At 62.0% G+C, this 461,373-nt stretch carries 371 protein-coding genes, 5 tRNA genes, 6 rRNA genes, 4 pseudogenes and 1 riboswitch (2 of these 387 cut by a window edge); of the genes and pseudogenes, 135 read left to right on the top strand and 251 right to left on the bottom strand.

Features of this window, described 5'->3' with window-relative positions; translation table 11 throughout:
* Window positions 1-835, bottom strand: partial view of an HlyD family secretion protein gene (locus GGD40_RS30735; RefSeq protein ID WP_179746169.1) — the 5' portion only. 299 nt of this gene lie to the left of the window's left edge; only the first 835 of its 1,134 coding nucleotides appear in the window; the start codon lies at window positions 833-835; its stop codon lies beyond the left edge, outside the window.
* 59 nt (window positions 836-894) lie between these two features.
* The gene (locus GGD40_RS30730) at window positions 895-2,343 is read right to left on the bottom strand and encodes an efflux transporter outer membrane subunit (protein ID WP_179746168.1); all 1,449 of its coding nucleotides are present in this window, start codon (window positions 2,341-2,343) and stop codon (window positions 895-897) included.
* 89 nt (window positions 2,344-2,432) lie between these two features.
* Between GGD40_RS30730 and GGD40_RS30725 the strand changes: the two genes are divergently transcribed.
* Window positions 2,433-3,203, top strand: coding sequence for an AraC family transcriptional regulator (locus tag GGD40_RS30725; protein ID WP_179747103.1), 771 nt, complete (start codon window positions 2,433-2,435; stop codon window positions 3,201-3,203).
* On the opposite strand, the gene GGD40_RS30720 is transcribed toward GGD40_RS30725, so the two are convergent.
* Window positions 3,196-4,137 carry a phosphatidylinositol-specific phospholipase C gene (locus GGD40_RS30720; RefSeq protein WP_257030628.1) on the bottom strand — a complete coding sequence of 314 codons (942 nt, stop codon included), beginning with the start codon at window positions 4,135-4,137 and terminating at the stop codon, window positions 3,196-3,198. The two genes, GGD40_RS30725 and GGD40_RS30720, sit on opposite strands and share 8 nt — an antisense overlap.
* Window positions 4,138-4,202: 65 nt before the next feature.
* Between GGD40_RS30720 and GGD40_RS30715 the strand changes: the two genes are divergently transcribed.
* On the top strand, window positions 4,203-5,231 hold the full coding sequence (locus tag GGD40_RS30715; RefSeq protein ID WP_179746167.1) for a LacI family DNA-binding transcriptional regulator: 1,029 nt from the start codon (window positions 4,203-4,205) through the stop codon (window positions 5,229-5,231).
* Between the two features lie 7 nt (window positions 5,232-5,238).
* On the opposite strand, the gene ugpC is transcribed toward GGD40_RS30715, so the two are convergent.
* The 11 genes from ugpC to GGD40_RS30660 all read right to left on the bottom strand — a co-directional run bounded on the left by ugpC (window position 5,239) and on the right by GGD40_RS30660 (window position 18,423).
* Window positions 5,239-6,318: a sn-glycerol-3-phosphate ABC transporter ATP-binding protein UgpC gene (gene ugpC, locus GGD40_RS30710; RefSeq protein WP_179710536.1), complete on the bottom strand. Its 1,080-nt coding sequence runs from the start codon at window positions 6,316-6,318 to the stop codon at window positions 5,239-5,241.
* 167 nt (window positions 6,319-6,485) lie between these two features.
* The gene (locus GGD40_RS30705) at window positions 6,486-7,691 is read right to left on the bottom strand and encodes a porin (protein WP_179746166.1); all 1,206 of its coding nucleotides are present in this window, start codon (window positions 7,689-7,691) and stop codon (window positions 6,486-6,488) included.
* 110 nt (window positions 7,692-7,801) lie between these two features.
* The gene (locus GGD40_RS30700) at window positions 7,802-8,659 is read right to left on the bottom strand and encodes a carbohydrate ABC transporter permease (protein WP_257030627.1); all 858 of its coding nucleotides are present in this window, start codon (window positions 8,657-8,659) and stop codon (window positions 7,802-7,804) included.
* Window positions 8,656-9,528 (bottom strand): carbohydrate ABC transporter permease, encoded by an 873-nt coding sequence (locus GGD40_RS30695; RefSeq protein WP_179746164.1) that lies wholly within the window; start codon window positions 9,526-9,528, stop codon window positions 8,656-8,658. Before GGD40_RS30695 ends, GGD40_RS30700 begins: the two co-directional genes overlap by 4 nt.
* A 25-nt stretch (window positions 9,529-9,553) precedes the next feature.
* On the bottom strand, window positions 9,554-10,792 hold the full coding sequence (locus GGD40_RS30690; RefSeq protein ID WP_179746163.1) for an ABC transporter substrate-binding protein: 1,239 nt from the start codon (window positions 10,790-10,792) through the stop codon (window positions 9,554-9,556).
* Window positions 10,793-11,070: 278 nt separating this feature from the next.
* Window positions 11,071-12,531: a GDL motif peptide-associated radical SAM/SPASM maturase gene (locus GGD40_RS30685; protein WP_179746162.1), complete on the bottom strand. Its 1,461-nt coding sequence runs from the start codon at window positions 12,529-12,531 to the stop codon at window positions 11,071-11,073.
* Between the two features lie 143 nt (window positions 12,532-12,674).
* Window positions 12,675-13,259 carry a DUF1842 domain-containing protein gene (locus GGD40_RS30680; protein ID WP_179746161.1) on the bottom strand — a complete coding sequence of 195 codons (585 nt, stop codon included), beginning with the start codon at window positions 13,257-13,259 and terminating at the stop codon, window positions 12,675-12,677.
* 48 nt (window positions 13,260-13,307) lie between these two features.
* Complete coding sequence (locus GGD40_RS30675) at window positions 13,308-13,928, bottom strand: DUF1842 domain-containing protein (protein ID WP_179746160.1); 621 nt, start codon at window positions 13,926-13,928, stop codon at window positions 13,308-13,310.
* 292 nt (window positions 13,929-14,220) lie between these two features.
* Complete coding sequence (locus tag GGD40_RS30670; RefSeq protein ID WP_179710551.1) at window positions 14,221-14,946, bottom strand: aspartate/glutamate racemase family protein; 726 nt, start codon at window positions 14,944-14,946, stop codon at window positions 14,221-14,223.
* Window positions 14,943-16,181: an S-methyl thiohydantoin desulfurase domain-containing protein gene (locus GGD40_RS30665; protein ID WP_179710553.1), complete on the bottom strand. Its 1,239-nt coding sequence runs from the start codon at window positions 16,179-16,181 to the stop codon at window positions 14,943-14,945. Before GGD40_RS30665 ends, GGD40_RS30670 begins: the two co-directional genes overlap by 4 nt.
* Entirely contained in the window at window positions 16,171-18,423 is a 2,253-nt protein-coding gene (locus GGD40_RS30660; RefSeq protein ID WP_257030741.1) for a sigma 54-interacting transcriptional regulator, read from the bottom strand. Before GGD40_RS30660 ends, GGD40_RS30665 begins: the two co-directional genes overlap by 11 nt.
* 1,185 nt (window positions 18,424-19,608) lie before the next feature.
* On the opposite strand from GGD40_RS30660, the gene GGD40_RS30655 reads away from it, so the two are divergent.
* A complete protein-coding gene (locus GGD40_RS30655) occupies window positions 19,609-21,540 on the top strand; it encodes an SPFH domain-containing protein (RefSeq protein WP_257030626.1) in 1,932 nt (643 codons plus the stop codon).
* Window positions 21,541-21,647: 107 nt separating this feature from the next.
* Here GGD40_RS30655 and rrf (GGD40_RS30650) read toward each other — a convergent pair.
* The 6 genes from rrf (GGD40_RS30650) to GGD40_RS30625 all read right to left on the bottom strand — a co-directional run bounded on the left by rrf (GGD40_RS30650) (window position 21,648) and on the right by GGD40_RS30625 (window position 29,588).
* Window positions 21,648-21,761 (bottom strand): 5S ribosomal RNA (rrf, locus tag GGD40_RS30650).
* A gap of 146 nt (window positions 21,762-21,907) precedes the next feature.
* Window positions 21,908-24,788: ribosomal RNA gene (locus GGD40_RS30645) — 23S ribosomal RNA — on the bottom strand.
* Window positions 24,789-25,176: 388 nt separating this feature from the next.
* Window positions 25,177-26,707: ribosomal RNA gene (locus tag GGD40_RS30640) — 16S ribosomal RNA — on the bottom strand.
* The 16S, 23S and 5S rRNA genes sit together here, the layout of an rRNA operon.
* A gap of 308 nt (window positions 26,708-27,015) precedes the next feature.
* Entirely contained in the window at window positions 27,016-28,353 is a 1,338-nt protein-coding gene (locus GGD40_RS30635; protein WP_179746158.1) for an ATP-binding protein, read from the bottom strand.
* Complete coding sequence (locus GGD40_RS30630; protein WP_035561617.1) at window positions 28,350-29,090, bottom strand: response regulator; 741 nt, start codon at window positions 29,088-29,090, stop codon at window positions 28,350-28,352. The genes GGD40_RS30635 and GGD40_RS30630 overlap by 4 nt, the downstream gene beginning before the upstream one ends.
* 126 nt (window positions 29,091-29,216) lie before the next feature.
* On the bottom strand, window positions 29,217-29,588 hold the full coding sequence (locus GGD40_RS30625) for a GFA family protein (RefSeq protein WP_179710561.1): 372 nt from the start codon (window positions 29,586-29,588) through the stop codon (window positions 29,217-29,219).
* 273 nt (window positions 29,589-29,861) lie between these two features.
* Between GGD40_RS30625 and GGD40_RS30620 the strand changes: the two genes are divergently transcribed.
* Window positions 29,862-30,401 carry a thioredoxin family protein gene (locus tag GGD40_RS30620; RefSeq protein ID WP_179710563.1) on the top strand — a complete coding sequence of 180 codons (540 nt, stop codon included), beginning with the start codon at window positions 29,862-29,864 and terminating at the stop codon, window positions 30,399-30,401.
* A 97-nt stretch (window positions 30,402-30,498) separates the two neighbouring features.
* Here GGD40_RS30620 and GGD40_RS30615 read toward each other — a convergent pair whose 3' ends face one another.
* From GGD40_RS30615 to GGD40_RS30605, 3 genes are all read right to left on the bottom strand, one after another.
* Complete coding sequence (locus GGD40_RS30615; protein ID WP_179746157.1) at window positions 30,499-31,530, bottom strand: alpha/beta fold hydrolase; 1,032 nt, start codon at window positions 31,528-31,530, stop codon at window positions 30,499-30,501.
* 199 nt (window positions 31,531-31,729) lie between these two features.
* Window positions 31,730-32,479 (bottom strand): creatininase family protein, encoded by a 750-nt coding sequence (locus GGD40_RS30610; RefSeq protein WP_179746156.1) that lies wholly within the window; start codon window positions 32,477-32,479, stop codon window positions 31,730-31,732.
* Window positions 32,480-32,567: 88 nt separating this feature from the next.
* Window positions 32,568-33,863: an MFS transporter gene (locus GGD40_RS30605; protein WP_179746155.1), complete on the bottom strand. Its 1,296-nt coding sequence runs from the start codon at window positions 33,861-33,863 to the stop codon at window positions 32,568-32,570.
* Between the two features lie 149 nt (window positions 33,864-34,012).
* On the opposite strand from GGD40_RS30605, the gene GGD40_RS30600 reads away from it, so the two are divergent.
* The 4 genes from GGD40_RS30600 to GGD40_RS30585 all read left to right on the top strand — a co-directional run bounded on the left by GGD40_RS30600 (window position 34,013) and on the right by GGD40_RS30585 (window position 37,647).
* Window positions 34,013-34,945: a LysR family transcriptional regulator gene (locus GGD40_RS30600; protein ID WP_179746154.1), complete on the top strand. Its 933-nt coding sequence runs from the start codon at window positions 34,013-34,015 to the stop codon at window positions 34,943-34,945.
* 252 nt (window positions 34,946-35,197) lie between these two features.
* Window positions 35,198-36,550 carry an epoxide hydrolase family protein gene (locus tag GGD40_RS30595; protein ID WP_179746153.1) on the top strand — a complete coding sequence of 451 codons (1,353 nt, stop codon included), beginning with the start codon at window positions 35,198-35,200 and terminating at the stop codon, window positions 36,548-36,550.
* A 268-nt stretch (window positions 36,551-36,818) separates the two neighbouring features.
* Entirely contained in the window at window positions 36,819-37,151 is a 333-nt protein-coding gene (locus GGD40_RS30590) for a DUF4148 domain-containing protein (protein WP_179710575.1), read from the top strand.
* A gap of 79 nt (window positions 37,152-37,230) precedes the next feature.
* The gene (locus tag GGD40_RS30585) at window positions 37,231-37,647 is read left to right on the top strand and encodes an organic hydroperoxide resistance protein (RefSeq protein WP_179746152.1); all 417 of its coding nucleotides are present in this window, start codon (window positions 37,231-37,233) and stop codon (window positions 37,645-37,647) included.
* On the opposite strand, the gene GGD40_RS30580 is transcribed toward GGD40_RS30585, so the two are convergent.
* Window positions 37,644-38,573: a LysR family transcriptional regulator gene (locus GGD40_RS30580; RefSeq protein WP_179746151.1), complete on the bottom strand. Its 930-nt coding sequence runs from the start codon at window positions 38,571-38,573 to the stop codon at window positions 37,644-37,646. The two genes, GGD40_RS30585 and GGD40_RS30580, sit on opposite strands and share 4 nt — an antisense overlap.
* A 142-nt stretch (window positions 38,574-38,715) precedes the next feature.
* Between GGD40_RS30580 and GGD40_RS30575 the strand changes: the two genes are divergently transcribed.
* Window positions 38,716-39,360 carry a glutathione S-transferase family protein gene (locus tag GGD40_RS30575; RefSeq protein WP_179746150.1) on the top strand — a complete coding sequence of 215 codons (645 nt, stop codon included), beginning with the start codon at window positions 38,716-38,718 and terminating at the stop codon, window positions 39,358-39,360.
* Window positions 39,361-39,418: 58 nt separating this feature from the next.
* Complete coding sequence (locus GGD40_RS30570) at window positions 39,419-41,482, top strand: 2Fe-2S iron-sulfur cluster-binding protein (protein ID WP_179746149.1); 2,064 nt, start codon at window positions 39,419-39,421, stop codon at window positions 41,480-41,482.
* Window positions 41,483-41,581: 99 nt separating this feature from the next.
* Here GGD40_RS30570 and GGD40_RS30565 read toward each other — a convergent pair whose 3' ends face one another.
* The 5 genes from GGD40_RS30565 to GGD40_RS30545 form a co-directional block, all read right to left on the bottom strand.
* On the bottom strand, window positions 41,582-41,854 hold the full coding sequence (locus GGD40_RS30565) for a zinc-binding dehydrogenase (protein ID WP_306456605.1): 273 nt from the start codon (window positions 41,852-41,854) through the stop codon (window positions 41,582-41,584).
* A complete protein-coding gene (locus GGD40_RS30560; protein WP_179710584.1) occupies window positions 41,851-42,345 on the bottom strand; it encodes an Lrp/AsnC family transcriptional regulator in 495 nt (164 codons plus the stop codon). The genes GGD40_RS30565 and GGD40_RS30560 overlap by 4 nt, the downstream gene beginning before the upstream one ends.
* Before the next feature lie 44 nt (window positions 42,346-42,389).
* On the bottom strand, window positions 42,390-43,115 hold the full coding sequence (locus GGD40_RS30555; protein ID WP_179710587.1) for a haloacid dehalogenase type II: 726 nt from the start codon (window positions 43,113-43,115) through the stop codon (window positions 42,390-42,392).
* A 26-nt stretch (window positions 43,116-43,141) separates the two neighbouring features.
* Entirely contained in the window at window positions 43,142-43,867 is a 726-nt protein-coding gene (locus tag GGD40_RS30550; RefSeq protein WP_179710588.1) for a haloacid dehalogenase type II, read from the bottom strand.
* Between the two features lie 140 nt (window positions 43,868-44,007).
* Window positions 44,008-44,478, bottom strand: a complete 471-nt coding sequence (locus GGD40_RS30545) for a hypothetical protein (RefSeq protein ID WP_179710590.1) — start codon at window positions 44,476-44,478, stop codon at window positions 44,008-44,010.
* Between the two features lie 357 nt (window positions 44,479-44,835).
* On the opposite strand from GGD40_RS30545, the gene GGD40_RS30540 reads away from it, so the two are divergent.
* Window positions 44,836-45,714 carry an NAD(P)-dependent oxidoreductase gene (locus GGD40_RS30540; RefSeq protein WP_179710592.1) on the top strand — a complete coding sequence of 293 codons (879 nt, stop codon included), beginning with the start codon at window positions 44,836-44,838 and terminating at the stop codon, window positions 45,712-45,714.
* 16 nt (window positions 45,715-45,730) lie between these two features.
* Here GGD40_RS30540 and GGD40_RS30535 read toward each other — a convergent pair whose 3' ends face one another.
* Window positions 45,731-46,345: a 2-hydroxychromene-2-carboxylate isomerase gene (locus GGD40_RS30535; protein WP_179747100.1), complete on the bottom strand. Its 615-nt coding sequence runs from the start codon at window positions 46,343-46,345 to the stop codon at window positions 45,731-45,733.
* Between the two features lie 229 nt (window positions 46,346-46,574).
* Between GGD40_RS30535 and GGD40_RS30530 the strand changes: the two genes are divergently transcribed.
* Together GGD40_RS30530 and GGD40_RS30525 are read left to right on the top strand one after the other, a co-directional pair.
* Entirely contained in the window at window positions 46,575-47,321 is a 747-nt protein-coding gene (locus GGD40_RS30530; protein ID WP_179746148.1) for an SDR family oxidoreductase, read from the top strand.
* 114 nt (window positions 47,322-47,435) lie between these two features.
* Complete coding sequence (locus tag GGD40_RS30525; RefSeq protein WP_179710595.1) at window positions 47,436-48,023, top strand: TetR/AcrR family transcriptional regulator; 588 nt, start codon at window positions 47,436-47,438, stop codon at window positions 48,021-48,023.
* An 88-nt stretch (window positions 48,024-48,111) separates the two neighbouring features.
* Here the strand turns inward: GGD40_RS30525 and GGD40_RS30520 are convergent, their stop codons facing one another.
* Genes GGD40_RS30520 through metC form a run of 4 tightly spaced genes read right to left on the bottom strand, consistent with a single transcriptional unit; the run spans window position 48,112 to window position 51,592 of the window.
* The gene (locus GGD40_RS30520; protein ID WP_179746147.1) at window positions 48,112-48,882 is read right to left on the bottom strand and encodes an amino acid ABC transporter ATP-binding protein; all 771 of its coding nucleotides are present in this window, start codon (window positions 48,880-48,882) and stop codon (window positions 48,112-48,114) included.
* Window positions 48,879-49,529: an amino acid ABC transporter permease gene (locus tag GGD40_RS30515; RefSeq protein WP_179710599.1), complete on the bottom strand. Its 651-nt coding sequence runs from the start codon at window positions 49,527-49,529 to the stop codon at window positions 48,879-48,881. Before GGD40_RS30515 ends, GGD40_RS30520 begins: the two co-directional genes overlap by 4 nt.
* A 3-nt stretch (window positions 49,530-49,532) precedes the next feature.
* A complete protein-coding gene (locus GGD40_RS30510) occupies window positions 49,533-50,411 on the bottom strand; it encodes an ABC transporter substrate-binding protein (RefSeq protein WP_257030625.1) in 879 nt (292 codons plus the stop codon).
* A gap of 17 nt (window positions 50,412-50,428) precedes the next feature.
* Window positions 50,429-51,592 carry a cystathionine beta-lyase gene (metC, locus tag GGD40_RS30505; protein WP_179746146.1) on the bottom strand — a complete coding sequence of 388 codons (1,164 nt, stop codon included), beginning with the start codon at window positions 51,590-51,592 and terminating at the stop codon, window positions 50,429-50,431.
* A 105-nt stretch (window positions 51,593-51,697) separates the two neighbouring features.
* Here metC and GGD40_RS30500 point away from each other — a divergent pair, with 105 nt between their 5' ends.
* Complete coding sequence (locus GGD40_RS30500) at window positions 51,698-52,708, top strand: LysR substrate-binding domain-containing protein (RefSeq protein ID WP_179710605.1); 1,011 nt, start codon at window positions 51,698-51,700, stop codon at window positions 52,706-52,708.
* 33 nt (window positions 52,709-52,741) lie between these two features.
* Here GGD40_RS30500 and GGD40_RS30495 read toward each other — a convergent pair whose 3' ends face one another.
* Window positions 52,742-53,257 carry a hypothetical protein gene (locus GGD40_RS30495; protein WP_179746145.1) on the bottom strand — a complete coding sequence of 172 codons (516 nt, stop codon included), beginning with the start codon at window positions 53,255-53,257 and terminating at the stop codon, window positions 52,742-52,744.
* A 91-nt stretch (window positions 53,258-53,348) separates the two neighbouring features.
* On the bottom strand, window positions 53,349-54,512 hold the full coding sequence (locus tag GGD40_RS30490; RefSeq protein ID WP_179746144.1) for an NAD(P)/FAD-dependent oxidoreductase: 1,164 nt from the start codon (window positions 54,510-54,512) through the stop codon (window positions 53,349-53,351).
* Window positions 54,513-54,850: 338 nt separating this feature from the next.
* Here GGD40_RS30490 and GGD40_RS30485 point away from each other — a divergent pair, with 338 nt between their 5' ends.
* Window positions 54,851-55,231: a hypothetical protein gene (locus GGD40_RS30485; RefSeq protein ID WP_179710611.1), complete on the top strand. Its 381-nt coding sequence runs from the start codon at window positions 54,851-54,853 to the stop codon at window positions 55,229-55,231.
* An 18-nt stretch (window positions 55,232-55,249) separates the two neighbouring features.
* Here the strand turns inward: GGD40_RS30485 and GGD40_RS30480 are convergent, their stop codons facing one another.
* The 11 genes from GGD40_RS30480 to GGD40_RS30430 form a co-directional block, all read right to left on the bottom strand.
* Window positions 55,250-56,074 carry an AraC family transcriptional regulator gene (locus GGD40_RS30480; protein WP_179746143.1) on the bottom strand — a complete coding sequence of 275 codons (825 nt, stop codon included), beginning with the start codon at window positions 56,072-56,074 and terminating at the stop codon, window positions 55,250-55,252.
* Between the two features lie 105 nt (window positions 56,075-56,179).
* The gene (locus GGD40_RS30475; RefSeq protein WP_179746142.1) at window positions 56,180-57,331 is read right to left on the bottom strand and encodes a porin; all 1,152 of its coding nucleotides are present in this window, start codon (window positions 57,329-57,331) and stop codon (window positions 56,180-56,182) included.
* 120 nt (window positions 57,332-57,451) lie between these two features.
* Window positions 57,452-58,627 carry a serine hydrolase domain-containing protein gene (locus GGD40_RS30470; protein ID WP_218901353.1) on the bottom strand — a complete coding sequence of 392 codons (1,176 nt, stop codon included), beginning with the start codon at window positions 58,625-58,627 and terminating at the stop codon, window positions 57,452-57,454.
* A 249-nt stretch (window positions 58,628-58,876) separates the two neighbouring features.
* Window positions 58,877-60,418 carry a histidine ammonia-lyase gene (gene hutH / locus GGD40_RS30465; RefSeq protein WP_179746140.1) on the bottom strand — a complete coding sequence of 514 codons (1,542 nt, stop codon included), beginning with the start codon at window positions 60,416-60,418 and terminating at the stop codon, window positions 58,877-58,879.
* 71 nt (window positions 60,419-60,489) lie between these two features.
* Complete coding sequence (locus GGD40_RS30460; RefSeq protein WP_179746139.1) at window positions 60,490-61,707, bottom strand: pyridoxal phosphate-dependent aminotransferase; 1,218 nt, start codon at window positions 61,705-61,707, stop codon at window positions 60,490-60,492.
* The gene (locus GGD40_RS30455) at window positions 61,644-62,339 is read right to left on the bottom strand and encodes a M15 family metallopeptidase (protein WP_179746138.1); all 696 of its coding nucleotides are present in this window, start codon (window positions 62,337-62,339) and stop codon (window positions 61,644-61,646) included. The genes GGD40_RS30460 and GGD40_RS30455 overlap by 64 nt, the downstream gene beginning before the upstream one ends.
* Before the next feature lie 66 nt (window positions 62,340-62,405).
* The gene (locus GGD40_RS30450; protein WP_218901351.1) at window positions 62,406-63,203 is read right to left on the bottom strand and encodes an amino acid ABC transporter ATP-binding protein; all 798 of its coding nucleotides are present in this window, start codon (window positions 63,201-63,203) and stop codon (window positions 62,406-62,408) included.
* Between the two features lie 64 nt (window positions 63,204-63,267).
* The gene (locus GGD40_RS30445) at window positions 63,268-63,930 is read right to left on the bottom strand and encodes an amino acid ABC transporter permease (RefSeq protein WP_179710625.1); all 663 of its coding nucleotides are present in this window, start codon (window positions 63,928-63,930) and stop codon (window positions 63,268-63,270) included.
* Window positions 63,927-64,580 carry an amino acid ABC transporter permease gene (locus GGD40_RS30440; protein ID WP_179746137.1) on the bottom strand — a complete coding sequence of 218 codons (654 nt, stop codon included), beginning with the start codon at window positions 64,578-64,580 and terminating at the stop codon, window positions 63,927-63,929. The genes GGD40_RS30445 and GGD40_RS30440 overlap by 4 nt, the downstream gene beginning before the upstream one ends.
* Window positions 64,581-64,699: 119 nt before the next feature.
* The gene (locus GGD40_RS30435; RefSeq protein ID WP_179710629.1) at window positions 64,700-65,524 is read right to left on the bottom strand and encodes a transporter substrate-binding domain-containing protein; all 825 of its coding nucleotides are present in this window, start codon (window positions 65,522-65,524) and stop codon (window positions 64,700-64,702) included.
* Window positions 65,525-65,648: 124 nt separating this feature from the next.
* Window positions 65,649-66,944 (bottom strand): D-serine ammonia-lyase, encoded by a 1,296-nt coding sequence (locus tag GGD40_RS30430; protein WP_179746136.1) that lies wholly within the window; start codon window positions 66,942-66,944, stop codon window positions 65,649-65,651.
* 105 nt (window positions 66,945-67,049) lie between these two features.
* Between GGD40_RS30430 and GGD40_RS30425 the strand changes: the two genes are divergently transcribed.
* Complete coding sequence (locus GGD40_RS30425; RefSeq protein ID WP_179710633.1) at window positions 67,050-67,994, top strand: LysR substrate-binding domain-containing protein; 945 nt, start codon at window positions 67,050-67,052, stop codon at window positions 67,992-67,994.
* A gap of 144 nt (window positions 67,995-68,138) precedes the next feature.
* Here GGD40_RS30425 and GGD40_RS30420 read toward each other — a convergent pair whose 3' ends face one another.
* Window positions 68,139-69,383: a lactonase family protein gene (locus GGD40_RS30420; protein WP_179710641.1), complete on the bottom strand. Its 1,245-nt coding sequence runs from the start codon at window positions 69,381-69,383 to the stop codon at window positions 68,139-68,141.
* 73 nt (window positions 69,384-69,456) lie between these two features.
* On the bottom strand, window positions 69,457-70,398 hold the full coding sequence (locus GGD40_RS30415; protein ID WP_179746135.1) for a helix-turn-helix domain-containing protein: 942 nt from the start codon (window positions 70,396-70,398) through the stop codon (window positions 69,457-69,459).
* A 510-nt stretch (window positions 70,399-70,908) separates the two neighbouring features.
* On the opposite strand from GGD40_RS30415, the gene GGD40_RS30410 reads away from it, so the two are divergent.
* The 3 genes from GGD40_RS30410 to GGD40_RS30400 are packed head-to-tail and all read left to right on the top strand — an operon-like array spanning window position 70,909 to window position 74,769.
* Complete coding sequence (locus GGD40_RS30410) at window positions 70,909-71,904, top strand: hypothetical protein (RefSeq protein WP_257030624.1); 996 nt, start codon at window positions 70,909-70,911, stop codon at window positions 71,902-71,904.
* Between the two features lie 22 nt (window positions 71,905-71,926).
* Entirely contained in the window at window positions 71,927-73,363 is a 1,437-nt protein-coding gene (locus GGD40_RS30405) for an aldehyde dehydrogenase (NADP(+)) (RefSeq protein ID WP_179746134.1), read from the top strand.
* Between the two features lie 56 nt (window positions 73,364-73,419).
* Window positions 73,420-74,769 (top strand): MFS transporter, encoded by a 1,350-nt coding sequence (locus GGD40_RS30400; protein ID WP_179746133.1) that lies wholly within the window; start codon window positions 73,420-73,422, stop codon window positions 74,767-74,769.
* 57 nt (window positions 74,770-74,826) lie between these two features.
* Here GGD40_RS30400 and GGD40_RS30395 read toward each other — a convergent pair whose 3' ends face one another.
* From GGD40_RS30395 to GGD40_RS30350, 10 genes are all read right to left on the bottom strand, one after another.
* Complete coding sequence (locus GGD40_RS30395) at window positions 74,827-76,731, bottom strand: hypothetical protein (RefSeq protein ID WP_218901349.1); 1,905 nt, start codon at window positions 76,729-76,731, stop codon at window positions 74,827-74,829.
* A gap of 71 nt (window positions 76,732-76,802) precedes the next feature.
* Complete coding sequence (locus tag GGD40_RS30390; protein WP_179746132.1) at window positions 76,803-77,696, bottom strand: phosphate ABC transporter substrate-binding protein; 894 nt, start codon at window positions 77,694-77,696, stop codon at window positions 76,803-76,805.
* 28 nt (window positions 77,697-77,724) lie between these two features.
* A complete protein-coding gene (locus tag GGD40_RS30385) occupies window positions 77,725-79,284 on the bottom strand; it encodes an acetolactate synthase large subunit (protein WP_179746131.1) in 1,560 nt (519 codons plus the stop codon).
* The gene (locus GGD40_RS30380) at window positions 79,285-80,142 is read right to left on the bottom strand and encodes an HpcH/HpaI aldolase family protein (RefSeq protein WP_179710654.1); all 858 of its coding nucleotides are present in this window, start codon (window positions 80,140-80,142) and stop codon (window positions 79,285-79,287) included.
* A gap of 47 nt (window positions 80,143-80,189) precedes the next feature.
* The gene (locus tag GGD40_RS30375) at window positions 80,190-81,176 is read right to left on the bottom strand and encodes a protocatechuate 3,4-dioxygenase (protein WP_179710656.1); all 987 of its coding nucleotides are present in this window, start codon (window positions 81,174-81,176) and stop codon (window positions 80,190-80,192) included.
* 71 nt (window positions 81,177-81,247) lie between these two features.
* On the bottom strand, window positions 81,248-82,528 hold the full coding sequence (locus GGD40_RS30370) for an MFS transporter (RefSeq protein ID WP_179746130.1): 1,281 nt from the start codon (window positions 82,526-82,528) through the stop codon (window positions 81,248-81,250).
* A 91-nt stretch (window positions 82,529-82,619) separates the two neighbouring features.
* Window positions 82,620-83,465, bottom strand: a complete 846-nt coding sequence (locus GGD40_RS30365; RefSeq protein WP_179710658.1) for an amidohydrolase family protein — start codon at window positions 83,463-83,465, stop codon at window positions 82,620-82,622.
* Between the two features lie 40 nt (window positions 83,466-83,505).
* Window positions 83,506-84,531 carry an amidohydrolase family protein gene (locus tag GGD40_RS30360; RefSeq protein ID WP_179746129.1) on the bottom strand — a complete coding sequence of 342 codons (1,026 nt, stop codon included), beginning with the start codon at window positions 84,529-84,531 and terminating at the stop codon, window positions 83,506-83,508.
* 26 nt (window positions 84,532-84,557) lie between these two features.
* Window positions 84,558-85,535: a PhnD/SsuA/transferrin family substrate-binding protein gene (locus tag GGD40_RS30355; protein ID WP_179710660.1), complete on the bottom strand. Its 978-nt coding sequence runs from the start codon at window positions 85,533-85,535 to the stop codon at window positions 84,558-84,560.
* A 176-nt stretch (window positions 85,536-85,711) separates the two neighbouring features.
* Complete coding sequence (locus GGD40_RS30350; RefSeq protein ID WP_179710662.1) at window positions 85,712-86,797, bottom strand: porin; 1,086 nt, start codon at window positions 86,795-86,797, stop codon at window positions 85,712-85,714.
* A 317-nt stretch (window positions 86,798-87,114) separates the two neighbouring features.
* Here GGD40_RS30350 and GGD40_RS30345 point away from each other — a divergent pair, with 317 nt between their 5' ends.
* The gene (locus tag GGD40_RS30345) at window positions 87,115-87,429 is read left to right on the top strand and encodes a helicase (RefSeq protein ID WP_179710664.1); all 315 of its coding nucleotides are present in this window, start codon (window positions 87,115-87,117) and stop codon (window positions 87,427-87,429) included.
* Window positions 87,430-87,591: 162 nt separating this feature from the next.
* Here GGD40_RS30345 and GGD40_RS37270 read toward each other — a convergent pair.
* The 8 genes and pseudogenes from GGD40_RS37270 to fdnG all read right to left on the bottom strand — a co-directional run bounded on the left by GGD40_RS37270 (window position 87,592) and on the right by fdnG (window position 98,099).
* Window positions 87,592-88,443, bottom strand: a pseudogene (locus GGD40_RS37270) (PDDEXK nuclease domain-containing protein).
* Between the two features lie 374 nt (window positions 88,444-88,817).
* Window positions 88,818-88,913 (bottom strand) — tRNA-Sec (locus tag GGD40_RS30335).
* Between the two features lie 54 nt (window positions 88,914-88,967).
* On the bottom strand, window positions 88,968-90,887 hold the full coding sequence (selB, locus tag GGD40_RS30330) for a selenocysteine-specific translation elongation factor (protein WP_179746128.1): 1,920 nt from the start codon (window positions 90,885-90,887) through the stop codon (window positions 88,968-88,970).
* Window positions 90,884-92,326, bottom strand: a complete 1,443-nt coding sequence (gene selA / locus GGD40_RS30325; protein ID WP_179746127.1) for an L-seryl-tRNA(Sec) selenium transferase — start codon at window positions 92,324-92,326, stop codon at window positions 90,884-90,886. The genes selB and selA overlap by 4 nt, the downstream gene beginning before the upstream one ends.
* 23 nt (window positions 92,327-92,349) lie before the next feature.
* Complete coding sequence (fdhE, locus tag GGD40_RS30320; protein WP_179710669.1) at window positions 92,350-93,345, bottom strand: formate dehydrogenase accessory protein FdhE; 996 nt, start codon at window positions 93,343-93,345, stop codon at window positions 92,350-92,352.
* A 94-nt stretch (window positions 93,346-93,439) separates the two neighbouring features.
* Window positions 93,440-94,102 (bottom strand): formate dehydrogenase subunit gamma, encoded by a 663-nt coding sequence (locus GGD40_RS30315; RefSeq protein WP_179746126.1) that lies wholly within the window; start codon window positions 94,100-94,102, stop codon window positions 93,440-93,442.
* Window positions 94,089-95,021, bottom strand: coding sequence for a formate dehydrogenase subunit beta (fdxH, locus tag GGD40_RS30310; protein WP_179710673.1), 933 nt, complete (start codon window positions 95,019-95,021; stop codon window positions 94,089-94,091). The genes GGD40_RS30315 and fdxH overlap by 14 nt, the downstream gene beginning before the upstream one ends.
* A 9-nt stretch (window positions 95,022-95,030) precedes the next feature.
* The gene (gene fdnG / locus GGD40_RS30305) at window positions 95,031-98,099 is read right to left on the bottom strand and encodes a formate dehydrogenase-N subunit alpha (RefSeq protein ID WP_179746125.1); all 3,069 of its coding nucleotides are present in this window, start codon (window positions 98,097-98,099) and stop codon (window positions 95,031-95,033) included.
* Window positions 98,100-98,340: 241 nt separating this feature from the next.
* On the opposite strand from fdnG, the gene selD reads away from it, so the two are divergent.
* From selD to GGD40_RS37095, 4 genes are all read left to right on the top strand, one after another.
* Complete coding sequence (gene selD, locus GGD40_RS30300; RefSeq protein WP_179746124.1) at window positions 98,341-99,405, top strand: selenide, water dikinase SelD; 1,065 nt, start codon at window positions 98,341-98,343, stop codon at window positions 99,403-99,405.
* 177 nt (window positions 99,406-99,582) lie between these two features.
* The gene (gene mnmH, locus GGD40_RS30295) at window positions 99,583-100,650 is read left to right on the top strand and encodes a tRNA 2-selenouridine(34) synthase MnmH (protein WP_179746123.1); all 1,068 of its coding nucleotides are present in this window, start codon (window positions 99,583-99,585) and stop codon (window positions 100,648-100,650) included.
* Window positions 100,651-100,690: 40 nt separating this feature from the next.
* Window positions 100,691-101,746: a permease gene (locus GGD40_RS30290; RefSeq protein WP_179746122.1), complete on the top strand. Its 1,056-nt coding sequence runs from the start codon at window positions 100,691-100,693 to the stop codon at window positions 101,744-101,746.
* 3 nt (window positions 101,747-101,749) lie between these two features.
* Window positions 101,750-101,884 carry a hypothetical protein gene (locus GGD40_RS37095; RefSeq protein ID WP_035561465.1) on the top strand — a complete coding sequence of 45 codons (135 nt, stop codon included), beginning with the start codon at window positions 101,750-101,752 and terminating at the stop codon, window positions 101,882-101,884.
* A gap of 126 nt (window positions 101,885-102,010) precedes the next feature.
* On the opposite strand, the gene GGD40_RS30285 is transcribed toward GGD40_RS37095, so the two are convergent.
* The 4 genes from GGD40_RS30285 to GGD40_RS30270 all read right to left on the bottom strand — a co-directional run bounded on the left by GGD40_RS30285 (window position 102,011) and on the right by GGD40_RS30270 (window position 106,213).
* Window positions 102,011-103,006 carry an ornithine cyclodeaminase family protein gene (locus GGD40_RS30285; RefSeq protein WP_373565375.1) on the bottom strand — a complete coding sequence of 332 codons (996 nt, stop codon included), beginning with the start codon at window positions 103,004-103,006 and terminating at the stop codon, window positions 102,011-102,013.
* Window positions 102,958-103,929: a threonine/serine dehydratase gene (locus tag GGD40_RS30280; protein ID WP_179746121.1), complete on the bottom strand. Its 972-nt coding sequence runs from the start codon at window positions 103,927-103,929 to the stop codon at window positions 102,958-102,960. Before GGD40_RS30280 ends, GGD40_RS30285 begins: the two co-directional genes overlap by 49 nt.
* A gap of 275 nt (window positions 103,930-104,204) precedes the next feature.
* A complete protein-coding gene (locus GGD40_RS30275; protein WP_179710686.1) occupies window positions 104,205-105,329 on the bottom strand; it encodes an aminotransferase in 1,125 nt (374 codons plus the stop codon).
* Window positions 105,330-105,424: 95 nt separating this feature from the next.
* Window positions 105,425-106,213 (bottom strand): ABC transporter substrate-binding protein, encoded by a 789-nt coding sequence (locus GGD40_RS30270; RefSeq protein ID WP_179710687.1) that lies wholly within the window; start codon window positions 106,211-106,213, stop codon window positions 105,425-105,427.
* Between the two features lie 234 nt (window positions 106,214-106,447).
* On the opposite strand from GGD40_RS30270, the gene GGD40_RS30265 reads away from it, so the two are divergent.
* The 5 genes from GGD40_RS30265 (at window position 106,448) to catC (ending at window position 111,034) form a co-directional block, all read left to right on the top strand.
* Complete coding sequence (locus GGD40_RS30265) at window positions 106,448-107,419, top strand: ornithine cyclodeaminase family protein (RefSeq protein WP_179746120.1); 972 nt, start codon at window positions 106,448-106,450, stop codon at window positions 107,417-107,419.
* 87 nt (window positions 107,420-107,506) lie between these two features.
* The gene (locus tag GGD40_RS30260) at window positions 107,507-108,652 is read left to right on the top strand and encodes a succinylglutamate desuccinylase/aspartoacylase family protein (protein ID WP_179746119.1); all 1,146 of its coding nucleotides are present in this window, start codon (window positions 107,507-107,509) and stop codon (window positions 108,650-108,652) included.
* 52 nt (window positions 108,653-108,704) lie between these two features.
* Window positions 108,705-109,832, top strand: coding sequence for a succinylglutamate desuccinylase/aspartoacylase domain-containing protein (locus GGD40_RS30255; RefSeq protein ID WP_179746118.1), 1,128 nt, complete (start codon window positions 108,705-108,707; stop codon window positions 109,830-109,832).
* 160 nt (window positions 109,833-109,992) lie between these two features.
* Entirely contained in the window at window positions 109,993-110,637 is a 645-nt protein-coding gene (locus tag GGD40_RS30250) for a helix-turn-helix transcriptional regulator (RefSeq protein ID WP_179710694.1), read from the top strand.
* A 112-nt stretch (window positions 110,638-110,749) separates the two neighbouring features.
* Window positions 110,750-111,034: a muconolactone Delta-isomerase gene (gene catC / locus GGD40_RS30245; protein ID WP_179710696.1), complete on the top strand. Its 285-nt coding sequence runs from the start codon at window positions 110,750-110,752 to the stop codon at window positions 111,032-111,034.
* A gap of 26 nt (window positions 111,035-111,060) precedes the next feature.
* Here catC and dhaK read toward each other — a convergent pair whose 3' ends face one another.
* The 9 genes from dhaK to GGD40_RS30200 all read right to left on the bottom strand — a co-directional run bounded on the left by dhaK (window position 111,061) and on the right by GGD40_RS30200 (window position 120,808).
* Window positions 111,061-112,794, bottom strand: a complete 1,734-nt coding sequence (gene dhaK, locus GGD40_RS30240) for a dihydroxyacetone kinase subunit DhaK (RefSeq protein WP_179746117.1) — start codon at window positions 112,792-112,794, stop codon at window positions 111,061-111,063.
* A gap of 262 nt (window positions 112,795-113,056) precedes the next feature.
* Window positions 113,057-113,133: transfer RNA gene (locus tag GGD40_RS30235), tRNA-Val, on the bottom strand.
* Between the two features lie 79 nt (window positions 113,134-113,212).
* On the bottom strand, window positions 113,213-114,703 hold the full coding sequence (locus GGD40_RS30230) for a M81 family metallopeptidase (protein ID WP_179746116.1): 1,491 nt from the start codon (window positions 114,701-114,703) through the stop codon (window positions 113,213-113,215).
* Window positions 114,700-115,992 (bottom strand): Zn-dependent hydrolase, encoded by a 1,293-nt coding sequence (locus tag GGD40_RS30225; RefSeq protein ID WP_179746115.1) that lies wholly within the window; start codon window positions 115,990-115,992, stop codon window positions 114,700-114,702. Before GGD40_RS30225 ends, GGD40_RS30230 begins: the two co-directional genes overlap by 4 nt.
* Window positions 115,993-116,025: 33 nt before the next feature.
* Window positions 116,026-116,727 carry an ABC transporter ATP-binding protein gene (locus GGD40_RS30220; RefSeq protein WP_179746114.1) on the bottom strand — a complete coding sequence of 234 codons (702 nt, stop codon included), beginning with the start codon at window positions 116,725-116,727 and terminating at the stop codon, window positions 116,026-116,028.
* Window positions 116,724-117,491: an ABC transporter ATP-binding protein gene (locus GGD40_RS30215; RefSeq protein ID WP_179710706.1), complete on the bottom strand. Its 768-nt coding sequence runs from the start codon at window positions 117,489-117,491 to the stop codon at window positions 116,724-116,726. The genes GGD40_RS30220 and GGD40_RS30215 overlap by 4 nt, the downstream gene beginning before the upstream one ends.
* On the bottom strand, window positions 117,488-118,585 hold the full coding sequence (locus GGD40_RS30210) for a branched-chain amino acid ABC transporter permease (protein ID WP_257030623.1): 1,098 nt from the start codon (window positions 118,583-118,585) through the stop codon (window positions 117,488-117,490). The genes GGD40_RS30215 and GGD40_RS30210 overlap by 4 nt, the downstream gene beginning before the upstream one ends.
* The gene (locus GGD40_RS30205) at window positions 118,582-119,442 is read right to left on the bottom strand and encodes a branched-chain amino acid ABC transporter permease (protein ID WP_179746113.1); all 861 of its coding nucleotides are present in this window, start codon (window positions 119,440-119,442) and stop codon (window positions 118,582-118,584) included. The genes GGD40_RS30210 and GGD40_RS30205 overlap by 4 nt, the downstream gene beginning before the upstream one ends.
* 157 nt (window positions 119,443-119,599) lie before the next feature.
* Window positions 119,600-120,808, bottom strand: coding sequence for an ABC transporter substrate-binding protein (locus GGD40_RS30200; RefSeq protein WP_179746112.1), 1,209 nt, complete (start codon window positions 120,806-120,808; stop codon window positions 119,600-119,602).
* A gap of 285 nt (window positions 120,809-121,093) precedes the next feature.
* On the opposite strand from GGD40_RS30200, the gene GGD40_RS30195 reads away from it, so the two are divergent.
* On the top strand, window positions 121,094-121,939 hold the full coding sequence (locus tag GGD40_RS30195) for a FadR/GntR family transcriptional regulator (RefSeq protein ID WP_179710712.1): 846 nt from the start codon (window positions 121,094-121,096) through the stop codon (window positions 121,937-121,939).
* Between the two features lie 753 nt (window positions 121,940-122,692).
* Window positions 122,693-123,157, top strand: coding sequence for a hypothetical protein (locus GGD40_RS30190; protein ID WP_179713916.1), 465 nt, complete (start codon window positions 122,693-122,695; stop codon window positions 123,155-123,157).
* 346 nt (window positions 123,158-123,503) lie between these two features.
* Here the strand turns inward: GGD40_RS30190 and rrf (GGD40_RS30185) are convergent.
* From rrf (GGD40_RS30185) to GGD40_RS30165, 5 genes are all read right to left on the bottom strand, one after another.
* Window positions 123,504-123,617 (bottom strand): 5S ribosomal RNA (gene rrf, locus GGD40_RS30185).
* Between the two features lie 146 nt (window positions 123,618-123,763).
* Window positions 123,764-126,644, bottom strand: a 23S ribosomal RNA gene (locus GGD40_RS30180).
* Between the two features lie 322 nt (window positions 126,645-126,966).
* A tRNA-Ala gene (locus GGD40_RS30175) sits at window positions 126,967-127,042 on the bottom strand.
* A gap of 59 nt (window positions 127,043-127,101) precedes the next feature.
* Window positions 127,102-127,178: transfer RNA gene (locus GGD40_RS30170), tRNA-Ile, on the bottom strand.
* 65 nt (window positions 127,179-127,243) lie between these two features.
* A 16S ribosomal RNA gene (locus GGD40_RS30165) occupies window positions 127,244-128,774 on the bottom strand.
* 792 nt (window positions 128,775-129,566) lie between these two features.
* Between GGD40_RS30165 and rpoD (GGD40_RS30160) the strand changes: the two genes are divergently transcribed.
* Both rpoD (GGD40_RS30160) and GGD40_RS30155 read left to right on the top strand, forming a co-directional pair.
* Window positions 129,567-131,561: an RNA polymerase sigma factor RpoD gene (rpoD, locus tag GGD40_RS30160; protein WP_179710716.1), complete on the top strand. Its 1,995-nt coding sequence runs from the start codon at window positions 129,567-129,569 to the stop codon at window positions 131,559-131,561.
* A 202-nt stretch (window positions 131,562-131,763) separates the two neighbouring features.
* Window positions 131,764-132,276 (top strand): PRC-barrel domain-containing protein, encoded by a 513-nt coding sequence (locus GGD40_RS30155; protein WP_179746111.1) that lies wholly within the window; start codon window positions 131,764-131,766, stop codon window positions 132,274-132,276.
* Between the two features lie 260 nt (window positions 132,277-132,536).
* Here GGD40_RS30155 and GGD40_RS30150 read toward each other — a convergent pair whose 3' ends face one another.
* The 13 genes from GGD40_RS30150 to GGD40_RS30090 all read right to left on the bottom strand — a co-directional run bounded on the left by GGD40_RS30150 (window position 132,537) and on the right by GGD40_RS30090 (window position 152,647).
* Complete coding sequence (locus tag GGD40_RS30150) at window positions 132,537-133,622, bottom strand: M48 family metallopeptidase (protein WP_179746110.1); 1,086 nt, start codon at window positions 133,620-133,622, stop codon at window positions 132,537-132,539.
* A complete protein-coding gene (locus GGD40_RS30145) occupies window positions 133,606-134,712 on the bottom strand; it encodes a YjgN family protein (protein ID WP_179746109.1) in 1,107 nt (368 codons plus the stop codon). The genes GGD40_RS30150 and GGD40_RS30145 overlap by 17 nt, the downstream gene beginning before the upstream one ends.
* 75 nt (window positions 134,713-134,787) lie before the next feature.
* Window positions 134,788-135,585, bottom strand: coding sequence for a YfaP family protein (locus GGD40_RS30140; RefSeq protein ID WP_105510608.1), 798 nt, complete (start codon window positions 135,583-135,585; stop codon window positions 134,788-134,790).
* 22 nt (window positions 135,586-135,607) lie between these two features.
* Window positions 135,608-136,453: a YfaP family protein gene (locus GGD40_RS30135; protein ID WP_257030622.1), complete on the bottom strand. Its 846-nt coding sequence runs from the start codon at window positions 136,451-136,453 to the stop codon at window positions 135,608-135,610.
* Window positions 136,454-136,515: 62 nt separating this feature from the next.
* A complete protein-coding gene (locus GGD40_RS30130; protein WP_179746108.1) occupies window positions 136,516-138,297 on the bottom strand; it encodes a DUF2300 domain-containing protein in 1,782 nt (593 codons plus the stop codon).
* Window positions 138,298-138,310: 13 nt separating this feature from the next.
* Window positions 138,311-143,122: an alpha-2-macroglobulin family protein gene (locus GGD40_RS30125; RefSeq protein ID WP_179746107.1), complete on the bottom strand. Its 4,812-nt coding sequence runs from the start codon at window positions 143,120-143,122 to the stop codon at window positions 138,311-138,313.
* The gene (locus GGD40_RS30120) at window positions 143,119-143,826 is read right to left on the bottom strand and encodes a DUF1175 domain-containing protein (protein WP_179746106.1); all 708 of its coding nucleotides are present in this window, start codon (window positions 143,824-143,826) and stop codon (window positions 143,119-143,121) included. Before GGD40_RS30120 ends, GGD40_RS30125 begins: the two co-directional genes overlap by 4 nt.
* Window positions 143,827-145,617, bottom strand: a complete 1,791-nt coding sequence (locus tag GGD40_RS30115) for a DUF2138 domain-containing protein (RefSeq protein WP_179746105.1) — start codon at window positions 145,615-145,617, stop codon at window positions 143,827-143,829.
* Between the two features lie 363 nt (window positions 145,618-145,980).
* Window positions 145,981-147,177, bottom strand: coding sequence for an aminotransferase-like domain-containing protein (locus GGD40_RS30110; RefSeq protein ID WP_179746104.1), 1,197 nt, complete (start codon window positions 147,175-147,177; stop codon window positions 145,981-145,983).
* Between the two features lie 199 nt (window positions 147,178-147,376).
* Window positions 147,377-148,549 carry an NAD(P)/FAD-dependent oxidoreductase gene (locus tag GGD40_RS30105; RefSeq protein ID WP_179746103.1) on the bottom strand — a complete coding sequence of 391 codons (1,173 nt, stop codon included), beginning with the start codon at window positions 148,547-148,549 and terminating at the stop codon, window positions 147,377-147,379.
* Between the two features lie 140 nt (window positions 148,550-148,689).
* A complete protein-coding gene (gene amaB / locus GGD40_RS30100; protein ID WP_179746102.1) occupies window positions 148,690-150,189 on the bottom strand; it encodes an L-piperidine-6-carboxylate dehydrogenase in 1,500 nt (499 codons plus the stop codon).
* Window positions 150,190-150,441: 252 nt separating this feature from the next.
* Window positions 150,442-151,290, bottom strand: a complete 849-nt coding sequence (locus GGD40_RS30095) for an FAS1-like dehydratase domain-containing protein (protein WP_179746101.1) — start codon at window positions 151,288-151,290, stop codon at window positions 150,442-150,444.
* A 199-nt stretch (window positions 151,291-151,489) separates the two neighbouring features.
* On the bottom strand, window positions 151,490-152,647 hold the full coding sequence (locus GGD40_RS30090) for a beta-glucosidase (protein WP_373565425.1): 1,158 nt from the start codon (window positions 152,645-152,647) through the stop codon (window positions 151,490-151,492).
* Between the two features lie 707 nt (window positions 152,648-153,354).
* Between GGD40_RS30090 and GGD40_RS30085 the strand changes: the two genes are divergently transcribed.
* Window positions 153,355-153,660: a hypothetical protein gene (locus GGD40_RS30085; protein ID WP_179746100.1), complete on the top strand. Its 306-nt coding sequence runs from the start codon at window positions 153,355-153,357 to the stop codon at window positions 153,658-153,660.
* A 76-nt stretch (window positions 153,661-153,736) separates the two neighbouring features.
* Window positions 153,737-155,710 carry an FUSC family protein gene (locus GGD40_RS30080; RefSeq protein WP_179746099.1) on the top strand — a complete coding sequence of 658 codons (1,974 nt, stop codon included), beginning with the start codon at window positions 153,737-153,739 and terminating at the stop codon, window positions 155,708-155,710.
* Between the two features lie 360 nt (window positions 155,711-156,070).
* Here GGD40_RS30080 and GGD40_RS30075 read toward each other — a convergent pair whose 3' ends face one another.
* From GGD40_RS30075 to GGD40_RS30050, 6 genes are all read right to left on the bottom strand, one after another.
* On the bottom strand, window positions 156,071-156,331 hold the full coding sequence (locus tag GGD40_RS30075) for a hypothetical protein (protein ID WP_179746098.1): 261 nt from the start codon (window positions 156,329-156,331) through the stop codon (window positions 156,071-156,073).
* Window positions 156,321-156,614: a hypothetical protein gene (locus GGD40_RS30070; RefSeq protein ID WP_179746097.1), complete on the bottom strand. Its 294-nt coding sequence runs from the start codon at window positions 156,612-156,614 to the stop codon at window positions 156,321-156,323. Before GGD40_RS30070 ends, GGD40_RS30075 begins: the two co-directional genes overlap by 11 nt.
* A complete protein-coding gene (locus tag GGD40_RS30065; RefSeq protein WP_257030621.1) occupies window positions 156,614-159,001 on the bottom strand; it encodes a DUF6531 domain-containing protein in 2,388 nt (795 codons plus the stop codon). Before GGD40_RS30065 ends, GGD40_RS30070 begins: the two co-directional genes overlap by 1 nt.
* 369 nt (window positions 159,002-159,370) lie before the next feature.
* Entirely contained in the window at window positions 159,371-159,811 is a 441-nt protein-coding gene (locus GGD40_RS30060; RefSeq protein ID WP_179746096.1) for a hypothetical protein, read from the bottom strand.
* 529 nt (window positions 159,812-160,340) lie between these two features.
* Window positions 160,341-161,072 (bottom strand): CbtA family protein, encoded by a 732-nt coding sequence (locus GGD40_RS30055; RefSeq protein ID WP_179746095.1) that lies wholly within the window; start codon window positions 161,070-161,072, stop codon window positions 160,341-160,343.
* 13 nt (window positions 161,073-161,085) lie between these two features.
* Window positions 161,086-161,307, bottom strand: a complete 222-nt coding sequence (locus GGD40_RS30050; protein ID WP_035561350.1) for a CbtB domain-containing protein — start codon at window positions 161,305-161,307, stop codon at window positions 161,086-161,088.
* Window positions 161,294-161,495, bottom strand: a riboswitch (cobalamin riboswitch). (Overlaps the previous gene by 14 nt.)
* A 62-nt stretch (window positions 161,496-161,557) precedes the next feature.
* Here GGD40_RS30050 and GGD40_RS30045 point away from each other — a divergent pair.
* A complete protein-coding gene (locus tag GGD40_RS30045; protein ID WP_179746094.1) occupies window positions 161,558-162,160 on the top strand; it encodes a histidine phosphatase family protein in 603 nt (200 codons plus the stop codon).
* Window positions 162,161-162,207: 47 nt separating this feature from the next.
* Here the strand turns inward: GGD40_RS30045 and GGD40_RS30040 are convergent, their stop codons facing one another.
* The 5 genes from GGD40_RS30040 to GGD40_RS30020 form a co-directional block, all read right to left on the bottom strand.
* Window positions 162,208-162,663, bottom strand: a complete 456-nt coding sequence (locus GGD40_RS30040) for a hypothetical protein (RefSeq protein WP_179746093.1) — start codon at window positions 162,661-162,663, stop codon at window positions 162,208-162,210.
* Window positions 162,664-162,757: 94 nt separating this feature from the next.
* A complete protein-coding gene (locus tag GGD40_RS30035; RefSeq protein WP_179746092.1) occupies window positions 162,758-163,774 on the bottom strand; it encodes an alpha/beta hydrolase in 1,017 nt (338 codons plus the stop codon).
* Window positions 163,775-163,794: 20 nt separating this feature from the next.
* Window positions 163,795-165,153 carry an MFS transporter gene (locus GGD40_RS30030; RefSeq protein ID WP_179710758.1) on the bottom strand — a complete coding sequence of 453 codons (1,359 nt, stop codon included), beginning with the start codon at window positions 165,151-165,153 and terminating at the stop codon, window positions 163,795-163,797.
* Window positions 165,150-166,226 carry an alpha/beta hydrolase gene (locus GGD40_RS30025; RefSeq protein ID WP_179746091.1) on the bottom strand — a complete coding sequence of 359 codons (1,077 nt, stop codon included), beginning with the start codon at window positions 166,224-166,226 and terminating at the stop codon, window positions 165,150-165,152. Before GGD40_RS30025 ends, GGD40_RS30030 begins: the two co-directional genes overlap by 4 nt.
* Before the next feature lie 82 nt (window positions 166,227-166,308).
* On the bottom strand, window positions 166,309-167,364 hold the full coding sequence (locus GGD40_RS30020; RefSeq protein ID WP_179746090.1) for a porin: 1,056 nt from the start codon (window positions 167,362-167,364) through the stop codon (window positions 166,309-166,311).
* A 200-nt stretch (window positions 167,365-167,564) separates the two neighbouring features.
* Here GGD40_RS30020 and GGD40_RS30015 point away from each other — a divergent pair, with 200 nt between their 5' ends.
* From GGD40_RS30015 to GGD40_RS29980, 8 genes are all read left to right on the top strand, one after another.
* Entirely contained in the window at window positions 167,565-168,473 is a 909-nt protein-coding gene (locus GGD40_RS30015; RefSeq protein ID WP_179710761.1) for a LysR family transcriptional regulator, read from the top strand.
* Between the two features lie 114 nt (window positions 168,474-168,587).
* Window positions 168,588-170,102 carry an ATPase domain-containing protein gene (locus tag GGD40_RS30010; RefSeq protein WP_179710763.1) on the top strand — a complete coding sequence of 505 codons (1,515 nt, stop codon included), beginning with the start codon at window positions 168,588-168,590 and terminating at the stop codon, window positions 170,100-170,102.
* A gap of 7 nt (window positions 170,103-170,109) precedes the next feature.
* Window positions 170,110-171,768: an ATP-binding protein gene (locus GGD40_RS30005; protein WP_179746089.1), complete on the top strand. Its 1,659-nt coding sequence runs from the start codon at window positions 170,110-170,112 to the stop codon at window positions 171,766-171,768.
* Window positions 171,769-171,894: 126 nt separating this feature from the next.
* Entirely contained in the window at window positions 171,895-172,413 is a 519-nt protein-coding gene (locus GGD40_RS30000; RefSeq protein WP_179710767.1) for a MarR family winged helix-turn-helix transcriptional regulator, read from the top strand.
* A 6-nt stretch (window positions 172,414-172,419) separates the two neighbouring features.
* Window positions 172,420-174,522, top strand: coding sequence for an FUSC family protein (locus GGD40_RS29995; protein WP_179746088.1), 2,103 nt, complete (start codon window positions 172,420-172,422; stop codon window positions 174,520-174,522).
* 46 nt (window positions 174,523-174,568) lie between these two features.
* Window positions 174,569-174,778 (top strand): DUF1656 domain-containing protein, encoded by a 210-nt coding sequence (locus GGD40_RS29990; RefSeq protein ID WP_035561322.1) that lies wholly within the window; start codon window positions 174,569-174,571, stop codon window positions 174,776-174,778.
* On the top strand, window positions 174,775-175,728 hold the full coding sequence (locus GGD40_RS29985; RefSeq protein WP_179710769.1) for an efflux RND transporter periplasmic adaptor subunit: 954 nt from the start codon (window positions 174,775-174,777) through the stop codon (window positions 175,726-175,728). The genes GGD40_RS29990 and GGD40_RS29985 overlap by 4 nt, the downstream gene beginning before the upstream one ends.
* Complete coding sequence (locus tag GGD40_RS29980; RefSeq protein ID WP_179746087.1) at window positions 175,725-177,245, top strand: efflux transporter outer membrane subunit; 1,521 nt, start codon at window positions 175,725-175,727, stop codon at window positions 177,243-177,245. Before GGD40_RS29985 ends, GGD40_RS29980 begins: the two co-directional genes overlap by 4 nt.
* A 111-nt stretch (window positions 177,246-177,356) precedes the next feature.
* Here GGD40_RS29980 and GGD40_RS29975 read toward each other — a convergent pair whose 3' ends face one another.
* Window positions 177,357-178,145, bottom strand: coding sequence for an alpha/beta fold hydrolase (locus GGD40_RS29975; RefSeq protein WP_179746086.1), 789 nt, complete (start codon window positions 178,143-178,145; stop codon window positions 177,357-177,359).
* A 169-nt stretch (window positions 178,146-178,314) separates the two neighbouring features.
* Between GGD40_RS29975 and GGD40_RS29970 the strand changes: the two genes are divergently transcribed.
* Window positions 178,315-179,790: an HD domain-containing phosphohydrolase gene (locus tag GGD40_RS29970; protein WP_179746085.1), complete on the top strand. Its 1,476-nt coding sequence runs from the start codon at window positions 178,315-178,317 to the stop codon at window positions 179,788-179,790.
* 12 nt (window positions 179,791-179,802) lie between these two features.
* Here the strand turns inward: GGD40_RS29970 and speD are convergent, their stop codons facing one another.
* From speD to GGD40_RS29945, 5 genes are all read right to left on the bottom strand, one after another.
* Window positions 179,803-180,180, bottom strand: a complete 378-nt coding sequence (speD, locus tag GGD40_RS29965) for an adenosylmethionine decarboxylase (RefSeq protein ID WP_179747094.1) — start codon at window positions 180,178-180,180, stop codon at window positions 179,803-179,805.
* Window positions 180,181-180,224: 44 nt separating this feature from the next.
* Window positions 180,225-180,371 carry a hypothetical protein gene (locus GGD40_RS29960; RefSeq protein ID WP_179746084.1) on the bottom strand — a complete coding sequence of 49 codons (147 nt, stop codon included), beginning with the start codon at window positions 180,369-180,371 and terminating at the stop codon, window positions 180,225-180,227.
* Window positions 180,368-181,912, bottom strand: a complete 1,545-nt coding sequence (locus GGD40_RS29955) for a DUF4178 domain-containing protein (RefSeq protein WP_179746083.1) — start codon at window positions 181,910-181,912, stop codon at window positions 180,368-180,370. Before GGD40_RS29955 ends, GGD40_RS29960 begins: the two co-directional genes overlap by 4 nt.
* Before the next feature lie 9 nt (window positions 181,913-181,921).
* Complete coding sequence (locus GGD40_RS29950; RefSeq protein ID WP_179710777.1) at window positions 181,922-182,929, bottom strand: SPFH domain-containing protein; 1,008 nt, start codon at window positions 182,927-182,929, stop codon at window positions 181,922-181,924.
* A 65-nt stretch (window positions 182,930-182,994) separates the two neighbouring features.
* A complete protein-coding gene (locus tag GGD40_RS29945) occupies window positions 182,995-183,381 on the bottom strand; it encodes a DUF350 domain-containing protein (protein ID WP_179710779.1) in 387 nt (128 codons plus the stop codon).
* An 86-nt stretch (window positions 183,382-183,467) separates the two neighbouring features.
* Between GGD40_RS29945 and GGD40_RS29940 the strand changes: the two genes are divergently transcribed.
* Both GGD40_RS29940 and GGD40_RS29935 read left to right on the top strand, forming a co-directional pair.
* Window positions 183,468-184,982, top strand: coding sequence for a polyamine aminopropyltransferase (locus GGD40_RS29940; RefSeq protein ID WP_081936395.1), 1,515 nt, complete (start codon window positions 183,468-183,470; stop codon window positions 184,980-184,982).
* A complete protein-coding gene (locus GGD40_RS29935) occupies window positions 184,982-186,625 on the top strand; it encodes an FAD-dependent oxidoreductase (RefSeq protein ID WP_179746082.1) in 1,644 nt (547 codons plus the stop codon). Before GGD40_RS29940 ends, GGD40_RS29935 begins: the two co-directional genes overlap by 1 nt.
* A 241-nt stretch (window positions 186,626-186,866) precedes the next feature.
* Here the strand turns inward: GGD40_RS29935 and GGD40_RS29930 are convergent, their stop codons facing one another.
* The 6 genes from GGD40_RS29930 to xylA all read right to left on the bottom strand — a co-directional run bounded on the left by GGD40_RS29930 (window position 186,867) and on the right by xylA (window position 195,194).
* Window positions 186,867-187,328, bottom strand: coding sequence for a (2Fe-2S)-binding protein (locus GGD40_RS29930; RefSeq protein WP_179710783.1), 462 nt, complete (start codon window positions 187,326-187,328; stop codon window positions 186,867-186,869).
* A gap of 35 nt (window positions 187,329-187,363) precedes the next feature.
* Window positions 187,364-189,634 (bottom strand): xanthine dehydrogenase family protein molybdopterin-binding subunit, encoded by a 2,271-nt coding sequence (locus tag GGD40_RS29925; protein WP_179746081.1) that lies wholly within the window; start codon window positions 189,632-189,634, stop codon window positions 187,364-187,366.
* A 205-nt stretch (window positions 189,635-189,839) separates the two neighbouring features.
* Window positions 189,840-191,039, bottom strand: coding sequence for a sugar ABC transporter permease (locus tag GGD40_RS29920; RefSeq protein WP_179746080.1), 1,200 nt, complete (start codon window positions 191,037-191,039; stop codon window positions 189,840-189,842).
* Window positions 191,036-192,595 (bottom strand): D-xylose ABC transporter ATP-binding protein, encoded by a 1,560-nt coding sequence (xylG, locus tag GGD40_RS29915; protein WP_179746079.1) that lies wholly within the window; start codon window positions 192,593-192,595, stop codon window positions 191,036-191,038. Before xylG ends, GGD40_RS29920 begins: the two co-directional genes overlap by 4 nt.
* A gap of 79 nt (window positions 192,596-192,674) precedes the next feature.
* The gene (gene xylF, locus GGD40_RS29910; protein ID WP_179710793.1) at window positions 192,675-193,703 is read right to left on the bottom strand and encodes a D-xylose ABC transporter substrate-binding protein; all 1,029 of its coding nucleotides are present in this window, start codon (window positions 193,701-193,703) and stop codon (window positions 192,675-192,677) included.
* A 168-nt stretch (window positions 193,704-193,871) separates the two neighbouring features.
* The gene (xylA, locus tag GGD40_RS29905) at window positions 193,872-195,194 is read right to left on the bottom strand and encodes a xylose isomerase (RefSeq protein ID WP_179746078.1); all 1,323 of its coding nucleotides are present in this window, start codon (window positions 195,192-195,194) and stop codon (window positions 193,872-193,874) included.
* Window positions 195,195-195,469: 275 nt separating this feature from the next.
* On the opposite strand from xylA, the gene GGD40_RS29900 reads away from it, so the two are divergent.
* From GGD40_RS29900 to GGD40_RS29880, 5 genes are all read left to right on the top strand, one after another.
* Entirely contained in the window at window positions 195,470-196,699 is a 1,230-nt protein-coding gene (locus GGD40_RS29900) for a XylR family transcriptional regulator (RefSeq protein ID WP_179746077.1), read from the top strand.
* 33 nt (window positions 196,700-196,732) lie between these two features.
* Window positions 196,733-197,806 carry an aldose epimerase family protein gene (locus tag GGD40_RS29895; RefSeq protein ID WP_179746076.1) on the top strand — a complete coding sequence of 358 codons (1,074 nt, stop codon included), beginning with the start codon at window positions 196,733-196,735 and terminating at the stop codon, window positions 197,804-197,806.
* A 171-nt stretch (window positions 197,807-197,977) separates the two neighbouring features.
* Window positions 197,978-198,292, top strand: coding sequence for a DUF4148 domain-containing protein (locus GGD40_RS29890; protein ID WP_179746075.1), 315 nt, complete (start codon window positions 197,978-197,980; stop codon window positions 198,290-198,292).
* A 739-nt stretch (window positions 198,293-199,031) separates the two neighbouring features.
* Complete coding sequence (locus GGD40_RS29885; RefSeq protein WP_257030736.1) at window positions 199,032-200,078, top strand: polyamine ABC transporter substrate-binding protein; 1,047 nt, start codon at window positions 199,032-199,034, stop codon at window positions 200,076-200,078.
* Window positions 200,079-200,210: 132 nt separating this feature from the next.
* Window positions 200,211-200,573, top strand: coding sequence for a cupin domain-containing protein (locus GGD40_RS29880; protein WP_179710805.1), 363 nt, complete (start codon window positions 200,211-200,213; stop codon window positions 200,571-200,573).
* A gap of 70 nt (window positions 200,574-200,643) precedes the next feature.
* On the opposite strand, the gene GGD40_RS29875 is transcribed toward GGD40_RS29880, so the two are convergent.
* On the bottom strand, window positions 200,644-201,948 hold the full coding sequence (locus GGD40_RS29875; RefSeq protein ID WP_179746073.1) for a hypothetical protein: 1,305 nt from the start codon (window positions 201,946-201,948) through the stop codon (window positions 200,644-200,646).
* A 113-nt stretch (window positions 201,949-202,061) separates the two neighbouring features.
* Window positions 202,062-202,949, bottom strand: a complete 888-nt coding sequence (locus GGD40_RS29870; protein ID WP_179746072.1) for a LysR family transcriptional regulator — start codon at window positions 202,947-202,949, stop codon at window positions 202,062-202,064.
* Window positions 202,950-203,068: 119 nt separating this feature from the next.
* On the opposite strand from GGD40_RS29870, the gene GGD40_RS29865 reads away from it, so the two are divergent.
* On the top strand, window positions 203,069-203,254 hold the full coding sequence (locus GGD40_RS29865) for a 4-oxalocrotonate tautomerase (protein WP_179710810.1): 186 nt from the start codon (window positions 203,069-203,071) through the stop codon (window positions 203,252-203,254).
* Between the two features lie 126 nt (window positions 203,255-203,380).
* Here the strand turns inward: GGD40_RS29865 and GGD40_RS29860 are convergent, their stop codons facing one another.
* Window positions 203,381-204,376 carry a GlxA family transcriptional regulator gene (locus GGD40_RS29860; RefSeq protein ID WP_179746071.1) on the bottom strand — a complete coding sequence of 332 codons (996 nt, stop codon included), beginning with the start codon at window positions 204,374-204,376 and terminating at the stop codon, window positions 203,381-203,383.
* Between the two features lie 132 nt (window positions 204,377-204,508).
* Here GGD40_RS29860 and GGD40_RS29855 point away from each other — a divergent pair, with 132 nt between their 5' ends.
* On the top strand, window positions 204,509-205,186 hold the full coding sequence (locus tag GGD40_RS29855) for a DJ-1/PfpI family protein (RefSeq protein WP_179746070.1): 678 nt from the start codon (window positions 204,509-204,511) through the stop codon (window positions 205,184-205,186).
* A 9-nt stretch (window positions 205,187-205,195) separates the two neighbouring features.
* Here the strand turns inward: GGD40_RS29855 and GGD40_RS29850 are convergent, their stop codons facing one another.
* Entirely contained in the window at window positions 205,196-205,900 is a 705-nt protein-coding gene (locus tag GGD40_RS29850) for a hypothetical protein (RefSeq protein WP_179746069.1), read from the bottom strand.
* Window positions 205,901-205,931: 31 nt separating this feature from the next.
* On the bottom strand, window positions 205,932-206,603 hold the full coding sequence (locus GGD40_RS29845) for a TetR/AcrR family transcriptional regulator (RefSeq protein WP_179710817.1): 672 nt from the start codon (window positions 206,601-206,603) through the stop codon (window positions 205,932-205,934).
* A 72-nt stretch (window positions 206,604-206,675) separates the two neighbouring features.
* Here GGD40_RS29845 and GGD40_RS29840 point away from each other — a divergent pair, with 72 nt between their 5' ends.
* Window positions 206,676-207,320 (top strand): glutathione S-transferase C-terminal domain-containing protein, encoded by a 645-nt coding sequence (locus tag GGD40_RS29840; protein WP_179746068.1) that lies wholly within the window; start codon window positions 206,676-206,678, stop codon window positions 207,318-207,320.
* Window positions 207,321-207,557: 237 nt separating this feature from the next.
* Here the strand turns inward: GGD40_RS29840 and GGD40_RS29835 are convergent, their stop codons facing one another.
* A complete protein-coding gene (locus GGD40_RS29835; protein ID WP_179710821.1) occupies window positions 207,558-208,007 on the bottom strand; it encodes a hypothetical protein in 450 nt (149 codons plus the stop codon).
* Between GGD40_RS29835 and GGD40_RS29830 the strand changes: the two genes are divergently transcribed.
* Both GGD40_RS29830 and GGD40_RS29825 read left to right on the top strand, forming a co-directional pair.
* A complete protein-coding gene (locus tag GGD40_RS29830) occupies window positions 208,006-208,164 on the top strand; it encodes a hypothetical protein (RefSeq protein ID WP_179710823.1) in 159 nt (52 codons plus the stop codon). The two genes, GGD40_RS29835 and GGD40_RS29830, sit on opposite strands and share 2 nt — an antisense overlap.
* Window positions 208,165-208,550: 386 nt before the next feature.
* On the top strand, window positions 208,551-209,183 hold the full coding sequence (locus GGD40_RS29825; protein ID WP_179746067.1) for a helix-turn-helix domain-containing protein: 633 nt from the start codon (window positions 208,551-208,553) through the stop codon (window positions 209,181-209,183).
* Between the two features lie 28 nt (window positions 209,184-209,211).
* Here the strand turns inward: GGD40_RS29825 and GGD40_RS29820 are convergent, their stop codons facing one another.
* Window positions 209,212-212,181: an FAD-binding and (Fe-S)-binding domain-containing protein gene (locus tag GGD40_RS29820; RefSeq protein WP_179747093.1), complete on the bottom strand. Its 2,970-nt coding sequence runs from the start codon at window positions 212,179-212,181 to the stop codon at window positions 209,212-209,214.
* Between the two features lie 138 nt (window positions 212,182-212,319).
* Window positions 212,320-213,357, bottom strand: a complete 1,038-nt coding sequence (locus GGD40_RS29815; RefSeq protein WP_218901344.1) for a DUF1338 domain-containing protein — start codon at window positions 213,355-213,357, stop codon at window positions 212,320-212,322.
* A gap of 175 nt (window positions 213,358-213,532) precedes the next feature.
* On the opposite strand from GGD40_RS29815, the gene GGD40_RS29810 reads away from it, so the two are divergent.
* On the top strand, window positions 213,533-214,513 hold the full coding sequence (locus GGD40_RS29810) for a LysR substrate-binding domain-containing protein (protein WP_179746066.1): 981 nt from the start codon (window positions 213,533-213,535) through the stop codon (window positions 214,511-214,513).
* Window positions 214,514-214,551: 38 nt separating this feature from the next.
* Here GGD40_RS29810 and GGD40_RS29805 read toward each other — a convergent pair whose 3' ends face one another.
* Window positions 214,552-215,688 (bottom strand): 4-hydroxyphenylpyruvate dioxygenase family protein, encoded by a 1,137-nt coding sequence (locus tag GGD40_RS29805; protein ID WP_179746065.1) that lies wholly within the window; start codon window positions 215,686-215,688, stop codon window positions 214,552-214,554.
* Window positions 215,689-215,977: 289 nt separating this feature from the next.
* The gene (pcaQ, locus tag GGD40_RS29800) at window positions 215,978-216,991 is read right to left on the bottom strand and encodes a pca operon transcription factor PcaQ (RefSeq protein ID WP_257030619.1); all 1,014 of its coding nucleotides are present in this window, start codon (window positions 216,989-216,991) and stop codon (window positions 215,978-215,980) included.
* A 108-nt stretch (window positions 216,992-217,099) separates the two neighbouring features.
* Here pcaQ and pcaH point away from each other — a divergent pair, with 108 nt between their 5' ends.
* Both pcaH and pcaG read left to right on the top strand, forming a co-directional pair.
* Window positions 217,100-217,804 (top strand): protocatechuate 3,4-dioxygenase subunit beta, encoded by a 705-nt coding sequence (gene pcaH / locus GGD40_RS29795; protein ID WP_179746064.1) that lies wholly within the window; start codon window positions 217,100-217,102, stop codon window positions 217,802-217,804.
* Window positions 217,805-217,807: 3 nt separating this feature from the next.
* A complete protein-coding gene (gene pcaG, locus GGD40_RS29790; RefSeq protein WP_179746063.1) occupies window positions 217,808-218,395 on the top strand; it encodes a protocatechuate 3,4-dioxygenase subunit alpha in 588 nt (195 codons plus the stop codon).
* A gap of 153 nt (window positions 218,396-218,548) precedes the next feature.
* On the opposite strand, the gene GGD40_RS29785 is transcribed toward pcaG, so the two are convergent.
* Both GGD40_RS29785 and GGD40_RS29780 read right to left on the bottom strand, forming a co-directional pair.
* Entirely contained in the window at window positions 218,549-219,787 is a 1,239-nt protein-coding gene (locus GGD40_RS29785) for a serine hydrolase (RefSeq protein WP_179746062.1), read from the bottom strand.
* A gap of 212 nt (window positions 219,788-219,999) precedes the next feature.
* Complete coding sequence (locus GGD40_RS29780; protein ID WP_179710835.1) at window positions 220,000-220,263, bottom strand: H-NS family nucleoid-associated regulatory protein; 264 nt, start codon at window positions 220,261-220,263, stop codon at window positions 220,000-220,002.
* Window positions 220,264-220,746: 483 nt separating this feature from the next.
* On the opposite strand from GGD40_RS29780, the gene GGD40_RS29775 reads away from it, so the two are divergent.
* The 3 genes from GGD40_RS29775 (at window position 220,747) to GGD40_RS29765 (ending at window position 222,401) form a co-directional block, all read left to right on the top strand.
* On the top strand, window positions 220,747-221,382 hold the full coding sequence (locus GGD40_RS29775) for a LysE family translocator (protein ID WP_179746061.1): 636 nt from the start codon (window positions 220,747-220,749) through the stop codon (window positions 221,380-221,382).
* Between the two features lie 301 nt (window positions 221,383-221,683).
* Complete coding sequence (locus GGD40_RS29770) at window positions 221,684-221,887, top strand: cold-shock protein (protein ID WP_006047703.1); 204 nt, start codon at window positions 221,684-221,686, stop codon at window positions 221,885-221,887.
* 289 nt (window positions 221,888-222,176) lie between these two features.
* Window positions 222,177-222,401 carry a hypothetical protein gene (locus GGD40_RS29765; RefSeq protein WP_179710837.1) on the top strand — a complete coding sequence of 75 codons (225 nt, stop codon included), beginning with the start codon at window positions 222,177-222,179 and terminating at the stop codon, window positions 222,399-222,401.
* Window positions 222,402-222,429: 28 nt separating this feature from the next.
* Here the strand turns inward: GGD40_RS29765 and GGD40_RS29760 are convergent, their stop codons facing one another.
* The gene (locus tag GGD40_RS29760; RefSeq protein WP_179746060.1) at window positions 222,430-224,061 is read right to left on the bottom strand and encodes an acyl-CoA synthetase; all 1,632 of its coding nucleotides are present in this window, start codon (window positions 224,059-224,061) and stop codon (window positions 222,430-222,432) included.
* Between the two features lie 158 nt (window positions 224,062-224,219).
* Here GGD40_RS29760 and GGD40_RS29755 point away from each other — a divergent pair, with 158 nt between their 5' ends.
* Window positions 224,220-224,966 carry a Crp/Fnr family transcriptional regulator gene (locus tag GGD40_RS29755; protein WP_179746059.1) on the top strand — a complete coding sequence of 249 codons (747 nt, stop codon included), beginning with the start codon at window positions 224,220-224,222 and terminating at the stop codon, window positions 224,964-224,966.
* A gap of 191 nt (window positions 224,967-225,157) precedes the next feature.
* Window positions 225,158-226,717 carry a methyl-accepting chemotaxis protein gene (locus GGD40_RS29750; protein ID WP_179746058.1) on the top strand — a complete coding sequence of 520 codons (1,560 nt, stop codon included), beginning with the start codon at window positions 225,158-225,160 and terminating at the stop codon, window positions 226,715-226,717.
* A 91-nt stretch (window positions 226,718-226,808) separates the two neighbouring features.
* Here the strand turns inward: GGD40_RS29750 and GGD40_RS29745 are convergent, their stop codons facing one another.
* Entirely contained in the window at window positions 226,809-227,189 is a 381-nt protein-coding gene (locus GGD40_RS29745; protein WP_179746057.1) for a transposase, read from the bottom strand.
* A 329-nt stretch (window positions 227,190-227,518) separates the two neighbouring features.
* On the opposite strand from GGD40_RS29745, the pseudogene GGD40_RS29740 reads away from it, so the two are divergent.
* Window positions 227,519-228,602, top strand: a pseudogene (locus GGD40_RS29740) (porin).
* 162 nt (window positions 228,603-228,764) lie between these two features.
* Here the strand turns inward: GGD40_RS29740 and GGD40_RS29735 are convergent.
* From GGD40_RS29735 to GGD40_RS29700, 8 genes and pseudogenes are all read right to left on the bottom strand, one after another.
* Window positions 228,765-229,898 (bottom strand): porin, encoded by a 1,134-nt coding sequence (locus GGD40_RS29735; protein ID WP_134963547.1) that lies wholly within the window; start codon window positions 229,896-229,898, stop codon window positions 228,765-228,767.
* Window positions 229,899-230,851: 953 nt separating this feature from the next.
* Window positions 230,852-231,058 (bottom strand): hypothetical protein, encoded by a 207-nt coding sequence (locus GGD40_RS29730; protein ID WP_179746056.1) that lies wholly within the window; start codon window positions 231,056-231,058, stop codon window positions 230,852-230,854.
* 305 nt (window positions 231,059-231,363) lie between these two features.
* Window positions 231,364-231,451: transfer RNA gene (locus GGD40_RS29725), tRNA-Ile, on the bottom strand.
* A 153-nt stretch (window positions 231,452-231,604) separates the two neighbouring features.
* Window positions 231,605-233,998 (bottom strand): RNA polymerase sigma factor RpoD, encoded by a 2,394-nt coding sequence (gene rpoD / locus GGD40_RS29720; protein WP_179746055.1) that lies wholly within the window; start codon window positions 233,996-233,998, stop codon window positions 231,605-231,607.
* Between the two features lie 99 nt (window positions 233,999-234,097).
* Complete coding sequence (dnaG, locus tag GGD40_RS29715) at window positions 234,098-235,963, bottom strand: DNA primase (protein WP_179746054.1); 1,866 nt, start codon at window positions 235,961-235,963, stop codon at window positions 234,098-234,100.
* 82 nt (window positions 235,964-236,045) lie between these two features.
* Window positions 236,046-236,492 (bottom strand): GatB/YqeY domain-containing protein, encoded by a 447-nt coding sequence (locus GGD40_RS29710; RefSeq protein WP_035561192.1) that lies wholly within the window; start codon window positions 236,490-236,492, stop codon window positions 236,046-236,048.
* A 231-nt stretch (window positions 236,493-236,723) separates the two neighbouring features.
* Window positions 236,724-236,929: pseudogene (gene rpsU, locus GGD40_RS29705) on the bottom strand (30S ribosomal protein S21); the annotation flags it as partial.
* A 68-nt stretch (window positions 236,930-236,997) separates the two neighbouring features.
* Complete coding sequence (locus tag GGD40_RS29700; RefSeq protein ID WP_179746053.1) at window positions 236,998-238,215, bottom strand: NAD(P)/FAD-dependent oxidoreductase; 1,218 nt, start codon at window positions 238,213-238,215, stop codon at window positions 236,998-237,000.
* Between the two features lie 157 nt (window positions 238,216-238,372).
* On the opposite strand from GGD40_RS29700, the gene tsaD reads away from it, so the two are divergent.
* Entirely contained in the window at window positions 238,373-239,401 is a 1,029-nt protein-coding gene (gene tsaD, locus GGD40_RS29695) for a tRNA (adenosine(37)-N6)-threonylcarbamoyltransferase complex transferase subunit TsaD (RefSeq protein WP_179710851.1), read from the top strand.
* Between the two features lie 89 nt (window positions 239,402-239,490).
* Here tsaD and folE2 read toward each other — a convergent pair whose 3' ends face one another.
* The 4 genes from folE2 to GGD40_RS29675 all read right to left on the bottom strand — a co-directional run bounded on the left by folE2 (window position 239,491) and on the right by GGD40_RS29675 (window position 243,740).
* Window positions 239,491-240,297, bottom strand: a complete 807-nt coding sequence (folE2, locus tag GGD40_RS29690; RefSeq protein WP_179746052.1) for a GTP cyclohydrolase FolE2 — start codon at window positions 240,295-240,297, stop codon at window positions 239,491-239,493.
* 263 nt (window positions 240,298-240,560) lie between these two features.
* Window positions 240,561-242,468: a 1-deoxy-D-xylulose-5-phosphate synthase gene (dxs, locus tag GGD40_RS29685; protein WP_179710855.1), complete on the bottom strand. Its 1,908-nt coding sequence runs from the start codon at window positions 242,466-242,468 to the stop codon at window positions 240,561-240,563.
* A gap of 85 nt (window positions 242,469-242,553) precedes the next feature.
* Entirely contained in the window at window positions 242,554-243,435 is an 882-nt protein-coding gene (locus GGD40_RS29680; RefSeq protein WP_179746051.1) for a polyprenyl synthetase family protein, read from the bottom strand.
* On the bottom strand, window positions 243,432-243,740 hold the full coding sequence (locus GGD40_RS29675) for an exodeoxyribonuclease VII small subunit (RefSeq protein WP_179710859.1): 309 nt from the start codon (window positions 243,738-243,740) through the stop codon (window positions 243,432-243,434). Before GGD40_RS29675 ends, GGD40_RS29680 begins: the two co-directional genes overlap by 4 nt.
* Window positions 243,741-244,048: 308 nt before the next feature.
* Here GGD40_RS29675 and GGD40_RS29670 point away from each other — a divergent pair, with 308 nt between their 5' ends.
* Window positions 244,049-245,155 (top strand): aromatic ring-hydroxylating oxygenase subunit alpha, encoded by a 1,107-nt coding sequence (locus tag GGD40_RS29670; protein WP_179746050.1) that lies wholly within the window; start codon window positions 244,049-244,051, stop codon window positions 245,153-245,155.
* Between the two features lie 192 nt (window positions 245,156-245,347).
* On the top strand, window positions 245,348-246,217 hold the full coding sequence (locus tag GGD40_RS29665) for a sulfurtransferase (protein ID WP_179746049.1): 870 nt from the start codon (window positions 245,348-245,350) through the stop codon (window positions 246,215-246,217).
* Window positions 246,218-246,316: 99 nt separating this feature from the next.
* On the opposite strand, the gene GGD40_RS29660 is transcribed toward GGD40_RS29665, so the two are convergent.
* From GGD40_RS29660 to polA, 3 genes are all read right to left on the bottom strand, one after another.
* Window positions 246,317-247,189 (bottom strand): dienelactone hydrolase family protein, encoded by an 873-nt coding sequence (locus tag GGD40_RS29660; RefSeq protein WP_179710865.1) that lies wholly within the window; start codon window positions 247,187-247,189, stop codon window positions 246,317-246,319.
* A 173-nt stretch (window positions 247,190-247,362) separates the two neighbouring features.
* Entirely contained in the window at window positions 247,363-248,712 is a 1,350-nt protein-coding gene (locus tag GGD40_RS29655; protein ID WP_179746048.1) for an NAD(P)/FAD-dependent oxidoreductase, read from the bottom strand.
* 155 nt (window positions 248,713-248,867) lie between these two features.
* On the bottom strand, window positions 248,868-251,609 hold the full coding sequence (polA, locus tag GGD40_RS29650) for a DNA polymerase I (RefSeq protein ID WP_179746047.1): 2,742 nt from the start codon (window positions 251,607-251,609) through the stop codon (window positions 248,868-248,870).
* A gap of 1 nt (window position 251,610) precedes the next feature.
* Here polA and GGD40_RS29645 point away from each other — a divergent pair, with 1 nt between their 5' ends.
* Window positions 251,611-252,354 (top strand): LOG family protein, encoded by a 744-nt coding sequence (locus GGD40_RS29645; protein ID WP_035561148.1) that lies wholly within the window; start codon window positions 251,611-251,613, stop codon window positions 252,352-252,354.
* A gap of 91 nt (window positions 252,355-252,445) precedes the next feature.
* On the opposite strand, the gene GGD40_RS29640 is transcribed toward GGD40_RS29645, so the two are convergent.
* Window positions 252,446-253,363 (bottom strand): transcriptional regulator GcvA, encoded by a 918-nt coding sequence (locus GGD40_RS29640; protein ID WP_179746046.1) that lies wholly within the window; start codon window positions 253,361-253,363, stop codon window positions 252,446-252,448.
* A 97-nt stretch (window positions 253,364-253,460) separates the two neighbouring features.
* Between GGD40_RS29640 and GGD40_RS29635 the strand changes: the two genes are divergently transcribed.
* Together GGD40_RS29635 and GGD40_RS29630 are read left to right on the top strand one after the other, a co-directional pair.
* Window positions 253,461-254,030, top strand: coding sequence for a chromate transporter (locus GGD40_RS29635; protein WP_179710869.1), 570 nt, complete (start codon window positions 253,461-253,463; stop codon window positions 254,028-254,030).
* Entirely contained in the window at window positions 254,027-254,557 is a 531-nt protein-coding gene (locus GGD40_RS29630) for a chromate transporter (protein WP_179746045.1), read from the top strand. The genes GGD40_RS29635 and GGD40_RS29630 overlap by 4 nt, the downstream gene beginning before the upstream one ends.
* Window positions 254,558-254,589: 32 nt before the next feature.
* Here GGD40_RS29630 and GGD40_RS29625 read toward each other — a convergent pair whose 3' ends face one another.
* Window positions 254,590-256,116, bottom strand: coding sequence for an AMP nucleosidase (locus tag GGD40_RS29625; RefSeq protein ID WP_179710871.1), 1,527 nt, complete (start codon window positions 256,114-256,116; stop codon window positions 254,590-254,592).
* A 200-nt stretch (window positions 256,117-256,316) separates the two neighbouring features.
* Between GGD40_RS29625 and GGD40_RS29620 the strand changes: the two genes are divergently transcribed.
* The 7 genes from GGD40_RS29620 (at window position 256,317) to GGD40_RS29590 (ending at window position 262,239) form a co-directional block, all read left to right on the top strand.
* Complete coding sequence (locus GGD40_RS29620; protein ID WP_035561139.1) at window positions 256,317-256,712, top strand: hypothetical protein; 396 nt, start codon at window positions 256,317-256,319, stop codon at window positions 256,710-256,712.
* A 302-nt stretch (window positions 256,713-257,014) separates the two neighbouring features.
* Window positions 257,015-258,010 carry a homoserine kinase gene (locus tag GGD40_RS29615; RefSeq protein WP_179710873.1) on the top strand — a complete coding sequence of 332 codons (996 nt, stop codon included), beginning with the start codon at window positions 257,015-257,017 and terminating at the stop codon, window positions 258,008-258,010.
* Window positions 258,001-258,807, top strand: a complete 807-nt coding sequence (locus tag GGD40_RS29610; protein ID WP_179710875.1) for a BPSS1780 family membrane protein — start codon at window positions 258,001-258,003, stop codon at window positions 258,805-258,807. The genes GGD40_RS29615 and GGD40_RS29610 overlap by 10 nt, the downstream gene beginning before the upstream one ends.
* Window positions 258,808-258,954: 147 nt before the next feature.
* Entirely contained in the window at window positions 258,955-259,407 is a 453-nt protein-coding gene (locus tag GGD40_RS29605) for a MarR family winged helix-turn-helix transcriptional regulator (RefSeq protein ID WP_179710877.1), read from the top strand.
* A 169-nt stretch (window positions 259,408-259,576) separates the two neighbouring features.
* Complete coding sequence (locus tag GGD40_RS29600) at window positions 259,577-259,996, top strand: organic hydroperoxide resistance protein (protein ID WP_179710879.1); 420 nt, start codon at window positions 259,577-259,579, stop codon at window positions 259,994-259,996.
* Between the two features lie 228 nt (window positions 259,997-260,224).
* Window positions 260,225-261,724 carry a cryptochrome/photolyase family protein gene (locus GGD40_RS29595; protein WP_179746044.1) on the top strand — a complete coding sequence of 500 codons (1,500 nt, stop codon included), beginning with the start codon at window positions 260,225-260,227 and terminating at the stop codon, window positions 261,722-261,724.
* Between the two features lie 56 nt (window positions 261,725-261,780).
* A complete protein-coding gene (locus GGD40_RS29590; RefSeq protein ID WP_179746043.1) occupies window positions 261,781-262,239 on the top strand; it encodes a TspO/MBR family protein in 459 nt (152 codons plus the stop codon).
* Between the two features lie 96 nt (window positions 262,240-262,335).
* On the opposite strand, the gene GGD40_RS29585 is transcribed toward GGD40_RS29590, so the two are convergent.
* Both GGD40_RS29585 and GGD40_RS29580 read right to left on the bottom strand, forming a co-directional pair.
* The gene (locus tag GGD40_RS29585) at window positions 262,336-262,515 is read right to left on the bottom strand and encodes a DUF3563 family protein (RefSeq protein ID WP_179710883.1); all 180 of its coding nucleotides are present in this window, start codon (window positions 262,513-262,515) and stop codon (window positions 262,336-262,338) included.
* 106 nt (window positions 262,516-262,621) lie between these two features.
* Window positions 262,622-263,815, bottom strand: coding sequence for an extracellular catalytic domain type 1 short-chain-length polyhydroxyalkanoate depolymerase (locus GGD40_RS29580; protein ID WP_179746042.1), 1,194 nt, complete (start codon window positions 263,813-263,815; stop codon window positions 262,622-262,624).
* Between the two features lie 365 nt (window positions 263,816-264,180).
* Between GGD40_RS29580 and GGD40_RS29575 the strand changes: the two genes are divergently transcribed.
* From GGD40_RS29575 to GGD40_RS29560, 4 genes are all read left to right on the top strand, one after another.
* Complete coding sequence (locus tag GGD40_RS29575) at window positions 264,181-264,882, top strand: phosphatase PAP2 family protein (RefSeq protein ID WP_179746041.1); 702 nt, start codon at window positions 264,181-264,183, stop codon at window positions 264,880-264,882.
* A gap of 138 nt (window positions 264,883-265,020) precedes the next feature.
* Window positions 265,021-265,794: a molybdate ABC transporter substrate-binding protein gene (gene modA, locus GGD40_RS29570; RefSeq protein WP_179746040.1), complete on the top strand. Its 774-nt coding sequence runs from the start codon at window positions 265,021-265,023 to the stop codon at window positions 265,792-265,794.
* Between the two features lie 41 nt (window positions 265,795-265,835).
* The gene (gene modB, locus GGD40_RS29565) at window positions 265,836-266,510 is read left to right on the top strand and encodes a molybdate ABC transporter permease subunit (protein ID WP_035561113.1); all 675 of its coding nucleotides are present in this window, start codon (window positions 265,836-265,838) and stop codon (window positions 266,508-266,510) included.
* A 1-nt stretch (window position 266,511) separates the two neighbouring features.
* Window positions 266,512-267,213 carry a sulfate/molybdate ABC transporter ATP-binding protein gene (locus tag GGD40_RS29560; RefSeq protein WP_179746039.1) on the top strand — a complete coding sequence of 234 codons (702 nt, stop codon included), beginning with the start codon at window positions 266,512-266,514 and terminating at the stop codon, window positions 267,211-267,213.
* Between the two features lie 33 nt (window positions 267,214-267,246).
* Here the strand turns inward: GGD40_RS29560 and GGD40_RS29555 are convergent, their stop codons facing one another.
* A complete protein-coding gene (locus tag GGD40_RS29555; RefSeq protein ID WP_179746038.1) occupies window positions 267,247-268,083 on the bottom strand; it encodes a TOBE domain-containing protein in 837 nt (278 codons plus the stop codon).
* Window positions 268,084-268,313: 230 nt separating this feature from the next.
* On the opposite strand from GGD40_RS29555, the gene GGD40_RS29550 reads away from it, so the two are divergent.
* Complete coding sequence (locus tag GGD40_RS29550) at window positions 268,314-269,108, top strand: SDR family NAD(P)-dependent oxidoreductase (RefSeq protein WP_179747091.1); 795 nt, start codon at window positions 268,314-268,316, stop codon at window positions 269,106-269,108.
* Between the two features lie 132 nt (window positions 269,109-269,240).
* Here the strand turns inward: GGD40_RS29550 and GGD40_RS29545 are convergent, their stop codons facing one another.
* Window positions 269,241-269,624 (bottom strand): tautomerase family protein, encoded by a 384-nt coding sequence (locus GGD40_RS29545; protein ID WP_179746037.1) that lies wholly within the window; start codon window positions 269,622-269,624, stop codon window positions 269,241-269,243.
* Window positions 269,625-269,724: 100 nt separating this feature from the next.
* On the opposite strand from GGD40_RS29545, the gene GGD40_RS29540 reads away from it, so the two are divergent.
* From GGD40_RS29540 to GGD40_RS29525, 4 genes are all read left to right on the top strand, one after another.
* Window positions 269,725-270,576: a LysR family transcriptional regulator gene (locus tag GGD40_RS29540; protein ID WP_179710899.1), complete on the top strand. Its 852-nt coding sequence runs from the start codon at window positions 269,725-269,727 to the stop codon at window positions 270,574-270,576.
* 57 nt (window positions 270,577-270,633) lie between these two features.
* Window positions 270,634-270,876, top strand: coding sequence for a DUF4160 domain-containing protein (locus GGD40_RS29535; protein ID WP_176061130.1), 243 nt, complete (start codon window positions 270,634-270,636; stop codon window positions 270,874-270,876).
* The gene (locus GGD40_RS29530) at window positions 270,873-271,274 is read left to right on the top strand and encodes a DUF2442 domain-containing protein (protein ID WP_176061053.1); all 402 of its coding nucleotides are present in this window, start codon (window positions 270,873-270,875) and stop codon (window positions 271,272-271,274) included. The genes GGD40_RS29535 and GGD40_RS29530 overlap by 4 nt, the downstream gene beginning before the upstream one ends.
* Before the next feature lie 148 nt (window positions 271,275-271,422).
* Window positions 271,423-272,346, top strand: a complete 924-nt coding sequence (locus tag GGD40_RS29525; protein WP_179746036.1) for an HTH-type transcriptional regulator ArgP — start codon at window positions 271,423-271,425, stop codon at window positions 272,344-272,346.
* Window positions 272,347-272,376: 30 nt separating this feature from the next.
* On the opposite strand, the gene GGD40_RS29520 is transcribed toward GGD40_RS29525, so the two are convergent.
* Window positions 272,377-273,060 carry a hypothetical protein gene (locus tag GGD40_RS29520; RefSeq protein WP_179746035.1) on the bottom strand — a complete coding sequence of 228 codons (684 nt, stop codon included), beginning with the start codon at window positions 273,058-273,060 and terminating at the stop codon, window positions 272,377-272,379.
* A gap of 113 nt (window positions 273,061-273,173) precedes the next feature.
* Between GGD40_RS29520 and GGD40_RS29515 the strand changes: the two genes are divergently transcribed.
* Window positions 273,174-273,611 carry an MbcA/ParS/Xre antitoxin family protein gene (locus GGD40_RS29515; protein WP_179710905.1) on the top strand — a complete coding sequence of 146 codons (438 nt, stop codon included), beginning with the start codon at window positions 273,174-273,176 and terminating at the stop codon, window positions 273,609-273,611.
* On the top strand, window positions 273,608-274,309 hold the full coding sequence (locus GGD40_RS29510) for an RES family NAD+ phosphorylase (protein WP_179746034.1): 702 nt from the start codon (window positions 273,608-273,610) through the stop codon (window positions 274,307-274,309). The genes GGD40_RS29515 and GGD40_RS29510 overlap by 4 nt, the downstream gene beginning before the upstream one ends.
* Window positions 274,310-274,382: 73 nt before the next feature.
* On the opposite strand, the gene GGD40_RS29505 is transcribed toward GGD40_RS29510, so the two are convergent.
* The 4 genes from GGD40_RS29505 to GGD40_RS29490 all read right to left on the bottom strand — a co-directional run bounded on the left by GGD40_RS29505 (window position 274,383) and on the right by GGD40_RS29490 (window position 279,012).
* The gene (locus tag GGD40_RS29505) at window positions 274,383-275,120 is read right to left on the bottom strand and encodes a metallophosphoesterase (RefSeq protein ID WP_176061050.1); all 738 of its coding nucleotides are present in this window, start codon (window positions 275,118-275,120) and stop codon (window positions 274,383-274,385) included.
* 146 nt (window positions 275,121-275,266) lie between these two features.
* Window positions 275,267-276,727, bottom strand: a complete 1,461-nt coding sequence (locus GGD40_RS29500; RefSeq protein ID WP_179710909.1) for a cytochrome c — start codon at window positions 276,725-276,727, stop codon at window positions 275,267-275,269.
* A 20-nt stretch (window positions 276,728-276,747) separates the two neighbouring features.
* The gene (locus tag GGD40_RS29495) at window positions 276,748-278,349 is read right to left on the bottom strand and encodes a GMC family oxidoreductase (RefSeq protein ID WP_179746033.1); all 1,602 of its coding nucleotides are present in this window, start codon (window positions 278,347-278,349) and stop codon (window positions 276,748-276,750) included.
* A 39-nt stretch (window positions 278,350-278,388) separates the two neighbouring features.
* Window positions 278,389-279,012 (bottom strand): sugar dehydrogenase complex small subunit, encoded by a 624-nt coding sequence (locus GGD40_RS29490; RefSeq protein WP_179746032.1) that lies wholly within the window; start codon window positions 279,010-279,012, stop codon window positions 278,389-278,391.
* 283 nt (window positions 279,013-279,295) lie between these two features.
* Between GGD40_RS29490 and GGD40_RS29485 the strand changes: the two genes are divergently transcribed.
* The 8 genes from GGD40_RS29485 (at window position 279,296) to treY (ending at window position 298,984) form a co-directional block, all read left to right on the top strand.
* Entirely contained in the window at window positions 279,296-279,958 is a 663-nt protein-coding gene (locus GGD40_RS29485) for a DUF1345 domain-containing protein (RefSeq protein WP_179747090.1), read from the top strand.
* A 449-nt stretch (window positions 279,959-280,407) separates the two neighbouring features.
* The gene (locus GGD40_RS29480; RefSeq protein ID WP_179746031.1) at window positions 280,408-283,875 is read left to right on the top strand and encodes a maltotransferase domain-containing protein; all 3,468 of its coding nucleotides are present in this window, start codon (window positions 280,408-280,410) and stop codon (window positions 283,873-283,875) included.
* Entirely contained in the window at window positions 283,872-287,336 is a 3,465-nt protein-coding gene (gene treS / locus GGD40_RS29475; RefSeq protein ID WP_179746030.1) for a maltose alpha-D-glucosyltransferase, read from the top strand. The genes GGD40_RS29480 and treS overlap by 4 nt, the downstream gene beginning before the upstream one ends.
* Complete coding sequence (gene glgB / locus GGD40_RS29470) at window positions 287,329-289,539, top strand: 1,4-alpha-glucan branching protein GlgB (RefSeq protein ID WP_179746029.1); 2,211 nt, start codon at window positions 287,329-287,331, stop codon at window positions 289,537-289,539. The genes treS and glgB overlap by 8 nt, the downstream gene beginning before the upstream one ends.
* A gap of 100 nt (window positions 289,540-289,639) precedes the next feature.
* The gene (glgX, locus tag GGD40_RS29465) at window positions 289,640-291,859 is read left to right on the top strand and encodes a glycogen debranching protein GlgX (protein WP_179746028.1); all 2,220 of its coding nucleotides are present in this window, start codon (window positions 289,640-289,642) and stop codon (window positions 291,857-291,859) included.
* Between the two features lie 119 nt (window positions 291,860-291,978).
* Window positions 291,979-293,904 carry a malto-oligosyltrehalose trehalohydrolase gene (treZ, locus tag GGD40_RS29460; RefSeq protein WP_179746027.1) on the top strand — a complete coding sequence of 642 codons (1,926 nt, stop codon included), beginning with the start codon at window positions 291,979-291,981 and terminating at the stop codon, window positions 293,902-293,904.
* Complete coding sequence (malQ, locus tag GGD40_RS29455; RefSeq protein ID WP_179746026.1) at window positions 293,901-296,123, top strand: 4-alpha-glucanotransferase; 2,223 nt, start codon at window positions 293,901-293,903, stop codon at window positions 296,121-296,123. Before treZ ends, malQ begins: the two co-directional genes overlap by 4 nt.
* Window positions 296,120-298,984: a malto-oligosyltrehalose synthase gene (treY, locus tag GGD40_RS29450; protein ID WP_179746025.1), complete on the top strand. Its 2,865-nt coding sequence runs from the start codon at window positions 296,120-296,122 to the stop codon at window positions 298,982-298,984. The genes malQ and treY overlap by 4 nt, the downstream gene beginning before the upstream one ends.
* Window positions 298,985-299,108: 124 nt before the next feature.
* Here the strand turns inward: treY and GGD40_RS29445 are convergent, their stop codons facing one another.
* Window positions 299,109-299,549 carry a nuclear transport factor 2 family protein gene (locus GGD40_RS29445; RefSeq protein WP_179710937.1) on the bottom strand — a complete coding sequence of 147 codons (441 nt, stop codon included), beginning with the start codon at window positions 299,547-299,549 and terminating at the stop codon, window positions 299,109-299,111.
* A 160-nt stretch (window positions 299,550-299,709) separates the two neighbouring features.
* Between GGD40_RS29445 and GGD40_RS29440 the strand changes: the two genes are divergently transcribed.
* Both GGD40_RS29440 and GGD40_RS29435 read left to right on the top strand, forming a co-directional pair.
* On the top strand, window positions 299,710-300,345 hold the full coding sequence (locus tag GGD40_RS29440) for a TetR/AcrR family transcriptional regulator (RefSeq protein WP_179746024.1): 636 nt from the start codon (window positions 299,710-299,712) through the stop codon (window positions 300,343-300,345).
* A gap of 21 nt (window positions 300,346-300,366) precedes the next feature.
* Entirely contained in the window at window positions 300,367-301,833 is a 1,467-nt protein-coding gene (locus GGD40_RS29435; RefSeq protein ID WP_179746023.1) for a dipeptidase, read from the top strand.
* A gap of 26 nt (window positions 301,834-301,859) precedes the next feature.
* On the opposite strand, the gene GGD40_RS29430 is transcribed toward GGD40_RS29435, so the two are convergent.
* From GGD40_RS29430 to GGD40_RS29420, 3 genes are all read right to left on the bottom strand, one after another.
* On the bottom strand, window positions 301,860-302,582 hold the full coding sequence (locus tag GGD40_RS29430; protein WP_179746022.1) for a sulfite exporter TauE/SafE family protein: 723 nt from the start codon (window positions 302,580-302,582) through the stop codon (window positions 301,860-301,862).
* Window positions 302,583-302,660: 78 nt separating this feature from the next.
* A complete protein-coding gene (locus GGD40_RS29425; protein ID WP_179746021.1) occupies window positions 302,661-304,007 on the bottom strand; it encodes a hemolysin family protein in 1,347 nt (448 codons plus the stop codon).
* Window positions 304,008-304,120: 113 nt separating this feature from the next.
* The gene (locus GGD40_RS29420; RefSeq protein WP_179746020.1) at window positions 304,121-304,927 is read right to left on the bottom strand and encodes a sensor histidine kinase; all 807 of its coding nucleotides are present in this window, start codon (window positions 304,925-304,927) and stop codon (window positions 304,121-304,123) included.
* Window positions 304,928-305,115: 188 nt separating this feature from the next.
* On the opposite strand from GGD40_RS29420, the gene GGD40_RS29415 reads away from it, so the two are divergent.
* The gene (locus GGD40_RS29415; protein WP_035561048.1) at window positions 305,116-305,457 is read left to right on the top strand and encodes an FKBP-type peptidyl-prolyl cis-trans isomerase; all 342 of its coding nucleotides are present in this window, start codon (window positions 305,116-305,118) and stop codon (window positions 305,455-305,457) included.
* Between the two features lie 52 nt (window positions 305,458-305,509).
* Window positions 305,510-306,289 carry an AraC family transcriptional regulator gene (locus GGD40_RS29410; RefSeq protein ID WP_035561045.1) on the top strand — a complete coding sequence of 260 codons (780 nt, stop codon included), beginning with the start codon at window positions 305,510-305,512 and terminating at the stop codon, window positions 306,287-306,289.
* 58 nt (window positions 306,290-306,347) lie between these two features.
* Here GGD40_RS29410 and GGD40_RS29405 read toward each other — a convergent pair whose 3' ends face one another.
* The 18 genes from GGD40_RS29405 to GGD40_RS29320 form a co-directional block, all read right to left on the bottom strand.
* Window positions 306,348-307,538, bottom strand: coding sequence for an O-succinylhomoserine sulfhydrylase (locus GGD40_RS29405; protein ID WP_179746019.1), 1,191 nt, complete (start codon window positions 307,536-307,538; stop codon window positions 306,348-306,350).
* Between the two features lie 325 nt (window positions 307,539-307,863).
* Window positions 307,864-309,414: an amidophosphoribosyltransferase gene (gene purF / locus GGD40_RS29400; protein WP_035561042.1), complete on the bottom strand. Its 1,551-nt coding sequence runs from the start codon at window positions 309,412-309,414 to the stop codon at window positions 307,864-307,866.
* 132 nt (window positions 309,415-309,546) lie between these two features.
* Window positions 309,547-310,041, bottom strand: a complete 495-nt coding sequence (locus GGD40_RS29395) for a CvpA family protein (RefSeq protein WP_035561040.1) — start codon at window positions 310,039-310,041, stop codon at window positions 309,547-309,549.
* A 7-nt stretch (window positions 310,042-310,048) separates the two neighbouring features.
* The gene (locus GGD40_RS29390) at window positions 310,049-310,981 is read right to left on the bottom strand and encodes an SPOR domain-containing protein (protein WP_179746018.1); all 933 of its coding nucleotides are present in this window, start codon (window positions 310,979-310,981) and stop codon (window positions 310,049-310,051) included.
* A 29-nt stretch (window positions 310,982-311,010) separates the two neighbouring features.
* Window positions 311,011-312,321 carry a bifunctional tetrahydrofolate synthase/dihydrofolate synthase gene (gene folC / locus GGD40_RS29385; protein ID WP_179746017.1) on the bottom strand — a complete coding sequence of 437 codons (1,311 nt, stop codon included), beginning with the start codon at window positions 312,319-312,321 and terminating at the stop codon, window positions 311,011-311,013.
* 162 nt (window positions 312,322-312,483) lie between these two features.
* Complete coding sequence (gene accD, locus GGD40_RS29380; RefSeq protein WP_179746016.1) at window positions 312,484-313,356, bottom strand: acetyl-CoA carboxylase, carboxyltransferase subunit beta; 873 nt, start codon at window positions 313,354-313,356, stop codon at window positions 312,484-312,486.
* 80 nt (window positions 313,357-313,436) lie between these two features.
* On the bottom strand, window positions 313,437-314,249 hold the full coding sequence (trpA, locus tag GGD40_RS29375) for a tryptophan synthase subunit alpha (RefSeq protein ID WP_179746015.1): 813 nt from the start codon (window positions 314,247-314,249) through the stop codon (window positions 313,437-313,439).
* Window positions 314,250-314,318: 69 nt separating this feature from the next.
* Window positions 314,319-315,233, bottom strand: coding sequence for a DNA-methyltransferase (locus tag GGD40_RS29370; RefSeq protein WP_179746014.1), 915 nt, complete (start codon window positions 315,231-315,233; stop codon window positions 314,319-314,321).
* Window positions 315,234-315,244: 11 nt separating this feature from the next.
* Window positions 315,245-316,438: a tryptophan synthase subunit beta gene (gene trpB / locus GGD40_RS29365; protein WP_179710954.1), complete on the bottom strand. Its 1,194-nt coding sequence runs from the start codon at window positions 316,436-316,438 to the stop codon at window positions 315,245-315,247.
* 60 nt (window positions 316,439-316,498) lie between these two features.
* Entirely contained in the window at window positions 316,499-317,212 is a 714-nt protein-coding gene (locus GGD40_RS29360; RefSeq protein WP_179746013.1) for a phosphoribosylanthranilate isomerase, read from the bottom strand.
* A complete protein-coding gene (truA, locus tag GGD40_RS29355; RefSeq protein ID WP_179746012.1) occupies window positions 317,209-318,021 on the bottom strand; it encodes a tRNA pseudouridine(38-40) synthase TruA in 813 nt (270 codons plus the stop codon). The genes GGD40_RS29360 and truA overlap by 4 nt, the downstream gene beginning before the upstream one ends.
* Window positions 318,018-320,684, bottom strand: coding sequence for a FimV/HubP family polar landmark protein (locus GGD40_RS29350; protein WP_179746011.1), 2,667 nt, complete (start codon window positions 320,682-320,684; stop codon window positions 318,018-318,020). The genes truA and GGD40_RS29350 overlap by 4 nt, the downstream gene beginning before the upstream one ends.
* Before the next feature lie 139 nt (window positions 320,685-320,823).
* Window positions 320,824-321,945, bottom strand: coding sequence for an aspartate-semialdehyde dehydrogenase (gene asd / locus GGD40_RS29345; RefSeq protein WP_027805102.1), 1,122 nt, complete (start codon window positions 321,943-321,945; stop codon window positions 320,824-320,826).
* A 363-nt stretch (window positions 321,946-322,308) separates the two neighbouring features.
* Window positions 322,309-323,376 (bottom strand): 3-isopropylmalate dehydrogenase, encoded by a 1,068-nt coding sequence (gene leuB / locus GGD40_RS29340; protein ID WP_179710958.1) that lies wholly within the window; start codon window positions 323,374-323,376, stop codon window positions 322,309-322,311.
* 43 nt (window positions 323,377-323,419) lie between these two features.
* A complete protein-coding gene (gene leuD, locus GGD40_RS29335) occupies window positions 323,420-324,073 on the bottom strand; it encodes a 3-isopropylmalate dehydratase small subunit (protein ID WP_035561007.1) in 654 nt (217 codons plus the stop codon).
* Between the two features lie 86 nt (window positions 324,074-324,159).
* Window positions 324,160-324,318: an entericidin A/B family lipoprotein gene (locus tag GGD40_RS29330; RefSeq protein WP_028196115.1), complete on the bottom strand. Its 159-nt coding sequence runs from the start codon at window positions 324,316-324,318 to the stop codon at window positions 324,160-324,162.
* Window positions 324,319-324,323: 5 nt separating this feature from the next.
* Window positions 324,324-325,733 carry a 3-isopropylmalate dehydratase large subunit gene (gene leuC / locus GGD40_RS29325; protein ID WP_179746010.1) on the bottom strand — a complete coding sequence of 470 codons (1,410 nt, stop codon included), beginning with the start codon at window positions 325,731-325,733 and terminating at the stop codon, window positions 324,324-324,326.
* Window positions 325,734-325,896: 163 nt separating this feature from the next.
* A complete protein-coding gene (locus GGD40_RS29320; RefSeq protein WP_179710960.1) occupies window positions 325,897-326,631 on the bottom strand; it encodes a GntR family transcriptional regulator in 735 nt (244 codons plus the stop codon).
* A 174-nt stretch (window positions 326,632-326,805) separates the two neighbouring features.
* Between GGD40_RS29320 and GGD40_RS29315 the strand changes: the two genes are divergently transcribed.
* Window positions 326,806-327,759 (top strand): phytanoyl-CoA dioxygenase family protein, encoded by a 954-nt coding sequence (locus GGD40_RS29315; RefSeq protein ID WP_179746009.1) that lies wholly within the window; start codon window positions 326,806-326,808, stop codon window positions 327,757-327,759.
* Between the two features lie 134 nt (window positions 327,760-327,893).
* Here GGD40_RS29315 and GGD40_RS29310 read toward each other — a convergent pair whose 3' ends face one another.
* The 9 genes from GGD40_RS29310 to GGD40_RS29270 all read right to left on the bottom strand — a co-directional run bounded on the left by GGD40_RS29310 (window position 327,894) and on the right by GGD40_RS29270 (window position 336,526).
* Window positions 327,894-328,586 carry a hypothetical protein gene (locus GGD40_RS29310; RefSeq protein ID WP_179746008.1) on the bottom strand — a complete coding sequence of 231 codons (693 nt, stop codon included), beginning with the start codon at window positions 328,584-328,586 and terminating at the stop codon, window positions 327,894-327,896.
* Window positions 328,586-329,695 carry an enterotoxin A family protein gene (locus GGD40_RS29305; RefSeq protein WP_179746007.1) on the bottom strand — a complete coding sequence of 370 codons (1,110 nt, stop codon included), beginning with the start codon at window positions 329,693-329,695 and terminating at the stop codon, window positions 328,586-328,588. The genes GGD40_RS29310 and GGD40_RS29305 overlap by 1 nt, the downstream gene beginning before the upstream one ends.
* Before the next feature lie 921 nt (window positions 329,696-330,616).
* On the bottom strand, window positions 330,617-331,918 hold the full coding sequence (gltA, locus tag GGD40_RS29300) for a citrate synthase (RefSeq protein ID WP_179710964.1): 1,302 nt from the start codon (window positions 331,916-331,918) through the stop codon (window positions 330,617-330,619).
* A gap of 72 nt (window positions 331,919-331,990) precedes the next feature.
* Window positions 331,991-332,266 (bottom strand): FAD assembly factor SdhE, encoded by a 276-nt coding sequence (locus GGD40_RS29295; RefSeq protein ID WP_035564031.1) that lies wholly within the window; start codon window positions 332,264-332,266, stop codon window positions 331,991-331,993.
* 4 nt (window positions 332,267-332,270) lie between these two features.
* A complete protein-coding gene (locus tag GGD40_RS29290) occupies window positions 332,271-332,975 on the bottom strand; it encodes a succinate dehydrogenase iron-sulfur subunit (protein WP_035560990.1) in 705 nt (234 codons plus the stop codon).
* 24 nt (window positions 332,976-332,999) lie between these two features.
* A complete protein-coding gene (sdhA, locus tag GGD40_RS29285) occupies window positions 333,000-334,775 on the bottom strand; it encodes a succinate dehydrogenase flavoprotein subunit (RefSeq protein WP_035560987.1) in 1,776 nt (591 codons plus the stop codon).
* Window positions 334,776-334,779: 4 nt separating this feature from the next.
* Entirely contained in the window at window positions 334,780-335,148 is a 369-nt protein-coding gene (gene sdhD / locus GGD40_RS29280; protein ID WP_179710966.1) for a succinate dehydrogenase, hydrophobic membrane anchor protein, read from the bottom strand.
* Between the two features lie 4 nt (window positions 335,149-335,152).
* Window positions 335,153-335,569 (bottom strand): succinate dehydrogenase, cytochrome b556 subunit, encoded by a 417-nt coding sequence (sdhC, locus tag GGD40_RS29275; protein ID WP_179746006.1) that lies wholly within the window; start codon window positions 335,567-335,569, stop codon window positions 335,153-335,155.
* A 156-nt stretch (window positions 335,570-335,725) separates the two neighbouring features.
* Entirely contained in the window at window positions 335,726-336,526 is an 801-nt protein-coding gene (locus GGD40_RS29270; RefSeq protein ID WP_179710967.1) for a GntR family transcriptional regulator, read from the bottom strand.
* Between the two features lie 504 nt (window positions 336,527-337,030).
* On the opposite strand from GGD40_RS29270, the gene GGD40_RS29265 reads away from it, so the two are divergent.
* From GGD40_RS29265 to acnA, 6 genes are all read left to right on the top strand, one after another.
* Window positions 337,031-338,014, top strand: a complete 984-nt coding sequence (locus GGD40_RS29265; protein ID WP_111932633.1) for a malate dehydrogenase — start codon at window positions 337,031-337,033, stop codon at window positions 338,012-338,014.
* A 209-nt stretch (window positions 338,015-338,223) separates the two neighbouring features.
* Window positions 338,224-339,240, top strand: coding sequence for an HpcH/HpaI aldolase/citrate lyase family protein (locus GGD40_RS29260; RefSeq protein WP_179710968.1), 1,017 nt, complete (start codon window positions 338,224-338,226; stop codon window positions 339,238-339,240).
* 166 nt (window positions 339,241-339,406) lie between these two features.
* Window positions 339,407-340,594 carry a bifunctional 2-methylcitrate synthase/citrate synthase gene (gene prpC, locus GGD40_RS29255; RefSeq protein ID WP_179746005.1) on the top strand — a complete coding sequence of 396 codons (1,188 nt, stop codon included), beginning with the start codon at window positions 339,407-339,409 and terminating at the stop codon, window positions 340,592-340,594.
* 104 nt (window positions 340,595-340,698) lie between these two features.
* Window positions 340,699-341,208, top strand: a complete 510-nt coding sequence (locus GGD40_RS29250; protein ID WP_179710970.1) for a hypothetical protein — start codon at window positions 340,699-340,701, stop codon at window positions 341,206-341,208.
* Window positions 341,209-341,233: 25 nt separating this feature from the next.
* A complete protein-coding gene (locus tag GGD40_RS29245; RefSeq protein WP_179746004.1) occupies window positions 341,234-342,685 on the top strand; it encodes a bifunctional 2-methylcitrate dehydratase/aconitate hydratase in 1,452 nt (483 codons plus the stop codon).
* A gap of 48 nt (window positions 342,686-342,733) precedes the next feature.
* Window positions 342,734-345,451, top strand: coding sequence for an aconitate hydratase AcnA (gene acnA / locus GGD40_RS29240; protein WP_179710974.1), 2,718 nt, complete (start codon window positions 342,734-342,736; stop codon window positions 345,449-345,451).
* Window positions 345,452-345,593: 142 nt separating this feature from the next.
* On the opposite strand, the gene GGD40_RS29235 is transcribed toward acnA, so the two are convergent.
* The 8 genes from GGD40_RS29235 to GGD40_RS29200 all read right to left on the bottom strand — a co-directional run bounded on the left by GGD40_RS29235 (window position 345,594) and on the right by GGD40_RS29200 (window position 354,188).
* Complete coding sequence (locus GGD40_RS29235; RefSeq protein WP_179746003.1) at window positions 345,594-346,658, bottom strand: hypothetical protein; 1,065 nt, start codon at window positions 346,656-346,658, stop codon at window positions 345,594-345,596.
* Window positions 346,655-347,368 (bottom strand): hypothetical protein, encoded by a 714-nt coding sequence (locus GGD40_RS29230; RefSeq protein WP_179746002.1) that lies wholly within the window; start codon window positions 347,366-347,368, stop codon window positions 346,655-346,657. Before GGD40_RS29230 ends, GGD40_RS29235 begins: the two co-directional genes overlap by 4 nt.
* Window positions 347,369-347,547: 179 nt before the next feature.
* Window positions 347,548-348,183 carry a response regulator transcription factor gene (locus GGD40_RS29225; RefSeq protein ID WP_179746001.1) on the bottom strand — a complete coding sequence of 212 codons (636 nt, stop codon included), beginning with the start codon at window positions 348,181-348,183 and terminating at the stop codon, window positions 347,548-347,550.
* Window positions 348,184-348,422: 239 nt separating this feature from the next.
* Window positions 348,423-349,487, bottom strand: coding sequence for an OmpA family protein (locus tag GGD40_RS29220; RefSeq protein WP_179746000.1), 1,065 nt, complete (start codon window positions 349,485-349,487; stop codon window positions 348,423-348,425).
* A 154-nt stretch (window positions 349,488-349,641) separates the two neighbouring features.
* Window positions 349,642-350,481: an ABC transporter permease gene (locus GGD40_RS29215; RefSeq protein WP_035560960.1), complete on the bottom strand. Its 840-nt coding sequence runs from the start codon at window positions 350,479-350,481 to the stop codon at window positions 349,642-349,644.
* Window positions 350,482-350,496: 15 nt separating this feature from the next.
* The gene (locus GGD40_RS29210) at window positions 350,497-351,774 is read right to left on the bottom strand and encodes an ABC transporter permease (protein WP_179711009.1); all 1,278 of its coding nucleotides are present in this window, start codon (window positions 351,772-351,774) and stop codon (window positions 350,497-350,499) included.
* A 117-nt stretch (window positions 351,775-351,891) separates the two neighbouring features.
* Window positions 351,892-352,941: an ABC transporter substrate-binding protein gene (locus tag GGD40_RS29205; RefSeq protein WP_035560957.1), complete on the bottom strand. Its 1,050-nt coding sequence runs from the start codon at window positions 352,939-352,941 to the stop codon at window positions 351,892-351,894.
* Between the two features lie 137 nt (window positions 352,942-353,078).
* Window positions 353,079-354,188 (bottom strand): ABC transporter ATP-binding protein, encoded by a 1,110-nt coding sequence (locus GGD40_RS29200; RefSeq protein WP_179745999.1) that lies wholly within the window; start codon window positions 354,186-354,188, stop codon window positions 353,079-353,081.
* A gap of 130 nt (window positions 354,189-354,318) precedes the next feature.
* Between GGD40_RS29200 and pdxR the strand changes: the two genes are divergently transcribed.
* A complete protein-coding gene (gene pdxR / locus GGD40_RS29195) occupies window positions 354,319-355,869 on the top strand; it encodes a MocR-like pyridoxine biosynthesis transcription factor PdxR (RefSeq protein ID WP_179711013.1) in 1,551 nt (516 codons plus the stop codon).
* A gap of 92 nt (window positions 355,870-355,961) precedes the next feature.
* Here pdxR and GGD40_RS29190 read toward each other — a convergent pair whose 3' ends face one another.
* The gene (locus GGD40_RS29190; protein ID WP_179745998.1) at window positions 355,962-359,753 is read right to left on the bottom strand and encodes a DUF748 domain-containing protein; all 3,792 of its coding nucleotides are present in this window, start codon (window positions 359,751-359,753) and stop codon (window positions 355,962-355,964) included.
* Between the two features lie 214 nt (window positions 359,754-359,967).
* Window positions 359,968-361,386, bottom strand: a complete 1,419-nt coding sequence (locus tag GGD40_RS29185) for a DUF1254 domain-containing protein (protein WP_179745997.1) — start codon at window positions 361,384-361,386, stop codon at window positions 359,968-359,970.
* Between the two features lie 289 nt (window positions 361,387-361,675).
* Here GGD40_RS29185 and GGD40_RS29180 point away from each other — a divergent pair, with 289 nt between their 5' ends.
* The 3 genes from GGD40_RS29180 to GGD40_RS29170 all read left to right on the top strand — a co-directional run bounded on the left by GGD40_RS29180 (window position 361,676) and on the right by GGD40_RS29170 (window position 366,955).
* Entirely contained in the window at window positions 361,676-362,317 is a 642-nt protein-coding gene (locus GGD40_RS29180) for an FMN-binding negative transcriptional regulator (RefSeq protein WP_179747089.1), read from the top strand.
* 125 nt (window positions 362,318-362,442) lie between these two features.
* Window positions 362,443-364,818, top strand: a complete 2,376-nt coding sequence (locus GGD40_RS29175) for a heavy metal translocating P-type ATPase (protein ID WP_179745996.1) — start codon at window positions 362,443-362,445, stop codon at window positions 364,816-364,818.
* A gap of 163 nt (window positions 364,819-364,981) precedes the next feature.
* Window positions 364,982-366,955, top strand: a complete 1,974-nt coding sequence (locus GGD40_RS29170; protein WP_179745995.1) for a methyl-accepting chemotaxis protein — start codon at window positions 364,982-364,984, stop codon at window positions 366,953-366,955.
* A 13-nt stretch (window positions 366,956-366,968) separates the two neighbouring features.
* On the opposite strand, the gene GGD40_RS29165 is transcribed toward GGD40_RS29170, so the two are convergent.
* Window positions 366,969-367,622 (bottom strand): glutathione S-transferase family protein, encoded by a 654-nt coding sequence (locus tag GGD40_RS29165; protein WP_035560933.1) that lies wholly within the window; start codon window positions 367,620-367,622, stop codon window positions 366,969-366,971.
* Between the two features lie 219 nt (window positions 367,623-367,841).
* Between GGD40_RS29165 and GGD40_RS29160 the strand changes: the two genes are divergently transcribed.
* Entirely contained in the window at window positions 367,842-369,227 is a 1,386-nt protein-coding gene (locus GGD40_RS29160; protein WP_179745994.1) for a polyhydroxyalkanoate depolymerase, read from the top strand.
* Window positions 369,228-369,249: 22 nt separating this feature from the next.
* Here the strand turns inward: GGD40_RS29160 and GGD40_RS29155 are convergent, their stop codons facing one another.
* Complete coding sequence (locus GGD40_RS29155) at window positions 369,250-369,684, bottom strand: cupin domain-containing protein (RefSeq protein ID WP_035560930.1); 435 nt, start codon at window positions 369,682-369,684, stop codon at window positions 369,250-369,252.
* 98 nt (window positions 369,685-369,782) lie between these two features.
* Window positions 369,783-370,394, bottom strand: a complete 612-nt coding sequence (locus GGD40_RS29150) for a flavin reductase family protein (RefSeq protein ID WP_179745993.1) — start codon at window positions 370,392-370,394, stop codon at window positions 369,783-369,785.
* Between the two features lie 227 nt (window positions 370,395-370,621).
* On the opposite strand from GGD40_RS29150, the gene GGD40_RS37265 reads away from it, so the two are divergent.
* Together GGD40_RS37265 and GGD40_RS29140 are read left to right on the top strand one after the other, a co-directional pair.
* Window positions 370,622-370,951 (top strand): helix-turn-helix transcriptional regulator, encoded by a 330-nt coding sequence (locus GGD40_RS37265; RefSeq protein WP_179711028.1) that lies wholly within the window; start codon window positions 370,622-370,624, stop codon window positions 370,949-370,951.
* On the top strand, window positions 370,951-372,294 hold the full coding sequence (locus GGD40_RS29140; RefSeq protein ID WP_179747088.1) for a type II toxin-antitoxin system HipA family toxin: 1,344 nt from the start codon (window positions 370,951-370,953) through the stop codon (window positions 372,292-372,294). Before GGD40_RS37265 ends, GGD40_RS29140 begins: the two co-directional genes overlap by 1 nt.
* A gap of 508 nt (window positions 372,295-372,802) precedes the next feature.
* Here GGD40_RS29140 and GGD40_RS29135 read toward each other — a convergent pair.
* The 14 genes from GGD40_RS29135 to GGD40_RS29070 form a co-directional block, all read right to left on the bottom strand.
* Window positions 372,803-373,756, bottom strand: coding sequence for an IS5 family transposase (locus tag GGD40_RS29135; protein WP_179745992.1), 954 nt, complete (start codon window positions 373,754-373,756; stop codon window positions 372,803-372,805).
* 107 nt (window positions 373,757-373,863) lie between these two features.
* Entirely contained in the window at window positions 373,864-374,262 is a 399-nt protein-coding gene (locus tag GGD40_RS29130; protein ID WP_179745991.1) for a hypothetical protein, read from the bottom strand.
* A complete protein-coding gene (locus tag GGD40_RS29125) occupies window positions 374,262-374,618 on the bottom strand; it encodes a hypothetical protein (RefSeq protein ID WP_179745990.1) in 357 nt (118 codons plus the stop codon). The genes GGD40_RS29130 and GGD40_RS29125 overlap by 1 nt, the downstream gene beginning before the upstream one ends.
* A gap of 74 nt (window positions 374,619-374,692) precedes the next feature.
* A complete protein-coding gene (locus GGD40_RS29120; protein ID WP_179745989.1) occupies window positions 374,693-375,112 on the bottom strand; it encodes a hypothetical protein in 420 nt (139 codons plus the stop codon).
* 344 nt (window positions 375,113-375,456) lie between these two features.
* The gene (locus GGD40_RS29115; protein WP_179745988.1) at window positions 375,457-376,197 is read right to left on the bottom strand and encodes a hypothetical protein; all 741 of its coding nucleotides are present in this window, start codon (window positions 376,195-376,197) and stop codon (window positions 375,457-375,459) included.
* 2 nt (window positions 376,198-376,199) lie between these two features.
* Window positions 376,200-391,766: a filamentous hemagglutinin N-terminal domain-containing protein gene (locus GGD40_RS29110; protein ID WP_179745987.1), complete on the bottom strand. Its 15,567-nt coding sequence runs from the start codon at window positions 391,764-391,766 to the stop codon at window positions 376,200-376,202.
* Window positions 391,767-391,915: 149 nt separating this feature from the next.
* Window positions 391,916-392,836 (bottom strand): peptidylprolyl isomerase, encoded by a 921-nt coding sequence (locus tag GGD40_RS29105; RefSeq protein WP_179745986.1) that lies wholly within the window; start codon window positions 392,834-392,836, stop codon window positions 391,916-391,918.
* Between the two features lie 10 nt (window positions 392,837-392,846).
* The gene (locus tag GGD40_RS29100; protein ID WP_179745985.1) at window positions 392,847-394,700 is read right to left on the bottom strand and encodes a ShlB/FhaC/HecB family hemolysin secretion/activation protein; all 1,854 of its coding nucleotides are present in this window, start codon (window positions 394,698-394,700) and stop codon (window positions 392,847-392,849) included.
* Window positions 394,701-394,708: 8 nt separating this feature from the next.
* Complete coding sequence (locus tag GGD40_RS29095) at window positions 394,709-396,901, bottom strand: two-partner secretion domain-containing protein (protein ID WP_179747087.1); 2,193 nt, start codon at window positions 396,899-396,901, stop codon at window positions 394,709-394,711.
* A 269-nt stretch (window positions 396,902-397,170) separates the two neighbouring features.
* Entirely contained in the window at window positions 397,171-398,082 is a 912-nt protein-coding gene (locus tag GGD40_RS29090) for a 3-hydroxyacyl-CoA dehydrogenase family protein (protein WP_179711030.1), read from the bottom strand.
* 183 nt (window positions 398,083-398,265) lie between these two features.
* The gene (locus tag GGD40_RS29085; protein ID WP_179745984.1) at window positions 398,266-398,568 is read right to left on the bottom strand and encodes a hypothetical protein; all 303 of its coding nucleotides are present in this window, start codon (window positions 398,566-398,568) and stop codon (window positions 398,266-398,268) included.
* 437 nt (window positions 398,569-399,005) lie between these two features.
* Window positions 399,006-399,164 (bottom strand): hypothetical protein, encoded by a 159-nt coding sequence (locus tag GGD40_RS29080; RefSeq protein ID WP_167444630.1) that lies wholly within the window; start codon window positions 399,162-399,164, stop codon window positions 399,006-399,008.
* Between the two features lie 279 nt (window positions 399,165-399,443).
* Complete coding sequence (locus GGD40_RS29075; RefSeq protein ID WP_179745983.1) at window positions 399,444-401,018, bottom strand: hypothetical protein; 1,575 nt, start codon at window positions 401,016-401,018, stop codon at window positions 399,444-399,446.
* Between the two features lie 132 nt (window positions 401,019-401,150).
* Window positions 401,151-401,837 carry an MgtC/SapB family protein gene (locus tag GGD40_RS29070; RefSeq protein ID WP_179711034.1) on the bottom strand — a complete coding sequence of 229 codons (687 nt, stop codon included), beginning with the start codon at window positions 401,835-401,837 and terminating at the stop codon, window positions 401,151-401,153.
* 309 nt (window positions 401,838-402,146) lie between these two features.
* Here GGD40_RS29070 and GGD40_RS29065 point away from each other — a divergent pair, with 309 nt between their 5' ends.
* Complete coding sequence (locus tag GGD40_RS29065; RefSeq protein ID WP_179745982.1) at window positions 402,147-403,259, top strand: AGE family epimerase/isomerase; 1,113 nt, start codon at window positions 402,147-402,149, stop codon at window positions 403,257-403,259.
* A 53-nt stretch (window positions 403,260-403,312) separates the two neighbouring features.
* Here the strand turns inward: GGD40_RS29065 and GGD40_RS29060 are convergent, their stop codons facing one another.
* Complete coding sequence (locus GGD40_RS29060) at window positions 403,313-403,588, bottom strand: hypothetical protein (RefSeq protein WP_134963660.1); 276 nt, start codon at window positions 403,586-403,588, stop codon at window positions 403,313-403,315.
* A 218-nt stretch (window positions 403,589-403,806) separates the two neighbouring features.
* Between GGD40_RS29060 and GGD40_RS29055 the strand changes: the two genes are divergently transcribed.
* Complete coding sequence (locus GGD40_RS29055) at window positions 403,807-404,010, top strand: cold-shock protein (protein ID WP_007178724.1); 204 nt, start codon at window positions 403,807-403,809, stop codon at window positions 404,008-404,010.
* Window positions 404,011-404,132: 122 nt separating this feature from the next.
* Here GGD40_RS29055 and GGD40_RS29050 read toward each other — a convergent pair whose 3' ends face one another.
* Window positions 404,133-405,755: a methyl-accepting chemotaxis protein gene (locus GGD40_RS29050; RefSeq protein WP_179711038.1), complete on the bottom strand. Its 1,623-nt coding sequence runs from the start codon at window positions 405,753-405,755 to the stop codon at window positions 404,133-404,135.
* A 268-nt stretch (window positions 405,756-406,023) separates the two neighbouring features.
* On the opposite strand from GGD40_RS29050, the gene GGD40_RS29045 reads away from it, so the two are divergent.
* Window positions 406,024-406,458, top strand: a complete 435-nt coding sequence (locus GGD40_RS29045) for a PaaI family thioesterase (protein WP_179711040.1) — start codon at window positions 406,024-406,026, stop codon at window positions 406,456-406,458.
* A 140-nt stretch (window positions 406,459-406,598) separates the two neighbouring features.
* On the opposite strand, the gene GGD40_RS29040 is transcribed toward GGD40_RS29045, so the two are convergent.
* From GGD40_RS29040 to GGD40_RS29000, 9 genes are all read right to left on the bottom strand, one after another.
* The gene (locus GGD40_RS29040) at window positions 406,599-407,447 is read right to left on the bottom strand and encodes an ureidoglycolate lyase (RefSeq protein ID WP_179745981.1); all 849 of its coding nucleotides are present in this window, start codon (window positions 407,445-407,447) and stop codon (window positions 406,599-406,601) included.
* A gap of 71 nt (window positions 407,448-407,518) precedes the next feature.
* Window positions 407,519-408,262: an SDR family oxidoreductase gene (locus tag GGD40_RS29035; protein ID WP_176060991.1), complete on the bottom strand. Its 744-nt coding sequence runs from the start codon at window positions 408,260-408,262 to the stop codon at window positions 407,519-407,521.
* A 45-nt stretch (window positions 408,263-408,307) separates the two neighbouring features.
* Complete coding sequence (locus tag GGD40_RS29030; RefSeq protein WP_179745980.1) at window positions 408,308-409,138, bottom strand: amidohydrolase family protein; 831 nt, start codon at window positions 409,136-409,138, stop codon at window positions 408,308-408,310.
* A gap of 7 nt (window positions 409,139-409,145) precedes the next feature.
* Window positions 409,146-410,186: an aldo/keto reductase gene (locus tag GGD40_RS29025; RefSeq protein WP_179745979.1), complete on the bottom strand. Its 1,041-nt coding sequence runs from the start codon at window positions 410,184-410,186 to the stop codon at window positions 409,146-409,148.
* Window positions 410,187-410,313: 127 nt separating this feature from the next.
* Entirely contained in the window at window positions 410,314-411,624 is a 1,311-nt protein-coding gene (locus GGD40_RS29020) for a UxaA family hydrolase (RefSeq protein WP_179745978.1), read from the bottom strand.
* A gap of 42 nt (window positions 411,625-411,666) precedes the next feature.
* Window positions 411,667-411,993, bottom strand: a complete 327-nt coding sequence (locus GGD40_RS29015; RefSeq protein ID WP_179745977.1) for a UxaA family hydrolase — start codon at window positions 411,991-411,993, stop codon at window positions 411,667-411,669.
* 25 nt (window positions 411,994-412,018) lie between these two features.
* A complete protein-coding gene (locus tag GGD40_RS29010) occupies window positions 412,019-413,083 on the bottom strand; it encodes an ABC transporter permease (RefSeq protein WP_179711049.1) in 1,065 nt (354 codons plus the stop codon).
* On the bottom strand, window positions 413,073-414,593 hold the full coding sequence (locus GGD40_RS29005) for a sugar ABC transporter ATP-binding protein (RefSeq protein ID WP_179745976.1): 1,521 nt from the start codon (window positions 414,591-414,593) through the stop codon (window positions 413,073-413,075). The genes GGD40_RS29010 and GGD40_RS29005 overlap by 11 nt, the downstream gene beginning before the upstream one ends.
* A complete protein-coding gene (locus tag GGD40_RS29000) occupies window positions 414,590-415,576 on the bottom strand; it encodes a sugar ABC transporter substrate-binding protein (protein ID WP_257030734.1) in 987 nt (328 codons plus the stop codon). The genes GGD40_RS29005 and GGD40_RS29000 overlap by 4 nt, the downstream gene beginning before the upstream one ends.
* Before the next feature lie 430 nt (window positions 415,577-416,006).
* On the opposite strand from GGD40_RS29000, the gene GGD40_RS28995 reads away from it, so the two are divergent.
* Both GGD40_RS28995 and GGD40_RS28990 read left to right on the top strand, forming a co-directional pair.
* Complete coding sequence (locus GGD40_RS28995) at window positions 416,007-416,795, top strand: IclR family transcriptional regulator (protein WP_179745975.1); 789 nt, start codon at window positions 416,007-416,009, stop codon at window positions 416,793-416,795.
* Between the two features lie 142 nt (window positions 416,796-416,937).
* Entirely contained in the window at window positions 416,938-417,483 is a 546-nt protein-coding gene (locus tag GGD40_RS28990; protein ID WP_179711058.1) for a hypothetical protein, read from the top strand.
* Window positions 417,484-417,528: 45 nt separating this feature from the next.
* On the opposite strand, the gene GGD40_RS28985 is transcribed toward GGD40_RS28990, so the two are convergent.
* Window positions 417,529-419,967 (bottom strand): bifunctional acetate--CoA ligase family protein/GNAT family N-acetyltransferase, encoded by a 2,439-nt coding sequence (locus GGD40_RS28985; protein ID WP_179745974.1) that lies wholly within the window; start codon window positions 419,965-419,967, stop codon window positions 417,529-417,531.
* A gap of 367 nt (window positions 419,968-420,334) precedes the next feature.
* Here GGD40_RS28985 and GGD40_RS28980 point away from each other — a divergent pair, with 367 nt between their 5' ends.
* Window positions 420,335-421,204, top strand: coding sequence for a LysR family transcriptional regulator (locus tag GGD40_RS28980; protein ID WP_179711062.1), 870 nt, complete (start codon window positions 420,335-420,337; stop codon window positions 421,202-421,204).
* Between the two features lie 224 nt (window positions 421,205-421,428).
* Window positions 421,429-422,400 (top strand): fimbrial protein, encoded by a 972-nt coding sequence (locus GGD40_RS28975; protein WP_179745973.1) that lies wholly within the window; start codon window positions 421,429-421,431, stop codon window positions 422,398-422,400.
* Between the two features lie 101 nt (window positions 422,401-422,501).
* Here GGD40_RS28975 and GGD40_RS28970 read toward each other — a convergent pair whose 3' ends face one another.
* The 13 genes from GGD40_RS28970 to GGD40_RS28910 form a co-directional block, all read right to left on the bottom strand.
* Window positions 422,502-424,103, bottom strand: a complete 1,602-nt coding sequence (locus GGD40_RS28970) for a peptide chain release factor 3 (protein WP_179711066.1) — start codon at window positions 424,101-424,103, stop codon at window positions 422,502-422,504.
* A gap of 267 nt (window positions 424,104-424,370) precedes the next feature.
* A complete protein-coding gene (locus GGD40_RS28965; protein ID WP_179745972.1) occupies window positions 424,371-426,998 on the bottom strand; it encodes a fimbria/pilus outer membrane usher protein in 2,628 nt (875 codons plus the stop codon).
* A 130-nt stretch (window positions 426,999-427,128) separates the two neighbouring features.
* Window positions 427,129-427,872 carry a fimbria/pilus periplasmic chaperone gene (locus tag GGD40_RS28960; RefSeq protein WP_179745971.1) on the bottom strand — a complete coding sequence of 248 codons (744 nt, stop codon included), beginning with the start codon at window positions 427,870-427,872 and terminating at the stop codon, window positions 427,129-427,131.
* Window positions 427,873-427,950: 78 nt separating this feature from the next.
* Window positions 427,951-428,508, bottom strand: coding sequence for a fimbrial protein (locus GGD40_RS28955; protein WP_179745970.1), 558 nt, complete (start codon window positions 428,506-428,508; stop codon window positions 427,951-427,953).
* Window positions 428,509-428,800: 292 nt separating this feature from the next.
* The gene (locus GGD40_RS28950) at window positions 428,801-430,183 is read right to left on the bottom strand and encodes an MFS transporter (RefSeq protein WP_179745969.1); all 1,383 of its coding nucleotides are present in this window, start codon (window positions 430,181-430,183) and stop codon (window positions 428,801-428,803) included.
* Window positions 430,184-430,319: 136 nt separating this feature from the next.
* Complete coding sequence (locus tag GGD40_RS28945) at window positions 430,320-431,759, bottom strand: NAD-dependent succinate-semialdehyde dehydrogenase (RefSeq protein ID WP_179745968.1); 1,440 nt, start codon at window positions 431,757-431,759, stop codon at window positions 430,320-430,322.
* On the bottom strand, window positions 431,756-432,793 hold the full coding sequence (locus GGD40_RS28940; protein ID WP_179745967.1) for an aldo/keto reductase: 1,038 nt from the start codon (window positions 432,791-432,793) through the stop codon (window positions 431,756-431,758). Before GGD40_RS28940 ends, GGD40_RS28945 begins: the two co-directional genes overlap by 4 nt.
* 50 nt (window positions 432,794-432,843) lie before the next feature.
* Complete coding sequence (gene fae, locus GGD40_RS28935; RefSeq protein ID WP_179711079.1) at window positions 432,844-433,368, bottom strand: formaldehyde-activating enzyme; 525 nt, start codon at window positions 433,366-433,368, stop codon at window positions 432,844-432,846.
* Window positions 433,369-433,953: 585 nt separating this feature from the next.
* On the bottom strand, window positions 433,954-434,244 hold the full coding sequence (locus GGD40_RS28930; protein WP_179745966.1) for an H-NS histone family protein: 291 nt from the start codon (window positions 434,242-434,244) through the stop codon (window positions 433,954-433,956).
* A gap of 176 nt (window positions 434,245-434,420) precedes the next feature.
* On the bottom strand, window positions 434,421-435,620 hold the full coding sequence (locus tag GGD40_RS28925) for a serine hydrolase domain-containing protein (protein WP_179745965.1): 1,200 nt from the start codon (window positions 435,618-435,620) through the stop codon (window positions 434,421-434,423).
* 236 nt (window positions 435,621-435,856) lie between these two features.
* A complete protein-coding gene (locus GGD40_RS28920) occupies window positions 435,857-436,060 on the bottom strand; it encodes a hypothetical protein (RefSeq protein ID WP_179711085.1) in 204 nt (67 codons plus the stop codon).
* A gap of 534 nt (window positions 436,061-436,594) precedes the next feature.
* Window positions 436,595-436,855 (bottom strand): hypothetical protein, encoded by a 261-nt coding sequence (locus GGD40_RS28915; protein ID WP_179711087.1) that lies wholly within the window; start codon window positions 436,853-436,855, stop codon window positions 436,595-436,597.
* An 87-nt stretch (window positions 436,856-436,942) separates the two neighbouring features.
* Window positions 436,943-438,424 (bottom strand): sigma-54 interaction domain-containing protein, encoded by a 1,482-nt coding sequence (locus GGD40_RS28910; RefSeq protein WP_179745964.1) that lies wholly within the window; start codon window positions 438,422-438,424, stop codon window positions 436,943-436,945.
* Window positions 438,425-438,736: 312 nt separating this feature from the next.
* Between GGD40_RS28910 and GGD40_RS28905 the strand changes: the two genes are divergently transcribed.
* Both GGD40_RS28905 and GGD40_RS28900 read left to right on the top strand, forming a co-directional pair.
* On the top strand, window positions 438,737-440,137 hold the full coding sequence (locus GGD40_RS28905; protein WP_179745963.1) for a GntP family permease: 1,401 nt from the start codon (window positions 438,737-438,739) through the stop codon (window positions 440,135-440,137).
* Between the two features lie 29 nt (window positions 440,138-440,166).
* Window positions 440,167-440,508: pseudogene (locus GGD40_RS28900) on the top strand (RidA family protein); the annotation flags it as partial.
* An 80-nt stretch (window positions 440,509-440,588) separates the two neighbouring features.
* Here GGD40_RS28900 and GGD40_RS28895 read toward each other — a convergent pair.
* A complete protein-coding gene (locus tag GGD40_RS28895; protein WP_179745962.1) occupies window positions 440,589-444,107 on the bottom strand; it encodes an ATP-binding protein in 3,519 nt (1,172 codons plus the stop codon).
* A gap of 300 nt (window positions 444,108-444,407) precedes the next feature.
* On the opposite strand from GGD40_RS28895, the gene GGD40_RS28890 reads away from it, so the two are divergent.
* From GGD40_RS28890 to GGD40_RS28870, 5 genes are all read left to right on the top strand, one after another.
* On the top strand, window positions 444,408-446,084 hold the full coding sequence (locus tag GGD40_RS28890; protein WP_179745961.1) for a methyl-accepting chemotaxis protein: 1,677 nt from the start codon (window positions 444,408-444,410) through the stop codon (window positions 446,082-446,084).
* A gap of 502 nt (window positions 446,085-446,586) precedes the next feature.
* Window positions 446,587-446,838 carry a hypothetical protein gene (locus GGD40_RS28885; RefSeq protein ID WP_035560791.1) on the top strand — a complete coding sequence of 84 codons (252 nt, stop codon included), beginning with the start codon at window positions 446,587-446,589 and terminating at the stop codon, window positions 446,836-446,838.
* A 356-nt stretch (window positions 446,839-447,194) separates the two neighbouring features.
* Window positions 447,195-448,187 (top strand): DedA family protein/thiosulfate sulfurtransferase GlpE, encoded by a 993-nt coding sequence (locus tag GGD40_RS28880; protein ID WP_179711093.1) that lies wholly within the window; start codon window positions 447,195-447,197, stop codon window positions 448,185-448,187.
* Between the two features lie 88 nt (window positions 448,188-448,275).
* A complete protein-coding gene (locus tag GGD40_RS28875; RefSeq protein WP_179711095.1) occupies window positions 448,276-450,006 on the top strand; it encodes an FAD-dependent oxidoreductase in 1,731 nt (576 codons plus the stop codon).
* Between the two features lie 186 nt (window positions 450,007-450,192).
* Window positions 450,193-451,416, top strand: coding sequence for a winged helix-turn-helix domain-containing protein (locus tag GGD40_RS28870; RefSeq protein ID WP_179745960.1), 1,224 nt, complete (start codon window positions 450,193-450,195; stop codon window positions 451,414-451,416).
* 87 nt (window positions 451,417-451,503) lie between these two features.
* Here the strand turns inward: GGD40_RS28870 and GGD40_RS28865 are convergent, their stop codons facing one another.
* Together GGD40_RS28865 and GGD40_RS28860 are read right to left on the bottom strand one after the other, a co-directional pair.
* Window positions 451,504-451,761, bottom strand: coding sequence for a hypothetical protein (locus GGD40_RS28865; RefSeq protein WP_179711098.1), 258 nt, complete (start codon window positions 451,759-451,761; stop codon window positions 451,504-451,506).
* 124 nt (window positions 451,762-451,885) lie between these two features.
* Window positions 451,886-452,551 carry a helix-turn-helix transcriptional regulator gene (locus GGD40_RS28860; protein WP_218901337.1) on the bottom strand — a complete coding sequence of 222 codons (666 nt, stop codon included), beginning with the start codon at window positions 452,549-452,551 and terminating at the stop codon, window positions 451,886-451,888.
* A gap of 86 nt (window positions 452,552-452,637) precedes the next feature.
* Between GGD40_RS28860 and GGD40_RS28855 the strand changes: the two genes are divergently transcribed.
* Complete coding sequence (locus GGD40_RS28855; RefSeq protein WP_179745959.1) at window positions 452,638-454,071, top strand: MFS transporter; 1,434 nt, start codon at window positions 452,638-452,640, stop codon at window positions 454,069-454,071.
* The gene (locus tag GGD40_RS28850) at window positions 454,068-455,063 is read left to right on the top strand and encodes a LysR family transcriptional regulator (protein WP_179745958.1); all 996 of its coding nucleotides are present in this window, start codon (window positions 454,068-454,070) and stop codon (window positions 455,061-455,063) included. Before GGD40_RS28855 ends, GGD40_RS28850 begins: the two co-directional genes overlap by 4 nt.
* Here GGD40_RS28850 and GGD40_RS28845 read toward each other — a convergent pair.
* The 4 genes from GGD40_RS28845 to GGD40_RS28830 are packed head-to-tail and all read right to left on the bottom strand — an operon-like array spanning window position 455,060 to window position 458,558.
* On the bottom strand, window positions 455,060-456,268 hold the full coding sequence (locus tag GGD40_RS28845) for an osmoprotectant ABC transporter ATP-binding protein OsmV (protein WP_179745957.1): 1,209 nt from the start codon (window positions 456,266-456,268) through the stop codon (window positions 455,060-455,062). The genes GGD40_RS28850 and GGD40_RS28845 overlap by 4 nt on opposite strands.
* Complete coding sequence (locus tag GGD40_RS28840; RefSeq protein WP_179745956.1) at window positions 456,265-456,918, bottom strand: ABC transporter permease; 654 nt, start codon at window positions 456,916-456,918, stop codon at window positions 456,265-456,267. The genes GGD40_RS28845 and GGD40_RS28840 overlap by 4 nt, the downstream gene beginning before the upstream one ends.
* 15 nt (window positions 456,919-456,933) lie before the next feature.
* Window positions 456,934-457,845, bottom strand: a complete 912-nt coding sequence (locus GGD40_RS28835; RefSeq protein ID WP_179745955.1) for a glycine betaine ABC transporter substrate-binding protein — start codon at window positions 457,843-457,845, stop codon at window positions 456,934-456,936.
* On the bottom strand, window positions 457,842-458,558 hold the full coding sequence (locus GGD40_RS28830) for an ABC transporter permease (RefSeq protein ID WP_179745954.1): 717 nt from the start codon (window positions 458,556-458,558) through the stop codon (window positions 457,842-457,844). Before GGD40_RS28830 ends, GGD40_RS28835 begins: the two co-directional genes overlap by 4 nt.
* Window positions 458,559-459,156: 598 nt before the next feature.
* On the opposite strand from GGD40_RS28830, the gene GGD40_RS28825 reads away from it, so the two are divergent.
* The 3 genes from GGD40_RS28825 to GGD40_RS28815 all read left to right on the top strand — a co-directional run.
* Entirely contained in the window at window positions 459,157-459,924 is a 768-nt protein-coding gene (locus GGD40_RS28825) for a hypothetical protein (RefSeq protein WP_179745953.1), read from the top strand.
* A gap of 156 nt (window positions 459,925-460,080) precedes the next feature.
* Window positions 460,081-460,842, top strand: coding sequence for a hypothetical protein (locus tag GGD40_RS28820; protein ID WP_179745952.1), 762 nt, complete (start codon window positions 460,081-460,083; stop codon window positions 460,840-460,842).
* 72 nt (window positions 460,843-460,914) lie between these two features.
* On the top strand, window positions 460,915-461,373 hold the beginning of the coding sequence (locus GGD40_RS28815; protein WP_179745951.1) for a calcium-binding protein. Its footprint extends 2,835 nt past the window's final position; the window shows 459 of its 3,294 coding nt (coding positions 1-459); its start codon is at window positions 460,915-460,917; its stop codon lies off the right edge, out of view.

The raw sequence follows: 461,373 nt of genomic DNA, 5'->3' as shown, positions 1-461,373 counted from the left end.
CCTTGAAATTGGCGATCACATAGACGTCCTGCAGCGGCACCACGGCGAGCAACGGCTGTCCGGTCTCGACATACTGGCCCACTCGCACGGAGCGCTGGCCGACCGTGCCGTCGCCCGCCGCGCGAATCGTCGTATGGTCGAGATCGAGTTGCGCGAGCGACAACGCCGCGCGCGCCACGTCGAGTTGGGCTTGCGCCTGCTCGATGTCGGCAAGCGTTTGCGCGCGGCGCTTGAGCAGCACGGTTTGCTCGCCGCGTTGCGCGTGTACGGAGGCTTCGGCCCTGGCGAGCGTGGCGTCGGCGGTGAGCGCGTCGGCATGCGCCTGCTCCCAGCGCTGCGCGCTCGAAGCCTGTTCGGCCACCAGTTGCCGGTAGCGCTCGGCGTCGGCCTTGCGGCGGATCGTGCCGGCCTGCGCGGCGGCAACGTCCGCTTGCGCCGCGGCCGTCAGACTGCCTTGTTGCGCAATCTGCGCGTCGAGCGCGGCGACCTTCGCCTGTTCCGCGTGCAGCGTGGCGAGCGCGGCATCGACCGTCGCCTGAGCGCGATCCCGTTTCGCCGCGTAATCGGCGTTGTCGAGATGCGCGAGCACATCGCCTTTGTGCACCGGCTGATTGTCGTCGACCTCGACACTCAAGACGTAGCCCGGCACGCGGGAGCTGACCGTCATCACGTCGGCGCGGACGTAAGCGTCGTCGGTGCTTTCCAGAAAGCGGCCGACGCTCCACCAGCGTATGCCCGCCACGAGCATGGCGACCGCGACAATGGCGGCACCCGCCACCAGGAGATTTCTTCGGCTAAACGACGACGTCTTGCCGGGAACGACCGTAGTACTCATATCGGAACCTTGATTAAAAATAACGAACCCATCGCGCGACGGCGCGACACGCCAGCGTGCTAGCGTTGCCAGCCGCCGCCGAGGGCCTTGAACACCGCCACCTGATCGGATGCGAGGTTTTCCGCCGATGCCGCCAGCGCCGCATCGGCGGCAACCAGCGTGCGCTCGGCATCGAGCACGTCGAGAAAATCCAGCGCGCCGGCCTGGTAATTCAGCTCGGCGAGATGGAAGGCGCGAGCGTCGTTCGAGCGAGCGTCCTGCAACGCACGTTGACGCGTCCATTGCGCGCCGTAGAAGGTGAGCGACTGTTCGGATTCCTTCAACGCGGTAAGCACGTTGCGCTCGAATGCGGCGAGCGCTTCGGCATTGCCGGCTTTTGCCTGCGCGAGCCGCGCGCGGCTCATCGCCATATTCGGAAAGCGCCAACTGATCAGCGGGCCGACGCCCCATGCCAGCGCGTACCGATCGCCCAGCGACGCCAGGCTACCGGTGGTGGACAGCAGATTCACCGAGCCGCCCAGCACGATCGATGGATACAACTCCGCGCGGGCGACGCCGATCTGCGCATCGGCGGCGGCCAGCTTGCGCTCCGCCTCGCGCAGATCGGGACGGCGACGCAGCAAGGCGGCGCCGTCGCCGACCGGAAACGGCGCAGTGAGCACCGGCGTGACGCGGCAGGAGTCGGCGGCCGGCGGAAACTCGCCGGGGGACCGGCCCAGCAATACGGCAAGTTCGAACAGCGCCGCGCGGCGCTTGCCTTCGAGTGCCGGAAGGGTGGCGCGCGTCTCGTCGAGAAAACCGCGGGCGCGCGTGACCTCGAGATCGGACACGAGTCCGCGATCGCGTTGCCGGGTGGTCAACGCCACCACACGCTCCGCGATGCCGAGCGAGCGATTGGCGACGTCGATCTGTTCGCCGTAGGAGCACACGTGCAGGTAGGCGTCCGTTGTGGATGCAACGACCGCGACGCGCACGGCGTCGGAGGCCGCTTGCATCGCATCGGCATCGGCGCGAGCGGCGTCGACGAGATGGCGCACGCGCCCCCACAGATCGACTTCGTACGACACCGCGAGCGAAGGCGTGTAGGCCCAGCGCGTGTCGGCCGAGTCGCGCCGCGCCGCCGCGACGGTCTGATCGGCGCTCTGCTTGCCGTAGTTGCCGCCCAGCGCGAGTTGCGTATCGGGCAGCCTGGCCGCACCTGCTTCGTCCAGGACCGCCTGCGAGCCTGCGAGCCGCGCGGCCGCCACCGCGAGATCGCGGTTCTGTTCGAGCGCCTGCTGAATCAGGCCGTCGAGTACGGGGTCCTGATAGAGATGCCACCAGTTGTCCGGCAACGGCTGCTGCGCGACCGGCGCGCCTCGTGCCGACGTGAACGGCGCCAAGGCCGCCGCCAATGGCGGCGCGCGATAGGGCGCCTCGAGAGAACAGCCCGACGCCAGCAGCGCGAGCGCCGTCGCGCCAAGACGAAAAAAAAGATGCGCGGTGCGATGAACGCCCGAAAGAACCATGACAGATGCTCGGCAGTGGAATCGAAGAGCAGATGGTAGAGTCCTGCGACCCAGTCATCTCTCGAAGAATTGCCATGCATCGTTGCGAAATGGACAGCTTCGGTTTTCTGGCGAGCCAGAAGGCGCTCGAAGTCTCGCCCGTCACCGTCCTCGCCACCGACCAGCCCGCCCGCACCGCGTTTGCGCCGCATGCGCACAGCAGCGCGCAACTAATCTACGCGATCTCGGGTGTGATGATCGTGCGGGTGGCGGCCGGCAACTGGGTCGTGCCGACCGGCCGTGCGGTCTGGGTGCCGGGCGGCGTACGCCATGAAATCCAGATCGCCAGCGACGTGCAGATCCGCACGGTCTACGTGGCGGCGGAGGCGCGCGACACGCTGCCGGACAGTTGCCATGTGATCCTGGTGAGCGCGCTGCTGCGCGAGCTGATCGTGACCGCCGCCAAGCTGGGGCCGGCCGCGGGGCACGGTGAGCGCGAACGGCGCGTGCTGGCGTTGATCCTCGATGAAATCTGCGTGGCCGAACCTCTGCTACTGCATGTGCCGATGCCCTGTCATCCGGCGCTCCGCGAACTGTGTGCCGAGTTGATCGCGCAACCGTCGCTGGAAGCGACCTTGCAGGGATGGGCCGAGCGCGCCGGGATGAATCCACGCACCTTCGCCCGCGCGTTCCAACGCGAAACCGGTATGACGCATGGGGTGTGGTGCCGGCACACGCGAGTCTTGCTGAGTCTTCCGCAACTCGCGGGCGGCGCGTCGGTGCTCGACGTCGCGCTCGAACACGGCTACGACAGCCCCAGCGCTTTTACCGCCATGTTCCGCAAGGTGCTGGGGGTGGCGCCTAGCGAGTACTTCAAGTGAGGCCGTGCAGGCTCGCGTTACGCGCCACCAGCGCGCGAACCAGCGCCCAGTCCGCGTACTCGCAGAAATCGATCATCAGCGTGCCGCACGTACCCGTGTGAGACACGATCCGTTCGACCAGCATGTCGTTGATACCGCGCCGCCGGTCGTTCCCACAGGCCACCTTGCGAGGGTTCGCCGCCATCCCCGTGCCGCTGCAAAAGTTGACGATCCAGCGCTTGAGCGCACCGTGCTGGGTGATCGAAAGTAGCGATTCGATTGCGCGGTATTTGTAATCCATCGACGCCTCGACCGGTACGCGAAACTCGTCCTGAATAATGAACGCCGCGCCCGGCGTATCGAGTTCGAACGTGGCGTTGTCGGGCCAATTCGACAGATCGATGCCCAGTGCGCGATCGCTGGTGAATCGCCTCCACAGCACGATCGAACCGCGCGCCTCGCCCAGACGCGGAATCGTGTCGCCCAAATACCAACTCTGCTGCGCATAGCGCTCGACATACCACTCGAACGTCTGCGCGAAACTGCGCGTGCAATCCTGCGTGCCGCATTCGTCCTTCACCGACATCACGATGCATTCGCCGGGATGCTGCGATAGAAACTCGGCGCACGCGGCGATCACATCGTCGAACATCAGGCCGAGCGGAATGCGCGCGTGATTGATGTGGAAAACGTCCCCTTCATGCCGGCACCGGATATCCAGCACGCGCACGCCGTGCGCCAATTGTTCCGCCAGCGTCGCGCCTTGCGTTTTCGCCAGCGGATCCTCAACGGTGTACGCGCAACTATCGTGACTGCCCGGCAAGGCCAACTGACTCAGCAGGAGGTCGTCGCTCAGGCTCGACATCCAGCAAGCCGGCGCCAATGCTGATGATGCTAATTCCGGTGCCTCGCCGGAACAATCGCCCTGCCCGCTCATATCGTGTTCGACGGTCATCTTCCTGTCCTCTTGATCGGGCAAGCTGCGTTAAGCTAGCTTTGCGTCCCTTCATTCATTCACACATGCCTAAGAAACAAACGCTTTGGGTTACCGCCGCCGACGTCGCGCGCCGCGCCGGTGTGTCGCGCTCCGCCGTCTCGCGCGCCTTCTCGCCGACCGCGAGCATCGCACCCGAAACACGGCAGCGCGTGATGGAGGCCGCCGGCGCGCTCGGCTATCAGGTCAACCAGATCGCGCGCGAAATGATCATGCAGCGCAGCAGCATGGTCGGCGTCGTCACGGCGGGTTTCGAAAACCCGTTCCGCGCCAAGCTGCTCTCGCAGATCATCGCCGCGCTCGGGCGCCAGCAACTCACGCCGCTCGTCATGAACGCGGAAGATCCCGTGCAAATCAAGCATTCGCTGGAAATGCTGCTGAGCTACCGGATCGCCGGCATCATCATGACGTCGGCGTCGCCGCCGCTCGGCCTCGCTCGTCAGTACCTCGAACGCGAGATTCCGGTCGCGATGATCAACCGCGCGTCGGACCTGCCCGGCGCGGACGTCGTGGTGAGCGACAACGCGGCCGGCGCCGCGCTGGCCGCGCGCATGCTGGTCGACGCGGGGGCGACGCGGCTCGCTTTCGTCGGCCCGACGAAGACCAGCTACAACGGCAAATCGCGCCGCACCGGTTTTGTTCGCGCGGTCCAGCGCATCGCCAAAGACGAACCACGCCTCGTCGATCCGGTCCTGGTTCATGCCACGGAAGCCGATACCTATGAATGCGGCGTGGCGGCAGCGCAAGCCGTCCTCACGCAAACCCCGCGGCCCGACGGCGTGTTCTGTTCGTCGGATCTGCTGGCGTTGGGCTTTCTCGATGCCGCACGTCAGCACTTCTCGATCCGCGTGCCCGAAGACCTGCGCGTGGTCGGTTTCGACGATATCCCCGCCGCCGGCTACGAAAACTATCGACTCACCACGATTCACCAGGACACTTCCGGACTGGCGAATGCCGTGGTCGAAATGCTGATCGATCGTATGGAGTCGTTTTCCGGCGCCTCGCGAACTTACGTGGTGCCGGTCACGAGCGTGGTGCGCAAAAGCTGCGGCTGAAGCCCCTTCAATTCACGCGCCGCCCGCTCTGTCCGTCGAAAAAATGGAGCTGCGCGGCCGGTAAGGCGACGCCGAGTTGCTCGCCGGACGCCGGACGCTGGTGATACGGCAGGCGCACCACCAGGCTCTGCTTGCCGAGACGGCCGAACGCGAGATTGTCGGCACCCAACATCTCGCAGGCGTCGACGGGTAGAGGGATCGGCTGATCGCTGGTCACCGTCACGTGTTCGGGACGAATGCCGAGCACGGTCTCGCGATTCGCTTCGACCTGCACGCCGGCATCGCCCGCGCCCGCAATCGGAATGCGCGGACCGTCGTCGACGTCGAAGTGCTGTCGGTCGGCCGTCAAACGCCCACGCAGCAGATTCATCGCGGGCGCACCCATAAAACTCGCGACAAACGTGCTTTGCGGACGCTCATAGATCTGTTCCGGCGTACCGATCTGCTCGATCCCGCCTTGATTCAGCACGACGATGCGTTGCGCGAGCGTCATGGCCTCCACCTGATCGTGCGTGACATACAGCGAGGTCGTACCCAGCCGCGCGTGCAGATTGCGAATCTCCGCCCGCATCTGACTGCGTAATTTCGCGTCGAGGTTGGACAGCGGTTCGTCGAACAGAAAGAGCGCGGGTTCGCGCACGATCGCGCGGCCCATGGCGACACGCTGACGCTGACCACCCGACAGCGCGTGCGGCTTGCGTTCGAGCAAGGCTTCAAGCGAGAGCATCCGCGCGGTTGCGGCGACGCGTTCCTGCACCTTGTCCGCCGACATGCCGCGCATACGCAGACCGAACGCGATGTTCTGCGCGACCGTCATGTGCGGATAGAGCGCGTAGCTTTGAAACACCATCGCGACATTACGCTCCTGCGGCGCGATCTGATTGACGACACGCGAGCCGATCCTGATGTCGCCCGAGGTGATGCTGTCGAGTCCCGCCGTCATTCTCAACAGGGTCGACTTGCCGCAACCGGACGGCCCGACCAGCACGACGAATTCGCCGTCCGTCACATCCAGATCGATATCGCGCAACACCTGCTGCCGACCGTGCCGCGTCTTGCAGACCGCACGGAGTGTGAGTGTAGCCACCGTGTATTCCTTGTCGTATTACCGTCGCATCCCGCATTCCGCATCCTGCTGCGAAGCAAAAACCGCCACACAAAGCGGTCTCTCCTGCGTCACCCTGAGTCGCAACACAAGAGAGACCTGAACCGCAGAGACATGAGCGCCGCCCACCACCGCGGCGACACGCATGATCAGAAGCGGTGCAGAATGCCGACGCCCGCCGTGAACTGAGTGCTCGTCGACGACGGCGAACCGTTGAAGCCGTCGCCGATCGATGCCGTGGCGTCGATGATCTTCACGCCGTTCGAGCCGATCGTCTTGCCGCTCGAATGTTGATACGCTTCGCCCAGATACAGACCCGTGCGGGACGACAGGCTGTAGTACTGCGTCAGCGAAATCTGATGGTATTGCGCCGCGCTGCTGATCCCGTTCGACTGCGTCGCGCGCGTATAGCTATAACCGCCCGCGAAATCCCAGCTCACACTCGGCTTCCAGTGCAAGACCGCGCCCGCCGTATTGAAGGTCGCCGTGTTCAGGAACGCCGAGCCCACGCCCGGGATGTACTGCACGTTCGAGTACGACACCGACACGTCCCACGCCGGCGAGAACTTGTAGCCGGCCGTCACCGCCACGCGCTGCTGCGCTTGCGCGGTCGCGTAGCCGTTGTTGATGGCCGAGATGCCGGGCTGGCCGCCGGAGTTCGTGGTCGAGTCCGTGCCCCACGCGCCGCCGCCAACGGTCGAGTTGTTGACGCGCTGGAAGCCCGCTGCAATGCCGAACGGTCCATTCAGGTACTGGATCGCCGCGCTCCAGGTCGAGCCGCGATTGGTGCTGCCCGCCACACCGCCGAGCGCATACGAACCGCTGACCGTAAAGCCGTAGAACTTCGGCGACGTATAGACCAGCGAGTTGTTCGCGCGAATCGTGGTGTCGAGCGAATCGAGATCGCCCGGGTGCGCGCCGAAGAAACCGGTCAGATATGTGGTCGGGCTATACGGCGAAAGCAGCGTGTAGTACGCCGTGTATTGACGGCCCGCCGTCAACGTACCGTAGGCCGGATTCGTCAAACCGATCCATTCCTGGCGCGTGAACATGCCGCCCGTGAATTGCGATTGACCGTTCTGGCTATTCACGCCGGCTTCGAGCTGGAAAATCGCCTTCGAACCGCCGCCGAGATCTTCGCTGCCCTTCAGGCCGAACCGGCTGCCGGCCCATGCGCCGTTCGACGCCGTGATCGCCGAGTGGCCGCCTGTCGTCGAACCGCGCGACGTGCTGCTGTTCTGATAAACGAGGCCGTTATCGATCACCCCGTAGAGCGTGACGCTGCTTTGCGCGTGAGCCGCCGTGGTCGCGACGAGGCCCGCAGCCGCCAGCGCGACCGCCAAATGCTTGTTCATTTTCGTGGATCTCCAGATGGTAGGTAGACGAGCGCGAAGCACCCGACACATTGACAAAGTCACCCGACGCAGGCGCCATCGACCAGCGCGTGCCGCCTGCTTTATTCGCTCTACTTCAGCCCACCGGAAAAGCCGCGCAGCAGATAGCGCTGCACGTATCCCGCGACGGCCAGGGTCGGCAGCGAAGCGATCATGCCGACGCTCATCAGATCGCCCCAGTCGATACCGTTTTCGGTGACGTAGCCGGCCACCGCGAGCGGCAACGTAAAACGGCTCGGCGTGGTGAGAAACAGCAGCGCCAGCAGAAACTCGTTCCACGCCGCGATCAGCACGAAGATCGCGGTGGCGACGAGTCCTGGCGCGCACAACGGCAGCACGATATAGACGAGCCGCTGGATAAGACCCGCGCCGTCCAGGCAGGCGGCCTCTTCATAATCGATCGGCACTTCGCGCACGAACGAGAGCAGCATCCAGATCGACAGCGGCAGCGTGTACACCTGGTAGGCGAGCATCAAGCCGAATTCGGAATCGAGCAGATGCAGGTTCTTCGCGAGCGTGAACAACGGCACCGCCACGGTGATCGGCGGCATCAGCTTGACGGCCAGCACCAGCATCAGGAACAGCAGATCGAGGCGCGCCGGAAAGCGCATGCGCACGAGTGCATAAGCGGCCGGAAAAGCGAGGGCGAGCGACAACACGGTCGTCCCACAACTCACGAGCACCGAGTTCAGCAACTGCCGGCCGATACCGCTCGCCCATACCGATTCGAAATGCTGCAGGGTCGGCACATGCGGCCACAGCAACAGCGGATGATCGAGACGTTCGAGCGTCGGCGTGAACGCGGCGCCGACCATCCAGATACAAGGCAGCAGCAACAGGATCAGTGCGATGATTCGCAACAGCCAAAGCGCGGCTTGTCGGCCCAGGCCCACCGGACGCCACGCGGAAGACGACGTAGCAGTATTCATCGCGCGCGCGCCTTGCGGATCGACAGCCATACGTTGGCCGACACCAGTACCGCCGAGATCAGCAGCATCAGCACCGAAGCGGCGCTCGCCGGCCCGACGTTGAAGAAGCGGAAACCTGTGTCGTAGATATAGGTGGACAGCGTTTGCGTCGCATTGCCGGGCCCGCCTCCCGTCAGCGCATAGACCTTGTCGAACAGCTTGAAGGTGTCGATCGAACGCAGCAGCATGGCGAGCACGATTTGCGGAACGATCAGTGGCAACGTGATGTGGCGCAGACATTGCCACTCGCTCGCGCCGTCGGTGCGAGCCGCTTCATACAGTTCCGGTGCGATGGACTGCAAGCCGGCGAGAATGATCAGAAAGGCCATTGGCGTCCATTGCCAGACATCCACCAGAATCAGCGACCAGATCGCGAGGTGCGGATCGGACAGCCATTGCACGCCGGGCAGATCGAACACCGCCAGCAGCGCGTTCAGAAACCCGCTGTAGTTCAGCCAGTTGCGCCAGATCGCCGAGCACACCAGGGTGGACAGTATCATCGGCAGAATCGCGAGCGGAATGATGAAACGGCGGCCGGCAAACGCGCGCGCGAACAGCAACGCCAATGCGCCGCCGAGCACGACTTCGAGCACCGAAGCCGCGACCGTGAACTGCAGCGTATTGGCGAAGCTCGCGGCAAACTCGCTGTCGCCGAGCACCGCGCGATAATTTTCCAGCCCGGTAAAGAGGCGGTGGCCCGACGCATAGTCGACATTGAAGAAAGAGTCGACCAGCACGCGCAGGACCGGATACAGCGCAAGCACGCCGAGCACCAGCAAAGCGGGACCCACCAGCAGGACCAGTGGCAGATAGCGGCGCACGGCGTTCATGGAATAGATCGACAGGACGACGGGGTTATTGGGCCGCGGCGGCAAGCGCCGGCGTGATCTTCTGCGCGGCCTGATGCAAGGCGGCGTCCGGTGCGAGCTGGCCGGTCAGCACCAGTTGCAACGCGTCGCCGAGAATGCTCTCGATCTGCTGCCAGTCCTTCACACGCGGACGGGCGCGGCCGGCCTCGAGCGCCTTGAGCTGATCCGGATACCAGCGGAATTGCTTCACCAGCGCCGGATCTTCGAACACGCTCCTACGGGTCGGCGGAATGCCCATCGCGGCCAGACGCGTTTGCGTATCTCGCTGGGTCAGATAGACCAAGAACTCTTGTGCGAGCGTGGCGTGCGGCGCGTCTTTCGGAATCGCCATCTGCCAGATGCCGAGCATCGGCGACGGTCCTTTCACCTGGCCGGGCGGCGCCTGCAACGCGACTTCGCCGACCACGCGCGACTGCTTCGGATCGTCGAGCGCGGGAATCCAGGCCGGCCAGACTTCCAGCGCCTGCGCCGCCGCGCCCTTCTGCAACGCGTCGCGCACTTCGGCTGCGCCGTAAACCGCGACGTCCTTCGGTGCGTTGTTCTTCAGCGCGACGAACATTTTCAGGGCCGCCAGCGCTTGCGGGGAATCGATCGTCACCTTGCCGCCCTGATCGATCACGTCGCCGCCGTACGCCCATAGAATCGGCAGGAAACCGGTCACGACCGGGTTGCCCTTCGCGCCGCGAAACACCACGCCGGACACGTCTTTATCGGCGGCGCCGGTGGTCTGCGCGATCTTCAGCACGTCGTCCCAGTTGCGCGGCGGCTGCAGCTTGTATTTCGCCAGCAAGTCCTTCCGATAAGCGAACATTTCGACGTTGCCCACCACCGGCAGCGCGTACAAGCCGCCCGACGGCGCGCGGCCGAGCGCGACGGTCGACGCGACCATGTCCGCATCGGCGAGGTTCGCCGGCAGCGGCTTGAGCCAGCCGTTCGACATGAATTCGGGCGACCAGGTGTCGTCCATCATCACCAGATCGAACGCGCCGGTGCCTTCGCGCATCGACAGTTTCAGCTTCTGGTAGAGGTTCGCATTGGGCAGCTTCAGCAGTTCGATGTCCGCGCCGGGATGCAGCTTCGTAAAGCCGGCGACGGCGCCCGCCAGGCCGCGTCCGTAGATGTCGTCGCGGCCGGCGATCACGAGATCGGCTGCGCCGGCGCTCGCCGCGGCAAGGGATAAGGCGACGGCAACGGACACGGCGCGCAGGCTGCTGAACAGTTTCATGCGATCTCTCGGTGAAGGAACGGAAGTCGGGCGGGTTGATTGCAACCGTGTGCAACGCCAGGTACAAATCTCTCTCAATGCACGGCCGCCATTCTGGCTGTGGATCGTTAAAGATTTGTGGCAAGGGAATGGAAAGGTGCCGGCCGGCTGCTGAAGGGGGGGGAAACGCGGGCATGGGTCCGCCCGGCGCACGAGCAGCCGCCGGGCGTGAAATCGGGGATCTGGGGAGACTGAAAGCGGCTCGCGTCGACGAATCAGGCGAAGCCGCACAACGACGATCAACCGGCCGGTTGACCCAGCAGGTGTTCGAGATTGCTGATCAGTGCGCGGCGGTATTGCGCCTGCTCTTCATAGGTTCGCGCGGAGGCTTCGATATCCGCGCTGCAATGCGGACAGGTTTGCTCGTTCGTGTGAACGTAGCCATTGCAGTTACGGCATAACGCCAGTTTCGTCGGCACACGACCCACTTCGGGCGCGCGCTTGCCTTTGTTCTTCCACGTGAGTTCGATGGTTTGCCCCGAGCGGACGATGCTCGCCACCGGCGTGCCGTCCGAGATCTTCTCGGTCACCAGATCGAAACGCCCCACCGCGAACGACGCCTTCCCGGCTTCCTCGACTTTGACGATCCGCTCGCGCAGCCCCTGCTTCTGCAGTTCGATCACGCGATAGTGGCAATACGGATTGTTGCCGGGCTTGCCGAGTAATGAATGCGACGTCCACGTACAGCCGCCGCGGCACACGTCCGCGTAATAGCAGGTGCGGCAGAAGCCCCACAGATCGTCCACCGAGCGCAGCCGGCCGAAATGGATCGCCTCGCTCGTCCGCCAGATTTCTTCCAGCGAAAGATCGCGCACGTTGCCGCCCGCAAAGCCGACCGTCGCCAGCGACGGGCATCCTTTGACCGTGCCGTCCGCCTCCAGCGCGATCACCTGTTGCCCCGCGCTACAGCCGGTCCAATGCACGCGCTCGTCGCCGAAACCGCGCCACAAATGTTCATAAGGACCGTAGTAGCCGATGTTGTTGCCCACGTTCATCAACAAGCCGTGGCTCAAGCCGCGTTTGTAGAGGTCCGCCAGTAACGGCATCAATTCCTGCAACTGGTACGGCTGCAGCAGCAGTTCGTCGTTGTCGGCGGCGTTGCCCATCGCCACCGTCAGTTGAATCTGCCAGTGCGTCGCGCCGAGTTCGATGATGGTGTCCATCAGCGCCGGCAGATCCGGCAGGGTCGCCGCACCGATCTGCGTGTTGACGCTGGTGGCGAGACCGGCGACGCGGGCGCGCTTGAGCGTGTCGACGGCCTTGCCGAACGACCCGGGCACGTTGCGCACCTTATCGTGCAGCGGCTGCATGCCGTCGAGCGACACGCCCACACCGTTCAGCCCCGCTTCGACGGCTTGCGCGAGCCGCGCCGGATTCAGATTGCGGCCGCCGGTTTGAATGGCGCAGTACATGCCGTGCGAGCGGATCGCCTTGATTAGCTGGATCCAGTCTTTGCGCAGATAAGCTTCGCCGCCGATCAGCGACACTTCGCGCGTGCCGAGCCGGGCCAGCGACTCGATGACTTCAAGACACTCTTCGGTATTCAGTTCGTTGGGGCGGCGGCGACCCGCGCGGGAGCCGCAATGCAAACACTTCAGATCGCAGGCCAACGTAATTTCCCACACCACATGAACGGGAACGAAGCGCTGAAAGTCATCGTCGCGCAAATAGCGGGCCGGCTGCTGACTGGTCTCGTGCATGTTGCTTCCCTTCTCGTGTGTGGGTTCCCGCGACTGCACCGCTGCTTATCGCCCCTTCCCGGCGACGCACGGCGTTGCGCAATTGCGTCGCTACGTCGCCAGGAAGGCAGGCGCCCAGGAGCGCCTACGCCTGTTGCCGTCGATTAAGCACGCCCTTCCAGCCGGGCGATCTCGGCGTTCAGTTTGGTCAGCTCGCTCTGAATGTTGCCGGCGTCGGCCAACTGCTGTTCAGCCTGGCGCGCCAGCGACTTCATCTGGCTCAGATCGCCGGAGGCCTTCGCCTGCTGCAAACCCACGCCATAGAGCGGCGCGACCGGCTGGTTCGGCTCGCGCGGCTGCAGTGCGCCGACGAGCGTGACGATCGCGTGTTCGACGTCGTGCCAGCGCTGGTTGTCGAAGTACTTGTAGCCGGCCTGCCCCGACTGCCAGCTGCTCTTCAGCACGCCGTGAAACTGGAACGTCTCCGCGAGACCGCTGGTCGGTCCCGACGGATTGCCCGACAACGTCAGGACGATGATCGGATCCGTGCCGGGCGCGAGTTGAAGCTGGCTGTAATTGCCCCAGACGTCCGCATGGAATTCCAGCGGCGGATAGGTCGACTGATAGATCCGGGCCACGCCGCTCACTCGCTTGGCCGGCGTGTTGACGAGCAGGGACAGCGTGAGAACGGGCGCGCCGATCGCGGGCGTCGCGACGCGCAGATTAACCGGGAAAAGACCGACAGTCATGGCGATAACTCCTGTGAACAAGGGGTAGCGAAACGTGACGAGCCAGCGTTAGCGAGCGGCTTCGAGCCGGGCGATTTCCGCCTTCAGTTCGCTCAGGCCGGTCTGAATGCTTTCGCGGCTGTCGAGTTGCTGTTGCGCGAAGCTCGCCAGCGTCTTCATATGCGCGAGATCGCCGCTTGCCAGCGCATGCTGGATGCTCACGCCGTACAGCGGTGTCGGACCGCCATGCGGGTTGCTCGGAATCACGGGACCGGGTTCCAGCGGCACGAATTCCGGATCGAGCCTCGCCGGCACGTTGGATACTTCAAGCCAGCGGCCATCGTTCAGATAGCTGTAGTTGGCGACGCCGTGTTGCCAGTCGCTGTCCAGCACCAGATGCAGGCGGAAGGTCGTGATCGAGTTCGATTCCGGGCCGCCGGTGTTGCCCTGCAGAACCACCAGGATGCGCGTCTCGGACGGCGGCATCAGCGCCATATACGTGAAGGTGCCCCACGTGTCGGCATGGAAATCGAGTGGCGGATTCACCGCCTGCGTGATCGATGCGCCGCCGACGACGCTGCGTCGGGGCGTATCGACCAGAAGTCCGAGCGTGAGCGTCGGCGCGCCCGGCAATCCGGTACCGACGACATAGCGGGCCGGGAATAGGCCAATACGGGGAAGGGTAGCCATGCTGTTTTCCTGGTGGGTGGTTGAACGACGGTGAACGACGATGAACGACAACGGCGGTTGCCTCGAACGCGGCAGACAATATGCAAGCCATGTGCCAATGAAGCGGCACGCCGCGTGGCAGGCGTTGATCGATTCCGGCACGCGCGCAGTGGACGGAGGCGTCCCTTTGATGGGTGCGTAGTGGACGATTTCGTCCACTAGTAGTCGGCGCGTGCAGTAAACGACAAAGCATCCGGGTCAGGGATGTTCCCCCGAGCCGGATGCTCTGGACTCGCTACGCTTCAGGAAAGCGTCAGGACGGAATGACGTACTTGCTATAAGTCAGCCGGCTCGGGCGGACCCGCATCCGCACCAGCGAAACGAGCAAGCTGAAACCGGCGTGATTGGGATCGATCACCGGCACGTAAGCCCCCAACGCTTCTTCGAGCAGCACGCCCACGCGGCTGGCCACATCGACGAAACCGGTGCAGCCGAGCAGGATGGATTGCGCGCCGTCTTCGTTGATCGCTTTCATGGCCTGCTCGAAGGTCTTGGCGACCACCACGTCGGTGTTGTCGAGCTGATCCACCGGGCAATTGATCGCGCGAATCGACGCAAAGTTATCCTGCAGCCCATAGCTCTGCGGATGACCTCGCTGCATGGCGAGCGTGCTTTGCAGAATCGTGATGATCGAAAAGCGCTGGCTGAGCATCAACGCCGCGAACGCCGAGGTCGGAAATCCGCCGATGATCGGAATGTCGATCACCTCTCTGGCCGCCTCGACACCCGCCATGTCGAAGTCAGTCAGCCAGATGCCGTCGAAACCTTCTTTCGCAATCTGGCGCGCGAGTGTCACGACCGGCATGCCGTTTTCGAGCCAGTTGGTGCGATTCTCGATACACGGGTGGCCGCTGGTGATATTACGCACCTCGACCTGAACGTCGGGCGGCACGACGGGCGCAACGGCCTTCATGATGCGGTCGTTGAACTGGTTCGTCGCGACCGGCACGAGGACGCAAATACGAAGCGGCGCGCTCAAGACAATTCTCCCCGAAGCGGCGACGATTGCAGCTTGCCCACCGGCACGTAAGGGCCGAGATAGCCGAGCGGTTCAAGCAGCTCAAGGAAACTCTCGAGTATCAGGCCATCGGGCACGGTCAGCGGCGCTTCGGCTTCCCAGCCGATCAGCGTCACCTTGCGCTTGCCGACCACCGGGTTGAGCGAACCGTCCTCCATCACCAGATCGCCGTTGGTGAAAATCGACTGACCGTCGCCTTCGACGAAATACGCCACGCTGTCCGGCGCCAGCACGATCGGCTGCGGGCGGCGGCTGTCCCACGCGATCAGCGATTCGTTCTGATAGACCACGGTATAGGTATGTTGCCCCGCCTTGATGCCGATCTTGCCCACGTCGAATCCGCCGCTCGTGTCCACTTTGGCCGACACCAGTTCGCCCGGCTCGGAGATCGCACGCGCCGAGAGGCCGCCGTGCTCGGCCAGCCAGGCGATCATTTGGGGGACGTTGCGGACCCGGCCCGCGCCGAGCGCACGACCCAGCGTCAACGCACGGGTCAGCGTGCCGCGAATCGGCATTGCACCGCCGAGTTCGGCCGGCGTCATCACCCACATTGCAAGGCCGCCGAACTGGTTGAATTCCGGATCGCCGACGATCGGCCGGATCATCTGTTCGACAATCGCCGAGACATCGCGCTGATGCGACGTGCCGCCGCTCGTATGGCTGTGGCGCGGCGTCACGTTCAGTTCGACGTTAAGTCCGCCCTGGCTCACGAGATAGGCCGGCCGCGGATCGATTTCGCGGGCCGCGTATGTGAGCATCGGCAGCGAGGGCACGGCGCGGCCGGCGCCGTCGGCGTCGATCACCGCGAGGCCCAGCTTCGCGGCCACCAGACACGCCACGCTAAAGCCCAGCGCGCCGCTCTCCGGCGGCGCGATGTAGGCCAGCTTGCGGCCTTGCGCCGCCAGCCGCTCCTGCACGCTCTGCACGGCCAGCACGGGGCCCGTCGGATAGGTGGCCGAGTTGATCGCTTCCGGCGCGCCGAGATAGGCCACCATGACGGCGTCTCCCAACGCGTCGGGGCCCGAGGCTTCTTCGACCGTCACGACGTTGACCGTCTCGCGCGGGTAGTAATCGCCCTTGCGAAAATGCGCGGCCAGATGACGCGCCGACTCGACCGTACCGCCGCCGCCGCTGCCGAAGAAAGCGCCCCCGAGCAGCAAGGGTTCCAGATCCTGTGGACCGAGTTCATAGGCCATGTGCCATTCCTTTTTTTTGCGGTTGGAGGGAATCGGTATTACGTAATTCGGCCAGCAGGCGGAGCGCGCGCATCGCGCCGGGCGCCGGGCGGGCGGAGGACTCGGCGCGCAGCGCGCGCTCGAGTACGTCGGTGGCATCGGTACGGCGGCCGGTCTGGTTGAGCAGGTCGGCGAGGTAGGTCGAGGCGGCGATCCGCGCCGGCACGGAACCCAGCGCGCGCGCGGTGGAGATCGCGCTGCGCAGGCCCTGCTCGGCTTCCGTCATGTCGCCGAGGGCCCATTGCGCGCGTGCCCTGACGATCAGCAGTTCGCCGAGATAAACGCGCTCCTGCCGTTCAATGACTTCATCGAGCGCGCCGGCAAGCAGCGTCTCGCACGCCTGCGGACGTCCCGCACGCAACAGCAGTTCACCGTGCTGCCAGGTCTTGAACGAATAGAACAACGCTCCGCCGTTGTTCGCCATGTGATTGTCATAGCCGTCCAGCAGCGTGGCCTGAGCCTCGTCGAGCGAACCGCGCGCGCTGAGGTAACAGGCGCGGAACACTTTGCCCACGCCGCGATAGAAGGTGAAACCCGCCACTTTGGACACGGCATCCAGTTCACTGGCCAGCTCGCCGAGCCGGTCGATTTCGTTGAAAAGGAACGCGAGCCATGCCGCGCCCTGCAGATCGAGGACGTGGCCGAGCGCGTGATCGTTGCCGTCCGAGGTGCGGGCGATCAGCGTTTCCATCGACCGGCGCGCGTTGTCGACGGCGCCGATCTGGAAGCCGGCGAGACCTTCGAAGGTTAACGCGAGGCCCGCCAGGTCCAGACCCTGAACGCCGATGCGCCGGTCCTTGCGGCCAATGCCGGCCAATCCGCCACGCGTGAGACACGCCAGTGCCTCTTCGCTGTCGCCCAGCCAGAACAGCGTATTGACCATGGCGATGTGCGCTTCGTCGAGCGTCGCCTGGCGGCCCATGCCTTGCGCCTGTTGCAGCAGATTCTGCGCGGTCGCGCGGGCCTCGGTCAGTTGCAGGGTCGTCAGTTGCGTCGTCCACACGCCGAAGCGCACCGACGCCAGTTCGTCCTCGTCGCACACGCCTTGACCTGCGGCCAGCGCGGCCAGATAACACGCGGTCGCTTCGGCATGCAGCCAGCCGTACACGCTGCGCAGACTTACCCCGAGCATGCGATAGGCTTCGAACTGGAGGTGACGCGTGTCGTCCGGGCCATTGCTCTTCAGCAACAGATCGAGGCAGCGGCGCAATAGCGGAATGGCCTCCTGGAATTGCGATGCATTGACCAGCGTGTCGGCCTGCGCCAGACAATCGCGCGCCGCGTGGTGCCGCTCTTCACGCGCCTTCTGTCTGCGCTCGATCGTCTTGCGACTCACGCCCAACAGCACCGCGGCGGCGCTCTTGTTGTTCGACGTGCGTTCGAGCGCGCGATCGATCAGCAGGTTTTCCGCTGCCGCCAGTTTGTCGCAACCGTCGAGTTGCATTAACTGATCCGCCAGGGCGACGCGCGAGTTCGTGTCGACCGCGCCGGTGACGAGGAACGGCGTCAACATGTCGGCGTCGATCCGCGTGCGCTCCGCGAGCACGCTCAACTGGCTGATCAGATTGCGCAACTGGCGGATATGACCCGGCCATGCCTGCTGACAGAGACAACGGATCGCCGTCGGCGTGAATTCAATAACGCGCGTTTGCTGAGCGGCGAAATGAGCGACGAGCAACGGAATGTCGTCGGCACGCTGGTCGAGACCCGGCACGTTGAGCACGAACACCGCGAGGCGATAGAACAGATCTTCGCGGAAGCGTCCTTCGTGAACCGCGTGGCGCAGATCGCGATGCGTCGCGGCAACCACGCGCCCTTCGAAGCGCACGTTGACCGATGAACCGACCGGTCGGAAGCTGCGCGTTTCCAATGCCCGTAACAATTTCGGTTGCAGGGTCAACGGCAACTCGCCGATCTCGTCGAGAAAGAGCGTGCCCTGCCCGACTTGCCGAAGCAGACCGTCGCGATGGTCGGACGCGCCGGTGAACGCGCCCTTCACGTGGCCGAACAGTTCGGCCTCGACCAGGTGCTCGGGAATCGCACCGCAATTGACGTCGACGAACGGCTCGTCGCGATTCAGGCCGAGCGCGTGAATGCGCCGTGCCACCAACTCCTTGCCCGAGCCCGTGGGCCCCATGATCAATAACGCATGATGAGTGGGCGCCACGCGGTCGATCATCCGCACCAACTGGCGGAAGGCCATCGACGAGCCGATGAACGTGGCGTCGTCCGGAGCTTGCGCGCGCGTGCGCGACTCACTCGACGAAGGTTGAGTATCGAACTCCATCATATGACGCGCCCCGGGCACGGCCTCCACATCACGATGACAAGCGGTAGGACTTCTTTAGCCGCAGAGCGAACCGGCGATACGACGCCCGACACGGTCACCCTATGCGCTCCGCATGGGACATACCGCGCATTCACTCATGCAATCCGGATACTCTTTGTCTTCGGTGGCTTTCAATAACCGCCATGTAATTCCAATGACATGCACTGGAATGGTTACGTCAGTAATATATTTTTTATGCTTATTAATTAGTTTTGCGAAAAACCTCTTTCGCAGTTGCGCACTTCACGGTTCCAGCAGCGTGGCTGACTGTGTTATCGGCATCAGGAACATTAAGCTTAGCAAAGTTACACTGAAATTTGCCATGGACTCCATTGTGATTTGCACTTAGCCTGGCTTCACGCAATGGTAGTTGTGGCGGGTGATTATTTCTGGTTAAAACACCTGATAAGCAAACCAGATCAATGTGACAGGCTCAGGTCGATCAGGCGGCTCTGCTCCGTCTTGTCTTTTTCCGACGGGGGCATTTTTTGTGAATTTATGCGTTGCGGGTTCTTCGTGAAGTCTTCCTCTAAAAGCTGGAGCGTCATCTAAAATTACTTGGACATTCGCTCATCACGAGGCATAGAATTCCATCAGATTAGCAATCCGCGGAAGGTCGCTGAAATCTTGCAAGTCGCTACGGCAGCACCGTTTGTCTGGTTCCTGAGCTTCGTCGAGTACGACGCCACGCGTGATGGGATTGAGTCCCGCGCGCTGCGCGCATTGGCTCCCCTCTCCTGTCGCTTGCCTCATGCAGCAACGCATTTTGCGTTGCTGAGCCGCACGGTCAATTGCGTGACTATGCAATGGTCAGTGCCGCAGTCTCCGTGGCGTATCGTGCTCGCCATTACAGGCCATCCTGCTCTCTCCAGGCGTCGAGATAGAAATCCCACCACGCCGCTCGACGGCTGACGTCGCTCTACGTCTTTTTCACACTGTAGTGCCTGAACCCTTGCGTCGCGCTCGTGCTGTCAGAAGCACGGACCACGAATGACGACGCTCGGGTATTCGAAGTACAACGTTAAAAAAGAGTCCAATAACATGCACACGGTTTTATCCATGAGCTTACTGGTCCCGCTGGTCGTTTTACTCGTCATCGGACTGCTCGCGGTGATCGGCGTCTGGCTGTCGGGGGCCGTTCACTATATTCCGAACGACGCGATCGGCGTCATCGAAAAGATCTGGAGTGCGCAAGGATCGGTGCAGGTCGGCCTGCTCGCCTTGCATGGCGAAGCCGGCTTTCAACCTGACGTGCGCCGCGGCGGTTTTCACTTCTTCACGCCGTTCCAGTATCGCGTTCATATCCGGCCGATGGTGTCGGTCACGCAAGGCAAGATCGGCTATGTCTTCGCGCGTGACGGGGTCGATCTGCCGGCGGGCCAGACGCTCGCCGACAATGCCACCGTCGACGATTTCCGCGACGTCCGCGCGTTTCTCGAACATGGCGGCCAGAAGGGTCCGCAGCGCAAGGTGCTGCGTGAGGGCACGCACATTCTGAATCCGGCGCTGTTCGTCGTCATGACGGAGGACACGACCTATTCACTGTCGATGGCGCCGGAAGAACGCGCCTACTACGCCCGCATGCGCGACGTGCTCGACGAGCGCAGCGCCTTTACGCCGGTCGTGATCAAGGAAGTCACGGGCGCCCATGGTTCCGACCAGATCGCCGTGGTAACGGTGCAGGATGGTCCGGGGCTGCGCGTGGACGAATTGCTTGCACCCGACGTCGGCGATCTGCACAACGCGTTTCAGGAGCCGGAGAAGTTTCTCGCGGCGGGTGGACGTCGCGGTCGTCAGGAACGCGTGCTGGTGGAAGGCACTTACTACATCAACCGGCTCTTCGCGACGGTTGAGTTTCTGACGAAGACCATCGTTCCGGTCGGCTTTGTGGGCGTGGTGGTGTCGTACACGGGCCGTCGCGGCGACGACCTCTCCGGCAGCGACTACAGTCATGGCGAGTTGGTAAAAACCGGTTGCCGTGGCGTCTGGAGCGAACCGCTGATGCCCGGCAAGTACGCGTTCAACCCGTACGCCGGCAAGATCGAATTCGTCCCGACCACCAACTTCGTGCTGCTCTGGAAAGCCGGCGAAAGCGGTTCTAACTTCGATTCGAATCTGCGCGAGATCACGTTGATCACGAAGGACGCGTTCGAACCGCAATTGCCGTTGTCGGTGGTCGTGCATATCGACTATCGCAAGGCGCCGCTCGTCGTGCAGCGTTTCGGCAATATCGAGCAACTGGTCGAGCAGACGCTCGATCCGATGGTGTCGTCGTACTTCAAGAACGTCTCGCAAACGCGGACGTTTATCGAGTTGATCCAGTCGCGCAGCGAATTGCAGGGCAATGCGTCGAGTGAGATGCGCGAGCGCTTCAAGGCGTATTCGCTGGAGTTCGAGGAAGTGCTGATCGGCACACCGAAGCCGCAAGCTGGCGACACGCAGATCGAGAACATCATGGCGCAGTTGCGCGACCGGCAGATCGCGCGCGAACAGGTCGAAACGTTCGCGCAGAAACAGATCGCCGCAGACAAGCAGCGCGAACTGAACGAAGCAGAACAGCGTGCGGCGAAACAGAAGGAGTTGACTGGTTCCTTGGTCGATGTATCGATCAAGGAGAACCAGGGTTCGGCAGCGGTGAAGGCCGCTGAGAAGCGTCGTCAGGAAATCGAAGCGCTCGCGCAGGCCGACAAGTTCAGGCAGGAAATGGAGGGCTCAGGTCGCGCGTCGGCGATCAAGGCGGTCGGTGAAGCGGAAGCTTCGGCGATCAAGGCGAAGTCCGAAGCGCTGCAAGGTGAAGGTGCCGACAAGCAACTGATGCAAACGGTGATGCTGCGTTTGGCCGAAGCGTTCGAAACGTCACGTGTTCCGCTCGTTCCGCAGATCCAGTTGGGTGGTGATAGTGGCGGCAATGCGATCAATACGCTGATGTCGCTGATGAGTTCACTGAAGGCGGGGGAACTGGCGCAGTCGCTGTCGAGTAAGAGCGAATAGTTGGGCGATGACGGCGGTGGGCGTTGAGTACCTTGTTGTGATTTTCCGTCGCCGTAAACGCAGAAACCCCACCTGATTGGGTGGGGTTTCTGCGTTGCTGCTTGGGAGCCTGACGATTACCTACTTTCACACGGGCAATCCGCACTATCATCGGCGTGGAGTCGTTTCACGGTCCTGTTCGGGATGGGAAGGGGTGGTACCGACTCGCTATGGTCATCAGGCATGACTTGTTGCCGCACTGCCCTTTGGGCAATACAGCCAATCTGGAAGAAGTAGTTGAGAGGATGCCTCTCGGTATTACTTTGGGCTGTGCCTGTATTGCACAACACTGATCTCAACCGTGTGTCGTGAGAGACACACCTGTTATAGGATCAAGCCTTACGGGCAATTAGTATCAGTTAGCTTAACGCATTACTGCGCTTCCACACCTGACCTATCAACGTCCTGGTCTTGAACGACCCTTCAAGGGGCTCGAAGCCCCGGGGATATCTCATCTTAAGGCGAGTTTCCCGCTTAGATGCTTTCAGCGGTTATCTCTTCCGAACATAGCTACCCGGCGATGCCACTGGCGTGACAACCGGTACACCAGAGGTTCGTCCACTCCGGTCCTCTCGTACTAGGAGCAGCCCCCTTCAAATATCCAGCGCCCACGGCAGATAGGGACCAAACTGTCTCACGACGTTTTAAACCCAGCTCACGTACCTCTTTAAATGGCGAACAGCCATACCCTTGGGACCGGCTACAGCCCCAGGATGAGATGAGCCGACATCGAGGTGCCAAACACCGCCGTCGATATGAACTCTTGGGCGGTATCAGCCTGTTATCCCCAGAGTACCTTTTATCCGTTGAGCGATGGCCCTTCCATACAGAACCACCGGATCACTATGACCTGCTTTCGCACCTGCTCGACTTGTCGGTCTCGCAGTTAAGCACGCTTATGCCATTGCACTATCAGCACGATTTCCGACCGTACCTAGCGTACCTTCGTACTCCTCCGTTACACTTTGGGAGGAGACCGCCCCAGTCAAACTGCCTACCATGCACTGTCCCCGATCCGGATTACGGACCAAGGTTAGAACCTCAAACAAACCAGGGTGGTATTTCAAGGATGGCTCCACGCAGACTGGCGTCCACGCTTCATAGCCTCCCACCTATCCTACACAGACCGGTTCAAAGTCCAATGCAAAGCTACAGTAAAGGTTCATGGGGTCTTTCCGTCTAGCCGCGGGGAGATTGCATCATCACAAACACTTCAACTTCGCTGAGTCTCGGGAGGAGACAGTGTGGCCATCGTTACGCCATTCGTGCAGGTCGGAACTTACCCGACAAGGAATTTCGCTACCTTAGGACCGTTATAGTTACGGCCGCCGTTTACCGGGACTTCAATCAAGAGCTTGCACCCCATCATTTAATCTTCCGGCACCGGGCAGGCGTCACACCCTATACGTCCACTTTCGTGTTTGCAGAGTGCTGTGTTTTTATTAAACAGTCGCAGCCACCAGTTTATTGCAACCCCTTCACCCTTCTGGCGCGAGCCAGTCAAGCTACAGGGGCGTACCTTATCCCGAAGTTACGGTACCAATTTGCCGAGTTCCTTCTCCCGAGTTCTCTCAAGCGCCTTAGAATACTCATCTCGCCCACCTGTGTCGGTTTGCGGTACGGTCTTGTTAAACTGAAGCTTAGAGGCTTTTCTTGGAACCACTTCCGATTGCTTCTTCACCTAGGTGAATGGCCTCGCACCCTTGAATTCCGCGCCCGGATTTGCCTAAGCGCCTTCTCCAATGCAAGGACCGGGACTTCCAACACCCGGACAACCTTCCGCGATCCGTCCCCCCATCGCATTTAACAATGGTGCAGGAATATTAACCTGCTTCCCATCAGCTACGCATTTCTGCCTCGCCTTAGGGGCCGACTCACCCTACGCCGATGAACGTTGCGTAGGAAACCTTGGGCTTACGGCGAGGGGGCTTTTCACCCCCTTTATCGCTACTCATGTCAGCATTCGCACTTCCGATACCTCCAGCGCACTTTTCAATGCACCTTCGCAGGCTTACGGAACGCTCTCCTACCATGCACATAAATGTGCATCCGCAGCTTCGGTATATTGCTTAGCCCCGTTACATCTTCCGCGCAGGACGACTCGATCAGTGAGCTATTACGCTTTCTTTAAAGGATGGCTGCTTCTAAGCCAACCTCCTGACTGTTTTAGCCTTCCCACTTCGTTTCCCACTTAGCAATATTTGGGGACCTTAGCTGGCGGTCTGGGTTGTTTCCCTCTTGACACCGGACGTTAGCACCCGATGTCTGTCTCCCGTGATTGCACTCTTCGGTATTCGGAGTTTGCTATGGCGTAGTAATCCGCAATGGACCCCACAACCATGACAGTGCTCTACCCCCGAAGGTGATACACGAGGCACTACCTAAATAGTTTTCGGAGAGAACCAGCTATTTCCAGGTTTGTTTAGCCTTTCACCCCTATCCACAGCTCATCCCCTAACTTTTCAACGTTAGTGGGTTCGGACCTCCAGTACGTGTTACCGCACCTTCATCCTGGCCATGGATAGATCACCTGGTTTCGGGTCTACACCCAGCGACTGAATCGCCCTGTTCGGACTCGCTTTCGCTACGCCTGCCCTAATCGGTTAAGCTTGCCACTGAATGTAAGTCGCTGACCCATTATACAAAAGGTACGCAGTCACCCCTCAAGGAGGCTCCTACTGTTTGTATGCATGCGGTTTCAGGATCTATTTCACTCCCCTCCCGGGGTTCTTTTCGCCTTTCCCTCACGGTACTGGTTCACTATCGGTCGATCACGAGTATTTAGCCTTGGAGGATGGTCCCCCCATCTTCAGACAGGATTTCACGTGTCCCGCCCTACTTGTCGTACACCTAGTTCTTCCTCGCTGTTTTCGTCTACAGGGCTATCACCTGCTATGGCGGCACTTTCCAGAGCCTTCGACTAACAATGAAGATAAAGAGTACAGGCTGGTCCCATTTCGCTCGCCACTACTCTGGGAATCTCGGTTGATTTCTTTTCCTGCGGTTACTTAGATGTTTCAGTTCACCGCGTTCGCTTCGCATGACCTATGTATTCAGTCATGGATACTCCATTCGGAGTGGGTTTCCCCATTCGGACATCTACGGATCAAAGCTCGTTTGCCAGCTCCCCGTAGCTTTTCGCAGGCTACCGCGTCCTTCATCGCCTGTGATCGCCAAGGCATCCACCACATGCACTTGTTCGCTTGACCCTATAACGGGTGTGTCTCACACCGCGTTCACTCGGAACGCAGCATTGGCCACATCGTTACAGGTTGAGTATTCGTGTTGCGCCGTATTCCAAGGCAATCTTTCGATTACCTTTTCATACATTGATACAATCACAACCCTGATTCACCTACTCGTCTACCCATCTCTAGATAGCCTTTCGTGAATCTCTTTACTACTTCTTCCTGATTGTTAAAGAACGACAGCCGATATCATGATTGCTATAACCACGTATCACTCTGACTGGCTCAATCGCCAATGCAAAGTACTCTGCGCATTGCCTGCTCGCAGAACACTATGCACTGAAGATTGTCCATTCAGAATCACAGCCGATAAGCGTGAGCGCTCAACGTTTGACACGTCTAGCTCGAGAAAGGAGGTGATCCAGCCGCACCTTCCGATACGGCTACCTTGTTACGACTTCACCCCAGTCATGAATCCCACCGTGGTAAGCGCCCTCCTTGCGGTTAGGCTACCTACTTCTGGTGAAACCCACTCCCATGGTGTGACGGGCGGTGTGTACAAGACCCGGGAACGTATTCACCGCGGCATGCTGATCCGCGATTACTAGCGATTCCAGCTTCACGCACTCGAGTTGCAGAGTGCGATCCGGACTACGATCGGTTTTCTGGGATTGGCTCCACCTCGCGGCTTGGCAACCCTCTGTTCCGACCATTGTATGACGTGTGAAGCCCTACCCATAAGGGCCATGAGGACTTGACGTCATCCCCACCTTCCTCCGGTTTGTCACCGGCAGTCTCCCTGGAGTGCTCTTGCGTAGCAACTAGGGACAAGGGTTGCGCTCGTTGCGGGACTTAACCCAACATCTCACGACACGAGCTGACGACAGCCATGCAGCACCTGTGTTATGGCTCCCTTTCGGGCACATCCACCTCTCGGCAGACTTCCATACATGTCAAGGGTAGGTAAGGTTTTTCGCGTTGCATCGAATTAATCCACATCATCCACCGCTTGTGCGGGTCCCCGTCAATTCCTTTGAGTTTTAATCTTGCGACCGTACTCCCCAGGCGGTCAACTTCACGCGTTAGCTACGTTACTAAGTCAATGAAGACCCAACAACTAGTTGACATCGTTTAGGGCGTGGACTACCAGGGTATCTAATCCTGTTTGCTCCCCACGCTTTCGTGCATGAGCGTCAGTATTGGCCCAGGGGGCTGCCTTCGCCATCGGTATTCCTCCACATCTCTACGCATTTCACTGCTACACGTGGAATTCTACCCCCCTCTGCCATACTCTAGCCCGCCAGTCACAAATGCAGTTCCCAGGTTAAGCCCGGGGATTTCACATCTGTCTTAGCGGACCGCCTGCGCACGCTTTACGCCCAGTAATTCCGATTAACGCTTGCACCCTACGTATTACCGCGGCTGCTGGCACGTAGTTAGCCGGTGCTTATTCTTCCGGTACCGTCATCCTCCCGCCGTATTAGGGCAGAAGTTTTCTTTCCGGACAAAAGTGCTTTACAACCCGAAGGCCTTCTTCACACACGCGGCATTGCTGGATCAGGGTTTCCCCCATTGTCCAAAATTCCCCACTGCTGCCTCCCGTAGGAGTCTGGGCCGTGTCTCAGTCCCAGTGTGGCTGGTCGTCCTCTCAGACCAGCTACAGATCGTCGCCTTGGTAGGCCTTTACCCCACCAACTAGCTAATCTGCCATCGGCCGCCCCTGTAGCGAGAGGTCCTAAGATCCCCCCCTTTCCTCCGTAGAGCGTATGCGGTATTAATCCGGCTTTCGCCGGGCTATCCCCCACTACAGGACACGTTCCGATGTATTACTCACCCGTTCGCCACTCGCCACCAGGATTACTCCCGTGCTGCCGTTCGACTTGCATGTGTAAGGCATGCCGCCAGCGTTCAATCTGAGCCAGGATCAAACTCTTCAGTTCAAACCTGTTACTGTTTTTCGGTTCCGTTAAGAACCGGTCGCTCACTCAACGTACTGACGAATTGTTCGACCATCTTGCGATGCTCAAACCTTCCTTTCATTACTGTGTGAGACTTGATACTTTCGCTTTGCGGAAGATCCCGAAAGATCCACCTCGCGTCTCGCATCAAGCGCCCACACTTATCGGCTGTTAATTTTTAAAGATCATTTCGCTCAGAAGCTCTGCTTTCTTCGCGTCCGTCATCTAACGGGAGGCGAATTATGCAGACTGAGATTTCATTGGTCAACCCTATTTGCGAAATATTTTTCTCACGACCTTTTCGCCGTCTCGCTCAAGTTCTTCAACGTGAGTCTCGCTTCCAGTCCGCCACCCTCGCGATTGTGGAGAGAGAGCGTCGCGTCCATTGCGAGAGCAAGTTGTCTTGCGATGGCGAGACCAAGACCGGTTCCCCCCGTATTGCGATTACGCGATGCTTCGAGCCGGAAGAACGGTTCGAATACGGCCTCCAGCGACTGGGCGGGGATACCGGGACCGCGGTCCGACACGGTGATCGTGGTCTGCCCATCGTGCAACGCGGCGACCTGGATCTCGGCGGCACCGCTGAACTTCAATGCGTTGTCCACGAGATTACCGACAATGCGACGCAACGCCTGGGGCCGCGTCATGATCGGCGCGCCGAACGATCCCTGCAACGACACCGACTGCCCGGCGTCGACGTAGTCGCACACCAGACTGTCGAATAGCGCGTCGGGATCGATACGGCAGCGCACCTCCGTCGCGCCGTGCAAAGTCCGCGCGTACGTCACGCCCTCTTTCACCAACGCTTCCATTTCCTGCAGATCCTGCCGCAGTTTCGCGCCTTCAGGTTCGCCTTCCATCACATCGACACGCAGCCGCATACGGGTGATCGGCGTTTGCAGATCGTGCGAGATCGCCGCGAGAATCTGCATGCGTTCGGTCATGTACATCGCGATACGGTCCTGCATGGCGTTGAATGCTCGCGCGGCGCGCGCCACTTCGGACGGTCCCTTCTCCGACAACCGCGCCGCCTTCAGATCGGGACCGAGCGTATCGGCGGCGACAGCCAATTCATGCAGCGGACGTGTCGCCAATCGCACCGCCAGCCAGCAGCACGCAATCAGCACGATCAATTGCAGCAGCAAGCCGGATAACAGCCAACCGGACAGCGGCGCGCTCGACATGGGCCGCAGATCGATCGTCAACGGCGCGCCGTCGGAGAGCTTCAGATGAACCTGCAAGCGCTCGTCGTCGCCGGGCACCGCATTGACCGTCAGCGGATAGTTGGTCCCGATCCCATCGGAAATGGAGGCGGCAATTCGCGCCGACAAATGCGCATCGACCGGGCCGCCGCTCACGCCAGGCCCAAGAATAAATTCGTAGCTGCGCCGCGCGAGACGCGGCAACCATTGCGCGCGCTCATTGGCCGGCAAATGATCGAGCAACGCGACCGAACTCGTCACCTCTCGTTCGATGTAACCGGTCATGATGTTCGTCATGGTCTGGTCGCGTTCGGTCATGGTGAGCCAGAACGACAACGCCTGCGCCGACGCAAGGCCAACGAACAGAATCACCGTCAGCCGCGCGAACAACGAGCGCGGCCAATGCAGCCAGGCACTCGCGTTCATTGCTCGTCCTCGATCACGTTGACCGCCGCGGAAAACACATAGCCCTCGCTGCGCAGCGTCTTGATGTAACGCGGCTCGCGAGCCACGTCGCGCAGGCGCTGACGCAAGCGGCTCACCATCAGATCGATCGAACGGTCGAACTGATCGGCTTGCCGGCCCTGGGTCAGATTGAGCAACTGATCGCGCGTCAACACGCGCTGCGGATGATCGAGAAACACACGCAGCAACCGGTACTCCGCGCCGCTCAACGCGACCATGGTGCCCTCCGCGTCGAGCAGATGGCGCGCGGTCGTATCGAGCCGCCAGTCGCCGAATCCCAGCATCTGCGAGGACTCCGAGACCTGCATGCCGGGCGGTAGCATGCGCGCGCGGCGCAGCACCGCGCGAATCCGCGCAAGCAGTTCGCGCACGGCAAACGGCTTGGGCAGGTAGTCGTCCGCGCCCATTTCCAGACCGAGAATACGATCGGCTTCTTCATTACGAGCGGTCAGCATCAGCACAGGCACCGACCGGAACTTGCTGGCCCGCAGTTCGCGGCACAGCACCAGGCCGTCTTCACCCGGCATCATCAGATCGAGCACGATCAGATCCGGCGCGCCGTGTTCCAGCGCGGCATGCATCTGCCGTCCGTTGGCCGCGAGCGAGACGCGCATGCCATTCTTCTCGAGGTAGCCGGCAATCAGTTCGCGAATGCCGCGATCGTCGTCGACGATCAGTACATGGTCGGTCGTGTCCATCAACGCATCATCTCTTTTGACGTTTCACCTGCACCCGGCTCGAATTGAGCAACGAACACTGCGCCGGGTGCGCCCATTCTGCGGCCAGCCCGCCTGCCACGAAGGCAATGATCGACAGTAGCCGCCTCATGCGTCCTCCACCACGGACAGGCTGGCACCGTTGGCAACACCGGCTTCCAGCGTATACGGGTCGATCCCTTCAAGGCAACCGATATTGGCGCGCCACAGCAGCGGGTCTTTACGCGTCTGATGAAACGGGTAGATACCGCAATGGCGGCAGAAATAGTGCTTCGCCACCCGCGTGTTGAACTGGTACAGCGTGAGGTCCTCTTCGCCCTGCAGGATCGTCAATTCATTCGCGGGGAACAGCGGCGTCATCAGCGCGCCCTTGCGGCGGCACAGGCTGCAATTGCAGCGCCCGGCGGGTTCGATCGGGGCACGAATTTCGAATTTGACGGCCCCGCAATGGCAGGACCCTTTCAGTACATTGGCGCTCATACAGCTCTCCGTGATCAGGCAATGACTGCTTTATAGCGCGGCTTGCCGGGTGATTTGTGTCGCAATGTATCTGCCCTGTCGCCAGACACAAAACATTGCACCGGGACACACCCGCCGACACAAGCCAGATACCCGCGAACGTTCCAATAAGGCCATGCGATCAACGGCACGACGGTCATGAGTTCTTCTCCGCTACGCCGTTCGATCCGCAAGCAGGTCTGCCGGATGGCGCCTGCATTGACTGCTTACTACTCGCCCTGAAAGGACTACGACATGCTGAATCTCAATCGACTGAAAACGCTGGCCATGACCGCCGCATTCGCTGCCACCGCGGTCACCGGCACTGCGGCCATCGCGGAGCCGCTCAAGACCGGCCCTCGCGCGCCGGAGTTCACCGGCATCAGCACATGGCTGAACAGCGATCCGCTCACCATCCAGAAACTGCGCGGCAAGGTCGTACTGGTCGATTTCTGGACCTACACCTGCATCAACTGCATCAACACGCTGCCGTACGTGAAAAGCTGGAATCAGAAGTACAAGGATCAGGGACTCACGGTAATCGGGGTCCACACCCCCGAGTACCCGTTCGAGCGCGATACGGATAACGTCAAGACCGCCATCAAGCGTTTCGGCATTACCTATCCGGTCGCGCAGGACAACCAGTATGCAACGTGGAGCGCTTACAACAACCAGTACTGGCCCGCGTTCTATCTGATCGACAAGAAAGGCCAGGTGGTCTACACGCACTTCGGCGAAGGCGACTACGCCAAGACCGAGGCAGCCATTCAGGCACTGCTTGCGCAGAAAGACTAACGCGCAAATGGTCGAACGGGCCGCAGCGATAAAACTATCGCTGCGGCCCGTTTTTTATGAGCGACTCGTCCGAGTCGCTCACCGTATTCGCGTCCGCTTAAAGATGGGCAACGTCGATCACCGCATCGGCGAACGCTTTCGGCGCTTCCTGCGGCAGGTTATGGCCGATACCGCCGCCAATGTTGCGATGCGCGTACTTGCCGGTGAACTTCTTCGCGTACGCGGCTGGATCGGGATGCGGCGCCCCGTTGGCGTCGCCTTCCATGGTGATGGTCGGCACGGAAATAGTCGGCGCCGTGGCCAGACGCTTTTCCAGCTCGTCGTATTGCGGCTCGCCCTTGACCAGCCCCAAACGCCAGCGATAGTTGTGAATCACCACCGCGACATGGTCCGGATTGTTGAACGACTCGGCCGAACGATCGAACGTCGCGTCGTCGAAATTCCATTTGGGCGAGGCCGTGTGCCAGATCAGTTTGTTGAAGTCGTGGCGGTTCGCTTCGTAACCCGCATAGCCGCGTTCCGTGGCGAAATAGAACTGATACCACCACGCGAGTTCCGCTTTCGGCGGCAACGGCGTGCGATTCGCTTCCTGGCTGCCGATCAGATAGCCGCTCACCGACACCATCGCCTTGCATCGCTCCGGCCACAGCGCCGCAATGATGTTCACCGTCCGCGCGCCCCAGTCGAAGCCGCCGAAAATCGCCTTGTCGATCTTCAACGCATCCATCAGCGCGATGATGTCCACAGCGACCACCGCCTGCTGCCCGTTGCGCGGCGTATCCGCAGACAGAAACCGCGTGGTGCCGTAGCCGCGCAGATACGGCACGATGACGCGATAGCCGGCCGCCGCGAGCAACGGCGTGACTTCAGCGAAACTGTAGATGTCGTAAGGCCAGCCGTGCAGAAGAATCACCACCGGACCATGATGCGGACCGGCTTCCGCGTAACCCATGCTAAGCGTGCCGATATTGACCTGCTTCAGGTTGTCGAACGACACGAGGCGGGACCCCGCCGACGCACCGTTGGACTGCGCGTTGGCGATTCCGCTCAGGCCCAGTTCCAGCAAGCTGAGCCCGGCAACCGTCGTGCCGAGCAAACGACGGCGCCGCATATTGATCTGATCCGACATGGCTAACTCCCCTAATGTAGTTGCGCTTTGAAAAGCCCATTCGTTGGTGAAAAAACGAACTGGCCTTGAACCCTTGAAAGCATTAGACGCCGCGGACGTATCCCGCTTATGTCGGGAAAGAGCCCTGGTGAATCCTTATGTACCGTACGACGCTGCCGATACAGTGCGATACAAACCCACGGCAACGCCGCGCGGTTTTTCAGTCCGGCACGCTCTCGCGACTGAACGCCTCCATCTCGCGGATCAGGCTCTGCGCGGCCAGTTCGACCAGCGCGCCGCCCCGCTCCTGAGACGCCTGAGCCGGATCGGAGCCCATCCGCCCATCGGCAAAGCGCGCGCGAAAATCGAGTGCTTCGCGAATCGGTCCCGACGGTGCGATCTGCGGACTGTAGGCCGCGTGCTTGATCGACTCGGGCAGCGCCCATTGCGTAATCGCGATCTCGGACGGCGTGGCGTGCGCGCCGTGGCCGGTCGGGAACTGCTCGCGCGCCAGTTCGCCGACGCCTTCGAGGTCCCACCAGTTGCACAGCTTCAGCGCGAAGCCCGCGCGTCGCCGCGCGAAACTGGCCTCGGCATATAGCTCGGAGAATGCGGCTTCGATCGACGCGATGTTGCCGCCATGACCGTTCAGGAAAAGGATTTTCTCGAAGCCGTGCAGCGCGAGCGATCGGGTCCAGTCGCCAATGGCGGCGATGAAGGTCGACGGTCGCAGCGAAATGGTGCCCGCGAACGCGAGGTGATGCTGCGCCATGCCGATGTTGAAGGTCGGCGCGATCAGCAGGTCGGCGCGTTTCTCGGCTTCGTACGCGATGATTTGCGGGCACAACCAGTCGGTGCCCAGCAGGCCGGTGGGACCGTGTTGTTCGTTCGAGCCGATCGGCACGACGATCGAGCGGCTGCGTGTCAGGTATTGGCCGACTTCGGCCCAGGTCGACAGATGTAAAAGCATTTGAGGTTCTCCACTTCGCCGTTTCCGGGTGGAACACGGTATGTTGAGTTGCTTGATTTATCGGCGCGGTTCGCGCCTGCGCATGGAATCACGTCGACAGTGACCGCTTAACGGCCAACAACCCATACAACAACCCTGCACCGCACAAAGCCAGCGCCGCCACGATCAACAGACCGAGATGCAGATTGCCGGTCGCCGTCTTGGCCCAGCCGATAATGGCCGGCCCCCAGAATCCACCGGACAGGCCGATCGTATTGATCAGCGCAATACCGCCTGCGGCTGCATCGCCTTTGATGTGTTCGGACGGGACCGCCCAGAACACGGTATAGGCCATCCAGAGCGAGGCCGTGGCAAGTGTCAGCAGCGCGAGCGTGACGAACAGATGGCCGTCGCTGAGCACCACCGCACACAACAACAACGCCGCGAGCAGCGCCGGCACCGAACTGTGATAGCGCCGTTCGCCGCGCGCATCCGAGCGACGGCCGATATAGACCATGCCGAACGCAGCGCCGATATAAGGAATCGCCGCGTACCAGCCGAGCCGGATGGTGTCGTCCACACCTTGCGATTTGACGATGGTGGGCAGCCAGAAGCTCATCGCATAGATCGACGCGATGATGCAGAAATAGGCACAAGCGAGCAGATAGATCTTCGGGTTGCGCGCTACGTCCCTGAACGAATGACGGCCCTCCGGGACCGGGCCCAGTTCGGCCGCGAGCAGACGCTTCTCGTCGTCGCTCAGCCAACTGGCGTCGGCGGGCCGGTCCGACAGCACGAACAGCGTCAGCACGCCCATCACGATGCAGGGCAAGCCTTCGGCGAGGAACATCCACTGCCAGCCGGCCAGACCGGCGGTGCCGGCGAGGCGCGTCATCAGCCAGGCCGACAAAGGGCCGCCGACAATCCCGCCGATCGGCCCGGCCAGAAACACAATCGCGATCGCCCGCGCCATACGCGTCGGACCGTACCAGCGCGATAGATAGAAGATCATGCCCGGCGCGAAACCGGCTTCGAAAATGCCGAGCAGAAAGCGCATGCCGTAGAACATCGGCACGTTGCGAACGAACAGCATGCAGGCCGACGTAATGCCCCATAGCACGAGGATGCGGAAAAACGTTTTACGCGCACCGATCTTCGGCAGCATCAGGTTGCTCGGCAACTCGAACAGCACGTAGCCGAGAAAGAAAATGCCGGCGCCGACACCGTAGGCGGCGTCGGAAAAACCGAGGTCGCTTTGCATCTGCAACTTCGCGAAGCCGACGTTCACGCGATCCAGATAAGCGAACAGATAGCAGACCAGCAGAAACGGCAGCAGCCGCCAGTTGAGCCGGTCATAAAGGGCGGACACTTCGTCGCCTGCGATTGCGGTCTGAGTTGCGGCCATTCCAGTCTCCGTTTCAACGTTGTATCCGGCTTATCGTGTGCAACCAGTTTGGCGACGCCGAATGCAACTAGCAACAGCAACTAAGTTCACGTATCGTTGCCCACAGAGCAACACTAGCCTCGGCCCCAACAGAAGCGAAACGCCCGACCATGCGCGAAATCAATCAGCAACGCCTGCGGTATTTCCATGAAGTGCTGACGCACGGCACGATTCGCGGCGCGGCGGACAGCCTCAACACGTCGCCGTCCGTGATTACGCGGCAGATCAGATTGCTGGAGGAGGAACTTGGCACGACGCTGTTCGAGCGTCAGGCGCGCGGCGTCAAGCCCACCGAGGCGGCGGCGCATCTGCTCGAGTTCTGGCGCGGCTACCGGTCGCAACAGGAGAAGCTCGAAGATCGGCTTCATGCGTTGAAGGGCCTGCAGCAGGGGAATGTGCAGTTGGCGATCAGCGAAGGCTATGTCGACATGCTGGTCGACGAAGTGCTCACGCCGTTCTGTGCGCGCTACCCGAAGCTGGAGATCGGCGTGCAGATGCTGCCCGTCGACGACCTGCTGAACGAAGTGGCGGAGAGCCGCGCGCATATCGGCCTCGCCTACAATCCGCCGCCCGATCCGCGTGTCGAGTATCGGGCGACTTCGGCGCAGCCCGTGGTGCTGCTGGTGCGGCCCACGCATCCGCTGGCGGTACGAGGTGGCGCGGCCAGTATTCACGAGGTGCTGGCTTATCCGCTGGCCTTGATGCCGGCCACCTTCGGCATCGGTCATGCGGCCAAGATGCTGGAGTTCGCCGAGAACATTGAAATACGGGCCACGCTCACCACGAATTCGCTGACCGGGCTCAAGCGGATCGTCGCGTCCGATAATTTCGTGACCCTGGTCGGCGAGTTCGCCGCGTATCGCGAGATCGCGGCCGGCGAGCTGACGATTGTGCCGATCGACCATCCCCTGTTTCGCGGCGCCAAAGCGCGCCTGCTTGTCAAATCCGGCCGTCCGCTGGTGGCCGCCGCGCATGAATTACTCGAGTGGATCTTGCGCCGCATGAGCATGTTCGCGGAGCCCGACGACGCCGAACGCGCGTAGGCACGCTGGCCTAGGCCCAGGCCCAGCTTGCCCCTTTGTATCGCAACGTATCTACTGGGTAGGTCGATACACACGCTTGCAGAAACCGCGCTTCACGGAAACAAGCGGGATACATCGGCGCGTTCCAATACGCCCACGCGGAGCGCACTCCGCGTGGCAGGTTGTCTCCACTCGTCCAGCGTTCTGCAACAGCAGCGCCTTCAGCGACGAGGCTCGTTCCGACAACCTGCCTTTCCTCCAATCGGAAATCGTATGCCTAACACCACCCTTCCCGAATCGCCGTCACGCCGTCGCTTTGTCGGCGTCGCGGCGGCGGCCGTTGCCGCGGGCTCGCTGAGTCAGCTCGCTTTTGCCGACGGCAATCAGGCCATCACCGACATCGCAGCGCCGGCGGGCGGCGACAAAACCGCGCTTCGTCCACTTCGCATCCACGTACCGGAATCGCAGCTCAGCGACTTGCGGCGACGCATCAAGGCGACGCGTTGGCCGGACCGGGAGATCGTCAACGACGACTCGCAAGGCGTGCCGCTCGCCACGATTCAGACGCTCGCGCAACATTGGGCCACCGACTACGACTGGCGCAAATGCGAGGCGAAACTGAACGCGCTGCCGAATTTCGTCACCGAAATCGACGGGCTCGACATTCACTTCATCCACGTCCGTTCGAAACACGAAAACGCGATGCCGCTGATCGTCACGCACGGCTGGCCTGGCTCGGTGATCGAACAGCTCAAGATCATCGATCCGCTGACCAATCCGACCGCGCATGGCGCGAGCGCATCGGACGCGTTTCATCTGGTCATTCCGTCATTGCCGGGCTACGGCTTTTCCGGCAAGCCCACCACGATCGGCTGGGGTCCGGAGCGCACCGCACGCGCGTGGGTGCTATTGATGAAGCGCCTCGGCTACGCGAAATTCGCCGCGCAAGGCGGCGATCTGGGCGGGATCGTGGCGAACGTCATGGCAAAGCAGGCGCCGCCGGAATTACTGGGCATTCACGTCAACTTCCCCGCGACGATTCCACCGGACATCGCCAAGGCGCTTCAGGTCAACGATCCGCCGCCCGCCAGTCTTTCCGCCGACGAAAGGCTTGCCTATGACCAGTTAAGCGCCTTGTCCAAGCGACGCGCCTACGCATTGGAGCAGGGCACGCGTCCGCAAACGCTCTACGGCCTGGCCGACTCGCCCATTGCCCTGGCCAGCTGGCTGCTCGACCACCCGGACGGCAATGGGCAACCCGCAGCGGCGCTCACGTCGGCCGTGTTCGGACGCACGATCAACGGACACGCCTCCGGCGACGTGACACTAAACGACGTGCTCGACGACATCACGCTGTACTGGCTGACGAATACGGGCGTTTCCGCGGCGCGCTTCTATTGGGAGTCGCATTTCAACTTTTACGCCGCCGCCGACGTCTCCGTTCCCGCCGCCGTGAGCGCCTTTCCCGGCGAGAACTATCAGGCGCCGAAAAGCTGGACGGAGCGGGCGTATCACAACCTGATCTATTACAACCGCCCCGAGAAAGGCGGCCACTTCGCCGCGTGGGAACAGCCGCAAATTTTCGCGGAAGAAGTCCGTGCGGGCTTAAGGCCGCTGCGCACTTAACGGGTTCAAAAACATGGCGCGGGCAGTCACTGTCCGCGCCATGTCCTCGCGCTCTGCCGATTCACCGCCTCATGAGTTTGTATCGCACTGTGTCCAGCGAAAACACAGACACACACCGATTCAAAACACCCCTCGACCGGACACAAGCCAGATACCTCCAGACGTTCAAATACACCCATGCCGAACACAGATGCATCGCCGGGCACAGCAGGCCCCGCAAGCACTGCAAGTTTCCGGCAGGCCCTATTCAACTCTCGAGGTATTCATCATGAAATCGTTCGCTCAAGTCGCTCAAGCCGCTCTCGTCGCCGTCGCGCTCGCCGCTCCGCTCGCTTCGTTCGCCCAGTCGAATCAACCCGTCACCCGTGCTCAGGTTCGCGCGGAACTGGTGCAACTGGAACAGGCCGGCTACAACCCGTCCCGCAGCGCGGACACGACCTATCCCGCCGACATCCTCGCCGCCGAGGCCCGCGTCGCCGCACAGAATCCCGCGAACACGGGCGTGGGCGGTACGCACAGCAGTTCGTCGGAATCCGGTGCGCGGTCCACTTCGCACGCGCAAGCGTTCGACGGTTTGAAGCCCGTTTATTTCGGCCAGTAAGTCATACGGCGGCCGTGGACGCGCCGCGCGCGGACAGGCCGCTGAGCCCGCCTCGCCAACTCAACAGGAGCAAACCATCATGACCCGCATCGAAAACGTGCTGTACACCGCGAAGACCCACACGACCGGCGGACGCGACGGCGTCGCACGCAGTTCGGACAACCGGCTCGACATCCAACTCTCATCCCCCGGCTCCTCGGGCGCGGGCACGAACCCGGAGCAACTGTTCGCGGCCGGCTGGTCGGCCTGCTTTATCGGCGCGATGGGTTTTGCCGCCCGCGCGTTGAAGGTGACGCTGCCCGCCGACACCCACGTCGATGCCGAAGTGGACCTCGGCACCACCGACGGCGCGTATTTCATCCAGGCGCGCCTGAACGTGAGCCTGCCCGGCCTCGCGCACGACGTGGCTCGGGCCGTGGTCGACCAGGCGCATCAAACCTGCCCGTATTCCAAAGCCACGCGCGGCAATGTAGACGTCACGATCACGCTCGTCTAAACCACCTCCGAGCGCGCCCCGGCCGTCGCCTCCCACTGCGCCCTGACCGCGTCGATCAGCACCCTGACCTTGCGCGACGGAAACTTCGTCGCGGGAAAAATCGCCTGAATGCTGGCCGGCGCCGTCGTCCAGCCGTCGAGCAAGCGCACCAGGCGGCCCGCCGCGACGTCGTGCGCGATCGAGAAATCGGTGAGCAGCGCGACGCCGCCGCCCGCGAGCGTCGCCGCCCGGCACGCCGTGGCGGTATTGGTCAGAAACGCGCTCGGGTAACGCAGGCTGTCCTTGCGTCCATCGCGATGCTCCAGCGCCACCGACAAAGGCCGCGGCAACGTGGCCACCGCGACATACGGCATGCCGGCGAGCGTCGCCAGTTCCGTGTGCTCGCCGTCGGCGCCGGCCACCGCCGGACTCGCCACCATCCACTTGACGAACTCACCGATCTTCACCGCGCGGTAGTTCGAATCGGCGAGCCGCCCTAACCGGATCGCCACGTCGATCCCCTCGCCCACCAGGTCGACGTATTGATCGACGCATTGCAGATCGACCTCCAGCTCCGGATGCGCGCGCCGCATCTCCACCAGCGCCGGCGCCACGAACAGCGAGCCGTAGTCGATCGGCGCATTCACACGCAGCGTGCCGCGCAACGGTCCGACCTCGCCCGCGATCGCCGATAAGCCCTCTTCGGCCGCACGCAGCACCAGACAACTGGCGTCATAGAAGGTCCGGCCCGCTTCGGTCACATTGAGCCGCCGTGTGGTCCGCACCAGCAGGCTGGCGCCCACCTCCGCCTCCAGCCGCTGCATGTGTTTGCTGACCATGGTTTTCGCGAGGCCGAGCCGCTCGCCCGCGCCGGTCAGCGAGCCGGCTTCCACCACGGCCACGAACACCGCCAGCCGGTTGAGATTCACGTCGCGTACGTCAGCCATGACCGATTGTCCATTATCAGGGGATTATGTTTCGCCAATTATCCCCCTTACGGAACCGATCGGCACTGACTACTCTTCAGGTTAAGCATCGATACAGCATTTTTTCGACGCCAGCCCATCTCAACTTTTTCGGATCCACATCATGCCTACCACGCAACCCGCAGCCCCCATCCGCCTTCACACGACGCTGCTGTCGGGTCACGGTCATCGCGTCAGGCAATTCCTCACGATGCTGGGTCTGCCGTTCGAGATCGTGCCGATCGACATGAAAGCCGGCGACAACCGCCGCCCCGAATTTCTCGCCATCAGCCCGTTCGGCCAGGTGCCGGTGATCGAAGACGGCGACGTCGTGCTGTTCGATTCGACGGCGATCCTCGTGTATCTGGCGAAGCGCTACGGCGACGCGTCGTGGCTGCCCACCGATCCGCTGGGTGCGGCCGCCGTGCAACGCTGGTTGTCGCTCGCCTCTGGCCAGATCGCTTATGGCCCGTGCCGCGCGCGGCTCGTGACGGTATTCGGCGCGCCCTACGATCACGAGACCGCCAAGTCGATCGCGGTGAATCTGTTCAACGTGATCGAAGCGGAATTCGCCCACAAGCGCTTCGCGGCCGGCGACGAACCGACCATCGCCGATATCGCCGCGCACGCTTATATCGCGCATGCGCCGGAAGGCGGGGTCTCGCTGGAGCCGTATCCGAATCTGCGCGCCTGGCTGCGACGTGTCGAGGCGCTGCCGGGTTTCGTCGCGATGCCGGCGAGCAAGGCCGGTTTGCTGGCCGACGCTTGATGCGCTGAACCAGCCGTCCACTCACCCGTTTTTCGCCGCGACGCGCAGAGGCTCTCTCATGTCCGATGTCTACATTCCCCTCGCCGATCTCTCAACGCCGGGTTCACCGTTTCACGCGGGCGAACTGGCGGTGCAGGCGCGCGCCGGTGTGGCCGACTTTGCGAACTCGGTTGGCCGTCGCAGCATTCGCACCGAAATGCCGGAGCAGCATCAACTGTTTTTCGCGGAGCGGCCGTTCATGGTGCTGGGCGGGATCGACGCTTCGGGTCAGCCGTGGGCGACATTGCGCGTCGGCGCGCCGGGCTTCGTGTCGGCGCTGGACGCGCGCACGCTGCGCATTGCCGGTAGCGCGCTGCCCGGCGATCCGCTGGCCGGCACGTGGCGAGTCGGCGCGATGATCGGTGGGCTCGGCGTACAACCGGAAACGCGCCGCCGCAATCGCGTGAATGGCGTGATTACGTCGCTCGATGAGCAGGCCATCACGCTGAGCGTCAGCCAAAGCTTCGGCAATTGTCCGAAGTACATTCAGAGCCGCACGCCGACTTTCGTGCCGCGCGATGCAAACGAGCAACTGCTGCCGCCAAGCCGCGCGACGACGCTGAGCGACGCCGATCGCGTCCTGCTGCAAAACGCGGACACGTTTTTCATTGCGAGCGCCAACGGCGCGGACAATGCCGGCTCGGCACGCGGCGTGGATGTGTCGCATCGCGGCGGCATGCCGGGCTTCGTGCATATCGACGCGGCCGGCACGCTGACGGTGCCTGACTTCAGCGGCAACCGTTTTTTCAACACGCTCGGCAACCTGGTGCACGATCCGCGCGCAGGCTTGCTGTTCGTCGATTTCGCGAACGGCGATCTCGTCTATATCGCGGTCGATACGGAAATCATCTGGGACGGCGCGGAACTCGCCAACGTGGCCGGTGCGGAACGGCTGATGCGCTTTCGTGTGCGCGAAGTGCGGCGCACGCCGGGCGTGTTGCCCTTTCGCTGGTCGCCGGTCGAGTACGCGTCGCAATTCGCGTCGATGCGCAGCGAACCTGCGGCGGTAAAAGCCGAGAATCCTGCGAACGTATGGCACACCTTCAACGTGGTCGACGTGCAAGAAGAAACGCCGGGAATTCGCTCGTTCTATCTGCAGGCAGCGGACGGCCGCAGTCTGCCCGCGTTCGAACCGGGCCAGTATTTGCCGATCCGGATTCCTCTGGCGGGCAGCGTTCAGCCACTGGTGCGCACGTACACGCTGTCCGCCGCGAGCGACGGTTTGCGCTACCGGATTTCGGTGAAGCGCGAGGGCGTCGCGTCGACGTGGTTGCATGAGCACTCCACCGTGGGTACCCAGGTTCAGGTACGCACGCCGCGCGGCGCGTTCACCTTCGACGCGGCGAGTCCGCGGCCTGTGGTGTTGCTGTCGGCAGGCATCGGCATTACGCCGATGACGGCGATTCTGCACAGCCTGATCGCGGCACGCTCAACCCGGCCGGTGTACTTCGTTCACGGCGCTCGTACTTCGCAGGACCGGCCTTTCGCGGACGTATTGCAGCAGATCGCGTCGGCGCATCCGCAGGTCGCGGTGCACCTTCTGAACAGCGCGGGCGATTCGTCGGTGGCCGCGCTAGATGGCACACGCGCCGGCCGCGTCGAAATCGACATGGTGAAACGGCTGCTGCCGTTCGACGACTACGACTTCTATCTGTGCGGACCCGCCGCTTTCATGAGTGCCCTCTACAACGGCTTACGGGCGTTGAATGTACCGGATGAACGCATCCGTTTCGAGGCTTTCGGACCGGCCAGCGTGAAGCGCACGCCGACCATTTCCGCCGCCTCGGCGCCCACTGCTTCGACCGTACCGGCGCACACCGCTGAAGTGATCTTCTCGCGCTCGCAACGCACGGTGCAGTGGTCCGCACAGGACGGCACATTGCTGGAGTTGGCCGAAGCCAACGGCATACCGGTCGAATCGAGTTGCCGGATCGGTGAATGCGGCACCTGTTCGACACGTCTGCAAAAAGGCCGTGTCGCCTATCAGAGCGAGGTCGCGGCGGATATCGAAGCGGGCTGCGCGTTGTTGTGCGTCGGCAGGCCGGATGCGGCGGAATCCGGCGCGGTGGTGCTCGATCTTTAGGACACTGGCGGCGTCGCGGACCTCGACCCCGGCAACCCAACACCGGGCGTCGAGGTGACGCTCGACAACCCTCCTGGCTTATAGCGTGTGCGTATAACGTCACACGATATCGACCACTACCTTGCCGCGTGCGCTGCGATCGGTGATCGCGTCGTAGCCTTGTTCCGCCGTGTCGAGATCGAAACGGCGCGGATCGAGCCGCGGTGTCAGTTGACCCGCTTCGGCGAGACGCGTCGCTTCGCCCAGCATCTCGCCGTGATGCGCGCGATGTTCACCGGTCAGCAACGCATGCAGCGTGAATGAAAGGCCGCTGCCGAATACGGCGCGTACGCGCCGTCCGCTCAAACGGAAAACGTCGGCGACCGGCGTCATGCCTCATCCGTCAGCAACCGTTCGAGCGGCGCGGCATGCTTGACGAACGGCGAACGAATGACGATATAGCTGAAGTACTTTTCGATCCCAAGGTTCAGATCCAGCAGCTTCTCGACCACCTCCTGATAGTGGCCGATGTTGCCCACCAGAAACTTCAGCAGATAGTCGTAGCCGCCGCTGACCAGATGGCATTCGGTGATCTCGTCGATGTCATGCACGTTCGCTTCGAACCGGATGAAGTCTTCACGACGATGGTCTTTCAGCATCACCTCCGTGAAGACGGTCACCGTGCTCGTCAATTTCGACAGGTTGATATGCGCGCCGTACCCCGAGATCACGCCGGACGCCTCGAGCCGTTTGACACGCTGAAGGCACGGACTCGGCGAGAGTCCCACCGCATTCGCCAGATTCGCGTTCGTGATGTTGCCGTTCTTTTGCAGCTCCGCCAGGATCTTGATGTCGATCCTGTCCAGTTTTTGTCGAATGGTCATGTCGTGCTCTCGCGTCGGCTGATGCTGCTGGCTGCGTGATCCGCTTACCCTTTACTGAGTTCTTCATGGTGCGCCTTCACCAGTTGCGCCATGCTGGTCCACTTGAACTCGACCGCGGGTTCACCCATCGTGCGAACGGTCGCGCCAAAGCCGCGCTGTTCGAAGCGGCGGTAGATCCAGCAGGATCGGAGTCCGAGTTCGCTGCACGGTTGAAGATCGTGAAACTGGCTGTCCGCGACATGCAGCACTTCGTCCTTGCGCACGCCGAGCGACGGCAGAAGATCGAGCATGTAGTCGAAATTGCGGCGCGCCGGCTTATACGAACCCACGTCTTCGGCGGTGATGACCGCGTCGAAATCGACCTGCAACTTCGCGTTGCTATGCGCGAAGCTCTCATTGTCCACATTCGACAACACCACCAGCTTGAAGTACTTCTTCAGGTATTGCAGCGTGCTCGCGGAGTCGGGAAACGCGGGCCATTGTTTCACCGATTGCCCGTAGGCTGCGGCTTCGCTTGCGGCGGCGTGGACACCCCATTCTTCCGCCAGCCGCCTGAACACGACGGCAAGCAGATCGCTATACGGCATCTCCGGCGTATAGCGCTGCTGCTGCGATTCATGACGCGCGTGCGCTTCGAGTACCTCGTCGCGCGTCAACGGCTTGCCGGCGCGTTCGACCAACGGCGCGAGCGCGGCCGTAATACCGCGCTCCCAGTCGATCAACGTGCCGTAACAATCGAAGGTAAGCGCCCTGAAATCCGTGAGTCGCATCGCGGCCTCCCCAAGAGTCGTCGCCATTACTTTTGCAGCAGAGCGTCCTGATGCGCCTTGACCAGATCGGCCATGCTGTCGAAGCGGAAGTCCACCTTCGGCTGCAAGCCCGGATTCATGGTGGCGCCGAACCCCTCTTGCCCATGGCGGCGATAAATCCAGCACGATGCAAGACCGAACCCGTTCGCCGGCTTGTGATCGTGGAACAGGCTTTCGGCCGTATGCAGAATCTTGTCTTTCGCGATGCCGCGCTCGCCGAGCTTCTCCAGCATGTAATCGAAATTGCGCGGCGACGGCTTGTACGAACCCACGTCTTCGGCGGTGAAGATCGCGTCGAACTCCACCTGCAATTTCGCGTTGCTATGCGCGAAGCTCTCATTGTCCACATTCGACAGAATCACGAGCTTGTAGTACTTCTTCAGGTACTGCAGTGCGGCGGCCGAGTCGTCGAACGCCGGCCAGTTCTGCACCGACCGGCCATACGCGACGCAATCGGCGAGCGTGAACGGCACTTGCCATTCCTCGGCGAGCCGTTTGTAGACAATCGGCAGCAGGTCCCGATAGCGCCTGGCCGGCGTGTACTTCTGTTGCGACGATTCGTGCCGCGCGTGCGCCTCCAGCACCTGATCGCGCGTCAGCGGTGGCTTGACGCGTTCCAGAAGCGGCCGCAGCCCCTCGAAAATGCCGGTTTCCCAATCGATCAACGTTCCGTAACAGTCGAACGTCAACGTATTGAAGTCGGTGAGATTCATGCCAGGTCCTCTTGTGGGTTCACAGAATGAACTCACAGTGTATTGACTCGTGGCAGCAGGGGTAGCCGAAGTGAAGAGCGCCAGCGGCAGCCGGTTTCGCGCGAGAGCGGCCGGACAGCAGATTCTGCTGTCCATCGGGCTTATTTGAACGGCGCCTTTTCCGGCTCGGCCGCGTACTTGTCGCGGATCGCGTTCACGCAGGTGGTGAAGCGCGTGCGGAAACCGACGGGGTCGACGCTCGGCGGCCGCAGTCCGTCGGAGGTCACGGTCCAGCCGTCGGCGGTACGGGTGGCATCGAGATCGAAGGACTCGCCCGGCTCGTCTTCGAGAATCACCGTCTCCCGCACGTCGCGGCCTCCCGCGCGGATGATCGCCTGGCACGCCTGACGCAAACGGCCGGTGGTATGCGTATTGCCGGCGCCCGGGGCCAGGTTCTCCGGCACGGCGCCGTACATTCGGATTGACTGGAACTGGGCCGGCGTGCCGGCGGTCACGAAGGCGATGTCGGTATCCGACATGCCGTCACTGCAAGCGGTGAGGCCGCCGGCAATCGCAGCCAGCATGAAGCAGGCAAGCGCGCGCCGGGATCTCGGGAGGGTGTGGCGTAGCATGGTCGGTCCAGATACTCGCGGTATGTTGTTGTAAGTGTCTTGCGGTGGTGTCTTGCAGTGGCCGGAACCCCGGAACAGCATCAACGAGACCATCTCGATCTCGCCCGGTCCAATGCGGCAGTAAGGATAGCCGATAGCGATGTCAACGATCTAGCTATCCACATCAAACGAATGCGACGCGGAGGCGGCGGTGCCGTCCGCGGCAGGCCTTGAGTACGGGGAAAAGGTGAGCGCGCCTCACCTGTCGTCAAAATTTTTTCCTTTGCCGCCGCACGCCGTACCTGACATGATTCTTTCGATAAGCGCCGGATGATCTCGCATTCCGAACCCGGTTGCGGACCGGCAACGGAGATGAGCATGGATCTGGGTTTCATCGGTATCGGTGTCATGGGCCAGCCTATGGCGCTCAATCTGATCCGGGCGGGCACACCGCTGACCGTCTGGAGTCGATCGCTCGACCGCATCGAACCGCTGCACGCACTGGGCGCAACGGTGGCGGCCAGCCCGGGCGACGTGTTCAGGCGAACCTCGGTTGTGATTCTGATGCTCGCTCACGGCGACGCCATCGACTCGGTACTCGGCCGCGGCACACCTGAATTCGAGGCCAACGTCGCTCAGCACACGATCCTGCATATGGGCACGACCTCGCCCGAGTACTCGCGCGCGCTCGAAGCCGACATTCGCGCCGCGGGCGGCTTCTATGTGGAAGCACCGGTGTCCGGTTCGAGGAAACCCGCCGAAGCGGGTGAACTCGTGGCCATGCTGGCCGGCGACGCCAACGTGATCGAAGCAGTCCGCGCGCTGCTCAAGCCCGTCTGTCGCGAGACCTTTGTCTGTGGACCCGTGCCGAACGCTTTGCTGATGAAGTTGGCGGTCAACATCTTTCTGATTACCTCGATGACCGGGCTCGCCGAGGCGGCTCACTTTGCCGACCATCATGGCTTGGACATGCAGCAATTTCGCGCGGTGGTCGATGCGGGGCAAATGGCTAGCAGCATTTCCCGCGTCAAGTCGCTCAAGCTGGTGGCTCGCGATTTCGCGGTTCAAGCGTCGATCACCGACGTTCTGAAGAACAATCGGCTCATTGCCGAAGCCGCGCGAGAAGCCAAAGTCGCATCGCCATTGTTGGACGTGTGCTATGCGCTATTCGCCGAGACCCACGCATTGGGATACGACAAGGACGACATGATTGCGGTGGTCCGAGCGCTTGAAGCGCGGACTGACTCGCAAAGCTGATCGCGCTGTCGTCGTGTCATCGAGCGGCTAGCGATATCGCGTCCTCTAAACGATCGTTGCCCCAGAACATTTCTTCGCCGACAAAGAACGTCGGTGCGCCGAAAATACCGCGCCGTACCGCCTCGTCCGTTTGCGCGCGCATATCGCGCTTGTTTTGCTCGGACAGTGCGGCGGCGACGATCGCTTCCGCCGGCAAATCGAGCTCGCTCAGCGCTCGTGCGACCACGTCCGGATCGTCGATATGCCTGTCATCGACGAAGTTGATTTGCATCATCCGTTTGCAGAACGCCCCGCTCCAATGTTGCTGCGCACCAACCAGCGCGACGCGCAGGGGGAGAAGCGCCCGGCGCGGAAACTCGCTGGGTTGGGTCCAGGGCAGGCCGTATTTCCCGCACTGGCGAGCCATATCGCGCCATACGTAAGCGCCCTTCTCTTTCTGCAATACGAACGGCGAGTTGTCCCAGCCAAACGACCTGAAGATCGCACCCAATAGAAACGGACGCCATTCGATCGCGACGTCGCGTTGCTGCGCCAACGCTTCGATGCGCATCATGCTCAGGTAGCTGTAAGTGCTGCCGAAATCGAACCAGAACTGCATGGAACGGCGCGTCGTGAGATCGGGGCTTGTCATGGGTTCTCCGAAGCCAGACTTTGTCCGCGAATTATAGGCGCCGTCGGGCAGCTTCAATGCTCGCCAGGACTCTGCGCCCCATTTTTAAAGCGCCGCGATTGTTGAGCCAGGTGAAACGGTGCATTCATTTCCAGGTGCTTTATCGATTCAATACGTTCGTCCATATTACGTCCACACCGATGCCTCCCCAACAACGGGCATCGCCACCTTCCCCTTTGAGAGACACATCATGAAAACGACTGGCAACACGATTCTTATCACCGGCGGCGGTTCGGGCATTGGCCGCGGTCTCGCTGAAGCGTTCCACCGGCTCGGCAATCAGGTCATCATTGCGGGCCGGCGCCGCGCGAATCTCGACGAAACCATCGCCGCCAATCCGGGCATGCAGGCGATTGAGCTCGATATCGGCGATCCTCAGAGCATTGCTGCGGCAGCTCGTGACGTGGTCGCCAAGTGGCCCTCGCTGAACGTGCTGATCAACAACGCCGGCGTGATGCATATCGACGATCTCAGCCAGCCGGTCGATGACGCGATGCTGGTGTCCACGCTGACCACCAACGTGATGGGTCCGATCCGGCTGACGGGTGCGCTCGTTGAACATTTGAAGCAGCAGGGCGACGCGACCATCGTCAACGTGTCGTCGGTACTCGGTTTCGTGCCGATGGCGATTGCCGGCGTCTACTCGTCGACGAAAGCCGCGATGCATTCGTATACGCAATCGCTGCGTTACAAACTGAAAGACACGTCGGTACGCGTGGTCGAAATTGCACCGCCGTGGGTTCAAACCGACCTGCTGAACAGCAAGAACGAACCGCGCGCCATGCCGCTCGCGCCGTTCATCGAGCAAACCATGCACGAACTCGGCACGGATGCAGAGGAAGCGCTGGTCGACGTGGCCCGGCCGCTGCGCAACAACGCCGGCCCGAACGAAGCGGCTTTCGTTACGCAGTTCAACGACATGTTCGCCGGCGCCTGACGCGCTTTTCAGCAACTGGCTCCGCATGTCGAACTCGATTGATTCGAGCTCACACGGCTCGGACGAGCGGATGCCATAATCCGCTCGTCCGTCTTTTTCAATGGTGCATGCGCGATGCCGAAACCTTCCCATAAAGACACGTTGATTGCCGAGGGCATGCGTGTCATCCACGAATACGGCTTCAATGGCGCCAGTGTGCGCGATATCGTCCAGGCGGCGGGCGTACCGCATGGCTCGTTCACCAATCACTTCGCGTCGAAAGAAGCGTTCGGGCTCGAAGTGATCGAGCTGTATTTCGCGGCCGCCCAATACGATCTTCGCGACACGTTGTGCAATGACGAGATGAAACCGCTCTTGCGGCTGCGCAAGTATCTGGACGTGCACATCAAACTCATTAGCCGCAACGACGCTCGCAATGGCTGCCTGCTCGGCAACTTCGCGCTGGATTCGAACGACAGCGAGCCGATCCGTTCGCGCATCAACGAGATCTTCGCCGAGGTCGAGCGGTGTGTGGTCTACTGCCTGGACGCCGCGGTCGAAGCCGGTGAATTGCGATCTGCGATCAGCAATCAGCAGCTCGCCTCGTTCATCGTGGCGTCCATGCAGGGCGCGTTTCTGTTGGCCAAGGCGCAACGCGATCCCGCACCGGTCGTCAATCTGAAGGACATCCTGTTTTCAACCGTGCTGCAACGAGCGAAATAAGCCTTGCCCGTGCCGTCATCTCCGCCCGCCGACCGGCCGGCCCGTCAGGCAACGTTGGTGTCGATTACATCCCAACGCACCACCTCGATCAGATTTCGATGAGATTGAGAAACTGACGCACACGCTCGCTACTCTGCTCGCCGAAAAACTGCTGCGAGGTGGTGTCTTCCAGCACCACGCCGCCGTCCATAAAGACGACCCGATCGGCGACGTCGCGGGCAAAGCGCACCTCGTGCGTGACGACCAGCATGGTCATCCCTCGTCCGGCAAGATCGCGCATTGCTGTCAGCACGTCTTCGCGCAGCGCCGGGTCCAGCGCCGAAGTCGGTTCGTCGAACAGGATGACTTCCGGCTCCATCGCCAACGCGCGGGCAATCGCCACACGCTGTTTCTGCCCGCCCGAAAGCCGGGCCGGATATTCGTTCGCCTTGGCCGACAGACCGACTTGCTCGAGCAGCCGCATTCCGCGCTCGGCGGCCTCGGCTTTGCTCACGCCTTTCACGCTCACCGGCCCTTCCATGACGTTTTCCAGCGCCGTACGATGCGGGAACAGATTGAACGACTGGAACACCATCGCCGTCCGCTGCCGGATGGCGCGAATTTTCTTTTGATCTTCACGTGACGGCCGCGTGGCGCCGTTGCACACGACATCGATACCACACACGGTGACGTTGCCGGCATCCGGCATCTCCAGGAAATTCAGCGATCGTAATAGCGTCGTCTTACCGGACCCGGACGGTCCCATGATCACCACGACTTCGCCCTGCGACACGCTGAAATCCACGCCGCGAAGCACCTGGTTCTCACCGAATGCCTTGCACAGCCCCTGAACCTGGATGGTCCTGATCTGCTTGTTCATAAGAAGCGCCTCGAAACGCGATTTTCAAGTAACGTCTGAATGATCGTGAGAATCTGATTGATCATCCAGTAGATGAGACCGACCATCAGGAACATCTCCATGTAGCGGAACGTCGACGCGCCGACCTGATCCGCCACCCGGGTAAGTTCGACGACCGTGATGGTCGACGCGAGCGAGGTGTCCTTGATCAGCGCGATCATGCGGCTGCCGACCGGCGCGATCGCGATCCGCAGGCCTTGCGGTAGTACCACGCGCGACATCGCTTTCCAGTACCCCATGCCCAACGACATCGCCGCTTCCCACTGCCCTTTATCGACCGCATTAATACCTGAGCGAAAGTTCTCGCTGAGATACGCAGCCGAAAACAGCGTGAGCGCCAGCATCGCGGCCGGAACCGGGTCGAGCGTGATGCCGTAGCGCGGCAAGCCGAAATAGATCAGCAGGATCTGCACGAGCAACGGTGTGCCGCGGAAGATCGACACGTACGCAAAGGCGAAGGCGCGCAATGCCGGGACGCTGGAGAGACGGGACAGCGCAACCAGCAGCCCCAAGGCCGAGCCCAGTACGAACGACGACAGACCAAGAAAGACTGTCATCAGCGCCGCGCTTCTGAGCAGCGGCAGTGAACGCATAAAAAGATCGAGCATCGTTTACTCCTTCTGCTGCCTGGCTTTGGCGATGGTTCCGACCATGTCGTAATTCGCGCCGACCCATTTCTTCCCGAGTGCTGCGATGGTGCCGTCGGCCATCATCCCGGCGATCGCCTTGTTGACCGCGGCGAGCAGCGCCGGCTGCCCCTTGGCGAGAGCGGGCGCCGAGAGTTGATAGATGAGCGGTTCACCCACTTCTTTCACCGGCAGGTGATTCACGTTGGCGTATTTCATTCCGCCGAAATGGGAGATGATGACCGCGTCGAGCCGGCCGCTGCCGAGATCGTTGAATACGAGGCCACCGTTGTCATACGATCGCACGTCCGAATCCGTCAGATGCGCGCGCGCCCAGCTTTCATTGGAGGAGCCGGTAACCACGCCCACCCGTTTCCCCTTCAGTGTGGCCTGGCCATTGATATCCGTATTCTCGACACGGACGAAGATGCGGAAATCCTCGACGCCGTAGGGATCGCCGAAATCGACCTGTTTCGCGCGTTCAGGCGTGGGCGTCAGGTCATTCATGACGAGATCGTACTTGGCCGATTTCAGTCCTTCGACGAAGTTCTTGAAAGAATCGGCCACGAAAACCACATTGGGTACGCCGATCCGTTTGCCGACTTCCTTCGCAATCGCCACGTCGTAGCCCGAAGGCTGATTGTTGTCGTCCAGCAGGCTCCACGGTGGACTGCTTTGCGTGTTGGCGACGCGCAGCACGTGACTTGCCTTTGCCTCTGCGAGCAAGTCCGCGGCGCTAGCCGTTGAAGTGCAAAACGCGGTGCAGAACGCGGCGCAAAACGCGAGAACGCCCAACGTTCCAAGCGCGCGCGGCCGGCTGAAGAATTGTTTCATGTCTGTCTCCTCTACGATGTTGGAATGCAATGTCGAGCCTGATTGCCTCAGGCGCCGGTTGTAGTAGCTTGACTGAACGCGTCGAGAGCGCCCATCAGGTCTTGCAGCAGCAACGCCGTGTCTTCGAGCCCAATCGACAACCGGACAACCGGCTGATCGGTGAGGGAAAACGCGCGGTCGGCCTGCAGCGGCGCCGGATAGTAAGCCGCCAGGCTATGTACGCCGCCCCAACTTGCGCCGATCGCAAATTGCCGCAATGAATCGAAGAACGCGTTGAATGCGATTTCAGGCGCCGGCTGAAGAATGATCGAGAAAAGACAGCCGCTACCTGAGAAGTCGCGCTTCCAGATACCGTGGCCGGGATCGGACGGCAACGCCGGGAACAAAACCCGGCTCACTTGCGGATGGTGTTCGAGCGCAGTCGCGATCCGCAGCGTCGAAGTACTCTGGGCCGCGTACCTGACCTTCAATGTGTCGAGACCACGCATCACGAGAAAACAGTCGTCAGGACTGGTCTGCTGCCCGAGAACGCTTTGAGTTTCGCGCAGCGTTTCATAGTAGTCGGTGTCGTTCATACTAATGCAGCCGACGAGCAGATCCGAATGGCCGCCGAAGAATTTCGTCGCCGCCTCGATGCAGAAATCCACACCGTGAGCCAGCGGCCTGAACGCGAGCGGACTCGCCCAGGTGTTATCCATCATCGTCATCACGCCATGGCGCTTCGCCACCTCGACGATGGCCGGAATGTCGGGCATTTCCATCGTGACGGTGCCGGGTGACTCCATGCAGATCATCCGGGTGTTCGGCTTCAGGTAGCGCTCGATTTCGGCGCCGATGGCCGGCGGGTAAATCTCCACCTCTACGTTGAAATGGCTCAGCCATTTCAGCACGAACGTCTTGAGTGCGCCATAACACGCCGCCGAAACCAGCAGATGATCGCCACCGCGCACGAAGCCCATGACCGTCGTCATCAAGGCGGACTGGCCCGAAGGCGTGACGACGCAGTGCGCGCCGCCTTCGAGTTCGGCGATGCGGCGTTCCAGTTCGCGAGCCGTCGGCGTGCCGGTAACGCCGTAGCTGTAGCCGTCCGGTTGGCGCTCCTTGCGGCGCGCGAAATCGGCGAGCGAATCGAAAACGACCGTCGACGCGCGCATGATGGGCGGCGACAGACTCTTGAAGGGTTGCGGAACGTTCGAAGTGGTCAGTGTCATCGTATTGTCAGTCGGGTTGTCCGAATCGGTGTGTCGATGATTGGAGTTTACTTTTGCCACGTTTCGCATCAACATCGGAAATAATTAGGTCAATAAGTTCAAGTTATGAGTATTCGTGACATCGAAGTCTTCAGGGCGGTCATGAACGCCGGCAGCACGAGCAAGGCATCGGGGCTGCTCGGCATCTCGCAACCGGCCGTCAGTCAGGCCATCCGGCGACTCGAAACGATGGCGGATTTCAAGCTGTTCGAACGGGTGCGCAGTCGGCTCATTCCCACGCAGGAAGCGGTCGCGTTGATGCGCGACGTGGACAGGTATTTTCTTGGCTTCGAGGTGATCGAGCACCGGATCAGAAGCTTGCGTTCGTACGGTCTGGGACGCCTGGCGATCGCCTGCCTACCCGCGCTTGGCACAGGCTTCCTGCCGCGCGTCATCGCGTCGTTCGACGCACCGGCGCGGGACGTACAGATATCGCTTCAGGTAATGAGTTCGCGCGAAGTGCACGAAAGGGTTTCAGCGGGGCAGGTGGATTTCGGGCTTATGTCCGACGAAATGTCGATGGCGGGTCTCGAGCATTCGGACTTCGTGCGCATGCCGGGGGTCGCGGTAATGAACCGGAGTCATCCGCTGGCAGGCCGCAGCACCATTGACGTTGCGGATCTGCAAGACTATCCGTTTCTCGCGCTCAATCCCGAAGACAGCACGCGTTTGCGTCTGGAGACGCATCTCACCGCAAAAGATATCCGCCTCAAGCCGGTTGTCGAGACGCCCTACTCGCACACGGTTTGCGAACTGGCGCTCGCAGGCGTGGGCGCTGGCATTGCGCATCCCCTTGTGGCACTGGATTTTGTCGAGCGCGGTCTGGTGGTCAAGCCGATCGACGTGGAGGTGATGTTCACCGGCGTACTGGTGTTTCGTGCGGGCACGCCACTCGCCGACAACGCGCGGCAATTCCTTCGCCACATGCGGTTACAACTCGCGCGAGACCAGAAGGCACTGGAGGCTGCATTAGGCAAGAAAGCAGCCGCCGGCGGCCGCGATTCCGCCGCCGCGAGCCCGGTCACGCGAACGCGCCCTCGCTCAAAGACGGCGCCCGGCGCGGTCAAGCGCCGGTAGAAGGCGAATGGGGACTGCGCGTACGAGTGTGGATCAGTTTCCGAACACCATAGCCTGCGCGTTCGGATAATTGATCTCGAGTTTTTTGCTTGATCCGCTCACCTGTTTGAACAGGATGGAGAACGTATGTTTGCCGGGCGTGACTTCAAATACGCTTGAGCCATCCAGCGCCTGACGATCGAACGGGTATTTCTGAAGCGAAACAACAGCGGGCGATCCTACGTTGATCCTCTTGACGATGCGCGGCTCCCCGCCATCCATCGACACCATGGCTCGAACCGAACACGGGCAGCCGTCCGCCGACTCCGCACTAACCGTACTGGAAAACTGGATCAGTACTTTCGAGCTGACGCTGGGTTCGACCGTCAGCTTCGATACCTCGACGGTTTCCGCGTCGGAAACAAACGTAGTCACATGCGACGACGTTGTGTTCAGGTAGTCGAAAGTCTTCTCGTCGGCGAGAGCCGATACCGTTTCGAGCAAGCAAACGGCGGCGCCTAAAGCGAAAACAGAACAGCGGATTCTTTGATGGCGATTGAGTCCAGGCATCGTTACTGAAACCTCTTGGGTCGGCGTTTCGAAAAACAAATCGTGAGCGGCGCGAGCACCGTCAGCTACACCTCAGCCAGCAGCGCTGGACCTAGCCGTAGAAACGCTGGGGCCGGAATTCCGCAAGTTGGGCGGTCTCGACTCCGTCGAGTACCTCGATGGCGAGCAGTTGCCCGATCGCGGGCGCGGATGTCATGCCGCTGTGCATGGCGGCCACGTGCACGTTGCTGTACTTGCGCCCTCTACCCATGATCGGATATTCATCTCGAGGCATCACGCGATAGCCCAAGGTCATGTAGTCCAGTTCAATTCCGCGAGTCTGCGGCAGCACTTTTGTCACGTATTCAAGCATCCTGGCGCCGAGTTCCGGCGTCGGTTCAGCAGAGCCCGTATCGCCGAAGTTTGATCCCGTTACGATCCGTCCGTCAGGGTTCTGCTTGATATCGGCGCCCGCGGGCATGAGTACCTGATGGATGAGGGGTGGCATGGGCTTGCTGTGCGCGAGAATTCCCTTCGACGTTCGCAATGGCACTGGAATGTCGGCTTGCGCCCCTAGCCGGGTGCAATCGTTTCCTGCCGCAATGACTACGTGATTCGCGGCAAATCGGCCTTTGTCCGTCATCACCCCGGTTGCGGCATCGTTCGCGAATTCGATCGTCGTGACATTCGCTTTGACCAGTTTGACGCCTGACTTGACGCCCGCCTGGACCAACGCCAACGTTGCCGCGACCGGGTCTAAGGTGCCGTCGATCGTGGAATGCCAGCCTGCGCCGAAATCGCCGGCCACGATACCTGGCACCAGTCTTTCGAGATCTGCTTTCGTCAGGTTCTCGATCGGGTATCCCCACGGCTGATGAACCGCCGTCGTGTAGTTAAGCTTGTCGATCTGCGTCTGATCGAATCCGCACCATGAAATACCGCCACCCCACTGTACCTGGAGAGAAGAACCGATCTCCAGTTGCAGACGACGCCAGCCCAGAATGCCTTCGTAATTCAGCGCGTAGTAGGAGTAAGGCGTTTTGTTGTTGGCATTTAGCCAGGCGAACGAATTCCGCGACGTTCCCGACGCCGGCGCATCTTTCTCCAGCAGCGTCACGTTCGCGCCTCGCCTGGAAAGATGGTACGCAATGGAGGCGCCCATGACACCACTGCCAATGACAATAACGCTATCGTTCGCGCGGGCGGCCGAAGCGATCGTCGGCAAAGCGCCTGCAAGCGGAAGCGCAAGATAGGGGAAAAATTCACGGCGGTTCATTTCGTCTTCCTTCGCGGCAACTGGCGGACTCGGAGAGGGTTTGCCCACACAACATATGGGTGTGAGAAGAGTCTACGGAACTGGCGGTACCGATCCACATCCGAAAAAATTAACTCTATAAGCGTGGGTTATTCGCTTCGACGAGCGCCTTGAGCCCTCTATTACTGGGGTTTTTGTGCGCCGCGACTCGCTGCCGTTCCACATTGGCGGCTCCGTGGTATAGATTGGCGTGCGTGGAAGAACGCTGAATCCCGACAAGTGACATGCTGGAAAGGCAGCGAGCAAGCGGGTCGGTATTGCTCGCTCTCTCCATCGTTTTACTTACAAGGATGTCGGCCATGTTGATTGATGTCTCACACGCACCGTATGTATTCATCAAAGCGGAAGTGGAATCCAACGTTCCCGTCGAGGAACAATTCCAGAAGCTGCTCGATAACGGGCAGCCGTTTGTCCTGATTACCAATCATGGGCAAGACGATCACGAGGACGAGACGGTTGAAGAACGCCGGGAGAAGGCGCTCTTTTTCAAGCGGATCAAGGACCGCCTGAGCAAGCTGTGCCGCGGCATGATTATTCTCGCGGGAGACAGGGCCCCTCCCGCGCCGGCTCGCTTGTTGGCGACCACGGCAGGCAAAGCCTTCGGTTTTACGGTGGCGTTCGCTTCCAGCAAGGACGATGCAATCCGGCAAGGCAAGGCCTTGCTCGCCAACCACCAGTAAAGGGTTCCAACGCTTCGGTCAGGCGTCGGTCAAGTCACTCGGCTCGGTGACAACCGGTCCCAGTTGAAGACGCTCGCGGTAGACCGCGGGCGTCTCTCCGAACGTTCGCCGGAACAGGTTGATAAACGCGGTGGTCGTCGAGTAGCCAAGCTCGATACCGATGCTCGTGACCGGCTTTCCGGCTGCCAATAGCTCCAACGCGCGCATCAGACGGGCGCGTTGCCGCCAGGTCGTGAAATTGAATCCGGTCTCGACCACGAAGCGGCGGCTCAGCGTGCGTGTGCTGAGCGCGCCCCAATCCGCCCACTGCGCCAGGTCGCGCTCGTCGGCCGGGTCGTCGATCAGGGCTTGAGCAATACGCTGCAGACGCGGCTCTTTGGGCAGGGGCAAGCCAAACGTTTCGACGGGAAGGTTGCGGATCTCATCGAGGATTACAGCGGCCACATGCTCGCGCACGCCGCCGAGCGGTTCCAGGGGCCAGGTGCTCGCTCGCAGCACCGCCTCGCGCAGCAAGCCCGATACGCGAATCGTGCAGGGACTCTTCGGCAGACTTTCACACGCGGCTTCCGCGATAAACGCACTCCAACCGTTGAAGGGACCGTGGGAGCGCGCCGAATGCACGTGATGCGGAGGCAACCACACGGCATGGATCGCCGGAACGACCCACACACCACTCTCTATACCCACCGACAGCAGGCCCTTTAGCGAGCCGAAGAGCTGGCCGCGCGAGTGATGGTGCGGCCCCAGGTCGAACTCCGCGCTCTGAGCGCGGCCCGCCGCGACGAACAGGATGGGGCCATCGGACGTATCGACCAGCGCACGATCGAGTGTTAGATCGGCCATAGTTGGCGTGCATAAGTTATATCGCGTCGATAATAGCTTATAACAGCCACATTTAGCTTCTATCACCTGGGGCGCGTCACCCTTCCGCGCTAATCGACAAGTCGATCAGAACGAATGCTTCACGCCGATCCGCAGATCCGACTGCGTGTTCGAAGTCGACGGCGTGAAGCCATAACCGATCACCGCATTCACGCCATTCGACGCCCGCAGATAATCGCCCGAGACATACACGTCCGTGCGTTTCGACAGCAGGTAATGAAAACCCAGCGAGCCCTGATTCCAGTGGTTTCCTTCAAAGCTCGTGTGCTGATAGCCCCCGTACAGCATCAAGGCAGGCGTGAAGGAGTAGGACGCCCCAGCCTCATAGACCTGCATATGCGAGGTCTGCCCGAGGCCTTTGATAGTCGTATAGGTAAAGTCGCCGCTCAGCATGAGGTCGCCGATCGTATAGGCCGCGCCGATCGCGAACGCACCCTGCTTGTCGACCGGGAACGACGAAGCGCTATACAGATCCGTCATTGCGCCGGTTGCCGGGTCGACTGAAACGGTCGGCTGGCCGAGGAACGTTTTCGTACCGATCATGGCGTACGGGTCGAACGCGTAGATGCCGAAAGGGTTGTTCAACTGGGTATAAGCCGCGCCCATGTTGAACGCCGCATGCTCATAACGCGCCCCCACGCTCCATGCGCTCTTCTGATGGAAGTTGCCCGTGGTATTGCCGAACGAATACATACCGCCGAACGAGAAGCCCGCATAGTCGTTCGACATGTACTTGATCGAATTCGGCAGCCGGTCGCCATTCATCCGGTCGAAGTCGCCTTGATGGATCGCATAACCGCTCGCCGACGCGGAGATGTTGTAGACCGAGACGAACTCGTTCGTCATGTCGAGCTGGTTGCCCAGCGTGACCGTGCCCCATTGACTGCTCTTCACGCCGACATAGGCCTGACGGCCAAACTCCGCACCGCCGAACCCATATTGGCCGTCACCCAGGCGAAAACCGGATTCGAGCACGAACACCGCCTGCAATCCGCCGCCGAGATCTTCAACGCCTTTGAAGCCGATCCGGTTGCCGTACGACACGCCGTCGTCGAATTTGTACAGGTGTGCGCCCCCAGCATTGTTCACATAGGTCACGCCCGCGTCCACAATGCCGTACAAAGTGATGGTGCTTTGCGCATGCACTGCCGTCGCTGTGCATACGGAGCTGGCCACAATAGCGAGTCCCGAAAGACCAATGGAATTACTTTTCTTCATTTTATTGTGCCCTGTACCTTGTCTACCTGTTTCGTTGGATAAAGCAGTCCCCTGCGGCACGCTGTAGGTCAGCGTGTCGCGCTTCTTGCATGAAGGTCCGTCAGATTTTTTTAGTAAGACTTAGCCCGCAAGTTTTACCCCAGCGAGAAGATCTTCGATCATTGAACTTCTGAACTTTTCATTGTCCGACGTGGAATCGATATTCATCAGCACGGCGACGGCGTAGTTCTGATCTTCTGTCAACACCACCATGTTGGACGCGCCCGAATCGCTGCCGGAATGTCCCACGAACGGACGTCCGTTGATGTCCTCCGAAATCCAGCCAAGTCCCTGGTACGCGGCGATCGCTGGATCGATCTGTTGGCGCAACATGGCGGCGACAGCGCTCGGCGACAGAATCGCTTGCTGCCCTGTGTTGCCACCCAGCATCGCGTGCAGCATGCTGGCGAGATTGTTGACCGAGCAGCGCAGCATGCCGGCCGGGACATCGGGATAGCCTTCCTGCGGCAGTTCGACGAGCGCGTTGTTCTCGTAGATGTACGGCTTGGCGAGTACGTTCGGTGCGAACTCCTTCAGATACCAATGCGCATTGGCCATGCCGAGCGGTTCGAACAGATTGGCGCTCGTATAAGACGAAAAACTCTGCTTACTAACGCTCTCGACGACATAACCCGCGAGGGCCACGGCAACGTTGCAATAGGACCATTGCGCACCTGGCTTGCCCTTGAGAAACGATGTATCGGGCGAATAGGCGGCCCCGCCGTTCACGAGATAGTTCCGTAGAAAGCTCGACAGGGTTTGCGTCGGGTCGCCGTCGGTGGAGAAGTCTACGTATCCATCGTCCGAAATGCTGGACGTGTGGGTAATCAGTTGATGTGGTGTGATCGGCAAATCCGGGTAGGCGGGGTTCCTCACTGAAAAGTCGATGAAGCTATTAACGTCAGCGTGCAGGTCAAGCCCACGGCGCTCGAATAGCTGCACCAAAGCCGAAGCGGTGAACAACTTGCTGACGGACGCCAGATGAGTAGGTGTGTCGACGGTAAACGCCCGCTTCTGCTGTAAATCGGCAAAGCCAAAGGCCGCTGCATAGCGCGTCGAAGTCTGTTTGGACACTATGGCAACAGCAGTGCCAGGAACCTCGGCCGCCAACATCCGCGCCGGAACTCCCGCCTCGAAATCACGCTGCCAGTTTTCGAATGCTCCGCTTTGCACTTTTCCTCCGCCGCAGCCCGCGAAAGCGAAGGGCCCCAACACCGCCAAACCTAAAGAACCCGCGCAAAAAGCTCTACGTTCCAACGATACCTCCAGCTTACGTGTCGACATGGTCGCTTATAGGGGTGCCTCCGGTTTGCGAGGATGTCGAGGGACCCGACGTAACCTGTCGCGCCATCACTCTCAACTTCCAACGCAAGCTTTCGACGCTCCATCCTTTAAAAAGTTGATCTGTCGCGTGACGACAACCCGTCCTGCCGGCTACTCACTCACACACCCATTACCGCCCGACCCGTTACCGGTCGGCGAACCTTGCACTGCCGATCGGAGCGATCAGGCCGAATAGCTGGGAAGCGTGGCCTGGTGTTGAAGTGGCAACCGATATTCCATGACCCAGTCCTTCGCGGCCTGCAAATCGGGGGCGAAGAAACGGTCCTTGTCATACGCCGGCACGTGAGCGCGAATGTCGTTGATCGCGGCCTCGATGGCTTCGGTCGAGCGCAGCGGTCGGCGGAATTCGATACCCTGCGCGGCCGCCAGTGCCTCGACGGCAACGATGCCAGCCGTGTTGTCGACCATCGTCGCCAACCGACGGCCCGCGAAGGCCGCCATCGAGACGTGATCCTCCTGATTGGCGGACGTCGGCAAACTGTCGACGCTCGCCGGATGGGCGAGTGATTTGTTCTCCGACGCGAGAGCGGCGGCGGTCACCTGCGCGATCATGAACCCGGAGTTCAGGCCGCTGTCCTCGACGAGAAACGCCGGCAGACCGCTGAGATGGGTATCGAGAAGCAATGCAATACGCCGTTCGGACATTGCACCGATCTCGGCGATCGCGACCGCCAGTGCATCCGACGCAAAGGCCACCGGCTCCGCGTGAAAGTTGCCGCCCGACAGAACGTCGCCCTCATCGGCAAAGACGAGTGGATTGTCGGAGGCTGCGTTCGATTCGACACGCAGCACCTCCGCGGCATAGCGGATCTGCTGGAGACACGCGCCCATCACTTGCGGCTGGCAACGGATCGAGTACGGGTCCTGAACTCGCCCGCAGTCGGCGTGCGAATCCAGAATGCCGCTACCGGTGAGCATGTCGTCGTAGATCGCCGCGACGTCAATCTGACCTTGCTGCCCACGCGCCTCGTGAATGCGCGGATCGAACGGCACCTTGGAACCCATGATGGCTTCGAGTGAGAGTACCCCCGTCGTCACAGCCGCGGCGAATACCCGCTCCGTGCCAAACAGCCCGACCAGACCGAACGCAGTCGACACCTGTGTGCCGTTGAGCAACGCCAGGCCTTCCTTGGGTCCGAGTTCCAACGGAGCGACGCCGATGCGTTCAAGTGCGTCCTTCGCGCTCATTTCGGTGCCGCGATAGTTCACGCGACCCACGCCGATAAGCGCGGCGGCCAGGTGCGCAAGCGGGGCGAGATCACCCGAAGCACCGACCGATCCTTTGGAAGGAATGCGCGGATAGAACCCGCCATTCGCAAGCTGAACAATGCGTTCGATCACCACGGGGCGAATGCCCGAGTAACCGCGGGCAAGGCTGACTGCCTTGAGCGCCATGATGAGACGAACGGTTTGGTCGTCGAGACATTCGCCGGTTCCGACGCTGTGCGAGAGCACCAGGTTCTCCTGGAGTTGCGCAAGCTTGCCGGTTGGAATTATCGTTTGGGCGAGCTTGCCGAAACCGGTGTTGATGCCGTAAGCCGTTTTGCCTTCGTTGACCAGCGCCGTGACGACATCTTGCGCGCGCACGACGCCAGTCATCGCCTCCGGGTCGATCGAGAACGGCGTGCCTTTCTCGTAGATCTCGCGCAGATGCCCCAACGTTACCGAACCGGGAGTAAGAATCCGTTGAACAGTCATGTCCATTGTCGTGCCGTGTAATGAGTTGAAGAGAGATGGCGCACCATTGGGCCGTGCAGCGCAATGCGCCCGAAAATCTAGAGCGCTAGCAACGCGGAAATCAGCTTCTCGTTCTCGGTCCTGCTTCTGAGAGAAATGCGCAGCGTCGCGGTGTTTTGCAAGCCGTCAAACGACGTGGCGTCCGCAACGACCAGTCCCTCGCTCGCCAGCTTCGCCGCGGCCTGCGATGAAGAGAGCGATTCGAGCTCCAACAGCATCATGTTGCCGTGGGAGCCGACCACAGCGACACCCGGCTTCTCGCTGATCCTCCGGCGGAAGTACTCACTTTCCTCGACAAATATCCGGCTGCACTTCGCGATGAAATCGTCGTCCTCAAGCGCTGCGACCGCAGCGGCCGCGGCAGGCAGCGACACATTAAAAGGTGGGCGCACCAATCTGACCGCGTCAATGAGTCGCTCATCGGCGATTGCAAATCCCACGCGCATTCCCGCCAAACCAAAAAGCTTCGAAAAAGTCCTCAGAACGGCGACGTTCTTCAATCGCTCCGGCAGTCTGAGAGAGCCTTCCGTTGCCGGATTGATCAGCGCCTCGTCCACGACGAAAATCGTACGGGGCGACGATCTGGCCAGATACTCGATCACGTCGCCGCTGACAAACTCCCCTGTTGGATTGTTTGGCGAGCAAATGAAGGCCATTGAAATTGGGTTGTTCCGCAAGGCCTCGGCGTACCGATCGATGTCGAATTTTTTACTGTCCTTACCCTTCACTCCAATCACTTCGCAGCCGTGCATGCGTGCTTCAAGGGCATAGCGAGGAAAGGTCGGCAAGTGGACGAGAATCTTGTCTTTTGGCGACGCCCATGCGTGGATCAGCAGCTTGATAACGTCGTCGAGACCTGCGCCAAAGAGATACTTCTCTTGCGCATGCCGATATTTCCGCGAAAGCGCAGCCCGCAATACAGACAGGTTGATATCCGGATAGACGTTCGCATTTTCAATAGCCTCGCGTGCCGCGGCAATCGCATCCGGCGAGCAGCCGAACGGATTAACGTTGAGAGAGAAGTCGATCATGCTGGCTTGATTCAGCCCGTGCCGGTTGGCTAGCAGTTCAAGCGACGTCTCCTGCTCGTAAAGGCGAGGCGGCTCGAACCTTGGGTGATTTTCGTTCATGTCTATCGAATGTTGCGAGGTGGTGGTGGACGACCAGTCAGGTTCGGCGCGGAACTCATTCTTCAAAATAGACTGAATCGAATCTGCGAATACACCGCCTGACTCCTGTTGAAATACCTTGCCCATTCCCGGTCGCCGAAGGAAAAATGCCACCACTCGCCGTCGAATGGCGCAAACCCAGCCTTCAGCATGCATGCCCTCAGGATCTGGCGGTGGTGCCACGCCTCGCGTGTAATGAACGGAGAAAACACGTAGGTGTCGAAACTGAAATCGCCCAGGTTGGTGCCCATTTCGAGCAGGTCGCCTGCGGTACGCCGTATTCGGAGATCCACCGCGCCGCCTGTCGGATGCCCTGCTACTTCGGGCGCCGCGACAAATCGGTGAGTGGCTTCGTCGAGCTCGACACCATTCAGCAAAGGGAAATCCCGCTGTGTCTCTTTTCTCTGGGCCTCAAACTCCGACGTCTGAATGTCTAGGTGACGGTAGCCATAGGTCACTTCGAGATCGCAGTCCGGCCAGATATTTTGAAGCTCGTCATTCGCCAACTGAAGCATGCGGGCAACGGTACGTCGGACGTAGATATCGTCGCCGGTGAATTCGCGCATACGTGGGTCTTCGATCAATATCTTCCCGGAGAATTCGCTGGCGAGGCTCACCATCGGATTGTGATTCTCCTGCACCGATACCTGTTGCAATTCCTGGTATCGGAGAAAGTGATTTTCTATTGCCCGGTAAGTGGCGGTCTTTGGATCGTTCATATCGGCATCCTGGTCGAGTATCTGTTTCGTTCGAACGCGTTTCAACGTGGCGGTGAAGCGCGCGCTTCAATAAGCGGGGTCGACGAAGAACGCGTTTCTGTCGAGGAAGTCTTTGAGGAAGCGCGTAAGGCGTGGATTGCCGGTCTGCGCAAACACGTCTCTCGGCGCACCGCGCGCCGAGATAACGCCGCCGTCGACAAAAACGACCTGGTCCGCTACCTGTGCGGCAAACCCCATCTCGTGCGTGACGACGGCCATGGTCATACCCTCCTGCGCAAGTTGACGCATCACCTGAAGCACTTCGCCCACGATTTCCGGATCCAGTGAGGACGTGGGTTCGTCGAACAGAATGACGTCAGGCTGTTTTGCCAGCGCGCGGGCGATCCCGACACGCTGTTGCTGTCCGCCCGACAGTTGCCCCGGATAGCTGTCGGCCTTTTCCTTCAGTCCGACTTTTTCAAGCGCGACTTTGGCGCGGACTCTCGCTTCGCCTCGTGAACAGCTTGCCGCGAGGTAAATCGGCATCGCGACGTTCTCCAACGCGGACATGTGAGGCCACAAATTGAAGTGCTGAAACACAAACCCGACGCTTTTGCGCACGTCGTCGATCTCGGCCGGCGTAGCCAGCCGCCGTTGCCCATTGACTTCGTTGTAGCCGAGCAAACGCCCCTCTATCTCGACGCGGCCACTGTCGTACTTCTCGAGAAACGCCATGCATCGCAGGAGAGTGCTCTTCCCCGATCCCGACGGGCCGATAATGCAGGTCACCTCCGAGCGTCGCAGGTCCAGCGAGAGTCCCCGCAATACCTCGTGATGCCCATATTTCTTGACAATCTGTTTGGCGCTGATGATGGTCGAACTCATACTTGTCTTCCGATCGATTTCAGTAGTTCAGGTTGCGCTCGAGAAACGCTCAAGGCACGCGATCTCAGTGAGTCGTGTAACGGCTGGCGCGCCGCTCTATCGAACGTCCGAGGAAGGTCACGATTTCGAGCATGAGCCAGTAGAACGCCCCGAGTGCAAAAAGTGTTTCCGCGAACGCGTAAGTCGACGAGCCGATTCCGGACAAAATGGCGGTAACTTCAGGGATAGAAATCACCGACAACAACGCCGTGTCCTTCATGGTGTCGAGATACAGGTTGATCAGAGAGGGCAAGATGATCAGGATCATCTGCGGCAACTGCACGTGCCACACGATGCTTCTATTCGGCAACCCGAAAATCTCCGCAGCCTCCACCTGACCGCGCGGAATCGATTCATACCCCGCCCGGAATAGCTCGGTGAATTGCGCCCCCGCGTACAGCGTGATGCCCACCAGTCCCGCGGCGAGCGGTGACAGGACGATGCCGACCGAAGGGCCGCCGTAATAGAGCAGAAACAGTTGCACCAGAAAGGGCGTGCCTCGAAACACCACCACGTAGAGCCTGATCAGCTTGCGGGTGGTCTCGCCGAGGTAGTGGTAAAGCGTTGCCGCAAAGAAACCCGTCAGCATCGCCAGAGTACATCCGCACAGCCACAGAACGATGGTCAGAAACATGCCGTCCTGAATCTGCGCCCAGTTCCCGGTAATGACGTGAAGGTCGAATGTCATTTGATGTCCTCGATCGCCAATTTCCGCTCCATCTTTTTCCCAAATGCCGCGACGCACGTCGTCACGGCGAGGTAGACCAATCCGGCGCCGGCATAAGCCGGCAGTGGCTTGTAAGTACTGGCGGCGATGTTCTGGGCGAGCCGGGTCAACTCCAGCACGCCCACCACCGAGATAAGCGATGACGCCTTCACCATGTTGGTCGCCTCGTTGATTAGCGCGGGGAAAGTCAACCGCACCGCCTGCGGAATCTGGATGAACAGCAGAATCTGCCGACCACTCAGACCGCCCATCCTCGCCGCTTCGATTTGCCCACCAGGAATACCGAGGAACCCGCCGCGTAGAATCTCCGCCTGATAAGCCCCGCTACACAGCCCCAGTGTGGAAATCGCAGCGACGACCGGCGACACGTTAATGCCGAGCTCGGGCAGGCAGTAGTAGGCGATAAGCAACTGCACGATCAGTGGGACGCCGCGCATCATGCTGACGTAGAAACTACTCACGCCATAAGCCATCCTTGAATTCGTCAATCGCATTGAGCACACGATGACCGCGACGACAAAACCCAGACTTGCCGAGGACAGCGAATAGAAGATGGTTGCTCCCAATCCTTTGACGACAAACGGAAGGAGATTTTCTAGCAATTCATTCACCCCATATTGGCCAGATACAGCACCCGAAAAACTGCCGGCTCACGCTGGGGCGCGAGATGTCGTTGGTTGCGCTCGCGGACAAATGGCGGCCCGGCTGCATGCAGATCGCCCTGATGCGATTACGGAGCGGGTACGTGGTCGGGAAGGTCGAGTTGGTGCCCGTACCATTTGATCTGGATCGCCTTCATGCGCCCGTCTTTCTCCATCTTGAGAAGCGCCGAGTCCATCGCATCGAGAAGGGTCTTCGAATCGGCATCCTTGCGACCCACGAAAGACGAGTACTCGGGTTTGCCGAAGCCCGGCACGACCGCCTCAAACGCGTCTTTCCGCTTTTCCGCCGTGTACAGCGTATTGGTCGATGAATTGGCCACGCCGTCGATTCGTCCTGCGGCAAGGTCCGCATTGGCCTGGGTAAAGGCGACGTACTCGACAATGACAGGCGGTTTGCCCAGCGTGCTCGCGTAGGCCTTCAGATCTTGTAGCGGACTGGCCGCACGTTGAGTGCCGATCCTCCTGCCGGCAATATCCGCTGACTTCACGAGCGACGTGTCGCCTTTGCGTTTGAGGATCACCGTCGTGTCAATGCTGATCGGGATCAGGAAGCGGAAACGTGCTTGCCGTTCGGCGGAGATCCCAGCCGGCCCGGCTACGACGTCGTATTTTTTGGCCTGCAACCCCGGAAGCACGCTGTCCCATGGAAGATCCGTGTACTCGACCTTCAGACCCAGTTCCTTGCCGACCTCCGCGAGGATATCGACGTTGATCCCGACGTGTTTCCCGTTCTCGATAAAGTCGTAGGGAGCGTATTGCTCTTCTGTGGCGACTTGCAAAACACCAGCGGCCTTCGCTCGTTGCAATGCATCTGGCGACGCCGCACTGGCGCCTGATGAGAGACTGACGGTCGCGACAGACAGAGCGATTGAAACCAATAGACGAAAGTTCATGAACAACCCCTTGGTTCTATAGAATGAGGAATGCTATTTATGCACGCCGTGCCTATATAGGCAATCAACACCTGCGCAGAATCTATTGAAGGCGTGGCGTGGGAGAACTGAGTCGAGAATTTTTTTAAGCCGCGACGCGCGCATATCGCGCGCATTCTTCGGCGGGTACGAGCGAACCACCCGTAGTCCAGATTACGTGCGCCGACTGCGCGTATGAGGGTGCGTGGCTTTGGATATAACGCTTGCCTTCCGGCGAATTAGCCAGCCAACCCGGTCCACCGATTGCCGCCGCGGCGGAGGGCTCGAGCGCAATGCCCAGCGAAGTTCTCGCGATTCGCAGATGCCGGTAGAGCGTGTCGTCCGGGACCGTAAAGATCCCCGAGAGCTGCGCTTTCATCAGCGGACTAACGAAGCGCGACGCCTGTCCAACCGCCAGCCCGTCCGCCTCCGTACGATTGTCGAGCCCAATGTCGTAGACAGAAAGCGGCTCGTCATGCACGGCCGCCAACTGGACGAGCATGCAGGGCGACGCGACCGGTTCCGCGAAAAAGCAGTGCACATGTTGGCCGAACAGCGCTTTCAGTCCATAGGTAATGCCGCCCGGTGCACCGCCCACACCGCACGGAATGGTGACGAACAGCGGGTGAGCTTCATCGACGACTCTGCCCGCCTGCTCGAGTTGCACCGCGAGATGTCGGGCCGCTGCCGCGTAGCCGAAGAACAGCAGCGCGGAACACTCGTCGTCGACAAAATGACAGCGCGAATTCGACTGCGCCGCCTGGCGGCCTGCATCGACCGCTTTCGCGTAGTCGCCGTCATGCTCGATCACGCGCACGCCTCGACTCACCAGTCGCTGCTTCTTCCACTGTTTGGCGTCGCGCGACATGTGCACGACCGCATCGAAGCCCAGCGCCGCGGCCAGCACGCCGATGCTTAGTCCGAGATTGCCCGTGCTGCCGACCGCGATCGTATGGTTCGCGAACAACCGTTTTGTGTTTTCCGACAGCAGGTAGTCGACGGGATCATTGGCCGACATTCCCCCGTAGTCGCGCGCAATGCGCTCAGCAACCGCGAGTACTTCATGAAAGCCGCCTCGCGCCTTGATCGATCCTGCGACAGGCAGCGAGTCGTCGCGTTTGACAAACCACGCGTCCCGGTCGCTTACATGGCCCAGAGCGAGTTGCAACGCGTCGGCCGGCATCAGACTCGACTCGATACGGCCCCCGGTTTCTCGCAACTCCGGGAATAGCCGCTTGAGCAAAGGCTCGTGACGCCTGATCCGCTGCTCGGCGTCTTCGATCAGGACGGGATGCGGCGCGTCGGGCGGCAGTGCCTCGCCTAAGTGTGGGTTCAGCCACAACAGCGGCGTGCGTGCCTGCAGCCTGTTTAATAGATCGGTGGGGTGTAAAAGCTTCGCCATCTGATTCCGCCTGATTTGCTGTGTTCTGTATCTGACGGGCTTATCGTAGACTGTGCGTGAAGATCAAAATAGCGGATTGTTCTAATCGAAACATTAGCCCAACTTATGCGAATCACCCTCGACTCCTCTTTTCTCGGCGCGCTGCGATGCTTCGAAATGGCCGGCCGTCAGTTGAGCTTCACTAAGGCCGCAGTGGCGCTGAATCTCACACAAAGTGCCGTGAGCCAGCAGATCCGCAACCTGGAGGACAGGCTGGGTTACCCGCTATTCAAGCGTCAGGGAAGAGGTCTCGCGCTCACCGAGAAAGGGGTGCAGCTTTACGAAACGACTTCGAACGCGTTTTCGGAAATCAGCCATACGGTGCATCGTCTGAGCCTTTCGGGTACGCCCTTGAAGGTGAATTGCCTACCGTCGTTCGCGTTGCAGTGGTTGATGCCGAGACTGGTCGAATTCCATCGCGATCAACCGGATATTTCGGTGCGCCTGCAGGCGGAGTTTCAGCCTTTGAACCGGCAGATCATGATGGAGAGCGACATTGATGTCGCGATTCGATATAGCCCGCACGGGCAGCCGTCGATGTCGGAAGAAGTGATCCTGGAAGAGTACTTAGTGGCGGTCGCGACGCCGGACTACGTCGCCGCGCATCCGTCTCTTGCGGCTGGACAGCTATCGGACGATCTGGTGTTCCTGCACGATGCGGAGCCATGGGTGGGCGCGCCGGAATACATCGAATGGCGGACGTGGGCAGCCGACTGTTTTCCCGACTGGGTTGAACGCGCGGCAGGTCCGCAGTTCAATCTGTCGAGTCTGGCCATTTCGGCCGCGCTGAATCATCAGGGCATCGTGATGAGCCGCACCGTGCTGATTCAGGAAGAGCTCAGGAGTGGACGGCTCGTGAAGGTCTTCGATCGAACGGTGCGGGCGCCGGCGCGTTATGTGCTGCTTTGCCAGGATCCGAACGAACCGCGTGCCGTGGCGTTCTCGACCTGGCTGAAGGCGGAGTGCAAACGCTTTGAGCTGGCGAGAGTGGGCATGCTTACGTCAGCTTGAGCGTGAGGGTGAGTGCAGAAAATGAGCGGGACATAGAGGTGATTTCATCAATCCTGCGACAAAGCCCCGCCGCAAGTTCTCTGTAAAGACCCTGTGGCTACTCGATGGAAGCCTGAAGAGCTGCTCTTCCTCCACTCCCCCGCCTCACTTCACAAAAGCAATACTGGTCGGCGATGAAACCGCAGCCGATTGACCTGTGTTCGACACCCTGCCGGACACCGTATCGACGCTAAACACATTCACTTTGCCGCTACGCTGGTTCGCGACAAGCAACCATTTTCCCGACGCATCGATACCGAATCCCCACGGTTTGTCACCGCCCGAGGAAATACGCTGAACCAGCGACAATTCTCCCGAATCATGGCTAATACGATAGACGACAAGTGAATTTTCTCCGCGGTCTTCGACGTAGACAAAACGACCATCATGACTGACCGCGATCTCGGCTCCGCTCTTCACCCCCTGAAGGTCCTGGGTGCTGATCGGCAGCGATTGCACTAGCGTCAAATTCTCCTGTCTTGCGTCCCAACGCAGCACCATGATCTCCGCGCTCAATTCCGTCAGCAAGTAGACGAACTGGCCGTTCGAGCCGAACGCGAGGTGGCGTGGGCCGCTTCCCGGCGGCGCGACGAACTCGTGCGGACCGGGACCGTCAGCTTGTGAGAGCGCGTGTGTGCCTCGATCAAAGCGATAGATGAACACGCGATCCGCGCCCAGGTCCGCAACGAGCGCATACCGCCCGGACGGATCGATCGCAACACTGTGCGCATGCGCGCTCGCCTGCCTGCGACTCGGTCCTGAACCTGTTTCTGTGATCGTCGACACGAGCGGGCCCATGCTGCCATCGGAATTGACCGCGACACTCGACACGGACCCACTGTTGTAATTGGCGCCAAGCAGCGTGTTCGACGGGACATCGAAGTGCAAGAACGTGGTTCCGTGGCCACCCGTGTGACTCGCGTTGATCCGGTTGAGCGTGCCCGTACCACGATTCACTTCGTAGGCGGTGATGCTACCTTCTTTGGCGCTGTCGTCGTCGACACCATAGAGCACCGGCAACTCGGGATGCGCCGTCACCCACGTGGATTTGAGGCCTTGCGCGACCGCGCCGATTGACGTCAACTCGCCTGTCGACGTGTCGAGGCGCAGTCCGTCGATTTGACTCTGCAGCGTGCCGACGTAGACAAACACCGAGTGTGCGGATACCAACGATGTCATCGCGCTACGGGTAGGTGTGTCGAGCGTGCATGCCGACAAGGTAAGCACGGAAAGCGCAGCCATTACGCCCAAACGCGTCAGGCTATTTCTCTGGAACAACCGGGTCATAGTCGAATGATGTAGAGACGCATGTGGGAACGGTCTGCTTGAGCGTATTCGATTCGCCAGCATTCGTCCCTGCACAAAAGTCCGATTCGCTGGCACCTTCTCTATTGAGTCAGGCGCGTTGCCCGAACCGGACTTGCTACGACAACGCCTTACGATCAGGCTGTTGCCGTGCGGCGACGCGAAACTGACTCGGCGCCTGCCCCACTTCGCGCCGGAAGAACCGCGTGAAGTACGCTGCATCCGCGAAACCGAGCCAGAAGGCGATCTGTTCCACCGACATATCGCCGAAGATAAGGTTGCGCTTCGCTTCCGTGATAATGCGCGCGTGAATCATTTTCGTAGGGCTTTGCTCCGAAGCCGACGCGCAGGCCGCTCGCAATTGCACCAGAGACACCGCCATCATCGATGCATAGTCTTGCAGCGGCAGATTCTCCCGAAAGTGTTCATCGATCAACTTGCGGAACCGGTCTACCTGCCGGATATCATTGCGGACTGCGCCGTCATTACTGGTCTGGTCCAAACGTGTTTGACGAACCAGCATGAGCAGAAGACTCGTGAGCAATGCCTCTGTACCGACCACATGGCCGACCGCCTCCGACTCGGCCTCCTGCTTGAGGCTGTTGATCAGGCTGCAAAACTCCATGCCGGCCTCGGCGGAATGAGAGAGCGGAATCATTCGGGGCAGCGACCAGAGCGAAATGAACTCGCGAAGCTTCGCGTTGACTTGCGTCAGATAGGCGACCTCGATCGTCACCACCCAACGATCGACATCGACCTCGTAATCGAGACCATGAACGCATTCGGTCGGCAACAACAAGGCACAGGGGCCTTCGAACGGTACGCTGCTACCTTCGAGGTTCATCACACCGCGCCCGTTGCGAACGAAAATAACCTGACCGTAGGCCGGATGCGCGTGCGGCTCAGTACGCCACCGCCCCCGTTCAGTGACATGCCCAACGTGCACGAACCAGTTCTTCGCCTCGGGCCGCTCAACGTATAGTCGGACTTTTGGGACAGTGGTTCGCTTCGCATTGGGAGCCGACTTGGGTTGATACTTTGCCACGGCGCTGTGTGTCATAAAGTCTCCTTGGCAAGCGCATCGCTTCTTACAAAAAACTTGAAGCTGTCCCGCAAGAGCATGCAGTCCTTACACTCGCGGCACGTTGCGTAAACAGCCATATTTTTCCATACATTCGCGCGGGACAAACCTGTCACTTACCCGGACGCGGGCACGGCTCGCACCGCACATGCGGTAAAGCCGGCCAACGCGCACAGCGTCGCCCTCCTGCCTCCGCACGGCAATCGACGACCCTACATCAAAGCACGGCCGCTAGTCCCTGCACAAAACGTAGATTCACTGGTACTTTTTCCAGCCGATCTGGCCCTCGCTGCCGTCTGGAAAAAATGCCAGCGAATCTCACTTTTGTGTAAAGGCAGACGACCGGGCCTTCAATACTATTCCCTCCAACCACCGCGATAGAACGGCCCAGTGCCGGACTGATCAGCGGGGGGCCTACGGTGCGCCGAATCGAGAGTCGGAAAACGACCACGCCTCGCCGATAAACATAATTCCAACCTGGACGGAGACATGAAAAAAATTTCCAAAGCGTTGCGCAAGCCGCTTCTCGGCGTAGCGCTATTCTGTTGTTTGACCGAGTTCGGTTTCGCCGAAGAAGTGCTGACCGCTCCCACGACGACCGCGCCGCCACAAGCTCAAAGCACGCAAGCAACGCCGCAAACCCCGCCGAACGGAACCGCGCCTCTCACTTTTCCGGATCTGAAATCGGCGGAGCAGACCGGTGTGCCACCGGTGTCGTGGAATGACACGTTTATCGGCTATCGCTACGGCAGCAACTTCCACTATCCCGGCGTTCCCGACAAGGTTTCGCAGAACATCGGTTACCTCACGACGACTGGCGGCTTCAAGTTCGGTAGCTACGCATTCAACGTCGATTACCTCGTGTCGAACTCGGCCAACCCGGAGGTCGGCGGTCCGAGCGCTGGGGGTGCGCAGGAAGTGTATAGCGTGGGCCGTGTCACGCTGAGCGCCAGCAAGATTTTCGGCAAACAGATTGGTATCGGCGTAATTCGCGATGTCGGCCTGACCGGCGGTTATGAATTTGGCTCGAAGAACGACGCCTACGCACAACGCGCCCGAATGATCGTCTTCGGCCCAACCATCGAATTTGCCTTGCCGCGCGGATTCTGGAACCTGACCGCGGGTTTCCGCACAGAAAGCAATCACAACGGCATTGTCGGCGTCGACGTGCATTACAACGCGGCATGGCACGTCGAAAGCTCGTGGCTCTATCCGTTCCGTGTCGGTCCGGTGCCGTTGATGTTCCGCGGTTTTGCAAGCATAACGGGGCCTAAAGGCAAGGACGGTTTTGGCGTTCAGACGACGACTGAATTCCTGACCCGCGCTTCATTGCTCGCGGACGTCGGCGCGCTGGCCGGTCACCCGCGCACCGTTTATGTGGGCGTAGGTTACGAATACTGGTATCACATGTACGGCTCGCCGACTCGCGAAACGGTCAGCACGATCACCTCGGTACCGATGTTCCAGGCCGAAATCCATTTCTAATCAGCAATCGTTTGGAGTAGTCATGCAGATTCAGGAGCACACCGCCGCGCAGATTCAGGCAACCGTCGAGGCGGCCGCGCGCATATCCGACGACTGGGCTCGGTCTTCCGCGCAAACTCGTGCAGAATTTTTGCGCGGATTGGGCGATGTGCTGGTCGACAACCGGCAAGAACTGGTCCGTCTCGCCGACGAAGAAAGCGCGTTGGGCGCCGTGCGTCTGAACGCCGAGCTGGACCGCACCACGTTCCAGCTCGGCGCCTTCGCTGACCATATCGAAACCGGTAACGCCTTCGCGCTGACCGACGACGAAGCCATCGCCGGCGCGCCGCCCGTTGGACGTCCGCGTCTGACGCGGGTTCGCGTTCCGCTCGGCCCCGTCGCCATGTTCTCTGCAAGCAACTTCCCGCTGGCGTTTTCGGTTCTGGGCGGCGACACCGCGTCCGCACTGGCTGCCGGTTGTCCGGTGGTCGTCAAGGCACACCCTGGTCATCCCAGGCTGTCGCGTCGCGTGTTCGAACTGGCGCAATCCGTACTGGCGAAGCAGAGCTTGCCCCAAGCCGTGATGGGCTTCGTGGAAGGCGCGAGCGTTGACGTCGGCGTTGCGCTGGTGCGTAACCCTGACATCGCCGCCGTTGCGTTTACCGGTTCGTTCAAGGGCGGCAAGGCGTTGTGGGCGGAAGCGAATTCGCGTCCGCGGCCCATTCCGTTCTACGCTGAACTCGGTTCGATCAACCCGGTGGTCGCACTGCCTGCCGCGCTGAGCGCGCAGGCCGAAGAACTCGCGCAGGCTCTGGCGGCATCGATCGAATTCGGTTCTGGGCAGATTTGCACGAGCCCCGGCGTTGTCGTGCTGATCGAAGGCGCGGACGCCGACCGCTTCGAAAATGCACTATGCGACGCGTTGCAAACCAGAAAGACCCACACCATGCTAACGCCCGGCGTGAAGCGCAATTTCGACGCAGGCGTTGCACGCCTCACGCGCGCGCCTGGGGTACAGACTGTTCTAGGCGCCGAGCAGGACAGCGACGACAACGCGCCGCCGCGTCCGCTGCTCGCGCGAACCAGCGCGGCAAACTTCATTGCGGACCCTACGCTGCGCGAAGAGGTGTTCGGTCCCGCGTGCCTGGTCGTGCGCGTGAAATCGGCCGATGAGATCGTCAACGTGCTGAACGCGGTCGGCGGAAGTCTTACCGTCACGCTATGGGGCGCGGAAAACGATTCCGCCGACGTACGCCGTATTACGCGCTGCGCGACGCAAATCGCGGGTCGTGTTCTATTCAGCGGGGTGCCCACGGGTGTCGCCGTGGCGCGCAGTCAGCAACACGGTGGTCCGTGGCCAACCTCCACGGAACCGTTCACGACGTCGGTGGGTTATGCCGCGATGGATCGATTCCTTCGGCCCGTTGCGCTGCAAAGCGCGCCCGCGTGGCTGGCAGAACTCGGCGGACGTCCGTGCTGACGATATAGGCCGGCCGTAATTAGCGGTTCGTGCGTAGCGAGGAAAGAGAGACGCCAATGGCCCTACCTCAACGGGAACGACCAAAGGCCGCGAACCGCTGGAGCATTCTCGTGCTTCTCGCGCTCGGCCTGATGATCTCTTTTGTCGACCGCACGAGCCTGTCCTCCGCACTGGCCGACAAGCATTTTGTCCGCGAATTCGCGCTGACGAGTATCGCGCGTGGCTGGCTTAACTCCGCGGTCTTCTGGTCCTACGGTCTCGTACAAATGCCGATGGGCTGGCTGGTCGATCGCTACGGCGTGAAGTGGCCTTATTCGATCTGCTTCGTGCTGTGGTGTATCGCAGCGGCTGCTACCGGCGCGGTGACCACCCTATCGGCGCTGATCGTTATGCGCTTGCTGATTGGCGTAGCCGAATCCGTTGTGGTTCCGGCCACCTATCGCTACCTCGCCAACAACTTCGAAGAAACGCAGAAAGGCACCGCGCTCGGCATTTTTTCGATTGGCGGCAAAATGGGCCCGGCACTCGGCGCGCCGATCGCGGCCTGGATGATCGTCACGTATTCGTGGAACGTGATGTTCATTGCAACCGGCCTTGTCGGACTGATCTGGCTGGTGCCATGGCTGCTGACGGTCAGAAACGATTACCCGACCAAAGAAGAACTCGCAGCGGCGATTCACCGCGCTTCTTCGGTACCGCTGAAAAATCTACTGGCCAGCCCTGTCGTATGGGGCGGACTGATCAATAACTTCTGCTACAGCTATTTCGCGTTCTACTGCATGACGTGGATGCCGGCCTATCTGGTCGAGCAACGCGGACTGTCGCTTGAGAAGTCCGGGCTGTTTACGTTCTTCAGCTTTGTCGGCATCGCCATTGTTGCGGCACTCGCGGGATGGGGCGCGGACCGCATCATCGCGCGCGGCAACGATGCCGTGGTCGTGCGCAAGTGTTTCATCGTGGCGGGGTTTCTCGGCGGAACGACTGTCCTGCTCGGCGCTTATGCACCGTCTCTTCAGATGGCGTTGTTGTGGAACGTGCTGTCGCTCTCGCTGCTCGGCCTCGTCACCGCGAATACGCTGGCCCTGTGCAAACTGACGTTGATTCCGAAGCAGGCCGTGGGATTGAACACGGGGTTGCAGCAGGTGGCGACCAGTCTTGCGGGCGGCGTATCGGCCAGTCTTGCGGGCGGCGTATCGGCCAGTCTTTCGGGCTGGCTGCTCCATATCGGCGGCAGTTATGAGTTGCCCTTGATGGCGATCTTCGGGTTCCTGCTGGTCGGTGCGACGAGTACGCTGGTGCTACTTCAACGTAAGTGGGCGCCGAAAGTGAATGACATCGTGCCGCTCGAACTGGCACGGACAGACGCGCAAACATCTGCAGGCGTTCGGAGTGAGGCGGGTGAATAAGAAAAAAAGCGCCGTGCTTTTGCACGGCGCTTCGACTACGTCATACCGCCAACCAACTTATTGATTCGGCACATACAGCGGCATCGAATCTTCCCACAGCGTGTCGGTGATCGCGTGCTGATCGGATCCGTCAGCATTCATCACCCAGTTCTGACCATCAGGCTGGAACGTGTTGTCGTACAGCGCGAGTTCATCGCGGAAACCATAAGCACCCGAGCTATAACCAATGCGACCGTCATACAGCCACACCGCGTGCCCCTGATTCGCGCCGGGCGTGGTCAGACGGGTCACGTCCGTGCCATCCGGTTTGATCGTGTACACGTCGTAGTGGAACTTGTTCGGATCGCTCGGGTTAATCTCCTTGCGCGTGAATACGATCTTGCTGCCATCCGGCGACCAACCCGGCAGGTTGTCCGCGTCGGTCGTCAGCTCCGTCGTCTTGCGCGTATCCAGATCCAGAATGCGCAGACCTTGAACTTTCGGGCTCCACACGCGATACACGATCTTCTTGCCGTCCGGCGAGTAGCTCGGGAAACCGGCGTTGATCGAACCGTCAGTCAGGATTTCCGGCTTGTTGTCCATACTGCCGTCGGCCTTGATACGCGCAATCCGGCCCGGACCCATGCCGCGCGTAAAGAACCAGTCACCCACGCCAAATGCCACCCACTCGCGATTCGGCGACCAGGTCGGTTGGAACGCGCCGGCCAGGCCTTTCTTGATCATCTCCGGATCGAGACCGCTGCTGGCCGGATCGTAAATGCGCTGATAGCCCGTGAAGTCCGGGTTCATGATGGCAATCGACGAGCCCATCGCCTTTTCGGTGTACACCAGCTTCTTGCGATCCGCCGACAACTGCGGGAACACGTCGATATATCGATAGTTCCAGGCCGGGTCGAAGCTGAACATTGCCGTGCCGTTCGGATGTGCCGGGCGCATCGTGATCTTTTCGTACACCACCTTGGTGCCGTCCGCCGAATAGTGCGGCGAGCGAATGCCCGTATTCGCCGTCGAACGGAACGTACCGGCGGTCGTGTAGAGACCTTCGGTGTCGCCACCCTTCACGTGATAAGCGACATTGGTGTCCGAGATATATTGAGGGAAGACCTTGAAGCCGGGCGTCGACGTCAACGTGCTTCGCGAGAGGTCGGACAAATCGACCGACACCAGTTGCGAGCTGACCTTGTTGATCAGTTCCGGACGGTGTGCGCCCCAGGTCGATTCAACCGGCGTCTCATAGAACACGACGCGCTTGCCATCCGGCGACCACGACGGCGAACCCTCGTCAAAGCCGGGGTTGCTGGATACTTTCTTCCAACCCGAGCCATCGGGACGAATGATATAGATGCTGCTTTCCTGCGTGCGCTCCCAACCGCCCGGCAGATTGTGACCACGCCATTCGGAGCCCATGTCGGAAGACAGTGCAATCCACTTACCATCCGGCGACCACGACGGACGGAAGAAGCTATGCGGCTTGCTCGGGTCGAACTTCAGATCACCGGTCACGTTTTTCAGCGCGCCAGTTGCAACGTTCAGCGTCCAGATGTTGGTGGTCCCGAAATGGTCTTTGCCACGGCGTGACGAGACAAACGCGATCACGTTAGGATCGGTCGGCGAAATGGCGGCGGCGTCGTCAACGGCGATGTGATCGGTGAGCCGCTTCAGATCGGTGCCATCCACTTTCACGCGATACAGATTGGCCTCGCCGTAGCCGTCCCGCTCCGACGTAAAGACGACCCACTGACCGTCTTTCGAGAACGAGCCGTGGTAATCGAAACCCGGCGTCTGCAGCAGCTTGTGCTCGCCGGAACCGTCGGCATTCGACACATACAGATCGGAAGTCACGGGGCTCAGGCGGTCGAGCAAGGCCGTGCCTTGCGTTGCCGTTTGCGTCCCAGCCTGCGCGCCGGATGAAATGACAATCCAGCCGCCCCCTATGGCCGAATAAGCCAGGAGCCTTTTCAATGACGAGTTTAAGAACACAGCGAAATGTCTCCGTTAATTATGTGTAGTTATGCGTGGTCGAGCGGCGGCATTTAGCCGAGACTGCCTGTGACGTCGTCGAACAGTTCATCGACCGACAAGCGATGAGGAATGATCTTCTGATCCAGCGCCCAATCGATCGCGAGTTGCAGACTCTTGCGGTTCGCTTCGAATCCGATCGGCGGGAACACGGCCGGCACGCCCTCGGCGAGCTTGCGGCTCTCGACCACCATCCGGTAGATTTCACGCACCACATCCGGACGCTGCTTCGACAGGTCTTCGTGCACGACGAACATATGATTGATCGGCACGACGTTCTCGCGTGCAAACCAGTCTTTCGCGGCAGCTTGCGCATCAGGCACCAGCGTGCGCACGCGGTCATCCTTCGGCATGTCTTCACCGAGCAGCGCAGCGGCCAGTTCGCCCTTGAGCATCATGTCCGGAATCGACGAACCGGCCGGCAGACGCTCGCAATTGTCCGGGTCATGGTACTCGGCGAGGTGGCCGTCGCCGAGCGTCATCCACTGGACTTTGTCTAGATCGACGCCGTATTCGTGACGCAGAATGCCGCGAATCCACAGTGCGGTGGTTTGCGTATAGGTGCGAACGCCGACCTTCCTGCCTTCGATATCTTTCGGATCGAGCTGACCGAAGTCGAGGTTATAGCCCGCGCAATGATGCTGGAACCGGCCCGAGATCGGTGTGGGCAGCAATACGTACGGCTTGCCATACGCCTTCGCCTGCAGGAACGTGACGATCGCGAGTTCGCCCGCGTCGAACCGGTTCTCGCGCACCATCGCCTTGAAGCCGTTGTGCGCCGGCGTCGGGCCGCAGAAATCGAGGTTGACGATATCCGAGCTCACGCGGCCATCTTTCATGGCCTTCGTGACGGCGTAATCGGCGAGGTTGGTGCGCAGCGTCGGCACGTCGGTGAGGGTCGTTGTCATGAATGTGAGTCCTTATGCTTGAATAGATTTACAGTCTGACCTCGATCAGACACGGGCCCGACTCGTTCACCGAATTCGCCATCGCCTTGTGGAACGCTTCAGCGGTGTCGACGGAAACGGCGGGGACGCCCATGCTTTTCGCCATCGCGAGCCAGTCGATTCGCGGACGATCGATATCGATCATCGCCAGCGCGCGCTCACCCGGCGCACCCGCACCCATGTTGGCGTACTCGGCCTTCAGGATCGCGTAGCTGTTGTTCGCGAAGATGATGTTCGTAATGTTCAGGTTCTCGCGGGCCTGCGTCCACAGCGACTGGATCGTGTACATCGCGCTGCCGTCGCCGACCATGCAGAACACGCGGCGCTCAGGACAGGCGAGTGCGGCGCCGGTTGCGACCGGCGTGCCGTAGCCGATCGAGCCGCCCATGTTGTTGATGAGATCGTGCGGCGCGGCGCCGACGGTCAGCCCCATCGTTTCGCGGCCCGTGGTCAGCGATTCGTCGACGAGAATGCAGTGTTCCGGCAACGCGGCAGCGAGTGCCTGCGCGATGCTTGCCGGTCCGAGTGCGCCGGTCGGCGGCGTTGCGTCCGCGCGCTGCTGGAGCACCGCACGCGTGTTCGTCGCGCCCACGGCGTCCACCAGCATCTCCAGGCCAGCCACACCGTCTTCGCCGATTTCAACCAGCTCGTGCACGCTCGTACCCGGCGACTTCAGCAGACTCGGCTTGTCCGGATAGCTGAAGAACGCGATCGGCTCGGTGGTTTCCACCGTAATGATGTGTTTGAATGCCTGCAGATACTCGACGGCCTGTCCGACGGCATATGGAATGCGTTCGAGCGTGACACGGCCCGCGCCGCGTTCGATTCGCGCGCTGAAGAATTGCGTCGCTATGCGGCAGCCGGTTGCGGCTTTGAGCTTGCCCGCCAGTTCAATCGCGCGGCCGCGCGTGGCGTGGCCCGCGAGAACGATCAGCGTGGGCTCGCCCGAGTGCAACACCCTCGCGATGTGTTCGACGCGCGCGGCACCGGGGGCCTTCGCCTTCGCAGCGGCGACCTCACGCGGCGGCACGACCGGCATAACGGGATTACCCACTTCCTGCCACGACGCATCGCCCGGCAGGATCAGCGTGGCGATCTGACCCACGTGTTCGCTCGCCTTCTTCACCGCGGCGGCGACATCCCATGCCACTGTGTTTGACGACTCGACGCGACGTACCCAATGGCTCAGCGGACGCGCCAGCCCTTCGATATCGGAGGTCAGCGGCGGATCGTACTTCAGGTGCGAGGCCGAATGCTCGCCCACGATGTTGACCATGCCTGACGACGCGCGCTTCGCATTGTGGATATTGGCCAGTCCGTTCGCGAGCCCCGGCCCGAGGTGCAGCAGCGTGGACGCCGGCGTACCCTTCATCCGGTAATAGCCGTCCGCAGCGCCCGTGCAAACGCCTTCGAACAGGCACAGCACGCTGCGCATCAGCGGGTTCTCCAGCGCCTTCAGAAAGTGCATCTCCGAAGTACCCGGATTCGCGAAACAGATATCGACGCCCTGATCGGTGAGCGTCTGGACCAGGCTTTCGGCTCCGTTCATTTAATACCCCGCCAGCTCACGGGCCGCGCCGACGACGCCGTAGCTGCGTTGCGGCGCCGACATCAGGAAGCGATAACCTTCCTTGACGAGACGCTCATGATTCTTCGAGGTGGTGTGCGGATTGCCGACCACCACATCGTGCTTGTGGCAGGTGTCGACGATCCTGCGCATGGCGTCGAGTACTTCCGGATGCTCATACTGGCGCGGCAGGCCGAGTTGCTGGCTAAGATCGCCTTCGCCGATCAGGATGAAGCCAATACCCGGCACATTCGACAGTATGTCGTCGAGGTTCTCGATCGCCTCGGTGCTTTCACACATCAGACCGACCAGGATTTCGCCTTCCGGGGCGAGCGGCCACACGTCGGCCTTCCTGTAGTACTCCGGCATGCTGAGGCCCCAGTACCGCGCGGCTGTAGCGGGACCGTCGCCGCGTGCGCCCTTCGGCTCATACAGCGGCGCGTTCTTCGGACGGGCATAACGGCACGACGCGACCGCGTTATACGCCTGCTCGACCGTTGCAACATGCGGCCACACCACGCCGTACGCGCCGCGATCGAGCACCTGCTTGGCAAACGCCTGATTCATTTCGACGCCATTGGCCGGAATACGCGCAATCGGCGTCACACGCGGCGAGACCGAAGCGGATTCGGCAATCTGCTTACGGTTCAGCATGTATTGCAGTGCATCGCCGAGCGCCGACACGTCGTACGGGTTGTGTTCCATTTCGAAGACGATGCCGTCGTACGGTGCATCGCTCATCTCGATCGCGGTCTGCTTGTCCAGCTTGGCAAATGCCGTGTAAGCGGCTTTGCCGGATTCGAATGCGCGAATGATGCTGTTGAGGCGAGTGTCGCTCATGGTCTTTCTCTCTCGTGAATGGGATGCGTAAAGTCGGCGTGGCCCGCTCAGTCGGCCGCTTTCCAGTACATGAAGCCCATGCCTTCGCCGGTGCCTGCTGCCGTGCGCCAGCAGGGCACGTAGTCCACCAGCGTCATTTCGGCGCCCGTCTCCTGTACCGCCTTCATCACGCTGACGTAGAGCTTGATTTCGGAGGTGCCCGACTGGTACGAACGGTCATCCACCGCGGCGAGACCGTCGTAGTCGTAGGCGGCCAGCATCTTCATGATGCTGTGGTCGAACTCTTCGTCGTTGACGAAGTGCGACAGGCCGCCCGACGCGAAGATGCCGACGCGCACGTCGTCCGGCCATGCATTGATCGCATCACGCAGCACGCGGCCGAACTCGATGCAACGCGCCATGGACGGCTGGGTCGGCGGATAGAAGCAGTTCATGATGACCGGCACATGCGGCGGCGGGTTGTCGCCCATGATCTGGTGATACACGAAGCTGTACGCATGCGGCACCACCGGATACTCGGGCAGCGGCTTCATCCACACGTTATCGGGCCATGCGAACAGATCGGTCAGATCGAAGTTTTCGCGCTGGAAATGGTCGATCAGATATTTCGCCAGCTTCGGATGACACGCGTGCGTGACGTGATGGTCGGGCGCGTACACCGAGCGTTGCGGCGGACCGTTGTGCACTTCCTCGCCGGTGTAGATCGCGATCGACGGCGAGAAATCCGTAAAGATTTCTTTCTGATCCTTGCCCAGAATGATCGCGACATCGACTTTCGCTTCGCGATAGGCCGCGGCCATTTCGTCGAGTGCGGTACGGCAGCGCGCGGCGCGTTCGGTGCGCTCCTCGATGCTCAGGTATTTTTCGAAAGCGGCGCCACGGTGCGCTTCGAGTTCCGGATAGGTCCATGTCCGGTTACGGAACCACAGTTCCGGATTGTTACGGTCGCGCTCCCCGTTCTTGAGCCAGTCCTCAGGTGCCTGACCCAGCATGCCACTGTGCGGCACCGCCATCCCGAATACGATCTTCGCCATTTACGTTTCTCAGTGAATTAATGTGTTCAACAAGGCCGGTTGTTTCAGTGGTCCGGCCAGCCCGTGATTGCTTAGGCTCGCCGCAGCGAGCCGTGGGACTCGGTCACCTTCGGAGCCCATTCGGGGCGGTATAGAATGGCGGTGGCCAGCGCGCCGACGACGAGGAATCCGAGAATCACCATCATGGGCAGGTCGTAGCTTCCACTTACGTGCAGCAGCCAGCCCGACAGGCTCGCCGCCACACCGCCGGCGAGACTCGTGGCGAGCTGCTGCACGCCGGTGACGAGACCAATGGTCTGCTTCGGGATCAGCGTCAAACGCGACAACACCAGGTTGTTGGCCGTCACCAGGCCGAGTAGCGACAGCGACAACACATTCCAGAACAGCGCCATGTGCAGCGTCGGCGCGTAGGCGCCGAACAGCACCGTGCATCCGCCGATAAAACCCGCGATCGTGAATACCTTGCGCACCGTGATCGGGTTATGGCCTCGCGCGATGATGCGATCGGCGGCCCAGCCCGCGAGTGCCGCGACAATTGCGATGCCGGCGAAGCTGAAGAACGTGAAGAGTCCGGAGCGCGTAATCGACAGACCGCGTTGTTCGACCAGATACGACGGCATCCACGTCATGCAATAGAACGTGAAATAGCCGTAACAGAAGTTGGTGACCATGCCGCCCCACACCACCGGGCTCGACAGGATGCTGCCAAACGTCACCGTGCGGGCGCCGCGATCGGCCTGCGTCAGCGCCGCTTTGGTCGGCATGTCGTTACGCACCATCAGCAACCAGGGCACGAGCCAGAGCAGCCCGACCAGGCCGGTTGCGACGAACATCATCTTCCACGAATAGTTGACGATGAACCACGCGCCGACCGGCGCACCGATCGCGGGACCAAACTTGTTGCCCATCGCCAGAATGCCGACGGCAAGTCCGTTCTGACTTTCGTCGAAGTTGTTGCGAATCCAGCGATAGCTCGCGGGAATCACAATCGCCTCGGCCATGCCGATGATCAGGCGCATCACGACCAGGCTCGCCAGCGCCGTCACCGCCCCCATCAGCGCAGTGGCGAGACACCACGCCGCGAAGCTGATCGCATACGGCCATTTCACGCCATAACGGTCCGCCACCCAGCCCATCGGCACCTGAAACACGCCATACGACCAGAAGAAGGCCGCGTTGATCCAGCCGCGGTCGATGTTCGTCAGCGCAAAGTGCTGAACAAAGCCCGGGTCTGCCAGCGTGGACGAAATGCTGGTGCGATCGACAAAGGAAATCAGCACACCGAGCGCGAGGAGCGCGAGTACGGCCCAGCGGTTTGCCAACCCCGGTCGTCCAGAATTGCTTGTCTCCATCTTGTTTCTCTTAGGTTGATGCCTCTGCATGCCGGGCGCCTTGCGAGCGCCCTTCAGCCGGATGAGCGGCCGGTCCGGAACCAGCAAACACTCAGGCCAGCGCCGGATATAGCTTCTGTGCCGTCTTACCGAAGATCCATGCGCGATCTTCTTCGCTCAAGCTTGCCAGACCCGCCTGGGCGGTCGCAAGAATCTCCGCGAGCGTGCCCGGCGAGGTCGGGTAGTTCGAGCCCCACGCCATGCGTTGCGCGCCGAAGGCGTCGACCACGCGCGGAAAGAACGTGTCGGCGCTCGCCTGTTCCTTCTTCACGTCACCGAAAATGCGCGGCGTGAGCTTCATGTAGATGTTTTCCAGCGGCGCCAGCTCGAACAGGCTTTGTGCCTTGGCGTAGGGTGCGCCGTCCGCGACTTCCGGTCGACCCAGGTGATCCAGAACAATCGCCACGTTCGGGAAACGCTTCGCCAGCGCCGTCACTTGCGGCAGGCCGATCGGGCCGGTCTGGATGCACATCGGCAGGCCGAGTTCACCGCACAGTTCCCATGCCGGGAACGAACGCGGATCGTCCAGCTCGCTCGGATCGAATTCCTTCGTGCTGCCGCCGGTGAACAGGCGCAGACCGGCGAGGCCGCGCTCAACCCACTCACGGATACGTGCCGGCGCATCCGCCTGCAGCACGTCGACGGAGCCGACTGCCACCAGGCGATCGGCGTATTGAGCGCAACCGTCCACGACGTAGCTGTTGTCGAAACCATAGGTTGTCGACGAATGAACCACGGCGGCCTTCGCGACACCGGCGGCGTCCATCGATTCGATCAACGTTTCGACGGTAGTCGGGCGCTCCTTCGACCAGTCCGAACGCGTGCCGAACAACGGCGCGGGCGGATAGCGCGTTTCGTCGTCGGAGATGATGTGCGGGTGAATATCAACGATTGTCATGAGTGTCTCTGTGCTGGTCCGGATTGCAGGCGGCTCTCGCTTATTTGCCTTGCGCCTTCAGGCGCGCATCGAGGCGCGGATACACGCGACGCGCGTTACCCTCGAAGATCTTGTAGCGATCTTCGTCCGACAGCGCCTCGCAAGCGTCGATATAGCGCTTGGTGTCGTCGAAGTACTGACCCGTTGCCGGATCCTTGCCGCGTACCGCGCCGATCATTTCCGAGCCGAACAGCACGTTGTCGGCGGGGATCACCTTCGTCAGCAATTCGACACCCGGCTTGTGATACACGCACGAGTCGAAAAAGATGTTGTTCAGCAAACCTTCGAGCGGACGGTCGCGCATTTCCAGCGACATCCCGCGATAGCGGCCCCAGTGATAAGGCACCGCGCCGCCGCCGTGCGGAATCACGAGACGCAGCGACGGGAAATCCTTGAACAGGTCCGATTGCAGAATCTGCATGAACACCGACGTGTCCGCATTCAGATAGTGGGCACCTGTCCCGTGGAAACATGGGTTGCACGATGCCGCCACGTGGATCATCGCGGGCACGTCCAGATCGCACAGCGCTTCGTACATCGGATACCACTCGCGATCGGTCACCGGCTTGCCGGTCCAGTAGCCGCCGCTCGGGTCCGGATTCAGGTTGCAGCCGACAAAGCCGAGTTCCTCGACACAGCGGCGCAATTCGGCGACGCTGTTTCCCGGCGCGACGCCCGGCGATTGCGGCAACTGGCAGACCGGCGCGAAGTTGTCCGGATAGAGTTCGGTGACGCGATGCACGAGATCATTCGACACGCGGGCCCATTCCAGGCTCGTGCGTTCGTTGCCCAGGTGATGGCTCATCAGGCCGGCGATCGGCGAAAACAGCGTCAGGTCGCTGCCGCGTTCGCGTTGCAGCTTCAGTTGACCGTTGCCGATAGCTTCGCGGATTTCGTCGTCGCTGACACGTGCGCCGTCGAGTGACGGAGCATTCGTCGGATCGTTGGCGAATTCAACCTGCGTGGCGCGCCATGCGCGGAACGAAGCAGGAACGGTCGTGAAGTGACCGTGGCAATCGATAATCATGTTGTCTCCACTCCAATGCATTCAGCTCAGCTAGCCAGCGGGTCCACGAACAATTCGCTGATCGACATACGGCGCGGCGTCAGCCCCTGCTTGAACGCGGTCGCTTCCAGCGTTTCGATCGTCTTCAGGTTTTCCTGCAGACCGTACGGCAGCGGGTCGTGACCGACAATCCTGCGCAATTCCAGATACTTCTTGTCGCTCACGGCCGTCGCCTCGCCGGCATCCAGACGTGCCAGCCATTCCTTCTTGGCCTGCGCGAAAGCGTCGTAAATCGACTTCGCGATCCACGGGTGTTCAGCCAGTACCGAATCCTTGACCACGATCGTGCCGTGCATCGGATAAACGCCGGTGCGCGCGTAGTACTCGGTTTCGAGTTCGGCCGCGTTCGGCAGCAGATCCGGGTAATCGGCTTCGACCTCCTTCCAGCCGCCCGTGGGCGCACCGGTGCGGCCAATGCCTGCCGCAGCGGCAAACCCTGCCGACAAGTCGCCCGACGCCATCATTTCCGCGAGCGAGCTACCTTGCGGCGCGTGGATCACGTTTTCCGGCAACTTCAGTTGCGTCACGTGTTCTTCGTCATCGACCACCCACGTGACCTTCGACGAATCCAGGCCGAACTCGTCGATCAGCACCTGTCGGGTCCACACGCCGGTGGTGACCGAGTACGCGCGCACGCCGACTTTCTTGCCTTCCAGATCCTTCGGATGCTTGATGCCGGCGTCCGGGCGAACCAGCAGGCCGCCGTGGTGAAAGCGCCGAACCACGAAAATCGGCAGACCGACGAACGGCGCGCCATAAGCGCGAGCGATAATGTAAGTGGTCGGCGCCAGCTCGCAAACGTCGAATTCGACGTCACGAACCATCCGTCGGAATGCGCCGATCTGCGGCTGAACGGTGACAAATTCCGCCTCGACACCCTCGATGGGAATCGAACCGTTACGGATGGCCGACGTGTGCGGGTGCTCAGCGATTGCGATCTTGAGCGGGACTTTCTTGGTCAACATCCTCTCCTGTGAATTAGTCGTCGCCGGCATCTGGATGAAGGCCCCAGCGCCTGACGCGTCGTCTCGGTAGGTTAAGAATATGGGAGGATGGGTCTCGCGTCCCTACACAAAAGTTACATTCAATGGCACTTTTGTAGATCGGCTCGCGATGGTGATGCGGGCCGTGTACCGAGGCCTCAGAACTTGTGGACCAGGCCGACCCCGATGCCGCGCGTGTCGGTGCCGGGCGTGGTCGCAAGACCCGAATACGCGGTTCCCGAAAGCGTGTAAGCCGCCTTGTTCCTGTTCTGGATAAAGCCGGCCGCCGAATAGAGTTCGGTCGATTTGGACAGGGAGTACTCGAAAAGCAGACCCAGTTGCTGCGCGTTGTTGCCCGCGCCCGTGCGGTCGTGCGCGTAACCGTACATGAGCGAGAGTAAAGCGAAGGGCGACAGCTGATACGAGTCCGATATCTGGTAGACGTCGTGCTGCAGGTATTTCGGCGTATGGGTCAGGTTCTCCGTGTGAAACGCCAGCCAGATCCGGTTGGCCCCGATCGCATACGAAGCGCCCGCGTTGAACACGTTCAGTACCGCGCCTGGGCCCGCGGCAGCACCGCCCGCCAGCGTGTAACTGCCACCCGCGCCGACGCTGGGTTCGTCGCCTCGTTCGTAGCCGGCCGCCACATTCAGCGGCCCGTTGATGTACTGGACGACCACGTTGTAGAACCCGATGCCGTTGCCCGACCCGTTCGACGAATCACGCAATGCCACCATGAATTTGGCATTCAGTCCGTCATACGTGGGCGTGTAATAGGAAATACCATTATTCGCGCGGATGATCAGGCCGTTGAAATTATTCATGGGCGACGCAATGCTTTTCACCCATGAAGGATCCATTGCCGCTTGCAGCACGTCGTATTGCGGCGAGTTTTGCAAGCCGAAGCGGACTTCGCCGAAACCGCCGGACAGCCCGACATACGCCAGACGATTAAACGCTTCGGCCGGGTTGGTCGCCGCCCCCGTCTGACCGGAGAAAGCCTGCTCCAACTGGAAATTGACGTGCAAGCCGCCGCCGATATCCTCGCTGCCCTTGAAGCCGTAACGTGTGGCGAAGAGTCCGCCGGGTACGGCGCGGATCGCCGAATTGCTGCCGCTCGAACTTTGATAGACGAAGCCATTGTCGAGCACGCCATACAGTGTGACCGTGGACTGCGCGAACGCGGGGGTGGCGCATGCGCAGGACAAGACCGCGCCGGACGCTAGAGTGCTAAACCTTTTCATGCAATGTCTCCATTTTTATCCGCATCGATAAACCGGTGCTTTATTAATATTTATTTTTTTGTATGGCTAAATCCGAGGCATGCCTAACGGCTTTAAGTCGTTTCGACGTGCAAGGCGTATCGAGCCATTCGGCAAGGTTAATTGCGCGGAAGGCGATGGGTCCATGCATAAAACTTAGATTGGATGGGACTTTTTGACGGGCAACGGGAAGGGGTAAACCAGCAGCGATCCGGCGAAGCGTGCGGTCTGGTGCTGCGTGCGCCGTAGCATCGATTTGTCCGCTGCTAGAATAACGGACCTTTTCTTAGGAGCTTCAAATGTCCTGGTTCATCTATGAAGTACCTGAATACCACGAAGACGGGGCGCGTATCGAACCGTTCAGCGACCTGCGTAACCGCGTCCTGAAAGTAAGCGGGCAAGCAATGGTCGACGAACTGGAGAGCGTCCGCGCGAACGCCGCGACGACAGCGGACACGCCCACGCGCCCCTTACGCTCGGCGGAGAATCCGCTTGTATTCCCCATTCCCTACGCCGACTCGATGATCCTGGTGGGGTTCATCTTCGAACTGAAACGCGAGCTCCGACAGCTGGTGGTGTCGCCGGTGGAAATGCCGTGGTTGAACGACGCGTAAAAATGGCTTGTTGGCGTTTCGTTAAACCCGTCGTGCGCGTCGTTAATCTCCTGAAAGAAAAGCATCCCCACTATTGTTGATGCCAGGCCTTGCTAAGTTTGCCCAAGATGGTTTCGATGCAGATGTCTCGGCAGTGTCGAGACATTCTGATATCGGTCAATCTCATAGGTTCTCCAGCAGGCGGGCGATGGCTTCAGGCGATGGCAACTGATCCTTCAGCTTCTTCGGCAGCGTCTTGGTGATTTCGTCGGTCGCTACACCGATGGGCTCGCGCGCGATTCGATGGCGACCAACGCTCGCAAACGCCGATGGAACAGCAGCAGGTCGATGAAATATTCCTTGCCTTCCACCTCCATCCGTTCCTGACTTCCTATGAACGCGAACATGCCACCCATTGCAAGCAGGAAGTCCTCGATTCGGGCAATCAGCTCGCGCTCGCCATGCTGCCCACCAAGCTCAAGGAAGTCGAACGCGTATTCGTCCTTCACCGCCAGCTTGGCCTGCGCACGCAATGCCGGGGTTAGCGTTTTGTCGAAACTGGTCTGGCCCAGGAGCGACTTCTCGTAACTCTGGTTGTCGATCTGGTGCGCGAGTACGTTCTTCGACCAATCGAATTTGCGTGTCATCCGCAGGTAGAATTCGCGCTCGTGTGTATCCTTGCAGCGTTCGAGGATGACCAGGTTATGGCTCCAGCCGATTTCTCGCACCAGTGGTGCGAGTTTTGCCTTGCTGCGTGCTCTCAAAAAAGCTTTTCATCCGCCATAGGTTTGACGCCGAGAAGCCCCCTGTTCCTGGGAAGTTCACCTGAAGGTCGGCTGCGAGCTGCGCTACCACGGCTTTTCCCCAACCTTAGCTTTACTGTCGCTCGACAATCAATTGCCCAATGTCACAGTACAAGCCTACCAGCTCTTTGTTGACCGCGCGTAGCGCCGCGTACTGTGCAGACTGAATGCGTGCTTTCACCTCGGCCAGCAAGGCCGGATAGTCCTTCGCCGCACCGGTTTCTCGTACCACTGGTGCGAGTCTCTTCGCAGGTTTTTTTTACTCGTCACCGTCGGCATATTCCTCCTTGATGCTGTCCACTTCGTCGCCACCAAACGCGGCGATGTCGCCGTCACTCACCATATAGACCGGTTCGGACGGGCCATGGCATCACGTCGAAACGATACCATCCTTTGTTTCATAAAAAACCGTGCTTCCTCGTGCCGACGCACACCAGCCCGTGTCGTACGAAAACACAAAAACCATGTGGGTAGCCCATACTTCACGCGTAAACCGTCTTACGCCTTACGGGAATCAGCAAGCACGCCGTTACCCATAAACCGAATTGAAATCGGCAATCTAGAGGACGTTTTCGGAAAATATCGGAATGCCCGGGCAGGCTTATCTGGCGGAAGGCAGCCGGAGTCGAACCGACCTGAGCGTGTCTGACACGCTCAACTGGGTTTGAAGCCCAGCCGCACCACCGGATGCGAATGCCTTCCTACGGTGATTGAACTACTTGAAGTACTTGAGCTACGTGAACTGCACATTGCGTTTCAAAGCAGATCGAGCCAACGACTCTCCGCGCGCATGAGATGCAGGCCACGGTGGAAGCGAGTATAGCCAACCCGATCAAAGAACTCCAAAAGCTGGATCGCGCGTTTTCTCCCCAGCCCGGTGACATCGCGAAACGGCGCCGCGGCGACCGTACCGCTATTTTTTTCAGCTTCATCGGCCGCGATCGCCGCCAGTTCGCGAATCACATCCTGGTGATAAAAGAGGTCACGCACGACCTGAAACAGCTCGCCTTGCCGCGCGAGCTTGCGCATCAATAGCCGCATGCGTTCTTCCGAAACGCCATGCGCCGTCGCAAGATCGCGCACCCATGGAGGATCGAAGCGCCCCGCTTTCACCACAGGCAGCAACGCTGCGGCGAGCGTTTGATCGGCGTCGTCGAGCGTCACTGCATGATCCGGCAGATGCAACCATGGCCCGCGTTTAACGATGTCCCCACGCGCAGCCGCATCGTCGACCAAGGCGCGCCACAGCGCATCGTCAACCAATGGCGCAGCGATACGCCGCAAACGCGACACGTCCGGGCCTAATTCATCCGGCGAACGCTCGTGGTACTGACCGAGCGATATGATCAACCGGTTCGCCAGCGCCAACCATGACGCCTCCGCGACCAGCAAAGCATCGTCGCCATGAAGCTCGACAGCGCGAGTGTCGCGCGGCAACGCAGACGCAAGCGCGGCCGCGGGCCGTCCCGTCAACCGCTCAAGCAACGAGCGCGACAACCCATACGGCGCTCTTGCAAACAGCGCATCGAGCGCGCCGGTATCGAGCATGTTTTGAATTGCATCGAGCCACGCCAGCCGCTCAACCGAGCGACGCTTACGCGACGGCGCAAACGGATCGAGCACCCGCCCACCGCCCACCGTGCGACTAGCCTGCGCGTTGCGCACCACGAACCGATCACCCGGCAGCGCGCACATCGGCCGCTCGAACACGAGTTGCACGCGTGCCTGTTGACCCGCGCCAAGTGTTTCGCCATCGAGCAACGCAACATGCGCCACCTGATGCTGCGTGCCCAGATGAACATGCAGCGGCGCCCAATGCTCCAGCTTGAGCGACGCATCGGCGAGTAGATTCAACATGACGTCGATACGTTCCGACGCTTGCGACAAACGCGGATCGACAATCCAGTCACCCCGTTCTATCGCACTCTTCTCAATGCCAGCGAGATTCAACGCACAGCGTTCACCCGCTCGTCCGCGTTGCGCCGGACGATTCTGCGCGTGAATACTCCGCACACGCACAGGCTGATTTTTCGGCGCCAGCAGCATCGTATCGCCGACGCTCACGCTGCCCGACACCACTGTCCCCGTCACGATCGTGCCTTGCCCGACCAGGGTGAAGACGCGATCCACCGCGAGACGAAACAGACCGTCGTCGCGTTTCATCTGCCACGCTGCGGCGGCTGCATGCAAATGCGCCTTCAACGCGGCCACACCGGTATCGTCGGGCCGCGTCGCGCAGGTTTCGAACACAGGCGCATCCTGCAGTATGCTGCCGCTCAGCAACGCGGCCGCTTCATCGCGCACTTCCCGTAGACGCGGCTCATCCACCCGATCGATCTTGGTCAACGCAACCGCACCGCGTTGAATACCGAGCAGTTCGATAATCGCCAGATGCTCGCGCGTTTGCGGCATGACACCGTCGTCGGCGGCGATCACGAGCAGCGCGAAGTCGATACCGCTCGCCCCGGCGGCCATGGTATGCACCAGCTTCTCGTGACCCGGCACGTCGATCAGACCGAGTACCTCACCGTTCTCAAGCGGCACGTACGCATAGCCCAACTCGATTGAAATGCCGCGCGCTTTCTCTTCCTTCAGACGATCGGTATCCACGCCCGACAGCGCTTTCACCAGACTAGTCTTGCCGTGGTCGATATGCCCTGCCGTACCTACGATCATGCGGGCGCGCCCTTCAGTTGCTCGATAAGTTGGTCGATCAATTGCAATTCGTCGGCGGCTTCGAGACAGCGCAGATCGAGACGCAATGCGTCATCCGCGATACGGCCGATCACCGGCCGCGCCATCTCGCGCAGCAGCTTCTCCAACGCGAGCAACTGACGGCCGCCGCGCTTGCCGTCCGCGGTTCTGATCACAAGGCCGTAGCTCGGCAACACGTCGACCGGCAAAGCACCGCTGCCGATCTGGCTGAACATCGGCTCGGCCAGCACCGCATAGCGCTCGCCGATCGCGCGCTGCAAGACCGGCTGCACGCGCTCCGCGGCGAGCCGGATATCGTCGGCGGCGCGTGTGAGTAAGCGCAGCGTAGTCAACCGCTCGGCGAGTTTCTCCGGCGCGCGATAAAGCTGCAAAACCGGCTCCAACGCCGCAAGCGTCAGTTTGCCGACACGCAGCGCACGCTTGAGCGGATGCTTCTTGATCTTCGCGATCAGATCGCGCCGGCCGACGATCAACCCCGCCTGCGGTCCACCCAGCAATTTGTCTCCGCTGAACGTGACGAGATCCGCACCCGCTTCGACGGTTTCGCGCACGGTCGTCTCGCGCGGCAAGCCCCATTGCACGAGATCGACCAGCGTGCCGCTGCCCAGATCCACCGCGACCGGCAGGCCGCGCGCATGCGCCAGCGACGCGATCGCGTCGACGCCGACCTCTTTGGTGAATCCGCTGATCGCGTAATTGCTCGCGTGGACTTTCATCAGCAGCGCGGTGCGCGGGCCGATGGCTTCCTCGTAATCTTTCAGATGCGTGCGATTCGTCGTGCCGACTTCGCGCAGCCTGGCGCCCGCGCGACTCATGATGTCGGGAATCCGGAACGCGCCGCCAATCTCGACGAGCTCGCCGCGCGACACGATGACTTCTTTCTTCGACGCCAACGCGGAGAGCGTGAGCAACACCGCGGCGGCATTGTTATTGACCACGGTCGCGGCCTCGGCGCCGGTCAGTTCGCCGATGAGTTCGTCGACCAGATCGTCGCGATCGCCACGCTTGCCGGAGTCGAGATCGAATTCGAGGTTGGCGGGCTGCGTGAGCGCTTTCATCACGGATTGCACCGCTTCATCCGGCAGCAGGGCGCGGCCGAGATTGGTATGCAGTACCGTACCGGTCAGATTGAACACGCTCTGCAAACGCGAGCGGTTACGCCGGCGCAGCGCGCTATCGACCACGGCCTGCAAACGTGCAACATCGAGCGCGCTAACCGACGCATCGCCCGACTGTGCGCTCGCACGCCAGTGGTCGAGTGCGTCGCGCAACACCGTCAGCACCTGGCTGCGGCCATACGCGTCCACCAGCGCCGCGAACTCCGGCGACGCCATGACCTTTTCGACGGACGGCACACGCGCCATGAGCGCCCGCAATTCGGAGCCGCTGACATCACTCACGAAGCAATCCCCTTCTCGTCGTTCTAATCCGACTCGCTGGAAGACTCGTCCGCGGGGTCGGCCTGTTCGGGCCACAGCCACGGATGCGGCGACGCGCGCCGGTAGCCCTCCGCGCCCATCAGCAGATCCAGCGTGAGGCTGGCGAGATCGTCCGCGAACGGTTCGAAATCGTAGTCTTTCGACTGAATGCCGATCTTGCGGTAAGTATGGCATTCGTCGCAGGATTCCGCCTTCAGGGCGGCATTTCGGGTCGCGGCCTCGCGCTCGGTTTCGTCGGCGTCGGGCGAACCGACGGCGTGATAGGCAATGCCCTTGGTCGAATCGCAATTCGAACATTTCGTGCGGACCATGTGCCACTCGGTCGCGCACAGGCCGCATTGCAGGTAGCGGTAATTGTCATACGCGCCGCCCACGCGCACGAGGCTCGCGACCGGATGCGATCCGCAAACGGGACATAGGCCCAATATCTCGATGTACGGCACCGTGCGCCTGTCGATGTCGGCGGCGAGATCGGTCCACACCACTTGCAGCGCGGCCATGATGAACGGCGCGCTCGCCGGATCGACTTCGCCGAAGCGCTGCGCGAAGATCGCATCGGCCTGCGCTTCGAGCGTGGCGCGGTCGAGCGTGCGCAGCTTGCCGATCAACGCCACGAGCGGCGGTGTCAGCGGACCCGCGCCTTCCACCTTGCTGAGCAACTGGCGCAGCACGTCGTGCCACGCCGGATCGCGCACGCCGGAGAGCGCCGGAATCAGCGGCATGGAATGCAACTGCGCGCTCGCGATCAACTCGGGGCTCGGCGGCCGCGCCTTGAAGCCCGTCATCACGGCTTGCTGCGCGTCGGCCAGCACGGCCATCAGGCGCAAATAGCCGGCAATCGGATTGCTCTGCGCCGCCAGTTGACGCAGGCGCGCGGCACGCGTCGCAAACACCGCGAGCCGTTCCGGCGTACGAATACGCGGAATCGCGGTGTGATCGAGCGCTTCGATGTCGCCGGCTTCGAGAATACGTTGGACCACAGTGTTGACCTCTAAAAACTGAAAAGCCGCCGCCGTTCCTATGAACCCAAGCGGCGGCCCGGAGTGCGGCGCGCAAAAAACCGCGCGGCTGGCTTCAATCCGACTTGCCGATAATTTCCTTGAACCAGTTCGGATGATGCTTTCTCGCCCAACCATACGTCACCGTGCCGCGCGTCATCGCACCGATCGATCCTTTGATCCACAGCGCCGCATAGATATGCACGACGATCCCGACGATCAGGACGAACGCCGCGGCCGCATGCACCAGCGCCGCGAAACGAATGATCTCGATCGGGAAATAGAACGAGAAATAGCGTCGCCAGATCACGATGCCGCTTGCCAGCAACAGCAGCAGGCACATCACCATGGTGAAAAATAGCAGCTTTTGACCGGCGTTGTATTTGCCGATGGCGGGGAGTTTTTCTTCGCGATTGTTCAGCACGTCGCCGATCTGCTTCATCCACTGTATGTCGGCGCGGTCGAGATAGTTGTGATGCCAGAAGCGCAGCGCAAGAATCAGGAACGACAGAAACATCACGCAGCCCACGAACGGATGCAGAATCCGCGTCCACTGCCCGCCGCCGAAGATCGCATAGAGCCACGACATGGCCGGGTGAAACATCGCCAGCCCGGAAAGCGCGAGCAGCACGAAGCTGATCGCGGTGATCCAGTGATTCGTCCGCTCATTCGGCGTGTAACGCTCGATCAGGCTGTGGCCTTTGATGTCCTTCAACTCGCCTTGCTCACCGTGTTTCATCGGGGGCCTCCTGAGAACGGCGTACCTCGTCGGCTTCGTGCTGGGCTTCGGCTTCGTCCTCCTCGGACACCTCGTTCGGACCGATCCGCGTGTAGTGGAAGAAGCCGGCCAGCGCCGCGAACGCGATGCCGGCGAGCGCCAGCGGCTTCGCGAGTCCCTTCCACAAGTAAACCATCACGCTGATCTTCGGGTTCAGCGGCAGGCCGTGATACAGCGTCGGCTTGTCGGCATGATGCAGCACATACATCACATGCGTACCGCCCACACCCGCGGGATCGTACAGACCGGCGTTCTGAAAACCGCGCTCTTTCAGATCCTCGATACGGTCCGAGGCCTGCTGTTTCATGTCCTCTTTGGTGCCGAACATGATCGCGCCGGTCGGGCAGGTCTTCACGCACGCCGGTTCCTGACCGACCGCCACGCGATCCGAACACAGCGTGCATTTGTAAGCACGATTGTCCTGCTTCGAAATGCGCGGCACGTTGAACGGGCAACCGGTCACGCAATAGCCGCAGCCAATGCAGTTTTCCTCGTGGAAATCCACAATGCCGTTCGTGTACTGCACGATCGCTCCCGGCGACGGACACGCCTTCAGACAGCCCGGATCCTCGCAGTGCATGCAGCCGTCCTTGCGGATCAGCCACGAGAGATCGCCTTCCTCGTTCTCGTATTCGGAAAACCGCATGACGGTCCACGAATGCTCGCTCAGATCGCGCGGGTTGTCGTAGACGCCGGTCGTAATGCCGATCTCGTCGCGCAGATCGTTCCATTCCATGCAGGCGGTCTGACATGCCTTGCAGCCAATGCACTTCGACACGTCGATGAGCTTGGCGACCGTGCCCGTGACCGGCACACGCACTTGCGGTTCAGGCAAGGTCGTGGCCGACAGGCGTTTGATATCCAGTGATTGCAGTGCCATCTCTGTTCCTTATGCCTTTTCGACCTTGACGAGGAACGACTTGAATTCCGGTGTTTGCGAATTCGCATCGCCCACGGAAGGCGTCAGCGTATTGACGAGATAGCCCGGTTTCGCGAGCCCCTTGAAACCCCAATGCAGCGGCAAGCCGACGGTCTGGACTTTCTTGCCTTCGATCATCAGCGGTTTGATCCGCTTGGTGACGAGCGCCACCGCAATGATGTACCCGCGATTGGACGACACCTTCACGCGATCGCCCGCGACCACGCCGACCTCTTTCGCCAGATCCTCGCCGATCTCCACGAACTGCTGCGGCTGCACGATCGCATTCAAACGCGCGTGCTTGGTCCAGTAGTGGAAATGTTCAGTCAGACGATACGTGGTCGCCGTATGCGGGAAGTTCTCGTGCGTGCCGAACGCGGCGCGGTCGTCCGGGAACACGCGCGCCGCCGGATTGCTGACCACCGCTTTGTTCTGCGGATGCAGCGGGTTGTAGCCGAGCGGCGTTTCGAACGGCTCGTAGTGCTCGGGGAACGGGCCTTCCACGAGACCGTCGCGCGCGAAGAAACGCGCCACGCCTTCTGGATTCATGATGAACGGGTTCATGCCGTTTTCCGGCGGCTCATCCGCCTTGAAGTCGGGAATGTCGGGCCCCGTCCACGCCGTGCCGTTCCACGCGATCAGCTTGCGCGTAGGGTCGAACGGTTTGCCGCTGACGTCGCATGAAGCGCGGTTGTACAGAATCCGCCGATTGGCCGGCCAGGCCCATGCCCAGTTCAGCGTATTGCCGATCCCGGTCGGGTCGGAGTTGTCGCGCCGGCCCATCTGATTGCCCGCCTCGGTCCACGCGCCGCAGAAAATCCAGCAGCCGCTCGCGGTGCTGCCGTCGTCGCGCAACTGCGCGAAGCCCGACAGCTGCTCGCCTTTTTTGACGAGCACTTTGGTGGAGTCCTTGGGATCCGTAACGTCGGCGAGCGCCTTGCCGCTGAACTCCATCGCGAGTTCATCGGGTGTCGGGCTTTCCGGATCGGCGTACGGCCAGCTCATCTTCAGGATCGGATCGGGATACTTGCCGCCGTCTTTTCGATAAGCCTCGCGTATGCGCAGCCACAGCCCCGACATGATCTCGAGGTCGCTCTTCGCTTCGCCCGGTCCGTCCGCGCCTTGCCAGTGCCATTGCAGCACGCGGCTGGAACTGACCAGCGAACCGCGCTCTTCCGCGAAACAGGTGGTCGGCAAACGGAATACTTCGGTTTGAATCGCCGCCGGATTGACGTCGTTGAACTCGCCGAAGTTCTTCCAGAACTCCGATGTTTCAGTGGCGAGCGGGTCCATGACGACGAGCCACTTCAGTTTGGCCAGACTCGCGCCGATCTTTGCCTTGTTGGGTGCCGCGGCGAGCGGGTTGAAGCCCTGCGCGAGGTAGCCGTTCATCTTGCCTTGATTCATCAGTTCGAAGGCTTGCAGCAGGTCGTACGATTTGTCGAGCTTCGGCAGATAGTCGTAGGCGAAGTGGTTCTCGGCGGTCGCGTTATCGCCCCACCAGGACTTCATAAAGCTCACGTGAAACGCGCGATAGTTGCGCCAGTAGCTCAACTGATTCGGCCGCAACGGCTGCGTTGCGCGCTGGGTGATGAAGGCGTCGAAGTCCTGCTCGTCTTCCATCGGCAACGTCATATAGCCCGGCAACAGGTTCGACATCAGGCCGAGGTCGGTCAACCCCTGAATGTTCGAATGACCGCGCAGCGCGTTCATGCCGCCGCCCGCAATGCCGATGTTGCCCAGCAGCAATTGCACCATCGCGCCCGTGCGAATGATCTGCGCGCCGACCGAATGATGCGTCCAGCCGAGCGCATACAGTACGGTGCCGGCGCGCCCCGGCACCGCTGTCGAGGCCAGCATATCGCACACCTTGAGAAACTTGTCCTTCGGCGTGCCGCAGGTACTCTCGACCTGCTCGGGCGTATAGCGCGCGTAGTGCTGCTTCAACAATTGATAAACACAGCGCGGGTGCTGCATGGTCGGATCGACTTTCGCAAAGCCGTCGTCGCCGAGTTCGTAGTTCCACGAACTCCGGTCGTACTTGCGCTTGTCGGCGTCGTAGCCGGAATACAGCCCATCGGCAAACGAGAAATCCTCACGAACGATGAACGACATGTCCGTGTAGTTCTTCACGTACTCGTGCTGAATCTTGTCGTTCGTGAGCAGATAGTTGATCACCCCGCCGAGGAACACAATGTCCGAGCCGGTGCGTATCTGCGCGTAATAGTCCGCGACCGAGGCCGTACGCGTAAAGCGCGGATCGACCACGATCAGTCTGGCCTTGCGGTGCGCCTTCGCTTCAGTGACCCACTTGAAACCGCACGGGTGCGCCTCGGCCGCATTGCCGCCCATCACGAGAATCACGTCCGCGTTCTTGATGTCGACCCAATGGTTCGTCATCGCTCCACGGCCAAACGTCGGGGCAAGACCTGCCACCGTCGGACCGTGTCAAACACGCGCCTGATTGTCGAACGCCAGCATGCCAAGACTGCGGGCAGTCTTGTGCGTCAAATAACCCACTTCGTTGCTACCGGCAGATGCTGCAAGCATGCCGGTGGTCAGCCATCGGTTGACCTTCTTGCCGTCTTGCGTCGTTTCGACGAAGTTGGCGTCGCGGTCTTCCTTCATCAGCTTCGCAATGCGGTCGAGCGCGTCTTCCCAGGAAATACGCGTCCATTCATTCGCGCCGGCCGCACGATGCTCGGGATACTTCAGACGGCTCGGACTATGAATGAAGTCGATCAGGCTCGCGCCCTTCGGGCACAGCGTGCCGCGATTGACCGGATGATCGGGATCGCCTTCGATATGGATGATGCTGGACTTGGCGTTCTTGGCGCCGTCGCCGAGTCCGTACATCAGGATGCCGCAACCGACCGAGCAATACGGACAGGTGTTGCGGGTTTCAGTGGTACGCGACAACTTGTACTGACGGACTTCCGCTAACGCGGGCACCGGCGAGAAGCCCAGCAGGGCAAGACTCGATCCGGCCAGCGTGGTGGCGGACACCTTCAGGAATTGTCGCCGGGACATGTGGGGCATGTATCGGCCTCGGCTCTTTTTGGGATGCTGAGTTGATTATAGGGGCGGAAATAGTGTCGTGCTTCATATCTTGGCGGATTGAATACATTGTCAAATATGAAGCGGCATAGCCGATTCAATAGCGAGTCAATGAAACGCTAGCGCGGTCGCGCGCCTGGCCGTACGCCAGGTCACGCTCAAAGCCCTGCACCCGAACTACCCGCATAATGCGGTCATTCCCAGTCCGAGCTTCAGCACCACCATGACCGATAACGCCACGCCCGCCACCCAGTCGCCTCGCTTGACCAGTCTGTCGCACGGCGGCGGCTGCGGTTGCAAGATCGCCCCCGGCCTGCTCGCCGATCTGCTCAAGCGCAGCGCGCCGCTGCCGTTCTTCCCCGACCTGCTGGTCGGCAACGATACCGCCGACGACGCCGCCGTCTACAAGCTCAACGACGAGCAGGCGATCGTCGCGACCACCGACTTCTTCATGCCGATCGTCGACGACCCGTTCGACTTCGGCCGCATCGCCGCGACCAACGCGCTGTCCGACGTCTACGCGATGGGCGGCAAGCCGATCATGGCGCTGGCGATCGTCGGCATGCCGATCAACGTGTTGCCGCACGAGGTGATCGCGGCCGTGCTGAAGGGCGGCGAGTCGGTCTGCGCCGAGGCCGGCATTCCGCTCGCCGGCGGCCATTCGATCGATTCGGTCGAGCCGATCTACGGACTCGTCGCGCTGGGCGTGGTCGATCCGAAGCGCGTCAAACGCAATGCCGGCGCGCGGGCCGGCGACGTGCTGATTCTGGGTAAACCATTGGGCGTCGGCATTCTCTCGGCGGCGCTGAAAAAAGACCGGCTCGATGCCGCCGGTTACGCCGCGATGATCGGCGCGACCACCAAGCTCAATCGCCCGGGCGCCGAACTGGCGAAGCTGGACGGTGTGCATGCGCTGACGGACATCACCGGCTTCGGCCTGCTCGGCCATACGCTGGAACTGGCGCGTGGCTCCCATCTGACGGCCCGTGTGCGCTACGCCGACCTGCCGTGGCTGCCGGACGTGCTCAATCTCGCGGAAGCCGGCATTTTTACCGGCGCGTCGGGTCGCAACTGGGACGCGTACGGCAAGGACATCGTGTTGCCGTCCTCGTTGCCGGCGACGGCGCGCACGCTGCTCACCGATCCGCAGACCTCGGGCGGCCTGCTGGTGTCGTGCGCACCGGAATGCGTCGACGACGTGCTCGCACTGTTCCGCGCCGATGGTTTCAGCGACGCGCGCGTGATCGGTGAGATGGTGGGTGGCGAAGGCCGCGTCGAAATCGTTTAAGGGAAGCGCTCGGCACACGCAGCGGAGCGACAGAGCGGCGTACGAGTCAATCAACTGACGATCCGCCGCACGAGTTCTAAAAGCAGCCCTGAAAGCAGCCCTGATTGCCCCGCCTGCCGGGTTTGGCGGCGCATGCGATAATTTCCCCCTTCCGCTGCGCCGCCCTGTCCGTTCCCCTTGAAAAATCTTCTCGTCAGCCTCGAAAAAGCCGGTGATTTCGACGAAATCATCGACGTACGCACGCCTCTTGAGTTCGCGGAAGACCATATTCCGGGCGCAACCAACGCCCCCGTGCTGAGTAACGAGGAACGCGTACTGGTCGGCACGACTTACAAACAGGTGTCACCGTTCGAAGGCACGCGGATCGGCGCCGCGCTGGTCGCGCGCAACATTGCGCATCACCTGGAAACGACCTTCGCGGACCGGCCGCGCAACTGGCGGCCGCTGATCTATTGCTGGCGCGGCGGCAAACGCTCGGGCTCGGTCACCACGCTGTTCAACATGATCGGCTGGCAGGCACGCCAGCTCGACGGCGGCTACAAGACCTACCGGCGGGACACACTCGACACGCTCGGTACGTTGCCGACCCGTTTCACTTATATTGCGCTAGTGGGCCCTACCGGTAGCGGCAAAACGCGCCTGCTCGCCGCGCTGAACCAGGCGGGCGCGCAAACGCTGGACCTTGAAGCGCTGGCGTCGCATCGCGGCTCACTGCTCGGCGCGTGGGCGGGCGTGCCGCAGCCGTCGCAAAAGCATTTCGACACGCTGCTCGCCACCGCCCTGCGCGCCTTCGATCCTGCGCGGCCGGTATTCGTCGAAGCGGAGAGCCGCCGCATCGGTTCCATTTCGCTGCCGCTCGCGCTGCTCGATACGTTTCATCAGGGCGCCTGCGTCGAAGTGCAGTCGAGCCAGGAAGATCGCGCGGCGTTCCTGCTGCACGATTACGCGCATCTGTTCGACGACCCCGAGTCGCTGAAAGGACAGTTGCAAAGAATGATCGGCTTGCACAGCCGCGAACGCGTCGCCGGCTGGCAACACCTGGTGGACGGCAATGCGCGCGCCGAACTCGCCCGCGAGTTGATCGAGCGGCACTATGATCCGGCGTATGCGCGCAGCAGCCATCAGCATTTCGTGCAATTGCCGCGCGCGTTACCACTGCTTTTCCGTCCCAACGACGCCGATGTCGTCGACCAGGCGAAGGCACTGCTGGCGCAACTCGACAACCGCACGCTCGTTGTGACCTGATTACCTGATCACCTGATTAAAACTTACGTTTAACACCATCATGCAATCAACCCTCCGTCAGCCGCGCGTCGCACTGGGCTGGATCGTGTTTCTGCTGATCGCCGTCGTCGGCCTCTTCTATGTGAAGTGGTTTCCGTACTACAACCGCGCGTTCGTCGCGGCGAGCCAGCATTCGATCGGCAAGTCGATCCTGATGGGCGCCTCGGCCAATGCGCCCGCGGCGTCGTGGCAAGCCGCCGTCGACTACGCCTTCGCCTACGGCAAGGCGATCTGGCAAGCCATGGTGCTCGGCCTGCTGCTGGGGTCGGCGGTGCAGGCGTTGATTCCGCCGCAATGGGTCGCGCGTGCGCTCGGCCGGAGCGATTTCAGCAGCGTCGTGAAAGGCGGCCTGATGTCGTTGCCCGGCATGATGTGTACTTGCTGCGCGGCGCCGGTCGTCGCCGGTTTGCGCGCGCGGCAGGCCGCGCCCGGCGCGGCGATCGCATTCTGGCTCGGCAATACCGCGTTGAATCCGGCCACGCTGATTTTCATGGGATTCGTGCTCGGCTGGCAGTGGATGGGCCTGCGGCTCGCCCTCGGCATCGTGATGGTGTTCGGCCTCGGCTATCTGGTGAACCGCATGGTCACGCCGAAGGAAGCCGAAGCGTCGCGCGAAGCCATGGCCCAACTGATCACGCTCGACGAACCCGGCACCGCGTTCACACGCTGGGTCAAAATTCTCGGCACGATGACGCTGCGGCTGATCCCCGAATACATCGTGCTGGTGCTGATTCTCGGCGCGGCGCGCGCGTGGCTGTTCCCGCATATCGGCCCGAATATCGACAACAGTCTGCTGTGGATCGTCGCGCTGGCGATTGCCGGCACCTTGTTCGTGATCCCGACCGCGGGCGAAGTGCCGATTATCCAGGCCATGCTGTCCTTCGGCATGGCGGCCGGTCCCGCCGGCGCGTTACTGATGACGCTGCCGCTGATCAGCGTGCCGTCCATGGCGATGCTCGGACGCTCGTTCCCGCGCCGCGTGCTGACGGTGGTGGCGCTGGCGGTGGTGGCGTGTGGTGTGGTGAGCGGCCTGCTTGCCGTCGCTTTGAGGTTTTAACGTATGAAACACATCGCTGCATTCGCTCTGACGAGTTGGTCTGCTGCGGGCCTGCTTTACTTCGGACAACACTCGGTCGCGATGATCATGGTCAGCGGCGTTGTCGCGTTGGCCGGGTTCGATCTGTTTCGCCCTTAACGGCAAAAGACGTCCACAGCGGACGTCTTTTGCCGTTAACCGCGCAGCTTCTTGCCTCCGCCGCAACTGCCGCGATTAGCTGTGCGTGTGCTTCCGTTCCTGAATCAGTCGAGCATGCCAAGGTCCTCAGGAAACTTCGCTCACTACGCTATCCGCGATCTGCGCGTCCTGAACGGCCACGCCGGTCAGGTCGGCAATCGTGATCTGTGTAGCGTTCGAATCATCACGGCCACGGCCGCCAGCCGCGAGTACGCTGCCCAGTTCAATCAGTTGGCGGGCCTGAATCAGCCCAGCCGACAGCGCATGCGAGACTTCACCGTATTTGCTGCACTGTTCGATCGAATCCACCACCACCACGCCGGCACGACCGACGATTGCCGGATCGAGTTCCTGCTTGCCCGGCCCGTCCGCACCCACCGCGGTGATGTGGGTACCGTCGCGCACCCACGCCGACCTCAACAACGCCTCGCGCGAGGGTGTTGCCGTAACGATCAGATTAGCGTCTGCCGCGACGCTCTCGGCGGTCTCATGCACCCGCACGTTGAAGCCATGCACGGACATATCCGCTGCAAAACGCGTGTGCAGTTGAGCGACCGGTTCCCAGACATGCACATCGCGGCATGCGGTCACGGTTTTCAGATACTCAAGTTGCAAGCGGGCCTGAAGCCCCGTGCCGATGATGCCGATACCGTGAACCTCGCGCGGAGCGAGAACGCGTGCAGCAAGCTGGCCTGCGATCGCGGTCCTCACGGAAGTCAGCCAGCCTTCGTCCTGCAGTAACGCGACTGGCTTGCCCGTCCTGGCCGAAAATAGAACAATGAGTCCGCTATTGCTCGACAGTCCGAGTTCCGCATTGTTGTAAAAACCCGAAGACACCTTGACCGCGAACGTTTCAGCGCCCTGGACATAGGCCGACTTCACGCAGCACTCACCGCCGACTGAATCGAACCGAAAGTTCTGAATGGGTGGAACCTGAACCTTTTTTCTGGAATAGGCGATGAACCCTTCCTCGACCATACGCACTGCCCGTTCCATGTCGAAGCGTGCTTCGATCTCCTCTCTAGTCCAGATTTTCACTTGACCGCCTCGATGAATTTTTTCAGCATGATGTTGCGCCCGCACAGCACCACGGCAACAGCTTTGCGCTGATACTCGGGCGCAAGTTTCAGCAGCGACGCGAGTGCAACGCCAGCGGCGCCTTCCACCATCCAGCGATCGGTTTGTGCGAGCAATTTCATCGCGGCCTTGATCTCTTCTTCGCTGACGAGATCTGAATGCGCGATCACCTTTTGCCCGATTCCAAACGTCATTGAATCCGGCTCGATGCCACCCGCAGTGCCATCGGAAATGGTCTCTGTTTCGTCGACCTCGATGATCTTGCCCGCCTTCAGCGAGCTGTACAGCGCAGTCGAATTGGCGGGCCAGCAGCCAACCACCGCGGTCGCCGGGCTCAGTTGCTGAATCGCGGTGCCGATACCCGAAATGAGACCACCGCCTCCGACCGACGCAAATATAGCGGCCAGTTCAATGCCTGCGGCGCGCGCCTGTTCATGCAGTTCGACACCAATCGTGCCCTGCCCCGCAATGACGTCGATGTCGTTGTAAGGCGCGACGAAGGCCATGCCTTTGAGCTTTGCCTGGCGTCTGGCTTCGATTTCAACGGCGAGCGGCGTATCGTCGATTGTCACCAGCTCCGCGCCAAGTGCGCGAATCGCGTCGAGTTTGATCGGAGACGTCGATTTGGCGGCGTACACCGTGACCGCTACGCCGGCGAGCTTTCCGGCAAGCGCGACGCCCTGCCCATGATTGCCGGTCGATACCGACAGCAAGCCCTTGCGGCGAGTCACCTCGTCGAGCAACCGAACCTTGTTCGTCGCGCCGCGAAATTTGAATGAGCCCGTATGCTGCAGATGTTCGCACTTAAGATACACGTCACAGCCAGTCACTTCCGATAGCATCGGGCTATGCGAAAGCGGCGTCACCGCGACCTGCGGACGAATCGCGCGATGCGCTTCTTCTATCCGTTCGAATAGTGTTTGTGTCATTCGTTGCCTCGCAAATCCTTTAGATGGTTTAAAACCGTGGCAAGTCCCATTGCCAACAACCTGGCGACGTAGTCCGCCGCGCTCTTGCCCTGGAAAGTACTTTCCTCATGCGGTGCGTTGAAGTGTCGTCAGCCACTCGAGCGGGAAGAGGCGCCTCATGCGGATCACGATAGTTGGCATCGAGCTGCCGACGAACGTATCCGCGATCTACCTCGCTGAGGTCTCGCCAAGGCGATGCAGTGGGCCCCCGCGAACTCGTCCGCGAGGGCTATGGTCTAGCGCAACTGCCTCGCGAGGAACGCTGAAATCATGGAGAGTCCTGTCTCCAGAACGGTCCGATTGTTCGCGTACCCAAGCCGCACATACCCTTCCATCTCGAACGCGCTGCCCGGTGTCAATATCACGCCGGTTTGTTCAACGAGTTCTGTGCAGAACTCCAGCGAGGGCATCGGCAGCTCATACTTCAGCATCGCCGTTGTGCCGGACTTGGGCTTGATATACGAAATGGCAGGCTCTTTTGCAATCCACGCATCCACTATGGCCAGGTTGGTCCGCACGATGTCGTGATTGCGCGCAAGAATCGCTGCGCGGTTCTCCAGCGCAATGGAGGCGAAATGGTCGTCAATCATGCCGACGCTGATCGTGTTGTAGTCGCGATGAATCGCGACAGCGCGGATCAGTTCTTTCGGGCCGGCGATCCAGCCGAGCCGGAGTCCGGCGAGTGAGTATGTTTTCGACATGCTCCCCGTACTGATACCACGTTCGTACAGGTCGGCAATCGATGCCGTGTAACCACTGCCTTCCTGATCCGTTCCTCGATAGACTTCATCGCACAATACATATGCGCCGCACGAACGCGCGATCTCACCGATCTCCGCCAGGAACTTCTCGTCCATCAGAGAGCCGGTCGGATTATTCGGATTGTTGATCGCGATCAGCCGGGTTTTGTCGTTGATCAGACTTCGAAGTTCGGCGAGATCGGGAAGAAATCCATTCTCCTCACGCAGCTTTAGAATCCGGACATCGGCTCCGTAGCTCTCGGGAATCGAATAGTGCTGCTGGTACGTGGGCAAAACTGAAATTACCGTATCGCCCGGTTCAACCAACGTCTCGAACACCAGCGCATTGCCACCGATAGCGCCGTGCGTCACCAGCAGGTTCTCCAGCGATTGACGGGCGTACAGGGTCGAAATCGCTTCGCGCAGCCGGTCTGAACCGTCGATGGCGCCATAGGTGAGCTTGAGCCCGCGGAGCTCGTCAAGAATACTGTCCTGCTTGCCCGCAAGCGTCAGCAACTGATCGACGGTCAGCGATTCCACGCAGGTTTCCGCCAGGTTGTACGAACATTTATGCTCGTACAGATCCATCCAGCGCTCAACCTTAAATTCCTTGATTTTCATTGTCATTCTCCATCGTTATTCAATGCAGCGATTGGTTAGCGAGGACGGACCTGTTGCAGTCCTTTCGCTCCGATACGTATCGACTCAGTCACGCCCTACTTCACGATAATGTCGCGCCCGAAATATTTCCGCGACAAGGCACTGAGCGTTCCCTCCTTCTTCAACGCGTCGATCGCGGCATTGATCTTTCCTCCCAGGGCACTATCGCCCCTGCGCAAGCCGAAGCCGATGCCTTCGCCGAGCGTAGCCGGATCGCTGAGCGGCTGACCGGCAATCGCATAGCCATGGCCGGCAGGCTTGCTCAGAAAACCGTCCTTAGCTGCTTGAGCCTCCTGAACGGAGGCATCAAGGCGCCCCGCCAGGAGGTCCGAGTACACCTGATCCTGGTCGGCGTAAGGGACAATCGTGACGCGAGCACTCGCCCAGTGGCGATTCAGGAAGTCTTCCTGCGCCGACCCCTGCAGGACACCCACGCGTTTGCCCTCCAAGCTCTTCACATCAGGCATCAGGCCGGACCCCCGTTTCGCCACCATCACGATGGGCACGATATAGATGGGTTGGGTGAAGTCGATGGACTGTTTGCGCTTGTCGGTAATGTTCATGGCCGAATTGATCACATCGAACTTGCGAGCCTGCAGCGCGGGAATCAGGCCATCGAAAGCGTTCTCGACCCACTCGCATTTCACGCCCATTTTTGCACAGACGGCATTGCCGAGATCGATATCGAAACCCTGCAATTGACCCGTAGGGGACTTGCTTTCGAACGGCGGATAGGCTGCCTCGAGCCCCACGCGCAAGGTGTTTTGAGTCTGCGCGCCAACAGTGCCGACCGAACCAAGCAATGCAGCAGCGACGAAGATTGAACGTGAGAATTTCTGAAACATTGACGTCTCCTTATGTAGTTGGGCAACGCTAACTTGGGGCACGGACGGCGACTGATTGCATAGCGTCGCGACAGTACCTGCGGCGCCAGAAGAACCTCACCCGTATCTGGATCAATAGTCTATTCTGGACTTCAAGAAAAGCAAGAGATTTTCAAAACAATATGTCCAGTCTGGACTATTTGGCTTAGAATTGTTCCAACGCCGCAGGCCGGCAACGTCGTGGAGATCAGTTCAGTGAGCAACGCAGAAAAAGCATTCCCCTTGATCGCGGATCAGGAAACCGTTCGTCGAGCCCTACCTCATCTCGATGTGCGCGGCGCGTTGACGCAGATGTTTCGCTCGCTTGCGAAAGACACGGCGGTGCAGCCGTCACAAACACTGACACTCTTCCCGGGCCACGCGGGCGACTTCGTCACCTACCTCGGCGTCATGGCAAACGCTAAAGTGTTTGGCGCAAAATTATCGCCGTACATCGTCACGCAATCGAAGCCGGTCATTACCGCCTGGACAACACTGATGTCGATGGAGACGGGGCAGCCACTCATGTGGTGTGATTCAGGCTTGCTGACGATCGAGCGCACCGCCGGAGCGACCGCGCTGGCGGTGGATCATCTCGCTACGCCCGACGCGGAAAAGCTCACGATTGTCGGTACGGGTGCGGTGGGGCTGGCGCATTTGCGCCACCTGGCAACGGTGCGGCCGTGGCGTTCGATCCGGGTGTGTTCGCCCGAACTAAAGGACAACGCCGCGAAACGCGCGGAGATCGTCGCGATCGACGAGCGAATCTCTGTTTGTACGACGATTGAAGATTGCGTTCGCGATGCCGATGTTGTGGCCCTGTGCACATCATCGGGCACACCCGTGCTGCACGATGGCATGCTCGGAAAGCCGAAGCTCATTACGTCGATCAGTACCAACGTTGCGAATGCTCACGAGATTCCTCCCGCATGGCTTCCCAAGATGGATGTCTATTGCGACTACCGTAGAACCACGCCGGGCAGCGCGGGCGAGATGCGGTTGGCCGCGGAACTGCACGGCTGGTATCCAGACAGTGTGTTGGGTGATCTACCCGAACTCGCGGCCGGCATGGCCCGCAAGCCCTCCTATCGAAAACACGCGTTTTTTCGCTCGATTGGACTTGGACTGGAAGACGTGGCCGTCGCATTTGAACTGTTCAAATACCTGGACGGGCAGCGGATCACATAACGGAGCCCCGCTGACAATCGGAGCTTCAATCTCAAGATAGCGTTTAACAAATCTTAGACAAATCCCCGAGACGGGGAGGGAGCATGCATGACTTACCGACGTTTGGATATTCCGTTGCCGTCGCCCGCGCCCGGCGTCAGCCTGAACCTGCTTGCCCATCAGTTCGGCAACCGCACCAACGGACGAAGCGCTTATCTGCACGCAGGACTTCATGCGGATGAACATCCTGGATTGCTCGTGCTTCAGAATCTGCTCGACAAGCTGCAAAAACTTGACGCTGCGGGCGCGATCAGCGGCCTCGTGACCGTCGTGCCTTACGCGAATCCTATCGGCATGTCGCAACGGCTCTTTGGTCCGATTGCAGGCCGTTTCGACTTCGAAAATGGTGAGAACTTCAACCGCAATTTCCCGCTGCTTAACGATCACGTAGATGCGCACATTGCTAAAGCTCGTGGCCGAACGATCACGCGAGACGAATGGAGGACAACATTCGCACAAACACTGGCCGGATTACCGGCCACGAGTCCGACGCAAACCATGAAGCTCGAACTCGCAAAGCTATCGGTCCAGCACGACATTGTGCTCGACCTGCATTGCGATACCGATTGCATCGCTCACATCTACGCTTCAGAACTTCAACTTGATCGTGCGACCGCGCTCGCCCGGACCATGGCTGCGCCAGTCGTTCTGATCGAACCGCGAGATGCGGGTGGCGGCGCATTCGACCAGGTGCATTCGAGTGCGTGGGGAACAGTGCAGGCAGCGGGTCTGCTTTCTCAAGCAGAAAGTGGATTCAGCGCAAGCATCGAGTTGCGCGGCCAGGCGGATGTGAATGATGAACTGGCTGAGAGCGACTCAACGAACTTGCTACGCTTTCTTGCCAGTGAGAACTTGCTGACGCTTGAGACACCACCGGCTAACGATGCAGACGCTCTGCCGGTTGCGGTTTTCCCGCTAGAAGGGGCGTCTCACGTTCAGTGCCCGTGCGCTGGCATTATCGTCTATCGCAAAGCCCCCGGAGACCGGGTCCGTGTCGGTGAAGTCGTGGCAGAGATCGTTCGGCTGGACGGCTCCGGATTCAACGAGCGCGTTCCGGTTTTGAGTACCGTCGACGGGCAGATGATCGTCCGGCAACTCCAGAAACTTGTGCGGCCTGGACAACGCGCCGCGCTTCTAGCCGGCGAGCGTCCTGTGAGAGGAATGGATAAGGGAAGCCTCTTACTCGATTTCTGACACCTATAGAACTCGACACCCACCGAATAAGCGGGATATCCAAGGTTGTTCGATGATAACGCACCAGGTAGAACTTGAAAGCACCGGCGTCGGGACCAGCTGCAACCTGACTCTTCGCACATTCGGACCGCCTTCCGGTCGCAAGGCGCTCTACATTCAGGCAGCACTGCATGCGGCCGAGGTACCCGGCTTACTGGTACTTCAACACTTCCTCGCGATGCTTGCAGAGCTTGAAGAAAGCGACCGTCTATTGCATCGTGTGACGGTTGCGACCTGGGCAAACCCCATTGGAATGGCGCAACATCTCATGGGGCATCTGACCGGACGGTTCGATCTGGGTGGAACAGGAAATTTCGATCGCAACTTCTGTGACGTGCGCTCGGAAATTGGCGCGACATTCGGGACCGCAGAACAACGGATCCCGTCCACTACCGAACTCAAGTCATGGCTAAGCAACGCGGCGCTGAAATTCGATTCGTCGCTCGATCCCGTTCACGTGTTAAAGCGACAACTGCTCGCCATCGGCTTCGAGCACGACGCCGTCCTCGATCTGCATTGCGATAAAACGGCGATGATGCATATCTACAGCTCCTGGGATTATCAGGAGCGCGCGGCGGCCCTGGCGCAGTGCATGGGCGCACCCATTTTGATTCTCGAGGACGAGGCCGGGGGCGGAACGTTCGACCAGGCATTCCGGGATGCGTGGAGAAAGATCAAGTCACTGGGAATCAGCCGTGACCCAGCAATTGGTTTCGCCGCCGTGGTTGAACTCCGAGGCCAGCGGGACGTGAGTGATGAACTGGCCGTCGCCGACGCCGCCGGCCTGGTCGATTTTCTTCGGAGCGAAGGTATTGCGCGAACCGACACAAGTGTCAGCGCCGGCCCAGCTCCGGCCATCGTCGCGCTCAATGCGATTGAGCATGTAGCGGCCCCCTCCGCCGGAGTGATTGCGTGGAAGGCAGCGTGCGGTCAACACGTCACGCGTGGCGCCGTCATTGCGGAGATTGCGGCTTGCGATAGTGAAGTTCCAGGCCGACGCACGCCGATCCACGCAAGCGCAAGCGGAACTCTCATAGCGCGTGCACACATTTCGCTCGTGACACCCGGCCAGCGTGTAGCAATGATTGGGGGAAACGAAGCGCTTCCTGACCGCCAATCGGGCAAACTGCTTCATGACTAATCGTGGTGGACTGCGCCAGACCCAACTGTCCCCCGCAGGCTGGTGCTTGCGAATGAGGACATGTGCGACTCATGGCAAAATGTTGGACAACCCGTGGGTCTGCTGGACCATCGAACAACGTGATGCAGACTATTCAATGACCAAAACTTAATCACCTCTTATGCGAAAGACCAAGACCCCGGCGAAACACCGCCTACTTCTGGATCGATACAGCCGCGTCGCCGATGGCGTTGCGTTGCTCTTTTTTCCGTACGTTGAAATCGTCATTCATGACTTGCAAAGCCAGACGGTCGCTTACATCGCGAATAACCTTTCGAAGCGCGAAGTAGGTGACGAGTCAGCATTGGAAGAAATCGATCACTCAGCAGAATCAGGTACGGTCGGTCCATACGAAAAGGTGAACTGGGATGGTCGGCGAATGCGCTGCGTCAGTACGGTCCTCTTTGACGACGCGGGCGTAGCCGCGGGCATGATGTGCGTGAACTACAACATTGCAGTCTTTGAAGACATCAAGCAGGTCATCGATCGCGTGATCACCGGCGCGGGCATCGTGAAACAGCCCGAGGAGTTGTTTAAAGATGACTGGCAGGAGCGTATCAACACGTTTCTTCACGCATGGCTGCAGGAGCGCCAACTTGCGTTGAACTCCCTGAGCCGGGACAATCGCCGTGAACTGGTGGAAGCACTTTGGGCAGAGGGGGCATTCAAGGGCAAGAGCTCCGCCAACTATGTCGCGAACGTGCTCGGAATGGGACGCGCGACCGTGTATCAACACATCAGGGATCTGCGGGGTGCCGCGGCATGAAGGCCAATCCGGGCCGTGTGTCGCCTGGCGCGGCCGTGCACCGATGAGTCTCGCCTGGAGTTAAATAGACACTCCGGCCGCCACGCGCGGCCTATTCGATGGAGGGGGTGACATGTTGTATATGGTCCATATGCAGGTTCAGATTCCCGCCGACGCCGACACGGCGCTGATCGATCGCCTGAAGGCGGAAGAAAAGGCGTTCTCGCAAAAGCTGCAGCATGAAGGCAAATGGCGGCATCTGTGGCGCGTGGCCGGACAGTACGCGAATTACAGCGTGTTAGACGTCGAATCGAACGACGAGCTTCACACGTTGCTCAGTTCGTTGCCGCTGTTTCCGTACATGGTGTTGAACGTCACGCCGCTCGCGCAACATCCGTCGGCGATTGCGCCGAACTGACGCGGAGCGCACTTCGACGGCGAGTGTTACCTGTAAGCGCTTGCGATCGCCGCGAGCCACAACGCCACGGCATGCGCGCCCGGATCGACATGGCCGAGCGCGCGGTCGCCGACATAACTCGACCGCCCTCGCCGTGGATGCATCGACGCGGTTTGCGCGGCGCCTTCGGTGGCCGCATCGACGGCGGCCTTCAATGCCTCGCCGGTTTCATTCGAGCTGGCGAGCGCGGATTGCAATGCGTCGGCGGCGGGTTTGAGCGCATCGACCATCGTGCGATCGCCGGGACGCGCCCCGCCCAGTTCCATCAGTCTTATTACGCCTGCGCTGAACGCGGCGGCCCAATTCTGCGCGGTGGCGGTAGCGGTAGCGGTCGCTGGGGTTGCAGTGGTTCCGCTCGACTGTTCCAGCGTGACCGCCGCACGCACCAGCATCACCGCGTAGAGCGGTCCCGATGTCCCGCCGACCACGCGCCTTACTGTCGCGGAGATACTGCGCAACACGGCGCCCGGCGTCGATTCGGCGGGATAGGTATCGATCTCACCAAGAATCGCGCGTGCGCCGCGTGACAGGCTGATGCCGAGATCGCCGTCGCCGACGCGTTGATCCATTTCGGTCAGCGTCGGTTCGGCTTCCAGCAGGCATGCGCAAACGGCTTCGATCGCGCGGCGCAACGGCGCTTCGCGCGAAAGCGTCGGACCACTCACGCAATCTGGTTTAGCCGGCGCTGGCCGTACGGAAACCTGCGCCACGCGACCGCTCAATGCGGGCCATGCGCTGGTGTGCGACGCGGCGTCGAGCCAGCGCAGGCGCTCGTCGTCCACGCGCAGCAGCGACAGCGAAACGCCTGCCATTTCCAATGCGCTGAGGAACGTACCGGCCCACGCGCGCTCGACCTTGAACCCTTTGCCGGCCAGATAACGCAGCGCGGATCCCGCCACGACATTCAATTCGCTCGATGGCGTCCCGCCCAGGTTATTCACCAGCAAAGCTACGCGCTCACCAGCCTGCAACGACAGGTCGCCCACGATCTTCGCCAGCAGTTTGCCGACGATAACGTCCGCCGACTCCATCGCGCCGCGCTCAACGCCGGGTTCGCCGTGAATGCCGAGTCCCCATTCGATTTCATTGTCGGCCAGTTCGAAGCCGGGTTTGCCGGCTGCCGGCACCGTACACGGCGTCAGCGCAACACCCATGGTGCCGAGCGCGCCGGCCACCTCGCGTGCGATCCGCGCGACTTCCGGCAAGCTCCGCCCCCCTGCTGCCGCCGCGCCCGCGATCTTGTGGACCAGCACGGTCCCCGCGAGTCCGCGACGGCCCGCATGATCGCCGCTTGCCGTCAGCGCGACGTCGTCGGCGACGATCACCATCTCGGTGGGAATGCCCTCGGCGCGCGCGATCTCGGCAGCAAGGCCGAAATTGAAGCGGTCGCCCGTGTAGTTCTTCACGATCAGCAAGACGCCTGCCGCGCCGGCTACCGCGCGGATCGCGTCGAGCACGGCGTCGGTGGAAGGTGACGTGAAGACTTCGCCCGCCACCGCCGCGCTCAACATGCCTGCGCCCACATAGCCGCCGTGTGCCGGTTCGTGGCCCGAGCCGCCGCCTGAGATCAACGCGACTTCGCCGCGGGCGGCAGCGGACTCGGCGTCGGCACGCACGACGATCGAGCCGCCTTGCAACAGGGAGAGATTGGGATTGAGCGCCGCGAGTCCGTCGAGCATGTCCGGGACGACCGCGGAGACGTCGTTGATCAGCTTCTTCATTGCGTCAGCTTCCTTTTTAAAGCTGCCGGCGCTGCGTGGCGAACACGGCAGTTTATTCAGTGGCGAAACGGAGAGGCTTAACTGTACCGCGCATTGGCGATAGACGACGTGATACACGAGCTTGGTCTGCGCGAGAGCATGACGCTGCGATGGATTGGGTATTACGGAGGGAGCTACTGCGACAGACTGAACGCCTGGGTGATACGTTTTGACAGGACCGTAGACGAAAGCAGAGCCGCTTTCGTCTACGTCACTGATGCGTTGGTAGGCTCGATTGGATTCGAACCAACGACCCCCACCATGTCAAGGTGGTGCTCTAACCAACTGAGCTACGAGCCTTTAGAGGCGCGAATTATAGAGACTCCGCGCGCGTTGCACAAGCCCCGGATCGCACAAAGTGGCTGACATGTGGGCCGATTCAGTGAGTGGGCGTCCATTCGGCGTCGGCATCCAACGGATAAACCGGCCGCTTCACCTGCTTGAACTCGAATAGGCCGTAATCCGAACTCGTCACGCCGCGACTGTCGCATTCCACCAGCGCCGCGCCGATCGGTACGAAAACCGGCCGGCAGTACATGCGCGATTTGAGCAGCAGGAAACGCGCGCGGCGCGGATCGATGCCGACGCTCTCGAACACGCCGAGGTCCCACGGCTCGTGCGTGCGCTCGGTGAGCACGAGCTTTACCGTGCCCGTGTCGAGTACCGCGGCGCGTCCCATGAAGGCGCGCTGGCCCGTGTAGGTCGGCCCGCTGATCACATACTCGCCGTCCGTCAGTGCACGCACCACGCCCGTGACCGCGACCGACGGCCGTGGCGTCACCGCGCTGCCCGCCACCTTGTTGCCGATGGTCACGGTCACCGTGCTGCCGACACCGGCCGCCATCAGCGCCGCGACCGCCTGCGGATCGCACAACGGCCCGCTGACGATGCCTTCGAGCTTCTGCTTGAGCGCCTCCTCGAACAGATCCATGGTGTCGCAAGTACCGCCCGACATGCAGTTGTCGCCGTGATCGAGCAGCAGCACGGGTTTGTCGGCACCCTGCGCGAGCGCGGCCGCTTGCGCGACCGACTCGGCGAGTGGCGCGCTGCGATAAACGAAATCCTCGCGCTCCGTCCAGATCTGTCGCGCGATGCGTTCCGCTGTTGCTTCAGCCAGCGCGCGGTCGCCGTTGCTCACGACGATCACGCTGATGCAAGGCGCGGCGATATCGGCCAGCGAGAAGCCCGACAACACCGAGACCGCGAGCAGGCCGTCGGCTTCGGCCGCGCGCGCGGCGTCCACGGCGCGCTTCATCGCGCCCTCGGCGGTTGCGCTACGCAGCGTGTGCGTGAGCAACGGCGGCTGCCGCCAGGCGATCACCGGTTTCGCGTTGCCGTGTATCAGGTCGAACATCAGCCGCGCCGCGTGCGCGCCGGTCTCGTACATGTCGACGTGCGGATAGGTTTTGAAGCTGACGATCACGTCGGCGTTGTCGATCGTCTTTTGCGTGACGTTGCCGTGCAGGTCGAGCGCTACCGCGATCGGCGCATGCGGTAACGCGGCGCGCACGCGTTCGAGCAGATCGCCTTCGCCATCGTTCGAATTTTCAGCGACCATCGCGCCGTGCAGATCGAGCATCACGGCGTCGCAGCCGGTTGCGGCCGCAACGATCGCGTCGCAGATCGAGTCGTACGCGGCGGCCTCGACGGGTCCACTCGGATTCGCCGACGCGGATACCGGGGTGACGATCTCCGCTCGCTCGCGCTCGGCGGCGTCGATAAAGGCGGCCATCGCCGTCTGCATGCCCTTGTTCTCGTTGAATGCGTCCAAGTCGTAGCTGGGGCCGCTGCGGCCGAACGCGGCCAGCGGTGTAGCCACCGGCGAGAAGGTATTGGTCTCGTGGTTCATCCGGGCGATCAGGATTTTCATGCGCCGACTCTCCCCGGTTCGCTCGGCGCTAATTGCGCAGCGTTCAACATGGCCTGCAACAGCACGTTGCAACCGGCTTCCAGGTGGTCAGCGCGCGCGTCTTCGATTTCGTTGTGACTGATACCGTCCTTGCACGGCACGAAGATCATCGCGGCCGGTGCGACTCGCGCCAGATAGACAGCGTCGTGACCGGCGCCGCTGATCACGTCCATCGATGAAAATCCCAGTCGTTCCGCACCTTGCTTCACGGCGGCGACCAGTTCCGCGGCGAAAGGCTGAGGTGGGAAATAGACGACCTGTTCGACGTCTATCGCGATGCCGGTCTTTGCATCTGCCTGCGCGCATGCAGCTCTTAAGGCGCTGTCCATTGCAGTGAGCATGGTGTCGTCGGCCGCGCGCAGATCGACCGTGAGCGTCACGCGGCCCGGAATCACGTTGCGCGAGTTCGGATGCACGTCCAGCCAGCCCACGGTGCCGCGTCCGTGCGGCGCATGATCGAGCGCGATACGGTTGACCGCGTGAATCAGATCCGCCGCAACGAGCAATGCGTCGCGACGCAGTTCCATCGGCGTCGGGCCCGCGTGGGCTTCCATGCCGTGCACCGTCACGTCGTACCATCGTTGACCGAGCGCGCCTTGCACGATGCCGATGGTTTTGTCGTGCGCCTCCAGAACAGGGCCTTGTTCGATGTGGGCTTCGAAGTACGCGCCGACCGCATGCGGGGTTTTATCTTCGCCTGCATAGCCGATCCCCGCCAACGCGTCGCGCACCGAGATGCCTTCGCGGTCGCGTTGTTCGAGCGCGTGCTCCAACGTGAACGCGCCGGCAAATACACCAGATCCCATCATCACGGGCACGAAACGCGAACCCTCCTCGTTGGTCCATACGGCGACTTCCAGCGGCGCCTGAGTCCGCACACCGGCGTCGGCGAGCGTGCGCAACACTTCGAGTCCCGCCAGCACACCGTAATTACCGTCGAACTTGCCGCCGGTCGGCTGCGTATCGATATGGCTGCCGGTCATCACCGGCGGCAGGTCGTCACGCAAGCCCGCGCGCCGCGCGAAGATATTGCCGATCGCGTCGATCCGCACCGTGCAGCCGATCTCCTTCACCCACGCGATGAACAGGTCGCGAGCCTCGCGGTCCAGCTCCGTCAACGCGAGCCGGCACACACCGCCTTTGTCGGTTGCGCCGAGTTGCGCGAGTTGCATGAGACTGTCCCAGAGCCGCGCGCCGTCGACTCGCAAATCGGCAGACGTCGCGACGGATGTTGATTCGTGAACTTGCATCAATGCTTCCTCGTGTTGAAGACAGATTGCGCGTTAGCCGACGCCAACGCCGAGATAACGGTCCTTGATCGACTCGTCCGCGGCGAACGACGCGTTGTCGCCCGAATAGACGATCACGCCCTGTTCGATGATGTAGTGGCGGTCCGCGAGCTGCGTGCAGACCTCAAGGTTCTGCTCGACCAGAAGAATCGCCACGCCGGCTTCGCGAATCAGTTTGAGCTGCGCGACGATCTCTTCTACGATCACCGGTGCGAGTCCTTCCACCGGTTCATCGAGCATGAGCAGCCTCGGGTGATTCATTAGCGCGCGGCCGATTGCAAGCATCTGCTGTTCGCCGCCGGACAGTTGCGCGCCTCCGTTCGTACGCCGCTCTTTCAGACGCGGGAAAATGCGGTAGATGTCGTCGAGTTGCCACGGAGAACCTTTGCGTGCGCCGAGCCTCAGGTTCTCTTCGACAGTCAGCAAACGGAAGATGCCGCGATGCTCGGGCACGAAGCACACGCCGCGCGAGGCGATCTTGTGCGAAGGCATACCGCCGATCTTCGCGCCGTTGAAGGTCACGGTGCCGCGCTGCGGCGTGACGACGCCCGCAATTGCTTTGAGTGTGGTCGATTTGCCTGCGCCGTTGCGGCCTAATAGCGTGACGGTCTCGCCTTCGTTGATCTGCAGCGTGACGCCTTGCAGAATGTGACTTTTGCCGTAGAAACCGTGAATGTCCTGCACGTCGAGAATCATGCGCGGCCTCCGGTGATCATATTGCCGAGATAGGCGCTGCGCACGCGCTCGTCGCCGCGAATTTCGTCCGGACGGCCTTCAACCAGCACACGCCCTTGCTGCATGACGGTGATCGTGTCGGAGATGTCCATCACGATCCCCATGTTGTGCTCGATCAGCACTACCGTGTAGTCATCGCGCAGTCCGCGAATCAACTGCTTCATATCGTCGAGATCGTCGATACCCATGCCCGATGTCGGCTCGTCGAGAAAGATCGCCTTGGGCCGCGCCGCGAGCGCCATGCCGACTTCGAGCCGGCGCTGCTGACCGTGCGACAGCGCGCTCGCCGGCAATTCGCTGAAGCGCTGTAGCGCGAGCCGTTCGAGTACACCGTCGACCGTGTCCGCATGCGTGAGCGCGCCATGCGGCGGGGTCCACGCATTTAATGCGCGTACGGCGTCGACGCCTTGCGCCGCGAGGCGCAGATTTTCTCGTACGCTCAGATTGGCGAACAGACTCGTCACCTGAAACGAACGCGCGACGCCGCGACGCACCCGTTTGTGATCCGGCTCACGCGTAACGTCGTGACCGTCGAAAATGATCTTGCCTTCCGTGATGGGCAGCGTGCCGGTCAGGACATGGAACAGCGTGGTTTTGCCTGCTCCGTTTGGCCCGATTACCGAATGCACCGTGCGCGGCAGGATGTTCAGGTTGACGTCGGCGAGCGCGGTGAATTTGCCGTAACGTTTTACGATGCCGCTGGCTCGTAGAATGGCTTCGCTCATACGGGCTCCTGGGTGGCGTCGTTGTCTTTCCGGTCTCGCTGGCCTTTATTGTCTTTCTTGTCTTTCTTGTCTTTGTTGTCCGCGTTGCCGCGCAATGCTTGCCAGATGCGTTCACCCAGACCCCACAAGCCGCGCTGCATGAACAGACTGACCGCGATCAGCACAATGCCTAGTAATAACAACCAGCGCGGCCACAGAGTCGACAGCCAGTCGGCAAACAGCACGTAAAACGCCGCGCCTAATACCGACGCGAACAGATTGCCCGTACCGCCGATCACCGTCATCACGAGGATCATCTCGCTCGTGTGATAGTCAATGTTGGAGAGTGGCGCAATGCCGGTCATCAGCGCGTGCAGCGCGCCGGCGAGACCGGTGACCGCGCCGGAGATCACGAACGCCATCAGCTTGAAGCGTTTGACGTCGTAACCAACCGCCGCCGCACGCGCCTCGTTGTCGCGAATCGCGAGTAACGTGCGGCCGAAAACCGAATGGGACACGCGCATCAGCAACCAGAACACCACGAGGAAAAGCACGGCAACGAAGCCGTAGTATTGCCACGGCGATGTCAACGGCACGAGTGTTTTTCCAAACAGTCCGAGCGCCGGGCGTGGAATGTCGAGCAAGCCGTTATCGCCGCCGGTCAGATCAGGCGTGGTGTAAGCCAGAAAATAGAACAGTTGCCCGAACGCGAGCGTCAACATCACGAAGTACGTGCCGCGCTGGCGAATCGAAAACCAGCCGACCAATACGGCGGCCGCTGCGCCGATCACGATCGACGCGAGCAACGCGACGGGAACAGGCAACGCCGTCTTGGTGAGAACCAGACCAGCGCAATAGCTGCCGAGCCCAAAGAAAATACCCTGACCAAATGAAAGCAAGCCGGTGTGGCCGAGCAGCAGATTGCAGCCGAGTGCGGCGAGTGCGAACACCAGCACCTCGGTGGCCAGCGATCCGGAACGCAGTGTTAGCGGCAGTACACACACCACTAATAACGCGAGCAGCAGAAAGCGATAGCGGTGCAGTGCGCGTTTTACGCCGCGCTGAGTCGTTGCAGACGCTGCGTTTTGCGCACCGGGTTTCGAGGTATCGATCATGCCGCCCTCCCGAGCAAACCGTTCGGACGCAGCAATAGAACGGCGGCCATCGCGACGTAGATCATCAATCGCGCGCCTTCCGGCCACAACGTGCTCATCACGCTCTGCACGATTCCCACCAGTAACCCGCCGACGAGCGCGCCAAGGAAATTCCCCATCCCGCCGACTACGACCACGACGAACGCAACACTGAGTGCCTCGATCCCCATGAACGGATCGACGCCGCGAATCGGTGCGGCAAGTACACCCGCCAACGCGGCCGTCGCCGCGCCGAGCGCGAACGCCAGGCTGAAAACACGCAACACGTTGATGCCCAGCAGCGACACCATTTCCGTCGATTCGCTACCGGCGCGCACCGCGCTGCCAAGCCGCGTACCTTCCAGCACCCACCACAGCAACGCCGCCAGCACGGCCGTGAAACCGATCACGAACAGCCGGTACTTCGGATAGACGAAACTGCCCCATATCACCACGCCGTTCAGCATGTCCGGCACCGGCACGTTGTCGCCGATCGGCCCCCAGATCAGGATCGCGCACTCCTGCACGACGAGCGCGAGGCCGACTGTCACGAGAATATGAAACTCGTGCTGCTGCGCGTAGACGTGCCGCAAGATCAGTTTCTCGACGATCCATGCAAGCGCACCGACGACGATCGGCACGACCACCAGCGCGGTCCAGAAATTCATCGACCACTGCATCGCCTGGTAGCAGAAGTAGGCGCCGAGCAGATAGAACGCGCCGTGCGCGAAGTTCACGAAGCGCAGCAGGCCGAACACGATCGACAAGCCGACCGCGAGCAGGAAATACAGCATTCCCACTCCGATGCCGTTGACGATCTGCAGAAGATAAACGTTCATGGCGTCCGTCTATAGGATGGGGCGAAAGGAGACCGTTGCGGGCACATACGTTTTGATGCGCAATACCGGGGGTTAGGCGATCTGATTGCGCATGGCCGTGCTTGATGCCTTGATGCGAAAGCAGGTTTGCGACGCTCGACAGCATCGCGCTACTGCATCAGGTCAACTTGCAGCCGGTCTTATCGAGCGGCAGGAACGACTGGCCTGAGCTGACGATATCTGCGTAATCGTCGGCGTTTTTCATCTTGTTCTTCGCCTTACCCTTCAACAGATAATAGTTCTTCAGTACCTGATGGTCGCCTTTGCGGATTTCTTCAGGACCGGTCAGACCGTCGTATTTCATGCCTTCGAGCGCGGCGACCACTTTCTTCGGATCGACGTTGCCCGCTTTCACGATGCCGTCGAGCAGAATCTTCGTACAGATATAAGAGCCCGCGAGGCTATAGTTGGGGTTCGCTTTGAATGCGACGTTGGCGCGTTTGACGAGGTCGCGATTGAGCGGCGAATCGATACCGTGCCAGTACTGCGCGCCGAAATAGACGCCTTCGCACAGGTCCGCGCCGAGCGATTCGAATTGCTCAAGGCCCGATGCCCACGCCATCAGAATCGTGCAATTGTTCTTCATACCGAAGCTCACCGCCTGGCGCAGCGTGTCAGACGATTGCGAGCCGAAGTTCAGAATCAGCAATACGTCGGGCTTCGCCGCGACCGCGTTCGTCAGATAGCCGCTGAATTCTTTCTCGTTGAGCGAGTGATAGCTGTTGCCCACATGCTCGATACCCTTCTCTTTGAAGATCGCTTTCGCAGCAGACAATAAGCCGTCGCCGAACACGTATTGCGGCGTGATCGTGTACCAGCGTTTTGCTTTCGGCAGCATCTGGATCAGCGGACGTACCGTTTGTTCGATCGCGCCGTAGGTCGGCACCGACCAGCGGAATGTGGCGTCATTACAGTCCTTGCCGGTGATTTCGTCCGCGCCGGCCGTGGTGATGAAAACACCGCCGGCCTTCTGCACTTCCTTGCCCATCGCCAATGCTTCGGACGACAGAATACCGCCGGCAAAGAAACGCGCATTCTTCTGCTGCGCGATTTCCTGCACGCGACGCACCGCCGTTGCAGGCTTGCCTTCCGTGTCGAGCACTGTGTACGCGAGTGGCTCGCCAAGCACCTTGCCGTATTGCTCGATCGCGAGCTTCATGCCGAGGTCGGCGTATTTGCCGTTCGCCGCGAACGGTCCCGACATCGGTACCGGACAGGCAAATTGCAAGGTACTGGCCTGCGCGAACGCGCTGCGCGCGACCAGCGAGCCCAACGTTCCAGGAACGGCCGACAACGCGGCCAGCTTCAACATATTTCGGCGATTCAAAATGACGCTCCTTAGGAAAGAGACACGCACTGACCGACTACGAAACTGCACGCATTGCGCGAACGACTGCTTGAGACTGCTTGAACTCGCTGGCCGCCGTGAAGTTTTCCGCCACAGCGGCTTTGTTCTATTTATCATGATAAATAGGTTGGACTTGATCGTAGGTACAATAAATTCGAGTGTCAATAAGGCAAAATTCCTGGCAGCATCGAGGCGGCCTTGCTGGTCGTTGTGAGGCCGGGGGACCGATCGGGGATCGCGCAGGACAAACTGGGAGCATCGAATATGGCCATGGACCGCGCCAAGGCTGGCGCCGCGATTGAGATCAAACAGCAGAAGCGCGGCGATCTGGTCGCGGAGGAAATCAAACGGCTCATCACCGAGAAGGACCTGAAACCGGGTGATCGGTTGCCGCGTGAGGTGGAGTTGCAGCAGCTCTTTTCAGTGAGCAAAAGTACGATCCGCGAGGCACTGAAGTCGCTCGAGGTGCAGGGGCTCATCAAGGTGACCACGGGCCCGACCGGCGGCGGCATGGTGGTGGAGGTGCCGCTGGATCGCACGTTGCAGCTATTGCAGAACTATCTGTTCTTCAAAGACGTTTCCATCGACGACATTTACACCGTGCGCAAATTGCTGGAGCCTGAACTTGCGGCGGGGGCAGTGCCGCATCTCACGGACCAGGATTTCGACGCGCTCGAAGCGAGCATTGCGTGCTGCGATCGGCCGGCTTCGTCGCACGGCGGGAAAGATATCGTGCGGCAACGTCAGGAAGACGTGAACTTTCATGACATTCTGGCCGCGGCGAATCCGAACCCGTTTTTACGTTTCAGTTGCGAGCTGATCAACGAAATGATCCGGCAGTTGATCGAGTTTCGGAACGACACGCCGCAGTCCGAGCACGAGCGGTTCGGCCAGGCGAACGTGAAAATTCACAAGGCGATTACTAAAGCGGCGCGTGAGCGCGACGTGGAGAAAGTTCGGGAGTTGATGGTGATCCACATGACCGAAGCGCCACGCTACGTGAAGCGGATGAAGGGGAAGCTACGCGGGCGGCTGATTCTGGATTCGGAAATTCGCCGGCGTGTTCGCGCACGTAGCGTGGCGCCGGCTGGTAACGATGGTGAAGCGTGACGGGGTGCGGGGTGCAATGGGTCGCGGATAGGGCGATAGCCGAGCGCTGAGGTGGGAAAGGGCTCGTCCGGGTGGATGTGGGATGCCGTGCGCCGGGAACACGTGGGCTGTGTTGATTGGCGGGTAGTCGAGGTGCCCGAAATGCCGGACACATACGCCATGAGGATATCGTCCCGTCTGCATGGACTGTGGTGTCCCCGGGGTGTCGAAGCTCATGCTGCCGTCTTGCACTTGGCACTTGGCACTTGGCACTTGGCACTTGGCACTTGGCGGTGGGCGGTGGGCGGTGGGCGGTGGGCGGTGGGCGCAACTTACGGCGCGTCGCTGCGGTGGGAGCCTCCGTTCTCTCTTCCCGGGAACGCAACGATCAGGTGAGCGACACTGAATGAGTGCGCGCCGTGTGTCGCTTTGGACGCCGCCGTTTGCAGAATCGCTGACTGAGCATCCTTCCGGCCAACGCCATACGCCTGGTTAAGACACATAGCCGCGAGCATGGATCGTTTTCCCGGCGTTATTACACATCGACGATTCGCACGATGCAGTCGACCAAATTCACCGCAACATGAAGGCCGGCCGAAAGATTTAGGTCATGCGGATTAAAAATTGCACGCAGCAAGGATAGCGCTGAGTGGCGTGAGTGCGGCCACCGGCCAGCATTCCAACCAATCGACCTGCTGCATGATCAGTGAGGGGCTCAACCTTTTGCGGCCCGCGCCGTTATTGCATCTGCACAGGCATAAACATTGGACCTTCATGGCACAACCTATCCCTTTATCCCGCCACACTGGCGCTGCGCGTGCGCGGCATGCCAAGGTCATGCTGTTGCCGATTGCCCGGCAGACCGCCGATGACCTCGCGTTGCGGGTACATCTGGCGCTCGATGCCCTGCGCCGCGGCGCAGGCAGCATGATCGACGCGCAAACCCTCACGCAGACCATGCTGCTGACCGGTTTTCTGGCCGAGTCCGGCTTTGGCTCAGCATCAGGCGAGGAACTCGGCGCGGCGGAACGTGCGGTATCGACGGTGTTCGATATCGGCCGAGAGACCGGTGAATGGAGATTGGATAACACCGGCGTCGCACTTTTTGCCACGATTGCGACGAATTACGACCAGCAGTTGCACCGTGCCCCGCTGTGGGCGATCACCGATGCGAGCGAACGGCTGGACCGCTTTACAGCAGGCATGAGGTATCAGACGCCAGCGCGAAAGCGGGCCTGAGCGGACTGGAGGGGAGAAGCTGGCCGGCAAACTCGCTGCGCGCGGGTGACGCAGCGTATCGGGAAGGTGCACGTGAGACGCGCAGACGCGAATGTCGGAATTGCCCCGGCCTGGAGTGAGCCAGCGATGTGAACGCGTAACGAACCGGCGGGGATTGAGACGCCGCTCGGAGCTTCTGGGGGCAACGTGACGGGTTGCCGAGCCGAGTAAGAGCGGTGTTGCGCAACGCGCAAGAATAGTTGGGCGATGACGGCGGTGGACGTTGGGTACCTTGTTGTGATTTTCCGTCGCCGTAAACGCAGAAACCCCACCTTTTGGGGTGGGGTTTCTGCGTTGCTGCTTGGGAGCCTGACGATTACCTACTTTCACACGGGCAATCCGCACTATCATCGGCGTGGAGTCGTTTCACGGTCCTGTTCGGGATGGGAAGGGGTGGTACCGACTCGCTATGGTCATCAGGCATAACTTGTTGCTGTCGTGCCCTTTGGGCACTACAGCCAATCTGGAAGAAGTAGTTGAGAGGATGCCTCTCGGTATTACTTTGGGTTGTGCCTGTATCGCACAACACTGATCTCAACCGTGTGTCGAGAGAGACACACCTGTTATAGGATCAAGCCTTACGGGCAATTAGTATCAGTTAGCTTAACGCATTACTGCGCTTCCACACCTGACCTATCAACGTCCTGGTCTTGAACGACCCTTCAAGGGGCTCGAAGCCCCGGGGATATCTCATCTTAAGGCGAGTTTCCCGCTTAGATGCTTTCAGCGGTTATCTCTTCCGAACATAGCTACCCGGCGATGCCACTGGCGTGACAACCGGTACACCAGAGGTTCGTCCACTCCGGTCCTCTCGTACTAGGAGCAGCCCCCTTCAAATATCCAGCGCCCACGGCAGATAGGGACCAAACTGTCTCACGACGTTTTAAACCCAGCTCACGTACCTCTTTAAATGGCGAACAGCCATACCCTTGGGACCGGCTACAGCCCCAGGATGAGATGAGCCGACATCGAGGTGCCAAACACCGCCGTCGATATGAACTCTTGGGCGGTATCAGCCTGTTATCCCCAGAGTACCTTTTATCCGTTGAGCGATGGCCCTTCCATACAGAACCACCGGATCACTATGACCTGCTTTCGCACCTGCTCGACTTGTCGGTCTCGCAGTTAAGCACGCTTATGCCATTGCACTATCAGCACGATTTCCGACCGTACCTAGCGTACCTTCGTACTCCTCCGTTACACTTTGGGAGGAGACCGCCCCAGTCAAACTGCCTACCATGCACTGTCCCCGATCCGGATTACGGACCAAGGTTAGAACCTCAAACAAACCAGGGTGGTATTTCAAGGATGGCTCCACGCAGACTGGCGTCCACGCTTCATAGCCTCCCACCTATCCTACACAGACCGGTTCAAAGTCCAATGCAAAGCTACAGTAAAGGTTCATGGGGTCTTTCCGTCTAGCCGCGGGGAGATTGCATCATCACAAACACTTCAACTTCGCTGAGTCTCGGGAGGAGACAGTGTGGCCATCGTTACGCCATTCGTGCAGGTCGGAACTTACCCGACAAGGAATTTCGCTACCTTAGGACCGTTATAGTTACGGCCGCCGTTTACCGGGACTTCAATCAAGAGCTTGCACCCCATCATTTAATCTTCCGGCACCGGGCAGGCGTCACACCCTATACGTCCACTTTCGTGTTTGCAGAGTGCTGTGTTTTTATTAAACAGTCGCAGCCACCAGTTTATTGCAACCCCTTCACCCTTCTGGCGCGAGCCAGTCAAGCTACAGGGGCGTACCTTATCCCGAAGTTACGGTACCAATTTGCCGAGTTCCTTCTCCCGAGTTCTCTCAAGCGCCTTAGAATACTCATCTCGCCCACCTGTGTCGGTTTGCGGTACGGTCTTGTTAAACTGAAGCTTAGAGGCTTTTCTTGGAACCACTTCCGATTGCTTCTTCACCTAGGTGAATGGCCTCGCACCCTTGAATTCCGCGCCCGGATTTGCCTAAGCGCCTTCTCCAATGCAAGGACCGGGACTTCCAACACCCGGACAACCTTCCGCGATCCGTCCCCCCATCGCATTTAACAATGGTGCAGGAATATTAACCTGCTTCCCATCAGCTACGCATTTCTGCCTCGCCTTAGGGGCCGACTCACCCTACGCCGATGAACGTTGCGTAGGAAACCTTGGGCTTACGGCGAGGGGGCTTTTCACCCCCTTTATCGCTACTCATGTCAGCATTCGCACTTCCGATACCTCCAGCGCACTTTTCAATGCACCTTCGCAGGCTTACGGAACGCTCTCCTACCATGCACATAAATGTGCATCCGCAGCTTCGGTATATTGCTTAGCCCCGTTACATCTTCCGCGCAGGACGACTCGATCAGTGAGCTATTACGCTTTCTTTAAAGGATGGCTGCTTCTAAGCCAACCTCCTGACTGTTTTAGCCTTCCCACTTCGTTTCCCACTTAGCAATATTTGGGGACCTTAGCTGGCGGTCTGGGTTGTTTCCCTCTTGACACCGGACGTTAGCACCCGATGTCTGTCTCCCGTGATTGCACTCTTCGGTATTCGGAGTTTGCTATGGCGTAGTAATCCGCAATGGACCCCACAACCATGACAGTGCTCTACCCCCGAAGGTGATACACGAGGCACTACCTAAATAGTTTTCGGAGAGAACCAGCTATTTCCAGGTTTGTTTAGCCTTTCACCCCTATCCACAGCTCATCCCCTAACTTTTCAACGTTAGTGGGTTCGGACCTCCAGTACGTGTTACCGCACCTTCATCCTGGCCATGGATAGATCACCTGGTTTCGGGTCTACACCCAGCGACTGAATCGCCCTGTTCGGACTCGCTTTCGCTACGCCTGCCCTAATCGGTTAAGCTTGCCACTGAATGTAAGTCGCTGACCCATTATACAAAAGGTACGCAGTCACCCCTCAAGGAGGCTCCTACTGTTTGTATGCATGCGGTTTCAGGATCTATTTCACTCCCCTCCCGGGGTTCTTTTCGCCTTTCCCTCACGGTACTGGTTCACTATCGGTCGATCACGAGTATTTAGCCTTGGAGGATGGTCCCCCCATCTTCAGACAGGATTTCACGTGTCCCGCCCTACTTGTCGTACACCTAGTTCTTCCTCGCTGTTTTCGTCTACAGGGCTATCACCTGCTATGGCGGCACTTTCCAGAGCCTTCGACTAACAATGAAGATAAAGAGTACAGGCTGGTCCCATTTCGCTCGCCACTACTCTGGGAATCTCGGTTGATTTCTTTTCCTGCGGTTACTTAGATGTTTCAGTTCACCGCGTTCGCTTCGCATGACCTATGTATTCAGTCATGGATACTCCATTCGGAGTGGGTTTCCCCATTCGGACATCTACGGATCAAAGCTCGTTTGCCAGCTCCCCGTAGCTTTTCGCAGGCTACCGCGTCCTTCATCGCCTGTGATCGCCAAGGCATCCACCACATGCACTTGTTCGCTTGACCCTATAACGGGTGTGTCTCACACCGCGTTCACTCGGAACGCAGCGCGGGTCACATCGTTACAGGTTGAGTATTCGTGTTGCGCCGTATTCCAAGGCAATCTTTCGATTACCTTTTCATACATTGATACAATCACAACCCTGATTCACCTACTCGCCTACCCATCTCTAGATAGCCTTTCGTGAATCTCTTTACTACTTCTTCCTGATTGTTAAAGAACGACAGCCGATATCATGATTGCTATAACCACGTATCACTCTGACTGGCTCAATCGCCAATGCACAACCCTCTGCAGTACTTCCGCAGAACGCTATGCATTGATGATTGGTGGAGGATGACGGGATCGAACCGACGACCCCCTGCTTGCAAAGCAGGTGCTCTCCCAGCTGAGCTAATCCCCCAGTCACACATGAACTTCAAGGGTGCCTTCAACCGGTTAGCACAGCCACCGCAGAAACAGTGGTGGGTCTGGATGGATTCGAACCATCGACCCCCGCCTTATCAAGACGGTGCTCTAACCGACTGAGCTACAGACCCCTGAGTCTGTCTGAATTTACAGCCGATAAGCGTGAGCGCTCAACGTTCGACACGTTCAGCTCTAGAAAGGAGGTGATCCAGCCGCACCTTCCGATACGGCTACCTTGTTACGACTTCACCCCAGTCATGAATCCCACCGTGGTAAGCGCCCTCCTTGCGGTTAGGCTACCTACTTCTGGTGAAACCCACTCCCATGGTGTGACGGGCGGTGTGTACAAGACCCGGGAACGTATTCACCGCGGCATGCTGATCCGCGATTACTAGCGATTCCAGCTTCACGCACTCGAGTTGCAGAGTGCGATCCGGACTACGATCGGTTTTCTGGGATTGGCTCCACCTCGCGGCTTGGCAACCCTCTGTTCCGACCATTGTATGACGTGTGAAGCCCTACCCATAAGGGCCATGAGGACTTGACGTCATCCCCACCTTCCTCCGGTTTGTCACCGGCAGTCTCCCTGGAGTGCTCTTGCGTAGCAACTAGGGACAAGGGTTGCGCTCGTTGCGGGACTTAACCCAACATCTCACGACACGAGCTGACGACAGCCATGCAGCACCTGTGTTATGGCTCCCTTTCGGGCACATCCACCTCTCGGCAGACTTCCATACATGTCAAGGGTAGGTAAGGTTTTTCGCGTTGCATCGAATTAATCCACATCATCCACCGCTTGTGCGGGTCCCCGTCAATTCCTTTGAGTTTTAATCTTGCGACCGTACTCCCCAGGCGGTCAACTTCACGCGTTAGCTACGTTACTAAGTCAATGAAGACCCAACAACTAGTTGACATCGTTTAGGGCGTGGACTACCAGGGTATCTAATCCTGTTTGCTCCCCACGCTTTCGTGCATGAGCGTCAGTATTGGCCCAGGGGGCTGCCTTCGCCATCGGTATTCCTCCACATCTCTACGCATTTCACTGCTACACGTGGAATTCTACCCCCCTCTGCCATACTCTAGCCCGCCAGTCACAAATGCAGTTCCCAGGTTAAGCCCGGGGATTTCACATCTGTCTTAGCGGACCGCCTGCGCACGCTTTACGCCCAGTAATTCCGATTAACGCTTGCACCCTACGTATTACCGCGGCTGCTGGCACGTAGTTAGCCGGTGCTTATTCTTCCGGTACCGTCATCCTCCCGCCGTATTAGGGCAGAAGTTTTCTTTCCGGACAAAAGTGCTTTACAACCCGAAGGCCTTCTTCACACACGCGGCATTGCTGGATCAGGGTTTCCCCCATTGTCCAAAATTCCCCACTGCTGCCTCCCGTAGGAGTCTGGGCCGTGTCTCAGTCCCAGTGTGGCTGGTCGTCCTCTCAGACCAGCTACAGATCGTCGCCTTGGTAGGCCTTTACCCCACCAACTAGCTAATCTGCCATCGGCCGCCCCTGTAGCGAGAGGTCCTAAGATCCCCCCCTTTCCTCCGTAGAGCGTATGCGGTATTAATCCGGCTTTCGCCGGGCTATCCCCCACTACAGGACACGTTCCGATGTATTACTCACCCGTTCGCCACTCGCCACCAGGATTACTCCCGTGCTGCCGTTCGACTTGCATGTGTAAGGCATGCCGCCAGCGTTCAATCTGAGCCAGGATCAAACTCTTCAGTTCAAACCTGTTACTGTTTTTCGGTTCCGTTAAGAACCGGTCGCTCACTCAACGTACTGACGAATTGTTCGATCATCTTGCGATGCTCAAACCTTCCTTTCATTACTGTGTGAGACTTGATACTTTCGCTTTGCGGCAGATCCCGAAAGATCCACCTCGCGTCTCGCATCAAGCGCCCACACTTATCGGCTGTTAATTTTTAAAGATCGATTACGCATTCACTACCGAACCCGCACCGCTGTCGCCAACCTCACAACTACCCGGTCGCTTCGTTCTGCGTCGCTGCATCTGCAGCAGAGAAACGAGATTATGAAGAACGACTGACATGTCGTCAACCCCTTTGCGTGAATTTTCTTTTGACGAAGCCCGAATCGACGCCAGAAACATCCTCCCTCCATATGGAGGGGGTCAGAGGGAAACCGATCGCGTCGTGTGCGAACGAGCAAGTTCCTCTATAGTGAGGAGCTTGTAATCGACCAATCCGCACACACCTTGGTGCATCGACCTCAACACGCCCCACCGCGTGTGACCGGCGGGCTGCGAACGGACCTGTTGACACCGTGCATGACAATATCTTGTGCACACGATGAGCGCGAACGCGGAAGCTCAGCTATAATGCGAGCCGCGCGAATTTCGCACATTTCTATCGGCCCGCTTCGAGCGGGCTCATCTTTTTTGCTCCCCAGAGCAACAGCCAAACAACCGCGTTGAGTCACTCAGGTGATGTTGAGCCATGCTCGAAACGCCTGACGGTCGCGTCTTGCGTCTCATAGCGAAGCCTCTAGAGGAGAATACGTGAACCCTTTTGATCGCGAAGATTCGCAACACGAAAACGCCAGCTACACCCCCAAAGCTCCTTCCGGCCGCACGGCCAAGGGCAAGGGCGCCGGCAAAGCGATCCCCGTGGCGGCCGAACTGCCGCCGCAGCAGGCAGAAGAACGTCAGCGCCAGATGCGCGCGCTGATCCAGCTGGGTAAGGAGCAAGGCTACCTGACCCACGCGCAGATCAACGACCACCTGCCCGACAACTTCGCGCAGACGGCGGCGATCGACAGCATCGTCAGCGCGTTCAACGACATGGGCGTGCAGGTCTACGAGCAGGCTCCGGACGCCGAAACGCTGCTGCTCAACTCGAACGCCCCCGCCGTGGTGTCGGACGATCAGGCGGACGAGGAAACCGAAGTCGCCCTGTCGACCGTCGACTCCGAGTTCGGCCGTACGACCGACCCGGTCCGCATGTACATGCGCGAAATGGGTGCAACCGAGTTGCTGACCCGCGCCGGCGAAATCGCCATCGCCAAGCGTATCGAAGACGGCCTGCACGAAATGGTGCAGGCGATCGCCGCTTGCCCGCTGGCAATCTCCGCCATTCTGGCGAGCGCCCAGCAGGTCGCGGACGGCGAACTGCGCATCGACGAAATGGTCGACGGTCTGAATGAAGAGACGGTCGCCGCCGAAGAAGAGACCCCGAGCGCCGAGGCCGCAGCCGACGTCGACACGGACACGGAAAGCGACGAAGAAGAAGACAGCGACGACGTCGGCCCGGCCGACTCGTCCGCCGCGGACGAAGCACGCCTGAAGCAACTCACGAGCGACTGCCTCGAAATCTTCGCCCAGGTCGGCATGCTGTCCGACCAGATGAACGCTTCGCACACGCGCGGCGACGTCAGCTCGAAGGCCTATCTGCGCGCACGCGAAGAGATCCAGCAGCATCTCGCGAAGATCCGCTTCACGGCACGCACCATCGACCGTCTGTGCGGCGACGTGCAGCACCAGGTCGCGCAGGTTCGCGCGATCGAACGCAACATCCTGCAAATCGTCGTCGCGAAGAGCGGCATGCCGCGCGAAAAGTTCATCGAGACGTTCGCCGGCCATGAAGCCGACCTCGGCTGGACGGAACGCGCAGCGCGCGGCACCACGTCCTACGGCGCGGCGCTGGAGCGCAATCTGCCGGCCATTCAGTCCGAACAGCAAAAGCTGATCGAAATCGAAGCCACGGTTTCGCTGCCGCTCAAGCATCTGAAAGAAATCAATCGTCAGATGGTTGCGGCCGAATCGAAGATGCGCAAGGCCAAGAGCGAGATGATCGAGGCGAATCTGCGTCTCGTGATCTCGATCGCGAAGAAGTACGTGAACCGCGGCATGCTGTTCCTCGACCTGATCCAGGAAGGCAACATCGGCCTGATGAAGGCGGTGGATAAGTTCGAATACCGTCGTGGCTGGAAGTTTTCCACGTACGCAACGTGGTGGGTTCGCCAGGCCGTGACGCGTTCGCTCGCCGACCAGGCTCGTACGATTCGCGTGCCGGTGCACATGATCGAAACGATCAACAAGCTCAACCGCATTTCGCGCGAGATCCTGCAGCAGACCGGTCAGGAAGCGCATCCGTCGGTGCTGGCGGAACGCATGGAACTGTCGGAAGAGAAGGTGCGCGGCATTCTGAAGATCGCCAAGCAGCCGGTGTCGATGGAAACGCCGGTCGGCGACGACGGCGACGCCACGCTCGGCGACATGATCGAAGATGCGGGCGCTTCGTCGCCGGCCGACGCCGCGATGCAAGCCGACTTGCGCGCCGCCATCGACGACGCGCTCGACTCGCTGTCGCCGCGTGAAGCGAAGGTGCTGCGTATGCGCTACGGCATCAACACGAAGTCGGACCACACGCTCGAAGAAGTCGGCAAGCAGTTCGACGTCACGCGCGAGCGGATTCGTCAGATCGAAAGCAAGGCCATGCGCAAGCTGATGCATCCGAGCCGCGCTGATCGTCTGAAGTCGTTCCTCGACCGTTAAGCTAGCTGTTTTACGCTTGCCGTGCGCTTTGCACGGCAAGCGGCTTCCCCTGCAAGCCCTCGCAAACCCCTGCCGCAAACCTCTCCTGCATCACCCCCTGCATCACCTCCGCAGCACACCTCACCACGCCACACCACCACCCAGCCCCCACAGGCACGCTCATTGCGCGCCCCCTGCACAAGCTTTTCACAGGGAGCCCATCATGACCTCGCTCACCCCTCAAAACCCGGAAACCACCGGCACCGCCAACACCTCCGCCGCCACCCAAGGCGCCACCATCGTCGGCCTTGGCGTCGGCGACGGCCCCGGTCCGGAAGTCATGGCCGCCTCGACGCTCGACGGCAACAAGGTCATCTCCTCCGACGGCGAACACGTCGGCAAAATCTCGGCCATCATGCTCGACGTACGCGGCGGACGAATCGCCTACGCGGTGTTATCGAGCGGCGGTTTTCTCGGCATGGGCGACACATTGCACGCGATACCGTGGAGCGCGCTCACACTTGACACCGACGACAAATGCTTCGTGCTCGACGCCCCTGCCGAGCGGTTCAAGAGCGCACCGGGTTTCGATAAGGATCACTGGCCGTCGATGGCAGACATGCAATGGGGCGCGACAGTGCACGCGTACTACAACCGTCCACCGTATTGGAGGACGAGGACGGGGACGGCCACGCAAGATGTCGTAGAGAACCGGGAAGCGGACTCGAATTTCTGAAGAAGGAAGGGCCGGCAAGACAAGCGCCTACCAGGCCATCGTCAAGAGATCAGAACGATCTAAACGGCCCACGGCAAAGCAAAGCGGCCGCGTCGGCCACCACTCCATTTGTCCACAGAAATTGTTCGCAAGCCTGTGGACAACCTGAGCATGACTCAGGTAACGCATTGATCGCATTGACTTGCACGACCGCGCTCGCAATAGCGCAATCACGCAACGAGACCCAATGAGACCAATGACTCGCAACGAGTTCCGCGCCGTCACGGCTTCGCGCACATGCTCCGAACGGCAGCCCATTGCTGCGCCGTCAACGCACTCTCGCCGAGCGGCGACCCTTGGCTGCGCTTCTCGCGATCATCCGTCCGCGGATGATCCGACAGAAATTCAATCGCCGCGCTAGCGCTGCCCTCGCGCTTTTCCGTCAACGCGAAAAAGCCCGCCAGCCCGTCGCTGCGCAAGCCGCTCGCCTGCAGATAGGCGACGCCGTTCGCGTCGGCGAGGCGTTCCATATCGCGGCTATACGACAGGCCGACCAATCGCCCGGCGAGCGACGACACATCCACGAAGCCGAGATTCACGCCCAGCGTGGCGCTGATCAAACCGATCCCAGCGCCACGAAACAGCGCGACTACCGGGTCGCGTCTCGCGATATGTCCGGTTTCATGCGCCATCACGCCCGCCAGTTGATCGGCACTGCCGACCCGCTGAACCAGTCCCCGCATGATCACCATGCGCCCGCCGGGCAGCGTCAGCGCATTCGCCGTTTTGCTGTCGATCACCACCAGCTGCACCGGTTCCGCGATACCCGCCGCACGAGCCAGCCGCGCTTCGAGCTGCTCGAGCGCCTGTTGCCCCTCAGCGCCGACGCACACCCGATGCTTGCCGACCACGACCGTTTCCACCATCTCGCCGAGCTGGTTTTCGGCGCTGCGCGGCATCAGCGCCGCGCCGACCGCCGGCAGTTTCGTGACCAGCGCAAGCGCTACCGCCAGCGTGGCCACGCCGACCAGCGCCCAGCCGAGGTACTGTCGACGCCGCTTGCGTGGCGTCGTGACCTGCGCCGCGATCTCGGGCGGCAAAGCATCGATGCCGGTCGACACGCGGCCCAACCCGCCCTGGCACGACAACGTGACCCTGCCATCCGGATCGGGCTCGCCGACGATCAGCCGCGCACGCGGCCAGACCGCCAGCTCACCGGCGACACCGTCGATCGATAGAAACGCGTCGCTCCAACGCAACGTAGCGCGATACGCCGCGGCGCTACGCCCATCGAAGTAGCGCGCCTCAAGCGAGCGCGCCGCGTCGGAACCCGCCTCCATCATGCCGCGCTCAGAACGCGCCGCCATGGTCGAGCAGGTTCAACATGCCTTCGCCGGTACGCGGCGGCGCCTGGTCGCTTTGGCCGAGCGTCTGCGGATCGAGCCGGCCGGACACCTGAACCGTATCCGCCACCACCCGCATCACGCGATGCAGCACGATAGGCAGCCCCAACCCAAGCGTAAAGACGACGATCGCCAGGTTGCCGAGCATCATGCCGAGCAGGCGCTTCCCGGTAATGCTGCTGCCGAAGCGCAGTTGCGAGCCGAGCGTGGTATTGCCCATCACATGGCGCGTTACGAGCGCCAGATAGGCGCACTGAATCAGCAGCGCGCCGACGATGAACAGCACATAAAACAGGAACACCGAGCCGAACGCCATGGCCGCACCGGGATCGCCCGCCTTCAGCGGCGCATGGCCGATCGGCAGCAGCAACATGAAGCTCTTGAGGAAAATCATGACGAGCACGGCAAGCAGCGCGACCACGCCAACGAACGTCCCGACGAACGCGCCATACAACGCGCCGGCACGACCCTGGAAATGAAACTGCTGACTACCGAAGCTGCTCGCGTTGATGCGGCGCTCGGCGAGGCGCATGGACACCCAGGGCAGCATCTGCCAAAGCGTGACGATGCACAGCAGGCCGTACAGCAGCGCATAGCCGCCGTAGACCAGCGACGAACCCGTCATGCCGCCGCGAATCCCGCACCATTGCGTGCGGCTCAGGCGATAACGCTGCGCGCTGAAATAGGCGCCCGCCGCGACGACCGCGATCAGGATGTAGAGGGCAATCACCGGCAACGCGGCCAGCAACGCACTGCCGGTCAAGGCGTGCAGAATCGCGCTGAGAACGCCCGCGCCGACAATCGCGCCGATCATAATCGCGATCGCCAGCAGAAAGCCTTTGAACAACTCACCACCGGTGCCCGTGTATTCAAACCGTTCACCTTGAAACTGCATTCTCGACCAGATATACCGGCGGGTATTGGTGGTCGCCCAAAAACGATAAATCCCCAGGGTGATGATCTGCAGCAGCAGATTTTTGATGAAAATCCCGTACAGCTCCCCAATCTTGCCGTCGTAGGTCAATAGCGGCTGCTTCTGGTCGAGTGAATTCATTTTTGCTTCCCCCTTCTGATTTATTGACGTTTTTGTGACCCGCATGCGCGCGGATCTGGCGGACTTGCGCTCTTCTCACGGCAACACAAACGTCTTCACAAGCGTCAACTCACCGGGCTTACGCATCGGCACACGAATCGTTTCGCTCTTTTCGTCCGGCGTATTTTCGTTGGTGATGATGGTGATTTGCGCGACCGTGATATCCGCGCCGCTATTGCCGTTGCCGTAGTAATTCACATAGACCAGATAGGTGCCCTTCAACGGCGCGGCCGACGAATAAATCTCCGGCCCATAGCCGGTCGTCACGTCTACGTCGAGCGAGCCGCCGTTCGGCGCCACGCGGTCGCCGTACCAGGTATGCACGCCATCCGGCGACACGATATGCAGGTCCAGGTCGGTGCCGTCGGTGTCCCACGCGAGCAGCACGCGCAGCTTCGGCTGGGTCTTGCCGCTGTACGCGTCATAGAACTGCACGCGCTTGCGGGTGCCGTCCGGCGCGCGCAGTTCGATACCGTTGCTGCCCGAAGGAAACGCGTAAGGGCGCGAGAACTTGCCGTCCTCCTCCACGCGCTGCGGCAGCGGCGTGCCGTTGACCACCAGCGTGCCGACCGAGGTCCCCTTCTTCTTGGGCGTGTTGCGAATCTGCCCTTCGATCAGCGCGAACTTCGACTGACCCTCCGGCGTCTGCACCGACACGGCCGGGTAATGCACGTCCTGCGTATAGCGCTCGGTGTCGCCGCTGGTGTTGCGCCAGCCGTTCAACGGCGCGGCGAAGTCGATATCGCTCGCGCGCGCCACGCTCGCCGCCTGCAAGCCAGCCACGACGAGCACACCGCAAGCCGCCTTCATCCACCGCGTCGTTCTGGACGTCATCTTCACCGCTCCCATCCCGCTGTCAAAGTCGCTCGCTTTTCACGAGCATCAGGTCGCCGATTTTGCGCAGCGGCACGATCATCGTTTCACGCCGTTCGTTCGGCGTATTTTCGTTGAATACCAGCGTCAACGTCGCCGTGATCACGTCGCGATCGTGCGCGGCGGCGTCGAAGTTATAGCCGGTCGAATCGAAGTTGCCCCAGTAATTCAGAAAGAACAGCCACGTGCCATGCTCCGGTGCCGCCGACGAAAAAATCCCCGGCCCCGCGCCGTCCACCGAATCGACGTCGAAGCCGCTGCCGTCGTCGAGTGTCGGATTGGCGAAGAACGCGTGCAGGCCGTCGGGCGTGATCACATGCAGATCGACCTGGGCATGCGGATCGTCCCACGTGACGATCGCGCGCAGTTTCGCCTGTGGCTTGCTGTGGTCGGCTTCGTAAAACTGCATGCGCTGATGCTGTTTGCCGTCGGCGGAAATCAGCTCGATGCTGTTCGACCCCGCGCCGAACGCCCACGGCCGCGCGAACGCACCTTCGTCGTCGGTATAGAGCGGCGTCGGGTTGCCGTTGACGACTAACGTAGGCGGTCTGCGCGCGTGCTTGTCGATGTGCTTCAGGCGCCCTTCGATCAGCGTGCGGTAGCGCTGCGCGCCACGATCGACCGGCGGCCGCGGATACGCCGCAACGAAATGCTCGCCTTCGTTCGTCAGCCCGCTATGCCGCCAGCCGCCGAAAGCGCCGGTCAGATCGGCAATGGCGCCATCGGCGTCGGCGGCCTGCGCCTCAGTCGTCGTGCCGGCCAGCAACACGGCCGAGCTCAACGCGAACGAAAACGCAAACGAAACCGCCAGCGCCCGGGTCGCGCGCATCCGAACGCGGCGTGCCGGAACCGGCTGGCCGTGCAGACATGAAAGCGAACGTGAAGCGAAGTTCATTGGATCGGATTGTCGGTACGAATCAGCGTGCGCGCGGTGCGTTCGACGAATTCTTCGTCGACGCCACGCGGATGATGCTGAAACGCGAGGTGAATGTATTCATGCGTCAGCGCGATGCGGTCCTCTTCGGTCTGCAGCCGATAGATGTAGATGCGATTGCGCTGCGCATCCTCGTACGGCCGCCCTTCGCGCACCTCGCACACGGCCGGCAGATCGGGCGTCTCGTAGCCGGCCGCGCCGTCCAGACGCCGCGCCCACAGTTGCGCGTTGCGTCGCAGCCAGTCCTGCGCGCCGGCCACCGCGACGCAGTCGCCGGACAGCGGGCTCAGGAACGACGTCAGCGTCGCTTGCGGCCAGGTGCGGGCGAGAATTGCGTCGAAGGTCTGGCCGCTTTGCGCGGACGCCTTCGCGGCCAGCCAGCTCATCTGCCCCGGTGCGGCTTTGTCGTGGTGATACTGCACCGGCACGCCGGTCAGCACCAGCGCGTCGGTCAGATCCGCAGCGCGGCGCGCGGCGGCGGTCGGCGCACGCGGCAGAACGCGCTGTGTGTTGCTGCTGTCGTCGATCCGGTAACAGCCGTGGTCGTGATTGCCGTGCTGCACGGCGTAGGTGCGCGCCGCCACCGCCAATGCCTTGGCCGCTTCCGGCTGGCTCGTGTCGCCTTCCCGCTCGACCACGCGCGCCACGTAGTCGTTCATGCCGAAACGGCCGACCACCTGCGGCGCACCGCTTGCGTCGCGATCGAGCCGCAGCTCGCCGCGACTCGTCACCCGCGCCCAATTGCCGTTGACGAAACCGACGCGGAAATCGCCACGCAACGGCCCATCCGGCGCCGCGGCCGGGCCGCTGTCGCCGAGTACTTCGCGAATCGGATAGCGGCTGAAAAAATCGACCAGCACACACGCGCCGTCGTCGGGAATAGTGACTTGCGTCAGCAGCGGCGCGATGCGCGGCGCGGCGGCCGCAAGCACGCGCGGACTGCCGCCCTGGCCACCGAGCCACACCGGCGTGCCGTCGGCGAGCCAACCCGCCGCGCCGCCGATCGACGCACCCGGCCGCGCCGGATCCGGCATCGTCCAGGTTTTGGCGCGCAGCACGCTGCCATAGAGCGACACCGTGCCTTCGCCGCGTCCGCTGGTCAGCACCGACACCAGCGTGCTCGACGCCGCCTCGCGTGGCCGTGCGGGCACCGCTTGCAACGCGGCGAGCAGATCGCTCACCGGCACGCGGCGAGCCGGCGTCATGGCGTGGAGATCGCGCAGCCACGCGGGCGCGTGAGCGGCGCTCCAATACCTGCGCCAGTCGGCGGAATCGAGTTGCAGGCGCGCAGGCTCGAAGAACAGTCCGCACGATTGCACCAGCGCATGTTCACGGTCGATGTGACCGCCCGTCATGCAGCAATACACTTCCTCGCGATCGCCGCCGCTGCAGGTGTAATCCGGCGTGGCGATGTTGCGGTCGACCAGATACGCGTAGACGAACAGCTTCCACACGCTGCCGAGCGGCGTTTCCAGTGTGGCCGGCAGCGCTTGCGCGGCTTGCGGCGCAATGCCGGTTGCCGGGCCATCGGTGCTGACCTGCCAGAGCTGGCTCTGCCCGTCGCGCAACCAGGCAAAGCGCAGCAACGGCGCCTGAGACGTTGCCGACATCGCCGCGGCCGACGCCGGCACAGCCGCAACCGCGACCGCGCCGCCGCTCCCGCACCCCACGCCGACGACGAGCGCGACCCGCAGCGCAATCGCCAGACGATTACAGGTATGCCGAAGCGTGCGGACCATGGCGCTCACTCGCTTACTCGATGCGCAGCGTGTTCACGCGATCGCTCTTGCCGCCTTCGAACGCCTTCGCGTCCGGCTGATACATGCGGAAGTAGCGCGCGGGCGGCAACGCGAACGTGCCCGGCAACGCGAAGCGCACCAGTTGCCGCAACGTGACCGGACGGTCGAGCAAGGGCACCGGCTGGTGATACGCCAGCTCACCCATCTCGTACGACGCGGCGCGCGCGAACGGCTGCGGACCACTCACGCCTTCCTTCTCGCCCGGCAGACCGTCGATCGACACGCCCCAGCTAGTCGCTTCGACATCGCCACCCGGCGGCAGCGGCACGTCCAGCAAACCGTAGTGGTAGGCATTGCCGGAGCGCGGCGTGAGCGTGACTTCGTCGACGTACAGCGCGTTGCTGTCGATCGCGTCGCCCGACTTCACGCGCTTCGCGGTGAACGTCGCGCGGCCCAACTGGCTCTCGGCGCTTTCGCCCTTCTTCGGATCGGCCTTCACTTCCAGCGGTTCGAGCTTGTAGAAATGACGCTCGATCGTGATGTTCAGGCGGCTGTCCTCGCTGGTGTGACTGCGGAACGAGACCAGCGCGTTGACGTCGGTCCGCGCCGCGCCGGCGTCGAGCGTGGTCGGCAGACTCACGCTGCTCCACTTCCACAGCGGCGTGCCGGTCGGCGTCGTGGCGCGCGTCCAGCCCGCGCCTTGCAGCGACGGCAGCGTGCCCACCGGCGCATCGCCGCCGAGACCCTTGCGCAGCCACAACAGCGTCAGCGCACGGTCGAGCGTCGGGTAATCGGCGCTGCTTTTCGCCAGCAAGGCTGACGTATCCACCGCCGCGCCACTATCGCCACCGGTCATCACGAGCAGGCTTTGCACCAGCGGCGTCTGATCGTTCGTCAACGCGGTACGCGCGGCGTTCGCGGCGGCATCGAAACCCTCCGGCAGTTGCGCGTTCGTGCCGCGCGCCATCGAAGCGATCAGCAACATCGCCATCTGCTTGCCGCGCGGCGAATCGGCTTGCGCGAATACGACGCTGTCCGATGCGCCATACGCCGGGCCTTTGTTTGCGCTGGCAGGCGCATTGGCGGTTGCCGCTGCATCGCTCAACAGATCCGACGCGACGCCCGACACCGGCGTAGCGACCGGCAAGCCCATCTGCTGCATGAACCACAACGCCAGCGCACGATGCAACAGTGGTTCCTTCGCACCTGCATCGCGATACACGTCCATCGCGTGTTGCCAGTTGTCGGCGGGCAGGCTGATGCCGAGGCTGCGGCTCGCAAGCCAGTCCGCGTAATACGCGTAGGCGGTGATCAGCGCGCTGCCGCCCGTGGTGTCGCCCCACCAGCCGAACGTACCGCCGACACCCGCCAGCATCGCCAGACGCTGCCGCTGATTGCGCAGCAGCGCTTCGAGCCCCTGCGTCGAACTCGCGTTATCGCCGTGGCCGATCGCATCATGCGCGAGTGCCAGCGGAATCAGGCGGCTCGAGGTCTGTTCGGCGCATCCGTACGGATAGTTGATCAGATCGTCGGCGACGCGCATGAACTGGCTCGCCGCGCTGCCGATAAAGCGCACGCTAATGTCTTGCGCGTCTTGCGGCAGATCGAGCGGCTTGTTCGAGCCGTCCAACGCGACCGTGTTCTGATGCAGATCGAGCCAGCCGCTTGCGTCGAGATGAATCGTGGTCTGCAAGCGGTCCACGTCTTTCCCGTCACGGCGCAAGGTCGCGTTGATCACGCCGGCCTTCAGCGCGCCGCTCGGCAAGCGCAGATAGTTCGCGCCGCGCTTGAGCGTGACCTTCTGATTCAGCGAGAGACCGCCGCCGTCCACCAGCCACTGCGCGTCCATGTCCGCGTCCGTCTGGTTGAAGGCGATCATGTCGACGGTCGGCTGATCGTTCAGGCGGAAATGCGACGGCCCGCTCCACTTCAGGTACAGCGCCTTGTCCGAACGCACGTACGCGGTACGCTGACCGACCATGCCGTCCGGCGCCGCCGCGCGCACCGTAATGCGCCAGCGCGCGAGCGAATCCGGCATCTTGAAGGTCATCGTGGCGTGACCGTTCGCGTCGGTTTTCAGGTTGCCTTCCCACGCGGCCGTGTCCTGATCGTCGCGGCGCGGCCGTTCGAGCACCTTCACGCCGCGCTCGTTGTAGTTCGCACGTTGCGGGCCGCCCGGCGCGCCCTTCAGCGGCGCACGCGCGAGGTCGTACGTAATGAACGACAGGCTCGACGAGGTCCGCACGTTATTGCGGCGCGGGTGATAGAAAAAGTCGACGATATTCGGCGCGATTTCCGGCTGCAACACGTAGACCATTTCATCGACCACGCTGACCGTCAGGTTCGCCGCTTCCGGCTTGCCGTTCAACGTGCTGTCGAAGTTCAGCGTGACCGTGTCGCCCGGGCCATACACCGGCTTGTCGCTCTTCACGTTCAGCTCGATCTGCGGCTGCGCGACGACAATGCCCGCGTTCTGGAACACGAATTCACCGGCATGCACGTACAGCACCGAGAACGTCATGTTCGGCGCGAACTCTGCGCCGACCTTGATGCGCGCCTTCCATTGCGACGGCGCGACACGTTGCAGTTGCAACCAGTCGCCGCCCGCTGACAGCAGCGCGCGATGTTCGACGTTGTCGCGTTCGAGCGTCAACAACGCGTCGTCGACCGGCATCGGGAACGTGATCAGCGCCTCGGCGGTGTCGCCGATCTTGTACTTGTCGCGATCGAACACGATTTCGACGCTGCCCGGAATCGCTTTCAACCCGTCGCCTGCCACCCAATGGCTCGCGGCGGCGAGCAGATTGCCCTGGTCGTCTTTGACCGACAGCATGTACGAACCGGGTTCGTCGAACTGCACCGGGAACGACAGCGTGCCGCCTGCGGCGGTGCCCTTCAACGCGCCTTCGCCATGCGTTTGCGATTCGAGGCGCGTCCATTCCCACTTGGACGGCGCATGCGACGCGGGGTCGAGCGTACCGAGCGCCTGCAGGTCGAAGTTGACCGCTTCTTTAGGCTGCGAGAACGACTTCGCGGTCGTCAAACGATACGGCGTGGCGCCGCGCGCGATCAGTACTTCGCGCGTCACGCGCACCTTATAGGCCGCACCGTCCTGAGCGAACAGCGTCAGCGCGTAGCGGCTCGGTTCCTTCGCGGCCGGCAGCGTGAGACTCGCGTTGCCGTCGCTATCCGTCTTCAACTCCTGCTGTTCGAGCTTGACCGGAAAGAGCCCCGCGTAACGCAATTCACCGTCGACGATCGTGACCTTCTGCGCACGCAACGTGACCGAGACCTTGCTGTTCGCCACCGGTTTGCCGTCGGGGTAACGCAACTGGATCTTGCCCTTCAACGGCTCGCCGGTCGCGTAGTCGGCCTTGTCCATCGACAGGTTCACGTCGAAATGCGGCTTCACGTATTCGGCGACGCGGAACGCGCTGCCGTAGACATCGCCGTTGTAATCGAAACGCAGCGTGTAGCCGCCGGCGGTGGCGTCGGCGGGCAGCGTGAACGCGGTGTCCGCGCCGGTATCCGACGCGAAATGCACCTTGCTGGTCGCCACCGGTGCGCCGTTCGGATCGAGCACGTCGAGCTTGATGTCGGCTTCGGCAGGCGCGGTGGATTGCGTCGCGTTCTGGAACGTCCGGCCGATAAACTTCACATGCACCGGATCGCCGGGCCGATACATCGGCCGGTCGGTCACGGCGTAGATCTTCGTGTTGTAGATCTCGCTGTCGTAGTAGAAATTCTCGGAGACGAACACACCGCCCTGCGGATCGGCGCCGAGCACATAACTGCGCTCGGGGCTCACGTGTTGCAGCATCAGCGCGCCGTCGTTGCCGGTCGTGCCGCTTTGCAAAACGCCGACGCCGTCGGTCCAGCTCACGTCCGTATTCGCGACCGGCTTGCCGTTATCGCGCCGCGTGGTCCACACCAGCATGCCGCTCGACGCCGCTTTCACGACCGCGACGGTGTCCGACACGAACAGCAGCGTATGCGCGCGATAGTTGCCGATCACGGCCTCGACGATATACAGCCCCGGCGGCAGCTTGCCGACCGGAATCATCACGTTGCCCGAACTGGCTTCGATAAAGTTGCTGCTACTGCCTTCCAGATTCACGCCCTTGGGCGGCTCGATCACTTTCGCGTCCCAGATCGGGTAGCGGAAGCGCGCGACGATGTCATAGCCCTTCAGCGGCGCGAATTGCGCGTTCGGCTCGAACTGCGTCGCCTTACCGGTCTGCTCGCCGAGCTTGAATTGCGGCGCCGCTTCGGTCGCCTTGCTGCGCGTCGCGAACGACAACACCCGCTGCCATGCGCGGCGTGCTTCGGTGAACCAGCGGTCCCACAGATACGCGAGCGTATTCGCGAGTCCTTCGCCCTGGTAATTCGGCGCAACGTTCAGCCGATGCAGATTCTTTTGCGCCTTCAGAAAGTCGAGCGGCTTGGCCACGCGATACACGACGATGTCCGCGCCGCCATACGCCTGCAGCGCGTCCTTGTACTCGCGGCCGGGCGCTTCCAACCGCACCTGCGCCAGTTGATCGCTACCGAAGCTCGCGTCCGAGAGCAGGAAGAACGGCTGGCCGTCGATCTTCTGCGAACTGAAGTTGCTGATCGGTGCGGCCTGCAAGGTGGGATTCGCGGCGATGCTGGCATCGGCGGCGCTGGCTGCCGACGCGCTGTCGTCGGCATAAGCGGACGGTGCGAGCGCCAGGGTCATGGCGGCAAACAGGGCGGCCAGCGTGACGACCGCGCGGCTGCGCACGCCACTGCGCACGCGATTCAACCAACCATTCGATGGCATGACGGAGTTCATTCGGTTCATGGTGTCAAAAAGTCCAAACGAAACACGCCAACGAAATTCGGATTGCCGTCGAGCGGCTGCCAGCGGGAATCTTTCCATTGCATCAGGTCGGAAACGGCGACGGCGCGCAGACCGGTATCGGTCGGCGTGACGGTGCCTGTGTGATAAGCGATGTAGCGATCCAGCCAGATCATCAGATGCTGGTCGTCGCCCTGGTCGAAGAACAGCAGGTCGCCGGGCAGCGCCTGGTTGACGTCCTTCGAGACAAAACGGCTGTTGCTTTGAATCAGTGCAATCGCCGACGCGTACGCGCCGGTCGAGCCGTCGAGTTGCGTCCAGCGATTGGCGAGCGTGCGCTGCGATGCGGACAGTTGCAGCTCGGGCGGCAGGCTGCCGGTGTCCGCGAGACTGGTCATGCCGTTGGCGCGCAGCCAGCGGGTGTCGTGCGATTTAAGCGTCTCGCCGACCGCGAAGCGCACGAGGCCCGCGCAATCGCGTTGCGTCCAGCGCGGCGTAGGACCGCGACGCATTTGCTGATCGACGATCCGCACGAACCATGCGCGGAAGGCGGCGGATTGTTGCGGCGAAAGCGCGTCGGGATCGGGCGAGGCGGTCGTGCTGCTGAGCGCGCGTGCATAGGGCGCAAGGCCGCTCAGCACGAGTGCCGAGGCCGTGCGCGCGAGCCACGCGCGACGCGACGCGCTGGGGACGCGAAGTGAGCGCACTTAATCGCCCTCGGTGCCGGGCTGATCCGCCGGCGCATCCGTTGCGCTCGTGTCCGCCGCTGCGCCGCCCTTCGCACGATCGAACCACCATTCGACCGGCACCCAGCCCGTCGAACCCGGCAGATTCTGCGGCAAGCTCAACGAAACCGGCGGGTAATGCGCGAGTGCATGCAGCTTCGGCACGAGATGCGTGCGCGACGCATTGCGGAACACCGCTTCCTGATCGGCCGGCAACGCGGCGCCGGCTTCGCGCTCGATCAACGCGGCGGCGGACGAAGGCGTCAGCGTCAGAATCGTGCGCGGCAGACGCTGCGGTGCGAGCGTGTCGGCCAGCGCCGGGTAGCGCTTGTCGAGCACCGCGAGCGTGTCGTCGACGAGACGGCCGTCGGGCGAGAAGATCAGATAGCCGTGCGCCAGCGCGAGCGTCACCGGGAAATAGCGTTCCGCCGACAACTGCGACGCGAACGACGCCTTGCTCGTCAACGCCGTCCCCGCATTCGCGCTCACCGGGCGTTGCCACACAGTGACGTCGGCGCCCTGATCGTGCGTGGTGACCGGCAGGCGCTGATAGCCCGAATCGCTGCCGTCCGCTTTGGCCGCCTTCGCTTCATACGCACCGATCACGTTGCCGAAGGTCTTGCCGAGCGCGGTCTTCAGGGCGGCGATGCTGGCCGCGTCCTGCGTCTTCACCCGCGCGACGAACACCGGCGCGACCAGCGTGGACTTCGCGTACCAGCACACCGCCGCCGGACCAGCAAGCTGGTCGCCGATCGCGGCCGCGTTGTCCTCGCCGCCGTCGGCGACCTTGCCCAACAGACCCGACGCTTCCTTCCAGTCCACCGGCAAACTCGTACACGCCGCGGCATTGGCCGGCAGCGCGCGCCACAAGTCGGTGCTGTTCCACTGTTGCGGCAACTTGCCCGGCTCGATCAGCGCCGAGGTTTGCCAGCTCGCGGCCGCATTGCCGTTCGACGAGAAATCGAACCGCAGCGCGTCGATGCCCGAGAAAAACGCCTGATAACCGAACGACAGATAATTCGCCGACACTACCAGCCGGTGGCCCTTCGGCGCGTCGCCCGGTGCGTCGAGGCGGTAGGCGCTCGACGCGTCGTCGCGGCCCGACGACAGCATCTCCGACACCGCGTCGCCGCGCTCGCCGAGCACGCCGCCCTTCTGATCGAGCAGCACGCCAGGCGCGGACATCACCACGAGGCGATCGTCTTTGGTCGCGAACAGCAGCGTGCGGCCCACCGCCAGTTTCAACGCGTAGACCGGTACGTCGCCGGAGAGCTTGGCGACCTGGCTCAGTTGCGCGTCGCTCGCGGCGACGTTCGCGTAGCCTTGCAGCAGCTTGGCGAGCCCGTTGCGATGCATGGACATCACCCAGTAGCCGAGGCGACCGTCGGGCGAGCGCCACAGCAGCACATGCGCGGGCTCGTCGAACACGCGGCGGATCAGTTCGTCGCGCCAATCCAGTTGATGCTCGAACGCGAGACGCCGCAGCGCGCCCTCGGCGGACAGCCGCGTGTTGTTCGATTCGTAATAGTCGACGAAGTCTTGCGTCAGCACGTCATGCAATAGCGGCACGCGCAGGATGTCGCGCGGTAAGCGTGACAATGCTTCGCTGTCGATCACCGCATCGGGATGATGAATGTCGAGAACGACTTCGCTATTTTCGGCCCCGGTGGCTTTGCGATGCCCGAATGGACGCCACACCGCCTGAATGATCACGCCGGCCACGACCAGAAGACCGACTACCAGGATTGCAATCTTTTTGCGCGACATCTTCATCTGATTTCTTCTGGTTCGATGCGACGGTATTAACTTGGATGTCCGGCGAATTAAGCCAACCGGATCAATCGCCGAAGGCAGCGATCATAACCGATATTTTTTACAGAAAACCAGTGGTGCTTTGTATCTTTCTATTTAACAGTCTGCCATGAGTCCGCCATGTTTCAGGAGTTTGACGGAAAGGCGCGCGCAATTCATTAAGATATTCTAAGACGCATACATGCGCGGCGGGAAATCGGTTTCCATGCTAAATCGCGGAGATTTAGGTCCCACATAAAAAAACCCGGCTTTGCATACGCTGCTCGCCGGGTTATTTCAAGTATTGACCTTACTGCTTTTCTGTGAATACCGCGTTGGTCGCCGTCAAACGCGATCGAGCGCCTGCTTCATTCTCTGCACGCCGGTTTCGATATCGGCGACGCCCGGCGCGGCGAATGACAGGCGCAGCGCGGCCTGATCGATATTGTCCTTATAAAACGCGACGCCCGGCACGAACATCACGTTCCGTTCGATACAGGCATGCAGATAATCCGTCGCATTCTGGTCGCCCTTTAATCGCGCCCACACGAACATGCCGCCGGCGGGACGATGCAAGGCGATGTGCTCCGCCAGATGCGTTTCCAACGCGTCGCACAACGTGCGGCATTTCACGGCATAAGCCTCGACGATTCGCGGCAAGTGGCGTTCCAACGCACCCTGCGCGAGATACTCCGCGGCGATGGCCTGGGTCCATGGCGAGCTGCATAGATCGACGGTCTGTTTGGCGACCACGCAGCGTCGCAAGATCTCCGCGTGCGCGATCATCCAGCCCACGCGCAAACCCGGCGCGACGATTTTCGACAGGCTGGAAAAATGGACCACCCAGTCGCGCGAACCCGGCACCTGAGCGCTCAAGGCGAGCAGCGATGGCAATGCGGCGCCGCTGAAACGCAGGTCGCCATAGGGGTCGTCTTCGACGATCAGGAAACGGTAGCGCGCCGCCAGTTTCAACAATGCCGTGCGGCGCTCGAGCGATAAGGTCGCGCCGGTCGGATTCGCGAAGGTCGGCACCGTATACAGCAGCTTCGGCGCGCGACGCAGCGTGCCGGCTTCGAGCAGCGTGGCGAGCGCGGCGACGTCGAGGCCGTCGTGATCGACGGGCACCGTCACCACGTCGGCCTCTTGCAGTTTCAGCGCCTGCAAGGTCGCCGGGTAAGCGGGTTGTTCGACCAGCACCACGTCGCCGGGCGCGACCATCACGCGCAGCAACAGATCGAAGCCTTGCTGCGAACCGGTCGTCACGAGCAGGTCCTGCGGCGCGCACGGCGTGCCGCGACGCGTCATCAGGCTGGCGAGTTGTTCCTTGAGGACCGGCAGACCGTCGGTCGGGCCGTATTGCAGACACAGCGTGGTCTGTTGCGACGCACGCGCCGCCGCGGCGTCGAGCCCTTCACGATCGAACAGATCGCCGGCCGGATAGCCGCCGGCAAACGAAATCATGCCGGGCTGCGCCAGATACTTGAATAGTTCGCGGATCGGCGAACCGGTGGGCGCTTCGAAGGCGGGAGTGAATGCGAACATGGTGACGGGCCGTGGGTTTTGGTGGCTGGTTTTCTGGCTGGTTTTTCGGCTCGTTTGCCGACTCGTTTGCCGAGGAAAGAACCGCGTCGATTGTGGCCGTCGTCCGAATGCGCGGCAAACGAGTTCTACGCACCATGTATTGCGCTTTCTGCATCAACTCGTCGCCGCATTACCTGCGGTGCGTCATCCATGCGTGGCGTTACACCACGTTCTTTTCCACAATCGGCCGGTTTTCCAGCACCCGCGTGAAACTCAGCGAACCCAGATCCAGCGACGTATAACGGCCATGCAAAATCAGTTCGCTAATGCCGCGCCCGGTTGCCGGACCTTGTTGCAAGCCGTGACCGCTAAAGCCATTAGCGAAAATACAGTTATCGACGTCGGGGTGATAGCCAATAATCGCGTTCTGATCGAGCACGTTGTATTCGTAGTAACCGGACCAGCAATTCTGCACACGCAGCGCTTCGAATTGCGGCACGCGGTGCGCGAGCGTCGGCCAGATTACGTCGTCGAATAGCGCGTGATCGACTTCGTCGAGTGGCAGATCGTCCGGATCGTTTTCCGGCGAAGGCGAGGTGCCGCAGATAAACGATTTGCCTTCGGGGCGAAAATACACGCCACTCGGATCGATCAGCAACGGACACCGTTCCAGTTGCCCCGGCGACGTGACGTTGAAAATGCTGCGTCGGCGCGCATACACCGGAATGTCGATGCCAACCATTTCCGCCACGCGCCGCGACCATGCGCCTGCGGCGTTCACGACCACGTCGCACGGATAGGTTTCGCCGTTCGCGGTTTGCACTTGCGTGACGCGTTTGCCGTCGCGATGAATCGCGGTGACGTCTGCCGCCACATAGCGCGCGCCGAGCGATTGGGCTTTTTTACGCAGTGCCTGCACGAGACCGTAGCCGTCGAACCAGCCCTCGCCGCTTTCGCCATAGGCGCCGGCCACGAGGTCTTCTGTATTGAGCCACGGAAAGCGCGCTTGTAACGCGATCCGGTCGAGCAGACTGATATCGGCGCCGAGACTTTTTTGCAGCGCGTGGTTTTCACGCAGCGTCGTATCACCAGCCGGTGTCGCGAGAAACAGATAGCCGCCTTCGTGCAGATCGATAGACGGTTTCGCGCCGTCGATCTCGAGCCGCTCGCCAATAGAGCGCAGAAACTCGATGCCGAACAGCGACATCTGAATAGATAGCGGTGTGGAGAATTGCTGACGGATCGACGCCGCGGATAACGCCGACGAAGAGCGCGCGTAAGTCGGATCGCGTTCGATCACCGTCACGCTGACTGTCGGATCGGACAGCCGCAAGAAATACGCAATCGAGCTGCCGATTACCCCACCGCCGACGATAACGACTTTGGAACTCACGTCTTACTCCACGAGTAACGTGGCCGCTCTGCAACGCCGGGCGGCGCAAACGGATTGCTGAATGAGGTCGTACAAAGATAAAGCGGCAGCGGCGCGCGAATGCGCCGCTGCTTTCACTGATTGCGCTCAGTATTGCCGAATCAGTCGATATTGAAATCGATGCCCTGCGCGAGCGGCAATGCCGACGAGTAGTTCACGGTGTTGGTCGCGCGGCGCATGTAGGCCTTCCACGAGTCCGAACCCGATTCTCGGCCGCCGCCGGTTTCCTTTTCGCCGCCGAATGCGCCGCCGATTTCCGCGCCGCTCGGTCCGATATTGACGTTGGCGATACCGCAGTCGCTGCCCGCGTCCGACAGGAAACGTTCCGCTTCGCGCAGATCGGTCGTGAACACGCACGACGACAAACCATGCACGGCCGCGTTATTCGCTTCGACCGCCTCCGCGAAATCCGAGTAGCGCAGCACGTACAGAATCGGCGCGAAGGTTTCCTTCAGCACCACCGACGTTTGCGACGGCATCTCGACAATTGCCGGACGCACGTAGTAGCCGCCTTCGTAACCCTTCACTTCGACGCGCTCGCCGCCGAACACCTTGCCGCCTTCTGCCGTGGCCTGCTGCAACGCTTCCTGCATGCGTGCGTACGACTGCTTGTCGATCAGCGGCCCCATCAGCGTGCCCTTTTCGAGCGGATTGCCGAGCGGCACCTTGCTGTACAACTGCTGCAGACGTTCGATGGTTTTGTCATACACGCTTTCGTGCACGAACAGACGGCGCAGCGACGTGCAACGCTGCCCCGCCGTGCCCACCGCCGAGAACAGAATGCCGCGCATGGCGAGTTCGTGATCCGCCGTTTGCGTGACGATGCCCGCATTGTTGCCGCCGAGTTCGAGCAGCGAGCGGCCGAAGCGCTTGGCCACTTCCACGCCGACCGTGCGGCCCATTTCCGTGCTGCCCGTCGCGCTGACGATCGACGCGCGCGGGTCCGCCACCAGCTTCGCGCCGACGTCGCGGCCGCCGTTGATCAAGGCGGTCAGGCCGGCCGGCGCGTCGCCGAATTCCTGCAGTGCTTCGATCAGAATCTGATTGACGGCGAGCGCGGTGAGCGGCGTCTTTTCCGACGGCTTCCAGATCACCGCGTTGCCGCAGACCAGCGCGAGCGCCGCATTCCACGACCACACGGCGGCCGGGAAATTGAATGCCGAGATCACCACGCAGGTGCCCATGGGATGCCACGTTTCCGCCATGCGATGGCCCGGACGCTCCGACGCAATCGTCAGGCCGTACAACTGGCGCGACAGACCGACCGCGAAATCGCAGATGTCGATCATTTCCTGCACTTCGCCCATGCCTTCCTGGAGGATCTTGCCGGTTTCGAGCGTGATGATGCTGCCGAGCGCGTGCTTCTTTTCGCGCAGACGGTTGCCGAGCAGACGCACCAGTTCGCCGCGACGCGGCGCCGGCACGTTGCGCCAGGCGGTGTACGCGGTTTGCGCCTGGGCGAGGGCCGTGTCGACTTCCGCCACCGTGTTGCTGGCCACGCGGCCAATGAGCTCGCCGGTAATCGGCGAATGAACCGCGATGTCGCCGGCTTGCGCCGCTTGGGCAATGCCGAGGTCGGCGAGGATGGTGGAAGCGTCCATGAGAATCCCTTTAATTTCCGATGCGAAACAAGAGTAAGTTCGGAAACTATACACGCGGGATTTTATGGCGGCAAGCGTATTTGCCCGGGGCGGATCGTGGAAAAACCCGCTCAGGCTTGCCAGGCATGAATGGCGTGCATAATTCGCGCACCGCTTGCTGGGCGTGCGGTGAGCGCGCGGGCTCGGCCGCCCGCGCACCTGAAAAGCCCCTGCGCCGTCACATTCGTTTCTTATTGGAAATATGCTCGGGTTTCAGGCGAGCGCGGCCATCGCGCGCATGATCAGATAGCCTTCGTGGTCTTTGGCCCACAGCTCGATCGTCTTGCCGTCGGCGGCGAGCTTGCCGCATACCGTCAAGGGCTGGCCGGCGAAAGCCGGGCGCAGCGCCTTGAAGGCAAAGCTTTGCAACGCCGTATCCGCGTCCGGCACTTCGCGGCGCACCAGATCCACCAGCAGCGTCGCGATCAACGGGCCATGCACGATCAGGCCGGGATAGCCTTCCACCTCCGTCACGTACGGATAGTCGTAGTGAATGCGATGGCCGTTGAAGGTCAGCGCCGAGTAGCGGAACAGCAGGACCGCGTCGGTGTCGATCGTGCGGCGCCACGTTTCGCCCTCCGGTGCGAGCGCCGCTTTGGGCGAATGCCCGCCCGCCTCGGGTGCGTCGCGATAGACGATGTCGTGCTCCTCCTCCAGCTTCAGTTCGCCACCGGCTTCGATCGTGTGCTGCACCGTGACGAACACGAGCCGGCCGGAGCGGCCCGTCTTGTCTTCGATATTGGCAATGGTCGATGTGCGCGTGGCACGCTCCCCCACTTTGAGCGGCGCATGAAACGTCAGACGCCCGCCGGCCCACATGCGACGCTGCAACGGCACCGGCGGCAGAAAACCGCCGCGCTCGGGATGACCGTCCGGCCCGACCCTGGAAAGCGGCGCGGCGTCCAGAAAGTACAGCCAATGCCACAGCGGCGGCACGGTGATGCCACGCTCCTCGCAGTCGAGCGTGGCGGCCATCGCCGTGAGCGGAAAGGCGGTGATGTCGTCTTTGACGACGACTTCCTTGAACAGCCAGTCGTCGAGTTTCTGTGGGGAGTCGGACATGCGATGAATCTCCGGGTACACCGTATTGGTGCTGAACGAAGACCCTACTATGAACGATGCGGCAAGCTGGGCAAAGCCGGCATTGGAACGAAAGAGCAGGGCCGGCGTGCGCCGCGACAGACAAGGCTCGCAAAGAGCCTCGTTTCACCTCGGCAATTGTCGCCGCATTTCCGTCAACCTGACTGCGACGTGACAATACCTACTGCGCTGCGATGACCGATTTCAACGTCGCGTAACGCGGCTTCTGCACTTGACTCCCAGTCAACAGTCCAAACGTTCCACTCTGGTCATCGTAGAGTTCGTACCAGTTAAAGCCAATGACGTTGTAAGTGGATTTAGCCGCGACAAGTTCAGGGATCGTTTTCGCGATATACGCCTGTGCCTGTGCCTCGGTGTTGTTTTGGCCAACACCGATTTCCGTGAAAACGATCGGCAGGTTGTAGCTCGATTTCAGCCGCGCGGGCACGTTGTAGGTTCCCGTAGTGCCGGTCACATTCTCGAAGTCCCCGCCGTTCGAGTACCAGTGCCATTGAAGAACGTCGGGCGTGATTCGGGGATGGCCGGTCGATCCATCCGGTTGGGTCCCCGTCATCAGGCCATCGAGAAAACCGAAATGCAACCCGCCCGATGTCGCGTTCGCGATGAGCTTCGTGACGTGCCCGGTATCGACTGAACGCCAGCCGTCCAGGGAGCCTCGTAGCGAGCCGCGCCAGATTGGAAACGTGGCGTTGTCGAAATTGGAAATGCTTACGCCGTCGCCCACGACCGGTGCGTTGTGGGTATCGATATCCTCCTCATTGCCGAACTCGGCCATGGGAATACCTGCGAGTTTGGTCGCGGCATAGGCCGCGAGGCTGTATGCGTATGCATAAGCACTTGCCTCGGTCGGGGGTTGTCCGTTTAGCGAAGGATCATTCCAGGGGTAGGCCTCAATCATCGGCAGGACCGTCACGTTTGGGCCGAGCGCCGGAATCACTGTAGACACGAGGAGATCCACCTGCGAAGGTATCCAGACGTCCTGCCGATAGGTTCGAACACCCAGATCCGCAAGGGCTGCCGCCTGGGTGGCAAGTGCGACGGACTCGTATATGCCGCCCTGCATGTAATGCCCGTTCATCCCAAAGAAAGGTTGCGCCAATGGAGTCGCCGACGCGGTGGCTGTCGACGGCTGCGTCGTTTGAGTCGTTGACGTGCTCGTGGTGGACACCGTTGGCGTTGTCGTCAGCGGGAAGGTGGCCGGTGTCTGTGCGGGCCCCGGGACCGACCCGGCCACGCCATTGGTAGCGCTACTGGTAGTGCCGCTGGTAGTGCCACCACCTCCTCCTCCACCACACCCGGCCAGAGAGAGGCCAAGCAGAATCGGGACAATAGAGATACTCGGGCGAGCGGTGAGCGTGGACGTGCCTAAACACGCCGACGCTCCTGCGAAAACATTCATGGGTTGAGTTCCAGTGGAAGAACAGTGCGGTTCAGAAGGAACCGCAGTGAATAGTGCGAAGGAATTTCTTCCAACGACATGAGACCAGCGGAGTCGATGCGGCTCCAGTCAGAATGACATCCTTGCGTGGGAACTCCCGGACCTGCAACAGCGAATATTGACCAAGTCCATACAACTAAATGACGATTTCTCGAGCATAAATATTTCTTACACGTAAGGCACGGAATTGTTAATTGTTAATTGTTAATTGCACGGTGATATGTAATTAATAATACACTCCTGAATAAATAGAGATTGTTTCGATGTGTAACGAAACAGGTATTTCTTGAACTCAAATTGTTAAATCGCCGAGCGGGGGACGGAGGGGCAACAGCATGTCCAGTTGAGCATCTAGCATTGTCTCGTCTGTCACGATCATGCCGCATTCGAAGAGCACTTCTTCGATGTCGCGCAAGCTCAACTAAAAGCGAAAGTACTAACGCATAAGGTCAAGCGCTTTGTTCCATTGCTACAAGTGAAAGCTAAAGAAATGGCCGACGAAATTCATTGCTGCACACACAACGAACGTCGGGATAAACAATGAGAACCCGTCGTCGATCCGTGCCCTCGTTCTCATTGCGCTCAATGTGAGCGGCGCGCTCGAGGCAATCTGCTCGCCCGAAATCGAGAGCCTGCGTGTGCAACTGAAGGAAGCGGAAAAGATCGGTGATTTTCCACGATGTCACCTGACGCGACGCGGTGCTGCGCTGCCGCAAAAATTCGACAAGCGTCATTTTGTCAAAGTATCATCCGGGAAAACCCGAACCCACTGGATGCGCTGCGCCACCGTTTGCAGCGTCTTCCGGCGTGTCTGTTCGGGTGTTATCGCCCGTCGTCGGACGGGGCTATTGGCCGGTGATCCCGGCATGACAGCCCAGTTCGGCGATACGTAGGTGGCGGGCCGCGTGCCCGCCCTGTCGCAATCGGCCAAAAGCCGGAGGCGGCCATTTAGCCTGGATATCATCGATCATGATTGCTGCCGCGTTTTCGCGCGTCGCCGACCGTCTGCTAGCCGCGGACCCGGGACTCGTCCGCCTCCATAACGCGTTGCGCGTTGCGCTTGCCTGCCTGCTGACCGGCGTGGCCGGCATCGCGTGGACCGTGTCTCACCATCAGCCCATCACCCTCGCCGCGCCCGGCGTCCTCTTCGCGATGGTCGCACCGCTGTTCGTGCGCGACGCGCGACGGTCCGCGTGGTTCGGCACCCTTTTCTGGCTTTATCTGGGCTCATGCGCGTGTTTTGCTGCGGCGAGCGTGCTGAGCCGCTATCCGCTCGCCGGCGATGCGGGTTTTCTCGTCGTGATGTTCGTCGGCATGCTTTGCCAGGCGTGCGGTCCGCGCGCGTTGGGTTGCGCGATGCTCGGTGTGGTGTGCTTCTACCTGGGCTTGTATCTGCATCCTTCGATGCAGCACCTCGTGCAGTCGCTGTTGTTGTCTGTGTTGGGTCCGGTGATGGTGACGCTGGTCGGCCGTGTACTGGTGCCGACGCGGGTCTCGGCGAGTTTCCGGCTGGCTGTGCATACGGTTACGTTGCGTGCGGCGCGTCTGCTGCATGCGCCGGGAGCGGCGAATCTTTCGTCGTTGAATGAAGCGGCGCTGTCGCTCGAAGAGCAACTGGCACTGCTGAATCCGCCGGATGCCGAGACGGTTCGCGAGCGGATCGTGGAAGTGGAAGTGGCGGCTGGGCAGCATGCGTTTGTTGCGGGGCCGGCTTCGGGTGGCATGCAGGCGAGCGCGGAGGTGTTGCGGCACGCGATTGGGCGGCTTAGGGAGATGGCGCAGCGAGGACGTGCGGGAAGTGAGGCGGGGTTGCCTTCAGGCGTTGATGTTGATGCTGATGCCGATGTTCGCGTTGCTGCGTCCACGGCGCAGCGTTTCGCCGATTTGCGCGCCAAGCTCTGCTGGCTACCCGCCACGCGCGCCACGACCGCCGCGTTTCTCGCGATGCTGATCGGTCACTCGCTGTCTCCCGAGCGCTGGTTCTGGGCAGTGATCACGACGTTCGTCGTGTTCCTCGGCACACGGTCGCGCGCCGATACCGTGTATCGCGGCGCACAGCGGCTCGTGGGAACGCTGGCCGGTGCGTTGGTCAGCGTGCTGCTGGTTGCGCCGTTGCATGGGTCGCCCGGGTTGCTGGTGGCGGCGATGGTGTTGTGCGTTTTCGGCTGGGCTTACTTCATTCTGAATGCGTACGCGCCGGGCGTGTTTTTTATCACCGTGCTCGTTGGGCTGGTTTATGGCGAGCTGGGCTTCGCGATGGGACCGTTGGCCGAGCTGCGGATCGAAGAGGTGCTGGTGGGGTGTCTCGTCTCGTTCGCGGTCGCGATGTTGATGATGCCGCTTGCGGCGACGCGGCATGTGGAGACGAGACTTGGGACGGTGCTTGCGGCTTTGCGGGAGGTGGTGCGGGTGGCGGGTTATTCGCGGGCTCATGGTCACGGTACTGCGGATGGGGCTGCGAATGCGACTTTGGATGCGACTTCGGCGATGCGGAAGCTCGATCGTAGTTGGCATGATCTGCGGGTTGCGTTGAAGCCGTTGCAAACGCAACGCGTTGTGGTGTGGAATCCCGATGTTGAGTTGGCTACCGGTTCGCTGCTGTGCTGTCTGCATTGGGCGCGGGTGTTGAGTGATTCGACGCGGCGCGGTGATGCGGTGTCAGAAGGTGTTGCGCTTAACGCGGCGGAAGTTGGAGCGGCGCACGTGGAATCGATCGTGGCGCGGCTCGATTCGTTGATTGCGCGGTATAGCGGCGAGGGTTCTGCGCTGGGTGGGTTGGAAAAACGCGAGGCGTCGGTTGCAGCTGTCGATGTCGATCCGGATGCGGCGCCGGCGCTCGCTCAACTCGACGGCGCGGTCGCGCAGTTGTTCGATCGGTTGACCCAGCCAGCCTCGCAAACTCGGCGGATGTTCAATTGGACGTTTAGAAGTCGGAGCGTTTAACGGCGACTGGCTGGCGTTGTCGTCCTGCAAGAAAGTTGTCCACAGAAAATGTTTGCAAGGCTGTGGATAACGTTCCGGCAACAGGGGCAAGTCGTTGATGGGGTTGGGTTTTGTGGCGGAGGTGCGGTGGTGGGCCTGGGGGGTTGCGGGTTCAGTGCTTCGCTCGCACTGCCCGCTCCTGCTCAACCCCACGCCTCGCTCCTGGCAGTGGCTAACACGACGAAGTAAGTCTGTCCGATAAGCGGGCAATCTCCTGTGCGATTTCCGGGCATCCATTGCCCGAGGGCCGGTAAAGACAGGCCCTCGGGCGAGGAGCGGTCACCGTCCCGAGTGACGGCGACACGAATTGCGACGCTACGGTCAATCGATCGGATGCTGCGTGGCCGTCATGTACGACTTGATGGCCGGCTGACCCAGCGATATTAGATTCAGCATCGCGACTCCGAGTCGACGCGCGAACTCGTCGTCAAGCCTGAAATCGAAGTCGTCCAACGGGATCGGCGCCTTGAACGCTCCCACCAAGAGCGGAGCCAATTTGGCCGGATCAACTAACTGCACATTGAGCCGTTGAGTGTCCTCGTCGTAGTTGAGAACTATCGAACGCAGTCGATCAATCACCATCTTTCCCGTCCTCAGTGTGCGATCTATCGACCGGGTACTGCGAAACGCTTAGGTACGGTTTGATCGAAGGCTGACCCAACGCGATGGTATTTAGCATTCCAATTCCAAGCTGTCGGGCAAATTCGTCGTCAAGTTTGAAATCGTCCTCATCAGCCATAACCACGCCCATCCTCCCCGCGACAAGCGGGGCGAGTTTTCTCGGATCGACGGTATGCACGATTAACTGTTGCAGATCCTCGTTATAAGTCAGCACGACTGCATAGGGCGGATGTTGTTTGGCCATCAATAACCTCTGCAGGCTTGGTATCTAGCGAATGCGTCAGCTCTACACTTCGCGAGAAAGCGAACTCCTCGCGGGCCAGCAAGCGTAGTGCACATATCCTGATCGTACTCAAATTCATCGTGGCACAATTGCTCCCGGCCTTCCCGTCCGCTACATTTAACCATTCCTCCACCACTTCCAGCCCCAAAGATGGCGCCGTAGAGTGTCGACCTCTTCGCGGAACTGGTCAGGTCGGGCACGAGGGCAAGGTACGGAACCTGCGACTGATCACTCGACATCAGTTCACTTGTCTCGCCCCACTTCAAGAGTCTATCGCTTATTGCATCGCTAAAGAGCTTCTCCGTCAGCGTGGCCTTCCAAGTCATATAGCACTCGACACAGGGCTTCGGAGCGAAGGCGTCGGCTTCGGACTTGATCCCTGTGAGACTGGCGGCCGGTGAAACAGGCTCATTGCCCAGCTCCCAGTTGCTGAGCCAAATATCGAGCTCTGCATCACTGATGAACTGCGGAGCACCGCCATTCGTGGCGACCATCGCTTTACGCGTCGATACGGTGCCATCCGCTGCGTAGCCGTAATCAACGGCGAGATACCGCGCCAACCCACCGTTGGCGACGCTAGCCTTCTCGTTGTACTGAAATGACGATACCCGCCCACGCACGTCATAAGCGATGCTTGCCTGACCGCCAATACCTGCTATCTGCGTCGCGCGATTCGCGGCGTCGCGGCCGAGCGTTCGCATCTCCCAACCTGAGACGGCATCCCGCGTCAATGCGATATTGCCTCTCACGTCATAGGCGTAAGTCCAGTCTTCAGTCTTTTTACCGTCGCGAACAACCGCAGCCGACAGAAGGCGTCCTGCCTGGTCGTAACGCGCACCAACCGTCAACTGGCTGCCCGTGCCTACCGCCTGCATCCCGAGTTCGCCGGTCAGGTCCGTCGTCTCACGCTCCGCGTAGCCTGTAACGTTCCCGCCCGAGTCATAAACAAACGCACGGATCTTGTTAGGTGTCGCGACCAGATGCGGATGCAACGAGTCGTCGTCGTTGTACTCGACCGTCGTTACCGTTTTCTTCCCTGAAACCGTCGCAATGGCTTTTGTCGGTCGATTGGCGCTATCCCATGTGTACTGGGTGGATCCATCGGGAGTCTGTCTCTGCTTCAGGTTTCCTGCCGCATCCCACGTGCGCGAGACAGTGCCTTCTGGCGTATCAATCGAACGGGGACGCAACGTGGCCAGATCATCAAACGCGTAAGTACTTGTGCCCGACACATCGCTGACCATTGTCCTGGCGCGACCGTAACTCAACGACGTATTTCGCCGGGTGTCGGGGTGTGTGACCGACACAGCGCGTCCGCTGGCATCGTAAGTCCACGTCACTATCCGCGAACCGGACTCGTCCTTTACTCCCGTCAACGCATTGGCGAAACGAGCATCCTCGTACAGGTACTGCCGAACATAGCCGTCTGGTCCGGTCACCGAAACAAGATTGCCATTCACGTCGTACGCGTATCGCGTGGTATTGCCCAACGGATTAATCAGGCTCGATACCCGATCGTTATTGTCGTATGTCAAACTGATCGACAATCCCCGCTGTGACGTACGATCGATCGGACTCTCGCCGATCATCGCCACCCGCTGCTTATCGTCATACACGACCTCGCGACGCATTCCCGTACGAGTCGTTTCGAATTGGAACTGACCCGTGGTGCCCGAGTACATCTCCGTCGTACCGAGCAACTGGTTCTTCAAATAGTAATTTCCGTCGGCGGCTTGGGTCAGCGAGATCCCGCTATTTCCCGCAACGATCCACGCGTCGCCGCTCCAATTGAACGTCAGCGGTTGCTGGTTTCCTCGATAGACGACAATGTGAGGTACGCTCGCTTTCGCCCCGATCAGGTCGATCCTTCGTTGCCAATTGTTGACCCAGTTACGCCCCATCAGCATCTGCGTAGTGTCATAAGGCTTCGAAAGATACGTGCGCCTGAAAACAAGTGGCGATGCATCACCGCTCGCAAAATCAGCTTCGGACAGCATGACAATGCCTTTTGCCGGCAGCACCGGATCCGCCACCGGACATGACTCGTCGGACTGCGGTGGTACCGGCACGCCACCGCAATAGTCATTTATCCAACCTGATGCATTCGGACAGTTGTAGTAATTTATCGAGTTATACGGATCGTCATCGCCTCTCGACATAGGCGATGTTCCCGCGACCTGGATCGCACAAATCGGACTTCCGGGAATCCCGAGAGACTTCTGATAGATCTGCATGCACTGCTCGTAAGTCGCCGCATTGGCGGAAGCGCCAAACATCAGCAAGCAGGATGCGGTGGATAGACGGACAAGTCCGCTTTTCAAGCTCCTATTGAATTTCCACGCTTTCATGTTTCTCCTTTAGTTTTTTTCGGTCGATGACGGCCGTCACAACTTTTAAGGAGATTGGAATAAACGCCTATCCGACAATTCCTAAATACAAAGCATGGTTGCAATTGAGCGTGTTTTCCTGCCGGACGCCTACGTGATATGTAGGAATGTGAGAACCAAACCGTCAGCAAATTCCACGATCAAAATGGTGTCGCGCAAAGGCACGACGCCACCTCGATCAAATCACGGGCAACTTGCAGAGAATATGATTGAAGGTCGAATCCAGGCTCGAGCCTGGTCGGTGCGCCATCCAGCGATGGCGCGTCGGATTCGCGTCACCGCGTCCTGACGAATGGATTCACAGAACGACGCCCGGATTGGCGAAGACGTCTAGGGGAGCTTACGGTGAGGAGGAAGATCAGATTCCTTGAAGACGTGTCGTAAGTCTGCTCCTCCGATGCGTTTTCCCGCTTCCATGATCATGAGACCGTCACCCGGTTCCGGGTACTTAACAAGCGCCTCTCCATCAAGACGATCGATGTCGAGGGAGTGCAAGACATAACCAGAGCGCGTTTCGATGACGTACGCATAGATGAGCACGGACACTCCCTCATCGATTGCGATCAGATCACGAGCCAATGTTGTGTAACCGCCACCAGGCAAACGATCCTCGTGACTGATCGCCAGGCAGTAGGGCACATTGACCTCACGAACCGTACACGTTTCTATTTGAGCTCTCCAACGGGGTAAATATTTTTCATAGAGCGATTCGTTCACAGTGAGAAGAAATTCAAGTAATTTCAGTTCGTGATTCGCGAAAGGTCGTTGCATAGTTCACCTACTCCAGAATGCGATATGGATGGCGCAAGTCCACGCCACTGCCTCCCTTACATTGCTCGACAATCATCAATCTAGCGCCGGGCTCGGGATAGTCGACAAGCGGTTCACCATCCAATCTATCTACATTGAACACATCGATGACGAGATCCGTTCGTGTCTTTCATCGTCATCCTTATTGGTTGTACTTGTATGCAGCACAAGCACGCTATAAGGAACTCAGCGACGAGAGGATCTGAAAATTCTCAACCTTGTATTTCTATTTTCACCAACTACAGCGCGCTTCTATCAGCGCCTACACGAAGCGTAGGAAATCAAGAAAGGACAAGTCATCCGAAAACCCCAAACGCAAAAAAGCGAGGCCGCCGCACACCGTCATTCGACCGTGCCCAGCGCCTCGCCTTTAAAACTTATCCCCAGATTTTGTTTGCAAGCCTGTGGATAACCTTCCTACAACCGCAGCAACTCCTTGATCGGACTACCTTCTCAAGCGCTGCGCACGGCACACCAGCATCAGCAAAAACTAAACCGCCGCCCGCCCAATCGGGCGCACAAACGCGCTCCGCTCGACCAACGCGCCGAACAGCAGCCCAATGGTGGTCCACATAATGACCTGCATCCCGATCGCGGCAACGCGGAACTTCCACAACAGCACCGCCGGAAACGCCGCCGGCACTTCATTGATCACCGGCATGGAAAGCTGCACAGCGCCAATAATCACGACGAACACCACACCCGCCACAATCGAGCCATTCCACGTACCGAGTTGCACGGCCAACCGGCGCCGCACCTTCAACGAAAACACCATCGCCGCCAGCGAAATCGCGATCATCAAAAAGAACAACCCGGTACGCGCGCCGATCGTTTCAGGGTCGCCGACCGACGGCGGATTCGCTGGATACTTGATATTGGGCACGATCACAATCGTAATGAACGCGCCGAGCGCAAGCCATGCGGACAACGCCCGCGCACTCACCACGCCGACACGTCCATAGGCAAACGCGAACACTAGCGAAAACAACCCGCCAATCGCCGCGCCATACGTCACCACGCCGGTCAGCAAACCCAGGCCCGCCTGCGTCTCACGGCTGACGATTTCCGGCTCAGGGGCTTCGCCCTTCGCGGCATCGGCTTTTTCTTCGAAGGAAATCGCCTGATCGACCTGCGGCTCGCCCACCACTTTGGCGAAGCTGAACGTGAGTAACCCTGCGGCGATGCCTGCCAGCATCCCGCGCACCAACAATTTACCGACCATGTTCAATGCTCCGTTAGTGGCAAGGAAAGCCGAGCAGATGGCGGCCGTCGTGCACGAACTCATGCACGTACATGCCGGGCACCAGCGAGGTAGCACCCTCTTCCGCACCAACGAAGTAAATAGCGAGCAGCAACAGCAAGCCGCCGAATACGATCCACGGCAGCAACTCGCGCAATGGAATCGGCGTGGGCTGAGCAACAGCCGGATTGCCGGAATTGAGAACAGCTTCAGTCATGACGGACATCTCCTGGGGTAACGCGCCCCGATAGTCGATTACAGAGGAAGTGCGCAAAGCTCAGGTCTGGCTTTTGGCAGGAGATGCCAATTACAGTGGCGCGACCGCGCCGGGCTTTCACCGGCTTCTGAGCTTCGCAGTGCCGCTATTCTACGCGTTAAACTCCGGCCTTCGGCAATGCAAAACTAACGCGCGAGTGCATGGCGTCGGTGCCAGCGCCGGGTGCAGGGAAACGTAAGGAACCAACGGTATGGAAATTCGGCTATTACTGATTAGCCACGCCTCGACTGCCGCTATGCGTGCAGGCCGTTTTCCCGCCGCCGACCCACTTGCTCCACTCGACCCACGCGGTCTCGCCGAAATCCAGGCCGCGCGTTCGTCTCTGCCGATCCTCGACGATGCAACCGGCATCATCAGCCCTGCCGGCTGCGCGCGCGAAACAGCCTCGGCCTTGGGCCTGACGGCGACAGTCGACGCGCACTTGGCGGACCTGAACTATGGCAGTTGGCACGGCCGACGCCTCGCCGACCTCATGACCGAAGCGCCGCAAGAACTCGCCGCCTGGACCCGCGACCCGGACGCCGCGCCACACGGGGGCGAGTCGTTCAGCCAACTCGTAATGCGGACAGGGGAATGGCTGGAAACGCTAATCGAACGGACAAGCCACACATCCCAGGCCAACGAGATACACAACGTGGTCGCCGTCACGCACGCACCGGTGCTGCGGGCAGCGATCGTATCCGTGCTCGGCGCTTCGCCCGCGGTGTTTCCACGCATCGAGATCGCGCCGCTTTCGGTGATCGAATTGCGCTGCTCGCGACGTGGCTGGACCTGGTGGCCGGCGTCGCGCTAGCCACCGCGCTTCCGCTCAAAAGGAAACACGCCGTCTACCCAAGCCGATCATTTGCCCGACACAACCAGCCGCAACTTGTTCGAGCCCGTCGGCGCGAGCGTGATCTCGGTCCGTTTGCCCGGCGCACCGACATAAAAGTGCTGACGTGCAGGCGAATTCTGATTGTGCGTCGCCTCGGGCAAACAGGAAGCGACATCGGCCGCGACGGCTTGCAACGCATCCGCGTTCGAGCCCGCGTCGTGGTGCGGCGTCCACATACATTGGTAGCTGCCGTGACCGGCTGAACATTGGGCGTCGTCGCCGTAGGGTTGGGCAACGCCTTTGCCGTCGTCGGGTGTCAGCGAGGACAAGCCGCCCGGCGCGGCCGCCACGATGCGTTTGAGCGCCGCGCAGGGGCTGGGGGCATCGTCGGCATAGGCATTACTGCACGGCAAAACGACGCCCAGCCATGCAGATAACGATGCAGCGGCGAGCGCGGCGGGGAAATGTCGGGTTCTGTTCATGTCGCGTGGTCCTTCGAGAAGTGGGAGCACCAACGCGATCAGGAGTAGCACGGCGCATGCCTATCAAGGCTCGATCAAAATCCCATCGCCCCCATCACGCTGCATCACCGAACAACGCCGCGCGCCCTTGCGGCGACGCAAAAATCCCCTTGGCGTCATGCCCGACACCGTCGATCACCAACGTGCGATGCGCCGCCAGCCCTTGCGGATGCCGCAACGCCATATAGCGCGCGTAAGCGAGTCCGCGCCCCAACCGATGCTCTCCTTGCGTCAACGCCGCACAGGACCGGTCGAGTGCCGGATGCTGCGGATCGCAATCCGCGCCGCCCAGCAGCACCGTGACATCACGCTGCGCATAGCGCGCTTCGAGCAACGCCGCTGCGTCGCCTTCATCGCCCTCTCCATTTGCATACGCGGGCAAATCCTCAAGCCCATACTTCCAGCGATTAAACGACGGACACGCGGCCGCATCGAACATCGCGAATTCACCCGACGCCGCCGGCCGCATCGCATCGAAATACACATACGACGATGGATTCGCCACCACATAGCGCAGCGCAATACCACGCGCCGTGAGCGGCGCATCGCCACGCGCGACCACCGCGTAACGTTGCACCACCTGGCCACCGCCCGAATGCCCCGCGATCACCACCTCGGTCAACGACGCAAACTGCTCGCGCGCGGCGAGCGTGTGCAGAATGGCGTCGAGCACATCGAACGAACTGAGCGGCGCGGGCCCGACGGCGTTGTCGCCGCCCATCCAGCCGATCCAGTCCCAATGCAACGTGGAAGGCGGCACGGCGTGCGCCTCCACGTCGGCGCTGGCGAGAAACTGCGGCACGATCAGCAGCGTGTCGTCCGCGCTGCCGCCGGCCAGTTCGCAGGCGCGCTGCGCCAGATCGAAGTACGTATCGCCGTTGCGCAAACGTCCATGAATCAGAATCACCGCGCGCCGCACATCGCGCGTCGGCGCAAGCCAGTCGCCGTTCGTGAAGACCGGCACCGTGCCGCTGCCGGCCAGCGTCGTGACATTCAGATGGCGGCTCGCCACCACCGCGACCGGGCGTTCATTCGGCGCGCGTTCGTCGTCCGTGTTTAAAAACTGGGTCATGCAATAAGCTCGTGGTTAATCTAGTGAGTAGCGGCCCGCGCCGCCACGCCGCCGTGCGCTCGTCCGGCGCGCGTGAAATACACCATCGCCAGCGACACGAAACCGGCAAAAATCAGGTAGAACGCCGGCGTGAGACTGCTGCCCGTGACGCGCGTCAAACCGGTAATCGTGAGCGGCGCCATGCCGCCGAACAACGTCACCGCGATGTTGTACGAGAGCGCCACGCCCGCCGAACGGCTACGCACGGGGAAAAGCGTCGCGAGCATGCCCGGATGCGCACCGGACATCGCCGCGAGAAACACCGTGGCGACCATCTGCGCGATGAACAGATGCCCCGGCGTCGGGTTAGTCACGACGAAGTGATAGAGCGGATACACGCACACCATCCACGCAATTACGATCGGATAGAACAAGCGGTATGCGCCGTAACGATCGGCGAGCTTGCCCGACAGCGGAAACAGAAACAGATTCAACGCGCCCGACACGAACGCACCAAGCAACGCGGTGGACAGCGGCAAATGCAATTGCCGCTCGACATACACCGACAGATACGAGTGCCACACGTAATTCGTCGCCGCCCCGACGATGATCACGCCCATCGCGCAGATCGCCGCATCGCCGTTATCGCGGAAGAACTGCCGGACGGTCACGCGCGGCGGCTTCTCTCGATGCTGAAGCAAGCGCTCGAACTCGGGCGACTCGGCCACGCGATGCCGGATATAAAAGCCGAACGGACCGGCCAGCGCGCCGAACAGAAACGGCAGACGCCAGCCCCACGCCACCAGTTGTTCATGCGTCAATTGCGTGGTCAGCAGATAGCCGACGCCGGACGACAGCAGCAACGCAAACGCCTGCGCCGACATGTTGAAGCTGCCATAGAACATCTTCTTGTGCGGCGGCGCGTACTCCACCAGCATCGCGGATGCAGTCGCGAACTGCCCGCCCACCGAGAGCCCTTGCAGCAGACGCGCAAGCACCACCAGCAGCGGCGCGGCGATGCCGATCCGCGCGTAGCTCGGCGTGAGTCCCATCAGCAGCGTGCTGGCCGCCATCGAAATGATCAGCAGCGAGAGCGCCTTGCGACGCCCCGCCCGATCCGCGTAGATGCCGAGCAGAATGCCGCCGATCGGCCGCACGATAAAGCCGACGGCGAACGTGGCGAGCGTCAGCATGATCGACACGAAGCCGCTGCCGCCTGGAAAGAACACTTGCGCAATGATCTTCGCGAAGTAGCCGTAGATCAGAAAGTCGAACCATTCGAGGCCGTTGCCGAGCACGGACGCGAAGATCGCGCGCCGCACCATGGCGGGACTCAGCGCGCTCGAAGGGTCGGCGCCGGGCAGCGCGTCGTCACGCCGATTGAAGGCTGTCTCGCTCATGGCTCGCACCCCTGGGTACCGAACATGGCCGACAACGCGCACACCGACGTCAACATTCGCGCACCATCGTGACCGACGCCCGGCACGATATGAAAGCTTTGATTCAACCCCTGCGGATGACGCGACTGCATATACGCGTAATACGCCGTGGCGCGCGCCACACGCTGCGGGCCTTGCGCTTCCGCCGCGCAGGATTTGTCGAGCGCGCTTTGCTGGGGATCGTCGTCCGCACCGCCAACAAGATAGTCGATCCGGCGCGCCGCATAACCCGCTTCGAGTTGCGCCGGCGAACGGTCGTCGAGATACGGCGGCCGGTTGTCCATGCCGTACTTCCATTGATTGAAGTCGGGGCATTGCGCGGCATCGAACGGCGCGGCGACACCTTGGGCATTGGGCCTTGACGCGTCGAAGTAAGCATAGGTGGACGGACTTGCCACCACGTATCGCACGTCGATTCCCTCGCCGGTCAGCGTGGCAATGTTGCGTCCCGCGACCGCGTAGCGCTGCACCACCTGGCCGCCGCCCGAATGGCCGGCGAACACCACGTGCCGCAGATTCGGAAACAGCTTGCGATCGGCGAGACGCGCGACGATCGCGTCCAGCACTTCGTAAGAGCCGATCGGCAGCGGCGCGCGTGCCGCTTCCCCGCCCATCCACGCATCGCCGGTCCAGCGCAGCATGTCGGCGGGTTCGTCGTGCACGCGCAGGTCGAGGTTGGCGAGGAATTGCGGCGCAATCAGCAGCGTGGTGTCGGGATCGGCGTGCGCGGCGTCGCGGGCATTCTGCGCGGTGCGGTAGTACACGTCCGCGTTGCGCAGTTTGCCGTGTATCACGATCACCGCACGCGTCACCTGGGGCTGCGCGACATTCCAGTCCTTCGACAGATACAGCGGAAATTCGGCATGCCCTTGCGGCGTGTCGATCGTGAACCGCGTGTCGGAGATCACCGCGACCGGCCTCAGATGCGCCTTGTACGCGTGGGCCGCCAACGCCGGCTGCGCGAGCGCCGCCAAAACAGCCACGCTGGCTGCGGCGCATATCGTCGCGGTGCGTCGAGAGAGAGAAAAGGTCATGCCGCTAGCTCCTGATTACCGTGCGCTGTCTTGAGTCTTGAACGCGGCGCATCGTCGAATCCGTCGTTGAAAAGCTAAATGCTCAGAACCGGTGGCGAATACCGAGCGTCACGCCGGTCTGATTCGGACCGAATGCGGTGTCGCTCGTCAAACCGACCGGCGTGTACTTGTCGTTGGCGTAGCGCGTGGATGCGGCGTAGGCGACGGTTGCGTACACATCGGTTCGCTTCGACAGAATATAGTCCGCACCCAGCACGCTCATCAACGAGTTCGACACGTTGGCCGCCTTGTTGCTCTGGTAATACTCGGCGACCGTCACGCGGAACTGCGGCCCGATCAGATAGCGCACCCCGCCGAACCACAATGCCGACGACACCGTCGCGCCCTTGGTCGGGTTGTACAGGTAGTGCTCGTAGCCGCCCAACACGGTGAAATCGCCGACCTGCTCACGCGCCGACGCGCTCCAGTTGCGCGATTTGGTCCACATGCCGGTGGAATTGATCGCGCCGTTGCGGTAGTCGTAGGCGAGCGCCGCGGCGAAGCTGCCGCTATCGTAGTCGAGCGCGCCGCCGTAGGCCGCGCTGCTCTGAAACGAATCCGCCGTGCCGCCGAAGCTGTACACCCCCGTCGCCGTCAACCCGCCGAAGTGGCCCACATACTTGACCGAATTGTTCACGCGGGCCTTGAACGAAAAGCTGTCCGCGGAACCGGTGGTGGGCATCCACGTGTACTGCTGGCCGAACACCATTGGGTCGTACTTGATCAGCGTGTCGTACATGGCGGTGTACTGCAAACCCGCCGACAACGCGCCGTAGGCGTCGTTCGCTACGCCCACCGCCGCGGTGCGATTGAACAGCACACCGGCGGTTGCGTTGGTGCCGTCGTTACCGTTGAATCCGGCCTCGAGAATAAAAAACGCCTTGTTGCCGCCGCCGAGATCTTCCGTACCGCGAAAGCCGAAGCGCGAATTGCTCAGGCCGCCGGAATTCTCACGCACCAGCGAGCCGCCGCTCGCGCCCGCATGGTTGAGAAATTCGAGGTTGGTGTCGATCAAGCCGTACAAGGTAACCGAGGCCTGAGCCTGCGCACCCGCGCAGCCCGCCATGGCCAACGCGGCCACTGCATATTGTTTTTTCACTGACGTCTCCGGTCGATTTTGTTTTATGTCGCAGCGTGACCGGCGCTGCGCGTCTGGGGCAGCGCGGGCATCGGTCGATGCGATGAACGAGATCGTAGGATTGGCCGTGGCAAATGTAAAATACCTGTTTTACGCATCATCCATACATATTGGATATGGCAGCGGGCGGAATGAACCGCACGGCCGGGAGACGGAACATCATGGAACTGCGTCATCTGCGTTACTTTCTGGCAGTCGCCGAAGAAGGCCAATTCACGCGCGCCGCCGAACGGCTGGCCATGCAGCAGCCGCCGCTTTCGCAGCAGATTCGCGCGCTGGAAGAAGAGATCGGCTTCGAGCTGTTCGTGCGCATGCCGCGCGGCGTCACGCTGACACCGGCGGGCCAGGCCTTTGCAGAAGACGCGCAACGCCTGTTGCACGACCTTCAGCAGTCGGTGGAGAAAGCGAACCGGATTGCGCGCGGCGAACTCGGCACGATTTCGATCGGGCTGACCAGTTCGGCCGCGTTTCATCCGTTCACGACCGAAGCGATCCGCGCGTTCCGGGCGGTCTGCCCGGAGGTGGCCGTGGAGCTGGCCGAGCTCAACGCGGCAGAAATCATCGAGCGTCTGGCTGCGGGGCAGATTCAGGCCGCGTTTCTCCGCAAACCGGTCGACGTGCGCGAAGGCGTGGCGTTCGAACTCCTGCTCGATGAGCCAATGGTCGTGGTGTTGCCGGCCGGGCATCCGCTGCTGAAAGGCGCGGGCAAGAAACGCCCGCAGGTGTCGTTGAAAGCGCTGGCGCAGGAGGACTTCATCCTGGTCCGCCGGCCGGGCGCGCCCGGCATGTATGCCGACATTCTCGCCGCATGCCGGCAGGCCGGCTTCGTGCCGCGAATCGCGCGCGAAGTGCCGCGCATGGTGTCCGGCATCAACCTCGTCGCGGCGGGTTTGGGCGTGACGCTGGTGCCCGCGTCGATGCAGCGCTACGACCAGGTGGGCACCGTGTATTGCACGCTCGCCGATCCCTCCAGGCTGAGTGCGCCCCTGCATCTGGCCTACCCGGCGGCACTGCAGAACAGCGCGGCGACGCGCTTCATTGAGTTGGTGATGGCGCGCGCACAAAAGTAGGTCATGGCGGTTCGCGCCGGAAGCGGCGTTGGCAATGCGGATAGGCACATTAATTGCAATCTCGCCTTACCGGCCGGGCAACTGCCGGCCATTCAATGACGCGAACCACACGCCATGTCAAACAAACTCGCCGCTGATCAGAAGGACCGCCTTTCCTCAGGAATCGAAGGCATCGACGACGTCCTCGGAGGCGGTCTCACGCCTCACCGCATGTACCTCGTGGAGGGCGCGCCCGGTACAGGTAAAACTACCCTGGCGTTGCAATTCTTACTTGAGGGCGTCGAAGAAGGACAAGTCGGCCTCTACATCACGCTGTCCGAAACCCGCGACGAGCTGATCTCGGTCGCTGCGAGCCACGGCTGGGACCTCAGCCGGTTTACGATCCTCGAACTGCTCTCCGACGAAGGCCTCGACCCGCAGTACGAGCAGACCGTCCTGCACCCGGCCGAAGTCGAACTCGGCGAGACCGTGCGCAGCGTGATCCAGCAGGTCGACGAACTCAAACCCGCGCGCATCGTGCTGGATAGTCTTTCGGAGTTGCGTCTGCTGTCGCAGAACCCATTGCGCTACCGGCGGCAGATTCTGGCGCTCAAACGCTATTTCGCGACCCGCGAGTGCACGGTGCTGCTGCTCGACGACAACGCATCCGATCCCGGCGACGTGCAACTGCACAGCATCGCGCACGGCGTGATCACGCTCGACAACCTCGTGCACGACTATGGCGGCAACCGCCGGCGCATGCGCATCGCCAAGATGCGCGGCATCAAGTTCCGCGAGGGCTACCACGACTTCACGCTCGACACGGGCGGCATTCACGTGTATCCGCGGCTGGTTGCCGCCGAACATCACGCGGAGTTCCTCACCGACGCGCTCAGCACCGGCACACCCGGCCTCGACGCGCTGCTCGGCGGCGGCCTGATTCCCGGCACCAACGCGCTGATGATCGGCCCCTCGGGCGTGGGCAAAACCACGACGGTGGTGTCGTGTCTGATCGCCGCGCTAGAGCGGGGCGAGCGCTGCGTCTACTACGTGTTCGACGAAACGCTCACGACGCTGATCGTTCGCTGCACGTCGCTCGGCATGTACCTCGCGCCGCACGTGGAAAGCGGCCTGCTGACGCTGCGCCAGATCGATCCGGCGGAAATCTCGCCGGGCGAGTTCGCGAGCGACGTGCGCAACTCGGTGCAAAACAAGGGCGTGAAATACGTCGCGATCGACAGTTTGAACGCCTATTTGCAGGCCATGCCCGGCGAACGCTATCTGCTGCTGCAAATGCACGAGCTGCTCGGCTATCTGAACCAGCAGGGCGTGGTCACGATGCTGGTGCTGGGGCAGCACGGCATCATCGGCGAAGTGCAGAGCGATATCGACATCAGCTATCTCAGCGACGTGGTTGTGCTGTTCCGCTATTTCGAACACCAGGGCGAAGTGCTGACCGCGGTGACCGCCGTGAAGAGCCGCGCCAACGCGCACGAACGCTCGATCCGTCAATTCCGGCTCAGCAGTCGCGGCGTGGAAGTGGGTGAGGCGCTGCGCGACTTCGAAGGCGTGCTGTCCGGCCTGCCGTCGTACCGCGGCGGTACCGCGCTGCTCGGCGCCACGCCCCACGTCATCGACACGTCGAGGTAGTCAGGCCATGGAGCAACGCGTCCTTATCCTGGCGCCGTTCGGCCGCGACGCCGATGTGATTGCCGAAGTGCTGCACAAAGACCAACGCCAGTGCATCGCTTTTCGCAACGCGGACGCGCTGACCGAAGCGCTGGAGGCCGGCGCGGGCAGCGCGCTGATTGCCGAAGAAGCGCTGGCGGATCACCATGCATCGCGTCTATTCGACTGGCTCAGGCAGCAACCCGCCTGGTCCGATTTCCCGTTTATCCTGCTCGCCGCGTCGCGGGTCGGACACCGGTCCGCGCGCGGACTCGAAGTGCTCGAACAACTCGGCAACGTGGTGGTGCTCGAACGTCCGCTGAATTCGGAAACGCTGCGGCGCGCCGTGGCGTCGTCGCTGCGGGCGCGGGCTCGGCAGTACGAATCGCGCCGCCATCTGGCGGAACGGATCGAGGCGCAGAACGCGCTGGTGCAGTTGAACGATTCGCTGGAAAGCCGGATTGCCGAACGCACGCACGAACTCGCCTCCGCCAACAACCGGCTGATGACGGAGATTCACGAGCGCGCCAAGGTGCAGGCGGTGCTGGTGCAATCGCAGAAGATGGAAGCGCTCGGGCAGCTCACCGGCGGCATTGCGCACGACTTCAACAATCTGCTGAACGTGATCATGGTCAACGCGGAACTGATCGCACGGGTCAGCAGCGACGAACGCATTCGCGGCATGGCGGCCACGGTCAAACGCGCGACCGAACGCGGCGCGAAACTGACCGGCCAGTTGCTGACGTTCTCGCGCAACAGCAACCTCGATCTCAAAGCCGTGGACGTGGTCGCGTTGCTGCAAGGCATGCGCGACATCATCACGGTCTCGCTCGGGTCCAGCATCCGCTACGCCAACGAGATTGAAGGCGAGGAGATGTGGACCGAGGCCGACGCCAATCAACTCGAACTGGCCATTCTCAATCTCGCGATCAACGCGCGCGACGCGATGCCGGGCGGCGGTCAACTCAGCATTCGCGTCAAACAGCGCACAGCGCCCGATGAAACCCTCGCGGACGGCCGTTACGTGGTGCTCGAAGTGATCGACTCGGGTTCGGGTGTGCCCGCCGACGTGGTCTCGCGCGTGTTCGATCCGTTCTTCACCACCAAGCCGATCGGCAAAGGCACCGGCCTCGGCTTGAGCCAGGTCTACGGCATCGCGAGGCAGGCGGGCGGCACGGCACGCCTGTTCAGCGAGGAAGGCGCCGGCACCACCGTGGAGATCTGGTTGCCGTTGCGCGAGCGCGTGGCCCCGCAAAACGAAGCGGCTTCCGATGTCGAAGCAAATGCCGTCGGCGAAAAACGCGTGCTGGTGGTGGAAGACGATGGCGAAGTGCGCGCCATGCTGGTCGAGTCGCTGCGCATGCTCGGCTACACCGTGACCGAAGCCGCGGACGGCCGCGCCGGATTGAATCGTCTGGAGCGCGACAAGCCGGACCTGCTGATGGTCGACTTCGCGATGCCGGGTATGAACGGGATCGACGTGATCGCGGAAGCGCGCAAGATGCGCGAAGACTTGCCGGTGATTCTCGCGACCGGTTACGCGGATGTGGATATTTCCGGGCTGGCGGTGAAACGTTGCACGATTCTGCGCAAGCCGTTTCAACTGGATGATCTGGCGCGGACGGTTCGGCTCGGGCTGACTGCGTGATTTGCCAGACGCGGTTACGCCACTCTCCGCGCGCAGTTACGTCCCATGCCGCCTCCGCCGTCGCGTCACAAAAAAATCGCAATTCAATAGTTTGCTAACGAATTTTTTAGAAATACAATACCGGCCATGTCGAATCTCGATAAATTGCGCCGCACCGTTAGCAGCACCCTGGTCGTGGCCGCCAGAAAATGGCGGCGCACAAGTCACGGCGTGCTCGCGGCCTTCAACGTTTCCGAGGCGTGCGCCACGCCGCTGCTCACCGCCAGCCGGCTCGGCGCGGCGGTGCGCCAGGTCACGCTGGCCGACCACATCGGTATAGAAGGTCCGTCGCTCGTGCGGTTGCTCGATCAATTGTGCGCGGCAGGCCTGATGCGCCGTGACGAGGATCCCGAAGACCGCCGTGCGAAAACCGTCGTGCTGACCGAAGAAGGCCGCGCGGTCACCGCGAAAATGGAAGAGGAACTCGTCACGTTGCGCGCGCAAGCATTGAAAGGCGTGTCGCGCAGCGATCTGGAGGCGACCTTGCGGGTGCTTGCAGCGTTTACATCAGACGCGGCCGAACGGGCGGATCAGACGACCGCCGGCAAACCCTCCAAACGCAAAGCATCCCCCGCGGCGGCGCACGACGCCGGCGATCCGGCGTAACGGTTTATGGTCTATCCCTCCCTTCGCGACTGGCTGTTCTCGGTCAAGACCTTCGCCGCGGCAATGATCGCGCTTTACATCGGCCTTGCACTCGAACTGCCGCGACCTTACTGGGCGATGGCAACCGTCTATATCGTGTCGAATCCGTTCGTCGGCGCGACCCGTTCCAAGGCGCTCTATCGTGCGCTAGGCACCGCGCTGGGCGCGTCGGCCGCCGTGCTGCTGGTGCCGCCGTTCGTCGAATCACCGTATCTGTTCAGCGTGATCGTCGCGTTATGGACCGGCACACTGCTGTATCTCGCGGTGTCCGACCGCACCGCGCGCAGCTATGTGTTCCTGCTGGCCGGCTACACGATGCCGATCATCGCGCTGCCGTCGGTCACGAATCCCGCCGGCGTGTTCGATCTGGCGGTGAGCCGCACCGAGGAGATCACGCTCGGTATCGTCTGCGCGAGCATTGTGGGCAGCGCGTTGTTTCCGAGTCGGCTCGCGCCGACCATCATCGAACGCACGGACGCGTGGTTTCGCGACGCCGCGTTCTACGCCACCGAAACGCTGTCCGGCCGTATTGCCGGTTCGGCGATTTCGGGGGCGCGGCAGCGGCTCGCGTCCATCATCAACGCGCTGGAATTGTTGTTGAGCCAACTGGCCTACGACCACACGCGGCCCGACGTGCTGGCGCGTGCGCATGAACTGCGCGGACGCATGCAGCTTCTCCTGCCGATCATGTCGTCGCTCGCCGATCCGCTGATCGCGCTGTACAACTCCGGGCGACAGACCTGGCCCGAGGGGCTCGAAGCGCTGCTGAACGACGTCATCAAATGGTTCAACGCGCCGATGCCTGTAGTCAGCGAGGGCTATCACCCCGATCCGGCCGCCGACGCGCTGCGCGTGCGCATCGCGGCCATGCAGCCGCCGCCCGCCGCACTGGCGAACTGGGACGGCGCCCTGCTCTCGAACGCCCTGTGGCGCATGAAACAGGTGATCGACGTGTGGCAGGACTGCCGCTCGCTGCGCATCATCATTACCCGCGAAGAAGGCTCGTGGCGACCGCGTTTTCGTCATTGGCGGCTGGGCGGCACCGAGCGCTTCTACGACCGCGGCATCATGCTGTTCTCGACCGGTTCCGCAGCGGCGGCGGTGATTCTCGCGTGCAGTCTGTGGATCGGTTCAGGCTGGAACGACGGCGCCGGCGCGGTGACGCTCGCGGCGGTGGCATGCTGTTTCTTCGCTGCGCTCGACGAGCCCGCGCCGATGGTGTTCCGCTTCTTCGTGGCCACCGCGATCAGCGTGGTGGCGGCCGGCGTCTATCTGTTCGTCGTGCTGCCTCATGTGCATGATTTCCCGTTGCTGGTGATCATGTTCGCCGCGCCGTTCATCTTTGTCGGCACGCTGATTCCGCGTCCGCAGTTCAACCTGGCGACCGTGCTGGTCGCGGTGAACACCGCCACGTTCATCAGCATTCAGGACGCGTACGACGCCGACTTCCTGATCTTCATGAACAGCAATCTCGCGGGTCTGGCCGGCCTGCTGTACGCGTATCTGTGGACTCGCGTCACGCGCCCGTTCGGCGCCGAACTCGCGGCCTCGCGCCTGTTGCGTTCGAGCTGGGCCGACGTGGCGCTCACGGCGTCGACACGGCCGATCGACGATCCGCGCAATCTCGCCGCGCGCATGCTCGACCGCCTGATGCAGTTGATCCCGCGTCTGGCCGCCACCGACGACCATCGCCACCCGTCGATCGAAAGCTTCCGCGATCTGCGCATTGCGTTCAACGCGCTCGATCTGCGCCGCGTGACCCGCAAGCTCGCCGGCGAAGCGCCGGCCGCGATCGATCACGTACTAGACGACGTGCGCGCGTATTACGAAAACTGCGTCGACCGGCGCAAGCGCGAGCCGGTGCCCGACAGCCTGATGTCGTCGATCGACGCCGCCATCGCGCGCGTCATCGCGCAAGGACTCGCCAATGCCGGCGCGCCGAGCGCGACCTCGCAGAGCTCCGCGCGCCGCCTGCGCGACGCGCTGCATGCGCTGGTCGGCTTGCGTCTTTCGCTGTTTCCGGCCACGCTGACGACACCCACGCCGCCCGAACCGGAGGCCGCTGTCTGATGCGTGCATTTCGTGAACCGTCCCCCACCCTTTTCTTCTTCCAGCGATGATCGGTGAAATCGATATTTTCGGCGTGTTCGTGCCGGCCGTGCTCGTGCTGATGTTGATCGCCTATCTGATCAACCTGGCCTTGCGCACCGTGCTCGCGCGCGTCGGCTTCTACCGCTTCGTCTGGCATCGCTCCATCTTCGATCTCGGCATCTATGTGCTGGTGCTGGGCCTTGTCGTTGTCGTTTCGCACAGACTAATAACGTGAAAAAAACCTGGTTCTCCGTCGGTCAAATTCTGCTGACCCTGATCGTCGTCGTGGCTGCCGCCCTGGTGCTGTGGAAACTGGTCGGCTACTACATGTTCGCGCCCTGGACCCGCGACGGACACGTGCGCGCGGACGTGATTCAGGTCGCGCCGGATATCTCGGGGCTGATCTCGTCGGTCGAGGTGGTGGACAACCAGCAGGTCAGCAAAGGCCAGGTGCTGTTCGTGATCGACCAGGCGCGCTACACGCTCGCGTTGCGTCAGGCGGAAGCGACCGCGCAACAGCGCCGCGCCACGCTCGACCAGGCGCGCCGCGAAGACGCGCGTAACCGCAAGCTCGGCAACCTGGTCGCCGCGGAGGTGTATGAGGAAAGCCGCTCGCGCGTCGAACAGGGCGAGGCCGCGCTTGCCGACGCGAACGTCGCGATCGACACCGCGAAGCTGAACCTGCAGCGTTCGACGATCGTGAGCCCCGTCGACGGTTATCTGAACGATCGCGCACCCCGTGCCGGCGAATTCGTCGCGGCGGGGCGCGCGGTGCTCGCGGTGGTCGATATGCATTCGTTCCGCGTCGACGGGTATTTCGAGGAAACCAAGCTGCGCGGCATCGACATCGGCCAGCCGGTCGATATCACGGTGATGGGCGAACCGAACGTGTTGCGCGGCCACGTGCAAAGCATCGTCGCCGCTATTGAGGATCGTGACCGCACGCAAGGCTCGAATCTGCTGCCGAACGTGAATCCGGCGTTTAGCTGGGTGCGGCTCGCGCAACGGATTCCCGTGCGTGTCGCGCTCGACGAAGTGCCCGCCGACTTCCGCATGATCGCGGGACGCACGGCAACTGTATCGGTGCGCGATCTGTCGCCGATCGGCAAGAAGCATCCTGATACGCATGCGGCCGGGGCGGTGGATGCTTCCGCAACGGCGGCTTCTGGTGCGGCGTCGCAATGAAGCTGTCGCGCTCCCTTTCGCTACTGCCGCTGTTGCCGCTCTTGCCGCTGGCCATCGCGCTCAACGGCTGCATCAACGTCGGTCCCAACTACGCGCTGCCGAAGCAGGCGCTCATCAACGCGCCGCTCGCCAATGCGCCGATCGAAGGCGCCGACACCACGCTGACGTCGCGCCAGAATGTGCCCGCCGTGTGGTGGCAACTGTACGACGACCCCGTGCTGAACAGCCTGGTCGATCAGGCGCTGCAATCGAACACCGACTTGCGCGTCGCGGCGGCCAACCTGGCGCGTTCGCGTGAAGCACTCGGCGTCGCGCAGGCGCAAGGCGGCTTCTCCGGCAAAAGCTCGGTGCTGCTCGAACGCGCGCAGGAATCGGCCGAGCAATACCTGCTCACCGAGAAACTGCCGGTCGTCAATGAAGGCGATATCGGCATCAGCGTGTCGTACGAAATCGATCTGTTCGGCAAGCTGCGGCGCGGCGTCGAAGCGGCGCAAGCGGACAACGAGTCCGTCCAGGCCGCCGGCGATCTTGCCCGGATCAGCGTGGTCGCCGACGTGGTGCGCTCGTACGTCGACGAATGTTCGGCGGCGGAAGAACTCCGCATCGCACAACAATCGCTCGCGTTGCAGAAGCAGCGCGTGGACGTATCGCGCCGTCTGCGCGACGCGGGTCGCGGCAATCAGCCGGACGTGACGCGCGGACAAACGCAGGTCGAAACGCTGGCAGCGGATATTCCGCGCTATACGGCACGCCGCAAAATCGCCCAGTACCGGCTCGCGGCGCTGCTCGCCCGTGCGCCTTCCGACCTGCCGCCGGCCGTGCTCGCTTGCGACCGGCTCCCGCAGATTCGTCAGCCGATTCCGATCGGCGATGGCGCCGCGTTGCTCAAACGCCGCCCCGACGTGCGCGAGGCCGAGCGTCAACTGGCGGCCTCCACGGCACGCATCGGCGTAGCGACCGGGGCGTTGTATCCGACGGTGAGCATCGGCGCGTCAGCGGGATTGACGGGGGTTCTCGAAGATCTGGGCACGTCGCCTACCGCGCGCTGGGGCTTCGGTCCGCTGATTAGCTGGACCTTCCCCGCGAACGGCGCACGCGGCCGTGTGCGTGAAGCCGAAGCCTCGAGCGAGGTGGCGCTCGCGAAGTTCGACGGCGTGGTGCTGACCGCGCTGCGCGAGACGGAAACCAGTCTCGCCACTTACGCATCGGACTACGCACGCGCCGATGCGTTGCGCGCCGCGTTGAAGTCCGCGGCCGAGTCGGCGGATGAAACGCATCGGCTGTATCTCGCCGGGCGTGAGTCGTTCATTTCGGATCTGGATGCGACGCGCACGCTGACATCGACGAAATCTCAGGTGGCGGCAGCGGAAGGCCAGGTGGCGATCGATCAGGTCAATCTGTTCCTCGCGCTGGGTGGTGGCTGGGAGATGCCCGCAGCGGCTGCGCCTGGTGCGATGGGGGCAGCACCCTCGGCGAATGCGGCTCCGAACTCCGCCACAACGACTAAAGCACCTTGAGCGTGTGCTGAAAAGACAAAAAGGCGTTGCCGGGACATTCCGGCAACGCCTTTTTTATCCGGCAACTGCCTCACTCACGCAAGCCAGCCATCAAACGTCAAGCACATCCACTCACTTCGTCGCACGTGCGGCTTCGATAATCGCGGCCGCGACTTCCGTCGGCTTCGACAGCATCGCGACGTGGCTCGCGTCGACCTTGATCACCGTCGCGCCGATCTGCTGCGCCATCGCGTCCTGCAGCGCAGCCGGAATCATGCGATCCTTCTCGGTCTCCACGAACCACGACGGCTTGTTTTGCCATGCGGGCTGTGTCACTTTGTCGTCGGTGCAGCCGGCGAACCACGGACCTTGCGTCGCGGCCACGAGGCGCGCCTGAGCGACCGGCAGATCCTGCGCGAAGTCGTGAATGATGGCGTCGGTCGAGAGCGTCAGATAGCCGCCTGAGTCCTTCTGCAACGCGGAGGCCCATGAAGGCGCGGGCTTGCCCTTCAGGATGTCGTTGATCGACTGGTCCTTCTGCGGCGCGAACGCGGCCACGTAGACCAGCGACTTGACCTTGTCGTCGTTGCCGGCTTGCGTGATCACCGCGCCGGCCCAGGAGTGGCCGACCAGAATCACCGGACCGTTCTGCTGATCGATCACGCGACGCGTGGCGGCGACGTCGGCGTCGAGCGAACTGAGCGGGTTCTGGACCGCGACGACATGCAGCCCCTTGGCTTCCAGGAGCGGAATGACCTTCTGCCAGCTCGAACCATCGGCGAACGCGCCGTGCACCAGCACGACGTTCTTGCCTTTGAGGTCGTCGTTGGGCGCGGCGCTGGCCGGCGTCAACGCGCTGATCGACAGGAGGCTGCCGAACATCACCGCGGCGGCCAGGCATTTTTTGAGCAGGGTATTCATACTATTGGTCCTTGTGGGAAAGAGAAAATCAGTGGGTCAGAGTGTGGATTGAAGGATGCGCCGATCCGTCCGCTGGTTGTATCGGTCGAATGACCGAGGCGCGGAAAGGCCACTGCGATGCTCACGCGCGGCGCGGCAAATGAAAGACAGGACAAACAGGTCGACACCTATGGCAGACGTTTCAACAATCCGCGCGCTCGACGCCGTGAAGGCGCTGGCGTTCATCGGCGATCTCAGCATGGGTCAGCCCACCGACCACTCGCTGCGCACCAGTTGGCTGGCCGCGCGGCTGGCGGCCGCCGCGGGCCATGACGACGCGCTATGCGGTGTCGTGAAGGAGGTTTCGCTGCTGCGCTGGTCGGGTTGCACGGCCAACGCGTCGGGATTCTCGGAAATGCTCGGCGACGACATCGGCGGTCGCGAGGCGATGCTCGCCATGCGGCCCGGCTGGGGTGGCGCGGTCGAAGCTCAGGGGCAGCTCGAAGCGACGATCACGCCGCTCGCGCAGATTCACTGCGAGGTATCCGGGGAAATTGCGCGCATGCTCGGCCTGGAGGGCGCCACCCAATCCGCTTTGCGGCACATTTTCGAAGCCTGGGACGGCGGCGGTCTGCCGCAAAAACTCGATGGCGCGCGAGTGCCTGACGCCGTATTTCTTGTTGCGCTCGCGGGCGACCTCGAAATTCTGAGCCGCGTGTACGGCCTGGACGCGGCGCAAAAACTGATCGCGCAGAAGGCGGGCCACAAATATCCCGACGCGCTCGCTCGGGTCGCGTTTGCGCAAGCCGCCGACTGGCTCGCCGAACTCGACGAGCAAAGCGCGGCGGGACGCGACGAACCGCTCGACGCGTTGCCGATGCAGCAAGGCACCGCGCCCGAAATCATCGCCGACGTGATCGACCTGAAATTACCGTGGATGGCCGGCTATTCGCGTCGCGTGGCCGAAGCGGCGGCAAGCTGTTGTGCGCGCCTCGGCTTCGACGAGGACGTTCGTCACGCCACCTATCTCGCCGGTCTGATTCATGGCATGGGACGCATGGCGGTCTCGAACGCGATCTGGAATACGTCGGGGCGGCTTTCACCGGCCGCGTGGGAAAAGGTGCGCCTCGTCCCTTACTGGACCGCGCGCGCCGGCAAGCAGATCGGTGCGCTCGCGCGTGAATCGGAGATTGCGTCGCAGGCTTATGAACGGCTCGACGGTTCCGGCTATTTCCGCGGCGCGACAGGCGCCATGCTCGGCCGCGAAGCGCGCGTGCTGGCCGCGGCGGCGAGCTGGGTGGCATTGCGCTCGCCGCGTCCGTGGCGCGCGGCGTTGTCGGCAGATGAAGCGGCGGCGGTACTCAAGGAAGAAGCCGCGGCAGGTCGCTTCGATGCCGACTCGGTGCATGCGCTGCTGAGCGACGAGAAAGACGGGCATGAGTCGGTCGCCGAGCGCGTCAAGCCGGCGCGTGCAGCGTTGCTGTCGCCGCGCGAAGCGGAGGTCTTGCGCCATATCAGTCAAGGCGCGAGCAACAAGGAAGTCGCCAAAACACTGCAGATGAGTCCGAGCACGGTGCGCACGCATGTGGAAAGCGTGTTCCGCAAGCTTGAATGTTCGACGCGCGCGGCGGCTACGTTGAAAGCGTCGACCCTGCGGTTGATCTGAGGCGAGCTAGCGCTAACGCGGCGGCGCCGCGATGCCTCGCTCGCAGCTGCGCAGGTTTTTCACTTCGGCCCGCAAATCAAGCGCGATCCGCTCGACCGCCTGCTCGGGTCGAGCGTTGCCGCACATGAAAATATCGAGGGCGGCGAAGCGATGTTCGGGCCACGTGTGGATCGTGATATGCGACTCGGCGAGCAACACGACACCCGTCACGCCATGCTCGCCGCCGAAGTGATGAAAATGCGCCGACAACACGCGCGCGCCGGCTTCTTTCGCCGCAGTCACCAGAATCGATTCGAGCGCGTGGGCGTCGCGTAACAGGTCGGCCGCGATCCCGCCCAGATCGGCCAGCACATGCGCGCCATACGCGTCACGCGGCGCAGGCGTGGCCATTGCCGTGGCCGTAGGCGCGAATTCCGACACCGGAAGCGCCCCGCTCACTTGTGCGCCCCATACGACGAATAACCGCTACGCGCCGACGTCCCGCCATAACCGCCGCCACTCCCACCGCTTCCCGTCATCGACGTGCAACTGAACATGGCGATCACCACGAAGGCGTAGAGCGCATATAAAAACTGTCTCACGCTGACCTCGACTCGTCGTGGAAGGCGCGCCAGATCCACTCGGGCGCCCACAAGGCCAGGATGCCGATAATCACCAGCACCGTCGAGCCATCGAATTCGAACAGCTTGCCGAAGTTGACAAACACCATCACGCCCGTGCCGATCCACGGCCACGGTCCGAAGCCGGCGGTCGTGAAACCTTCCCTGGCCGGTTTGAGGTCGCTTTCGCTAGCCTTGGGTTGGGTCGCGCGACGGCTGGCCGCCGCGCCAGCCGCCAGTTCCGGCATGCCGAACCGTTCGGCGACCTTGCTGTTGGTCAGCGGCCTCGCGCGCGACCAGACGATTTCGTCGGCGGTGACCTCGCGGGTCATCTTGAAGTCGCGCCAGGCGAAATCCGTGATCGACGTCTTGTCGCCCACCTGCACGCGCCAGTTGAACGCACCCGCCACATAGGTCACTTCGGAGACGTAGTGCTCGCTCTCGCGATAGGTCTTGCCGTCGTCGAGCACCTGGCCGCTCTGGCTGATCATCGGCCAGTGATTCAATACTTCCACGCGCTCCCAGCGGCCTTCGCTATGCACTTGCCACAGGAACCCGCGTTCGAGGTTGTGCAGCAGATACTCGTCCCAGCTGGATTCGCCGTCCGGCGTGCGGCAACGCATCAGGCCGAGCACCGTGTACTTCGCACCGTCGAAGGTTGCGCTCGCACCGAGCGGCAACGCGGTGTCGATTGCTTCGAGCGTGCGCTTCTTCGAAAACAGCGTGGCCTGCGGCGCGCTGCAATCCACGCCCGCATGGCACGAGCCGCAGATCACATAATCCGCGACGCCGACCGGGCAATCGAGCGACGCGCCGCAACTCGGGCAGGTGAACGCCGCCAGGTCGCCGCGATAGCGTCCGGCCGATTCGCGAATCTCCGCTTCGTCGCGCAAGCCCTGACACGCGAGTTCGGCGAGTTCCACCGACTCGCCCGAATACAGCGCCGGCTTGCCGTGTTGCTGATCGGCGTCGGCGTAGTCGAGCGTGATGAAATGGTCTTCGTAGCGGAAGTCCGCCACCCGCGCCTGCCAACCCTCGCCGACACGAAACGGCAACTCGCCCTCGCCGCCCACGCATTGCGCCGTGCGGATATCCGACGCGAGATAGCGCTTGCCGTCGAACTCGAAGGGCACGCCGGGGCTCAGCGAATCGAAAGACGGCAGCGTGGCGGTCTCGCTATCTTCAAGTGCTCGCTGCGTGGTGACCGCATACTGGCCCGATGCATCGGACAACCAGCCGAACGAACCGTCGTCGAAGGTGGCATACCACTCGCTCCAGTAGCCCGCGTCGTAGCGTAACTGGATTCGGCCGAGCAGCGTGAACGAGCGCGTTTGGTACTGGCCCGTGGCGCCGAGTTGCAGCGGCGAATAGTCCTCGAACACCGCGGCCATTTCGCCGAGGCGTTCAACGGCCTCGCCGTGTTTGAGCAAGGTGCTGCGGCACGATCCGCACACGGCCATCACGGCCGCGGCGGAACGGAATTCGAGCGGTGCGCCGCATTGTGGACACGAAGTACTGAACATCGAGTGCGCTTATTTCGTCAGCTTCGCGAGAATCTCGGCTTTCGCCTTCGCATAGTCGTCTTCGGTGACGAGGCCTTTGTCTAGCAAGGTCTTGAGTTGCTGCAGGCGGTCCACGTAGTCGTTCGCGGCGGCCGCGGGTTGTGCGGGAGTTGGCGACTGTGTCTGATTCAGCGCGCCCGTCATGGTCTGCGCGATCGCCGCGCCGGCCGCGAGGCCCGCGCCGACACCCGCCACGCCGCCCGCGTTCTGCGCGGCGAGCGGAATCGATTGCGCGGCCTGGTACTGCGCGAACTTGTTCAGATCGCCGCTTACGCCAACGCTAATGCGGGCGTCGAGCGCCTTTTGCAGCGCGTCCGGCAGCGATACGCTTTGCACCGTGAACGAATCGAGCGCCACGCCGTAGCGCGCGAACACCGGCGCAAGCGCCTGGCCGATACGTTGCGACAGCACCTCCTGATTCGCCGCCATGTCCACGAACGCCACATCGGCCGAACCAAACGCGACGCTCATGGCCGTCACGACGAGATTGCGCAATTGCTGTTCGAGATCGTCGACGGTATAAACGCCGCGCGTGCCGCTGATCTCGCGATGAAACGCCGGCACGTCGACCACCCGGTACGAGTAGATGCCGAACGCGCGCACCTGCACCAGGCCGAATTCGCTGTCGCGGATCGTGACGGGTTGCGGCGTGCCCCAGCGGCGGCCGAGTTGCAAACGCGTGCTGAAGAAGTACACGTCGGACTTGAACGGCGACTCGAACAGCTTGTCCCAATTGCGCAGACTGGTCAGCAGCGGCAGCGTGCGCGTGGTCAGCGTGTACAGGCCGGGGCCGAATACGTCGGCAATGCGGCCTTCGTTGACGAACAGCGCCATTTGCGACTCGCGCACCGTCAATTGGCCGCCGTACTGGATTTCATGATCTTCCATCGGATAACGCCAGGCCAATACGCCGTCACCGTCTTCCGTCCATTGCAGAACGTCGACAAACTGCTTGCGAATAAACGAACCGAGACTCATCGTGTACTCCTCGTGCGAGGCGCCCGCCAATCAGGCATTAAGATGAAAATGCGTTAAACGTGAATTTACGTTAAGCAGGCCGCGTTGATAATGCCGACCACCAGCGAGGCCGCACCCATCAATCCGCCCATTGCGTTATTACGCGTTTCAATCGCGTGGTTCATGCCGGGCAATAAGCGCGTGAGGACGGCATAAGTGACGACCTGCACGATCATCGCACCGAATGCCCAGATCAGCACCAGCACCAGCGTGGAGTTGTGCGCAATGCTCGACGCGAGCGTCAGGCAGAAGCCGATCAACGCGCCGGCAAAGGACAGCAGCGCCGCCACGTTGCCCTCGCGGATCAACGCAAGTTCGTCGAACGGCGTGACCTTGAGGTAAACTGCCGCGAATCCGAGGATCAGCACAAACGCCGACAGTAAATGAATCCCATAAGAAAAGGCATCACCCATTTAATCTCCCGGATTTTGTGTGTCGCGACGGCGCGCGCAAATCGCCGCCAGTATATCCAGATCGGACCGGAGTGCCCAGCATGAAGATTAAACATAATCGCATGCTGATACTGTCCGTACTGGTGCTGGCCTCGTGCGGATTGGGTTATGAGCTGATCAGCAGTACCTTGTCCAGCTATTTGCTCGGCGATTCGGTATTGCAGTTCTCGTCGGTGATCGGCTGTTATCTGTTTGCAATGGGCGTGGGCTCGTGGCTCGCCAGATTCGTCGACGACGACGACGTGCTCGACCGCTTCGTCGATATCGAATTGCTGGTGGGCCTGCTCGGCGGTTTGTCGGCGGCCATGCTGTTCGGCGTGTTCGCGTGGCTGTCCACGCCGTTTCGCGCGGCGCTCTACGCGGTGGTGCTGGTGCTCGGCGCGTTGATCGGCATGGAGATTCCGCTGGTGATGCGCGCGTTCCAGCAGCGCCGCCAGGCGTTCCGCCACACCGTCAGCGACGTGCTGACCTTCGACTATCTCGGCTCGCTCGCGGTCTCGCTGCTGTTTCCGCTGGTGCTCGCGCCGCGTCTCGGCCTGCTGCGCACCAGCTTTCTGTTCGGCATTCTCAACGCGCTGGTGGCGCTGTGGACCACGCACACGTTCCGCGCCGAAATCAGCAACGTGCCGGGCAAGCTGATGCGCGCCGCACTCGTGATCAGCCTGCTCGGCGCGGGTTTCGCGCTGTCGGAGCGCCTGACGCATTGGGCCGAACACGGCTTGTATGGCGACGAAACGATCTTCTCCGAAACCACGCCGTATCAGCGCATCGTGCTCACGCAATGGCACGACGACATGCGGCTGTACCTGAACGGCAATCTGCAATTCTCGTCGCGCGACGAACACCGCTATCACGAGGCGCTGATTCATCCGACGCTCGAAGCGTTGCCGTGGGCGAAGCATGTGCTCGTGCTCGGCGGCGGCGACGGCCTCGCGGTGCGCGAAATCCTCAAGCATCGCAACATCGAGACCGTGACGCTGGTCGATCTCGACCCGGCCATGACGCGAATGTTTTCCACCTCGGCACCGCTCGTCAAACTCAACCAGGGCTCGTTGAAAGATCCGCGCGTGCACGTAATCAACGACGACGCCGTGCGCTGGCTCGAATCCAATGCGGAGGTCTTCGACGCGATCGTCGTGGATTTTCCCGATCCGACTAACTTCGGTTTAGGCCGGTTGTACTCGGTGCCGGTGTATCGCATGCTGTCGCGACATCTGTCCGAGAACGGCTATGCGGTGATTCAATCCACCTCGCCGTATTTCGCGCCGCATGCGTATTGGACGATTGTGGATACCTTGCGCGAGGCGGGCTTCAACACGTGGCCGTATCACTGCTATGTGCCGTCGTTCGGCGACTGGGGTTTCGTGATTGCCGGCAAGCGTCGCGACTATACGATCCCGACGCATTACTCGGAGCCGATGCGCTGGCTCGACGCGCAAACCGCGGTTGAAATGTTTCACTTTCCCGCCGACATGCCCGCATTGCCGATGGCGCCGAACCAGATGAACGACCAGCCGCTCGTCCGCCTTTTCGACGACGACTGGAAGCACGTGCTGCGCTGATGGACCGCCGCACTTTTCTCTTTGCGGGCGCGGCCGGCGCGGTGGGCGTGGGCGCGTTGGGCTCCTTGACCGATCTCAGCCGCACCGGTTGGATCGAAACGACGCCAGTGATCGACAGTCCCGGCATGCGCGAAGGTCACGCACTGCGCGACCTTCGCAGCTTGCCGGCGCCGTCCGGCACGCTCGAAACCGACATCGCGATTCTCGGCGCAGGCGCGGCCGGTTTGTCGTGCGCATGGCAACTCGCGCGAGCGGGGCATAAGAATTTCGTCGTGCTCGCCGGGCCCGAATTCGGCGGCAATGCGGCTGGCGGCCGCTATGGCGAGCTAGGCTATCCGAAGGGTGCGCACTATCTGCCGTTACCGTCGATGAAATCGACACACCTGCGCGACATGCTCGCCGACTTCGGCGTGATCGAAGCCGATCCGTTCACCGCACGGCCGGTGTTCGACGAACGCGTGCTGGTGCATGCGCCGGACGAACGCTTGCTGATCGACGGTCAATGGCAGGACGGCCTGGTGCCGACGCTCGGCGTGAATCACGCGGAAATCGCGCAGCAACAGCGCTTTTTCGCTTACACCGACACACTGCGCACCGCCGTGGGCAGCGACGGCCGCAAGGTGTTCTGCATTCCGCTCGCGCAGTCGTCGCAGGAGCCGCGCTGGCGCGCATTGGACAAGCGCTCGTTCAAACAGTGGCTGCTCGACGAAGGCTATACCGCGCCGTCGCTGCACTGGTATCTGAATTACGCGTGCCGCGACGATTTCGGCGCCGGTTATGAACACGTGTCCGCGTGGGCCGGCTTGCACTACTTCTCGTCGCGCGGCGGCCATGCGCGCAATGCGGAAGACGGCGCGGTGCTGACCTGGCCCGACGGGCTGCATAGCATGGTGACCAAGCTGAGCACGTCGATCACGCAACGCGTCGGCAAATCCACGTGGTCAATGCCGGGCTTTGCCGCGCGTGTCGATGAGAAACCGGGTAGCGTGGAAGTGTTGTGCGTATGCATCGACAGTCATAACGTGCTCAGTACCTTCGTGCTGAAAGCGCGCCGCGTGGTGTCGGCCATGCCGCTTTTTGTCGCGCAGCACGTCATGCCGCATCTGTCCGCGTACGGTTTCGACGCGTCGCGCGACCTACCGCCGCGTGCGCCGTGGCTGGTTTCCAACTTTCTGATGGACGGCATGCCGCGCGAAGCGCAAGGTGTGCCGCTCGCGTGGGACAACGTCGTCTATCGCGGCGAAGGTCTCGGCTATGTGGTCTCGACGCATCAACTGATTCGTCTGTCGCCGCCGCAACGCTCGGTGTTCTCGGCGTATCAGGCGCTCGATCTGAATACGCCCGACGACACCCGCCGCTGGCTCGCCGCCGCGCATCCCGACGACCTGCGCACGCAAGCGGCAATCGATCTGCTACCCGCTTATGGCCGCGACTTATGGCGTCACGCCACCGCGCTGGAAATCACCGTGCGCGGCCATGCGATGGCGACGCCGGACGTCGGCTTCCTCAGCCGTCCTGGCCTGCTCGCGTTGCGCGACGCGGACGGACCGGTGCTGTTCGCGCATGCGGATCTGTCGGGCATGTCGCTGTTTGAAGAAGCCTCGTACTGGGGTGTGCTCGCGGCAAACCGCGCCCTGGGATAAGCCCGAATTTGCTTACGTTTTATTTTTGATAAGCTTTCTTTAAGCTTTCATTTCGGGTTAAATGTTCTCGGTCAACCACTCTCGCTACAGGGTCACGTATGTCGCAATTCATGCAAGGCGCAGTCACATTGGGCGGATGTATCGGCATTTTTACGGCCGTGGTCGCTGTGGTGGAAATGTTCGCTAACTGAGCGGAGACGGCGGCGAACACTGAAGCGAACGCGTCGACACGTCGCCGGCGCTATACCGACCGACGCTTCGCCGCCGCCTGATGGATCGCCGCCCGCACGCGCGGATACGTGCCGCAACGGCATACGATGTTGGACATGGCCGCGTCGATATCGGCATCCGTGGGATTGGGTTTCTGTTTGAGCAGCGCGCAGGCCGCCATCAGTTGCGCGCTTTGGCAATAGCCGCACTGCACCACGTCGAGATCGATCCACGCTGCCTTCAAGGCCTGCGCCTCTGCACCCTGCACGCCTTCTATCGTCGTGATCTTCTGCGTATGCAGGCTCGACATCAGCGTCTGGCATGACAGGCTCGCCTTGCCGTCCAGATGAACCGTACACGCGCCGCAAATGCCCACGCCGCAGCCGAACTTGGTACCGGTCATGCCGAGTTCGGCACGCAGCACCCACAGCAGCGGCATATCCGGCTCGGCCTGCACCGCTACCGCGCGGCCGTTGATGTTTAGCGATCCCATACGGGTCTCCTCGTGATTCCTGTTCTTGCCGCGCGTTACGCCAGCTTCAGCGGCAACGCGCGCAGACGTTGCCCCGTCAGCGCGAACACCGCATTCGCCACGGCCGGTGCGACCGGCGGCACGCCCGGCTCGCCGACGCCTTGCGGATGCAGTTGACTCGGCATGATCTCGGTTTCGATCGCAGGGCAATCGTTCATCCGCACCACCGGAAAATCCACGAAGTTCTTCTGCTGCACCTGACCGTCGACGATCGTGATTTCGTCCTGCAACGCGGTCGAGAGGCCGAACACGATCCCGCTTTCCATTTGCTGCCGGATCAGATTCGGATTCACCGGCAAACCGCAATCGATCACGCAGACCACGCGATGCACGCGAATCTGCTTGCCCGGCCCGAGCGACACTTCCGCCACCTGCGCGACGACGCTGCCGAACGCCTCATGCAGCGCGACGCCGCGCGAGCGCGGCGCGCCGTCGGCGGCATGACTCAACGGACGCCCCCATTCCGACAACGCGGCAACCCGCTTCAACACCGCCAGATGACGCGGATGCCGCGCGAGCAGTTCGGCGCGAAACGCAATCGGATCGCGGCCGGCGGCAGCAGCGAGTTCGTCAGTGAAACTCTCCGTAAAGAACGCCTGATGCGAATGGCCGACCGAACGCCAGAAGCCGATCGGTATCGGCAAGTCGACGATCTTGTGCGCGACACGCGCGGCGGGCCATTCGTAGGGTTGATCGAATGCGCCCTCGCAGGTGGTTTTGTCGATCGGAAGTCGCGGCACGCCGTAGTAGCGCGCGAGCGATTCCGGCACGATCGCCTGACCCGCGGACAGGCTGTCCCACGCGACCAGCTTGCCGTGTGCATCGAGACCGGCCTTGAGCCGCGATACGCAGGCGGGCCGATAGAAATCATGCGTGAAATCCTGCGCGCGCGACCAGATGGTCTGCACCGGACGCCCACCGCCCTGGCGCGCAATCACCGCGGCCTGCGCGATGAAATCGAGTTCGAGGCGCCGGCCGAATGCGCCGCCGAGCAACTGCGTTTGCACGTCGACCTTGTCGGCGTCGAGGTTCAGTACCTTGGCCACGTGATGACGCGCGAGCGCGGGGACTTGCGTGGACACCCACACCGTCGCCACACCGTCCGCGACCTGTACCGTGCAATTGAGCGGTTCGACCGCGCCGTGCGCGAGATACGGCGCGTGATAGTCGGCGCTGACCGTGCGCGTGGCGCCGCTCAGCGCGGCGTCGACATCGCCGAGGCGGTAGTAGGCATGGCCGTCGCTGTCGTCCAGCGCTTGCATGAGACGGCTCTGCACATCCGCGCTCGAGATGTGCGCCGCGTCGCCGTCGTTCCAATCGACGGTGACGGCGGTAACGGCGTTCATCGCGCGGAACGGGTTGTCGGCGATCACCGCGACGCCGCCGGTTCCACCGTTGTACGGCGCGACGGCGAACGCCTTGATGAAGCCCGGCAGTTTCTCCGCGGGCCCGGCGTCGAAATGCGCGGCCGTGCCACCCAGCGTGGGACACATGACGACGCTCGCATACAGCAGCCCGTCGGGCAGCGCGTCGATGCCGAAGCGCGCCGTGCCGTTGATCTTCGACGCGGCCTCAATGCGGCGGACCGGTTTGCCGATCAGCTTGAAGTTGGCCGGGTCTTTTAACGCCACGTTGCGCGGCAGCGGCTGCTGCGCCGCCAGCGAAGACAACTCGCCGAAGCTCGCCCGATGCCCCGACGGATGCAACACCTCGCCGCTTTCCGCGCGGCATTCGGCGGCCGGCACCTGCCATTGCGCGGCCGCCGCGCCGATCAGCATCGCGCGCGCCGAGGCGCCGGCTTCGCGCATCGGCGTCCACAGATCGTTGATGCTCGACGAACCGCCTGTCATCATCGTGCCGGCGTCGCGCACCAGCTTGCGCGTCATCCAGACCGTCGCGCGCTTCACGGCGCTGTCGTCGTCGGGACGAAACGGCAGATCGTCGACGATGTTCTGCACGCTGTTGTAGATCCTGTCGATCGGCGAATCCTCCACGCGGACCTGCGACCACTCCGCGTCGAGCTCTTCGGCGAGCAGCATCGCGAGGCCGGTGTGGATGCCCTGCCCCATTTCCGCCTTGCACATGATGATCGTCACGCTGTTGTCGGCGGCGATCTTGACCCAGCCGTTTAGCGGCACTTGCGTGCCTTCTGCGGGTAACGGCGTGGACGTCGTGAGCCGTTGACCCGGCGGCAGCACCGACCAGCCGACCAGCAGCGCGCCCACTGCGCTGGCGCCGCCGAGCAGGAAGGTTCTGCGTTTCAACATGGCAGGGCTCGGTGAGCTTGCATGGTGGCGGACGTTGGGAATGCGCGCGGGAGCGCGGGTTTTGCGTGGCGGGTGTTCGGATAGTAGTAAGACGGGGGAGCGATTGCGGGACTTAAATTCGGGAATTTAAGTCAATCCTGGCGAAACGGAGGGTTAACGCGAAGCTGCTGCGAATGCAAGATGCGAGATGCGGGGCCTGAAAGGGTCACCGCCGGTTCGATCCGGACACAACGTCGATCCATACCGCGAGCACCAGAATGCTGCCCTTCACGATCATCTGCCAGTACGCGTCGACGTCGAGCATCGACATGCCGTTATCGAGGCTCGCCATCACCAGCGCGCCGATCAATGCGCCGTACACGGTGCCGGAGCCGCCGCGCATCGACGTCCCGCCGATAAAGCACGCGGCGATCGCATCGAGTTCACCCATCGAGCCCGCTGAGGGTGAGCCGGCCGCGAGCCGCGCCGTGTTGACGATGCCGCCGAACGCGCACATCAGCCCCATCAGCGCGAAGATCGCGAGCTTCACGCGGTTCGTATTGACGCCGGAAAGCCGCGTCGCTTCCAGGTTCGAACCAACTGCGTAAATGCGCCGTCCGAACACGGTCTGCGTCGCGATCCACGTGAAGATGCCGAGCAGCGCGAGCAGCAACAGCACCGGTACTGGAATCCCGCCGTAACGATCGAGCGTAGCGACAAAGCCCGCCAGAATCACGCCCGCGCCGACCACCTTCACGACGTCCTGCCACACCGGCACCACCCGCAATTGATAGCGCTCGCGATTGCGCCGTTGGCGCAGCGTGAGAAACGCGAGCAGCACGAATAGCACGACGGCGAGCGCGTCACCCACGAGCCGCGGCAAATAGCCTTGACCGAGAAACACGAAACCGTCGGAGACCGGTGCAATCGTCGAACCACCCGTGACGCCGAGCAGAATGCCGCGATACGCGAGCATGCCGCCCAGGCCGACAATGAACGATGGCACGCGGCGATAGGTCGACCACCATCCATTGAACATACCGACCAGGACACCGAGCAGCATCACCACGGGCACGGTCACGCCGATCGGCCAATGACGGTTGACGTCGAGTATCGCGGCCACGCCGCCGAGCAAGCCGAGTAGCGAGCCGACCGACAGATCGATCTCGCCGGCGATGATCACGAACACCATGCCGCACGCGAGCATGCCGGTAATCGACATTTGCCGCAGCAGATTCGACAGATTGCGCGGCGTGACGAACGCGCCGTGCGTGAGGAACGAGAAGAAAATCCAGATCGCGGCCACTGCAATCAGCAACGCGAGAATCTTGTAGCGTGCAAACAGTTGCTGAATGCGCTGCGGACCGCCGAATGCACCGCGTGACGCGGCGCCGTCGGCGCGTTGGGAAGTAACGTCGGGCGTCATGCGGCACTCGCTGCGGTTGGGTTCGGGGATCGCTGCACGGGACGGATTGCGGCGCTGAGAATGTCCTCCTGGGTGAGGCCGTCGTTGACGAAATCGCCTCGTAGTTCACCCTCGCCGATCACCAGTACGCGATCGCTGATGCCGAGCACCTCGGGCAATTCGGACGACACCATCACGATCGACATACCGCGCTGCGCCAGTTGAAAAATCAGTTTGTAGATTTCGTATTTCGCGCCGACGTCGACGCCGCGCGTGGGCTCGTCGAGAATCAGTACTTTGGGATTGGTCAGCAGCATGCGGGTGAGCACGGCCTTCTGCTGATTGCCGCCGGACAGGCTCGCAATCGACAACATCGGATGCGCCGCGCGCACCGAAAGCCGCTTCATCTCCGTGTTGATCGTGTCGAGTTCGGCGGCCGAATCGATCCGTCCGCCTTTGGCGAAACGTTGCAACACCGCGAGCGTGATGTTGTGGCCGACACTCAAACCCGGCACGATACCGTGCCGTTTGCGATCTTCCGGCACCATGCCGATGCCCGCGCGAATCGCATCCACGGGTGCGCGAATCTTCAGCGGCTTGCCTTCCAGCACGACCGTTGCTTCGCTCACACCAGCGTATGCGCCGAAGACCGCCTCCATCAATTCAGTGCGCCCGGCGCCGACCAGACCGGCCACGCCAAGAATCTCGCCGCGCCGCAGCGCGAACGACACGTCGTTGACCCGCTTGCGCCGTGGATTGGTGACGTCGAAGCAGGTCACGTTACGCGCTTCGAAGATCACGTCGCCAATCGGATGCGGCTCGCGCGGAAACAGGTTCTTGATCTCACGGCCCACCATCAGCGAAATGATGCGGTCGGTGGTGAGCGAGCGCATCGGCTCGGTGGCGACATGACGGCCGTCGCGAATCACGCTGATCGTGTCGCAGACCGCCGCGACTTCGTCGAGCTTGTGCGAGATGTACACGCACGCCACGCCGCGTCGTTTCAGATCACGCACAATGTCCAACAGAATGCGGATCTCCGACGCAGTCAGCGACGACGACGGCTCATCGAGAATCAACAGTTTCGCGCGCTTGTTCAACGCCTTCGCGATCTCGATCAATTGTTGATGACCGCCGCCGTAGTTCATCACCGGCTGCGCGGCATTGATGCCGCTAATGCCGAGTTCACGCATGAGTTCGTCGGCGCGCTGATACATGGCCGCATAATTCATCCGGCCGCCGGGCAGCGTGATTTCATTGCCGAGAAAGATGTTCTCCGCCACGGAGAGTTGCGGCACCAGCATCAACTCCTGGTGAATGATGATGATGCCGGCACGTTCAGTGTCGCGCACGCTGGCGGCCTTTAACGGCTCACCTTCCCACGTAATGTCGCCATCCCATGTGCCATAGGGATAGACGCCGGACAGCACTTTCATCAGCGTCGATTTGCCCGCGCCGTTCTCGCCGCACAGGCCGACGCACTCGCCCGGCGCGACCGTCAGGTCGATGCCGTCGAGCGCTTTCACGCCGGAAAATGCCTTGACGATGCCCCGCATCGTCAGCAAGGGTTGAGTCATTCGCTATGCCTCGCTGCAAGGTGCGCGGCGGCTTCGACACACGTTGGGCGTGTCGACATCCGCCGCGCACACGTTACGCTCATTGGCTCGCGAGCTGGGCCTGGGTGTAGAAACCGTCCTTGATCACCACGTCGACGTTACTCTTGGTCAGCAACGTAGGCTGCAGCAACACCGTGTCGACCTTCTTCTTGCCGTTGTCGTATTGCGCGTTGAAGGCCGGCTTCTCGCCTCTGGCCAGCGCCACGGAGAGTTTGGCCGCTTCGCTCGCGATCAGCTTCAACGGCTTGTAGACCGTCATGGTCTGCGTGCCGGCAATCACGCGCTTCACCGCGGCGAGGTCCGCGTCCTGACCCGACACCGGCACCTTGCCCGCCAGATGCTGCGCGGCGAGCGCCTGGATCGCGCCGCCGGCAGTGCCGTCGTTCGAGGCGACGATCGCGTCGATCTTGTTGTTGTTCGCCGTCAACGCATCCTCCGTAATGCGCAGCGCCGTGGAGGCGCTCCATTCCGGCACCCACTGCTGACCCACAATCTTGATGTCGCCCTTGTCCATGGCCGGCTTCAGAATCTTGAGCTGGCCTTCGCGCAGCATCTTGGCGTTGTTGTCGGTCGGCGCGCCGCCGAGCAGGAAGTAATTGCCCTTAGGCTGTGCGTTGTAGACGCCTTGCGCCTGCAATTCGCCGACTTTTTCGTTGTCGAACGAGATGTAGGCGTCGACGTCGGCGTCGAGAATCAGGCGATCGTACGAAACTACCTTAATACCGGCTTTCTTCGCTTCGGCAACCACATTGCCGAGCGTCTTCGAATTGAACGGCACGATCACGATCACATCCACGCCGCGCGAAATCAGGTTCTCGATCTGCGAGATCTGCCGCTCCTCGCTCGCATCGGCCGATTGCACCGACACTTTCGCACCGAGTTTTTCCGCGGCGGCGACGAAATAGTCGCGATCGCGCGACCAGCGTTCCACACGCAGATCGTCAATACAGAAACCGATTTCAGGGTGGTCCTTGCTTGCATGCGCGAGCGGCGCGACAAGCGACAGGCTGGCGAGTACCGCTCCACACACGAGCGAACTCAGTACGGTACGACGCGTTGCGAATTTCATGTCTGTCTCCATCTTCTGATAGTCGGAATACCGGATTGGACGGTCTGCGCTGCGAGCCGCAAGACCGGACAAGCGACAACCCAAAGCTTCCTGTTTCACGCGGTCGACGTGGCCGCGCGATTTTTATGTGATGCTGCTGTTGCCTGATGCGTTTGTAGCGAAGCGCGCTCAACGCCCGCAGTAAATAGCCTGATTCACGATACTTTCCATCAACTCCTGATGCCCACTGGCGTGCTGCGGATTCAATCCACGCGTTAGCGCGTCCGACGCCAACGTCGACAGCGAATAATCTCCCGAAAGAATCTTGCGGCCGAACTCCGCCTCCCAGCCCGCGTAGCGCTGACGTTTGAATTGTTCGAGACGATCGTTTTCGATCAGCACCGCCGCCCGTTCGACGGCGATCGCGAGGTTGTCGATCGCGCCGATATGGCCGTAGAACAGATCTTCCGGATCGACGCTCTGCCGCCGCACTTTCGAATCGAAGTTCATGCCGCCGGTCGTGAACCCGCCGTGCTTGAGAATTTCGTAAAGGGCCAACGTCAGTTCTTCGACACTATTTGGGAATTGATCGGTATCCCAGCCGTTTTGCGGATCGCCGCGATTCGCGTCGACGCTGCCGAAAATACCGAGCGCGTAAGCCGTGGCGATCTCGTGATGAAACGAATGGCCGGCGAGTGTCGCGTGATTGGCCTCGATGTTCACGCGAATCTCTTTCTCGAGTCCGTGTTGCAACAGGAAACCATGGACGGTTGCGACGTCGTAGTCGTATTGATGTTTGGTCGGCTCCTGCGGCTTGGGTTCGATCAGCAACGCACCCTTGAAACCAAGCTGATGCTTGTGGTCGACCACCATATGCAGGAAGCGCGCAAGCTGATCGCGTTCGCGCACGAGGTCGGTATTGAGCAGCGTGTCGTAGCCTTCGCGGCCGCCCCACAACACATAGTTCTCGCCGCCGAGCCGATGCGTTGCGTCGAGCGCATGGCGGACTTGCGTCGCGGCAAACGCGAACACTTCCGGATCGGGACTGGTCGCCGCGCCGGCCGCGTAACGCGGATGCGAGAACAGATTGGCGGTGCCCCACAGCAATTTGACGCCGGTGTCTTGCTGCTTGCGCGCCAGATAGTCGGCCATACGCGAGAAGTTCTCGCTGTATTCCTTCAGGCTTGCACCTTCGGGCGCAACGTCGGTATCGTGAAACGTGTAGTACGGCGTGGCAAGCTTCGAGAAAAAATCGAAGGCGGCGTCAGCTTTTTGCTGCGCCCGCTCCATCGCGTCACCGGCTTGCTGCCACGGGCGCCGGAACGTCCCATGCCCGAAGATGTCCGTACCCGGCCAGACGAAGGTATGCCAGTAGCACACCGCAATACGCAGATGTTCTTCGAGGGTTTTGCCGAGTACTTTTTTACTTCTATCGTAATGGTGGTACGCAAGCGGGTTGTCCGACTGCGGGCCTTCATAACGGATCTCGGGAATGTGTTCGAAATAGGACATCGGCGTCTCCTGTTTATGTTGCAATGCAACTCGCCCGGCGTTGCCGTAGCGGTCGACAAGGTGACGCCATGCTGACGCCTGGACGAGGCATCGGCAATTGCGAAATTGCACAGCGTGCTTGATGTTTCTGACCGCCCGCGCGTTTGATTCGCACGGCTTTGCGATTCGGGGCCTAGAATAACCAGACGCTTAAAAACGAAGCGGTATAAACCCGCATTAAACCGGAGACGAAGGCGCGTGGCGTCCGATTCACGACCCGCACGCCACCCACCGCCATGACCCGTCCGCAAACACCACAGACGACCCATCGGATCGCGCTGCTGTTCAACGCGAACAAGGTCTACGACCGCGAGATCATTACCGGTATCGGCAATTACCTGCTGTCGACGCGCGTGGCGTGGGATCTGTTTCTCGAAGAAGATTTTCGCTGCCGGCTCACGGGGATCGAGCGCTTCGACGGCGACGGCATCATCGCGGATTTCGACGATCCGGCCGTAGGAGAAGCACTGCGCGATTGTCCGTTGCCGGTGGTCGCGGTGGGGTCGTCGTTCGAAGATCCGGCGCACTACCCTCCGGACTTACCCTATATCGCCACGGACAATAGCAAGCTTGTCTCACTGGCCTATACACATCTGATTGGCGCCGGCCTCGAACACTTCGCGCTGTACAGCCTGCCGCAAGCGCAGGAAAACCGCTGGGCGCAACAGCGTGAGTTGGCGTTCGCGCATCTGCGGCGTGCGGACAGTCGTAGCGAGGAGCAGATCGACAGCGAGATCTATCGCGGACTGTCCACCAGCGCGCCGTCATGGAACCAGGCGACCGAACAACTCACCGCATGGCTACGCGAATTGCCGAAGCCGGTCGGCATCATTGCCGTGACCGACGCACGCGCGCGGCACCTGCTGCAGGCCTGCCTGATCGCGGGTATTGCCGTGCCCGAGGAAGTGGCGATTATCGGCATCGACAACGATCCGCTCACGCGCACGCTGACGCGCATTCCGCTTTCGTCGGTCATTCAGGGCACCGACGAAATGGGCCGCACCGCCGCCCATTTGTTGCATCAGATGCTGCACGGCGCGCGTTTTCCTGGGCGGCGCATTCTCGTGCCGCCGGTCGGTATCAACGTGCTTGAGTCGACCAAACATCAGCCGCTTGCGAGTCCGTATGTGATGCGTGCGCGGCACTTTATTCGCCAGTACGCGTGCCAGGGCATTCGCACCGAGCAGGTGGCCGATTACGTGGGCGTGTCGCGTTCGTCGCTCGAAGAGTACTTCCGGCGCGAACGGCAATGCACCGTGCACCAGGAAATCCTGCACCATAAACTCGACGTCGCGAAAGCACTGCTGGCCAAACGCGACGCGTCCAGCGCGGAGGTCGCGATCCGCTGCGGCTTCACGTCGCTGCAGTACATGTACGCGGTGTTTCGGCGTGAGCTCGGCTGCACGCCGCGCGAGTACCAGGACCGCGCGAATGCGGCGCAAACGTCGACGCCAATGCCCGACTGAGCGCGCCTTTACTCTCTTATTCCGACCGACGCCATGATCAGCATCACACACCTTTCTTCCGAGCCGTGGGGCACGTTGCGCGGCGGCGATCCCGTCCGGCTCTTCACGCTGCGCAACGCGCACGGCATGAAAGTCGCCATCAGCGATCTGGGCGCGACATTGGTGTCTTGGCATGCGCCGGATCGCGCGGGGCGTCTCGGCGATATTCTGCTTGGTCATGACACGCCCGCCGACTACGTGACGGCCACCACTTACATGGGCGGCTTGATCGGCCGTTGGGCGAACCGCATTGCGGATGCGCGCTTCACGCTCGACGGTATCGAGTACACACTCGACCGCAACGAAGGCGCGAACCTGTTGCATGGCGGCACCGTGGGTTTTCATCGCGCGCTGTGGGACGTGAGCGAGGACAACGGCGCGCTGCTCATGCGGCTGGAGTCGCCCGAAGGCGACGCCGGTTTCCCGGGCAACGTGACCACGCAAGTGCGCTACACGCTCGACGACGACGGCACACTGACCCTTGCCTATGAAGCGATCACCGACGCCGCGACGCCGCTCAATCTGACGAGCCATCCCTACTTCAATCTGACTGGCCGCCCAGGCACGGATATTCGCGGTCACGTGTTGTCGATCGACGCCGAGCGTTTCTTCGAAGTCGACGCGGCAATGATTCCGTGCCAGCTTGCGGAAGTCGCGGGCAATGCGTTCGATTTCCGGCAAAGCGCACCGATTGGCGCACGTCTGGACTGGCCCCATGCGCAACTGGCACGGGCGCATGGATTCGATCATTGCTACGTGCTACACGATGCTGCCGACACCGGTACATCGCCATTGCGCCCAGTTGCCTGCGCGTACGACCCAGGCAGTGGACGCGAATTGACCGTCTCGACCGATCAACGCGGCTTACAGTTTTATACCGGCAACTGGCTGAATGGCGAGAAAGGGCGCGGCGGTATCACCTACCAGGCGCATGCCGGCTTGTGTCTCGAAGCGGGCGGTTTTCCGAACCAGGTCAATATGGCCGCGCAGGAACGGGGAATCGTGCGAGCCGGCGACACGTACCGGCAAGTCACGACTTATCGAGTCGACGTACGCGAAGGCGTGTGAAGCGATTCATCCTATCTTACGACGTGGCTTACAGCGCGCCGACTTATTGTTTGCGGCAATACTGAATTAACTGACCAGGTGTTTCCCCAGGACCGTGGGCTTCCTAGACTCCTTCAATGGGCGCCGTAAATTGCTGCGGTGCCGGATAAAACAATTCCGGAGTGAAGCATCATGAAATCGCTAATCAAAGCTGTTGCGCTGGTGGTCGTGCTGGCTGCGCCAGTGGTGGCGCTCGCGCAATCCGACCAGCAGCCGCTCACGCGTGCACAGGTCAAGGCTCAGTTGAAGCAACTCGAAGACGCCGGCTACAACCCGGCCGTTGCTACCGACGCCACCTATCCCGCCGATATTCAGGCAGCCGAAGCACGCGTTGCAGCGCAGAACGCAACAGGCTACGGCAGTCCGGCGGGTGGCACATCGCAAACGGGTTCCGATGCACCGATGGCGAATCCGACGCAGCAAGCACCGATGAACAACAGTCAATAACGCATCACGTCTAGTTCATTCGATGCGAGTGCATGTCGCGCTCGCATTGGCATGCACGCCCGCGACCATGACGACCTCATGTCAGAAAGTCCTTTGACGAAAATAATGGCTCGGCTATCCTAAGGCGGCAGTCCGGTGGTTTTCGCAACGTCGTTGTTCACGTCAACGAGAACTTCTACTCAACGTCGCTTCGGGTTCAATCGTGAAAGTCCGTGGTCCATTGGTGAGATACCAGCCTGGTCGGGAAAGAACATTCCTGTCCGGCTGTCCGATCGCTCATCAGGGGAGCAGCTGCGCTTCGCCATCCCGCCCCCTGTCCATCGATACCGTCCTGTCGCGTCGCTCCGTGCGGCGGCATAACGTCATCGCAGCCCCCTCCGCTATTCCCGTTCGTACCGACGAAATCGCGTCGCTTCTGCCTTAGCCCCCCTCTCTTTTCGCGAGCCTGCGTTGCATGCGGTAGACCGCTCGTTTAGCTAGCGGCTGATCGTTTGTAATGCGTTTGCCTGGTCGTGCTGTGCAAGTTCGCTTGCCCGCGCGAAACGGCTGCCAGCGTTCGCCTATCCGCCTCCCTTTTTGCTTTGCTGTGCGCTTGCGCTGCGGCAGGCGGCGTCGCGCCTCGTCGTTTCGGCAAAAAACCGAAGATCGAATCCAAGGAGATTGCAGAATGAAGACCCGTCATAACACGCTGCTTTCGCTCACCGGCACGCTGCTGTGCTCGCTGACCACTCTGACCGCGATGAACGCCGCGTGCGCCGCGGACACGTCGCTGAACGTCTACAACTGGTCGGACTACATAGCGAAAGACACGATCGCCAATTTCGAAAAGCAATCCGGCATCAATGTGAAGTACGACAGTTACGACAGCGACGACACCTTGCAGGCCAAACTGCTCGCAGGCAGTTCGGGCTATGACATCGTGGTGCCGACATCGAGCTACATGGCGCGGCAGATCGAAGCCGGCGTCTATCAGAAGATCGACAAATCGAAGATGCCGAATCTCGCCAATCTCGATCCCGGCCTCATGAAACTGATCGCCGATGCGGACCCCGGCAATCAATACGGCGTGCCCTGGGCGTGGGGCACGGACGGCATCGGCTATAACGTGCAAGCCGTGAAGAAAGCGCTGGGTGGCGAAGCGCCGGTGGATAGCTGGTCGCTGCTGTTCGATGCGGCGAATCTGTCGAAAGTAAAAAGTTGCGGCGTCTCTTTCCTCGATTCGGCGTCGGATGTTTTCCCCGCCGTGCTTCAGTACATGCATAAAGACCCGAACAGCACCAATCCTGGCGACTACCAGGCCGCGTACGAAGTACTGAAGAAGATCCGTCCGTACATCACGCAGTTCAATTCGTCCGGATACATCAACGATCTTGCGAACAACGATATCTGCGTCGCGTTCGGCTTTTCAGGCGATGTGGGGATCGCCCGGCGTCGCGCGTCGGAGGCCAAGCGTTCTTACGAAGTCCGGTTCTCGAATATCAAGGACGCGGGTCTGGTGTGGATGGATGTGATGGTCATTCCGAAAGATGCGCCACATCCGGAAGCGGCAATGAAATGGATGAACTACATCGAAGATCCGAAGGTCAGCGCCGCCATTACCAACGAAGTGTTCTATCCGACCGCGAATCGGGCCGCGCGGCAATTCGTGACGCCCACCATCGAACAGGATGCGAACGTCTATCCGCCCGCAGACGTGCTGAACAAGATGACGTTGATGCGGCCGCAACCGGCGCCGATCATGCGGCTCGAAAACCGGCTTTGGGCGCAGTTGAAATCGGGCAGTTAAGCGACGCGCGTTGAGTGGCAGTTAGCTGGATGACGGGGTTTCAGACGAGTCTTTCCGGCGTGGCGCGCGCAGTGGGTGCGTGTGCCACGCTTTTTTTGAGCTTGCAGTTTTTCGGGTTTTAACTGGGACATCATGAGCATTTCGAACATCGTAGACTTCGCGCTGCCGGCGAAAGAAAGCATCGAGTACATGCCGAAGGCCGAGGCTGTACTAGCAGGCAATCCGTCACAGACCGTTCATACGCATTTCACCAGCCCTTGCGGTCAACTCGCGGCAGGCGTGTGGGAAGGCGCATGTGGACAATGGAGCGTGAACTTCACCGAGAGCGAGTACTGTGAAATTCTCGAAGGCGTGTCCGTCATTCGCGACGCCGATGGGACGAGCAAGACCGTGCGGGCGGGCGATCGCTTTCTGATTCCGGCCGGATTCAAAGGGACGTGGGAAGTACTTGAGCCATGCAGGAAAATTTTTGTTTCGGTGGAGTTCAAGGGATAAACGACAGCAGATTCCATCGAAGAGGTCCGCCTCATCGCGTACCTCTTCGCCGCGTCGCAGCGGCTATACGTTAAGCCGCGCAATGCCGGGGATCGGCAATAGCGAGGTTGCCGACCTTGCCATCCTGATACATTGAGAGATCGAACTTAACGTTCGTTTTGTCCGGATCCAGCATGTTGCCCACCACGATAAGGTTCTTCATCCGGTGGTCCGATGTCACGCCGTCCATTATCGGAACATGGAATTGTCCGTGCTTCTCTGGAGAGAGAAACTGGGCCGAGACCGAATCGGATCGCTTCGAATAGGTGATCGCGATCGCTTTGTCGAACGTCCGCATCGGCTGCCCCGTCGATGGCCACGCGAATACTTGCGGCGCACGCGACAGAATCGTTACCGTGTCCGCGCCTGACTTTTGACTCAGCTCCTTCAGGTGTGACCTCGCGTTGCTCGCAAAACTCTGTGCACGCTCGGACAAAGCGCTCGCGTAGTAGTGGTTGGCAACGTCTCCCGCGTTATCGGCCAAGCCGTGCGGTATGCCACCCGCTGGCGGAGCATCCGGCTTGTTGCCTTGCGATAGCTCGAATGTCTCGATGGCGGGTTGCATGGCCGACTTATAGATCGAGCCGAACCAGTTAATGATCGGTGTCGCGTTTAGCGCAGCCTCCTGATAAATGATGTGCATCGCATCGGCCTCCGTATTGCGCCCTTGCGCACGCAACCGGTTCACTTCGTGCCGGAGATCCTCGGCATGATGGATTTCAGAAAAATTCGGCAGAAGCAGCGGCGCCAGCGCGGCGGGAGGAAAGACAAACGATGCAGCTGTGGCAGCGAGGCCGCCAGCAAGATGCGCCGCCGCATTGCCCACGTCCCATTTGGCCTGCTCACTCTTCGGGTCCGCAATCAGGTCCTTCACGTTGTTGGACAGGCTCTGAACTGCCGGCATGATGCCCAACTCAGTCGCGCCATCCGACAGTGCTTTCGATGCCAAACCCAGCAGTTCGTTACCGCCGAGATTGCCAGTACCCAGCAAGTCGCACGCGCCGCGCACGAAATCGTTCGAGCGAGCCTTGACGATCCGCAGCAAAGGCGCTGCGCCGGTTTGCACGCTGTGGGAGCCGCCCATCTGTCCTAACGCGCCGAGACCTCGCGATACATTGGCCGCCGCGCCATTGCCCGCGTATCCCAGGCGATTTGCCTGAATCGGCGAGCAAGGTTCATTTTGCTGGTGAAGATGGCGATAGATTGCCGGAAGAGCTTGCCGGTCTTCTCGACCTCTGTTCGCATTGTTGCCACCATCAACAATCTGATCCGGATGAATCGTTATCGTTATCGGTGCTGCAGCACGCAGGGGCGTGCCTGAGATTGACGTCGCCATTTGATAGCCTCTGAAGGTGCTATGTGAGCGATCATTGAAGCACGCTCATTCAGAGGCGATGTGCTACGGATGTAAAGCGCCGGGCTTTCGATAAGTGACGAACCGCTCCAATCCTAAAGACCGAAGCGCTCCAGCAAGAAATCAATCACGCTGCGCAGCTTCGCGGTGGGCCGGCGATCCTGCGCGTAGATCAGATGCATCGGCGTGGGTCGGTACGACCAGGACGGTAGTACCGGCACCAGGCGGCCGGCAGCGATATCGTCGGCTAATAGCACCTCCGGTTGAAGCACGATACCCGCGCCGCGCAAAGCGGCCACGCGCAACGCGCCGCCGTGATTCGACGTAAAACGACCTTTCACCAGCACGTCGCACGATTCGCCAGCGGGTCCGACCAGATGCCAGCGATCGTGCCGGCTCCAGTACGACAAACCCAGACAGGCATGCGCATTCAACTGCTGCGGATGATCGGGTTGTCCGTGTTCGCGCAGATAGTCAGGCGCGGCGGCGAGTATGCGTCGATAAGGCCGCAACGGACGCGCGACTAGCCCGGTGTCGTCGATCTCACCGATCTGGATACCCAGTTCGTAGCCCTCGTCGATCAAAGCGTGGGCACGATTGTCCAGCGTCAACTCCACGCTCACTTCAGGATGACGGGCCAGATAATCGGTCAACACCGGCACCATGCTCTGGGTACCAAACGTAATCGGCGCCACGAGTCTTACCTGGCCGCGCGGGCTGGTCTGTAATTCCGATGCGCTCGCCTCGGCCAACTCCACTTCGGCCAGCGCGCTTTTGCAGCGCTCGTAGTACAGGTGGCCTACTTCAGTCAATTGCTGCCTGCGTGTCGTGCGATGTAGCAGACGTGCGCCGAGACGCTGCTCGATCGTGCGGATATGTTTTGCCACCATGGTCGGCGAAACGTCGCTGAGCGTCGCCGCCGCGGTAAAGCTACCGCTTTCCACGACTCGCACGAACATCGTCATGCCGGCCAGCTTATCCATGATTAAGAACCTGGGGGTGTGGAATGACTCAAATCATCGCACGTTTATCCGCGTGCCAATGTCGATGACACTGCGTGCACTGGCATCCCATTCGGAATGCCGCTTACGGAGAAACTGTCATGCCCGTTCTGCATCTGGAAATGCATCCCGGCCGCACGCTGGAACAAAAGCGCGCCTTCGTTCGTGAAGTCACGCGGGTGACGGTCGACACGCTGGTCTGTCCGCCGGAAAGCGTGGAGGTGGTGATCACCGAAGTGCCGCGCGACGCATGGGCCAAAGCCGGCAAGCTGCTCTCGGACGGCTGAGATTGGCGGCAGAGGCCGAGTCGCCTGCGCGTGCGATATTGCAATGGCGACGCGGCTTCCGCGAACGCGAATCGACACCACATTACAGCCTCAGGCGCGATCGAATCCGAGCGTTGCCCGATAGCGCTACGACCTCGCCAAGTCGCTATTTCTCGACGAAAAACGTTCGCGATACGCCTGTGGCGTTACCGCGATCGTCCGCATCAAACTGCGCCGCAGGGTCTCCTCACTGCCGAATCCGCATCGCGCCGCAATGCGCTTGATCGGCAACGACGTATCGACGAGCAAACCTAACGCGGCCTCGGTACGAATCTGTTCGATGGCGCGCGCCGGCGTTTTCCCGGTCCTCGCGCGGTAGTGGCGCATGAAGCTGCGTTCGCTCATGCCGACACGGTCGGCCAACACGGCGACCGAAAGATCGACGGTCAGATGTTCCACGATCCATGCGTGAAGCTCGCCGAATTGGTCGTCGTCCTGTTGCAGCGACAAGGCCGTGCTGAACTGCGACTGCCCGCCTGGCCGTTTGAGAAAGACCACCAGTTCTCGAGCGACGTCGAGTGCCATTGAACGGCCGAGATCTTCTTCAACGAGCGCGAGCGCCAGATCGATCCCCGCCGTGACACCCGCCGACGTCCACACAGTGCCGTCCTGAATGAAAATCCGATCCGGTTCCACACGCAACGCCGGATATTGCTGCACGAGTTCATTGCAGTGCGCCCAGTGAGTCACGACACGACGTTCGTCCAGCAGCCCGGCCGCCGCGAGTAGAAAAGCGCCCGTGCACACGGAGGCAACCCGCCGCGATACCGCCGCGTGCTGGCGCACCCAGCGGGTCAGCACGGCATCGCACGATGCTGCGTGAACCCCTCTTCCGCCTGCGACGATGAACGTGTCCGACGGTGTGCGCGCTGACGGCAACGCATGGGCGACGAGTCCCAAGCCGGCCGAAGACACGACCGTGCCCGCCTGAGCCGCGATCACGCGCGGCTCGTAGCACGGAGCGAGACCGCGCCCGCGCGCGAGTTCGTTCGCGGAGGCGAACACTTGCAGTGGCCCCGAAACGTCGAGGAGTTGCACGTCCGGAAAGGCGAGGATGTTGATCGATCGAAGCGCTTTACGCATGGCAGCCTGGCGGAAAATGTTGGGGATATGGCATTCCCGCCAGACAGTACTTGCGTACAGTTCTTCTGTCTATCCCCAGATTGCCTGCCGAACGTGGAGCAGGCCACGACATTCAAACAACGAGGTACTGCAATGACGCTTCACATTGGCTTGCTCGTCTTCCCACGCGTGCAGCAACTCGACCTGACCGGACCGCATGACGTCTTTTCTTCGCTGCCCGATACGACCGTTCATCTTCTCTGGAAAGACCTTGCGCCGTTGAAGTCCAGCAGCGGACTGACGCTCGTACCGGACACCACGTTCAACGACTGCCCGCCGCTCGATGTAATCTGCGTGCCAGGTGGCGCCGGTGTCGGCGATCTGATGGAAGATCCGGAAACCCTCGACTTCATCCGGCGGCAGGCGAGCCAGGCGCGTTTCGTCACCTCCGTCTGCACCGGCGCGCTTGTATTGGGCGCAGCCGGCCTGTTGCGTGGACGCAAGGCCACGACGCATTGGGCGTTTCACGAATTGCTCGCGCCCCTGGGCGCGATTCCCGTGCGCGATCGCGTTGTTCGTGACGGCAATCTGGTCACCGGTGGCGGCGTGACAGCGGGAATCGATTTCGCGCTGACGCTGGCGAGTGAGTTGGTCGGTGAGCAGCAAGCGCAGGCGGTTCAACTGCAACTCGAATACGCACCCGCTCCGCCGTTCGACGCCGGCAGTCCGGAGACCGCGCCGCCGGCCGTGGTGGAATCGGTCCGTCAGCGGTCCGCGGATTCGCTGGCGCGACGCCTCGAGATCGTTACGCGGGTCGCCGCATCGCTTTGATGCAGAGGCTCAGTCGGTGGAACGCCAACGGCCCGACTCCGGGCTCACCATGACTTTTTCGCCGTCGAGCCGGACTTGCTCCTCATCCAGTTGCAATGCCGTGGAAGGCGCGACGTCGAAGTCAACCTTGAGCGCTCGCGCTACGAGAGTGTCTTCAATCGGCAGCTCCCACGTCAGGAATAGCTGCACGTAGTCTTCGTCGGGTACGAAGTCGGCGGCATTGAAGCCGCTGCGGCCGCGCTGAATGACGCCGTGAGGCTGACCCGTGTCGAATATCAACGCCGTTCCTCGTCGCAGCGGAATGCGCTGACCGGCAGACGGAAAATGCACGTCGAGTCCGCGGTCTTCGCTCAGGAACAGATTGCAGAAGGCCGCGCCGCCATATTGCTCGGCGTCGTGGTGATATCTCGCGCCTCGGCAGACCATCAGGGCGACGTCGCTGTGCGCGAGCACGTCGGGCAATCCAAGCGTGTGGGTCCAGTCGGAGACGGCCTGCACGCAGCGGCCGTAGTCCGGCCAGCGCGACCGCGCGCGCGCCAACGGCATGACTTCGACGTCGCCGGGTTCGAGAACCATGTGCTTCTCTATTTCCCTTTGCCAATCCGCCAGTAGGGGTGCAGGAGGCATAGGGATGTCGAGCGTGCCGGACAGCACGACGTCACTGACATATCGGCTGCGGATGACGTCGCCGCTCCAGAAGTAGGAAGTCAGCATGTCGCGCGCTGGACGCGGTTGCAGGGGTAGCTCATCGGAGTGATTTTACGTGCCGTGAAGCCTTCGTTACCGGCTTGCTTTGCGTGCCGCAGATCAACGCGATACCCGCCTTGGCCGTGGCGCGCAGCGACGCGCGCGAGTCACCGGCGCGTGAGCGCAACGCCAGGCTATGCAGGATCGCGGAAGCGACCTTCGCCAACACGGCCGGATTCGCGGCGCTATCGAGTTCACCCGCTGCCTTCGCACGTTCGAGGCGCCGCTCAAACGAGGCGTCGAACGTATTCAGCCCCGCTGCGAGCTTGTCGCGAACGTCCTGATCCACTCTCGATTCCGCCAGCGCGGTGCCGATCAGGAAACAGCCGCGCGGCGTTTCGCCAACCGGCAAATAAATCGCCAACGCGCCGTCATACACCGACATCAAGGCATCGGCTAAAGGTCGATCTCCGCCGAGCGCCGCTTCCATACCCTGCAACCCGAGTTCGATGTATCGGTCCAGCGTGCTCAGATAAAGCGCGTGTTTATCGCCGAACGCGCCGTACAGGCTCGGGCGGTTCATCCCTGTCGCTTCGCTCAGCGCGTCGAGTGACGTACCCGAGTAGCCGCCGTCCCAGAACGCGTCGCGTGCGTCGTTCAGCGCCTGGTCGGGATCGTAGTGACGAGGCCGTCCGCGTGAGCGCTTTTCGTTTTTTGTACCGATGTGCATATAAATAGTTGCCAGCGTTGATTTTTATACACTATAGTACAAAAACAATCACAACGACCCGGAGTCACGAGCATGGAGCTTTACTTTTCGCCACTGGCCTGTTCACTCGCAACCCGCATTGCGCTTTATGAAGCCAACGCGGACGCGCAGTTTATTGAAGTCGACACGAAGTCAAAGCAATTGCGTGACGGCTCCGATTTTTATCCGATCAACCCATTGGGACAGGTGCCCGTGCTCCGCACGGATGAGGGCTGGCTGCTGAAGGAAAACACCGCGATCCTGCCGTACGTAGCGGACGCATTTCCGGCGGCCGGGCTCGCGCCGGCGTCGGGAACGGCACAGCGTGCCAAGCTGCAGGAATGGCTGGGTTTTATCAGCACGGAACTGCACAAAGGTGTGTTCGTGCCGCTGCTCGATCCGCACGCGCCTGCGGACGTTCGGGCCTACACGCAGAAGAAAGTCGCGCTGCGCCTCAACGTGCTCGAACAGCATTTCGGCGAGCAGGAGTTCTTGCTGGATCATTTCACAGTGGCAGACGCTTACCTCGTTACCGTATTGAACTGGGCCCAGTATGGTGGTGTTGATCTCGCCGGGTGGCCTGCCGTCGCGGCGTATTACAAACAGACGACGCTTCGGCCGCCTGTCGCCAGGGCGTTGAAAGAAGAGATTGCGCTGTTTGGCGAGGAGCAGGCGAGGCGGCAAGCAAGCGCTTCGTGAGTGAGTGCGTAGCAGCGCCTCCGGGCGCTGCACGTGCCGAAACGGAGAATCATGCGACTGCATGGGGTGCGGTAGGGCCTGTTGCATTTTGAACGTCATCTCGACGACGCAACGGTTGAAGCCGGTGCCGCGCAGGCGAACTGAGTCAAATGGAACGCCTGCTGGGTAAATTAAAACTGCGTTTGATAATAAACGGCCCTTAACAGCGCCGCTGCTATGCGGCGCCCCCAATCGCACTCACCACGGCGATCGCCTCTCACTCTTTCCAAAACGCACGAGACGCGATTCGGCTTCGTCGACGGTAAACACCGGTGCGGATAGCAACTGCTGCTCGTGCAAATCGAGAAGCCGGATAATCGGCGGACAGTCGGTGGCGGCAATCGACCAGATATCTTTGTTCGCGCCGTGAGCCGCGGCATCCAGAATGCGCTCCGCTTCGAGATAAAGCTCGCGTTCTGCGTCGCCGAATCCGGCCTGCTGAAGATACCAGGCGAGATAAAGCGCCTTGACCAGTTTGACGAGCAGATCGCCATTACCCTTGCCGGTCTGAAATGCAGCCAAAGCCAGATGCCAGTAAAGCGATTGCTCACGCACGTAAGAGGTGGTGTGCGGGAGGAGCTTGGTCTTTCCAAGCGGTTTTCGACGCCCCTGATTCCCCGTTGGTCGTTTTTTACGATTCTGCGACATGGATCGTTTTTATCTGAGTGATGCTGTTTTTAATCCCAGCATCGTAATCGATATGGCAGATAAAAATAACCGTCAGCAGGATCATTTAACAAAAAATAATCAATATGCTATAGGCATATTTTTGCCACACAAAATAAATACCGTCAACGATCTTTGACTTATCCATCAGAACGCATCAACGCGTATCAAAGCGCCTATAGCAGATTGCAAATACACAATACCAATTGATCTTTTGCCTTTAACAATTACCTCATTCAAATATGCATTCAGCAAATAATGCCGATTGCCAATCCACACGCGTACTTCGCCTCAATTCACGACGTCAACCGCAGTGACGCAAAGTTCGCACGCCACCCCGAAGCATGACGTTTCCGATGAGAAAACTAGCGCGCCCCGTCAGCCGCGCGGATCCACCCAACCAGCGCCGGCCATCGCCCTGCGGGCAATCCCCGACCTTCCGCGCCGACCGGGCCCGCCGCACCGAATGTTATTATCGGAAACACCACGCGCCCACGAAGGCGAGCTTTCAAGCTGTCGGACCCCATGGATACCCATCTCACCAAACCCGCCGATCCCTCCACTACGGACCTCGGACGACGCGTGCGCGCTGCCCGTCAGGCCCAGGATCTGACACTGGAAACTGCGAGCCGCCTGTGCGGCGTGTCACGCTCGACGCTCTCCAAAGTCGAAAACGGCCTGATGTCCCCCACATTCGACGTGCTGCAGAAAATCGTGCTGGGTCTGAAGATAGAAATCGGCGAGTTGTTCGGCTCCACGCCGAAAGTCAGCGCGAGCGGACGTCGTGCGTTGACCCGCAAGAATGAAGGCCAACGCCACGCGTATCGCGGCTATCAGATGGAGTTGCTCGCCACCGACCTCGCGCACAAAGCAATGCTGCCGTTCCGCATCCGCATTTCCGCGCACACGCTCGACGCCTTCGACGACTGGGGCCGTCACGAGGGCGAGGAATTCCTGTACGTGATCAGCGGCAGCGTTTGCCTGTATTCCGAGTTGTACGCGCCAACGCATTTGAACGCCGGCGACAGTTTGTACTTCGACAGCCGCACCGGCCACGCGGCGGTTTCGACCAGCGACGAAGACGCCGAAGTGTTGTGGATGGCGACCAGCGCCGACATCCCGCCAGTGCCGGCCAGCACCGATTCACCGAAGAAATAACACTCGCGCGAACTGCAACCCGCGCGCGTCAACCGACCGTAACCTCAGCAACAGCATCCTCACGCGCCGCCGCCAACGCCCGCTGCGCCAGTTGCGCAATATGCATTGCGTGGCGGCCCGTTCCCTGTTCGATCTGCTCACGGCAACTAAAGCCATTGGTCAGCACGATCGTTTCCGCATTCGCCGCCGTCGCTTCACGTACGGCCGGAAACAGCTTGTCTTCGCCGATCTTCTCCGACAACGCGTGATGCTCGGCGTTAAAGCCGAACGATCCCGCCATGCCGCAGCATCCCGTGTCGAGCAACTTCCAGGTCACGCCGAGTTTGTTCAGCAACGCCGTGTCGCCTTGCATGCCGAACAACGCCTTCTGATGACAATGCCCGTGCACGATCACATCCGCGTCGAGCGTCGGCCAATCGAACGGCTGACGCGCGACGAAATCGGAAAACAGAAATGTTTGCGCGGACAACTGCTTCGCCAACGCGTGACCGGGCAATTGCTTCAGCAGTTCATCCTTGAAGACGGACAAACAGCCGGGTTCGAGACCGACTAACGGCACACCGGCGGCGATATCGTCCGCGAGGTCGTCGAGAATGTGCGTGAGCAGTTCACGCGCGCGTTCGAGCAGGCCGAAGTCATACAGCGGACGCCCGCAGCACAAGCGATTCTTCGGCAGCACGACGTGCCAGCCGAGTTGCTTTAAAACATCCGCGGCGGCTTCGGCGATTTCGGGCGTGAAGTGATCGTTGAACGTGTCGACCCAGAGAATGACTTTCTTCCCCACGTTGCCAACGTTACCCTCAGCCCCACGAGAGTTGAATGAGTTGGATGATGAACGCCGCGCGATCTCCCGATACGTCGCCCCGGCGAAGCGCGGCAGTTCACGCGTCTGCGCTACGCCCGCCACCCACTTGCCGAGCGAAGCGAGGCCCGGCGCCGACGTCATGAAGTTCGTCAGACGCGGAAAGCGCGCCGCCCATGGCGCCCATTCGCCGATGCGCCCCATGAACAGCGCCTGCCGTGGCCGACGCTTCGTCTCGTAGTAATGCGAGAGAAACTCGGCCTTGTATGAAGCCATATCCGTATGCGTCGGGCAATCGGACTTGCAGCCTTTGCACGCGAGGCAGGTATCGAGCGCGTCTTTCACTTCGCGGCTTTGCCAGCCGTCGGCGATCACGTCGCCTTGCAGCATTTCCCAGAACAGATGCGCGCGACCACGGGTCGAATAGCGCTCTTCACGCGTGGCGCGATAGCTCGGGCACATCGTGCCGCCTTCGAGTGAACGACACTTGCCCATGCCGATGCAGCGCTCGATCTCGCGCTGGAAACCGTCACCTTCCGGGCTGGCGAACGTGAGCTTCGTTTGCAAGGTCACCGGCTTGTACGCCGGACCCATCCGCAGATTCTCGTCGGCACGATACGCGTGCACGACCTTCCCCGGATTCAGACGATTGGCCGGGTCCCAGATCGCCTTGAATTGCTCCATGGCGTGCATCAATTCCGGGCCGTACATGATCGGCAGGAACTCGGCCTTGGCCTGGCCGTCGCCATGTTCGCCCGACAGCGAGCCGCCGAATTCGACCACCAGTTCCGCCGCTTCGCGCAGAAACTTGCGCCACGTCGCCACGCCCGCCGCGCTGCGCAGATCGAAGGTAATGCGCGCGTGCACGCAGCCGTCGCCGAAATGGCCGTACAGACTCGTCTCGTAGCCATAGCGGTCCACCAGCGCCTGAAACGCGCGCAGGTAGTCGCCGAGCCGCATCGGATCGACGGCGGCGTCTTCCCAGCCCACCACCGGGTCCGGCGTGCCGTCCTCAACCGACAACGCCACCGCCGACGCCCCCGTCTCGCGAATCGACCACACCTTCGCCTGCAACGCGCGATCTTCGACGAGCATCGCCGACACGCTCGGGCCCGCCTCGCCGGACGCAAAATGCGTCGCGGCCGCTTGCGCCTGGTGCATCACCGCCTCTTGCGTGTCCGCGCCGAATTCGAGCACGACCCATGCGTCGCCCGGCGGCAACAGCGCGATCTCGTCCTTCTTCAAACCGCGCGCCTGCAAGCCTCGGATGATCGCGCGGTCGAGTCCTTCGATCGCGATCGGCTCCCAGCGCATGAAATGCGGCACGGCATCCGCCGCGATATAGATATCGGTGAAGCCGACCACGACGATCACACGCTTCGCCGGACTCTTCACGAGGCGCACTTTCGCCTGCAAGGTCACCGCGCAGGTGCCCTCGGTGCCGACCAGGGCGCGCGCCACATTGAAGCCGTTTTCCGGCAACAGTTGATCGAGATTGAAGCCCGACACGCGCCGTTTGATCCGCGGGAATTTCGCGCGAATCTGCTCGGCGTAGGTGTCGCGCAACTGCCGGAGCGCGGCGTAGATTTCGCCCTGAGGGCCGCCGGCCGCGATGATGCGCTCAAGCTCCGCGTCGGAGGTCGGGCCGACCCAGAAACGCGCGCCGTCGAAGGTCGCGATTTCCAGCGCTTCGACGTTTTCCACCGTCTTGCCCGCCATCACCGAATGCGCGCCGCACGAGTTGTTGGCGATCATGCCGCCGAGCGTGCAGCGGCTATGCGTGGCCGGATCCGGCGCGAAGGTGAGGCCGTGTTGTTCGGCGGCATCGCGCAAGGTGTCGCACACCACGCCCGGTTCGACGATCGCCACGCGCGCGACCGGATCGACCGACACGACGCGGTTCACGTACTTGCTCGCGTCGGCCACTACGGCGACGTTCACGCATTGGCCGTTCTGCGATGTGCCGCCGCCGCGCGGCAAAAACGGTACGTCGTTGCGGCGGCAGGCGGCGAGCGTGGCCAGCAGATCGTCCACATCGGCGGGTACGACGACGCCGAGCGGAACCTGGCGGTAGTTCGACGCATCCGCCGCATACAGCGCTTTCGAACCCTGATCGAAGCGCACTTCGCCGCGCACATGGCGACGCAGGTCCGCTTCGAGCGCCTGCAGCACGGCGGCGGTGCCCTTGAACGGCATGGCGACGCGTACTTCGTTTGGCGTGCTGCGCCCGGCATCGTCCGGTGTAGTCACGTGCACTTCATCGAATGACGTTGATGTTCCCACTGCCGCGCCCTCACGTGTTTTGTTCAACGTTCGAGCGCCGTTGCTCGACGCTCATGCCGCCTGGCTCGCCGTCATCTTGAAGATGCCCTGAGCGTTGCCCGCGTCGAAACGCAGATCGGTTTCCCAGCGGCGCGCGTCCTGATCGAACGTGCGCTTGCGCGTGATGAACTCGTAGAACGAGCCCGGCACGTCACGCGTTACGACAACGCCATCGGTCGCGACGAATTCGCGCCGCACGACGTCCGCGCGATACGCGGTCTGGAACACGCGGCCCGAACGCGAGCGCTCCACTTCCGGCTTCATCGGACGACCCTTGGCCTTCTCGTCGTCGGAGAGTTGGAAGACGTCCGCGACGCGATCCGTTGCGTGATTGAACGCGTTGCCTTCGGTGGCGATCCACGCCATTTCCGCCGACTCCTTCAACAATACTTCGTAATCGGCTTCGCGTGGCGTCTCGTGCTGACGCGCGAACGCGCCGACGATCACCGGCAGCAATTCGTGCGCCGCGTCGAGCGGCAGCACGCCGTCGCGTTCGAGTTCCCACAACTGGCCGACGGCGCGCGGCGTCAACGGATCGCGCGAAGCACCGATCACGTTCGTCACGGCCTGCTGGAACTCTGCGGAAAAACGCTCGGGATGCAATTCGCTGACGAAGAATTGCGAGATCTCGTCGGGCGCGTCGTCATGCGCCCACGCGCGACCGGTCATGCCCAGGCGGTCGAGCGGATAGCGACCGTTGATGCTGAAGCCGAGCGGACGCAGAATGCGCGCGAACGCGGCTTCGCCCATCGGCAGCGCGCCGCTGTGCGGCCAGCGCACCGTGCGCAACGCGCCGTGATCGAAATACACGCTACCGCCGGCGGCGATCGTCTCGTCCGTGTACTGGCGGCCGTTCGGCGAACGCGCCAGCAGGTCTTCGAACAGCGCCATGTTCATCGCCTGAGCCAGTTCCGCGCGCGTGACGGTGCCCGTTTCCCACTCGTTCAAAATCTGCGGATGATTCAGCGTGGCGAAGAGCCGCGCGGTGGTGTCGGCACCGAGCAGTTTCTGCAGCAGTTGTTCGACATTCGCATTCTTGATGTTTCGCATATCGGTTCTCTACGTAGCTTCACGTGATGCCTGGCGCGCTCGCTGACGCGCTGTTGGGGACCGCCGGTGGCCGCGCAACGCGCGATACGGCAAGTTTGAAGGTGACATTATTCAAATCCGCAGCGCCGCCGTAAAGCGAGATAAAATCGCCACTTGATGCGTTTTCGGAATCAACATGCGAAAGTTCAAAATCCCCAACATGGGCGCGCTGCTCGCTTTCGAAGCCGCCGCCCGGCACGAGAGCTTCACGCATGCGGCGCGCGAACTGTTCCTCACCGAAAGCGCGGTGTCGCGGCAGATCAATACGCTCGAAACCAATCTCGGCGTGCGGCTGTTCGTGCGCGTCAAACAGCGCGTGGTGCTGACCAAGGCGGGCAAGGTGTATAGCGCGCAGGTGCGGCGCTCGCTGGAACAGCTCGACCGCGACACGCTGTCGATCATCGCGCATGGCAGCGGCGGCGGTTATCTGGAACTGGCGGTGTTGCCAACTTTTGCGTCGCAATGGCTGATTCCGCGGCTCGCGGCATTCAATACGCAGTATCCGGATGTTCGCGTGAACATGGGCGTGCGCACCGGCACGTTCCCGTTCGCCGACACGCATTTCGAAGCGGCGATTCACTATGGCAAACCGACGTGGCCGGGCACGTCGGCGGATTTTCTGTTTAGCGAAGAAGTCGTGCCGGTGTGCGCGGCGAGTTTGCTGAAACGACCGGTTGAACAGCCGGCCGATCTGCTGGACTATCCGCTACTGCACTCCACCACCCGGCCTGACGGCTGGGCAACGTGGTTCGCGAATCTGGGCGTCGACGACAACCGGACCATGCAGGGCGTGCGCTATGAACTCCACACCATGCTGATCAGCGCCGCCGCGGCCGGCCTCGGCATCGCGCTGGTGCCGCGCTTTTTTGTGGATGCGCAGCTCGAACAGCTCGGGCTTGTGATTCCGCTCGTGGTGCCGCTCGCCGCGCCGGCGATTGCGGACTCGGCGTACTACCTCGTTTATCCGACGGAGTTGAGTCACGGTAAGCCGCTCGCGAGCTTCCGCGAGTGGCTGTTGCATGAGGCGGCGGATTATGGGGCGGTGAATCCGGCGTTGGCGGGTAATCCGGGTGTTGAGAGAGCGTCGGATGGCAGCGAGCGGCCGTTCGGGGCTTGAAGCGTTGAAGCCTTGACGCGTTAAACCGCTGAATCGCGTCAAGCGCCCGCTTGCTGATCGCGGGCCTGCGCCAGCGCGCTCAGATTGCCTTCGCCAAAACCGTGATGCCCCTGACGCTGGACGATCTCGAAGAAGATCTCGCCGACCCGGCGGCGCACGAAGGTCTGAAAAAACAGCAACGGCACGCCGTCGGCGCCGATTTCGCCATCCACCAGCACATGAGTACGCTTGAGCCGCTCGACGTCGAGACCGTGACCGGGCAAACGCGTATCGAGTTGCTCGTAGTAGCGCGGCGGCGGCTCGACGAATTCGACACCGTTCGCGAGCAGTTGCTCGACGCACGCGAAGATGTCGTCGGTGGCGAGCGCGATGTGCTGCACGCCCTCGCCCGGATGGTCCGGCAAATAGTCGTGCATCAGGTTGGTCCGGCGCGTGCCTTCCTCATACAACGGCACGCGGATCGCGCCGCATGGCGACACCATCACCCGCGATTCCGCGGCGATGTGCCAGTTCGCGTGCAGCTCGTGAATCTCGCGAAAATTGAGCAGGTCGCGATAGAAGTCGACCCATTCCTGCATGCGGCCCTCGCCGACCGTTTGCGTCAGATGATCCACGGCGACGAGCCCGGTGCCCGCGTGACTCAGATCGGCGTGCGCCGTGTCGATCTCGACGGGCCGGAAGTCGATGTCGAAGATCGAGATGTCGCCCAGGCCACCGCGCTGGCCGCCACGTCCGCGCCAACGATCGATGAAATAGATGTGCGAGTCGCCGATGCCCTGAATCGCCGGGATCAGCAATTCGCCCGTGCCGAGTCGCTCGCCTTCGAACGCCCATGCGCCGAGGTCGATTGCGCGGTCGAATGCGCGCTGCGCGTCGGCCACGCGAATGCCGATCGCGCAGATGCCCGCGCCGTATTCCTCTGCGTAGCGGGCGGCGAACGAATCCGGCTCGGCGTTGATCAGGAATTGCATCTCGCCCTGGCGATACAGCGTGACGTCCTTGCTGAGATGACGGGCAATCGCCTTGAAGCCGAGCTGTCTGAAGGTCTCGCCGAGCGCTTGCGGGTCGCGCGCGGCGAACTCCACGAATTCGAGGCCGGCTGTGCCGAGCGGATTGTGCTCAGGCACCGACACGGCGCGCAGCGCGGCGTCTGGAGTGGGCAGGTCGCTGGGCATGGCAATCTCCTTGTGCGGTCGTTCGACTGCTGTGTTCGGTGTTGCTGGGGTTGGCTGCGCACCCTGTTTTTCCAGCGGGCTCAAGCCGGGTGCGTGGTGCGCTGCGGCAATGCGGTACGCGACGCGCCTATGCACCGTGTTTGTACACCGGGTCGCGGGGCGTTCGCAACCTACATTTTGTACTAAATGGTTCATATTTGAACAGGGTTGCTGCTTGTGGCTTGTGGCTTGTGGCTTGTGGCTTGTGGCTTGTGGTTCGTGTGCCGTTCGCGGCTTGCACCGGCCCGCGTCAATGCTTCGGCGCCTTCTTCCCGCGCACGCGTTCATGCGGGCCTTTACGCGGGCCCTTGTCCACCGGCTTATCCGCCATCGCCACCATCCGCTGCCGCGCGACCTCGCGCACCGCGTCGATAAACGCCCGTCCCACCGGCGACGGCTGCGCATCCGAACGCCGGATCAATCCGACCGGCTCGTCGGTGCCGGCAAACGGCAAAGGCAAACGCACCAGCATGCCGTGCGCCAGTTCATATTCCACCGCGCTCTGCGGCACGAACCACACCGCGCCGTTCTCCAGCGTCAACGCCCGCCCCGTGGACACCGACAGCACTTCAACAAACGCCGACAACGGCGGCACGCCCCATGCGCTCAACAAACTCTCCGCCGACTGCCGGATCAACGTGCCGAACGGCGGCAACACCACCGGATAATCTTCCAGCGCACTAGCTGGCAAGCCCGGCCCCAACGCCAGCGGATGCCCGGCGCGCACCACCGCGATCAACGGTTCGCTGAACAACTGCTCGAAGCTGAGACCGACCATCCGCTCAGGATCGGCTAGGCGCCCGATCGCCAATTCGATCGTGCCCGCTTTCAGCCGCTCGAGCAATTCCGGGTTTGCGCCGGTCGCGAGGCGCACGATCACGCGCGGCCACAGCGCGCCGACCCGCTCCAGCACCGGCGGCATCAGCGCCGCCGCCACGGTCGGCAACACGCCGACTTCCAGTGTGGCCACCGCCGCGCCTTCCGCGCGCGCCAACAGGTCGACGCCCTGCCGCAACGCGCTGACGCAGGCACTGGCGTGCGGCATGAAGAGCTGCCCTTCGCGAGTCGGGACGGCGCCATGGCGACCACGCTCGAATAGCTTCACGCCAAGAATCGCCTCGAGTTCAGCGATCGTCTTGGAGACGGCGGGTTGGGTGATCGACAGGCTGTCGGCGGCCCGCTGGACGCTGCCGAACTGCGCAACGGCCAGAAAGCACTGGAGATGACGGAATTTGACGCGGCTATCCGCGAGACTGCGTTGCATAACGGCAGGTTATACGAAATGGGCGAAAACGTCATTTTTCATAACCGCACCGATTGGATACAGTCGCTCCATAAAGCCGTATCCCACAATTGTCCGAAGGAGACACTGATGGACGAGTCCTCTCTCACCCCGCGCGACTTCGCGTCTCACCCTGCCTACATCCATCCCGGCTACGGTTCATCGGTTAAACGCGGCCCGACGCGTCCGCTGATTCCGTTGAAGGAAAAGCTGCGCGACCAGCGCGTGCCGGTGTACGGCGCGGAAGATCTCGGCGCGCTCGATCACGACCTGACGCGCAATGCCGTGCGTAACGGCGAGCCGCTCGGCGAACGCATCATCGTGACCGGCCGCGTGCTCGACGAAGGCGGCCGACCGGTGCGCAATACGCTGGTCGAAATCTGGCAAGCCAACGCCGCCGGCCGCTATGTGCACAAGGCCGACCAGCACGACGCGCCGCTCGATCCGAACTTCCTCGGCGCGGGCCGCTGCATCACCGACAACGACGGCCGTTACCGCTTTCTGACCATCAAGCCAGGCGCGTATCCGTGGGGCAATCATCCGAATGCGTGGCGTCCGAACCATATTCATTTTTCGCTGTTCGGCGACCATTTCGGCTCGCGGCTGGTGACGCAGATGTATTTCCCCGGCGACCCGCTGCTCGCATTCGATCCGATTTTCCAGGGCACGCCGGAACACGCCCGCGACCTGCTGATCGCGAACTTCTCGCTCGAGACCACGCAAGAAGCCTATGCGCTCGGCTACGACTTCGACATCGTGCTGCGCGGCCGTAATCAAACGCCGATGGAGCGCTAAGCCATGACCACCCTCAAGCAAACGCCTTCGCAGACAGTGGGACCGTACTTCGCCTATGGTCTGTGCCCGCAGCAATACGATTTCGATTTCAAGAGCCTGTTCTCGCCCGTGGTGGCCGACCGCGAAGCGGCCGGCGAGCACATCACGATCGTCGGCCAGTTGTTCGACGGTGACGGCAAAGTGATCGGCGACGCGATGCTCGAAGTGTCGCAAGTCGACGCGAACGGCCACTTCCCGGAATCGCGCGAAGACATCCTGAAGACGGGGTTTCGCGGTTTTGCGCGCGTCGGCACCGGCACGGATCCGCACAAGCGTTTTGTCGTGGAAACGGTCAAACCCGGCCGTGTGAGCCCGGACGAAGCGCCGCATCTGAACGTGATCGTGACCATGCGCGGCATGCTGCTGCACACCTTCACACGCATCTATTTCGAAGACGAAGCCGAAGCGAACGCGCAGGACGCCGTGCTGGCAGCAGTCCCAGCGGACCGGCGCGGCACGCTGATCGCGCGCCGCGAACCGGACACGGCCAACGTGTACCGGTTCGACATCCACATGCAAGGCGATCAGGAAACCGTGTTTTTCGACCTTTGATGCGGATTACGTGTACTTTCAACCAGCTTTCACATACACTGAGCCTGATCCGTCTAGCGACTGGATCGCGAAACTCCGAGTAGTTAAGCCCGCCCCGCGCGGGCTTTTTTTTGGCCCGCGGACTTTGATGTGCCTGCTGAAAACGGCAAACGGCTAGCGAAGCGAGCAATGCAGCCAGCGGCTGATGCGCTCCACGTCGGCAATGTGATCGCGCGCGCCTGGCGCGCCGAGCACGACGATATCGACGGGCCGACCGTGCACCCTCATTCGCACGACAACACAATGACCCGCCTCATTGATGAAGCCGGTCTTCTGCAGAACGATCGACCGGTCGCCGCCACGCACCAGCGCATTCGAGTTCACATAACTCAAACGCGCCCGCCCACCGCCGGGCAAAACCACTTGCGCGCGATCGGTCGAATAAGCGCGAATCAACGGATAGCGGCTCGCTGCCGCGACCAGCAGCGACAAATCCCGCGCGGTGGAAACGTTGTGCGGCGACAAACCCGTACCGTTGACGAACGACGTATGTCGCATGCCGAGTTCACGCGCCTTCGCATTCATCGCGGCGACGAAGGCCGGCCGCCCGCCGGCGTAATCGCGACTCAGCGCGGCGGCGGCTCGATTCTCCGACGACATCAGCGCGATATGCAGCATGTCGTGACGCGACAATCTCGACCCCACGCTCAGACGCGAGCCGGTGAACTTATCGAAATCCTGATCCTGCACGGTGACGTCGAGCGGTGCATTCAGCGCGTGTTTGGCGTCGAGCGACACAACTGCCGTCATCAGTTTGGATACCGAAGCGATCGGCATGACCCGGTCGGCCTGCTTTTCGGTGAGCACGGTATGCGTGCGCTCGTCCTCGACATAAACGGCTTTCGCGCGAAGCAAGGCGCGAGACCTCGGCGTATAGCCGCAGCGCGCCAGCAGACGCGGTGAACGAGGCGACGCATGCGCGGCCGTACGCGATGCTGCAGTGGACGTCGCGTTGCGCTGCGCAGTCACCGCTGCGGGACGTCGCACGCCTCGCGGCGCGCGCGCATTGCGCGCGGCCTGCCTGCGATGTTGGGTCGCGTGCTGACTGGCATGCATGGGCGACTCGGCGCTCGTCAACTGCTTGCGTTTATGCGCGACGCGACGCCGCGCTTTGCCCGGTATAGGCTTTTTGGCTTGATTGGACGAATGGACTTTCGCTTTCGACGCATGCTTCGTCGATGGCACAACATGTCGGCTCACGCGAGCGGACGAATGCCGCACAGGCTCATGAGCCGCACCGAACGACGCGCCGATATTCAGCCATAACAGGCCGATCGCCGCAAGACAACGGAGCCACGCAGGAAAACGACAGGCAGGGAATTCAAACGAGGGACTTCGACGACCGTACGGCATTCAGCTTCCAGTTCTGTGCCGTGTGTGCCCGAAATGGAGTGGACACGAAGCCGGCAACGACCCGGGCGATGTTAAGACAGATCGTGCCTACGATCAACGATAAAGGCGCATGCCGGCCGATTCGCCGCAGACGGGCGGGTGTGCCGCGTACAGGGCCTACAGCAGCGTACCGGTACGCTGCGCTCACTGCGCCGAGCGAACCGTTCCCACCGTTAACAACGGAAGTGATCGATGTTCTGCCCAGCGTGAATGGCACGCGCGAGCCAATCCGGTTTCTCGCCGTAACCGTCCCAGCTATTGCCGAAAGCGTCGCGGTACAGCACCGCGCGAACCGCATTCGCGTCGGCTTCGATCGATTCGGCGAGCACTTCCAACGTGATGCCGTAGTCGTCCATGCGCCGGCGTATCCAGACGATCAGGCGCTCACGCGCATTCCCGTCGAGGTCGAGCAGCATTTGTCCTTCTCGCTCTTTCATAACGTAGTGGTGTCGAGGCTAGTATTGCTCGCATTGGATAAACAAAAGGCTTCGCTAAACAACGCGAAGCCTATGTGCGATTCGAATCGGCTGAGCGCAAGTCGAATTCACAATGACGTTCCTATTCGAGTCGAATTGCACCGGGAAATCATGCCCAACAAATCTTGGATTCTGAAGAGTTCGCCGACAATCGGTTCGATAGGTTCGAAGGGGATCGGTGTCTCACCCACCATTCGGGGGTTGCTTCTGCGTATGGGCAGGAATTCTAGCATCCAATTTCTTCTGCTTGCAGCAACGGATGGTTTGCGTGCGACGTCGGCTATTCATTTCTTTTTCACGACTCGGGCAATCCACCCTCACACTAACGAACTCGTCGACTCAGGCGCCGAAGCTACAATAGCCGGCAACAAAGGAGTCGCTCTATCCAGCGGACAAAGTATCCACCGATACCCGTTCGACCGTCCACGTTAAGGAGACACCACCATGCATGCCTCAACCGCCGTCATCACGATTCTTGCCGCGCTTCTGCTCGGTGCAATGAGTCCGGGACCGAGCTTCGTTATCGTGGCACGCAATGCGATCGGACTTTCTCGCGGCGACGGTCTTGCTACTGCGCTCGGCATGGGTATCGGCGGTGTGTTCTTTAGCGGCATCGCCTTGCTCGGGCTCTATACGCTGCTGGCTACCGTCGAATGGCTCTACGTGGGCTTGAAAGTGGCGGGCGGACTGTATCTGATCTACCTGGCGTCGAAAATCTGGCGCGGCGCGGCTAAACCGCTCGCCTTCGACGCTTCGCAACCTGCCGCCACCAATCCGCGCAAATCGTTCTGGATCGGCTTGAGCACGCAACTCAGCAATCCGAAGACCGCCGTCTACTACGGCAGTATCTTCGCTGCCCTGCTTCCGCAGCATCCGCCGCTGTGGTGCTACTTCGCACTGCCGCCCGCGATCTTCGCGATCGAGGCCGGCTGGTACACGATCGTCGCGTTGTGCTTTTCGAGCAAACGTCCGCGCGAAATCTATCTGCAATGGAAAGCGTGGATCGATCGCGTCGCCGCGAGCGCCGTCACGGCGCTGGGTCTGCGTCTGATCCTCACCGCCCATAAAGTGGGCATCTGAAGCCACGCCGTAAATCGAGCCGTTTGCCGTGTCGCGCGACACGGCAAACCACGAACGAACCAGGGCCGCATCGCCTAGCCCGTCGAGTCGGCGATTCGACGGGCTAGGCAAAATAGTTACGAGATAGGGGTTGACGCTGACACACCTAAACGGTTACTCTGCCACCCGAAGTTCAAGAAGTTCGATTGCTGTTCATCAATGTCTCGCTCCCAAGCGGTATTCGTTGTCCTCTCCCTCCTTGACGCTTCATCCGCTCAATCAACCGAGCACATCTTTCTCTATTTTTACTCAAGGATTCCTCATGGATACCGGTACCGTTAAGTGGTTCAACGACAGCAAAGGCTTTGGCTTCATCACCCCGGACAAGGGCGGCGACGACCTGTTCGCGCATTTCTCGGAAATCAGCGGCAATGGCTTCAAGACGCTGGCTGAGAACCAAAAGGTGAGCTTCGAAACGAAGCAAGGCCCGAAGGGTCTGCAAGCGGCTAACATCACGCCGCTGTAAAGTTTGAAGGGCTCGGTGTCCGGCAACGGACACCGGGTTGCAGCGACATCCTCGCGGAGCTTCGTCTCCCACAGTTGGCGCGATCGCTTTTTAGCTGCAAATCATTTCAGCAGCTTGCCTAAGCGCCAAACGCCTCGTTGCACCTCATTCTCCCCTCTGGCTTCAACGCCCATTTTTCGCTTTCCGACTGCGTCAGAATTCGGCTCGCAATGGCTCGAATCAGCTCGTCCGCGTGACTCGCATTAGCGTCCGCACGGCCGGCGCGCACTCGCACATCATTAGAAATAAAATGCAAACTAAAAATATTCATCATTACAACGGCTACGCCGTCAAACCCTCGGCGCATCGTTTGCCCGATGGCTCGTTTTCGTCCAATCTGCTGCTCGAACGCGCTGACAGCGCGCGCACCGAAGGGCGCTACCAGTTCTATTCGCTCGACTACTTCACGAACGAAGAACAGGCTTTGCAGCATTCGGCACGCTGGGCACACCACTGGGTCGACACGCGCGGTTAAACGCGCTCAATAATCGTGGTCACGCGCGCTATTCACGGCCTCCGGCCTTGATCCGCGCGCGCAGTTCGAACTTCTGAATTTTCCCCGTCGACGTCTTCGGCAATTCGCCGAAGCGCACCGCTTTCGGCAATTTGAATCCCGCAAGGAACAGCCGGCAGTGCGCGATGATTTCGTCCTCGGTCACCTGAGCGCCTTCCTTGAGTTCGACGAAGGCGCACGGCACTTCCCCCCATTTCGGATCGGCCATCGCCACCACGGCGGCGACCGATACCGCAGGGTGGCGATACAGCGTGTCTTCGACCTCGATACTCGAGATGTTCTCGCCACCTGAAATGATGATGTCCTTGCTGCGATCGCGAATGCGGATATAGCCGTCAGGCATCCGCACACCAAGATCGCCGGTATGGAACCAGCCGCCGCGGAAGCTTGCCTCCGTGGCGCGCTCGTTCTTCAGATAGCCCTTCATGCAGATATTGCCGCGGAACATGATCTCGCCGAGCGTTTCGCCGTCGGCGGGCACGGGCTCGTGCGTGTCCGGATCGAGCACCGTCACCGCCGATTGCAGGTGGTAGCGCACGCCTTGCCGCGCGTTCATTTCGGCGCGTGCGCTGTCGTCGAGTGCGTCCCACGCCTCCTGTTTTGCGCAGACGGCCGCCGGCCCATAGGTTTCGGTGAGCCCGTACACGTGCGTCAGATCGAAACCGATCTCCTTCATCTTCGCGATCACCGCCGGTGCTGGGGCCGCGCCCGCCACCATCGTCGACACGCGATGCGCGATCCCCTCGCGCCACTCAGCCGGCGCGTTGGCAAGCGCGCTCTGCACGATCGGCGCGCCGCAATAATGCGTGATGCCTTCGCGGCGAATCAGGTCGAACACCGTCTTCGCGTCGAATCTGCGCAGACAGACATTGACGCCGGCGCGCGCGGCGACGGTCCATGGAAAACACCAGCCATTGCAATGGAAAAGCGGCAGCGTCCATAGGTAGACCGCGTGCTTGGGCATGTCCCATTCGAGGATATTGCTAAGCGCATTCAGATAGGCGCCGCGATGGTGATAGACGACGCCCTTCGGATCGCCGGTCGTGCCCGACGTATAGTTCAGCGCGACAGCGTCCCATTCGTCGATGGGCATCGTCCACGCGAAAGCGGGGTCACCGGCTTGCAGGAACGCTTCATAGTCGGTCGCGCGGATGAACTTCGCGGGGTCCGCGGGCATCGCGTCGGCCACGCTGATCACACGCAGTTCGGGAAACTCCAGCGCGGCGCGATGCGCGAATTCGCCATATTCCGTATCGACGATCAACGCCTTCGCCTCGCCATGGCGCAGCATGAACAGCAACGACGACACGTCGAGCCGCGTATTCAACGTGTTGAGCACGGCGCCGGCCATCGGCACGCCGAAGTGCGCTTCTATCATCGGAGGAATGTTGGGCAGCAGGGCGGCCACGGTGTCGCCGCGCTCGATGCCGGCCTGCCGCAGCGCACTGGCCAGACGCCGCGCGCGTTCGTACGTCTCGCGCCAGGTGCGGCGAATCTCCCCATGGACGACCGCCAGCCGCTCGCCGTAGACTTCGGCCGCGCGCACGATGAAATCGATCGGCGTCAGCGGGACATAATTAGCCTCACGCCGCTCGAGGCCTTCTTCGAACATGTGCTTCATCGCTTCGTCTCCTGAGGCGCTGGCCGCGCCGTCGCTTATTCTGGTGGGTAAGCTAGCCTAGCAAGTGACATGGTGAACTGTCTGTCATTCAAATGACAGAGTGGTTCGCCCCAGCGTGTGCCGCCCGACTTCAGCCGAATCCGCCACTCAAGCCGCTTATGAACGACGCTCCGCTCCCCGTCCTCGCGGACACCCAGACGCACCGCACCGAACGGGTCGCGCGCGACGATCTGCCGCGCCTGTTTGCCACCTGCGCCTGGTTCCGCGCGCTCGCCGCCGACCATCAGGCGATGGTCCTTGCGAGCGCTCACGCGGAGCGTCTGGAGGGCGGCGCGTGGATCGCCCGCCGCCAGCAGCCGTCGGACTACTGGATCGGCGTGCACACCGGCCTCATCAAGCTCGCCATCTACAACGCGTCGGGGCGCAGTTGCACGCTGTCGGGCGTGCCGCCCGGCGGCTGGTTCGGCGAGGGCAGCGTGATCAAGCGCGAACTGCGTAAATACGACGTGGCCACGATTCAACCCTCGCTCGTCATGTTCGTACCGTCGGCGACGTTCCATGCGCTGCTGGAGAGCAGCCTGCCGTTCACCGGTTTCGTGATCCGGCAATTGAACAACCGGATGGGCGAGTTCATCGCATCGATCCAGAATAGCCGGCTGCTCGATGTGGATGCGCGCGTCGCGCAATCGCTCGCGCAATTGTTCAATCCCGATCTGTATCCCGACACCGGCCGCACGCTCGCTATTTCGCAGGAAGAAGTCGGCCTGTTAGCGGGCGTATCGCGCCAACGGATCAATCAGGCGCTGCAAAACCTCGAAAAGCGGCAGATTTTGCGGCTCTCTTACAACCAGATCGACGTGCTCGATCTCGAGCGTCTGGGCGCATTCGGTCGCGAACAGATCTAGCACTGACGCGCCACGCAGCGTGTCATCGCCTTCTCATTGCTACGGCCGCCCGAGCGCGGCCGTTTTGCTTATCCGCGCCTAAATTTTCAGCAGACGGATAAAGAAAGCGCTACCGCAGCCGTTATGCGGACTATGCAACGCAGATTGCAGCCTCGCTCTATTCCGAGCTCAACGTCTCGTCGAAACCGATAATGAACCGTCTGACACTGAAACAGAAACTGTGGGTGCCGTTGCTGTTGTGCTGGGTCGCGCTCCTGATCGTGACCGTTGTGAACGCGTTCGACGCACGTAACGCCCAGATGGACGCACGCCAGGCCGATCTGGCCGACGTCACCGATATGGCGGCGTCGATCGTCGCGGATTACGCGAAGCAGGCCGACGCCGGCAAGCTCTCCGTCGACCAAGCCAAACAGCAGGCCATCGCTCGCGTCAACGCGCAGCGTTACGGCGCTTCCGGCTACGTGACGATCGTGCGCAGCGATTCGGTGATGATCGATCATCCGATGAGCCCGAAGCTGAACGGCAAGGACATGAGCGGCTTCCGCGACGCGAAAGGCAACGCGCTCTATCACGACATCGCTCAAGCAGGCGGCTCGGCGGGCGGCGCGGGCTTTTTGCGCTACTGGTGGCCGAAGCCCGGCGAAACGACGCCGAGCGAAAAGATCGGCTATGTGAAGCGTTTTGCGCCCTGGGGCTGGGATTTCATCGCCGGCGCTTACATGGACGACATTCAGGCGCAGTTCTACGCGACGCTGGCTCGCTCGGCCGGCATGCTCGTGGTGCTGGGCGTGCTCGTCTCGTTCGTCGCTTCGCGCGTGGTGCGCAATGTGTCGCGCTCGATCGGCGGCGAACCGGCCACTGCCGCCGCGATCGCCATGCAGATCGCGCGCGGCGATCTCGCCACCCGCATCGACCTGCGCCGCGACGACACGTCGAGCCTGCTGTTCTCGCTGCGCGAAATGCGCGATCAACTAGCGGCTACCATCACGCGCATCAAGACGTCCGCCGAGACGATCACGGTCGCGTCGAAGGAAATCGCCGCGGGCAACCTGGATCTGTCGAGCCGCACCGAGGAACAGGCCGCGTCGTTGCAGCAAACCGCAGCCACCATGGACGAACTCACCAAGACCGTTACGCAGAATGCCGACAACGCGGCCACCGCGTCGGAACTGGCGACGGACGCGTCGAGCATCGCCGCGCGCGGCGGTCAGGTGGTCAACGACGTGGTGCAGAAAATGGCCGGCATCACCGATAGTTCGCGCAAGATCGGCGAGATCATCAGCGTGATTGAAGGCATTGCGTTTCAGACCAATATTCTCGCGTTGAACGCGGCGGTCGAAGCCGCCCGCGCCGGCGAAGAAGGCCGCGGTTTTGCGGTGGTCGCGGGCGAGGTGCGCAATCTCGCGCAACGCAGCGCAACAGCGGCCAAGGAGATCAAGGTGTTGATCGATCAGTCGGTGGCGCAGGTCGGCGAGGGCTCGACGCTGGCCGGCCGGGCCGGCAGCACGATCGGCGAAGTGGTCGACGCGGTGCGCCGCGTGACGGCCATCATCAACGAGATTTCGGCGGCTTCGAAGGAGCAGAGCTCGGGTATCGGCGAAGTCAACCTCGCCATCCGCCAGATGGACGACGTCACGCAACGCAACGCCGCGCTCGTCGAGCAGGCCGCGGCAGCGGCGGGCTCGCTCGATGAGCAGACTGAACGTCTGCAGCATGCCGTTGCGGTGTTCAAGGTCGAGCAGCGCGCGTAGTTGGATGGCGCCGCGTTGGGCGCGAGAAGCTTCAAAGAAAAAAGCCGTCACAGGGAATGCCCGGTGACGGCTTTATCTTTTGAGGGTTCGACTACCCAACAAAATAGTCGATTTCCGCTGCGATTTGCGCGGCTCGCACGTCGCTTCTTCGCGTGAGTGGCCGCTCGAGCATGGCGTCGCTGCCAAACAGCGTGAACGCGATATCGGCCAGCACACCTGACTTCTTCCAGCGCAGGTAATAACGATGCGCGGTCTGATACGGCGCATAGCGCTCGGGCATCGCGCTCCACGGCGCGCGCGTGCGCAGCACCCACATCACGCTATTCATCACGCGGCGAATGTCGATGCTGGGGCGCCCGCGCCGAGGCCCGTGCTCTTTCATTTCGGGCAGCAGCGGCACGATGCGGTGCCATTGCTCGTCCGTGAGATCGTGAACGGCCGGTGCAGTCAGATTTGAAGCGAGAGTATTCATGCAGTAGAAACGCGCCTGCAGCACACGTGCTAGCGTCGCCGCGAAAATAAGGTCGATCGATAAGTGAATTTCAGACTAACGCAAGCACGCATTCGCGAAAGTTAATTCTTGTCAGATGCGCGTGAACAAATGTCAATAAACGCGCCAATTTATGGCGGCAAAGAATTTTCGGCGTGACGAAGGCGGTGATTTATTATCGGCGCGCCCGCGGCGTGGCCACGCTGCGCAGCGCGCCTCAATGAAAAATCCATAACCGATAAGCAGGAACATCAGTGAGACAAGTAAGGCTCCTCAAGACCGCCGCAGTCGTAGGTGGCGCGATCCTCGCCATGACATCCGAGCAGGCTTCGGCACAAAGTTCGATCACGCTACATGGCATGGCCGATGTGAGCGTGCGTTACCTGACCTACTCCAACGCGAAGAACGACAGGCGCCTGTTCATGACCAACGGCGCGATCACTAATAGCCGCTGGGGCTACGCGGTTCGGAAGACCTGGGCGGCGGTCTGAAGGCGATCTTCGATCTGGAAAGCGGCATCAATCTGCAGGACGGCTCGGCCTCGGATAGCCAGCGGCCCTTCAACCGCAACGCGTATGTCGGGCTGAGCAGCCAATACGGCACGGTCACGCTCGGTCGTCAGAAGACACCGTTGTTCGACTTGCTCGGCGATACCTATGATCCGCTGACCGTCGGCAACTACGTGGAAAACTCGTGGCTGCCGGGCGCGCTCGGCGCCGGGGCTCTATGCCGACAATGCCGTCAAATACACCGGCACGTACAGAGGCCTGACCATGGCCGCGATGTACTCGTTCGGCACCAACGCGGAATCGACCGGCGTGGGCGGCTTCTCCGGCCAGGTTCCGGGCCATCTCGGCGCGGGCAATATGGTGGGCTTCACGTCGTCATACGTGGCCGGTCCGTTGAGCGTCGCGGCCGGGGTGCAGCAGAACAGCGACAACAGCAATCACAAGCAAACCATCCTCAACGCGGACGCGGTCTATGCCTTCAGCACGGCGAAGGTGTACATCGGCTATCTGCATTCGAAGGACGACACGGGTTTCGTCGACAGCGCATTGACGCAGCAACCGCTCGTGCAAGGCGTCGACATCCTGAAGGGATCGGGTCGAGTCGACAACGGGCCGTTCGCCGGCGTGACGTGGCAGGCTACCCACGCGCAGACGCTGACCGGTGCGGCGTACTACGACCACATGTCGAATGCGGCGATCGGCAACGGTTTGCTGGGCAGCGGCAATCGCTATACGTTCGTGGCGCTGGCGGAATACGCGCTGTCGAAGCGCACTGAGGTGTACGGCACGGTCGATTTCGACAAGGTGTCGGGCGCCGCGTCGGTCGAGTTGCCGGGCAAAAAACAATCAGACCGGCGTTGCGCTCGGTCTGCGGACGATTTTCTAAAGCGTCTGGATCAGGGCTGAGCCCAGTCGGGCCCAACTGAGTCTTGCTGGGCGCGGCGGCGTCCGGCGTCCAGACGTGGCGCCGCTGATACATATCGCGCGCCCATAAAAAAAGGTGCCGCGAACGGCACCTTTTTCCACAACAACTAGCTTCTGCGGAAGCTTAGAAGCGGTGACGCAGACCGACCGTAGCGGCCGTCTGGTTCTTCGACGACGACGGCAGTTGCGAGTTGTCGCCGCTGTAGATCGAAGCGACACCGCCGTCGCCCATTGCGTGCTGGTACACGGCTTGAGCGTAGACGTCCGTACGACGCGACAGCGAGTAGTCAGCTTGCACGCCGATCTGGTGGTAGCGAACCGAATCCGAACCACCGTTGGCAGCAACGCCGTAGCCCTTGCCGTCGGTGAACGTGTACGCAACGCCCAGGCTCATAGCCGGCGTCAGGTTGTACTTGCCGTTGACTTCGTAGTTGTTAGCGCGCAGCGACTGTGCACCACCGACGAAGTTGTCCGAACGCGATTGCGTCCATGCCAGACCCAGGGTAGCCGGGCCGAATGCGTACGAACCAGCAACGCCGAATTCACGTTGACGGAAGCTGCCGACGTTGCCTGCCAGTGCGTTGACGTACGAACCGTCCGACGCGCCGCCGTTACCTGCGCCCGGGTTGTTCTGCTGTGCGTAAGCAGCACCGAGGTGCAGACCTTGCCACTGGTATGCAGCACCAACGCTGTATTCGCGGTTGTTTGCGAATGCGCCAGCCTGGTTCGAGAAGCCGTACGTGCCGCCGAACGTGAAGCCAGCGTAGTTAGCGCTCGAGTACTTGATCGAGTTGTTGACCGAGTAGCCGCCGTTCGTGCTCAGGTTGTCGTTGTTGAACGGGTGAGCGAAGTACGTACCGCCCCAGCTGCCCGTTGCGGTCAGCGGTGCCAGGTAGTCTTGCGCTGCGTCATATTGACGACCCAGCGTGACCGTACCGAATTGCGCGCTCGACAGACCGACGAACGACTGACGGTTGAACATGCCGTTGTTGTTAGCGAACTTGCCGTTGTTGATGTTGAAGCCGCTTTCCAACGTGAAGATTGCCTTCAGACCGCCGCCCAGATCTTCCGAACCACGCAGACCGAACATGCTTTGGTTGATGCCACCGCTACCTGCCGAGTACTTTGCGTTGTGGTTGACGTTGCTGGTGTACGTCAGGCCTGCGTCGAGCAAACCATACAGGGTCACGCTGCTTTGTGCGTGAGCGACGGAAGCGAACGATGCGGCAACCGCAACAACGATGAGACTCTTTTTCATGCGTGGGACTCCTGTTCGATAAATTTACGCGGGGAGCGGGACTTGCCTCAGCAGCGCATACATGGCATCCGCTGCTGCCCGTGTTCGCCGAACCGTTTTCCGGTCGGCCATCGGGCACCCTTGAAACGAAGCGTGAGTGTAGGGGGCGACCCTGGTGGTAATGCCCGCAATTTACACAACATGATTTTTCAGAATCAGCAACAATCCGAAACCGGATGGCATTAAGTCGTTGTTTTTCCTGCATTTATCGCAACATCGCAGAGGTCTGGCGTCTGCTCCAGACATAAGTCATTTGCAATCTCTCAATATTAAAAGTTGTGCGTATGCAACAGTGTTTAATACGCGCGACGTAATCGGGTCGGACCCAAGAATGATGAAAGCCGGCATATTGCTCGAAAATGAGGCAATGACAAAACCTGTATTGCAGAGGGGAGTAAATTTATTTTAGAAAGACGGGAACTTAATTTGATAAATGCTGTCGCGCATTTAAATGCCAGTTATCCCGCAATATTTGACGCAGGTCATTTATGTCTTACGACGGGGAAGTGGTTGCGAATTCAATCCGCGCGACGCCAATGCAGCTGGGTCGCGCGTTGGCGCAGCTCGAAGACAGCCAAGAAAAAAACCGCCCTTAGGCGGTCTCATGAAATCCTGCTTAGGTCGCTCACCTTCGTTTGGCGCCGTGACAGCATGCGTGTCGAAAGTGAAGCCTTCTGCACGGGCATTGCCCGGAGGTGAGTTGCGGCGCCGGCCGCCGCGTGACAAAAACCCGTGCTGAAAGCGGACGGCAAACATCGAACAGCCTTCCGTCTTCATTTAACGGCGAAGCAGTTCCAATTTTTACACGGAGTTTCCCTAATTACCGGCAAGCCTTACCTTATGGCGTGTCGCGTCCCGGAAACTAAGGCTGGCCCAATCGACCCGTGGAGCGACTGCTTCTACCAGCGCACCCGTTAGTAGCGATCGAATCGGGAGCGCGGCACCTCGTCGGCCGATGCGCTCAGGAACGGCTCCAGTCCGAATAGCCAGGCAAAGCAGAACGTCGCGCGCGCCAGCACAGAAATTTGCCTGCGCGGCACGACTTCCCCGACGTCTTCCGCGGACGAAGCCAACAAAGGTTGAGGCGAGACGAATTCGGTAACGGTGTGGTCTGGTCGCATGATAGTTCTCGTTATGGGTACGGTCTTGACGCCGACATTGAGCAAACCATGTGCCACTGGCAAGGACGGAATTCAGGATCGTGCTGCGGCAGATTAGCGGCACATTGCGGATCAATCTGTGCGCTCGACCGCCAACGAGAAACCTTGCACCGGCATACCAGCAAAACCCGACTGGAATCCGCACACCCAAAATCCGAATCCGAATTAATCGCGCGGCGAACGCGCTATATCACCGCACGCCACTATTGATTTCAAGCCGCAAAACGAAAAAGGGTTTCGAAGTCTCGAAACCCTTTTTGCGTTTATGGTGGGCCGGGTCGGAGTCGAACCGACGGTGTCCTTTCGGAGGCGGATTATGAGTCCGCTGCCTGCAACCAGCACGGCGTCCGGCCCAAGAAAAAGACCCGGTCTTGAAGGCCGGGCCGATTCATTGATTGGCCGACATACTACACGAAAAAGGGGCCTCCGCAACCGCTTCGCTATCGCGAAACAACCGGGAAGCCCCTTGAAACCGCGACATCGATTACTACACGCAACCAGCGTCGATCAATTTCCTTCGAGGAACGACTTCAGCTTGTCCGAACGGCTCGGATGACGCAGCTTGCGCAGCGCCTTCGCCTCGATCTGACGGATCCGTTCACGCGTCACGTCGAACTGCTTGCCGACTTCTTCGAGCGTGTGATCGGTGCTCATCTCGATACCGAAACGCATGCGCAGCACCTTCGCCTCACGCGGCGTCAGCGAGTCGAGCACGTCTTTCACGACGTCGCGCATGCTGGCATGCAAGGCCGCATCCGCCGGCGCCACCGTGTTCGTATCTTCGATGAAGTCACCCAGATGCGAATCGTCGTCGTCGCCGATCGGCGTTTCCATGGAGATCGGCTCTTTCGCAATCTTCATGATCTTGCGGATCTTGTCTTCCGGCATTTCCATCTTCTCGGCCAGCGTTGCCGGATCCGGCTCGAGACCGGTTTCCTGCAGAATCTGACGCGAAATACGGTTCATCTTGTTGATCGTTTCGATCATGTGAACCGGAATCCGGATCGTGCGCGCCTGGTCGGCGATCGAACGCGTAATGGCCTGGCGAATCCACCACGTGGCATACGTGGAGAACTTGTAGCCGCGACGATATTCGAACTTGTCCACTGCCTTCATCAGGCCGATATTGCCTTCCTGAATCAGGTCGAGGAACTGCAAACCGCGGTTCGTGTACTTCTTTGCGATCGAGATCACGAGACGCAAGTTCGCCTCGGTCATTTCACGCTTGGCCTGCCGCGCTTTCAGTTCGCCGGCCGCCATCTGACGGTTGGTTTCCTTCAGGTCCTTCAGCGGCAGTACGACACGCGCCTGCAGGTCCAGCAGACGTTGCTGCTGTTCACGGATAGCCGGAATATTCCGCGTGAGGATCGCGCTGTAGGCGTGACCCTCGCCGACAATCCGGTCGGCCCATTCGAGATCCGTTTCGCTACCCGGAAAACGCGCGATGAACTCCGCACGCGGCATGCCGCACTTGTCGACCACCGTATGCAGAATCTGCCGCTCGACCTGGCGCACTTCGTCCACTTGCGCGCGCAACGTATCGCACAGACGCTCGACCGTGCGCGCGGTGAAGCGGATCGTCATCAGTTCGTTCTGGATCGTTTCTTGAGCCTTCAGATACGACTTGGACTTGTAGCCTTCTTTCTCGAACGCACGACGCATCTTGTCGAACCATTCGCTAATGAGGGCAAACTTTTCGAGCGACGCACGCTTGAGCGCTTCCATCTGCGCTGCGTTGGCCGTGGCTTGCGCCGTGCCGTCGTCTTCTTCCTCGTCTTCCTCGGACTCTTCTTCGGCTTCTTCTTCGTCGCTCTCGATCGCTTCCGCCTCTTGCGCGGAGAAGCCGTCCGCGTCTTCCGCGTTGGCGTCGATCAGGCCGTCGACCAGTTCGTCGATCCGGATTTCCTCGTTCGCGACCCGCTCAGCCATGGCGAGGATGTCGGCGATCGTGGTCGGGCACGCGGAGATCGCCATCACCATGTGCTTCAGACCGTCTTCGATCCGCTTGGCGATTTCGATTTCGCCTTCGCGCGTGAGCAGCTCGACCGTGCCCATTTCGCGCATGTACATGCGGACCGGGTCAGTGGTGCGGCCGAATTCGGAGTCGACGGTAGAAAGGGCGACTTCGGCTTCCTCTTCCACTTCGTCGTCTGACGAAGCGGCGGGTGCATTGTCGTTGAGCAGCAGCGTTTCAGCGTCCGGGGCCTGTTCATACACCGCCACGCCCATATCGTTGAACGTGCTGATGATGCCTTCAATCGCCTCGGTCTCGGTGAAGTTGTCCGGCAGGTGGTCGTTGATTTCGGCGTACGTGAGGAAGCCGCGCTCCTTGCCGAGCTTGATCAGCGCGCGCAGTTTGGCACGACGCTCCTCGAGTTCCTCGACCGTGCCCGGCTGTGACGACGCGAACGCGTCTTTCAGCAGCGCTTTTTCCTTTGCACGACGGTCGCGAGCCTTGACCTTTTCCACTTTGGCCGGAGCCGCGGCAGCAGGGGTTTCTTCGCTTTGGGTTGCTTCGTCATCGACGGGTACTTCATTCAGCTTTTTCGTCATGGAGTTCGCCGTACCGGCTGTAGTCTCGACTCGCGGCTGGTGGACGCCAGCCGGTTGAACCGTGGATACTGGAACCTCGCGGACTGCCGCATCGTCCTGCGCGACAACCGCTTCCCTTGCGCTTCTGACACCCGGCCGCTTCGTGACCGGTGGTGATACCACTCTCGCTGCCTCAACCTGCTCCGCTCGTGCAGCGGAACTGGTCAAGGATTTCTTCCCCGCAACCGGTGCAACACTGACGGTAGACGTTTTTCTGGCGGAAGAATCTAGCCTGGCCTCGGTGACCTTTCTGGTCGGCTCCTTCGAGCCTGTGCCTGCCGCTTTATTTCCGCCTGTAGTCTTTGCCATCGCATCGCCCTTCGCCTATTGGCCTTTGCTAGGAAAACCCTTTGAAAAACAAACCGCTGGAAACCTTTTATTGTACCACTCCGGCCCTTTGCAACCCGTCTAGAGCCCCAGCTGGCGCTTCATGTCGGCCCGCTTCCGGTTCAACTCCGACAGCTCCGCAAACTCCTCCGGCGTGTGCCGGGATTGCCGCGAAAGTTGCTCGAGACGATCGCAATAAGCGTCGTACCGCATCTTCAGGATCGCGGCTTTCAATTCCTCGCCCACAATCCGCTCCTGCTCGCGCCGCTCCTCGATGACGGTCGCATCCTCCGGGTCCTTCAGCAGTAAATCCCGGACGTTTTCATCATAGTCTAGAATTTTGCGAAAGATTTCCTCGAAAGTTGGGGCGTTTGCGCCGTTTCGCAATAGATCGGACAGCAACTGAAACTCCGCCGAATCGCCCAGCGCACGCGCGTGCGTCGTCACTTCTTCGAACAGCTCGCCGTGCCGCGTCACCGACAGAAGCGCCTGCTCGGCGTCTTCGTCGAGCACCGCCACCGTGCGCGGATACATCACCAGATTGCGCAGCGTCTTCTCTTCGATTCCGGTCACGCTGCGCCGGTCTTTGCGGGCCGGCGCCGAACGGGCAGCCGCCGCGATTCGCGAATCGACCTCGCAGAGGGCCGCCACTTCGTCGAACGGCACGTCGAGGCGGTCGGCGAACATATGCATGATCTGGGCGCGCAACGCATTGGCCGGCAGCGCCTGCAGCAACGGCTTGGCGTCGAACAGTGCTCGAGCCCGGCCTTCCGGCTGATCCAACTCCTTGCCGGTCAGCACCTCATTGAGCATGAACTGTGACAGCGGCATGGCCCGTTCGACCTGCTCGGCGAAGCCCTCGGTGCCGAATTCGCGCACGTAGCTGTCAGGATCGTGCTCGGACGGCAGAAACAGGAAGCGGATGGTGCGATTGTCGGCCGCGTGCGGCAGACAGGCGTCCAGCGCGCGGCGCGCGGCGCGCCGCCCTGCGGAATCGCCGTCGAAACTGAAAATGACCGTATCGGTCTGACGCATCAGTTTCTGCACATGAATTGGCGTGCAGGCTGTGCCGAGCGTCGCAACCGCGTTCTGGAACCCCAATTGGGCCAGCGCGACCACGTCCATATAGCCTTCGACCACCAGCACGTAGTGCTGTTCGCGAATCGCCAGACGTGCCTCGAACAGCCCGTACAGCTCACTGCCTTTGTTAAATAGCGGCGTTTCGGGCGAATTCAAATATTTCGGCTCGCCGCTGCCCAGTACACGGCCGCCGAAGCCGATCACCTGCCCCTTCACATTGCGTATCGGGAACATGATCCGCTCGCGAAAGCGGTCGTAACGGCGATTCTGACCCTGCGCGTCCGACTTTTCGCTGACAATCACCAGCCCCGACTCGACCAGCGAATCGTCCCGATAATTAGGAAATGCCGGTTCGAGGTTCTGCCAGCCGTCTGGGGCATAGCCGAGCCCGAAGCGGGCCGCGATCTCGCCGGTCAAACCGCGTTTCTTCAGATACTGAATCGCGGTGGGCGCGCCGCGCAGTTGCTTGCGGTAAAAATCGCAGGCGGTTTGCATGACGTCGGAAAGCGCCGTGGTGACCGCTTTGGACGCCGCCGGCGCATAGCCGCCGCCCCCGCCGCCATACCCCGGCGACGGCTCGTTCGGCACGGTCAAGCCGACCGACTGCGCGAGATCGTTGACGGCCTCGGGAAACGACGAGCCAACGTGTTCCATCAGGAACCCGATCGCCGTGCCGTGCGCACCACAGCCGAAGCAGTGATAGAACTGTTTAGTCGGACTAACCGTAAACGAGGGGCTTTTTTCGTTGTGAAACGGGCACAACCCCATGAAGTTCGCGCCGCCCTTTTTCAGCTGCACATACCGGCCGACCACGTCGACGATATCGACGCGGTTGAGCAGGTCCTGCAGAAATGACGGAGGAATCACAGTAAATGACGCTACCTGAAAAGCTCAAGGCTGCGCGCGCCGCCCGTCGAGCGACGGTGCGCGCAGACCCGATAGACGGAAATTACTTCGCGAGCGCGGCTTTGACTTGCGCCGAGACGGCGGTCATGTCGGCGCGGCCGGCCAGCTTGGGCTTCAGCACGCCCATCACCTTGCCCATGTCCTGCGGGCCGGCAGCGCCGGTTTGCGCGACCGCCGCCTGAACTTCGGCGACGATCTCCGCTTCGGACATCTGCTCCGGCATATACGCGGACAGGATCGCCATTTCGGCCTTTTCCTTGTCGGCGAGATCCGTGCGGCTGGCGGCCTCGAACTGGCTGATCGAGTCTTTGCGCTGCTTGATCATCTTGTCGATGACCGCGGTGATCGCCGTGTCGTCGAGCGTGATGCGCTCGTCCACTTCGCGTTGCTTGATCGCGGCGAGCAGCAGGCGGATCGTGCCGAGACGCTCGGTTTCACGCGCCCGCATGGCGGCTTTCATGTCGTCGTTGATCTGGTCCTTGAGGCTCATCACTCACCTGAATACGTTGGAATATGAAAATCCGGCCGGGCCGACCGCATCAACACGAATACCCGCTTGGGACTGCTTCCTCAAACGGGTTGGCGCGATATGCGTAATGTGTGCGACCCTGCCGGCTGGCCCGAAGGGGCCGTGTTTTCCGTGATTGCGCCTGCAGCGCCCTCACCGGTTGGATGTCGCCGCTCCGTTCGACGGGAACCGCGGCAACGCCAGAATCAGTAGAACTTTTTTTGGCAGCATCTGGCCACGCAGATGCTTGAAATGACGCTTCACCGCAGCCGCTTTCTTGCGCTTGCGCTCAGCCGTAGGCTTTTCGTAAAACTCGCGAGCGCGAAGTTCCGTCAACAAGCCGTTTTCTCCATGGTGCGCTTGAAACGGCACACGGCAACTTCACACGACTCGTTGTCTTTTACGCGGATGGTCGTCATTTTTCAATAACGGAACTTTGTAAAGGTTCAGGAGTATAGCAGAGCTCTCTCACAAAGCTAATGCGCCGTCAAGCCCCCTGAACGTACTCCGCGGCGGCCTGACCGGCCGCCACACCCGACGCCCACGCCCACTGAAAATTGTAGCCGCCGAGCCAGCCGGTCACGTCCACCGCCTCGCCGATGAAGTACAAACCTGGCGCACGCGCGCTCATCATCGTCGCCGACGACAGGTCGCGCGTGTCCACGCCGCCGCGCGTCACTTCGGCTTTGCGATAGCCTTCGGTGCCGTTGGGCGTGAGCGTCCAGCGCGACAAGGCCTCGCCCACGCGTCGCAGGATCTTGTCCGGCAGATCGGCGACGCGCGCGTCGGCGGGGATCTGGTGGGTTTCCAGCCAGACGTGCGCAAGACGCTGCGGGACCCGCTCGGACAGCAGATTGGCGATCTGGCGCTTCGTGCCGGTTTTGGCTTCCAGCAACGCGGTGGTGGCATCCTTTTCCGGCAGCAGATTGATGTGGATCGGTTCGCCGGGCTGCCAGTAGCTCGAAATCTGCAGCACGCCCGGGCCGGACAGGCCGCGATGGGTCAGCAGCAGATCTTCGTTGAACTCCGCGCCGGTCTTCTTGTTGCCGGTCGCGAGTTGCACCTCCAGCGATACGCCCGAAAGCGCCGCGAACGGCTCCCAGTCGGCTGCGGCGAAGGTCAGCGGGACCAGCGCCGGGCGCGTGTCGATCAGCTTGTGGCCGAATTGCTTGGCAAGGCGGTAGGCGAAATCCGTCGCGCCGATCTTGGGGATCGACAGACCGCCGGTCGCGATCACCAGCGCGCGCGCTGTGATCGGGCCCGACTGGGTGTCCAGCGTGTAGCGGCCCTCCGCGCCCTGCCGCACGTGCTCGACCGACAGCGGCGTGCGCCACGCGACACGGCCCGCGTCGCACTCGGCCTTCAGCACGTCGATGACGGCGTCGCTCGACTGATCGCAGAAGAGCTGCCCTTTGTGCTTCTCGTGCCACGTCACGTGATGCCGCTTGAGCAGCGCCATGAAGTCGCGCGGCGTATAGCGCGCCAGCGCCGAGCGGCAAAAATGCGGATTGGCAGACAGGTAATTAGCCGGGCCGGCGTACAGATTGGTGAAGTTGCACCGGCCGCCGCCGGAGATGCGGATTTTTTCCGCGAGACGCTGCGAGTGGTCGATCAGCACCACGCGACGGCCGAGTTGCCCGGCCACGGCCGCGCACATCATGCCGGCCGCGCCTGCGCCGATTACCGCGATATCAAAGGATTCCATGGGGCCGCATTGTACCTGCGCGTCTGCGGCGGCTTGTCGGCACTGCTATACTTTCAGGCTAGCCTTTTCATTTTCTCGGCCGCGTGCCTGACTGTCCCTGCGCGTCGTATCCGCAGTGTCGCGCACGGCCGTGGTCGTTCAAACCCAACCATCCATCATGCTCGTTCTCGGCATCGAAAGCTCCTGCGACGAAACCGGTCTCGCGCTCTACGACACAGAGCGCGGCCTGCTCGCGCACGCGCTGCATTCGCAAATCGCGATGCATCGGGAATACGGCGGCGTGGTGCCTGAACTGGCGTCGCGCGACCATATCCGGCGCGCGCTGCCGTTGCTCGAAGAAGTGATGGAGCGCGCCGGTGCGGCGCGCAGCGACATCGACGCGATCGCCTACACCCAAGGGCCGGGGCTCGCGGGCGCGCTGCTGGTCGGCGCGAGCGTGGCCAATTCGCTGGCCATGGCGTGGGACAAGCCGACTATCGGCATCCACCATCTCGAAGGGCATTTGCTGTCGCCGCTGCTGGTGGACGAGCCGCCGCCGTTTCCGTTTGTCGCGCTGCTGGTGTCCGGCGGACATACACAATTGATGCGCGTAACGGACGTCGGCGAGTACGAAACGCTCGGCGAAACGCTGGATGACGCGGCCGGCGAAGCTTTCGACAAAACCGCCAAGCTGCTCGGCCTCGGTTATCCCGGCGGCCCCGAAGTGTCGCGCATGGCCGAATTCGGCACGCCCGGCGCGGTGGTGCTTCCGCGTCCCATGCTGCATTCCGGCGACCTCGACTTCAGCTTCAGCGGCTTGAAAACCGCCGTGCTCACGCATGCAAAAAAGCTCGGCGGCGCGAATATTTGCGAGCAGGCGAAAGCCGATCTGGCCCGCGGTTTCGTGGACGCAGCAGTCGAAGTGCTGGCGGTGAAGTCGCTGGCCGCGCTGAAAAAGACCAAGCTGAACCGATTGGTGGTGGCGGGCGGCGTGGGCGCGAATCGGCAACTGCGCGAGGCGCTTTCCGCCGCAGCGAAGAAACGCAATTTCTATGTGCATTACCCGGATTTGTCGCTGTGCACGGACAACGGCGCGATGATCGCGCTGGCCGGCGCGTTGCGCTTGCAGCGCTGGCCGGATCAGTCGGGCAAAGACTACGCGTTCACGGTGAAACCGCGCTGGGATCTGACTTCGCTCGCACGCTAAGCTCGAAAGCTCAGTAGTTCGGCGCACGTAAAAAAGCCGCTCTTTTAGAGCGGCTTTTCGTTGGCGACCAGCGTGGGCTAATGAACGTATCAAACCATCCGCTTATCCCGCTCGATCACCGCGTACGCGCTGTGATTGTGAATCGACTCGAAGTTCTCAGCCTCAAGCACATACGCGACGATCCGCTCGTCCGCATTCAGACGCTGCGCGACGTCGCGCACCAGATCTTCGACGAATTTCGGATTCTCGTAGGCGCGCTCGGTGACGAACTTCTCGTCCGGACGCTTCAGCAGGCCCCACAGTTCGCACGACGCTTCTTCTTCAGCGATACGAACCAGTTCTTCGACGGCCACGTCGCCGGCCAATTCGGCGTTGATCGTGACGTGCGAGCGCTGGTTGTGCGCGCCGTACTGCGAGATCTTCTTCGAGCACGGGCACAGGCTCGTGACCGGCACCAGCACCTTCAGGAACAGACGCGTCGCGCCGTTACGGGTCTCGCCGGTCAACGTGACTTCGTAGTCCAACAGGCTTTGCACGCCCGACACCGGCGCGGTCTTGTTCACAAAATACGGGAACGCAACTTCGATACGGCCGGCCTCGGCCTCGAGCTTTTCCAGCATCGCGGCGAGCATCGTGCGGAACGTGGCCGACTCCAGCGGCACCTTGTTCTCTTCAAGCAACGCAACGAATCGCGACATATGCGTGCCCTTCTGGTCAGCGGGCAGATGCACGTCGAGATTCCACGTGCCGATCGTCGGCTGAACGTCGCCGCCTTGCGTGCGCACCGTCAACGGATGACGCACGGCCTTCACACCGACCCGCTGAATCGGGATCTGACGGGTATCGGGCGTGCTTTGCACGTCGGGCATCACAAAGGCGGGATTCATCTGATTCATTGTCTTGTCCTTTCCAGAAAACGCCGGGCCGCGCAGTTTTTTCGCTCCGCAGGAAGTCACCTTGGAAGGCTGCCGCGGACTGTCGCGAACCGACAGTTCGGGGTCGCTCGGCGGCCGTGCCGATCAGGTCGCGCAACGGCGAACGCCGGCCCCGGCCGGCGTTGGATGATGGGCCCGAAGGCCCATCGATTCAAGTTGGAGATTGCTATGACCACGATAGCAACGCGGCTCGGGCGACGAGCCGCGCCGCCTGATGCGACGCCTTAAGCGACGCGCTTCACCGACGACTGACCGCCGACCGCGCCGCTCGACAGAAAGCGCTCGCGAATCGACTTGGCGATGCCTGCGGCGTCGAGGCCGCACGCGGCGAGCAGCTTGGCCGGATCGCCATGATCGATGAACTGGTCGGGCAGGCCCAGTTGGAGCACCGGCCGCAATACGCCGCTTTCAAGCAGGGCTTCGACGCAGGCCGACCCCGCGCCGCCCATCACACAGCCTTCTTCGACCGTGACGATGGCGTCGTGCGTTTCGGCGAGCTGACGGACCAGATCCGCGTCCAGCGGCTTCACGAAGCGCATGTTCGCGACGGTAGCGTCCAGTTGTTCGGCGGCGGCCAGCGACGGCGCGACCATCGTGCCGAACGCCAGAATCGCGATCCGCTTGCCCGCGGGTTGCGAAGTCTCGCGACGGATTTCACCCTTGCCGATCGGCAGCACAGCCATCTGCTTGACGGTTGCGACACCCGTGCCGGCGCCGCGCGGATAGCGCACGGCCGTCGGGTTCGATTGCTGCAACGCCGTGTACAGCATCTGGCGGCATTCGTTTTCGTCCGACGCGGCCATCACCGTCATGTTCGGGATGCAGCGCAGGAACGCCAGGTCGTAAGCACCCGCGTGCGTGGCGCCGTCGGCACCGACCAGACCCGCGCGGTCGATAGCGAACACCACCGGCAGATTTTGCAGCGCGACGTCGTGGATCAACTGATCGTAAGCACGTTGCAGGAAGGTCGAGTAGATCGCGACCACCGGCTTCATGCCGTCCGCGGCGAGGCCGCCGGCGAACGTCACCGCGTGCTGCTCGGCGATACCGACGTCGAAGTAACGATCCGGAAAGCGCTTCTCGAACTCGACCATGCCCGAGCCTTCACGCATGGCCGGCGTGATGCCCACCACGCGCGGATCGAGCTCGGCCGCGTCGCACAGCCATTCGCCGAACACCTGCGTGTAGGTTTTCTTCGACGGCGTCGTAGCCGGCTTGATGCCTTCTGCCGGATTGAACTTGCCCGGGCCGTGATACAGCACCGGATCGGCCTCGGCCAGCTTGTAGCCTTGACCCTTCTTCGTCACGACGTGCAGGAATTGCGGACCGCGCAGTTCCTTGATGTTCTGCAGCGTCGGGATCAGCGAATCGAGGTCGTGACCGTCGATCGGGCCGATGTAGTTGAAGCCGAACTCTTCGAACAGCGTGGCCGGCACGATCATGCCCTTCGCGTGCTCTTCGAGCTTGCGGGCCAGATCGAGCATGGGCGGCGCGACGCGCAGCACGCGTTCGACACCGGCGCGCGCGGCGGCGTAGAAGCGGCCCGACATCAGACGCGCCAGATGGCGATTCAGCGCGCCGACCGGCGGCGAAATCGACATGTCGTTGTCGTTCAGAATGACCAGCAGCGGCACGTCGTCTTCGACGCCGGCGTTGTTCATCGCTTCGAAGGCCATGCCGGCCGTCATCGCGCCGTCGCCGATCACGGCGATGCCCGTACGGTGTTCGCCCTTCAGCTTGCTCGCGATCGCCATGCCGAGCGCGGCCGAGATCGACGTGCTGGAGTGCGCAGTGCCGAACGTGTCGTATTCCGACTCGTCACGCTTCGGGAAGCCCGAGATGCCGCCGAGCTGACGCAGCGAGTGCATCTGGTCGCGGCGGCCGGTCAGGATCTTGTGCGGATAGGTTTGATGGCCGACGTCCCAGACGATCCGGTCACGCGGCGTGTCGAACACATAGTGCAGCGCAATGGTCAACTCGACCGTGCCGAGGTTGGACGAAAGATGGCCGCCCGTCTGCGATACGCTGTCGAGCACAAAGGCGCGCAACTCGTCGGCAAGCGGTTGCAGTTGGCGGCGATCGAGGCGGCGCAAGGCCGCCGGGTCGTCGATGGTTTTCAGCAAGTCGTACATCGTCGTTCCATTGTAGGAAAACTTACGCGCCCGCACTTCATACATGCACCCGGGGTGAAGGTGCGCGGCGGCGGGCTTTTCGCGTTCAGCTAACCCGGTTCACTACCAGGTCGGCCAATTCGGCAAGACGCTGCGCGCGTGCGCCAAACGGCGCCAGTGCAGCATGAGCGTCGCTACGCAGCTGTGCTGCGAGCGTGCGCGAGGCGTCGAGCCCAATAATCGACACGTAGGTCGGCTTGCCGTCCTTCGCGTCTTTACCTGCGGTCTTGCCGAGCGTCGCGGAGTCGGTCGTGACGTCGAGAATATCGTCGACGACCTGAAACGCGAGGCCGACAGCGGCCGAATACGCGTCCAGCGAACGCATCGCGTCCGCGTCCGGCGTCTCGCCTGCCAGCGCGCCCATGCGCACCGCGGCGCGCAGCAAGGCGCCGGTTTTCATGCGGTGCATGGTTTCGAGCTGGGTGCGCGTCAGCGTATGGCCGACGCTGGCCAGGTCGATAGCCTGACCGCCGCACATGCCGATCGAGCCGCTCGCCAACGCCAGTTCACGCACGAGCGAAGCCTGCTGTGCCGGCGCCAGAACGTCCGACGTCAACGCGACGAATGCCTGCGACTGCAGCGCGTCGCCGACCAGCAGCGCCGTGGCTTCGTCGTACTGGACGTGTACCGTGGGCTTGCCGCGCCGCAGCGCGTCGTCGTCCATGCAGGGCATGTCGTCATGCACGAGCGAATACACGTGAATCATTTCCAGCGCCGCCGCCGCCGCATCGAGGCATTCGGCGCGCGCGCCGGTCAGCTCGCCGGCCGCGTGGCACAGCAGCGGGCGAACCCGCTTGCCGCCACCCAATACCGCATAGCGCATGGCTTCATGCAGTTTGGCCGGCTCGGTGGTCTCGGTCGGCAGGTAATGTTCTAGTGCCGTTTCGACGCGCTCGAGTACCGAGCGCATCCATGGTTCGAATGTCATAGGTCGTCCCCGCTCTCAGTAGCGGCTGTGCCTGCGCTGTTCATGGGCAGCGGTTTGAGCGTCTCACCGTCGAGCACGCGCACCTGCTGCTCGACCTTTTCGAGCTGCTGCTGACAAAACGCCACGAGCGCCGCGCCGCGCCGGTAGGCGGTCAGCGACTCCTCGAGACTGAGATTGCCGCTTTCCATGCGCGCCACCAGCCCTTCCAGTTCCGCCTGGGCGGCCTCGTAGTTCTCGGGCAGCGGCAAGGTGTCGACGCCTTCAGCTGGCGCGGCAGCAGCCTCTTTCGATGCGGTCTTCGCCATGAATAGTCGCAAAATTAAAACAAGTCGGACATTCTACGGCAAAAGCGACATTTCCGATCCGCTCGCCGCCCTGCGCCGAGCCTTTCCCCTACGTTCACCCCCGATTTGCCCTGTGCGCGCCCGCTGAGTGTCTCAGAAAAGAATCCTTGGGTCAGCGCAAAAAAACCACGAACTTCCTCGACATTTTTGATCCAAATGAACTACTTACGTGCCCCGTACCAGGGGAAACGGGTATAATCGCGGGCTCCCTAAATCGAATCTTCGATGGTTGGGTTGTTCACTGCTTTCACGTCTTCACGGGAGTGGGAATGTCCAATCTGAGCAATGCATTGCAGTTGCGGTCTGTCCACAGCCAGCTGCCAGTCACGGCTTACTTTGACGAAGCGCTTCTAACGCGCGAAATCGAAACCCTTTTCAAGAAAGGTCCTCGTTACATCGGCCACGATCTCATGGTGCCCGAGGCGGGGAATTATTTTGCCTTGCCCAGCGAGAGCGAGGGGCGTGTGCTCGTCCGTAACCAGCAATCGCAAGTCGAGCTGCTGTCGAACGTGTGCCGCCACCGGCAAGCCATCATGCTCAACGGCCGCGGCCAGGCGGAGAACATCGTCTGCCCGCTGCATCGCTGGACGTACGACCTGAACGGTCAGCTTCTCGGCGCGCCGCATTTCGCGGACAACCCGTGTCTGAATCTGGGCGCCACGTCGCTGCAAAACTGGCAAGGCCTGCTGTTCGAAGCGCAAGGGCGTGACGTCGCGCGCGATCTGGCACGCCTCGGTCCCAGCCAACACTTCGATTTTTCGGGCTTCATGTTCGATCACGTCGAAGTGCACGAGTGCAACTACAACTGGAAGACCTTTATCGAGGTCTATCTGGAGGATTACCACGTCGCGCCGTTCCATCCGGGCCTCGGCAGCTTCGTCAATTGCGACGACCTGACGTGGGAATTCGGCGACTGGTACAGCGTCCAGACGGTCGGCGTGCACAAGGATCTGGAACAGCCGGGCAGCCCGACGTACCGCAAGTGGCACGACGAGGTGCTGCGCTTCCGCGGCGGCAACCCGCCCGAATTCGGCGCGATCTGGATGGTGTACTACCCGGGCATCATGATCGAGTGGTATCCGCACGTGCTGGTGGTGTCGTGGCTGATTCCGCGCGGGCCGCAGAAAACCACCAACGTGGTGGAGTTCTATTACCCTGAGGAAATCGCGCTGTTCGAACGCGAGTTTGTCGAAGCCGAACGCGCCGCCTATATGGAAACGGCCAGCGAAGACGACGAGATCGCCGAGCGCATGGACGCCGGCCGCCGCGCGCTGATGGACCGCGGCGAGTCGCAGGTCGGTCCGTACCAGAGCCCCATGGAAGACGGCATGCAGCACTTCCACGAGTTCCTGCGGCGCGAACTCGGCGCGATCTGATGTGATCTGATCGGCGTTTGAGCGGGACGTGACCCGCTTCATGCTCAGGCAGCTCCAGCAAGCAGCGCCAACACAAGGAAAGACGGACTTCGGTCCGTCTTTTTTTGTTTAGACTAACGGGATAGCTCGGCCATCCGCTCGCGGCGACATGCCGCCGAACGGAGCCGCCATCGCCCGTATGAAGGAGACGTCATGCCGCACACTCACTACACCACGCTGATCTCCGCGACGAATCTCGCGGAACGGCTCACCGCTGCGCCGGGCAGCGTGTTCGTCATCGATTGCCGGTTCGATCTGGCCGACACGGAAGCGGGCGAGAAAGCCTATCTGGCCGGGCATCTGCCGGGCGCGCATTACCTGAACCTCGATCGCGATCTGTCGGGGCCAAAGACGGGCACGAACGGACGTCATCCGCTGCCGGATCGCGCGCGTCTCGTGGAGACGCTGGAGTCGCGCGGGCTCAAGCAGGGACAGCAGGTTGTCGCCTATGACTCGCAAGGCGGCATGTACGCCGCTCGGGCGTGGTGGCTGCTGCGCTGGCTCGGACATGACGCGGTCGCGCTGCTCGACGGTGGCTTGCAGGCCTGGGAGGCCGCCGGTCTGCCGCTCACGCAAGACGCGCCGGCGCAGAATACGGGCGACTTCAAGGCGGGCGCGCCGCTGGCCGTCACGGTCGATGTGCAAACGGTCGAGCGCAACCTTGCCTCGAAGGAACGCGTGGTAGTCGACGCCCGCGCTGCCGATCGCTATCGCGGCGAGAACGAGACGCTGGATCGCGTCGGCGGCCATATCCCGGGCGCGCTCAACCGCTTTTTCACGGACAACTTCACCGCCGACGGCCGCTTCAAGCCCGCGCACACGTTGCGTGAGGAATTCCACGCGCTGTTGGGCGATACGTCGCCGGAACATGTGGTGCTGCAATGCGGCTCGGGCGTGACGGCATGCGTCAATGCGGTGGCGATGGAAGTCGCCGGCCTGCATGGCGCAGCGTTGTACGCGGGCTCGTGGAGCGAATGGAGTGCGGATTCGAACCGGCCGATTGGGACCGGACCGAATCCTTAAGCGAAAGTAGCCGCGAACTGCTGACTGGTTGGGTAAAAAGCCGTTGTCGCTGTAAAAAGCGGCAACGGCTTTTTTAATCGTGTCGTCGAGCTCCGCGTCTCACGCCACGCCGTGCTGCCGGAACCAAACCAACGCCCGCCGCCAGCCATCCTCGGCATCGGCTTTCTTATAGCTCGGCCGATAATCCGCGAAAAACGCGTGCCCCGCGTCGTCGTACACCACGAACTGCGACCCACGCCCCGCCTCCGGACCCTGCGCGATAGCCCGCTTCATCTGCTCGAGCGTGTCCTGCGGAATGCTCTGATCTTGCCGTCCATATAGGCCAAGCATCGGCGCATGCAACTGCGCCACTTCATCGAGAGGATTCGCGGGGTTCATCGCGGTTTTCTGCCCGGTCACACGGCCATACCAGGCCACACCCGCCTTCAGCCGCGGATTGTGCTCGGCATACAGCCACGCGATCCGGCCGCCCCAGCAGAAACCATTCACGCCGAGCCGGTTCAGATCGCCGCCATGCTCGCCCGCCCAGGCGACGGTAGCATCCAGATCGCCGATCACCTGATCGTCGGGCACTTTGCTGACCAGTTGCTCACTGAGCTGCTGCATGCTCGTATAAACGGTGGGATCGCCCTGCCGTTCGTACAGATTCGGCGCAATCGCCAGATAACCCTGCTTTGCAAAGCGCCGGCACACGTCGGCGATATGCTCGTGCACGCCGAAAATCTCATGCACGACGATGATCACCGGCAGATTCGTCTTGCCCTTCGGCTGCGCGCGGTACGCGGGCACCAGCGTGTCGCCGGAACGCACGGCCACTTCGCCGGCTTCAAGGCCGTCGCTATCGGTATGGATGGTTTGTGCCGACACCGGCAACACGGCGGCCGCGAATCCGGTGCCGAGCGCGGCTTTGATGAAGGTGCGTCGATTGAAGGGAACGTGCGGGACCAGGCTGTCGATCTCAGGTTTCAGCATGCGGCGCTCCTTGACTGCAAAAGGTTGCGTGAGGTTGCTAAGGGAGGCAACAGGATACGCCTGACGCGTATCCCGTTGCAGATGCAACCTTCGCGAAGCGAAGGCCGCAGCACCCGCCGCCCCGCCCTCGCAATCGCATACGCAATCGCAATCGCCCTTGCCCGCCGTTACCTTTAGTGCAGCTTGACCCGCGGCAGCGTAGTACGCCGCAACCAGTGCGCGAAAGTATCGAGCACCATCCGCGCATAGCCGTGCAGCGCGGCGATATGCAGCCGGTACAGCGACATGTACATGAACCGCGCGAACAACCCTTCGATCAGCATATTGCCGCCGATCACGCCGCCCATCAGATTGCCGACCGCGCTGAAATGCCCGAGCGACACCAGCGAGCCGAAGTCGCGATAGGTGAATTCCGGCAGCGGCTTGTTGTCGAGCCGCGCGGCGAGCGCCTTCATCAGAAAGCTCGCCTGCTGGTGAGCGGCCTGCGCGCGCGGCGGCACGTTACGCTCATTGCCGGGCCACGGACACGCGGCGCAATCGCCGAGCGCGAAGACGTTGTCGTCGATCTCGGTTTGCAGCGTACGGCGCACGACGAGTTGCCCCAAACGATTGACCGGCAGGCTGTCGAGCTGGCTCAGAATCGCCGGCGCCTTGATGCCCGCCGCCCACACCGTCAGATCGGCGCGCACGGTTTTACCGCTCGCCGTGCGAATCATGCCGGGCGCGACTTCGGCCACGGTCTCGCCGATCATCAGCTTCACGCCGAGCTTGGTCAGCAGTTCAGCGGTCGCCGTCGAAACACGCTCCTGCAGCGCCGGCAAAATACGCGGCCCCGCTTCGATCAGCACAATGCCGACGTCATGCCGCGGATCGAGCTTATGCAAGCCGTACGCGGACAACACCTGCGCGGTGTTGCGCAATTCCGCCGACAATTCGACGCCGGTCGCGCCGCCGCCGACAATCGCCACCTGAATGCGCGGCTCGGTGGGCACACCCACGTCCGGCACCGCTTCGACCGGCTCATGCACCTGATGCTCGGCGCGCATGCAAGCCGCGATCAGACGTTTGCGGAAACGCTCGGCCTGGCTGACCGTATCGAGCGCCAGCGAAAACTCCGGCGCGCCTTTCACGCCGAAGAACGCCGTGGTGCTGCCGATCGCGATGACCAGCGTGTCGTATTCGAGTTCGCGTTCGGGCAGCAGCTCGGCGCCGTCGTCGTCGAGCACGGTGCCGAGCGTGAGACGCTTGTTGGCGCGGTCCAGACCGGCCAGTTCGCCCTGCTGAAACTCGAAGCCGTGCCAGCGAGCTTGCGCGGCATATTCGAGTTCCTGCGTGAACGGGTCCATGCTGCCGGCCGCCACTTCATGCAGCAGCGGCTTCCAGATGTGGGTGGGATTGCGGTCGACGAGCGTGATTTGCGCCCGCACACCGCCTTTGTTCTTGTGAGGCGCATAGCGATCGCCCAGACGCGTCGCTAATTCGAGCCCGCCCGCTCCCCCGCCAACGACGATAAATCGATGCATTGAACTCTCCGTGTTTGCTGATCGGTTATGCGTCGCACGGCGCGTCGCAACGCGCCGTCTTTCAGCGATTGTCCGCGAGCAGCACGGGTTGTCACAAGCTATCAATGCGCATATGTGACATGCGCACGACGATATCGCATCCCGTCACACCTGCGTCAATGCGCCTCTTCCCAGTTCAGGCCGGCGCCTACCTCGGCGACCAGCGGCACTTTCAGGTCGGCGACACCGCACATCAATTCGGGCAAGCGCTTGCGTACTTCGGACAATTCGGCGTCCGGCACTTCGAGGATCAGTTCGTCGTGCACCTGCATGATCATGCGCGTGCCAATCTTCGACTCCTCGATCCAATTCTGCACCGCGATCATGGAGAGCTTGATCAGGTCGGCGGCCGTGCCCTGCATCGGCGCGTTAATCGCGGCGCGCTCGGCGGCCTGACGGCGCGGACCGTTGCCGCCGTTGATTTCCGGCAGCCACAGGCGGCGGCCGAAGACGGTCTCCACATAACCCTTGGCCTTCGCGCTGACCCGCGTTTCGTCCATATAACGCGCCACGCCCGGATACCGCGCGAAATAGCGGTCGATGTACAGCTTGGCCGCGTCGCGCGTAATGCCGAGATTCGACGCAAGGCCGAACGAGCTCATGCCGTAGATCAGGCCGAAGTTGATGACCTTGGCCACGCGCCGCTGATCGCTCGACACTTCGAGCGGCGTCACGCTGAAGATTTCCGCCGCGGTGGCGCGGTGAATGTCTTCCCCTTGCGAGAACGCGCGCAGCAGCGATTCGTCGCCGGAAATGTGCGCCATGATGCGCAATTCGATCTGCGAATAATCTGCCGACACCAGCTTGTGGCCCGGCGGCGCGATGAACGCCTCGCGAATGCGGCGGCCTTCGCCGGTTCGCACAGGAATGTTCTGCAGGTTCGGATCGTTCGATGCGAGACGCCCCGTGACCGCCACGGCCTGCGCGTAATTCGTATGCACGCGGCCCGTGGTGGTGTTGACCATGCGCGGCAACTTATCGGTGTAGGTCGATTTGAGCTTCGACAAACCACGATGTTCGAGCAGGATCTTCGGCAGCGGATAGTCTTCGGCGAGCTTTTGCAGCACTTCTTCGTCGGTGGACGGTGCGCCGCTCGGGGTCTTCTTGACGATCGGCAATTCGAGCTTCTCGAAGAAGATCTGGCCGATCTGCTTCGGCGAGCCGAGATTGAATTCGCCGCCGGCCAGCACGTACGCTTCGGCTTCCAGTTGAATCAGACGCGCGGCGATTTCGCTGCTTTGCAGCCGCAGTTTTTCCGCGTCGATCAGCACACCGGTGCGTTCCATCTTGCGCAACACGCGCGAGGTCGGCAGTTCGATATCGCGGTACACGTACTCGAGCGCTTTCTCCGCGGCCACTTGCGGATACAAGGCCTGATGCAGACGCAACGTGATATCGGCGTCTTCCGCCGCGTATTCCGCGGCCTGCTCCAGCGCGACTTCGTCGAAACCGATTTGCCCCGCGCCCTTACCCGCGACTTCTTCGTACTTGATCGTCTTGATGCCGAGATGACGCAACGCGAGGCTGTCCATGTCGTGCGTGCGGTGCGACTCGACCACGTACGATTGCAGCAGCGTGTCGTGTTCGATGCCGCGCATTTCGATGCTGTAATTGGCGAGCACCTGTTCGTCGTACTTCAGATGCTGGCCGACCTTCTTGTGATCGGCGCTTTCGAGCCACGGCTTGAGCTTGGCGAGCACCTCCTCGCGCGGCAATTGCAAGGGCGCGTCCGGGCCGCGATGTGCGAGCGGCACATACGCCGCGCGCCCTGCCTCGACCGACAACGACAAGCCCACGATCTGCGCAGTCATCGGATCGAGCGACGTGGTTTCGGTATCGAACGAGGTCAGTTCGGCCGCGTTGATCTTCTCGAACCACACGTCGAATTGCTCCCACGTCTGCACGGTGTCGTAGTGCCGCTCGTGATCCACCGACAACGCGGGCGCCGCGTCGACTTGCGGACCCTCCACGACGTCGGCGATTTCCACTTCGCGCAGCCAGGTCTTGAAGCCGTGGCGCGCGAATACGTCGCGCAGTTCTTCACGCGACTCCGGCCGGCTTCGCAGGCTTTCCTCGATCGACACGATGTGCTCGGTCAGATCGCAATTGCGATCGACGGTGACGAGTTTGCGCGCCATCGGCAGGAAATCGAGCGCACGGCGCAGATTGTCTCCTACCGCACCTTTGATTTCGTCCGCATGTGCGACGATGCCATCCAGCGAATCGAACTGCGTGAGCCATTTGAGCGCGGTTTTCGGCCCGCATTTCTCGACACCCGGCACGTTATCGACCGTATCGCCGATCAACGACAGATAGTCGATGATGCGTTCCGGCGGCACGCCGAACTTGGCGATCACGCCGGCACGGTCGAGCGTTTCGTTGGTCATCGTATTGATGAGGGTGACGTGATCCGACACGAGCTGCGCCAGATCCTTGTCCCCAGTCGACACGATCACGTTCATGCCGCGCTTTTCCGCTGCGGTGCTGAGCGTGCCGATCACGTCGTCGGCTTCGACGCCTTCGATCATCAGCAGCGGCCAGCCGAGCGCGCGCACCGCCACATGAATCGGCTCGATCTGACGCGACAGATCGTCGGGCATCGACGCACGGTTCGCCTTATAGTCGGCATACCAGTCGTCGCGAAACGTTTTGCCCTTGGCGTCGAACACGCACGCGCTATACTCTGCTGTGACTTCCTTGCGCATGCGCCGCAGCATGTTGATCATCCCGTAGAGCGCACCCGTGGGACCACCCTCGGGTCCGCGCAGATCAGGCATCGCATGGTAGGCCCGGTACAGATAACTCGAACCGTCGACCAATAGCAGGGTCTTACCTTCAAGGCTTCGTTCTTCAGGCATTATGACTAAGAGAAAAGTGATTCCGAGTCTGCGATCACTCGCAGATCAAGAGCGCGCTACGGCTAAGAAGGCCCGCGCATCGTGGCAGATGTTCACGATTATGGCAGAGTTTATCGAGGCGACCGAGTACCTCTCGGAGATTCGCCCGGCTGTCAGCATCTACGGTTCAGCGCGCCTGAAACCGAACTCGCCCTACTACAAACTCGCCACGCAAATCGCGCGCAAGCTGTCGGACGCAGGCTTCGCGGTGATCTCGGGCGGCGGCCCCGGCATCATGGAAGCGGCCAACAAGGGCGCGCATGCCGGCAAGGCGCCGTCGGTCGGCCTGAACATCGAACTGCCGCACGAGCAATCGGGCAATCAGTGGCAAGACATCTCGCTGCGCTTCCGTCATTTCTTCACGCGCAAAGTGACGTTCGTGAAGAACTCGGACGCGGTGATCGTGATGCCGGGCGGCTTCGGCACGCTGGACGAACTGGCCGAAGTGCTCACGCTGATTCAAACCAAAAAGTCGCGCCATGTGCCGATCATTCTCGTGGGCGCCGAGTTTTGGGAAGGCCTGCTCGCGTGGTTCAAGAATTCGCTCACGCCCATGGGCCTGATCAATCCGGCCGACATGGATCTGATGCAGGTGATCGACGATCCGGACCAGGTGCTCGAAGCGGTGCTGAAGTTTTATGAAGACCGTGAAGAGACGGAGCCGCATCCGGCGAAGTCGGATGAAGACCGGATGTTCTATCTGTAAGGCGTTGGGTTGTTCGGTGTTTGCTTCGTGCTTCGGTGCGAAGCGAATGCCGCTTGATGCCATACAACGCGATGCCATGCATTCGTGAACGCTAACGGGCAGCCTCCAGGCTGCCCGTTTCCACTATATCGGTCTGATCACCCTGCGCCTGCAGCCATTCGCAGAACAGCGCCACCAGCGGCGCCTGCGCGACCTCCCGCCTCGCCACCCACCAGTAGCCGCGCGCGTCGATACGCGGACCGGCCAGCGGCACCACGAGCCGCCCCGATACCAGCTCATCTGCGAGCAGGGGCAACGGGCCGAGCGCCACGCCGAGACCATCCACCGCGGCCTGCAAGGCCAGATAGAAGTGGTCGAACGACTGCTTCTTGCGGCATTTCACCGTCACCCCAGCCGCCGATAACCAGTTAGCCCACGCATCCGGCCGCGTGTCGGAATGCAGCAGCACGTGCCGCGCGAGATCGTCGGCGACTTTGATCGGCGAGCGCTGCAACAGCGCGGGACTACATACAGGAATCTCGCTTTCGCCCAGAAAATGACCGCTCACGCAGTTCGGCCAATGTGCCGGGCCGCGCCGCACCGCGACGTCGAAACTCTCCAGGGTGTCCACGGGCGCGTTCGACGTGGATAGCCGCAGCTCCACATTCGGCACCTTGCGTTGGAACTGATGCAGGCGCGGCAACAACCACTTCATCGCGAAGGTGGGTAGCGCGTTCACGCGCAGCACCTGAACGACGCCGCTGTCGCGCAGTTGATCGGTGGCGAGCGCGATGCTGTCGAACGCGGCCTGCACGGTGGACAGATAACGGCGGCCGTCGTCGGTAAGACGCACGCGTTTGCCGCGACGGTGGAACACCTGCACGCCGAGCCACGTTTCGAAAGCCGCGACCTGGCGGCTGATTGCACCGTGCGTCACATGCAATTCGTTCGCCGCCGCGGTGAAGCTTTCATGCCGTGCCGCGGCTTCGAAGGCGCGCAGCGCCGGAAAAGGAGGAAGGTTACGGGCCATGCTTGTGATTCTAAGTCACAAAGCCGCGCCGAGAAATCGTTTTGCATGCAGTCAGTTCGGCGCTAACCTGCTGAGCTTGAACTGGAAGCTTAGCGATATGGATCACGACCTCACCTCATCCGAGACCGGCCTGGCGCCGACGCCCACGCTGCGGGAAATTTTCGGCGGTTTTCTCGGCCTCGGGCTGATCTCTTTCGGCGGCGCACTGCCGTTGGCGCGGCGCGCGCTGGTCGAACAGCGCCGCTGGCTGAGCGGGGAAGAATTCACCGACCTGCTGGGGCTGTGCCAATTTCTCCCTGGCGGCAATGTCATCAATCTGTCGGTGGCCATGGGCATGCGCTTTCGCGGCGTGCCGGGGGCGCTGGCCGGCCTGCTTGGGTTGATCGCGGGGCCTTCGCTGGTGGTGATCGGACTCGGCGTGCTGTACGAACATACGCAGAACGACCCGCATGTTCGTCATCTGTTTGCCGGGCTTGCCGCTGCGGCGGCCGGTCTGTTGATCGCGATGGCGGTGAAGATCGTGCTGCCGTTGCGCGGCAAACCACTGGGCGCACTGATCGCCGTGCTCGGTTTCATCGCGATTGCAATCTTGCGGCTGCCGCTGCTGCCGACCATGCTGGTCCTGACGCCGCTCAGCATCTACATCGCGTCGAGGAGCGCACGATGAACGACACGCTCATTGCTCTCGCTGTTATTTTCAGTCAGCTTTCGCTGCTCGCGTTCGGCGGCGGTAATACGATTCTTCCGGAGATGCAGCGCCAGGTGGTGGACGTGCATCACTGGATGCCGGCCAGCGAATTCAGCGCGCTGTTCGCGCTCGCGCAGGCCGCGCCGGGGCCCAATCTGATGATCGTCACGCTGGTGGGTTGGCACGTGGCCGGTTGGGCGGGGATGCTGGTGACTTCCGTGGCGAAGTTCGGGCCGTCGTCGATTGTGACGATACTGGCATTGCATGCCTGGGAGCGGTTTAAGGATCGTCCGTGGCGGAGTTACGCGCAGTTGGGACTGGTGCCGGTGACGGCCGGAATTGTCGCGGCAAGCGCAGTGCTGATCGCCAAGGCGTCGGATCCGACGGCGATTGCCTGGGGGATTACTGCGTTTACAACTGCGTTGTCGCTGAAGACGCGGATTCATCCGCTGTGGCTGCTGGCGGCGGGGAGTTTGATCGGGTTAACGGGGTTCGGGCAGATGTGAGGCCCGAGCCCCGCCTCTCAAAGGCCGCTAACTTACTGAAACGCCACTTCCGCGAAACTCCGCAGCTTCCGGCTATGCAACCGATGCAGCCCGTTCATCCGCAATAGCTCCATCGCCTTCACGCCGATCTGCAGATGCTGATCGACCTGCGCGCGATAAAACTGATCGGCCATGCCGGGCAGCTTCAACTCGCCATGCAGCGGCTTATCCGACACACAAAGCAAGGTCCCGTAAGGCACCCGGAAACGGAAGCCGTTCGCGGCAATCGTCGCGCTTTCCATATCGAGCGCGACCGCACGGCTTTGCGATAACCGCTGCACCGGCTCGCGATGATCCCGCAACTCCCAGTTGCGGTTATCCACGCTCGCAACAGTGCCCGTACGCATCACACGCTTGAGCTCAACGCCGTCCAGTTGCGTGATCTGCGCGACCGCGCGCTCCAGCGCCACCTGCACTTCGGCGAGCGCCGGAATCGGCACCCACAGCGGCAAATCATCGTCGAGCACGTGATCCTCGCGCACATAACCGTGCGCGAGCACGTAGTCGCCGAGACGCTGCGTATTGCGCAGACCCGCGCAGTGGCCGAGCATGATCCACGCATGCGGACGCAGCACGGCGATGTGATCGGTGATCGTCTTCGCGTTCGACGGCCCGACGCCGATGTTGACCATCGTGATGCCGCTACCATCGGCGCGCTTCAGGTGATACGCGGGCATTTGCGGCAGACGGGGCGGCGGCGTGCCTTCCTGCGCCTCTTCGCCGAGATTCTCGTTGTACGTGATCACGTCGCCGGGTTCGACGAACGACGTGTATTCGCTGCGATAGGCGCGCAGTTCTTCGTCGTCGGTATGGGCCATCATCGTACGGCCGAGTTTGACGAACTCGTCGATATAGAACTGGTAGTTCGTGTACAGCACGTAGTTCTGGCAATGCGTGGGCGACGTCGCCGTATAGTGCTTCAGTCGATGCAGCGAGAAATCGACCCGCGCCGCCGTGAACAGCGCGAGCGGATGCGGCTCGCCCGGCAGCGGCTCATACGTGCCGTTGACGATACGGTCGTCGAGCAACGCGAGGTCGGGCACGTCGAACACGTCGCGCATCAGGAACAGGCGTTCGCGATCCAGATCGCCTTCAAGGTGAATGCCCTCGGCGAACGCGAAGTGAATCGGAATCGGTTGCTCCGACACGCCCACTTCGATCTTCACATGATGATTCTTGGCAAGCAAACGCAATTGCTCGCGATAGTAATCGCCGAACAGATCCGGTCGCGTCACGGTCGTCTCGAACATGCCCGGACCCGCGACGAAACCATACGAGCGACGCGAATCAATATGCGTGTTGACCTCGGTCCGCACGCGCACGAACGGGTAGCAGGCGCGCACCCGGCGTTCGAACAATTCGTTGCGGCGGTAGCGCGCAAAAGCGTCGCGCAGGAACGAGGTGTTCGCTTCGTAAATCGCCGAGAGGTAGGTGACGGCCTCGGTGGCGTCGTCGAAGGATTCGGTTGGGAAGCTGTTGGCGGGAGTCTGCACCGCGCGTTGATTGGTATCGTTGTTCATCTTCATTCGCCTCGATTGATGCAACGACATTACCACGGAACCCGCGATCGCCAAATGACCTTGCAGCGCGTGTAACCTCTGCCTCCGCAAGCCCGGCAAGATTGCGCGCGCGCCGCGCGAAAGCGGCGCAAAATAAGGCGATCGCGCCCGTAGGCCTGGCTGGATTTGCTAGAATCGGGCCACCATATTGGAGAATCACCATGAAGCCGCTCCTTCCCGTCGCCGTTGCACTGGCTCTCGCCTTTGGCAATGCCGCGATGGCTGCCCAGCCTGTCGATGACACTCCGGCCCCCGGTGCACCCCAGTCGGCCAATGAACGCGCCGGCTTGCCCGACCTGGAGAAGATCAATCGTCCGGCCGCCGAGGTCAGTTCGAAGGTCGAAATCAATGTCCCGCGTACACCGAGCTTCTACGAAAAAAGCGGCAACGGCACCGAAATCACCGAATACCGCGACAAAGGCAAGCCCGTCGAAATCAATGTGCATTCGAACCTCGGCACGCGTTATCAGATGAGCGCGCCGCTCGACACATCGCCGAAGGTGCGCGACAACGGCCAGGCCAGCACGCGTTTGCCGTCCGTGCATTTGAGCTATTGATGGTTTGAGACGTCGCGGCGCGACGGTCCTGTGCGGACCGCCGAGCCGGATGCGCGCACGTTGCGCAGCGTCTCCCCGGGCTTTCAGCCTGCTTGCCGAACGGACTTCACTTAGGCGATACGGCGTTGTGATACCGCGCTCGCTCGACGGCCCTGACGGACCGTGTGTTCGACACCGCCTCCGCCAGCGTTTCCTGTCTTTGCTGTTGTCGCCGTTTCACCACCGTTTTTGTCACCGCTTTTGCCACACCTCGCACTGGCCGCACCGAGCCAGCCCGACCAACTTGATCCGACGTTTCCCGCATGGCTGTCTTCACTGCTGTCACCGAATCCCAACTAGCTGAATGGATGTGCCACTACGATCTCGGCGACGTCGTCGAGTTGCGTGGCATCTCGTCCGGCATCGAGAACAGCAACTTCTTTCTGACGACGACGCGCGGCGAATACGTCCTCACGATTTTCGAAAAGCTGACGGCCGAGCAACTGCCGTTCTATCTCGACCTCATGCAGCATCTGGCCGCGCATCGCGTGCCCGTGCCTGATCCGCTGCCGCGCGAAGACGGCACGCTGTTCGGCACGTTGAGCGGCAAGCCCGCGACCATCGTCACCAAGCTGGAAGGCGTGCCGGAATTGTCGCCGGGCGTCGAACACTGCGTCGAAGTCGGACAGATGATGGCGCGCATGCACCTCGCGGGCCGCGACTATCCGCGCTACCAGCCGAATCTGCGCAGCCTGCCGTGGTGGCAGGAAACCGTGCCGACCGTCCTGCCGTTTCTGGAAGGCGAGCAGCGCGATCTGCTGGTGTCCGAACTGGCGCATCAGGAAGCATTCTTCGCGTCGGCCGATTACGCCGCGCTGCCCGAAGGCCCCTGCCACGCCGATCTGTTCCGCGACAACGCCATGTTCGCGCACGCCGCGCCGGACACGGGCCACGAAGTGCGCCTCGGCGGCTTCTTCGACTTCTATTTCGCCGGCTGCGACAAGTGGCTGTTCGACATCGCGGTCGCCGTCAACGACTGGTGCGTCGACCTCGCCACCGGCAAGCTGAACGACGAGCGCACCGAGGCCATGCTGCGCGCATATCAGACCGTGCGACCGTTCACCGCCGAAGAAAACCGCCACTGGGGCGACATGTTGCGCGCGGGCGCGTACCGTTTCTGGGTCTCGCGCCTGTATGATTTTCATTTGCCACGCGCGGCTGAACTGCTTAAACCGCACGACCCCGGCCATTTCGAGCGCATTCTGCGCGAACGCCTTTCCGGCGTTGCACTCCCAGGCATTCATACCTCATGCAACTGATCGAAGTCCCCGCGAAAACCGGCTACGTATGGTTCCGGCAGGGTATCTGGCTGTTCCGCAAGAACCCGCTCGCTTTCCTGACGCTGTTCTTCACCTATTTGCTGGTCATGACGCTCGTGGCGCAGATCCCGGTGATCGGCGGCGTATTGCCGCTGGCGTTTATCCCGGGCGTCGCGGTCGGGTTCATGGCCGCGTGCCGTAATACGATCGCCGGCAAGCCGGTGTTCCCGACCATTCTGGTCGATGGCTTTCACTCGTATGGTCCGGTGGTCGCCAAACGGCTGCTGGTGCTCGGCGTGCTGTATGTCGTCGCGATGGCGCTGGTGCTGGCCGGTTCGGCGCTCGCCGACGGCGGCATGCTGCTGAAGGTCATGCTCGGCGCCGCCGCCATGGATCAGGAAGCGATCGCCAACAGCAATATCCCGCTCGCGATCCTCGCCGCGTTCGCGCTCTACATTCCGGTGGCGATGATTTTCTGGTTCTCGCCGATTCTCGCCGCCTGGCACGACGTGCCGCCCATGAAGGCCATGTTCTTCAGCGTGGTCAGCTGCTGGCGCAATCGTGGCGCGTTTATCGTGTTCGGCGCGCTGTGGTTCGCTGCCGCGACCACGGTATCGCTCGGTTTGTCGGCGCTGATGCAGGCGCTGGGCGCGGCCGACTTCGCGTTCGCGGTGCTCATGCCCGCCACGATGATCGTCACGACCATGCTGTATTGCTCGTTTTACGCGACGTACCGCGGCTGCTTCGGCGTGCAAACGCCCGAGACGCCGGATCTGCCGACCACGCCGGCGGCTTGATTCAAGCCTGAAAGCTGTTCAGGCGCGGGCGCTGTTCTGGCGCCCGCCCTTTCCCCGCCCTTTCCCAGCACTCGTCATCGCACATCGATTTGCGGCACAATAGTTTGTGCGCAATCTATTTGTGCGCTATTCCAGACGAGATGCATCATGACCCAGCGCCCCGCTTTGCCCTTCACGCTCGACGAGCAACTTTGCTTCGCGCTCTATTCGACTTCGCTTGCCATGACGAAAGCCTACAAGCCGCTGCTCGACAAGCTAGGGCTCACCTACCCGCAATACCTGGCCATGCTGGTGCTGTGGGAGAGCGACGACGTCACGGTCAAGGACATGGCCGCGCGTCTGAATCTCGATTCCGCGACGGTCACGCCGCTGCTCAAGCGCCTCGAGTCGCAAGGCCTGCTGGAGCGCGTACGCGGCGTCGACGATGAACGACTGGTGTACATCCGCCTGACCAAAGCCGGCACCGCGCTGAAACGCCAGGCGCGCGAAGTGCCCGCCGAAATCTTCTGCGCGACCCAGCAGACACCAGAATTCCTGCTGCGTTTGCGCGACGATTTGACACGTTTGCGGACTACCCTCAACGATTACATGGACCACTAGTCCGCCTGGTGCATCGGGCCGGCTATCGGCTCCATGTGAAATTTCATTTGCACACTAATGATTTGTGTACTATCTTAGTCATATGCCGCTTCCAAAGCGCTCCGCCAGAACGGCGGGCAAACAGCGGCAACCATGCAGATCCCGACAACCGAGACAAAGGAGCAGCACCATGAACATTCTGTACAAGACCAGCGCAACGAGCACCGGTGGCCGCGACGGCCGCGCAGTATCGGCGGACAACGCATTGGACGTTAAGCTGGCGGCGCCGCGCGAACTCGGCGGCAACGGTACAGCGGGCACGAATCCGGAACAACTGTTTGCCGCAGGCTACTCGGCGTGTTTCCTGAGCGCGATGAAGTTCGTCGCCGGTCAGCACAAGCAGACGCTGCCGGCTGACACTCAAGTCACCGCGGAAGTCGGCATCGGCCCGAACGACAACGGCGGTTTCGCACTCGACATCGAACTGCGGGTGTCGCTGCCGGGTCTAGAGGCAGCCGCCGCGAAGGAACTGGTCGACGCCGCTCACCAGGTTTGCCCGTACTCGAACGCTACGCGCAACAACGTCGCGGTTCGCCTGCAAGTCGCGTAAGCTGCGACCTCGGTGAATTGCTGAAGCATCACGCGATATGGCGCGGCAAACCGCGCCGCCGCGAACAGCGCCCGCTCCCTGCACAATAGGGGCGGGCGTTTTGTCGTTTCTGGACGCGGCACGCAATGTGCGACGACAATCCGATCCTCTAACGCGCTGGCGCTGGCGCGTCAGACCGCGCTTTGGACGCCAGCCACAGCAACCTTCACCCAACTCTTCTCGCACCCGATGACACGCGTCCGACGACTGAACGACTCCTTCGAAACCGGTCTGGTCTGGTTCCGCCGCGACCTGCGCGGCACGGACAACGCCGCGCTTTACTACGCGCTCAAACATTGTGAACAGGTGTGGTGCGTGTTCGTGTTCGACACGACGATCCTTCAGCCGCTAGTCGACGCCTGGCAGGCGCGTCGTCCGGATACTCCCGTGCAGGACCGCCGCATCGAGTTCATTCTGGCGGCGCTGGGCGAACTGGACGAGGCGCTGCGCGCCGAGGGTGGCGGCCTGATCGTGCTGTATGGCGATCCGGCCGAACTGGTGCCGAAGCTTGCCGACCAGCTCGGCGTGGACGCGGTGTTCGCGAATCACGATTACGAGCCCGTGGCAATCGCACGCGACGACACGGTGCAAGAACGTCTCGCCGACGCCGGACGCCAATTGCTGACCTTCAAGGATCAGGTGATCTTTGAGCGCGACGAGGTGCTAACTGGCCAGAAGAAGCCGTTCACCGTGTTCACGCCGTACAAGAACGCATGGCTCAAGCAATTGACGGCATTCGATTTGAAGCCGTATCCGGTGGAAACCTACGCGGAACATCTGGCCACGCCGCCGGCTGCGCTGGATCGGCAATTGCCGACACTTAAGCAGCTTGGTTTCGCGCCGAGCAATCTCGCGGAACTGGCGCTGCCCACCGGCGTGAGCGGCGCGCAGCAGCTACTCGACGATTTCATGACCCGCATCGACAGCTACGCCGACCGGCGCGACTTTCCCGCGTCCAAGGGCCCAAGCTATCTGTCGATGCATTTGCGCTTCGGCACAGTCTCGATTCGCACGCTCGCGCGCCTCGCCCACGAGATGTCGCTGCAGCCCGACGGCCAAGGCTCGGCCACGTGGTTATCGGAACTGATCTGGCGGGATTTTTACTTCATGATCCTGGCGCATCATCCGCGACTGGCAAGCGGCGCGTCGTTCAAGGAAGAGTACGACCGGCTGCGCTGGGAACAAGGTCCGGAAGCGGACGAGGCATTCGCCGCGTGGTGCGATGGCCGCACCGGTTATCCGCTGGTCGATGCCGCGATGCTGCAACTGAACCGCACGGGCTACATGCACAACCGCTTGCGGATGGTCACGGCGAGTTTTCTCGTGAAGGATCTGGGAGTGGACTGGCGGCTCGGCGAGCGCTATTTCGCTGAGCAACTGAACGACTTCGATTTTTCGGCGAATAACGGCGGCTGGCAGTGGGCGGCGTCGACGGGATGCGATGCACAGCCGTATTTCCGGATCTTCAACCCGATCACGCAGTCCGAAAAATTCGATGCCGAAGGGCGTTTCATCAAACGCTATCTGCCCGAACTGGCAAAGCTGCCGCCCAAATGGATCCATGCACCGTGGCTAGCTGGCACGGAACGGCTTGCGGAATTCGGGGTGGTGTTGGGCGAGGATTATCCCGCGCCGATCGTCGATCATGCGGAAGCGCGAGCCCGTACGCTGGCTCGTTTCGGCAAGTGAGTGCTCGCGCACGTCATTGGGATTGAATTGAAAATGCCTACATGGAGGCAACCGGAATGCGTCGTCTGCCGTCGCTGATCGTATTTCTGCTGTTGACGCTGGCCACCGCATTAGTCGCGAGCCAGTTTCTACCTGACGCCTGGTACGCAGCGCTGCAAAAGCCTGCGTTCAATCCGCCGAACTGGGTGTTTCCGCCGGCGTGGTCGGTGCTGTATGTGCTGATGGCAATTGCCGCGTGGCGCGTGTGGAAACGCGATGGGCTAAGCGCCGCGATTGTCTTATGGGCCGTTCAACTGCTGTTCAACGCAGCATGGATGTGGCTTTTCTTCGGGCTGCATCGACCAGACATGGCGTTGGTCGATATCGCGATACTGCTGGTCTTGATCGCCGTGCTGACATTTGCGTTCTGGCGACGGGACCGCTGGGCAGGTGGACTGCTCGTGCCCTATGTAGCTTGGGTGGTGTTCGCCGCGGCGTTGAATCACGCGTTGTGGCAATTGAATCCGGCTGTGTAGGCGTGTCTCGGCGTGGCTGAGTGCACGTAACAGCTTGGGCGCTTCACCCCGAACATCGGTGTCTGCGTTCGCACCGATGCTTCAACTTTGCGCAGCTTAGTGCTGCTGGCTCATCCACGACGGTTGACGCGGGTTCGCTTCGCGGTCGAGCTTGCGCATACGGAATTCCAGATCGTACAGATCGGTGGCTTCGGCGAGGAAAGCGTCGGCGCGTTCTTTCGCGAGTTGATCGGGCGATTTGGTCAGAAACAGGAACAGGCGGCTAAGCAGGTACATGGTCAACCTCGACAATGAGTGTTAGGCGTTAACGCCTAAGGGATAACCCCTATTATAGGGAAAACCCTAAATCCGTGCCACTCATTTCAAAAATGTTGATCCAATGTCACCGCACACCAGCGGACATCGCTGCGACAGGGCTTTCCGACGATCGACCGGCGCCCACGCGGCGCTGATGCTTGAAAAATTCCCACACCATGGCGCTCGCATCAGGGCCTTTGGCGGAATGAAACGGGATAACGTCGTCGCCGCCGCTCCACGCATGGGCGAGCCCTTGCACGCGACACAGCCGCACCACCCGCCGTCCGCTGCGAATGTAGTCGCGCATCACGACGCCGCCTTTGCGTTCTTCGCGCACTTCGCCGGATTTACGCTCGCCGTTCGCGTCGACGATACGGTTCAAGCGGAGGAACTGCTCTGCCAGTTGGTCCGCATTGACCGGCGACACCACATGGTCGGCGTCGCCGTGAACGATAATCGCCGGCATGCCCGGATAGTTCGCCACATCGACCAGTGCGTCGACCAGTTCAGCCGGTTCACCTCGCGCGCCGCGCCGCATCACATCCATGGCGGCGATACCTGAGCGTGCTTCGCCGAAAGCGGGGCCGGAATGCAGTGCCACCGCCGCGAAATGGTCCGGATAATTGAGCGCCAGCAACGCGGTCAGCCCTGCTCCGGCCGAAATACCCGCGACATACACGCGTTCGCTGTCGAAACCATGCTGCGCGATCAGCGCATCCACCAACGACACCACGGCGCGCGCCTCCGCGCCGCCGGCGCTTTCGCTAGCGTCGTACCAATGCCAGCAGCGATGCGAATGCACATGCTTCGACTGTTCGGGATACACCACGGCAAAGCCGAAGCGGTCGGCGAGCACGTTCATCCGCGTGCCTTCGGCGAATTCGTCGATCGACTGGGTACAGCCGTGCAGCATCACGACCAGCGGCATGGATTCGAGCGCATGCCCGGACGGAATGTACAAGCCGTACTGAAGATGGTTGACCAGCCGTCCGGGCGCGGCGGGCGCCGAATGGAACGAGCGTGTCCATGCGCCGCTCGCCCACGCCGACGCGCGCGGCCGCACCCGCGATTCCCGCGCGGCAGGCCGCGGCGTCTCCCGCTTCGCCGGCGTGCGCACCGCAGCGGCCTTGAGCGGACGAACCTTCGCCGAAGCCTTGCTGGTGGCAGCCCGGGTCGGCCGTGCCGGCGTGCGCTTGGCAGCTTTGTGAAGGGGCTCGGCCTGGATGGCCAGCAGTCGCTTGAGACCGCGCAGCCAGATCTTCGATAGACTTTTTGCCATCGGCGGTAACCTCGCAAAAAGGGACAGGATCCGTCCGATAGAACGGGAATGGTATTTCGTTGTGCAATGCACAATAACACCATTCCTCATGCGATGCTGGAGGCATGGACCACGTTCAATCCGCGAAATTTCCGCCCGGCGAACCTTGTCGCGAACTCGGCGTCAAACCGCGTCAGGGCTTGTTCGCCAGCCAACGTCCGGCGCCGGAAAGCGTCGCGCGCGGCGGGACCGCCCCGCAGCACCCGTCTATACTGGCGGTTAATTCTTTGACGTGCGAGGCAGCGCCAGGTCGGCGATTCGTGCCGTTCGCGCGTTAACCATTCACTACCAACCGATTCTACGCGGCCTGGGTCGCGCTTCTTGCCATGCCCGATTTACCCGTTCATCTGTGGTACGCGATTACCAGCCTCGGCGGCGCCGGCATGACGCTGCCGCTCGCGTTCGCCATCGCGCTGTGGCTGGCCGTCGGCTATTCGTGGCGCATGGCAGCGGGCTGGCTGCTGGTGCTGGGCGCGGCCATCGGCGTGACGACCGTGACCAAGCTGGCCTTCCTCGGCTGGGGCGTGGGCGTGCGCGAACTGGATTTCACCGGTGTCAGCGGTCACGCCATGCTCTCCACCGCGGTCTATCCGGTCGCGCTGTTCTTAATGCTGCTGCCGTCGCGGCCGGCCATCCGTTTGCTCGGCGTGTTGCTCGGCCTGGCCGCCGGTATCGCGGTGGGGTTGTCGCGCGTCGTGCTGAGCGCTCACTCGCCCTCTGAAGCCATTACCGGCTGTCTGGTCGGCGCGCTCGCCGCGCTGCTGTTCGTGCGTATGGCGTGGCATGCCGAACCCGGCCGTCTGTCGGCGCTGCCCGTCACCGCGAGTCTGATGATCCTCGCGCTGCTGATGCACGGCGTTCATGTGCCCACGCAACGTTGGGTCACGCATATCGCGCTGAAGGTGTCCGGCCATGAGCGGCCGTTCATCCGCGCCAAGTGGCGGGCCGTGCGCGATGTCCGCCCGGCCACTACGCCGCTGTCGCAAACGCTCAATACCCTCACGCCGCCGCGTTCATCCCACGTTTAACACGCCGACCCGTTGCCGCATCACGCATCGGGTTATGCGCACAGTTGAATAACCGTCATGGTTACCGTTATAACCTTTCATATATTACGATAGCGTTTTAACCTGCCGCTCCGGTCTGCGCCGGACTCCCAAGCCTCCATGACACTGTCCCGCCGCTTCCTGAAACACGCGCTGTTCGTCGCCAGCGCCTTCTCCCTGGTTGTCAGCGTCAATGCGCGCGCCGATGAACTGGTGGTCTCCGCCGCCGCCAGCCTGACCAACGCCTTCAAGGCCGTCAGCGACGTGTTCGAGCAGCAGCATCCCGGCACCAAGGTCCTGCTCAACTTCGGCGCCTCCGACGTGCTGATGCAGCAAATCGCCAAGGGCGCGCCCGCCGACGTGTTCGCGTCCGCAGATCAGAAAGCCATGGACAAAGCTACCACCGAAAAAGTGATCGTGCCGGCCACGCGCAAGGACTTCGCCGCGAACTCGCTGGTGCTGATCGTGCCGACGGACAGCCACTTCGCGCCGACCGCCATCAACGATCTGGCATCGGCGAACGTGAAACGTGTCGCGTATGGCGATCCGGCTTCCGTGCCGATCGGCCGTTATGCGCAAGGCGCGCTGCAGGCCGCGGGCGTGTGGGGCGCGGTCAGCGCGAAGGCCGTGCTGGCGGCCAACGTGCGTCAAAGCCTCGACTACGTGTCGCGCGGCGAAGTCGACGCCGGCTTCGTCTTCAGCACCGACGCCGCCGTCATGCCGGACAAGGTCAAGGTCGCGCTGAACGTGCCGACGCAAACGCCGATCACCTATCCGATCGCGCAAGTCGAAGGCAGCCGTCACGCGGCCGACGCGCAAGCGTTCATCAGCTTCGTGCTGTCGCCCGCTGGCCAGGCCGTGCTGGCGAAGTACGGCTTCAAACCCGCGCATTAACCGCTACTAGTCAGCACTAGTCACCGAGGCATCGCACGCCCATGCAACAGGCCTGGATTCCGCTCTTGCTGTCGCTCAAAGTAGCGGGCTGGGCCACCGCGCTCAATCTGGTGTTCGGCGTCGCGGCGGGCTTCGGCCTGTCGCGCTGGCGTTCCGGCGCGCGCGATCTGGTCGACTCGCTGCTGACGCTGCCGCTCGTGATGCCGCCCACCGTGCTCGGCTACTACCTGCTCGTGCTGCTCGGGCGGCGCGGCGTGATCGGCAGTTGGCTCGATCGTTTCGATATCCAGTTGGTGTTCACCTGGCAAGGCGCGGTAATCGCGTCGACGGTCGTGGCATTTCCGCTCGTGCTGAAGTCGGCGCGCGCCGCGTTTGAAGCCGTCGATCCGCAACTCGAACGAGCCGCGCGCACGCTCGGCGTCAGCGAAACCGCCGTGTTCTTTCGCGTGACCTTGCCGCTCGCGTCGCGCGGCATTCTGGCGGGCGGGCTGCTGGCGTTCGCCCGCGCGCTCGGCGAATTCGGCGCGACGCTGATGATCGCGGGCAACTTGCCGGGCCGCACGCAGACGCTGTCGGTGGCGGTCTATTCGGCCGTGCAAGCCGGCGACGACAGCACCGCGAATTTCCTCGTGCTCGTGACGTCGGTGACGTGCGTCGTGATCCTGTTGCTGGCCGGCCGCCTCGTGCCGCAGCACACCCTGTTGACGTCCCGCTGACATGCCGCTCGCCGTCGACATCCGCAAGACATTCCAGAGCGCCGAGCGCCGTTTTACGCTCGACGTCGCATTCCAGGCGACCACGCCGCGCGTCGTGCTGTTCGGGCCGTCCGGCGCGGGCAAGAGCCTGACGTTGCAGGCGATTGCCGGCCTGCTGCGCCCCGACGAAGGCGCGATCACGCTGCATGGCGACGCGCTGTTCGACAACGCGCGCGGCATCGATCTGAAACCGCAGGCGCGCAAGATCGCGTATCTGTTTCAGGACTACGCGCTGTTTCCGCATCTCAATGTGCGGCAGAACATCGGTTTCGGTTTGCAGCAGGGTTGGCTCAATCCGCGTGCGCGGTTCGCGCATCCGCAGGTCGATTACTGGCTCGATGCGTTGGAATTGAAGAGCGTGGCCGGGAACCATCCGGCGCAGCTTTCCGGTGGACAGAAGCAGCGCGTCGCACTGGCGCGTGCACTGGTCGCGCAACCGCGGCTGTTGCTGCTGGACGAGCCGTTTTCCGCGCTGGATAGCGCGCTGCGTCAACGCATGCGGCGCGAGTTATCGGACCTGCAAACGCGGCTCGATATTCCAATGGTATTGATCACGCACGATCCCGACGACGTCGCCGCATTCGGCGATCAGGTCGTGCAAGTCAGCGATGGCTGCGTGCGCGAGCATCAGGCGTTTGCGGGCTACGTGCGCAGCGAGCCTTGAATCAGAGCAAAGGCCGGCGCACCGCCCGCCAGCTCAATCCTTCACGCCAAGTATCACGCTCGACGCCTTGAACGCCGCGACAGCAACCGAACCCTCCACCAAGCCCAACGTGTCGACGCTCTCATTGGTCACGACCGCCGTGATCACCGCGCCGCCTTCCAACCCGAGCGATACCTCGGCACTCACCGCCCCGCGTTTCACACTCAGCACCGTGCCGCGCAACTGATTGCGCGCCGACAGCTTGAGCGGCGCGCCGCTTTCGTTCTCGACCAGCAGCACGACCCACGACGCCTTGATCAGCGCGAACGCGGCCGAACCCACTACAAGCCCCAGCGTCTCGGTGCTTTCATGCGTGACCACGGCGACGATTTCGTGCCCGCCGGCCAGCGCCAGCGACACTTCGTCGTTGACGGAGCCGCGCGTCACCGCCGACACCGTGCCGTAAAACTGATTGCGCGCGCTCGTTTTCACGCCGATGCGGCCGATCAGATCCCAATCCGTCGCGAATCCTTCAATCGCCGCGCCTGCGCGCTCCAGAAAGCGCCGATGCTCGCGCTCGACCGCGCGAAACGTCTCGATCAGCTTCACGGCGCGCGGCGTGAGCGTGGTGCCGCCGCCGCCCTTGCCGCCGGTCAGCCGCACGACGAGCGGCTCGCCGGCGAGGTTGTTCATCGTGTCGACGGCGTCCCACGCGCCCTTGTAGCTCATGCCGACGGCTTTCGCCGCGCTGGTGATCGAGCCGGTTTCGCCGATCGCCGCGAGCAGCGCGATCCGCGACGCGCCGCCGAGCGTTTGCGCGCCCGCCTGAAACCAGACGGAACCGCCGAGTTCAAGGGGTTCGTGGGAAGGATCGGTGTGGTCGGTTGTCATGGCGAGAAACGGTGGTGGAAGGCGAATGGACAGCAACGAAAACAGCAACAAGGACAGCGAATCATTATAACGACGCAAACGCGCGCCACCGCCCGCCAGCCTGGCACGCAGCCGGCCTCGAAAACGGAACCGTGGAATACTTTCTGCTCGATGCCTCGGGCACCGTCCTTCCCTATTTCCGGCGCGGCCACTTCCGGCTCACGCGTTGCAACGTCGACAAGGAGCACACAGTGAACATCGATCTAACGGGCAAGACCGCTATCGTCAGCGCCTCCACCGCGGGGATCGGCTTGGCTATCGCCACCGGCATCGCCGCGGCGGGCGCGCGGACGGTCGTCAACGGACGCAAGCAGGACGCCGTAGACAGCGCCATCGAAGCTATTCTCAAAACGGCGCCGCACGCGCAGTTGCAAGGCTTCGCCGGCGACCTCAGCAGTCAGGCCGGCTGCGACGCGCTGACGAAAGCCGTGCCGCAGGCGGACATTCTGGTGAACAACCTCGGCGTCTTCGGACCCGGCGACATTTTCTCCACGCCAGACGACGATTGGGCGCGCTACTTCGAAGTCAACGTCATGTCGGGCGTGCGACTCACGCGGCACTATCTGAAGGGGATGATGGAGCGCAAATGGGGACGCGTGGTGTTCATCTCGTCGGAATCGGGGTTGAACATTCCGCCGGATATGCTGGCTTATGGGTTTTCGAAGACCGCGCAGTTGAGCATTGCGCGTGGCATCGCCAAGCAGGCGGCCGGCAGCGGCGTGACGGTGAATTCCGTGTTGCCCGGACCGACGCTGTCAGACGGATTCCGTTCGATGGTGGAAGACACCGCGCGCGAGCAAGGCAAAACCGTCGAACAGGTCGCCACCGAATTCGTGCGCGCGCACCGCAGCAGTTCGATCATCCAACGCGCGGCCAGCACCGAGGAAGTGGCCAACATGGTCGTGTACGTGTGCTCGCCGCAGGCTTCGGCGACCACCGGCGCGGCGCTGCGTGTGGACGGTGGGGTCATCGATACGATTGCTTGACTGCAGCGCTTTTCGCGGCCCAACAACGAACGGGCGGCACGGTCGAACTCGGCTCCATAAAGCGAGCCGAATCGACCATGCCGCCCGTTTCGCGTCGCGAAGCTTCCCGCTACGACTCGCGCTCCGCGTTGCTCAAAGCGCGTACTGCGCGATCCCGTTGCCGAACGACCAATTCTCCTTCAGCACCTCGACGAGATTGATAAACACATCTTCTCGTCGTAGCCCCGGCGACTCCGCCAGTTCATCCGCCATGCGCTTGTACAGCGCCTTTTTCTGCTCGATCGTGCGCGTGTTGTTGAACGTGATCTGAACGATCACCAGATTGTCGCTGCGCTCGACGTTCAGATACTGGTTGTCGTACACAAAATTGTCGGCGTCGTGCTCGGTGATCAACATGAAGATGTCGTCCTTCGGCACGTTGCAGGTCTCCACCAGCGAGCGCTGGATGCTCTGCGTCAGCGCCTTCCGGTATTCAGCCGGCTTGCCGGCGCGCAATGCAATTCGTGTGAGCGGCATGATGAATCTCCTTGGTTGCAGTGATTGGGTAAACACAGCTTAGGCGCGCTCAGTCATAATAAACAGACATCATTGATGATTTCATCTATATTGAATTGAAATGAAAGTACTTGATCTCGACGCGGTCCGCGCATTCGTTCTGGTCGCCGATCTGCGCAGCTTCACGCGCGCGGCGGATGCGCTCGGCACCACGCAATCGGCCGTGAGCCTCAAGCTCAAGCGGCTGGAAGCGCATCTGGGCAAGCAGTTGCTGGAGCGCACGCCTCGCGTGGTGCGCCTTTCCGGCGACGGCAACGCGTTTCTCGGCGCGGCACGCGACCTGTTGAACGCGCATGAACGGGCGCTGGGTTCGCTGTCGGTGGAACGTCGCCGGTTGGTGCTGGGGCTGAGCGAGCATGTCGCGGGGCCCGAGTTGCCGCAGTTGCTCGGCAGGCTCAATGCGCAGGATCCGGGACTGGTGGTGGAACTGCACATGGGGACGTCGACCGCGCTGCTCGCGCAATTCGACGAGCGGCGGCTCGACGCGGTGATCGTCCGTTATGGTCCGGACGAGCCCCCGCGCGACGATACGCAGGTGCTCTTCAGCGAACCGCTCGGCTGGCTGGCTACACCGGAATGGCTGCCGCGCGTCGGCGAGCCGTTAGCGCTGGCCTTGCTCAGCCCGCCGTGCAACGTGCGCGAAGTGGCGCTGCGCGCGTTGGCGGAGGCGGGGATCGCGTGGCAGGAGGTGTTCGTCGGCGGCGGTGTCGCGGCGGTCGGTGCAGCGGTCGCGGCGGGGTTGGCGGTGTCGCCGCTCGCGAGCCGGGTCGCGCCGCGCGGTCTGGTCGATGTCGGCGAGCGGCTCGGCTTGCCACTGCTGCCGGAGTCGCGGGTGACGCTGCATTCGCGGGTTCGGGATCCGCGTTCGGTCGAGACGTTGCGGCTGGTGACGCATGGGTTGGCGAGCGCTTGAGCGCATACGCACGGGTTATCGTAAAAACCCAAGCGGCTACGGTATATAATCGTGAGCATGCCCATCATTGCCCGGATCGACGGGCTGGTCGTGGTGATTTACCCTCACGATCACGCTCCGCCACATGTTCATGTTCTCGGTCCGGATGGTGAGATTATCTTTATCTTGAATTGTCCCGAGGGCCCGGTGTCGATCCGCGAGGCTCGAGGGTATTCAGAACGCGAAGCGCGCCGACTGGCAAAACGCATTAACGAAATGGTGCCGTTCCTGTGCTCCGCATGGAAAGGAATCCACTCATGAACAGCAGCGAAGAATGGCGGCTTGCTCAGGAACGTGGCGCCGCAACCGCTAGGCGTCCCGCCGCGCTCGGCGCGAAATATAAGCCGCGCACCAAGCGTCTCGACATCACACTGACCAATGGCATTTCTCTGCTCGTCCCGGTCGCTTTCATCGAGGGTTTGCACAACGCTGCGCCCGCAGATCTACGCGAGATAGAAATTTTCGGCCTCGGTTCTGCGCTTGTATTTCCGGCGCTCGACGTCGTGGTGTCGGTGCACGGTTTGATCGACGGCGTATTCGGCTCGAAAGCATGGATGCGCGATATCGGCCGCAGCGGTGGCAGCGTCAAGTCCGAAGCGAAGTCGGCGGCAGCACGCGAAAACGGCAAGAAAGGCGGTCGGCCGCGCAAAGCGGCTTGACTTGAGATCGTCCGAAGCGATCGTTAGACGCGCAATGCATTCAACCGCGGCGCCGAGCGGCTGGACCGAGCCGTCGCGCGGCTTCGCGTCCGTTCGTGGAGCAGCCCGTCGCGCCGTTCGGCGTCACCTCCTATAAAAAGGGCATTTCGTGGACCTCGACCCCCGACAAACCGCCGCCGTGCGCGCGGTCATCGAAACCGGCAGTTTCGAGCAGGCCGCCGTGCGGCTGAATCTCACGTCGTCGGCGGTATCGCAGCGGGTGCGGGCGCTCGAAACGCGCCTCGGCAATCCGCTGATCGTGCGCACGCGCCCATGCCGCGCCACGCAGATGGGCCAGCGCCTGCTGCAATTTCTACGGCGCGCCGCGCTGCTCGAAGACGACTTCGCCAGCGATCTGGCGGGTGCCAACGAGGCGCTGCTGAGCGTCGCCGCCGCCGTCAACGCGGACACGCTATCCACGTGGTTTTTCCCCGCGCTCTCGGACATCCTGCTGCAGGAAAACGTGCTGCTGGACCTGACCGTCGACGATCAGGACCACACCCACGCGCTGCTCGCGTCGGGTCTTGCGATCGGCTGCATCACCACCGAACCCGCGCCGATGCGCGGCTGCTTCGCCGAACGGCTCGGAGCGATGCGCTACCGGATGGTGGCGTCAGCGGCGTTTGTCGAGCGCTGGTTTCCGAATGGGTTGACGCGTGACAGCGCGCGGCGCGCGCCGGTGATCCTGTCCTCACGCAAGGACGCGTTGCAGGCGCGTTTTCTCGAAACGCGCTTCGGCCTGCCGCCGGAGGCGTATCCGTGCCATTACGTGCCCGCGCCGGTCCCGCGTTACATGGCGATCCAGCGCGGCCTCGCGTATGGGATGGTGCCGGAGCTGGAATTCGGCGACGCCGTGGAGCGCGGCGAGCTGGTCGACCTGGCGCCGAAACAACCCACCGACGTCGAGTTGTACTGGCACGCGTGGAAGGTGCAGTCGCCGCGTCTGGAAAAGCTGTCGGCGCGGATCGTGGAACTAGGCCGTACGGCGTTGGGACCGCCGGAGACCAAGGCTAAACGCAAACGCGCCAGCTGAAATCGAGAGACGCGCCGGCTGAAATCGAGCTCAGTGAAGAATCGGCGGCAACGAGCCGCTGCTGGCGGTCGCCGGATTGGTGGACGTGGCGGCCATCGCCGCCGGACTGGCGCTAACGTTTGCGTTTTGAACCGGCGCACTGGCTTGAGTTACTGCCGGTTTCGTCACTGCCGGTTTCGCCGCAACCTTGGCCGCGTGCGGACGCGTCGCATGTCCTTGAACCAGATTGGCGTGGGTGACCTTGCCCTGCCCTGATTTCGCCGTCACCAGTTGCGCATGCGGCTTCTTACCCTGCGCCATCACAGCTGCTTTCGGCTTCTTGGGCTTGCCTGTAGTGCCCAGCGCTTTGACGGTTCCTTTTGTACTGCCCTTCGCCGTCACCTTCTTCACCGCACCATGCGTCGCCGGCTTGCCACCTTTGCCTGACACCGATGCCGACGCCACGCGCTGCACCCCATGCTGAGCGCTCGCCGTATGCCTGGAAGCGGTTTTTGACGCCGTCTTCGACGAGGCGACCTTCGCCCCCGTTTTGGAACCCTCCTTCGAACCGCCCGAAGCCTTAACCACCTTCGCAACCTTCTTCGTCTTCCCGGCCTGTTTGGCCGCATGCCCCGACGCTTCGGGCGGATTCCACGTTTCCGCATAACCCGCAGCCACCGCCGCACCCGACACACACCACACGGCCAGCGCCGCTGCTACTACTCGAACCCACATCTCCTGCTTCTCCTGATCTGCCACTGTCTAACGAGCTGGGGATTATATTCCCTTGCAAAAATCCATATCTAGACTATTATCTATATTAAGTACACAAAAGGACTTACCCGCTCATGGCTCACGCCGCCCGCGCTTCCCAGCCCGACGTGCCGATTCGACGGCCCGCTTCGCCCCCTTCGCTAACAGAAATGTCCGCGGCGGGTTTGCGCGCTTTCTTCAACATCGCACGCGACTGGGACTTGAGCGCCGAAGAGCAGATCGTGCTGCTCGGCTCACCGGGCCGCTCCACCTTCTTCAAATGGAAAGCGGCGCCTGAAACGGCCCGCGTCGGGCGCGATACGCTCGAACGCCTGTCGCTGCTGCTCGGCATCTACAAGGCGCTGCAAATCCTGCTGCCGCAAGCCGGCGCCGCCGACTCCTGGATCAAGCGCCCCAACAGCGCGCCGCCATTCGGCGGGCGTCGCGCGCTAGACCGCATGCTGGCCGGCAACATTAGCGATCTCGTGGCCGTGCGCCAGTATCTCGACGCAATGCGAGGCGGCTGGGCGTGACACAACCGCAATGGCAGGACCGCTGGCGCGCGGCGCGGCTCGACTGGTCGCCCGCCTATCGGGTGATTCCCACACGTTTTCCGGCCGTCAATCTGTTCGACCGGGTGGCATCGCCGCAAGATTTCGATGCGTTGTACGCGCTCGAGGCGATGACCAACGACCGTCTGCGCACCGAGGTCGGCGATCTCAATCTGGTGCCGTACGAAGAGCGCCAATTCGGGCCCGGCTACGGACCGATCATGGCCGCGTTGACGCATCTGAATCCGCTCGGCAGCCGCTTTTCCGACGGCAGCTACGGCGTGTTTTATTGCGCCCGCTCTCGCGCCACCGCAATCGCCGAAACGCGGTATCACACGGGCAAATTTCTGGAGGCGACCGCCGAGGCGCCCATGCGTCAGCAAATGCGTCTCTACACGGTTATCGCGCAAGGCAACGTGGTGGATATTCGCGGCGATGCATCGCTGGATCTCGCGGTGCTGTTGCCGGACGATTATCTGCCCGGGCAATCGCTCGGCCGCGCGGTGCGCGAAGCGGGGGCGCCAGGCATTGCGTATCCGTCGGTGCGAGACCCGGACGGCGAATGTCTCGCCGCGTTCAAAACGACACTGCTGCGCGCCTGTCATCACGCCGCTTATCTGGAATACAACTGGAACGGCACGGGCGTGGATATGGTGTTCGAACTCAACCAGGTGGGTTGATACCCAGGCGGTTGAATCCGAAAAAAACGCTAAGGCACGCATGAAAGCGCAAGCGAGCGCCAGGCGAACAGCGTCAAGGCAACGCCAACGCCGCCGCGCCATCGGCACGCGCGTCTTCGGTCGAGACCGACCAGCGCCGCAATGCCTGCGGCTCCACGATCGTCAACTTGCCACTCGGCCCGAACGCGCCGGTGTCGATGAACACCTGCGAGCCGATCTGCTGGATATCGCGCATCGGCGTATGGCCGCAATACGTCAGCGAGAGACCGCGTTGACGCCCGGGATCGCTATTGCCCAAAGCGAGGCCACGCCCCCACAGCAACTGCTGACGAGTGTCGGCGGAAAAATTCCCTGCATCGAGTTCGGCATCCGAGCCGAAGAATTCGGCATGCAGAATATTGAAGCGCTCCTTACCGCTGCCCACCACCCGCACGAGCGGCAATGTGCGCAATTGCTCCGCATAGTGCTGCAAGCGTTCGTCGGGCAAATCCGCCGCCCACGCGCCGCCAATGCCATACCACCACTGACGCCGCATGCGGCCGTCCGCAACACCGCACAGCGTGTCTTCGTGATTGCCGAGCACCGGGAAGAACCACGCCTTGTCGAGCAGCGCCAGCGCCTGTTCGGAATGCTCGCCGCGATCCACCAGATCGCCGACCGAGAACAGCCGGTCGCGCGCGGGATCGAACGCGATGGTGCGCAGCAGATAGCGCAATGCATCGACGCAGCCATGCAGATCGCCGACCACGAAATCGCGGCCGCTCGCATTGGCCGAATGATGCTGAACGGGGTTGACGAGTACGGAAGCCATGGACCCATGATAATGCGACAGGCACGCGCCTGTATGCGCGTTGCCCATCGTATCCGGGCGCTCCAAACGGCGAAATTGATGCAAATCGACGCCAAAACCGCGTGTTTCCGGAAGCCCTCTCCGAAAACACGCGCCCTGCGCGGCCGCTATTGCTGAGTGCGCAGCTTGGCGACCTGATCGACGGTCACGGTCGACTGAGGATTGCCGAACTGTTTGGTCACATAGTTGGTGATGGCGGCGACCTGATCGTCGGTGAGTTCGGTGCCGAAGGCAGGCATCAGCACGTCCGCCTGCTTCGTCGTCCGGCTGACGCCGTGCAAGATCACCATCGCGAGATTGTTGGCGTCGCTCGCGCCGACCGCCGAGTTATGGATCAACGACGGATACGCCCCGGGCGCGCTCGCGCCCACGCCTTGGCCCGTCCAGCTATGACAGGTCGCGCAGTTGGCCACGAACAATTGCGCGCCGTTCACCGCGTTGATCGTGGTGCCGCGCAATGCCGTGACGTCGTTGGCGGGATTGCCCCACTGGTCGCGCGGACGCGCTTCGCCGCCGCTGATCGGCGGCACCGAGTGCAGATACGCGACGATCGACCCGAGGTCTTCGCGCGTCAGGTACTGCGTGCTGTCGGTCACCACTTCGGCCATTGGACCAGCCGCGTTGGCGCGTCCCGGCGCCGCGCCGGTCGACAGATACGAAACGAGCTCGTCGTCGCTCCAGTTGCCCACGCCGCTGTTCTTGTCCGGCGTGATGTTGTACGCATGCCAACCGGCCTGCAGCGCGCCGGAGAAGCGCGAACTCGACTTCAAACCCTGGGTGAAATTACGCGGCGTATGGCACTCCTCGCAATGCGCGAGACCTTCCACCAGATACGCGCCGCGATTCCACTCGGCGCTTTGCTTCGGATCGGGGACGAAACGGCCCTCGGTGAAATTGAACATGTTCCAGAACACCATCAACCAGCGCTGGTTGAACGGGAATTTCAGGCTGTTGCTCGGCGGCGCGTAGTGGATCGGCGTGAGCGTGTTCAGATACGCGCGAATCGCCAGCACGTCCTGATCGGTGACCTTGGTGTATTCCGCATACGGGAACGCGGGATAGAGCCGCTCGCCGCTCTTGCCGATGCCTTCATGCATCGCGCGCAGAAAATCGGCGTCGCTCCATTGGCCGATGCCGGTGTCCGGATCGGGCGTGATGTTCGGCGTCACGATGGTGCCGAACGGCGTGTTGATCGGCAGGCCGCCCGCGAACGGACGGGCTTTGTCCGCCGTGTGACATGCGACGCAATCGCCGGCGCGCGCGAGGTATTCGCCGCGTTTCACCAGATCGCTGCTACCGGCCGCTGCGGCGGGCGTGGCCGTGCCGTCGGCAGCGCCGTTGGTGGCGCCGCCAGGCGCACTGCCGGGCGCTTGCGACGCGTCGTCGGCATGCGCCTGCATGATCGGCAATTCGTCGTTATGCCGCGCGTTGGGCCCATGCGCTTCGTACCACGCCATGTACAGCGCGAACAGCGAGAACGCCGCCGCCAGCGTCGCGACCCGGAAACGCCGCCGCTTGTGCTGAACGAGCACCTGAGCCGGCTGCCCGCGAGAGAGGTTCTTCGTCATGGTGGCTCTCCGTTCAGGGCTCAGATTTCACGCTTGAGCTTGTCGGCCAGTTTCAGCGACAAGGCCGCGATCGTCAGCGTGCAATTCACCGAGGCCGCGGTGGGCATCACGCCGCTGCTGGCGATGAACAGATTGGAGTGATCGTGCGTGCGGCAATCCGCATCGACGACCGAATCCGCCGGATCGCTGCCCATGATCGTAGTGCCCATGATGTGATTGTTGGGGGCGAAGGTGTCGTCGAACGAGACCTCCGCGCCACCGAACAGGTTGGCGATCTGCGCGTAGAGTTCGTGCGTGTTGGCCGCGCTTTTCTTCACGTAGTCGTTGATCGAGTAGTAGATCTCGGGCTGCGGAATACCCAGCGCGTCCTTGTGATCCGCCGACGGCACCACCCGGTTCTGCGGCTCCGCCAGATGCTCGTGGAAGCTGTTGATGTTCAGCGTGCGCGCCGCGCGGTCGCGAATCTGCCGGTCGAGTTCGGCGCCGGTGAGGCCTTTCTTCAACAGATCGGCGGTCACGCCCATGGTCGGCACGCCGTTCGACAGATGCAGCTTCTTGGCCGCGTAATCGGAGCGGAACGCGCCGTCGCGGAAGTTGACGATCGAGGTCATTTCCATCGGCCCGCGTCCGGGCCAGAGCGGTTCGTTGGCGAGGAAAGTGACGCCCGTGCCCGGATGGTCCATCAGGTTGCGGCCCACCTGGTCGGAACTGTTGCCGACGCCGTGCGGGAATTTGTCGGACGTCGACATCAGCATCAGCTTCGGCGTTTCGATGCCGTTGGCGGCGAGCACGAACAGCTTGCCGGTCACGCGTGTGCTGTTGCCGTTCGGGTCCTTGTAGTGGACCGCCGTGATGAGCCCTTTGTTGTCCGCTTCGACGCGGTACACCACGGCCTCGGGAATCAGTTTCGCGCCGGCCTGCTCGGCTTTTTCCGCGTGCACCACGCCGTTGTACATTGCGGCGATCGGGCAGATCGGCATGCAATTGTTGTTGCCGCAGCAGGTGGGCCGCGCGTCGTACGGACGGCTGTTGCGCGCCACGGGCTCGGGCACGACCTTGAAGCCTTGCGCGTTGAGCACGTCGCTAAAGCGCTGATCCATGTACGACAGCGGCAGTGCGCTCATCGGGTAAGGCTTCGAACGCGGCGAGCCGAGATCGATCGAGTTATCCGGGCCTGACACGCCCAACTGCGCTTCCGCCGCGGAATACCACGGTTCGAGCGTTTCGTACGGATACGGCCAGTCGCGCCCCACGCCGTACAGCTTATGCAACTGAAAGTCCGACGGCAGCAGGCGCCACGCGGCCGCCGCCCAGTGCCAGGTCGTGCCGCCCACCAGCCGCACGTATTGCGAGTTGTACGGATAGTCGCCCTTCTGGATCAGATAATTGTTGGCGGGCGCGTACTCGGGATGCGGTGCGTAGGGCGTGGACGGATACGGCGTCGCGAAGTCGGACTTGGCCGGCGAGTTGCGGAAGTTCTCGACGATCTGCCAGCGCGGAATACGCGGCCCGGCTTCGAGCAGGATCACGGATGCACCGGCCAGCGCCATCTGATGCGCGACCAGTCCGCCCGCCACGCCCGAACCGACTACGACGATGTCGGCGGAATTTGAGTTTGCCATTGTTGCCCTCTTTTCTATCGACCGGGGAACGTCGTTGTGTCAGGCGCTGACCGGTTTCTGCGTCCAGTAGAACGGCACGTCGCGGCAATACGACGGAATGGTCAGCACGTCTTTCACCGGCTCGAACATCAGCGCTTTTTCATAGGCGATCACGTCGATATGCGGCATCTCGCCGACGAGCCCCAGATACCACGCGCGCATGATCGCGCCGACGGTTTTCGCGAGCGCGGGTTGCTCGGCCTGCAAGGCCTGCGTGACCGTATCGGACGGCACGCCGCCATGGCCTTGCAGCCACGTATTGAGCGCGGCGACATTCTGGGTGAACTGGCTGTCGGATTTAGCGAGGGCGTCGTAGTAACGCTTGCTGAGGATCGGGTCGAAGCTGGCGTGGGCAGTGAGGCGCTGCGAGAGCGCGACGAAAGCGTCGAGGCCGCCGCCCGCGGGCGCGTCGGCGAAGGCGGGGGCGATCCACGAGAACGAGCGGCCGGCGCCGGCGCCGACAAACGCGAGCGCCGCGGCGCTGGCGCAGGCGCCGAGCACCCACGCTCTGCGCGACGAAGAAAATGACGCTGGAAACGATTTCGACAACGAAGCCGACGACGACAACCCGGTTGAATGCGTCACTTCGTGGTGCGCATTATTTTTCTCAGGAACATCTGTCATGGGGACTCCAGATGGTGAGTCGATCGTGAGTCATACTCAACGGGCAACGCGGCGACGCAGGGATGCCCTTCGCGCGCTGTCTCGATGCTCTACCCCAAACCTGGTCTCGTGCCGCTTCAGCGGTCTTCTCGGTGCAACACACTCAGCCTGCCAATCGCCTTTCAACTGAAAGCGGCGCGCAAGGCCGTTGCGAAAGACTATAGCCTGTGACTCACCCATTCTACAAATGGTGCTCGAAGCGCGGGTAGAATCCGCGACACCGATGCCCACCCTCCTATATTCCATGCTCACACGATTTCTTCCGCAGGTGCTTCGCAATCGGCCACGCATGCTGATCGGTCTGGCCATCGGCGGCGTCGCCGCGTTCCTGTTGCCCGCCCACACGCGTCCCATGGTGCTCGGCCTGGCCGGCTGGGACGCCGCCGTCTGGACCTATCTGGTGCTGATCTGGGTACACATGGCGCTCGCCGACGAAGGCGACGTGCGCGAATACGCCCGCCGCGACGATGAAAACGCGGGCGTGGTGCTGGCCATCATCTGCGTGGCGACGGTCGCCAGCCTGGCGGCGATCGTGCTCGAACTGGCCTCGGCGAAGGGCACCGCGGGCGCGTCGACCGCGTGGCACTACGCGTTGACCGGCCTGACGATGGTCGGCGCATGGTTCATGATCCCGACCATCTTCACGTCTCACTATGCGCGGCTGTACTACGACCCGGACGTCGACGAGACGCCGTTGCTGTTTCCGGATCACAAGCTCCAGCCGAACTATTGGGACTTCCTGTACTTCTCGTTCACCATCGCGGTGGCCTCGCAAACTTCCGACGTGGTGTTGCGCTCGCGCACGATTCGTCGCGCGGCGCTCGCTCAGTCGATCCTGTCGTTCTACTTCAACGTCGCGGTGCTGGGCTTGTGCGTGAACATCGCAGCGGGCCTCGTCGGTTCGTAAGCGCGTTGCCGCTTCAGTTTTTTGGGTGACCGTGCGATCTGCGCGGCTCGCCATCAGCCCCGTGTAAAACCCAGACGAGGCCGCCCGATTTACACGCGGGCCGCCGCCTCAGCCAGGCCTTAGCCCGCCGCCATCCCACCTTCCAGCGTTCGCCGCATCCTCCTGCGGGGCGCACGCTCGCCCCCCGTCCTCCGTGTTTCCAGACCATACTGGCACACCGATTGCTGCGTCTTGCGAACAGTTCCGGCCAGTCCGGCGTCACCGTGCGTGGCGTCAAAGCACTCCCTTACTGGCCAGCGGCGTGACGATCTTTGCACTACATTGACCAGTACGCGCCTTCGCTCGACGCAATCGCGCGGTAGCGGTATCCGGCTCTGGAAGCCCAATGAGCGCTGTGATCGCATGCCAATTGCATCCACACCGCAGCAGGACGAATCTGGAAACGACCGATGGAATCTCCAAACGGGTACGCGCCACGGATTTACTTTTTTCATTCACTTCTGGTTGGACCGCTCGCCGCGTGGCCCGCGCAGTTCGCGCACGCCGCCGCGCTGGGCTTCGACCATGCGTTGATCGGCAGCCTCTTCGAGCCGGGACAGGCAGGCCACGGGCAAGTGGTCGGCAATCACGCCAGGCTGCATCCGGTATTCGAGGCGCAAGGGTCCGCCGTCGAGTCGATTCGCACGCTTGCGACCACGGCCCATCAGCATGGCGTGACCTTGCTGGCCGATCTGGTGATCGACCGGATGGCCGCCGATGGCGCGCTCTACGCCGAACATGCCGACTGGTTCCATCCGTTCGAGTCGGAGGAAGCGCGGCTCGATCCGCGCCATGTGCATCGCGAGGACAACGTCGCGTATGCGAATTTCAACGAGGCCGGCAGTAGCGCCGCGCTCACGCTCTGGTGGACGCAGCAATTGCTGGCGCTCGCCGAGGCCGGCGTGGGCGGCTTCCGCTTCGACTCCCCGCATCGCGTGCCCGCCGCCGTCTGGCGACAACTCGGCGAGGCAGTGCGCGCCCGGCATCCGCACGTGCGCTTTCTTGCCGCGACGCCCGGTCTGTCACGCGGCGACCTGCCCGCGCTGGACGGCGCGGGCTTCGACAGCGTGTTCACGTCGGTGCGCTGGTGGGACTTCCGTTCAAGCTGGATGGTCGAGGAGCACGCCGCGCTCGCGCGCCTCGGCGCGCCGATCGCGTTCCCAGAAGCGCCTTACGGCACACGCCTAGCCGCCGACCTGAGCGACGCGCACGACGCCGCTATCGTCGAACGCGCTTACCGGCGCGCGCTGTTCGCGTCGGCTTCGACCGGCACCGGCTGGATGATGCCGATGGGCTTCGAATACGGCATCGCCGAGCCAATGTCGCAGACGCGCGGCGACGCCGCGCAGTTCGCGCTCGCCGCCCAGGCGAAGCAGTTCGATCTCTCCGAGCGCATTGCGCATGTGAACGACGTTGCACGCAACACGGCAACCCTGCACGCCAATGGTGAACTGCGCCCGCTAAGCGGGCCAGGCGCGCCCGCCGCCGTGTTGCTGCGCGCCGATCAGCCCGACCTGCGCGACGCCAACGAGGCGATCCTGATCGCCATCAATCCCGAACTCGGCGCGCCGGTGCGCGTCGACCCTGGCCGCTTTTTAGTGGGCGTGCCCGGCAACTTCACGCGATTCGTGCCGCTCGACGCGCCCGGTCACCCCGCGCCGGTCACGCTGACGCCGTTCACGCTGACGCCGTTCACGCTCGCCCCCGGCGCGGTCCGCCTGTTCCGCGCGGTGACGGAAAAACCGATCCGCCTCGCACCGCCGATCGACAAAGCCAACAGCAAACGCAGCGGTCACAAGACGGTGATCGAGGCGATCAGCGCGCCGCGTGTGGCGATAGAAAACGTGACGCCTTCCGTCGACAACGGCCGGTTCGCGGCCAAGCGCAGTGTCGGCGAACGCGCTGAGATCCGCGCCGCGATCTTCGCCGAAGGTCACGACAAGATCGCCGCCGCCGTGCTCTGGCGCGCCGCCGACGAAACCGCGTGGCACGAAATGCCGATGGCGCCGGCGCAACCCGCCGGCCTCGACATCTGGACCGCGCGCATTCCGCTCGAACGGCTGGGCCGCCACGAATTCACCGTGATCGCCTGGCGCGACGACTTCGCGTCGTTGGTCGAGCATATCCAGAAGAAGCTGAAGGCAGGCCAAACCGTCGAACTGGAACTCGACGAAGCGTCGCATCTGTTCGCGCTGGTGCTCGCCGAAGTCGAAACCGTAGAAGGCGCGATAACGGAGCCGCTGGAACACATCGTCAAGGTCTTCACGAAGTCCGACCCGGACACCAAGCTCGCCTTGCTGCTCGCGCCGACCACCGCGAAGGCAATGACCGCCGCGCGCCACCGGCCCTTCCTGAGCCGCGATCCGACCATCTACAAGATCGATGCGGACCGCACCGCCGCGCGTTTCGCGAGCTGGTACGAGATCTTCCCGCGTTCCATGAGCGACGACGAATCGCGCCACGGCACCTTCGCCGACGTCACGACGAAACTGCCGCGCATTCGCGACATGGGCTTCGACGTGCTGTACTTCCCGCCGATTCACCCAATCGGCGTGGCGAATCGCAAGGGCCGCAACAACACGCTGAACGCGCAACCGGGCGACGTAGGCAGCCCATACGCGATCGGCGGCGCCGAAGGCGGCCACACCGCCGTGCATCCGCAACTCGGCACGCTCGACGACTTCAAGGCGATGCTCGCCGCCGCGCACGCGCACGGCCTCGAAATCGCGCTCGACTTCGCCGTGCAGTGTTCGCCGGATCATCCGTGGTTAAAGGAGCATCCGACGTGGTTCGCATGGCGCCCCGACGGCACGCTGCGTTACGCGGAGAATCCGCCGAAGAAGTATCAGGACATCGTCAATCCCGACTTCTATGCGCACGACGCCAAGCCCGATCTCTGGCTCGCGTTGCGCGACGTGTTCCTGTTCTGGATCGACGCGGGCGTGCATATTTTCCGTATCGACAATCCGCACACCAAACCGCTGCCGTTCTGGGAATGGGTGATCGGCGATATCCGCGCGCGCTTTCCGGACACGCTCTTTCTCGCCGAAGCGTTCACGCGTCCGCGCATGATGAACCGGCTCGGCAAGATCGGCTTCTCGCAGTCGTACACATACTTCACGTGGCGCGAGTCGAAGCGCGACTTCATCGAGTACATGAACGAACTCACGCGAACCGATGCGCGCGATTTCTACCGGCCGAACTTCTTCGTCAACACGCCGGATATCAACCCGCGGCATTTGCAGTCGCAAGGTCGCACGGGTTTTCTGATTCGCTCGGCGTTGGCCGCGACGCTCGCCGGTTTGTGGGGCGTGTACAGCGGTTTCGAGTTGTGCGAGGCCGCCGCCTTGCCGAACAGCGAGGAATATCTCGACTCCGAGAAGTACCAGTTGCGCGCATGGGACTGGAACCGGCCGGGCAACATTGTCGGCGAGATCAGTGCGCTGAACCGGATTCGCCGCGCGAACCCGGCGCTGCAAACGCATCTCGGCCTGACGTTTCTCACCGCCCACAACGACAACATTCTGTTCTTCGAGAAAGCCACCGAGGCGCGCGACAACGTGATCGTCGTCGCCATCAATCTCGATCCGTTCAACGAACAGGGCGCGGACGTCGAATTGTCGTGGGAGACGTTCCAGCACTGGCATCTGCACGACCACGGCGCGCTTGAAGTCACCGATCAGATGACTGGCGCGCGCTTCGAATGGCACGGCCGCCGGCAGCACGTTCAGCTCGGCTCGGGTCAGCCATTTTCGATCTGGCGGATCGCGCCGCTCGGTGGGCTACCCGCCGACCGGCCCGATGAAGCCGACAGCGACTCCGACGGCGCCCATCACGCAGACGCTGGCAATCCAACCCAAACGGAAGGTGCGATATGAAGCGTGACGATACAGCCCAAACCACATCGCAAGCTCATGGCAACGCCGCCACCGGCAGCGCGGCGAAAGCCCGCTCGCAGCGGCGCGGCAAACCCGCCGCGTTGAGCGACGATCCGCTCTGGTACAAAGACGCGATCATCTATCAGGTACACATCAAGTCGTTCTTCGACGCGAACAACGACGGCGTGGGCGATTTCCCCGGCCTGATCGCCAAGCTCGACTACATCGCCGAACTCGGCGTGAACGCGATCTGGCTGCTGCCGTTCTATCCGTCGCCCCGGCGCGACGACGGCTACGACATTGCCGATTATCGCAATGTGCATCCGGACTATGGCCAGCTCTCCGACGTGAAGCGCTTCATTCAGGAATCGCATGCACGCGGCATTCGCGTGATTACCGAGCTGGTGATCAATCACACGTCGGATCAGCACCCGTGGTTTCAGCGCGCGCGCCGCGCGAAGCCGGGTTCGAATCATCGCAACTATTACGTGTGGTCCGATACCGATCAGAAGTATCAGGAAACGCGCATCATCTTCATCGACTCGGAGCCGTCCAACTGGACGCATGATCCGGTAGCCGGCGCGTATTACTGGCACCGTTTCTACTCACATCAACCGGATCTGAACTTCGACAATCCCGCCGTGCTGAAAGAGGTGTTGCAGGTCATGCGCTTCTGGCTCGACATGGGGATCGACGGGCTACGGCTTGACGCGGTGCCGTATCTGGTCGAACGCGAAGGCACCAACAACGAAAACCTGCCGGAAACGCACGCGATTCTGAAGAAGATCCGCGCCACCATCGACGCCGAGTATCCGAACCGGATGCTGCTCGCCGAAGCGAATCAATGGCCGGAAGACGTGAAGGAATATTTCGGCGACGAAGACGAATGTCACATGGCCTTCCACTTCCCGCTGATGCCGCGCATCTACATGTCGATCGCGAGTGAGGATCGCTTCCCGATCACCGACATCATGCGGCAAACGCCGGATCTCGCCGAAACGAACCAGTGGGCGATTTTCCTGCGCAATCACGACGAACTGACGCTCGAAATGGTCACGGACTCCGAGCGCGATTATCTGTGGAACACCTACGCGAGCGACCGCCGCGCGCGGCTGAACCTCGGCATTCGCCGCCGTCTCGCGCCGCTGATGGAGCGCGACCGCCGTCGTATCGAGTTGATCAATTCGCTGCTGCTGTCCATGCCCGGCACGCCCGTGATTTATTACGGCGACGAGCTCGGCATGGGCGACAACATCCACCTCGGCGACCGCGACGGCGTGCGCACGCCGATGCAGTGGTCGTCGGATCGTAACGGCGGTTTCTCGCGCGCCGATCCCGAACAACTGGTGCTTCCGCCGGTCATGGGTTCGCTGTACGGCTTCGACGCGGTCAATGTCGAAGCGCAAAGCCGCGACCCGCATTCGCTGCTGAACTGGACGCGCCGCATGCTGGCCACGCGGCGCGCGAAGCAGACCTTCGGGCGCGGCACGATCCGTTTTCTCAAGCCGGAGAATCGCAAGATTCTCGCGTATCTGCGCGAAACGCCGGGCGAGCCGCCGATCTTGTGCGTGGCGAATCTGTCGCGTGCGCCGCAAGCGGTGGAACTCGACCTGTCCGAGTTCAACGGCTCCGTGCCGATCGAAATGACCGCCGATTCGGTGTTCCCGGCCATCGGCCAACTCACCTATCTGCTGACGTTCCCGCCGTACGGGTTCCTGTGGTTCATGCTGTGCCCGGGTGGGCAGCGTCCGACCTGGGCGCAAGCGCATTCGGAACCGCTGCCGGAATTCGTGACGATCGTTATTCGCGAAGGCCAGGCCGGCCCGACGCCGGAAAACGTCCGCCTGCTCGAATCCGAAGTGCTGCCGTCATGGCTGAGCCGGCGCCGCTGGTTTGCGTCGAAGGATCAGAAGATGCATGCGGTGCGGCTTGCCGCGTTGACGACGATTCCGAACGGCGGCTTCGCGTTCACCGAAATCGAAGCGGACGTGGGCGATCACACCGAACGCTACGTGGTGCCGATTGCGATCACCTGGGGCGGCGAAACCACCACCCCGTTGTTCATGCAGTTGGCGTTGGCGCGCGTGCGGCGTGGCCGCAACGTCGGGCATTTGACCGATGCATTCGCGCTGCCGATCTTCGCGCATGGCGTGATGCGCAAGCTGCGCGAACGCGCGGTCGTGCCGACTGTGCAGAAGAGCGAAATCAAGTTTCTGCCGACCGAGCGTTTCGACGAACTGTCCGGGCTCGGCGAGCGGCCGGACATTCGCTGGCTCGCGGCCGAACAGAGCAACAGTTCGCTGATCATCGCCGACGCCGTGGTGCTGAAGCTGGTGCGCCGGCTCGTCAGCGGCATTCATCCCGAAGCGGAAATCAGCCGCTATTTGACCCAGCTCGGCTACGCGAACACCGCGCCGCTGTATGGTGAAGTGGTGCGCGTCGATCCCGAAGGCGTGCCGCATACGCTGGCGATCCTGCAAGGCTTTATCGACAACCAGGGCGACGCGTGGAACTGGTCGCTCGACTTCCTGCGCCGTTCGGTCGACGAACTCGCGATCGCCGTGGATACCGACGCGCAGTCCACGCCCGACCGCGGCAACGAAATGAATCTGATGGAAGGCTATAGCGCGTTGGCGGGCATTATCGGCAGGCGGCTCGGGGAGTTGCATGTCGCGCTCGCCTCGCCGACCGACGACCCGGCGTTTTCGCCCGAACCGGCGAGCGCCGAACAGGTAAAGGCCTGGGTCGACGGCACGCAGGCGATGCTCGCCGGCGCGCTCGACCTGCTCGTGCCGCGCATCGAGCAGATGAGCGACCCGGAAACCCACGCGCTGGCCCAAAGCCTGATTGACCGTCGCGCCGCGCTCGTCGAGGTCGTCGACAAACTGGTTTCCATCGAAACGGGCGCCTTGCGCACCCGCATTCACGGCGACTTCCACTTAGGCCAGGTGCTGGTGGCGCAGGGCGACGCGTATCTGATCGACTTCGAAGGCGAACCGGCGCGTTCGCTCGACGAGCGTCGGCAGAAGTCGAGTCCGCTGCGCGACGTGGCCGGCTTGATGCGTTCGTTGTCATATGCGAGTGCGGCCGCACAGTCCACGATGGAAAGCGCGCCGCAGCAAACGGCCGATCGCAAGCTTGTGCTGTTCGACCGCTTCCGCGCGCATGCTACCGACACTTTCCTGACGGCGTATCGCGCCGCCGCGGCGGATGCCGCGACACCGCTGGTGGCCCCCGAAGCCGAACAAGCGCTGCTCGATCTGTTCCTGATCGAAAAGGCCGCTTACGAGATCCGCTACGAAGCGGCCAACCGTCCCACGTGGCTCGGTCTGCCGGTGCGCGGCCTCGCCGCGCTCGCCAATCGTCTGCTCGGCGATACTGGCGCATCGTCACACGATTCCTCAACCCAGGCGCCTGGCGCCGCCACACCGCCTAACCCGGCCGAGGGCGACTATGAGTGAGCATGATCCGGCCGCGGGCCTCCAACCGCTCGACATCGACGCGCTAGTCGAAGCGCGTCACCCCGATCCTTTCTCGCAGCTCGGGCTGCATCAGACGGACGCGGGTCCGGTGGTGCGCGCGTTGTTGCCGAACGCCTCGCACGTTACCGTGATCGCACGCGCCGACGGCGCGACGCTCGGCGAGCTCGAACAACTGAGGCCGGGGTTGTTCGCCGGCCGCGTCACGTCCGCCGCGCCGTATCGCTTGCGGATCGACTGGCATGGCGTCGTGCAGGAAATCGAGGACACGTATTCGTTCGGCGCCGTGCTCGGCGATGAACCGCTCGGCCGTCTCGCCGGCGGCGATCCGTACGCGGTGCTCGAACTGCTCGGCTCGCGTCCCATGGAAGTGGACGGCGTGCCCGGCGTGCGCTTCGCCGTGTGGGCGCCGAACGCGCGGCGCGTCTCCGTGGTGGGCGACTTCAATGCGTGGGACGGCCGCCGTCATCCGATGCGGCTGCGTCATCAGGCCGGTGTGTGGGAGCTGTTCGTGCCGCGCGTCGGAGCCGGCACGCGCTACAAGTACGAGCTTTTGTCGCGCGATGGGCACCCGCTGCCCTTGAAGGCCGACCCGTGCGCGATGCAAACCGAGAAGCCGCCGGGCACGGCGTCGGTGGTCGCGCATGTGGACGAGATCGAACAGTTTCCGTGGAGCGATCACGAATGGATCCAGTCGCGCGCCGCGAAGCAAACGCCGCGCGCGCCGATCTCGATCTACGAAGTGCACGCCGAATCCTGGCTGCGTGTCGCCGAAGAAGGCCAGCGCGGTCTCACCTGGGACGAGCTCGCCGATCGGCTGATCCCGTACGTGAAAAGCATGGGCTTCACGCACGTTGAGTTCATGCCGATCGCCGAGCATCCGTTCGGCGGATCGTGGGGTTATCAGCCGCTCGGGCAGTTCGCGCCGTCGGCGCGCTTCGGCAAGCCGGAGCAATTCGCCGGCTTCGTCGACAAGGCGCACGAGGCCGGTCTTGGCGTGATTCTGGACTGGGTGCCCGCGCATTTTCCGAACGACGCGCACGGTCTGGTCGACTTCGACGGCACGCCGCTCTACGAGCACGCCGATCCGCGCGAAGGCTATCACCAGGACTGGAACACGATGATCTACAACCTCGGCCGCAACGAGGTGAGCGCGTTCCTGATCGCCTCGGGGCTGGCGTGGCTGAAGCGCTATCACGTCGACGCGCTGCGGGTGGATGCGGTCGCCTCGATGCTGTACCGCGACTATTCGCGCGCCGCCGACCAGTGGGTGCCGAACATTTATGGCGGCCGCGAGAACCTCGAATCGATCGCGTTCCTGAAGCGGCTCAATCACGAAGTCGGCTATGTGCCGGGTGTGCCGGGCGCGATCACGATTGCCGAGGAATCGACCGCATGGCCGGGCGTCACGGCCAAGGTCGAAGACGGCGGCCTCGGCTTCCAGTTCAAATGGAACATGGGCTGGATGCACGACACGCTGCACTACGTGGAAGAAAACCCCGTGTACCGCCAATACCATCATCACATGATGACGTTCGGCATGGTGTACGCGTATTCGGAGCGCTTCGTGCTGCCGCTGTCGCACGACGAGGTAGTGCACGGCAAAGGTTCGCTGCTCGGCAAGATGCCCGGCGACACCTGGCAGAAGTTCGCCAACCTGCGCGCGTACTTCGGTTTCATGTGGACGCATCCGGGCAAGAAGCTGCTGTTCATGGGCGGCGAATTCGGCCAGATGGCGGAGTTCAATCACGACACGTCGCCTCATTGGCATCTGCTCGACGATTCGAACCACCACGGCGTGCAGATGCTGGTGCGCGATCTGAACCGTCTGTACCACGACGAACCCGCGCTTTACCTGCTCGACTGCGAACCGGGCGGCTTCGAATGGCTGGTCGGTGACGACAACGGCAACAGCGTGTACGCCTACCGCCGCACCGATGGCGCGGGCCGCGAAGTAGTCGTGGTCTGCAACATGACGCCGGTGCCGCGCGTTGGTTACCGGCTCGGCATGCCGCGCGGCGGACGCTGGGTCGAAGTGCTGAATACGGATGCCGGCGTGTACGGCGGCTCGAACATGGGCAACGGCGGACTGATTCAGACCGACGCCATATCGAGCCACGGCTGGCCGCATTCGGCGTCGCTGACGCTGCCGCCGCTCGCGACGATCGTGCTGCGCGCGGATTGACGAAGTAGTTGTAGAGCGAGCGCGCGGCGTGACAAGCCGCGCGCTCGTTGCATGAAGACCCAAGCGAGCGTTCAACAATCAGAACAAAGGAAGGGGAATCATGTCGCATGCAATGCCCGACCGGCTTCTGCCCGGCTCGCCCTACCCGCTCGGCGCTAGCTGGGACGGTCTCGGCGTCAACTTTGCGGTGTTCTCGGCGAACGCGCAAAAAATCGAGCTTTGCCTGTTCGATCCGACCGGCCGCAAGGAAATCCGCCGCTTCACGCTGCCCGAATGCACCGACGAGGTCTGGCACGGCTACCTGCCGAACGCGCATCCAGGCACCGCGTATGGCTTTCGCGCGCATGGGCCGTATCAGCCGCAGCATGGGCACCGCTTCAATCCGCACAAGCTGCTGCTCGATCCGTACGCGCGCAAGCTGGTCGGCCAATTTCGCTGGTCGGACGCGCTGTTCAGCTATCGCGTGCATTCGAATCGCGCGGACCTTTCCATCGACCGGCGCGATTCGGCGCCGGCCATGCCCAAGTGCGTGGTGATCGACGAAGCGTTCGACTGGTCGCACGACAAGCGCCCCAACGTGCCGTGGGGCGAGACCGTGATCTACGAAACGCATGTGCGCGGCGCGTCGATGCTGCGCGCCGATCTGCGTCAGCATGAGCGCGGCACGTTTGCCGCGCTGGCGTCGCCGGAGTTTATCGAGCATCTGCTGAAGCTCGGCGTGACCGCAGTAGAACTGCTGCCGGTTCACGCGTTTCTCAACGATCGTTTTCTGGTGGAGCGTGGCCTGCGCAACTACTGGGGCTACAACACGGCGGCGTTTTTCGCGCCGGAGCCCTCGTATCTGAGCACGCACCGGCTCGACGAAATGCGCATTGCCGTGCGCCAGTTGCACGCGGCCGGCATCGAAGTGATTCTCGACGTGGTCTACAACCACACCTGCGAAGGCAACGAGATGGGCCCCACCGTGTCGTGGCGCGGCCTCGACAACGCCAGCTACTACCGCCTGATTCCCGGCGACGAACGTCACCATATCAACGACACCGGCTGCGGCAACACCTTGAACCTGCCGCATCCGCGCGTGCTGCAGATGGTGATGGATTCGCTGCGCTACTGGTCCACGGCGTTCAATATCGACGGTTTCCGTTTCGATCTCGGCGTCACGCTCGGGCGTGAACAGCACGGTTTCGATCCCGGTTCCGGTTTCTTCGACGCGTTGCGCCAGGACCCGATCCTGTCGCAACGCAAGCTGATTTCCGAGCCGTGGGATATCGGGCCAGGCGGCTATCAGCTCGGCAATCATCCGCCGGGTTTCGCCGAATGGAACGATCGTTTCCGCGACACCGTGCGCCGTTTCTGGCGCGGCGACGCCGGCTTGCGCCCCGATCTCGCCGCACGCCTGACCGGCTCGGCCGATCTGTTCAACCGGCGCTTCCGCAAGCCGTGGGCATCGGTCAATTTCGTCACGTCGCATGACGGTTTTACGTTAGCCGACGTCACCGCTTACGAGCAGAAGCACAACGAAGTCAATCGCGAAGACAACAACGACGGCCATAACGAAAACTGCAGCCGCAACTGGGGCGCGGAAGGTCCGAGCGACGACGCCACGATACTCGCCACGCGCAAACGTGTGGCCCGCTCGCTGGTCGCCACGCTGCTGATGGCGCTCGGCACGCCGATGCTGCTGGCCGGCGACGAATCGCTGCGCACCCAGAACGGCAACAACAACGCGTACTGCCAGGATAACGACATCTCGTGGATCGACTGGGAACGCGCGCAAACGCCGGACGGGCAGCAGATGGCCGAGTTCGTCGCGCGCGTGATCGCGTTACGGAAACAACACCCGTTGCTGCGCGAGACGCGCTTTCTGTTTGGCGACCGCGAAGTGTTGCCGGGTCTGTTCGATGTCGGCTGGTTCGACGAACACGGCGATCCGCTCACCATCGAAGCGTGGCAGGACCCTGAAGGCCGCGCATTCACGCTGCGGCGCGCCGGTCCAGGCCTGAATGGCGAAACCGAAGTATTGTTAATGATGCTCAACGCGAATCAGCAGACGTTGCGCTTTATGCCGCCCGCGCCGCATCTGGAATGGCACGTGCTGCTAGACACAGCCGAGCCGGAAAGCGGGCCGTACCGGCTGGCGGCGCCGGAAGTCGAAGTGGGCGCGCATAGCCTCGTGATGCTGGCCGCGCAACCGGTGGGCGAAGCGGACTGGCAGGCCGGCTGGAAGGCCGGCGCGCAGCACGGGCCGCGGCTGTTGACGGCGCTGCCGCCCGATCCGGGCGCGCATCCGCCACGTAGCGACGCGTCGCCGACCACGTAGGCGGAAACAACGTCGCGGGATGAACCGCATGCAGAGCGGCCGGGTTGTAGCGCGTGAGATTGCCAACGCGATTCACGCGTGAAACGCGGCTCGACAGTACATTCGAATGGTGAAGAATCATGTCCCAAAGTCCGATTGATCCTCACGCGCATCATCACGCGCATTGCCTGCCGTTCGGCGCCCAGTTGCTGGGCGCCGCGGGGCCCAAGCCGCGCACACGCTTCCGGTTCTGGGCGCCGTCGTGCGAACACGTTCACGTCGACGTCGAAAACGGCCCCGCGCAAGGCGCGCACGCCATGACGGCCACCGGCAACGGCTGGTTTGAAGCGACCGTGGAGAGCGGCGCGGGCACGCTGTATCGCTTCCGGCTCGACGGTGAGCACGCCGTGCCCGATCCGGCGTCGCGCTTTCAGCCGCAAGACGTGCACGGCCCGAGCGAAGTCATCGACCCGCGCGCGTACCGTTGGGAGTACACGCACTGGCATGGACGGCCCTGGGAAGAGACCGTGCTGTACGAACTGCATGTGGGCGCGATGGGCGGCTATGCGGGCGTGCAGCAGCGTCTGCCGGCGCTGGCCGCGCTCGGCGTGACGGCCATCGAGTTGATGCCGTTGAACGACTTTCCCGGCCGGCACAACTGGGGCTATGACGGCGTGCTGCCGTATGCCCCCGATTCCGCGTACGGCCGTCCCGAGGAACTCAAGGCGCTGGTGGACGCCGCCCACGGTCTCGGCCTGATGGTGTTTCTCGACGTGGTCTATAACCACTTCGGCCCGGACGGCAACTATCTGCATCAATACGCGCGCTCGTTTTTCCGCGAAGGTACGCATACGCCTTGGGGACCGGCTATCGATTTCGAGCGCAGCGAAGTGAGCGATTTCTTTACCGATAACGCCATCTACTGGCTCAACGAATATCGTATCGACGGGCTGCGTTTCGACGCGGTGCATGCAATCGACAACCATTCGTGGCTGCGCGAATTGTCCGACCATATTCGCGCCAAAGTGCAGCACGGTCGCTATGTGCATCTGGTGCTGGAGAACGAGCACAACAGCGCGACGCTGCTCGAAGCGCATTTCGACGCGCAATGGAACGACGACGCGCACAACACGCTGCACGTGCTGCTGACCGGCGAAACGGAAGGCTATTACCACGCGTATGAAGACCAGCCGATTCGCCGGCTTGTGCGGGTGTTGTCGGAAGGCTTCGCGTATCAGGGCGATCCTTCGCCGATTCACGACGGCAAGCCGCGTGGCGAATCGAGCGGGCATTTGCCGCCCACGTCGTTCGTGATGTTTCTGCAGAACCACGATCAGATCGGTAACCGCGCCTTCGGCGAGCGTCTGCGCAAACTGACCTCGGACGACGCATTGCGCGCCGCCACCGGTTTGCTGCTGCTGTCGCCGCAGATTCCCTTGCTGTTCATGGACGAGGAATACGGTTCGACGCAACCGTTCCTGTTTTTCACCGACTACACCGGCGACCTCGCCGATGCGGTACGCGAAGGACGCCGCCGCGAATTCGCGCGTTTTTCCGCGTTCAGCGACGAAAAGCGGCGCGCGCAGATTCCCGATCCGAACGATGCGAAAACGTTCGCGGCTTCTTCGCCGCCCGCGCCCGATGCGTCGTCTTCCGCGCCAGGCAGCGGCGATGCGAAAGACCGGCTCGACTGGATGCACTTCTACAAATCCGCGCTGGCCGTGCGTGCCAAGCTGATCACGCCGCGCCTGAAACATGGCAAGGCGCTCGGCGCGACCGTGCTGAGCGGCGCGAACGGCGGCGACGCCAATGCGCTGGTGGCACGCTGGAAACTGTGCGACGGCGAGACCTTGTCGATCGCGCTGAATTTATCGAAAGACAGCGTGGCGTTCAGCGAAGTGCCGCCCGGCAAGATCGTTTTCGAAACGCCGCCGCGCGTGCGTGAACAGATCGACACCAAGGTGTTGCCGTCGAATACCTTCGTTGCGTGGCTGACCGGTGACGTCTGCGACTATGCAACCGGCCACGACGCCCGCATTGCAAGCCAACAGGAGCGCCACGCGTGAGCACTCGACGCAACGATACGATCGTCACCCTCGCCACGCGCGCCGGTTTCGAGGTGGAGTGGCAGGACGCGCACCACACGACCCAACATGTGCCGGAAAGCACGCTGGCCGTGCTGCTCGACCGCATGGGCTTGCCGTGCGGCAACGCGACGCAAATCCGCCAAAGCGCCGCCGCGCTCGAAGCCGAATTGTCGGGCCGCAAATTGCCGCCGCTGATGACCGCCGAAGTGGGACGCGGCATCGCGCTGCCCGCCGCGGCGATCCGCTCGGGCAGTCACTATCGGATCGAACTCGAAAGCGGCTCGATCATCGACGGGCGCTTTACGGCGCCTAAAGGCGAGGAAGCGCTGCTCGCGCCCATCGACGAACCCGGCTATCACACGCTCGTGCTCAACGAGCAACGGATGACGCTGGCGGTGGCGCCCGCACGTTGCTACACGGTGGCGGATGCGTGGCGCACGCTGAACGACAGCGACGACAGCGACAAAGCCAACACCACCGCCGCACACGCGCCGCCTTTGTGGGGCATTGCCGCGCAACTGTACGGCTTGCGTCGCGTCGGCGACGGCGGCATCGGCGATTATTCGGCGCTGGCGCAACTCGCCATCGAAAGCGCGCGGCGCGGCGCGCACGCGCTCGCCGTCAGCCCGACTCACGCGATGTTCAGCGCGGAACCGAATCGCTTCAGTCCGTATTCGCCGTCGTCACGCTTGTGGTTGAACGTCACGCATATCGATCCCGCCGCCGTGTTCGGCGCGGACGCGGCACGCAGCGCGCTCGAAGCCGCGCAAGGCACGCAGAGCTGGTCGGCGTTGGAAGACTTGCCGCTGATCGACTGGCCGAACGCCGTCGTCTTGAAGCTGAAGGTGCTGCGCTCGCTGTACGAGCACTTCTGCGAGCAGGACCGCGCGCACGAGACACCGCGCGCGTTGGAATTCCACGGCTTCTGCGAACGCGCCGGCCGCGCGCTCGAAGACCATGCGCGTTTCGAAGCGCTGCAAGCCGCGCAACTCTCGCAGGAAGGCGGCAACGGTCATTGGCGCAACTGGCCGGAAGCATTGCGCGATCCGCGCAGCGCCGAGGTTGAAGCCTTCGCCGAAGCTCATCGACACGAAGTCGATTTCCATCTGTTTTTGCAATGGCTGGCCGCCAAGGGTTTATCGCACGCCCAACACGCCGCACGCGATGCCGGCATGGCCGTCGGCCTGATCGCCGATCTCGCGGTGGGCTGCGATAGCGCCGGCAGTCACGCCTGGTCGTATCGCGACGACATGCTGCAGGGCGTATCGGTCGGCGCGCCGCCGGACCTCTTCAACCAGGCCGGCCAGGCATGGGGCCTCACCACCTTCTCGCCACGCGCCATGCGCACGCAGGGCTTCTCCGCGTTCATCGACATGTTGCGCGCGGCGTTCGCGCATGCCGGCGGCATCCGGATCGATCACATTCTCGGGTTGCGTCGGCTGTGGCTCGTGCCCGAAGGCGAAAGCGCGCGCAACGGTGCGTATCTGCGCTACCCGCTCGAAGACCTGCTGCGCTTGATCGCGCTCGAATCGTGGCGGTTTCGCTCGATCGTGATCGGCGAAGATCTCGGCACCGTGCCGCCCGGTTTTCGCGAGCGACTCGACGAGCACGGACTCGCCGGCATTCGCGTGTTGTGGTTCGAGGGCGCGCACGGCGGCAAAGGTTTCAAGCCGCCGCACGAGTGGGACCGTAATGCCGTCGGCACCACCACCACCCACGATCTGCCGACCGTGGCCGGCTGGTGGCGCGGCAGCGACATTGTGTGGCGCAACCGGATCGGCCAGACAATGGCGCGCGCCGACGGCCGCGATCCGGTACAGCTCGCGCAGGAAGAACGCGCGCACGACCGCGCCAACATGTGGCGCGCGTTCCAGTCGGCCGGCGTGGCCGCGCACGGTGTAGAAGCGCCGCCGCCCGACGATGCGCCGGTGGATGAAGCGCTCGCGTTCGTCTGCGCTACACCGGGTCCGCTGGTGACGTTTCCGCTCGAAGACCTGCTCGGGCAAGTCGAGCAGCCGAACTTGCCCGGCTCGATCGACGAGCACCCGAACTGGCGTCGTCGCGTGAATCTGCCGATCGACGAACTGTTCAAGGACGACGTCTTCTGCGACCGCCTGCTCGCCGTCGATCGCGAACGCCGCGCCGCGCGCGCTGCCGCTCCTTCTTCCAACGCTTCCGCGGAGCCTGATACGCCATGACTGTCCCGCGCTCCACGCTTCGCCTCCAGTTTCACCGAGGCTTCACCTTCGACGACGCCGCGAAGCACGTCGACTATTTCGCCGCGCTCGGCATCAGCCACGTGTACGCGTCGCCGATCACCACGGCCGAGCCCGGATCGATGCACGGCTACGACACCGTCGACTACACCCGGGTCAGCGCCGAATGCGGCGGCGAGGCGGGGCTCAAACGTCTCGTCGACAAGCTGCGCGCGCACAACATGGGGCTGCTTGTCGATATGGTGCCGAACCATATGGGCGTGGGCGGCGCCAGCAACGCGTGGTGGCTCGATATTCTCGAATGGGGCCGGCACAGCGCTTACGCGCGTCATTTCGACGTCGACTGGCATTCGCCGGATCCGGCGTTGCGCGGCAAGGTGCTGGCGCCGACGCTCGGCGCGCAGTATGGCGAAGAGCTCGCGGCGGGCCGCATCGCGCTGCTTTTTGATGCGGACAGTGGGCGCTTTTATATCGGCTACGGTCCGCATGTGTTCCCCGTGTGCCCGATCGATTACGCGTCGATCCTGCAAGGCGCGGAGCGCGCCGACCTCAACGCGCTCGCCGAACGCTTCAACGGGCTGACGACGCAACCCACCGATCATCCGCGTGCCGCCGAAGGGCGCGAGATGTTGCGCGAGTTCGTCGCGCAGCAAGGCAGTGCGGCGATCGATGCCGCGCTGGAAGCGTACGCACCTGGCGATCCGGTGACGCGTGACCGCCTGCATCGGCTGATCGAGCGGCAGCATTTCCGGCTTGCGTGGTGGCGCACCGCGTCCGACGAAGTCAACTGGCGGCGCTTCTTCGACATCTCCACACTCGCCGGCGTGCGCGTGGAGCGGCCCGAAGTGTTCGACGCGGTGCATGCGCTGATTTTCCGTCTCTACCAGGAAGGCGTGGTGGACGGGCTGCGGATCGATCACGTCGACGGGCTCGCCGAGCCGCGCGAATACGCGCAGCGGTTGCGGCAGCGTCTCACGGAATTGCGCGACACCGCGCCGTATGTGGTCGTCGAGAAAATTCTCGGCCGTGGCGAACCGCTGCGCGACGATTGGCCCGTGGACGGCACGACCGGCTACGACTTCATGAACGACGTAGGCGCGTTGCTGCACGATCCCGCCGGCGCGGAACCGCTTGCGCAGACATGGGCCGAACTCACCGGCCGCAGCCCGCGTTTCGCGGACGAAGCGTTGATCGCGCGCCGCAAGATTCTCGCGGAGAACCTGTCGGCGGAACTGGATCGGGCAGCGCGCGCGTTGCATCGCATCGCACGAGATTCGCTGACCACGCGTGATTTCGCGTTCACCTCGCTGCGGCGTGTGCTGACCGAACTGGTCGTGCATTTTCCGGTGTATCGCGTCTATCCGCAGAACGGCTTGCGCAGCACTGCCGACAACGTCTATTTCGACCAGGCGCTCGAAGGCGCAAAACAATCGCTGTCGCGCGCGGACCTCGTCGTGCTCGATCGCGTGAACGCGTGGCTCGGCGGTAGTGCGGAAGAAGCGCCAAGCGGACGCCCCGGCGCGCCGCCGCAGCCAGGTCAGAACAACGCGCCGCCCAGCCACGCCGGTTCGGCGCGGCGCACCGCGCAAACGCTGTTTTCGCAATTGACCGCGCCGGTCGCCGCGAAGGCGGTCGAAGACACGGCGTGCTATCGCTACGGCCGGTTGTTATCGCGTAACGAAGTCGGCGCGGACCCGGGTGAATTCGCGCTGTCGGTCGAGCAGTTTCATGCCGCTAATCTGGAACGCGCGCAGCGCTTTCCTCACGCGTTGCTCGCCACCGCCACGCACGATCACAAACGCGGCGAAGACGTGCGCGCCCGTCTCGCGGTGTTGAGCGAAATCGCGGCGGACTGGAGCGCGACCTTGCGCGCGTGGTCGACGTTGAACGCGCCGCATCGCCGTGCGCTCGACGGCAAGCCGATCAGCAGCGTCGGTCAGGACACGCGCTGCGACTGGGCGCCGGGCCCCGCCGCCGAAGCGATGCTGTATCAGACGCTGGTCGGTTGCTGGCCGCCGGAGTTGAAACCGGACGACGCAGCGGGCGTCAAGGAACTGGCCGAACGCGTCGCGCAATGGCAGTTGAAGGCGCTGCGCGAAGCGAAGCTGCAAACCAACTGGCTCGCGCCTGACGAAGCGTATGAAGCCGGCTGCCGCGATTTCCTGTTCGATATCCTCGCGCCGCAGCGACGCGACGGCTTTCTGAAGGAACTATCGGCGTTCGTCGCGCGGATTGGCCGCGCCGGTGCGCTCAATAGTCTGCAACAGACGGTGTTGCGGCTGGCGTCGCCGGGCATTCCCGATCTGTATCAGGGCACCGAGTTGTGGGACTTTAGTCTGGTCGATCCGGACAATCGCCGGCCGGTGGATTTCGCTCAGCGTGAAGCGTGGCTCGTGCAGACGCCGCCGTCGGATTTCCTGCCGACCTGGCGCGACGGACGCGTGAAGCTCGCGGTCGTGCAACGCGTGCTGGCGTTGCGCACGCATTTGCCGGAGTTGCTGAGTCAGAGCGAGTATTTGCCGCTTACCGTGCGCGGCGCGCATGCCGCGAATGTGATTGCGTTCGCGCGACGGCATGGCAACGCCTGGGCGGTGGTGATCGCGAGCCGGTTGGCTTCCGGCTTGCTCGATAGCGATGACGCAAGCGATCTGCCGATGGTCGATCCGCAAAAGTGGGCGGACACGGCGATTGAAATGCCGTCCGATCTGTCGGCGCGAGCGTTGTTCGATTGGCTGAGCCCCGCAGCGCCGAAGGTCGATGAGCACGGCTTGCTGTATGTGCGCGACGCGCTCGGCGCGATGCCGATCGCGGTGCTGGTGGAGGATGGCGTGCCGCGCAGTTGATCGCGTCTGTTTCTCCTGGCGAATGAAAGGCGGCTAAAGCGTGCGAGCTTTAACCGCCTTTTTTGCTGGCTTACTGGCTTAGTGACTTACTGGCGTCATTCAACGCGATGCCTTCTTAACCTGCCTAGCCTTTCTGCTGAGCGCGCTTGACCGCTTCGGCCACCTGCTCGGCGACACGTCGCGTGTCCCAATACACCTGCCCCTTGTACATCCGGTCGCCGCGCAGGTTGAAACGGTCGACGCCCTGCCAACTCAGCGGCTGGCCTGCGACGGTGGCCGACGCCTGCCATTCGATCATCACGGCGTCGCCGGTCGGCGCCCACTGTAAGACATCGACTTTCAAGTCCGGCAGTTGCGTCAGCACCTGGCGAAAATGCTCGACCACGCCTTCCCGATCGGCCGGTTCCGTCATGGGCGGAATCAGGTTACGCGTGTCCTCGTGCATCAAACTTCTCAAGTTATCCGCGACCGGGTTTTGCCATTCCGCGGCGAACCGTTGCACGGCGATGCGCGCATTGGAAAGCTGCTCTTCAGTGGGTGAAAGGTATTGCTCTGCCTGAGTCATTTCGGGTCTGCTCCTGATGGGATTGCCTACCTACGGGTTGTGCGTCCGTCTTTCCACGCTGCAAGCAAAGTCAAATTCTACATACATCAAGACTTTCACATACAACGTGTATGTATACTACAATCAGAATGTGAAAAATCAAGCGATAAAAAACCGTCCTATGCCGAGCGCAGGTGTCCCTCCCAAATCCCGCCGCGAGGAATACGCGGACGCCACGCGTCAGGCGTTGATTAGCGCCGCCGGCGAACTATTCGCGTCGCAGGGTTATCAGCAGGTCGGCATCGAGGCCATCGCACGCAGCGCACGCGTGACTCGCGGCGCGTTCTATCACCACTTCGCCGATAAAGCCGAACTCTTCGATGCGCTGGTGGGCGCATTGCAGGAGCAGGCCGCCGCCAAAGTGCAGGCCGCTGCCCGGGCCGCGCCAAAGGCGAAGCGCATTAGCGCGGGCATTCGCGAGTTTCTGGAAGTCTGTTGCGAGCCCGCTTATCGGCAACTCGTGATCGAAACTGCGCCCGCCGTGCTCGGCACGGCGCGCTGCCGCGAGATCGAAGAAGCGCACGTTTATGGGCTGCTGATCGACGCGCTGGTCGGTCCGGCAGGTCATAATGAAAAGGCCCGCGCGAACGCTTACCTTGCCGCGCGCATGATCGGCAGCATGGTGTGCGAAGCGGCGCAGTTGCTCGACAACGCGGACGACCCAGTCGCGCTGAAGGCCGAAGCGTTGAAGCTCGTTGAAAGCATGGTCGGTACGCTGACGCCCGATAAAAGCCGGAGCGGATCGGCTCGCAAATAAATCGCCCCAACAGGAATGCCGATGACCCTCGACTGGCCGACGATTCGCGATGGCAACGCCGACACGCTGCATGACACGACTGTCGACATCACGGGTTGGATGATTCCGCTGGATCCGCAAGCCGAATCGGTCGATTACTTTCTGCTCTGCGCCGATGAACCCTGCTGCGGGGGTTGTGTGCCGCGCAATCCGGCGGCGTCGATCGAGGTCTACACGGCAGCGCCGCTCGCGCCGCAAGCCGAAGCGCTGACGTTACGCGGGCGGCTGCTGCGTCTGGTCGACGACCCCGCGGGTTGGCGTTATCGATTGGTCGAAGCGAGCGCGCTCGATCGCTTGCCTTCTGCGTCGCGCACCTTCAGCCGGCGCGCGTTTCTTTCCTCCGGCGCGGCGCTCGGACTCGCGGCGTGTGCGCCTGGCCGTTTCGCGGGCTATACCGATCCCCACCACGCGCAAGACGACCCGGTCGCGCAGGCAGACAGCGGCAGTCACAGCGCGCCTTCGTGGCAAGCGCCGTCCAGCACGCTCACCATCGACATGCACAGCCACGCCGGGCGCGTGACCGTGTCGCGCGATCCGGCGATCGGTGCGCGTCGGCCGTTTCTGCCGCTCGCCGCGCCGATGCGCAAAGGCGGCATGAACGTGATCTGCCTTGCGATCGTCACGGATACGACGGTCACGCGCGTCGCGGAAAACCGCAAGCGCTTCGAAGCGTGGCGCGATCCGCAGCCGGGCGAGTTGTATGCCCTCGGTCAAGCCGAATTCCAGCGCGCGCATCAATTGATCGAGCGTGAGCAGATGCAGGTGGTGACGAATGCGGCGTCGCTCGCGGCGAAGGGCTCGCTCGGACCGTGCGCGATCATCTCCGCCGAGGGCGGGGATTTTCTCGAAGGTCAGGTGGATCGCGTCGACGAGGCGTATGCGCAGCATCAGTTGCGGCATTTGCAGCTCACGCACTATCGCGTGAACGAGCTTGGCGATATTCAGACCGAGCCGCCGGTGCATGGCGGGCTGACCGATACCGGCGCGGAAGTGGTGCGGCGTTGCAATGCGCTGGGCATCGTCGTGGATGTCGCGCACGGCACTTACGACCTGGTTAAGCGCGCCGCCGATACGTCCACCAAGCCGCTCGTGCTGTCGCATTCGGCGTTGGCCACGCATCCTTCGTCGCGCAGCCGGCTCATCACGCCGGACCATGCGCGCGTGATTGCCGGCACGGGTGGCGTGATCGGCGTGTGGCCGAGTTCAGGGTCGTTCAAGGATATCCACGCGATGGCCGAAGGCATCAAGCGCATGGCGGATGTGGTCGGCGTGGAGCATGTCGGACTAGGAAGCGACATGCTCGGGTTTATCTCGCCGCCGGTGTTTCGCAGCTATGAACAGCTGCCCGATCTGGCGAGCGCGTTGCGGGTCGCCGGGTTTACGCAGGAAGAAGTCAGCGCGATTTTGGGTGGGAATTACCGGCGCGTGTTTCAGGTTTCGGTGGGGTGATCGGTGTGGCCTAACGCCGCCGTGTTTTAGCGCCCTGCCGCCCACAGCAACGACAACCCCGACGACAACATCAAACCGTCGACCACCAGCTTGAAGGTGGCGGGACTCATCCGCACCACGATGCTGCGTGCCGCGAACGAACCGGTCATCAACGCAGAACCGGTGATCAGACCGTCGATCACCACGCGCAAAGGCAACGCGCCGAAGTGATTGAACACCGCGACTTTCGCGGCATACACGGTCAATGAGCCGGCTGCTTCCGTTGCGAGAAACGCGCCTTTGACGAGGCCGTAAGACATGAACACGGGCACGGTAATCGGCCCGGTCGACACCACGATGCCGGTGAGAAAACCCACCACGCCGCCGATCAGCGAAAGGTGCCACAGAGAGAATTTGACGGCCCGCCGCGTGAGCCAGCGACGCGTGGGCACCATCGCGACAAAGAACAGCCCCAGCGCGATTTCAACCGCGTGCGGCGGCAGTGCCAGCAGCGTCCGCACACCGAGCGCCGCGCCCGGCACGGCCGTCACGCAGTAGGCCCCGCAAGCACGCCAATCGATCTCGCGCCACCACGCGAGCACCTTGCCGAAGTTGCCCATGATCGCGGCGATCGCCATGATCGGCACCGCCTGTTGCGGACCGTAGAGCATCACGAGCACGGGCATCAGCAGCATGGACGAACCGGTGCCGATCACACCGCTCAGCGTGCCCGCCAGCAAGCCCACGCACAGAACCAGCAGGTACCCCATGTCGCCCCCTCGATGTGGACGACAATTCTACGCGAGCAGCGGAGCCCTGCGCTTTACCGAATTCAGTGGAAAAGGCTTTCAGCCGCCTTCATCGTCGAAGGTCTTCGGGTACACGCGCACGAGCACGATGCGCGGCCCTTTCATCTTCTTGACGACCACGTCGAAGCGGTCGAATTCCACGCGCTGGCCTTCGGTAGGCAGATCGTTGAGCGCCTGAATCACCAGACCGCCAACCGATTCGGCCTTGCCCTCGTCGATATCGATACCCAACGCGCGCTCCAGCGACACCACCGGCAAGCTGCCCTTGCCCATCAAGGTGCCGTCGTCCATGCGCGTCCAGTCGGCGTCGCCCTGACGGAATTCGTCATGAATCTGACCGACCAGCGCGCCGAGCAGATTGTCGAGCGTGAGGAAGCCGATCGGTTTCGCGTTTTTGTGGCCGACCAGCGCGAAATGCGGCGCGCCTTTGCGGAAGCGGCGAAACAGTTCCAGCGCGGGCATGTCGGGCTTCACGTACTGCACGGGCCGCGCGTATTTCGACAGATCCTCGAGCGTGCTGCCCGCGTGGCGCGCCAGCAGCAGATCTTTCAAGTGGATCATGCCGGCCACGCGTTCACCCGCTGCGTCTTCGAACAGCGGATAGCGGCTGAAGCGATGCCGCGCCACCACCTGCATGTTGTCGCGCAACGGCAGATCGCGCCGCAAGCCAACCATTTCATAGCCAGGACGCATGAGGTCCGACACGGTCATGCGCGAAAAATCCAGCGAATGCGCGATCGTGTTCCATTCGTCCTGGCTGTACGCGCCGCCGTCCGCCGCGCCCAACTCGCTCGCCACATTGGCGCGGCGACCGCGCAGGATCAGCTTGAGTTCATCCGTCGAATAGTGGGAGTCGTGGCCGTGGTCGGCGTCAAGACCGGCCAGCTTCAGCACCGCATTGGCGCTCGAATTGAGCACCCAGATGAACGGATACATGGCCCAGTAGAAGCCGTACAGCGGCGTGGCGGCCCACAGCGACACCTTCTCCGCCTCGCGGATGGCCAGCGACTTCGGCGCCAGTTCGCCCACCACGATATGCAGGAACGAAATACACGAAAACGCGAAGAACAGCGAAACGCCGTGGATCAGCTTCTCCGACTCCACGCCGAGCAGATTGAAAACCGGCGTGAGTAGTTGCGCGAACGCGGGCTCGCCGATCCAGCCGAGACCGAGCGACGCCAGCGTAATGCCGAGCTGACAGGCGGAGAGGTAAGCGTCGAGACGTCCGTGCACCTTGGCCAGCAAACGGCCGCGCATGCCGTGTTTCGCGGCGAGACTCTGCACGCGCGTGGCCCGCAGTTTGACCAGACCGAATTCAGCCGCAACAAAGAAACCGTTGAGGGCAACGAGAAACAACGCGCCAATGAGGGCGACAACCTGGATCAAAGCGAAGGGCTCCGGCAACAAAAGTTGTCAGTATAGAGGGTGAAAGCTCGGTGAAAAGTCAAACGCCGTTGATCGCCGTTAAGCGCGCGCAACCGTGTGCCGATGTGAAGCGCTCACTTCGGCACGGTCGCACTCAGCGGTATGCGTAGTGCAAGTCTGGCCGCTTCGCTCTCGCTGGCGTCGATCTGCTCGAAACTGCCGCCATGCGCTTCCGCGACGCGCTTGCACAGTGCGAACACCCACGCAATGCGTTTGGCTTCGCGCGGCTCGCCGGCCTGCTTGCGAGCGAACGCTTCGAGCAGATGCGGCACGGCCGGATCGCTCAACGCGGCGAGGTTGCTGTCGTAGGTGACGGTGGCATGCCATGCGGTCGCGTCCGCGCGCGTGGCCAGCGTGACGGTAGCGCCTTCGGTGCTGGCTTCGACGGTGAACGTCAGCATCAGCCACAGCGCGGCGACGAGGCGTGCGCGGTCTCCGTTGAGTTGCTCGGTGCCGAGTTGCGAGTCGAGCGCGATCTCGACCTGGCGCGAGCGAGCCAAACCCGTGCGCACGTCTTCGACAGTTTCGTCGAGCAACGGATGCAGCGGGAACGACGCATACGCGAGCGCCAGCGACCTGGTTTCGGCGCGCGTGGCATCCACGATCGTTTCGAGCAGCTTCACCTGCTGGTCCACGCCATTGCGAATGCCGGTGACGGCGCGCTGCGCGTTGGGGTCGTTCGCGTCGAGCTTGCGCTCGAGCACGTAAGCCCAGCTATGGATCGCGTTCAGCGGACCGCGCAAATCGTGCGACACCAGCGACAGCACGTGGTCACGCATGAACAGCGCGGTTTCGGCGCAAAGATGCGCGGTACGCTCGGAGACGGCGAAGCCGGAAGGCGCCGGCTGCGCGCCGGTGGTTCCGGTTGAAGACGTTGTCACGATCGAGCCCTCTCAGGCAGTGCATGATGATTGAAAGAAGCCCCATTATAGGCATGGCATCCGGCGCGACCCGCCTGGCCGGACGGCCAATTTCCACGCAATCCGCGTGCCACGCGGCAATCCTCGGCGATGCATCGCCAACACGCCTACAATGTCGGTTTTTACGTTTTTGAACTGAGGAGCGTTACATGTCGACTGTCACTACCGAATCCGGCCTGAAGTACGAAGACATCGTGGAAGGCACCGGCGCCGAAGCGGTTGCCGGCAAGAGCGTCAGCGTGCACTACACCGGCTGGCTGACCGATGGTCAGAAGTTCGACTCGAGCAAGGACCGCAACGACCCGTTCGCATTCGTGCTGGGCGGCGGCATGGTCATCAAGGGTTGGGACGAAGGCGTGCAAGGCATGAAGGTCGGCGGCACGCGCAAGCTGACGATTCCGCCGCAACTCGGCTACGGCGTGCGTGGCGCGGGCGGCGTGATTCCGCCGAACGCGACGCTCGTGTTCGAAGTCGAATTGCTCGGCGTCTAAGTTTTTTGCGTCTCAAGTTGCCGGCCTGTTTGCCGGTGACCGCGCTTTAACGATGAACCACGCTACCGCCACCATCCCTTGCGTTTCGCTGCGCCGTTACGGCGCGGTCGAAGCGTCGGACGTGCATGACTTTCATCAGGTCGTGCTCGGCCTGGACGGCGCGATGGTGATGGCGGTGAACGGCGTCGCGCAACAGATCGACGCCGGCTCCGCGTGGCTCATTCCGGCGGGTGCGCGGCACGACTACGCGGGTATCGGCGAGAACCGGCAGTTGGTGCTGGATCTGCCGGCTACGTCGCTGGCCGTGCCGGAGCGCTTGTTCGACCGCGCGCGGGCCGTGACGGTCGATGCGTCGCTAACGCAGCTCGTGCATCGGATTGCAGCGCACGCTACCGGCGGCGCTCAGAGCGACGATCTGGACGCCCGTCGTTTTCATTGGGATGCAGCAGCCCGTTTGGGCGCTGCGTTGGTGGCCGACTCCGGCACCACGGCAGGTGCGCTCGCGCCTGGCGCGGGTCTCGACTTCACGCGTATCGACCGTTGGTTGCGCGCGCATTTGTCGGAACCGCTGCGCATTGCCGACCTCGCCGCGCATTGCGGTTTTGGCATGCGGCGCTTTCATCAGCTTTTTATCGACGCGTTCGGTGAGACGCCGCATCGCTATTTGCAGCGCTTGCGGCTCGATACGTCGCTCACGTTGCTCGCGGATCCGCGTCGCTCATTGACCGATATCGCGTTGGATATCGGCTTCGGCGATCAGAGCGCTTTCACGCACGCATTCACGCGGCGTTTCGGACTAGCGCCTGGCCAATGGCGCGCGCTGCGCCACTGAGCATTGCCGCGCGAGCCGCGTTGAGTTCGCGGCCCGCATTGCCTGCTTTAAATCCCGCTTAACCCGCCAGACCGCGTTCCAGATCGCCGCGAATATCCGCGGCGTTTTCCAGACCCACCGCCAGCCGGATCAAGCCTTCGCTAATGCCTGCTGCCGCGCGCGCTTCCGGCGTCACGCGACCATGCGTGGTGGTTGCCGGATGCGTGATCGTGGTCCGTGTATCGCCAAGATTGCCGGTGATCGAACAGATCTTCGTGCTATCGATCACACGCCATGCATTCGCGCGCATCTGCTCCGGCGTGTCGCCCTTCAGTTCGAACGACAGAATCGCGCCGCCCGCCTTCTGCTGACGCATGGCCAGCGCGTGCTGCGGATGCGATTCCAGCCCCGGATAGAACACGCGATTCACGGCCGGATGCGTCTCCAGCCAGCGCGCGATTTCCAGCGCATTCGCCGACTGCTTGTCGACGCGCAGCGACAGCGTTTCCATGCCCTTGAGCAGCACCCATGCGTTGAACGCGGACAGGGTCGGCCCGGTGCTACGCACGAACGGGAACACCTTTTCCATGATGAACTGCTTCGAGCCGACCAGCGCGCCGCCCAACACGCGCCCCTGACCGTCAAGGAACTTGGTGGCCGAATGCATCACCACATCCGCGCCGAGCTTCAGCGGCTGTTGCAACGCCGGGCTGCAGAAGCAGTTGTCCACCACGAATAGCGCGTTCGCGGCCTTGGCGATCTTGCTGATCGCTTCGATGTCGGACACTTCCGTCAGCGGATTCGACGGCGTTTCGAGGAAGAACATCTTCGTCTCGGGACTCACGGCGTTTTTCCACGCGTCCAGATCGGTCGGGTCGACGAACGTGGTCGTAATGCCGAACTTGGTGAAGATCTGCGAGAACATGCCGAGCGTCGAGCCGAACAGCGCCTGCGAGCTCACCAGGTGGTCGCCAGCCTGCAGCGCGCACATCACCACGGACATGATCGCGGCCATGCCGGACGCCGTCGCCATGCAGGCTTCGCCGCCTTCGAGCGCGGCCAGGCGGTCCTGGAACATCGTGACCGTCGGGTTCGTGAAGCGCGAATAGGTGTAGTTGTCTTCGGAATTCCTGAATTTCTCGGCGGCGTCCGCGGCGCTCGCGAACACAAAGCTCGAGGTCAGGAAAATCGCTTCCGAATGTTCGTTGAAGTCGCTGCGCGCCGTGCCCGAGCGGACTGCCAGCGTGTCGAAGTTCAGGGAGTCGTCCATGTTGGTTCTGGTTTCCAATGTTCCATGGCTGCGTTCGGCGCGCCTCGTGTGAAAAGAGAGCGCAACGCCAAACGGCAGCAACAAAAAAGCCCGCTTTTGCGTCGGCATAAGCGGGCTTCATGTGCGGGGAAAGCTGGAGCGGAGGCGGATGAATGCGGCGTTTCCCACCTTTCGCTTTAGCTGTTTCGGGTTACCCCGCGTCCGCAAGCTGAGATCAAATCGACGCAAGCCATGATCCTAACACGCTCGCGGCGTGGCGTGCAGCGCGCCACGCCATGAGCGCTGTCGTTCAGTTTCACGTTCACGTCAGGCTCGCGGGCTACCTTCAGCCCACCGACAACTGCAGGTGCAATTGCGAACGCGCCGGCGCGCCACCGTCGATCGCGTCGCTCGCGGCGTCGCGATCGGATTGCGAGGACGGCGCCAGACGCGCCCTTTCGATGCGGTCCAGATACTCGGTGGTGATGTCGCCGGTCACGTAGTTGCCGTCAAAACACGACGCTTCGAATTCCCGCAGCGCCGGGTTGATGTCGCGCACGGCCTGCTTCAGTGCGTCGACGTCCTGATACACGAGATGGTCCGCGCCGATCATGCGCGCGACTTCGTCGTCCGTGCGGCCGTGAGCGACGAGCTCACCGCGCGTCGGCATGTCGATACCGTAGACGTTCGGGAACTTCACCGGCGGCGCCGCCGAAGCGAAGATCACCTTGTTCGCGCCGGCGTCGCGCGCCATCTGCACGATTTCGTGCGAGGTGGTGCCGCGCACGATCGAGTCGTCGACGATCAGCACGTTCTTGCCCTTGAACTCGATGCCCATGGCGTTCAGCTTCTGGCGCACCGACTTCTTGCGCACCGCCTGACCCGGCATGATGAAGGTGCGGCCGACATAACGGTTCTTGAAAAAGCCTTCGCGATACTCCACACCCAGTTTCTTCGCGACCTGCATGGCAGCCGGACGCGACGAATCGGGAATCGGCATCACCACGTCGATCGGCACGTCGGGCAATTCGCGCTTGATCTTCTCGGCGAGGTAGTCGCCCATGCGCAGACGCACGTTGTAGACCGGCACGCCGTCGAGCACCGAGTCCGGACGCGCGAGGTACACGAGTTCGAAAATGCAGGGGTTCAGGCTAGGATTCGTCGCACATTGCTGCGAATGCAGATTGCCTTCGATATCGATGAAAATCGCCTCGCCCGGCGCGATATCGCGCACGAATTCGAACCCGATACCTTCAATCGCCACCGATTCCGACGCCAGGATCCACTCGACGCCTTCCGGCGTTTCCTGCTTGCCGAGGCACAGCGGACGGATACCGAACGGGTCGCGGAAACCCAGCAGCCCGTAACCGGCGATCAGCGACACGATCGCGTACGAACCCCGCACCCGGCGATGCACGCCCGACACCGCCTTGAACAGCGCGGCCGGATCGAGTTGCAGGCCCGAGCTGGACAGCTGCAATTCGTGCGCGAGCACGTTGAGCATGACCTCGGTGTCGGAATTCGTATTGATGTGGCGGCGATCGACGCGGAACATCTCGTCTTTCAGTTGCTGCCAATTGGTCAGATTGCCGTTATGCGCGAGGATGATGCCGAACGGCGCGTTCACGTAGAACGGCTGGGCTTCTTCTTCGCTCGACGCGGAACCGGCCGTCGGGTAACGCACCTGACCGATCCCGGTCGTGCCGGGCAGGCTGCGCATGTTGCGCGTGCGGAACACGTCGCGCACCATGCCGTTGGCCTTGTGCATGTGGAAATTGCTGCCGTTCGCGGTTGCGATGCCGGCGGCATCCTGACCGCGATGCTGCAGAAGCAGCAGGCTGTCATAGATCAGCTGATTGACCGGGGAATGGGAAACTACGCCTACGATGCCGCACATGGCATGTCCTTCAAAGGTACGAAATTCGTCGTGGCGGCCGGTGCCTGCGTACGCGCTGTGACCTGCTGGTACTTAGCGGCAACCGGTTTGCGCCGGAGTCCTGCCGCGTCCCTTGAAACACTCGCCTGATCGTCACACGCGGACGTAGGCAGCAAGCGTCTCGGGAAGCAGCGGTTTCATTACGTGCACGCCCTCGACCGCATAGGGCCGCAGCAAGGCGTTGCGCCAGAATTCCTGTTGGGGCAGTTCGGTCAAGCCAGCGAGGGCGACCAGAATCAGCACCAGAATGACCCCGCGCACGAGGCCGAACATCAAACCGAGCGAGCGGTCCACACCGCTCAAGCCGGTTGCCTGCACGATGCGGCTCAGGAGGGCATTCAGCACGCTCGCCACCAGCACCACACCGATCACCACCAGCGCAAAGGCCAGCAGCCACTGGGTCAACGCGCCACCCGGCCACGTGGACGGGATAAACGGCACGACATAACCGACAAAGCGGCACGCAATGAAAAACGCCGCGATCCAGCCGATCAACCCGAATATCTCGGACAAAAACCCGCGCCATGTGCCGCGCAAGGCCGACAAACCGATCACCGCCATTACAGCGTAGTCGAAGGCGGTGAACATCGCTCGCTTACTGTGCCGTGCCGCTGTTCGCGCCCGACGTCAAGCCGGCCTCGCGAACTTTCGCAATCGCGGCGCTGGCCGCGGCGCGATCGGCAAACGGGCCAGCCCGCAACAGCGTGAGCGTGGAGCCGTCAGCCTGCTTTCGATGTTCGGTATATGCGGGCACTCCCGCCGCTTTCAACTTGGCCGCCCAATTTCGCGCGTTGGCGTCGTTGGCGAATGCGCCCAGTTGAACCGCGAAACGGCTGCCCGGCGGCGAGGCCGGCGTGCCGGAATTCGCGTCCGCGCTGGCGGCGGTGGTGTTCGTGTCGTCGGTTGCGCTCGGGGCCGGTGTGGCCGCGGCGTTGTGCGTGACCGGCGGTTTGGCTGGCTTTGCGGGCGCTGTCGGCGTGGCCGGTGCGGTGTTCGCCGCGACGGCCGGTGCCTGCGATTTCGCCGCCGGCTTGGCTGCGGGCGCCGCAGCGCTTGTCGCCGCGTTTGTGTTTGTGCCTGCGCTCGAGCTTTGCGCTTGGGTGCTGCCGGACTGGCCTTGCTTCGCGGCCGTTGTCGGCGCAAGACCCGAAGCGGCGAGTGCCGCGTCAGGCGTGGGATTGTCGGGTGCTACGCCGGCCTGCGTGTCTTCGTCAGCCTTGGCGAGCTTCGGCGCGGGACGGTTGGGGATGTCGATCGCGATGTCGTCGGTGACCGGCTTGGGATGCGAGTCCAGCACCATGGGCAGGATGACGACCGCCGCGACGACCAGCGCGATCGCACCGACGAGGCGGCGCCGCGCACGCTGCTTTTCCGGCAACGTAGGGTCGAGCAGCATGGCGTCGACGGGGCGCTCCGTGCGGCGGGTTCGCCGCTCCACGCGCTCGCCACGGGCGGCCCGGGTGGAACTGGTATTTGCGCCGCGCCGGGTGGGCGCGTCGTCTTTCTTGCCGAACGAGAAAATTCCCATGAATCGCTTGGTTCGAGCCTGGCGCCCGTTCAGTGTTGCTGCGATTTACGGTAGGCCATCACGCCGGCTACCGTATAGAAACTGCCGAAAACCACGATTCTATCATTCTCTGACGCCCGTTTTAGCGCGTCTTGGTACGCATCGGCTGGTGTGGCGTAGCGCGTGACGCTGCTGTCGGCGGCTTCGTCCACGCCCTGCTCGCGTAGCGCCGCTTCGAGCTGTTCAGCCGTAGCGGCCCGCGCGAGCGGCAAATCGGTCACGCACCAATGGTCGATTTCGCCCTTCAGATGCGCCAATACGCCGGCGATATCCTTGTCGCGCATCGCACCGAATACCGCGTACGTGTACGGGAAAAAACCCATGTTGCCGAGGTTCTGCGTCAGCACGGCGGCCGCGTGCGGGTTGTGGCCGACGTCCAGCACGATAGCCGGCTTGCCGGGCAACACCTGGAAACGGCCCGGCAGCTCGACGTTGGCGAGGCCCAGGCGGATGTCCTGGGCCGACACCGGCAAACGGTCACGCAGTGCTTCGAGTCCAGCCAGCGCCGCCGACGTATTGATCAACTGGTTCGCGCCGCGCAACGCCGGATAGGCGAGCGACGAACGCCGCATGGTCGGACCGACGTAACTCCACTGCTGACGCTCGCTGCCCGCCTGCCCTTCGTAGCGGAAATCGCGACCGAAGAGCCACAGTTCCGCGCCGATCTTCTCAGCATGATCGATCAGCGACTGCGGCGGCACCGGGTCGGCGCAAATTGCCGGCTTGCCCGGACGGAAAATACCAGCCTTTTCGAAGCCGATCTTCTCGCGCGTATCGCCGAGATATTCCGTGTGATCAATGTCGATGCTGGTAATGATTGCGCAGTCGGTATCAAGAATATTGACCGCGTCGAGACGGCCGCCCAGGCCGACTTCGAAGATCACCGCGTCGAAGCCGCGCGACGCGAACAGGCTCATGATCGCCAGCGTCGTGAATTCGAAGTAGGTCAGCGTGACGGACTCGGCGAGACTCAGGCGCGCGGTTTCGACGGCTTCGAAGTGCGTCAGCAGTTCGGCGTCGGTCGCCATTTCGCCGTTCACGCGCGCGCGTTCGTTGAACGTCAGCAGATGCGGCGACGTGTGGCAGCCCACCGTAAAGCCAGCGCGCAGCAGAATCGATTCGAGAATCGCGCACGTGGAGCCCTTGCCGTTCGTGCCGCCGACCGTGATGATCGGGCACGCAAACGACAACTGCATCGCGTCGCGTACCTGCGAGATGCGGCCTAAACCCATGTCGATGCCGACCGGATGCGCGGATTCAAGGTGCGTGAGCCACGCGTCGAGGGTGGGGAATGTCGTCATCGAATGAATCGCGAGTGAATCGGTTAGGCGGTGGTGCGCCGTGATTATCCTGGAAATGACAACGCGCCGCTTGATCACTCACGCGGCGCGCTATTTTTGCCTGCTTTTTTGACGGCCGTCAGCGCTCAGCGGCGCGCGGGCTGTCTGCTGCTTAACGTCGGCTTACGCGACGGCATCCGCCGGCTGGTGGCTCAACAGCGCCATCAACTGAGCGATTTCCTCACGCAGCTTGCGACGATCGATGATCATGTCCACCGCGCCCTTCGTCAGCAGGAACTCCGCGCGCTGGAAGCCTTCCGGCAGCTTTTCGCGCACCGTCTGTTCGATCACGCGCGGGCCGGCAAAGCCGATCAGCGCCTTCGGCTCGGCGATCACCACGTCGCCGAGGAACGCGAAACTCGCCGACACGCCGCCCATGGTCGGATCGGTCAGCACGGAAATGAACGGCAGCTTGGCTTCGGCCAGCCGGGTCAGCATGGCCGTGGTCTTCGCCATTTGCATCAGCGACAGCAGGCTTTCCTGCATGCGCGCGCCGCCGGAAGCGGTGAAGCAGATAAACGGCACTTTCTGTTCGAGCGCGTTCTGTGCGCCGCGCGCAAAGCGCTCGCCGACCACCGAACCCATCGAGCCGCCCATGAACGAGAACTCGAAGCAGGCCACGACCACCGGCAGCGTATGGATCGCGCCGCCCATCACGACCATGGCGTCGGTTTCGTCGGTGTCGTCCATCGCCTCTTTCAGGCGATCCGGGTACTTGCGGCTATCCTTGAACTTCAACGCGTCGACCGGGACGATTTCCTGGCCGATTTCGTAGCGGCCTTCCGGATCGAGCAGGCCGTCGAGCCGCTCACGCGCGCCGATGCGCATGTGATGGTCGCACTTCGGGCAAACGTGCAGATTGGCCTCGACGTCGTTGCGGTACAGCACGGCTTCGCACGACGGGCACTTGATCCACAGGCCTTCCGGAATCCCCTTGCGGTTCTTCGGGTCGGTTTGTTTGATTTTCGGCGGCAGCAGCTTATCGAGCCAGCTCATATTGAATCCTTCTGGGGTCGGCGGTTGCGCAAACGGCGGGATAAACCCGCCGCTCACATTACAGACGACAAAAATAACTGTTATCGGGCAGTCGCGACGCTATCTAGCGCCTCGCGCACTTCGGCGATGAAACGCGTGAGCGTTTCAGCCGCGGTCTCCGGCGGCGCCTGTTCGAGCAATTGCACGATACGACTGCCGATCACGACGGCATCGGACACTTCGGCCACCGAACGCGCGGTTTGCGCGTCGCGGATGCCAAAACCGACGCCCACCGGCAGGGGTACGCGCGACTTGATGGCCGGGATTTTACCCGCGATGCTGGAAACGTCCAGATTCGCGGAGCCGGTCACCCCTTTCAACGACACATAATAGACGTAGCCGCTGGCAATTTTGCCGACTTCCGCGATGCGCTCGTCCGTGGACGTGGGCGCCAGCAAAAAGATCGGGTCGATGTCGGCGGATCGCATCTTTTCAGCGAAGTTAGCGCACTCTTCCGGCGGGTAATCGACCACCAGCACGCCGTCCACGCCGGCTTCCTGCGCGGCTTTCGCGAACGCGTCGATACCCATGCGTTCGATCGGATTGGCGTAGCCCATCAGCACGACGGGCGTCTTGTTGTCGGTTTCGCGGAAGCGCTTGACGTCCGCGATCACGTGACGCAGCGACACGCCATGCGCCAACGCGCGCTCAGACGATTGCTGGATCACGGGGCCGTCGGCCATCGGGTCGGAAAACGGCACACCGAGTTCGATCACATCCGCGCCGCCGGCAGCGAGCGCGTGCATGAATTCGACCGTGCGGGCCGGGTCCGGGTCGCCGGCCGTCATGAAAGGAATCAGGCCTTTCTTACCTTGAGCAGACAACGCGGCAAACGTGTTCTTGATACGGGACATGGAAATTTCTCGAATTTAAGCAACTGCGCGCGGCTTACGCGGCGCGTGCTGCGTGACACACACTGCGGCTCACTGCGTTTCGGTCTGCCGTTTAGCCTTGGCCTTAACCGGTCGCGCCTTCACAGGCACAGGATTCGCAGCGATGCTGACGCGTTCACGCGCTATCGCACAGTAACTTTCATTGATCTCATAGCCGACGAATTCGCGCTGCTGTCGGGCGCAAGCGACTGCGGTGGTGCCGCTGCCCATGAACGGGTCGAGCACGCGCCCGCCCTTCGGACAACTTGCCAGCACCATTCGCTCGACAATTTCCAGAGGTTTCTGGGTGGGATGCGCGACGCGTTCGGCATGTTGCCGATGCAGTCGCGACACCGACCAGACATCCTTCGGATTATAGCCAACCTCCAGCCACTTACTGCCTTCGAACAATTTACGCGAACGCGCCTTCTTCGTGACTTCATCGTACGGGATGCGGACGGGATCGAGATCGAAGAAGTAATCCTTCGACACCGCGAAAAAACCGATGTTGTCGTGCACCGAAGTAAAACGGCGCACGGTGCCGCCCATGCTCGGTACGCGCCGGTCCCAGATGATTTCGTTGATCATCGTGAGTTTTGTCTTCAGGAAGCTGAAGATTTCCGGTGAGTACTGCCACGTGCAGAAGATATACAGCGACCCCGACGGCTTGAGCTTGGGAACAGCCAGCTCAAGCCAGCTACGCGTCCAGGCGAGAAAATCCTCGCCGGTCCGCTTGTCGGAGTCGTTGCCATAATCTTTGCCGAGCCCATAAGGCGGATCGCACACGATCAGGTCGATCGACCCGTTGGGAATGTTCGCCACATCGGTCAGAAAATCGCGGTTCAACAGCTGGATGCCGGCCGGCACCTGCGGCAGTAAAGCTTCAGGTGCCGCGGCGGCCGCTACTTTGGCGACCGGATCAAGGGTTTCAATCGCCGGCTGCGGCTCGTCGAACTCGTCACGCATCGTCGCGGCGCTCAGAACTGAATGCCCGATCGCTCGGCGACCGTATGCATGTCCTTGTCGCCACGGCCCGACAGGTTGACCAGAAGGACTTTGTCCTTCGGCAGCGTCGGCGCGAGCTTCGCGGCGTAGGCCAGTGCATGACTGGACTCCAACGCCGGAATGATGCCTTCGATGCGACAGCAATCGTGGAACGCTTTCAGCGCTTCTTCGTCGGTGATGCTGACGTATTGCGCGCGATTGCTGTCTTTTAGCCACGCATGCTCGGGACCGACGCCCGGGTAGTCGAGGCCGGCCGAGATCGAATGCGTCTCGATAATCTGACCGTTTTCGTCCTGCAGCAGGTAGGTACGATTGCCGTGCAGAACGCCGGGGCTGCCGGCGATCAGCGAAGCCGCGTGACGACCGGATTCGAGCCCGTCGCCAGCTGCTTCGACACCGATCAACTGCACCGATGTGTCGTCAATGTACGGGTAAAAGATACCCATTGCGTTCGAACCGCCGCCAATGCACGCGATCACCGCATCCGGCTGACGACCGACCAGCTCGGGCATTTGCACCTTGCACTCGTCGCCGATCACGCGCTGGAAGTCGCGCACCATCATCGGGTAAGGATGCGGACCCGCGACCGTGCCGATAATGTAGAACGTGTTTTCGACGTTGGTAACCCAGTCGCGCATGGCTTCGTTCAGCGCGTCTTTCAACGTACGTGAGCCGGATGTGACCGGCACGACCGTCGCGCCGAGCAGCTTCATGCGGTAGACGTTGGCGGCCTGGCGGCGCACGTCTTCCTCGCCCATGTAGACCACGCACTCCATGCCGAAGCGCGCCGCGATGGTTGCCGTTGCCACGCCGTGCTGACCGGCGCCGGTTTCGGCGATCACGCGCGGTTTGCCCATGCGCTTGGCGAGCAGCGCCTGGCCGATCACGTTGTTGATCTTGTGCGCGCCCGTGTGATTCAGGTCTTCACGCTTGAGGAAAACCTGCGCGCCGCCGAGCATTTCGCTCCAGCGCTTCGCGTGATAAATCGGCGACGGACGACCGACGAAATACTTCAATTCGCGCTCGTACTCCGCGACGAATTCCGGGTCTTTTTGATATTTTTCGTACGCCTCACGCAGCTCGTTAAGCGCGTGGACCAGCGTTTCAGCGACAAACACGCCGCCATATTGGCCGAAATGGCCTCTTTCGTCTGGCAAGTTATACATGGTGATCACTCTTCTCAGTGTGGCCCGCGATTTTCGTAAGAGAAAACCGCGTGGCCGGAATCATTCGGCGTCCGCCGCGCGCACGGCGCGGACGAATGCCGCCATCCGGGCGTGATCTTTCACGCCCCGGGCGCCCGCGACTTCGATGCCGCTCGAGACATCGACCGCGTACGGGCGCACGCGATGGATCGCATCACTGACGTTTTGCGCGTTCAACCCACCACTCAAAACGGCCCGACGCGCGAGCTCTGCTGGAATAAGTGACCAATCGAAAACCTTCCCGCCGCCGCCATAGCCTTCGACATGAGTGTCGAACAGAAGGCCGCTGGCTGCTGAATAGTTAAGAGCCGATTTTACCAAATCAGCCGGTTGAGTATCGGCTGCAACTCGCAGCGCGCGCAACCAAGGCAAACCCGCAACCCCGGCGAGCGTTTCGGACTGCGCCGCGGTCTCGTCGCCGTGGAACTGCAGCAGCGTCAGGCCGACGTTGCTGACGACCTCGCGGATCCAGTCCGGCGTGGGGTTGACGAACAGACCCACGACCGACACGAACGGCGGCACGTCGTGCACCAGCTCGACCGCTTGCGCAATGCTCACCGAGCGCGGGCTCGGCGGATAAAACACGAGGCCGATCGCGTCGGCGCCGAGGTCGATCGCGTGGCTCACGTCTTCCGGTTTCGACAGGCCGCACAGCTTGATGCGAGTGCGATGCGGCGCGGCGGTTTGCTGCGCGCCGGCTTGGGCTTCGGTTGCGAGGTTTTCGGTGCTGTTCATGATTCCGTTTGCTCGGTCCATACGGTACTCCACGGCACGCTGCCGGTGTGCGGCGCGGGCACCGCGTACTGCTCAGGATAGCCCACCTGCGCCAGATACAAGCCGTCCGGCATGAAGGTCGGCGCGGCAACGTCGCGGTCGCGGCTTGCCAGCACCTCGGCCATCCATTCGGCCGGATGACGGCCACGGCCGATATATACGAGGCAACCCATCAGGTTACGCACCATGTGATGCAGGAACGCGTTGGCCCGGAAGCGGAAGTGGACGAAATCGCCCTGCTGCCGGATGTCGATCTGATACAGGTGCTTGACCGGTGTTTTCGCCTGACATTGCGACGAACGGAACGCCGAAAAATCGTGCTCGCCGATCAGATGCGCGGCGCCGGCACGCATGGCGTCGACGTCGAGCGGCGTGTGAACCCAGCCGACGCGCGCCGCCAGCATCGGCGAACGCACCGGATGGACGTAAAGCACGTAGTGATAGGTCCGTTCGAACGCGGCAAAACGTGCGTGAAACTCGTCCGGCATCGGCTTGGCCCACTGGACCGAGATCGTTTTCGGCAAGAACGCATTCGTGCCGCGCACCCATGAACTGTCCGTGCGGTCGAGTTCGGTGTCGAAATGCGCGACCTGGCCGAGCCCATGCACGCCCGTATCCGTGCGGCCCGCGACGGTAATACGCACGGGCGTCCGCGCGAATTCGCTCAATGCCCGTTCGAGCTCGTCCTGCACGGTATTGCCGTGCGGTTGCGACTGCCAGCCGCAAAACGCCGAACCGTCGTACTGAACCCCTAACGCAATCCGCTTCACGACAACGGCGCGAGCGTCGACAGCAACGCGCGGGCCTCGGTGCGCGTGGTGGGATCGTTCGCTTCGATCACTTCGTTGATCAGCGAGCGAGCACCGGACAGATCGCCGAGGTCGATGTACTCGGCGGCCAGATCGAGCTTGTTTCGCGCGATTCGGGTGAGATCCGCCGGCGTAAATGCCGGCAACGGCTGGGCCGGGCTCGGCGGCAACTCGAGGTCGAAGTCGAGCTTCAGCGCACCGAAGCCTGCGGCGCCCAAGCCGCCCATCGCGCCGAAACCCTTCGCGCCAAGGCCCGCGACGGCGGCATGCCCCGCGGTGCCGGCGGTGATTTCATCGGCGATATGCGGGACGTCGTCGGGGTCGTGCGGCGCGAGGGCTTGCTGCGCGGTCGTTTCCGGCGATGCAACCGGCTGCGTGGTCAATGACGCGGGAGCATGCAGGCCCTCGAACGGCGATTCGATCCGCGGCGGGAGCGGCATGTCGAGAGCGCTGAAGGCGTCGACGGCGTCGCGCGGGAATTCGGTCGGTGCGGTGAGGGTGTGCTGCGCTTGCGACAACGGTGTTGGTTCTGAGAAGGTTGATGCGCCGTCAGGCGTTGCGGCATGGGTCGGCTGATGCAGCTCGTAGGACGGTTGATAGGTCGCTTCGTCGTGTGCCGGATCCAGATGCGTCAGCGGCACGGGGGGCAACGTTGTGTCGGGGAGCGGATGCGCCGATGCGTCGGCGTAAGGCTGGCCGAATGGCGTCGGCGTATCGCGCGGCTCGGCGGGTTGCTGGGTGAAATCGATGGCCGGCGGCGGGACGTTCAGCGGGCTTTGGAGTTCGGCCGATGCCGTTTGCGAAGCGGCCGGTGCGCTCGGCGCGGGTTCGTCATCCCATTGCAGACGGTGGGCGGGCGGCTCGTGCTGGAAGGATTCGTCGACCGGTTCGAGTGGGGTCAGCGGCAAAGCTTCGGCGCCGAGTTCGGCTGCGGCGGCGAGGCTTGCGGCAGTGGTTGCGCTGGCGAAATGCTCGTGTTCTGCTGCCGCGTGTTCCGCTGCCGCGCGCTCGGCAGCGGCTTGTTCTGATGCTGCGCGTTCCGCCGCTGTGCGCTCTGATGCCTCGCGCTCTTCCGCTGCGACTTGTTCCGCTGCAGCACTCTCCGCGTCTGCCTGTTCCTTCGCCACGCGCTCCGACTCAGCGTGCTCCTCTGCTGTCCGTTCCGCGGCAGCACTTTCCGCTGCCTTGTGCTCCGCTTCGCGCGCCGCCGCCTGGCGAATCTCCGCCTCACGTTCCGCAGCCTCGCGTTCAGCCTGCTCGCGCGCAGCCGCCGCGCCTTCCGCCGCTTCATGTTCAGCGGCGGCCAATGCGGCCGCATGCGACACCGACACGTCGGCGCTATCGTCAGACGTATCTCGCACCGAAGCCTGCTCGCGTGCCGACGCAACGTCGTGCGGATCATTAGCTTGCGCCGACGCCACGGCGTCGCCATCCGCTGCGCTGACCTCGGCCGTCGCGTTCGCATCGCGCTTACGTCGACGCATGCGCAAAGCCGCCAGCAAGACCACCAGCGCTGCACCGACCGCCGCCGCAATGCTCAAGCCGACCTGCGAAATACCGCCGTCATTCGACACGGAGGTCACCGCGCCGCCATGCCCCGACGCAGCGGCCGTCGCCGACGACGCACCCACCGGCACCGCAGCGCCCGTCGAAGCGGCACGCGTCGCGGCCGGAGAGCCGCCGATGCCGTGCTTCTGCAATTCCATCAGCACGCGATTTTTCAACGCGAGCAGTTGCTGCAAGCTGGACACCTGCGCACGCGGCTGCGACGCCGCCTGCGCAGCCGTCGCCGCGCTACCGGCCGCAGACGCGGAGGCGCCCGCAGCGGACTCGCTAGCCGACGGCTGAATCGACCCCGACCACTCATGCGCGCCGCTGGCCGGCGATGCCGTCTGCGAGCCCGCCACGGGCGCGGACGCAACCGCGCCGCCTGCCGTCGTGGTGCCGCTACCCGGCGTCGCCGAGCCTGCCGTTGTGACCGCGCTGGCGGTCCCCGGCACGGCCGGCGTAGCCGGCGCCGCAGCGCGAGCCGCAGCACTGGCCGCGCTCGCCGCTGCGGCATTGACCTGCGCCACAGCGCTTGCCGCGCCAGTCGCAGCAGCCGCACCTGTCGCGGTGGTCGCAGCTATCGTCCCAACCGGCGCGGAAGCGGAAGCCGCCGAAGCCGAAGATGAAGCCGAAGCCGAAGCCCCCGAAACCGTAGCCGTAACCGCCGCCGCCGAAGCCGCCAACACCCCCGACGCATCCAGCGCCGGCACCGTCAGCACCGCCCCGAGGCGCATCCGGCTCGGATCGTGACTCATGAACGCGTTCGGGTTCGCATCGAACAACGCGCGGGACGCGCGTGCGAGCGTCGCCCGGTCGTGCGACTGCGTGACGGCGATCGCCACGTCGTTCAACGACTGGCCCGGCTTCACCGTGAATTGACCGCCGTTCGCATACGAAACGGACGCGGCATCCGGCGCGCTTGCGGCAGCGCCAGGCGCGGCGAGCGCGCTGCTCATGCCGACGCCAGCCAGCGCGAACGTGACTGCGGCTACTGCGGCCACAGCCGCCGTAGCCGACAAGCGGCCGTTGCCCTGATGAATGAACATAGCCCGAAGGGATGAGAGTCGAAGGTTCATCGGGACCCCTGGCGCGTCAGCGCGCAGCCCTTTTTTGCGGTTGGAAAGAGACAAGATAATCGGAGCACACAATGAAAAAAGCGCCGCGCAAGCGCGACGCTTCTTGAGTTTTCTACGCGTCGTGAGCGCGTAGTTTACTTTACTTGTCGAGCACAATGCGAAGCATGCGACGCAGCGGTTCCGCCGCGCCCCACAGCAACTGATCGCCGACCGTGAAAGCCGACAGATATTCGCCGCCCATGGCGAGCTTGCGCACGCGGCCGACCGGCACCGTCAGCGTACCCGTAACCACCGCCGGGGACAGATCGCGCATGGATGCTTCGCGTTCGTTCGGCACGACCTTGACCCAGTCGTTGCCCGACGCGAGGATGCTGTTCACTTCGTCCAGCGGCACGTCTTTGTTCAGCTTGATGGTCAACGCCTGCGAATGGCAGCGCATTGCACCGATCCGCACGCACAGCCCGTCTACCGGGATCGAACCCGGCGTGCCCATGGCCGGCTTGCCGAGAATCTTGTTGGTTTCGGCGCCGCCCTTCCACTCTTCTTTCGACATACCGTTGCCGAGATCCTTGTCGATCCACGGAATCAGCGAACCGGCGAGCGGCACGCCGAAGTTGTCGGTCGGCATGCGATCGCTGTTCATGGCCGACAACACGCGACGGTCGATATCCAGAATCGCCGACGACGGATCCGCCAGGTCCTCTTTCGCGGCACCGTACAGCGTGCCCATTTGCTGCAGCAGTTCGCGCATGTTTTGCGCGCCCGCGCCCGAAGCGGCCTGATACGTCATGGCCGTCATCCAGTCGACGAGGTTTTCGCGGAACAGGCCGCCCAGCGCCATCAGCATCAGGCTGACCGTGCAGTTGCCGCCGATGAAATTCTTCTGGCCTTTAACCAGCGCGTTCTTGATCACGTCGAGGTTGACCGGATCGAGAATGATGACCGCGTCGTCCTTCATGCGCAGCGACGAAGCCGCGTCGATCCAGTAGCCGTTCCAACCTGCCGCGCGCAGCTTCGGGAACACTTCGTTCGTGTAGTCGCCGCCCTGGCACGAGATGATCGCTTCGCACTTCTTCAGGTCTTCGATGCTTGTCGCATCTTTGAGCTTGGTCTCGTTTTTGGCGAACGACGGCGCGTTGCCGCCCGCGTTGCTGGTGCTGAAAAACACCGGTTCGATCAAGTCGAAATCGCCTTCCTGTTGCATACGTTGCATCAGGACGCTGCCGACCATACCGCGCCAACCTACGAGACCTACGTTCATGACTTCATACCCTTCGAATGGAAACTTCCCCGCATCTTTGCCCGCAGTGACCGCGCGGGGAAGATGGGCGGGCACGACGGACGATCAGCGTTTCGTGATCGTTTTCGGGGTAATCGTTTTGGTGACTGCTTTGGTGGTAATGGCGAGCTTAACCACACGGGCCGTTGTGCCGTGCAATTTTGAAATCGAGGAGATTTGAGCTGCTTGTGCCATCGCTACAATATACACGAAAACCTGAATCTGGCGACGCTAAAGTCCGTCGCTATCGTCCGTATTACGCGCGAATCGGCCTGTTTCAAGGCCGATTCGCGCTTTAAAGGCCGCGTTTGAACGCGCCTGGTCTCTGCTTGAACCGCAGCCGCTTTACAGCGCCGCGACCACCGCGTCGCCCATCGCGACCGTGCCGATCTGCTTGCATCCCGGCGTCAGAATGTCGCCCGTGCGATAGCCCTGTTCGAGCACCTTCTTCACCGCGGTTTCGATGCGATCCGCCTGCTCCGCCTTGTTCAGCGAATAGCGCAGCATCATCGCGGCCGACAGGATGGTCGCCAGCGGATTGGCCACGCCCTTGCCGGCGATGTCCGGCGCGGAACCGTGCGACGGCTCGTACAAGCCCTTGTTGCTCTTGTCGAGCGAAGCCGACGGCAACATGCCGATCGAGCCCGTGAGCATGGCTGCTTCGTCGGACAGAATGTCCCCGAACATGTTGCCGGTGACGACCACGTCGAACGCCTTCGGCGCCTTCACGAGTTGCATGGCTGCGTTGTCGACATACATGTGCGACAGTTCGACGTCCGCATATTCCTTCGAGACGTCGATCATCACGTCACGCCAGAATTGAGACGTTTCCAGCACGTTCGCCTTGTCCACGCTCGTCAGCTTTTTCTGACGCTTTTGCGCGGCCTGAAACGCGACGTGCGCAATGCGGCGCACTTCGGGTTCCGAATAACGCATGGTGTCGAAGCCTTCCTTCGCGCCTTCGAACAAACCATCCGGCGACGAACGTACGCCGCGCGGCGCGCCGAAATAGATGTCGCCGTTCAGCTCGCGCACGATCAGGATGTCGAGGCCCGACACGATCTCTTCCTTCAACGACGAAGCGCCGGTGAGTTGCGGATAGCAGATCGCCGGACGGAAGTTCGCGAACAGCTGCAGGTGCTTGCGCAGGCCCAGAATGGCCTGCTCCGGACGCAGCGCGCGTTCGAGGCTGTCGTACTTCCAGTCGCCAACCGCGCCGAACAGAATCGCATCGGCTTCTTTCGCCAGCGCCAGCGTCGACTCGGGCAGCGGGTGGCCCTTCGCTTCGTAGCCCGCACCGCCAACCGGCGCTTCTTCGAGCTCGAACTTTTCGCCGAGTACGTTCAGGACCTTGACGGCCTCCTTGACGATTTCGGGACCGATGCCGTCGCCCGGCAAGACTGCGATCTTCATGCGAATTCCTTGAGGTTTGCTTCGAGAAAGTGGAACGCGTTCGTTAGCCGACGATGCGGTGATTCAGCCACGGCTGCTTGGTCAGGCGTTCCGCTTCGAACTGGCGAATCTTGTCCGCGTGACGCAGCGTGAGGCCGATATCGTCGAACCCGTTCAGCAGACAGTACTTGCGGAAACCGGCGACTTCGAACGGATACGCGGCGCCGCCGTCCGACGTGCGCACGACTTGCGCCTCGAGGTCGACGGTCAGCTCGAAACCGTTGAACGCGTAGGTCTCGTTGAACAGATGATCGACTTCCTGCTCCGTGAGCACGATCGGCAGCACGCCGTTCTTGAAGCAGTTGTTATAGAAAATATCGGCGAAGCTCGGCGCGATGATCGCGCGGAAGCCATATTGCTGCAGCGCCCACGGCGCATGCTCACGCGAGCTGCCGCAGCCGAAATTCTTACGCGCCAGCAGCACCGACGCGCCTTGATAACGCGCCTGGTTCAGCACGAAATCCGGATTCAGCGGACGCTTCGAATTGTCCTGGCCCGGTTCGCCGTGATCGAGGTAACGCCATTCGTCGAACGCGTTCGGGCCGAAACCCGTGCGCTTGATCGACTTCAGGAATTGCTTCGGAATGATCGCGTCCGTGTCGACGTTCTCGCGATCGAGCGGCGCCACGACGCCGGTGTGTACGATGAATTTATCCATGACGCTTGCGCCTGTTTCAAAAGCGGGCAATGCGCGCGGCGGCTGGAATGCCGCTCGCCGCAAAGCCGGCAACAATCAAAAACCGCTCATTTATCAGCGTGATTGCTGATCGAATTGCCGAGGTGTGACATGTCCTCGCCGAATCCGTGCACCGTGTTGCAGCCGGCCAGACCGAGCAATAGCCCAGCCAGGGTACCGAGCGCGAAACGGCGCAATAGAGTGGTGCGATTCATGTTCTTCATCATGCGGTTTATCCAAGCTTGCGAATATCGACGAAATGCCCTTCGATGGCCGCAGCCGCAGCCATCGCGGGGCTGACCAGGTGGGTACGGCCACCGGCGCCCTGACGACCTTCAAAATTACGATTCGACGTGGACGCGCAACGCTCGCCCGGCTCCAGCCGGTCGGCGTTCATCGCGAGACACATCGAGCAACCGGGTTCACGCCATTCGAAACCAGCATCGGTAAAGACCTTGTCGAGGCCTTCGCGTTCCGCTTGCGCCTTCACCAGACCCGAACCCGGCACGACCATGGCGAGGCGGATGTTCGGTGCGACGCGGCGGCCGAGCTTCTTGACGACGTAAGCCGCGGCGCGAATGTCTTCAATGCGCGCGTTGGTGCACGACCCGATGAAGATTTTATCCGGCTTGATCGACTCGATCGGCGCGTTCGGTTCGAGCGCCATGTATTTCAACGCACGTTCCATCGCGTCGCGCTTGACCGGATCTTTTTCGCGTTCCGGGTCCGGCACGCGACCGTCCACGGCCGTGACCATTTCCGGCGACGTGCCCCAGGTGACCTGCGGCACGATCTCGGCGGCGTTCAGCTCGACCACGCGGTCGAATTGCGCGCCGTCGTCCGTCTTGAACTGCTTCCAGTATTCGACCGCGTGATCCCATTCCACGCCTTCCGGCGAGAACGGACGGCCTTTCAGGTACTCGACCGTGGTGTTATCTACCGCGACCATGCCGGCGCGCGCACCGGCTTCGATCGCCATGTTGCAGACCGTCATGCGGCCTTCCATGGACAGCGCGCGAATCGTCGAACCGCCGAACTCGATCGCGTAACCGGTGCCGCCCGCGGTGCCGATCTTGCCGATGATCGCCAGCACGATGTCTTTCGCGGTGCAGCCGCGCGGCAGCGGACCCTCGACCTTCACCAGCATGTTCTTGCTCTTTTTCTGCAAGAGCGTTTGCGTGGCCAGCACGTGCTCGACTTCGGACGTGCCGATGCCGTGCGCGAGCGCGCCGAACGCGCCGTGCGTGGACGTGTGCGAGTCGCCGCAGACGATCGTCATGCCCGGCAGCGTAGCGCCCTGCTCCGGCCCGATGATGTGCACGATGCCTTGACGCAGGTCGTTCATCTTGAACTGCGTGATGCCGTAGGCGTCGCAGTTCGTATCCAGCGTGTCGACCTGCAGCTTCGAAACCGGATCGGCAATGCCGTGGCTACGGTCGGTGGTGGGCACGTTGTGGTCGGAGACCGCCAGATTCGCGCTGATGCGCCACACCGGACGCTTAGCCAGCTTCAGGCCTTCGAATGCTTGCGGGCTGGTCACTTCGTGCAGCAGATGACGGTCGATATAGAGAATCGTCGTACCGTCTTCTTCCGTGTGGATCACGTGCGTGTTCCACAATTTGTCGTAGAGAGTCTGTGCCATGGTGTATGCGGGATAGTAATGACTGCGGGCTGACTGTGTCGGTCGATTATGCCACGCAGCGTCCCGCTTTGGGCCGCACATCCCCGGAGAAAACCGATAAAAAACAGGGAGTTGGGTGGTAGTGACGATACCTGTATCTGGGCCACCCGGCAACGCTTGCCGCTTAACGACGCAGCTCGATGACGAAATCGTAGTAGTCGTTGATACACCAGGTTTGGGTGCTTTCAACGGGGACGTCGTTGTGCGTGAAGCCGAGTCGGGACACCAGCAACAACGGCTCGCCGACGGGAACGTCCAATTGCATCGCCAGCTCGGCGTCGGCTACCGTCGCGCGAAAGTGCTGAAGCGCTCTCAGCACAGGCTTGTCGATCCGGTCGAGATACGCATACAGCGATTCGCCGATACGTTCAGCGGCGGGCAGGACACTGGCCGGCAGCACCGAACTATCCCGCGAGATCACCATGTCGTCGGCCTTTCTGAGCCGTGTCACGACGATCACCTCGTCACCGTCGCCCAAAGCGAGAGCGGTGCGCTCCGCATCCGTCGCCAGGCGCCGCGCCGATGCGATCAGCTCGCTGACGGGCGTGAGTCCATGCGGGCGAACCATTTCGCTGAAGTTATCCAGCCGGGAAAGCCGCTGTTCGAACTTCGGCGCGATGAACGTTCCCGCTCCCCGCGTGCGGCGTATGGCGCCTTGATCGTCCAGCACCTGCATCGCATTGCGCGCCGTCACGCGCGAGATGCCCAAGGTCTCGACCAGGGTTCGCTCGGACGGCAACGCTTCACCCGCCAGCCACTGCCCGCTCTCGATCGCGGACGTCAGTTTGCGCGCGAGCTGAACGTACAGCGGCGTCGCGTCGGCCTCGTCGAGTTGAAGCAATCGGAGTCGTCGGTCCATTGGTTGTTCTCGCCCAAATAACGCGACGATAGTACCACTCCAATTTGTTTGATCCGGTGCGCGGTGTAAACCCTGAAATCCCTTTTCAGGCTTGACGTATGACAGTTGATCGGCCAGGATTAAACGTATTTAAGTGGTATTAAATTGACCGTTTGTCCAGCGAGGAACCCACGTATGAAGGATCTCTACACAACCGAAGCTGGCGCCGATGCGCTCGGCAACAGCAAGCGCGGCGCTGCGCATACGCCGCTGGCCGGCATCGTCAAGCGTCTGCCGCTGCGCGTGCTGAGCACGGACGACTTCCGCTTCTGGCAACACCACGGTTATCTGGTCGTCAAGTCCGTCATTTCTCCGGAACAGGCCGAGCGCACGGCCCGGTTTCTCTGGGAATTCCAGGAACTCGATCCCACCGATCCGGCCGGCTGGTTCGCGCCGCAGCGCCGCTCGATCGAGATGGCGGAGCTCAACAACAGCGGCATGGTCGAGGCCTACAACAATCAACGCTTGTGGGACAACCGGACAGCGCAGCGCATGTACGACCTGTTCGTCGATATCTGGGACAACGAGAAGCTGTGGGTCAGCATCGACCGCGCCAATCTGAATCCGCCGAACCGGCACGGCCGTGAATTTCAAGGCTTCATGCATTGGGACGTCGACTCGTCGATCGTTCCCCGGCCGGTCGGCGTCCAGGGCGTGCTCGCGTTGTCGAAGACAGATTCGGAAGTGGGTGGATTTCAGTGCGTGCCGGAACTGTTTTACAGCTTCGACGAGTGGCTAAAAACGCAGCCGGCGGATCGCGACCGGTTCAAGCCGGACATGACAGAACTCGAGGCGACCCAAGTCAATATGGAACCCGGCGACATGCTCGTTTTCAACAGCCTGCTGGCTCATGGCATTCGACCCAATCTGTCTCACGACCGGGCCAGGCTTGCACAATACATCTCGATGAGCCCCGCCGAAGAAGACAACGAGACGTTGCGACAATGGCGCGTCCACTGCTGGCGCGAGCGCGAGGTTCCGCAGGGCTACGCGTTTCCGGGCGATCCGCGCGGCTGGGAGAAAGCGCGTTACCCGCGCGCCGAACTATCGGCGCGCGGGCAAAAACTTCTCGGCCTGGAGCAGTGGTGAATGCGGCGATACGTCGGGATTCGCAGCGCGAGGCGGGCGCTGCGCGTTGCGAATCTCGACGATCGACGATCGACGCAACGCACGCTGAAGGCGGTTTCCGTGACCGACCGTCTATCCGCATGCGCAAGACGCCACTAGTGTGCGGGGGCAACGGCTTTACAGACGGCCATTGTCAATGTCGATGAGTCCCACGACTTGGTGGAGCATAGCTTCGTCGTTTCGTTATAACCTCGTCTTGTCACCGAAGCTGAATGCGCGAGCCGCGCGCTCGATCCCGGCGGCAGTTCGCCGTAACACACCTTCGGGTCGCGTTGAAAGTCCGACTCGGTTGCCAGTTCGAAGCCGGCTGGACAGGTTTCTCCGGTTTTCACCAAGGTCATGGTCGAGAGAAATCTATTATCTTCGCCGACACCGTTGTTGCAGAACGTGTACGCCGGCTTTTGCGGCAGTTGCGCCTTCCATACGGCGCAACTCGCCGCGCCAAACCAACCGTCGGCCAAACCGATTTGAGTGACACCGATCGACGAATGAAAGAGCATCGAACATAACTTCGTTCTATTTGCCATAGCCTGTTTAACGTTGACCGGCGCATAGCGTCCCCAGCACACCGATCCCTCAGGCGACTCGGACGAAACGACGATTTCAGGTGTGGTGCGTGAGATTTTTTTGCACAAGGAGGTCTCGGTTTGACGATTTCCTTTTGCAATGAGGCATGGAACATGTTCACTTCCCGATACGATATGTCGACCGGCCAGCCTGGCCACACTATGTAAATCCAGTTGCGTGAAACAGATGCTCGCATTTGTTTCCAGATCTTCCGCCGTCACTAACTCATATCCTGCGGGACACCCGGGTATGGAACTATTCGTTTCGAATATATAGTTAGTCCGTGGTTGACATATTGCACCGTCCGCACGCTGATATCCAGCGCTCCTACCATCGTACAGCTCGAATCATCGAGCTTAGACAAGTAACCGCCGCGAACGCGGAGTTTGTCGCCCACGTTCATACGGTGACATAATGGCAATTTGTATATTTCCACAATGCTTTCCGGCACTTCTTCTTCGCTGTGATCGCAGGAGGCAGGACCTGAATCGTTTAACCTGATAATCAAAGATTCGTAAAAAATTTCGTCCTGATTCGAACTGCGCTCTCCCTCGAGACATGGGCCACCGCATGCTTTTGAACTTAAATCCGCCAAATATCCGGAATAATATTTATAATCCATGGCGCCATTTTCAAAGGGAATACATTCGCCTGCCGCGAGTCTCTGCGTCGATTTCCGGTTCGGCGACGACGATCCCGCGCAGTTAGTGAATGCCCTCCACGGCATTTCGTTCCATGCTGGATGCCCCACAGGAAATTGCGCAAGCGCAGGTTGAGACGCGGCGGGTGGCAATGTGAACGCAATATGGTTCGGATTGTATTGAGGGTTAGGCGTTATTGGCGTAGTGGGCGGTTCTGCCGCGGAGCGCCAACCCACCACTTGATACCAATGTATCCGGCCCATTGCCGCCCATTCATGTTCCTCCCGGGTAACGGGCTCCAGGTATCTTCCCAAGCTGGCGTTGACGTCGATGAAATTGGCGGTCGGCCGGATCGTATAGACATAACCGCTTCGGAAACCGCCTCCGGATTCCCACAACCAGTGGTACGCCCACATGAAGTCAGTCGTCGTGGCAACGTAGCCCGAGTAGTCGTTCTGCGGTCCGGCATGGCCGATTGCATGATTGAAGAGACTTAGGTCGACAATTGTACCGGGGCGTGACGCATCCACACCCCTGGCAACGAATCCCCCTGCGCGCCTTACATCACTCGGCGCGCGCGTGTCCGCCCGGTAGACGAATTCGGGCATTTGCACGGGCTGCGCAACGACATTCCCCGTTCCCGCAGTCAATATCGAAAAAACGATTATCGTAATCGACAATAATCTCATACGTCCTCCTTTCGAATCACCGGCGGTCTAGTTCGGGTACAGTATTCCTTCTGTATTCAATAAAATATACGTCTCGGCAACCCGCTCGCCCGGCTCCAGCACGTATTGGCCAATTCCTATAGGAATGCCAGTTGTTATCGGATCAAAAAACCGTAGCGCGAGCGCATCTTCGCGACTGCAAACGGAATAAACCGTTGATATATTTGAATTAAGCGGATTCGTAGTCCCGAGATAAGTGTACTGTGTCGTTATGTTGTAAACACGGCCCAAAGAGACATTTGATAAATTATCGGCAGATGACGTTTTATGAAGAAGACATCGTCCATCGCTTGTTGAAATCATCAAATAAAAAGCCGAATCTGCATTGCTTTTGTCTTGCAGATAAATAACGTAGTTGTAAACATAGGGCCTGGACTCCTCAAACCGGAAACGAGGCTGCAACTGCACGGTCTGCGTTGAAACTGGAGACGTAATCCAGGTGCTACCGTCAAAATACGAAAGGTTGTATCGCTGGGAAAAAAGCGGTGTGAACTCAATCCTAGTTGAAAGATCCGGTCCGGTTGCGATAGCTTTCTGCACGGGCGCAATAGAAACAAGTGCCAATAAAAGCGCACGCGCCGCCGCTACCCATTTAATCGACTTATTGATATTATCAGCACCTCCCCGGTGAAGAGTTGATAGCTGAACATTATTGAGCGTTCGCCCACTTTCACGTGACCTGTCGATGACATTTTCATCATGTCAACGGGTTCTTTCTGTCCGGAGACTGTGCGGTCGGCCGTCTCAATGAAAGCGTCGATCGACGGAAAACGACCTGAGACATGACGACGCGGGTCTCTCAAAGGCACGCGTCATTTTCGAGCGCACAAACAAAAAAGCCCCGGCAATTGCCGGGGCTTCGATCCTGCTAAAACCAGTCGATCAACGTTGCGTGATCGGCTTGGCTTCGCGTTCCGTATCGCCAACAAACAGTTGACGCGGACGGCCAATCTTCTGTTCCGGATCGGCGATCATTTCGTTCCACTGCGCAATCCAGCCCACCGTACGCGCCATCGCGAAGATACACGTGAACATGGACGTCGGGATGCCCAACGCGCGTTGCACGATGCCCGAGTAGAAGTCGACGTTCGGGTACAGCTTGCGCGACACGAAGTATTCGTCTTCCAGCGCGATCTTTTCCAGCGCCATGGCCAGCTTGAACAGCGGGTCGTCGTGCAGGCCCAGCTCTTCCAGCACTTCGTGGCAGGTTTCGCGCATCAGCTTCGCACGCGGATCGTAATTCTTGTACACGCGGTGACCGAAACCCATCAGCTTCACGCCCGAGTTCTTGTCCTTCACCTGCTTGATGAACTCAGGAATGTTGTCGACCGAGCCGATTTCTTCCAGCATGTTCAGCGCGGCTTCGTTCGCACCACCGTGCGCCGGGCCCCACAGACAGGCGATACCGGCCGCGATACACGCGAACGGATTCGCGCCCGACGAACCGGCGAGGCGCACGGTCGACGTGGATGCATTCTGTTCGTGATCCGCGTGCAGGATCAGGATACGGTCGAGCGCGCGCACCAGCACGTCGTTGACCTTGTACTCTTCGCACGGGTTCGAGAACATCATGTGCATGAAGTTCGCGCTGTACGACAGGTCGTTCTTCGGGTACGCAAACGGCTGGCCGATGCTGTACTTGTACGCCATCGCGACCAGCGTCGGCAGCTTCGCGATCATGCGAATGGCCGACACTTCACGGTGACGCGGATTGTTGATGTCGAGCGAGTCGTGATAGAACGCCGACAGCGCGCCGACGGCCGCCACCAGAATCGCCATCGGGTGAGCGTCGCGACGGAAGCCACGGAAGAAGAAGTGCATTTGCTCGTGCACCATCGTGTGCTTCGTGACGGTGTTCACGAACTCTTCTTTCTGCTGTGCATTCGGCAGTTCGCCTTTCAGCAGCAGATAGCAGGTTTCGAGGAAGTCCGCGTTTTGCGCGAGGTTGTCGATCGGGTAGCCGCGATACAGCAGCTCGCCCTTGTCGCCGTCGATGTAGGTGATCGCCGAATTGCAAGCCGCCGTCGACATAAAGCCCGGGTCGTACGTGAACTTGCCGGTCTGGCCGTACAGTTTGCGGATGTCGATCACGTCCGGGCCGAGAGTGCCCTTGTAAATCGGCATTTCAACGCTCGGCGAATTGTCGCTGAACGATAGCGTGGCTTTAACATCTGACGGGGTCATAGCACATCCTCAATCGAAGTATGGAAACAGGGTTTCGATAATTGCACGCCTGGAACAACGGACTAGCGGCGCTCAAGCGTTGCGCAGCAGCTCCAGCACCCGGATCACATCCGGGTCCGCGAGGTCGCCTTCCGGTTCCTTGCGAGCCAGCAGCAAGTCCATCAGGTCGTTATCGCTCAGCTCGAGCAGGCGCGTAAGAGCGCCCACGTCGGCATCGCTGAGGTCATGCTCATATCGGCCGAAAAAACGCTCAAAGATCAGATCGTTTTCCAGCAGGCCGCGCCGCGCGCGCCAGCGAAGGCGCGCGCGGCGAAGAGGGTCGGACTGATGCGGTGTTTCTGGGTTCATCATCCTAGACAGCGCGACGCACCATCAATTCCTTGATCTTGCCAATCGCCTTGGTCGGGTTCAGGCCCTTCGGGCAAACGTCGACGCAATTCATGATCGTATGGCAACGGAACAGACGGTACGGGTCTTCCAGGTTGTCGAGGCGCTCACCGGTCGCTTCGTCGCGGCTGTCCGCGATGAAACGATAGGCTTGCAACAGGCCAGCCGGACCGACGAACTTATCCGGATTCCACCAGAAGCTCGGGCAAGACGTCGAGCAGCTAGCGCACAGAATACATTCGTACAGACCGTCGAGCTCGTCGCGCTCTTCCGGCGACTGCAGACGTTCCTTTTCCGGCGGCGGCGTGTCGTTGATCAGGTACGGCTTGATCGAGTGGTACTGGTTGAAGAACTGCGTGAAGTCGCAGATCAGGTCGCGCACCACCGGCAGACCCGGCAGCGGACGCAGCACGATCTTTTGCGGCAGATCGTTCAGGTTCGTCAAGCACGCCAGACCGTTCTTGCCGTTAATGTTCATTGCGTCCGAACCGCACACGCCTTCGCGGCACGAACGGCGGAACGACAACGTTTCGTCGACTTCCTTCAGCTTGAGGAGCGCGTCGAGCAGCATGCGTTCGTGCGAGTCGATTTCGATCTCGTACGATTGCATGCGCGGCGCTGCGTCCTTGTCCGGGTCGTAACGATAAATTTCAAATGTACGCTTTGCCATTTCTGAATTCCTTTAGCTTGTGCCTTAGAAGGTCCGCGCTTTCGGCGGAACCGATTCGACCGTCAGCGGTTGCATGTGAACCGGCTTGTAGTCGAGGCGATCGCCTTCGCTGAACCACAGCGTATGGCGCAGCCAGTTTTCGTCGTCGCGATGTTCGAAGTCGTTCTGCGCGTGCGCGCCACGGCTTTCTTTGCGAGCGTCGGCGGAAACCATCGTGGCGCGTGCCACTTCGATCAGGTTCGCCACTTCCAGCGCTTCGATACGCGCCGTGTTGAACACCTTCGACTTGTCCTTCAGATGGATGTTGTCGACGCGTTCAGCCACTTCGCGAATGCGCTCCACGCCTTCCGACAGCAGAGCCGACGTACGGAACACGCCAGCGTGCTTCTGCATCGTGCCGCGAATGTCGTTCGCGACCGATTGCGCGTACTCACCCGACGACGAGCTGTCCAGCTTAGCCAGACGCGACAGCGCGAAATCGGCAGCGTCGGCCGGCAGCGGCTTGTGCTCCTTGATTTCCTTCACGTGCTTGACGATGTGGTTGCCGGCCGCGCGGCCGAACACCACCAGGTCGAGCAGCGAGTTCGTGCCGAGACGGTTCGCACCGTGCACCGACACGCACGAGCATTCGCCCACGGCGTAGAAACCGTTGACCGGATCTTCCGCGCCCTTCGACGTACCCACGACCTGGCCGTGAATATTCGTAGGAATGCCACCCATCTGATAGTGGATGGTCGGCACGACCGGGATCGGCTCTTTAATACAATCGACGTTCGCGAACTTCATTGCGATTTCGCGGATCGACGGCAGACGCTTCATGATCGTCTCGGCGCCGATGTGCGACAGGTCGAGCAGCACGTGGTCCTTGTTCGGACCCACGCCGCGGCCTTCCTTGATTTCCTGGTCCATTGAACGCGACACGAAGTCACGCGGCGCCAGATCCTTCAAAGTAGGCGCGTAGCGTTCCATGAAACGCTCGCCGTTCGAGTTACGCAGAATGCCGCCTTCGCCGCGCACGCCTTCGGTAATCAGCACGCCCGCGCCGGCCACGCCGGTCGGGTGGAATTGCCAGAATTCCATGTCTTGCAGTGCGATGCCCGAACGCGCGGCCATGCCCAGGCCGTCACCGGTGTTGATGAACGCGTTGGTCGATGCCGCGAAGATCCGGCCCGCGCCGCCCGTAGCGAACAGCGTGGTCTTGCCTTCGAGAATGTAGACGTCGCCGGTTTCCATTTCCAGCGCGGTCACGCCGAGCACGTCGCCTTCGGCGTCGCGGATCAGATCCAGCGCCATCCATTCGACGAAGAACTGCGTCTTGGCTTCGACGTTCTTCTGATACAGCGTGTGCAGCAGCGCGTGACCGGTACGGTCGGCGGCCGCGCAAGCGCGTTGCACCGGCTTTTCGCCGTAGTTCGCGGTATGGCCGCCGAACGGGCGTTGGTAAATCGTGCCGTCGGCGTTACGGTCGAACGGCATGCCGAAGTGTTCGAGTTCGTAGACAGCGTTCGGTGCTTCGCGGCACATGAACTCGATCGCGTCCTGGTCGCCGAGCCAGTCGGAACCCTTGATCGTGTCGTAGAAGTGGTAGTGCCAGTTGTCTTCGCTCATGTTGCCGAGCGAAGCGCCGATGCCGCCTTGAGCAGCCACCGTGTGCGAACGCGTCGGGAACACTTTGGACAGCACGCAAACCGACAGACCGGCGCGCGCGAGTTGCAGCGAAGCGCGCATTCCCGAGCCGCCTGCGCCGACGATAACCACGTCGAAACGACGACGCGGCAGAGAATTCTTGATTGCAGCCATTCTTTTACACTCTCCAGAGAATCTGCGCAGCGTAGCCCGCACACGCGAGCAGCCAGACGATCGTCAGCGCTTGAAGCAGCAGGCGCGTGCCAACGGGCTTCACATAGTCCATCCAGATGTCCCGGATACCGACCCACGCGTGATAGAACAGCGAGAGCAGCGTGACAAACGTGGCGAGCTTCATCCATTGCGTCGCGAAGATCGACGCCCAGCCGTCGTACGAGAAATCGTGCGCGCCAAAGAACCAGCCGAGCAGGATGACCGTGTAGACCGCCATGATGGCGGCGGTGATGCGTTGCGCGAGCCAGTCGCGCAGACCGTAATGCGCGCCGACGACGAGACGCTTCGGACCAATTCGGTTATTACTTGCCATTTTTTTAGAATGCTCCGAAGAGTTTGAGCGCGAAGACAATCGTCAGAAGCGACGAAACGACCAGTACGACGATGGAGGTTTGCTTGCCCTTCTCTTTGGTCGTGAGGCCGTGGCTCGTGTCCATGATCAGGTGACGCACACCCGCGCAGAAGTGGAACAGGAAGGCCCACGCGAGAACGAGCGTGATGAGCTTGACGACGATGTTGGAGAGGAAGCCCTTGAAGACATCGAAACTGAGTTCGGACGTCAGGCTCTGATCAAAGAGGTACAGCAGGAACGGAAGAAAAACAAAAAGCAGACCACCGCTCAAGCGGTGCAAGATCGACACTCGCCCCGCTAGCGGGAGACGGTATGCCGTCAAAATCTGCCCGATACCGATGTTCCGGAATTCCGGCCTCGGTTTTTTTACGGCTTCAGCCATGCTAGACCCCTACTATGTAGTCACACTAATCCGCAATTTTAGCGCCTTTTTATATCGCGCTGCAGCGAAAACCACGACAGGTCCGTTACAGCACACGCGATAAAGACGCCTTCAAACAGGCGCGGGTGTGGGACGCCGCGCCTTTTTCCAGCCTGTTCAGCTTAGATCGTTCTGATAGTAATACCCGGTTGTGACATACCAACCACGGCGCACCTCAACCGGCCGGTCACCATATGTATAGGACACGCGCTCGACCGATAACAGCGGAAAACCTGCCGGCACACTCAGCAGATCCGCCACGGCGGGCTCCGCCGCCACCGCACGGATCTTCTCCGTGGCGCGGATCATGCGCGTGCCGAATTCCGTCTCGAACATCGCGTAGAGGGGACCTTTATACTCCGACAGCCGTTCGAGCGTGAGGCCGCGAAACACCGCACCGGGCAGCCAGATTTCGTCGAGCACGGTGACTTCGCCGTCGAACTGCAGCAGGCGCTTGATCAATACCACCGGATCGGCGGGCTTGAGATCGAGTTGCCGCGCGATGTCCGCCGAAGCGCGCAAGCGCCGGCATTCCAGCAGGCGGCTGACGTGCGGATGCTCCGCGCCGTCATCGGCCAGTAATCTGAGGAAGCGAAACTGGGCGCGGTCTTCGTTGTGCGTTGCAACAAACGTGCCCTTGCCCTGGCGGCGGACCAGCAGGTTGTCCGCGGCGAGTTCGTCGATCGCTTTGCGCACCGTGCCCTGACTGACCTTGTATCTGGCCGCCAATTCGACTTCACTAGGAATGATCTCGCCCGGCTTCCATTCGCCGCTTTCGAGACTCTGCGTAATCAAGCCCTTGATCTGCTGATACAAGGGGCTGAAAGTCGGCGACGTGGCGGGAACGACAGCGGGTACACCTTCGCCCGCGGCCGCCTGGCCGCTCGGATTCGTTGTGTTCGCCGGGTTCGAATTCATGCGCGCATTTCATCATAAAGGCCTAGGCCGCGTCTAGGGTTTTCCCCGCAACAGATATGTCTTATATAAGACATAAGATAATGTTGACTTTGTGTCTGACGACTCCTACACTCCTTGTCGAGCAAGGGTTTGCGGGTTTTTCGGAGGCTGCTGAAGGCAGCGCCGCGACGCACCGGCAGCCACTCTGCACCATGCTGTTCCCTCGCAGTTCAGGTTTCGATCCGCCCGCCATTCGTTGGTCAGACGCTTGCCGAAACGCGCTGTTTGCAGGAGCCCGCACCGTGCAGCGGCTACTCGGCGCCTCGTTATTCCGCTCCCCCGCTCGGTGTTACAGAGTCAGGTTTCCGGCATGGCGGTCTTGTCGCAGCGCGCCACCCGGCCTCGTCACGATTACGAGGTCGTCCGCGAACAGTGAATTCCGCCGTGTTTCACAACGCTTCGCTGAACGCACATATAGAATGGCGTTTTCCCTAGCGTCTAACGCATCGTCCTGGAGATTTCTCAATGGCTAAGCCCGCAAAGCGCGTTGCCGTCACCGGCGCCGCAGGTCAAATCGCTTACTCCCTGCTGTTCCGCATCGCCAATGGCGACCTGCTCGGCAAGGACCAACCGGTTGTCCTGCAACTGCTCGACCTGCCGCAAGCGCAAGGCGCCGTCAAAGGCGTCGTGATGGAACTGGATGATTGCGCATTCCCGCTGCTGTCGGGCGTCGTGATCACGGACGACCCGAAGGTCGCATTCAAGGATGCCGACGTGGCCCTGCTGGTCGGCGCCCGCCCGCGTTCGAAAGGCATGGAGCGTAAAGACCTGCTGTCGGCCAACGCTGAAATCTTCACGGTTCAGGGCAAGGCGCTGAACGAAGTCGCGAGCCGCGACGTGAAGGTGCTGGTGGTCGGCAACCCGGCCAACACGAACGCCTACATCGCAATGAAGTCGGCGCCGGATCTGCCGAAGAAGAACTTCACCGCCATGCTGCGCCTGGACCACAACCGTGCACTGTCGCAACTGGCCGCCAAGTCGGGCAAGCCGGTCGCGTCGATCGAAAAGCTGGCCGTGTGGGGCAATCACTCGCCGACCATGTACCCGGACTTCCGCGTTGCAACGGCAGAAGGTCAAGACCTGACCAAGTTGATCAACGACGAAGAATGGAACCGCAACACGTTCATCCCGACCGTCGGCAAGCGCGGCGCGGCGATCATCGAAGCGCGCGGCCTGTCGTCGGCAGCGTCGGCGGCTAACGCTGCGATCGACCACGTGCGTGACTGGGTGCTCGGCACGAACGGCAAGTGGGTCACCATGGGTATCCCGTCGGACGGTTCGTACGGCATTCCGGAAGACATCATCTACGGTGTGCCGGTTACGTGCGAAAACGGCGAATACAAGCGTGTGGAAGGCCTGGAAATCGACGCGTTCTCGCGCGAGAAGATGGACGGCACGCTGAACGAACTGCTGGAAGAGCGCGAAGGCGTTCAACACCTGCTCGGCTAAGCGCCCATGCAGATGAGCCGGAACTCCTCCGTAGTATCACCGCGGCGGGTTCCGGTTTTTTACGTGCGAATGATGATGCCGACACGGCGGTTCGCACCTGATTCGAACGCGTTTTGCGCTGCTGCTTCACGGCATGACAAGCCGCACAGCCCGCAGAGCGCGTCCGAATCAGCCTTCTCTCAACATTTCCCACGCTCCTGACGCCGAAGATGCGCGCCCTCACACCCGCCGAAGTGCTGTTTGACGGCGAAGTGCCGCCCGCTGTGCTGCCTGCCTGCGATCACTACGCCGGCAGCGAAAAGCTGATGCTGAAATCGCTCGCGTTGCAGCAGCAACTCGGGCCGGTGTTCGACATCACGCTCGACTGCGAAGACGGCGCTCAGGTGGGCCGCGAGGCGGAACACGCGGAGCTCGTCGCGTCGCTGCTGGGCAGTGAGCATGACCGCTTCGGCCGCGTCGGCGTGCGGATTCACGACTTCGATCACGCGCACTGGCGCGACGACGTCCGTCTCATTCTGCGGGCCGCGAAGCGAGCGCCTGCTTACATCACGCTGCCCAAGATTCGCCACGTCGCCGACGCCGCCGAAATGGTCGCGTACATCGAGGCGATGCGCCGCGAGCTGGGCATCGCGCAACCGGTGCCGGTGCAACTGCTGGTCGAGACGCACGGCGCGCTCACGCGCGTGTTCGATCTGGCCGCGCTGCCGGGCGTCGAAGCCCTGAGCTTCGGCCTGATGGACTTCGTCTCCGCGCACAACGGCGCGATTCCCGATACCGCAATGCGCTCGCCCGGTCAGTTCGATCATCCGCTAGTGCGGCGCGCCAAGCTGGAAATCTCGGCCGCGTGTCACGCTTACGGCAAGGTGCCGTCGCATAACGTCAGCACGGAAGTGCGCGACATGAGCGTCGTGGCGAACGACGCCGCGCGCGCTCGCAACGAATTCGGCTACACGCGCATGTGGAGCATCCATCCGGCGCAGATCGAGGCGATCGTCGCCGCGTTCGCCCCGCGCGACGAAGAAATCGCCACGGCCACCGAGATCCTGCTCGCCGCACAGTCCGCCCAGTGGGGACCGACGCGCCATCACGACACGCTGCACGATCGCGCCAGCTATCGCTACTACTGGTCGGTGCTGCGCCGTGCGCGAGCCACGGGCCGCGCGATCGCGCAAGACGCCGCGCCGCTCTTCACGGAAGTGGGCGCTAACGGGCACGCCGCATCATGAGCTTGGCGCCGCCCCGCCATGCCGCCGGCCTCGCGTCGCTGAACAGCGCTGGCACGCGCCGCCTCCGGGCAATCGGCTCGCAAGATCAGATCAGGCAGCACGCAGCACACGTCGAACACGCGGTTCAACCTGAAGCAACGAGCAGGCACAAAGGAGATTGCGGGAGATGAGCGAGACAACGCAAAGCGCCGGTGCACAAGGCGGCGACGAACCCAAGAGCGGCTTCAAGCCGAAGAAATCCGTGGCGCTGTCGGGCGTGACGGCGGGCAATACCGCCCTGTGCACGGTCGGCAAGACCGGCAACGACCTGCATTACCGTGGCTACGACATTCTCGACATCGCCGGCGCGTGCGAATTCGAAGAGATCGCTTATCTGCTGGTCCACGAAAAGCTGCCGACCCAGGCCGAGCTGACCGCCTACAAGACCAAGCTCAAAGGCATGCGCGGCCTGCCCGCGAACGTGAAAGCCGCGCTTGAATGGATTCCGGCCGCCGCCCACCCGATGGACGTAATGCGCACCGGCGTCTCGGTGCTCGGCACCGTGCTGCCGGAGAAGGACGACCACAACCTGCCGGGCGCACGCGACATTGCCGATAAGCTGATGGCCTCGCTCGGTTCGATGCTGCTCTACTGGTATCACTACTCGCACAACGGCAAGCGCATCGAAGTGGAAACCGACGACGATTCGATCGGCGGCCATTTCCTGCATCTGCTGCATGGCGTGGAGCCGTCGAAGTCGTGGGTCGACGCGATGCATGTGTCGCTGAACCTGTACGCCGAGCACGAATTCAACGCATCGACCTTTACCGGCCGCGTGATCGCGGGCACGGGCTCGGACATCTACTCGGCGATCACCGGCGCGATCGGCGCGCTGCGCGGCCCGAAACACGGCGGCGCCAATGAGGTCGCGTTCGAAATCCAGTCGCGCTATCAGACGCCGGACGAAGCCGAAGCGGACATCCGCCGTCGCGTGGAAAACAAGGAAGTGGTGATCGGTTTCGGTCACCCGGTGTACACGATTTCGGACCCGCGCAACAAGGTCATCAAGGAAATCGCGAAGAAGCTCTCGAAAGAAGCGGGTAACAACAAGCTGTTCAGCATCGCCGAGCGTCTCGAATCGGTCATGTGGGAAGCGAAGAAGATGTTCCCGAATCTCGACTGGTTCAGCGCGGTGTCGTATCACATGATGGGCGTGCCGACAGCGATGTTCACGCCGCTGTTCGTGATCGCCCGTACGGCCGGCTGGAGCGCGCACATCATCGAGCAGCGGATCGACAACAAGATCATCCGCCCGAGCGCGAATTACACCGGACCGGAGAATTTGAAGTACCTGCCGCTAAATAGGAGAAAATAGCGGCCGCTGTGCGTTTTTAAGGCGCGTGCAGTTCCACCGACGCGGTCGCCTGGACCGGCAGCCCGCGCACTATTCAACTGAAATTAGATAGAAAGGTTTTCTCCATGAAAAAGCTGATGATCGCCGCCGTGATTGGCGCCCTGTCCACGACGATGCTGACCGTCGCGACTGACGCCGCCGCGCAAACGACGACCACCACGACCGCCAAGCCCGCCACGAAAGCGGTGGCAAAGCGCCCGCAACCGAAGCGCCTGATCAAGCGCAAGGTCAATCCGGCTAAGGAAGCGAAGGTCGATCCGGTACCGGATGGCGCGGAAAAGTGGTCGTGCAACGAAGGCCTGGCTTTCGAACTGAAGGGCGACATGAAGCGTGACCAGATCGTCACGGTTCACTGGGCGAACAAGAATTACAACCTGCCGCGCGAATCGACCACCACGGGCGCAGACCGTTTCCACGACGCCGCATCGGGTATGGATCTGGTCGTGATCCCGACGAAGGCCATGCTGTTCTCGGATAAGGACAGCTCGCGTCTGGCCGACGAATGCAAGACGGCCGCCATGATCCAGGGTTCGCCGGCGCCGACGCAATCGAACGCGATCAACAAAACCAACTAATTAGCATCGTCAGGAACGCTCCCCGATGTCCGCTCCGATTTCCAACGTACGACCCAACCCGGACCAGGTCCTGGTTGAACTCGTCGATTACGTTCTGGACTATCCGATCGACAGCGCGCTCGCGCTGGAAACCGCGCGTCACTGTCTGATCGACACGCTCGGCTGCGGACTCGAGGCGCTCACCTACCCGGCCTGCACCAAGCTGATGGGACCGATCGTGCCGGGCACGATCGTCCCCAACGGCGCAAAGGTGCCGGGCACGTCGTTCCAGCTGGACCCGGTTCAGGCCGCCTTCAACATCGGCGCGATGATCCGCTGGCTGGACTTCAACGACGCCTGGCTCGCCGCCGAATGGGGTCATCCGTCGGATAACCTCGGCGGCATTCTCGCGACAGCCGACTGGCTCTCGCGCAGCGCCATCGCAGCGGGCAAGAAGCCGCTGGCGATGAAAGACGTGTTGATCGCCATGATCAAGGCGCACGAAATTCAAGGCTGTATCGCGCTCGAGAACTCCTTCAACAAGGTCGGGCTCGATCATGTCCTGCTGGTCAAGCTGGCGTCCACCGCAGTGGTCGGGCAACTGCTCGGCCTCTCGCGCGACGAGCTGATCAACGCGGTGTCGCTGGCGCTGGTCGATGGACAGGCGCTGCGCACGTATCGCCATGCGCCGAATACAGGCTCGCGCAAATCGTGGGCCGCCGGCGACGCGACGTCGCGCGCGGTGCGCCTCGCGCTGATCGCGAGGACCGGCGAGATGGGCTATCCGTCGGTGCTGACGGCGCCGACCTGGGGCTTCTACGACGTCCTGTTCAAAGGCAACGCGTTCAAGTTTCAGCGACCGTACGCGTCGTACGTGATGGAAAACGTGCTCTTCAAGATTTCTTTTCCGGCAGAATTCCATGCGCAGACTGCGGTGGAAGCGGCAATGACCTTGCATGCGCAACTGGTGGCGCACGGCAAACGCATCGAAGACATCAGCCGGATCACGATTCGCACGCATGAAGCCGCGTTGCGCATCATCGACAAGAAGGGCCCACTGAATAACCCGGCCGACCGCGATCATTGCATTCAGTACATGATCGCCGTGCCGCTGATCCACGGCCGCCTGACGGCCGCGGACTATGAAGATTCGATCGCGCAGGACGCGCGAATCGATGTGCTGCGCGCCCGGATGGCTTGTGTCGAAGACGCGCAGTTCACGAAGGATTACCACGATCCGGAGAAACGTTCGATCGCCAATGCACTGACGATCGAATTCAACGATGGGTCGTCATTCGACGAAGTCGTGGTCGAATATCCGATCGGTCATAAGCGTCGTCGCGAAGACGGGATTCCGTTGCTGGTCGAGAAGTTCAAGACCAACCTCGCGCGCCGCTTTCCGGTCAGGCAACAACTGGCGATTCTCGACGTGTCGCTGGATCAGGCACGGCTCGAAGCCATGCCGGTCAATGAGTACGTCGATCTGTACGTCATCTAGTCAAGTTAATAAGTACTGTAGTTCCGCGATCAAACCAAGGAAAACACCATGGCCCACAACCTCCACAAAACGCTCAAGGAATTCGACAGCGGTTCCGGCAAAGGCAAGTTCTACTCCCTGCCGCAACTCGGCAAGGCACTGAACATCAAGATCGACCGCCTGCCGGTTTCGATCCGTATCGTGCTGGAATCGGTGCTGCGTAACTACGACGGCAAGAAGATCGCCGAAGAACACATCACGCAACTGGCGAACTGGAAGCCGACCGCCTCGCGCGTCGACGAAATCCCGTTCGTCGTGTCGCGCGTGGTGCTGCAAGACTTTACCGGCGTGCCGCTGCTCGCCGACATCGCTGCCATGCGCGGTGTCGCGCAACAGATGGGCAAGGATCCGAAGTCGATCGAACCGCTGGTCCCGGTCGATCTGGTCGTCGATCACTCGGTGCAGATCGATCACTTCCGCGAAAAGAACGCGCTCGATCTGAACATGAAACTGGAATTCCAGCGTAACAACGAGCGCTACCAGTTCATGAAGTGGGGCATGCAGGCATTCGACACGTTCAAGGTCGTGCCGCCGGGCGTCGGTATCGTCCACCAGGTGAACCTGGAATACCTCGCACGCGGCGTGCACAAGAAGGCTGAAGGCACGGATACGGTGTACTACCCGGATTCGCTGGTCGGCACCGACAGCCACACCACCATGATCAACGGTATCGGCGTAGTGGGCTGGGGCGTGGGCGGTATCGAAGCGGAAGCCGGCATGCTCGGCCAGCCGGTGTACTTCCTGACGCCTGACGTGGTTGGCGTCGAGTTGAAGGGCAAGCTGCGCGAAGGTCTGACGGCGACCGATCTGGTCCTGACCGTGACCGAACTGCTGCGTAAAGAGAAAGTGGTCGGCAAGTTCGTCGAGTTCTTCGGCGAAGGCACGAAATCGCTGTCGCTGCCGGATCGTGCAACGATCGGCAACATGGCGCCGGAATACGGCGCAACCATGGGCTTCTTCCCGGTCGACGAAAAAACCATCGACTACTTCAAGGGCACGGGCCGCACGGACGCGGAAATCTCCGCCTTCGAAAACTACTTCAAGGCACAAGGCCTGTTCGGTATTCCGAAGGCTGGCCAGATCGACTACACCAAGGTCGTCACGCTGGATCTCGGCACGGTGACGCCGTCGCTGGCAGGTCCGAAGCGCCCGCAAGACCGGATCGAAATCGGTCACGTGAAGTCGACCTTCAGCGACCTGTTCTCGAAGCCGGTGGCAGAAAACGGCTTTGCGAAGAAGGAAGCCGATCTGGACGCGCAATACACCACGACCAACGGCGTCGACGTGAAGAACGGCGACATCCTGATCGCCGCGATCACGTCGTGCACGAACACGTCGAACCCGAGCGTGCTGCTGGCCGCCGGCCTGCTGGCGAAGAAGGCGGTGGAAGCCGGCCTGACGGTCGCGCCGCACATCAAGACCTCGCTCGCACCGGGATCGCGTATCGTCACCGAGTACCTGACGAAGACCGACCTGCTGAAGTACCTCGACAAGTTGGGCTTCACGCTGGCCGCTTACGGTTGCACGACCTGTATCGGTAACGCGGGCGACCTGACGCCGGAACTGAACGAAGCGATCACGAAGAACGACATCGTCGCGGCTGCGGTGCTGTCGGGCAACCGTAACTTCGAAGCGCGGATTCACCCGAACATCCGCGCGAACTTCCTGGCCTCGCCGCCGCTGGTCGTCGCTTACGCGATCGCCGGCAACATCACGCGCGACCTGATGACCGAACCGGTCGGCAAGGGCAAGGGCGGCAAGGACATCTACCTGGGCGACATCTGGCCGACCAGCGAAGAAGTCAACGAGCTGCTCAAGTTCGCACTCGACGCCGACGCGTTCCGCAAGAACTACGCGTCGCTGACCAAGAAGGGCGACCTGTGGAGCAAGATCGAAGGCGAAGAAGGTCAAGTCTACGACTGGCCGAAGTCGACCTACATCGCCGAGCCGCCGTTCTTCGGCAAGGACTTCTCGATGACGCCGGCCGACAGCATCGCCGCGGTCACGAACGCACGCGCACTGGGCATCTTCGGTGACTCGGTCACGACCGACCACATCAGCCCGGCTGGCTCGATCAAGGAAGACTCGCCGGCAGGCAAGTGGCTGAAGGCAAACGGCGTGCAGAAAGCCGACTTCAACAGCTACGGCTCGCGCCGCGGCAACCACGACGTGATGATGCGCGGCACGTTCGCGAACGTCCGGATCAAGAACCTGATGATCCCGGCGAAGGCAGACGGCACGCGCGTGGAAGGCGGCCTGACGATTCACCAGCCGAGCGGCGAACAGGAATCGATCTACGACGCAGCAATGAAGTACATTGACGCCGGCACGCCGACCATCGTGTTCGCGGGCGAAGAGTACGGCACGGGCTCGTCGCGTGACTGGGCTGCGAAGGGTACGCAACTGCTGGGCGTGAAGGCCGTGGTCGCACGCAGCTTCGAACGGATTCACCGTTCGAACCTGGTCGGCATGGGCGTTCTGCCGCTGCAGTTCAAGGGCTCGGATAGCGTGCAATCGCTCGGTATTACCGGCGAAGAAACGTACGACATCGAAGGCCTGGGTTCGGACTTCAAGCCGCAACAGGAAGTGACGCTGGTGATTCGTGGCAAGGACGGCAAGGAGAAGCGCGTTCAGGTGCTGCTGCGTATCGACACGCCGATCGAAGTCGACTACTACAAGCACGGCGGGATTCTGCCGTTCGTGCTGCGTTCGCTGCTGGCGGCTTAAGCTGACTGTTTAGCTGAGTTAGCAGCAACGCAAACAGCCATGCTGTTTTGCAGGGGCTGCGTTCTGTGGAAGGACGCAGCCGACTTTAGAAGCCCGACCGTTGGTCGGGCTTTTTTTATGCACGCCTCTTTTCGGCACGCCGTTACGGTTGGTCGCGGTTGACCTGGAAGGCGGCAGGGTTATCGGTGATCCTTCGCTGGGTCATGCGGGCATTCCAGTCGTTCTCGGTCTCGCCGGGCGCGGGCACTGCGGCGCGCAACGTGACGTTCGCGTGCCGCTGACGCGCCGCCCAATCGAGCAACGCGGCGCGCTCGGCCGTGTCGTGGGTGGACGAGGCCTGCGCGGTCCATTCGGTCTGATGCGATAGGGACGGCCGGGTAGCCGAAGGAACGGCGCGGCGCAGAGCAACGCGCGCGTCGACCTGCGCCCCGGTCAGGCGCGCCATGGCGACACGCCCGGCAGGTTTGGCGCCAGTGAGCTTCGTTTCGGGGTTGCGGCGAGAATCTCGCGTGGCCAAATGCGACTCGACGCGGGGCGAGATTCGCGTTGGCTCAGCTTTGAGCGCGATTTTCGGCGCCGTGTCGACGGCAGGCGACGCGTTGCTCGTACGATGCCGGCTGGCATCCAGCGTTGTGGACACCGAAGAGCCCGGTGTTTGCGGACGGGCCGTGAGCACGTCTGCCGAACGAACTTCGGCGTGCGCTTTCCGCGAAGCCGCGCCTGTGCCGCCATGCAATGGCACGGCTGGACGCGTTACCGCTACGGACGTTGTCTTGTTGGCCTCGCGCGTCGCACAGGTCGACAGCAGCCAGGCCAGCGCAATGCTGCAACTCAGAAAAATCGCCGCTCCGACTAGATGGTCCGAGCGAGACGAACGCGGTCGCACCTTCCCCATTTCAAGGTAGCGCCGCGCTTCGGCCAACTGCGCGTCGAAACGATCCGAATGTTCGCGCCGCGGCGGCAACTTGTAGAAAAAGACAAACTTCGACCCCGGCGTAACGGGATCCCGCTGTGTTGCGGGCGCTTGGGCCTGCACCGCGTGCCGAATGGCTTGTTGCGCCGCATCGCGCACCACGGACGGCGGTTCTTGCTGCGCGCCGGTCCGCACCGGCTGCGGCTTCAAACCGAAAGGCGCCGGCAAGCCGCTGAGCAGTCGCGCATTCGGCAACGCCAGATCGCCTTGAATCAAGGCCCATGGTCGGTTCATCGCGGGGTGCTCCGATAGGCGTGGGCCGCTGTCTCGAGTTGCATGATCAAAGTCCTCACGCGGGTTGTCAGCACGTCGATGGAACTGGCGTTATGCGCCGGCGGCGCGGCACTCGTGTGTCGCAACGCTTCCATCAAACTGCACGCGCCGACGAGGCCGACCGCCCCGCTCAACCGGTGCAGCACGCTGCGCAAACGGTCGAACTCGCCGTCGCGACGCAGCGCGTTGAGATGGGCGAGGTCTTCGTCCATTGCACGGCGCCAGCCAGCCAGAAACGCCTGGAGATCGATGCCCTCTTCAGACAGCGACTGAAGATAACGTGCTTCGAAGGGTTCGAAAGACGCGTTCCCGGAGAGGTCCTCCCCGATCGGCGCGTTGGAAGGAACGGGCGCCTGTGGATTGGCGTGAGCCAATCTCGACCGTTCGCTCCATGACTCGACGGCAAACGGCGCACTCAAGCTCGTACGGCCGCCCGGCGCGGCTAGTTCGCAATGGGTACTCCGTTTAAGAGCAGCTTTTTTTGCCTTCTGAGCAGCACGCCGCTGCGCGACCAGGAATAGACAGGCGCCAGCGAGGGTGGCAACAACCGGCGCCACGAGCATCAATATCCACGATTGCTGGCCTGCCGCACCGTGCGCGCCCGGCCGCGAAATATCGATCTGCACGGCGTTCGCTGTGCTGTCGCCCAACGGTAGCGCGTTCGCGCGCATTGACAGCACCCACAGCAATGCAAATGCACAAAGACACCCCAATACCGACGCGAAACGGATTGAAGTCAAACCAACACGGCAAGCATGACCAGCAGAAACATGGCGAACCAGGCACCGCGTACGACAATGCACACCCGCGGAAGAATGCGACGGGCTCATCTTATTCATAGCGGCGAAACTCAATCGATCAGTCGGTGCAATGAAGCGAACTCAATGAGTGCCGCCAATGATGAGAGCCCGAGTTTTTCCTGAATGCGGCTCTTGTACGTGCTGACGGTTTTGTCGCTCATGAATAGCGCGTCACCAATCGCTTTATTCGACAGGCCTTTCGCAAGCATTTGAAGAATAACCAGTTCCTTGTCCGACAGCAGACCGATCCTGTCTTCCTCGCCATCCATGCCGACGGTAGACGCGATGCCGGCGCCGTTGGCGTTCACCGGGAACACCGTGTAGCCCGCCAATACCGCTTCCACGCCGCGCAAGATCTCCTTCATTTCCTGCGACTTGCCTACGAAGCCGTGCACGCCGGAGCGCATCGCGCGCGGCGCAAAAATGGCGGGATCGTGTCCAGACAGAACCAGCACAAGAATTGCCGGATGCGCAAGCTTCAGACGCGGGATCACATCGAGCCCGCTGATGCGCGGAATGTCGAGGTCCAATATGGCGAGTTTCGGTGTGTATTGCCGGGCGAGCTCGACAGCGGTTTGTCCATTGTCGGCTTCGATGACTTCTTCGATACCGAGTAATTGCATGAGCTGCATTTTGATAACCATTCGGAATGCCGGATGATCATCGATAACCAGAATAGTTGACATGGTTTACTTTCCTTTTCTAAAAAATATCCTTTGCCGCACAAATCGTTGACGCCACCTGGCGTGACGATGCATTAATTGGTGCGGCGCTTTCGCTCGTTCCGAGCATGGAAGACAGAGGATCGGCGACTACGACCGCATCCCTGCACGCGAGTGGCGGCCGTCGCATGGCGACGAGAACGTGCCGTGTTTCAGGTTAGCGGCTCCGTTTCGCTCAGAGACACGCTCGACAGAAGAACGCGCTAAGACGCCACGCCTACCAGCTTTATCTCGACGCGGCGGTTCGGTGCGAGACATCGCACCAAAGCGTCCTGCCTGCTCTGATGGCATTCAACCCGCTGATTCGCACTGCCCCGACCTCGCGCGGTAATCGGCAATGTCACACCCTGCGCGCGCAGATACCGTTCGACTGTTTGTGCACGTTGGGTCGACAACCACTGATTGTGGGCCGCGCCGCCAAGACGGTCCGCATAGCCCGTGACCTGCAATGCGTGAATGGCCGCCGCGCTTTTAAGATCGCTCACCACACCGTCGAGTTGGTGCTGTCCACGCGGCAATATCGAGGCGTCGTTGAAACGGAACAGCGAATCCGTGCGCAGCGTAATGGTTTGCGGTGCTTTTGCCGGCAACGCCGAGGCAGGTACAGGTACCGATGCCGACGTGGCCTGCTTGCATTGCACCGCTGTTTCAGCCGATTTGCGCAGCTTGTCTTTGACTTCAGGCAGGCGCTTCTCGGCACTAGCAAAACTACGTATCCATGCGTCGTGCCCCGCCTGCATCAGTTCGACTTCGGCGCAGGCAAGCGGCAGCTGCGCTTGCGGACATTGAGCGACGGCTGGATCTGCCTTGATGGCGTTGACGATCGCCCACAGATCAGGACGTACCGTGGACACAGTGCGCAACGCGGGATTTGCGGCGGATAACGGCGTGCCGCGCTCAACGCCGATCGTGATCGTTGCGGCCTGGCCGATCGCCTCCTCGACGAAGCCCCATTGATCATGCGCTTGTCGCGCCTGTTGGGCGGCGTCCAGCCAGCATTGCGCCTTCGCACGAAAATAGCTATTGCTGCTGCCGGGCGCCCGATCGAGGCGTTCCTGTAACGAAGCCATGGCGGTGCGGCTGTTCGCGATCGGCGCGTAAGCGTTCACCCATTGCGAGTTGGCCGCGCCCGCAGGTTCGTCCTGCGTGGCGCCAATGCCTGTTCTCAACACGGAGATGTCTTCGATACCTAGCCGCTCACGCGCAGCACGGTCCGCGCAGCCCGTTAAGGTCAGCGCGCAGACAAGCATTGTTAGCTGGAGTTTCATTGACTGTCTGCGTCGAGCGCATCTTCCTGAAGAGGGCTCAGAGTATGAACAGACGCAGACACACGGGGAATGGGAACAATCTTAGAAACGGTTCGGAACTTTGCAGAATGTAAGGAACCTTAAATATCTAACGTCGCCCTGTCGATCAGGGACCTCACGCCTTGACCGCGCGTGCGGCATTGCGTCCTCGCAACCATTCGAGCGCCAACAGAAGGCCCGTCGAAAACACGATCAGAATCGTTGCCAGCGCCGCAATGGTGGGGCTGATGTTCTCGCGGATGCCGGTGAACATCTGGCGCGGCAGCGTGGTCTGATCCGCGCCGGCGAGAAACAGCGTGACGACGACTTCATCGAACGATGTCGCGAATGCGAACAGCGCGCCCGAGATAACGCCCGGCGCGATCACCGGCAACGTAATGCGAAAGAACGTCTTCACCGGATTCGCACCCAGCGACAAACTGGCGCGCACCAGGTTGTAATTGAACCCCTGCAGCGTGGCCGCGACCGTCGTGACGACAAAGGGCACGCCGAGCGATGCGTGCGCGAGAATCAGCCCGATATACGTATTGGCCAACCCAAGCGGCGCAAAGAACAGATACATGCCGACGCCGACCACCACCACGGGCACGATCATCGGCGAAATCAGGATCGCCATCAGCAGCCCTTTGCCGCGGAAGTTCGCTTTGGTGAGCCCGATCGCCGCCAGGGTGCCGAGCACCGTCGCGACGATCGTTGCCGACGGCGCCACGATGAAACTGTTTTTGGCGGCCGTGCGCCATTCATCGGAGGCGAGCAGGTTCTGGTACCAGCGCAGCGACCAGCCCGGGATCGGATACACCAGAAACGTGCTCGACGAAAACGACAGCGGCACGATCGCCAGCACCGGCAGAATGAGATACAGCAGCGTCAGCACGGCCAATGCGCGCAGCGCGAAATACCACACGCGCTCCACCATCGACGTATGCGGCGCGAACAGGGGCTTGGCAAGTTTCATCGCAATAGACTCCGTTCAGCCAAGGCTCAATGACGAACGCGTGAAGCGTCCATAGATCACGTACAGCACGAGCGTTGCGGCGAGCAGCAGACCGCCGAGCGCGCACGCCATGCCCCAGTTGATCGTGACGTTGGTGAAATACGCGACGTAGTAGCTGACCATCTGATCGCCCGGGCCGCCGAGCAAAGCCGGCGTGATGTAGTAACCGATCGCGAGAATGAACACCAGCAAGGCGCCCGCGCCGATGCCCGGATAGGTCTGCGGCACATAGACGCGCCAGAATGCGGCGAACGGATGGCTGCCGAGCGACACCGCGGCGCGCTGATACGTGGGCGGGATGGATTTCATCACGCTGTACAGCGGCAAGATCATGAACGGCAATAGAATGTGCGTCATTGAAATGTAGACGCCGGTGCGGTTGAACAGCAGCGCGAGCGGATCGTGAATCAGGCCGCTCGCGATCAGCGCTTTGTTGACCAACCCTTCGCCCTGCAGAATCACGATCCATGCGGCCACGCGCACGAGGATCGAAGTCCAGAACGGAATTAGCACGAGGATCATCACCAGATTCGCGCGCCGCTCGGACAGCGTCGAGATCCAGTACGCGAGCGGATAGCCGAGCAGCAGCGCGAAGAACGTGACGACCGCGCCGATCACAAAGGTGCGGCCGAACACGGTGAGGTAGATCTGCTGATCGGGATCGGTCGGAATGATGTGACCGAACGCGTCCTGCTTATGATCCAGCGAAGCGAGCAGGTAGAACGCCGAGTACACACCCGAGTTCTTTGCGATGGCTTGCCAGTAAGTGACGTCGTTCCAGCGTTCGTCCAGTTCGACGAATTTCGCGTGAACCTGCGCGGGCGTCAGCTGCAGCGGCTTGTTGTTGTCGTCGACGAACGGCATGGCGTGCGCTGATTTCGCAACCAGCGAGCGATAACCGGGAATCTCCACGTTGAGGCGGCGCGCGAGCGCGCCCATGCCGTCGCCGTCGGCGACCGCGGTGAGGTCGGTAGCCAGTGCGGCATAGGCGGCATCCGGCGGCGGCGTCTTGCGGTCCCAGGCGCTCAACACACTCAGCGTATGCGGCAGCGCGCCGACCACTTCCGGATTCTGTGCCGCGCGCGTCAACAGTGCGCCGATCGGCACGACGAAAATCAGCAGCAGAAAAATGGCGAGCGGTGCGATCAATAGCAAGGCCATGGCCCGCTTTTTCGATTCCGCGGCCTTCAGTTCACGCTTGAGTCGGCCACTTGCTTCAGGCGTCGAATCGGCGGCGATCGTCATCGTAGTCACACCTGTCTCCATCTGAACGTTCGCGCACATCTATCCGATATGCGCGAACGTTGCATTGCATCGATACGGCGCGACCTGGTATCAATCAAGCCGCGCCTTCTCAAACCCAGCCGGTTACTACTTCGAAGCCCACGACGAGAAGCGCTGCTCCAGTTCATCGCCATGGTCGGTCCAGAACGCGAGGTTCTGCAGCACGGCGTTCTTGCCGTTGGCCGGCGAGTTCGGCAGATTGGCGAGCGTCTTCGCGTCGAGCGCCTTGATTGCCGTCACGTTCACCGGACCGTAGGCGATGTTATGCGCGTAGTCCTGTTGCGGCTTCGACGAGATCGAATAGGCAATGTACTTCTCGGCCAGCGCCTTGTTCGGCGTGCCCTTCGGAATCGCCCAATAGTCGAGGTCGTAAATGCTGCCGTTCCACACCACCTTGAGGTTCTTGCCTTCGCGCTGCGCAGCGTCGATCCGGCCGTTGTACGCGGTGGACATCACCACGTCGCCCGCTACGAGGAATTGCGGCGGCTGTGCGCCCGCTTCCCACCATTGGATATTCGGCTTCAGCTCGTCGAGCTTCTTGAATGCGCGGTCCTGGCCTTCTTTCGTCGCGAGAACCTTGTAGACGTCTTTCGGCGCCACGCCGTCGGCCATCAGCGCGAATTCGAGGTTGTAGCGCGCGCCCTTGCGCATGGCCCGCTTACCCGGGAATTTCTTCACGTCCCAGAAGTCGGCCCAGCCGGTCGGCGCGGTTTTCAGCTTGTCGGCGTTATACGCGAGCGCCGTCGACCACACGAAAAAACCGACGCCGCACGTTTGCGGGGCTTCAGGAATCAGATCCGACTTCTTGCCGAGCTTCGACCAGTCGAGTTTCTCGTACAGGCCTTCATCACAGCCACGGCCAATGTCGCCCGATTCGACTTCCACCACGTCCCAATTCACATGCTTGGCTTCGACCATGGCCTTCACTTTGGCCTGCTCGCCGTTGTATTCGACGGCGGTCACTTTATTGCTGGTCTGCGTTTCGAACGGCTGGTTGAATGCCGCCTTCTGCGCGTCGCCATTCGCGCCGCCGAAGTTGACAACCGTCAGTTCGGCGGCATTGACTTGCGCGGCGCCCAGCGCGAGCGCGACAGCACCGACAGCGATGGCGCAGCGCGATTTCACGATCTTGCTCATGGTGTGTTGCTCTCCTTGGGTGATGTGCTTCAAATCCAGGTACGACGCGGTTTTGTTATGTGCTGCTGAAAAGACCTACGCACGTCGGGCGCGTTGCACGTCCGGCGTGTTCACTGCATTCAATACACTCAACGTCTTTAAGCGTCGGCGAAAACCCGCAGATGCTCCGGCGCGAATTCCAACGCGACCGGCGCGCCGGGTTCAAACGTATCGAGCGCTGTCGTGCCGAGCGGCACCTTGACGAAGCACTCGTCCTGCTGCGGCAGACCACAGCGCATCCGCACGTGGTCGCCGAAATAGATCAGCCCGCGCGCTTCGCCGCTGAGCGCGTTGGCGCCGGTGCGCCGCTCACCGTTTGCCGTGCGATTGGCCAGCTTCATACGCTCGGGCCGGATGCACGCGACCGCCGACGTCCCCGCCCGCGCTCCGCCGATATTGCGGCCGGTGAGACGCGTACCGTCGCTCAGATGAAACTCGCAGAACTCGCCGTCGACATTCGCGATCGTGCCGCGCAGCTTGTTGCTGTCGCCGATAAAGTTGGCGACGAACTCGTTGCACGGCGATTCGTACAGACGGTCCACGGTATCGAGTTGTTGGACGATGCCTTTATCGAACACGGCGACGCGATCGGACATGGTCAGCGCTTCACCCTGATCGTGCGTGACGTACACGAAGGTGACGCCGAGCTTCTCGTGCAATGACTTGAGTTCGTACTGCATGTGTTCGCGCAGCTGTTTGTCCAGCGCGCCGAGCGGTTCGTCCATCAGCACGAGCTTCGGCTCGAACACCAGGGCACGGGCGAGCGCGATACGTTGCTGCTGACCGCCCGACAACTGCGCCGGATAGCGCTTCGCGAAGCTCTCCATGCGCACCATTTTCAGCGCGTTATGCGTGCGCTCCACACGCTCCTGCGCCGAAACCTTGCGCACGGTCAACGGATACGCTACGTTCTGCTCGACGGTGAGGTGCGGGAACAGCGCGTAGTTCTGAAACACCATGCCGATGTTGCGCTTATGCGGCGGCACCGTATTGAGCAACGTGCCGTCGAGCCAGATCTCGCCGCCGGTGGGAAATTCGAAACCCGCCAGCATCATCAGGCACGTGGTTTTGCCCGAACCCGACGGCCCGAGCAACGTCAGGAATTCGCCCTGATAGATGTCCAGATCGAGCTGTTTGACGACCAGCGTTTCGCCGTCGTAGGTCTTGCGCACGCCGCGAAAGCTGACGATCACGTCATCGGTTTTCATCGCTCCAGTCTCCTCTGCGATCCATCTGGCTCCCCCTGCAAAACAGCGGGATTGTGTCAATTGCGTGGCTCACTATAGACCGTTACGGTTCTACAATATGGAACCATTTCATTATTCCGGATAGAACCACTTGGACACCGTGATCTTGTCGGATTGGCTCGCCGCGAGGCTCGACCGTACGGCCGCCGAACCGGTCTACAGACAGACTTTGCGACTGATGCAGCAGGCCATTCTGACGGGCCAGTTGCCGCCCGGCACCAAGCTGCCGAGCTCACGCACACTCGCCGAAGACCTCGGCATTGCGCGCAATACGGTGCTGCACGTCTACGATCAGTTGACCGCCGAAGGCTATGTCATCTCGACCACCGGCAGCGGCACCTATGTCGCGGACACCAGGCCGGACACGGCCGCGATGAACGCGCGCAAGCAGCCCGCGGTGGCGAGTGTCGACACGCCACCGCGTCCCGCCGCGGAGCCGCCACCCAAGCCGCCTAAACGCGATCTCGGCGACCTGTCGATGCGGGGGCGTCGGCTGATCGACAAAGCGGGGGTATCCGCCAAGCAATGGGGTGCATTCATGCCGGGCGTGCCCGACGTCGCGGAATTTCCGGCGCGTACGTGGAGCCGCTTGCAGGCCAGGTTATGGAAAGAGGCCAATCCCGATCTGCTCACTTACGCGCCGGGCGGCGGTTATCGGCCATTGCGGCGTGCGTTGTCGGATTACCTGCGCGTGGCGCGCTCGGTGAATTGCACGCCCGACCAGATCATCATTACTACGGGTATTCACCAATCGATCGATCTGGCGGTGCGTTTATTGACCGACGTCGGCGATCGCGCGTGGGTCGAGGAGCCGTGTTATTGGGGCGCACGCAGTGTGCTGCAATCGTCGGGGATCACGCTGGTGCCGGTGCCCGTGGACGCCGAAGGTCTGAATCCGCGCGAACAGGATCTGCAACAGCCGCCGCGTCTCGCGCTCGTCACGCCGTCGCATCAATATCCGCTCGGTATGGTGATGAGCCTCGCGCGTCGCCGCACGCTGCTCGAATACGCGCGTCAGCACAACGTCTGGATTATCGAAGACGACTACGACAGCGAGTTCCGCTACGGCAGCCGGCCGCTCGCATCGCTGCAAGGACTCGACGAAGCCGGACAGGTGATCTACGTGGGCAGCCTCGGCAAGATGCTGTTTCCCGGCTTGCGGATCGGCTACATGATCGCGCCGGAGCATCTGGTGGAGACGTTCCGCACAGGCGTCGCGGAGTTGTACCGCGAGGGGCAGTTGATGCAGCAGGCGGTGATGACAGACTTCATCATGGACGGCCATCTCACGTCGCACGTTCGGCGCATGCGTGCGTTGTACGGCGAGCGCCGGCAGATTCTGATCGACGCGATTACCGCGCGCTTCGGCAGCGAACTGCCGGTCATGGGCGACGAGGCCGGTTTGCATCTGGTACTCGGTTTGCCGGATCACGCGAACGATCGCGCGGTGACCGCCGCCGCTTACGATGCCGGCGTGATCGTGCGTCCGCTCGCCAGCTACTACAGCAGCGATACGCCCGCGCGGCGCGGTTTGCTGCTGGGCTATGCGTGCGTGCCGAACGAGAAGATCGGCCCCGCGTTCGACACGCTCGCGCGCGTGATCGAGCAGACCGCGTTGAAGAAGCCGACGCGCGCCGCCTGATTGCGCGGCGCGTGGCGCGTGTGGTTTTACATGCTATCGCCGCGTGCCTTTACGCGCGCGCGGCGGCACGCAGCGCGCGCCGACCCGTGACGTTACTTCAAACCAAAGTCGACCCGTGTGGTCTCGCCCTTGTCCTTGATACCGTCGGCGGTCAGCTTCGGCGCAACGATAAACACGCGGCTGCTGTCGATCTTGCCGTCCAGATACTGCTGCACGCTCTGTGCCCGCTGCTGCGCGAGCTGACGCAGGCTGGCGTCGTCGATCGGCGCGTTGGCGGCAATCGCGCTCTTCATTTCGTCGTCCGGCAAGCTCTTGGTCAGGCCGACAAAATTGCGCGGCTTCTTGAAGTCGGCGGACTTGTAAGCCTGGGTTAAATACTTGTCGTATTCCTTCGGATCGACCGTGACCGTCGACAGATCGACGCTCTCGCCATTGCCCACCACGTCCTTGATCTTCTGCTGCTTGACCAGACGATCCACGTATTGTGTACGCAACGCGGGTTCGTCGACAGCCGGGTCGACGCGGCCGATCAAGTCCATCTTGACCGACGTCTTGTCGGCCAGCGCCTTCACGATCGTGTCGAGCTTCTTGTTGTCGACATCCGTGAGTTTCGCCGAGCCCGGCTCGAATTCGACATAGCCCAATTCCTCGCCGCTGCCGCCGAACGCGTTGGCGATCAGCGAGAACGGCGCGGTCACCGCCTTCTGCAGCAGGTTGAGCACCGCATGCCAGATCAGGCCGCCAATGCTGAACTCCGGATTCGACAGCGAGCCCGAGACCGGCAGATTCACGTCGATTTCACCGCGCGAATTCTTCAGCAGCGAGATCGCGAGACGCACCGGCAGCTTGGTCGCCGTATCGTTCTGCACGTGGTCGCCGAACGTGAGTTGATCGATGAACAGGTGATTGTTCGCGTTCAACTGATCGTTAGCGAGCTGGTAGTGCAGATCGACGTTCAGCTTGCCCTTGGTAATCGGATAGCCGGCATATTTCGCCGAATACGGCGTGAGGTTGGTCAGCTCGATATCGTGCGCGCTCGCCGTCAGATCGAGCGCCGGTTTCTCGATCAGCGGATTGACCGTGCCGCGAATCGATAGCGGACCGTTGGCCGCCAGTTTCGCGGCGACGTCGACCGGCGCGGCCGTCGTGGATTGCGTCCCGAACGCGCCGATCGTGCCCGTAATGCCGACCAGATTCGCCGTGAAATTCGGCTTGATGAAGTTGTCCGTGTAGGTCACGCGGCCTTGCTGCAGCACCAGTTGACCGAAGTGCAGCTTGACCGGGCTTTGCGGCGGCGTAGCGGCTGTCACAGCGGCGGGCGTGGCGGGTGCCGACGAAGCCGGCGCCGGTGCGGACGCCACCACTGGTGCTTGCGGCGTCAGCGGCACCGGGTCGGCGCCGCTCTTGTCGCGCGTCAGCGATTGGGGCGCGCCGCTTTCATGCGCAACCACATCCTTGAGATTGAGCTTGCCTTGCGCGTCGAGCAGTACGCGTCCGTAGAACTTCGTGAAGGTGACTTTGCCCGCGTCGACTTCCGTGCCGCGCTCGTCATAATCGGCTTTGAGGTTAGTCAGCGCGAGCGAGCCCCAGCCCGCGAACGGGTCGGAGGTCGCCTTGTCGAGCATCCGCACGTCGACCAGCGCCATATCGCCGTGATAGTTCGCCTTCAGCGACTTCGTCTGGCTCAGCGCGAGTTCGCCGTTCGCATTGAGCAACGCGCTCGCGATCACCGCATTGAGCTTGCTGCCGAAGTACGGTTCGAACGCCGCCGCGTCGAGCCGGTTCGCGTTCACCTTGACCGCGACCTTGAGCGGCGTGGCCGTGACGTCGCCCTTCACGGCGAGCGTGCCTTTCTTGTTCAACGTGGCCTGCAGATCGACCGGCAGCGGACGGCTGAGGTCGTCGCTGATCTGCTGCACCTTCAGTTGCAACGGCGTGATGCTCAGGCGCACGGGTTGCGGCGTGGTGTTGTCGGTGAAATTGGCGGTCGCGTCTTTCAGGTTCAGTTCGCCGATCTTGTAGTGCCACGCAGGCCCCTGCGCCTGCGCCTTCTTGACCGCGTGAATCGCCGTGCGCTGCGGCTCGACTTCATGCGGACCGGCCAGCGACGTGAGATTGATGCTGCCGTCTTTCAGGCGTTGCGCGTCGACCGAGAGACCGGTCGTCTCGACGCTCGTGATGTCGGCGGTGCGTGCCGCCACGTCCACCTGCTTGACCGTCACGTGCGCCTGCGCGAGCGCGATGAGCGGCTGCTTGCTGCCGCGCGCCGCCAGCTTCAGCGATTGCAGATCGAGCTGCGTGTCGGCGACCATCACAGCGACCGGCTCCTTCGACCAGTTCGCGCCGATATTCACCGAGGCCGACAGCGCGCCGTCGGTCACTTGCGCGGCGGTTGCGGTGTCGATATAGGGCTGCAGCAGCGGCAGCTTCAGCGATTTCAGATCGAGCTTCGCGCTCGCTGTCTTCGCGACGAGGCCGAACGCGCCCGCCGCGCCGAGCGAACCGGCGCCGTCCTTGAAGTCGGTATTCAGCGTGTAATGCGCCGGCGCGGTGGCGAGCGTCGAGAAATCGGTCAGCGTCACAACCAGTTTTTGCAAACCAACGTCGACGGGCCGCGAAGCGGCTTCGTCGTGAACATTCACGGTGCCATCATTCAGCACGAAGCGTTTGATCGCCAGATCCAGCGGCGGCGCCGCAGCCGTTCCCGTTGCAGCGGTGCCGGATGCGGCGGCTGGTGCGCTGGCAATTTTGCCTGTCGAGGCAGCAGCCGACGCCGTCGCCGGTGCGGACGCCGCGGCCGTGCCAGACGCCGCCGGTGCAGGCGCGAACATGCGCTCGACACTCAACACGCCGTCTTTATCGCGCGCCAGATCGGCGCTCGGCGCGTCGATGCGGATATCGTCGAAGTGATAGAGGCTCTTCAACGGCTCGAGCGTCGCGACCGCTACATGCACGGCGTGGGCCGCGAAGAACGGCGCCTTGCCCTGATCCCGCACGTCCACGTCGTTCATATCGACGGTGCCGGCGACGCGCAGCGAAGGCGCGTCGTTGGAGATCACGAAGTTGAGCTTGAGGTCGGTGGACAGCTTGCCGGACTGCACGATCACCGGCAGTTTGGTCGGCACATATGACATGAGCCGCGGCACGTCGAGCCCGTCGAAGCGCAGCGACACTTCCGATTCACGCGACGTGGCGAACGGCTTGGTCTTGCCGTCGATTGCCAATGGACTGCCGTCGATCCGCGCGCGCAGCAGCGGCTCGACGAAGATGTCGGTTTTCGAAGGCAACGTGGCGATAAACGGAATCCCGAGCTTCCATTGATCGATCACATGGGTCACGCCGAGCAGCTTGTCGTCGAACGTGATCTGGCCGTTTTCAAGGCGAATATTCGACACGGAGAACAGCGTCGGTTTGCTGTCGGGCTCGGCCGGCTGTTTCGAGAATTTCTCGATCAGGTCGGTGAAATTGAAGCGCTGCGCGTCATAACGAACAATATGAAAGCGCGGCGAATCGAGCTGCACTTCGTCGACGATCGGCGCCGCGCGAAACAGCGAACTCCACGACGCCTGCACGATAAGCCGCGCAATATCGACGAAATCGCCCGCGCCGTCCTTATCGCCGATATGCACGCGGTCGGCTTCGAGTTTAAGCGTATAGGGATTGAGTGCGATCCGGCCGATGGTGGCCGGACGGTCGAGCTGTTTGCTGAGTTGTTGCTCGGCGATATGGCGAATCAGCGGCGGCGCCGCGAAGAAGCCGAGCAGACCGAACAATACGATGAAGATCAGCAGGCCGGTCAGGACACGCCGGGTACGGCGCGACTGCGCGACGTCGCGCACGGTCTGCATGGAGGAGGCTAAAGATACTTTGTTGAGGCTTGCCATGCTCGGTCTTGGGTAGTGCGGCGGCAAGCCCGCCGCGAAAACGAAAATCCCGCAAGCGGCAGTATAAGTCGTGAATCTGGTGTGGGATAGAAATGTAAGCCGAGGCTTACACAATCGCTGACGCTATTAAAAGTTTATGCCCGCCGCTGTAAAACGGCGGGCATACGTTAATCGACGCATCAATCACGCGCCACTGTCACATCGGCGACGCATTTCACTGACGCACGACCGCCGGCGGTTGCCAGCTACTGTCGGTCGCTTGCGGCTTCGGCGCATACAAACGCAGCACCAGTTGCAGATCGGCGCGCGGCGCCGGCAACCAGTTGCCGCTCTTGCTACGCACCGACGAGACGGTCACGTCGAGCGAACCGTCGCGATTGCGACGTGCGCCATTGCGATCGCCGACCGCCAGACGGGCGGGCGCGCTTTCACCCAACGCGCCGTCTTTCGTGTAGGCGGTGATCGACCAGAAACCGCGCACCGGCGGCAACTGGTTCGGCGCAAAGTGAATCACGTAGCGATTGGCGCCGTTCAATGCGTGGCCGTCGCTGTCTTGCGTGACGACCGCGCGCACTTCGTCGTCTTTCGTGCCGATACCCGGTTGCATGGACGCGGCATAAGCGCGCAACGCGTAGTCGGGACCGTAATTGCCGACGTCGTCGCCGAACCAGTTCCAGCCGTTGCCGTTCAGCAGATTGGTCGGCGCCGTGACGACGCGCTCATGACCTTCGGTGAGGCCGGCGGCAATCGCATCCGCCGCCTTCGGCAGCTTGACCGGCTCGCCCGGCGTGACGCCGAGGTCGGCGAGGAATTTCAGCGCATGCGGATCGGCCGGTGTCGGCGGATTGTCGGGCAAGGCTTGCGCGAGTCGCGTGAAAAAGCCGTTGGCGTCGAGCGCGGCAACTTGCGCGGCCGGCGTGCCGGACGCGCTCATGGCCGCGTCGGCGGCATTGCTGCGCGGCGGCGTAATCGTCGCCGTGCGCGTGTCGCCGGCATAGACGCTGAGCGGCGCAACGCGAATGGCGCGCTGCAACTTGCGCACCGCCGTCAGGTCGCGCGTGCCGTTCGACTGGATACGCACGCTCACCCACGCGTTGCGGGTCGGCACGTCGACGCGCTTCACACCCTTGGGCAGATCGCCCTGCCAGCCGGGGCCGACAAAGGCAATGGTTTGCGATTTGATGCCGGCCGCGCGGGTGGTGAATTGCGCACTGGTGGACCAGACGACGTTGGTCCACATGTCCAGCACGCGGGCATCGACGTAACGGCCGTGCGAATCGGGCAGCGAAACGATCACCGGTTCGCTGCCGACGTCCAGCCAGCCGGTCGAGTCGAGCGTGTCGAGGCTAGGCTGCGGCGGGTTCGATGCGCCGACCGGCGGCAATGCCTGCGCGTGGCGCAGCGTATTGAGCGGTGCCTGGCCCGGATCGGTGCCGACCGCCGCGTCGCGCGCGACGCCCATCAGCACCAGCGGGTAGCCGAATACGTACGAGTCGGCGACTTCGTCCTTGATCCAGCCCGCGGGCTTCTGTGTCGCGGCAGGCGGCGACGCGCAACCGGCCAGCAATGCGAGGCCTGCGAACGATGCGCAGGTCCAGTGAAGCGAAAACAGTTCTCGGCGATTTTTTATCATTCGTTCAGGTGGCGGAACGTGCGGTCCTAAGGGAGACGTCGGCGCGCAGCGAGATCTGCTTTGGCGGGGTCTCCCCAAACCCCGCGCAGCCAGTCCGCCGTGCGCGATGCCGACAACACCGGGTTGTATCGTATCCTTGCTCACCAGGCAAGCGCAAAGGCATGAATAGCGCGTTGTCATGCACACGCCATGTGCGATTGCGTCGGATTCGGCTTGTTTTGCGCTGTCTGCCGAGTCGCACGTGTCGAAGTCTGGCGGTGCTTTCACCCATGTGGATCTGGAGTGGTTTATGTACATGCCCGCGCATTTCGAAGAGAACCGGCCCGAGGTGCTCCATCGCCTGATAGGCGAGCAGCCGCTCGGCGCGCTGATTACGAACGGACCCAACGGGCTCGACGCGAATCATGTGCCGTTCGAACTGGACGTCGCGCCCGCTGGCGGCGTCATCCTCCGGGCTCACGTCGCCCGGGCCAATCCGGTCTGGCAGGAGGCGGCCACGCATCCCGACGCGCTCGTCATTTTCCAGGGGCCGACCGCGTACATTTCGCCGAACTGGTACCCGAGCAAGCACGACGCGCATCGGCAGGTGCCGACCTACAACTACATGGTCGTGCATGCGCACGGCCGGATCGTCGTGCGCGACGACGAAGCGTTCGTCCGCGGTCTGGTCGCGCGGCTGACCCGCAAGATGGAAGCCGGCGAGCCGGTGCCGTGGAAGATGGGCGACGCGCCCGCCGACTTTATCGCGCAGATGCTCGGCGCGATCGTCGGCATTGAAATCGAGGTGACGCGGCTGGTCGGCAAATGGAAGCTCGGCCAGAACAAGGCCGCCGACGACCGCCGTGGCGCGGCCGAGACGCTGTTGGCGCGCTCCAGCGATGAACAGCAGGCAGTCGGGCAGGCCATGCTGGATGCACCGCCGGTGCTTTGAGCGGCGGCCGTTCTGAGCGGCGACTTTCGGCCGCACCCGCGCAAACCGTCCTTGACCTTCCCATCATGGGAAGGACAATACTGGGTTCATTACGCGGCCCAATGCCGCCATGAGCCTTGCCTACCATGACCGAACTTGCCAATCCGCAGCGCCCCACGGATACCACCGCCATTGCGGCCCGAACCGCCGAACTCGACATTGGCGGGATGACTTGCGCATCATGCGCAACGCGCGTCGAGAAGGCGCTGGCCAAAGTGCCGGGCGTCACACGCGCGTCGGTGAATCTCGCCACCGAAACGGCGACCGTCAGCCTCAGCGGCGCTGAGTCCGACCCAGCCGCGGAGGCACTGATCGCGGCCGTCAAGAAAGCCGGCTACGAGGCAACCTTGATCGTGCCGCCGGAAGTGCCGGAGGCGCCGTCTTTTGCAGCCGAGGCAGGCCAGGCGAGCCGTTTGGAGCACGGCGATCATCGCCATCACACGGCCCCCGCCTCCATAACCGCCGCCGACCGCAAACGCGACCAAAGCCGCCGCGAACTGGCCGCCGTCCTCGCCTCCGCCGTGCTGACCCTGCCGCTCGTCGTGCCGATGGTCGCCGAATGGTTCGGCGTGCAAGCCATGTTGTCGCCGTGGCTGCAGTTCGCGCTCGCGTCGATCGTGCAATTCGTGTTCGGCGCGCGCTTCTATCGCGCCGCCTTCCGCGCCGTGCGTGCCGGCGCGGGCAACATGGATTTGCTGGTGGCGCTCGGCACATCGGCGGCGTATGGCATCAGCGTCTACGAACTGGCCACGCATCCGGGCGACATGATGCATCTGTATTTCGAAGCATCGGCGGTCGTGATTACGCTGGTGCGCTTCGGCAAGTGGCTCGAAGCGCGCGCCAAGCGCCAGACCACGGACGCGATCCGCGCGCTCAATGCATTGCGCCCCGACCGCGCGCGCATTCGCGTCGGCGCCGACGAGCGCGAAGTGCCGCTCGCGCAAGTGCGGGTCGGCACGGTCGTGATCGTGCGTCCCGGCGAACGCGTGCCGGTGGACGGCGCGGTGCTCGAAGGCCGCACGCACATCGACGAATCGCTGATTACGGGCGAAAGCCTGCCGGTGCCGAAACAGGCCGCCGACAAAGTCACCGCCGGCTCGATCAACGGCGAAGGCGCGATTGCCGTGACGACCACCGCGATCGGCGCGGAAACCACGCTCGCGCGAATCATCCGCTTGGTGGAAAGCGCTCAGGCCGAGAAAGCGCCGATTCAGCGACTGGTGGACCGGGTCAGCGAGATCTTCGTGCCGGCGATTCTGGCGATCGCCGCGCTCACGCTGGTGGGCTGGCTGATCGCGGGCGCGGGCGGCGAGACCGCCATCCTGAACGCGGTGGCCGTGCTGGTGATCGCCTGCCCGTGCGCGCTGGGGCTCGCCACGCCGGCCGCCATCATGGCCGGCACCGGCGTTGCCGCGCGGCACGGCGTGCTGATCAAAGACGCCGAAGCGCTGGAAACCGCGCATCGCGTGACGATCGTCGCGTTCGACAAAACCGGCACGCTGACGCTCGGCCAACCGTCGGTGACGGCGTTCGAGCCGATCGGCGAGATCCGCCATGACGAAGCGTTAGCGCTGGCCGCAGCAGTGCAGCGGCATAGCGATCACCCGCTGGCGCGCGCGGTGATCAAGGCGTATGAGGCGGTATCGGCAAGCCAGCCCAACGCGGCAAGTAAGGCAATAACGGCAAGCGCCGCGCGCGCCGTGGCGGGTCGTGGCGTCGAAGCGGATGTCGACGGCCGCACCTTGGCGCTGGGCAGCACGCGCTGGCTCAGCGAGCTCGGCATTGCGTTACCGCCGGCGCTGACGGAACGCGCCCATGAACTCGAAGCCGCCGGCAACACGGTCTCCTGGCTGATGCAGCGCGACGAGCAAGCGCCCACCGCGCTCGCCCTGATCGCTTTCGGCGACACCGTCAAACCGACGGCGCGCGCGGCCATCGAACGGCTGGCCGGGATGGGCATCAAAAGCGTGCTCGTCACGGGCGACAACCGCGGCAGCGCCGCCAGCGTCGCCAAAGCGCTCGGCATCGACGAATTCCACGCCGAAGTGCTGCCCGACGACAAAGCCCGCGTGATCCGCGACCTGAAAATCCGCAGCGCCGGCATCGTGGCGATGGCGGGCGACGGCATCAACGACGCCCCCGCGCTGGCCGCCGCCGACATCGGCATCGCGATGGCGACCGGCACCGACGTCGCCATGCACGCGGCCGGCATTACGCTGATGCGCGGCGATCCGGCGCTGGTGGCCGACGCGATCGACATTTCGCGCAGGACCTGGCGCAAGATCCAGCAGAACCTTTTCTGGGCGTTCGTCTACAACCTGATCGGGGTTCCGCTGGCCGCCTTCGGCTTGCTAAACCCGATGCTGGCCGGCGCGGCGATGGCGTTTTCGAGCGTCAGCGTCGTCACCAACGCACTGTTGCTGCGCACCTGGCGCGTTGCGCAGCAACACACAGGACGCTGACCGCAAAACGCTCCGGTCGCCCCTGGACACCTCGTCGATTACGTCAAGCTTTCAAAAACCCTAAAGAAAGCGGACGACACAGCCGATAACCAGATATCAACGCGCGGACCCGGCTTACGCAGGGCCCGCGCTTTCGCTTGTCCTCCTCACTGCGTAATCGTCAATGGAATTCCTCTCTTTGCGCCGCGCCAGCGTCGGCGCCCGGCTTGCCGTTCTCTCGTGCGTACTGGTGGCGCTGATATTCGCCGCCTTCACCTGGGCGCTCACCCGCACGGCCGGCAAACAGGTTAGCGATCAGGTGCTCGACCGCATCGCCGATCGGGACCGCTCGATCGCCGCGATGATCACGCTATTCGACAAGGCGCTGTCGGCCGAAGTCGACCGGTCGATGTCGCTGTTCGCCAGCTTCCTGCCAACCGGCTATACGCTCGACGACACCCAGAAGGTCGACATTGGCGGCGTCGCGACCCCGACCATCAAGGCCGGCGACAAGGTCCTCAACATGGACTTCACGATCCCCGACCAGTTTCTCGAGCGCAGCGGCGCAGTGGCCACCGTGTTCGCGCGCAGCGGCGACGACTTCGTGCGCGTGACGACGTCGCTGAAGAAACAGGACGGTTCGCGCGCCATCGGCACGTTGCTCGACCGCAAAGCGCCGGCGTATGCGCTGATCCTCGCGAACAAGTCCTATACTGGACTGGCCGCGCTGTTCGGCAAACGTTTGATCACCCAATACCGGCCGATCGCCGACGCAACCGGCCGCGTGATCGGCGCGCTGTTCGTCGGCGTGAACGTGGACAAACAGATCCAGTCGGTCGAAGACGATATCCGCAATCTGAAGATCGGCGACAGCGGCTACTACTTCGTGCTGAACGCGTCGAAGGGCGCGGATCGCGGCAAGCTGATCGTGCATCCGGCCGCGGCCGGCCAGAGCGCAGACAACGCGAACGCGCCGTATCAGCAGATGCTCGACATGAAGGACGGCCAGCTCGAGTACCGCTCGGCCGACGCCACGCTCGGCGAGCGCGACGCACGCGACAAGTTCGTCTCGTTCGTCACGGTGCCGGAATGGCAATGGCTGGTCGGCGGCGTCGCGCCGCGTGACGAAGTGATGGCCGACGTCACCACGACCCGCAACACGTTCCTGGTGCTCGGCTTCGTGCTGGTCGGCGCGTTCGCGGTGGTCTTCCTGATCGCGGTGCGGCGCATGGTGAGCCGTCCGCTCGCCGAAGCGGCCAAAGCGTCCGAACGCTTCGCCTCAGGCGATCTGAGCGTGCGCGTGGCCCAGGGCGGCAACGCCCGCGCCGACGAAATCGGCCGCCTGATGCAATCGATCGACGGCATTGGCGAAGGGCTCGCGCGCATCGTTTCGCAAGTGCGCAACGCGTCGGCGGGTATGTCGCAGGGTACGGAAAAGATCGCTACCGGCAGCGGCAATATCGCCGCGCGGATCGCCACCCAGGCGAGCAGCCTCGAAGAAACGGCGGCCAGCATGGAGCAGATCACGTCGACCGTGCAGCAGAACGCCGACCATGCGGCGCAAGCCAACACGCTCGTTACGCGCGCGGCCGAGGCGGCGCTCGAAGGCGGCCGCGCCGTGGAACGCGTGGTGTCGACCATGGGCGAGATCAGCCGCTCGTCGCAGAAAATCGCCGAGATCACCACGGTGATCGAAGGCATCGCGTTCCAGACCAATATCCTCGCGTTGAACGCCGCCGTGGAAGCCGCGCGGGCGGGCGAGCACGGCAAGGGCTTCGCGGTGGTGGCGTCGGAGGTGCGCGCGCTGGCGCAACGCAGCGCGGCCTCAGTGAAGGAGATCGAGAGTTTGATCGCGACCTCGGCGGCGACCGTGCGCAGCGGTTTCAAGATCGCCGAAGAAGCCAGTTCGACGATGCAGGGCATCGTGCAGCAAGTCGGCCAGGTGCGCGCGATCATGGGCGAAATCAGCGTCGCGTCGCGCGAGCAATCGGGCGGCATCGAGCAGGTCAATCTCGCCGTGACGCAGATCGGCGAGGCGACCCAGCAGAATGCGACGATCGTCGGCGAAGCGGAACTCGCGGCGGCCGAATTGCGCGATCAGGCCGCGCGGCTTGCGCAGGTGGTGAGTGTGTTCAAGCTGGAAAGCGGCCGCGATTGAGCACTAGCGGTCGTTAAAACTCGACGTCCAGTTCGTCGATCTCTTCCACTTCCTGCTGCGCGTCGGCAATCCACGCCTGCATCTCGGGCAGCGCCATGATCCGCTGCCCGTAGTCGACGATCTCCGGATCGAGCTTGACGTCGTAAGTCACGAAACGCGTGACCACGGGCGCGTACATCGCGTCCGCCGCGCTGCGCTCGCCGAACAGAAACGGGCCGCCGTACTGCTTCAGGCAGTCGCTCCAGATCGTCACGATCCGGTCGATATCCGACTGCGCGCGCGCCCATACCTTGAAGCCCGGAAAATGCGCTTTCAGGTTCATCGGCAGCGCCGAGCGCAGCGAACCGAAACCCGAATGCATCTCGCCGCAAATCGAACGGCAATGCGCCCGCGCGCGAATGTCTTTCGGCAGCAGCGCCGCTTCCGGCTTCAACTCGTTCAGATACTCCGCGATAGCCAGTGTGTCCCACACCTTGATGCCATCGTGAACGAGGCACGGCACCAGAATCGACGGCGACAGCAGCAGCAATTCGGCGCGCGCCGCCGGGTCGTCGATCGGCATCACGATCTCGTCGAACGGCAGGCCGCTGAAGCGCGTCAGCAGCCAGCCGCGCAACGACCACGACGAATAGTTCTTGCTGCTGATAGTGAGCGTGGTATTCGCCATACGATTCTCCTCCAGATGACGCGTTCGGCCGTCGCCTGACGCGCTGTATGCACGTTGCCGTGCGCGCACGCACCAAAGCGCGGCAATTTCGGCCCGTTGCCCTGAACAGCGCAAATGCTATGCCAATGTGCAGCAGCGGTTGCACGTGTGCGCTTGCATGATTGGCACATGACTTGCCTCTATGTGGGTTCCATCCTCTTCAGCACTCGTGCGAAGGTTATGAACCTGTTCGCATATCCCACATACCAGGCCTTTGCCGACATGATGCTGCCGATGCGGCATAGCGCGGCCCTGATGATTCACTCGCTCGACGCATGGCCCGCGTTCGGTGAAACATCGCACGGACGTTCGATGCGAGCGGCCTGCGAGTTGATGACGCTGGCCGGACTGACGCCCGTGCGGCCGCCGTTCGGCATCGACAGTGTGGTGACGGAAGGCAAACCGGTGGCGATCGTCGAAGAGGTCGCCGCGCACACGCCGTTTTGTTCGCTGCTGCATTTTCGCAAGGACACCACGCTCTCGACGCCGCAACCGCGCGTGCTGGTGATCGCGCCGATGTCGGGCCACTTCGCGACGCTGTTGCGCGGCACCGTGCGCACCATGCTGGCCGAACACGACGTCTATATCACCGACTGGCACAACCCGCGCGATGTGCCGCTGAGCGAAGGCCGCTTCGGCTTCGACGAATACGTGCGGCACGTGATCGACTTTACGGAGACGATCGGCCCCGGCGCGCATCTGCTGGCTGTGTGCCAGCCGACCGTTGCCGCGCTGTCGGCGGTCGCGCTGATGGCCGCCGACGATCATCCCGCGCAGCCGGCCAGCATGACGCTGATGGCCGGTCCGCTCGATACGCGCATCAACCCGACGCGCGTCAACGAACTGGCCAAAAGCAAACCGCTCGAATGGTTCGAGAAGAACCTGATCAGCGCGGTGCCGTTCGGTTTCGCGGGCGCGCAGCGGCGCGTATATCCGGGCTTCATGCAGTTGACCGCGTTCATGTCGATGAATCTCGGCCGGCATCTCGACTCGTTCGAGACGATGTATTACGAGCGCGCGAAAGGCGATCCGGCGAAGGCCGACACGATTCACACCTTCTACGAAGAGTATTTCGCGACGATGGACCTCACCGCCGATTTCTATCTGGAGACCGTCGATACGGTTTTTCAGCGGCATGCGTTGCCGTTGCATGAACTTGAGGTGGCGGGACGTCTCGTGGAGCCGTCGAAGATTCGTCGCACCGCGTTGCTGACCGTTGAGGGGGAAAAGGACGATATCTGCGCGGTCGGGCAAACGCTCGCCGCGCAGGATATGTGCGACAAGTTACGGCCGTATCTGAAGACGCATCATGTGCAGACCGGCGTGGGGCATTACGGTGTGTTCAATGGGCATCGCTGGGAGCGGCAGATTTATCCGCGCGTGCGGGCCGTGATTTACGACAACGAGCCGCGCGCGGTGCTGGTGAGTTCGAAGGCGCGGACGATTCAGCCGGTGTCAGTGCCGGCGGCCACCGCGGCCGAGGTGATCGCTGCGGCGCCGGTTGCGGCGGCGGTGGTGGATGTGTCGGTGGCTACCCGCCGCGTGGGTGGCGGCGGCTCGGCTTAACTTAAAGCTAAAACGTCGCGGCTTAAGCCGCGACGCTCTTCCATGGCTTGACGGCCGGCACCTCGCACGGACCGTCGGCGTCGATCGATTTGAAATCCGCCGGCGACACGATCTCGATGTACTCCATATCCTCCGAGTAATCGAACAGATAGTGGACGATCCCCGGCGCCTGATGCACGCAATCGCCGGCGGCGACGAGCGTCTCCTTGTCGCCGTACATGAAGCGCGCCCAGCCCTTCAGCATGATCACAATGTGGAAATCGGCCTCATGACGGTGCCAGCCGGTGCCTTGCTCTGGTGCGTGATTCGCCTTGACGAGTTGCGCGAGGACCTTGCCGCCGGTCGCCTGTGCAATGCCTAAATCGCGGTAGAGAAAAAAGTCGCGAAGACCCTGATCCTCGTAGGACGTGTCTTGCGGACGGATGTGGCTGAACTGCGTGGCGAATTCGGTGGACATGATCGCGCTCCTGGAGAGTGAGCCGGCAGTTGAAAACGACGCGTTGGAGCGTCGGTTGCAAGCATCAAGCGGGCCAGTTTGCGCGGAGGGGTTTTGCGCTATGCGGTCGGGCGGAACATCTGGAACATGTCGCCGATTTCCGCGTAGTCCGCGCGATAGCCCGCGCGCATGATCGGCTGCGCGGCGTGCGTGTCGAACAGACCGTCTTTCAGATAAGCCTCGTTGATGTGAACACCGACCACCTGGCCGAGCGAAAGATAGTTGTCCATCGGCGTGCCGTCGAGCGTATGCAGACGTACCACTTGCAGCAGCTTGCATTCGAGCGCGGCCGGCGATTCGGCGACGTGCGGCACGTTCACGTTGCGGCCCGGCGCGGCGGTGAGGCCGGCGAGTTCGAATTCGTCGATATGCGGCGGGACAGGGGCGGATGAGCGGTTCATCTGCTCGGCGAGCGGCTTGGTCGCGAGGTTCCAGACGAATTCGCCCGTGGCTTCGATGTTGGCGATGCTGTCTTTGCGGCCTTCGCTGCAGAAACCGATGATCGGCGGGAAGCTCGCGAAGGCGCCGAAGAAGCTGTAGGGGGCGAGGTTTAGAGTGTCTTCTGTATCGCGTGACGCGATCCAGCCGATCAGGCGTGGTGCGACGATGGCTTTGAATGGATCGTGCGGGAGGCCGTGGCCAGTGGCGGGGTTGTAGAAGTAGTGGGACATGATTGGGCTGGAGGTTTTTGCGGGGGACGCGGAGGGGTATTTATACCGCAGAGTCTTTGAGGCTGCTCGGGGTGGCGTGATGAAGCAGCCCTGCTGGCGTTCTTCATTTAACAGTCTATGTACTGTTTAAACAAAATACAGCCCATAGACTGTTTATATTAATTACAGCTTTCAGGCTGTATTTGTGTGGTACAGTTTAAAGACTGTATGAGACCGAAGATAATCCCATGGATTACGCTATCAAAACGCCGAGTCAGCTCCGGCCCATCTTGCAGGGCTTTCGCAAGTCCGCGGGACTCACTCAAGCGGCGGTCGCCGAACTGTTAGGCATCACCCAGCAAAGCTACGCGCAACTGGAGGCCAATCCCGCAGCGGCCAGCGTCGAACGTATTTTTAAGGTCATGCGTCTGCTCAATGTGGATTTGCGATTAAGTCAAACGCTGGCCGCAGCGAGTAGCGAATCTGCGTCGGTTGCCACACCGAAACGTCAACGATCCGCCCCGGCGGTCAAGAAAGTCCGGCCAGTCACGGCCAAAAAGAAAAAGGAAAACTGGTAATCATGGCGCGCCGCGCTCAGACGCAACGACTCGACATCTGGATGAACGGTATCCCCGTCGGCTATTGGGAAAGAGCGCGTGACGGTGAGCGTTTAAGTTATTTCGACACGTGGATCGGCGATGAACAGGGGCGCCCGCTGTCCTTGTCGATGCCATTCACACCCGGCAATCAGCCTTATCGGGGCGACCTGGTGAGCGCGTTCTTCGACAATCTGCTTCCAGACAACGATGCCATTCGGCGGCGGCTAGCTCAGCGACACCGTACAGGCAGCACGAATGCGTTCGATCTGCTGGTCGCGCTTGGCCGCGATTGCGTCGGCGCCATCCAGTTACTCCCGGTGGATGAAAAACCCACCGACCTTTACGGTATCTCCGGCGCGCCGCTCTCCGAGTCGGAGATCGCACAGCTTCTGCGCAATGCAACCGCTGCGGCCCCACTCGGCCAATACGACGATGGTGCGGATCTGCGCTTATCGATTGCCGGCGCGCAGGAGAAAACCGCATTGTTGCGCCGTGACGGGGAATGGATCTACCCGACAGGTAGCACGCCAACCACGCATATCTTCAAGCTGCCACTCGGGCTGGTTGGGAATATGCAAGCGGACATGCGCACATCGATTGAGAACGAGTGGTTGTGCGCCAAAATCGTCGCGGCTTATGGACTGCCTGTGGCGAATTGCGAAGTGGCTACATTCGAGGATCAGAAAGCACTCGTCGTCGAACGCTTTGATCGCAGGCTATCGAGCGACGCTCGCTGGATCGTGCGTCTTCCGCAGGAGGACATGTGCCAGGCTACCGGGCGACCGTCGCATCTGAAGTATCAGGCCGATGGCGGCCCTGGCATCGCCGAGATCATGGACGTCTTGCTCGGTTCAGAGAATGCCGATCAGGATCGGCTGCAATTTTTCAAGACGCAATTGGTGTTCTGGCTACTCGCGGCGACGGACGGGCACGCGAAGAACTTCAGCATTTTTCATTTGCCGGGCGGGCGGTATCGGTCAACACCGCTTTACGACGTGCTATCCGCGCATCCGATCATCGGTTCGGGAAGGAATCAGATTGCCCGTCAGAAGGCCAAAATGGCAATGGCGGTTCGTGACAGCACGAATCACTATCTGATCGACAGGATTCAAGGGCGGCATTGGATTGAACAGGCTCGGCAAGTTGGGTTAGGGAAGGTGGCTGCGCAGGAGATCATTGAGGAAGTGGTTGATGCGACTGATGGGGTGATCAGTGCGGTGAGTAAGCAAGTGCCTCCGCGTTTTCCAGATGGACTCGCGGAGTCGATTCTGAGCGGGCTTGAGAGGCAACGGGATAGATTGCTGGCTGCGACGGTTCGGTAATTGGCGAGGCGGCCTCGCAAGCGGGACTGGCAAGGCCGGGTTCGTCTCATCCAGACTTCACCTCGATGACATCCCCGTTATTGAGCACGATATCTAAGTCAGAGGACAATCCAAGTGTCTGATTCTGAATGGGCACATTGACGTCCTTGACCGTCCCGGGAAGTGCTTTCTCTGGAGAATCGACGGTATCTCCGACCATGGGATCAGACGAAGTAAACACCTTTTCGCCTGTGGGCAAGTTACCCGTGTTTGTGGCAACTCAAAAACTCAACGAAAGCTATCCGGTGTCCATAACGAACCGCTATTCAAACTCGACAGGGAGCGCTTGATCATCGCCGTAGTCGGACCGAAACTTAGGGAGGGTCTGCATAACCCGTTTTTTGGAGCGCCGACCTTTTGCTTCCTGCACGGTGTCAGCGTTGAGAATTTCTTGAGACGTTGGTCGCCCGGCTATTGCGTCGTGCCGGGCGACGTTTGCTGGGACCCGGAGCTTCCACCTTCTGGTGTTTCAGGTTTTTCGCAAAGCTTTGCGCGCCATCCACAGATTGCCTAGAGCAAACAGCGTCATGATCTGGGCAGTGTTTTTCATCAAACCACGATACCGGGTCTTCGTGTAGCCAAACTGCCGCTTGAGGACTCGGAATGGATGTTCGACCTTGGCGCGGATGCCAGCCTTCAGGCGTTCGATCTGATCGTATATCGCGTCCAGACGATCACGTAAGTCCAGTTGTCTGCGCCTGCCTGGTCTCATCGCGACATGCCAGCGCACTGCGTCAGCCTCGCAACGCTTTTCGATGCCCTGATATCCTGCATCAGCGTACACATCCGTTTCATCGCCGTGCAGCAACGCTTCGGCTGCATTGATGTCGTGAACGTTCGCCGCCGTGCCGATGACCGTGTGAACCAGGCCCGACTCCGCGTCCACGCCGATATGCGCTTTCATCCCGAAGTACCATTGATTGCCCTTCTTCGTCTGGTGCATTTCCGGGTCTCGTGTGCCGGAGTCGTTCTTCGTCGAACTGGGCGCCGAAATCAAAGTGGCGTCGACCACCGAACCGGTTTTGAGCATCAAGCCTTTCCCCACCAGGATTTCGTTGACCAGCGCGAGCATTTGCACCGCCAGTCCGTGAGTTTCGAGCAGGTGACGGAACCGCAGAATCGTGCTCTCGTCCGGCAAGCGCGTCATGCCACCGTCTAGCCCCGCGAAGTCGCGATACAGCGGCACGTCATATAGCGCTTCTTCCATCGCAGGGTCCGACAGACCAAACCACTGCTGCATAAAATGAATCTGCAGCATCGTCGCGATCGGGAACGGCGGCCGTCCAGTTTTACCAGCGGGATAGTGCGGCTCGATTAGCGCAATCAATCTTGACCACGGTACCACTCGGTGCATCTCATCGAGAAATTCCCGTTTGCGCGTACGCTTCGTTGACAGATCCAGACCAAGACCTAATTGCGTCATCAAGGCTCTCCTGAACTAACTTTCCTCTTCCCAAGATAGTTCACCCGGACGTCAATGCCAGGACTTTTGCAGACATTCCTTAGAGTGTTGTTTGTGGCAACACCTTGTCATGAACTAACTTCAAGCCAGACCCGACCGTCTCGAATCATGTTTTGGACCGTATCTGCTCTATCAATGAGTCCGTGATCGTTATCGATCACAAGCGTTTCGGGATGCTCAATGCCAAGTACGAAGTTGTCTGAGAATCTAGCTTTGCCGTCTCGTCCCTCAACGAGAAGAAACCAAGGATCCCCGATAAATTTCCTAACCTTATCAAGCTCATCAGGTTCAAAATCTTTTTCGGCATCCTGCAGTGCCTGCACGGCAATCCACCCGTCCTGCATGCCGGTCGGTCCAAAAGCGATATACCGCTCGCCCTGTTCACGTTGCACAATGCCCAGGTTCTCAACGAGAGTACGGGCATCAAGCTGTCGCGACAAGCTACCAATGAGCAAGAATGAAAACATCAGCTTGCCCCTTTTGATTTTACGTATGAAAGGAGGTCATTCATATTTGTAAATACCTTCGTGCCAGAGTTCTGAATTCCATTAACAACTGACGGCTTAAGGTTTGGCCCGTAAACAATCACCTCACCAGAGCTGCCAATTATCTGACTTTGGTTAGCAACCTGAGTGGTCGTTCCTTTCCCTCCTCCGGACTTCACCTCGATGACATCCCCGTTATTGAGCATGATATCTGCATCAGAAGACAATCCAAGTGTCTGATTCTGAATGGGTACATTGACGTCCTTGACCGTCCCGGGAAGTGCTTTCTCTAGAGTATTGGCGGTATCTCCGACCATGGGATCAGAGGAAGTAAACACTTTAGCGCCTGTGGGTAAGTTACCCGTGTTTGTGGCAACAAATTACAGCGACCACGTTCAGACTGACAAACCAACTACGGAACGTTTATCGGAAACATCCCGAGAATGTTTCTAAGGGAGAAATGGACGTTCCCGGCCGGCGTCCAAAAATTTTTCCGATCGCCCCCCGCGCTGATGAACTCTGCACGCCGTTTTAACTCATCCGGCGGCAAGTCCTTGTCGTTTACTGTCGATACCTCCGCTAGCTTATCGAGATCAACCGAAGACAGCACCCCACCAAGCTTCCCAACCAGAAACTGATTGGTAAGCAGTGTCCAAACGTCATCGCTCAACCAGAAAATAAAAAGCGGAACACCAAACCCACCCACCGCCTCCAAGACTTTTCTCGCGTGCTGTTCGTTCGACAGCAAGAAATGCTGCCACGCATAGGTCTCCAAGTGAAGCTTTCCCGCTCGCCACAGGATTCGATTTTCATACCAGTCTGACTTCTTCATTTCTTTCCCACCGGAAACGTGATGATGTAATCACCGGATGACCCCGGATTCAATGTGACGGTCCCGCCGTAAAGTGATCTTCCGCTCTGTGCGAAATTCTGCAGAAGTGCATCAAGCTTCGGGTTGGCAAGATATCCTGAATTTACCTCAACAGACTTTGCCCCCAAAGACCCCGCGTAGTCCACCAACGTTTGGACATCCGAGAAACTCATCGAATTTGTGAGGCCAATTGTGACCTGCGCGACGCCGCTGCTGTTGACTGTAACGGCATTTAGGTTGACACCGAGATTCTGAGCCGCCGTTTGAACAGACGCCGTGTTTGTGGCAACGACATCTTATGAAAACTATATAACCAACCCCGTTTCTGCGTAGCGCCTCTTCAAATCTGGTAACGCAACCACGATCTTGTCCAATTCTCCCATCCGCTTTGGAAAGACAGTTTTGAAATCTTCGCTCCGATAGTGATTCACAAAATCAAAATCACCAAGAAGAATATGCACGAGGCACATCATCACGCCCTTCTGCCTCTCCATTTCATCATATGGAATTTCGTTGCGAGTTGTATATTTTGCGGGAAGATTTCCCAGCAAGCTTTCCTCATTTACCAATTGATAATATCTCTCAATAAATGAAATTCCGTCTCTCAGCATAGCGGCCAACACAGTAGGTGCGTTCTTTAGATCTATCGACCGTTCATCAAGGTCCTCCAACACCTTCTCACTGAACCGATTGGACTGGCGAACAGTTGCCATGTACTGAGCCTTGTCGTCGCAAACGAGGCAGGATAGCCTGATCGGCTCCGGCATAGCTGTCAGTAGATGAGCGATAACCTGAAAGCTAACGGTCGCTGTCGGTATCGCCTCTCCAAGCAGCTTCTTACTCAGCTTAATTGCGCGCTTGTTATTCAAGGCGATATTTGGCTGAAGGTGAGCAAATCCACGATCGAAGGAGAGACCCGGGTCAACGATCAGCTCCGTATGATTCAATGAGCTATTTTTGAACTTCCCGGCAGAGAATTCCCATCCAGGAAACTCTGCAGTAGTATCTTTGCACAGCCCATAGATTTCCGTTTTCAATGTGCCCATAGCTAGTTAACCTTTCGAACAATAACAACGGGCGTAGGCGGAAGCGGCCCATTCATATTAGCTTTCGCCGCATTGGTTCCTTGCCCGGTACCGGATGCCGTACCAGATTGTACCGCTGGATATACCGTACTCTGGTTCGATGTCGTTGTCGCTCCACCAGTTTTGACTTCCAATATTGCCTGTCCTTGAGCGTTTAGCCGCACTGACGTTACTGGGTTGCCATTCGCGTCGAGCAGAACATTTCCACTGACGACGTCTTCGGCCACATATCCGGGGGGCAATTGCACCGTCGAATTTGGCACACCATTTATCCCGAGGTCCGCAACAGCGCGCGTTGAGCCACTAACAAGACTAACTTGCGGTTGAACTGTAACGCCCGGCTGATCTGCCATGTAGTTTTGCACCTCGACCTCAGCCGCCTTACCTACGGCGTAATTCGCGGAAACAGTGGTTCCCGTCGCACTGCTGTTTGTGGCACCTGAACCACCGCTACTCCCTGACCCACTATCGCTGTTACCACTCGAAAAAGTCGCATTGCCCGGCCTGTTGCCGCCCGACGTACCGGGTATAGGTGCCGACGTTGCGCCACATCCAAGTCCTTCTGTAAACGCGAGGCACAATGCCGCCAAGAAGGATGTTACAGGCGCCGCCCCCGTATGGGATGTGTCGTTGTCGTCCGACCCCGGAATCTGGTTGTTCGCATCCGCTTGCGGGTTCTGTCCTCCGTAGTTCGCTTGAATCTGCGACATTACGCCTTGCACCGTAGACCGAGCTGCCGAGCCCACAGCCTGCGAGAACGGGTTATTCGCCCCCCATGGCATCAGCCCAAACATTACGCTCTGGACGACACTTTGAGTGACAGTTTTTGGCGTGGTCGCATTGTTTTGCGCTTCGTTTTCGGCCCACGTTGTACCGGCCTGAGCGTTAGCTCCGGCGAATCCTGCAGCTAGTCCGCCACTCAGTGCCGCCATCGAAGTCGTAATGACGTTGAATGCGGAGTTGTTATAGCTCGTTGTCTGCGTGAGCGTGCCATCTCCGTTGTCCGTCAACGTGACCGTCTGCGTACCGTTGTATAGCCCGTCCCGGACCAGAGGCGCAACGACCGCACTGGCTGCCCCGCCAATGGCGCCGCCCGCGCAACCCGTTCCGAGCGCCGCACTCGCAGCACACCCTAACGCGGCGTGGGTCGCTATATACCCCGCCTCACCGAAATCGCCCAGCGTGTCCTTGAAGACACCATTCGCATTGGCTTGCCCAATTGCAAATGCACCCGCTGCAGCAAGATCGCCCACGCCGGCCGTCTTGAGGTTATCAAGGAAGCTTCCCCCCTCGATCGCCGTCTGAACACCCGCACTGATCGTCGCCGTCGCACCGAGCGCAGCGAGTTCCTCCGGCAAATTGCTCGCGGCAGTCGCCCCAGCCTGCGCGACCGTGCCGGCCATCGCATTGCCTATGCTCGAAATCCCCGCCATCTGGCCCAGCGTGCTTGTGTTCTGCGCCAGGCTATCCAACCCCTGGTCCAGATTGCCCAGCCCGAACGCCCCAGTTGAGCTGTTGTAGGTAATCCCGTTAGTTATGCCCGCGGTAAGCGCCCCCACAGCGCCGGCTTCCAGCATCGACGTCAGGCTAAAGCCATTGCCGGATACGATCTGACTTGCGGCGCTCGAGGCCATACCTGATAGCGCGGCAACCATGATTGCCTCACCCAGCGTCATTTGGGCGACAGCGACCCCCAATACCGCCGCTGCCGCTCCAGCCGTCACAACCGACGCCACCACGGCGGCCACCATCGCCGCAATCTGCTGGATGCCGAAACCGCCCTCCGCCGTAAAGCTCGTATGTAAATCGTCACTAACCGAGGTTTGCGTGAAATTCCCGCCAAGCTGTTGCTGAAGCGCAGCCAGCATCTGCTGCGTGCCAGCCTGATCCACCGTTCCGTCGGCATTCAGCTTCTGCAGCGCCCCACCGATCTGGCTCAACGTCTCAACGTTGAGATCCATGTTCGCCGCGCTCATGAAGCCACCCGGCTGAACCGTGGTGCCGGTCTCGTCGAGGTACCCGCCCTTGATCTTGCTCCAGATCTGGCCGACGTCGACCTGATTCGCCTGGTTCGTCAACGAATCGGTATTGACCGTCAACGTCCCGGAGGCAGTAATGCTGCCCGTGTTCAGGACGCTACCGTCACTCCCCTTATCGAAATTAAGCGTGACATCCTGACCTGAAATATTCCCACCCGCCGACATCGCACTCGTATTGTTCGGCAGATAAACCTGCGGCATCAACGCGGTAATCGTTGGGCACGCGACAACGCCTGTCGCCGTGCACGTTGGGTCCGGCACGGTCTGCTCGACATACCAGAGCATCGGCTTGTCGAGTGCATTGATCTGCGTTTGCGTCAACGCATCGCCGAGCTGCAGGTTGTTCGCCTTCGCATAGTCAAGCGAGTTCTGATAAAGGTACTGCTTCTCCTGCTCCGTCACCGACGTGTTCGTCTTGCTGTCGTACGTCAGCCCATCGATAAAGCTCGCCTTACCCGTTTGCTGCAATGCCGCCTGCTGCAGCATCAGGTCTTCTTCCTGCGGGTTGTAGTAGAAGAGCGTCGAACTCGGCTGAAGATTGGCCGGCAACGCGGTAAGCAGATCCTGTGGGCTCAAATTGCCGATTGCCGAAGCACCCAGGGAGTTGTCGACATAGGAAGCTTTCCCCGCGATCGGCGTCGGCAGCGTCGCGCCAACGGCACGCGGCATGGACAGGTTCAACCCAGGCAGGTTGATCGGGCTAAGCGAGATCACTTGCGACGGCGCATTCACGCGCGGCGTATACGTATTCGGAGTCGTGATGCCGTTGATAAGCTTCTGTCCGGTCAACGTCACGGACGTACCGATCACGTTACCCACGTTCTGAATCTGACCACCCGACGTAATCGACAGATTCGGCGCCTGAATCGTCGCAGCGATATTGCCGACGGGTTGCGGCGGATCGATCGCGCCTCCGTTGCTCGTGTAGGCGCTGCCGTAAAGCGCCGTACACTCCGCCGCCGAACCGCACGCCCAGACATCGTGACGCTTATCGGCACTGAAATCGCCCGTTTCCTGCACCCAATGCGAGTGCCAGTAGGCATTCAACGTCTGCGCCTCGTTCACCACCGGACCAGCAACATGGATCGTCGCGCTATTCCCTGCCGCGATCAGACTGCCGATATTCGTCAGGCTTCCTGCGTTGATCTGCAGGTTGTTCCCTGCGCTGATAACGGACGAACTACCCGACTGCTGATCGACATACCCCTCGCAGTAGCTCTCCTTGTAGCCACCCGCCGTCATACAGCCCGAATACTGTTCCTTCGAACCGTAGTTCTCGTGCACCGGCACAGGCGGCGGCAAATTATTCGTAATTGCGCCCGAGACATTCAACGTGATGTTGTTGCCCGCGACGATGTTGCCCGACGTGTTGTTCAGGCTGCTAGCCGGTGTCGTCGAACTCGCGGTCGTGCCGACCCCGCCGATCACGATGTTGTGACCCGCAAGCAGATTGCCGAACGTGTTGTTGATTTGCCCCGCAGCAATGACAAGGTCATTGCCCGCGTAGATGGTCGCGTCGTTCTGGTTGTAGCCGAACGTCGTCGTAGTCGGGTTTGCGCCGCGCGTGTCGCCGCCCGTTCCGCATGCCTTGTTCGGCACGCCTGCCGCACATCCAACCTGCGACGAATAGTTCTGCTGGTTGCCGCCCTGGTTGGTCAGGCTGGCGGCGCTGACCTGTACGTTGTTGCCTGCGTATAGCAGGCCTGCGTTGACGAGATTCCCGCCAGCGAGCTGCAGATTGTTACCGGCCATCACCATGCCAGTTGGCGTGGTGTAGGTCAGCGTCCCCGCGGCAGACGGTGCGGCCGAACCCGGAGCGATGGTGAACATCGGCAGCGATGCCTGGTCCGCCAGACGCGTCGGATCGTTGGCCGCAATCGTGCCTAGACCCTGGAGTTGCGAGAGGAAGGCGGAATACGCGGCCTGGTCCACATAGTCCGTCGCCTGCGTCGCGAGCGTCGGCGCCACGGCGCCGTTGCTCAACGATTGCACGTTGAGCGACACATTGCCTTGCGCGGCGATCTGGCCGCCGCGATTCGATAGCGAACCGGCAGTCAGCGATATGGAATTGCCCGCCGAAATGACACCCGAAGCCCCCGGCTGTTGAACAGTCGAGCTCCGGTAAACCGTGGGCAGCGTAAACGTCTGCGACGCAAGGGCGTTGGGATCGGCGCTCGTCGAGACATACCAGAGCTTCTCGTAAATGGGCATGTCGTGAACGCTGTCGCCGACATACACGTTGTACTCGTTGAACGTGACGGTACCCGAACTCACGAGCGGCGAGGAGCCGTCCACCGTGCAATCTCCAGAGCAGTGACCGCCATTGGGATACCCATCGCGCGGCGCACTGGCAGGGGTCGTTCCGGCCTGATAACCGGACGGGGAGAGCAGGTTGCCGAGCGTCGTGGAGAACGAGAAGCTGGACGTACCGGTGTACTGATCCCCGCCGTGCCCGTACGTGTAGACCAGCCCCGCACTCTCCTGGCCGATGGCGCCAGACCACAGCACTGACGGATCGGAGACGATCGTCGTGGTCGTCACCGCGCCGCCCGGCGCCGTCTGATCATTAACCACCGCCCCCGCACTAATATTGACGTTATTCCCCGCGAAAATCGACCCGCCGGTGTTAAACAGCGTCCCGCCAATATTGAAGTTAACATCCCCCTTCGACTGCGTAGTCGCACCCTGGTTATCGTAATTCCCGCCCGTCACCGAGAGCACACTACCGGCCTCGACAGTCCCGCGATTCGTCGTATTGCCATTCAGCGCGAGCGTGCTGTCGGCATGCATCACCGCACCGGCAACGTTATTCAACGTCCCATTGAACGTGACGTTGCCGCCAGTCACCTGACCATAGTTGGTAAACGTCCCCCCCGTACCCAACGTCAGCGGTGCGCTGCCGGTCATCAAGCCACTGTTGGTCATCCCATACAGACCGTAGACACTGACGCTCTGCCCGCCGTAATTCCACGTTCCACTATTGCTGATCTGCCCAGCCGTGATCGACAGCGCGCCGCCCTGGCTAATCGTCCCCTGCGACAGATCGAGCGTGAGCCCATTCATGCCGACGGTCATATTCCGCTGCGCCAGCAACTGGCCACCCGCGTTATAGAACGAACCCGCGCCGCCGGTAACCGTTAGCGACACATCGCCGGTTGTCGGGCCATTAGGCGTCTTCGGATTGCCCGCAAAAATAACGCCGTTCTGATTGTTCAGCGAACCCGCCGTGACCGACAACGCGTTCACGCCCATCAGCGAGCCGCCCGTGTTGTTCAGATTGCCGGCCACGTTGACCGCAGTCGTCGCGCCGTTCACCAGCCCGGCATTGGTGAAGTACGTGCCGTTCACCGTTGTCGTCGCGGTCGATGCCAGCGACGCATTCGCCGCATTCGTCAAATTCGGCGCCGACACATAAAGATTGCCGCCCGCCAGCACATTGCTGGCGTTATAAAATCCATTCTGCGACGTCAACGTGGCCGTGCCCACGGCATCCACGGCACTTCCCACCAGCGACAACTGATTCGTCGCCGCCGCCGTCAACGCGCCGCCCACCACCACATTGCCGAGCGTCACATTGGCCCCGCTCAACTGCATGTTCTGCGTCGACACGAGCGTGGTATGGCTCGCATCGAGCGTGCCGGCCGCCTTCACCGTGACGTTCTTCGAACCGCTTTGCGAGCCGCTCAACGTGACGTTGCCGCCGTTCAGCGTGAATTGCCCCGCCACCGTGCTCGTGCCGCTCAGCGTCAGCGTCTGCCCCGCGTTGAGCGTCGTATCGCCGTTCGACGACACCCCCGCCACCGTCACATTGCCCGCCGTGCCGGTCATGTTGACGCTGCCCATCGACGACACCGCGCCCGCCACCGAGACGTTATTCGCCGCGACGACCTGCACGTTGCCACCTGATTGCAGCGCACCGCCGAAGCTCACGCTGCCGGCCGTGGATTTCGCCGTTACATTGCCGACCGCCGTAGTGGCGCCGAGCGACATGTCGCCGGTCGACGTCGCGCTGAACTGCCCCGCGCCCTGGATACCGCCGAGCGTGACGCCACCCCCCGCGCCGATCGTGATGTCCTTGCCGAACGTCAACGCCGCGCCACTGCCCATCACCGAACCGCCCGCGTTGAGCGTCGCCGATCCGAGGCCGAGGAACGCGCCGCTCAGGTTGGTGTTGCCGCCCGAGCTCAGCGTCGTATTGCCGTTGACCAGTTCACCGGACAACGACAACGCGCTGCCCGAATTCACATTGAGATTGCCCTGGCTCGTGATCGAACCAGCGACGCCCAGATTGCCGCTCGTCGCGCTCAACGCGACGTCGGAGTTCGCGCCGATCGCGCCGTTCGCGGTGAGATTGCGGCCCGCGGTCGCGCTGAACTTGTCGGCGCTCGTCACGTTGCCGCCGAGCGTCACATCGCGTGCCGCCGTCACGGTGGTGGCCGCGCCGGAAGCCAGCGTGCCGCCGACCTTCACGTCACCCGCGCCGCTGTGCCCTTGCGCCTGCAGGGTAAGCGTTCCGCCTGCCTGCGCGGAACCGATCGACAGATCGTTGCCGGCCGTCGCGCTAAGCGCACCGTTGGTCGCCACGCTGCCGGTCACGCCGATGCTGCCGCCGGCGTTGAGCGTCGCCTGTTGCCCGAAGGCCACCGATGCCGCGTTGATCGAGCCGCCCGCACTCAACGACCCGGCGTTCTGCGCGCCGATGCTGCCCGTCAGCGTCATATCGCCGCCGGACTTCAACTGCGCATTGCCGCCGGCGACCGTTGCGCCCGCAACGGTCAGTGCCTGACCGGCGTTCACACCCAGATTGCCCTGCGTCGTGAGATTCCCGACGCCAAGGTTGCCGCTGGTGGCCGTCAGCGCCATATCGCCGGATGCATTGACGTCGCCGAGCGTGACGTTGCGTCCCGCGTTGACGGTGGTCGCACCGCCGGTATTGATCGCGCCGGTCACGCTGGTGTCGCGCGCCGCCTGCAGCGACAATGCGCCGAATGCGGTCGCTGCGCCGCTCACCGTGATATCGCCGCCGCCCGCATTGCCGTTCGCCGTGATGGCAAGACCGCCGGTCACGGCTTGCACATTCGCGAGCGCCGCGCTGTTGCCGGCCGTCAACGCGAGGCTGCCGCCTTGCAGCGGACCAGTCAGTGCAATGTTGTTCGATGCATTGAGCGTCGCGGCTTGCGAAAACGCCGTCGAACCCGCTCCGGCGATATTCCCCGCCGCCGTCAGCGTGCCGCCCATCTGCCCCGCCAGCGCGCCGTTCAGATCGATGTCGCGACCGGCCTGCACGGTCGCCTGATTCGCAGCGGCCACCTGGCCGCCGAGTTGCGTATCGAGCCCGGACGTGAGATTCAGCGCGCCCGCCGTGGTCGTGGTGCCCGACAACGCGATGTTGCCAGTCGTGGCGGTTGCATTCAGATCACCGGCCGCCTTTACGGCGCCGGTCACCGAGATGTTGCGCGCGGCGTTCAACGTCTGCGTGCTGCCGTTGGCCAGCGATCCGCTGACCAGCACATCGCGCGCGGCATTGACCGTCGCAGTGCCCGCTGCGGTCGCGGTGCCGGTGATCGAAGCATCGCCCGCGCCGACATTGCCTTGCGCGGTGACGGCGAGCGTCGTCGCCGAATTGACGTCGTGCAAGCTGGCGCTGTCGCCGCCAGTCGCGCCGATGGCATTCGCCTGAAGCGCACCGGTCAACGCGAGTTCGCGCTGTGCGCTCAGCGTGGCGGCGCCCGTGAACGCCTGCGTGCCCGAACCGTTGAGATCGCGGCCCGTCGTAATCACGCCGCTGGTTCCGCCGATCAGCAAACCGTTCAGGCTCGCGTCGCGGCCCACGCCGAGCGTCATGTCGCTAACGGCACTCGTGCTCGACGCCGTTCCCAGCGACAGATCGAGGCCCGTCAACACGGCGAGCTTGCCGCCGCTGTTGATGCCGCCCGTCGCAGTGAGACTGCCCGCCTGCGCCGTGACGTTCATATCGCCGACGGATTGAATTGCGCCGCTGATCGCCACGCTCTGCTGTGCAGTGAGGCCGAGGCTCGCACCGCTTTCGAGTTTGCCGGCTATCGTCGCGTCGTTCTGCGCGGTCGCCGTCACGGCGCCCGCCGCGGTGGCCGTGCCGTTGACAATGAGGTTACCTGGACCGGTCGCCGTATTCGTGCCGTTGGCGGCCAGCGAAAGCGTCCCAGCGGACGTGATGTTGGTCACCGTCGCGTTGCCCGCAGCGCTCACCTGAATCGTTTGCCCCTGAATCAAACCGCCCTGCACGACATCGCGAGCCGCGCTGAGCGTCGCCGCCTGTCCAAACGCAAACGTCCCCGCGCCGATGATGTCGCGACCCGCGGCAACGCTGCCCGAACCGACACCCGCGAGCGTGCCCGACACATTGATGTCGCGCCCGGCGTTGAAGAGCGTATCGAGCGCCGTCGTGATCGCGCCGCCGACCGCGATATCGCGCCCGGCCTGCGCATTCAAACCGCCGTGACTCGTAAGCGTGCCGGCAAGATTGATGTCGCTGCCCGCCTTCAACGACGTGTCGAGCGTTGAGGCCGCGCTAGCCGCGCTGCCGAGGTTGATCGCCGAACCGGCTTGCGCGGCGAACGCGCCGCTGCCCGCGAAGCTGCCGTTCAGGTTGACGTTGTTCGACGCATTGAGCGTCGTATTTCCCGTCACATTGGCGGTGCCGCCAAGGTTGATATCCGTGCCGGCTTTCGTGTTGAGCGCGCCGTTGCTGACAATCGCACCCGTCGACGTCACGCTGCCGCTCACCGCCGTCAGCGACGTATCGCCGACCGACTGGATCGCGCTCGACGTGGCGAGGTTCAAATTGCCGCCGGCCTGCAAGGCCGCGGTAGCGCCGCTAGTCACCGCGCCGCTGACATTCACGTCCTGGTTCGCCGCCAAAGAAAGCGTCGACACCGACAGCACGTCGTGCACGAAAGCGGAGCCGCCCGCGTTGGTCTGCACGGTGCTGCCGCGCAGCGAACCGGTGAGGTTCGTATCGCCGCCGGAACTGAGCACGGCCGCCTGGCCGAACGCCGCCGTGGCACCGCCCGCAATCGTGCCGCCCGCGGTCAACGTACCGTTGCCCTGCGCCGCCACCGAACCGTTCATCGTCAGATTCTGGCCGGCGTTGACGGTGAGGTTGCCGAGCGTTGTCGTGCCTTGCGTGCCGAGGTCGACCGATTGCGCGGCGTCGATCGCGAGATTGCCGCCCGACTCCAGCGTGCCGGTGCTGGTCAGCGAACCGGCCGCGTTGTGCAGGCTCAGGTTGCCGTTGGTCGAACGGATCGTTCCGCTATTCGTCGTGTCGGCGCCGCTCGTCACGTCGAGCGCTTGAGCGGCTTGCAAGGTGCCGGTCACCGCGACGTTGCCCGTCGATTTCAGCGCGCCGCCCGCGAGCGAATTAACCGTACCCGCGATGGACGTATTGCCGCCGCTGGTGATACCGAGCGCGCCGGTGGTCTGCAAGCTGCCGCCGACCGTGAAGTCACCGCTCGAACTGAACGTGCCGCCGGTCAGCGAATTGATCGCGCCGGGCACGGTGAACTTGCCGCCGCTCGTCGCGCTGAGCGTGTCCGCGCTCTGCAGAATGCCGTTGACGGAAAAGTCGCCGACGGCACTCAGCGTAGCCGTCGACAGCGACGCCACCGTGCCGTTGATCGTGAGCGGGCCGCCGTTCGCGGCCACCTGCAACGCGTTGTTCGATTGCACATTGTTGAGCGTCGCTGCCTGCCCCGCCGTCAGCGAAACCCCCGCACCGACCTGCGCGCCGCTGACCGTGAGGTTGTTGCCCGCGTTGACCGACGTATCGCCGGAGAAACTGCTGGAGCCGCCCAGCGTGGCATCGTGCCCCGCGCCGAGCGTCGCGCCGCTCTTACCGACGAAGGTACCGCCGACCGTCAGGTCATGACCCGCGTTGAGCGTCGTCGCCCCAACCACGCTGGCCACGCCCGTGAGCGACACATCCTGCGCCGCGTTGACGTGCAGCGTGGATTGACTGTTCAACGTTCCCGTCGACGTCACGCCGCCCGTGGTCGCCGCCACGCTCAGATCGCCCGCCGCTTCGACGGTGCCGTTCGTGCCCACCGCGACGTTGCGCTGCGCCGTCACGCCGAGTTGTGCGCCGCCGGCCAGCAAACCGGCGACGTTCACGTCGCGACCTGCCTGCACGGTCGTCGGGCTGTTGCCCGTCGCGCTGGCGCCTGGCGTGCCGTCGCCGCCGCCGGCCAGCATGCCGTTGACGATCACGTCGCGCGCCGCCTGGACGCTCGTTGCGCCGAGCGCGATCGCCGTGCCGTTGAACGTCACGTCGCCGCCCGCCGCCGCGCCGTTGACACCCTTCGCGACCACACCGAATGCGCCGCTCACCTGCGTGTCGGTCACGCCGACGTTGTTGCCGGCGGTAATCTGCAGATCGCCGGCCAGTACGCTCAGCGCACCGGTCGCGCTGACATTGCGCGCGGCCGCCAGCGTCATGCCGAGCGAGGCCGCCGCCGGGCCGCCGAGCGTGATATCCGTCCCGGCCTGCACGTTGAATGCGCCATTGGTGGCGACCGAACCCGTCGATACGACGCTGCCGCTCAACGCGCTGAAGTGGGTATCGCCGACCGCCTGAAGCGGTCCGCCGAGGTTGAGGTTGCCGCCTGCGTTCAGCGTCGCCGTTGCGCCGCTGGTGACCGCGCCGGTCGTGCCGAGATCGCCATTGGCCGCGAGCGAAAGCGTGGACGCAGACGTAACAGTGTTCAGCGTGGCCGATCCGCCTGCGGACGTCTGCACGGTATTGCCGCGCAGCGAGCCGGTGAGCGTCGTATCCGTGCCGGAACTGACATTCAGCGCCTGACCGAAGGCGGCCGTTGCCGCGCCAGCAATCGCGCCGCCTGCGTTCAGCGTGCCGTTGCCTTGTGCGCCGACTGCGCCGTTCATGGTCAGATTCTGCCCGGCGTTCACCGTCAGATTGCCGAGCGCCGTGGTGCTCTGCGTGCCGAGGTCGACCGATTGTGCGGCATCGATCAGCAGGTTGCCGTTCGTCTGAATGGAGCCGACGCTCGTCAGCGAGCCCGACGCATTGCGCAACGTCAGATCGCCATTCGACTGCACCATGCCCGTGGGCGATGTAATCGACGTATTGCCGCCGCTGGTCACGGTCAATGCGCCCGTGCTCTGCAGCGCACCGCCGACGGTAACGTCCGACGCCGACGTCACCGAAGTGGTCGACAGCGACGTCACCGTCCCCGCAATCGCGGTTTTGCCGCCGCTCGTAATAGCGAGCTGATTTGCGCTTTGCAGCGTGCCGTTGACGACAAAATCGCCGGCCGAATTCAGCGTGGCCGTGGAAAGCGAAGTGACCGTGCCGCTCACGGTCAGCGCGCCGCCGTTGGCCGCGACCTGCAACGCGTGGTCCGACTGCACGTTGTTGAGCGTCACGGCCTGCGCCGCCGTCAGCGTCACACCGGCGCCGACCAGCGACCCGGTCACCGCGAGATTGTTGCCCGCGGTCACGCCGACGTCGTTCATATAACCGATGCTGCCGCCCGCGGTCACATCGTGACCCGCGGCAAGCGTGGCGCCGCTCTGCCCCGCCAACGTGCCGCCGATCGTCAGATCGTGACCCGCCTGCAGATTCGCCGCGCCGATCGACCCGGTCGTGCCCGTCAGCGCCACGTCCTGGCCGCCGTTCACGTCGAGGTTGGCCGCGCCTTGCAGCGTGCCGGTCGAGGTGACGTTGCCGGTGTGCGCCGTGATCGCGAGAGGGCCGTTGGCCTGCACGACGCCACTCGTCGCCACGCCGACATTGCGCTGGGCGTCGAGCGTTGCCTGCGACGTGCTCGCCAGCGTGCCGTTCACCTGCACATCGCGGCCCGCCTGCAGACCGGTCACGCCGCCACCCGCCGTTTTACCGTTGACGACCACGTCGCGCGCCGCTTGCGCGGTCAATGCCCCGACCGTCGTCATCGTGCCGTTGAACGTGATGTCGCCGCCGGTCAGCCCGTTGGGACCGCCAGCGCCGTTCACACCGTTCGCGGCGATCGTGAACGCGCCGCCCACTTGCGCGTCCGCGATGCTGGCGTTATTGCCCGCCGTGATGCGCAGGTCGTTGGTCTGCACGGTCAGCGCGCCGGTCGCGTTCAGATCGCGCCCCGCCGTGAACGTCATATTGTCGATCGACTGCACCGGACCGCTCGTCGTCAGGTCGCGTCCCGCATTCAGATCGACGGTGGCATGACTCAAGACCGTGCCATTGGTGGCGAGATCGTTCGCCGCCGACAGCGACAGCGTCGAAGCCGCCATCACGTCATGCAGCGTCGCCGAACCGCCCGCGCCGGTCTGCACCGTATTGCCCTGCAGCGAGCCGGTCAGCGTGGTATCGCCGCCGGACCGCAGCGTCGCCGCGCCGACAAACGCCGCCGCCGCCGAACCGGCGATCGCGCCGCCCACCGTCAGCGTGCCGTTGCCCTGGCCCGTCACTGTGCCGTTCATGGTCAGGTTCTGGCCGGCGTTGACGGTCAGATCGCCTTGCGCGGTGGTGTCGCGATGCCCCAGATCGACCGACTGCGCCGCGTCGATCAGCAGCTTGCCGCCCGCTTGCAACGTGCCCGTGCTGGTCATCGATCCTGATGCGTTGCGCAGCGTGACGTCGCTGGTCGACAGCACCGTGCCGCCCACCGACGTATCGCCGCCGCTTGTGACCAGCAGGGCACCGACGCCTTGCAGAAGTCCATTGACACCGACGTTGCCGCCCGACGTGATCGACGCGTCGGCCAACGAATTGACGGTGCCGGAGATGACGGCGTTACCGCCGTTCGTGACGCTCAGCGAATGGCTCGTCTGCAACGTACCGGCGATATTGAAGTCGCGCGCGGCATTGAATGCCCCGGTCGACAACGTGTTGACCGTGCCGGCCACCGACAGATTGCCGCCGCTCGCCACGCTCAACGCCGCGTTGCTCTGCAACGTACCGTTGACGGCGAAATCGCCGCCCGACGTCAGCGACGCACCCGCCAGCGAAGTCACCGTGCCGTTGATCGTCAACGGGCCGCCGTTGGCGGCAACCTGCAACGCGGCAGTCGACTGCACGTTGTTGAGCGTCGCCGCCTGACCCGCGGTCAGCGTCAGCGTGGCCATGCCGATCAGCGTGCCGCTCACGGTGAGGTTGTTCGCCGCGTTCACGGTGACGTCGTGCGTAAAGCCGCTGGTGCCGCCGAGCAACGCGTCGCGCCCCGCCGTCAGCGTCGCCGTGCCCTGGCCGTTCAGCGTCCCGCCGACCGTCAGATCGCGGCCCGCGCGCAAGCTCGTATTCGCGACCGCGCCGGTCGTGCCGGTCAGCGCCACGTCCTGGCCGGCCGTCGCGTTCAGGTTCTCCGCCGTGGTGAGCGTGCCGCTGGACGTGACGTTGCCGGTCGCCGCCGTCATGTTCAGATCGCCGTTCGCCTGCACGGTCCCGGTGTTCGCGACCGTGACATTGCGCTGCCCATTCAGCGTGACCTGCGCACCGCTCGCAAGCGTGCCGTTCACGACGACATCGCGCGCCGCCTGCACGGCCGCCGCGCCCACTACCTGGGTGTTGCCGTTGAAGGTCGCATCGCCGTTCGAAGTGCCGTTCGCCGTGACCCGCAACGCGCCGCCCACCTGCGTATCGGCCAGCGTCGCGCTGTTGCCGGCGTTCACCTGCAAATCGTGGTTGGCCTGCAACGCGCCGGTAAACCGCACGTCCTGCCCGGTCGTCAGCGTGACCTGCCCGCCGGCCGCCACATTGCCGCTCGATGTGAGGCTGCCTTGGGTCGCCGCCACCGTCAGATCGCCCGTGGTGCGTAAAACGCCGCTCGAGTTCACATTGACGTTGCGCTGCCCCGTCACCTGCATCGTGCTGCCGTTGGTCTGCCCGTTCACGTTGACATCGCGCGCCGCCTGCAGATGGGTCGCGCCGCTCATCACGGACGTGCCGTTCAGATTGATGTCGCCCGTGCCGTCATTGCCCTGCGCGGTCACCGCGAGTGCGCCGCCGGTCTGCACGTCGCCGAGCGCGACGCTCGCGCCGCCGTTGACCGCCGTGTCGCCGTTCGACTGCGCGTTCGCCAGGTTGACGTTGCCACCCGCCGTCACCGCGAGCTTGCCGCCCGTCTGGATCGTGCCGGTCGACGTGACGTCGCCGTTCGCATTGATCGTGTAACCGTTGATGCCGACGTGCGCGCCGGTCATCGACAGATTGCCGCCCGCTTGCAGCGTCGCCTGCTGTTGCGCGGCCGAGCCGTTGACCGTCAGGTCGCCGTTCGACGACAGCAGCAGGTCGCCGGTGTTGGCGGCCATTTGCGCGTCGGTGCGCACGCCCATGCCGGCCGCCGTGCCGATCACCTGGATCTGGCCGGCCGTCATCGCGCCGAACGCGGTGGCGTCGATGGCCAGACCGTTGTTGGCGTGGCCGTTGGCGTTATTGATCGCGTTGGCGCTGTTATCCGCCCCGTTCGCCGACGTCGCATACGTGGTGCCGTTGCTGCTCACCGCCGACGGCAGCACGAACTGGCGCCCGGCAATCGCGTTGATTCGCGAGCCGGCATACAACGGCGCGTTGACGCCGATGGTTTCGCCGATCAGGTCGATCGTGCCGACCGTTCCTTCGATACCCGCGCCGGGGCCGTTCACGCCCGCGTTGCCTTCAATCTGGATATGACCGCCGACCACGCTGTAGCCGATCGCCTGCGCGTTGTTGAAGTCGGTGGGCGTGCCCTTCAGGTCGCTCAGAAACTGCGGCGTACCGGTCGAGAGCGTCACGCCGATCGTGTTCGTGAAGCCGGTGCCGTTCGTCGTGATGCCGTTCGGGTTCGCGATGATCACGGTGGCCGGCGCGCCGAACACTTCGAGCGGACCGTTCAGCAAGCTCGCGTAGGCGGCGCCCGTCGACGTAACCTGGTTGACGATCACGCTCGCCGTACGGCCGGCCAGATTCGGATTGGCCTGCAGATTGCCGCCCGTCAGCGACGTGCCGCCCGTCAGGCTGTTGTTCAGAATCAACCCGATCGGGTCGATATTGAAGGTCTGGAATTTGTTCAGCGAAATCCCGGCCGCATTCGGCGCGGTGATGTTGACCACAGGGACGCCGCCATTCGCGCCGGTGGTCTGCGTGATCTTCGGTTGAAACGTGATCGGCGCGCTCGGGTCGACGATCGGCGCGGCCTGCGCCATCTGCATCTCAAAGCGCACACGTACAAAGCTCAGGTCGATGATGCGTTGCCATGCTTCGTCATCCAGACGATGACTGCCGCCGGCCAGCACGCCGGCCGCGTCGCGGCTTTGTTCGAACGTGATCGATAGCGGCCCGGCGAACAGCGTCAACGCGACCAGCGCCGAGACAGCGCGCTGCCATAGGCCGTGCGGGCGCGGCGACGTGCCGACGGACCACCACGGCCGTGCCGGCTGGTGATCGACGTCGAACCGTTCGTCCCGTACCCGGCGACCTTGCTCAAGTTGCCTTAAAGCGTTGCGCGCTGACGTGTTCATGTTGTTCTCTTTCTTCTTCGTTTTTATCCATGACGCGCGTTGACCGACACGCGTCATGGCCGCAGTGGCGGGCCGACCTGGCCACACTCACTGCGCCCCGTTTGCCCCGGTCGCTATGCCGGGCAAATTCGTGCTGCTTTACTGCTGCTTTACTGCTGCTGAATCTTCGCGTTCTTCATTAGATCGACCACTACCTGCGCCGTGGCCTTCTCCAGCGCGACCTGTTCGAGCTGTTTGCGCAGCGCGTCCTTGATCGTGTCGTACTGCGGAATCTGGGTCGGACGCTTTTCGTCGACGCGCAAAATCCAGTACGCGTCGCCGATCTGCACCGGCGTGCTCGATACGCCGCCTTGCGGCAGCTTGACGAGCGCTTCGGCGAGCGGCTGCGGCCAGTTCTGCGTGTTGCCGGCCTGGATCGGCGTCTTGAACGAAATCCAGTTGAGCGCGCCGCCTTGCGCCGCGCCGGGCGCCTGGCTGTACTGCTTCGCGAGTTGCGCGAAGTCGGTGCCCTTTTTCAGTTGCGTGAGCACCGTTTGGGCGGTGTCTGCGTCCTTCACGGCGATCGCGCTCGGCTTGTATTCGCTCTCACCCAGCGTCGCGACGATGGCGTCGTATTTCGCCTTGACGTCGGCATCGGTGACGGGCGCGGGCTTCACCTCGTCGCGCAGGTAAGCCGCCGTCATCGCGGCGGTCTTCGCCTGTTCGACGGCGGCCGTGACTTGCGGACGCGAATCGTAATGCTGTTTCTCGGCGGCCTGGCGGAACAGTTCGCGCGCGATCAACTGGTTCTTCACCGAAGTGCGCAATGCGGGCGTGTCCGCCACATTGAGCGCGCGGACCGCCTGGTCGAGTTGATCCTGCGTGATCAGCACGTTGTTCACGCGCGCCACCGCGTTCGCGGGCAGCGGCCCGCCGACGGCGTCCAAAGTCTTGTCGGCGGACGCTTTCGCGGTGGTCTTGGTGGCGGCCTGCGCGGCCGGCAAGCAGCCCACCGCGAGACCCAGCGTGGCAACCAGTGCAGCGTGACGAATCACGACGGTGAAACCCTGTGCGAGCGGACGATTTTTCATAGCAACCTCTTCAGAGCGACCAGTTGAGAGTGGCCAGCAGCACCGTGGCTTTTTTGCCGAGTGCGGCCGGTTGTAGCAAGGCCTGCCCAAGCAGCACCTCGCTGGTGACGGTATGGGCGTTGTGGCGCCATTGCATGCGCGCGCCGAGGCCGGTGCCCATCAGCGTCGGCCAGCCGCCCTGGGCGACCAGATGCGATTTGCCGCCGTCGAGAAACACATAGGGTTCGATTTGCAGGTCGCGCCAGGCCGGCACGTTTTGCCAGGCGGCCTCGTTACGCAGATAGAAACCGCTGTCGCCGGCAATGCCGCCTTCGGTAAAGCCGCGCACGGAATCCATGCCGCCGAGGAAGATCTGCTCGTTGCCGAACAGCGCGACATGGCTGTACTGGCCGCGCAAGGTGCCGCGATAGGTCCATTGCGTGCCCGCCAGCGTGCCGAGCGCGACCTGCAGCGTGGCGGTTGCGTCGAGTTTGGTGAACTGGCTGTGCGCGTCGACCTCGTCGATGCCGGGGCCGTCGTGACTCGCGGAAAGCCACGGCAAGCCTTGCGACACGCCGACGTCCCACGTCGCGGCCGCCGCCTGATCGTGCGCGACGAAACGGCGCAAACCGTTCAGGCCGACGCGCAACACCGTGAGGTCTTGCGGCAGCAGGTCGATGCCGTTCAGCGAGCGCTCCGTACGCATCTTGGTGAGCGTCACGTCCACACTCGTGCGCCCGGCACGCGAGCGTGTCAGCACGTCGTTCCAGCCGAGCGTCTGGCTGAACGTGCGGCCCTGGAGCAGCGCGACGTCGCTGATGGTCTGCTGGTATTCGGAGAGCGACGTCGTATAGCTGAAGGTCTGATACCCGTACGGCGCCGCCGCGGAAAACACCACCGCGTTGCTGTCCTGGGTGCCGACATAGTTGAACGACAACGATTCCTGCAAACCGATCAGGTTGTCCGCTTCCACGCCGGCCCGATAGCGCAGCGTGCCGGTTTGCGAGCTGCCGTAGTTGTCGATACCGAGGTCGTAGAAAACGCGATCGCCGTAGTGGTTGGTGATCGCCACGACCGAATCGCCCGGCGTCTCGCCCGGCATGATCTGGATCTCGGCCTTATTGCGCCGCAGCCGGTTGATCTGGTCGACGCCCTGTTCGAGATCGGGCAGACGCAGCACGTCGCCACGGCTGTCGGCGAACGCCCACGCGGTGCCCGCGTCGGTCAGCAGGCCGCCGCCGTGCGTGGTGTACCACGGCTCGTTCGGATCGCGTGGACGCAGCGGGTGACCGTTCAGCGTAAAGGCCGACACCTTGCCATCGACGAGATTAACTTTCAGCGTGCCGGAGGCGAGATTCTGCGCGCCGAGGTAGGCACGCGTCGTGATGTAGCCTCGCGCGATGAACGCTTCGGTCACGCGGCGCAGCAGCAGGTTGATGCGATTGCGGCCCAGTTGCTTGCCGATAAACGGCGCGGCGATCGTATCGAGTTCGCTCTTGCCGAGCACGGTATCGCCGATGAATTCGATGTGCTCGATCCTGAACAGCGGCTCGACGTCGGGCAGCGTTTCGACGTCCGCGCCTTCGGGCAGATTGACGACCGCCTGCTGCGGCACGTCGATCTGCGCGGGCGGTTGCTGGATCTCGTCGCGCCGCTGCCGGTCGCGTTGCTCCTGCAACAGGCGTTGCGCGGGATCCTGTTCGACGCGCGCCGGCACGCCGAAGGCCGCGCCGCCCAACGCGCCGACATTCGGCAAGCCCGGCGGCGTTTGCGCATAGCCGCGCGCCGCCGCCGTGCCGGCGAGAATCGCCAGCGTGCAATGCGCAAGACGGGGCGCGGGGCGTTCGACCGCACGTCTGATCGCGCGTTTGAAGGTCCGCTTCATGGCCGACCTCATAGCCCGAACCATGACACCAACCCGAGGTGGTTGTGATTGCCGATCGTGACCGGCGCGCGATACGGCACGCGAATCGTGTTCACACCGCCGGCCGCCTTGATGCCGCCGGGCGCGTTATACGAGCCGCCTTCAATGTCCGCCTCTCCGGTCAGCTCGACCTGGCCGCTGCCGCCGCTGAACAGGCCACCGGTGTCCGCGGCGAAAATTGCGGACCATGAGTTGCCGAACCACGCCTTGAGGTCATGGGTGCGGTTGATCGCGCTGTAGCCGAGCACGGCTTGGGCGAGCGTTTTCGGGGCGTCGAGTTTGAGCGTGCCTTCCGCTAGCACGATGCCACCCGTGTTCGTGATCTGCGTGCCGGCCTTCAGGTTGATGTCGTTGTTCGCCTGGATCACGCCGCCATAACCCTGCACCGTGCTCGACGAACTCGAACTGCAGAAGAAAAAGCAGGTTTGATGAAACGACGCCTGCCCGGTGAAGATGGCCTGCGTGACCAGTTGATCGCGCGCGGCGATCGAGATCGAGCCACCGACATCCGGGTGCGCCGGGTCGGTTCCCGCCTGAATCGTGCCGCCAATGTTGTGCACGTTCTGCGCGGCGATCGTTACATTACCGCCGTCGGCGGCGGTCAGGTACGCCAGCTTGTTCGGATCGGCAATCGCGCCGTAATCGACCGTGAAGCCGTCCTCGCGATGCTTGACGAAAATCAGCCGCCAACTGCTATCCGAATAGCGGACCGGCGCGCCGCCGTTCGTGCCGCTCGAATGATCGACGATATTGTCGACGTCGCCGCCGGCCGTGATCGTGAGATTCTGATTCGACAGGATGCGGGCGTTACGGTTGGTCACTGAACCGCCAGCAGTCACCAAGACGTCGCCCGTGTTGCCGAAGATGATGCCGAGTTGCGTGTCAGGCGTGGACTGATTCAGCACGTTGCCCTTCGCGTTCAGCGTGATCGCGCCGAGCGAGGCGGAGTCGAGGGCGTTTTTTTGCTCGCCCTGGATCAGCGAGCCGATGTTGGTGATGTCGCCGGAACTGGTCAGCACAACGCCGCTCGTCGTCGACGCGATCACGGATTGCGCGGTGGCGTCTTGTATCGACGAGATACCCGCGCCGCTAATGTCGATGCCGGTGTTGGCCAGCAGGCTGCTGCCGGTCAGGCTGACCGCGCCGGTCGCGCTCAGCGTGGCCGAGCCGGCGTTCGCTTTGAGTTGCGTATCCGAAATCGCGATGCCGTCCTGCACCTGCAGGTTGATATTGTTCGCCGCGGTCAGCGACGTATTCAGAAACTGCACCGAACCGTTTGATGCAAGCGTGAAGTCGCCGAGCGACGCATTCATCTGCCCCGCGCTGCGCACGCCCGGCCCCTGGTCGGTGACGATCAATTGCACGCGGCCGCTCGACAGGCTGCCGGCGGCGGTGATGTCGATCGCGAATGAACGCGCGGTGGCCGGGGGGGTGGACGGACTCAGCGTGAGCCAGTCGTTGCCGTTGTCGTTCGGCGAAACGGCGGTGTTCAGCGTGACGTTGCTGGTGCCAGCTACGACACGGGTATAGGCGTTGCCGTTGTCGAAGGTGTTGGCGAGTGGACCGTTGATCTGCACATTTTTGGCGATCAGATCGAGCCCGATCAGCGCGCTCGCCAATCCCTGCGGACCGACCACGATGGTCCCGGTGCTTGTATCGAGCACGATGTCCCGTTCGGGCAAGCCGGCCACCGGTATGGTGTCCTTGAAACTGACGTGGCCGGTGGTCAGGACGAGGCGGCCCGTATTAATGAACGAACCGCCATTGACCGTAATGCCGTTTGGATTGGCCAATATCACGTTCGCTCGCGGACCGAGCACGTCGATTTGCCCACTGATAATGCTGGGATTGGTGCTCGTTACCTGGTTGACAATCGTTCGGGCATTGATGCCCACGTTATTGAGCGACGCGCCGGCCGTGTCGACGCTGAAACTGCTATAGGTATTATTCGACACGCCCGCGAAAGCCGGCGCGATATTGACCGTCTGGTGGCCATTCGACCCGGTTGAAACGGACGTGGCCGTTCCGCCGTCCACGGCAATGCCGACCGCCCCGGCGCACAAAGGCGCGGCGGTCAACAGTACGACAGCCAGTCTGGCTGGATGACAGTGCGAACGCAGGCTCCCGACACCTGCGCCGCTTCCCCGAGTGCTCCGGTACATTCTTGTTTTCACGCAACTTTTCGTTGCGAGCTCGCTCGATCGGTGTGGTCTTTTGCACGGCTTACAATGAGCCGCGTCTTTCGTAAGACTAATATCGACGTTAAGCAGCGAGTTCTTTAGGGGAGTCGGGGAGAATTTTTCGAGAAAATAATTACATAATCATAACATCAGAAAGTAATTTGAAATAATCTAACGCGTAAAATGCATCTCGAATGAACGATTAATCAACTTGCATATTTACGCATTCAACCGGATTCAGCCCGGACCGATTATCCGCGACTAATCAACCGCTTGCGACCTGCCTTAACGTGCGCTAAATGCGCCTCGTCCCACTCATAAAACCCCGCGCCGCTGCGCACACCGACTCGGCCGGCGTCGACCTGCTGCCGCAACAGATCCAGCACGTCTTCGTCTTTGGCCAATTCCGGCATCAGATGCGAGGCGATATCGAGGAAGGTGTCGAGCCCACCCATATCCGCGCCCTCCAGCGGCCCGACGATTCCCCAACGCCGACCGAGCGACGCCTTCATCACGCGATCAACCACCTCCGCCGTGGCTGCGCCTGAACGGACGATATTCAAAGCTTCGCGCAGCACCGCGAACTGCAAGCGATTGCCGACAAAACCCGGAATCGCCTTCGCCAGCACCACGGGCTCCATGCCGATCGCGCTCATCAACGCGGCGGTTTGTTGCGTCACGTCCGGCGCAGTCGCGGTGCCCGGCACGACTTCGACCAACGGAATCATGTGCGGCGGATTCCAGAAATGCGCGATCAGAAAACGCTCTTTCGCCCGCAATGGCGCGACCAGTTGATCGGGCGGAAAACCGCTCGTGTTGCTCGCGAGAATCGCGTCGCTTGCCAGCAAAGGAGCCAGCGCCGCATACAGCCGATGCTTCAGTTCGAGCACCTCGGGAATCGCCTCGATCACGAATTGCGCCGACGCCATCACGTCGAGTTGCGCATGCGTCTCGATGCGCGCGAGCGCCGCCTGTTTAGCGGCCGGGTCGATGCGCCCGGCGTCGATCAGTTCGTCGAGCACCGCCTCCGCTTTGGGCGCCACGCTTGCGAGACGCGCCGGGTCGACGTCGTGAACGATCGTCCTGTGCCCATGCAACGCGCTTTGGGTCGCGATGCCCACGCCCATCAATCCCGTGCCGACTACGCCTATCACTGCCTTCATCACGTCCTTCTCCACGCCGCTCTCCCGCTACCGTCGATGAAAGCTTTGAAGCATAGCGCAGCGCGTCCGTTCGCCGCCCCGAACGCAACAAAGCCGGTCTTCCGCGAGGAAGGACCGGCTTTGTCGATTTCACGCCGCGTCATGCGGCGCGGTCACGCGCCCGTTGCTGGCGCCTGGCGCCTATCAATAACGCGGGGGCGGCGGACGATGGTCGTCATGGTGACGCGGATCGTTGTCGTGCGGATGACGACGCATCCAGTCGTCGTGCGCCCAGTAACGATGGCCGTCGTAGTAACGATCGCCATGCCAGCCGATGTCGATCGACACGCCCACCGGCATCATGTGCGGCTGACCGTAGACCACCGGGCCCGGGCCGCCCTCGACTACTACCCGCTCCTGCGCGAAAGCGCTGCCTGCTGCCAGCAATGCGCCGCCGGCTAGCAGGGTCGCAATAATCGAACGCGATGTTTTGTTAAAGGTTTTCATGGTGACCTCCCATCAAAGTTTGGTATCAAGCCAGCGTCCGTGTGCGGTCAACCGCGACCTAGGGTTTCAGGCTCCAACCAGACGCCGTACGCTTGAAACCAACTTTAGCGGCGCAAACCGCATGAAGACGTGAGGACTTGTAAGCGCAGATTTCAATGAAAGGGACCGATGACAGGGCCGCGTTCTCGCGCGGAACTCCCACCTGCAAAGCCATGCGCGACGAATCGTGCAGGCGACGCGTCAGCAGACTGTCAGCCCCCGTTACACTCATTTCGGCGCGGAAATATTCGGTGACGTGGGCAAGCCGGTGCGGAGGCGCCCCAAAAAACAAAAGCCACGGTACGCGTTTCGCGAACAGTGGCTCTAAAGATACGGCGCACCCGAAGTGCGCGCCCGCGCGCGGTGGTCCACGCTCAGGCTGATACGACCTGGTTTTCTTAGTCGCTCAGCTTGACGCCGAACAACGTGGACTGCGCACGGCGCACGCGGTCCGCTTCGCGGCTGCGCGCTTCGTACGAGTAGTCCGAATCCAGCGGCAGATGGGGCGACGCGAAGAGGTCGCTGACCTTTTGGAACAAAGCAAAAATGAAGCTCATGGCGACTCCCGGTTGATGCTGCATTGACTAGGGTTTTCCCTTAATTGAGATTATAGGGTTTTCCCTAGGCAAAATCTAGTGCAATGCAGCATTTTTTCGGGTGTGGTGCGTTGTCACAGGCTTGATCGTCATGGTGCGTCGCATCATGACAACGTCCCTTTTTTTGAGATTTGGGGGCAAAAGAGCAGACACGAGCGAGACCAGGCCATCGAAACGGCCCGCGCCGCGGCCAATGAAGCGTTGGCGTGGCGCGGCGTTCGCTCAGTCTCAGTCTCAGTTTCAGCGCGAGTTGGAGGCTTTCGGCTTGTGCGCGTGCTGCGCGCGCGCAGCACGCTTGCTGTGCGCCGGCGTGGCGGCTACTTGCTGAGGCGTGGTGGAAGCGGCCGCAGCGGCAGCATTGGCATTCGCAGCGGCGGCGGCGGCCATCGCCATGTGCGTATCGAGCAGGCTGGTCATGGCCGCCTGCTGGTTCTGCATCAACTGTTCGATGCGATGCTGTTGGGCGGTGGTTTCGCGCGTCAGACGCATCAACAGCACAGTCTGCGTAATGCCGATAGCCACAGTCACCAGCAAGGCGCCCACCACGATCGGCAGCAACCATTTCATGCGACGCGAGTGATCACTTGCCGCGCGGCGCTGATCGGCGATCACGCCGTATAGCGCATCGACGGTATCGGCGAAGGCGGTCGCCCGTGCGCGATCGAGCTCCGGCGCGGCACGTAGCGCGGCTGCGGCCGCTTCGGCGCGGCGCGCTTCCCGCCAGGGCTCGGCGAACGCGGCGTTGGCGGAGCCGGCGGCGGTAAGCGACGGGTTCACGCCTGGTTTCGGCCCGGCGGATGCTGCAACCGATTGTGGTGTGAGTCGATCGCTTGACGCGTTCGGCTCGTTCGGCTGGTTCGGCTCGTTCGGCTCGTTCGGCTCGCTCGCGCCGATGGTCGCGGTGGCATTCGTGTCGGTGGCTTTGCCAGTGTTCGCGTCGGCAGTGGCGCCGATGTCCGTGCCTGCTACTGCGCCCGTGTTCGCATCTGCCGCGACGCCGTCGCTCGCGCGCATGGACGCATCGGAAGCCGCGCCAGCAGGCGCATTACCAGCCGCGCTAGCGGCGCGCGCGTTCACATCAGCGACCACACCCGCCGCACGTCCCACGTCGCGCGAAGCCGTCGTCGCCTTGGCAAACGTCGCGGCGAATCGCGGCGGCGTCTTCACGCCGCCAGAGGTCGATGCCATCGCCGAATCATCCGTCGACGTCGCACCCATCGCACTCGCCTGGCGCAGCGCGGTCACGCTGCGCGCCACCGTCGCCGCCGCCATCGCAGGCGTCAGCGGCGTCGCCGCATCGCGCGCCGATGTCGACGTCGATGTCGCCAACTTATCACCCGCGGCAGTCCGTTCCTTCGGCGTCACGTCCCCGAACGCCAGCTCAGCCGCCGACGACCCCGCCGCGTCCCAAGGCTCCATATCCAGTCCGCTCAATACCGCGTTGACCGGCGTCGGCTCGTCGGCCTTCGCGGCACGCGGCGCACGACGCACCGACCGCGCGTCCGGCAGCGCGCCGTCGCCGGCATCGATCACGCCGACCGCGGCCAACACGACATCGGGTAATTCGAAACCATGCAGCGTGCCTTGCCGGACGTCGATATTCATCGCTTCCAGCGTCGCGCGGGTGGGATCGTCGGGGAACAGGTCGAGCGTGCTGCCGTCGCGGGCGGCGTCGCTCAGTTGCGCGAGCCGTTGTGCCGAACGCGCGGCGCGCGCCAGCTTGTTTTCGGTTTCGGTCGAGACGGTGGCCTGGCGTCGCTTCTTCGAAGCGGCGCGCGAAAGCCGGGACTGCGTGGATGCTACGGAATCTGCCATAGAGAAAAAAGCGGTCGTCGCCGGAAAGCGGGCGCCGAGCACCGCTCGTCAATGCCGTTGGAATTTTTGAGACCGCATTGTCGCATGGCCGCCCGCCCCAGCCGAAGCCATTCGCCGACGATTTTCGGCTTTTTAAGACGACGCCTCGTCCTGCCGGAACTGCTTGACGCCATGCAGTTGACGCAAGCGCGCGCAGATCGCCTCGTATTCCACATTCGACACCCGATGCAGCGTAATCATGACCTCGTCGCACTCGGGCGCGTCGTCGCTTTGCTGCATCACGAACTGCTTGACGCGCGGGCTCGCGGCGCCGAGTTCGTCGTGCAGCGAATGAAACGTCATGGTGCCGCGCTCGACGATCATCGTCAGTTGGCGCCGCTGTTTGACGGTGATGAAACGGCGTTCGAGCGGTTTGATGCCCGCGAGGATGATCAGAATGATGATGGTCGCCGCGATCGACGCCGTGTACAGGCCGCCGCCGACCGCCAACCCGATCGCCGCGACCGACCACAGGCTCGCCGCCGTGGTCAACCCGCGCACGATCTCGCCGCGCAGCAGGATCGAACCCGCGCCGAGAAAGCCGATGCCCGACACCACCTGCGCGGCCATCCGCGACGGATCGAGCACGACGTGATCGCCGGTGAGTACTTCGGCAAACCCATAGGCCGACACGATCATGATAAGCGTCGACCCGACGCAGACCAGCATATGCGTGCGCAGCCCGGCGGCCCATGAAAGCCGTTCCCGCTCAAAGCCGATCACGCTGCCGAGCGCAGCGGCCAGCACCAGCCGCAAGATGAGATCGAGATTCCCCAACATGGTTCTTCCTCCTTACTGGACATTATCTGGAGCGGTTTCCGCTACGGGGTCGCAGTGCCAAACGGGACCCGTTTGCTTTATCCTAAGTCGCACGCTGCGGCGGCCACCGTTGTTGCGCGGAACGAAGCGGAGCGCGTCGACAGAGGCCACGCCGATTCCGAACCGCGCATCAGGAAACCGGGTAGCATCCGCGCTCACCCGCCGGTTTGCCGGCCGCCGCGCCGCCGCACTGCGTCGCGCGTCGCATCGCAGACTGTGGCCGGAGTCCGCAGACGCTTCGACACACCGTGTTTGACCAACCGAACGACTATGCAGAGCATGAACCCTTCCGCCGCTTCGACGATCGCCCTCGCCACCGCGCTACGCGATCACTTCACAAGCGTGGTGCTGCCCATGTGGCGCGGCCCGGGTTTCAACACCGCGCTGAAGCTGCCGTACGAAGCGGTCAGCGCCGGGAACGATCACCAGCCCATGCCCGCCGAACGCTACCGTGCGATGGCGTGCGCGCGACAGTTGTTCGTGTTCTCGCAAGCCGGCGACGCGGCTCATGCGCAAGTGCTGTTCGACTCGCTGATGCACACCTTTCAGGACACGCGCCACGGTGGATGGTTCTACAGCGTCGACGCGCAAGGCGCGCCGCTCGACACGACCAAAGACCTGTACACGCAGGCGTTCGTCGTGTTCGCCTGCGCCGAATTCGGCCGACGTTCGGGCAATCGCGACGCGCTGGAAACCGTGCATCGCACGTCGGCGCTGATCCAGTCGAACTTCGCCGCTGAGGGCGATCTGTTCAACGCCGCGCTCACCGCCGACTTCGCAAGCGTGACGGGCACGCCGATCCAGAATCCGCTGATGCATTTGACCGAAGCCTGGCTCGCCGCCCGCGAATTAACCCGTGACAACGCGTTCGACGCCGCATTGCGACACCTCGCCGGCGCGATCGCGCGGCACTTCGTGCATGAGCCCACCGGTTGCGTCGCCGAATTGCCGATCGGCGCGGCAGACAACCGTCTGGAACCGGGCCACCAGTTCGAATGGTTCTGGCTGGTCAAGCAGGCGGGAGGGTTGTTCGAAGGCTCGGGTCTTGCCGAAGCCCTGCCGCGCGCGTTCGCGTTTGCGCAGCAAAACGGCGTGGACGAGGCAACCGGCGGCGTGTGCGCCTCGCTCGACGAAGCCGGCGGCATCAAGGACGCCACCCAGCGGATCTGGGCTCAAACGGAATATTTGCGTGCGCTGGCGAGTCACGATGACCCGGCGGTGCGCGCCGCGCTACCGCGGCAAATCACGCTGTTCCAGCAACGCTTTCTGCGTCCGCAAGGCTGGTTCGAGTGCAAAACGGTGGCTGGCGACGTGGCGCGCGCCGACATGCCGTCGACCACGCCCTACCACCTCGCCACCGCCTACGACGCGTTGCCGGCCTGAGCGGCGGTCAGCGTCTCGCCGGGCATCGGCCCATGAGCCGACCGCCTGGTCGATCAATACTCTTCGCGTTCCCAAGGACCCCAGCCGCTGTCGGCTGATTTGAAACGCATATAAGTGGCGCTGTGTCCGGTGGGGGTATCCGACGTGTCGCCGAGCGGCTTTTTATCAGTCGTGTGGAGGGCGAAAGCCTGACGGTCTTCGGCATCCACGGTGATGCGGCCGATCGGGTCCGGGGTGTCTTCCTGAGGAGATTTAGACTCCAATATCGCCAGATAGGGGGTCAAACGACTCCAGAACGACGTAAGTTCTTCCTGCAAATAATGTGTCAATGTTTTTCCTGGAAGAGTAATACAAACAGTTTACCCTACCGGGCGGAGCCCTCTTAAAAATGCTTTTCAGGCCTCAAAAGGGCCCGAGCGGGGGAATACCCGAATACTGGTTGATTGGCGTCCATCATAAAGACGTGATACAACTCGTACTTCGCGCTCGATCTCACGTTGAGAAATAGCGGTCGCGAATGCAACACACAACATTTATTGGATCAAAAATGGCAACAGGTACTGTGAAGTGGTTTAACGATGCAAAGGGCTTTGGCTTCATCACGCCGGACGACGGCGGCGAAGACCTGTTTGCGCACTTTTCGGAAGTTCAAGGCAGCGGCTTCAAGTCCCTGCAGGAAAACCAGAAAGTGACGTTCGAAGTTAAGCAAGGCCCGAAGGGCAAGCAGGCTGCGAACATCCAGCCGGCCTAAGTACCTTCAGGTACTTTGAGGCACCCTTAGGCGCTTGCGTCTGATGCAAAATGGCCCGCTTCGGCGGGCCATTTTCTTTTGTCTGCTGCTTTCTTTTTAAGCGTTTCTGAGCGCCGCGATGCTTAAATTGCGCGCATGCCAGACAACGCCATTCCGCCGGTTTGCCCGCGCACGTCGTCGAAATGTTGCGTGCGCAACACAGTTGCCGAAATTTCGAACACAGAAACGGCCTGCTTCAATTGTTGCGTCTGCTGATGCAGCGAAGCTGCCGCCGCCGCAGCCTGTTCGACCAGCGCCGCGTTCTGCTGCGTCATCTCATCCATCTGCACGACCGCCTGGTTGACCTGCTCGATCCCCGTGCTCTGCTCGAGCGACGACGCGCTGATTTCCGCCATCATCTGCGTGACGCGCGAAATCGACGTGGACACGTTGCTCATCGCCTCGCCGGCATGCTCGACCAGCGTCGAACCGCCCTGAATCTCGGCGACCGATTCGCTGATCAGCGTCTTGATTTCCTTCGCCGACTGAGCGCTGCGCTGAGCGAGGCCACGCACTTCGCCGGCCACCACCGCAAAGCCACGGCCCTGCTCGCCCGCGCGCGCCGCTTCCACGGCCGCATTCAGCGCGAGGATATTGGTCTGGAACGCAATGCCGTCGATCACCGAAATGATTTCCGCGATCTTGTCCGAGCTCTGCGCAATGCCGCGCATCTTGTCGACCACCTGGTTGACCACTTCGCTGCCGCGCGAGGTCGCCTCCAGCGCGGTTTCGGCGAGCGCATTGGCTTCGCGGGCGTGATCGGCGTTCTGGCGAACCGTGGCCGTCAGCTCTTCCATGCTCGACGCGGTTTCTTCCAGCGACGCCGCCTGGTTTTCAGTGCGCGCCGACAGATCGGCGTTGCCGGTCGCGATTTCGTCGGCGCCGAGGTGAATCGAGTCGGCGGATTCGCGCACGGTCTGCACGGTGCGCGCGACGCTCGCCTGCATCTTGGCGAGGCCCGAGAACAGGCGGCCGATTTCGTTGGTGCCGCGCGACGCGATCGGCTGGTCGAGGCGCCCCAGCGCAATACGGTCGAAGTGACGGCCCGCTTCTTCCAGCGGCGCCACCACGCCGCGGCGCAGCGCCGCGTAGACGGCGGCCGTGCCCACCACCAGCAGCACCAGAATCGCGATGCTCACACCGCGAAACATGGCCATGCGCGTATCGATCGAATCGAGCGATGCACGGCTAGCGGCATTGCCGAATTGCACGAAGTTGTGCGACTCGACGAGGTAAGCATCCTGGAACGACTGGGTCGGCTGATCGAGGAACGCCTGAATATTGTTGCCATCGAGGAACTGCACGAGCTCCGCGAGCGCGTCGTGGAGCTTTTTATACCGGTCGGCGAGCGCGGCGGCGCGCGCGCTGTTCTCGTCGCTGGTCTTTTCGGCGCCCATGAAAGCGGCGAAAGACTGATCGGCGACCGCGAGCTGTTCGCGGGCGTGCTGCACGATGTCGGCCGGCTCGCCGCCGCCGCGCACCATGCGCGTACCGGCGCGCGACAGATTGATTCGCGCATCCATCAGATGCTGGGTCGTTTCATTGACTGCGTCGACCTGCTTCAACGCGATATTCGACAGATCGCCGACGTCGTCATGAGTACGCGTGAGCGACCAGAACCCCAATCCCACCGTAACCAGCTGAAAAACGCAGAACGCGGCCAGAACACACAACAGGCCGGATGCGACCTTGATCTTGCTGAACATCGTGAACACCTGAAAGCAAAGAATGACGGGAGCTACGTCAGGGTTAACGGCAACGCTGAACTTTGCTTGAGATCAATGTCGGCAAAGATCGTCTTACCACCCCTTTTCATCGCCCAATTTCGCAATTCCGGTCATTTTTCACAACAATGCCACGCACATCTTTCCGATTCACCTTGACGTGACGCGTCAGCGCTTCCTAGAGTGGGTAAGGACTGCACAACGCACTCCCGTGCGGATCTCACTGCGGGCCTCGCCCCAAGGAATCACGATGACCGACCTCCTCGACCGGGCGCGCGGCGCGCTGCATGCCCAGCCGTTCAGCATGCTCCTTGGCGCCGAGTTGATGCACACCGCCACTAACGAGCTGACGCTGTGCCTACCGATCCGCGATGAACTGCGACAACAGCACGGCTTCGTGCATGGCGGGGTCATCAGCTACCTTGCCGATAACGCGCTGACGTTTGCCGGTGCGCTGTCGCTGGGGCCGAGGGTGGTCACCGGCGAGTTCAAGATCAACTATTTGCGTCCGGTGATGAACGGCACGCTGATCGCGCGGGCCAAGGTGGTGTTCGCGGGCCGCTCCCAGGCGACCTGCCAATGCAACATCTATGTGATGGATGGCGACCGCGAGAAGCTGGTCGCCGTGGCGCAGGGCACGATCAACCGCATCGGCGAGTCGGGCGAGCACGAGCCGACGGCATAAGAACGCCGACCTTCCGCGCCCGGATGACAATGACAAAGGCCGTTCCGGCTTAACGCCGGAACGGCCTTTCTACTTTCTGGTTACGCTGCGGGTCGAGCTTCCAGTCGTGCCCGCAGCGGTGCCCCAAAAACCTGCGCGACTTACTCCGCCGCGTAGGTCTTCTGCATCTGCTCGCCGAGACCTTCGATACCCAGGCGAATCGTCTGCCCCGGCTTCAGATACACCGGATTCGGCTTCACGCCCATGCCGACACCCGGCGGCGTGCCGGTCGAGATCACGTCGCCCGGTTGCAGGCTCATGCACTGCGACACGTACGAAACCAGCTTGGCGACGCCAAACACCATCGTCTTCGTGCTGCCGTTCTGATAACGGTGGCCGTCCACCTCAAGCCACAAGCTCAGATTCTGCGGGTCGGCCACTTCGTCGCGCGTGACGACCCACGGACCGATCGGGCCGAATGTGTCGAAGCCCTTGCCCTTGTCCCACGTGCCGCCGCGTTCAATCTGCCATTCGCGTTCCGACACGTCGTTGATCACGCAATAACCGGCGACGTAGTCGAGCGCGTTGGCTTCGTCGACGTATTTCGCCGGCTTGCCGATCACCACGCCCAGTTCCACTTCCCAATCGGTCTTCTTCGAACCGCGCGGAATTTCGACGTTGTCGTTCGGACCGGTGATCGCGCTCGTCCACTTGTTGAAGATGACGGGCTCGGCCGGCACCGGCAGATTCGATTCCGCCGCGTGATCCGCGTAATTCAGCCCGATGCAGATGAACTTGCCGATCTTGCCGACGCACGGTCCCATGCGCGGATTGCCTTCCACCACCGGCAACGACGCCGGATCGAGCGCGCGCAGTTTGGCGAGGCCTTCATCGGTCAACGCTGCGCCGTCGATATCGGCGACCACGCCGGACAGATCGCGAATCTTGCCTTGCGCGTCGAGCAAGCCCGGCTTTTCCTGGCCTTTCGGCCCATAACGAAGCAGTTTCATCGTGGCACTTTCCTATCGTTCAAGGGTGTTCGGTTCGTCAATCCGTGCGCGTCAGTGTGCATTAGCTTGCGTCAATTCGACCAACCGCCGTCGATCACGTGCGCGTGGCCCGTGGTGAACGACGATTCGTCGGACGCGAGATACAGCGCCAACGCAGCGATTTCTTCAGGCTTGCCGATGCGGCCCATCGGCTGACGCGCGACGAAGGCGGCCTGCACGGCATCCAGCGTCGCGCCCTGCGCCTGGGCCTGCGCGACGATTCGCTGTTCGAGCGACGGCGAAGCCACCGTGCCCGGGCAAATCGCGTTACAGCGTACACCACGCGTGATGAAGTCTGCCGCGACCGACTTGGTCAAACCGATCACCGCCGCCTTCGACGCGCTGTACGCAAAGCGGTTCGGCACGCCCTTCACGCTCGACGCCGCCGACGACATATTGATGATCGACCCGCCGCCTTTCTCCAGCATGGCCGGCAGGAACGCGCGGATCATCCGGTACATGGCTTTGGCGTTGAGGTCGAACGCGAAGTCCCAATCCTCTTCGCTGCAGTCGAGAATATTGCCCGCATGCACGAAGCCCGCGCAGTTGAACAGCACGTCGATCGGGCCGAGTTCGGCGGCCAGCGCCTTGATCGCCGCGCCGTCGAGCACGTCGAGCCGACGCGCCTCGACCGGCTTGCCGGCCAGCCCGTCGATGCGGATATCCGTCGCGATCACGCGTGCGCCTTCGCGTGCGAAGAGTTCGGCGGTGGCGAGGCCAATGCCTTGTCCCGCCGCGGTAATCAGGGCCGTCTTGCCAGCCAGTCTTTGTGTCATCTACGACTCCAGTTGAATGGGCTTGTCTTGTTTCGCTTCGTCAGTTCATAACCGGTAAAACGCCGTGGCGTTGCCGCCGAACACCGCTTCGCGTTCGTCGTCGCTCAACGACGCGAGCAAGGTGGTCGCCACCGAATGCCACAGCAAATAATCGCCGTTCAGATCGAGCACCGGCCAGTCGCTGCCCCACATCAGGCGCGCCGGACCGAACGACTTCAGCAGATGCTCGACATAGGGCCGCAGCGTGTCTTCTGTCCACCCGAGCGACGCTTCGGTGACGAGGCCCGACAGCTTGCATTGCACGTTCGGCAACGCCGCCAGCCGAGTGATCGCGTCGGCCCAACCTGCGTAGCTGGCGCGGCCGTAGCGGATCGGCGGCTTCGCGCCATGATCGACCACGATGCGCAGCGCCGGAAAACGCGTCGCGAAGGTGTCGAAGTGCTCGACATGGCGGGCGTAAATCAACGCGTCGAAAGTCAGGTCGTGCGCGATCAGTGCTTCGATCGCCGGCGCGAGATCGGGATTCGCAATCCAGGAGTCGTCCGGTAAATCCTGCAGCATCGGCCGCACGCCTTTGAACTTCGGCTCGTGCGCGAGCGCCTCGATCAGCGCGGGCGCGGTGGGCAACAGCAACGGCACCCAGCCGACCACACCGGCAATGGACGGCTCATGCCGCGCGACGTCCAGCAGATAACGCGTTTCGTCGAGGGTCGGCGCCGCCTGCACCACCACCGTTCGCTCGATGCCCGCGCGTTCGCGCAACGGTTTGAGATCCGCCGGTCCGAACGGCCGGTACAACAGCTTCAGTTCCGGCGTCAGCCACTCGTAGTCGCCGCGAGCGGGGTCCCAATAGTGCTGGTGGGCATCGATTGCCATTGTCAGATTAGTCCTCGGGCGCGGGCGCGCGGCTGTCGAGCAAGCCTTCGCCGCGCAACGCGGACCACAACGCGGCGGGGATCGGCTGCTCGAACGACGCGACGTTCTCGCGCAATTCGTCGGCACTGCGCGCGCCGGTCAACACGGTGGCGACCGCCGGGTGCGCATACGGAAACTGCAAGGCAGCGGCAGCAAGCGGCACGCCGTGAACTCGGCACACGGCTTCCAGCCGCGCGACGCGCTCGATCACTTCGCGCGGCGCTGTGCCGTAGTTGAATTTCAGATCGCCTTCGACGCCGCGCGCCAGAATGCCCGAGTTAAACGCGCCGCCTAACAGGATGCTGACGCCGCGCGTTTCACATGCCGGCAACAGGTCGTCGAGTGTGGTCTGCTCAAGCAGCGTATAACGGCCCGCGAGCAGCGCGCAATCGATATCGAACTCGGCCATCGCATCAAGTATTACCGCGCCTTCGTTGACGCCGAGTCCGACAGCCTTGATCGCGCCCGACGAGCGCAGCGTGTCCAACGCTCGGAAGCCGCCGCCTTCAGTCAATTGCCGCCAGTAATGGAGATGATTGTCGCCATGCGTCATGCGGCCAATGTCGTGCACCAGCAGCATATCGATCTCGACAATGCCGAGGCGCTGCTGGCTATCTTCGAACGAACGCAGAATGCCGTCGTGCGTGTAGTCGTAAATCGCTTCGAAGGGCAGCGGATTTTGCCAGCCTTCCCTGTCGTCGAACGGCGTGGTGCGCGGCACGAAGCGGCGCCCGACCTTGGTCGACAACACGTATTCGCTGCGTGGATAACGGCGCAACACGTCGCCCAGACGGTGCTCGGCCTTCGTGTTGCCGTAGTGCGGCGCGGTGTCGAAATAGCGCACACCGGCGTCCCACGCGGCGGCAATGGTGGCGTGGGCTTCTTCGTCGGATAGATCGCGGTAGAGGCCGCCGAGCGGCGCCGTGCCGAGTCCCAATCCACTCACTTGCAGCGCACCGCGACCGATGCGGCGCCGCTGCCCGATCTTCGAACCGATCGTTGCCGTCATGGAGCGCGTCTCCTGTTTTTTACGTTTTAACATGGGCGGGCGAGATTTGCCCGCAGCTTGCCCGGCCTGCTAGGGTGACACCGCCACATGCGCAACGCGGCGCGCTGCATGGCGGGTTGCCGGGCGCTCAGTGCGATTCGATCGCGACGACCCGATGCGCCGGCGCGGCGCCCGACGGCAAGCACGCAGGCCCAACCGGTTCGAACGTCTTGTATGTCAGGATGAACTCCTGATGCCCGAGCGTCTCCGATTTCGACGCCGCGCCGCGCGACACCGCGACCGTTTGCTCGAACACTTCGCGGCCCACTTCGTCGAGCGTGCCGCGGCCTTCGAGAATCCGGCCCGCGTCGACGTCCATGTCGCCCGCGAGATTGCGATACGTCGCGGGATTCGCGCACACCTTGATCACCGGCGAGATCGCCGAGCCGACCACCGAGCCGCGTCCGGTAGTGAACAGAATCACATGCGCACCGCACGCGATCAGCTCGCCGATTTCCGCGTTGTCGCTGATGTTGGGAAAGCCGAAGCGCGGCTCGCCGTCCGGCACCACGTCGAGCAGATAGAGGCCGCCGGTCGGCGGAATATCGCCAGGTTTGATGATGCCGACAATCGGCGACGCGCCGCTTTTCGCGTACGCGCCCAGCGATTTTTCTTCCTGCGTGGTGAGGCCGCCGTCCGCATTGCCGACCGCGAAACTGCCGTGGCCGAGTATCGAGTAATAGCGCGCCGCCTTCGCGACGCAGGCCACGATTTCATCGCCGAGTTCCGGCCGCGCCGCACGCGTCTTCATATGAAATTCGCAGCCCACCAGTTCGCCGGTTTCTTCGAAGATACACGTTGCGCCCGCATCGATCAGATGATCGAACGCGCGACCCACCGCCGGGTTCGCGGTGATGCCGCTGGTGCCATCCGAGCCGCCGCAAATCGTGCCGATCACCAGTTCGCTCAGCGCCATCGGCACTTTCGGATGCGCGGCGAGTTGTTCGCGCACGCCGCGAATCCAGTCGACGCCATATTGAATCGTGCTGCGCGTGCCGCCCTTTTCCTGGATCGTCAGCACTTCGACCGGACGGCCGCTTGCGCGCACCGCGTCCACCAGATAGTGCTTGTTCATGCTCTCGCAGCCGAGCGACACGAACAGCACGGCACCCACGTTGGGATGCGTGGTCAACCGTTCGAGCATCGTCTCGGCATAGCTGTTCGGATAACAGCCGGGAAAGCCGATCAGATGCACCGGCGGTTCGCGCTCGGCGGAAGGGTCGTCGAACGCGTCGAGCGGCTCGCGGAACTGCGTGACGATTTCACGCGCCACGTGATGCGCGCATTCCACCAGATAGGCCACCGCGACCACATTGCGGATGCCCTTGCGGCCGTCGTTACGCAGATAGCCTTGCAGCATCGGCGGCGCGCCGGCGGTTGCTACGGAAGTGTCGGTCATGATCGTTCCAGCGCGGCGCAAGGCCACGTCATTGTGTCCATCTCAGTGATGAACGAATTCGTGGCCCGCGTCGTGCGTATAGGTCGGCAGGTAATCGCTTTCGAGGTTGTGCGTATGCAGATGCGCGCCGCGCGCCACCGCGTCCGTCACATGACCGATCACCGCGCCGTAGCGCAGCACCTTGTCGTCTTTCGCGAGGGGATGACGCGCGACCTTGTGACCGAGTTCGATGGTTTTGACGAGCGTCACGCGTTCGCCTTCTATTTCAACCGACGTGCCCGCGTCGAGACGCGCCGCCGCGATCAGGCAGTTGTCGGCGGGACTGAGCAGGATCAGGCGAGGATCGGTCTGCACGGGTTGGCGGGTCAAATGAGTTCTCCGGATAACGTGCGCATCAGTTCTGGCCTTCGCCGCTAGCGAGCCGCGCCACCATCAGCGAGCCCAGAATGATCGCGCCGTAAATAGCCTGAATCCAGAACGACGGCACCTGCGCGAGCGTCAGCAGGTTCTGCACGACGCCGAGCAGCAGCACGCCGGTGAGCGCACCGAACATCGTGCCCTTGCCGCCGTCGAGTGAAATACCGCCAATCACCGCCGCCGCGAACACCGTGAAGATCATGCCGTTGCCCTGGTTCGCGTTGATCGCGCCGACGTAACCGGTCACGATCAAGCCGCCTACCGAGGCCAGCATACTGCCGAGCACGAATACGCCCCACGTGATGCGCTCGACGCGAATCCCCGCCGCGCGCGCCGCCTCCGGATTGCCGCCAATCGCGTACAGCGCACGGCCCAACCGGTGATAGCGCAACACAAACGCGGCGATCGCGAAGGCCACGGCCGCGAGCCACACGGACAACGGCAAGCCGAACACGATGGTGGTGGCGAGCGAGAAGAACGACGGCGGCATATCGAACAGCGTGCCGCCTTTGGTCGCACCGACCAGCATGCCGCGCAGCACGATCAGCATGGCCAGCGTGACGATGAAGGCGTTGAGCCGCAAACGCACGACGAGAAAACCGTTGATCAGGCCAATCACCGCGCCCACCGCCAGGATGGCGAGCAGGCCGACCGCCGCCGGCCATTGCGTGCCGAAGCCCGCGGACGCGGCCGGCATCACCAGCATCGCGCCGACGGCGGGCGCGATCCCCACGGTCGACTCGAGCGACAGATCGAACTTGCCGGTCAACACGATCAACGATTCCGCGAGCACCACCAGCGCGAGCGCCGCCGACGCGCCCAGCACGCTGATCAGATTCGCCTTCGTCAGAAAGCTGGGGCTGACGAACGCGCCGATCACGAGCAGCAACGCGAGTGCGGGCAGCAAGGCCAGTTCACGCAGCCGCGCGAGTTCGGAGCGCGCGCGTTTGCCGCGCGTCGCGGCGGCAACAGCCTGCGTCGGCCCTGAGGCTGACGCGGTGCTCGCGGTGCTGAATGCGGGACTGGGCACACTATTCTTCATGGAGACTGACTCCTTCAACGGATGCGATCAGGTCGTGGTCCTGCCAACCCGCGGGAAATTCGGCCGCGACACGGCCACGGAACATGACCAGCACACGGTCACAGGTACGCAGATCGTCGAGTTCGCCGGACACGACCAGCACGGCCTTGCCCTCTTCGCGCACGCGATCCACGACGGAGAGCAACGCTTCTTTCGATTTGACGTCGACGCCCGCGGTGGGGTCGATCAGCACGAGCACGTTCGGGTTGGTGGCGAGCGCGCGCGCCATCACCACTTTCTGCTGATTGCCGCCGGATAACCCGGACACGATGTGCTCGGGGCCTTGCGCGACGATGCCGAGCGCGTCGATCATTTTCTGGCCGAACGCGTTCTTCTTCGCGGGCGGCGCGATGCCGAATTTGCCGAGCAGATGTGCGATCGTCATCGACGCGTTTTCCGCGACCGATTGCGTCAATACCAGGCCTTCATGATGGCGATCCTTCGGCACGCAGCCGATACCGTGCGCGAGCGCGGCGGGCACATCGCCGGGCGGCAAGACCGCGCCGTCGACACTGATCGTGCCGCGTTTGGCCGCGCGCAAACCGGCAATCGCTTCGGCAACGCTCGTGCGGCCGCTGCTCGTCGCGCCGGTCAGGCCGACCACTTCGCCGCGCTTCACGGTGAACGACACCTTGTCGTAATCGGAACCGGCCAGATCGTTGACTTGTAGCGCAATCGCCGTATCGGCGGGCAACGCGTCGCGCGCGGCCGCATCGGCGACGGCGAGGCCGCCGCGTTCGCCCGTCATCGCTTCGATCAACTGTTCACGCGGCAACGCGGACACCGGCGCGCTGACGATATGCCGCGCGTCGCGCAGCACCGTCACGGCCTGGCAGATCTCGTACACCTCTTGCAGATGGTGCGAGATGAACAGGAAGGTCACGCCTTCGCGTTGCAATTCGCTGATACGCCGGAACAGACGCTTGATTTCGTCGCCGTCGAGCTGCGCGGTCGGTTCGTCGAGAATGATGAAACGCGCGCCGTACGACAATGCGCGTGCGATTTCCACCAACTGCCGTGCTTCCACGCTTAGATCGCCGGCGCGAGCATCTTCTCGCACGTCGATCTTCCAGTGGTCGAGCAGTTCGCGCGCGTCGCGGCGCATCGCGCGCCAGTCGATCACGCCGCCGCGCGACGGCTGCCGGTTGATGAACAGATTCTCCGCGACGCTCAGATCACGGATGATCGTCGAATGCTGATAGACGCACGCCACGCGTTCACGCCACGCGTCGCGATCCGCGATCGACGGCGCGGCCGCGCCGCCGAAACGCACTTCGCCGGTGTCGGGCTTGCGCAGGCCGGTGAGAATCGACACCAGCGTCGATTTCCCCGCGCCGTTGCGCCCGACGAGCGCATGCGACTCGCCCGGCATCACGCGAATGCTCACGTCGTTCAGCGCGGCCGTCGAGCCGTAGCGTTTGGTGACGCCAAACGCTTCGACCACCGGCACGGAGGGCGTCGGCTCGCTCATTTGACGGTATTGCCCCACAAGGCTTTATCGTCGACGTTCGCCTTCGTCACGAGTGGCGCAGGCAGTTGGTCTTCGAGAATCCCCGGCGCCAACTGGATGATGTTGCTGCCGTGATCGGTCGGGCCCGGCTTGAAGGTTTGCCCCGCCAGCGCGGCCTTGATATAGAACAGGCCGTATTTCGCGTACGAATCGGCGGGCTGCGACACGGTCGCGTCGATGTCGCCGCGACGGATCGCATCAAACTCCTGCGGGATGCCGTCGTTGCTGACGATCACGACATGCTTCGGGTCGCCCACGGGAAACAGCATCTGCTTGCGGCGCAGCGTTTGCAGCGTCGGCGACAGATACACGCCGCCCGCTTGCATGTAGATCCCCTTCACGTCGGGATTCGCGGTCAGCAGACTGTCGAGCGCGGTGGCCGCCACATCGCCCTTCCAGGCCGCCGGAATTTCCAGCACCGTCAGGCCCGGATAGGCCTTCATGCACGAGCGGAATGCTTCCGACCGGTCGCGCCCGTTCACCGACGCCAGATCGCCCATGATCTGCACGACCTTGCCCGACTTCACGTGATCGCCGATGTATTTGCACGCCTTCTCGCCGTACGCGCGATTGTCGGCGCGCACCACCATCGCGACTTTGCCTTGCGTCGGCGCGACGTCCACGGCCACCACGGGGACGTTTTTGGCCGCTGCGGCGTCGAGCGCGCGGCTGATCGCCGCCGAATCCAGCGGGCCGACCACGATGCCCTTCGCACCGAGGTTCAGCAGGTTGTTCATGTCGGTGATCTGCTGCGCGGGATCGCCGTTCGAGTTGACCGGCGCAAGGATATCGAGACCCGAGTCCTTCGCGTACTTGGGCAGATAGTTGTTGTACGACTGCCAGAACGGCGACGTGAGCAGCGGCAGATCGAGGCCGATCTTGCCGGTATCGGCCTGGGCGGTACCGGCAACGCCGAGGCTGGCGATGCACGCCACGGCGGCCATGGTGAAGAGCGAACTGCGGAACGAACGGCGGACCGCGAGCGGCCCTTTCGCGAACGACATGGTTGTCTCCTATGTCGGACCGGAGTTAGTGCTTCAGCACTTACTCCGGCCCCATGCAGGGCACCTGCGGTCGGGCCGGAGTTGGCGCTTTAGCGCTTCCTCCAGCCCCATGCAAGGCACTGCGTTGTGGGAACGGCGTGAACCGGACCTTGGCGGCCGGCACTTCGTCCTGCGCTTTCTTATCGTGTATTGGTGTGCGTCTATTCACCAATGAACGTATTATTCATATACGGACTTTTCGAAGTCAAGGAAAGTGCACTGCAGCATGCCCCCGTGTTTTCCCTGGACATCGGTCCGCTCGCTAGAGATTCACCCCGCACTTACACTGACGCGCCAGATAATGAGAAAAAGCCACGGAACCTCGCTCACCATGGACGCAGACGACAAAGACGACGCCGACCGTTACCGCGCCCCCGCGCTCGACAAGGGCCTCGACATCCTGGAATTGCTCGCCGAGCAGAAAGATGGACTGACGCGCGCCGAAATCACCAAGCTGCTGGGACGCAACGCCAGCGAGATGTACCGGATGCTCGAACGCCTGGTGGCGCGCCAGTACGTGGTGCGCTCGGCCGCCGGCGACCGCTATTCGCTGAGCCTGAAGCTGTACGCGCTCGCGCACCGTCATCCGCCGATGAACCGTCTGATCGCGGAAGCCTTGCCGCTGATGCAGCGCTTCGCCGATGCTGCCGAACAATCGTGTCACCTCGTGGTGTACGACCGCGGCAATCTGCTGGTGATCGCCCAGGTGGATGGCCCCGGCACATGGGGCATGTCGGTGCGGCTCGGCTCGCGGGTCGGCTTGATCGACACCGGTTCGGGACGCGTGATGCTCGCGTTTCAAAGCATCGAGCAGCGTCAACAGATGCTGGCCGAACACACCCGGGTGAAGGGCGAGGTCACGATCGATCGCGACGCGCTCGAACAGGCCTGCGAGAGGATTCGCACGGCCGGTTTCTCGCAGAAGGACAGCCAGCAGACCTTCGGCGTGACCGACGTCACGTTTCCGATTCAAGGACCGGCCGGCCAGGCGATCGCCGTGCTCACCTGCCCCTACCTGCGGCGGATCGACGAATACGTCGCGCCGACGCTGGAGGCCGCGACCACGCAGCTACGCGAGACGGTGCAGGCGTTGTCTATGTTTCGCGAGGACGTCGGCTAGCGCGGCGTCCGGAGAGCGCGTCGTCGAACCGTGCCGCGTCGAAACTTCGTCGAAAATCGGTCGCGCGCGCACATGGTTTAGAATGGCGACCCTCTCAAATTTAAGCCGCATGGGTTCGCTCATGCGCGCGCATCGAAAAGCAATGGCGAAACTTCTGACCGATTCCGAATTCCAGCGTTTTTCCGAACTCCAGCAGAAGCAGTCGAGCTTCTCGATCACGCCCGAAGAAGCCGACGAACTGCGCGACATCGTCGCGCACGCGCAAAAGCGCCGCGACGACCGCGCTGCGGCGATGCAAAGCATCGAGACGTTCATTCAGCAATTCGACATCAGCCCGGACGAGCTGTTTTCGGCCGAGCAGATCGGCGACGCCGCGCGCATGTTCGGTCTGATTCCGGCCGCCAAGAAGGAGCGCGTGCTGCCGCCGCAGTTCACGTTCAACGGCAAGCCGTACCAGTGGACCAACCGTGCGCTGCCGGACGATATTCGCGTACCCCTGTTCGACGCATTCAAAGCCGGTGAATCGGTGAAGTCGTTCATCGCGACGCTGAAGGATGCGAATCGTTGCGCGGCGACGATTGCGCGCCTGGAGCGCGAAACCGGCGCGGTGTATGCGGATGCGTGGCTGGAAGAGTTGTCGGTGACGCGTGCGCAGGTCGATGAGGCCGTGGCCAAGCTGCCGGCTTAAGCAGGTTGTGTAGTGGATTTAGCGTCGAGTGAGGCTGTGCAAGTCTCACTCGACGCTATTTTTTTGCGCTGACTCTGCGGTGGCGTTGGTCGCGTTGGTTGCGTCGGTCGCTTCGTCTAGCGCCATGCGGAAGCCGACCACCCCCGGATCTTCCGTCGGCGTGACCGTGAAACCGCAGGCTTTGGCGAGCGCGATCATCGGACCGTTTTCCCGCAACGCCTCGCCCACCAGCCAATGGGTACCACGCGCCCGCGCGTATTTGATGATGCGGTCCATCAGCAACTGACCGAGCCGCCGGCCTTTCTGGTCCGAGCGCACCGCCACCGCGAATTCAGCCGTTTCGTTGTCGGGATCGGCTACCGCGCGCACCACGCCGAGCGTGCGTGTGAAACCTTCGTCGCTCATGACTGTAGCGATCAGCGCCATCTCGCGGTCATAGTCGATCTGCGTCATGCGCGCGAGTTGCGAGTGGTCGAAGCTGCCCACCGCGCCGAAAAACCGCAGGCGCAAATCTTCCGGCGTCATCGCTTCGACGAAGTCATGATGTGCGGCCTCGTCTTCGGGACGGATCGGCCGCACGGTCACCTGCAAACCTTGCCAGTCGAGCGTCTCTTCGAAGCGGCGCGGATACGGCACGATCGCGAGCCGGCTGCGCGTGGTGGCAATGCTTAGCGTGGGGTTGACGACCACCACGTGTTCCTTGAAGACTCGCAGCGTCAATGCCAGACCCACGATTTCCTTGACGTCGCACACCGCCTGCGAGAGCGCCGTCAACGCGGCCAGCGCCGGCTCGGGCGACACCAGCCGCGCATAGCGCGAACGCGTGACGATGTCGCGCGCCAGCATCGGATTCAGCGGCGGCAGGCCGTAGACGCGCAGCGCTTCGGATACGCCATCCACCGACGGCGCGACGAAGCGGAAGACCGGGCCGAAGTTGTCGTCGTCGTGGAGTTCGACGGCGATGTCGACGACGGGCCGCGTGGACGGTGCGGCGTCGCTTTCCGCGAAATCGGGTTGCGCCTCGACCCGCAACCCGAAACGCCGGAGAAAGGTCATCGCCGTTGCGCCGGTGAGTTGGTGCTCGCCGGCCGTCAGCGCCGCGCGCGCTTGCGCCTGCGCGGCGTCGATCGCCGCCGGAATCTGCGCCGGCAAACCTTCCGGCGTCTGCATCAGCAATTCGCGCCCCATCCGGTAATCGATCAGACGCGCGAAGGCGCGGGCGAGCCGCTGCGGCGTCGTATGAACCGGAATGCCCTGCGCGTGCAAGGCGTCGCGCGTGGCAGCATCCACGCCGCCGAAGAAGCACGCCAGCAAGCCACGGTACGCGAACCGCTGGTTAGCGATCAGCGCCTGCGCGACTTCGCCGACCGGCGCGCCATGCGTCGATGCATGCACCACGAACGCCGTGCCGGTGCTGCGATGGTCCGCGATTAGCTTGAGCGCGGTGCCGAAGTGCTCCGGCCGGGCGTCGTCGCCCAGTTGCAGCGGGTTGCCGCCCACCGCGTGCGGCAACACCTGACGCAGCGCGTCCGACGCTTCGTCGGGCCACGGCGCGAGCGTATCGCCGGCGGCCGCGAAGGCGTCGCAAGCGAGCGTGGCGAGGCCACGGTCGCTGGTGATCAGCGTCGCCGTCGCGCCGGCCGCGACGCGGCCCACGCCGAGCGTTTCGATTTCGTCGAGCAGATCGTCGAGCGCGTCGACGCGCACCATGCCGGCCCGGCGGAACGCGGCGGTGTAGAGCGCATCCGCGGGATCGGCGCGCCCTGAACGCAACGCCAGCACCGGCTTGTTACGCGCCGCCGCGCGCGCCGCCGACATGAACTTGCGCGCCGCCCGCACGCTGTCGAGTTCGAGCAGAATGGCGCGCGTGCCGGGATCGCTCGCCAGATAATCGAGGACGTCGCCCGCATCCACATCGGCCTCGCCGCCCAGCGCGACCGCGTGCGAAAACCCAAGCCCCCGGGCGTGCGCCCAGCCGAGCACGGCATTGGTCAGCGCGTTCGACTGCGACACCCACGCGACGCCGCCCGCCTTGACCGTGCACGACGGCGCGCCGAGATGCGCGCGCAGCGCCGGCGACACCACGCCGAGGCTGCCCGGTCCGACGATCCGCAGCAGATGCGGCCGCGCCGCCGAAAGCGCGTGACGCAACGCGAGGCGGTCGTCATCGCTGCGCGCCTCGCCGACGATAATCGCCGCCCGCGTGCCCAGCCCGCCGAGCTTGTGGATGATGCCGGGCCACGTGGCCGGCGGCGTGCAGATCACCGCGACGCTCGGCGCTTGCGGCAGATCGCCGACATCGCCGATCACCGTGTGGCCGCCCAAGGTCGCGTGATTCGGATTGACCGGCCACAACGGACCGTCGAAGCCGCCTTCCAGCACGCGCGCCCACACCATCGCGCCGGTGCTGCCCGGCCGCTCGGAAGCGCCGATCACGGCGACGGATTTGGGTCGGAATAAGGCGTCGAGGTTGCGGACGGTCACGGGCGCTCCGTAGAGTGGGAAGGCGCGGCGGCTTGATCGCCGAACGCGCGTCTCGTCAGGATAGGCGAAGTCGGGCGCTTGCGCGGCGCATCGCGAGCGCTCGCGTGACAAGTTGCGTGGTCCGCTTGATTTTCACTTTCATGCCACGGAATTTTTTCCGACGCTCCAAGCACAATATCCAGCGTCAGTGCGACAATCCCAAGCGATGCCAACTGGCATCGCTTGAATAAAGACGCGAGCCGACCACGGCTCGCGCGGCGCGTGGGAGACAACGCGCGGTCAGTACGCAGTACGGCCATCCATTCCGCAGTGCGGCTCGCACCCTGACCCGCCCGCACCGCATGACTAAAGAAATAGAAGGTGATGTATGCGACGCTTGCCCTCGTTGATCGCGTTGCGTTTCTTCGAAGAGACGGCCCGCCATATGAGCTTCAATCGCGCGGCGACGGCGCTGTGCGTGACGCAAGGCGCGGTGAGCCGGCAGATCAAACTGCTCGAGGAATCGCTGGGCGCGAAACTGTTCGAGCGCGATCACAAGGGCATTCGGTTGACGCCGGCCGGGGTGCAGTTCCTGCCGTGCCTGTCCGAAGCGTTCGACACCATCGAGCGTGGTTTCCGGCAGATTACCGCGGCGAAGGGACAGCGACGCCTGGTGGTCGCCGTGCCGCCCACGTTCGCGACGCAATGGTTTTCGCCGCGGCTCGGGTCGCTCGCGGTGGAGCTGCCTGACGTCGAGCTGTCGATCCGTACCGAGCCGACCAACGACTGTCATTGCACCATCCGCTTCGGCCGCCATGCGCTGCCCGATGCCCATTCCGAATTGCTGATGATCGAGCGTCACGTGCTGGTCGGCGCGCCGCGTCTGCTGGGACAGCCGCTCGATCAACTGCTCGAACAGATGCCCGCGCTGCATGTGCTGCATAACGATGCGCGGCTGGATCTGTGGCCGAACTGGCTGGCCAAAGCCGGTTTGCCTGCGCATTACGCGGAAAACGGTACCGAGTTCTCGACGTTGGAACAGGCGATTCGTGCCGCGCGCAAAGGCGCGGGTTTGGCGATCGTCGACCGGAACATGATCGTCGAAGAACTCGCGGATGGAAGTCTCGCGCAGTTTTCCGATATCGAAGTGGCGGGGCCGTTTGGGTATTGGTTAGATGTCGCGCAACGTCATGCTGGGCTTGAGCATGTGCAGGCGTTTGCGGGGTGGATGCGGGAAGAGGGGTTGAAGGTGGGGTGAAGGGGCCAGAATTCCGCGCGATATTTGCGGCGATTTCTCGAAAACCTAAGAATGCTCCGATTTAATTTGAGATGCGGACGGACCAAAATTCTGGATAGCCACGGCACTCGCCGCGGTGAGGCCGAGAGGGCATCAAGGACCAAAGTTGTCGCGCGTATCGGTCACGACGTGAGGCACAACGGCAAGTCTTCTCGCACGACAGCCCCGACCCGTAGGTACCGAAGATGCTCTCTCTTGCAAGTAGAACACGCGCCACCGCGCGCTTTATTGTGCTTGCCATTTTTGCGCTTGGCTGGACCGCCAGTGCTCACGCGGATTGCCCCACCACCGGCCTGCCGGCAACCTTTACGTATGGGACTGTGGCCGTGTCCAATTCGCTTGTCGCTGGCGATACGATCCCAGGCACCGTTAAGAGTTTCACGCTGTCAGGGCAATGCACGAACTCGACAACGTTCGACATACCAGTCGTTGTCTGCACCTCCGGCCAAACACCTGTGCCGGGGATGCCCGGGGTCTTCACGACAGGGCTAACCGGAGTGGGTATGCGCATGCGAAACAGCCAGGGAGTCGCGCTCAATCCGTCAGCGACCTGCGGTGCCGATTCGTCGTTAGGTAATACCACCTCCAATGGGAGTTTCAATGTCTCCGGCACCGTTGAACTGGTGAAGACCGGCAGCATTACTGGCGGCACAATCACGTCGGCGCAGTACGTCAGTGGTGTCCTGAACACCAATATCCCGCTCAATAATGGCTCGAACAGACTCACCCTTACGACAGGCGCGATTCGTCCCGTCACTTGTTCGGTCACGGCCGATACAGCCACCCAAACCATCGCGCTACGTCCCGTTAGCGCGTCCGCATTCCCAGCCGCAGGTTCTACGGCAGCAAATGCGCCGTTCTCGATCGGTCTAAGCTGCCAGGCTGGCGTCTCAGTTGCCGTCACCTTTTCGTCAGCGTCCGGCTCATCAAGCCTGCCGAACGTCATCGCGTCGAACGGCACGGCGACTGGCATAGGCGTGCAATTGCTCAATGCCTCTCGTTCGGCAATTAAGTTGGATAGCCCACTCCAATTGACTTCCGGTACCACAGGCAATGCATCGTTCCAGTTTTTCGCGCAGTACTATCGTTTGGGTGTCGCATCCGTGGCGCCAGGCACCGTCAATGCTGCGGCTATATTCACGATGACCTATCAATAGTCACGTTAGCCAATAAAGCAAAAGGCCCCGTCAAGAAGACGGGGCCTTTTGCTTTGCGGTGAGGCGCCGGCACGAGCCGAAACCGGGCAAATTCGATAGACCTACATCGTCTTCTTGAACGGCGCACCCGAATGCTCGCGCAACTCATTGAACACGATCTTCGGCCACGCCTTCTGCGCAACTTCGATCTCCGACACGTGCGACGCCAGATACGTCGGCGCATCTGATGCGTCGAGCGCGATCCGCGCTGCGTAGGAATCCGTGAAGCGACGCAATTCGGCCGCGTCGTCGCAGGTCACCCAGCGCGACATCCGGTAGCGTGCCGACGCCATCCGCACATCGACCTTGTATTCCGTCGACAGCCGGTGCGCCACCACTTCGAACTGAAGTTGCCCGACAGCGCCGAGAATCATCAAGCCGCCGACTTCCGGACGGAACACCTGAATCGCGCCTTCCTCGCCGAGTTGCTTCAGCGCCTCGCCGAGCTGCTTGGCGCGCATCGGATCGACCACTTCCACCGTCTGGAAAATTTCCGGCGCGAAGAACGGCAGGCCGACGAATTGCAGCATTTCGCCTTCGGTCAACGTGTCGCCGAGACTCAGCGTGCCGTGATTCGGAATACCGATGATGTCGCCCGGATACGCCTCACTCACGGTCTCACGACGTTGCGACAGAAACGTCACCACGTTGTTGGCACGGAACGTCTTGTTGGTACGCGTCACCTTCACCGCCATACCGCGTTCGAAGTGCCCCGAACACACGCGGATAAACGCCACGCGGTCGCGGTGCGCCAGATCCATGTTCGCCTGAACCTTGAACACGACGCCGGTGAACTTCGGCTCGTCCGGCAGCACCGGACGCTGCACGGTCATGCGCATGGACGGCGGCGGCGCCAGATCGACCAGCGCGTCGAGAATTTCCTTCACACCGAAGTTGTTGATCGCCGAGCCGAACAGCACCGGCGACTGCTGACCGGCGAGAAACTGCTCACGATCGAAGTCGGGCGAAGCGCCGGTGATCAGGTCGATTTCTTCTTTCGCCTTCACCCAGCTATGGCCGAAGCGGCGTTCGCCTTCTTCGTTGCCCAGCGCCTGCAGCGTTTCGACCTCGCCGCCCGCCTTATCCTGTCCGGCGCGGAACAAACGCACCTGATCGCGCTGGATGTCGTAGACGCCCTGGAATTCCTTACCCATGCCGATCGGCCAGGTGAACGGCACGGCGGCCACACCCAGATGCTGCTCGATTTCGTCGAGCAGTTCGAGCGGCTCGCGCACTTCGCGGTCGAGCTTGTTGATGAAGGTGACGATCGGCGTCTTGCGGCTGCGGCAGACTTCGAGCAGCTTCAGCGTTTGCGCTTCGACACCGTTGGCGCCGTCGATCACCATCACGGCGGCATCGACCGCGGTCAACACACGGTACGTATCTTCGGAGAAGTCTTCGTGGCCCGGCGTGTCGAGCAGGTTGATGACGGCGTCGCCGTACTCGAACTGCATCACCGAGCTGGCCACCGAAATGCCCCGCTGCTTTTCGATTTCCATCCAGTCGGACGTAGCGTAGCGGTTGCTCTTGCGGCCCTTCACGGTACCGGCGATCTGAATCGCGCCCGAGAACAGCAGCAGTTTTTCGGTGAGCGTGGTTTTACCCGCGTCCGGGTGGGAAATAACCGCGAACGTGCGGCGGCGTTTGAGTTCGGAGACTGACATCGGGTCTGGCGGTCACGGATAGGGGTTCGGGCGGTTCCCGGCGGCTTGTGGCGACCGGCGTGCCGCGCCTTGCGCGGCGGCGTCGAGCTGCGGGAGTTGGGCCGGGACCCGCGTCACAGTGGCGACCCGAGCGCGTCGGAAACAGGTCACGAACGAGCGTTCGACAATCCGGGAATCGCCAGCGCAGAACAGCGCAGGGAACGAATGATACACGTCATGGGGGCGGAAGGAGGGAAAGGACGTGCCGCGCCGAGGGCGCGGTGCCGGCTAGTCGGCGGAAATCGCGGCGCGCTGACTCGTTTGCACGTCGGAAATACAGTGCGCTTCCACCGACGTATAAGCGGTGGCCGCCTGACCCGTCTTCTTCGGCAACACATACTCGATCCGGCACTCTTCCGACGCCGCGGCGCCCCATTTCACAAACAGCGCACCCTTATCGTCGAGGCCACGCGCAAAAATCCGGCTGTCCTGCGCCACGACACCCACAGTGCGTCCGTTGCCATCCATCACATCCGCGCCGAACGGCAGCGCCTTGTCGCCCAGTTGCGGCGCGCGAATCAGCGCGGCACGGCCGCTCACGGTTTTGTACCTGAGCATCACAACCGACCCAAGGCGCGGCACGGCTTGTTCCGACGTCGATTCGAACTCAATATCCGTCGAGGTGCCCTTCGGATCGATATCGACGGTATTCATGCCGTATGGCGTGAGGTACGGCACCACCGCATAACCACGGCGATCGAGCTTGACGCCCGGCGCGCTGGTCACCTTCGCGCCTGCTGCCCCCGGTGCTTCGACGATGCCGAAGGTATCGCCCACGGTCTGCGACAGCGTCACGCCGCCCGGATGCACGACGACCGAACCACTGATACCCGCCGACACCTGGCTCGACTGTGAACCCGAACTCGCGGACGCCGTCATCTGCGCATACGGCGCGCGGTACGTGCCGCTCGCGCCGGCATTGGCGGAGCTGCCGCCGTTGCCGCCGCTGGACGTGCCATACGTGCCGTACGCGTTATAAGAGTACTGATTCGCATCGCCCAGCGAGCCGCCGACGCTGGCCTGCAGGTTCGTGCTGCCCGACGCGCTCGACAGATTGGTCGACAGCAACGGCGCGTGCTGGCTGCGGCCAAGCGGAATGGTGGTGCTGACCATGTACTGATTCGACATGGAGCCGTTAGCGCTGCGTGTGCGCCCAGCGGTCACGCTGTAGGTCCCATATTTGTAGCTGTTGGTGTAACCCGCTTGATAAAACGTATCGCTGCCGTCGCGATTCCAGTATTGCTGGGCCGACGCGCTCAGAAACACCGAGCCGTAGTTCTTGAAGTTCTGGTTCACGGAGAGCTGGAAACGGTTGCGTTGCCGATAAACCGAATCGATATCGCCGCCGTGCATGGCGAGGTCGCGCACCGACGAGGCATCCGACAAATTCATGAAACCCGCTGTCGAATAGCGATAAGCCGCCACCGAAATGTTCGTGTTGGTCGGATCGATGAACTTGCTGTAACCAATGCGCAAGCTGGCGCCGCGCTGGCTGTTCTGGTTCGGCACCTGCGTCTGCGCGGCGGTCACGTCGGCCGACAACGCGCCGAACTTCGTGTTGAGCGCCGCGCCGATATCGGCGGCCACATAACCGTTTGCCGCGACGCCGCCGCCATACGCCGTCACCGAGTTCGTCAGGCCGCGTTGCAGCGTGAACTGCGCAAAATTCGGCTTCGTATCGAGCGTCGCGTTGCGCAACTGGCCGGCCGTCGCCGAGAAGCGCGTCGTGCCGGGCCGCAAGGACTGCGCGACCGCGGCATACGGTACGGTGAAACGCTTGGTGCGACCGTCGGCCTCGGTCACCGTCACGTCGAGGTTGCCGCCATAACCGGTCGCATACAGATCATTGATTTCGAACGGGCCCGGCGACACGCTCGTTTCGTACATCACCTGGCCGTTCTGCCGGATCGACACGCGCGCGTTCGTTTCCGCCGTGCCGCGTACGACCGGCGCATAGCCGCGCAGCGATTCGGGCAACATGCGGTCGTCGGTGGCGATCTGCACGCCGCGGAACTGCACGCTGTCGAATATATCGCCCGTGGTGTAACCGTCGCCCAGCGTCACCTGCGATTTCAGCGCGGCAACGTCGTGTTGCACATAGGTCGCGATGTCGTCGAAGCGCGTGGCCTGGCCACTTTGCTGCGAAACGGACGATTGATGACGCACATGCCAGGCGCCAATGTTCACGCCGGCATTCAGACCGAGATAGCTCTGCGTCGAATCCATGCCCGAGCCGGCGGTGCGGTAGGTATTCGCGTTGTAGCTGACAAAGCCCGCGTTGACGCCGGTTTGCCACATGTCAGGCGGCACGTAGCCGCGCGCGGCGTTACGCATGTACTTCTGCGGCACGCTTAGCATCAACTTCTGCTCCGAAAAATCAAAGTCGATCGACGACTCCGGCACGAGTACCGCGAGATCGACGCATTCGTCACCGGCCTTCGCATCCTGATTCACGCCGACCTTGGCAAAATCGACACCCAGCGTTTCCAGCATTTGACGGCTCAAGCAAGCGCGAGCGCTCTGTCCTTCACGTGCCGCAACAAAGCGCAGATCCTGACGCGCCACCCGAATATCGTTGACCCAGATGTCGACCGAATACACGCCCGCCGACACCGTATTGCCGCGTGCGAATCGCGCGAGGTCCACGCCTTGAGTCGAATCGGTCCGCAGAAACGTCGTATCGAACTGGACGGCCGCGTCCGCGTTATGGGCTTCAGATGCACTCACGCTCGCCGACTGCACGCCGCCCAACACCGCAAAAACCGACATAACGACGGTAGCGACAGGGCTCAGGCCGAACGGACCCGTGATCGCGCTGGCGCGAACTTGCGACTGATGACCCGGTGAGCGTTTCATGATCTGACTGACTTCCAATGTCTGCAACAGACGTGCGTTGTCCCAGTGCGTTGCGGAGGCAACGCACGCCGTGCTTGAAAAAGGTTGAATTCGGACGGAGGCGGCCGCCCGGCCGGCAAACTGCCGCGGCCTATTGACCGAGCGACGCGTCGCCATCGAGGGCGCCGCCGTAATCGTTGATTGCGGTGTAGTGAACCTTGGCGCCTGCGCCGGCGGCATTCATCTTTGCGATCGGCAAAACCACCGATGCACGCGGCGCAACCATGCCGCCCTGTTCGTTCTTGAAGACATGCCCGTTGCTTTCCACATCGACCTCACTGAACGACACGTAGTAAGGCGTCGGATTCGTGACGCTGACCGCCTGGCCTTTGCCATCCGGCGAGATCGCGATCTTCCAGGTCAATTGCGCCGGTGCGTCCTCGGGATTGCCCGGCAATCTGGCCGGACGCACAAAGACCTTGATACGCGTGCGATACGCCAGTTGCAGCGAGTTGACGTCCGGCGCGCTGTCGGCCTTAGGCGGAATGTCGAGTACGTTGAGCCAATAGATCGATTCGCGATCCTGCGGGACCGCTTCGCCGCTATACATCACGCGCAGCGTCTGCGCTTTCTTCGCATCCATCCGGAAGATCGGCGGCGTGATCACAAACGGCACCTTGATTTCACCGGGTTTTGCGTCCGGATTGCCGTCGTCCATCCATACCTGAACCAGCGACGGGCCGCGGCTATCGTTGTCCAGCTTGACCGTGACTTCGCGTTGCTCCAGCGGATACACCACGCGCGTACCACCGATCGTCACGCTGGCCTGTGCGCCACCCGCAAGCAGCGCGCAGGCAAAACCGATTCCCATCGTCATTTTTTCGAGCAACTTCATCACAGCACCTTTGACAATAATCTTGAAAATAGCCGTTAAAAAAAGGCGTTCGCGTCAACGAACGCCTTGGGCCTTCGCTTACTGATACTGCATCGTGTATTGAACCGACGTGCTGACGGTGCCGGCGGTCGCCTTACCCTCTGAGAAGTACTGCGCGAAATACTTCACGCTCGCGCCACCGCCGCTGATCATGGTCGAGTTCGTCGAGATGTCGTTGTTCGCATTCGTCATGATGTTGATCGGTTGCATCTGCGCGTTCAGCAAACGAACCTGCACTTTCGTCGCCGTACCGGAGTTGTTGAGGTAACCATTGGTCTGGTCGACGGTAGGACCGTTTTCGAAGCGGGCGATTGCCTTCGTGGCGGCGCCTGTGCAACCGCTTAGGGTCAGTGCCAGGTCACTCGGGTTCGACGTACCGGCCACGTTGCCAGCCGTCGACAGCGAACCTGCGGACACCGACGGCAACGTGATCGACTTGTCAGCCGGGGTGCCCGTTGCCGTGCCGTTGATCGAGCACGTGGTATCCGACACCGTGCCGGTAATGGTGATCGTGCCGTCCGCGGCCTGCGCGCTGAATGATGCGAGACCCAACAGACCGCTGGTTGCGAGGGCGATGGCGGGAAGAATGGCTTTCATGTTTGCTACTCCGGTAAGTTGAAAAGTGGCCTGTCGTTCAGGCGCAAAGAAATATTAAGATTTCGCACTTCTTAAATATCTAGGACGATTCTTATTAATTGAGATAAGGAGCGCGGTGTGATTTGAGGCGTTTCGCTGATACGTTTTTCGATCAAGGAGAAAATAAGACTTCTCCTAAAAATTCAATGAGAAAAAGCCCGAATCGAATGATCGAGCCACAATTTGAGCCACCCAATAGAAAACCCGCCGCATCGTTGCCGATGCGGCGGGTTTTTTTCAGCGTTGCGGCGAGTTAGGCGCCGCTGGCTTCGTTCAGCGTGAGATGTTTCGTCTCAGGCGCCCACGCTATCGACACCACCATGCCGATCAGCAGGACCGTCGCCAGCACCGTCATCGTCGCGTGAAAACCCAGGTGGACGATGCCCAGCGGCAGCAGAAACGTGCCGACTGCCGAACCGAGCCGGCTGCAAGCGATCGCGAGGCCCACGCCGCAGGCGCGCACCTCGGTCGGAAAGCATTCCGGCGGAAACACGCCGACGAGATTGGAGAACGCCGACATCGTCAGCGTGAAGATCGCGAACGCGACGATCATGCCCATCGCCGCCGATTCCGGCAGCACGCTCAACGCGATCAGCGACAAACACGTCACCGCGAACGATCCAATCAGGAACACCCGGCGCGGCAGTTTGATGGTCAGCCAGATACCGATCAGCGCACCGAGCACGAGAAATCCGTTCAGCAGAAAATCCGCGCTCGAGTCGTTGTTCAAATGGATCGCTTTCAGGATGGTCGGCAGGAACGTATAGATCGCGAAATAAGGAATGACGAGGCACACAAAAAACGCGCAATTGAAAATCGTCCGGCGAATCAGGTCTTTTCTGAACAGACGCGCGAAGCCGCCGGCCATCTGACCATGTTCGTCGTGGCCGCCGTCGAGCGTGACGTGGGCGCCGAAATGCTTGAGCAGGACCGCGCGGGCTTCCGCGACGCGGCCTTTGCCATGCAACCAGCGCGGCGATTCAGGCGTGCCCATGCGCAGCACCAGCACGATCAGCGCGGGTACGCCCGCGGAGGCAAGCAACCACCGCCAGGCATCGGGCGATGCGTCGGCGTAATGCATGCCGAGCACGTTCGCCACCACGTAGCCGATCGTCCACACCACGCTGAACGAGCCGAGCAAGGTGCCACGATGCTTGCGCGGCGAGAATTCCGCGAGAATCGCATGCCCCACGGCGAAATCGCCGCCCATGCCGAAGCCGATCAGCACGCGCAACAAACACAACTCAGCCGGCGAGCGCACATAGAACTGCGCGAACGCGGCCGCGGTGATGATCAGGAAACTCAGCAGAAAAATTTTCTGGCGTCCCAACCGGTCCGACAACCAGCCGAACACCAGGCTACCGAAGAAAATCCCCATCAGCGCGGAGCTGCCGATCATGCCCATCCAGAATGCGTCGAGCGGCATCTGGCGATTCATCGCGGCAAGCGCGTAGCCGATCGTGCCGAGCGCGAATCCTTCCGTGAAATGCGCGCCGAACGTCAAACCGGCGATCTTGACGTGAAAGGCGTTCAGCGGAACGTCGTCGAGCGAAATGCGGCCGCGCGCGGGGGCCGCCGCGGCCGGCAAGGTAGGGGCAAGGCCGAGAGCGGCCGTCTGGATGTCCTGATTGCTCACGCTGTCTCCTTCGTGTTTATGAATGACCGGGCGCGACCGGCGTCTTGCCGGCCACGCCCGGTTGTGCCAGGTTACGCCGCGTGTTTTCCGCGGCATTTTTCCGGCATGCGCGTGGCGAGACGCGCAGATTTTCCGCTCAGCGCCCGAGGCCGCCCATCATCATGTATTTCAACTCGGTGTATTCGTCGAGCCCGTACTTCGAGCCTTCGCGGCCGAGGCCCGATTGTTTGACGCCACCGAACGGCGCGACTTCCGTCGACAGAATTCCCTCGTTGATGCCGACCATGCCGCTTTCCAGCGCTTCGCCGACGCGCCACGCCCGGGCCAGGTCGCGCGTGTAGAAATACGCCGACAGGCCGAACGGTGTGTCGTTGGCCGCGTGGATGGCTTCTTCTTCGGTCTTGAAGCGGAAGCACGCCGCGACCGGACCGAAAGTTTCTTCGGCCGCGATCAGCATCGCGCTGGAGGCGTCGGCGAGAACGGTCGGCTCGTAGAACGTGCCGCCGAGCGCATGCGGTTTGCCGCCCGTCAAAATCTTCGCGCCCTTTTGCAACGCATCGGCGACGTGCGTTTCGACCTTCTTCAACGCAGCCTGATTGATCAGCGGACCTTGTTCGACCTCGCCTTGCAACGCGTTCCCGACGCGCATCTTGCGCACCGCGTTCGTCAGCGCCTGCGTGAACGCGTCGTAAATGCCGTCCTGCACGTAGAAGCGATTGACGCACACACAGGTCTGCCCGGTGTTACGGAATTTCGACGCCATCGCGCCTTGCACGGCGGCGTCGAGATCGGCGTCGTCGAACACGATGAACGGCGCGTTGCCGCCGAGTTCGAGCGACAGCTTCTTCAGCGTATCCGCCGACTGCTTCGCGAGCAGTTTGCCGACGCGCGTCGAGCCGGTGAACGAGAGCTTGCGCACCACGTCGGATTCGGTGAGCGCGCCGCCAATCGCCACCGCGTCGCCCGAAACGACGTTGAACACGCCCGACGGAATGCCGGCTTTCTGCGCCAGCACCGCGAGCGCCAACGCGGACAACGGCGTTTCTTCCGACGGCTTGAGCACCATCGTGCAACCGGCCGCCAGTGCGGGACCGGCCTTACGCGTAATCATCGCAAGCGGGAAGTTCCACGGCGTGATGGCCGCGACCACGCCCACCGGTTCGCGCGTGACGATGATCTTCGCGTTCGGATTGGGACTCGGGATCACGTCGCCATACGCGCGCTTGGCTTCTTCCGCGAACCATTCGAAGAAGCTGGCCGCGTAGCCGACTTCGCCGCGCGCCTCGGCAAGCGGTTTGCCTTGCTCGAGCGTCAGCAGTTCGGCGAGCGCGTCGCGATTTTCGAGCATCAGCTCGCCCCAGCGTTTGACGCGCGCGCCGCGCTCTTTGGCGGTCAATGCGCGCCACGCGGGAAACGCACGCTCGGCGGCGGCGATCGCCTGCCCGGCTTCTTCCGCGCCGCCTTTCGCGACCTGAGCGACGACCTCGCCGGTCGCGGGATTCAGTACGGCATAGGTGTTGGTGCTCTCGTACCACTCGCCGCCAATGTAATGCGCCGTCCGCAGAAATTCGTTCATGCCGCCTTCTCCAGATTCTCGACGAATGTGCCCTGCGCGAGCCGAGGCTCACGAGCGATACGCCGTCCCGAGGTGTAATCGTTGATCAGATCGCACGGGGTGTAATTGCGTTCGAGTTCGAACAGCTCATCCGCCGAGAGCGTGGTGCCGAGCGCGGCCACGGCGCTATCGAACTGCGCCGGCGTATCCGCGCCGACCAGCATGCTCGCGACGCCGTGATGATTCAGCACCCACGCCTGCGCGATTTGCGCGGCGGACACGCCACGCCGTGCGGCCACCCGCGCCACCGACGCGGCGATCTCGCGCGAAGCGTCGTCGCCGTACATTTGCGCGGTGAAGAAGTCCGTCTGATTGCGCGTCGAGTTCGGATCGCAGGTCAGCAGCCCGCGCGCCAGCGGACTGAACACCGACACGCCGACGCCCTGATCCTGGCAATACGGAATCATTTCGCGCTCTTCCTCGCGATACGCCAGATTCAACTGCAATTGCATGTTGATCGGTTTGTGCCAGCCGTTGCGCTCGCAGACCTGCATGATCTTCGCGAACTGCCACGTGTACATGGTCGACACGCCGATATAGCGAGCCTTGCCGGCGCGCACGATATCGTTCATCGCGCTCATGCTTTCCTCGACCGGCGTGTTGACGTCGAAGAAATGCAGCATGTAGAGATCGACGTAGTCCATGCCCAGGCGTGTCAGTGAACCGTCGATGCCGTCCATGATGTGCTTGCGCGAATGGCCGCCGGCGTTCTGATACGCGCCCATGTCATAGCCGACTTTGGTGGTCACGACGATTTCCTCGCGACGCGCGATCCGTTTCAGAATGCGGCCCACCACCTCTTCACCGACGCCGGTCGAATAGAAATCCGCCAGGTCGATGAAGTTCACGCCCGCTTCGATCGCGTGACGAACGATCGGCTCGCTTTGCGCTTCGTCGAAGATCCACGGCTTCCATTGCGGCGTGCCCATGTTCATCGTGCCGAGGCACAAACGCGAAACTTTGAGGCCGGAATGGCCGAGGCGAATGTATTCCATGATGCTTGTCTCCTGTCGTATGAGGCTGCGCTACATGGCGCGCCACACGATCAACGTTGTTTGGGTGTGTAAAACGGATTCGACACTTCGCGCGCTGCGGCGAATACTTCATCGCGATGCGGCAGGCCCTTCATCGCAGCGAGAATCGCGTTCTTGCACGCGCGGTAGTTGTTCTCGAAGACGGCGTCGAGATCGTCAGTACTCGGATTGACCCAGTTCGCCGACACCACCACCCAATCGTTTTCCGCTTCGGGCGGCAGCGTGCCGTTTTCCAGCGACTCGGCGACCGCCTTCGCAATGCCCGCTTGCGAAGCGCCCCAGGTTGCGTTGCCGTGGAAGTCGCTGCCGATCTGCGCCTTGTTCACATACAGCGTCAGAGGTTTGGTCGGCACGCCCGGACGCGCGATCACGACGAACGGCGCGTGGCCTGCAGAAGGCGTCGCCAATGCGGTAGCGAAGGCCTGTCCCGCCGGACCGTTGCGCGGGCCGACCAGCACGTTGATGTGCGCGAGGTTGACGCCCGGGCCTTCGAATCCTTCGCCGATAAAGAGTTGTTTGTCCGTCGATACGCTCATGGTCATTCCGTTGGGGGGTAAAGGGATGACCGATTGTGCTGTTCGGCAACCTCGCCCCTGTAACGATGAGTTTTGATGCGGGGTATGAGGCGAACTCAACTCCGGGTTTGTGCGGAGCGCGACGACGGGCGTCAGCCTGAGGCGAACGCAAAGGTGAGCGTTTTCGGGACCTGCGACGGTGAAGCCCGAATCACCCTGAAAGGTGATCACGCGAGACGGCGCTCACGCACTGGCAACACGAAGCTGAAAAGAGAGTTGAAATGCGATGAAGTGGGTGGAAACCGATTCTTCGGATCGCCTGGTAATGCCCGCCAGCCAAGGCTGGCACGGGTTTGGCGGGATCGTCCGCGGGCTCGGGAGAGCGGCCGCAAGCACACTCGAAGGTGCGTCAGTCGACAAAACCAGGCTCACCGAAACAACGCAGCCCGCTATGCGCTATCTAGAAAATGCCGTGGTCCGCAACTCGTCGCGAGGTCAAAGGTGAGTGTTTTCGGGATCTGCCCAGCGGTGCGGAAAAAACCGCGCGCAACATCACTTCAGACAGCGCGATGCGCTGTCCCTGCACGCGCCACGCAACGCCAGGCGTCAGCTTTCGATCAGAAAGCGCTCGCGATTCTTGCCCGTCAGCCAGCCGGGAGAACGGCCACGACCGCTCCAGGTCTCGCCGGTTTTCGGGTTGCGATACTTGGCGACCGACGCCGCTTTACGTCCCGGCACACGCTTGCTCGTAAAACCGAGCTCTTCGGCGGTCAGATCGTAGTCGGCGATTTGCTGCTTGATGTCGACGATCGCCTGCGCAATTTCCTTCTCGCGGGCCACGGCAACTTCCTTGTGGAGTTTTTCGAGCTGGGCAGTCAACTGCTTGTACGTGGCCATGGCGGATGCTCCGTTTCGGGTGGACGAACTGCAGGACGCCCCTGAGGAAGTCCCCTCGTGGACACTATCAGACGAATAAAGTGCCGGATAGGGAGGCCCGCTCAGGGAGGCCCGCTCAGGGAGGCCCGCTTGGTGAGCCTTCCAGGCTGACGGCTTGGCGAACGCAGCCGGGGTACTCAATCGTCAATTGCATCGTACACGCGGCGTTCGAAGTCGAGTGCCATTGGGAACGGTTCGATCGCGCGCCGCTGAATCAGCATCAGGCCAATCAGGTCTTCCACCGGATCGGCAAACCAGCTCGTGCCATACGCGCCCGGCCAGCCGAACGAGCCGAGCGAGCGATAGCCGAGCGGCAATTGCTGCGCCGGATCGTCGACGATCGACAAGCCCAGGCCGAACCCCTGCCCCGCCCACAACACATGGCCGAACGCGGGCACGCGGCGCTGGTCGCGCGTGAGAAAGTTCGAGCGCATCAGATCGACCGAGCGATGCGACAGCAAGCGCGTCGCGCCGACTCGTCCGCGGCCGAGCAGTAGTTGCGCGAACTGCAAATAATCGGCAGCCGTCGACACGAGACCACCGCCGCCGCTCTGGAAGCGGCCAGGATTCGCCCAACGGCTCGCCGACGGATGATCTTCGACCACGCGCTGCCGCGTGCCCGGCTCGACGCCATAAGCGGTCGCCAGTCGGGCGAGCTGCGAGTCGGGCACCCAGAACGCGGTATCGCGCATGCCGAGCGGCTCGAAAATCCGCGTGCGGAAGAACTCGCCGAGCGACATGCCGCTCACACGTTCGATCAGCACGCCGAGGACGTCGGTCGCAACGCCGTAGTGCCAGCGCGAGCCCGGCTGGAACATCAACGGCAAGGCCGCGATGCGGGTGAGCCACGCGCCGGCGTCGCCGTGCGCTTCGAAGCCGTTGAACGCGGCCGCATACGCTTCCGCCAGCGGCCCGGTCGCGGTGAAGTGATAGGCGAAGCCGGCGCGATGCGTCAACAGATCGAGCACGGTAAGCGGCGCCTTGGCCGGATCGGTTTCGTCGAGCGGGCCGGTGAGATCGCGCAATACGCGCGGTGCGCCGAGTTCGGGCAGCCACAGCGAGATCGGTGTGTCCAGCGCGAGGCGGTCTTCTTCGATCAGCATCAGAATCGCGGCGCTCGTGACCGGCTTGGTCATCGACGCAATGCGAAATAACGTGTCGCGTTCCATGGGCAATTGCGCGGCTTCATCGCGCCAGCCCAGTGGCTCGAAATAACCGATTTCACCACGCCGCCAAACCATCGACACCACACCCGCCACTTCGCCGCGTTCCACGTAGCCTTGCATGGCATTCGTCAGCGCCGTCAGTCGCGTCGCTGAAAGTCCTGCTGGTTGCATGTTTATCCTGAATCAGTGGAGGACGCATTCGCCCATTTATGTTTCACCCGCCCGTGCGACGTCCGATCGTCGACGATCGACACTGGAAAACCCGTGCAATCGTAACGCCGGACATGACGCAAGTCGGATAAAAGATAACGCGTCGGCTTATTCGGAAATAATGACCGTTACCACGTTTTTCAGAAAACGTTACCCGATTTGGGCGTGACACATCGTTCGTCCACTGGGGCGACGCGTCAGACTTTTTGCCGCTGCTCGAGCTCCGAGAGCGCGGCATTGAGACGTTTGACGCGGCTGGCCTGGGCGGGCATCCGCACCGCGCCGGACACCGAATCGATGCGGCCACGCCAGTAGGACAGCGGAATGCGGTCTTCGGCAGAGATGTGTGAGATGACGTGCTCAAGATGCTCAATATCTTTTTCGAGTTGGTGATGATCCATTGCTTTTCCCCGGAATACTCATTGAACTCATTTCGAAGCAATTTTCAAAGCATAAAGCGTGCCGCAGGTGGCCTACCACCGTTAACCCTTACGGAAAATTATTCTGTGCGCACTCCGCTGTGAATAAAAAATCAGCAAAATCTGCATAGCGCCTTAATCACAAAGCGCAGGGGAAAGCGTACTGCTGACAAACTTCGCGTTCCGTTAGGTGCCGCACCGACTCGGTTCACAGACGAGAAAATAGGGGCTTGCAATTACACGACGATAGTGGGAAGCAAAATAATCAGAAAAAATGGCGCTTAAGATTTTCATATGATTACTTTCCGCAGAAACGATTACCTGTCACGGATAGAACATTACCGACCACTATGCATTTAATACGGAGATGCCGAGAAATTGACTCCCCGGCCGGTTGAGTGTGACGAGCGAAAATGAAAGCTGTGAGACAGAGGCGCCGCGTTCGTGGAATGACGGCACGCGGAGCATCAGAGAAACGGATCGATCAGACCGCGCCAGCTTTGCGCTGGCGCCACGTCATTTGGGGCGGCAGGCGTAGATCAGGCTGAGCGTGCCGTTTTCGCTGGACTGGCGCACCACGTCGAACGCGCCGCCGCAGCTTGCGTTAGCTTGCTGCGCGCAAGAGTCGGAGCCGACCGGACATTGAACCAGCGTGGTGGCGCGGCCGTCCGGCAAGAACAGCGGTGCGCTGCTGCTGCAACCGCTCAATACGGCGACGGCGCCCACCGCCGCGACGGCGCAGGTCCGGCGCGCAAAGAAGGAGAGACTGCGTTTCATTTGAAACCCCGATCACGTCTTGTTTTTCGATCACGCGATTGTGCCACGCGACTATTACGCTGCGTCGCTCGATATGAGCGGGTTTCGTTACGCGTCGATACCGTACGCCGCGATCTTCTTGTAGAGCGTTGCGCGGCCCATGCCGATTTGCGCGGCCGTGTCGATCACGCGCCCACCGTTGGCGCGCAATGCATCGCTCAGAAAGCGCTTCTCGAACGCCGCCATCGCGTCGCTCCATGACGTAGGTTCAGCGACGCCGGCCGGCGTCCCTGACGCGTGAGTCGCCGAAGCCGTGCCGACGACCATGCCCATGCCCACACCCACACCGACGCCGTGCGCCATGTCGATCAACGGCGCGAGCGCCCGCGCATCGATCCGCTCGCTGTCGGACAGCATCACGGCCCGCTCCAGCGTATTGCGCAACTCGCGCACATTGCCCGGCCATCCATAGGAACACAGCAGCCGCAACGCGTCGTCCTGCAATTCGAAATGACTGCCGCCGCGTGCTTGCGTCGACAGATCCTCGAGCATCGCGTAGGCCAGCGCCTCGATGTCAGACGCGCGTTCGCGCAACGGCGGCGCCTGGATCGTCAGCACGTTCAGCCGGTAAAACAGGTCGGCGCGAAAGCGTCCCGCCGCGACCAGGGCGGGCAAGTCGGCCGACGTCGCGGCAATGATCCGCACGTCGGCGCGAACAATCCGGTTCGAGCCGAGCGGTTCGAACTCCTTGTCCTGCAACACGCGAAGCAGCTTGCCTTGCAAGGGCGGCGGCATATCGCCGATTTCATCGAGAAACAGCGTGCCGCCGTTCGCAAGTTCGAACTTGCCGACCCGCCCTTTACGGTCCGCGCCGGTGTACGCGCCCGGCGCGGCGCCGAAGAACTCGACCTCAAGCAAGGTATCGGGAATCGCCGCGACGTTGACGGTCACGAGCGGCTGATTCGCGCGCGCCGAGCCGCCATGAATCGCATGCGCAAGCAACTCCTTGCCGGTGCCGGTCTCACCGAGCAACAGCACCGGCGACTCGAGTTGCGCCGCGCGGCGCGCCTGGCGTTTTACCTCGAGACTGGCCGCGCTCGTGCCCACAAAACTGCCGAACGTATATTTGGCGCGCCGCGCCTGAGCCAGCGACTGACGCGTCGCGATCAATTCCTGCTGCACGCGCGAGTAATGGGAAAAGAGCGGCGTCAGCGCCTTCAGCTCATCGAACAGCGCAAAACCCACCGCGCCGACCGTGTTCCCCGCGTCGTCCTTGAGCGGCAAACGCGTGACGACGAGCGGCTCGCGGTCCGTTTCCAGAATATCGAGCAGAATCGGTTTGCCGGTCTTCACGACCTCGCGCATCAGGCTGTTGGGAATCACCGCTTCGCAGTCGCGGCCGATCGCCTGTTGCGGGTCCGAGAAACCGAACCGGGCCGCGTAGCGCTTGTTGATCCAGACGACGCGCGCCTCGGCGTCGACAATGAACGTGCCTTCGCTGAAATTTTCGAAGGTGCGGAACAGCGAGTCCATCGCCCGGCGCAGTACATCGCCGTAGGTAGCAGGAAGGCCCGCCCAGTCGTTCATCATGTTGTCGCTGTCTCCGGCTATCGTTCTAGTTATGTTTTCTCATTTCGTAGACAAGCTTATCTCATCGAGGAGATCGCCAGCAAGCTTGCCAGATAAGGGTTTAACCTCGGTTTGACGTATCTTCTGTTGAATTGCGTCCCGTTTTAGAGACGTTTGGGTACAATCGGCCGCATCACGTTTCGAACTTCGGCCTGCGAAATCAATGGGCTAGCCGTTATGCCGCGGATGGCACGGAACCTGCGTTTGCGGGCGGCCGTGCCGTCGCGTCGTCGGGACGGCGACCACGTAGAACAACCAAGCTTTGGAGACTCAATGTCCTTTGTCATCGTCCTCGCCGCATTGGCGTTCCTGATGTTCGCCGCGTATCGCGGCTACAGCGTCATCTTGTTTGCGCCGATCGCCGCGCTCGGCGCCGTGCTGCTGACCGATCCGTCCGCGGTCGCGCCGGTCTTCACCGGCATCTTCATGGAGAAGATGGTCGGCTTCGTGAAGCTCTACTTCCCGGTGTTTCTGCTCGGCGCCGTGTTCGGCAAGGTGATCGAACTGTCCGGTTTCTCGGAGTCGATCGTGGCCGCGGCCATTCGCTATATCGGCCGCTCGCGCGCCAATGCGGTGATCGTCGCGGTGTGCGCGCTGCTCACCTACGGCGGCGTGTCGCTGTTCGTGGTGGTGTTCGCGGTCTATCCGTTCGCCGCCGAGCTGTACCGTCAAAGCAATATTCCGAAGCGCCTGATGCCCGGCGCCATCGCGCTCGGCGCGTTCTCGTTCACCATGGACTCGCTGCCCGGTACGCCGCAGATCCAGAACATCATCCCGACCACGTTCTTCAAGACGACTTCGTGGGCCGCGCCCGCGCTCGGCGTGATCGGTTCGCTGTTCATCATCGTGGTCGGCCTGACGTATCTGGAATGGCGCCGCCGCGCGGCAATGGCTACCGGCGAAGGCTACGGCACGAATCTCGTCAACGAACCGGAACGCGTCGAATCGAAACAACTGCCGCATCCGCTGCTGGCTGTGGCGCCGCTGGTGCTGGTGGGCGTTGCGAACTTTCTGCTGACCCGCTGGATTCCGAACTGGTACGGCGCGACGTACACGGTGGCGCCGGACATTCTGCCGGGCATCCATGCACCGGTCACCACGACGATCAAGAGCGTGGTCGCGATCTGGGCCGTGGAAGGCGCACTGCTACTCGGCATCGTGATGGTCGTAATCACGGCGTTCGGCCGTGTGCGCGAACGCTTTGCGGTCGGCACCAAGGCTGCGGTGGCAGGCGCACTGCTGGCCTCGTTGAATACCGCGTCGGAGTATGGCTTTGGCGGCGTGATCGCCGCATTGCCGGGTTTTCTGGTGGTCAGCAACGCGCTGAAGAGCATTCCTAATCCGCTCGTCAATGCAGCGGTGTCGGTGAGCTCGCTGGCGGGTATTACGGGTTCGGCGTCGGGCGGTATGAGCATCGCGCTGGCTGCCATGTCCGACACGTTCATCAAAGGCGCGGAGGCCGCGCAAATTCCGATGGAAGTGCTGCACCGGGTCGTCGCCATGGCGAGCGGCGGCATGGACACGCTGCCGCATAACGGCGCGGTGATTACGCTGCTGGCGGTGACGGGTTTGACGCACCGTCAGTCGTATCGCGACATTTTCGCGGTGACGGTGATCAAGACGATGGCGGTGTTCTTCGTGATCGGGGTGTATTACGCGACTGGGTTGGTTTAAACCGGAACGCTTTCCGGTCATGGGCAACGGCGACCGAAGCCGACGGCTGGGTCTTCGTGACCGGCCAGATGCCGACCTCGCCCACCGACGACAACGCGCCCTTACCCGAGGGCGTCGTCGCGCAAACGCAGCGCGTCATGGACAACCTGGTGCTGGTCCTCCAGGGCGTTGGCCTCGGCCTGCAACACGTCGTCGCCGCGCGCCTCTTTCTGACCGAGTTCAAGCGCGACTACGCGTCGATGAATGCTGTCTACCGCGCTTACTTTCCCGCGACCGCGCTGCCGGCCCGAACCTGTATCGGCGTCACCGCGCTTGCGCGCGATGCGCTGGTCGAGATCGACTTCATTGCGAAACGACCGGGGCCGGGCTAATTCTCATAGCGGGCGGCCGGGCAGGTGAGCGAGCGGAGCGATGCGCGCCAACGCAGAACAACGCAACGCTAGCCGTCAATTCAATGCATCGACTGTTCGTCCAGGTCGAAGTGATCGATCAACGCGTCGTGCAACGAGATGGCGCGTTCGTCCATTTCAACCGTCCACCGTTCGCTGCCGCGGCATAGCTGCTGCAACTCGCGGCATTGCTGCGCGAAGGCGGCCTCCTGCACGATCAGGAGCGCGCCGCCCGCGCTATGCGCCCAGCCGCCCAGCGCCTCCCGATCCTCTTCTTCGACAATCGCCATCAGCCTCGGCAGTTCGCTTTGCAGATGCGTTCTGAGCATGGCGTTGTAGCGCGCTTTATCGTCCGCGCTGAGGGTAGACACTGGCGCAGCGCTCGCGCCGGTCTCCGCCGCCGGCTCCTCAACGCCATGCGAACGCGGGGACGCGACCTCCAGCAACGCCGCCTCCAGTTCGCCCAATGACGCAGGTTTGGCGACATGCCCCGCGAAGCCGCGCTCGCGCCACGCGGCATCGTCCCGCATGTCGGTCACGGCGCTGAACGCCAGCACCGGCAGATCCGGATGCGACTTGCGCACGCGCGCCAGCAACTCGTATCCGTCCATCACCGGCATATGAATGTCGCTCAGCAGCACGTCGAATTGAGCCTGATGAACGGCCGCCAGCGCTTGCCGACCGTCCCCGGCGATGGTCGGCAAACAGCCCAGCGTAGCGAGTTGCTCGACGATCAGGCTTTGAATCAACGGATTGTCTTCAGCGACCAGCACGCTCAGCCCCTGCAACGCGGCAGGAACTTCCTGAGGCAACGCGACAGCGGGCTCGACGGGCGGCGCCGCAACGGCGTTGTGCGCATTCGCGGCGCCAGTCGCGAGATCGATCGCGGACAGCACCGCCTTGCGGCTGAATTCGCTGACTTCGAAGATGCCGTCACCGCGCGAAGCCGGCGTATGCGGACCGCTGTACGTGATCCACACCGTCCCGATTGCCTGCGCCTCACGTAATTCAGTCACCGCATCGAGATCGTATTCGCCGGTCACCACCAGCACATCCGGGCGATTCACTCGCAGCCACACTTGCGCGCCGCGCATCGACGTTTCGGCATGCACGCTCCAGCCCCTCCGTTGCAGGCCAGTTTCAAGCAATTGTCCCGACTCGCGCTCCTGACACAACACCAGCGCATGGCCACGGCGCGGCGCTTCGACGGCCGCCGTGCGCGACTCTTCCGGCGGCAGAGCAAGCGGAATCGCGACACTGAATGCACTTCCGACGCCCGCCACGCTTTCGACCGAAATATGGCCCCCCATCAACTCGCACAGCCGCGCGCAGATCGATAACCCGAGGCCCGTACCGCCGTAGCGGCTCGACGTGCTCGCCTCGCCTTGCACGAACGGATTGAAAACGCGCGCCACCAGCGCCTGATCCATACCGATCCCCGAATCAACGACCCGGCAGATGAGAACGGGGTTGCCCTGCGGGTCGTCGTTGATCTCCGCGCTCAACGTGATCTTGCCGCACGACGTGAACTTGAACGCGTTGCTCAGCAGGTTGTTCACGATCTGCGCAATGCGCGTGCGATCGCCGCGCAGCGGCTGGTCGAGCGTTGGCGACAGATGCGAGTAGAAGCGGATCGGCCGGTCCGCCTTCATCGGCGCATACGAAAGCGCGATGTTTTCCAGGTCGTCCACCGGACGGAACAACTCGGCGGCGAGCCGCATCTCGCCGGCATCGATCTTCGAAAAATCGAGGATATCGTTGACGATGCCACGCAGCGCATTCGCCGCCACGCCCAGGGTCGCGAGCCGCTGGGTATGGGCGTCGAGTCCCGGCGTTCGCGCGAAGAGTTCGAGATTGCCGAGCAGCGCATTCAACGGGGTGCGGATTTCGTGGCTCATCGACGCGAAAAAATTCGAGCGCGCCCGCATCATGTTTTCCGACGTTTGCTGCGCCAGCCGCAACTGCTGTTCGAGCTCATATTGCGCGGTGACATCGAGAATCGCGCAGAACAGCACGTCCTGCTCGTCGTAACGGGCCGGTGCGTACGTGACCTGGAGGAACCGGCCGGGCGCGGCGTCGCGATCGTCCGGATGCGCGGCGGGCAGCGGTGGAAGCGGCGGTGGCGTTTGCCCAGACTGCGTGGCCTGCGTGACCTGCGCGGGCAAGGCCGGCACGACGAACGCGGCAATTTTCGCAAACGCGTTGGCGGAGGGTTGATCCGGCGCTTGCGCGTGAAACTCGTCGACGATATGCGACGGCAAGCGCTCGCCGCCCGGCTCGATATGCAGCAGTTCTTTGGCCAACGCATTCGCGGTCAGAATCGAATGATCGCTCTGCCGGACGATGCACAAACCGATCGGCGTTGCGCTGACCAGAATGTGATTGATGGTCTCGCTTTCCAATGCGCGCGACGTCTCGACAAAGCTGACGCGCAACAGCCGCAAACCCCAGAAACGGGCGGTCAGCACGATAGCCAGCAAGATCAGCAGTGTGAGCACGGCGAGCACCGCCAGTTGCCAGCCGAGCGCCGACGCGAGCCCGCGCCACGTCACATAGCCGACCAGCGCGCCGAAGCCGGGCGTCAGCGGCTCGTAGAAAGCGACCCCATCGCGGGTATAGCGGTTGGTGTCGGGCGGCGTGTGCGCCACGATGCCCTGCAACATGGCCACGCTCTGCACGTCGAGCGACGGCGAGGACACGATCAGGCGGTAATCCGCCATCATCAACAGCATCGCGCCTTCGCGGTTGGGCCACTGCAGACGCGCCGGCAGCGTCTCGACCGGGATGCTGATCACCATCAACGTGACCGGCTTGCCGTCCGCATCGTAGTAGGCACTGACCGCCGAAATCACCGGCACGCCTTGCAGCGGGTCGCGATACGGACCCAGCCAGACCCGCTCGCCCTTGCCCGGCAACCGCTTGCCGGTTTGCGTCTGAAGTTCGTGCAGGAGGGTCGCGCGCAACGCGCCCACTGCCGACGCTTGCAACGGCGGCGTAGCGGGCGAGCCGTTCGCGGCCGGCTGAACGACCGAAGGCAAAATCGCGGCGTAGTCTTCGTTCAGCCCAAGCAATACCGCGCGTTGACGGAGTTCGAACGCCTGCTGCGTGACCAGCGTGGATTGCGCGGCTTCGTACAGGCGCCAGAGTTTCGTGCTCAACGCGTCGCCCCACGCGGTCCGCGTTGCTTCGCCGATCAGCACGTCAAAGCCGGCGCCGATCCGCTCGATGTCGCCGCGCGCGAGGCCCGTCTGGCGAATCGAGTCCTCGACCGCGTCGGGTACGCGCAATACGTTGGTGGTGGTCTGGTAGAAGTCGAGCGTGAACTCGGTGCGCCGCAGAAACGATTCCTCGCGATGCAGCACCAGCGAAAACTCCGCGGCATTCTGCGCGGCGTAAGTATGCAGGTAGTCCAGTTGCTTGCTCGCGCCGATTACCGCGAGGGCGAGCGCGAAGACGACCACGATCAGCATCAGCGAGGCGATCGTCGCCAGGTACACCCGCTGTTGACGCTTCGCGCTTTGCTCCAGCGAAGCAAATGCGTGCGCCAGTGACTCTTGAGTACGATCGAGGATCTTCTGCATCGACTCGCGTGGGTAGCGTGAATCAAGCCGACAGGCCGCCACGGTAGCGAGGCGGACAAAGGGTTCTGCAAGCGTTATACGGCCGAAGTGTAGCGCTTTTGAAGCAAGCCGCCGCATTCATCCGACAGTATTCGACAGCTACGCGAAATGCATGAACAACCCTGCAATAACGGCCGCAGGCGGCATAAACCTGAGTGGTTTACTGGGAAAACCCTCAAGGAAACGCGTTAATTTGCCGTTAAACCTTGCAACCACGTAAGCACCGCAACCCGTCTGCGGGTAGCACGAGCAAGGAACGCCATGCGCAACAATCAGCCTGTTACCGGGCACGAGTACGAATTCCCTTCGTCGCAAATGCTGGTTTCCGCGACCGATCTGACCGGCCGTATCCAGTACTGCAATCCGGCTTTTATCGCCGTCTCGGGTTTCACACGCGAAGAACTGATCGGCCAGCCGCATAACCTGATCCGCCATCCGGACATGCCGCGCGAGGCGTTCGCCGATCTGTGGACGACCGTCCGCGACGGCCGTCCCTGGACCGCGCTCGTCAAGAACCGCCGCAAGAACGGCGACCATTACTGGGTCCATGCCAACGTCACGCCGGTGGTCGAGAAAGGCGCGATCGTCGGCTATCTGAGCGTGCGCGTGAAACCGGAACGCGAAGCCGTGCGCGACGCCGACGCGCTCTACGCCCGCATGAGCGCGGGCGAGTCGCGTGGCCTGAAACTGCGCCGCGGCGTGGTGGTACGCACCGGCGTGCTCGGCCGGATTCAGGCGCTGATGCGTCTGCCGGTCGCGACGCGCGCGGCGATCGGCTATGCGCTGACGCCGCTCGCGCTGCTGGCGACCGGTTTCGCTGCATGGCAAGGCGTGCCGCCCGTGCCGTTCTGGATTGCGTTCGGCGTCACCGCCGCGCTCAGCGTGGTGTTGTGGCAAGTGCTGACGCACCAGCTCGCCACCCCGATCCGCGACATGTCGGGCTTCGCGACGCGTCTCGCCGCGGGCGACCTGACCGCCGATCTGGAGATCGCGCGCCACGACGATCTCGGCGACGTGCTGCAGGCCTTGAATCAACTGAAGGCGAATCTCGCGGCGATCGTCTTCGACGTGCGCGCGCAAATCACCGGCATGCTCGACAACGCGCGTGAAATCTCCAGCGGCAATGTCGATCTCGCGCGTCGCACGGAATTGCAGGCGGCCTCGCTTGAAGAAACCGCGGCCACCATGGAAGAGCTGACCACCACCGTGCAAGCCAACGCCGACGCCAGCGTGCGCGCACTCGATCTCGCCAAGGACGCCCAGGCGGCCGCTGCGGTCGGCGGCCAGATCGCGGGTCAGGTCGAGCAGACCATGGCCGGCATCACGGCGGCGTCGCGGCGGATTGCGGACATCACCGGCGTGATCGACGGCATCGCGTTCCAGACCAACATCCTTGCGCTGAATGCCGCCGTCGAAGCAGCGCGCGCCGGCGAATCGGGCCGCTCGTTCGCGGTCGTCGCGGGCGAGGTGCGGATGCTGGCGCAGCGTTGCGCGGCGTCGTCGAAGGAAATCAAGTCGGTGGTCGAGGCGAGCGCCAGCGAAGTCGCCGTGGGCACTGCGCTCGTTGCCCGCACGACCTCGCAGATGCGGGTGATCGATGAGGCGGTGAGCCGCGTGTCGTCGATCATCGTCGAAGTCGCGAATGCGAGCAGCGAACAGGCGGAAGGCATTCGCCAGGTCAATCAGGCGGTCTCGCATCTGGATGGCGCGACCCAGCAAAACGCCGCGCTCGTCGAGCAGGCGGCGGCCACGGCACAACGTCTCGCGGAACAGGCTGACGTGCTGGATGAGGCCGTGCGGCTGTTCACCGTCGCCGAAGCCACGCCCGCGCAACGCGCCGCGACGCCCAGCCATCAGCCACGCACGCAGAACGCCGCGACTGCTTCGACGCCCGCAGCGAAGCGCAACGCCGCGCAGGAAGAAGCGACATTGTTCTGATAGATCGGCGTTACTCCCACCTCGACAGTCCACTATTGAAGGGGCACGATGTGTTCGTCAGCGCCCAACTAGTTGCACGGGCCGGCTGACCCGAGTAACAACGGCGTTTAGCAGCCCGTCCATTGATGGACGGGCTATTTTTTTGGCAGTGCGCCCTGATCTTTCGCGTTGCGCAACCATGACGAACGGTGAGGCGATACGGGAGCCGCCCGTATAACCGGCGCGCACGTCAACCGCGTGACAGCGAGGGAGAACGATTGCACCGCCCAGGGGCACGAAAAATGCAGCCGTCGTAGTGAAGAGTCGCGTTAAACTGGTTGCGCAAGCTGTGCGTCGCAACACGCACTGCCCGGCGAGCCGCACCAGGCAACGCGCGCGGCGGTGTCCGGGTAAGCTGGCAGATGGACGGGCATAACGGCGAGGCGTGAAATGGCGTGACAGACGGCGCGCTATCCTGCCCGTACAATGGTTCGATCAACACAACGGAACAAGGACAACTTCGATGCGCACTACCGGGTCCTCCGGGTCAATGGCCCTGCTCACCGAATACGACGACGCAACGGCGCGCGAACTCCGCTCGCTGCGCCTCGAATCCACCGAAGACGGCAAAGGCATTCTTTTGGTCGAGGTCGACGAGCGCAAGCCAGGCATACATCGCGAAGTGCGCTACGAAATCACGCCGGCCGAACTGATTGCCGCGATCCGCGCGCACGGTGCCGAACTGCCGGGCGAACAGCACAATCATCGTCAATGAAGTTCAAGCACGCGGCAGCGGCGGTTAATCGCCCTGCCGCGTGCTGTTTGTCGCCTGTCGCAACGGCAAGTCGGCCAAGCTTTCCGTTTAGGTGATTCGAGCGTGACCCCAGCCCACGTCAATCGGGCATTATTTCCGTATCTACCTGAAGCGCGCAACCCCGTTCCAGAGGGTCCGTAGCGCGTCGGCCATTCGCGCTTTCAAGCTTTCGGCGCACTACCGCTCCGCTTTCAACTACGAAATTAAGGACATCGTTTCCTGACGTTTGCACGTCTCGAAAATACGTCCATAATCCCTGCATTCTCCTTTGCTTTCCCTACCTGCGCCGCTCCCGAAAGGGCTGCGGATGTAAGCCGATGCTACATGATCTCGTCGAGCAATATGGGCCGGCGCTCGTCTTCGTCAACGTGCTGGCGGCCTCCATCGGGCTGCCGGTTCCGGCGATGCCGTCGCTCGTTCTGTTCGGCGCCATGGCGGCCATGCACCCGGGTTCGGTGGGGACGCAATTGGCGCCGGTTCTGATTCTGTCGATCTTCGCCACGCTGATCGGCGACAGCGTCTGGTACCTCGCCGGGCGTATGTACGGCGGCAACACGCTGAAAACGATCTGCCGGCTCTCGCTGTCGCGCGATACCTGCGTGAAAAAAACCGAGCGCTTTTTCGGCCGCTGGGGCGTACGCGTGCTGGCCGTGGCCAAATTCGTGCCGGGCCTGTCGATCGTGTCGATTCCAATGGCCGGCGCCATGGGCACGCGCTACCGCACGTTTCTCACCTACGACAGCATCGGCGCCGCGTTGTGGTCGGGCACGGGCCTGATCATCGGCGCCTTGTTCGCGAGACAGATCGACATGCTGTTCGCCATGGCTGGGCGCCTCGGCCGCACGGCCGCGCTGGTGGCCGTGGGACTGCTGTTGCTGTACGCGGCTTATCGGTGGATTCGCCGTCGCCAGTTGATTTCCAAGCTTGCGTCCGCACGTATAGAGGTCGATGAGCTGGCCACGCTCGTCGCGGCGGGCAAAACACCAGTCATGTTCGATATCCGTTCGCAGGAGAAGCGCAAGCTCGATCCGTTCGTGATTCCGGGTTCGCTATTCGCGGACGAACGGCAGCTCGACGAGATCGTCGCCACGTATCCGCGCGATCAGAAGCTGGTGATTTACTGTTCCTGCCCGAACGAGATTTCCGCGGCATGGATGGCCAAACAATTGAACGAGGCCGGCTTTTCCGACGTGCTGCCGTTGCGCGGCGGCATGGAAGCCTGGCGCGACTCGGGTAAGCCGGTCGAGGCGCTGCCCGACACGCCGCCGCCCGAGATCACGGTCGACGACATCGCGCCGAAGGCCGTGTAGCGCGGCAGCGCATCCGCCCTGGCGCCGTGGGCGCGCCGCGCCGCTCGCCTCCGTTCGATCTATCAATGAACACCGAAGGAGCGGTTCAATGCTTTCGACTCAAGACGTTTCGACTCAAGAAGCTGAAGGACAACCGCAGGCGATCGTCGCCGACGCGCCGTTTTCGAATCTGGCGACGCGCATGCACCAGATGTTTCCCTCGCTGACCAGCGCGGAAATCGAACGCCTGCGCCGCTTCGGCGAGATCGGCAACTGGGAAGCCGGCGAGCTACTGTTCGAGACCGGCCGCACCGGTCCGGGCATGTTCGTGGTGCTGGAAGGGCGCGTGAAGGTGTATCAGCGCGACGGCATTGGCCGCGAAGTGGTAATCGCCGATCATGGCGCCGGGCATTTCCTGGCGGAAGTCGGTCAATTGTCGGGCCGGCCCGCGCTCGTCAACGGCATGGCGCTCAGCGCCGTGCAAGCGCTGCTGATTCCGCCGGACCAGTTGCGCGCGCTGATCGTCGCCGAAGCCGAACTGGGCGAGCGCATCATGCGTGCGCTGATTTTGCGGCGCGTGTCGCTGATCGAAAAGGGCGCCGGCGGGCCGATTCTGATCGGCAACAGCAGCGACGCGCGGCTCGTCATGCTGCAGGGTTTCCTGTCGCGCAATGGCCATCCTCATTCGGTGATCGACGAACGCGATGAAGACGCGCTGCGTCTGATCGAGCAATTCGCCGCGCAGAAAGAAGACATGCCGCTGGTGATCTGTCCGGACGGCTCGGTGCTGCGTCATCCGAGCATGCCGGAACTGGCCACCTGCCTCGGCTTGCTGCCCGATCTCGACGACTCGCATGTGTACGACGTGGCGATCGTCGGCGCGGGGCCCGCCGGTCTCGCGACCGCGGTGTACGCAGCCTCCGAAGGCCTTTCGGTGATCGTGCTCGATAGCCGGGCGCCGGGCGGTCAGGCCGGCGCGAGCTCGCGGATCGAGAACTACCTCGGTTTTCCGACCGGAATTTCCGGGCAGGCACTGGCGGGACGCGCTTTCGTGCAGGCGCAGAAATTCGGCGCGCACGTCGCGATTCCGGTCAACGTGAAGGCGCTCAATTGCGCGGAATCGCCGTACCGGCTGGAGCTCAAGTGCGGCGGCCATATCACCTCGCGCACCATCGTGATTGCGAGCGGCGCGGTGTACCGGCGGCCGGCACTGGAAGGCCTCGATCGCTTCGATGGGCGCGGCGTGTACTACTGGGCGTCGCCGGTCGAGGCCAAGCTGTGCAAGCGCCAGGAAATCGTGCTGGTGGGCGGCGGCAATTCGGCCGGCCAGGCGATCGTCTATCTGGCGACGCACGCGGCCAAGGTCCACGTGCTGATCCGGCGCAGCGGCTTCGAGGCGACCATGTCGCGCTATCTGATCGACCGTATTCGCTCGCTGCCGAATGTTTTCGTGCATCCGCATTCGGAGGTGGGCGGCCTCGAGGCGGACGACAGCGGCCTCGCACGGGTCGGCCTGAAGAAGCCTTTGCCCGACGGGACCGATCACTTCGACACGCGGCATCTGTTCCTCTTCACCGGCGCGGATCCGAATACCGACTGGCTGCGCACCTGCGGCGTGGAACTCGACGACAAGGGCTTCGTGCTCACCGGCACCAGCATCGACGGAGCGTCCGTCTGCGATCTCGCCACCACGGTAGAGGGCGTGTATGCGATCGGCGATGCCCGCGCCGGATCGACGAAGCGGGTCGCGGCGGCGGTTGGCGAGGGCGCGGCCGTGGTCGCGCAGATCCATCAACTGCTGGCCGCTTCGGCTGAGGAAGCGGTCGCGTTGGGCGCTTGAGGCGCACGCGAGAGGCCAGAGCAGTTCACGCCTTGGGTCTCTCGTCAGCGCCTCTTGCCTAGCTCTTGGGGCGGCGCTACCGCCCGCGCCGATTCGTCTGCCGTATTCACGTTACAGTAGTGACTGCTGATCCTGGCCGGACCTCGCGTCCGCTCCCTTCGCAGTCACTCACTGATCGACGCCCGCGTGAAGACTCTGCCGCTCTCCGCCGCCCGCACGCTGCATCTGGCCGCACAAGGCCTGCTGACCCCACCGCGCCGCAAGGCAGTCAAAGCCGACGTGCTCGACACGATTCGCCGCATGGCGCAATTACAGATCGACACGATCCACGTGGTCGCGCGCAGCCCTTATCTCGTGTTGTTCAGCCGGCTCGGCACCTACCCGCCGCAATGGCTCGACGAGCATCTCGCCGAAGGCAAGTTGTTCGAATACTGGTCGCATGAGGCCTGTTTCGTGCCGACCGAAGACTACGGCCTGCTGCGCCATCGCATGCTCGATCCGAGCGGGATGGGCTGGAAATACGCGGCCGAGTGGCACAAAAAACATCGCAAGGCGATCGACGCGCTGCTCACGCACATCCGCGCGACAGGTGCGGTACGTTCGGCGGATTTCGCGCGCGAGGCCGGCAAGGGCAACGGCTGGTGGGACTGGAAGCCGGAGAAACGCCACCTGGAAGTGCTGTTCGCGATCGGACAGTTGATGGTCGCCGAGCGACGCAATTTTCACCGCGTTTACGACCTGACCGAACGCGTGCTGCCCGATTGGGACGACGCACGCGATCTGCCGCCCGCCCACACGGTCGCCGACCAGGTGTTGCGCCGCAGCTGCCGCGCGCTGGGCATAGCGCGCGCCGACTGGGTCGCCGACTACTACCGCCTGCCGCGTCGCCCTTATCGTGACGAACTGCATGCGCTCGCCGATCAGGGCGAGCTGATTCCGGTGCAAGTGGAAGGCTGGAAGCAGGACACGTTCGTTCATCGCGATTACGCGGCGATGCTCGACGACGCGGCAAACGGCAAGCTCGCGTCGACCGTGACGACCGTGCTGTCGCCATTCGATCCGGTGGTGTGGGACCGCAAGCGCGCCGCCGCGCTATTCGATTTCGACTACGCGATCGAGTGCTATACACCGGCAGCAAAGCGCAAATACGGCTATTTTGTGTTGCCACTGCTGAGCCGTGGCCGTCTGGTCGGCCGCATGGATGCGAAAGCGCACCGCACCCAGGGCGTGTTCGAACTGAAGTCGCTGCATATCGAACCCGGTGTGCGTCTGAGCGCCCGCCTTGCCGGCGATCTGCGCCGTGCGTTGCAACGTTGTGCGGAGTGGCATGGCACGCCGCAATTGGCGTTCACGTCTGCGCCGCCGGAATGGCTTGCGGCGTTAGACGTCGGTGACAGCGTGGAAGCGTGATGAGAGCAGAAAAAAAGGCGCATTGTTTTTTACAGTGCGCCTTTTTCATGGGCCGATGAGTCGCCGAGATCCTGCGACGCGTTTGTTTCAGTGATCCAGCCTGGCGCGTAATTCGCGCGCGGTTTCCAGCAGCCCTTCGTAACCCGAACGCGCGTGTTCCGGCAGATCCGGATCGCCGACGAACGCGCCGAGCGTTTCGATCAGGCTATACAGAATGCCCTTCGCGGCGCCCGATGCAATGCTGCCGGAAGAGACCTGCTGGTCCACGTGACTGAGCGCTGCGTCGAGGTGTTCCAGGTCGGGCCGGTCGCCCGTGGGCGGCTTTGGCGAAACGTCTTGCGTCATGATGAAACTTCGCTCCTGTTGACTGGTGACTGTTGATGCCTCGGTGAACAAGCCATCCTTGCACCTTGTTATATACCGATCGTGCGTTCGCGTCTATTCGTGATCGGCGCTAACCCGACCTAGCTCATTTAGCGGCCGGTGTGATGCGATACGCACATCGCCGCGCGCCGGCCAGCACATGCTCCTCGCGCACAATCACGCCCTCGTCGCCGACGATCTCCGCAAAGAGCTGTAACTCCGCGCGACAGAAGCCCTGGCAAGTCCGCGCCGCCGCGCAGATCGGGCAGTGGTTTTCGAGCAGCAGCCAGTCGCGTCCGTCTTTGTGCAACTCGGCCATGTAGCCTTCGGCGCTACGAATTTCCGCCAGCTTCGTGAGTCGCGCCTTGAGTCCTTTCATCGGCTTCAACGCTGCCAGATAATTCGCGCGCGTTTCGACCGAACGCTGATCGATCAGCTTGTCGAGCCCGGCTTCGCCGAACAACTGGCGAATCGAGCCGAGCAATTGCACGGTCAATTGCGGATGCGTATCCGGAAAGCGCGCGTGGCCCGCCTCGGTCAGCGCCCAGCTTTGACTCGGCCGCCCCGGCCCCGCCTGCGACGCCTGACGCCCTTCGATCAACCCGCCGCCCAGCAGCTTCTGAATCTGCTGACGCGCCGCCTCGACGGTAATGCCGAGCTCACCCGCAATCGACGCGGTAGACAGCGCCCCCTGCGTCTTCAACAGAGTCAGGATGCGATCCACCGGCGCTGCCGTCGTCACAGTGGCCGCAGCGCCAGGTGAATTATCCAAGCTTTCATTTGCATATCTCATCGGGCCACATTATTATCCAAGTCAATCCTTGCATAATAAGTCAACCACGAACGGCTGTCCACGATATGAAAAATCCGCAATCGAACGCGCCGGCATGGAGCGATCTGCTCACCGGGAGTAATGGCTGGCGGTCCTTGGGACTCGCGGGCGGCGTCGCGCTGCATGCCACCAACGTGCACGTCGCGACGACGATTTTGCCGTCGGTCGTGCACGACATCGGCGGGCTCGAACTGTATGCGTGGAACACCACGCTGTTCGTCGTCGCATCGATCCTGGGGTCGGTGCTGTCGATGCGTCTGCTTGCCGTGCTCGGCGCACGGTCCGCATATTTCAGCGCGCTGGCCGTCTTCACGCTGGGCACCGTGGTCTGCGCGAGTGCGCCGTCCATGCCGTGGATGCTTGCCGGCCGCACGCTGCAGGGTCTCGGCGGCGGAGTTCTGCTCGCGCTCAGCTATGCACTGATTCGCGTCGTGTTCGAAGAGCGTCTATGGCCTCGCGCAATGGGTCTGGTATCAGGCATGTGGGGCGTCGCCACGTTGTGCGGGCCGGCGCTCGGTGGCGTCTTCGCGCAACTCGGCGATTGGCGTCTCGCGTTCTGGGTGCTGTTGCCGGCCGTCCTGTTGCTCGCCGTGATCGTCCATCGCGAGGTAGACGGTAAGCGCGCCTCGAGCGCAGCCGCCGCGCCGATTCCTTTGCTCAAGGCCGCGTTGCTCGGCGCTTCCGTGCTGGTGATTTCGCTCGCTGCATTGACTGAGCAGATGGTGTGGAATGCGCTCGGCGTGATCGCGGGTCTTGCGCTCGTGTGGCTACTCGCGAGACTCGAACGCAACGACGACACCACGCGTCTGCTGCCGAGCGGTTCGTACTCGATTCGCACGCGCATCGGCAGCATTTATGCGTGCATGAGCCTGCTCGGCATCGGCGTGACCTGCGAAATCTTCGTGCCGTATTTCCTGCAGACGATTCACGGCCGCTCGCCGCTTGCGGCCGGTTATCTCACCGCGTTGATGGCGGCGGGCTGGTCGGTCGGCTCGATGTTCAGCGCCGGACGTTCCGCCGCGGTCGCGCAGCGCATGAGCCGCGCGGGACCGCTCGTCGAGGCACTGGGACTCGGCGTGCTCGCCTGGCTGATGCCGATGCCGGACCTGTTCGACAGCACCGGCGGAACCCTGGCGCTGTGCGCGGCGCTGACGAGCGTCGGACTCGGCGTGGGCATCGGCTGGCCGCATCTGCTGACACGCGTGTTCACTGCCGCGCGCCCCGGCGAGGAAAACCTCGCGTCGCTGTCGATCACCACCATTCAACTCTTCGCGATGGCAGTCGGCTCGGCGCTCGCGGGTCTCGTCGCGAACGGCGCGGGACTCACGACGTTGGCCGCGCTGCCTGGCGCTCAGCACACTGCCGTGTGGCTGTTCGCCCTCTTTGCCGTCGCGCCGCTGCTCGCGGTCGGTCTGACGCGTCAGCGTCCCGAGCCGCGTTTAACTGGAGAAGCATCGTGATAGATCGCGTGCAAGCCATGCGCATTTTCGTGCGCATCGTCGATACGAGCAGCTTCACGCGCGCTGCCGAATCGCTCGAGATTCCGCGCGCCACCGCGACCACCACCGTGCAGGCGCTCGAGTCGCTGCTCGGCGTGCAACTGTTGGTGCGCACAACCCGCAAGGTCACGCTAACCACCGAAGGCGCCGCGTACTACGAACGCTGCGCGCAGATTCTCGCGGCGATCGAAGAGGTCGAGTCGGGTTTATTCAATCGGCCGGAGAACTTGCGCGGCCGGTTGCGCGTGGCGATGCCGGGCGTGATTGCGGCGTCGGTCGTGGTGCCCGAACTGGCCTCGTTTCATGCGCTGCATCCGCATGTGGAACTGGCGCTTGGCGTGAATCATCGCGCGCTGGATCTGACCGGCGAGAGCGTGGATTGCAGTATCGAGTTGGGCGACTTGCCGGATTCGCGCCTGCTCGTGCGACGCCTCGGCTGGCTCGATCGCGTGACCTGTGCAAGCCCGGCGTATCTGGCGCGCTTCGGCGAGCCGCGTCATCTCGACGATCTGTCGAGCCATGTCGCGGTGAGCTGGTTGTCGGCACAATCCGGCCGGCGCATGGACTTCGATTTCTGCGTGGCGGCGCGCGCAAGCAAGGCGAAGGTGAGCAGCTTCGTCCAGGTGGACGATGAGCACACCCACCTCGCTTGCGGACTCGAAGGCTTAGGGTTGATTCAGCCGGGACGCGCGACCGCTGCGCCGTATCTCGCCTCGGGTCAGTTGATCGAAGTCCTGCCGAAGTGCAGACCTGCGCCGGTGGCGGTGTCGGTGACGTATGTGAAAAGCCGGCAGATTTCGCCGCGCGTGCGTGCGTTTGTCGACTGGCTTGCGGAAGTGTTTGAAAAGGCGCCGGGCGTGGTTAGGACGGTTGCGACGCGGTGGGTTGAGTCGCCGTCGTGGCCGGTGGTTGATTCGACGCAGGGTGGGCAATGCGAGAGGGTGGTGCGCTAACCCTGCGCCCCCGTCACCGCATGCCCCGCCGCAGCAGCCGCTTCCGCAGCGGCCACCGCCGGCGACACGATCGCCGGCTGCCCCGTCTGCCGACGCGAGCGCCCCGAGCTCAGATAATCCGCGATCGAATCTTGCGTGACTTCGCCGACATAACGACCGTCCGCATCCAGCACCGGCATCCACGACGAATTGAACTGGTACATCTTCGACAGCACGATGCGCAGGTGCTCGTCCGCATGGACCGTCGCCTTGAACGCCGTCAGATGATCGCCGCACACGCCCTGCCCCGCGCGCGCCGCACGGCGCGTCACATAACCGAGCGCCTGCTGCTGTTCGTCGACGATAGTCAGATAGCGGCTATCGCTGTCGTCCATCATCTGGAACGCGCTTGCAATCGGCAACTCGGCGCGCGCGGTTTCCGGTTGAGTCGCGGCGTCACCGGCTTTCACCAGCAAGAGACGCTTCAACGTGCTGTCCTGCCCCACGAACGCACCGACGAACTCATCGCGCGGATGCGCCAGCAACGTATCCGGATGATCGTATTGCACCAGCTGACCGCGACGGAATACGGCGACACGATCGCCGAGCTTGATCGCTTCGTCGATATCGTGGCTCACCATGATCACCGTCTTGTTCAACTGACGCTGCATCTGGAAGAACTCGTTCTGGATCGACTCGCGATTGATCGGGTCGACCGCGCCGAACGGCTCGTCCATCAACAGCACCGGCGGATCGGCGGCCAACGCGCGAATCACGCCGATGCGCTGCTGCTGCCCGCCCGACAGTTCACGCGGATAGCGCTTCAAATACTGCTTCGGATCGAGCGCCACCATCGACATCAACTCGGTGGCGCGTTCGCGACAACGCTTCTTGTCCCAGCCGAGCAGGCGCGGCACGACGGTGATGTTCTCTTCGATCGTCATATTCGGGAACAGGCCGATCTGCTGGATCACATAGCCGATGTGCCGGCGGAATTCGACTTCGTTCAGACCCGAGGTGTCCTCGCCGTTGATCAACACGCGGCCCGACGTCGGAGCGATCAGACGGTTGATCATCTTGAGCGTGGTGGTCTTGCCGCAGCCCGACGGGCCGAGAAAGACGCAGATTTCGCCTTCGCCCACCGTGAGGCTGACCGAGTCGACGGCCTTGACCTGCTGGCCGTCCTTCTGCGTAAACGTTTTGGTCAGTTTATCGAGTTCGATCATGTCTTTTGCACTCCCTTCGGTGTCAGCAGGCGTTGCAACGCCTGCAGCAGCAAGTCGGCGACGATCGCGAGCAAGCTCACGAGCACCGCGCCCACCAACAGTTTCATCATGTTGCTTTGGCCGATCGCGCGGATGATCAGCGTGCCGAGGCCGCCCGCGCCGATCACCGCGGCGATGGTCATCACACCGATGTTCATCACCACGGCCGTACGCACGCCGCCGAGAATCACCGGCACCGCGAGCGGCAAATCGACGAGCCGCTGCCGCTGCCAAACAGTCATGCCGATGCCGATGCCCGCTTCCTTGATACCGGCGTCGACGTTGCGCAGCGCGAGGTAGGTGTTGCGCATGATCGGCAGCAGCGAATAGAGGAACACGGCGGTGATCGCCGGCACCGCGCCGATGCCCTGGCCGAAGCGCGAGAACACCGGAATCATCAAGCCGAACAGCGCGATCGACGGCAAGGTCAGCACCACGGTGGCGACGCTCAGCAAAGGCGCGGCGAGCCACTCGTGACGATTGATCAGGATGCCGAGCGGCACGCCGACCACGATCGCGCAACCCACGGCAATGCCGACGAGCCACACGTGCTGCGCGGTGAGTTGCAGCAACTCAGGCCAGTTGGCCGAGAGATAGTCGAATACAGTCATATCAAAGGTCTCCGCTCAGGGCAGCTTGTGCGTGCGCAGGAATTCCGCCGCGACTTCGCGCACCGGCTTGCCGTCAATGTCGACCTGCTTGTTCATCTCTAGCATGGTGTCGTTGTTCAGCGCGTCGGAGAGCGCGTTGAGCTGCGTCGCGAGTTGCGGGTTCTGGTCGAGCGTCGTCTTGCGCACCACCGGCGTCGCGTTGTACGCGGGGAAGTAGTGGCGATCGTCTTCGAGCGGCACGATGTTGAAGCCCTTCACGCGGCCGTCCGTCGTATAGATCAGACCGATCGGCACCTGGTTGTTATGCAACGCGGTGTAGACGAGGCCCGGATCCATCTGACGGGTTTCCTCGCGGCTAAAGTGCATGCCATATGCGGCTTCGAGCGGCTTCAAACCGTCTGGACGATTGGCGAACTCGGCATCCATCGCGAATACGTGCTTCTTGTTCGGCTCGGCAGCGAGCTTCGCGGCGAGTTGCGAGATCGTGCGGATGCCGGTTTGCTGCGCCACCTGCTGCGGCAAGCCGAGCGCGTACGTGTTATTCAACGGCGAGCAGTCGAGCCACACGAGGCCGCGTTTCGCGTCGAGCGCTTTCACGCGTTCGTACATGGTCTTCGGATCGAGCTTCTCGGTGATCTTGTTGTAGACGATCGCCGCCGTGCCCGTGTATTCCCACGTGATGTCGACCTGGCCGTTCTCCTGCGCACTGCGCAGCAACGTGCTGCCGAGGCCGGTGCGTGCGTCGATCGTGTAGCCCTTCGAGCGCAGGTACTGCGACGTGATCTCGGTAAGAACGTATTGCTCAGTGAAATTTTTTCCACCGAGAACCAGGGTGGCTGCGTTTGCGTGCAGGCTCGTGAACAGGATGGCGCTGGCGGCGATCAGGCGGCTGGTTAGCGCAGTGCGGCGTTTAAACAAAGCGATCATGCGGTCACCCCGCGTCGTGCAAGCAGATAGCGGCTGCCGGCTGAGACGATGCCGTCGAGCACCAGCGCGAGAATCGCAGTGGCTGCGGCGCCGAGTAGAAGCTGTTGCTGATTGTTCAGATAAATGCCGGGGAAAATCAGTGTGCCGAGGCTATCTGCACCGATCAGATACGCGAGCGGTGCGCTGCCGACGTTGATCGCAAGCGCCGTCCGCACGCCGCCGATGATGATCGGCATCGCATTCGGCAACTCGACGCGCAACAGCGACTGCCAGCCCGTCATGCCGAGGCCGCGTGCGGCTTCACGCAGCGCGGGGGAGACGTTTTTCATGCCTTCATAGGCGTTGCGTGTGATCGGCAGCAACGACGCGAGAAATAGTGCGACGAGCGCGGGAATATCGCCGATGCCGAAGATGCCGAGCGCGATCGCCAGCACGGCTAACGATGGCACTGTGTTGCCGATGTTGAAGATCTGCATGAAGCGTTCGGCGTGACGCGCGAAAGCGGGACGGCTTAGCAGTATTCCGGAAGGGATGCCGACTAGTAGGGCCAGCGCCATCGAGTAGGCGACTAGCAGTAGGTGCCGCTTCGTGTAGTAGACGAGGTCCGGGGCGTACTGGTGCAGTGCGTTGGGGTCGATCGCGCGGCATAACAACGCGATGACTGCGGCGATGGCGACAAGACTGCCAATCAGTCTGGCAGGACGTTCGATCATGAAGATGCGCCTCCTTGTTCGAGCAGCGTGCGGGAATAGCCACGCTGCACAGGCGTCTTTGTTGACGCTGCGAATGGAAGTTCGGGACGAGGCTTGGAGCCGCGAGGTGAACCGAGGGTGCCTGGAGGTTTTGTTGGGTGCCTCCGGCGCGAGGGCGGGTTTTTTCGCTCTCGGTGGCTGTTGCCAGTTAGCTTGGTAGCAATACTGGTGCCAGATCCTTCGATGAAGTTTGGATAGCAGCTTTGAGCCGCTTTTCCGATGGGATTGTGAGTCCCTTTAAGTACGCCAGTTTTTACCAGCGACAAGGTCAGTGCAATATGTTTCTGTTTGCAATTAACCCCTTCCAACTTGACTTCTTTTTCTGCGATTTCACATTTGCGATGAGGGGATTATAGGGGCGATGGAGGCCGACGTCTACCCATCCGCCTGCTCGAACGTGCAACCCGGCGGCAAACTCATTCAAGGCAATGGCGCGCGATCGCCGCGATTCAGATTTGTCTCAACGCGTCCGATAGACATCTTAATAAGCAATGCAACATAATCTCTCTCCATCTCTAGATGTATTGCCTGGCATATCTTAATGTTTAGAATATCTGGGTTGATTCTGATGTTAGCTATCTTAAATTTCGCCATCAAAAGCGTGGGGGGCCTGCAGCACTTTTGGGCGACACACACGCCGCGGGAACCGAAGGCGGTAGTGAATGTTTCACCGGATGAAGAAGGGAATCCATTCCCTATTTCGTCGCCTGCGCATCGCGAATTTCTGGAATTCCGTGATTGGATAATGCACAACAGGAAGCTGCAGGTTGCCAGCAACGCAGGCGGGGTTGATCGGAGAAAATTGTTTGGACAATTGACATCAAAGGGAATGGCACGACTGCCGACCGACTTGCTTGAAGGGTATATGCCTTTTATAGAGAAAGTAGTGGGCTCGCTCGATAACACGGCATGCGGAAATCTCGTGACGGGAGAGATGAATTTAGCTGGGCTGACTCCTTACACCTACCAGGTCATTGCTTCGCTAGACAAGGCCGACGCTAAAAAATTATTTTTAATTGAAAAAGCCGCAATTGATGCGCAACTCGACAATCTCCCTATTATTCCAGTTTCGACGGCCGACGCAGGAGCCGGTGTTATTAAGATCGCAGAATCACTTTCGCCCGACGAGGCCAAATCATTTCTAGTGAGCGTCGAAAATCTGCGCTCGGAGAGCGCGGAAAAAACCTGTGAGACGGTCCGAACGATCTTTTCCCATGGATCTTCGCTGCCTGAGCCCTATCGCGGAGCCATTGCCAGAATGCTTGTATCAGGGAGAAAGCCCAGCGGCTTGACTCGCCGATACGAAGACCTCCCACCGAAAGAATGATGAAGGTGGAGAGATGGGCGACCGGGATGTGTCGGCGGCAATTCGGACTGTTCTTAACCCGCCTGATAGTCAGATTCGTGAGCATCTCAATATAATTCGGCCCTTACTTAATTTGCCGATTACTCTAAACATCACAAAAATAAGTTTTCGTACTCAATGCTTAAACTATCCAGAATGATGTGGGCCACGGTTATCGGCACAAGTGCCATTATGTGCGCAGTGGCGGTGAACCACCGCCAAGTAGCTCTCGAGTCAAGAGAGGAGATAACGACGGCTTCGAACTCGACAGCGAATGGCTGGGGAAACCCGTTCCCGGCATCGTCACCCGCATACCGTGAGGCTGAAAAATATCATCATTGGTTAATGACAGGCAAAAATCTAGACATTGCACGTGGGACGACAGGATCATTTGAACATTCGATAGCTCTTGGCCAATTGGTGGCTAAAGGGATGGCGCGATTACCGACTGCTCTGCTGGAAGAGGATTTGCCAGTTCTTGCAAAAATACTGAATTCTTTGGATGACAAGGTTTGCAGCAGTCTTCTAAGAGGGGAACTGTCCCTGTCGGACCTTGGTCCTCATGCATACCCGGTCATGGATTTGTTTAGCGATGCAGAAGCAAAGACCTGGTTTGCAACGAACAGGGCTGCTATCGAAGCTCAACTCAATAATTTGCCTGCGGTAACCTTGACAAAGGAACATGCGAAGCAGGCAATTTTGAATCTTGCGACATCGCTTCCTGGCGACCGATCGCAGTCATTTCTTCTCGAGTTAGCAGGGTTACGTACTGCGAGCGATCACAAGGCCTGCGCAACAATTCAAACTCTCTATTCTCAAAGCGCATCACTATCAGAACCGTACCGCGGGTATATGGCCCGACTACTTCTGACTGGGAAAGATGGACAAGCGAATTTTTAACATCGTGGCATTCTCCGCCTGATTATTCAGATTAATGGTGGATTTTTATATTATCTACTTGATCAATACAAGATGAGTCAAATAACCACAACCGCTGACATTATCCCTACATTAATTAACTTTATTAATTCGCTCGTCGGCGTCGTGGAAACGGGAGTCGGGGCCGTGACTGAAAGCCGATCAGCGAATACAGCAGCGACTCAGCAGCAGGCAAAAATAGACATGGTACAAGCTGCCGCGGGCGCCGCCTCGGCGATTGCTAGTCAGCAAAGCACACTCATCAATAGCGAAACTCTATCAAAGTTCAGCACGGCCGCCGGCGTTGGCGGCGCGGCGTTGACGTCGATTAATACCCTGCCCGGACAGGTAAGCAACCTGTCTACAGCGTTATCCAGTTACAACGCAGCTGTCACATCGGGAGACCGCGGGGCAATTAGCTCAACCGGCTTAGGTCTGACAAGTAATTTTGCCGCGGTCATTAATTCAGCGGGCGCAATAATCGTTAGCGTTGCCGATGGGTTGAGCGCTGCT

This window comes from Paraburkholderia bryophila (assembly GCF_013409255.1).
GTDB lineage: Bacteria > Pseudomonadota > Gammaproteobacteria > Burkholderiales > Burkholderiaceae > Paraburkholderia.
The sequence above is the reverse complement of the archived record's forward strand: the minus strand, read 5'-3'. Positions and strand labels throughout refer to the sequence as shown.

Coding starts and splice junctions, on each gene's coding strand:
- GGD40_RS30480 (WP_179746143.1), bottom strand. CDS start 56,074: ATGGCCGATCTAACACTCGATCGTGCGCTGGTCGATACGTCCGATGGC.
- GGD40_RS30560 (WP_179710584.1), bottom strand. CDS start 42,345: ATGACCATTCGACAAAAACTGGACAGGATCGACATCAAGATCCTGGCG.
- GGD40_RS30045 (WP_179746094.1), top strand. CDS start 161,558: ATGGAAATTCGGCTATTACTGATTAGCCACGCCTCGACTGCCGCTATG.
- GGD40_RS29840 (WP_179746068.1), top strand. CDS start 206,676: ATGGAGCTTTACTTTTCGCCACTGGCCTGTTCACTCGCAACCCGCATT.
- GGD40_RS30015 (WP_179710761.1), top strand. CDS start 167,565: ATGGAACTGCGTCATCTGCGTTACTTTCTGGCAGTCGCCGAAGAAGGC.
- GGD40_RS30695 (WP_179746164.1), bottom strand. CDS start 9,528: ATGAACGCCGTGCGCCGCTATCTGCCACTGGTCCTGCTGGTGGGTCCC.
- GGD40_RS29835 (WP_179710821.1), bottom strand. CDS start 208,007: ATGTCGCAGAATCGTAAAAAACGACCAACGGGGAATCAGGGGCGTCGA.
- GGD40_RS29135 (WP_179745992.1), bottom strand. CDS start 373,756: ATGACGCAATTAGGTCTTGGTCTGGATCTGTCAACGAAGCGTACGCGC.
- GGD40_RS30010 (WP_179710763.1), top strand. CDS start 168,588: ATGTCAAACAAACTCGCCGCTGATCAGAAGGACCGCCTTTCCTCAGGA.
- amaB (WP_179746102.1), bottom strand. CDS start 150,189: ATGGACGCTTCCACCATCCTCGCCGACCTCGGCATTGCCCAAGCGGCG.
- fdxH (WP_179710673.1), bottom strand. CDS start 95,021: ATGGCACTGCAATCACTGGATATCAAACGCCTGTCGGCCACGACCTTG.
- GGD40_RS30675 (WP_179746160.1), bottom strand. CDS start 13,928: ATGGCTACCCTTCCCCGTATTGGCCTATTCCCGGCCCGCTATGTCGTC.
- GGD40_RS30030 (WP_179710758.1), bottom strand. CDS start 165,153: ATGAGCGAGACAGCCTTCAATCGGCGTGACGACGCGCTGCCCGGCGCC.
- leuC (WP_179746010.1), bottom strand. CDS start 325,733: ATGGCACAGACTCTCTACGACAAATTGTGGAACACGCACGTGATCCAC.
- GGD40_RS30455 (WP_179746138.1), bottom strand. CDS start 62,339: ATGAACGATCCAAAGACCGCCACTTACCGGGCAATAGAAAATCACTTT.
- GGD40_RS29505 (WP_176061050.1), bottom strand. CDS start 275,120: ATGGCTTCCGTACTCGTCAACCCCGTTCAGCATCATTCGGCCAATGCG.
- GGD40_RS30040 (WP_179746093.1), bottom strand. CDS start 162,663: ATGAACAGAACCCGACATTTCCCCGCCGCGCTCGCCGCTGCATCGTTA.
- selB (WP_179746128.1), bottom strand. CDS start 90,887: ATGATCGTAGGTACGGCAGGGCATATCGACCACGGCAAGACTAGTCTG.
- GGD40_RS30690 (WP_179746163.1), bottom strand. CDS start 10,792: ATGAAACTGTTCAGCAGCCTGCGCGCCGTGTCCGTTGCCGTCGCCTTA.
- xylF (WP_179710793.1), bottom strand. CDS start 193,703: ATGAAATTCGCAACGCGTCGTACCGTACTGAGTTCGCTCGTGTGTGGA.
- GGD40_RS29535 (WP_176061130.1), top strand. CDS start 270,634: ATGCCCATCATTGCCCGGATCGACGGGCTGGTCGTGGTGATTTACCCT.
- GGD40_RS29205 (WP_035560957.1), bottom strand. CDS start 352,941: ATGAGCAAGATCGTGAAATCGCGCTGCGCCATCGCTGTCGGTGCTGTC.
- GGD40_RS30475 (WP_179746142.1), bottom strand. CDS start 57,331: ATGAAGAAAAGTAATTCCATTGGTCTTTCGGGACTCGCTATTGTGGCC.
- GGD40_RS30080 (WP_179746099.1), top strand. CDS start 153,737: ATGATTGCTGCCGCGTTTTCGCGCGTCGCCGACCGTCTGCTAGCCGCG.
- purF (WP_035561042.1), bottom strand. CDS start 309,414: ATGTGCGGCATCGTAGGCGTAGTTTCCCATTCCCCGGTCAATCAGCTG.
- sdhA (WP_035560987.1), bottom strand. CDS start 334,775: ATGGCTGCAATCAAGAATTCTCTGCCGCGTCGTCGTTTCGACGTGGTT.
- GGD40_RS29670 (WP_179746050.1), top strand. CDS start 244,049: ATGTCCAATCTGAGCAATGCATTGCAGTTGCGGTCTGTCCACAGCCAG.
- GGD40_RS30515 (WP_179710599.1), bottom strand. CDS start 49,529: ATGCTCGATCTTTTTATGCGTTCACTGCCGCTGCTCAGAAGCGCGGCG.
- GGD40_RS30400 (WP_179746133.1), top strand. CDS start 73,420: ATGGCCCTACCTCAACGGGAACGACCAAAGGCCGCGAACCGCTGGAGC.
- GGD40_RS30280 (WP_179746121.1), bottom strand. CDS start 103,929: ATGACACAAACACTATTCGAACGGATAGAAGAAGCGCATCGCGCGATT.
- GGD40_RS29545 (WP_179746037.1), bottom strand. CDS start 269,624: ATGCCGCTCACACGAATTGCATTGCGCGCCGGCAAGCCGGCTGAATAC.
- GGD40_RS29580 (WP_179746042.1), bottom strand. CDS start 263,815: ATGGCAAAAAGTCTATCGAAGATCTGGCTGCGCGGTCTCAAGCGACTG.
- GGD40_RS28895 (WP_179745962.1), bottom strand. CDS start 444,107: ATGCAGAAGATCCTCGATCGTACTCAAGAGTCACTGGCGCACGCATTT.
- GGD40_RS29120 (WP_179745989.1), bottom strand. CDS start 375,112: ATGAAGAAGTCAGACTGGTATGAAAATCGAATCCTGTGGCGAGCGGGA.
- GGD40_RS30315 (WP_179746126.1), bottom strand. CDS start 94,102: ATGAAACACGGTGAGCAAGGCGAGTTGAAGGACATCAAAGGCCACAGC.
- GGD40_RS30705 (WP_179746166.1), bottom strand. CDS start 7,691: ATGAACAAGCATTTGGCGGTCGCGCTGGCGGCTGCGGGCCTCGTCGCG.
- GGD40_RS30150 (WP_179746110.1), bottom strand. CDS start 133,622: ATGGCGGCGCGTTCTGAGCGCGGCATGATGGAGGCGGGTTCCGACGCG.
- GGD40_RS29935 (WP_179746082.1), top strand. CDS start 184,982: ATGGACCGCCGCACTTTTCTCTTTGCGGGCGCGGCCGGCGCGGTGGGC.
- folC (WP_179746017.1), bottom strand. CDS start 312,321: ATGACGACATTCCCCACCCTCGACGCGTGGCTCACGCACCTTGAATCC.
- GGD40_RS29030 (WP_179745980.1), bottom strand. CDS start 409,138: ATGGCAATCGATGCCCACCAGCACTATTGGGACCCCGCTCGCGGCGAC.
- GGD40_RS29530 (WP_176061053.1), top strand. CDS start 270,873: ATGAACAGCAGCGAAGAATGGCGGCTTGCTCAGGAACGTGGCGCCGCA.
- GGD40_RS28980 (WP_179711062.1), top strand. CDS start 420,335: ATGCGACGCTTGCCCTCGTTGATCGCGTTGCGTTTCTTCGAAGAGACG.
- treY (WP_179746025.1), top strand. CDS start 296,120: ATGACTGTCCCGCGCTCCACGCTTCGCCTCCAGTTTCACCGAGGCTTC.
- GGD40_RS28995 (WP_179745975.1), top strand. CDS start 416,007: ATGGACGCAGACGACAAAGACGACGCCGACCGTTACCGCGCCCCCGCG.
- rpoD (WP_179746055.1), bottom strand. CDS start 233,998: ATGGCAAAGACTACAGGCGGAAATAAAGCGGCAGGCACAGGCTCGAAG.
- GGD40_RS30685 (WP_179746162.1), bottom strand. CDS start 12,531: ATGCACGAGACCAGTCAGCAGCCGGCCCGCTATTTGCGCGACGATGAC.
- GGD40_RS29750 (WP_179746058.1), top strand. CDS start 225,158: ATGAACCGTCTGACACTGAAACAGAAACTGTGGGTGCCGTTGCTGTTG.
- GGD40_RS29115 (WP_179745988.1), bottom strand. CDS start 376,197: ATGGGCACATTGAAAACGGAAATCTATGGGCTGTGCAAAGATACTACT.
- GGD40_RS28955 (WP_179745970.1), bottom strand. CDS start 428,508: ATGAAAGCCATTCTTCCCGCCATCGCCCTCGCAACCAGCGGTCTGTTG.
- GGD40_RS29175 (WP_179745996.1), top strand. CDS start 362,443: ATGACCGAACTTGCCAATCCGCAGCGCCCCACGGATACCACCGCCATT.
- GGD40_RS29955 (WP_179746083.1), bottom strand. CDS start 181,912: ATGTTCAGTACTTCGTGTCCACAATGCGGCGCACCGCTCGAATTCCGT.
- GGD40_RS29865 (WP_179710810.1), top strand. CDS start 203,069: ATGCCCGTTCTGCATCTGGAAATGCATCCCGGCCGCACGCTGGAACAA.
- GGD40_RS29260 (WP_179710968.1), top strand. CDS start 338,224: ATGCGCGCCCTCACACCCGCCGAAGTGCTGTTTGACGGCGAAGTGCCG.
- GGD40_RS28835 (WP_179745955.1), bottom strand. CDS start 457,845: ATGATCGCTTTGTTTAAACGCCGCACTGCGCTAACCAGCCGCCTGATC.
- GGD40_RS28930 (WP_179745966.1), bottom strand. CDS start 434,244: ATGGCCACGTACAAGCAGTTGACTGCCCAGCTCGAAAAACTCCACAAG.
- GGD40_RS28845 (WP_179745957.1), bottom strand. CDS start 456,268: ATGATCGAACTCGATAAACTGACCAAAACGTTTACGCAGAAGGACGGC.
- GGD40_RS30460 (WP_179746139.1), bottom strand. CDS start 61,707: ATGGGCAAGGTATTTCAACAGGAGTCAGGCGGTGTATTCGCAGATTCG.
- GGD40_RS29110 (WP_179745987.1), bottom strand. CDS start 391,766: ATGAACACGTCAGCGCGCAACGCTTTAAGGCAACTTGAGCAAGGTCGC.
- modB (WP_035561113.1), top strand. CDS start 265,836: ATGCAACAGGCCTGGATTCCGCTCTTGCTGTCGCTCAAAGTAGCGGGC.
- GGD40_RS29815 (WP_218901344.1), bottom strand. CDS start 213,357: ATGCGAAACATCAAGAATGCGAATGTCGAACAACTGCTGCAGAAACTG.
- GGD40_RS30585 (WP_179746152.1), top strand. CDS start 37,231: ATGACCCGCATCGAAAACGTGCTGTACACCGCGAAGACCCACACGACC.
- GGD40_RS29295 (WP_035564031.1), bottom strand. CDS start 332,266: ATGAACCCAGAAACACCGCATCAGTCCGACCCTCTTCGCCGCGCGCGC.
- GGD40_RS30490 (WP_179746144.1), bottom strand. CDS start 54,512: ATGAACCGCCGTGAATTTTTCCCCTATCTTGCGCTTCCGCTTGCAGGC.
- GGD40_RS29875 (WP_179746073.1), bottom strand. CDS start 201,948: ATGGCGACGTCAATCTCAGGCACGCCCCTGCGTGCTGCAGCACCGATA.
- GGD40_RS30000 (WP_179710767.1), top strand. CDS start 171,895: ATGTCGAATCTCGATAAATTGCGCCGCACCGTTAGCAGCACCCTGGTC.
- GGD40_RS30520 (WP_179746147.1), bottom strand. CDS start 48,882: ATGAACAAGCAGATCAGGACCATCCAGGTTCAGGGGCTGTGCAAGGCA.
- GGD40_RS30730 (WP_179746168.1), bottom strand. CDS start 2,343: ATGGTTCTTTCGGGCGTTCATCGCACCGCGCATCTTTTTTTTCGTCTT.
- GGD40_RS29590 (WP_179746043.1), top strand. CDS start 261,781: ATGCGTCGTCTGCCGTCGCTGATCGTATTTCTGCTGTTGACGCTGGCC.
- GGD40_RS29100 (WP_179745985.1), bottom strand. CDS start 394,700: ATGAAGCGGACCTTCAAACGCGCGATCAGACGTGCGGTCGAACGCCCC.
- GGD40_RS29880 (WP_179710805.1), top strand. CDS start 200,211: ATGAGCATTTCGAACATCGTAGACTTCGCGCTGCCGGCGAAAGAAAGC.
- GGD40_RS29480 (WP_179746031.1), top strand. CDS start 280,408: ATGGAATCTCCAAACGGGTACGCGCCACGGATTTACTTTTTTCATTCA.
- GGD40_RS29130 (WP_179745991.1), bottom strand. CDS start 374,262: ATGTTTTCATTCTTGCTCATTGGTAGCTTGTCGCGACAGCTTGATGCC.
- GGD40_RS29755 (WP_179746059.1), top strand. CDS start 224,220: ATGAACGACGCTCCGCTCCCCGTCCTCGCGGACACCCAGACGCACCGC.
- GGD40_RS29830 (WP_179710823.1), top strand. CDS start 208,006: ATGGATCGTTTTTATCTGAGTGATGCTGTTTTTAATCCCAGCATCGTA.
- GGD40_RS30570 (WP_179746149.1), top strand. CDS start 39,419: ATGTCCGATGTCTACATTCCCCTCGCCGATCTCTCAACGCCGGGTTCA.
- GGD40_RS29245 (WP_179746004.1), top strand. CDS start 341,234: ATGTCCGCTCCGATTTCCAACGTACGACCCAACCCGGACCAGGTCCTG.
- hutH (WP_179746140.1), bottom strand. CDS start 60,418: ATGGACATGACTGTTCAACGGATTCTTACTCCCGGTTCGGTAACGTTG.
- GGD40_RS30065 (WP_257030621.1), bottom strand. CDS start 159,001: ATGAAAGCGTGGAAATTCAATAGGAGCTTGAAAAGCGGACTTGTCCGT.
- GGD40_RS30580 (WP_179746151.1), bottom strand. CDS start 38,573: ATGGCTGACGTACGCGACGTGAATCTCAACCGGCTGGCGGTGTTCGTG.
- GGD40_RS29415 (WP_035561048.1), top strand. CDS start 305,116: ATGTCGACTGTCACTACCGAATCCGGCCTGAAGTACGAAGACATCGTG.
- GGD40_RS30555 (WP_179710587.1), bottom strand. CDS start 43,115: ATGCGACTCACGGATTTCAGGGCGCTTACCTTCGATTGTTACGGCACG.
- acnA (WP_179710974.1), top strand. CDS start 342,734: ATGGCCCACAACCTCCACAAAACGCTCAAGGAATTCGACAGCGGTTCC.
- GGD40_RS29440 (WP_179746024.1), top strand. CDS start 299,710: ATGCCGAGCGCAGGTGTCCCTCCCAAATCCCGCCGCGAGGAATACGCG.
- GGD40_RS30140 (WP_105510608.1), bottom strand. CDS start 135,585: ATGACGTCCAGAACGACGCGGTGGATGAAGGCGGCTTGCGGTGTGCTC.
- GGD40_RS29540 (WP_179710899.1), top strand. CDS start 269,725: ATGAAAGTACTTGATCTCGACGCGGTCCGCGCATTCGTTCTGGTCGCC.
- GGD40_RS29320 (WP_179710960.1), bottom strand. CDS start 326,631: ATGGACCGACGACTCCGATTGCTTCAACTCGACGAGGCCGACGCGACG.
- GGD40_RS29600 (WP_179710879.1), top strand. CDS start 259,577: ATGAACATTCTGTACAAGACCAGCGCAACGAGCACCGGTGGCCGCGAC.
- GGD40_RS29190 (WP_179745998.1), bottom strand. CDS start 359,753: ATGGCAAGCCTCAACAAAGTATCTTTAGCCTCCTCCATGCAGACCGTG.
- GGD40_RS29585 (WP_179710883.1), bottom strand. CDS start 262,515: ATGTACCTGCTTAGCCGCCTGTTCCTGTTTCTGACCAAATCGCCCGAT.
- GGD40_RS30035 (WP_179746092.1), bottom strand. CDS start 163,774: ATGACCCAGTTTTTAAACACGGACGACGAACGCGCGCCGAATGAACGC.
- GGD40_RS29250 (WP_179710970.1), top strand. CDS start 340,699: ATGAAAAAGCTGATGATCGCCGCCGTGATTGGCGCCCTGTCCACGACG.
- GGD40_RS29270 (WP_179710967.1), bottom strand. CDS start 336,526: ATGAATTCGAACCCGGCGAACACAACGAATCCGAGCGGCCAGGCGGCC.
- leuD (WP_035561007.1), bottom strand. CDS start 324,073: ATGGATAAATTCATCGTACACACCGGCGTCGTGGCGCCGCTCGATCGC.
- asd (WP_027805102.1), bottom strand. CDS start 321,945: ATGAACGTAGGTCTCGTAGGTTGGCGCGGTATGGTCGGCAGCGTCCTG.
- GGD40_RS29055 (WP_007178724.1), top strand. CDS start 403,807: ATGGCAACAGGTACTGTGAAGTGGTTTAACGATGCAAAGGGCTTTGGC.
- GGD40_RS30665 (WP_179710553.1), bottom strand. CDS start 16,181: ATGGCCTATGAACTCGGTCCACAGGATCTGGAACCCTTGCTGCTCGGG.
- GGD40_RS30025 (WP_179746091.1), bottom strand. CDS start 166,226: ATGACCTTTTCTCTCTCTCGACGCACCGCGACGATATGCGCCGCAGCC.
- GGD40_RS29625 (WP_179710871.1), bottom strand. CDS start 256,116: ATGAACAACGATACCAATCAACGCGCGGTGCAGACTCCCGCCAACAGC.
- GGD40_RS29005 (WP_179745976.1), bottom strand. CDS start 414,593: ATGAGCGAGCCGACGCCCTCCGTGCCGGTGGTCGAAGCGTTTGGCGTC.
- speD (WP_179747094.1), bottom strand. CDS start 180,180: ATGGCCACGCCTGCGCCGCGTGACGCGTATGGCGCGCATGTGCTGGCC.
- GGD40_RS28880 (WP_179711093.1), top strand. CDS start 447,195: ATGCTACATGATCTCGTCGAGCAATATGGGCCGGCGCTCGTCTTCGTC.
- GGD40_RS30615 (WP_179746157.1), bottom strand. CDS start 31,530: ATGTCGGATCAGATCAATATGCGGCGCCGTCGTTTGCTCGGCACGACG.
- GGD40_RS30005 (WP_179746089.1), top strand. CDS start 170,110: ATGGAGCAACGCGTCCTTATCCTGGCGCCGTTCGGCCGCGACGCCGAT.
- GGD40_RS29730 (WP_179746056.1), bottom strand. CDS start 231,058: ATGCGACCAGACCACACCGTTACCGAATTCGTCTCGCCTCAACCTTTG.
- GGD40_RS29360 (WP_179746013.1), bottom strand. CDS start 317,212: ATGAACAGCACCGAAAACCTCGCAACCGAAGCCCAAGCCGGCGCGCAG.
- GGD40_RS29070 (WP_179711034.1), bottom strand. CDS start 401,837: ATGTTGGGGAATCTCGATCTCATCTTGCGGCTGGTGCTGGCCGCTGCG.
- GGD40_RS29090 (WP_179711030.1), bottom strand. CDS start 398,082: ATGAAGGCAGTGATAGGCGTAGTCGGCACGGGATTGATGGGCGTGGGC.
- GGD40_RS29765 (WP_179710837.1), top strand. CDS start 222,177: ATGCAAACTAAAAATATTCATCATTACAACGGCTACGCCGTCAAACCC.
- GGD40_RS29775 (WP_179746061.1), top strand. CDS start 220,747: ATGCATGCCTCAACCGCCGTCATCACGATTCTTGCCGCGCTTCTGCTC.
- GGD40_RS30075 (WP_179746098.1), bottom strand. CDS start 156,331: ATGGTGATTGATCGACTGCGTTCGATAGTTCTCAACTACGACGAGGAC.
- GGD40_RS30250 (WP_179710694.1), top strand. CDS start 109,993: ATGCGAAAGACCAAGACCCCGGCGAAACACCGCCTACTTCTGGATCGA.
- GGD40_RS30115 (WP_179746105.1), bottom strand. CDS start 145,617: ATGAAGATGTCGCGCAAAAAGATTGCAATCCTGGTAGTCGGTCTTCTG.
- GGD40_RS30130 (WP_179746108.1), bottom strand. CDS start 138,297: ATGGTCCGCACGCTTCGGCATACCTGTAATCGTCTGGCGATTGCGCTG.
- GGD40_RS30385 (WP_179746131.1), bottom strand. CDS start 79,284: ATGAACGGAGCCGAAAGCCTGGTCCAGACGCTCACCGATCAGGGCGTC.
- GGD40_RS30680 (WP_179746161.1), bottom strand. CDS start 13,259: ATGACTGTCGGTCTTTTCCCGGTTAATCTGCGCGTCGCGACGCCCGCG.
- GGD40_RS29990 (WP_035561322.1), top strand. CDS start 174,569: ATGATCGGTGAAATCGATATTTTCGGCGTGTTCGTGCCGGCCGTGCTC.
- GGD40_RS29265 (WP_111932633.1), top strand. CDS start 337,031: ATGGCTAAGCCCGCAAAGCGCGTTGCCGTCACCGGCGCCGCAGGTCAA.
- GGD40_RS29085 (WP_179745984.1), bottom strand. CDS start 398,568: ATGAAAACCTTTAACAAAACATCGCGTTCGATTATTGCGACCCTGCTA.
- sdhC (WP_179746006.1), bottom strand. CDS start 335,569: ATGGCTGAAGCCGTAAAAAAACCGAGGCCGGAATTCCGGAACATCGGT.
- GGD40_RS29405 (WP_179746019.1), bottom strand. CDS start 307,538: ATGGACGACTCCCTGAACTTCGACACGCTGGCAGTCCGCTCGGGCACG.
- GGD40_RS30630 (WP_035561617.1), bottom strand. CDS start 29,090: ATGGACACGACCGACCATGTACTGATCGTCGACGACGATCGCGGCATT.
- GGD40_RS29610 (WP_179710875.1), top strand. CDS start 258,001: ATGCAACTGATCGAAGTCCCCGCGAAAACCGGCTACGTATGGTTCCGG.
- GGD40_RS30410 (WP_257030624.1), top strand. CDS start 70,909: ATGAAAAAAATTTCCAAAGCGTTGCGCAAGCCGCTTCTCGGCGTAGCG.
- GGD40_RS29220 (WP_179746000.1), bottom strand. CDS start 349,487: ATGAAACTCCAGCTAACAATGCTTGTCTGCGCGCTGACCTTAACGGGC.
- GGD40_RS30610 (WP_179746156.1), bottom strand. CDS start 32,479: ATGCTTTTACATCTGTCGACCTGGGCCGAAGTCGGCCAATACCTGACA.
- prpC (WP_179746005.1), top strand. CDS start 339,407: ATGAGCGAGACAACGCAAAGCGCCGGTGCACAAGGCGGCGACGAACCC.
- GGD40_RS29075 (WP_179745983.1), bottom strand. CDS start 401,018: ATGGCAGATTCCGTAGCATCCACGCAGTCCCGGCTTTCGCGCGCCGCT.
- GGD40_RS29395 (WP_035561040.1), bottom strand. CDS start 310,041: ATGTTCACCGCCTTCGACTACGCTGTAATGGCGGTGATCGGTTTGTCG.
- GGD40_RS28945 (WP_179745968.1), bottom strand. CDS start 431,759: ATGAACGAATTTCTGCGGACGGCGCATTACATTGGCGGCGAGTGGTAC.
- GGD40_RS37265 (WP_179711028.1), top strand. CDS start 370,622: ATGGATTACGCTATCAAAACGCCGAGTCAGCTCCGGCCCATCTTGCAG.
- GGD40_RS29225 (WP_179746001.1), bottom strand. CDS start 348,183: ATGTCAACTATTCTGGTTATCGATGATCATCCGGCATTCCGAATGGTT.
- xylA (WP_179746078.1), bottom strand. CDS start 195,194: ATGTCCTATTTCGAACACATTCCCGAGATCCGTTATGAAGGCCCGCAG.
- GGD40_RS30415 (WP_179746135.1), bottom strand. CDS start 70,398: ATGACACACAGCGCCGTGGCAAAGTATCAACCCAAGTCGGCTCCCAAT.
- GGD40_RS30500 (WP_179710605.1), top strand. CDS start 51,698: ATGAGTATTCGTGACATCGAAGTCTTCAGGGCGGTCATGAACGCCGGC.
- GGD40_RS30260 (WP_179746119.1), top strand. CDS start 107,507: ATGACTTACCGACGTTTGGATATTCCGTTGCCGTCGCCCGCGCCCGGC.
- glgB (WP_179746029.1), top strand. CDS start 287,329: ATGAGTGAGCATGATCCGGCCGCGGGCCTCCAACCGCTCGACATCGAC.
- GGD40_RS30255 (WP_179746118.1), top strand. CDS start 108,705: ATGATAACGCACCAGGTAGAACTTGAAAGCACCGGCGTCGGGACCAGC.
- GGD40_RS29050 (WP_179711038.1), bottom strand. CDS start 405,755: ATGTTCAGCAAGATCAAGGTCGCATCCGGCCTGTTGTGTGTTCTGGCC.
- GGD40_RS30485 (WP_179710611.1), top strand. CDS start 54,851: ATGTTGATTGATGTCTCACACGCACCGTATGTATTCATCAAAGCGGAA.
- GGD40_RS29490 (WP_179746032.1), bottom strand. CDS start 279,012: ATGACAGATGTTCCTGAGAAAAATAATGCGCACCACGAAGTGACGCAT.
- GGD40_RS30390 (WP_179746132.1), bottom strand. CDS start 77,696: ATGACAACGACCCTCACCGACGTGCCGACGCTGCGCACCAACCTCGCC.
- GGD40_RS30055 (WP_179746095.1), bottom strand. CDS start 161,072: ATGGTCGGTAAATTGTTGGTGCGCGGGATGCTGGCAGGCATCGCCGCA.
- GGD40_RS30655 (WP_257030626.1), top strand. CDS start 19,609: ATGAGCTTACTGGTCCCGCTGGTCGTTTTACTCGTCATCGGACTGCTC.
- GGD40_RS28905 (WP_179745963.1), top strand. CDS start 438,737: ATGTCCTTTGTCATCGTCCTCGCCGCATTGGCGTTCCTGATGTTCGCC.
- GGD40_RS30715 (WP_179746167.1), top strand. CDS start 4,203: ATGCCTAAGAAACAAACGCTTTGGGTTACCGCCGCCGACGTCGCGCGC.
- GGD40_RS29605 (WP_179710877.1), top strand. CDS start 258,955: ATGACCCAGCGCCCCGCTTTGCCCTTCACGCTCGACGAGCAACTTTGC.
- GGD40_RS29160 (WP_179745994.1), top strand. CDS start 367,842: ATGAACCTGTTCGCATATCCCACATACCAGGCCTTTGCCGACATGATG.
- GGD40_RS28820 (WP_179745952.1), top strand. CDS start 460,081: ATGCTTAAACTATCCAGAATGATGTGGGCCACGGTTATCGGCACAAGT.
- GGD40_RS30545 (WP_179710590.1), bottom strand. CDS start 44,478: ATGCTACGCCACACCCTCCCGAGATCCCGGCGCGCGCTTGCCTGCTTC.
- GGD40_RS28960 (WP_179745971.1), bottom strand. CDS start 427,872: ATGAAGTTGCTCGAAAAAATGACGATGGGAATCGGTTTTGCCTGCGCG.
- GGD40_RS29305 (WP_179746007.1), bottom strand. CDS start 329,695: ATGAGATTATTGTCGATTACGATAATCGTTTTTTCGATATTGACTGCG.
- GGD40_RS29645 (WP_035561148.1), top strand. CDS start 251,611: ATGACTAAGAGAAAAGTGATTCCGAGTCTGCGATCACTCGCAGATCAA.
- catC (WP_179710696.1), top strand. CDS start 110,750: ATGTTGTATATGGTCCATATGCAGGTTCAGATTCCCGCCGACGCCGAC.
- GGD40_RS29860 (WP_179746071.1), bottom strand. CDS start 204,376: ATGCGTAAAGCGCTTCGATCGATCAACATCCTCGCCTTTCCGGACGTG.
- GGD40_RS30540 (WP_179710592.1), top strand. CDS start 44,836: ATGGATCTGGGTTTCATCGGTATCGGTGTCATGGGCCAGCCTATGGCG.
- GGD40_RS30405 (WP_179746134.1), top strand. CDS start 71,927: ATGCAGATTCAGGAGCACACCGCCGCGCAGATTCAGGCAACCGTCGAG.
- GGD40_RS29825 (WP_179746067.1), top strand. CDS start 208,551: ATGGATACCCATCTCACCAAACCCGCCGATCCCTCCACTACGGACCTC.
- GGD40_RS30125 (WP_179746107.1), bottom strand. CDS start 143,122: ATGAACCGAATGAACTCCGTCATGCCATCGAATGGTTGGTTGAATCGC.
- GGD40_RS30700 (WP_257030627.1), bottom strand. CDS start 8,659: ATGAATACTGCTACGTCGTCTTCCGCGTGGCGTCCGGTGGGCCTGGGC.
- GGD40_RS29780 (WP_179710835.1), bottom strand. CDS start 220,263: ATGAAAGAGCGAGAAGGACAAATGCTGCTCGACCTCGACGGGAATGCG.
- GGD40_RS29010 (WP_179711049.1), bottom strand. CDS start 413,083: ATGAAGAATAGTGTGCCCAGTCCCGCATTCAGCACCGCGAGCACCGCG.
- GGD40_RS30155 (WP_179746111.1), top strand. CDS start 131,764: ATGACCTCGCTCACCCCTCAAAACCCGGAAACCACCGGCACCGCCAAC.
- GGD40_RS30070 (WP_179746097.1), bottom strand. CDS start 156,614: ATGGCCAAACAACATCCGCCCTATGCAGTCGTGCTGACTTATAACGAG.
- GGD40_RS28840 (WP_179745956.1), bottom strand. CDS start 456,918: ATGACTGTATTCGACTATCTCTCGGCCAACTGGCCTGAGTTGCTGCAA.
- pcaG (WP_179746063.1), top strand. CDS start 217,808: ATGACCACCCTCAAGCAAACGCCTTCGCAGACAGTGGGACCGTACTTC.
- GGD40_RS29215 (WP_035560960.1), bottom strand. CDS start 350,481: ATGAAACTTGCCAAGCCCCTGTTCGCGCCGCATACGTCGATGGTGGAG.
- GGD40_RS30595 (WP_179746153.1), top strand. CDS start 35,198: ATGCCTAACACCACCCTTCCCGAATCGCCGTCACGCCGTCGCTTTGTC.
- GGD40_RS29820 (WP_179747093.1), bottom strand. CDS start 212,181: ATGCCGTTCAAGGGCACCGCCGCCGTGCTGCAGGCGCTCGAAGCGGAC.
- GGD40_RS29105 (WP_179745986.1), bottom strand. CDS start 392,836: ATGAAAAATCGTCCGCTCGCACAGGGTTTCACCGTCGTGATTCGTCAC.
- metC (WP_179746146.1), bottom strand. CDS start 51,592: ATGACACTGACCACTTCGAACGTTCCGCAACCCTTCAAGAGTCTGTCG.
- dxs (WP_179710855.1), bottom strand. CDS start 242,468: ATGTACGACTTGCTGAAAACCATCGACGACCCGGCGGCCTTGCGCCGC.
- GGD40_RS28830 (WP_179745954.1), bottom strand. CDS start 458,558: ATGATCGAACGTCCTGCCAGACTGATTGGCAGTCTTGTCGCCATCGCC.
- GGD40_RS30225 (WP_179746115.1), bottom strand. CDS start 115,992: ATGCAAGTTCACGAATCAACATCCGTCGCGACGTCTGCCGATTTGCGA.
- GGD40_RS29575 (WP_179746041.1), top strand. CDS start 264,181: ATGCCCGATTTACCCGTTCATCTGTGGTACGCGATTACCAGCCTCGGC.
- GGD40_RS29290 (WP_035560990.1), bottom strand. CDS start 332,975: ATGGCAAAGCGTACATTTGAAATTTATCGTTACGACCCGGACAAGGAC.
- GGD40_RS28890 (WP_179745961.1), top strand. CDS start 444,408: ATGCGCAACAATCAGCCTGTTACCGGGCACGAGTACGAATTCCCTTCG.
- leuB (WP_179710958.1), bottom strand. CDS start 323,376: ATGAAGATCGCAGTCTTGCCGGGCGACGGCATCGGTCCCGAAATCGTC.
- GGD40_RS30605 (WP_179746155.1), bottom strand. CDS start 33,863: ATGGCCGCAACTCAGACCGCAATCGCAGGCGACGAAGTGTCCGCCCTT.
- GGD40_RS29045 (WP_179711040.1), top strand. CDS start 406,024: ATGACCGACCTCCTCGACCGGGCGCGCGGCGCGCTGCATGCCCAGCCG.
- GGD40_RS37095 (WP_035561465.1), top strand. CDS start 101,750: ATGAAACACATCGCTGCATTCGCTCTGACGAGTTGGTCTGCTGCGGGC.
- GGD40_RS29930 (WP_179710783.1), bottom strand. CDS start 187,328: ATGGGATCGCTAAACATCAACGGCCGCGCGGTAGCGGTGCAGGCCGAG.
- GGD40_RS29845 (WP_179710817.1), bottom strand. CDS start 206,603: ATGCACATCGGTACAAAAAACGAAAAGCGCTCACGCGGACGGCCTCGT.
- GGD40_RS29020 (WP_179745978.1), bottom strand. CDS start 411,624: ATGACCGACACTTCCGTAGCAACCGCCGGCGCGCCGCCGATGCTGCAA.
- GGD40_RS29485 (WP_179747090.1), top strand. CDS start 279,296: ATGCTCACACGATTTCTTCCGCAGGTGCTTCGCAATCGGCCACGCATG.
- GGD40_RS30430 (WP_179746136.1), bottom strand. CDS start 66,944: ATGGCGAAGCTTTTACACCCCACCGATCTATTAAACAGGCTGCAGGCA.
- GGD40_RS30110 (WP_179746104.1), bottom strand. CDS start 147,177: ATGTTCGCATTCACTCCCGCCTTCGAAGCGCCCACCGGTTCGCCGATC.
- GGD40_RS28910 (WP_179745964.1), bottom strand. CDS start 438,424: ATGATGAACGACTGGGCGGGCCTTCCTGCTACCTACGGCGATGTACTG.
- GGD40_RS29410 (WP_035561045.1), top strand. CDS start 305,510: ATGAACCACGCTACCGCCACCATCCCTTGCGTTTCGCTGCGCCGTTAC.
- GGD40_RS29995 (WP_179746088.1), top strand. CDS start 172,420: ATGGTCTATCCCTCCCTTCGCGACTGGCTGTTCTCGGTCAAGACCTTC.
- GGD40_RS30620 (WP_179710563.1), top strand. CDS start 29,862: ATGCTGAATCTCAATCGACTGAAAACGCTGGCCATGACCGCCGCATTC.
- GGD40_RS30660 (WP_257030741.1), bottom strand. CDS start 18,423: ATGGCCTTCCGCCAGTTGGTGCGGATGATCGACCGCGTGGCGCCCACT.
- GGD40_RS29230 (WP_179746002.1), bottom strand. CDS start 347,368: ATGCGCGCGAACGCGCTACCGTTGGGCGACAGCACAGCGAACGCCGTG.
- GGD40_RS29025 (WP_179745979.1), bottom strand. CDS start 410,186: ATGACGGCAACGATCGGTTCGAAGATCGGGCAGCGGCGCCGCATCGGT.
- GGD40_RS30205 (WP_179746113.1), bottom strand. CDS start 119,442: ATGAACGTTTATCTTCTGCAGATCGTCAACGGCATCGGAGTGGGAATG.
- GGD40_RS28925 (WP_179745965.1), bottom strand. CDS start 435,620: ATGCAACCAGCAGGACTTTCAGCGACGCGACTGACGGCGCTGACGAAT.
- GGD40_RS29350 (WP_179746011.1), bottom strand. CDS start 320,684: ATGAACCTTCGACTCTCATCCCTTCGGGCTATGTTCATTCATCAGGGC.
- GGD40_RS30270 (WP_179710687.1), bottom strand. CDS start 106,213: ATGTTTCAGAAATTCTCACGTTCAATCTTCGTCGCTGCTGCATTGCTT.
- GGD40_RS29445 (WP_179710937.1), bottom strand. CDS start 299,549: ATGACTCAGGCAGAGCAATACCTTTCACCCACTGAAGAGCAGCTTTCC.
- GGD40_RS28965 (WP_179745972.1), bottom strand. CDS start 426,998: ATGAAACGCTCACCGGGTCATCAGTCGCAAGTTCGCGCCAGCGCGATC.
- GGD40_RS30275 (WP_179710686.1), bottom strand. CDS start 105,329: ATGAAAATCAAGGAATTTAAGGTTGAGCGCTGGATGGATCTGTACGAG.
- GGD40_RS29770 (WP_006047703.1), top strand. CDS start 221,684: ATGGATACCGGTACCGTTAAGTGGTTCAACGACAGCAAAGGCTTTGGC.
- GGD40_RS28915 (WP_179711087.1), bottom strand. CDS start 436,855: ATGAAACGCAGTCTCTCCTTCTTTGCGCGCCGGACCTGCGCCGTCGCG.
- GGD40_RS28970 (WP_179711066.1), bottom strand. CDS start 424,103: ATGTCAGTCTCCGAACTCAAACGCCGCCGCACGTTCGCGGTTATTTCC.
- GGD40_RS29660 (WP_179710865.1), bottom strand. CDS start 247,189: ATGCTGAAACCTGAGATCGACAGCCTGGTCCCGCACGTTCCCTTCAAT.
- GGD40_RS30530 (WP_179746148.1), top strand. CDS start 46,575: ATGAAAACGACTGGCAACACGATTCTTATCACCGGCGGCGGTTCGGGC.
- GGD40_RS30720 (WP_257030628.1), bottom strand. CDS start 4,137: ATGACCGTCGAACACGATATGAGCGGGCAGGGCGATTGTTCCGGCGAG.
- polA (WP_179746047.1), bottom strand. CDS start 251,609: ATGCCTGAAGAACGAAGCCTTGAAGGTAAGACCCTGCTATTGGTCGAC.
- GGD40_RS30550 (WP_179710588.1), bottom strand. CDS start 43,867: ATGAATCTCACCGACTTCAATACGTTGACGTTCGACTGTTACGGAACG.
- GGD40_RS29925 (WP_179746081.1), bottom strand. CDS start 189,634: ATGTTGAAACGCAGAACCTTCCTGCTCGGCGGCGCCAGCGCAGTGGGC.
- folE2 (WP_179746052.1), bottom strand. CDS start 240,297: ATGAATCAGATGAATCCCGCCTTTGTGATGCCCGACGTGCAAAGCACG.
- GGD40_RS30135 (WP_257030622.1), bottom strand. CDS start 136,453: ATGCGCGCGACCCGGGCGCTGGCGGTTTCGTTTGCGTTTTCGTTCGCG.
- GGD40_RS29710 (WP_035561192.1), bottom strand. CDS start 236,492: ATGAGCCTCAAGGACCAGATCAACGACGACATGAAAGCCGCCATGCGG.
- GGD40_RS29155 (WP_035560930.1), bottom strand. CDS start 369,684: ATGTCCACCGAATTCGCCACGCAGTTCAGCCACATCCGTCCGCAAGAC.
- GGD40_RS29900 (WP_179746077.1), top strand. CDS start 195,470: ATGACCCGTCCGCAAACACCACAGACGACCCATCGGATCGCGCTGCTG.
- GGD40_RS30435 (WP_179710629.1), bottom strand. CDS start 65,524: ATGAACTTTCGTCTATTGGTTTCAATCGCTCTGTCTGTCGCGACCGTC.
- GGD40_RS29895 (WP_179746076.1), top strand. CDS start 196,733: ATGATCAGCATCACACACCTTTCTTCCGAGCCGTGGGGCACGTTGCGC.
- GGD40_RS30600 (WP_179746154.1), top strand. CDS start 34,013: ATGCGCGAAATCAATCAGCAACGCCTGCGGTATTTCCATGAAGTGCTG.
- GGD40_RS28975 (WP_179745973.1), top strand. CDS start 421,429: ATGCTCTCTCTTGCAAGTAGAACACGCGCCACCGCGCGCTTTATTGTG.
- GGD40_RS29920 (WP_179746080.1), bottom strand. CDS start 191,039: ATGACGCCCGACGTTACTTCCCAACGCGCCGACGGCGCCGCGTCACGC.
- GGD40_RS30360 (WP_179746129.1), bottom strand. CDS start 84,531: ATGATTATCGATTGCCACGGTCACTTCACGACCGTTCCTGCTTCGTTC.
- modA (WP_179746040.1), top strand. CDS start 265,021: ATGACACTGTCCCGCCGCTTCCTGAAACACGCGCTGTTCGTCGCCAGC.
- GGD40_RS29515 (WP_179710905.1), top strand. CDS start 273,174: ATGGCTCACGCCGCCCGCGCTTCCCAGCCCGACGTGCCGATTCGACGG.
- GGD40_RS30190 (WP_179713916.1), top strand. CDS start 122,693: ATGGCACAACCTATCCCTTTATCCCGCCACACTGGCGCTGCGCGTGCG.
- GGD40_RS30145 (WP_179746109.1), bottom strand. CDS start 134,712: ATGAATTCACTCGACCAGAAGCAGCCGCTATTGACCTACGACGGCAAG.
- GGD40_RS29595 (WP_179746044.1), top strand. CDS start 260,225: ATGACACGCGTCCGACGACTGAACGACTCCTTCGAAACCGGTCTGGTC.
- GGD40_RS29000 (WP_257030734.1), bottom strand. CDS start 415,576: ATGGCCGCCGTGGCGTGCATCGCCAGCCTCGGCGTTGCCGGTACCGCC.
- GGD40_RS29200 (WP_179745999.1), bottom strand. CDS start 354,188: ATGAAAACCGATGACGTGATCGTCAGCTTTCGCGGCGTGCGCAAGACC.
- GGD40_RS29170 (WP_179745995.1), top strand. CDS start 364,982: ATGGAATTCCTCTCTTTGCGCCGCGCCAGCGTCGGCGCCCGGCTTGCC.
- treS (WP_179746030.1), top strand. CDS start 283,872: ATGAAGCGTGACGATACAGCCCAAACCACATCGCAAGCTCATGGCAAC.
- GGD40_RS29615 (WP_179710873.1), top strand. CDS start 257,015: ATGGCTGTCTTCACTGCTGTCACCGAATCCCAACTAGCTGAATGGATG.
- GGD40_RS29975 (WP_179746086.1), bottom strand. CDS start 178,145: ATGAATACCCTGCTCAAAAAATGCCTGGCCGCCGCGGTGATGTTCGGC.
- GGD40_RS29180 (WP_179747089.1), top strand. CDS start 361,676: ATGTACATGCCCGCGCATTTCGAAGAGAACCGGCCCGAGGTGCTCCAT.
- GGD40_RS30345 (WP_179710664.1), top strand. CDS start 87,115: ATGTCCTGGTTCATCTATGAAGTACCTGAATACCACGAAGACGGGGCG.
- accD (WP_179746016.1), bottom strand. CDS start 313,356: ATGAGCTGGCTCGATAAGCTGCTGCCGCCGAAAATCAAACAAACCGAC.
- GGD40_RS29620 (WP_035561139.1), top strand. CDS start 256,317: ATGAAGCCGCTCCTTCCCGTCGCCGTTGCACTGGCTCTCGCCTTTGGC.
- GGD40_RS29810 (WP_179746066.1), top strand. CDS start 213,533: ATGCGAAAGTTCAAAATCCCCAACATGGGCGCGCTGCTCGCTTTCGAA.
- GGD40_RS30350 (WP_179710662.1), bottom strand. CDS start 86,797: ATGAAAAGGTTTAGCACTCTAGCGTCCGGCGCGGTCTTGTCCTGCGCA.
- GGD40_RS30445 (WP_179710625.1), bottom strand. CDS start 63,930: ATGACATTCGACCTTCACGTCATTACCGGGAACTGGGCGCAGATTCAG.
- xylG (WP_179746079.1), bottom strand. CDS start 192,595: ATGACTCAACCCTTGCTGACGATGCGGGGCATCGTCAAGGCATTTTCC.
- GGD40_RS30365 (WP_179710658.1), bottom strand. CDS start 83,465: ATGACAATCGTTGATATTCACCCGCACATCATCTCCGACGACGAAACG.
- GGD40_RS29885 (WP_257030736.1), top strand. CDS start 199,032: ATGAACGCCGCGTGCGCCGCGGACACGTCGCTGAACGTCTACAACTGG.
- GGD40_RS30495 (WP_179746145.1), bottom strand. CDS start 53,257: ATGCCTGGACTCAATCGCCATCAAAGAATCCGCTGTTCTGTTTTCGCT.
- GGD40_RS29150 (WP_179745993.1), bottom strand. CDS start 370,394: ATGTCCCACTACTTCTACAACCCCGCCACTGGCCACGGCCTCCCGCAC.
- GGD40_RS29040 (WP_179745981.1), bottom strand. CDS start 407,447: ATGAAACTGCTTCGTTATGGGCCGAAAGGCCAGGAAAAGCCGGGCTTG.
- GGD40_RS29655 (WP_179746048.1), bottom strand. CDS start 248,712: ATGCATCGATTTATCGTCGTTGGCGGGGGAGCGGGCGGGCTCGAATTA.
- GGD40_RS29560 (WP_179746039.1), top strand. CDS start 266,512: ATGCCGCTCGCCGTCGACATCCGCAAGACATTCCAGAGCGCCGAGCGC.
- GGD40_RS30355 (WP_179710660.1), bottom strand. CDS start 85,535: ATGTTGACCAAGAAAGTCCCGCTCAAGATCGCAATCGCTGAGCACCCG.
- sdhD (WP_179710966.1), bottom strand. CDS start 335,148: ATGGCAAGTAATAACCGAATTGGTCCGAAGCGTCTCGTCGTCGGCGCG.
- treZ (WP_179746027.1), top strand. CDS start 291,979: ATGTCCCAAAGTCCGATTGATCCTCACGCGCATCATCACGCGCATTGC.
- dhaK (WP_179746117.1), bottom strand. CDS start 112,794: ATGAAGAAGCTGATCAACGACGTCTCCGCGGTCGTCCCGGACATGCTC.
- GGD40_RS29745 (WP_179746057.1), bottom strand. CDS start 227,189: ATGAATACTCTCGCTTCAAATCTGACTGCACCGGCCGTTCACGATCTC.
- GGD40_RS30060 (WP_179746096.1), bottom strand. CDS start 159,811: ATGCAACGACCTTTCGCGAATCACGAACTGAAATTACTTGAATTTCTT.
- GGD40_RS29095 (WP_179747087.1), bottom strand. CDS start 396,901: ATGTACCGGAGCACTCGGGGAAGCGGCGCAGGTGTCGGGAGCCTGCGT.
- GGD40_RS30425 (WP_179710633.1), top strand. CDS start 67,050: ATGCGAATCACCCTCGACTCCTCTTTTCTCGGCGCGCTGCGATGCTTC.
- GGD40_RS29430 (WP_179746022.1), bottom strand. CDS start 302,582: ATGGGGTACCTGCTGGTTCTGTGCGTGGGCTTGCTGGCGGGCACGCTG.
- GGD40_RS29805 (WP_179746065.1), bottom strand. CDS start 215,688: ATGCCCAGCGACCTGCCCACTCCAGACGCCGCGCTGCGCGCCGTGTCG.
- GGD40_RS30525 (WP_179710595.1), top strand. CDS start 47,436: ATGCCGAAACCTTCCCATAAAGACACGTTGATTGCCGAGGGCATGCGT.
- GGD40_RS29635 (WP_179710869.1), top strand. CDS start 253,461: ATGGATCACGACCTCACCTCATCCGAGACCGGCCTGGCGCCGACGCCC.
- GGD40_RS29185 (WP_179745997.1), bottom strand. CDS start 361,386: ATGATAAAAAATCGCCGAGAACTGTTTTCGCTTCACTGGACCTGCGCA.
- GGD40_RS29035 (WP_176060991.1), bottom strand. CDS start 408,262: ATGACACAAAGACTGGCTGGCAAGACGGCCCTGATTACCGCGGCGGGA.
- GGD40_RS29680 (WP_179746051.1), bottom strand. CDS start 243,435: ATGACATTCGAACCATGGATGCGCTCGGTACTCGAGCGCGTCGAAACG.
- selD (WP_179746124.1), top strand. CDS start 98,341: ATGACCGATAACGCCACGCCCGCCACCCAGTCGCCTCGCTTGACCAGT.
- GGD40_RS29315 (WP_179746009.1), top strand. CDS start 326,806: ATGAAGGATCTCTACACAACCGAAGCTGGCGCCGATGCGCTCGGCAAC.
- GGD40_RS29555 (WP_179746038.1), bottom strand. CDS start 268,083: ATGACAACCGACCACACCGATCCTTCCCACGAACCCCTTGAACTCGGC.
- GGD40_RS29785 (WP_179746062.1), bottom strand. CDS start 219,787: ATGCCGTACGGTCGTCGAAGTCCCTCGTTTGAATTCCCTGCCTGTCGT.
- trpB (WP_179710954.1), bottom strand. CDS start 316,438: ATGTATAACTTGCCAGACGAAAGAGGCCATTTCGGCCAATATGGCGGC.
- GGD40_RS30050 (WP_035561350.1), bottom strand. CDS start 161,307: ATGACTGAAGCTGTTCTCAATTCCGGCAATCCGGCTGTTGCTCAGCCC.
- GGD40_RS29665 (WP_179746049.1), top strand. CDS start 245,348: ATGCCGCACACTCACTACACCACGCTGATCTCCGCGACGAATCTCGCG.
- GGD40_RS30535 (WP_179747100.1), bottom strand. CDS start 46,345: ATGACAAGCCCCGATCTCACGACGCGCCGTTCCATGCAGTTCTGGTTC.
- GGD40_RS30215 (WP_179710706.1), bottom strand. CDS start 117,491: ATGAGCGAAGCCATTCTACGAGCCAGCGGCATCGTAAAACGTTACGGC.
- GGD40_RS30370 (WP_179746130.1), bottom strand. CDS start 82,528: ATGGAGACAAGCAATTCTGGACGACCGGGGTTGGCAAACCGCTGGGCC.
- GGD40_RS28865 (WP_179711098.1), bottom strand. CDS start 451,761: ATGACGCAAGACGTTTCGCCAAAGCCGCCCACGGGCGACCGGCCCGAC.
- trpA (WP_179746015.1), bottom strand. CDS start 314,249: ATGTCCCGTATCAAGAACACGTTTGCCGCGTTGTCTGCTCAAGGTAAG.
- GGD40_RS29165 (WP_035560933.1), bottom strand. CDS start 367,622: ATGGCGAATACCACGCTCACTATCAGCAGCAAGAACTATTCGTCGTGG.
- GGD40_RS29855 (WP_179746070.1), top strand. CDS start 204,509: ATGACGCTTCACATTGGCTTGCTCGTCTTCCCACGCGTGCAGCAACTC.
- GGD40_RS29950 (WP_179710777.1), bottom strand. CDS start 182,929: ATGAGTCTCGGTTCGTTTATTCGCAAGCAGTTTGTCGACGTTCTGCAA.
- GGD40_RS29370 (WP_179746014.1), bottom strand. CDS start 315,233: ATGCGTGACGAGTTCGACGAGCCGCAGCCGGCGATTGAAACCCTTGAT.
- tsaD (WP_179710851.1), top strand. CDS start 238,373: ATGCTCGTTCTCGGCATCGAAAGCTCCTGCGACGAAACCGGTCTCGCG.
- GGD40_RS29675 (WP_179710859.1), bottom strand. CDS start 243,740: ATGGCGAAGACCGCATCGAAAGAGGCTGCTGCCGCGCCAGCTGAAGGC.
- GGD40_RS30380 (WP_179710654.1), bottom strand. CDS start 80,142: ATGAGCGACACTCGCCTCAACAGCATCATTCGCGCATTCGAATCCGGC.
- GGD40_RS29520 (WP_179746035.1), bottom strand. CDS start 273,060: ATGTGGGTTCGAGTAGTAGCAGCGGCGCTGGCCGTGTGGTGTGTGTCG.
- GGD40_RS29330 (WP_028196115.1), bottom strand. CDS start 324,318: ATGATGAAGAACATGAATCGCACCACTCTATTGCGCCGTTTCGCGCTC.
- glgX (WP_179746028.1), top strand. CDS start 289,640: ATGTCGCATGCAATGCCCGACCGGCTTCTGCCCGGCTCGCCCTACCCG.
- GGD40_RS29970 (WP_179746085.1), top strand. CDS start 178,315: ATGGCAGACGTTTCAACAATCCGCGCGCTCGACGCCGTGAAGGCGCTG.
- GGD40_RS30635 (WP_179746158.1), bottom strand. CDS start 28,353: ATGAACGCGAGTGCCTGGCTGCATTGGCCGCGCTCGTTGTTCGCGCGG.
- pcaH (WP_179746064.1), top strand. CDS start 217,100: ATGGACGAGTCCTCTCTCACCCCGCGCGACTTCGCGTCTCACCCTGCC.
- gltA (WP_179710964.1), bottom strand. CDS start 331,918: ATGACCCCGTCAGATGTTAAAGCCACGCTATCGTTCAGCGACAATTCG.
- GGD40_RS30725 (WP_179747103.1), top strand. CDS start 2,433: ATGGACAGCTTCGGTTTTCTGGCGAGCCAGAAGGCGCTCGAAGTCTCG.
- GGD40_RS29080 (WP_167444630.1), bottom strand. CDS start 399,164: ATGAGCTTCATTTTTGCTTTGTTCCAAAAGGTCAGCGACCTCTTCGCG.
- GGD40_RS29640 (WP_179746046.1), bottom strand. CDS start 253,363: ATGGCCCGTAACCTTCCTCCTTTTCCGGCGCTGCGCGCCTTCGAAGCC.
- GGD40_RS30220 (WP_179746114.1), bottom strand. CDS start 116,727: ATGATTCTCGACGTGCAGGACATTCACGGTTTCTACGGCAAAAGTCAC.
- GGD40_RS28875 (WP_179711095.1), top strand. CDS start 448,276: ATGCTTTCGACTCAAGACGTTTCGACTCAAGAAGCTGAAGGACAACCG.
- GGD40_RS29870 (WP_179746072.1), bottom strand. CDS start 202,949: ATGGATAAGCTGGCCGGCATGACGATGTTCGTGCGAGTCGTGGAAAGC.
- GGD40_RS29235 (WP_179746003.1), bottom strand. CDS start 346,658: ATGAACCGACCATGGGCCTTGATTCAAGGCGATCTGGCGTTGCCGAAT.
- GGD40_RS29500 (WP_179710909.1), bottom strand. CDS start 276,727: ATGACGAAGAACCTCTCTCGCGGGCAGCCGGCTCAGGTGCTCGTTCAG.
- GGD40_RS29065 (WP_179745982.1), top strand. CDS start 402,147: ATGCAGAGCATGAACCCTTCCGCCGCTTCGACGATCGCCCTCGCCACC.
- fae (WP_179711079.1), bottom strand. CDS start 433,368: ATGAGCGTATCGACGGACAAACAACTCTTTATCGGCGAAGGATTCGAA.
- GGD40_RS29735 (WP_134963547.1), bottom strand. CDS start 229,898: ATGAAAAAGAGTCTCATCGTTGTTGCGGTTGCCGCATCGTTCGCTTCC.
- GGD40_RS29495 (WP_179746033.1), bottom strand. CDS start 278,349: ATGGCAAACTCAAATTCCGCCGACATCGTCGTAGTCGGTTCGGGCGTG.
- GGD40_RS30290 (WP_179746122.1), top strand. CDS start 100,691: ATGCAATCAACCCTCCGTCAGCCGCGCGTCGCACTGGGCTGGATCGTG.
- GGD40_RS29700 (WP_179746053.1), bottom strand. CDS start 238,215: ATGGAATCCTTTGATATCGCGGTAATCGGCGCAGGCGCGGCCGGCATG.
- GGD40_RS30625 (WP_179710561.1), bottom strand. CDS start 29,588: ATGAGCGCCAATGTACTGAAAGGGTCCTGCCATTGCGGGGCCGTCAAA.
- GGD40_RS30590 (WP_179710575.1), top strand. CDS start 36,819: ATGAAATCGTTCGCTCAAGTCGCTCAAGCCGCTCTCGTCGCCGTCGCG.
- GGD40_RS29890 (WP_179746075.1), top strand. CDS start 197,978: ATGAAATCGCTAATCAAAGCTGTTGCGCTGGTGGTCGTGCTGGCTGCG.
- GGD40_RS30195 (WP_179710712.1), top strand. CDS start 121,094: ATGGCCATGGACCGCGCCAAGGCTGGCGCCGCGATTGAGATCAAACAG.
- GGD40_RS30565 (WP_306456605.1), bottom strand. CDS start 41,854: ATGACGCCGGTCGCCGACGTTTTCCGTTTGAGCGGACGGCGCGTACGC.
- GGD40_RS28920 (WP_179711085.1), bottom strand. CDS start 436,060: ATGGATCATCACCAACTCGAAAAAGATATTGAGCATCTTGAGCACGTC.
- GGD40_RS30095 (WP_179746101.1), bottom strand. CDS start 151,290: ATGTCCGACTCCCCACAGAAACTCGACGACTGGCTGTTCAAGGAAGTC.
- GGD40_RS30375 (WP_179710656.1), bottom strand. CDS start 81,176: ATGGCGAAGATCGTATTCGGGATGGCGGTGCCGCACAGTGGCATGCTG.
- GGD40_RS28855 (WP_179745959.1), top strand. CDS start 452,638: ATGAAAAATCCGCAATCGAACGCGCCGGCATGGAGCGATCTGCTCACC.
- GGD40_RS30450 (WP_218901351.1), bottom strand. CDS start 63,203: ATGAGTTCGACCATCATCAGCGCCAAACAGATTGTCAAGAAATATGGG.
- GGD40_RS29980 (WP_179746087.1), top strand. CDS start 175,725: ATGAAGCTGTCGCGCTCCCTTTCGCTACTGCCGCTGTTGCCGCTCTTG.
- GGD40_RS30420 (WP_179710641.1), bottom strand. CDS start 69,383: ATGCTGGCGAATCGAATACGCTCAAGCAGACCGTTCCCACATGCGTCT.
- GGD40_RS30230 (WP_179746116.1), bottom strand. CDS start 114,703: ATGAAAATCCTGATCGCCCGGATGAACCACGAGACCAATACCTTCTCG.
- GGD40_RS29435 (WP_179746023.1), top strand. CDS start 300,367: ATGACCCTCGACTGGCCGACGATTCGCGATGGCAACGCCGACACGCTG.
- GGD40_RS28990 (WP_179711058.1), top strand. CDS start 416,938: ATGGCGAAACTTCTGACCGATTCCGAATTCCAGCGTTTTTCCGAACTC.
- pcaQ (WP_257030619.1), bottom strand. CDS start 216,991: ATGCAACGCAGTCTCGCGGATAGCCGCGTCAAATTCCGTCATCTCCAG.
- GGD40_RS29390 (WP_179746018.1), bottom strand. CDS start 310,981: ATGGGAATTTTCTCGTTCGGCAAGAAAGACGACGCGCCCACCCGGCGC.
- GGD40_RS28885 (WP_035560791.1), top strand. CDS start 446,587: ATGCGCACTACCGGGTCCTCCGGGTCAATGGCCCTGCTCACCGAATAC.
- GGD40_RS30575 (WP_179746150.1), top strand. CDS start 38,716: ATGCCTACCACGCAACCCGCAGCCCCCATCCGCCTTCACACGACGCTG.
- GGD40_RS28940 (WP_179745967.1), bottom strand. CDS start 432,793: ATGGAATACATTCGCCTCGGCCATTCCGGCCTCAAAGTTTCGCGTTTG.
- GGD40_RS29850 (WP_179746069.1), bottom strand. CDS start 205,900: ATGCTGACTTCCTACTTCTGGAGCGGCGACGTCATCCGCAGCCGATAT.
- GGD40_RS30210 (WP_257030623.1), bottom strand. CDS start 118,585: ATGATCGATACCTCGAAACCCGGTGCGCAAAACGCAGCGTCTGCAACG.
- GGD40_RS29945 (WP_179710779.1), bottom strand. CDS start 183,381: ATGGGTGATGCCTTTTCTTATGGGATTCATTTACTGTCGGCGTTTGTG.
- GGD40_RS29630 (WP_179746045.1), top strand. CDS start 254,027: ATGAACGACACGCTCATTGCTCTCGCTGTTATTTTCAGTCAGCTTTCG.
- GGD40_RS29760 (WP_179746060.1), bottom strand. CDS start 224,061: ATGAAGCACATGTTCGAAGAAGGCCTCGAGCGGCGTGAGGCTAATTAT.